This is a genomic window from Pantoea sp. OVA07A, assembly GCF_019969975.1.
Classification (GTDB): Bacteria; Pseudomonadota; Gammaproteobacteria; order Enterobacterales; family Enterobacteriaceae; genus Pantoea; species Pantoea agglomerans.
Genome location: NZ_JAHXYM010000004.1, coordinates 1 through 461,373, shown reverse-complemented (window position 1 = coordinate 461,373; position 461,373 = coordinate 1). Strand labels below are relative to the sequence as shown.

Sequence of the window (461,373 nt, the reverse complement as noted above, 5' to 3'; positions counted from 1 at the left end):
ACCTCAGTAACGAAAGCTGGGGTAGGGCACCACAGAATAGGGTGCCCGATTAGTGAGGTCTGTTAACGTACCGGTGGTGCGTACTGGATACCGCCCTGGTTCCACAACGCATTCTGACCACGTGCAATCTTCAGTGCGCTGTCTTTACCGACGTTACGGTCAAAGCTTTCCTGATAGTTACCCACCTGCTTGACGATGTTGTAGGCCCACTTGTTATCCAGCTTCAGATCCTTACCAAAATCACCTTCGGCGCCCAGGAAGTGTGCCATGTCTGGTGTGGTTGGCTTGGCCGTCATCTGATCAACGTTCTTCGAGGAGATGCCCATCTCCTCCGCATTCAGCATGGCGTAGAGCGACCACTTCACGATGGTGAACCAGTCATCATCACCACGACGTACCAACGGCCCCAGCGGCTCTTTGGAGATCACTTCGGGCAGAACAATAAATTCGTCCGGTTTGCCCAGCTTAATGCGTAATGCGTAAAGCTGAGACTGGTCAGATGCCAGCGTATCGCAACGTCCGCTATCCAGCGCTTTAGCCGATTCATCAGAGCGGTCAAAGGTCACAGGCGTATATTGCATTTTGTTGGCTTTAAAGAAGTCCGCTACGTTCAGCTCGGTGTCGGTTCCCGCCTGAATACAGACAGTGGCACCATCCAGCTCTTTCGCACTTTTCAGGCCGGCCTTCTGGTGAGTCAGGAAGCCGATACCGTCGTAATAGTTCACGCCCGCAAACAGGAAGCCCATGCCGCCATCGCGCGATGAGGTCCAGGTGGTATTACGTGAAAGCACATCCACCTCGCCGGACTGCAGGGCGGTAAAACGCTCTTTCGCGGTCAGCGGGGTATATTTCACTTTGGTCGCATCACCAAACACAGCGGCAGCCGTCGCACGACACACATCCACATCGATACCGGTAAACTTGCCGCCAGCATCTGCATAGGAGAAGCCCGGCAAGCCGTCACTGATACCACATTGAACAAACCCTTTTTTCTTTATCGCATCCAGTGTGGTGCCTGCGTGTGCTTGCTGAGCAACGGCAACCAGCGAGGCAGCAGCGATCAGCGTAGAGAGCATCATCTTTTTCATAAAGCATCCTGTGTGGCGGGATCATGTTGTTATGTTTGCGCACTTTAGTGTGCGTTTTTCCTGTCTGTGGCGGTCAGCCATCCACGACTCTGCAAAGCTGATGCCAGGTTTGCAGGTTCCTGAATTCGTATGAAAGAACGGTTAATAATCGGAAGCACTTAGAAAGTTCCGCTAATATGGCGCACCAAAAGGAAGCAATGCGAGTCGACCCGATCACATTTAGTGCAAATAGTTTCACTATGTGGGAGCAGTGTGAGCATTCACTCAGGCAGAAATGTATGAAGAGATTGCGTTGCTTTTTAATGCGCAGAAAGTCACATACCCAGCAGTGGCGGGGATGTGAAGCGAGGTGAGGGTCAGGCAGGCACTAAGTCAAATCACAGCGGGCGAAAGCGAGAGGGTGAAATATCACGCCAGCGATTGCAACTACAGTTACCATATTACCGGAAACTGTTTCACTATCATTACCGTGGCTTTGTGCGTCGACGCACAAATAAAAACGCCAGCCCGAAGGCTGGCGTGATTTACAGACAGAACTAAAAATCAGTTCATGCCGTATTTTTTCAATTTCTTACGCAGCGTACCGCGGTTGATACCCATCATCAGGGCAGCACGGGTCTGATTGCCACGGGTATACTGCATCACCATGTCCAACAGAGGCTGCTCGACTTCAGCCAAAACCAGCTCATACAGGTCGCTCACATCCTGACCATTCAGTTGAGCAAAATAGTTCTTCAGTGCCTGTTTAACCGAATCACGCAAAGGTTTTTGAGTTACCTGATCCTGTGAGTTAACGGTTGAAACGGTCAGTACGTCAGAATTTACGCGTTGTTCGAACATAGTTCTTTCAGCTCTTTATTTCGTTACGCAAGATTTTCGAAGTATGCCTCCAACGCCTCCAGCTGTTCGCTGGCATCCTCAATGGCGTTGAATGTGCGCCGAAACTGGTCATTCGGGGCGTGCTCCTGCAGGTACCAGGAGACGTGCTTTCGCGCTATACGGTATCCCTTGCCTGAACCGTAAAAGTCGTGCAGCTCACGTATATGCGAAACAAGCAAGCGCTTGACCTCTGCCATCGGCAGCGGGGCAAGCAACTCCCCAGTGTCCAGATAATGCTGGATTTCCCGGAAGATCCACGGTCTTCCCTGAGCAGCACGTCCTATCATCAGAGCATCGGCCCCTGTATAGTCGAGCACCGCTCTGGCTTTATGCGGGTCAGTTATGTCTCCATTCGCGATAATCGGAATGGAGACACTCTGCTTAACTGTCCGAATGCTGTCATATTCAGCTTCTCCGTTGAACAGGCAGGCACGAGTGCGACCATGTATCGTCAGAGCCTGTATACCGCAGCGTTCAGCCAATTGGGCAATCGCGACACAGTTCCTGTTTTCAGGATCCCAGCCAGTACGAATTTTCAGCGTAACCGGCACATTCACTGCATTAACCACTGCGGAGAGAATTGACTCCACCACGGTGGGATATTGCAGCAAGGCTGAACCCGCCATTTTGCGGTTAACCTTCTTGGCAGGGCATCCCATATTAATGTCGATGACCTGTGCACCAGCCTCAACATTAATGCGTGCAGCTTGCGCCATTTCACTGGGATCGCAACCGGCAATTTGCACGGCGCGAATGCCTGGCTCATCGCTGTGAACCATACGTAATCGAGATTTGTCGCTTGCCCAGACTTCCGGGTTTGAAGACAACATCTCAGAAACTGCCATGCCTGCACCCATTTCGTGACACAGCGCCCTGAACGGCCTGTCGGTAATACCGGCCATCGGTGCTGCAATCAGTCGATTTCTCAGCTGGAGGTTTCCAATACGCATGAAGTCAGAATGGCCATACTGTGTCTGCAAGGCGGCGTATATTACGCATTTTTGCAGGAAGATGAAAGGCCAAACTTTGAACAATCAGCAAGAAAGATCAATGAAATCCGGGTCATGATCGATGCGCATATTTATTAAGCTTAAATATCAATGACTTAACAATTTATGCTGAAATTGTGAGCAAAAGTTTTTCCAGAAAAGTACGTCAATTCGCCAGATAAAAAACGTCACATGCCGTGATTAACGATACAAGCATCCATTTCAAATCGGGAAAGCCCGCAACTTACGCTACGGGCTGGCTGAATGTTCTGTTAAGGCACTTTGTTCCGGGCAGAGCGATATCAGAGGCGGCAGACAGGCGCCATATTCAGGATTTAATCCCGGTAATCCGGCACCACTCCTCTTTAACCGCAACCGGGTCGAGCGTGAACTCGCTGACATACGCTTCGCAGACGCTCTCTGCCTGGCTCTCTAACACGCCCGAGAGGCCCAGATGACCGCCAGACTTCGGCAGTACGCTGATCAGCGGGGCCAGTTCACGTAGCGGGCCGGCCAGGATATTGGCCACCACCACATCAGCCTGCAGATTTTCGGGTTGCTGGTGGGGCAGATAGAGCGACAGGCGATCAGAGACGCCGTTGCGCTCAGCATTATCCCGGCTGGCCTGAATAGCCTGCGGATCGATATCAATCCCGATCGCCTGAGCCGCACCCAGCTTCAGTGCGGCGATCGCCAGGATCCCCGAACCACAGCCGAAATCGATCACCGTTTTGCCCACCAGATCCAGCCCGTCAAGCCAGGTAAGGCAGAGTGAGGTGGTCGGATGCGTGCCGGTCCCAAACGCCAGGCCGGGATCGAGCATCACGTTGACGGCATCAGGATCCGGCACATCACGCCAGCTCGGACAGATCCAGAGCCGCTCACCGAAGCGCATCGGATGGAAGTTTTCCATCCATTCGCGCTCCCAGTCTTTATCTTCGATCTGCTCGATCCGGTGACGAAAACCGGCGCCCAGCAACGGATGCTGCGCCAGTTCGGCGGTAATCGCGGCCATATCAGTTTCTGCATCGAACAGGCCGATAACATCGGTATCGCCCCACAGGCGGGTTTCACCTGGCAGCGGCTCATACACCGGCGTGTCGTTGGTATCCTGAAAGGTCACTGAAACCGCACCGATGTCCATCAGCGCATCGCTCAGCGTTTCCGCGTGTTCACCTGAGCTATTAATTTTGATTTGAATCCACGGCATAACGTCTCTCTTTCCGTCAATGTTGCGGCGCGTCGACCGTTTGCGGCGCGCGTCCAAACAGGTTGCCCACTAAAAATGCCAGCAGGCTTAAAAGCAGTGAGGGCACAATGGGATGAAAACCCAGAATCTGCAGGTTCAGGCTCGCCAGAAAAGCGTAGCAGCCTCCACCCACCACCATGCCGGTGATGGCGCCTGCGGCATTAGCGCGTTCCCAGTAGAGACCCAGTACCAGCGGCCAGAGGAAAACCGCCTCAAGGCCGCCAAAGGCCAGCAGGTTGAGCCAGATAATCATATCGGGTGGATTCCAGGCCGCAATCAGCAGCAGGAGACCCAGTGCGAACGTAATGGTGCCAGATAACAGCCGCAGCCGCGTCTCATTTTCCATCTGCTGTGGGGCGACACGCAGATAGAGATCTTTGATCAGCGTAGCCGAAGCCTGTAACAGCTGGGCATTAATGGTCGACATAATGGCGGCCATGGGGGCTGCCAGAAACAGTCCGGCAGCTAACGGTGGCAGCACAGTGATCATCAGGGTGGGTATAACACTATCCGGCACGGTCAGATTCGGCAGTATCGCCCGGCCCAGCGCACCGGCCAGATGCATTCCCAGCATCAGGATCACCACCACAATGGTACCCAGAATAATGGCCCGATGGACTGCCTTGCTGTCTTTATAAGAGATGCAGCGCACCGCAGTATGCGGCAAGCCAATCACCCCAAAGCAGACCAGCACGACAAATGAACTGAGGAAGGTCGGCGTTATAATCTCACCCGGTCCCTGCGGCGACAGCAGAGCGGGATCAATGTCATGTAGTTTCTGCACGGCCGTGCTCAGGCCGCCAGCCTGATGAATCACCGCGAACAGCAGCAGAAATGTGCCAATCAGCATCACGATGCCCTGCATGGCGTCATTGAGAACGCTGGCACGGAACCCGCCAAAAGCGGTGTAGAGCGCAATAGTGCCGCCAAAAATCAGCAGACCCGTGTCATACGGGATGCCTGCGGCGGTTTCGAGCAGCCGCGCGCCGCCAATAAACTGCACCGTCATGGCACCGATAAAGGCAACCAGCAGGCTCAGACTCGCCAGCCAGATCAGCAGCGGGCTCTGATAGCGGGCGTAGAGCATGTCATTCAGCGTCACCGCATTATGCTTACGCGCCAGGATGGCAAACTTTTTCCCCAGCACACCCAGCGAGAGCCAGACGGCGGGCACCTGCACCATCGCCAGCAATACCCATCCCAGCCCATATTTGTAGGCGGCACCGGGACCACCAATAAACGAGCTGGCGCTGATATAGGTGGTGGTGAGCGTCATCGCCAGCACAAATCCGCCCATAGAGCGGCTGCCAAGGAAATATTCAGTGAGGAAGCTACCCTCGCGCCTTTTGCGCACGGCAAACACCGACAGCGCGGCAATCAACACCAGATAAATCAGTAACGGCAGGATAATTTCACTGTTCATTTGTGTCCTCCAGCGGCATGTCGCGGAAAATTAACCGCACCATCATCCAGCACAGGAATATGAACAACAGGGGAGCAAACAGGCAGGAGAGTTCAAACCAGCGCGGCAGGCCGGTGATACCAATTTCACTGCCACCCAGCCAGGCAGAAAGCCCCCAGGCAGCGAGCCAGAGCAGGGTGAGGTAGAGCGACCAGCGCGCCTCTTTATGTGCCTGTATAAAACGAGCATCCATGATTCAACCTTAACGCCAGCGGCAAAAGAAAAAGGCCGGATTAACCGGCCTCTGACTGACTCAGCGTTGCGTTTACTTCTCGTGCAAGCCGAGTTTTTTCTCCAGATAGTGGATATTGGTTCCACCGTGCTGGAAGTTTTCGTCGGACATGATTTTCATCTGCAGTTCAACGTTGGTTTTGATACCGTCGATGATCAGTTCCGCCAGCGCATTCTTCATGCGGGCGATAGCCACGTCGCGCGTTTCGCCATAGGTGATCAGCTTACCGATCATGGAGTCGTAATACGGCGGTACGGTGTAGCCTGAGTAAATATGCGACTCCCAGCGCACGCCAAAACCGCCTGGCGCATGGAAGCGGGTGATTTTACCCGGACTTGGCAGGAAGGTGACCGGATCTTCAGCGTTAATACGGCACTCGACCGCATGTCCGCGAATAACCACTTCGTCCTGTTTGATCGACAGTGGCTGACCCGCAGCAATGCGCAGCTGCTCTTTGATCAGATCCACACCAGTGATCATCTCGGTCACCGGATGTTCCACCTGAATACGGGTGTTCATCTCAATGAAGTAGAACTCACCGTTTTCGTACAGAAACTCGAAGGTACCTGCGCCACGATAGCCAATCTCAATACAGGCTTTGGCACAACGATTGCCGATAAAGCTGCGCTGTTCTTCAGTAATACCTGGGCCTGGCGCTTCTTCAACCACTTTCTGGTGACGACGCTGCATAGAGCAGTCACGTTCGCCCAGATAGATCGCGTTGCCCTGGCCGTCAGCCAGAACCTGAATCTCGATGTGGCGCGGATTCTCCAGATACTTCTCCATGTAAACCATGTCGTTGCTGAAAGCCGCTTTGGCTTCCCCTTTCGTCATGTTGATGGATTGTTCCAGATCTTTGTCGCTGCGCACAACGCGCATACCACGACCGCCGCCGCCGCCAGAGGCTTTGATGATGACCGGATAACCGATGCGCTTCGCAAAGGCACGGTTTTTTTCCATATCATCGGTCAGCGAACCGTCAGAACCGGGTACGGTTGGGACGCCTGCTTTCTTCATCGCATTAATCGCAGAGACTTTGTCGCCCATCAGGCGAATGGTGTCTGCTTTCGGACCGATAAAGATAAAGCCGGAGCGCTCAACCTGCTCAGCAAAATCGGCATTCTCAGAGAGGAAGCCGTAGCCAGGGTGAATCGCCACCGCGCCGGTGATCTCTGCAGCAGAGATCAGCGCCGGGATGTTGAGGTAACTTTTAACTGACTGCGCCGGGCCGATGCAGACGGTTTCGTCTGCCAGCAGCACGTGCTTCAGGTCACGATCCGCGCTTGAGTGTACCGCAACAGTCTTGATGCCCAGTTCTTTACAGGCACGCAGAATGCGCAGCGCAATCTCACCACGGTTAGCAATAACAATTTTATCCAGCATGATCTGCCCCGTTACTCGATGATAACCAGTGGCTCGTCAAATTCGACCGGCTGACCGCTTTCAACCAGGATAGCTTTCACTACACCTGATTTGTCAGCTTCGATCTGGTTCATCATTTTCATGGCTTCGACGATGCACAAGGTATCGCCGGCATTCACTTTCTGGCCGACTTCCACAAAGGCTTTCGCATCCGGGCTCGGCGTACGGTAGAAGGTCCCTACCATTGGTGAACGCACGATGTGACCGCTGATTTCAGCCGGTGCCGCTTCGGCAACCGCTGCAACAGGAGCAACAGCTGTTGCCAGAGCAGGCTGTTGAACCGGCGCAGCGTAAGTCTGCTGCATCATCGGGTAACCCACGTTTGCAGGTGCACGGCTGATGCGAACGGACTCTTCACCTTCAGAAATTTCCAGCTCTGAAATGCCAGACTCTTCAACCAGTTCGATCAGTTTTTTAATTTTACGAATATCCATGAGTGGGGTTCCGTACTCAGTTTGATTAATTAGTTTGAGACAGGCGTTTTACTGCCGTTTGTAAAGCCCATGTGTAGCCGTCAGCGCCAAGCCCACAGATCACGCCAGCAGAGACATCAGAAAGATAGGAGTGATGGCGGAAGGGCTCGCGGGCATGCACGTTGGAGAGATGAACCTCGATAAACGGTATTTCTACCGCCAGCAGGGCATCACGTAGTGCGACACTGGTATGGGTAAACGCGGCAGGATTAATAATGATGTAATCCACATTGCCTTTGGCCTCATGAATGCGATCAATCAGCTGAAATTCAGCATTGGTTTGCAGGTGGCTCAATTCCACATTCAACTGGTCTGCCTGACGTGTCAAATCGTCAACGATCTGACGCAGCGTGGTATGACCATACTTCTCAGGTTCACGCGTTCCCAACAGGTTCAGGTTGGGCCCGTTTAAAAGCAGAATATGTAATTTATGCGCCATCGTGCTGCCATCTCCCGCAATCATTGAGGCATCGCGTAAAATACCTTGCGAATCTTCATTTGTCACCTTTGAGAATGAAAAAGAAGACCCGACGAGCAATAAAGCCGGGCATTATATCCGTTTCGTGTCATTTCGCAGCAAAATACTGGTCTTATCTGCGAAGATGATCGGATGTGGCCTGCGGGCCACATCTTTTATCAGAAAAGTGCAGAGGAAAACAACGGGTGAAGCGCTAGCGAGGCCACCATTTGAGAAATTTTTTGTAACGCCAGGCTAACAGTATTGCAGCAAGTAGTGCGTAGATAAGTGGCTGGGGTGACACGGTTTTCACTGACCAGATATAGTGAATCGGCACCAGAATGGCCACCAGATAGACCGCGTTGTGCAGGGTTTGCCAGCGCTTACCGAGCTTGCGCTGAGCGCGCTGAAACGACGTCAGCGCCAGGGCCAGTAATATCAGCCAGCTGATAATCCCCAGTGTCAGATAGGGACGGGAAATCAGCTCGCTGCCCAGCAGACGCAGATTGTCAGCGCCCAGCTCCAGCAGGTAATAACTCAGCAGATGGAGAGAAGCCCAGACAAACGTCCAGACGCCAAGCAGACGCCGGGTGCGGATTAACAGCGGTTGCCTGCCATAACGTGCCAGCGGTGAGACCAGCAGCGTACCCAGCAGCAGTTTCAGCGCCATGCGGCCGGTAAAATGCTGAATATCTTTTGCCGGATCCGCACTCAGGCCGCCCTGCATCGCGGCAAGAACCAGATAAACCAGCGGCAACAGGGCCGCCAGATGCAGAATCACCTTAAGCCAGGTGATCTGTTTTATCGACAGGCGTACCACCTAGTAATTCTCCCGTAAATCCAGGCCACGATAGAGCGACGCAACCTGTTCGGCATAGCCGTTAAACAGCAGCGTTGGCTGACGTTCGACCTTCAGACTGCCGCCCGGGCCAATAAATCGCTCAGTGGCCTGCGACCAGCGTGGATGATTAACATGCGGATTCACATTTGCATAAAAACCATATTCATCTGCGGCGATCTGGTTCCAGGTCGTTGGTGGCTGATTTGCGGTCAGGGTGATTTTGACAATCGACTTAATGCCCTTAAAACCATATTTCCACGGCACCGTCAGGCGAATCGGCGCGCCATTCTGCGGCGGCAGCGCTTTGCCATAGACGCCGGTGGTCAGAATGGTCAGCGGATGCATGGCTTCATCCAGACGTAAACCTTCGACATAGGGATAATTGAGTCCGCCGCCAATAAAGCGATCTTTCTGACCTGGCATCTGCTCAGGATCGTACAGCGTCTGGAAGGCGACAAAACGCGCTTTGCTGGTGGGTTCCGCCAGAGAGATAAGCTTATTCAGCTCAAAGCCTATCCAGGGCACCACCATCGACCAGGCCTCCACGCAGCGCATGCGATAGATTCGCTGCTCCATGGCAAACCGTTTAAAGATGTCATCCATATCCAGGGTCACGGGCTTAGCCACTTCGCCATCAATGGTCAGTTTCCAGGGCTCTGTTTTCAGCGTACCGGCATTGGCGGCCGGATCGGCCTTATCCAGCCCGAACTCATAGAAGTTGTTATAGCCGGAAACTTTATCCGCAGGCGTTAAGGTCAGATCGGCCTGATATTGCGCTGGTTTGGTAAAGTCCAGCGGCCGGCCTGCTGGCGCGGGTGGGCGATCGTTGCCTTTGAACCAGCTGAGAATATCGGCTTGCGCCACGCCCGGCATACCCATCGCCGCTGCGCTCAGTCCCAGCGTTTTCAGCACCTGGCGGCGCTTCATGTTAAAAATGCTTTCCGGCGTTACGTCGGCTTCGGTCAGACGGGGTGTGCGTTTCATGGTGCCTTCTCCAGACAGGATGTCATTAACCAGCATGATGACTATTACTGATATCAGCCAGTTTCGCCCTGAAAATGTGAAATTTCCTGGCTGGCCGGTACGATGAGAATGCACCGAAAAGTGCCAGGATCAACGTCAGCGATGATATCCCGACGATATACTTCGGCTTCATACGTCCCGGCGCTGTCGGCAACGGCAAATTATGCTATTTTTGCTCGCGTTTTCGTCAGGCTGACGGTACAAGGTTGGGTGATCCGGTTATCACCGCAGTAATACAGGCACAGGGATGCGATTAACCACAAAATTATCTGCGTTTATTACCTTTTTAAGCCTGCTGGCCATGTCGTTGATGCTGGCAGGCTGTGCATTCAGTGTTTTCTGGTTCAGTCATCAGCGGGTTGAACATCGGGCGCAGATACTGGCGACCGAAGTGGATCAGGCGATGTTCACCCAGACGCCGGCAGAGCTGCATGTCTGGCTCACGCGTATGATGCCGATAATGAATGCCGAGCAGATTTCTCTTCACAACGGCAGGCAGACTTTCCTTACCCTCTCCCGACACGAAAACCAGATGCTGGAAGACGAGCCTAATCGTTTTATCCAGGTCGATGTGCCTTTGATGCACCAGACGGGTTTAGAGCTGCGGGTCGTCACCCTTGATCCTGCCAAAACCTGGCTGCGCTCCATTACCGGCACCTCTACGCTGGGCATCCTGTTTACCGTCATGCTGGTGATGAGTCTGGTGCTGCTGCTGATGCATCGCTGGCTCAGTCGGCAGTGGCGCGGTATGGAGCATCTTGAAGTACGGGCAGAGGCGATTATCAGCGGTGAGCGCGGTGTAATGCCGAAACGCGGTGCGGATGAGTGGCCACCGAGAGCGAGCCGCGCACTGGATGTGTTGCTGGCGGATCTGCAGGAAGCGGGCGAGCAGCGTCTGCGTATCGACACGCTGATCCGCACCTTTGCTGCGCAGGATGGACGCACCGGTCTCAACAACCGGCTGTTCTTTGATAACCAGCTCGCCACCCTGCTGGAGGATCAGGAAGCTGTCGGCACCCATGGTGTGGTGATGATGGTGCGCCTGCCCGATCTGGACACGCTGAAGGATTCGCTGGAGCCGGGGCTGGTTGAGGAGTACCTCTTCAATTTCGTCAACATGCTTTCCACCTTTGTGCTGCGCTATCCTGGCGCCCTGCTGGCACGCTATTTCCGCAGTGATTTTGCCGTGCTACTGCCGCATCGCAGTCTTAAAGAGGCAAACAGTATTGCGGATCAGCTGATCAATGCTGTTGATTCTCTGCCGCCGATGCGGCTGGTTAATCGTGATGATCTCATTCATATCGGTATCAGCGCCTGGCACAGCGGGCAGACTGTGCCGCAGGTGATGGAAAATGCCGAAATGGCTACCCGACGTGCGGCACTGCTGGGCGGCAACAACTGGACCAATGGTGCCGGAAATCCGCAGGACGCCGGGCGGGGTAGTGTGCGCTGGCGAACCCTGCTGGAGAACACGCTTAGCCGTGGCGGCCCGCGGCTCTATCATAAACCCACCGTCAATATTGAGGGTAAGGTACAGCACCGGGTGATGCTGACCCGCATCTTCGACGGCGATAAAGAAGTGCTGGCCGCAGAATATATGCCCCTGGTACAGCAGCTCGGCATGGCTGATGGCTGGGATCGCCAGTTAATGACTCGCATTGCGGCACTCTCTGAACTCTGGCCAGAAGAGACGCTGGTGATCCCGGTGACGATTACCTCGCTTCTGCAGCGCTCTTTTGTCCTCTGGCTGCAGAACATGCTGCTGCAGTGCCCGAAAGCGCAAAGAAAACGATTTTTATTTGAACTTGCCGAGGCAGATGTTTGTCAACACATCAACCGTTTAACGCCAGTTTTCCGCGCACTTAAGGCTTTTGGCTGTCGGGTTGCGGTAAATCAGGCGGGTTTAACCGTGGTAAGCAGCGCCTATATACGACAGCTGCCGCTGGAACTGATCAAGCTTGATGCCGGTCTGGTACGCAATATTGAGCGACGGACTGAAAATCAGCTGTTTGTGCAGAGTCTGCTGGAAGTCTGTAAATGTACGGGCATTCAGGTGTTTGCTACCGGTGTCCGCACTAAAGCGGAGTGGCAAACTTTAGTCGCGTTGGGCGTAGCAGGTGGGCAGGGCGACTTTTTTGCTCCCTCGCTTCCGGTTAACAGTAACGTGAAGAAGTATTCACAACGTTACCGTATTTAATGAATTGCGGTCGTACTGACGGAAATTTACGGTTTTTTTTAATGTTTATCCGCGTCTGAACCTCTGAACTTACTGCCGGAAATGTTAGATTTTATGTCGGACAGGGCGAGGGGAAATAGCGTGAAATGCAGTGCTGATGGCGTCTGGTCGCCATTCTGCTGTTGTGGATCGCCAGTTCAGATGACTTAAACGCAATCAGGCGTCTTTTTTCACCGAAGCAGAACGTTTTTGCGCCTTGTGGCAGCTTCGTGTGGTTGGTAAAGTAAGCGGATTTTATTTTCCGCCCCCAGCTTGCAGGATTACCCCTTAGTATGTTTAAAAAATTTCGTGGCATGTTTTCCAACGACTTGTCCATTGACCTGGGTACCGCGAATACCCTGATTTACGTGAAAGGACAGGGCATCGTACTGAACGAGCCCTCCGTCGTCGCTATTCGACAGGATCGTGCCGGTTCACCGAAAAGTGTTGCGGCCGTAGGTCATGAGGCCAAACAGATGCTTGGCCGTACGCCAGGCAATATCGCAGCGATTCGTCCGATGAAAGATGGCGTTATCGCTGACTTCTTCGTGACCGAAAAGATGCTGCAACACTTCATCAAGCAGGTTCACAGCAACAGTTTTATGCGTCCCAGCCCGCGTGTGCTGGTCTGCGTACCCGTCGGGGCAACACAGGTTGAACGCCGCGCGATTCGTGAATCCGCTCAGGGCGCAGGCGCGCGTGAAGTATTTCTGATTGAAGAGCCGATGGCTGCAGCAATTGGTGCGGGTCTGCCCGTTTCAGAAGCGACCGGCTCAATGGTGGTGGATATTGGTGGCGGTACCACAGAAGTGGCGGTGATCTCGCTGAACGGTGTGGTCTACTCCTCGTCAGTGCGTATTGGTGGCGATCGTTTCGATGAAGCTATTATTAATTATGTGCGTCGTAACTACGGTTCACTGATCGGCGAAGCGACCGCAGAACGTATTAAGCATGAGATCGGTTCAGCCTATCCGGGTGATGAAGTCCGTGAGATCGAAGTGCGTGGTCGTAACCTGGCAGAAGGTGTACCGCGCGGCTTTACACTGAACTCTAATGAAATTCTGGAAGCGCTGCAGGAGCCGTTAACCGGCATCGTTAGCGCGGTGATGGTTGCCCTTGAGCAGTGTCCGCCTGAGCTGGCTTCAGATATTTCGGAGCGCGGCATGGTGCTGACCGGCGGTGGTGCGTTACTGCGCAACCTGGATCGTCTGCTGATGGAAGAGACGGGCATTCCGGTTGTGGTTGCTGAGGATCCACTGACCTGTGTGGCTCGCGGTGGCGGCAAAGCGCTGGAAATGATCGACATGCATGGCGGCGATTTGTTCAGCGAAGAATAATTGCCTCAACCGGCTAAGAACGCAATGATCATGCGAGGGAGTGGCATGTGAACCGGCGCAATCTGTGCCGGTGCAGTGCGTTCAGCCCAGGGAAGCACGGTGTTATGCCGTCGCTTCCTCTCCTGTTGTCGAGGATCACGCAGATTATATGAAGCCGATTTTTAGCAGGGGACCTTCCCTGCAGTTGCGTCTATTCCTGGCGGTTATCGTGGCGATTGCCATTATCATTGCCGACAGCCGTGTGGGTTCTTTTACCCAAATACGCAACTATCTGGATACGTCGGTCAGTCCGTTTTACTTCCTGGCCAATGGGCCACGTCAGCTGCTGGATGGCGTGTCAGAGTCGCTGGCGTCGCGTCAGCAACTCGAGCAGGAAAACAAAGCGTTACGTCGTGAGCTCTTCCTGAAAAACAGTAACCTGTTAATGCTGGGGCAATATAAGCAGGAAAACGCACGCCTGCGTGAACTGCTGGGTTCACCGCTGCGTCAGGATGAGCAAAAGATGGTGACACAGGTCATTTCTACCGGCACCGATCCTTACACCGACCAGGTGGTAATCGACAAAGGCAGCGTCAACGGCGTCTATGAAGGCCAGCCGGTCATCAGTGATAAAGGGGTAGTCGGTCAGGTCATTGCTGTCGGACAACTCACCAGCCGTGTTCTGCTAATCTGTGATGCGTCACATGCCCTGCCGATTCAGGTGCTGCGTAATGATATTCGTGTCATTGCCGCAGGTAACGGTTGTACTGAAGATCTTCAGCTTGAGCATCTGCCGGGTAATACGGACATTCGGGTCGGCGATGTACTGGTGACTTCAGGTATCGGTGGCCGATTCCCGGAAGGCTATCCGGTGGGTGTGGTTTCCTCGGTAAAAGTGGATACCCAACGCGCCTATACGGTGATTCAGGCGCATCCGACCGCGGGTCTGCAGCGTCTGCGTTACCTGCTGCTGCTGTGGGGCGCCGATCGCAATGGTGATATGCCGCTGCCGCAGGATGAAGTACATCGCGTTGCGAACGAGCGTCTGATGCAGATGATGCCGCAGGTCTTACCGCCTGCGGGAGAAATGGGCCCGCCTGCGCCTGCCGTACAGATGGGACCGCCTGCACCGTCAGCTACCAGCAGCAGTGGACAAAGCAACTCCTCGCGTTCACGCGGGGGGCAGCCTTGAGTCGATATCGCAGCCAGGGACGTTGGGTCATCTGGCTCTCCTTCCTGGTTGCGCTTGTCCTGCAGATCATGCCCTGGCCGGATGAAATTTATATGTTCCGGCCCTCATGGCTGCTGTTGATCCTTATCTATTGGGTACTCGCACTGCCGCATCGGGTCAATGTCGGTAGCGGATTTGTGCTGGGTGCCATCATGGATCTGATTGCGGGTTCCACGCTCGGCGTGCGTGCACTGGCGCTCAGTATCATCGCCTACCTGATTGCCTTTAAGTTCCAGTTATTCCGCAACTTAGCGTTGTGGCAGCAAGCGTTAATGGTTATGGTGCTGTCGCTGGCGATGGATGTGATTGTCTTCTGGGCTGAATTCCTGGTAATCAACGTTTCATTCCGACCTGAAATTTTCTGGAGCAGTGTCGTCGACGGTATTCTCTGGCCCTGGCTATTCTTATTAATGAGAAAAATTCGTCGTCAGTTCGCTGTTCAATAAGGAAATTTATGGTAACCCTCTATCTTGCTTCCGGTTCACCGCGTCGTCGTGAGCTGTTAACTCAACTTGGGCTAACATTCGAGCGCATCGTGACTGACGTTGAAGAGCAGCGCCAGCCGAACGAAGCGGCGGAGATCTATGTCCGCCGTCTGGCCAATGATAAAGCGCAGGCGGGTGTCAAACTGGCCGCGCAGGATCTGCCGGTGCTGGGCGCGGATACGATTGTGGTGCTGAATGGCGAAGTGCTGGAAAAGCCGCGCGATGCCGCTGATGCCCGCGCGATGCTGTGCAAACTCTCTGGTCATACGCATCAGGTGATGACGGCGGTAGCGCTGGCCGACAGTCAGCAGGCGCTGGATTGCGTCGTAATCACTGATGTGACATTCCGCACCTTAACCGCCACCGACATCGACGACTATATCGCGACCGGCGAGCCAATGGATAAAGCGGGTGCATACGGTATTCAGGGCAGGGGAGGAAACTTTGTCCGCAAAATTAATGGAAGCTACCATGCAGTGGTCGGATTACCCTTGGTTGAGACAGGGGAGTTGATCAGCCATTTCGAGTCACTGCGTGCCGTAAGGGGTCAACATGACGGCTGAATTACTGGTAAACGTCACGCCTTCTGAAACACGTGTTGCCTATATTGACGGCGGCATACTGCAGGAAATTCACATTGAGCGTGAGGCGCGGCGCGGCATCGTTGGCAATATTTATAAAGGCCGTGTAAGCCGTGTTCTGCCCGGCATGCAGGCCGCTTTTGTTGATATCGGTCTGGAGAAAGCGGCCTTTCTGCATGCCTCAGATATCATGCCGCATACTGAATGTGTGGCGGGCGACGAAAAGAAAAACTTTATCGTGCGGGATATCGCCGAGCTGGTGCGGCAGGGACAGGATCTGGTGGTTCAGGTCGTCAAAGATCCGCTTGGCACCAAAGGTGCCCGGCTGACCACTGACATCACTCTGCCTTCGCGTTACCTGGTCTTTATGCCAGGCGCATCGCATGTGGGTGTCTCTCAGCGTATTGAGAGCGAGAAAGAGCGCGATCGGCTTAAAGCGGTCGTGGCTGACTACTGCGACGATCTGGGCGGCTTTATTATCCGTACCGCCGCAGAAGGCATCGGGGAAGAGGAGCTGGCGCAGGACGCGGCTTTTCTCAAACGACTCTGGACCAAAGTCAGCGAGCGTAAAAAGCGCAATCAGACCCGCTGCCTGCTCTACGGTGAGCTGGCTCTGGCCCAGCGTATTCTGCGTGATTTTGCGGGCGCGGCGCTGGATCGCATCCGGGTCGACTCCCGCCTGACCTGCGATATGCTGGTGGAATTTACCGGTGAATATATCCCGGAAATGGCCGGTAAGCTGGAGCTCTACAACGGTAAACAGCCTATTTTCGACCTGTTTGACGTCGAAAATGAGATTCAGCGCTCGCTGGATCGAAAAGTTGAACTAAAGTCAGGCGGATATCTGATTATCGATCAGACCGAAGCGATGACCACCATCGATATCAACACCGGTGCGTTTGTCGGCCATCGTAACCTTGATGAGACGATCTTTAATACCAATGTTGAAGCCACTCAGGCGATCGCACGTCAGCTGCGACTGCGTAATCTTGGTGGCATCATCATTATCGACTTCATCGATATGAGCAACGAAGACCATCGCCGCCGGGTATTGCATTCGCTGGAAAGCGCGCTCAGTAAAGATCGGGTTAAAACCGGTATTAATGGTTTCTCGGCGCTGGGTCTGGTGGAGATGACGCGTAAGCGTACCCGCGAAAGCATTGAGCACGTTTTGTGTCAGGACTGCCCGGTCTGCAAAGGGCGCGGCACGCTGAAAACCGTTGAAACGGTCTGCTATGAAATCATGCGGGAGATTGTCCGGGTTCATCACGCTTATGATTCTGACCGCTTTCTGGTCTATGTTTCACCGACGGTGGGTGAGGCGTTAAAAACCGACGAGTCTCATGCACTGGCTGAAGTCGAAATCTTTGTCGGCAAGCAGGTTAAAGTTCATGTCGAAGCGCTCTACACTCAGGAGCAGTTCGACGTGGTGATGATGTAACGCCAGCCCGGTCACCGGTTTCTTCGGATATCGGGCTGAAAAATCGCCCTTGTTTGAGATAAAATGCGCGTTTTAACGCTTTTATCGGGAGACGGTCGGGTATGAGAACCAACTATCCGTCGTTTACGGAACACAAGGAGAGGCGTGAGTGAGGCAGTTGCCGAGGATTTTGTTACTGCTGGTCGCGGCAATCATCGTGATTGTCGCGCTGCTGGTCAGCGGATTGCGTCTGGTGATGCCGCATCTCGACAGCTATCGCAGCAACCTTCTGCAATACATCTCCGACAGCAGCGGCGTGCCGGTCAACGCCAGCCAGTTACAGGGTAAATGGGAGAATTTTGGCCCAACCCTGCAGGTTCGCGATCTTAGCGTCGATCTGCATGAGAACGGCAAACTCACTATCAAACGCATCAATCTGGCTCTCGACGTCTGGCAGTCCCTGCTGCACTGGCGGTGGCAGTTTCGCGATCTGACCTTCTGGCAGTTGCACCTCGATACTAATCGCCCGCTGCTGGATAACGACAAAGAGAAAAACAGCTTCCGTCCGGCGCAGATAAACGAACTCTTCCTGCGTCAGTTTGACCACTTTGACCTGCGTGACAGCACCATCCGTTTCCGCACCCCTTCTGGTCAGCATGCTGAGCTGGCGATCCCGCGACTCACCTGGGTCAATGAAGATAACCGCCACCGGGCCGAAGGCGAAGTCAGCCTGTCGAGCTTCACCGGCCAGCACGGCGTGGTCCAGGTGCGGCTTGATCTTAACGACAGCAACGGTTTACTCAATGATGGCCGCATCTGGATGCAGGCCGACGACGTCGATATGCGCCCGTGGCTGGGCCGTTGGGTGCGTGACAATACCCGGCTGGATAGCGCCCGATTTAGCCTGGCGGCCTGGGTTAACCTGCGCGATGGCGACATCTACGCCGGTGATCTGCTGCTGCGCAAGGGCGGAGCCAGCTGGCAGGGCGAGACCGGACGACACCGCATTGAGGTCGATGGACTGACCGCGCATCTGTCACGTTTCCAGAATGGCTGGGTGGTCAATGTGCCACAAACCCGGCTCAGCACCGACGGCCACGCCTGGCCCGCCGGTCACTTCTCTCTGTTATGGCGTCCTGAAGATAAGCAGATGCTGGGACCGGATGGTCAGCCGGAAGTGCGCGTTCGCGCCACACAGCTGGTGCTGAGTCATATTGCGCCGATCGTTCCGCTGTTTGCGCCGCTCTCTCCGGCACTGTTTGAAAACTGGCAGACGCTGCAGCCACAGGGCACCATCGATGGCCTGGCGCTGGATATTCCGTTACAGCAGCCTGAAAAAACCCGCGTACAGGTGAAGTGGCGTGATTTCAGCTGGCAGCACTGGAAACTGTTGCCGGGCATCAGCCATTTAAGCGGTGAAGCGCGCGGCAGCCTGAGCAATGGTCAGGTCAGTGTGGATATGGGGGCGGCGACCGTTCCCTATGGCGACATGTTCCAGGCTCCGTTAGAGATTAAGCGGGTGACCGGTGCGCTGCGCTGGCTGAATGATGATCATGGCCTCACGCTGGCGGGCGAAAATCTTGACCTGGAGGCACGCTCGCTCTGGGCGCGCGGCGACTTCAGCTACCAGCAGAATAGCGGCGGTGAGCCTCGTCTGGATATTCTGGCCGGTATCCGGCTTACCGATGCGGGCGATGCCTGGCGCTACTTCCCGGTACCGCTGTTGGGTAACAGCCTGACGCACTATCTGAGTGGGGCAGTGAAGGGTGGCAAGGTGGACAACGCCACACTGCTGTTTGCCGGTAATCCGGCGCTGTTCCCGTTCAAGCATAATGATGGCATGTTCCAGGTCTGGGTGCCGCTTCGCCAGGCAACTTATGCGTTTCAGCCCAAATGGCCAGCGTTAAGCAATCTCGATATCGACCTTAACTTCCTGAATGACGGTCTCTGGATGAAAGCGCCGGTGGCGAAACTGGGCGAGGTGGACGCGCGCAACGTCACTGCGGTCATCCCCGACTACCTGAAAGAAAAACTGATCATTGAGGGTGATATCAGTGGTGAAGGCCAGCAGATCGCGGACTATTTCGGGCAGACTCCGCTGAAACCTTCACTGGGTACCGCGCTGGAACAGCTGGAAATCAAAGGCCGCGTCGGCGGCCACCTGAATCTGGATATCCCGCTGGATGGTGAGCAGGTTCACGCCCGTGGCAATGTGGACCTGAACAATAATTCGCTGTTTATCAAACCGTTAAAAACCACCATTAACAATCTCTCCGGGCGCTTCCGTTACGACAACGGCAATCTGGCCAGTGAGGATCTGCGTGCGAACTGGTTTGGTCAGCCGATGGGCGTGCGTTTCAGCACTAAAGAGAATCCGGACGACTTTGGCGTGAACGTCAAACTTCAGGGCGACTGGCAGCCCGCTAAAATCAGCCAGCTTCCTGCAGCTGTCAGCAAGCAGCTGGGCGGAAATCTGCCATGGCAGGGCGACGTCAATATTACGCTGCCCCATCATGGCGGGGCGCGTTATGACGTGACGCTGAACGGTAATGCAAAAGAAGTAAGTAGTCACTTACCTGCACCGCTCGATAAGAAAGCCGGTGAGGCGATGCCAGTCGCAATCAAGGCCAGTGGCGACCTGCACCATTTCGATCTCAGTGGCAGCGTCGATGCAAACCATCGCTTTAACAGCCGCTGGTTGCTGGAGCCGACGCTGCGCGTCGATCGTGGCATCTGGCTGAATGATGCGCAGAAAACACCTGCTCTGCCCGATCATCCCGGCATGGTACTGAACCTGCCCGCGCTGGATGGCGAGGCCTGGGTGGCGATGATGGCCGCAGGGGGAGCATCCGGGGGCAGCGAGTCAGGCGGCGGCCTCAAAACGGGTGGCGTCACGCTGCCCGGCAATATCACGCTTCGTAGCCCGGCCGTCACCCTGGCCGGGCAGCAATGGCATGAGGTTGAAGCGACACTGGCTCAGACTGCGGGCGGCAAGGGCCAGGTCGGCGTCAGGGCTAAAGAGCTGCGTGGTGCGCTGGCAATGGCACCGAAAGCACCGTGGCAGGTGAACCTGGATTACCTTTACTACAATCCGCAGTGGGATAAAGGTGAAGGCAAAGGCGGCAAAGCGCCACCTCAAAAAGCCACGAACATTAACTTCAGCCAGTGGCCCGCTTTACAGTTGCGCTGTAAAGAGTGCTGGGTGCTGGGTCAGAAATATGGTCAGGTCTCCGCGATGTTGCAACCCCGCGGAGATACGTTAGCGCTTACTAACGGAAAAGTGGATACTGGCAGCTCACAGCTGAAAATCAACGGGGAATGGGTTAACCGCCCGGACGACCAGCGCACTTCGCTGAAGGGCACGCTGAAAGGCCCGAATATTAATAATGCGACCAACTGGTTTGGGGTCAACACGCCGCTGCGCGATGCGCCATTTGATATTGCGTATGACCTGCACTGGCGCTCTGCCCCCTGGCAGCCCTCGGCAGAGACGCTGAGCGGCACCCTGAAGACCCACTTTGGCAAAGGCCAGATCGCCGATGTGAATACCGGTGCCGCCGGGAAAATTCTGCGGCTGGTGAGCTTTGATGCGCTACTGCGCAAGCTGCGCTTCGACTTCAGCGACACCTTCACCAATTCTTTCTACTTCGACTCGATTAACGGCACCGCCTGGATCGAAAACGGCATGATGCGCACCGATAATCTGCTGGTAGATGGCCTGGAAGCGGACATCGCGATGCAGGGTAATCTCGACCTGGTGAAGCGTCAGATCGACATGGAAGCGGTGGTTGCGCCGGAAATATCCGCCTCGGTTGGTGTGGCGACAGCTTTTGCCATCAATCCGGTGATTGGCGCGGCGGTGTTTGCCGCCAGTAAAGTTCTGGGACCCCTGTGGAACAAGATATCGCTGCTGCGTTATCACATCAGTGGCCCGCTGGATAAACCAGAAATCAATGAAGTGCTGCGTAAACCGCGTGAGACTGACAACAAGTGAATTTGACGCCGTACCGGAATTACCGCAGGCTATGATTATCTGAGCACATAATGAGTGAGAAACGATGACTCTGAACCTGGTAAGTGAGCAGTTACTGACTGCTAACGGCATTAATCAGCAGGACCTATTTTCCCTGTTAGGGCAGCTTTCAGAACGTCGTCTGGATTATGCCGATCTCTATTTTCAGTCCAGCTTTCACGAATCCTGGGTGCTGGAAGACAAAATCATTAAAGATGGCTCCTACCATATCGATCAGGGTGTGGGCGTGCGTGCGGTCAGCGGGGAGAAAACCGGCTTCGCCTATGCAGACCAGATCACGCTGAATGCACTGCGTCTCTCCTCTGAAGCCGCACGCAGCATCGTACGCGAACAGGGAAATGGCAAGGCACACACGCTTTCTGCCGTGATGAACCGTTCGCTCTATCAGGCTATCGATCCGCTGAGCAGCCTGACACGTGAAGACAAAATTGCCCTGCTGCATCGCGTTGATAAAGTGGCTCGTGCTGCTGATCCGCGCGTGCAGGAAGTCAATGCCAGCCTGACCGGCGTTTACGAGCAGGTATTGGTAGCCGCGACTGACGGCACGCTGGCGGCAGATGTCCGTCCGCTGGTTCGCCTCTCTATTAGTGTCCAGGTGGAAGATCAGGGCAAACGTGAACGCGGCGCAAGCGGCGGCGGTGCGCGTACCGGTTATGCGTTTTTCCTGGCAGATGAAGATGGCGAAGTCCGCGCTGACGCCTGGGCGCGTGAAGCAGTGCGTATGGCGCTGGTGAATCTCTCCGCCGTGGCCGCACCTGCTGGTGCGTTGCCAGTGGTACTGGGTGCGGGCTGGCCGGGCGTGCTGCTGCATGAAGCGGTCGGTCACGGTCTGGAAGGCGACTTCAATCGCCGTGGCACCTCGGTGTTCAGCGGTAAAATTGGTCAGCAGGTTGCGTCTGACCTCTGTACCGTGGTGGATGACGGCACCCTTGAAGGGCTGCGCGGTTCACTGGCAGTAGATGATGAGGGCGTTCCCGGTCAGTACAACATGCTGATTGAGAATGGTGTGCTGAAAGGCTACATGCAGGACAAGCTGAATGCGCGACTGATGGGGGTTAGCCCTACCGGTAATGGACGTCGTGAATCCTACGCGCATCTGCCGATGCCGCGCATGACCAACACCTATATGCTGGCTGGCAAGTCATCGCCGCAGGATATTATTGAAAGCGTTGAGTATGGCCTCTATGCGCCGAACTTTGGTGGCGGTCAGGTGGATATCACCTCCGGCAAATTTGTCTTCTCAACCTCAGAGGCTTATCTGATTGAGAACGGCAAAATCACCAAACCGGTTAAAGGCGCAACGCTGATTGGTTCCGGCATCGAAGCGATGCAGCAGATCTCGATGGTGGGTAATGACCTGGCGCTGGATAAAGGCGTCGGCGTCTGTGGTAAAGAGGGACAGAGCCTGCCGGTCGGTGTCGGTCAGCCGACCCTGAAGCTGGATAAACTGACCATCGGCGGCACCGCCTGATGTGACCCCAACAACCCGCCGCCTGGCGGGTTGTCAGAATGCTGACAAATCCATAGCCGGATGAACCTGGCAGCAATGCAATAGCTGAAAGCGCAGGGAACACGGGCAGAGGAGGAAAGCGTCCCGCGCCACGGATGGCGCGGGCCGAGCGTGTCAGGGATGACGGATTTTGCGTCTTTCCGATCTGACCGTGTTCCCTTCGCTGGCTGGGTCTTACAGCTGGTCGGGACAGATGTTGTCAACAATCTATTGTTAGCTTTTACGGTGCTGCTGATACTGTTCAGCCACCTGTTCAAAATAGCCGGTCAGATAATCGATACAGACCTGCACCTTAAGCGGTAACTTATCCTTCTCGGTATAGAGCGCGTAGACCGGGCGCGGATCGGACTGATACTGCGGAAACAGAATATCGATCTCGCCTGCGGTGATCTCATTAATCACCCACATCATCGGCACATAGGCGATGCCATTGCCCGACTTCAGCCAGCGAATCAGCGTCAGGGAATCATTGGTCACAAAACGTCCCTGCGGTGCCAGGCGTGTCACTAATCCTTCCGGCGCAATCAGTTCGAAATTGTTATCGGGCCGTACGCTATATTCCAGCCAGGAAAAATTATCGATATCACCCGGCTTCTCCGGCGTACCATGCTGCGCCAGATAGCTTTTTGCGGCGCACACCACCATCGGCATCGCACCCAGGCGACGCGAAAACAAGCTGGAATCTTTTAACGCTCCCACGCGAATCACCAGATCCAGACCATCCGCGATCAGGTCCGGGGCGGGAACGCCGGTGACCAGATTCACACTCAGCCCCGGATATTCCCGCAGCATATCGCTGGTCATGCCGGCTAACACGTTCTGCGCCATGGTAGAGGAGCTGCCAATTCGCAGTACGCCAATGGGCGTATTGTTAAAAGCGTAAAGCTGTTCATGCACCTGCGTCGCTTCGGCCAGCATACGGCGACAGCCCTGATAATAGATTTTGCCCGCTTCGGTCAGCCCGATACTGCGGGTACTGCGATTCAGCAGTTTCACCTGCAATGCATCTTCCAGTTTCGCGACGATCTGGCTGATTGATGAGACGCTCAGATGAAGCTGACGCGCCGCAGCGGTAAACGAACCCAGTTCGACCACTTTAGCGAAGACAGACATGCCTTTAAGTCGTTCCATTATTTACTCTGGCTTAAAAGTGATTTAGATCACATTCTGTAGAAAACTTATAGTCAGGCGCGTTATTATAAGCGCGCCGGGGTATTTCCCGGTGATTCTTCATTGCCTGATACCCTTCGATGATACGCTATTATTAAGCCAGCTGCGGTTCGGATAACGCTTCCAGAGGGTTTTCCTGCGACATCTGAAGAGGCATGAGTATCCCGGCAAGGTCGAACTAAGGATTTGTGATGAGTGTGCTTCCGGTATTTGTCATGTTTGGGCTCTCTTTTCCGCCCATTTTCATCGAACTTATTATTTCACTGATGCTGTTCTGGTTAGTGAAACGCGTGCTTACGCCGAGCGGTATCTACGATCTTGTCTGGCATCCGGCACTTTTTAATACAGCGCTTTACTGCTGTGTGTTTTACCTTGTCTCCCGTTTATTAGTCTGAGGTTTAAGTGAAAGCACTCATAAGAAAAATCGCGCGCTACGCGATTACTATCCTGCTGGTCATCATCGCAGTGGTCATTATTTTCCGTGCCTGGGTCTTCTATACCGAATCGCCCTGGACCCGTGATGCGCGTTTCGCCGCTGACGTGGTGGCGATCTCCCCTGACGTCACCGGCCTGATTACCGAGGTTCCGGTGCACGACAACCAGCTGGTGAAGAAGGGCGATACGCTGTTTGTGGTTGACCGGCCGCGCTATCAAAAAGCGCTCGATCAGGCGCAGGCGGATGTTGAATATTACCAGGCACTGGTCAGTGAGAAACGTCGCGAAGCCGGGCGCCGTAACCAGCTGGGCACCTCCGCCATGTCGCGCGAGGCTATCGAGCAATCCAATAACGATCTGCAAACCAGCGAGCACCAGCTGGCGAAATCGGTGGCGACACGCGATCTGGCGAAGATTGACCTTGAGCGCACCACGGTGAAAGCGCCATCCGATGGCTGGGTCACCAACCTGAATGTCTACCAGGGTGAGTTTATTACCCGTGGTTCGGTTGCCGTGGCGCTGGTTCAGCAGCACTCCTTCTATGTGCTGGCTTACCTGGAAGAGACCAAACTGCACGGCGTGGAGAAGGGCTTCCGCGCGGAAGTCACCCCACTTGGCAGCAACATCGTGTTGCGTGGCACCGTAGACAGTGTGGCGGCTGGCGTCACCAATAGCAGCAGCTCGGTCGACAGCAAAGGCATGGCCACAGTAGATTCCAATCTGGAGTGGGTCCGTCTGGCGCAGCGTGTGCCGGTGCGCATCCGGCTTGATCAGCAGCCCGGCAATCGCTTCCCGGCGGGCACGACAGCGACAGTGGTGATCACCGGTCAGGCCGATCGTCAGCCTGAACAGGTTTCACCGATGGTCCGACTGTTTAATCGCCTGCGTGAGTTTGGTTAAGAGGGCGATATGATCGAGTTCCTGCGGTTCCCGGTAAAGCTCACCTTTGCGCTGGTGTTAGCGCTGATGGTGGGTTTTCACTTTAACCTTGAAACGCCGCGCTGGGCGGTGATGACCGCCGGTATCGTGGCTGGCGGCACCGCGTTTGCGGCCGGGGGTGACCCCTATTCAGGGGCGCTGCGCTATCGCGGCGTTTTGCGTATTATCGGGACATTTATTGGCTGTGTCGCCGCGCTGACCATCATGATCGCCACCGTGCGTGCACCGGTCGTGATGCTGCTGCTGTGCTGCATCTGGGCAGGACTCTGCGTCTGGCTCTCTTCGCTGATCAAGGTAGAAAACTCTTACGCGCTCGGACTGGCGGGCTACACCGCGCTGATTATTGTGGTGACGGCTAATGCCAGCGGCGGTCTGACGCTGGTGCCACAATATGCGGTAGAGCGCTGCAGTGAAATCGTACTCGGCATCCTGTGCGCCATTCTGGCCGACATGATTTTCTCACCCCGTTCGATTAAAAAAGTGATCGACGCTGAGGTCGATTCGCTGCTGGTGGCACACTATAACCTGCTGCAACTCTGCGTCGCTCACGGTGATAAAGAAGAGGTCGATAAAGCCTGGAGCGCGCTGGTAAGGCGCACCACGGCATTGAACAGTATGCGCAGCCAGCTGATGATGGAGTCCTCACGCTGGAAGAACAGCAATCGCCGTTTGCAGATGCTCAATACGCTGTCACTGACGCTGATTACACAGGCAGCCGAAACCTTTCTGATCCAGAATTCCCGTCCTGATTACATTCCGCCCCAGTATCGTCTGATGGTTGAAAAACCAGCCTCGACCGTTGAAGAGGTGCATAAGCGGATGAAAGTGATGCGGCGGGTGATTGGTGCCAGCGGCAAATCAACGCCGGTCACGCTGGCCAGCTGGGTAGGCACTGCTACCGAATATCTGCTGCTGCTGAAAGGGATCAAAAGTAATAGCCGGATCACCTCGCTGGAAGAGGAGATTCTGCAGCGCGAAGTGGTGATCCAGGCGCGTTCCGCTGAAACGCATCATGCGATGATCAATGGTATCCGTACCTTTGTGGCGACCGCGCTGGGTTCGCTGTTCTGGCTCTATACCGGCTGGACCTCTGGCAGTGGCTGCATGGTCATGCTGGCTGTCATCACCGCGCTGGCGATGCGCATGCCCAACCCGCTGATGATGGCAAAGGACTTTCTCTACGGCATGACGGTCGCGGTTCCGCTGGGCGCGCTCTACTTTATGTATGTTCTCCCGGCGACGCAGCAGAGCGCACTGCTGCTCTGCATCGCAATCGGCCTGCTCGGTTTTATCGGTGGTATCTTCATTCAGCGGCGTCAGCTCGGCACGCTGGGGGCATTGATTGGCACCCTTAACGTTCTGGTGCTGGATAATCCGATGGAATTCCACATTAACGTCTTTCTCGATAACGTTCTGGGCCAGGTCATCGGCTGCTTCGTGGCGATGATGGTGATCCTGCTGATTCGTGATAAATCAAAAGCGCGCACCGGCCGCAAGCTGCTGAACCGCTTTATGTATGCGGCTGTCTCTGCCATGACGACCAATCAGGCGCGCCGGCGTGAAAACCATCTGCCAGCGCTCTATCAGCAACTGTTTCTGCTGCTGAACCTGTTTCCGGGCGATATCAACAAATATCGCATCGCCCTGACGCTGATCATCGGTCATCAGCGGTTACGCGACGCAGAAGTGCCGGTGAATGCCGATCTTTCTGCTTATCACCGGCAGTTGCGTTACACCGCTGACCGGGTGATCTCCGCCAGCAGCGATGACAAGCGGCGTTACTACTTTGAACGTCTGCTGAAAGAGCTGGATGTCTATCAGGAAAAACTGGCCCATTACGAGGCTCCCGCCAGCGTAACGGAACCGGTAAAACGACTGGCTATGATGCTGGATAAGTACCAGAACACGCTCATCCAAATCTGAATCTGGCCGCTGTGACCTGCAGCGGCCTGCGCAATCCCCACCCATCACAAAATCTGTCGCTTTTGCCAACTATACTCTCCAGACGGAAGAGCAAAACTGACAGGAGCGAATCAATGAAATCACTGCAAGAGAGCGAACTGTTCCGGACCGGCTATTTAGCGGACGGCCAGTGGCATCAGGCGGCTTCTACCTTTGACGTGACCAATCCGGCGACCGGTGAGGTGATTGCACAGGTGGCAAAAGCGGGTAAAGCTGAAACGGAACAGGCTATCGCCGCAGCGGAGCGCGCATTTCCCGCCTGGCGGGCGCAGACTGCAAAAGCGCGCGCTGAAATTCTCACTCGCTGGTACCAGCTGATCATTGAGAACAAGCGCTGGCTGGGACAGCTGATGACGACCGAACAGGGCAAGCCCCTGAAAGAAGCGGAAGGGGAAGTTGAATACGCCGCCAGTTTTATTCAGTGGTTCGCCGAGCAGGCGAAACGGACCAATGGTGAGATTATTCCGCCAGCTAAACCCGGCTCCCGTATTCTGGCAACCCGCGAACCGATTGGCGTTGTGGCTGCCATTACGCCGTGGAATTTCCCGATGGCGATGCTGACCCGCAAACTGGGGCCAGCTCTGGCTGCCGGCTGCACCGGCATTATTAAACCTGCCAATAACACGCCACTCTCCGCCTTTGCCCTGCTGGCGCTGGCGAAGGAGGCAGGCGTGCCTGATGGTGTACTGAATGCGGTAGCCGGTGATACCCATGCTATCAGCGATGCCATCATGGCCAGCAAAGCGGTACGTAAAATCTCGTTCACCGGCTCCACCCAGGTGGGCAAGCTGCTGATGCGTAATGCTGCCGAAACCATGAAAAAAGTGTCGATGGAGCTGGGGGGTAATGCCCCTTATATCGTGTTTGACGATGCCGATATTGATGCCGCCGTGCAGGGCGCCATTGCCAACAAATTCCGTAATGCGGGCCAGGTGTGCGTCAGCGTAAACCGCTTCTACATTCACAATGCAATCTATGATCGTTTTACTCAGCAGCTGGCTACCGAAGTGAACAAGCTGAAGGTGGGCAACGGCATGGAAGAGGGGGTGATTGTCGGGCCATTAATTGAGGCATCGGCGGTGGAAAAGGTTGAGCAGCACGTCAATGATGCGGTAGCAAAAGGCGGCAAATTACTGGCGGGTGGCGAGCGACATGCGCTGGGTGGCAACTTCTGGCAGCCCACTGTGATTACTGAGGCGCACGAAGGGATGCAGCTCGCGCAGGAGGAGACCTTTGGTCCGGTGGCTGCCTGTTTCCGCTTTGATGATGAAGATGAGGTCATCCGTCGCGCTAACGATACGCCGTTCGGCCTTGCCGCATACTTTTACACGCAGAATCTGCAGCGGGTGTTCCGTGTTTCAGCCGCGCTGGAAAGCGGCATGATCGGCATTAATGAATGTGCCGTATCAACCGAGCTGGCGCCGTTTGGTGGTGTGAAAGAGTCGGGGCTGGGCCGCGAAGGTTCGGTACTCGGCATGGAAGAGTATCTGGAGGTCAAAGCGCTGCACCTGGGCGGTTTGAGCTAGCGGACAGTAACGGGCGACGCAGGTCGCCCGCAGACGGAGCATGGGAGCCGTCAGCATGAAAATCGAGCGTTTTGATTTTAATGAAATTGTCGATCAGGCCCATTTCTTCCGCCAGTTCAGCGAGCGATTTGCGCTGGAGGAGCGCCGCATCTGCGATCTGGATGGATTATGGGATGTGGTGACGGGCGATCTGTTACCGCTGCCGCTGGAGATTGAGTTTGTTAATCTGGGCAGGGGACAGCGACGGCGTTATGGCGCGCTGATTCTGTTATTTGATGAAGCGGAAGAGGAGCTGGAAGGTCAGCTTCACTTTAATGTCAGATAAAACGTCAGATAAAAAAAGGCCCCGGCGAGCGGGGCCAAAGGGTTCGTCATACATCTGACGAGGAATTATTTATAAAGCTGTGCGGTGATGTGATAGTTATCGCCGGTGCGCGCCTCAATAACTTTATAGGCGCTGGCACCCTGTTCATCCGCTTTCTGAGAAAGCTCAGCGCGGTAATCCATTGGCGATCCCGCGGTTCCACTGATGGTCACGGTGCCCGCAGGCTGCAGGTTCTGCGTCTGATCGCCGGTGACCAGCTGTGCGGCTGATGCGCCGAACGCCATAACGGAAAGCAGACTGACTGTAGCGATGGTTGTTTTGATATTCATGATTATCTCCTCAATACATTCAACAACCTGCGGTTACTCGTAAAGGCGGGTCGTCGATATCTTCTGACGCCCTTCAGGCGTCATCACGGTTAATTATTTATAAAGCTCAGCGGTGACATGCCAGGTGTTATCCTGGTTGTTTTCGATGATGCGATAGTGGCTTGCGCCCTGGGCATCCGCTTTCTCTGACAGCACCTGACGGATATGCGTCTGGTCGCCATTTCGTCCACCAATGCTGATGGTCTGATTCATTGGCTGCAGACCCTGTGCCTGTTCATTGGACACCAGGCTGGCGGCGTTAGCACCCACTGAGAACAGGGATGCCAGACTCAGTGCAGCGATAGCTAATTTCATTTTCATGGTCAACTCTCCTGAAATTTCTGCTTCAGCTCTCCGGAGCGCAAAAGGGCGCGTCAGACAGAGAGCAGATGGCATTATCGGTTACGCCTTAGTTATACAGTGCGGCGGTAGCGTGATAGTTGCCGTTGTTGTATGCCTCAATCACGCGATAGGCTTTTGCGCCCTGCTGATCGGCTTTGTCGCTGAGTTTCTGTTTGATATCCATCGGTGAACCCGCCACGCCGCTGACACTGATGGTGCCGACAGCCTGCAGATTCTGCGCCTGTGACGCATCAATAGATTCTGCTGCCACAGCACCAAATGAGAGTGCGGAGAGAATGCTCAGGGTAGCAATGGTAGTTTTTACGTTCATAGATTTTTCCTCGTCGTCTATTTTTATCTTTTTATTTAGTGTGATTTGCATCACGAAAAGAAGTATAGAACTAATAACGTAAGAAATTAATACTCCGCTAATAATGTTTTTTTGTGATTCTTTATCCTTATGGCTACTTTTAATAACTTAACGTTATAAAAAAAGGGTAAAAAGTAACCTTTAAGCCACTTTTAATTGCAAAAACAGTGAGATAGATCACTTTAACTTTTAGTGCGAAAGTTGGAGGTATATCGGGCTGGAGTTTGATCTGGATCCGGGCAATGGTGCCGGTTCAGTGATGTAAAGCAGTGTAAAATAGCGCATAAAGTGAAGCAGAGTTATCGATCTGACAAACAGCCGGGCGTGTAAAAGCAGGCTTATTACTTATCCAGAGCGGGTAACTGTCGTGGAAAGGGGTGAGCAGAGAGAACGAACTGACGATCTGGCGCATGATGGCCGGTCGTCAGTCCGCGATCAGAGTTCCTGTTCAAACAGGGTGAGGATGGCGCCGTGCAGCTGCTTAACGGTGAAGTCGCGCGCGCGGGTAATAAAGATTGTGTCATCGCCAGCGATGGTACCCAGAATCCCGTGCGACTTACCCAGTGAATCCAGCATACGTGCAATCAGCTGCGCTGCGCCGGGACTGGTATGAATCACTACCAGAGCATCGTTGTAGTCGATATCCAGTACCAGGTTTTTTAACGGGCTGGTGGTGGTCGGCACACCCAGCTCAGCGGGCAGGCAATAGACCATCTCCATCCTGGCATTCCGGGTGCGCACTGCGCCAAACTTGGTCAGCATTCGCGAGACTTTGGACTGATTGATATTTTCAAAGCCCTCGTCCTGAAGCGCCTGAACAATTTCGCCCTGGGAACTGAATTTTTCTTCTTTTAATAAGGCTTTGAAAGCCTTAACCAGATCGTCTTGTTTCGATGGGTTTCGCATAGGTTACCAATAAATAGAGAGAATAACCGCGCATCCGCCCGCGGCAGAGTGGTGATTATGCATTTATATGCATTTTTATGCAATCGTTCGATTGATGAGCAGCGTCCGGGCGGCTAGCGGGCGGCGATAATAGCAAATAAATCCGCTCAGACCAAAACACGTGTCACAGCCCCGGAAGGCGAAGGTTGCAAAGTTGTTATATTATTGGTGGTGTAGTAACAGAAAACGCACGTAGCCGTTCTCTGTCTGACGACGGCAAAGTTGTCGGTCATTCAGGTGCAATGATAAGTAACTTTTGAATCCGGAGATTAAGTGTGAAAACACGTAGAATTAACAACGGATATTTATCATCGCCTGAGCAGTTGATTAAGGTCTGACACAGATAGAATTTCGGCCCATCTCTGCCCCACCTTAATAAGGAGTTAAGAATGAAAGTTGCCGTTCTCGGTGCCGCTGGCGGCATAGGCCAGGCGCTCGCACTTCTGCTCAAAACCCAGCTTCCCGCAGGTTCAGAACTCTCGCTGTATGACATCGCGCCGGTTACGCCGGGTGTTGCCGTTGATCTCAGCCATATTCCTACCGCAGTGGCTATTCAGGGATTCAGTGGAGAAGACGCCACGCCTGCCTTACAGGGTGCCGATGTGGTACTGATTTCCGCGGGTGTCGCACGTAAGCCCGGTATGGATCGCGCCGACCTGTTTAACGTTAACGCAGGCATCGTCCGTAACCTGATCGAACAGGTTGCCACAACGGCACCTAAAGCGTTGATTGGTGTCATCACCAACCCGGTCAATACCACCGTGGCCATTGCGGCAGAAGTGCTGAAAAAGCACGGTGTTTACGACAAAAATCGGCTGTTCGGCGTGACCACGCTGGATATCATTCGCGCCAATACTTTTGTGGCTGCATTGAAAGGCAAGCAGCCTGACCAGGTGGAAGTCCCGGTCATTGGTGGCCACTCTGGCGTAACCATTCTGCCGCTGCTGTCGCAGGTTAAAGGCGTCAGCTTCAGCGATCAGGAAGTGGCCGATCTGACCAAACGCATCCAGAACGCCGGCACCGAAGTGGTGGAAGCCAAAGCGGGTGGCGGCTCGGCCACGCTGTCGATGGGTCAGGCAGCTGCACGTTTCGGTTTGTCACTGGTACGCGCGCTGAAGGGTGAAGCTAATGTGGTGGAGTGTGCTTACGTAGAAGGCGAGGGTGAACATGCGCGCTTCTTCTCCCAGCCGCTGCTGCTGGGTAAAAACGGTGTGGCTGAACGCAGGCCGATTGGTACCCTCAGCGCTTACGAACAGCAGGCGCTGTCAGGCATGCTGGATACGCTGAAGAAAGATATCGCCCAGGGCGAAGAGTTCGTTAAGCAGTAACTGACGGCTCAGACTTGCAATAACGCCCGGCTTTGCCGGGCGTTTTGCATTACAGTCCGCCAGACTTATAGGCGCGGGCAGCGGGTGTACCGTTGCTGGCAGGCAGCTTCTTACCCAGGGTTTCCATACGCATCTGGAACGGCGGGAACGGCATCTCAATACCGTGCTGATCAAATCCGCTGAGAATCAACTGATGCAGTTCGTGACGCAGCGGCATACGGTGTCCCATCTCAGCAGCATGCACACGAAGTTCAAATAACTGAATGCCCTGCTGCAGATCGACCAGGAAGGCTTCCGGTTGCGGCGTGTCCAGGACATAGCTGCAGCGCTCAGCCGCCTGGATCAGAATGGTGGTCACCTGTTCACTGCTGACTTTCGCCGGAGCCGGAATGGTGAGCACCACGCGCGTCACGGAATCGGACAGCGACCAGTTAATAAACTGCTCGGTGATAAAGGCCTTGTTCGGCACGATGATCTCTTTGCGGTCCCAGTCGGTAATGGTGGTCGCGCGGGTATTAATTCGCGTGATACTGCCGGTCAGGTCGCGGATCGTCACGGTATCGCCGATACGAATCGGCTTTTCGAACAGGATAATCAGACCTGAGATAAAGTTGGCAAAAATCTCCTGCAAACCAAACCCCAGTCCCACACCCAGCGCGGCAACCAGCCACTGCAGCTTTGACCACTCAATACCAATCATTGAGAAACCAATCAGCCCGCCAATCAACAGCAGCAGATATTTGGTCAGTGTGGTGATGGCGTAACCCGTACCTGGCGTCAGATTAAGATGCTGCAACAGCGCCAGCTCAAGCAGCGCGGGCATATTGCGCACCAGCTGGGTGGTGATAATAAACACCAGAATGGCGATCAGCACCGACCCCAGGGTAATGGGCTGGATCGACTCTACGCCCTGCACTGAGGTACTGACGTCCCACAGCTGAATATTCTCCAGGAAGCCAAAGGCCGAATGGATTTCTGACCACAGCACAATCACGGAGACCAGGGCGATAAGCATCAGGATAGAGCGTACCAGCCGCAGCGACTGCGCACTGATCGCATCCAGGTCAATTACCGGCTCTTCAATTTCAATCGCATCAGTGTTCAGAGAGCCTTGCTCCTTCTCCTCTTCACTGCGCGCACGGTTAGCCAGCATATCGGCACGGCGCTGACGGGCGCGATCAAAGCCAAGACGGCGACGCTGAATCAGCATCCAGCGCCGGATAATGTGATAGATAACCAGCAACAGGAACCAGATGGCGACAGAGGTCTCCAGTCGCGCCAGCAGCGCCTGCGCGGTAGCCAGATAACCCACAGCGGAGGCGAGGGCAGCCATCAGCGGCATAGCGATCATCAGGTTCCACAGCATCCGGTTCACCATGTTCTCGCCATTTCCCTCTTTATCGAGATAGAGCGGAATCCCGGAACGCTTCAGGCTGACGGTCACAATGCTGATTGCCCCGCAGATCAGGATGAAACAGAGACGACCCAGCGACGAGGAGAACTGCCGATCTTCCAGATTACCAAAGGCGATCAGCAACATAATCAGCGGCACAATTAATCCGATGCTCAGCGAGTAGTAGCGCATGGCGCGCGCCACCCGGTTTTGCGGCCAGCGGAAATGCACAATGAACAGGCCGTTAGGACGGGCAAAGGCAGCGCTGATCATAAACGCCCACAGCAGCGGCAGCGTGGCGGTAATGCCATCACCAATCGCTACGGCGATAGGGTAGGGCCAGGCGTTCTGCAGGCCATAACCCAACGCACCCCATAACACCGGCAGCGGCAGCGCCACCAGGATAGACCAGAACAGGGTACGGATAGTCAGGCGGAAACGATCCTGCGTGACCTTGCCGACTTTGCTGGCGGAACGGTCAAGGAAAGCATTGAAGTGGCGGCGCGAACTGATGCTGAAGCCGACCAGCAGCAACGCACCAATAATCGGCAGCACCGAGTTGCGGCTGGTAAACATCATCGCCATCGCTTTGCCGAGCTGACCCAGCGTATCCAGCGACAGCAGACGGGAAAGATCTTTGGCCAGATCCAGCGGATAACTCAAACCAATCGGGTTAACGTCGGCGGTCCAGAACAGATAGCGGTGCGTCGCCTCTTTGACTTCCGTCAGCGCATCCTGCAACTGCGTGTTGCCAACCTTGAGCTTGGTGATCTCCAGAATCAGCGTGTCACAGCCGGAGATCAGCGAATTGAGCAGTTCCCTCTGAGTGCGTAGCTGCGCATCAAGAATACGCTTCTGGTCTGCGGTGAAGGGCTGACCATCGGCCTGCCGTCCCTTGCGCAGCGCCTCCTGGCGCTCCAGCAGATCTTCATAATTGAGACGCTGCACGCGAAGCTGTGCCATCTCATTATCAATCTGCTGCGACTTGGGCATCTCCGGCAGACGTGCGACCTGCGCCCGTAGCGCTTCGCCCAGCAGATTAGAGGCACCCAGCCACTGCGACTGTTCACGCAGGGTAGAGAGCGCCTGACGGACCTGAATAATCTGGTTGGTGGCCAGTCGCTGCTGCGACGCCACCAGATCCATGCGCTGCGCCTGCTGATTCAGGGCAACCGAGAGTTCGCGGTTAACCCGAAACTGATCGCTGATCTCTGGCGGAAGATCGCCACTGTTTTCTGCCAGTTGCTCGGTGCGGGCCAGCGCGACTTCGGCTTCACGTTGCCGCTGATCGTTGAGCTGGTTGCGCAGCGCCTGAAGATAGTTATCGAGCTGAGTCGCTTTGCGCTGGTGGGCTTCAGCCCGCATCCGCGCCAGTTCCTGACGGTTGTTGGCAGAGAGCTGTGCCAGCTCAAGTTCATCGACCAGCGCTTTATTCGCGGCGCTTTCCGCCTGGCGAGCCGCCAGCTGCAGCTGCCCCTGTGGCGAACTGCTGCTGACGCTCTGCAAACGGCGTTCACTCTCCGTCATCGCCCGGCGTGCTTCCGTCTGCTGCTGCGGCAGTTGCGACAGCGAATCACTGATTTCCCGCGCCCGATCCTGCTCCTGCCGTGCCTGACGGCCCTCTTCCAGCAGCTGGCTGCTGACCTGCAGGATCTCCTGATCCAGCTCGGCGCTGCTCATGTTGTTGCGCACGGTTTTCCCGCTGTCACTCAGCGCGGCGATCTGCTGACGCAGTTCGCGCCCCAGACGCGGAAAATCATCAATAACCTGCTGATATTGCGCCGCGCGCTCCAGCGATTCATCGCGTTCAGAGAGAAAGTTTAAGGCGGCTTCAATCGTCTGGATCTGTTCAGCCTGCGAGGGTGAACTTTTGGCCGATTTTATCTCTTCCAGCTGCTGTTTGAGCTGGCTGGCATCAGGAAGGCTGGCCGCGAAGGCCGGGCTGCTGAGCCACAGGCTCAGCAGCAGGAGGAGAATCGAACGCACAGAGGACACTCAATTTAATCGACGATGACGTCGGAAATGTCTGTCGCGACCGGCAGCGCAATCGCCAGCGGTTGACCCAGACGGGTTTTGCTTTCTGCTTCCAGGCTTTCAGCCAGTTTGACGCGGCCAGGTGCGAACAGATTGATAACGGTAGAGCCAAGCTTGAAGCGGCCCATTTCCTGGCCTTTCAACAGCACCACGGCGCTTTCATCATCCGCTGCCGGATAGTGCCAGCGCTTGATCACGCCTTCACGCGGTGGCGTGATGGTGCCAGCCCAGACGGTTTCGATGCTGCCGACAATGGTGGCACCCACCAGGATCTGCACCATCGGCCCGATATCGGTTTCGAAGTAGCAGATGACGCGCTCGTTACGGGCGAACAGGTTGGGAATATTACGCGCGGTCAGCGGGTTGACGGAGTAGAGGTCGCCAGGCACATAAATCATCTCACGCAGGATGCCGTTGCACGGCATATGGACGCGGTGATAATCACGGGGCGCCAGATAGGTGGTGACGAACTCGCCATCAACAAATTGTGCCGCCATCCGCTCATCACCTGCCAGCAGGGCGTCAATGGTGTAGTGATGACCTTTAGCCTGGAAAATCTGATCGCCATCAATGTGGCCGAGCTGGCTGATAGCGCCATCCGCGGGCAGGGCGATGAGATTGGCATCGGCATCCACTGGACGCGCATCGTCTTTCAGCGGACGAACGAAAAAGTCATTAAAGGTGCGATAGCTGGCGGTATCGGGCTTACGCGCTTCCGCCATGTCGACTTTGTAAAACCAGACAAAGATGTCAATGACCAGTTTGGTCAACCAACCACCGCGGCGACTGGCGCCCCAACCGGCAAGTTCAGTCAGCCATTTCTTCGGGAGAATATGATTCAAGCCGAGTTTTAAACGATCAAACACCTTAGCCTCCTGGCTATTTTATGACGTTGTAAAAAAGGGGGCGGATTGTAGCAGCGCCCCGTTCAGATGGCGACTATACCCGAATTCCGGCACGCTGCACGGTCTGGACGCGCGACTGGAATGCACCTCGCAAAATGCCCCGGCTTATCCGTTCAGACGCGGTTATACCGATTAACTTTCACTATCAGGGAAATTTTTACGCGTTTTTACCTGCGCCATGCTCTCCAGGATACGGTGGTAGTTATCAAAACGGGACCTGTTGATTTTGCCCTGTTCGACCGCTTCGCGAATGGCACAGCCGGGATCGCTGCCGTGTTTACAATCGCGGAATTTGCAATCGCCAAGGAATGCGCGGAATTCGACAAATCCGCGGGTAATTTGTTCCGGCTCAAGATGCCATAAACCGAACTCACGCACGCCAGGTGAATCGATCACATCGCCGCCGTCCGGGAAGTGATAAAGGCGCGATGCGGTGGTGGTGTGCTGGCCTAAGCCTGAGCCATCCGAAACCTCGTTAGTCAGAATAGCGACCTGCTCTTCTTTGTCGAAGCCGAGCAGGGCATTCAGCAGACTCGATTTGCCGACGCCAGACTGACCGGCAAAGATACTGATGCGGTCGGTCAGCGCCGCTTTCAGGTCGTCCATGCCGTTTTTCGCCCGGCTGGAGACCATCACCACGCGATAGCCAATATTGCGATAGATATCCATCTGCTTATCGACAAAGGCGCGCGCCTTGTCATCCAGCAGATCGGTTTTGTTCAGTACCAGCAACGGTTCAATATCCAGCGTTTCGCTGGCAACCAGATAGCGGTCGATGATGTTTAACGACAGTTCAGGCAGGATTGCGGAGACGACGATGATCTGGTCGATATTCGCCGCCATCGGCTTCACGCCGTCGTAAAAATCGGGGCGGGTTAATACGCTGGTGCGCTCATGCACCGCTTCAACAATACCTTTGTTGCCGCTGGTTGCCGGACGCCACAGCACCCGGTCGCCGGTAACCAGCGAACGAATGGTTCGGCGGATATTGCAGCGGTGGGCGACGCCTGCGCTATCCTCAACATCAGCGTGCATGCCAAAACGGCTGACAACGACCCCATCTGCAGCTTCACCAAACAGGTTGTCATCCGCTTCCGGACGCTCTCTGCGTTGGTTGAGACGGCGATCGTGGTTAGCGCTTACGCGGCGTTGTTGGCCCTTCGACAGTTTATTTTTACTCACTCACCCTCACAGCGTTAGCCAGATTTCGCCCGGCTGGGCAAAACGTCTATGATACACCTTATTCATCGTAAATGACGACTACAGCAACCGCAGGAAACAGCATGGCTACTGGAAATGAACAGAATCTGATCTGGATTGATCTTGAGATGACCGGACTTGATCCGACGCACGATCGCATTATTGAAATTGCGACCCTGGTGACTGATGCCAACCTGAACATTCTGGCGGAAGGGCCGGTCATGGCCGTTCATCAGTCTGATGCGCAACTGGCGCTGATGGATGAGTGGAATGTCCGCACTCATACCAACAGCGGTCTGGTTGCGCGGGTGAAGGAGAGTCAGATTGACGATCGCGCAGCAGAGCTGGCGACCATTGAGTTCCTGAAACAGTGGGTTCCGGCGAACACCTCGCCTATCTGCGGCAACAGCATCGGGCAGGATCGTCGTTTCCTGTTTAAGTATATGCCTGAGCTGGAAGCGTATTTCCACTATCGTTATCTGGATGTCAGTACCCTGAAAGAGCTGGCTCGTCGCTGGAAACCCGATATCCTTCCTGGCTTCAAAAAAGGGGGGACGCACCAGGCTCTGGATGATATCCGTGAGTCCGTGGCGGAGCTGGCGTACTACCGCGAACACTTTTTGCAGCTTTAATCGGCGACGGGTGCGCATGAAATCACCAGGTTGCTGATTTAATCAGCAAACGCGCGGAAAGCGAAAAATTTTGCTTTCAGACGCTTGCAGCAGCAACGATTTCTCGTATAATGCGCACCCCGTACCGGTGAAGAATTTATTAACGGTACAAGGCGCGGGAATAGCTCAGTTGGTAGAGCACGACCTTGCCAAGGTCGGGGTCGCGAGTTCGAGTCTCGTTTCCCGCTCCAGTTTTAAAATGTAAGCAGTACCCTCTTTGCGGGAATAGCTCAGTTGGTAGAGCACGACCTTGCCAAGGTCGGGGTCGCGAGTTCGAGTCTCGTTTCCCGCTCCAGTTTTATTTAGCAGTGCCCTTCTATGCGGGAATAGCTCAGTTGGTAGAGCACGACCTTGCCAAGGTCGGGGTCGCGAGTTCGAGTCTCGTTTCCCGCTCCAGATTTAACATCACCCTCATTTCAGTCCGTTAGCCGACTGTTTTACGTCGCGTGATTTTGATTGTTTCATGAAGGTTATCCACAGCACTGCACCCCATCATCTGCGCCTGTTACGGCGATCTGTAAATGGCTTTTGAACAGAGTTATCCACAACCTTGCAGGTTAACCGAAGCGATAGCCTCATTATTAAATAAACACAACTTTTATATAAGTTGTTGATATTTATCATTATGAAAATATTTCAATTTGTTATTTAACAGCAAAATCAGCGTTGTTGCAGTTGAATGACAACAGCTTTTTATTTTTATTCACAGCATGTGGAAAACGATAATTCGCGATCAAGCTGTTCAATCACGCATCACGCGGTAAACCCTTCTCTACTGCACGAACCAGGCGCTTCTGCTGGGCAGGTTGCACTTCAACCACGAGTTGCTCGCGTTTCTGCTGCTGCTGCGTGATTGCCCACAGAATATGTTCATCCAGCAGGTCACTTTCACCGAGTCGTTGTTCCAGTACCTGAACGATTTCGGGCGACCAGGGCGCGTTACCCAGCGCCACTGCAATATTACGCAGCCAGCGTAAATGACCAATGCGGCGAATCGCTGAGCCTTCAGTGATGCGTAAAAACTTCGCTTCATCCCATTGAAACAGATCGATCAGCTCAGGGGCGTGTAGCGCCGCTCGCGGTGAAAAATCGCTTTCGTCACTGAGTTGTCCATAGCGATTCCACGGACAGATCAGCTGGCAGTCATCACAGCCATATATCCGGTTGCCCATCAGCGGGCGAAACTCTTCCGGGATCGCGCCTTCCAGCTCAATGGTGAGATAGGAAATACAGCGCCTGGCATCCACGACGTAGGGCTCAACGATCGCGCTGGTAGGGCAGATGGTCATGCAGGCGACACAGCGGCCACACTGCTCCTGCTGCGGTGTATCTATCGGCAGCGGAATATCGATCAGCAGTTCGCCGAGGAAAAACCATGAGCCTGCTTCCCGATTCAGTATCAGCGAATGTTTGCCGGTCCAGCCGAGTCCCGCTTTGGCTGCCAGCGGCCGCTCAAGCAGCGGGGCCGAATCCACAAACGGGCGAAAATTAAGCTCGCCACAATGCTGCTGGATCATTTCTCCGAGCTTTTTCAGTCGATTGCGCAATACTTTGTGGTAATCACGACCTAATGCATAACGGCTGACATAGCCCAGCTGGGGATTTTTCAACGTGCTGGCAAAGGCGGCTTTGGCCGGAAGGTAGTTCATGCGAACGCTGATAACGCGCAGCGTGCCGGGCAGCAGTTCATGAGGACGCGCCCGCATCATGCCGTGTCGCGCCATCCACTCCATCTCGCCATGATACTGCTTATCCAGCCACGCCTGCAGGCGCGGCTCTTCCGCACTGAGATCGGTATCGGTGATGCCGACCTGCTGAAAGCCGAGATCTAATCCCCACTGTTTAATCTGTTGTGCGAATTGATGAAGATCGAGAGGGTATGACATGAGTAACCAGGATTCGAAGAAAAACAGCCGCAGTTTACCATATTCTGTCTGGCCTGCGCAGGCTGTGGCCCAGCTTGAGCAACAGGGGGCCGATGCGCTCGGCATTACGCTGTATGAGCTGATGCTGCGTGCCGGACAGGCCGCTTACGAGCATCTGACTGCGCACTGGCCAGAGGCCAGCCACTGGCTGATTCTGTGTGGTCACGGCAATAACGGTGGCGATGGTTATGTGCTGGCGCGACTGGGACAGGCGGCGGGCAAAACCGTTACGCTGCTGGCGTGCGAAAGTAAAAAAGCGTTGCCTGAAGAGGCGCAGCGTGCACGTGACGCGTGGCTGGATGCGGGCGGTGAAATTCATGCGGCCGATGCGGTCTGGCCAGAGCAGATCGATGTGATTGTGGATGCGCTGCTGGGAACCGGCAGTCATCGTGCGCCCGAAGAACCCTATGCCACGCTGATCCAGCAGGCGAACGCCCATGCGGCGCCGAAACTTGCCATTGATATGCCTTCCGGCTTATCAGCCCGCAATGGCACCGCGCCCGGTGAGGTAATCAATGCCAGCCATACGCTGAGTGTGGTCGCTCTTAAACCGGGCCAGATCACTGGCAAAGCGCGAGATTACATCGGAGAGCTTTACTATGCCGATCTCGGCCTGGCCGCTTTTCTGGCGGGCGAAGTAGCTCCCATTGCGCGTTATGATGCCAGCGCATTAACCCGCTGGCTCAAGCCGCGCAAACCAACCTCGCACAAGGGCAGTCATGGCCGGCTGCTGGTAGTGGGGGGCGATGCCGGTACCGCTGGCGCGGTGCGGATGACGGCAGAAGCAGCGTTGCGCAGCGGTAGTGGGTTAGTGCGAGTACTTACTCACAAAGATAATATTATTCCGATCCTGACCGCCCGGCCCGAAATTATGGTCGATGAACTGACCGATGAGCGCCTGACGGAGGCGCTGGAGTGGGCCGATGTCATTGCGATAGGGCCCGGTCTGGGTCAGCGCGACTGGGGAAAGCGTGCGCTGAAGCGGGTAGCGAGCAGTGAAAAGCCGATGCTTTGGGACGCGGATGCACTTAACCTGCTGGCAATCAGTGCGGAGAAACGTCAGAATCGCATTATTACGCCGCATCCTGGAGAAGCGGCGCGTTTGCTGAATACCGAGACCAGTGAAATTGAGAGTGACCGCTTACATGCAGCGCAGACATTGGCGCAGCGTTATGGTGGCGTAGTGGTACTGAAAGGCGCCGGTACGCTGATTGCCAGCGAGCAGGGTGAAATGGCCTTTGCTGACGTGGGCAATGCCGGTATGGCCTCCGGCGGTATGGGCGATCTCCTGAGTGGAATCATCGCCTCGCTGGTGGGCCAGAAACTGACGCTGTTTGATGCGGCCTGCGCCGGCTGCGTTGCACATGGTGCCGCGGCCGATGCGGTCGCTGCGGAACGTGGTACGCGCGGTATGCTGGCAACTGATTTACTGGATCTGCTGTGGCAGTTTGTTAATCCTGAGATGAATAAAGAAGCATGAAGACCTGTGTTATCTCTTTGCCCGATGAGGCGGCTACGCTCAGTTTGGGCGCTCAGCTGGCGCGCGCCTGTGGCAGCGCGGCAGTGATTTATCTCTATGGCGATCTGGGGGCGGGTAAAACCACCTTCAGCCGCGGCTTTCTGCAGGCGCTGGGCCATCAGGGCAACGTCAAAAGCCCTACTTACACGCTGGTTGAGCCTTACACGCTGGACGACCGTACACTTTATCACTTCGACCTCTATCGTCTTGCCGATCCTGAAGAGCTTGAATTCATGGGCATCCGCGACTATTTCAGCGGCGATGCTATCTGCCTGGTTGAATGGCCGCAGCAGGGCGCCGGTTTTCTGCCGCCGCCCGATCTCACGCTAACGCTGCGTTACGTGGGTGAGGCGCGTGAAGCGGAACTGACGGCACAATCCTCGTCGGGCCAGCAATGGCTTGAACAATTTGGTCAGGGCAGGGATCAGGCATGATGTCACGGATGAAAATAGCGCTGGTGACACTGTTGCTGCTGGTCTGTACACCCCTGTTTGCTGCCACCCTGTCGGATATCAAAGTCGCCAATGGCGACAGCCAGGCAACCATCACCCTGAACTTTGCCGGACAACCTGTCTATGGCTTCTTCCCGCTGCGCAATCCTGACCGTGTGGTGCTTGATGTGCGCCAGAGCGGCGTGGTTCAGGGGCTGCCGTTAAATTTCAGCGGCGAAAACATCGTAAAGCGAATTCGCACCAGCACCCCGAAAGATAAACAGAGCGTGCGGCTGGTGTTTGAGCTGACGCAGGCGGGTAAAACCCGGGCGGTCACCCAGCGCAATGGCAACAGCTACAGCGTGGTCTTCACCATTACCGGTAAGCCGCCTGCTGTTACGCGCAGTGTGCCTGCGCCGGTAACGGCCCCGACGCGCGTGCCCACCCAGAGTGCCGCAGCGGCGAACCCCTTTAATTCGAATCCGGTGACGTCCGTGACCAGCATAGCCAGCACCGTGAGTCCTGGCCGGGCCGTCAGCCAGAACGATACCGTGATTGTGGCGATTGATGCCGGACATGGCGGTCAGGATCCCGGCGCTATCGGGCAGCGCGGACTGAAAGAGAAGAACGTCACAATCGCAATTGCACGTAAACTGCGGGTGTTGCTGAATAACGATCCGATGTTTAAAGGCGTCCTGACACGTGATGGCGACTATTTTATCTCGGTTATGGGCCGCTCCGACGTGGCGCGTAAAGCCAACGCCAACGTGCTGGTTTCAATTCATGCTGACGCTGCGCCGAGCCATGCGGCGACCGGTGCATCGGTCTGGGTATTATCAAACCGCCGGGCCAATAACGAGATGGCTAACTGGCTGGAGCAGAAAGAGAAACAGTCTGAGCTGCTGGGCGGCGCAGGTGACCTGCTGGCTAACAGTCAGGCCGACCCCTACCTCAGCCAGGCAGTACTTGACCTGCAATTCGGTCACTCGCAGCGGGTCGGTTATGACATCGCCCAGAAAGTGTTGCAGCAGATGCGCAGCGTGACATCGCTGCATAAACGTCTGCCTGAGCATGCCAGTCTTGGCGTGCTGCGTTCACCCGATATTCCTTCTTTGCTGGTGGAAACCGGCTTTATCAGTAATTCCTCGGAGGAGCGACTGCTTGGCAGTAGCGCACACCAGGATAAGATTGCGCAGTCGATCTATAAAGGTCTGCGCACTTATTTCCTGGCGCACCCGCTGCAATCCATCCCAAAGGAGGAAAACCGGCCGCTGGGCTCGTCGCCAGCGGTTAACGTCGCCAGCAACCCGGCGACCGGGGTGACGCAATATACCGGCGTAACTCAGCGCCATACGGTTACGCGCGGTGAGACACTCTCCGGGATTGCCGCGAAGTATGGCGTCAGCATGTCGACCCTGCGTGAAATGAACACCCTGAAGCGGGATGTGGTATGGGTCGGACAGCGGTTGAAAGTGCCGGCCAGTGCGGCCGCCAGCCGCACCACGCGCGCCACGCCACGCGGCGTTGTGCGTCATAAAGTGGTTGTGGGGGATTCACTGACCGGCATTGCCGCACATTATGGCGTCAGCCCGAAAGCGATAATGCAGACCAATAATCTGAAATCGACCAACGTCATGTTGGGGCAGAACCTGAAAATCCCTGCATCCTGATTGTTTGCCCGGCCGCTGCGCCGGGCGACCAGCTAAAAGGAAAACCATGCCGATACAAATTTTACCGCCCCAACTGGCAAACCAGATTGCGGCGGGTGAAGTGGTTGAACGTCCTGCATCGGTTGTAAAAGAGCTGGTGGAGAACAGCCTGGATGCTGGTGCAACGCGCATTGACGTTGATATTGAAAAGGGGGGCGCAAAGCTTATCCGCATCCGTGACAACGGCTGCGGCATCGTGAAAAGCGAGCTGTCGATGGCACTGGCCCGACACGCCACCAGTAAAATCGCCTCACTGGATGACCTGGAAGCGATTATGAGCCTGGGTTTTCGCGGTGAAGCGCTCGCCAGTATCAGTTCTGTCTCCCGCCTGACCTTAACCTCACGTACCGCCGATCAAACCGAAGCCTGGCAGGCCTATGCGGAAGGGCGTGATATGACGGTAACGGTTAAACCGGCTGCGCATCCGTGTGGGACCACGCTCGAAGTGCTGGATCTGTTTTATAACACCCCAGCGCGCCGCAAATTTATGCGCACAGAGAAAACCGAGTTCGGTCATATCGACGAAGTGATCCGTCGTATTGCACTGGCGCGTTTTGATGTCGCGCTTTCACTGAGCCACAACGGCAAAATGATGCGTCAGTATCGGGCCGTCAGCGAGGAGAGCCAGCGCGAACGGCGACTGGCAGCTATCTGCGGCACCACGTTTATTCAGCATGCGCTGCGAATTGACTGGCAGCATGATGATCTCTCGCTGCGCGGCTGGGTCGCCGATCCCGCCGGTTCGCGCCAGGTCACCGAGTTACAATATTGCTACGTCAATGGCCGGATGATGCGCGACAAGCTGATTAATCACGCTATTCGCCAGGCTTTCCAGACCCAGCTCCAGGATGACCAGCAGCCCGCTTACGTGCTCTATCTGGAGATCGATCCGCATCAGGTGGATGTCAACGTTCACCCGGCCAAGCATGAAGTGCGTTTTCATCAGTCACGCCTGGTGCATGATTTTATTTATCAGGGCGTGGTCAGCGCGTTACAGGCGATAGCGTCACCCATTTTGCCTGCGCTGCAGGCAGAAGAAGCCGCACCGCGCTGGCAGCCGGAAAACCGTCAGGCGGCGGGGGGGAATCATTTTGCGCAGCCTGCAGCGCCCGCCAGCGAGAATCAATCTTCAGCCTCCACGCGGCAAACACCGCCCGCAGCGGCGCCGGCCTGGCAAAACAAAGAGAACGTGTATCGTCAGCGTGAAGGCGCGGTTTATCAGCAGTTGCTGAAAACGCCTGTCAGCGCCACGCCGCCGCCAAAAAACCGTGAACCGGCACCGCGTCCGGCCGAAAAACCCTCGCCGCTGGCCGCGCATGCCCAGAGCTTTGGCCGGGTACTGACCGTGTTGCAAAACCACTATGCGCTGCTGGAGCAGGATCAGAAGTTAATGCTGATGGCGCTGCCGGTCGCGGCGCGCTGGCTGAAACAGGCGCAGCTTGAACCGGGTGAAGAGGGACTTAAACCGCAACCTCTGCTGATTCCGGTGCGGCTCAAAATCGCCCTCGATGAACGGCAGGCCGCAAAAGAAAAGAGCAGCCTGCTCAATCAGATGGGTATTGATCTTCAGCCCGAAGGTGACCACGTGACCTTACGCGCGGTGCCTTTACCGTTACGAACACAAAATTTACAAATCTTGATTCCTGAGCTGTTAGGCTATCTCGCCCGGCAGCAGGAGATCTCTGCGACGCAACTGGCCCAGTGGCTGGCGCGGCGTCAGGATACAGAGTCCTCCGACTGGAATCACTCACAGGCGATCAACCTGCTGGCAGAGCTTGAACGGCTTTGCCCACAGCTGCTGAAATCGCCGCCTTCAGGCTTATTACAGCCCATAGAGATTGAGAGCGCGATCAACGCGTTGAAGCATGAGTGAATTAAACCAGGCTGGCCGGCCAAAGGCTATTTTTTTGATGGGACCCACGGCTTCTGGCAAGACTGCTTTAGCAATTGAATTGCGTAAGCGGTTACCAGTGGAACTAATCAGCGTAGACTCTGCCTTAATCTATCGTCAGATGGATATTGGTACGGCGAAACCGTCGGCTGAGGAGTTAGCAGTGGCACCCCATCGTCTGCTCGACATTCGCGATCCCGCTGAAGCCTATTCGGCAGCGGAGTTCCGGCGGGATGCTTTAGCAGAAATGGCGGATATCGTTGAAGCCGGACGAATACCGTTGCTTGTTGGTGGAACCATGCTCTACTTCAAGGCGTTACTTGAAGGATTGTCGCCGTTGCCCTCGGCCGATCCCGACGTTCGTCAGCGGATAGAGCAAACGGCGCGTGAAAAAGGCTGGGAAGCTTTACACCGCCAGCTGTGTGAAATCGACCCGGTTGCCGGCAGTCGTATTCATCCGAATGATCCGCAGAGACTTTCGCGAGCACTGGAAGTTTTTTTTATTTCGGGTAAAACTTTAACGGAACTGACAAAAACATCCGGTGAAGCGTTACCCTACGACGTGCAACAGTTTGCCATCGCCCCCGCGAGCCGTGAATTGCTGCACCAGCGCATCGCGTTGCGTTTTGAGCAGATGTTGGCGTCAGGATTTGAAGCGGAGTCTCGGGCCCTTTTTGCACGAGGTGATTTGCATACGGACATGCCTTCCATTCGTTGTGTTGGCTATCGTCAGATGTGGTCTTATTTGTCGGGCGAAATCGATTACAGCGAGATGGTTTATCGGGGAATTTGCGCAACCCGGCAGCTTGCTAAGCGACAGATGACCTGGTTACGCGGTTGGGAAAATGTTCACTGGCTTGACAGTGACGAGCCCCGGCTGGCGCGTGATACAGTGTTACAGGTTCTTAGTGCGAAGCATGGGTGATTGTGTACAATTGATGGGTTATCGTGCGCAAATTTTTACGCAGTTTTTTCAGAACCATAGGTTCTACTTGCAACAAACAACAAGCATATAAGGAAAAGATAGAATGGCTAAGGGGCAATCATTACAAGACCCGTTTTTGAACGCACTGCGTCGTGAACGTGTTCCGGTTTCGATTTATCTGGTTAACGGTATTAAGTTGCAGGGTCAGATTGAGTCATTTGATCAGTTCGTCATTTTGTTGAAAAACACGGTGAGTCAGATGGTGTATAAGCACGCCATTTCTACCGTTGTTCCTTCACGCCCGGTTTCTCACCATAGCAATAATACCGGTGGCGGCAGCAACAATTACCATCATGGCGGCAGCAACACAACTGCGCAGCCACAGCCACAACAAGACGGTGATAACGCAGAATAACGCGTCACCGTACAGCCAGGAACGGAGAACAGCGGTTTTCCGTCCTGGTCTTTTATTTAGCGAGGTTATAGCTTGTTTGACCGTTATGAAGCCGGTGAGCAGGCCGTACTGGTACACATCTGGTTCTCCCAAGACAAAGAAGTAGAAGATTTGCAGGAGTTTGAAACCCTGGTCTCTTCTGCTGGCGTTGAGGCGCTGCAAGTGGTTACTGGCAGCCGCAAAGCGCCACACCCCAAGTATTTTGTCGGTGAAGGAAAGGCCGTTGAAATTGCCGATGCGGTAAAAACAACAGGAGCATCGGTCGTATTATTCGATCATGCCCTTACGCCCGCTCAGGAAAGAAACCTCGAGCGCCTGTGCGAATGCCGGGTCATTGATCGCACCGGTTTAATTCTGGATATCTTTGCCCAACGCGCACGTACCCACGAAGGTAAATTGCAGGTTGAGCTGGCACAGCTGCGCCATCTTGCGACACGTCTGGTGCGCGGCTGGACCCACCTTGAACGCCAGAAAGGCGGGATTGGTTTACGTGGCCCGGGTGAAACGCAGTTAGAAACGGACCGCCGGCTGTTGCGCGGCCGTATCAGTCAGATTTTGTCTCGTCTTGAGCGAGTTGAAAAACAGCGTGAGCAGGGACGTCAGTCACGAGCCAAAGCGGATGTGCCAACGGTTTCGCTGGTGGGTTACACCAACGCCGGCAAGTCGACCCTCTTTAACGCCATGACCTCCGCCAATGTCTTTGCCGCAGACCAGCTGTTTGCGACGCTCGACCCCACACTGCGCCGTCTGAATGTTGCTGATGTCGGGGACGTGGTACTGGCGGACACGGTAGGCTTTATTCGCCATCTTCCTCACGATCTGGTTGCCGCTTTTAAAGCCACGCTGCAGGAGACTCGTCAGGCGACGCTGTTAATGCACGTGATTGATGGGGCTGACCTTCGCGTCACGGAAAATATCGCCGCCGTCGATGCCGTACTGGAAGAGATTGAAGCGGACGAAATCCCGACGTTACTGGTGATGAATAAAATCGATATGCTCGACGGATTCGAACCGCGTATCGATCGTAACGAAGAGAACCTGCCAATCCGCGTCTGGCTTTCCGCCCAGACAGGCGCAGGCATTCCGTTGCTATGGCAGGCGCTGTCTGAGCGTCTGGCGGGTGAAATAGCCCAGCACGCATTACGTCTGCCACCGGAAGCGGGGCGACTTCGCAGCCGTTTCTATCAGCTGCAGGCGATTGAGAAAGAGTGGAATGAAGAAGACGGCAGTGTAGGATTGCAGATACGTATGCCCATTATTGAGTGGATGCGTTTATGTAAGCAGGAACCGTCGCTGACCAGTTACATTGTTTGATGTTGCCCAAACGCATTTACCTTAAAAATTGAAGATTGTCGCACTTTCTTTGCAGACCCGAATACGCTGGCGTTACCCGAGTATTTTGGATTTCAGCAAGGCGGCAACTGAGTGAAACCCCGGGAGCTTACGCAGGTAAGTGACCGGGGTGAGCGAAGGCAGCCAACACCGCTGCAATCCGAAAGCTGAAGGGTAAAAATCGTAATTACAATAAATGGAGTAGAAACATGGCGTGGAATCAGCCCGGAAATAACGGACAGGACCGCGACCCGTGGGGAAGCAGCAATAATCAAGGCGGCAACTCTGGGGGGAATAAGGGAGGACGGGAATCCGGGCCTCCTGATCTGGATGATATCTTCCGTAAGCTGAGCAAGAAGCTTGGTGGACTGGGCGGTGGCAAACAGAACGACAACGGTCAGCGCGGCTCCGGCAGCGGTGGCAAAATTGTTGGTATCGTGGCTGTTGCTGCTGTAGTCATCTGGGCTGCAAGCGGTTTCTACACCATCAAAGAAGCGGAACGTGGCGTGGTGACGCGCTTCGGTAAGTTCAGTCATCTGGTCGAACCCGGCCTGAACTGGAAGCCGACATTCGTTGATCAGGTGCGTGCGGTTAACGTTGAATCGGTGCGCGAACTGGCTGCTTCTGGCGTCATGCTGACTTCGGATGAGAACGTAGTACGCGTGGAGATGAACGTGCAGTACCGCGTGACCGATCCGGAACGTTATCTTTATGCTGTGACCAGCGCGGACGACAGCCTGCGTCAGGCTACCGACAGCGCACTGCGCGGCGTGATTGGTCGCTCTACCATGGACCGCATCCTGACCGAAGGTCGTACCGTGGTGCGTAGCGATACCCAGCGTGAAATCGACGAGACGATTCGCCCTTATAACATGGGGATCGCGGTGCTGGACGTCAACTTCCAGGCTGCACGTCCGCCGGAAGAGGTGAAGTCTGCATTTGATGACGCGATTGCCGCACGCGAAAACCGCGAGCAGTACGTTCGCGAAGCCGAAGCTTACGCCAACGAAGTTCAGCCTCGTGCTAACGGCCAGGCGCAACGTATTCTGGAAGAGGCACGCGCTTACAAAGAGCGTACCGTTCTGGAAGCGCAGGGTGAGGTGGCGCGTTTCGCCAAGATCCTGCCTGAGTATAAAGCTGCACCGGAAATCACCAAAGAGCGTCTCTATATCGAGACCATGGAACGTGTGCTGAGCCATACCCGCAAAGTACTGGTTAACGATCGGAGTAATAACCTGATGGTGCTGCCGCTGGATCAACTGATGCGTGGCGGACAGACTTCATCGGGCCAGAATGGTCAGAAAGGCGCGAATGGTTCTTCGCTGCCTGCGCGCTCCGATAGCAGTGCCAGCCGCAATGACACGTCGTCATACAGTCCGGACAACATCATGGATCAGCGTCGGGCAAATGCTCAGCGCAGCGACAGCCAGCGCGAAGGGAGAGAGTAATCGATGCGTAAGCCAATAGTATTTTTAATCATTGTCGTGCTGGTGGCGCTCTATGCGTCCCTGTTTGTGGTGCAGGAAGGGCAGCGAGGCATTGTTCTGCGCTTCGGTAAAGTCCTGCGCGACGGCGAAAACAAACCGCAGGTGTTTGAGCCGGGTCTGCATTTCAAGATTCCATTCCTGGAAACGGTTAAAACGCTGGATGCGCGTATCCAGACCATGGATAACCAGGCCGATCGCTTCGTCACCAAAGAGAAGAAAGATCTGATCGTGGACTCCTACATCAAGTGGCGTATCAGCGACTTCAGTCGCTACTACCTGGCCACCGGTGGCGGTGATGTCTCTCAGGCGGAAGTGCTGCTGAAACGTAAGTTCAGTGACCGCTTGCGTTCTGAGATGGGTCGTCTGGATGTGAAAGATATCGTAACGGACTCCCGTGGTCGTCTGACTACCGATGTGCGTGACGCGCTGAATACCGGCTCTGCAGGCAACGATGATGAAATCGCAACCCCTGCGGCTGATGACGCGATTGCCAGTGCCGCGGCCCGTGTCGAGCGTGAAACCAACAGCAGCGAGCCAGCACCAAACCCGAACAGTATGGCGGCGTTAGGTATTCAGGTGGTGGATGTTCGTATCAAGCAGATCAACCTGCCGACTGAAGTGTCTGATGCGATCTTTAACCGTATGCGTGCTGAGCGTGAAGCGGTAGCGCGTAGCCAGCGTTCACAGGGTCAGGAAGAGGCGGAAAAACTGCGCGCCCAGGCCGATTACCAGGTCACCCGTACTCTGGCTGAAGCCCAGCGTGAAGCGCTGATTACACGCGGTGACGGTGATGCGGAAACGGCGCGGTTGTTTGCCGATTCGTTCAGCAAAGATCCTGACTTCTACGCCTTTATTCGTAGCCTGCGTGCCTATGAAAACAGCTTCAATAGCGATCAGGATGTGATGGTGTTAAGCCCGGATAGCGACTTCTTCCGATATATGAAGGCGCCCTCTAACGCGACACGCTAAGAACTGATATAACCTGTGGGCCGACAATGTTGTCGGCCCTTTTTTTTGGGTATCAGAATGAAAACAAGCATCTGGATGGCGCTGGCGCTGGTGTTAGTGCTGGAAGGGTTGGGACCAATGTTTATGCCGCGCGCCTGGCGACGCATGATCCTGACGATGACGCGGTTGCCCGATCGTCTGCTGCACCGCTTTGGTGGAGGACTGGTCGTTGCTGGCATGGTGATTTACTGCATGCTCAGCCTGCACGGCAACCTCTGAGGCTGACGTTCAGACCGGCTAAATTGTGCCTTTCAACGCTATTATCCCCAACATGTTGTAGTGATCAAAACTCAGGCAAAAAAGCGCGCAATCGTATGCTAAAAGTGCTGAAAACCACGGGATCAGATGGTAGAATCCTTTTTTAAGCAATCGGTGATTTTGAGAAATGGGTAAGAACGTCGTCGTACTGGGCACCCAATGGGGTGACGAAGGTAAAGGTAAGATTGTAGACCTTCTGACTGAGCGCGCGAATTACGTTGTGCGTTATCAAGGCGGCCACAATGCGGGCCACACGCTTGTCATCAACGGTGAAAAAACCGTCCTCCACCTGATCCCTTCTGGCATTCTGCGCGATAACGTCACCAGCATCATTGGTAACGGCGTAGTGCTCTCTCCTGAAGCCTTAATGAAAGAGATGAAAGGCCTGGAAGCGCGCGGGATTCCGGTACGTGAACGTCTGCTGATTTCTGAAGCCTGTCCGCTGATCCTGCAATATCATGTTGCGATGGATATGGCGCGTGAACGTGCTCGTGGCGCCAAAGCGATTGGTACCACGGGTCGTGGCATCGGACCGGCTTATGAAGATAAAGTCGCTCGCCGTGCCCTGCGCGTCAGCGACCTGTTTAACAAAGAAACCTTTGCTGCCAAGCTGAAAGAAGTGGTCGATTTCTACAACTTCCAGCTGGTGGAGTACTACAAAGAGCCGGCAGTCGACTTCGATAAAGTGCTGAGTGATGTGATGGAAGTCGCTGACATCATCACTGGCATGGTCGTTGACGTCTCTGAACTGCTGGACGTCGCGCGTAAGCGTGGCGATCTGATTATGTTTGAAGGTGCGCAGGGTACGCTGCTGGATATCGATCACGGTACCTATCCGTACGTGACCTCATCCAACACCACCGCAGGTGGCGTAGCGACCGGTTCAGGCATTGGCCCGCGCTATGTCGACTACGTGCTGGGTATTGTGAAAGCTTACTCAACCCGCGTTGGCGCAGGCCCGTTCCCGACCGAGCTGTTCGATGAAACCGGCGAATTCCTCTGTGCGCAGGGTAATGAGTTTGGTGCGACCACCGGTCGTCGTCGTCGTACCGGCTGGCTGGATGCGGTAGCGGTTCGCCGCGCGGTCCAGATCAACTCCCTGTCAGGTTTCTGCATGACCAAGCTGGACGTGCTGGATGGCCTGAAAGAGGTGAAGATCTGTGTAGCTTACCGTATGCCTGATGGCCGCGAAGTGACCACCACGCCACTGGCGGCAGAGAACTGGGAAGGCATTGAGCCGATCTACGAAACCCTGCCAGGCTGGAGCGAGACAACGTTTGGCGTCAAGACGCTGGAAGGTTTGCCTCAGGCCGCGCGTGACTACATCAAGCGTGTAGAAGAGGTAACAGGGGTGCCGATTGATATCATCTCTACCGGCCCTGACCGCAGTGAAACAATGATTCTGCGCGACCCGTTCGACGCGTAATCATTCAGGCCGGACGTTGTCCGGCCCTTGTTTTTCCATTCTTTGATGCCACTTAACCTCCCTTCGCTTGTCAAACCTTCTGCTGGCTTAAAAAAGCGCACGGCCAGACAGACTCTGGTTTATCATCGTAGCTAATCGAATGGCGATCCGATTTAATCCTGGCATCAATCACAGGGCGGATAAGGTCACGCCGCGTCTGAAGGTTCACTGAGGTTACTGTGCAGCTCACGAGTTTTACTGATTATGGCTTACGGGCACTGATTTATCTGGCATCGTTGCCGGAAGGTCAGCAGACCAATATTACGGAAGTGACGAACACTTATGGTTTGTCCCGTAATCATATGGTCAAAATCATCAATCAGCTGAGCCGGGCGGGCTATGTCGCCGCAACGCGTGGTAAAAACGGGGGCATTCGTCTGGGTATGCCAGCTCGTCAGATTGTCATTGGCGATGTGGTACGTAAGATGGAACCACTACAATTAGTGGATTGCGCGTCCTGTTCCATCACGCCAGCCTGTCGTCTGAAGCAGGCGTTACATGATGCGGTGCAGCGATTTTTGCAGGAGCTGGATAGCTATACGTTGGCAGATCTGGTCGAAGGAAATACACCACTTTATGAGATCATCTTGTCCAGATCGCCGGTGGAAATAAATATTAAATGACATCGGAGGAACCGCTATGTCAAAAGATCCTTTTCAGGATAGAGAAGCTGAAAAATACGAAAACCCTATTCCGAGCCGTGAATTTATTCTGGCTCTGTTAGAAAAACGTGAAAAACCGGCCAGCCGCGAAGAGCTGGCTGAAGAGATGAATCTGCAGGAAGAAGAACACCTTGAGGCGCTGCGTCGCCGCCTTCGCGCCATGGAGCGTGATGGTCAGCTGGTGTTCACCCGCCGTCAGTGTTATGCCCTGCCAGAACGTCTTGATCTCCTGCGCGGTAAAGTCATTGGCCACCGCGATGGCTACGGCTTCCTGCGGGCAGAAGGTCAGAAAGATGACCTCTACCTTTCCGCAGAACAGATGAAATTCTGTATGCACGGTGACGTGATCCTGGCGCAGCCGCTGGGTGCCGATCGCAAAGGCCGCCGCGAAGCGCGCGTGGTCCGGGTGCAGGAACCCCGCAACAATCAGATCGTTGGCCGTTACTTTACCGATGCCGGTGCTGGCTTCGTGGTACCGGACGACAGTCGCCTGAGTTTTGACATCCTCATCCCGCCTGAAGAGACGATGAATGCCCGCATGGGTTCCGTGGTGGTGGTTGAGCTGGTCCAGCGTCCGAACCGTCGCAGCAAAGCGATCGGAAAAATCGCCGAGATTCTGGGCGATGATATGGGGACCAGCCTGGCCGTGGATATGGCGCTGCGTACGCATGAAATCCCGCACACCTGGCCGCCGGAAGTGGAAGCTCAGGTCAGCAAACTGAAAGAAGAAGTCCCGGAAGAGGCCAAAAAAGGCCGCGTCGATCTGCGTAAGCTGCCGCTGGTCACCATCGATGGTGAAGATGCCCGTGACTTTGATGATGCTGTTTACTGTGAGAAGAAGCGCGGTGGCGGATGGCGTCTGTGGGTAGCTATCGCGGATGTCAGCTATTACGTCCGTCCGGGCACCCCACTGGATGACGAAGCGCATCAGCGCGGAACCTCGGTCTACTTCCCGTCGCAGGTTGTGCCGATGCTGCCGGAAGTGCTGTCGAATGGCTTATGTTCGCTTAACCCGCAGGTCGATCGCCTCTGTATGGTGTGCGAGATGACCATCTCGACCAAAGGTAAACTGACCGGCTTCAAGCACTACGAAGCGGTGATGAACTCCCATGCGCGTCTGACCTACAACAAAGTCTGGAACATTCTGCAGGGCGACAAAGAGCTGCGCCAGCAGTATGCGCCGCTGGTTAAAGACCTTGAAGAGCTGAACAACCTCTATCATGCGCTGGAAGCCGCTCGTGAAGAGCGCGGCGGTATCTCGTTTGAAACGGAAGAGGCGAAGTTTATCTTCAACGCCGAGCGCCGTATTGAGCGTGTTGAGCGCGTGTCACGTAATGACGCCCATAAGCTGATCGAAGAGTGCATGATCCTGGCGAACATCGCCTCGGCACGCTTCGTTGAGAAAAATCAGGAACCGGCGCTGTTCCGCGATCACGATCGCCCGACCGACGAAAGCATCAAGAGCTTCCGTACCGTGCTCAACGAGCTGGGACTGAGCCTGCCTGGCGGCAATAAACCGCAGCCAATCGACTATGCGGCGCTGCTGAAGCAGGTTGCCGATCGTCCTGATGCGGAAATGCTGCAAACCATGCTGCTGCGTTCGATGAAGCAGGCCGTTTACGATCCGGAAAACCGCGGTCACTTTGGTCTGGCGCTCTCGTCGTATGCGCACTTTACCTCGCCAATCCGTCGTTATCCGGATCTGACGCTGCATCGCGCCATCAAATATCTGCTGGCAAAAGAGCAGGACGAAGGTAAAGGCCTGGTACAGCGCGCCATTAAATACCTGATGCCGAGAGATCGCAGCGTCGCCAAAGATATGACGACAGCAACCGGCGGCTATCACTACGACATGCCGCAGATGCTGCAACTGGGCCTGCACTGTTCCCTGACCGAACGCCGCGCCGATGAAGCGACCCGTGACGTCGCGGACTGGCTCAAGTGTGACTTCATGCAGGATCAGGTTGGCAACGTCTTCAACGGCGTCATTTCCAGCGTGACCGGATTTGGCTTCTTTGTACGCTTAAGCGATCTGTTCATTGATGGTCTGGTCCACGTTTCGACGCTCGACAACGATTACTACCGTTTTGACCCGGTAGGTCAGCGTCTGATCGGTGAATCGGGCGGTCGCACCTATCGTCTGGGTGACACGGTTGAAGTGCGTGTTGAAGCCGTCCATATGGATGAGCGTAAAATCGATTTTGCCCTGATCTCCAGCCAGCGTCAGGTACGTGGTGAAGGCAAAACCGCACGTGACCGGGCGAAGCGTGACGACAAAGCGCCAGCGAAACGCCGTCGTGATGCGAGCAAGAAGTCCAACTTCGAGCCGGACGCCGCTTTCCGGGGCGACAAGGGCAAGCCCGCCGCTGCAAATACCGAGAATAAAAGTAAAAACGTCTCGGAAAAAACCCGTAAAATCGCCGCCGCCACCCGGGCGAAGCGCGCCAGAAAAAAGGCGCAGCCTGACTGATGCGCGCACCCGCCCTTTCTCACTGAGAAAGGGCGGTCATTCATTCATTTCCAAACACTGAGCAGATCGATGAGCGAAATTATTTTTGGTATCCATGCCGTGCAGGCGCTGCTGGAACGTGATCCACAACGTTTCCAGGAAGTCTTTATCCTCAAAGGCCGCGACGATCGTCGCCTGCAACCCGTGGTCGCCGCGCTGGAAGCTCAGGGGGTCGTGATTCAGCTGGCCGAGCGCAAGTGGCTCGACAGCCAGGTTGAAGGCGGTGTACATCAGGGTATTGTGGCGCGGGTAAAACCGGGTCGTCAGTATCAGGAAGGCGACCTGCCGGATCTGCTGCAGAGCCTGGAGAAACCCTTCCTGCTGGTGCTGGACGGGGTCACCGATCCGCACAATCTGGGTGCCTGCCTGCGCAGTGCCGATGCGGCCGGTGTTCACGCGATTATCGTGCCGAAAGATCGCTCTGCTCCCCTGAATGCAACGGCCAAAAAAGTGGCCAGCGGCGCGGCAGAAAATGTGCCGTTGATCCGCGTCACCAACCTGGCACGTACCCTGCGTCTGCTGCAGGAGTACAACATCTGGGTTGTCGGTACCGCAGGTGAAGCTGACCATACCGTCTTCCAGAGCAAAATGACCGGTCCGATGGCGCTGGTGATGGGCGCGGAAGGGGAAGGCATGCGTCGTCTGACCCGTGAGCATTGCGATGAGCTGATCAGCATTCCGATGGCGGGCAGCGTCTCTTCGCTGAATGTCTCGGTGGCTACGGGTGTCTGCCTGTTTGAAGCGGTGCGTCAGCGCAACGCCTGATCCCCGATGTGATCCTCGCCACAAATTAGTTCCTGTACCAGGCATAACTGCGCGTCATTCGTATATACCCAAAGGATTTCGGGTTGCATTGAGGCGGCAAGAGAACGAATCCCGATGAGCTTACATGAGTAAGTGATTCGGGTGAGTGAACGCAGCCAACAAAAATGCAGCTTGAAAGACGACGGGTATACTTACTGAGTGACATCCGCGAGGAGTGGTTATGACCTGGACAACACACACCGTTTTTAATCAGCCCCATCCTCTGAGCAACAGCAACCTGTTCCTGTCTGATACGCCGCTCGGCGAGGCACTGTCACGCGAAGGCGCCGGATGGGATCGGGAGTGGCTGGCTTCGGTAGGCCGACAGCTGGGCAGCGCCGAGTCGCTGGAGCTGGGCCGGCTCGCCAACGCGGAGCCACCTGAACTGCTGCGCTACGACGCCCGTGGCGTACGGATGGATGAAGTCCGTTTTCACCCCGCCTGGCACCTGCTGATGCAGGGTGTCTGCGCCAGCCGCCTGCATAATCTCAGCTGGCATCCCACAGTACGTGAACAGGCCAGCGTGGCGCGCGCTGCGCGCTTTATTCTGCACGCGCAGGTTGAAGCGGGCACGCTTTGCCCGGTGACCATGACGCACGCGGCCATTCCATTGCTGCAGACTTATCTGCCTGCCGCGTTCGAAGGCTGGCTCGATCCGCTGCTCAGCGATCGTTACGATACCCATGCGCAGCCCGGCGACCAGAAACGGGGTCTGCTGATCGGTATGGGCATGACGGAAAAACAGGGCGGCAGCGATCTGCTCACCAGCACCACCCGGGCCGAGCCGCTGGGCGCGCGCGGCCCGGGTGAAGCCTACCGGCTGACCGGCCACAAATGGTTCTTCTCGGTGCCGCAGAGCGATGCGCATCTGGTGCTGGCGCAGACGCCCGCCGGATTAAGCTGCTTCTTCCTGCCGCGCCTGTTGCCTGACGGGTCACGCAACGCCATCCAGCTTGAGCAGCTTAAAGATAAGCTGGGTAATCGCTCAAATGCCAGTTGTGAGGTGGAGTTTCGCGATGCGACCGGCTGGCTGCTGGGAGAAGAGGGCGAAGGCGTGCGGCTGATCCTTAAAATGGGCGGTATGACGCGCTTCGACTGCGCACTCGGCAGTCATGGTCAGATGCGGCGTGCATTCTCGGTGGCACTCTGGCATGCACATCAGCGCCAGGTGATGGGGAAAAACCTGGTGGATCAGCCGCTGATGCGTCAGGTTCTGGCACAGCAGGCGCTGCAGCTGGAGGGGCAAACCGCACTGCTGATGCGGCTGGCGCGCGCCTGGTCACAACCGGCAAAACCGCATGAGGTCACGTTTGCCCGTTTATTCACTCCGGCTGCAAAATATCAGATCTGCAAAGCGGGAGCCCCGTTCGTCGCGGAGTCGATGGAAGTGCTGGGGGGCATCGGCTACTGCGAAGCGAGCGAGCTGCCGCGCCTCTATCGTGACATACCGGTCAACAGCATCTGGGAAGGGTCGGGCAACGTGATGTGTCTTGACGTACTGCGCGTGCTCACCCGTCAGGCAGAGGTTTCGGAGATGCTGGGCCAGGAATTTGAAGCGGTGAAAGGGAGTAATCGTCATTTCGATGCGCGCTGGCGTCAGTTACGGCTGCGAATGAGCAAAGTCCCCGAAGAGCAGGCGCGCGAGGTGACCCGCACACTGCTGCTGCTTGCGACCGGCGCTCAGCTACTGAAATATGGCGAACCGCCGCTGGCGGATGCATGGTGCCAGCAGTGGCTCGATCGGCGTGGCTCCCGCCCGCTTGAGACAGCAATCACAGACCGTTTACTGGCCCGCGCCTGTGGCAGGTGATGCGCCGTAAAGAATCGCGCTGGCGTACCAGAGACCGGGCATCACTGTTTCACTCAGCGCCACGATCTGATAGTAAGCCGCACCGGCCTGGTTAGCCCGGGCGGCGACGGCCCGCCCGGCATCATCCGGTGAGCCGCGCACGTTAACGGTAATATTGCCCAGCTTTGGCAAACCGCCACTCTGCGCCCGTGAAATCTCCTGCGCCTGTTGCGTCGGCGCGGGCGGTGCTTTTGGCGTGGTCTCAAGCGCGGAACAGCCTGCCAGCAGCAGGCTTATCATCAGTAAATAAGCGAAACGCATAGCAAAACCCTCTTTCAGGACGAAGCATTAAGTGTATGCCATCGCCCTGAATGACGTCAGGATTTAAGGCTGAATACGCTGACCAACTGGGTCAGGTGATGCCCTTTATCACTCAGGTTCTGCGCGCTGTTTTCCGCCTGTGTCACCAGTTCGCTGTTCTGGTGAGTCGCCTGGCTGATCTGGTTCATCGCCAGATTAACCTGGCCGATGCCTGCCGCCTGCTGCTGCGCCGCCACGTTGATCTCGCCCATCAGCGCCTGCACCTGCTCGATGTGGGTCACAATGTCGCTCATCGCATCGCGCGTCTGCTCAGATAACTGATGGCCCTCCGCCACGTTGCTGATGGAGGTCGCAATCAGTCCATCAATCTCTTTAGCGGCCTGCGCAGAACGCTGTGCCAGCGCACGCACTTCTGCGGCCACCACGGCAAAGCCACGGCCCTGTTCCCCGGCACGTGCCGCTTCAACGGCGGCGTTCAGCGCCAGGATATTGGTCTGGAAGGCGATCGACTCAATCACGTGGGTGATATCCGCAATGCTTTGTGATGAAACCTTAATTGCCGACATGGTGTTGACCGAGCGCACCACCGTCTGGCTGCCGTGACTGACGATATCGCTGGCTTCGGCCACCAGTGACATCGCCTGACGCAGGCTGTCTGCGGTGTGTTCAACCGTCGCGCCAAACTGCTCCATGCTGGCGGAGGTCTGTTCCACACTGCTGGCCTGACGTCCGATCTGCTCGCTGATGTTATGACTGCTGGCCGCGATGGTGTCTGTGCCGTCGCTGATCTCCTGCGCCGCGCCGCGCACCTGGCTGACGATTTTCTCCAGACCATCACCAATGCCGTTGATCGCAACGATCAACTGGCCCACTTCATCGCGACGCTGGGTATCCATATGGACCTGCAGATTCCCGGCGGCATATTGCTCCGCCAGATGGATCACCTGCTGCAGCGGACGGGTAATCGCCCGACGGCTGTACCAGACAAACCCCAGCGCAAAGACCACCACCAGAATCAGTCCGGTTATCAGGAAAAGGTTACGGCTATGCGTAATCGGGGCGAGCAGGCTTTCACGGTTAACTTCGCCGGCAATCACCCAGTTCCAGCCTGGCAGCTGCTGCCATGCCAGAATCTGGTGCTCGCCGTTGATCTCTGCCTGCAGCATGCCCTGCGGCTGAGTCAGCAGCGGCTGGAGTGTCGCGTCATCCCAGGCGGGTCGTTTTCCTTCGTCGTGCTGATCGAACAGATACTCTCCCTGCGTCTTACCGGGCGTGCCGTTGAGCACAAAGAAATGACCACTATCACCCAGCTTGCGTGCCAGGATTTTTTCACGCATCAGCGCATACTGCTTATCAATGCCAACGCCGACAAACAGGATGGCGACAACCTTGCCACTCTCATCTTTTACCGGCTGATATTGTGTGATGTAGCGATGGCCGAACAGCGTCGCCAGCCCCTGATAGACGTCGCCCTGACTGACGCTTTTCCAGGCGGCGCCGTTGCGGTCAAGCTGCGTACCGATTGCGCGACTGCCATCCTGCTTTTTCAGCGAGGTGGAAATACGGATAAAATCATCGCCGTCACGCACAAAAATGGTCGCCACGGCAGCGGTGCGTTCGGTGAAATCGTCTACCGCGGTCTGGTCGAGGTTCAGCGTTTTTAACCCGGCGCGCAGCACCGGCGTCGAAAAGACACCGACCTGCACCCGGGAGCCTTCATCCAGGCTAAAGCGCTTAGGCAGGAAGCTGGTAAACAGACTGGTGTAGTGAGCCACCTCTTCGGTGAGGGTGGCGTTGAACATGGTGGCCATTTCACTGATGCCCTGCACCTGGTTTTGCATGTCATCGATGGCGAGATTTTCCAGCTGCCGCGAAGCGGTGTGGCTCTGGGTTAGCGTCAGAACCAGCAACAATAACGCAACGCTGAGAGACGTCAGTACAGACAGCTTAACTCCAAGACTCAGGCCGCTGAGAGAGAGACGCTTCATAAATTACCTTTGATCAAGTTAGGGGGACACAACATCAACGGCAAAGCGCGGGAAAAGTTTAGGCCGAAATCTGGCGACTAAACGCAGCAGGGGATTTCGTAAATTAACCCGCAGACGTACACTCAATCGGCACGCCTTGCCCCTTCTCAGGAGAGACCATGATTGAACTCACCACAGAAACGCTGGCCGGTATCGAATGCCTGCACGCCACGCCTGCCGGACAACGGCATCAGCCACTGCCTACCGTGCTGTTTTATCACGGCTTTACCTCTTCAAAAGAGGTCTACGCCTACTTCGCTGTCGCGCTGGCTCAGGCGGGGTTCCGGGCGGTGATGCCGGATGCGGATCTGCACGGCGCGCGCTATCACGGCGATGCCGATGCACGCCTTGGTCGCTTCTGGGAGATTCTGAAACAGAACATTGATGAGCTGACGCAGCTGGAATCGGCGCTGCGCGCTGACGATCTGATCGCCAGCGAGCGTTTTGCGGTGGCGGGCGCGTCGATGGGCGGCATGACGGCGCTGGGCGCGATGGCACGTTATCCGCAGATTCAGAGCGTCGCCTGCCTGATGGGATCGGGCTATTTTATGCAGCTCAGTCAGTCGCTGTTTCCGCCGCTGGTGGCCGACACGCCTGAGCAGCAAGCGCAGTTTGCTGCCCGCATGGCACCGCTGGCGGACTACGATCCCTGCAACCGGCTGGAGGCCCTGGCAAACCGTCCGCTGCTGTTGTGGCATGGTGAGGCGGATGAGGTGGTGCCCTGGGCGGAGAGCGTCCGGCTGGAGAGGGCGCTGCGTGACAACGGGCTGGCGAAGCATCTGACTTCGCTGTCTGAAAAACAGATTGGACATAAGATCACGCCATCAGCATTGACGGCGCTGGTCAGCTTTTTTAAACAGCAGCTATAAAAATGAGCGGGCGGAGAGTGGATCTGCCGCCCGTAAATTTACCAGCACTTACCAGTGCGCAGACGATTTTTCTGCTGCTCTGGCAGGCGCGTGGACCGGGTTCTTTGGTGGCGCATCCAGCCGATTAACATAGATATAACCCGATGCCGCTTCGCTGCTGTGACTTCTTATCTGCTGCGCACAGTCAGCATTGCTGGCAAGAGCGGGTGGAGACAGGAAGAGACCCAGTAAAGTGGCGATGACGAACGTTTTCATGCCCGACTCCTCACTTCAGGGAACACACTCTGTTAGACGCCGATTAGCCAAACCGTAACGTCTGCATTAAGTTTAGCGACTGTGCACATTATCGCCAGATCGTCCGCCTGAAGCTCTTTATCAGCTTTTTTGAACCTTTCCCGCTTAACGCGCTGTATTCACATGATTAGCACGAAAAGCTACCGTATATGGCACGCCGGATGGCATTTGTTGAAATGTGCGCTTGAGTTTAGCCGTCGCCGCCAGTATGATTACGCGTCAATTTTTCAGCCGCATTCTCAGGCTGTGTCCCACAAACGCTCGTCACAACGAACCTTTGTGGGACACAGCCTATAACGTTCCTTGCTTCCATGGGCCGCGGTTGACCCCGACAGGAGGCTGAATAATCCGTAAGGAGCAATTTCGATGCGTCATTACGAAATCGTATTTATGGTTCATCCTGACCAGAGCGAACAGGTTCCTGGCATGATCGAGCGTTACACTGGTGCTATCACTGGTGCAGAAGGCACGATTCACCGTCTGGAAGACTGGGGCCGCCGTCAGCTGGCTTACCCGATCAATAAACTGCACAAAGCGCATTACGTTCTGATGAACGTTGAAGCGCCGCAGGAAGCGATCGATGAGCTGGAAACGAACTTCCGCTTCAACGACGCCGTTATCCGTAGCATGGTTATGCGCGTTAAAAACGCGGTAACTGAAGCATCGCCGATGGTTAAAGCGAAAGATGAGCGTCGTGATCGTCGCGAAGATTTTGCTAACGAATCCGCTGATGAGTCAGATGCTGGGGATTCTGAAGAGTAATCCATCGTGACGGTTAATCGACTTCGCCTGTCTGGCACTGTGTGCAAGACGCCGGTTCGAAGAGTTAGCCCGTCAGGAATTCCTCACTGTCAGTTCGTGCTTGAGCACCGCTCAGTGCAGGAGGAGGCCGGGTTTCACCGGCAAGCCTGGTGTCGTATGCCGGTTATTATCAGCGGCAGCGCCCATCAGGTGATTACTCAACATATAACGGTCGGCACGCAACTCACACTCGACGGTTTCATTAGTTGCCATCAGGCACGAAATGGCCAGAGCAAAGTGGTGTTCCATGCCGAGCAGATTGAATTGATAGATTCTGGAGACTAGCCTAATGGCACGTTATTTCCGTCGTCGCAAGTTCTGCCGTTTCACCGCGGAAGGCGTTGTTGAGATCGATTACAAAGACATCGCAACGTTGAAAAACTACATTACCGAAAGCGGTAAAATTGTCCCGAGCCGTATCACCGGTACTCGTGCAAAATACCAGCGTCAGTTGGCTCGCTGCATCAAGCGTGCGCGTTACCTGTCTCTGCTGCCGTACACTGATCGTCATCAGTAATCGGCAACTGTCCATTAACGACTTTAAGAGGATAAGGTAATGCAAGTTATTCTGCTTGATAAAGTAGCAAACCTTGGCACCCTGGGTGATCAGGTTAACGTTAAAGCGGGCTACGCTCGTAACTTCCTGGTACCACAGGGCAAAGCTGTTCCTGCTACCAAGAAAAACGTTGAGTTCTTCGAAGCACGCCGTGCTGAACTGGAAGCCAAACTGGCTGACGTTCAGTCTGCAGCAACTGCACGCGCTGAGAAAATCAATGAACTGGGCACTGTAACCATCACGTCTAAAGCGGGCGATGAAGGTAAACTGTTCGGTTCAATCGGTGCCCGCGACATCGCTGATGCAGTGACTGCAGCTGGCGTTGAAGTGGCTAAGAGCGAAGTTCGTCTGCCGAACGGCGTTCTGCGCACTACCGGTGAGCATGAAGTAAGCTTCCAGGTTCACAGCGAAGTATTCGCGAAACTGAACGTGAAAGTAGTTGCTGGTTAATCTTTATTAACTGAGCACGACACAAACGCCGGCCCTGTGCCGGCGTTTTTGTTTTTGTGCCTTTCAATCGCCGCTGTTCGCGTTACTGCGCGCGAATAAAGCTGCCGTCTGGCTGACGTGTAAACAGCACCGGACCGTTTGCGCCCTCCACCGTCAGACCTGTTACAGCCCCCTGCGCATCCTGACGGATTTTCACCTGCTGACCACTTTTCAGTGAGCTGAGTGGCTGATCGCTGCCTTCCACCCGCGCCATCGCAAACACATCATTGACCGGCAGACTATTATCACGAAACAGCTGCGCCAGCGTCTGACCGGAAGCGATGGTCAGATTGCGCCACTCACCCTGAGAATCGGCTTTTGGCGTCTGCTGAGACGGTGAGGATGACGGCTGGCGGCTACTGTTGTTCTCATAAATATCCGCCTGCATCGGCACCTCTTTCTCCGTCTGGGGTGCGACCGGCTGCTCGACCGGATAGCGCAGCGTGCTGGCGGGCCAGAGAAACGCCACCAGCATCACCAGCAGTGCGGCCACAATGCCACGGCGGTGCGGCGCAGGCAGCGGGTCCATCCAGCGAATGTGGTCGGTAAAATGCCAGATACGCTGAAGCCATGTCGGCAGGCGGGATGACGTGTCTGAAGCCATTCGGGGTTCCTCCTCTCCGGCAGGCTGCTTTAGCCTGCGTGCGGCCAGCCAGGTCTGCAGCCGGGATACAAGATATTTTGCACGCATCCTGCGGCGTCGTGGGGCTATCTGGCCCATGTTTGCTCTCTTATTCGTGTGCTACAGAGGGGGTGATCCCCCCCGATAGTTATAGTATGGGCAATACCGGCGCGAAGTGCCTGCCAGCATTGATAAAATTGACGGCTCTATTGTTTCTCTTTCCCCGGCAAAAGTCATCTGCGATGCAGGGCATTTTACGCCAGCGGCCTGCGCTGCTATGCTGCCGGTTCGAATTTATCCGAGAGTGAAAGGAACGAAGATGACTACCCCTTCTTTCGACAGCGTCGAAGCACAAGCAAGTTACGGTATTGGTTTACAGGTTGGCCAGCAGTTGCTGGAATCTGGTCTGCAGGGTCTGCAACCAGAAGCACTGCTCGCGGGTCTGCGCGACGCGCTGGAAGGGAACTCGCCGGCCGTACCGGTTGATGTGGTTCATCGCGCACTGCGTGAAGTGCATGAACGCGCTGAAGGCGTGCGTCGTGAGCGCACTGAAGCCATGGCCGCAGAAGGTCAGGCGTTCCTGCAGGAACATGCGCAGCGTGAAGGCGTGAGCAGCACCGAATCAGGCCTGCAGTTCAGCGTGATTACGCAGGGCGAGGGTCCAATCCCATCACGTCAGGATCGCGTACGCGTTCACTACACCGGTAAACTGATCGACGGCAGCGTATTCGACAGCTCTGTTGCCCGTGGCGAACCGGCGGAATTCCCGGTAAGCGGCGTAATTCCAGGCTGGATTGAAGCGCTGACCCTGATGCCGGTTGGCTCAAAATGGGAACTGGTGATCCCACAGAATCTCGCGTATGGCGAGCGCGGTGCGGGTGCCTCTATCCCACCATTCAGCACCCTGATCTTCGAAGTCGAACTGCTGGAAATTCTGTAATATCCGGATGCTGCAACCACCCCGGTTGCAGCGTTTTCTTCCGCCTTATTTCTGCTGTAAATTCACCTGCCACAGAGCAAAGCCGATCGCATCTGTCCCTTTGGGCTGAAGCGGATATTGCGCATGCTGCTTAATAAATCCGGTCGCTTTATCACCCGGTGCCGTTTCAAACTGAATGTCGAGCGGGGTGGATGAGGTAATCGGTGCCAGCCGCCAGTTATTGTCCGCCTTCGGCTGAACTTCACCGTGCGCTTTGGTTTCCGCGCTGATGTAGGCTGCAACCACGGAACGGTTCTCATCCGGCGAGGCAAAGGCGATGTATTTATCTCCGGTGCCGGCAAACTTACCGCCGTAAGCGCGATAGTTATTGGTCGCCACCAGGAAGGTCGCCTGTGGATCGAAGGGTTTACCCTGCCAGCTAAGCTGACGGATACGTGAGGCCTCAGGATGGATCAGCTGGCACTCTGCGTCGTAGCGCGCGGGCTGGGTCACATCAATCTGATAATTAACCCCGTCAATCACATCAAAGTTATAGGTGCGGAAATCCCAGTTGATCAGCGACTGCGTTTTCGTGCTGTGGGGATCGATCTGATTAAACTGGCCCGCTGAGCACTCCAGCCACTCTTTTACCTGCGCACCGGTGACTTTCATGACCACCAGGGTATTGGGATAGAGATAGAGATCGGCCGCGTTACGGAAGGTCAGCGCGCCTTTCTCTACTTCGACATAGCTGGCCGGATCGTTTTTACGTCCGCCCGCTTTAAACGGCGCAGCAGCAGAGAGCACCGGCAGGCGGCCCAGATCCGGATCGCCCTGAATGAAATGCTCCACGTAGGCGCGCTGGGCATTATTGACGATCTGTACCGTCGGATCGTCCTGTACCAGCGACAGGTAGCTGTACATCACATCGGCGGACTTGCCGATGGGCTTCGCCACAAACTCTCGCGTGGCGTGGTGATCGTCAGCCAGTACCTTCACCAGCGCCGGATCCTCTGCCGCCAGCGATTTCTTCGCTGCGGTATCGTAGATGGGCCGCGCCTGTGCTTTGCCGCTGCTCACCTGCCAGCGTCCGCCCTCATTATTCAGCACCAGGTCAACCACGCCAAGATGATCGCCCCACATGCCGGGCATCACCGCCGGAATACCGTTCAGGGTGCCGTTGGCGATATCTGCACCCTTGATGTCAGCAAACTCCTTGCCGGGGAAGACCGCATGCGCATGACCAAACAGGATGGCGTTAATGCCTTCCACCTGGCTGAGATAGTAAACCGAGTTCTCCGCCATCGTGTGATACGGCTCGCTGCTCAGGCCGGAGTGGGGAATAGCGATAATCAGATCGGCGCCCTGCGCGCGCATCTCAGGCACGTAGCGGCGAGCCGTTTCGGTGATGTCATCGACGCGTACCTTGCCCTGCAGGTTGGCTTTATCCCACACCATGATCTGCGGCGGCACAAAGCCGATATAACCTATCTTCAGGGTCTGCGTTTTGCCCTCACGATCAACCACCGTAGTGGATTTGATGAGGTATGGGGTAAACAGCGGTTTGCCGCTCTTCACATCAATCACGTTGGCGTTCACATAGGGAAAGCGTGCGCCCGCCAGCGCTTTTTTCAGGTAGGGCAGGCCATAATTGAATTCATGATTACCGAGGTTACCGACGCTGTAATCCAGCGTGTTGAGCGCCTTGTAGACCGGATGGATCTCGCCCTCATGTAATCCTTTGGCCGCCATGTAGTCACCCAGCGGGCTGCCCTGAATGATGTCTCCGTTATCGACCAGCAGGCTGTTTTTCACCTCCTGGCGTGCGGCGTGGATCAGCGTGGCGGTTCGCACCAAACCAAACTTCTCGGTTGGCGTGTCTTTGTAATAGTCGAAATCCATCATATTGCTGTGCAGATCGGTGGTTTCCAGTATCCGCAAATCCACCGTCGCCGCCTGGGTGGCGACGGAAACGCTCAGTGCCAGTAACATCATTCCGGGCTTAAACATGCTTGCTCCTGCTGCAAAATAAATAAGGATCTCAAAATAATGTAAAAGCATGACAGATAGTCATTTTAAATCGTGATGGGTATAACGTTTTGACGCATCGGTCAGCGACGGATTCTTAAACGATGGAGGCGTAGCGGCACAGGCGTGGCGATAAATGGGTAACTATGATATTGATATATCTATAAATTGAATCGCCGAAGTGCCTGTAAATGGGCACTTCAGGCGGAACTGCTAAAATGTCACTATCTGACGATGAGCTGATCCTGCAGCAGACAGACACAATGAGGTGAAAAATGTTAGAGCAAATCTGCCAACTGGCACGCGAAGCAGGCGACGCGATTATGCAGGTCTATAACGGTGCCGCGCCGCTTGACGTTTCTCACAAATCGGATGATTCGCCGGTGACCGCCGCGGATATCGCTGCACACGAGGTGATCCTCGCTGGCCTCAAAAAGTTGACGCCTGATCTCCCCGTGCTGTCAGAAGAAGATCCGCCAGCCTGGGAGGTGCGTCAGCACTGGCAGCGCTACTGGCTGGTCGATCCGCTGGATGGCACCAAAGAGTTCATCAAGCGTAACGGCGAATTCACCGTTAACATTGCGCTAATCGAAGCGGGCAAGCCGGTAATGGGCGTGGTCTATGCGCCAGTGCTGGGCGTGATGTACTCCGCTGCAGACGGCAAAGCGTGGAAAGAGGAGGGCGGTCAGCGTGAACAGATTCATGTCCGTGATGCGCGTCCTCCGCTGGTGGTGGTGAGCCGTTCACATGGCGACGACGATGAGATGAAAGAGTACCTGAAGCAGTTAGGTGAACATCAGACCGTCGCGACCGGATCCTCACTGAAATTCTGCCTGGTGGCAGAAGGAAAAGCCCAGCTCTATCCCCGTTTCGGACCCACCAACATCTGGGATACCGGCGCGGGCCATGCCGTGGCGATGGCGGCGGGCGCGCATGTGCACGACTGGCAGGGTAAAACTCTGGACTACGCGCCGCGCGAATCCTTCCTTAATCCTGGCTTCCGCGTATCACTGTTTTAACGCTGTCTGAGCGCTCAGCCTGCTGAAGGCTGAAACCCCGGCGGGCGATGCTCTCCCCACCGGGGCTTCAGCGATTAATCCTTCAGCAGGGAGGTGACCAGCGTAATCACTTTTGTCACTTCATCCTGCGTCAGCGATCCATCCTTCACAAATTTCACCTTACCCTGCTTATCCAGCACCACAATGGCGGAACCGCCCGGCTGTAACTGCCAGGCATGCTGCACATTGCCCTTGCTGTCGACAACAAACTGCGACCACGGATATTGCTGCTTGTTAGTCTCGACGCTGCTGCGCACAAACATGCCCGTACCGGGAATGGCATCATCTGTATTCACGATGGTGGTGGTCTGATAGCGATCATGCGGCAGCTTCGCGGCCTTAATCGCCTCGATCAATGCGGCATTCATCTCTTTAGCGGATGAGCGACCCGCGATGTGCTGAATCACGCGAACTTTTCCGCTGAGCTGCGCGCTATTCCAGTTTTTATAGCTAAACTTATCCTGCTGCAATAACAGCTCGCCTTTGTCGTTCACGCCAACGGCCGGTACCCGCATATCCTGCCTGAGGTCATGAGCCATCACGCTTGCCGGAATCAGTAAAGACAACGCTACAGCTGCCAGAATTATTCGCATTGCTATTTCCTTGAGTGATCAGACCAGTTAGTCATTTTACTGCAATAGTAAGCAGGGATGATGCGCCTGTCCTGGAAAGGTGTCAGGTTTGTTATGGCCGCCACAATTCCTTAACCAACGAAGGTTTATACTGTGTTGTGTGAGCCTGATAACAGAGTGTTCTGTAATGATGTGTCAATTCAGTAAAAAAAATCACTTTTAGGAACATTAGTAGGTTTGAGTGTTCTATAGTTATCGCGAATTCGCGCTTCATGGGCTGGAACCAAATTTGGAAACGGCGAAGCGTGCTTAAAAATGTACAGGAGTTAGTCAGTATGAAGATCTTCCAGCGCTATAATCCGCTACAAATAGCGAAATATGTAAAAACGCTGTTCAAAGGAAGGTTGTATATCAAGGACGTCGGCGCGTTCGAGTTCGACAAAGGGAAAGTATTAATCCCGCGCGTCAAAGACAAACAGCACCTGAGCGTGATGTCAGAAATTAACCGCCAGGTCGTTCGTCTCAAACTTGAGTTCAACTAATCATAAGGGCGCCGATGGCGCCCTTAGTGTCTGGCCAGTCAGGCGATTTTATTTGTCACTCTGAACCTGAGCAGTGCCAACAATTCTCACAGACTACGTCACATTCCGGTTGTTCCGCACTGTCCGTGTCCAGACTGCCTGCAGCAATTACGCCTGCTGGGCCAGGCTGCTGGTCATTCTACTCTTCTTCGCTTTTTGTCATGCTCAGCACCGGCGGTCGTTCATCGATGCGGGTAACCAGCAGCTGATCGATGCGATAGCTATCAATATCCACTACCTCGAACTTGTAGCCAGCAAACTTCACAAAATCGGTACGCTTCGGAATCTTACGCAACATATACATCATAAAGCCGCCGATGGTTTCGTAGTTGCCTGACTGCGGGAAATCATCAATGTCCAGCACGCGCATCACGTCATCAATCGGCGTACCGCCTTCAACCAGCCATGAATTCTCATCGCGCGCCACAATCTGCTCTTCCATACCCTGGCCAACCAGATCGCCCATCAGCGTGGTCATTACATCATTCAGGGTAATAATGCCCACAACCAGCGCATATTCGTTCATGATCACCGCGAAATCTTCTCCGGCGGTTTTAAAACTTTCCAGTGCTTCAGAGAGGGTCAGCGTGTCCGGCACGATCAGCGCCGAGCGAATCTGCAGGCCGCTGTTCAGCGCCATGCTCTGATTACCCAGCACGCGCAGCAGCAGCTCTTTGGAGTCGACATAGCCAACGATATGGTCGATATCGCCGCTGCAGACCAGAAACTTCGAGTGAGGATGCTGGGCGATTTTGGTTTTGAGGCTGGTCTCATCTTCGTGCAGATCAAACCAGACAATATTCTCACGTGAGGTCATGGAGGAGGGAACAGTACGTGACTCCAGCTCAAACACGTTTTCAATCAGCTCGTGCTCCTGCTTACGCAGCACGCCAGCCAGCGCACCCGCTTCAACCACCGCGTAGATATCGTCGGAGGTGATGTCATCTTTACGCACCATCGGCAGCTTGAAAATACGGAAGAAGACGTTAGCCAGGCCATTAAACAGAAACACCAACGGACGCATTATCAGCAGGCAGAAACGCATCGGGTTGATGATGCGCAGCGCGATGGTTTCCGGTGCGACCATGCCGACCCGCTTTGGGGTTAAGTCAGCAAACAGGATAAACAGGCTGGTGACGATGGTGAAGGAGCAGATAAAGCTGAGCTGCTCCGCCAGTTCCGGCGAGACAAACCGGTTAAACAGGCCGCTGAAAACCGGCGAAAACGCCGCATCGCCAACAATACCCCCCAGGATGGCGACGGCGTTGAGGCCAATCTGCACCACGGTGAAGAACATGCCCGGCGTTTCCTGCATTTTCAGCACGCGCTGCGCATTTACGTTGCCTTCATCGGCCAGCAGTTTCAGTTTGATCTTACGGGCGGCCGCCAGCGAGATCTCCGACAGAGAGAAAAAGGCACTGATTACGATCAGTAACAGAATGACAAGTAAGCTATCTAACATATGAGATCCAAAGGGTTATCCACTTGTCATTTTTGGCCTGGGCAGCGTGGGTAAGCGCAAACAGAGTTGGTTTATCCGTGAAACAAAGCTATCCGTGCCAAAAATGTCTGCGCCAGTTCGACAACAAACGACATGTCGGGGCAGAAATGAAAACAGGCGGCATGCCTGTGGTGGCCGATTATAGCAGGAGCGCTCATTGCGCCGCCAGAGGGCAAACCGCTGCTTAAGGGCGCATTAGCAGCCAGAGCGGCCGGTTACAGACTCGGATTTATCTGAGTGAGTCATATCGGACTGATCATTCCGACCCGCAGGAGTTGTATCGCTCACCCCATTTACCGACAATAGCCCCGTTATTTGACTTAGATGTCAGTGTTGCTCCGCCGTTTGCCATAAAGTGCGGCTATGATGAGGATGTTGCCGTTGCGGTAGTGCGGGCAAAGAAGATTAATAAGCGCCCCGCGGAAAAGGGGCCGGCATGATTAACAGGAGTACAGGTGCCACGATTTTATGTTTATTGCATGGCTGGCCTGCTGCTTGCCGCGCCCGCCCTTGAGGCGGCGACAGTGCGATTACAGGTAGACGGCTTATCCGGGGATCTGCAAAAGAATGTCAGAGCGCGTCTGTCCACCATCGGCAGCGATGAGGTCTCTAATGATGGCCGCTTTCGCGCGCGCGTTTCTGTTGCGATAAAAGAGGGGCTGCGCGCGCTCGGTTATTACGAGCCCACCATCGATTTCGAATCCCGCCCCGCGCCTGCGCAGGGTGGACGACCGGTATTAGTGGCACACGTAACGCCTGGTGAACCGGTAAAAATCGGCGGCAGCACGATTGTGGTCGAAGGCGATGCGCGCAATGACGCGGATTACAAAGCCTGGGTGAAGCAGGGACGCCCTGAAGTGGGCAGCCAGCTTAACCACGGGCAATATGACAAATTCAAAAGCGGCTTCTCTAATCTCGCACTGCGTAACGGCTATTTCGACGGCACGTTTAAAAAAAGCCAGCTTGGTGTCTCGGTTGAGCGGCGTGAAGCGTTCTGGGATATCGACTACGACAGTGGCGAACGCTATCGCTTCGGCGACGTTACTTTCCAGGGATCGCAAATTCGCGAAGAGTACCTGCAAAACCTGGTGCCGTTTAAAGAGGGGGACTACTACAGCTCCCGCGATTTAGCCGAGCTGAATCGCCGCCTCTCCGCCACCGGCTGGTTTAATTCGGTGGTGGTCGCGCCGGAATTCAGCAAGGGACGACAGACCAAAGTGCTGCCGCTGAGCGCAGTAATGTCACCCCGCACCGAAAACACCATTGAAACCGGCGTCGGCTATTCCACAGACGTCGGTCCGCGCCTGAAAGGGACCTGGAAAAAACCGTGGATCAACGACAGCGGTCACAGCCTGGCGGCCAGCGCCTACGTTTCCGCGCCGGAACAGCAGGTCGATCTCAGCTACAAAGTGCCGCTGCTGAAAAGCCCGCTTGAGCAGTACTACACCTTCTCCGGCGGTCTGAAGCGCACCGACCTCAACGACACCAAAGCGGATACCACGACGCTTGCGATGTCGCGCAACTGGGACAGCAGCAGCGGCTGGCAGAAGGCGGTCAACCTGCGCTGGAGCCTGGATCACTTTACTCAGGGCAGCGTGACCAACACCACTATGCTGCTCTATCCCGGCGTCAGCGTAAACCGTACCCGTTCCCGTGGCGGCCTGATGCCGACATGGGGCGATTCACAGCGCTATTCGGCAGACGTCTCTGATACCACATGGGGTTCAGACGTCGACTTCCTGATCCTGCAGGCGCAAAACGTCTGGATCCGTACCCTTGGCGACAGTCATCGCTTTGTGGCGCGCGGCAATCTGGGCTGGATCGAAACCAACGACTTCGAAAAAGTGCCGCCGGATCTGCGCTTCTTTGCCGGTGGTGACCGCAGTATTCGTGGCTACAAATATAAAAACATTTCACCGCGCGATGATGACGGCAAACTCACCGGTGCGTCAAAACTCGCCACCGGATCGCTGGAATATCAGTACAACGTCACCGGGAAATGGTGGGGCGCGGTGTTTGTCGACTCGGGCGAAGCGGTTAACGACATCAAGCAAAGTAACGTCAAAACCGGTGCGGGCGTCGGCGTGCGCTGGTCTTCACCGGTTGGCCCAATCAAATTTGATATCGCCAGACCCATCGGGGATGACGAAGAGCATGGATTACAATTTTACGTAGGGCTGGGGCCAGAACTATGAAGCTGTGGAAAAAGGTCCTGATCGGCATTCTGATCTTTCTGGTCGTGCTGTTGGGTGGGGTGGCATTTTTAATCGGTACCACGCCTGGGCTGCATTTAGTGCTCAAAGGTGCGTCGCGCTGGGTGCCGGGCCTGTCAATCAAACAGGTCGATGGTGGCTGGCGTAACCTGACCCTTAACGGTCTGCGTTACGAAATGCCTGGCGTCAGCGTCGATGCCGGGCAAATTCATCTGGCGGTGGATCTCAACTGCCTGCTGCACTCCTCCGTGTGCGTTAACGATGTCTCCCTGCGCGATATCAGCGTGGTGGTCGACAGCAAGAAAATGACGCCAGCGGCACCAGCGCCGGAAGAGGAGAGTGGCAACACTAACCTCAGCACGCCATACCCCATCACGCTGCGTCACTTTGGCCTGCACAATATCAATGTCAAAGTTGATGACACCGCAATATCGCTGCTCGACTTCACCACCGGCCTGCAGTGGCAGGATCGTGCGCTGACGCTGAACCCGACCCATATTCAAAGCCTGCTGATTGCGTTGCCGAAAGCGGCGAAAGTGGTCAATGACGAGGTGGTAGAACCGAAAGTCCAGCAGCCACATCCCGCTGAAAAACCGCTGGGTGAAACGCTGCAGGCGATGTTTGCGCAACCCCTGCTGCCTGAAATGCCTGATTTCCGTCTGCCGCTGGATATTGAGGTGCAGCAGATTCTGGGTGAACAGCTGCGCATTACCGGCGACACCGATATTTCCGTCAGCCGGTTGCTGCTGAAAGCCAGAACCGCCGATCGTCAGATGCAGCTCAGCACGCTGGAGGTGGACTCGAACCTCGGCAACCTGAAGGGTAGCGGTCAGGCGACGCTGGCGGATAACTGGCCTGTCGATTTCTCCCTTAACGGCACAGTGAATACCGATCCGATTAAAGGCGAAAAGCTCGCGCTTAAACTTAATGGCGCGATGCGCGACGAGCTGAAGATGGGGCTGAACCTCTCCGGTCCGGTGAATGCGCAGCTGGACGCCACGACCCAGCTGGCGGTGGCGGGACTGCCGCTGTCACTGAAGCTGACCAGTCCGCAGTTACGCTGGCCGCTGACCGGTCCGGTAGCGTATCAGGCGGATAACCTGGACTATCAGTTCAAAGGCAAAGCCACCGACTATGTGATGTCGCTGCAGACTGCCGTGAAGGGTGAATCTGTACCACCGGCGACGATCTCGCTGACGGGTAAAGGCAACGTTGAGCAGTTCAGCCTCGACCGCCTGCGCGTGGCTGCGCTGCAGGGCAACATCGATCTCACTGCGCTGGTGGACTGGAGCAAGGCGATAAGCTGGCGCAGTGAGCTGACGCTGGCGGGAATTAATACCGCTAAACAGTATCCCGACTGGCCAGCAAGGCTGGATGGCAAAATCACCACCCGCGGCAGTCTGTATGGTGGCAGCTGGCAACTGAGCGTGCCGCAGCTACAGCTGAAAGGCAATGTGAAACAGAACGCCGTGACCGCTGATGGCTCCCTGACCGGTAACAGCTACAACCAGTGGACGGTGCCGGGCATTAAGCTGGCGCTGGGACGCAACCATCTGGATGTTAAAGGGGCGCTGGGCGACAGCCTGGATCTCGATGCCAGCATCGACGCGCCCCAGCTCGACAATGCGCTGCCGGGTCTGGGCGGCGTCATCAAGGGCACAATAAAAGCGCGTGGCACCCTGAAGGCACCGCAGCTGCTGGCCGATCTCAATGCCCGTGGTCTGCGCTGGCAGCAGATGCAGATCAATCGCGTCACCCTGAATGGTGACGTCCGTTCCGGCGAGCAGGTGGCGGGTAAACTGCAACTGCGCGTCGAGCAGCTGAAGCAGGATGCGCTGAACATCAGCCTGCTGACGCTGAACGCGGACGGCAATGAGCATCAGCATCAGCTGAAGCTCAATGTGCAGGGCAAACCGGTCTCTGGCCAGCTGGCGCTGAACGGCAGCTTTGATCGCCAGACCGAGCGCTGGAAAGGGTCGCTGAACGACACCCACTTTGATACGCCAGTCGGTGAGTGGCGTCTGACCCGCGCCATGGCCATCGACTATCTGAACAGCCGCCAGACGGCAACCATCGGCCCGCACTGCTGGCAGAACCCCAATGCGCAAATTTGTGTGCCGGAGCCGGTTGAAGCGGGCCCGGCAGGCAAGGCGCATGTGGTGCTGAATCGCTTTGACCTGGCGATGGTGAAGCCGTTTATGCCGGATGCGACTCAGCTTAGCGGCCTGTTCAGCGGCGACGTGCGCGTCAACTGGACTGCCGATGGCAGCCTGCCGACCGGTACCGTGGCGCTGAAGGGCAACGGCGTGAAAGTGGTGCAGGATGTGCAGGGCAACAATCTGCCGATCGCCTTTGACACGCTGAACCTCAATGCCGCGCTGCGAAACGGACGTGCCCAGCTCGACTGGCTGATCCGCATCGCCAATAACGGTCAGCTGGATGGCAACGTGCAGATCGACGATCCGCAAAATCGCCGCACGCTGGGCGGTAATGTCAACATCCGCAATGTCTCGCTGGCGATGCTCAATCCGGCGCTGATGCAGGGCGAGAAGATCAAAGGCAGCCTGAACAGCAGCCTGCGCCTGGGCGGCAGCGTGCAGCAGCCGCAGGTATTTGGTCAGCTTGGCCTGACAGGTGTGGATGTGGATGGCAACTTTATGCCGGTTGATTTGACCAATGCCAACCTGAATCTGGTGTTTAACGGCATGAGCTCCACCCTGAACGGGCTGGTGCAGACCGGGCAGGGCAATATCAACCTCAGTGGTAACGCAGACTGGAGCCAGCTCGACAACTGGCGTGCGCGCATCGCGGCGCAGGGCAGCCGGGTTCGCGTGACCGTGCCGCCGATGGTGCGCATGGATGTCTCGCCGGATCTGGTGTTTGAAGCGACGCCAGCGGCCTTTAACCTTGATGGCCGGGTCGATATACCATGGGCGCGCATCACGGTGCAGGAAGTGCCGGAAAGCGCCACCGGCGTCTCGTCGGATGAGGTGATGCTGGATCAACAGCTGAAGCCGATCGCACCGCAAACCGCCGCGATTCCGATTAACAGCAATCTGGTGATCCACGTCGGCAACGATGTGCGGCTCTCTGCATTTGGCCTGAAAGCGAAGCTGAATGGCGATCTGAAAATGGTGCAGGATAAGTCAGGACTCGGCCTGAACGGTCAGATCAACATTCCGTCCGGTCGCTTCCACGCTTATGGTCAGGATCTGATCGTGCGTAAAGGCGAGCTGCAGTTTGCCGGTCCGCCGGATCAGCCTTACGTCAACCTGGAAGCCATCCGTAACCCGGATGCCACCGAAGATGGCGTCACCGCGGGTCTGCGAGTCACTGGCCTGGCGGATGAGCCAAAAGCGGAAGTCTTCTCCGATCCGGCGATGTCGCAACAGGAAGCGCTTTCCTATCTGCTGCGCGGTCAGGGATTGGGCAGCGACGGCGACAGTAACGCCCTCACTTCAGCACTTGTTGGCTTAGGGGTTGCACAAAGTGGGCAGGTTGTGGGTAAAATCGGGGAGACATTCGGTGTCAGCAATCTCGCTGTTGATACTGCCGGTGTTGGCGACAGCCAGCAGGTGCAGGTCAGCGGCTATGTGCTACCGGGTCTGCAGGTAAAATACGGTGTTGGCATATTTGATTCACTGGCGACGTTAACCTTGCGTTACCGCCTGATGCCTAAACTCTATCTGGAAGCCGTGTCCGGTGTGGATCAGGCTCTCGATTTGCTCTATCAGTTTGAGTTTTAGCAATGCGAATAATTGTCTACGGCAGTTTACGGCGCAAACAGGGAAACAGTCACTGGATGACGAATGCGCAGTGGCTGGGTGATCACCAGATTGAAGGCTTTGAGCTTTACAGTCTGGGCCATTATCCCGGCGTGATTGAGGGCAATGGAGCGGTACATTGTGAGGTGTACCGCATTGATGCCTCAACCCTTGCGGAGCTGGATGCGCTTCGCACCAAAGGGGGAGAGTACAAACGTTATCTGACTCAGACGCCGTTTGGCAGTGCATGGCTTTATGTCTATCAACGCTCAGTGGCAGGACGCCAGCGCATCATGAGTGGTGACTGGCTGAAGCGCGATGAGGAGCCAGAGGCCTGAACAAAAACACCGTCCATCCGGACGGTGTTTTTTTTTCGACTCACAAACCGGCAGCAGAATTACTTCTTCTGTGCGCGCTCGTAAGAGGAGATGATTTCAGCTTTAGCGGCTTCGGCATTATCCCAGCCATCCACTTTCACCCATTTGCCTTTTTCCAGATCTTTGTAGTGCTCAAAGAAGTGGGTGATCTGTGCACGCAGCAGTTCTGGCAGGTCGTTCACATCTTTGATGTGATCGTACTCTTTAGAGAGTTTGGTGTGCGGAACGGCAACCAGTTTGGCATCTTCGCCAGACTCGTCGGTCATTTTCAGCACGCCAACCGGACGGCAGCGGATCACTGAGCCTGGAACCAGTGGATACGGGGTCGGAACCAGTACGTCAACCGGATCACCATCCAGAGAAAGGGTATGGTTGATGTAGCCGTAGTTGCACGGATAGAACATGGCGGTAGACATGAAACGGTCTACAAACAGGGCACCAGACTCTTTATCAACTTCATATTTGATCGGATCAGCATTCGCTGGGATCTCAATGACAACGTAGATATCTTCTGGCAGGTCTTTACCTGCTGGCACCTGGTTCAAACTCATCTGGCATTCCTTCAGTAGTCGTATGTTGAGTGTCGGCTATTATAGCCAACTGACTCTGAAAGTATGCCCCCTTTTTGGCGTTTCGGAATGCGCCCAAACGCTACTTAGCCGCCACAAACAGCGAAACAATGCCTGCGGCAATCAGTGGTCCTACCGGCACCCCTCGGAAGAACGCCACGCCAATCACTGTACCAATCAGCAGACCACCAATCACCGAAGGCTGGACGCTCATAAAGTTCACGCCACGGCCGCCCAGCCAGGCGACAAAGATCCCCACCAGAATCGCCACAATCGACTTCCAGTTAGCAAACGACTTGATCAGCGCAGAGGCGGGCAGTGAGCCGCTTGCCAGCGGGGCCATCACCGCCACGGTAAGAATAATGATGCCTAAGGTAATGCCCTGTTTTTCTACGTAGGGGAAGAACTGAGCCAGCGGGGTAATTTTAATCGCCAGCAGCACCAGAATTGAAATTGTGACCGCGTTGTTGTGAACGAAATAACTCAGCACGGCAAGGCAAATCAGAATGATGGTCGAGGCGTAAGCAGCCATGGTTTCTCCCTGAAGGTTAATGAGCGCGCTGACTTCAGCCAGCGCTAAAGCCGGTTATCGATCAGCAGTCATCGGGGTTAGCACAGCTGCCTTTACCAAGTGACTGCAACATCAGTGCCTGATTGCGCACCAGGCTCAGGCTCTGAGCGCTCAGCGCCACGCTGCCCAGCGTGCCTTGTGAACTGAGCTGGCTGCGGCTCGCCTCAAGCCAGCTGTCGCGGTAGCTCATCCAGGCGCGTTGCGCGGCACGCAGTTTGTTTTTAGGTTCGCCGGAGAGGGTTTTCATCAGTTTGTTGTACTGCTTATTCATCTCCTGATCCCAGGCCCGATTGGCCGCAGCGTAGCACTGGTTCATGGCAAGGGTAGTCGAGGCGTCATTGAGGCAGCGATCGGGCGAGGCGTCTGTCGGCAGATCCTCTGCCAGCACCGCTGTGCTGAGGCACAGCAGCATCAGAAGTAATCCTGGTTTCATTCTTTTCTCCGGATAACGGATAAGCGGCGATTAGCTTGATGGATGTTCCCGTGATGATCAAGTTGTTAACACTAATCAGGGTTAAAGTTTCGCGCCGTTACTGCCGATACTTCATCCGTTTTAGGGCCGCTGGAAAATTTGCCTTTTCACATACACGGAAACTATCTGGATGAAACAGTTATCACTTCGCACGGGGTTGCTGGCATTGCTGGCATTTATGACACTGCTGCTGTTGGCGGTGAGTTTTATGGGTATCGTGGCAATTAACAAAGGGAATCGCTCGCTGGATGTGATCAACCGCATTCAGGGGATCGAGCTGAACAGTCTTTACCAGAGCAATGCCGATCTGATGCGGGCCCGCGCTAACGCCGCGCTGGCGGTGCGTAAAATTGAAATTGGTTTACTGGAAGAGGGGGCGGCAGTAACAAAACTGTCGCAGGCGGATGTGGTCTCATCACAGCAAAGCCTGAAGCGCTTTGTAGACGCCGGAACGGTGACGGCGCACGGCAAAAAGCTGGCCGATGCGGTTTCGGCCAGTTACAAAGCCTATCTCGATCAGGGCATCAAACCAATGATGAACGCCCTGGATAAGCAATATACCGACGAGTATTACCAATTGCTGGAAGGCAACCTGGCGACGCTGGCGGCCAGCTATAACAAGGCCGTCACGGACTTCAGTCAGCTGGCCGATCAGATCACGCAGGCCCAGCTGGCGCAGGCGGCCTACAACGAAACCAAAATGAAAATCCTGATCGCCGTGGCGGTGGTATTAACACTGCTGCTGCTGGTGCTCGCCTGGCAACTGCTGCGTAGGATGCTGCTGCAGCCGCTGAACCTGGCCATTCTCCATCTTGAGCAGGTCGCGGCGGGCGACCTCTCGCAGGCGCTGCCACCGTCGGGCAACAATGAGCTGGGGCGGCTTAATCATGCGCTCGCCGGGATGCAGCAGTCGTTGCGTACCTCGGTGAGTCAGGTGCGCGAAGCGAGTATGCAGATCGACATCGGCAGCCGTGAACTGGCCGCGGGCAACGTCAATCTGTCGCAGCGTACCGAAGAGTCCGCCGCCTCGCTGGAGCAGACTGCCGCCAGCATGGAGCAGCTCACGGCAACCGTGCGGCTTAACGCCAGCAATGCCCAGCAGGCGCACCAGCTGGCTAACGCGGTCTCTGATACTGCCGATCGCGGCGCGGAGGTGGTCTGCTATGTGATGGAAAAAATGCATGAGATTACCGACAGTGCCAATCGTATCGGCGACATTCTTGGCGTGATTGATGGTATCGCCTTCCAGACCAATATCCTGGCACTCAACGCCGCCGTTGAAGCGGCGCGCGCAGGCGAGCAGGGCCGTGGCTTTGCGGTGGTGGCAAACGAAGTGCGCACGCTGGCACAGCGCAGCGCTAACGCGGCCAAAGAGATCCGTACGCTGATTAGTGATTCACAGTCGAGGGTGAAAGAGGGCAGCGAGATGGCGACGCGGGCCGGGGAAACCATGGATGAGATTTCTGGTGAGGTCATGCGCGTAACGGCACTGATGAAAGAGATCTCGATGGCCTCTGACGAACAGAGCCGTGGCATTGAGCAGGTTAATCTGGCGGTCACACAGATGGATGCGGCGGCGCAGCAGAACGCGGCGCTGGTGGAGCAGGCAACCGCCGCGACCCAGTCGCTGGAAGCGCAGTCCGATCAGCTTCAGGCAACCATGGCGCAGTTCAGGTTGCAGACGGCGTAAAAACAGCAAGGGCGCGAAAATCGCGCCCTTGCTTTTTATATGACTTTTTATACCACTGCCGGATTAACCCTGACGGCAATCCGGGAACTCGGCCAGGAAACGCTCAACGTCGTTCACCATCGCCTCGTTACCGCAGTAGAACGGGCAGCGCTGGTGCAGCGTGACCGGTGGAATATCCAGAATACGCTTCTGACCGTCGCTGGCTTTACCGCCCGCCTGCTCTGCCAGGAACGCCATCGGGTTGCACTCATACAGCAGGCGCAGCTTACCCTGAGGATGGCTGGCAGTGCTTGGGTAGAGGTAGATGCCGCCTTTCAGCAGATTACGATGGAAATCCGCGACCAGCGATCCGATGTAACGTGAGGTATAAGGACGGTGCGTTGGCAGATCCTCTTCCTGACAGAACTTCAGATATTTCTTCACACCCTGCGGGAAACGAATGTAGTTACCTTCGTTAATGGAGTAGGTGTAACCCGTTGGTGGATAGGTCATACGTTCGTGACTGAGGCAGAACACACCCAGAGACGGATCGTAAGTAAACGCATGCACGCCTGCACCGGTGGTATAAACCATCATGGTGGAGGAGCCGTAAACCACGTAACCGGCAGCGACCTGCTTGTTGCCTGGCTGCATGAAGTCCGCTTCAACAACCGGCGTACCCGGCTCGCTGACGCGGCGGTAGATAGAGAAAATGGTGCCGACGGAAACGTTAACGTCGATGTTAGAAGAACCATCCAGTGGATCCATTAACACCACGTACTTACCGTTTTCTTCACCTTCAAAGATCACAAACTCGTCTTCTTCCTCAGAAGCGATACCGGCGACGATGCCGCGTGCTTTCAGTGCTGCCTTCAGTTTCTCGTTGGCAAACAGATCAAGTTTCATCTGCTGCTCACCCTGAATATTCTCGACGCCGCTGGCACCCAGAATATCCACTAAACCGGCTTTGTTGATATCGCGGTGGATGATTTTGGCACCCAGCTTAATAGCGGAAATCAGCGCTGTCAGTTCACCTGTAGCGTGCGGAAAGTCATGCTGCTTCTCGACGATAAATTCGCCCAACGTTTTCATAACACATTCCCTGAATCTTCGATGGAGTGGCAGCACGCGTAACAGTCTGCCAACGGATGCGTACGCAGTTTAGCCGATTGAACTTCAAAAACCATAGTCCTAATCCGTTTCTTCCATCTGCGAGCGGCGTTACACTGTGCGCCGAACTTTTGAGTAATGGATCACGTAATGCGCATTCACATCCTCGGGATTTGTGGCACTTTTATGGGCGGTCTGGCGATGCTGGCCCGTTCACTTGGTCATCAGGTGACCGGGTCAGACGCCAACGTTTACCCACCTATGAGTACTCTGCTTGAACAGCAAGGTATTGAATTAACAGAAGGTTACGACGCCAGTCAGCTTGACCCGGTGCCTGACCTGGTGATAATCGGCAACGCGATGACGCGGGGTAATCCTTGCGTGGAAGCGGTGCTGGAACGCAACATTCCTTACCTCTCTGGCCCGCAGTGGCTGCACGATTTCGTGCTGCGCGATCGCTGGGTGCTGGCGGTCGCGGGAACCCACGGCAAAACCACCACAGCCGGCATGGCAGCGTGGATTCTTGAGGCCTGCGGCCTTGAGCCAGGCTTTATTATTGGTGGTGTGCCCGGAAACTTCGATGTCTCGGCAAAATTAGGAAAAAGTCCATTCTTCGTGATTGAGGCGGATGAGTACGACTGCGCGTTTTTCGATAAGCGTTCCAAGTTTGTCCATTACTGCCCACGTACGCTGATCCTCAATAATCTTGAGTTTGATCACGCCGATATCTTTGACGATCTGCGCGCGATCCAGAAGCAGTTCCACCATCTGGTGCGGATCGTACCGGGCCAGGGCAAGATCCTGCTGCCGGAACATGATCCTAACCTCAAACAGGTGATGGCGATGGGCTGCTGGAGCGAACAGGAGAACGTCGGCGAGCACGGGCGCTGGCAGGCGAAGAAGCTCACCAACGATGCGTCTCACTGGGAAATCTGGCTCGACGGCGAAAAAGTCGGGGAAGTGAACTGGGCGCTGGTGGGTGAACACAATATGCACAACGGGCTGATGGCGATCGCTGCCGCGCGCCATGTGGGTGTGAAGCCGGAAGATGCAGGCCAGGCGCTGAACAGCTTTATCAATGCGCGTCGACGGCTGGAGCTGCGCGGCGAAGTGAACAGCATCAAAGTCTATGATGACTTCGCCCACCATCCGACCGCGATTCTGGCGACGCTGGCTGCCCTACGTAGCAAAGTTGGCGGCAGAGCGCGTATCCTGGCTGTGCTGGAGCCACGCTCTAATACCATGAAGATGGGCGTCAGCAAGAACGATCTGGCACCGTCGCTGGCGCGTGCTGATGAGGTCTTTCTGTTCCAGCCGCACCATATTCCGTGGCAGGTATCTGATGTCGCAGAAGCGTGCATTCCGCCTGCACACTGGAGCGCGGATATCGATACCCTGGTGGAAATGGTGGCCAAAGCCGCTCAGCCAGGCGACACGATTCTGGTCATGAGCAACGGCGGGTTTGGTGGCATCCACCAGAAGCTGCTGGACAGGCTGGCATAATGTCACAGGCGCCCGTTTCGGGCGCTTTTTTAAAAGCATTATCCCCGGAAATATTATTCCCTCAATAAATCCCGCATATTTTTGAATTCGATCTGCTCACTCTTCCTGCCGTTGCCATATTTTTCTTATTAGTGTCTGAAACAGAAAGGCCGCTCTCGCCGGTTATTTCTAGCATCATCCCTGTAGTAACTGAGGAATAATAATTAACGCGTTAAAGTTAAAGGAATAAATAACAGGTTCTCTTTATGCGCGATCTTATATTGATGAGGTTTTTAAATATAAGTTAACTCTGGGTTAAACGAATGAGTTCGGATAATTCATTGCTCTGATTACCACTAATAAGGATGTTCATATGGGAAATAATAATTCATTGTCGTTTTTGCTGGGCGCCGCGTTGTTATGCAGTTCTGCTGCGGCGCTGGCCACGGCCACCGTTGATTACCGGCATGAGTACCGCCTTCGCGACCGCACGCACTACGACAAGCTGGGTCTGAGCACCACGCTGCCGGACAATATGTTTCTCGGGGTCGAAACCAAATTCAAAACCGGCGGCGCCGATCCAAAAGACAAATATTATAACGACACCGTGTTAAACGTAGTGGAGGTGACCTTTCTTAAGTCGTATTACTGGGGGAACTGGATAGTGTCGCCTTTTATTCAGCCAGAATTTAACTCCTCGCGCACTGAATGGAAATTTGGTGTGGCACCCTGGTATAAATTTAATGATCGCTGGTCTCTCGGTGGCCTTTATCGTCTTGAGCTGACCGATTATGCGCATGACGATCAATGCCGTACCGGAGGTATTGATTATTGCGATACTGACCGGCATCGCACTGCCAACCGTTTTGATCTCTATCTGCGAAATAAAAGCGATCGGCTGACCACCACCTATAAGCTGGTGTATAAACACGCGGATGCGAAACTCTTTGCCAATAAACATGATGATTACGAACAGGAGTTACAGTTCGATTATGCGCTTGGCAACGATCGCGTCTGGGTGCCTTACGTCACCTTTGGCGATATCGGTCGTTCTGCGACATCGAGCGAACGCCAGCTGCGGCTGCGCACCGGTATTCTCTATATCTATCGATAAATGCGCTGCCGGGAGGCGGGCGAGGCTGCCCGCCATGGCGTTACTTCGCTTCGGCCAGTTCGCGCAGATACTGGAAAATCTGACGGGCAGACTTCGGCGGCTTGCTGCCCGCTTTCTCTTTCTGCGCGTTACGGATCATGCTGCGTAACTGCTGACGATCGGCATCGGGATAAAGCGCAATCACGTCGCCCATCGCTTCATCACCCTGTTCAATCAGACGATCGCGCAGCATTTCCAGTTTATGGAACAGCGCAACCTGCTGGTTATGCCGATTATTGAGCTTATCCAGCGCAACGCGGATCGGCTCCACATCAATACTGCGCAGCAGTTTACCGATCAGCTGCAGCTGACGGCGGCGACCCTCTTTCTTGATGCGCTGTGCCAGTTCAACTTCAGTACGCAGGCGCTCATCCAGCGGGATTTTATCCAGCGAGTTTTTACCCAGATCAACCAGTTCGGCACCCAGGCGCTTTAACTCTTCTGCATCGCGTTTAATTTCACTCTTACTGACCCAGATAATCTCTTCATCTTCTTCTTCGTCATTATCTGGCACATCGTCGAGCCACTCATCGGGCTGTTTGGTCATTTCCGGGCTCCCAAAAAAAAGAGGCTAATCCTACCAGTTTATCGGGTGACTGCGAAATTGTTCTCTGACTCTGATAGACTCAAATCATTCACACATAAGATTAGACGGCAGGTCGATGAACGTATCTACTCAGGTTGCAGAACAGCGAAAAGTACTGGAGCAGGCCATTGCGCAGGCACTTGAACTGGCTAAAGCAAGCACTGACAGCGCGGAAGTGGCAGTCAGTAAAACCACCGGCATCGGGGTCAGCACCCGCTATGGCGAAGTGGAAAACGTCGAATTCAACAGCGACGGTGCGCTGGGCATCACCGTCTATCATCAGAATCGTAAAGGCAGCGCCTCATCGACCGACCTCAGCCCGGACGCGATCAAACGCACCGTGCAGGCGGCGATTGATATTGCGCGCTATACCTCGCCCGATCCCTTCGCCGGTCCGGCCGACGCAGAGCTGCTGGCCTATGATGCGCCAGACCTGGATCTCTACCATCCGTGGGAGATTGATGCTGACCGCGCCATTGAACTGGCTGCGCAGGCGGAACAGGCATCACTGCGCGCCGACAAGCGTATTACTAACACTGAAGGTGGCAGCTTCAACAGCCACGTCGGCATCAAAGTCTTTGGCAACAGCCACGGTATGTTACAGAGCTACTGCTCAAGCCGTCACTCGCTCTCCAGCAGCGTGATTGCCGAGCAGGATGGCGACATGGAGCGCGACTACGCCTACACCATTGGGCGCGCGTTTGAAGATTTGAAGAGCCCGGAGTGGGTTGGTGCAGAGTGCGCGCGCCGCACGCTCTCCCGTCTGGCACCGCGTAAACTTCCGACCATGAAAGCCCCGGTGATTTTCGCCTCTGAAGTGGCAACCGGCTTATTTGGTCATCTGGTTGGCGCGATCAGCGGCGGCAACGTTTACCGTAAATCGACCTTCCTGCTGGATTCTATGGGTCAGCAGATCCTGCCGGAGTGGCTCACCATCAATGAACAGCCGCATCTGCTGAAAGGGCTCGCCTCCACGCCATTCGACAGCGAAGGGGTGCGTACCCAGGCGCGCGACATCATCAAAGATGGCGTGCTGCAGACCTGGCTGTTAACCAGCTACTCAGCCCGCAAACTGGGCCTGACCAGCACCGGTCACGCTGGCGGCATTCATAACTGGCGCATTGCGGGCCAGGGCCACAGCTTTGACGACCTGCTGAAGCAGATGGGCACCGGGTTAGTGGTGACCGAACTGATGGGACAGGGCGTCAGCGCCATTACCGGTGATTACTCACGCGGTGCGGCCGGGTTCTGGGTCGAGAATGGCGTTATTCAGTACCCGGTCAGCGAAGTGACTATCGCCGGAAATCTCAAAGAGATGTGGCGCAATATGGTGACCATCGGTGACGATATTGAAACCCGCAGCAATATCCAGTGCGGTTCAGTGTTACTGCCTGAGATGAAGATAGCGGGACAATAAAGATGGATTCCTGAAGCAGCCGGTTGGCTGCTTTTTTTTCATCACAATAAAAAGGAAGTAATGATGCGTAAGCATGTGATTGCAATGTTGTCGGCTTCTCTGTTGTTCTCCAGCGTCAGTCTCTATGCGGCGGATCTGGAGCAGGATATGGATACACTGAATGCGAACCTGAAAATCGTCAAAAAAAGTGACAATGCTCAGGAGATGCAGCAGGCGTTAACCAAAATGCGTGCCGCAGCGCAGGATGCGCGACAGGGCACGCCGGATAAGCTGGAAGGCCAGCCGGCTGACAGCCCACAGGTGAAAGATTTCCATGCCGGTATCGACTCACTGATCGCGCAGATCGATGTGGTCAGCGCGCTGGCGAAAGCCAACAATGTGGACGGGGCGAAACGCGAAGCAGCGAAGTTCGACGACATCCGCAATACCAACCATAAGAAATTCCGTTAATCAGATCGCCGGCCAGCCAGGCCGGCGGTTTTTTACCATCACTTCTGCTTATCACCGCACCCTGAACCCCCGCGCGTCCGGCTTGTCGCCGCACAACATCACCGTCTTACACGGTTAAATCCATCAAATTACGCATTCTGCGACGCGTGTCGCACTAAGCATGCAGCCTGCGATCTGACGCACAACCTTCACTTCAATTTCCACTTGCTGCTGGAAATGTTGCCTCTCCACAGCCGGGGCGATGACCGCTAATTTGTTTTTAACGCGAATTATCCGGTTTAACAGGAGTAGCAAGGTGAGTAATAACGGCGTCCCGGTGTATGAAGCGGCACCTGAGAAAGTGCAACAGCTGGCTGACAGCGTGATGACGCAGATTGCTGCGATCTATCAGCAGCAGGGTATTCAGCCCAATGCGGTTCAGCAGCAGATGCTGCAATCGCATGTCGGTGCCATGGCGTCACGCTCGCTGAGCGGTGAGCCGCTGCCGGAAGTGGAAGCGGAGCTGTTTGAGGATATTCCGCCGGAAACGTTAGCGCTGGCGCAGCAGGTCGTCGATCTGTTTGGCAATCTGCCCCGCGAAGAGGCCTGGCTGCTGTCAGTGCATATTGAAGTCGCGCGATCAAACAACCAGAGAGGAACATAAGATGGTAACAGTAGTGATTGGTGATCGTTTAGGTAAAGGACAGAAAGTGGCGGCGGGCATCGAAAAAGCGGGTGGCCGTGCCGTCGTGGTGCCAGGTGTCGCCGCTGACATGAAACTGGGTGACGTGATGAAGGCGGAAAACGCCGATTTCGGCATCTCGTTCTGCGGCAGCGGCGGCGCCGGTGCTATCACCGCTCAGAACAAATATGGCTACAAAGCAAAGCATGGCATGCGTTCTGTCGACGAAGGCGTCACCGCCATTAATGAAGGTGCCACGGTGCTGGGCTTCGGCTTTATGGATAAAGAAGAGTTAGGTGAGCGGCTGGTGCAGGCCTGGAACAAGAAGCACGGCAGCTGATTATGAAAGAACAATACGTTACCCAGGTGACGGTCGAGGGCAAAGGCGACACCAAAGCGAAAGCCTTTGCCGATGCCCTGAGTCGTGTGCAGAACCAGGTTCTGCGCGCGACGCAAAAAATTCTGCTGCGCATTGAACCTCAGGATGTCCGGGTGCTGCGCGCGCAGGAGAGCGTCAAAACCGAGAAGTTTCTCTTCTTCTTTCTGGCGCGCCAACGGCGGAGCTTCAGCGTCACGCTGGAGATCACCGTCAGCGTCACCGTTTTCGACACCGAACAGGTGGCGTTCACGGCGGCATCGTAAAACAGAGCCTGTTAACGCCAGCCAGCCGTTTGCCCGATGCTCTGCTGTCGCGACATCGCGATGATCAGGCGTGGGCGATGCGGCGGCGTGCGATAGGGCAGGTAAAAACGACAACAAGGTACAACAACATGTTTTTAATCATTTTGTTTAAGTCGTTGATCATTGGCGGGCTGGTAGGGGTCGGCGTCGGTGCGGGTGCTGCGCGCATGTTCCACGCGCCAACCACTCAGGGCATGGGCGCTTTCCGTACGCTGGGCGAACTGAACTCGTGCGAGGGCGATCCGGCATCCCACTTCTCCTTTGGTCTTGGCTTCTTTTTCAATGCCTGGGCATCGTCGGTTGCAGCCGGTTCATTCACTCAGGATGTGGATCATCGCATCATTCCAAACTGGGGTGCGGCCGCCTTGATGGTGAAGAATCGTAATGTGGCGGAGACGCTGCACGATCCGAAAAAAATGGCCATCGCCTGCGGCATCATCGGCATGATCGTGGTCGCCTTCCTCAACTCCACCGCCTCGGCTGTTCCGGCTGCGCTGCAGGTCACGGCGGTCAAAGTGCTGGTGCCCGCCGCTAACCTGCTGGTGAACACCGTCATGCCGGTGATCTTCTGGCTGGCGGCGATCGACGCGGGCAGAAAGTCAGGCTTCTGGGCCACCATTTTTGGCGGTCTGGCGCAGCTGATCATGGGCAACGCCGTGCCGGGGCTGGTGCTGGGTATCCTGATCGGTAAAGGCGTGGAAGAGAGCGGCTGGAACCGGGTCACCAAAGTCATGATGACCGCCATCGTGCTGCTGTTTGTGCTGAGCGGCTTCTTCCGTGGTTTCGACATGAAGCTGCTGCAGTCCTTCCAGCTCGGCATTCCCGGCTGGCTCGACATGATCCACAACTCAGTCAGCGGCAAATAAGAGGCGATGCGATGAACGAAAATAAAGGCTTCTGGTACGCCGACTGGTCTTTCCCGATCTTTGTTGGCCTGCTCTCTTCTGGCGTCTTTGCCGGGACACACATGTATTACCTCTATGGCATCGGCGCGTTCAACGAAGTGGCGTTTGTGTCGATGCTGCGCGCAGGCATGGAGACCGGCGTCTACGGCGCGGTCGCCGCCTTTGGTGCCAGCTTCCTGTTCGCTCGTATCATCGAAGGCTCACTGGTGGGCATTCTGGATATCGGCGGGGCGATTCAGACCGGCGTCGGGCTGGGCGTTCCGGCACTGCTGCTGGGTGCGGGCATTGTCTTCCCGGTGGCGAACTTCGCTGCCTCGCTGGCGACGGGCCTGGTAATTGGTGTGGCGATTGGCTACCTGATTATTCTGGCGCGTAAATTCACCATCAATCAGAGCGACTCAACCTACGGCGCAGACGTGATGATGGGTGCGGGTAATGCCTCGGGGCGCTTTCTGGGGCCGCTGATCATCCTGTCAGCCATGGCGGCATCCATTCCGATTGGCCTGGGTTCGCTGCTGGGCGCGCTGCTCTTCTATCTCTGGAACAAGCCCATTACCGGCGGCGCCATCCTCGGCGCGATGATCCTTGGGGCACTGTTTCCGATTGCTCTCTGATCTCACCGGCAGCCCGGCAGCGGGCTGCCGTTAAGGAGAAACCATGTACGACTTGATTATTCGCGGTGCGCGTCTCAGCGATGAGCAGGTGGTCGACATTGCGCTGCAGGATGGCCGTATCGCCGCCATAGGCAAGGTGCAGGGTAACGCGCAGCACGAGCGCGATCTGGCTGGCCGTTACTACCTCAGCGCAGGCTGGATCGACTCCCACGTTCACTGCTATCCCAAATCACCAATTTATCATGATGAAGCGGATGCGATTGGCGTAGCGCATGGCGTCACCACGGTTGTCGATGCGGGCAGCACCGGCGCAGAGCACATTGATGACTTTTACCGGCTGACACGCGCGGCACAGACCCAGGTTTATGCGCTGATCAATATCGCCCGCACCGGCATCGTCACCCAGAATGAGCTGGCTGACATGACGCAGATAGATGGCGAGGCGGTGCAGCAGGCGGTGGCGCGGCTGCCCGATTTTATTGTCGGCCTCAAGGCGCGCATCAGCAGCAGCGTGGTGGGCGAGAATGGTGTGCAGCCGCTGATTAAAGCGAAGGCGATCCAGCAGGAAACCGGCGGGCTGCCGCTGATGGTTCACATTGGCAATAATCCGCCCAATCTCGACCAGATTGCGGATCTGCTCACCACGGGCGATATCATCACGCACTGCTTTAACGGCAAACCCAACCGTATCCTGACGCCGCAGGGCGAACTCAAAGCGGCCGTAAAACAGGCTATCGCGCGTGGCGTCAAACTCGATGTCGGCCACGGCAGTGCCAGCTTCAGCTTTGAAGTCGCCCGCGCGGCGATTGCGCAGGGCATTCTGCCCGACACCATCAGCTCTGACATCTACTGCCGCAATCGTCTGGCCGGACCGGTTCACAACCTGGCGCATGTGATGTCGAAATTTTTCAGTGTCGGTATGACGCTGCCGCAGGTGATTGACTGCGTAACGCTCAATGCGGCGGCAGGACTGCGCCTGCAGCGCAAAGGCCAGCTGAAAGTCGGCTACGACGCCGATCTGACTGTGTTTAGCGTCAAAGAGGAAACCCGGCCATTCATCGATTCAGAAGGTGAACAGGTCGCAGGTGAGAAGCATCTGGTCCCGCTGGCGGCCGTCGTTGCTGGTACGTGGATCGCGACTGAAGAAGGAATAGCGCATGACCTCGGTATATGAAAAGTATGGCCTGAAGCCGGTGATTAACGCCTCTGGCCGTATGACGATCCTCGGCGTCTCTACGCCATCGAGTGAGGTGATCGATACGGTGAAATATGGCCTCGATCACTACTTCGAAATGAAAGATTTGGTGGATAAGACCGGTGCTTATATCGCCGGTCTGCTGAAGGTGGAGAACGCGCTGGTGGTCTCCTGCGCCTCGGCCGGTATCGCCCAGAGCGTGGCGGCGGTGATTGTGAAAGACAACGACTGGCTGGTGGATAACCTGCATGCCGCGCCGCTGACCGTCCCGCATCAGATTGTGGTGCCGAAAGGGCACAACGTGAACTATGGCGCACCGGTCGGCAGCATGGTGGCACTGGGTGGCGGGCAACTGGTGGAAGCGGGTTACAGCAACGAGTGCTCACCCGCCCAGCTTGCGGCGGCGATCACCCCACAGACCGCGGCGATCCTTTATGTAAAATCGCACCACTGTGTGCAGAAGAGCCATCTCGATGTGGCGCAGGCCGCAGCCGTTGCGCGCCAGCATGGCGTCCCGCTGATCGTCGATGCGGCGGCGGAAGAGGATCTGCAATGCTACTACCAGGCGGGTGCCGATCTGGTGATCTACAGCGGAGCAAAAGCGATTGAAGGGCCGACCAGCGGACTGGTGATTGGCCGACACCACTACGTTGAGTGGGTCAAACGCCAGACCAACGGCATTGGCCGCGCGATGAAAGTGGGCAAAGAGGGGATCCTGGGGCTGACCCAGGCGATTGAAAACTATCTGACGCAGCCAAAAATCAGCGGCGCGCAGATGGTGGAAAAAATGACGCCGTTCATTGAACAGCTCAACAGTCTGAATGGCGTGACGGCCCGGGTAGTGTGGGATGCCGCCGGACGCGACATCGCCCGTGCTGAGATCAAGTTCGACGAAGCCGCGATCCAGCAGCGCACCGGCGATCTGGTGCAGGCGCTGAAAAACGGCGATGTGGCGATCTACTTCCGTGGCTACAAAGCCAACGAAGGGATCATTGAGGCGGACGTGCGCAGCGTCAGCGCCGATCAACTGCACACTATTTTCACCCGCATTCAGGCACTGTTAAACGGAGAGAAAAACGCATGACGCTGACCCCCAATTTCTATCAGGATCGTCTCTGCCTTAACGTACTGGCGGGATCGAAAGAGAATGCACGCGCTATCTGGCAGGCGGCAGAAGGGCATGTGCTGGTCGGCGTACTGTCGAAAAACTACGCCAGCAATGAAGCCGCTATCGCCGATATGCGCGAGTATGCCGCGCTGATCGATAATGCGCTCTCGATTGGTCTGGGTGCGGGCGATCCCAACCAGTCACAGATGGTGAGTGAGCTCGCGGCAGTGCTGCAACCGCAGCATGTGAATCAGGTCTTTACCGGCATCGCCACCAGCCGTGCGCTGCTGGGGCAGTCGCAGACGATAGTGAACGGGCTGATCTCGCCCACCGGCACGCCAGGTCAGGTGAAAATCTCCACCGGACCGCGCAGCTCAAAACAGCGTGACGGGATCGTTCCCGTCGAAACGGCGATCGCGATGCTGCAGGATATGGGCGGCAGCTCGGTAAAATATTTCCCGATGGGCGGTCTGCAGGCGGTGGATGAGTATCGCGCTGTGGCGGAAGCCTGTGCAAAACTGGATTTCTGGCTGGAGCCAACCGGCGGCATCGATCTGGAAAATTTCGGTGAGATCGTGCGCATAGCGCTGGAGTCGGGCGTCAGCAAAGTGATCCCGCACGTCTACAGTTCGATCATCGACAAAGCCAGCGGAGAGACCCGCATTGAAGATGTGAAGCAGTTGCTGGCCATCTGTAAAACGCTGCTGGCTTAGAGATCAACACGATCTGCCTGCAACAGGCAGATCGCGCAACATGGACGTTGCGAGACGATCTCCGTAGGCTGATGTTCCCTATTTCTGTCTGCAAACAGGTAACGCTTGTGAGATTTCCCAATCAGCGCCTTGCGCAACTGTTCGATGCCATGCAAAACGAAACGCTGCCTCAGGATGAGCTGGCGCGGCGTTTCGCCGTCTCGACACGCACCGTGCGTACCGATATCACGGCGCTGAATGCGCTGCTGGCAGAACATGGCGCGCAGTTTGTCCTCAATCGCGGCGCGGGCTATCAACTGAAGATTGAGGATGCTCAGCGCTTTCAGCATCTGCAACAGCATACCGCGTCGCCGCTGCGGGTACCGCGCACCTCGCCGGATCGGGTTCGCTACCTGCTGACCCGCTTTCTTACCGCCGCTTATTCCCTGAAACTTGAAGAGCTGGCAGAGGAGTGGTTTGTCAGCCGCGCGACCCTGCAGAATGATATGGCGGAGGTGCGCGAATGGCTGGGGCGCTATCACCTCACCATTGAGAGCAAGCCCCACTACGGCATGAAGCTGTTTGGCAGCGAAGTGGCAATTCGTACCTGCCTGACCGACCTGTTATGGCAAATTGATCAGGCGCAGCCCGAGAGCCCGCTGCTCACAATCGAAGCGCTGAACAGCGGCATGCTGGAGACGCTGCGCCCGCTGCTGCAAAGCTGTTTTGCTCAGCACAACATTCGGCTCAGCGATGAGGGTGAACGCTATCTGCGGCTTTACTGCGCCGTGGCGGTGCGGCGCATCAGTGAAGGCTATCCGCTTAACGATCCGGGTGCAGAGGAGATTGGTGATGAGGTGCGTGAAGCGGCCCATCACCTGATTAATCTGATGCGCCCGCTGGTCAGCAAACCGATTTCACCGGCGGAAGAGAACTGGCTGCGGGTCAATATCGCCGCGCGACGCATTCAGGCGATTGCTCCCAGCGCCATCAATGCTGATGACGCCGACGCGCTGGTGGATTATCTGCTTAGCTTTATCAACACCCATTACAACTTCAATCTGCAAAACGATCAGCAGCTGCGTGCTGACCTGCTCACCCACATCAAAACCATGATTACACGGGTGCGCTATCAGATTCATATTCCCAACCCGCTGCTCAGCAACATCAAACAGCACTATCCCATGGCCTATGATGTCACCTTAGCGGCGGTGACCAGCTGGGGGAAATATACCCCTTACGTCATCACCGAGAATGAGATTGGCTTTCTGGTATTGCATATCGGTGTCGGGCTGGAGCGCCACTATGACGTCGGTTATCAGCGTCATCCGCAGGTGCTGCTGGTCTGCGACAGCGGTAACTCTACGCTGCGAATGATTGAGGCGATGCTGCTGCGCAAATATCCGCAGTTGCAGGTCACGGCCCGCCTGTCCCAGCGCGAGTATGAGGCGCGCAGCCGCATTGACGAAGATTTTGTTATCTCTACCATCCGGCTCAGCGAAAAAGAGAAGCCGGTGGTGGTGATGTCGCCGTTTCCCACCGGTTTTCAGCTGGAACAGATTGGCAAGCTGGTGCTGGTGGACCGTACCCGGCCCTATATGCTGGCGAAATTTTTTGATGCCCAGCACTTTCATATCGTCGACAGGCCGATGACCCAGTCTGAACTGTTTCGCCAGCTGTGCGATCAACTGGAGGCGGAGGGATTTGTGGATGCGGCGTTCTATCCGTCGGTTGAAGAGCGCGAAGCGATTGTCAGCACCATGCTCGGCGAAGGCATTGCGCTGCCGCACTCGCTGGGGCTGCTGGCAAAGAAAACCGTGGTTTACACCGTGCTGGCGCCGCACGGCATCGCCTGGGGAGACGATACCGCCTATGTCATTTTCCTGCTGGCGATCAGCAAAAGTGAATATGAAGAGGCGATGGCGATATACGATCTGTTTGTGACGTTCCTGCGTGAAAGGGCGATGACCCGCCTGCGGGACAGCACCGATTTCACCCGCTTCAGGGCAGTGGCGATGGATTGCCTGAGCCGCTCCTGGCCCTCGCCCTGAATCGGCGCTTTAGTTTTTCTTCGCCAGCAGGCGCGGGATCTCACGCAGGCACCAGGATTTGGCTTCGCCCATGCTGTCACGCCGCCACGCCATAATAATATCGACCTCGCGGGTATATTCCGGACTCACCACCCGCAGACGGCCTTCCGCAATATCCTGCTCTACCAGCGAATAGGGCATGGTCGCCACGCCCAGGCCAGCCAGCAGCGCACGGCGCTTATCGTCCATGCTGCTCACGGTCAGGCGCTGCTGCTTATCCAGTAACTGCACGGTCAGCACCGGACGCTCACGCGCGGTATCTGCGACCGCAATGCCACGGTATTTCACCCGCGTCACTTCAGACTGGGGTTCTGGCTCGTTATGAATCGGGTGGTCAGCACTGGCGACATAGACGCTCATCATGGTGTAGAGCTTGCGGGTATTGATCTCGGTGGAGGCGCGGAAGTGCATATCGGGGGCGATCACGATATCGGCCCGGCCCTGTTCCAGCCGTTCCCACGCGCCCGCCAGCACTTCCGTCACCAGCGAAAATTGCGTATTGGCCTTGTCGGCCAGCCGCGTCACCAGCGGAAACAGCGCATCAACAGGTACCAGTGCTTCGGTGACGATGGTCAGATGGGTTTCCCAGCCACGTGCCAGCGCTTCCGCATCGGTGGTGAGCTTATCGGCCGCTTCCAGCAGCACCCGGCCACGCTCCAGCAGCATGCGTCCCACGTTAGTAAATTTGGTACGGTGACCGGAACGGTCAAACAGCACCACATCCAGCTCCTCTTCCAGCTTTTGCATGGTGTAGCTGAGGGCGGAAGGAACGCGCCCCAGTTCATCCGCCGCCGCGGCAAAACTGCCACGCCGATCAATCGCATCCATAACGCGTAAAGATTCAAGGGTTAACGCACGCTCTTTAGCCATCCCGGTTCTCTGTCAGGAAATTTGAACATGCCCGGCAGATTAACTGGCTAACAATCCGGCGTCCAGACTTTTACCATGGGAGCATATAGTCCGTGGCCGATCCTCGTCACCGGATGCTGGAGGTAAACAATGATAACGACACGCAGTGCGTCCGCATGTGGTCAGGCCGATTTCGGCTGGTTACAGGCGCGCTACAGTTTCTCTTTTGGCCACTATTTTGATCCCAAACTGATGGGGTACGCGTCACTGCGCGTACTGAACCAGGAAGTGCTGGCGCCGGGTGCCGCTTTTCAGCCGCGCACCTATCCACAGGTTGATGTCCTGAACATCGTGCTGCAGGGTGAAGCTGAATACCGCGACAGCGAAGGCAACACCATCAGCGTGCGGGAAGGGGAGGCGCTGCTGCTCTCTGCCCAGCCGGGTGTGAGTTACACCGAAATGAACCTGAGCAAAGATCGACCGCTGACACGCATGCAGCTCTGGCTGGCCGCCTGTCCGGAGCGCGAAAATCCGCGGATGCAGAAAATCGCCCTGACGGATGGCCGGTTGTCCCAGCTGATCGCCTCGCCGGATGGCATGGACGACAGTCTGCAACTGCGTCAGCAGGTGTGGATTCATCAGGTCGAGCTGGCACCAGGCGAAAAGCATGCGCTGCGGTTACAGGGGCCGCGTGCCTATCTGCAGTCGATTCACGGTTCGCTGGAAGCGATGTCCGGCACGGATCATCAGGAGAAGCTGGGCTGTGGCGATGGTGCCTTTTTGCAGGAAGAGAAGCTGTTGCAACTGACGGCGAAAACCGCGACCCGCGCACTGGTCATCGACATTCCCGTCTGAACATCGGGCAATAAAAAAGGCGGCCATGGCCGCCTTTTTTGCGTTTTGCGTACTACTTCAGCATGGTGAAGGCCGTGGTGACGTGCTTCACGCCACTGACGCGGCTGGCGACATCAGCCGCTGCCTGCGCTTCCTGCGGTGTCACCAGACCCAGCAGGAACACTTCGCCATTCTCCGTCGTCACCTTCACGTTGGAGGATTTCACCTGATCGCTGCCCAGCAGCTGCGAGCGGATTTTGGTGGTAATCCAGGTGTCTGACGATGTGGTGCCCAGCGTCACTTTCTGGCCGATACGGATCTCGTTATAGACCTCGGTTGCGCCATCAACGCCCATGGTGATCTGTTTGGCTCGACCGGCGATCTCCTGCGAAGGCGCCTGACCGGTCAGCAACACTTTGCCCTGATAGGCCGTGGCGATAATGCGGGCATCGGTTTTAATCTGCTGATCTTTAGCCAGCGCGTTAGTCACGCGTAGCTCCAGCGTGCTGTCATCAACCTGCGTACCCACCGAGCGTGGATCGGTGGCCGTTTTAGTGGCAACTGCTGCGCCACCCGCCACAACCGCAACGCAGCCCTGCAGCAGCATGGCGGTTAACAGAATAGCTATAGCATTCAATGCTTTCATTCGTGCTCCTTCGGTCATTCCTGATGGGGAAAGAGAGTGTTATCGATCAGATCGCATAAGCAATTAACGGTGAGCATATGCATCTCCTGAATACGGGCGCTGCGGTGCGACGGAATGCGGATCTCCACATCCTGCGGACCCAGCAGTCCGGCGAGCTCTCCGCCATCATACCCGGTAAGCGCAACGATAGTCATATCGCGTGTTACCGCCGCTTCCACGGCCTTAACGATGTCACGGGTGTTGCCACGGGTTGAGATAGCCAGTAACACATCGCCTGCGTGTCCCAGGGCGCGCACCTGCTTGGCATAGATCTCATCGTGCAGGCGGTCATTACCAATCGCGGTCAGCATCACATTGTCGGCGCTCAACGCCAGCGCCGGTAAGCTTGGGCGTTCGGTCTCGAAACGGTTGATCATGCTGGCGGCGAAGTGCTGTGCATTGGCGGATGAGGCACCGTTGCCACAGCTCAGGATTTTATTGCCATTCAGTAACGACTGCACCAGCGTCATAGCGGCGCGGGAGATGGCATCGGGCAACGCTTCGGCTGCGGCAATCTGAGTTTGAATACTTTCGGTAAAACACGCTTTAATTCTGTCCTGCACACGACCACCTGGTTCTAAACGTCTGCATTAAAGGCATTCGGCAGCCACTCGAGCGCCGTGCCGGTAATGGCGATGATGTCGAAACGGCAATTCACTGTTTCAAAACTGCCGCCGCGTTGCGCCAGCCAGAGAGCGGCAGCGCGCAGCAGCTTTTGTTGTTTATTCCGGGTTACGCTGGCGAGCGCGCCACCATAACGCGCATCGCGTCGGTAGCGAACTTCAACAAACACCCAACAGTGCCCGTCACGCATTATCAGGTCAAGTTCACCATTGCCAAAGTGAACATTACTGGCGACCCATATCAGGCCAGCCTGCTCCAGATAGCGCCGGGCATCTTCTTCATGCCTGGCGCCAGTCTGACGCCGATTTAGTTGGCCGGTGCGATTTCGCCCCGACGATACTGGTTCCATGTCAACTTCCTGTTGATCACACAATCCGTGTCGGCGCTGAGCTTGCCGGTATTGCCGTCCAGCGTAAAGCCAGGTGACTGACGCATCTGGTTAAAGTGATTCGCCAGCGTCCAGGCATCCATTCCCATGGCATAGAGGCGCACCAGCGAATAGTCATTATTGAATGACTTTGATGTCTGCTGCATCAGGCCAGGATTGCTGCCGGAGAGCAGCGGAATATCGCTGAACTGCAGGCCATCCATTTCCAGACGGAAGTCCGGGCCGGCACCGGCTTGCGCGCTGCGCGAACTGGCGTAGAGCGAGATATTGCTGCGACTGCCGGTGCGCATGGTGATCATCGGTTTGATCAGCTGCAGTTCGTCCTGCGTTGAGACGATGTAGACCGCATCGACACCGCCGCCGCTGCTGGTGCTGACCACATCTGGCGTGTTCTGCTGCGGTGCCGGGATAGTCAGGCCCGCAATCGTAACACCCTGCGGCTCGGCAGGTGCAGCGTTCACTGGCGTACCGGATAAGCTGATGCCCGCGCCGCTGTTAATGCCCTGTTTCAGCTCTGAGGTCGAACCAAAGCGCTGCTGCATCACGGTGCTGCCACCCAGCGTCTGCCACTCCTGAGCAAAGGCATTGGTGACGCGATCGCCCAGTCCACTACGCGGAACCAGCAACAGCGGCTGGCGTTTGCCCTGATCCCAGATATGGTGCGCCGCATCGCGCGCTTCGTCTTCAGGAGAAAGCGCAAAGTAGCAGATATTCGGATGGTTCTGGATCTTTTCCGGCTCGTTGAGCGCCAGCACATTCAGTGGCGTCTGGCTGTTGGCGACCTTCTCAACGTTGCTCTTCAGCAGCGGGCCGACCACGATGGTGGCACCATCCTGCTGTGCCTGCTGCATCACCTGCTCAATCGGCTGGCTGCTGGTGTCATAGACCTTGATCTGTGCGTTGCTGGCCGGTTCTGCGGCAGCAGGCTGTGATTGAGGCTGTGGCGTCGTGTCGGCAGGCTGTTGCTGCTGCGGCGCGCTGATGGGATCGGTGGAAGAACCAGCAGCGGCAGCGGGTTGGGTGCTGGCGGTTGCATCAGCAGCGGCGGGCTGAGCTGCCGCAGGCTGAGTGACCGGCGCGGAGATGCCATTCTTCGCATCATTAAAGCCTTTCTGAATCGCGTTGGCGAACACCTGAGCCTGGCCATTCAGCGGCAGCAGCAGCGCGATGATGCTGGTTGAAGCTTTGGTGTAATTCTGCATCTGGCTCAGCTGCGTCGGCAGCGTTTTGGCCGCCGGGTTCTGCGGATAGCGGGTCTGCCAGTCTTTGATGCCTGACTTGAGCATCTCGGCATCCTGCGTGTTGGCGCGCCAGACCGCGAGCAGATCCAGCCAGCCCTGCAGCACATTTTCATCGGCATTGATGACCAGGTTGCTGACTTCCTGCGGCGACATCTGGGTCAGTGTCTGCCAGGTGGCGTCGATATTGCCCTGATGATCGGTGCCTTTCAGCAGCGGCTCCTGGGCAATATAGTTGCGCAGCAGCGAGAGTGAAGGGCGACCCTGTGCGCTGGCGATCTGCAGGCTGTAGTAACGCGCCAGCTGATCCTGCGACAGTGCGCCGGTTTTCACTGCCGCTAACAGCGGTTCGGCGTCTTTGATCTTCTGCTGTGCAATCAGCAATTGCGCTTTCAGCAGCAGGGATTCCTGTTGCTGCGTCTCAGAGAGCTGCTGCGGCAACTGGCTCAGTTGCTGAGTCGCCTCAGGATACTTTCCTTCCTTCAACAGGGCGCGGATTGCAAGTAATTGCCAGTCGGTCTTGCTATCATCGCTGCTTTGCTGCGCTTGCTGCAGATAGTAAGCGGAGCTGGCTGTGACGGGCCCCTGAATATTGACGGTTGAGGTTTGCGGCCCCTGACCGCTACATGCGGCTAAAATCAGCCCAGCAAGAATGACAGGCAGAAAGCGTCCTGCTTTATGACGAACGACTTTTGAAGGAAGCATACTGTATCCAGTGATGTTTTTTTCAAGATGCTCAATATTAAATCGGCAATTCGGATGAAACAATGAAACAACTCGATCGGGCAGAGATTTCTGCCAGCACGCTCTACATCGTTCCAACCCCGATTGGTAATTTGGGTGATATCACCCAGCGGGCGCTGACGGTGCTTTCGAGCGTCGATCTGGTCGCTGCGGAAGATACACGTCATACCGGACTGTTGCTACAACATTTCGCCATCAATGCGCGACTCTTCTCACTTCATGACCACAACGAGCAGCACAAGGCTGAACTGCTGCTGACGAAGCTGCAGGAGGGTCAAAGCATAGCCTTAGTTTCTGATGCTGGCACGCCGCTGATCAACGATCCGGGCTACCATCTGGTGCGTCGCTGCCGTGAAGCGGGCATCCGTGTGGTGCCGCTGCCGGGCGCCTGTGCTGCCATTGCTGCGTTAAGTGCTGCAGGGCTGCCATCCGATCGTTTCTGTTACGAAGGGTTTCTGCCCGCCAAAACCAAAGGCCGTTGCGACGCCCTGCGGGCGCTGGTGCAGGAGCCGCGCACGCTGATTTTCTATGAGTCGACCCACCGTCTGATCGACAGCCTGCAGGATATGGTGAGTGAGCTGGGTGCCGAACGCTACGTGGTGCTGGCGCGCGAGCTGACCAAAACCTGGGAGTCGATCTACGGTGCACCGGTCGGCGAGCTGCTGGCGTGGGTAAAAGAAGATGAGAATCGTCGCAAAGGCGAGATGGTGCTGATTGTCGAAGGGTACAAGACCGATGATGAAGATGCGTTACCAGCCGATGCGCTGCGTACGCTGGCGCTGCTGCAAAAAGAGCTGCCGTTGAAACGCGCGGCTGCGCTGACCGCTGAGATCCACAGCGTGAAGAAAAATGCGCTTTATAAGTATGCGCTGGAGCAGCAAGAGGCGTGACAAACGCCGGCGAATGTCCTATTATCCCGCGCCGAAGCTGACCAGACAGTCGCCGCTTTGTCGTCGTCCTCACTTGTGGGGAGACGGGCAGAGGGGAGGAAAGTCCGGGCTCCATAGGGCAGGGTGCCAGGTAACGCCTGGGAGGCGCAAGCCTACGACCAGTGCAACAGAGAGCAAACCGCCGATGGCCCAGAAATGGGATCAGGTAAGGGTGAAAGGGTGCGGTAAGAGCGCACCGCGCGACTGGCAACAGTTCGTGGCACGGTAAACTCCACCCGGAGCAAGGCCAAATAGGGGTTCACAAGGTACGGCCCGTACTGAACCCGGGTAGGCTGCTTGAGCCAGTGAGCGATTGCTGGCCTAGATGAATGACTGTCCACGACAGAACCCGGCTTAACGGTCAGCTTCGACTTTTTATCAAAAACCCCGCTTCGGCGGGGTTTTTGCTTTGTGTTGCGCGGTGACAGGATGAATGACTGCCCACGACGCTTATTCCTGAAAGAGTGCGGTTAATGATTGGCTGGGAGATCGCGCCTGCGCAGGAAACAGGGTCAGATCGGAAAGTCGCAAAATCCGTCATCCCTGACATGCTCGGCCCGCGCCATCCCTGGCGCGGGACGCTTTCCTCTTCTGACCCTGTTCCCTTCGCGTTTAGATTGTCATTGCGGTCAGATTGTATATGCTCCTTGCGCGATATGCAGGCAGCTTAACCGCGGCCGTGCGGTTCATCCCAGTCAAACGCCGGGCCCAGCGAAATGACGCCATTCGGGTTGATGGTCTTATGGCTGCAATAGTAGTGATGACGAATATGCGGCAGATTAACCGTCTCTGCGATACCAGGCATCTGATAGATATCACGCAGGAAACCACTCAGGTTTCTGTAGTCACTGATGCGATGGCGATCGCATTTAAAGTGGGTCACATAGACCGGATCAAATCGCACCAGTGTGGTCCACAACCGCAGATCCGCTTCGGTCAGTTGATCGCCAGTAAGATAGCGATGCTGGCCTAAAATCTGCTCCAGACGCGACAGCGAATGGAACAGCGCAGTGACTGCCTCGTCGTAAGCGGACTGAGAAGTGGCAAAGCCTGCTTTGTAAACGCCGTTGTTCACGGTGTCGTAGATCCAGCTATTCAGTTCATCAATCTTTTCGTGCAGTGCAACAGGATAATAATCCCCGGCACGGGCACCGACAGCATCAAACGCACTGTTGAACATGCGGATGATATCGGCAGACTCATTACTGACGATGGTGTTCTGCTGCTTGTCCCACAATACCGGCACGGTTACGCGGCCACTGTATTGCGGATCGGCGTGCAGATAGAGCTGATAGAGGAACTCATTCTGGTAGAGCTTATCGCCGGTCGCATCCTGAAAACTATCATCGAACGTCCAGCCATTCTCCAGCATCAGCGGATGCACCACGGAGACATCAATCATGCTATCCAGGCCCTTCAGCTGACGCATCAGCAGCGTGCGGTGCGCCCAGGGGCAGGCCAGCGAGACATAAAGATGATAGCGGTCGCGTTCGGCGACAAATCCCGCTTTACCCACCGGGCCAGCACTGCCATCCGCGGTAACCCAGTTGCGGAAAGCCGACTCTGAACGCTTGAAGCGTCCGCCGGTAGATTTGGTGTCGTACCAGGTGTCATGCCAGACACCGTCAATTAACTGTCCCATAATGGCTCCAATGCAAACAGGGCGGGGAAATGTCCCCGCCCTGCTAAGTATATGTGGCATTACGCTTTATGTGAGATTAGCGCGCAATCGCTGGCTTTGTTTTTCTTTTGCTGATCAGGCGATCAATGCTGTATGCACCAGGACCCACCAGACCTAACACCAGGAAACCACCGGCGATAGAGAGGTTCTTCATGAACATCAGCTGGTTCACGCCTTCGGCAAAGTTACTGTGGAACAGAAACGCGGTCAGGATGGTGAAGCCTGCAGTAAACAGGGCAGTGAAACGGGTCAGGAAACCAAACAGGATAGCCAGACCGCCGCCAAACTCCAGCAGGATAACCAGCGGCAGCATAAAGCCCGGGACGCCCATTGCTTCCATATATTGCTGAGTACCTGCATAACCGGTGATTTTGCCCCAGCCAGCCGTAATGAACAGGATTGGCATCAGGATGCGAGCCAGTAACAAACCAACGTCTTCGAATTTTTTCATCATTTACTCCAGCGCTATCAGGGATGCAGGGCAAGCTGCCCGCAAGGTTTATGCCCGCTGAAAGCAGTATTGCGTTCATTGGGTTGATAGCTGGAGATGATAGTCGCGGAGTGGAAAGGTTGTAAGCGAGATATACTGTCAGTGTTTTTCAGAAATTCTGATGAAGAAAAGCCGGCCTTTTCAGGACCGGCTTTTAGCAAAATTAACGCCGTGGCAGAGCGGACTTGATCATGCGCCAGGTACTCCAGGCGCCGAATCCCCGTTTTACCCAGCGTAACAGCATGTTGGGACTGCGAACGGAGTAGATAGCCAGCGCACTGCTGCCAATGGCCAGGTAGCGGCGCAAGCTGAGGAAGGTGAACCAGCCGCGATCGTAATGGGCGGTGCCTTCCAGCCAGTCACGCCGCGCAGCGCTTAAATCCAGCCGCTGCTGCTGCACATGCTTAAGCAGTTCATGGATGCGTTCTTCACGCTCGCGGCGGCTCATCAGCGCTGGTCCTCAAGTAAATCCCGGTCTGTTTCCAGCTCCTTGCGCGTGTGGCGCAACAGCGTGGACTGACGTGATTTGTGAAGCGTCCAGAGCCCCAGAATAACCGCCAGCAGTAGCAGCGTGCCGGTCGTGATGCCAATGGCCATCAGACGGTACTGCGCATCCACTGCCCAGATAATCAGAACCATCAGGCTCATCAGACCAAATGCAGTGAACAGCATTGTCAGGCCAACCATCAACAGCAGCTGAATCAGGTTAGCTTTCTCGTGCTCCAGTTCCACCACTGCCAGACGAACGCGTGTCTCGACCATGCCAACCAGCGTGGTAACAATGCGCTGGCCGATGTTAATGACCCCTTTAGCCGGGCCGTGGTTATGCTGTGAGTCAGCCATAATTATCGACGCGAAATGAGCATGCCCAGTGCGACGCCAATCGCTGCACCGATACCCACACCATGCCATGGATTTTCACGCACGTAGCCTTCGGCTTTTTGCGCCGCTTCGCGGGTGGTCGCAGCAATGCGCTCGCTTGATTCGCCCAGACGTTCACGTGAGCTATCCAGCGCCACACGCGCTTTATTGCGAAGTTTATCCAGCTCGCCTTTGGATTTTTCAGTGCTGCTGCTCAGCACCTCTTCCAGGGTATCGGCCAGGTTTTTCAGTTCAGCACGCAAATGTTCCGATGATGTGTCTTTAGACATAAAATACTCCTTTAACATCAGTTGGTTAGTTCCGATTAATAGGGCTCCGCCTGTAACTTTTTCAGCTCCCGGCGCGCTTCATCCAGTTTTTGTTGTCGCTTAGCAATCTTCTCCTTGTCATGGCCCTCTTCACGCTCTTCCCTGAGTGCGTGCTCACGCTCAGCAACTTTCTGCTTCTGAGCGTTAATTCTTTCCAGATGGGCGGCCTCGAGCTTTTTGTCGCTGCAATCGGCCCGGACTTCGGTCAGCGCGCGCTCCAGACCGTTAACCCGGCGCTGGTTGTTATGCTTCTGCGCCATCCCGATTTCACGCTGAATATCCTGCTCTTTCTGCTCACACAGCGATTCTGCCGCCAGCAGCGATCCCGACAGCGAAAACAGCGCGACTCCCAGTAATACTTGATATTTCATTGGTCCTGGACCCTTCCATTGCGACCTGATCCGTCATCACCCGCGTAATCATATGGCTGCGGGTGCTAAGAATCGACTCTCGCTTAAGCATAGACACCCATAGTAAAAAGTTCAAAGAAGACCGGGAGATAGAGCGCCTTTCAGACCGCCGCAGGATGGCGCGACGGTCTGAAAAGGAGAGGGGAGTCGGGGGATTACGCCAGTGAGAGGTGCTGAGAGTGATCGTGCTGCGCCACAATAAAGCCCTGTGGCAGCAGACGGCGTAACACCTTCTGGGCCGCCAGGCTCTGCTCTTCGCTATCAAAATGGATGATCAGTGCATCACCCGCAGGCGTAATGCTTTTGATACGAATACCCTGCGCACTTAATTGCTGGTAGAGATAAAAACCATCGGGCAGGGTGGCGCCAGCATGGGAAACCCGAATCTGCACCACCGTCTCGTGCTTCATCAGACCGGGGACCACACAAAGCGCGACCAGCGCAAAGACGCTAGCGATCAACCACGGTAACCACCGTTTAGGAATAGCCTGCAGCAGTTTCATTACTCGGCTTTCCCGTTCTGATTCGCCTGACGCTTACGCCATATGACCACCAGCGATCCCACCAGACCAAACACCAGCAGCACCAGCGGCAGCATCATCAGGAAGAACATCATCTCATCTTCATAACGACGGAAAATCGGGGTTTTACCCAGCGCGAAGCCGATAACGGTCAGAATCACCACCCACAGGAACGCACTTACCCAGTTGAAGAACTGAAAGCGGGCATTACTGAGGCCTGACAATCCGGCGATGGTAGGCAGCAGAGTACGCACAAACGCGATAAAGCGACCAATCAGCAGGGCAGATAAGCCGTGACGATGGAACATGCTGTGCGCGCGCAGATGATACTGGGCGGGAAGATGGGAGAGCCATTTCTGTACCGTGGGCGTGTTACCCAGCCAGCGGCCCTGTAAGTAGCTCACCCAGCAGCCAAGACTGGCACCGGTCGTTAAAACCAGAATCGTCAGGGGGAAGCTCATGGTGCCTTTGGCAATCAGTACGCCGACCAGAATCAGCAGACTGTCACCTGGCAGAAATGCAGCGGGAAGAAGGCCATTTTCTAAAAACAAAATCATAAACAGCACGCCGTAAATGGCCCATACCAGCGTGGGATCGGAGAGGGTTTCGTAGTCCTGCTGCCAGAGGGCATGCAGCAACGATTGCAAAATATCCATCAATTCATTCCTGAACATCATTGTTAAACATGTCCCACAGGGACTTAAACGCAGACCGGCATTTCGTTATAAATTTTAGGAGCGCAGCCTGGGCGGGATTTTCCGGATCCTTCCAGAATTGATTGTTAAATCAGCGACTTTATAACCCCCAGTCGCAAAGGGTAATAAAAGGGCGATAACTGTAACAAAAATCGCCTGTCTGAGACAGGAAAACTCTCTGGCGAACAGGAGTTTTACCTTGTGAAACGGCGTGTAAAAAGGAGCTTTACATGACCTGACACTATTGCAGATTAACTGACCGTCTCAGGGCATTTTCAGGCACTTTTAGCGGGCGTTATTGGACCCATCAGGCAGGATGACCGGATTCTCACCAAACATGTATCGATCCACGTTAAATTCAAAATCATCCGCCGTCGCGTTAAACAGCATCTGTTTAGTATTTTCCAGATGTTGCCACATCGCCAGTTTGCTGGCGGCGGGATCTTTGCGCATCAGAGCTTTAAGAATCTGATCGTGGTCGTCGCACCAGCTGAGAATGCTGCGCTGGTCGATGTGTTCGTGAAGTTTGAGCCAGTAGGGATTGTGCAGGCGATGCAGCCACATTTTTTCAACGATGGCGGCTAAGGCACTGTTCTGGGTGGATTGCGCGATACGTACATGAAACTGCATATCCCACTCGGAGTCGCGGAAGTGATCCTCCTGGCGGGCTTTTTCCTGAATCGCCATCAGGTCGATAATGTCCTGACGCGTTACCTGCGTCGCAGCGAACTCGGCAACATTACTCTCAATCAGCTGACGTGCCTGGAGCAGTTCGAAGGGGCCAAACGTGGCGAACTCCAGCTGACTGCTGGTGGAAGCGATGCGGTTCTGCTGCTGGCTGGCAATGACGTGGATGCCCGAGCCTTTGCGGACCTCAACATAGCCTTCAACTTCCAGCATGATGATCGCTTCACGTACGACGGTGCGGCTCACTTCCATCTCTTCGGCAATCAGGCGCTCAGCAGGCAGTTTGTCACCCACCGGATAGATCCCGGTTTCAATGCGGCTTTTCAGCTCGCTGGCCAGCTGTTGATAAAGTCGACGGGATTCAGTGAAGTCCATAGCACAATCCTGGTAGCAGACAGATAAGTTGTTATACCACTTCAGGAGGTGCGAGGAAATGGGCTGGCTTGCGCCAGCCCGGCAGATTAACTGCGAACGGCGCTGGCCTGCGGAATAACAGCTTCGGCATTCAGCTCTGAAATGGGTTTATTTTTCAGAACCGTCCAGATAACGACGGCGCCCAGCAGATCAAACACCGCCAGCGCGGCAAACAGCGGGCTGAAGCCCAGCGTATCGGCCAGTGCACCGACCACCAGCGCAAACATGGTGCTGGCGGTCCAGGCTGCCATGCCGGTCAGGCCGTTAGCCGTGGCAACTTCATTGCGGCCGAAAACGTCTGAGGAGAGGGTAATTAGCGCGCCAGAGAGGGCCTGATGCGCAAACCCGCCGATGCACAGCAGACCAATGGCGACGTAGGGGCTGGTGAACAGGCCGATGGTGCCCGGCGCAATCATTAACACCGCACCCATCGTCACGACCATCTTGCGGGAGACGATCAGGTTAACGCCGAACCAGCGCTGAAACAGCGGCGGCAGATAGCCACCGAGGATGCAGCCGAAGTCCGCGAACAGCATCGGCATCCAGGCGAACATCGCAATCTCTTTCAGATTGAAGCCGTAAACCTTAAACATAAACAGCGGAATCCAGGCGTTGAACGTTCCCCATGCCGGTTCTGCCAGAAAGCGCGGCAGGGCAATACCCCAGAACTGGCGGTTACGGATAATCTCCAGTGCTGACATTTTGCGGGTGTTGCCGGTCTGATGCTGTGCTTCCTGGCCGGAGATAATATAGTCGCGCTCTTCATCGCTCAGCTTCTTCTGCTGTTTCGGGTGCTTGTAAAACACCAGCCAGCTGAGTGCCCAGGCCATGCTCAGCACGCCGGTCATGATAAATGCCATCTGCCAGCTGTGCGCCACGATCGCCCAGACTACCAGCGGCGGAGCCAGCATCGCACCGATAGACGAACCCACGTTAAAGTAGCCCACGGCGACCGAACGCTCTTTAGCCGGGAACCATTCGCTGCTCGCTTTCAGTCCGGCCGGGATCATCGCCGCTTCAGCCGCACCGACTGCGCCACGTGCCAGCGCCAGTCCGCCCCAGCTGCCCGCCATCGCCGTAGCGGCACAGAAAATCGCCCACATAATAGCAAACACCGCGTAGCCGACTTTGGTGCCGAGCAGATCCAGTACATAACCTGCCACCGGTTGCATCAGCGTGTAGCAGGCTGAATAGGCCGCAATTATGTAGGAGTACTGCTGCGTGGTGATATGCAGCTCTGACATTAATGTCGGGGCCGCCACGGCAATGGTGTTACGGGTCAGATACCCTAACACCGTACCGAGCGTCACCAGTCCAATCATGTACCAGCGTAACCCTTTGATCTTACGCATCCTCTACCTCTTCCAGTTCTGTATGCGGTCTTGCCGCTGTTGTTATCTGGAGCGGGACAGCACGTGATGCAGCTCTGCTCACGCCCGCAGGTTCTGTATGAGCAACCCTGTTATGACCTTGCCATTTGTGAGTCGCTAACGACCTCACGATGGGGCGAGAGCCTAACTTGTTATACAACTTTAAAAGTTGAGAGCCATCACAAAAACCCTTTCTGCACTGTGGGATACTGGAAACCTGCGTAATGACAGCCATTTAGCGCGATACGGGCGACAAAAACGTCCATAACGGCAGCCAGCTACCGCCGTTTATGTGAGCAGGATCGCAAATAAATCCGTAACGGACTAAAATTGGTATGATAACTTTGGGCCATCCGTGGTTCAGTCGATGAGGAAGCATGTATGTCACGTTTCATGACCGAAGATTTTTTGCTGGATACCGAATTCGCCCGTCGTCTCTATCACGACTATGCAAAGGATCAGCCGATTTTCGACTATCACTGCCACTTGCCGCCGCAGCAGATTGCCGAAAATTATCGCTTCGCCAACCTTTATGACATCTGGCTGAAGGGCGATCACTATAAGTGGCGGGCCATGCGTGCCAACGGTGTGGCTGAGGCGTTCTGTACCGGTAACGCCAGCGATCGTGAAAAATTTGACGCCTGGGCGCGCACCGTGCCGCACACTATCGGCAACCCGCTCTATCACTGGACCCACCTGGAGTTACGCCGGCCTTTCGGTATTACCGATACGCTGCTTTCTGAGAAAACGGCTGACAGCATCTGGCATCGCTGCAATGAACTGCTGGCGCAGGATAGCTTTACCACGCGCGGCATCATGCAGCAGATGAAGGTGAAGATGGTGGGCACCACTGACGATCCGCTGGATGACCTGCGGCATCACCGCGCGCTGGCAGACGATGCCAGTTTCAGCGTTAAAGTGCTGCCGAGCTGGCGTCCGGACAAAGCGTTTAATATCGAAGCGGAAACCTTCCTGCCGTGGATCGAGACGCTGGAGCAGCTGACGGATATCAGCGTGCAGCGTTTTGACGATCTGCGCAGCGCACTGCATCAGCGGCTGGATCACTTCGCGGCGCACGGCTGTAAAGTCTCCGATCACGCGCTGGATGTGGTCTGCTACGCCGAGGCGGATGACGCCACGCTGGATGCGATTCTGGCGCGTCGTCGCAGCGGTGCCGCGCCCAACCCGCAGGAAACGGCACAGTTTAAAACGGCGGTGCTGGTCTGGCTGGGCAGCGAATATGCCCGCCGTGGCTGGGTGCAGCAGTATCATATTGGCGCACTGCGCAACACCAATCCGCGCCAGTACCAGCTGCTGGGGCCTGATGTCGGCTTCGATTCAATCAACGACCAGCCGCTGGCCGAACCGCTGGCACGCCTGCTGGGCGCGCAGAATCTCAATAATGCGCTGCCTAAAACCATTCTCTACTGCCTGAACCCGCGCGACAACGAAGTGCTGGCCACCATGGCGGGCAACTTCCAGGGCGAAGGTCAGGCGGGCAAAATGCAGTTCGGTTCAGCCTGGTGGTTCAACGACCAGCTGGATGGTATGCAGCGTCAGATGACGCAGCTGGCGCAGATTGGTCTGCTGAGCCGTTTCGTCGGCATGCTGACCGATAGCCGCAGCTTCCTCTCCTACACCCGCCACGAATATTTCCGCCGGCTGCTGTGCCAGATGATAGGCCGCTGGGTGGAGCAGGGTGAAGCGCCAGCCGATGAAGCACTGTTAGGCCAGATGGTACAGAACATCTGCTTCAACAATGCCCGCGATTACTTCGGCATCGAGCTGGGAGCCTGATAATGAAAAGGCTAAACCGTCACGACTTTCCGGGCGCAGTCTATCGCGACCGGGTGATCCAGTTCGGCGAAGGCAACTTCCTGCGCGCCTTTATTGACTGGCAGATCGACTGGCTGAATGAACATCAGGGCACCGATGCCGGGATCGTGGTGGTGCGGCCGCGCAACCGTGAAGTCAGCGACAGCCTGAATCAGCAGGATGGACTCTATACCACGCTGATCCGCGGGCTGAACGATCAGGGCGAGCAGGTCAGCGAAACCCGGCTGATCCGCAGCCTCAACCGTGAAATCCAGCCCTGGCAGCAGTTCGGCGAATTTATGGCGCTGGCCCGTAATCCGGATCTGCGCATGGTCTTCTCCAATACCACCGAAGCGGGCATCGCCTTTGTCGGCACGGATCAGCTCACCGATCAGCCCGCCAGCAGTTTCCCCGGCAAACTGACGCAGCTGCTGTGGGCGCGCTATTCCCACTTCAATGGCGCCAGCGACCGGGGCTGGCTGGTGGTGCCGTGCGAGCTGATTGACCATAACGGCGACACGCTGCGCGATCTGGTGCTGCGCTACGCCGATCAGTGGCATCTGCCCTCCGAATTTAAAACCTGGGTTCATCAGCACTGCGCGTTCTATAACACCCTGGTCGACCGCATCGTCACCGGCTTCCCGGCGGAAAGCGAGCAACTGCAACACGAGCTGGGTTATGAAGATCGCTATCTGGTGGCGGGCGAAGTCTACTATCAGTTTGTGATTCAGGGGCCGTCGGCGCTGTTTAATGAACTGAAGCTGGCGGCGCTGTCGCCGCAGGTTCGGCATGTGGATGACATTGCGCCCTATAAAGCGCAAAAAGTGGCCATTCTCAATGGCGCGCACACTGCAATGGTACCGGTCGCGTTTCTGGCCGGTATTGAGAGTGTGGGAGAGGCGATGGCCGATCCGGCTATCGCCGGATTTGTGGATAACCTGCTGCGTCACGAAGTGATCCCGACGCTGGATCTGCCTGCCGATGAACTGCACGCGTTTGCCGATGCGGTACAGCGTCGTTTCCGCAATCCGTTTATTCGCCACGCGCTGCTGTCGATTGCCCTTAATGGCATGACCAAATTCCGCACCCGTCTGCTGACCCCACTCCTTGCCGCGCATCAGCAAACCGGCGAGTGGCCGACACACATCACCTTTGCGCTGGCCGCGCTGATCGCTTTTTATCGCGGCGAGTCAGCCGGCAAAAGCTGGCCATTGCAGGACGAGCCGCAGTGGTTACAGCGCTACGCCGACGCCTGGAAAGCACTTGATGGGGATCAGCTGTCACCGCAACAGCTGGTGAACGGCGTACTCAGCGACGCGCAACACTGGGGTGAAGATTTAACCCGTCAGCCCGGACTGGCTGCGGCTGTCACCCAACACCTGCAAAATATCATCGCCCACGGAATGCGTGAGGCGCTGAGCCAACTGAGATAACGCTATGCAAGACGCAATCAAAATTGATCCCCGCGACAATGTCGCCGTGGCGTTACGTGATTTAGACGCGGGCGCCATGATAGAGCTGCCGCCACTGAGTGTGGCGGTGCAACAGGCGGTCGGACGCGGGCATAAATTTGCCCTGCAGCCTATCGCGCAGGATGAGCTGGTGATCAAATATGGGCTGCCGATTGCCCATGCCACGCAGCCTGTGGCCGCCGGTGAGTTAATCCATTCGCAGAACGCCCGCACCAATCTCAGCGATCTGGATCAGTATGCGTATCAGCCCGAGTTTGTGACGCTGCCGCCGCAGCCGGGTGACCGTGAGGTGCAGATCTACCGTCGAGCTAACGGCGAGGTCGGCATCCGCAATGAGCTGTGGATCCTGCCGACCGTCGGCTGCGTCAACGGCATTGCGCGTCAGATCCTGCAGCGCTTTCTGAAGGAGACGCAGGATGCAGAAGATATCGATGGCGCGTTCCTGTTCAGCCATACCTTCGGTTGTTCGCAACTGGGGCAGGATCACGAAAACACCCGCACCATGCTGCAGAACATGGTGCGCCATCCTAATGCTGGCGCGGTGCTGGTGATTGGTCTCGGCTGCGAAAACAATCAGGTTGATGCCTTCCGTGACACCCTCGGCGCGTTTGAAAGCGACCGGGTTGAGTTTATGGTGTGCCAGCAGCATGACGATGAGGTGGAAGCCGGGCTGGAGCGGCTGCACGCATTGTATGAAAAAATGCGTCACGACCAGCGCGAGCCGGGCAAACTCAGCGAGCTGAAGTTTGGTCTGGAGTGCGGCGGTTCGGATGGTTTGTCTGGCATCACCGCCAATCCGTTGCTGGGACGTTTCTCGGACCAGATGATCGCCAATGGCGGCACCACCGTACTGACCGAAGTGCCGGAAATGTTTGGCGCAGAGCGGATTCTGATGAGTCGCTGTCGCGACGAGGAGACCTTCAGCAAAACGGTGGCGATGATCAACGATTTCAAACAGTATTTTATCGATCACCAGCAGCCGATCTATGAAAACCCGTCGCCAGGTAACAAGGCGGGCGGTATCACCACGCTGGAGGAGAAGTCGCTGGGCTGTACTCAGAAAGCGGGGCAGAGCCAGGTGGTCGATGTGCTGAAGTATGGCGAACGGTTAAAAACGCCGGGGCTGAATCTGCTGAGTGCGCCGGGTAATGATGCGGTCGCCACCAGTGCGCTGGCAGGCGCCGGTTGCCACATGGTGTTGTTCAGTACCGGACGCGGCACACCTTATGGCGGTTTTGTGCCGACGGTGAAGCTGGCCACCAATACGCCGCTGGCGGAGAAGAAACCGCACTGGATCGACTTTAATGCCGGACGGTTGATCGAGGGAATGAGTATGGATGCGATGCTGGAAGACTTTGTCGACAGCATTGTGGCGATTGCCAGCGGTCAGTCGACCAACAACGAGAAGAACGATTTCCGCGAGCTGGCGATTTTCAAAAGCGGTGTGACGCTATAGTTTGTCAGGCAAACAATGGCGATCCTGATGTTGTTATTACCGTCGGTTAATCCTGTGCCCTTCGTGGGTGGCAGAGTCCGATCGCAAAGTCGCTTAAAGCATCCCTGCTCGCTCGGCCCGCGCCTTCCCTGGCGCGGGACGCTTTGCTCTTCGGACTCTGCCACCCACTCTTTGAGCTTTTGAGCTATCTGAAAGGTTAAGCCCGGCTGGTTTCGCGCTCCGCTTCTGCCTGACAGACGGCGGCGGTAAACAGAATATCCGTTGAAGAGTTCAGCGCGGTTTCCGCCGAATCCTGCAGGACGCCGATAATAAAGCCGACCGCCACCACCTGCATTGCCAGATCATTCGGAATGCCGAACATGTTACAGGCCACCGGGATCAGCAGCAGCGAACCGCCCGCCACGCCAGATGCACCACAGGCACAGAGTGACGCCACCAGACTCAGCAGAATTGCCGTCGGCACATCAATGCTGATCCCCAGCGTATGCACCGCCGCCAGCGTCAGCACGGTAATGGTAATCGATGCCCCCGCCATACTGATGGTTGCGCCCAGTGGAATCGACACCGAATAGGTATCCTCATCCAGATCCAGACGTTTCGCCAGCGCCATATTCACCGGAATGTTGGCGGCAGAACTGCGGGTAAAGAAGGCGGTCACGCCGCTTTCGCGCAGGCAGGTGAAGACCAGTGGATAGGGGTTGCGACGGATTTTATAGAACACCAGCAGCGGGTTCACCACCAGCGCCATCAGCAGCATACAGCCCAGCAGCAGCGCCAACAGATGCGCATATTGCCACAGCGCGCCAAAGCCGGTAGACGCGAGGATCGAGGCCACCAGACCGAAAATACCAATCGGCGCGCAGCGAATCACGCAGCGTACCAGCCAGGTCACCGCATGAGAGGCATCATTGAGAAAGGCGCGGGTAGTGTCACTGCTATGACGGAAAGCCAGCCCGAGGCCAATTGCCCACACCAGAATGCCGATGTAGTTGGCGTTCATCAGGGCCGTGATTGGATTCGACACCATGCTCATCAGCAGTCCGCGTAACACTTCGGTGATGCCGGATGGTGGTGTGATTTCCGTGGTGCCCACCGCCAGCGTCAGCGTCTGCGGGATCAGATGGCTGAAGACCACCGCGACGACCGCCGCGAAAAAGGTGCTCAGCAGATAAAGCATAATAATCGGCCGGATATTGCTCTTCTGGCCCTGCTGGTGGTTGGCAATCGAGGCGATCACCAGCATCAGTACCAGCAATGGCGCGACTGCTTTCAGCGCACTGACAAACAGTTCACCCAGCAGACCGACCGCGATAGCGGCATCGTGTGAAATCCAGGCGAGCGCCACACCGGCGATCAGCCCAATCATGATTTGCTTCACCAGGCTTCCGGCGAGCAGCGTGCCCAGACGTGCGGAGAGAGTTTTCTGCATAATATTTTCTATATTTTGTCGCGGATGTAGTTTCAGACGCGATGTTTTGCATCGGCTAAAACGGTTTGCCCGGCGGAGTATAAGGAAAAGATCGGACGAGAAAAGAGAAAGTTCTGTCACTGTGGAGCAGGTCAGATTTTTATTATGCTGGATAGTGGAAGTGTGACAGAGGGATGAAATGGCGTGACAGGCTGCCACAAAATAAAACAGGGGCATCGGCTGCCCCTGCAGGTAATTATGGTGCGAGCTTTTTCTGGTCTCTTTTGCGGTTAACCCAGGCATTAATCAGCAGGGTTGATGCCAGAATGGCACCGACCACACCCAGCGAGATACCGACCGGGATATGGTAGATGTCGACAATCAGCATCTTAAAGCCGATGAACACCAGCACAATCGCCAGGCCATACTTCAGCATCGAGAACCGTTCCGCCACGTTTGCCAGCAGGAAGTACATGGCACGCAAACCCAGGATAGCGAACAGGTTTGAGGTCAGTACGATAAACGGGTCAGTGGTCACGGCGAAGATCGCCGGGATACTGTCGACCGCAAAGATCACGTCGCTGATTTCTACCATGATCAGCACCAGCAGCAGTGGCGTCGCAAACAGCACGCCGTTTTTGCGGGTGAAGAACTTCTCGCCGTCGAGATCGTCAGTCATGCGCAGATGCTTACGCAGCCAGCGCACCACAGGTTTTTCGCCCACCGCGCTGTCATCCTCTTTCGCCAGCGCCATTTTCACACCGGTGAACAGCAGGAAGGCACCGAACACATAGAGGATCCAGCTGAACTGCGTGACCAGCCAGCTACCGGCGAAGATCATGATGGTACGCAGCACGATAGCGCCTAATACCCCATAGATCAGCACCCGGCGCTGCAGATTGGCCGGAATAGAGAAGTAACTGAACAGCATCAGCCAGACGAAGACGTTATCCACCGCCAGCGCTTTTTCCAGCACGTAACCGGTCAGGAAGGCGAGCGTCTGCGTGTTAGCGACTTCACGTCCCGCGCTGTCCTCCAGATACCACCAGAAGGCGGCGCTGAACAGCAGTGAGACTGAAACCCAGATCAGCGACCAGACGGCCGCCTGTTTGAAAGACATGGTCTGCGCGCCACGGCGTCCCTGCAACAGCAGGTCGATAGCCAGCATGATAAGCACCACAACCGCAAAGCTGCCCCACAGTAAAGGCGTACCCACAGTTTGCATATTCGTATCCTGTCCGAAAAATAAAAAAAAACGGCTGAAGTCAGAAGACGTCAGCCGCTTATTTTTGTGTAAGCAAACCTCGCCTTCCGGCAAGGTCTCACTTACAACACAGAAATTGATTCCGGGTTGCCTGATGACCGGATGCTTTCGCATCGTAATGACGATCAATCAGCTTACAAGTTACTCCCCTTTGCAGGAGGGTAAGTTACGGTTTAGCCGCACAGGAAGCAACACCTCTCAGACATATTTAGAAATATTTACATAGCAGCCTGGTCGGCCGGGAAGATTACGCCGGTCTGGCGGCGTATCTCAGTCAGCAGCGACGCAGTAATCCGCGAAACCTCAAGCGAAGGGTGGTCCACCTGACGCTGCTCAACCAGCCGGGCAAAAGCGGCGGCTTCATACAGCATGGTGTTGATATGCTGCGGCTGGCTCAGCGTCTGCTTTTCCGCGCCCCGCGGCACAAAAGTCAGCTGCTGGCACTCCGATAACTTCTCTATCACCAGCGCGCCCGCTTCACCCTGAATCTCGCTGGGTAGGCTGGAATCACTCACCTTCGAATGCAGGATCGTCACATCGAAATCAGCGTAACTCAGCACCACCACGCCGTGCGCGTCCACGCCGCTTGCAAGCAAAGTCGCGCTGGCCTGCACACGATCTGGCTCGCCCCACAGCGTCACCGCCGAGGCCAGACAGTAATAACCGATATCCATAATTGAGCCATTCGACCAGCGCGGATCAAATGTATTGGGGTTCTCACCGTTGAGATAGCGTGGGTAGCGTGAGGAGTACTGGCAGTAATTCAGCAGCGCTTTTCGCAGTTTACCCACGTCAGGCAGTGCCTGCTGCAGCCGCAGGAAATTAGGCAGGCTGGCAGTTTTAAACGCCTCAAACAGCACCACCTGATGCTCACGGGCGCAGGCGATCATCTGTTCCACTTCTGCCAGGTTAGAGGCCAGCGGTTTTTCGCAAATCACATGCTTGCCGTGCGACATAAACAGCAGCGCCTGCTGGCAGTGCAGGGCGTTGGGGCTGGCCAGATAGACCGCATCGATCTCCGGGCTGGCGGCCAGCGCTTCCAGTGAGGTAAAGGTCTGTTTGCAGGGATAATCGGCGATAAAGGCCTCAGCCTGCTGCTGACTGCGTGAATAGACCGCACAGAGCTTCATCGCTCCGGTTTCATGAGCGGCATCAATAAACTGGCGTGTAATCCAGTTTGTTCCCACAATGGCAAAACGAATCACGTCATCTCTCCGGCAGCTGTAAAGCGGCAGAGTAACATCTCACCCACGCTGTGCAATGGTGCCGGGCGGGCAGGGATTGATCCTGCGATCCGCATTCCAATAATATGCGGAAGCGATGATGTTTATGTACCAACCAGGGAGCGCAGGTGAAAGCAAGTAAGCACGCATTAAACTGGACCACACTTCTGATCGCCATTCCGGTCGGGTGTGCGGCGTCGCTGGTGACGCTGGCTTTCCGCGGCGTGATTGAACTGATCAACCATCTGCTGTTTGCCCGCAGTGGCGAAATAACCGAATCCCTGCATCTCTGGCCGTGCATCTTCTGGCCGCTGCTGGTGGGGGCGGGCGGCGTACTGGCGGGCTATTTTCTGCGTTATGCCGTTGCCATTGAGCAGCAGCAGACGGTGAAAACGGATTACCTTGAAGTGATCAACGCCCGGCTGGATGCGGTGCCGACCCGGACCTCACTGTTCCGCGCCTTATCGTCGATTGCCAGTATCGGCAGCGGCGCGTCGATAGGTAAAGAGGGGCCGATGGTGCAGCTCTCGGCACTGTGCGGCAGTGCGATTGGTCGCCTGTTACCGGCCTCACTTAACCTGAAAAACAGTGACGTGGTGGCGATGGCCGCGGCGGCGGGCCTCGCGTCGGTTTACCATGCGCCGCTGGCGTCAGCGATTTTTGTGGCGGAAATCGCCTTCGGCATTTCTGCCTTGCAGCGGCTGATCCCCCTGATCATCGCTGCCGCCACGGCGGTGATGACCATGTGGACGCTGGGTTTTCGCAGCGCGCTCTATCCGCTGGCAGACGCGAACTTCGCCATGGATCTCAGCAGCCTGCTGATGACGGTGGTGATTGGTCTGTGCGCCGGTCTGGCGGGCTGGATCGTGATTAAATGCATCGCCCGCAGCAAAGCGCTGTTCAGCCGGGTCGCCTCCCTGCCGCTGCGCCTCGGGGCGGGCGGCTTTGCGGTCGGCTTACTGGCGCTGATCTCCACTGATATCCTCGGCAACGGCTACGAGGTGATCGTCAAAGTGATGGCAGGGCACTACCTGCTGCCGGGTCTGCTGCTGTTGCTGGTGCTGAAAACCCTCGCCACCAGCCTGTCGGTAGGGTCGAACGCCGTCGGCGGACTCTTTACCCCTTCGCTGCTGATTGGCGCGCTGCTGGGGGTGATCATCGCGACGGTGGGGGCGGCGCTGCATCTGCCGCTCGGCAATGTGCTGCTCTATGCCGCGATTGGTATGGCGGCGGTGCTGGCGGCGGTCAGTCAGGCGCCGTTGATGGCGATGCTGATGGTGCTGGAGATGACACTCAACAGCAGCCTGCTGTTTCCGCTGATGATCGCCACGGTGCTGGCGTCGATGGTGGTCTATCGCCTGCAATCCGCCAGTACTTATCCGGTCGTGAGTCATCACTTCAGCCGTTCAGAAGCGAAATATGATTTCGATAACATGCGCATTGCCGAGCTGATTATTGCGGGTGCGGCGTTGCAGCCGGAGGAGTCGGTGGGGCAGGCGCTGGCGGTCAGCTCCCTGAAGCGTGAACGCTATGTTTATGTGATCAACGCCGCGGGCGCTTTCCTCGGCGTGGTCTCGATTCATGAAATTTCGCGCCGGGTGCTGGCCCAGGAGATCACCCTCGACTCACCGGTGCAGTGCGTGATGGATCAGGATTTCCCGGTGGTGTATCAGAATCAGAGTATGCGTGAGGGATGGGAAGCCTTTGCGGCGGTGACACTGGAGCGGTTGCCGGTGCTCAACAATCCGCAGGAACGGCGCTTTCTGGGGGCGCTGACCAAAACCAGTCTGATTCAGAAAGCGCAGGAGTTTCTTTAAGCCGCGTTGCCGCGCGTCGCCTGGTCCGTCATCCACAGTCGCGCATCAAATTCGAGCTGGTGATAATCCGGCTCCATATGGCAGCAGAGCTGGTAGAACGCCTTATCGTGATCTTTCTCTTTAAGGTGTGCCAGCTCATGCACCACGATCATCCGCAGAAACGGCTCTGGCGCGAGGCGGAAAAAGGTCGAGATACGGATTTCCGCTTTCGCCTTAAGCTTACCGCCCTGAATCCGCGAGATGGCAGTGTGCAGCCCGAGTGCATGCTTCATCACCTTAATCTTGTTATCCCACATCACTTTGCTGATCGGCGGCGCATTGCGCATATAGCGATTTTTCAGCGCCTGCGTGTAGTCATACAGCGCTTTATCACTCATCACGTCGTGGGTGTCAGGATAACGTTCCTGCAGGAACGCACCTAAGCGCTGATGGGCGATCAACGACTGAACCTGCTCAAGAAGGGGGGCAGGATAACCCTGAAGGTAGATCAGTGAGGACATTAGGGATTCCAGGCGAAAGACAGTATACTGCGCCCCCGATTTTGGGGCGAAAATCAACCAAAGTGTACCACGCCGGAGAATTCATGAGCCAACTTGAACTGAACGATCGCACACTGATCCTGCATCGCTTCCCGCAGATGCGTGACGAAAGTCCATTACAAGCCTGGGATGCGGCTGATGAATATCTGTTACAGCAGGCGCTGCCAGAGGGGCCGGTGCTGGTCTTCAACGACAGTTTCGGGGCCTTAACCTGCGCCCTGAATTCGCGTACCGTCTGGCACATCAGCGACTCCTGGCTGAGCCAGCAGGCCGCCCGTCAGAACCTGACCTTTAATGGGCTGGATGACAGCGACGTTCACTTTGTTGATAGCCTGGCTGACCTGCCTGCTTCACCTGCGGCTGTGCTGATCAAGGTGCCTAAAACCCTGGCGCTGCTGGAGCACCAGCTGCGCGCCATTCGCGAAGTCGTCACGCCTGATACGGTGATTCTGGCAGCGGCGCGCGCCAAAGAGATCCATAACTCTACCCTGCAGCTGTTCGAACAGATCATTGGTGAAACCAAAACCTCACTGGCGTGGAAAAAAGCGCGTCTGATCTACAGCCAGTTCAGCAAGCCTGAACTGCGTGAGGCCACGCCGACGCTGGTCTGGCCGCTGGATGGTACCCCTTATCAGATTCACAACTACGCCAACGTCTTTTCACGCGCTTCGCTGGATATCGGCGCACGGCTCTTTGTGCAGCATCTGCCGGAAAACATTGAGGGCGAGATTGTCGATCTCGGCTGTGGTAACGGCGTGGTGGGGCTGGTGGCGCTGGAGCAGAACCCGCAGGCCGAAGTGCATTTCCTTGATGAGTCTTACATGGCGGTCGCTTCCAGCAAGCTTAACGTGGAAGTGAACCGTCCTGAGGATCTGTCACGCTGTCAGTTCCTGGTGAACAACGTGCTGAGCGGCTATCCGTCAGATCGGCTGCACGCGGTGCTGTGCAACCCGCCGTTCCACCAGCAGCACGCGGTGACCGATCACCTGGCATGGCAGATGTTCCGCGATGCCAAACGCTGCCTTCAGTATGGCGGCGAGTTGCGCATTGTCGGCAACCGCCACCTCGATTATCACCACAAGCTGAAGAAGCTGTTTGGTAACTGTACGCTGATCGCCTCTAACCAGAAGTTCGTGGTGCTGCGCGCGGTGAAAATGCGCTAGTCAGACGGTTAATGCCAGCTGCGTCGCCTGCGCAATCGCACGGCGCGCATCCAGCTCCTGCGCCACATCCGCACCGCCGATGACTGTCACCCTCTGTCCTTTTGCACGCAGCGCGGCTTCCAGTTCGCGCTGCGGCTCCTGTCCGGCACAGATAATCACATTATCGACCTCCAGCAACAGCGTTTCGCCGTTGCGCCGCAGATGCAGGCCGCTGTCATCAATCGCCAGATACTCAACGCTGCCCCACATTTCTACGCCCTGCGCCTGCAGACTGGCGCGATGGATCCAGCCGGTGGTTTTTGCCAGCCCGGCACCCGGTTTTCCCGATCGGCGTTGCAGCAGCCAGATTTGCCGTAGCGCGGCAGGGGGCTCGGGTTTCATCACGCCGCCACGCTGCGTCAGGCTGTGGTCGATGCCCCATTCGGCATAAAACGCCGCCAGATCCTCGTCATGGGATGGCTGTGACAGATACTCCGCCACATCAAAGCCAATACCGCCGGCGCCGATAATCGCTACCCGTTTCCCCACCGGGCGCTTATCGCGCAGCACCTCCAGATAGCTCAGCACGCTGGGGTGGTCGATGCCCGGAATATCGGGCGTACGCGGCTGAATGCCGGTCGCCAGCACCACTTCATCGGCGTCACTCAACTGATCCGCCGTCACCCGACTGCCTGTCTGAACCGTCACGCCTGCGGCCGCCAGCTCATGCCGGAAATAGCGCAGCGTTTCGCTGAACTCTGATTTGCCAGGGATCAGCCGTGCAAGATTGAACTGGCCGCCTATCTCCGGCGCGGCCTCATAGAGGGTTACCTGATGGCCGCGCTGCGCCGCCTGTAGCGCAAACGCCATGCCGGCCGGACCGGCACCCACTACGGCCAGCCTGCGCGGGGCGGTGCTGGCGATGACCGGCATCAGCGACTCATGGCAGGCGCGCGGATTGACCAGGCAGGAGGTGATTTTACCGGCGAACACCTGATCGAGGCAGGCCTGATTACAGGCAATGCAGGTGTTGATGCTGTCCGGTTCACCGCGCTGGGCTTTAGTGACAAAGGCGGGATCGGCGAGAAAAGGGCGCGCCATCGACACCATATCGGCGCAGCCGGACTGCAACAGCTGCTCGGCGACGGCGGGATGGTTGATGCGATTGGTAGCGATGACCGGCACCTTCACCTGTTCACGCAGGCGTTGCGTCACCCACGCAAAGGCCGCACGCGGCACGCAGGTGGCGATGGTCGGGATGCGCGCCTCATGCCAGCCAATACCGGTATTGAACAGCGTGACGCCGCACTGCTCCAGCTCGCCCGCCAGCAACAGCGTCTCCTCCAGCGTGCTGCCCTCTTCGATCAGGTCGAGCATCGACAACCGGAAGATGATGATAAAGGCGTCGCCGGTCGCGGCGCGAACGGCTCGGGTAATCGCCAGAGCGAACTGCATCCGCTGCCGGAAGTCGCCACCCCAGCGGTCGGTGCGCTGATTGGTGTGCTTTACCAGAAACTGATTAATCAGGTAGCCTTCGGAACCCATGATCTCCACGCCATCGTAGCCCGCCTGCTGTGCCAGTCGGGCGCAGCGGGCAAAGTCATCAATGGTCTGTTCAATCGCCGCCTCGCTCATCGCCTGTGGCGTAAACGGATTAATCGGCGCCTGGCGTGCTGAGGGCGCAACCAGATCGGGCTGATAGCTGTAACGACCGGTATGCAGGATCTGCAGGGCGATTTTGCCCTGATGCTGATGTACTGCCTCCGTGATCTGCCGGTGCCAGTCACATTGCGTCTCGTCGGTGAGCATCGCGCCATGCGCGGTGGTGACACCCTGGGCATTGGGGGCGATGCCGCCGGTGACGATCAGCGCGACACCTTCACGCGCCCGCTCGCCGTAGAAAGCCGCCAGCCGGGCTGCGCCATCCGGGTGTTCTTCCAGTCCGGTGTGCATTGACCCCATCAGAAAGCGGTTTTTCAGTCGGGTAAAGCCAAGGTCCAGCGGCGTAAACAGCGCAGGATAGTCAGGATTGACGGACATGATAGTCACTCACGGTAAAGTGGTCGGATGAGTTCACTCTAGCCACTTCTGCGTTAAAAAAAAGTGAAAGAATGTCAGGGTGTGAGTGAAATCATAAACAACGGCAGGGGAGTGAGGTGAGTAACAAAGAGTGGGCGGAGGTAGCCCGTGCCTTGCGCAAAGAGGTTAAGACCGCCATCCGTGGCCCGCGTAGCTTTGCGACAGGCGTCAGCGCCCGTCGCAGTTCAGATTCCACTACATGCTGTCAGCGCGGTGCCAGAAAACCCATTAACGTCGACGGATCCACGAATAGCGGGAGTGATAGCCGCTGCCGTGGTGGGTATTAAAGCGGTAGCTTGAACCGCTTTCGGCCATACAGTAGGTGCAGACATTGACGTTATCGATCTGCGAAGCCGGCACACCCGCGTTTATCAGCAACTGCGTCGCCAGCGCAGGCAGATCGAACCAGACACCCTGCTGGCGGGCAGCGGCCTGTGGACGTTGCGCCAGAGGATTAACCGGCTGGTTCTGGTGCCAGCGCAGCCCGCTGGCCAATGCCGGGTTCTGCGCAATCTCCGCCAGCTGCGGTTCGGCCAGTTCATAACAGCAGGGGCCCATCGCCGGACCGATCGCCACCATCAGGTTCTGCGGCTCACAGCCCTGCTCGCACAGTTTTTCAACCGCGCGGGTCAGCACACCCGCCAGCGTACCTTTGAGTCCGGCATGAACCGCGGCCACGATCCGCTGCTGGCGATCGGCGAACAGCACTGGCAGGCAGTCGGCGGTGTAGACCGCCACCGGGCGCGTCCCGCTGCCAATCACGCCATCAGACTCGCAGCTTTTGGGTGGGATGTTCTCGATATCGGTGACCACGGTCGCGCTGTGGCGCTGATGTCCATAGGCGGCATCAGCGGGTGGTGGCTCTCCGGCTGGCTGAAACGCATATTCGAGCCACTCCAGCGAATCGAGCAATGGCGAGCGCGGGATCACGGCCATAGGAATCTCCTGTTATAACAGCGTGCGTTGGGCTGCCCACAGCTTACGTTAACTGCTACATTTTTGAAGCTTCTCCTCAGACCTTTCTCACCTTAAGGATGAAATGATGAAAACCTCCGCAAAACTGGCTGCATCCGGACTGGTCGCGCTGCTGCTTACCGGCTGCGCCTCGTCGACACATCAGACCGCGCAGCAGCAACTCGGCCAGCAATCGGTGCTGGCGGTAAACTGGTTCCAGCAGTCTGGTGAATATCAGGCGCTGACCTGGCAGGCATTTAATACCGCGCGTATGGCGTTTGATCAGGCCCCCTCGCTGACTGGCAAACCCAAAGCGGTGATTGTCGATCTGGATGAGACGATGCTGGATAACAGCGCCTATAGCGCGTGGCAGGCGAAGAACGGCCAGCCGTTCAGCAGCAAAACCTGGTCAGCCTGGACGCAGGCGCGGCAGGCGAAAGCGGTGCCGGGCGCGATAGAGTTTGCGCGTCATGTCACACAGAATGGCGGCACGCTGTTCTATGTGTCGAACCGCGATCAGAAAGATTACGCGGCCACGGTCGCTAACATGCAGCAGCTTGGCTTCCCCAACGTCAGCGATAAAACGGTACGTCTGAATACTGACAGCTCCAATAAGCAGGCGCGTTTCGATGCCATTAAAAATGCCGGCTATAACGTGGTGCTCTACGTTGGCGATAACCTCAACGATTTTGGTGGCGCGACCTGGCATCAGGGTAATCAGACGCGTCGTGATTTTGTGAATCTTAACCATCAGCAGTTTGGAACGCAGTTCATCGTGCTGCCGAATCCGCTCTACGGCGACTGGGAGAGCGGAATGGCGGAAAACTACAATAAACTGACACCGGAACAGCAGCTGTCAGTGCGGGAATCGCGCCTGCAAAGCTGGAACGGTAAATAATTCGTCAAGAAAAAGAGCCTGACCGGGTCAGGCTCTGTTAAAACGTGGTCCTGATTTACTTTCTCCCGTCACTATTTTGCTGCAAATTAAATTAATTATCTCTTGCTTCATTCTTATATAAAATCAGGCATATCTGACTGGCTATCAGCAATTAAGCCGGTTGATCGTGCTAATGGTTAATTTTTTAATTAAGAGTATTCCTGGTAAAAAGCAGGCCGGTTGGTATGGCAGTGAATATCCCCTTGGTCAATGATTGTATTTTTTTGTCAGCAGTAACTTTAGTTTATTATCTTTTATATTTTAATTTATTGATATTGTTGGTTTTAAAATGATTTCCGCTAATTATTCCACTTCTCTTCTGCTTAATTAAATTTACTTAACCCTGACTCTTACTGACGCCGGATTGACAAATAGCATGATGTTAAAGTGCTGTGAAATATTGCTCGTGCATTGGTAATGGTTAGCGGCTATAACCTTTTTCTGTGACTCAGTTCTTATTTACCTGGCGGCTCACGCTTTATTTGTGAGCCGATACACTTTGTGGTTAGCCAGGATGCGACATCCCGGTAGTAGAGAGAAGATGATTGTGACGACACTTAAACCCTTATTAGCGAAAAATCGCAGTTGGGCATTACAGCGCCGCCAGCGTAATCCAGACTACTTTAAAAAATTCCTTCATCAGCAAAAGCCGCACTCACTCTGGATAGGTTGTTCTGATAGTCGCGTTCCGGCAGAAGTCTTAACCGGCTCCCATCCTGGCGAACTCTTTGTGCATCGTAATATCGCCAACATGGTGATTGAGGACGATGACAATTTACTGAGCGTGCTGCAATACGCGCTCTTCTTTCTCGGTGTAAAACGCATTGTATTAAGCGGCCACTATGGCTGCGGTGGGGTGGAAGCTGCGCAGAATCTGCCGGGCAGCGTGCTGGACGGGCAGGAGAGCGCGCTGGCGAGACGCATTCAGACGTTGCGTCATGACATTCAGCATGGCCTGGCGGAAAGCCCCCCTTCAGACGCGGAGCCGGGTGAACAGCTCGATCGGCTGGTTGAGGCCAACGTTAAGGCGCAATTCGCCAGACTGGTGAAATCTGAACCGGTCCGGCAAATCTGGCAATCGGGCCAGGAACTGGAGGTGTTTGGTTGTGTGTATGACCTGCGCTCCGGCCATCTTAAAGAGCTGATTCATCAATCTGCAGAGGAACCTTCATTATGAACCTCGATACCCTGCGTCGTGATATTCCTGCGGGTCTGGTGGTGTTTCTGGTCGCCTTACCGCTCTGTCTTGGCATCGCACAGGCCAGCGGATTACCGCCGTTTGCCGGTCTGCTGACCGGTGTGATTGGCGGCCTGGTGGTCACATCACTGAGTCCGTCCCGGTTTGCCGTCAGCGGCCCGGCGGCAGGCCTTGTCACCATCGTCGTCGCCTCAATGGCGTCTCTGGGCAGTTTTTCCGCCTTTCTCACCGCGCTGATTATCGCCGGAGCACTGCAATGTCTGTTTGGCCTGCTGCGTGCCGGACGGTTTATTTCGCTGGTGCCGGGCAGCGTCATCAAAGGGATGCTGGCGGCGATCGGTTTGCTGCTGATCATGCAGCAGATCCCGGTGGCGCTGGGAGCCGCGGGCGATGCGGAGCTGGTTTCACTGGTGACCGGTGAGATGACCTTCTCGCTGCCCGCGGTAGCGGTAGCGGGTGTCGGCCTGGCCATTTTATGTCTCTGGACTACCGCACCGGTGAAGCGGTTCAAAGCGCTGGCCTGGATCCCTGGGCCGCTGATTGCCGTGCTGATAGGCTGCCTTGCTACCGTCGTGGGTGGACGGCTGTTCCCGGAAATGACCAGCGGTCTGGCGCGTATTTCGTTGCCCGCTTTTGACAGCATTTCCGCGCTGGTAGCAGAGCTGGAAACGCCCGACTGGATGGCCTGGCAGAATCCGCAGGTCTGGGTTGTTGCGGTAACCTTAGCCCTGGTCGCCAGTCTGGAAACGCTGCTGAGTCAGGAGGCGCTGAAAAAACTGCGTCCTCAGACGCCCGCGCCATCGCCTAACAAAGAGATGTTCGCGCAGGGCATCGGTAACCTGGCGGCCGGTTTTCTTGGCGCGATGCCGATCACGGCGGTGATCGTGCGCAGTTCGGTTAACGTCAGTGCGGGCGCGCAGACCAAACTGTCGATCTTCATTCACGGTGTGCTGCTACTGATTTGCGGTATGTGGTTCAGTGAGATGCTGAACGCCATTCCGCTGGCCAGCCTCGCTGCCGTGCTGCTCTATACCGGCTACAAGCTGGCGACACCCAAACTGTTTATTGAGCAGTTCCGGATGGGCGCCCAGCAGTACGTGCCGTTTCTGGCCACCATCGTCGGTATTATTACGCTGGGCATGCTGGTCGGGATTGGTATCGGCATCGCCACGCAGATCCTCTATAGCATCTATAAAAGCCATCGCAACGCGCTGCAGCTCACCCGCTATGACGACCACTACGTGCTGCGCTTTCAGCAGAACCTGACCTTTATGCACAATCCAAAGCTGCAGGGATTGCTGGATGAGATCCCGGAGAACAGCGTAGTCATCGTCGATAACGACAATGCGGAATATATCGATCCCGACGTCAAAGCGGTGCTGAAAGATTTTGGCGATAACGCCGACAAACGCGGCATTCGCCTGAGTCAGTGGCCGGTTGCCGTAAAATAGCGTTTAGCGCAACGGTAAAGTCGTCAGAACAGCAAAAATCGGATATCTCGGATATCCGATTTTTTTATTTGCGATGCATAATAGAGCCCCAGTTTTTGCTGTCATCTGATGGGTTTAGCCTCAAAACGGTAACTTTTCTGAGTTAGCCCATGAAACGAGGTTTTATCGCCGGATGACATTGAGGATATTCAGGATTTAATCATTCTGACACCACGCGCCTGTCCAGGCTGGCGTGGACAGCCAGCCTCTCTGTGACAAGGTCCGGATGTATGCGCATACAGCTGTTTGAAGAGCACAACGTTAAGAAGAACGCATTTTCACTGTTTTTAATCACGTTGCTGTTTTGCTTTATCGGCGGACACCTGCGCTTTCCACAGGAGCTGTCGCTGTTCTGGCCGGTCAACGCGATCGTCACTGGCGTGATCGTCCGGAATCCTTTTCTGCATCAGACCCGCTATTACCTGGCCACCTTTGCTGCGATGGTGTTAAACGACATCGTTTTTTCAGGCTGGGCGCTCTCTGCTTTTACCCTCAACATGGCGAATCTTCTGTTTGTGCTGGTGGCGGTGACGCTGCTGGTAAAACATCTTCAGCACGACTCCGGCAGCGAGCGTATAACCAGCGTGCTGCGCATTTTTCCGGCCTGTCTGCTGGCCGGACTGGCCTGCGCCAGCTGGGGGGCGCTGGCGCAGCAGGCCGATTTTAACAGCGGGCTGGTGACGGCCTGGGGCGAATGGTTCAGCGAACAGTTCTCAACCGGGCTGATGCTGCTGCCCTTTTTGCTGACGCGCGACTGGGCGTCGCTGTCGCCCCGGCAGTTTATGCAGATGCGCAAGCTGGCACCGGTTGTCGCCGTGATTTTTTCGCTGATGATTGGCGCGATGATGGGCGGCGCAGGCAGCCTGACGTTCCCGGTTCCGGCGCTGGTCTGGTGCGCCATCGTGCTGCCGATGCCGCTCACCAGCCTGGTGATTTTGCTCACCGGCATTAGCGAAATCATTCTGGTTTCGCACGGTGTGATGAATATCCAGGGCGATGACAATATGCTGCCGATTACCCATCTGACCTCGGCACGGCTGGGCGTGGCGACCATTGCGATCAGCCCGCTGATTGTGGCGGTGAGCATGGATGCGATTCGCCAGCTCAACCAGCGTCTGGCGCTGCGCGCCAACTATGACTTCCTGACCCGGCTACTGTCGCGGTCCGGCCTCTATGAAAGTCTGCGTGCTGAGCCGATCTTCCCGGACCGCCGGGCGGGCGTGATCCTGCTGGATGTCGACTACTTCAAAGCGATTAATGACAATTTTGGTCATGATGCGGGTGACAGCGTGCTGGAAGAGATCGCCCGCCGTATGCAGCGCGTCGTGGGTAAAGAAGGGCGCATCTGCCGTTTTGGCGGCGAAGAGTTTGCGGTGGTGCTGTTCGACCAGAATCCGGAAAAGCTCTACTTTCTTGCTGAGAGCATCCGGCAGAAGATGGCAAAAGAAAAGTTCTGGCTGCAGGGCAGTACGGCCACGGTCACTGTCAGTCTGGGGCTGGCGCATGGCAGTGCCGGTGAGGCGACGGAGTGGCACCGCGTGATCAACCGGCTGATCTCCGCAGCCGATAAAAACCTCTATCTGTCGAAACGCAATGGCCGCAATCAGACCTCGCCGGTTAACTACCGTGCCATCACCAGCGACGTGGCATAACGCCACGCCGCCGGGTTCTGTCAGCTGACGCTGCTTTTCAGGGTACTGGCCTGCTGGTGGCGTTCAATCGCCAGGTCGATCAGGCGACTGATCAGATCCTGATAGCTGAGGCCGGCTGCCTGCCACAGTTTCGGATACATGCTGATATTGGTGAAGCCGGGCAGGGTATTCACTTCGTTGACGATAATTTCGCCATCGGCAGTTAAAAATACATCGACGCGCGCCATGCCAAAGCACTCCAGCGCGGTAAAGGCTTTGATGGCGACCTCACGTATTGCATCGCTGGTTTCCGGTGAAATGGCTGCCGGGACCACCGTCTGCGCACCGCTCTCGGAGATATATTTGGTGTCATACGAATAGAAGGCGTCATGCACCACCACTTCACCGCAGGGGCTGGCTTCAGGGGCATCGTTGCCCAGCACCGCACACTCGATCTCGCGGCCTTTGATACCCTGCTCAATCAGCACCTTGCGGTCAAAGGAGAAGGCCAGCGCCAGCGCGGCATCAAATTCTTCAATGCTATCCACTTTGCTGACGCCCACCGATGAACCCTGGTTGGCGGGTTTGATAAACAGCGGCAGGCCAAAGCGGGCAATCACTGCGCTGGCGTCCAGTTGTGCACGCTGGGCCTGGGTGACGCTCACCCACGGCGCGACGTTGAGGCCGGCGTCGCGCAGCAGGCGTTTGGTAAAATCTTTATCCATGCTGACCGCAGAGCCCAGCACGTCGGAACCGACAAAAGGTAACGAGGCCATACGCAACAGGCCCTGCAGGGAGCCATCTTCACCCAGCGTACCGTGCACGATAGGGAAAATAACGTCGATCTGCGACAGCGGATGGGCGTTATGACGGGTGATGATCTGCTGCTGAGTCATGCCGGGCACCAGCGCCACATCTTCAGCGGCGTGATTCAGCGCGATCAACGCCGGATTTTCAGCGTTCAGTAAGAAGTTTGAAGCATCGTTAAGACGCCAGTGTCCCTGCTTATCAATGCCCAGCAGCACCACGTCAAACCTGGTTTTGTCGATCGCCTCAAGGATATTTTTGGCCGACTGTAACGACACCTCATGCTCAGCCGATTTCCCACCAAACACGATCCCTACCCGCAACTTTGTCATCAATTTTGCCCACTGAAAAAATCAAAACCACAAGATAGCATGGGCTTCGCGAGGGAAAACAGGTCAGGGCAACAGATAATTGTGAGCAGGCGATTAACCCTCGCCATTCAACAGAACGCTGCCGTTGAGCTGCCCGTGGTGGCGCGGGTGGCAGCTCAACGGCCCGCTCGCAAAGGTCACTGAATCTCCTCTTTCACCTGATGCAGGAGGGTGTCTGGTTTAACTTAATCTGACGCAGAGCCCAGCCAGACTTCAACCTGATGTTCCTGGCGATGGCTTTCCAGCGCTATTTCGTCGCCGTCACACCGTTTGCCATCCAGCCACAGCTGATAGGTGCTGTCACCGCGAGTAATCCGGATGTTGTAGATCCCTTCTCCCTCACGGTAGACGATTTTTATCTCTGGCCAGTCAGCGGGAAGCTGTGGCCGGACAGACAGCGCGTTGCCGCGCCGGCTTATCCCAAGCAGACTCTCACTGATAAGCTGATAGGCCCAGCCTGATGAGCCGGTATACCAGGTCCAGCCGCCCCGCCCGCTGTGGCCTTCGGCCGCATACACATCCGCAGCCATCACATAAGGTTCCGCTTTGTAAATCGCCATATCCTGTTGATTGCCACTATGATTAACCGGATTAATCATAGAGAGCAGGGACCAGGCGCGCTCTGTTTCACCCATCGCCGCAAAGGCCATAATCGCCCACAGAGCCCCATGGGTGTACTGACCGCCATTTTCCCTGACGCCCGGTAAATAACCGCGAATGTAGCCCGGATTTGGCCCTGCACCATCGAAAGGCGGAGTGAGCAATTTAATCAGCCGGTTATCCTTATCAACCAGATGCTGATAAAGCGCCTCCATCGCTGACCGGCATCTGGCGTCCTCGCCTGCGCCAGAGAGTACCGACCAGCTCTGGGCAATGGCGTCTATCCGGCACTCACTGTCAGCATGTGAACCGAGCGTCTGGCCACTGTCAAAAAAGCCGCGCAGATACCATTCGCCATCCCAGGCCGCATGGTTAAGCGCGGTTTTGAGCGCCTGCGCATTGTCCAGACAGTGCCGGGCGGTATCGGTATCGCCGAACCGCACAGCCAGCGCGGCAAAGCGGTCCAGAACCGTATAGAGGAAGAAGCCGAGCCAGACGCTTTCACCTTTGCCGGCAATCCCGACGGTACTCATACCATCGTTCCAGTCCCCGGAGCCCATCAGCGGGAGGCCGTGCTGGCCGAAATTAAGGGCGTGGTTAACCGCGCGAACGCAGTGCTGCCATAGCGGTTCGTTAATCTTACTGACGCCCGGAAGCTCATAGACAGACTCTTCATCCTCTGCCAGCAGGCGACCTTCAAGGTAGCTGACGGGCTGTGACAGCAGCGCAATATCATCGGTTGCCTGCACATAGCGGCAAAGCGCATAAGGCAGCCACAGGTAATCGTCGGAGCAGCGGGTTCTGACGCCACGGCCAGCAGGCGGATGCCACCAGTGCTGTACATCTCCCTCGATAAACTGGCGGGATGCACACAGCAACAGCTGATCGCGCAGCCGCTGCGGGGCAGCGTGGGTCAGCGCCAGCGTATCCTGCAACTGATCGCGGAAACCAAAGGCACCACCGGATTGGTAATATCCGCTGCGCGCCAGCAAACGGCTGGCCAGCGTCTGGTAAAGCAGCCAGCCGTTTGCCAGTAAATCGACCTCCGTTGCCGGTGTCTGGATTTGCACTTTAGTCAGTAGCTGGTGCCAGTGCTGTTTAACTTTGGTCAGCTCGTTCTGAGCCTCCCCGGTGGAGAGGAACTGCTGCATCAGCGCGGTCACTGCACCCTCATCTTCCCCGACGCCGAGGGCAAAAACAAAGCTGCGGCTGTCGCCGTCAATCAGTGTCGTCAGCGTCTGCAGCGCGGCGCAGGGATCCATTCCTGCCCCGGTGTTACCCGACAGACCACGAACATTCATCATCGCGGGCTGCCGTGTGGTGCCGTTACGGCCCAGACACTCAAGCCGGTTGCCGCTATACGCAATCCGGGTACCTGTGACGGCAAAAAAAGCGGTCCGCGCAGAGCCCGTGCTGTTATAAAAGTTTCTGGCCAGAACCGCGCTGCCTGTGGCGATAGCGGCAGGGGACGTCACCACATGCCTTGCGGAGCGGCTCGCCAGCTCACCCAGAACCCATTCGACGTATCCGGTAATCGACAGATTACGCGTTTTGCCAGAGAGGTTACTCAGCGTCAGCAGGGAAAGTCTGACCGGCGCCTCCTCTGCCACGAACACCGTTAACGTGCTGCTGATGCCATACTCCGTGTGTTCAAACGTGCTGTAACCGAAGCCATGACGGGTCAGATAATCCCCCTTGCCGCGAACCGGAAGCGGCGTGGGCGACCAGACATCACCCGTCTCTTCATCACGCAGATAAAGCGCTTCGCCAGAGCTGTCACTGACGGGGTCATTGTGCCAGGGCGTCAGACGATATTCATGCGCGTTTTCATACCAGCTATAGCCCTGACCACTCTCGGAAATGACGGTACCAAGCTGGCTGTTGGCCAGCACATTGCACCACGGCGCAGGCGTCTGCTGCTGGCCGGAAAGAATGATGTGATATTCGCTGCCGTCCTCGTTGAAGCCACCGGTGCCATTAAAAAACTGCAACCGCTCCGGCGAAAAGGTGACGGCTGCAGGCGGCGGCGTCTTACTGACCGATGGAAACGCAAAAGCCGGCGGGGTGCGCACCGGTTTTAACAGCGTGCTGAGCTGATCGGCGAGGCTGCCGTTCCGGCCTTCCAGCACGACCGCCGCGACGCTCAGCAACAGTTGCAGATCGTCAGCGGAAAAACTTTCGCTTTTGCGGATAAATATGCCGCCAGGTTTGTCCGCCTGCTGCCGTTCATCTCCGGCAGGGATCAGGGTCGTGAGCTGATTGAACAGGTTCTGCTGGTAGCCGCCCTGGTCGCTGTTCAGGATGAGCAGATCGACCGTCAGTCCTTTTTGTCGCCAGTACTGGTGCGCCTGAATGAGCGTGGTGACCAGGTCGAGTTGATTAATGTTTTCTATCCGAACCAAAAGAATCGGCAGATCACCCGAAATCGCATGGCGCCACAATGACTCCTGGCCCAGCCGGTTCTGCATCAGCGCGTCTGATTCGCCACGCATTTCGGCGCTGGAAAACAGTACGGCACTGGCCAGCTGATTAAACAGGCTGGTATCTTCGGTGCGGATATTCAACTGACGCAAGGCGACCTGACTGTGGGACCACGCCAGTTCAAACACCCGATCGGCGCTGATGTGGTTACGGTACTTTTCAATCAGCGCAATAGTGGTGTCACGCTGAAGTGTCACACCGTAAAGCATATCGATGGTGACGGCCTCTCCCGCTTTTAACGTCACTGACTGGCGAATTGATAACACGGGATCTAACACCGCTCCCTGCTGACCCGTTAATTCACTGCCCGGCATCAGCGCCTGAGCATCGGCTGGCGTCCTGCCGCGCCCGAGAAAACGAGCCCGGTCGGTTTCAAAAGAGGTCTGGCGGCCGGTATTGCCATGTATCGCCATCGCGTGAAACATCCATGCCGTCACTTCTTTCTCTTCACGTGGCCGACGGTGAGCCAGAATCGCTTCCAGCCTGTCAACGATCTCAGTCTGGACGAACAGATTACTGAACGCAGGGTGGGCCATATCGCTGGCTGCTGGTGCCAGTACCACTTCGGTGTAGCTGGTGATATCAAACGGGCGGGTCTGACGGGAACGGTTAGTGACCGTGATGCGTCTGATCTCCACATCATCTTCCGGGGAGACCACGATATGCGTGTGAATGCTGAAGGTGGTGCCTGAAGCGTCAAACTCAATCCCGGCATCATTGAAACGGGTTTTATAATGCGGACGCTCGCAGCAGGTCGGCTGATAGCTGTGAGCAATCACTTCGGCGGATTGCTGATCGGTAACGTAGCAGAACGTTCCGTAGTTGTTGCTGGTGCTATCTGCACGCCAGCGGGTGAGTGCCAGCCCCTTCCACTGGCTGTAGCCTGTCCCCGCGTGCGTCACCATCAGATGATAATCTGCATTGGAAAGCAGCTGAAGTTGTGGCTGACGCGGATCTGAACCACTGAATTCACGCTGGTCGGGAATGCTGCGCTGCTGTTTAGGGTCACTGTTTTCGACAAAACTGCGGCGTGGGGTATAGAGCTCAATATCATCAGGCACTTTTTCCTGAAGCAGCAAACGCGAAGACTGAAACAGTGCGCTGGACATAAAGCGCGCGACCATGGGCGCATCCAGCAGCTGGTGAGAGAGTGCTAGCAATCCCATCGCCTGGTGATGGGCCATATACGATTTGACGATCGAAAATGGCTGACCGGGAGCCAGTCGGTCCGCGGTGAAATCCAGCGCTTCGTAATAACCGTAGTCACCGCTGGCACCCATTTTTTTAAGTCTTATCAGATTAGCTGTCGCCTCCTGCGGCAGCACCATCAGCGCCAGCAGCGTCGCATAGGGCGCAACAACATGATTGTCATTCAGGCCGCGTTTCAGACCCAGTTCCGGCGTACCAAATGCCCGATACTGGTAGTTATGATTAACGTCAAACGCAGCGTAACCCGATTCCGAAACGCCCCAGGGCGTATCGGTGCTGTTACCCGAGGCAATCTGTTGCCTGACCGCCGATAACGCCATCTTCTCCAGCAGCGTGTCGGGGTAAACCGGCATGACCAGGTGCGGCATCAGGTATTCAAACATTGAGCCGCTCCATGACATCACGGCGGGCTGGTTATTCAGCTGAGTAAATAAGCGACCCAGTACAAACCAGCTCTTGGCCGGAAGCTGGCTGGTGGAGATAGCAAAGTAGTGCGTCAGGCGGACTTCTGAAGGGAAAAGGTCATATTTGCTGGCGTCCAGCAGACCGCTGTCCATGTTGTAGCCCACGCTGAGTAAAGACGTGGCCGGATAATAGAGAAAGCGGAAGTCCATACTGGCGTGATCGCTAAGGCGGCTGTCCAGCTCCAGCAGGGCAGCCATCCGTTCGCGGGCGGCCCATATCGCAGTCTCTGCCTGTTTTTCCGGGAGTCCGGGGCGGTTCAGGTTCAACTCAGCGAGCCACAGCAATGACGGAATGTCGGCAGGCAGTGGCGCATCCGGGGTAACCCAGCTGAAAAGGAGGGCCCACTCCTGAGTGAAATCGACCAGCTGCTGGTGGAAAAGCGCCGGCCAGTTTACCCGCGTTGTCGGAAGATAAGCCTGTTCTGCCAATACGCTTAATGCCAGCAGAGCCTGCATCCCGGCGTGAAAATCGGCGGGTGAAGCGCGCTGCATCAGGCTTAGCTTAGCTGCGATTTGTTCCACTATGTCGCTGCGGGTGTCGCTCAGTTGGTCTTTAAGCAGTGAGAAGGTATCGGAGAGACCTTCCTGGATACAGGGGAGAGACATCACCGGCTGGTATTTCCACTGCGCCAGGCCAGCCTGAAGGGTTACAAGGTGAGCCGCCATATTACCGCTGTCTACGGTTGAGACGTAGCGTGGGTTCAGCGGTTTTAACGTCTGGGTGTCATACCAGTTATAAAGATGTCCTCTGAAATGCTCCATTCGATCAAGGGTATCGAGGGTGTCGAGCGTCCGGCTGATGACCCGATTCTGGCTGATATAACCAAAATCCCATGCCGTCAGGTTTGCCAGCAGCGACAGGCCAATGTTGGTCGGTGAGGTCCGGTGGGCCACCCTCGACTCCGGAATCTCCTGCAGATTGTCAGGCGGCAAATGGTTGTTGTCACTGCTGGCAAATTCGTTAAACCAGGCCCAGGTTTTACGCGCGGTGCGACGCAAAAAGAGGCGCTGTTCCGCTGAAAGGCTGCCCGGCTGAGCGCGTTTAGGCTGGCTCATGCGGCTCAGTAACGCGGGGGCGACCGCCCACAATAAAGCGAGCGCCAGTGCGACATGCGTCATCGACGGCATGCTCAGGCTGGTCAGGAATACCAGAACCGCGCCTGCTACCGGATTAATCCACATGCGGCGGTAGAAATGGCGCACATCAGACTCGACAGGTTTCTGTGATGAAGCGCTTTTCCACTCGTTCAGAAAGCGATGGCTGATAGTCAGGCGCCATAAGGTCACGATAATCGCCTTCAGCGACCAGTAACTCTCGTGAGGCAGAATGGCCAGCGCCAGGCCAGCGCGGGAGAGGCGGTTAAAGGCATCGGTGACCAGCATGGATAAATGCTGCCGCCAGGCACGCGTTTTACTTTTCGTCACCCCGTCGATTACCAACGCTGGCAGTCCCGGAAGCAGCAGAAAGAGCATGATGCACCCGACCCAGAATATTGGATTCGGTACTATCGTACACAGCATAAACACCAGCATCAGCAGGGCAGGCGCCACCAGGCTGCGGCGCAGGTTGTCTGTTAATTTCCAGCGGGAAAGCGCACTGAGCGGGTTCTTTTGACGACTGCAATCTTCCTGCCGCACCTGCAACCGTAGCCAGTTAAGGAGCTGCCAGTCGCCCCGCACCCAGCGAAATCGTCGGGCAACATCGCTCAGATAACTATCCGGATATTGTTCATACAGGACGACGTTACTGACCACACCGGAGCGGGCATAGCACCCCTCAAGCAGGTCATGGCTCAGCACCAGATTTTCCGGACAGGTATTGCGTATCGCCCGGCTAAAGGCAGCGACATCGTAAATACCCTTGCCGACAAATGAGCCTTCACCAAACAGATCCTGATAAATATCGGATGAGAGTGAGGAGTAAGCATCATTCCCCGGAATGCTGCTGCACAGCCGGGCATAGCGGCTCTGACCGTTAACCGGTATCTCTTCAGCCAGACGAGGCTGCAGGATGGCATAGCCTTCAACCACCCGATTTTTGACATCGTCGAATACCGGCGCATTGAGTGGGTGGGCCATGACGCCAATCAGCTTATGCGCAGTCTCACGCGGCAGTATTGTGTCGCTGTCGAGAGTAATCACATATTTAACGCTGTGCAGCTGCGTCTGCGTGGCACCTACCGTGACGCTGAAGGCGTTTTCTTCACCCTGAAGCCAGCGATTCAGGGCATGGATCTTACCGCGCTTGCGTTCATACCCCATCCAGACGCCCTGAGAAATATTATGGGTTCGGTCACGGTGTAACAGGGAGAAAAGCGCAATAGCCGATTTCCCCCCGCTGTAGCGCCGATTCAAAGCTTCCGTTTTCAGCACGGCGTAACGGATAAGCGCAGCGTCATGATGATGATCCTGTTCGGCGCTATCGGTAAAGTCGGTCAGTAACGCAAAACTGATATTCGCTAAGGCGTTACCGAGATAGCAAATTTCCAGAGAGCGCAACAGGGCGTCTGTTCCCTCATTGCTGCTGAGTAAACAGGGGATAACTACCAGTGTGCGGTCATGCTCCGGTACCGCCAGAGCATAATCGAGTCGGGGCAGGGGAAGCGGATGGCGGCTGCGGGTGGTTAACTCGCTCAGCAACTGCAAGGCTAGCTGGCTGCTGACAATGATGGCGGGCAGCACCAGCAACCAGAGTAAAGATGCCATGCCCGCCTGATGGGTGCTGTAGAGCATCTCGGCGGTAAACGCGGTTGTCAGCAGTAAAAGGCTACCTAACCAGGAGAGCAAAGGAGTCTGACTCAGATGCTGCCGGCTCCTGTTCAGCCACGTCACCTTAACGTCAAGCTGCTGTTCCAGTTGCTGAAATCCTTTATCCAGCAGGTAATAGCCGACATGCTGCTGACGCAGGGGAAGATCAGGCTGGCTTGCCAGCGTCAGCACAGCCTGGGCGACTTCACGTTCATCAAAGCGACTGTGCCGTGCCAGACGTTCAATCACGTGGCGGTAGTCATCGCGACTGTCAAAATGCATCAGCGGGTATGTCCCGGTGGGATCCTGCTGCAGGACTTTCTCAACCAGGCTGACGGATTCGACAAAGGCCTGCCAGTCAATTTCGCCGAGTTGTCGCAGGCCGGTAATACTGTTGCTGACAGAGAGCTGACTCAGGGCCAGCTGTCGGTTGAACTGCTCAATGACTTCCGAGGTTTTCCGGCCGGTATTTTCCAGCTGTTGTTCGACCCAGGTTAACGCCAGAGTATTGTTCTGGCCACTTAATCGCCGTTCAAGTTCAGCGACGAAAGCGCCGGAAACCTGTGGGTTCTGGCGGGCCATATCAGCGATGACCAGAATAACTTTTGACGCATCTTCGGCGGCAGTGGAGAGGATATCGCTGATCCACTGCTCCGCTTTATTACGTTCCTGATGTACCCTGGCCACGTCAGCCGCAATCCGGGACAGATTGTTGATAAGCGCAAACCGTAACATGGCAGGCAGGGCCCACAGTTCGCCGAGCAGCAGGGGCGTAACGCGCTGGTAAGCAGCGATAAAAGGATGCAGAACGCTGGTTTCCAGTCGGCCATCACTGTGCTTAATCATCTCCTCGGCGATAGCCTGGATGCGCAGGTAATGAGCCGACTCCTCCAGCATGGGCAGTCCTTTACCAAATTTTGCCGGTAACAGGTGCCGGACCAGGCGGATCTGCTCTTCAATGATGTAAAAATTATCCAGTATCCAGACGGCCGCCGGTGTCTGGCTGCGTTTATCGCCTTCACTCAGGATCTCTGCGCTGCGCGTCAATGACAATTCATTATCTGCCAGCTGCTGCAACAGTCGGTAGGACCATTTTCCACCCGACAGATTATGCGTTTTCGCTAATTTTTCGCCGTAGTTATCCATTTGTTCAGCCGAAAAAATATCTGGCCGATGGGCCTGATAAATACCTTCTGTCGGGAACAAAGGAAAATGCTCATCGGGTAATTCACTTTCCCGGCTGAACCACGTCGTCAGTTTTATTTTCACACTCATTTCCTTGCGCTTACGCAGCAGCTGGATCCGGAAAAAAAGAAAGGATGACAAAAAAGGAGCCAAAAGAAGGGCTGGAGGTGATAAACAGGTGTAGATGATATTGATTATAGTCCTGTTTCCGTTATTCGTAGCTATCCTGATTAACCGGCTGGCGTTCCTTTATGGCGATAAAATAAAGTTAAAAAAAATAAACAGCTGCCTTCTCCTCACCTTAGCCCTTTTTAACATCAGAGCCGACAGATAAAAAAATTAATTTACCTGCACTGTGTTACGCTGATGGCAACATTTCAGAGGATAACGACATGACCTGGTTGAGCTTTCTCTTCGACGCGCTACACAGCAGCGAAACCAATACACAGTGTCCGGTGTGTAAAAAGTTTTCCAGACAGTCTGTAGCTAAAAAGAATAAAGGACAGGCAGTCTTATGCCCTCACTGTAAGTCATTGTATGTTATATAAAGTCCGTCGTCTTTTTATGTTGCGAACAGCAGGCAGCAGCAAGTCATACTGTTTAACCTTATCCCTCATTGAGGCAATATCTTCGTAACATTAATTTCAATGTGCTGATAACTCTGCATTATCTTTCGTACTCGGTGAAATAACGCTTTGATTCACCCTGGTCGAGAAATTCGAATGGTGACAGTTGAATAATATCTGGTCCTGCAGACCACACTTCATTAACTCTTGAGATAATATCGCCTTCCTGAAGCGTCAGAAGGTTATTAATGCGTAACACAGCAAATCTGCCATTTTCAAATTCGACCTGATACAACGCAACTTTCTTCAGCGGCATGATGGTTCTTCCACGAATTACCCGGCAGCAGAGTTCAGCACTTGATGAACTTTTCATGATAAACCTCTAATCTATTCATACTCTTCTGTTCAATAAATTAATCTGCATAATTGTGAATCTGACCTCAGCGCACACGTTGTGCAGATTTCAATTGGCCCGTCTGGACTGCATTTGTTCATATCCGTAAATATAGCGGGTTTATGAAAATAATCTGATACACCCTCTGCCGGGTTAAAAAGTGACTCCGGAGTATTGTCGGGTTATCAGAATGAGGATTAGCGGTGTCTTTTACAGGGAAAATAGTGGGTATGAGAGTGTGAGGTTAAGCAGGGAAAGGAGAGGTGAACCTGTAACCCAGGTACCGGAAGGTGAAAATGCAGTGCTTCATGCTCTCAAAAGAATGGCCGTCGTAACCGATGAAGCAAACCGGACCACCACACCGCTGCTGGATGCGGTTGATATCAGCATTGCAGCTGATGACGAGCTCGCACGTCTGGCTGAGTGGAACTAACATTGCAGCGGATTTTTTATTACCCATCAATGAAAGTCACTGCAGACAGACATGAACCCATCCGGCAACTGATTACTGTTGTGATTAACGGTTTTTACCCAAAGTTCGATACTGAAGGTAAACAAGCTCTCGATTGTAAACCGGGATAGGGTGCTGGCAGACTGGGGGAAGGATTGGGTTCACAATTTATACTGACCCAATTTATCGCTAAAAAAATATTCACTCGTGACGTTACAGTTGAGGATGTTAAGCGGTTAGTCAGAGTTGCTTCTTCGCTATTGTTGAAGGTTCTCATAGTGCAAGGTTAGACTGAAGGGTTTAAGTCTCATCAAGGCGGATGCAAAGTAGATTTCTGATGGACTCTTCAAATGTTTTTCTAATGAATCTGGCTATGGTCTATTTCCTCTTAAAGTGGCCACTCAAATCCTATTTGATTCATATCAAGAGACATTGATTAATATGTGAAAGGATGCAAAATGAGCTCTGCAAAATCATTTCTTCTAAAATTCGGTAAGTTCATTGGTATACAAACTGCAAATATTTTTGAAGCCATCTCAACAGGGATTTTCTCATTTGCTGCATTTTTCTCTTTGTTCTTACTTGATGGCTGGCTGTGGAAAATTGTTGGTTTCTTCGGGTTCTTCATGCTTGCCTACTTTGTTGCTTACCTGATGGATAAGCTAAAAGGAAAAGCATGATCGGTATGGGGTGTGATCCGTAATTTAAGCTATCAAACAAAAATGCCGTGATACTGATTGTGACTTTCTTTGTAGTCGCCAAAGATAGCAATAAAACTATAAAGCTGACCATCAAAGCCAGGCTGATGCATATCATGAGCGGGATATTTATTAGCGAATTATGCACGGGTGACGGAGGTCGCAGCCGCTGCCGGGATTAATTACTGCTTCGGTTAAGATCGTGGCTTAAGTAATAGAAAAAGTATGTATAGGCCGTACGGACGTTAAACACAAAACTATCCTCTACAGAAGCCTGATGTAGAATGCTGAGACTATAGTTCCACAATGGCTTACAGCATTTTTGTATGTTTCAGTTAATTTTCTCAGTTAAATGATTCAGTATGGACCGGGCTAAACAGAGGCATTAAGATATTTATCTTCATTTGTGTCAGGTAAAACGGTATGGATACGACAGAGCAAATAAATGGAAGATACTTCTTTGATGGAATGAGTGTTGATGGTGATGAGCTTCTGTTTTGGCTTATACTTGATGAGTTCAAAAAAAACTTTAATGGAATAGCTGATATGGTTGCAGTCGCGTCAATGTTGGCAAGCTTCCCTGTGATTCCAGTCAGAGGTAAGCTGGATGCCCAAAAAACCACACGTGGAACCAGCCCGCTTTCTCTCGCAAGCCGAATGCTTATTCGCCAGCGTTTTCAGAAAAAACGTCGTACTATTACATGGAAAAAAATGCTGCGCGGTGAATGGGCATATACAACAAGTGTCGGGGCATATGTTGGACGTTGGGTGCCATGGATTGGCGCTGTGTTAACTGCATATGATCTTTCGATTATTAGCCGCAATGTTGTTCATCGATATATGCTGATTACAGGTGGAAAAGGATAAGGCTGGTTATGTGTAAAGTTGAAGATGTTCATCGTCTGATAAAGAAATACTTTTGGGAAATGCCAGATGATGCATCCCTGAGTACAGGTAAAAATTGCGTTTTGCCTGAAGAGGCTTTTGATTTTTTTGAAGAATATGCTGAACTATTTAGTGTTGATATGAAGCGATTTGATTTTCGTCTCTATTTCCCGGCTACAGGAATCCCTTTTTTGCCGAACGCTATTTTGCCAAAATATCTGCGCACCGATCATCATCAGCCTGAGCCTTTAACTGTTCAGATGCTGATTAATTCCGCTGAGGCGGGGGAGTGGCTTTACTAAAATGTAAGCTTGATGAAACCCAGAAACAGTTGGGCGTGCAGGATATTGTAGCCGTTGCAAATATCATTCTCGGTAACAATAATATTGACGTGCCGGGGAAACCGCTCACGTCAACGCCAGGCACGTCGGTTGTGTCACTCTTTTTCCGCAGGCATATGTCCTATAAATTCCGGCGGCGCATTCTTCCGACTCTGACCTTAAAATCCTTCAGTCAGCGCGGGCTGAAAATTTTCTGGGTGAATAATCTGGGAGCCTTTGTGGGCAGGGCCGTGCCGGTTGTAGGGTGGGTTATTTTGGCAAATGATGTTGCGCAAATCAGTTTTCGTACCGTACATCGCTATAACATGATTGTGAGGCCGGAGGATAAAATCTGGTGAATGATATGACGACTAATCCTGACCTGGTGCGCAAATATATCCTGCGCGAACTGCCGCTGGTAACCACGCTTCTTTTAAAAAAGATTGAAATCGGTGACGATGATGTTTTGCAGGAGCTTTTTGAAGCAGAAGATATTGCAGAGGTATCGGAGAAATTTTTTCGTGATTTTAACGTACAGCCAGCAGGTTTTACGCTCGCCACTTATTTCCCCTGGAAAACCCGTTCTTTTTTCACGCGCGCGCCAGTAAAGCAGGGTAAAGCCCCCCTGACTATACGCATGTTTATTGAGTCAGCTGTTGCCGGTCGCTGGCTCTTTTAGTCACTGTCTGCGGGCAGCAGGTTTGTCCGTTGTGTCAGCTGCCACACAGTGACAACAGCATGATTTCCCTTCCCTAAAATCTGACCATCGCGGAACCCCTTCACAGGAGAACCGCCACATGTCACAGGATTATCACCACGGCATGCGCGTTGAGGAAATCAACGAAGGCACGCGAACCATCCCCACCGTTAGCACCGCGATTGTCGGGCTGATCTGTACCGGCGGCGACGGCGACGACGCGGCCACCTTTCCGCTAAATCGCCCAGTACTGTTAACCGACATACTCACCTTCAGCGGCAGGGGCGGATACAGGGAGCTCCAGACCGATCAGGCTATCCGTGAAATATCCATGAGCAGGGAAGTTAAAGCCGATACGGAAACGCGTGATCTGGTCAGCAGGGAAACGACAGTCAAAGCTACGGACAGGACCACTGTGATCGGAACGGCGTCACTGATGGCCGGAGCAATTCAGCACGTGACGACAGGCAATTACAGCGTGGCCACGCAGCAGAGCCAGCTGATTACAGTGGGCGGTAATGCGGAAACGGACATCACCGGCAGCGCGGCAATAGAAGTCGGGCAGGCACTGACTGAAAAAATTGGCCAGCTGCGCCAGAGCATTGCCGGAACGCGTCAGGAAGTTATCGCGCCGGTTGTGTGGATTGGTTCAGAGAAGATTAACGTGGCCCAGCTGATGCTCGATACCGTGGCGCTTGTTCAGCAGCTGGCTGACCAGCTGGCCAGCCATACGCACCCGTCAACCGGTCAGCCCACGAACAGCAGCGATATTGCAAAGAGCAGCCAGCAGGCCGCCGCGCTCAGTACGAAATATTCACCCGTCATAGGCAAGTAAGCCAGCACACTAACCCGCTATCGCAGCGGGTTTTTTAATGCCCGTCACCAGAACGCCTCAGACGCACGATGCGCCACGCAAAGGCACGCCCATCACGCACGACACGCACGACAACCATAAACAGGTCATCTGCACAGCGCGGCCCTGGCTGCGCGTCAGCACGGCAAAATAATCGTCCGGCAGACAAAATCGGCGCTACACCGCACCCGCCTGCAGGTTTTGCATCATAAAAATTTTTCAGTTCTATTTTTTTATAAAGGGCATGGCCAGACCGCGCCGGTGCTGGGGTTCTGCCGGAGTTCGCCAACTGAAAAGAGTGAAGGAGATTTCAGTGCTTTTCAGTTATGCGGATCAAGAATGGATCTCATAAAAATTATAAATGATTGGATTTAAAGTAAATTATTTTTTTTGGTCACTTTATGGTTCTCAAGCGAATCTCTATAACGTGTTTGTGACTAATGTGCAAAGCCAGAGAGGCTGGGTGCTGCAGAGTTTTTAGGACATTTCATAAAACTGAAAAGCTTAGCAATCCAAAAGCTGTTTACATAAACAGTGTTCTTATTGTAAAAAAGTACGCGATTGCAAGGGTTGCTATGCAATAAAGGAAAGGTCCTAGATTATTCAACACTCATGTTTGTATCAAAGGTATGCATTGGAAAATAAAGTGGTCTATGAATATAATTTGGGATAATGATGCAGTTAAATAGAATTTTAACTGCATCATTATCTTTAGTGATGGTTATATCAATCTAAAGACATTTCGTTGACTATACCCTTTAAAAATTTTACGTCCGTTAGCAACATCTCGACTTCAATATCTAATTTTTCAATTTCTTCATATAACTCACCTACTAAAGTGGGTGAGTGAGCTGCATCTTTTTTCATTAAAATTTCAATTTTGTCCATTTGATCATAGACTTTGAGTATTTTAGTGGAAAGCTCTCTGTGAAATAGATTGCAATGGGACTCAGGATAAAGAGCCAGCATCTTATCTCTATTTTTTATTAAATGCATCGAAATAAGATTTGCTTCAGAAGAGATTTCTTTAGCTAAAGCAAAAACTCCGTTTGTTCTATTTGTAAGGCGCTTCGCTGCTTTCTCATGAAAATATTTAGATGGTGAAGTGCCAATAGTATTTTCATTTTGCCTTAATGTAACTCGAACCAAGTTATTTAGTGATTCATCTTTACCATCAAAACTTTCAAACCCCTCACTGATGAAATCAGCATTTGGTTTATTATTATCGATATAAGTTAGTTCCTCTACTTCCTTTAGGGACGAATCTTGGATGTTTATATTCTTCAGATAGCTTTTGGCTTCATGTAAAAACGTTAACTGACTTATTGCCTTAAAGTTTTTTATTCCTGTCTCTTTACATATCTCTGTTTTTAATGACTCTAAAACTCCATGCGTTTTACCTGAATGAACAAACCACCAATCTTTTTTACTATCATCACAAACAAAAATCACATTATTAATATCATCTGACTTTGCTCTTTCGATAATTTCTTTCCATAGATAAAGATCTCCGTATTTATCTTGGAATTCGACATTCGAAAAGTGTGAAACGTCTTTTTTATTACTCTCGTCCATAAAGCCCGGAGGTTGCTTAATTGCATAACGTTTTGCACCCTCCTCATTAATGGCATTTATTTTTTCTTGACTCGGCATCACACCGATCTTATCTAATATGATACTATCAATTTGGTCGCGAATTGAATCATGAGTTGAGATGGTTTTTTTACTTTGTATGCGCGGTTCAATCTTTTCTTCAATATATTTTTTGATGGGGTTTTTGATTTCTTCTTGAAGTTTGTTAATTTCGTCGCTTAAAGATGTATAAAGATGCTTTTGTATTCCGCTCGATGAAAGGATGTTTTGCATGTAAAGCTTTTCCAGTTCTGATTGAATTTTATCCAAGCTTTTTATGCTGTCTTCTATAACTTTCCTTCTGTTTCTTTGATACTCAAAGCCAACATGAAAAGGAATCCATGTTCGATTTGAAATCTCACGCATAACACTAATAATATCATCTCGGGTTTGTTCTTCACATCGATAAAGATTTAACAAACAGTTTGTATCAAAAACAAACATTGTGGATTCATCTAACCAGATGCTTTTAAGCATATCTTCATTGATACTGTAAAAACCACCAAAAGTTGATCTCATATTTTATTTCCTTGCACGAGCGCTTTGAATTTAAGACTGATATGTAATCATCTCAATAAGGATAGCGGCCAGACTGTGGGCCTGATTTGATTTTTTAGATTCTATCATAAACAGACGCTGCTCCGGATTCTACCGGCCGCAGCCTGATTTTTCATGCGACACTTTTGCGACACTCATTTAGCAGATAACAAAAAAACCACTCAGTTGAGTGGCTTAATTCTATGATTTTAAAGCTAAAATTTGGTGGCCCCTGCTGGGTTTGAACCAGCGACCAAGCGATTATGAGAACGGTGCTCATTCTTTGATAATCAATAACTTCCTGTTAACTATTGATTTTTAGAATTGAATATTATTGAGAATTAATGAGGTTTTGCGTTCTGCGGGGGCAAAAAGGGGGCATTTAGTGAAGCTCCTTGTGGAATCTGTTGCTTAACTCAGAAGGAATTAGCATCGGGATGCCACTTTTGAGCATTCTTTCCAGCTGTGGAGTAAGTTTGCCTTCCATATGCTCGCAATGGAAAAAGAAGTAATAATCTTCATTAAGTCGAGCGTCAAGAATTGCCATCAATGCCTCTTGCGTCGAAAAGTCAGAGCTTATTATTTTTTCTAATAAAATTGAAAAAATTGCAGCTTCTTTTTTAAAGAGGTCTTTCTTTGTTCCAACCATATACTTATCATGAAATAGAGATACGAAAGCAATGTTATCATAATAACTTGGGTTCTTCATTCTAGGGTTTTCTGATAAGTATTCGTTAAGCAGGTTTGCGATATTTTCATATGCTATTTGTGTAAAAGTATAGAAGTTTCCGTTGTTAAAATTCGTGTCTGGATATTTTTTCTCGTTTAAAAGGCTTGTAAGTACTTTAAGTAATTCATTAAATTGACTGAATGTTTGTTCAGTACGAAGCATTTTTATTTGCCCTTCGCTAGATTTATGCGTCACAATTAAAGTCCAGACTACAGCTAAGGTTCCGAAGAAAGAAAAGATCGCACCTGATGTTCCGCTTATAAAGGAACCAAAGTTTGCCCAGTCTTCGTTTTTATATGAAAGATTCTTTTCTAAAAATGTTGGTAAAGTAAATTCTGGCGAAAATTGAATTAAATACATCATTAAAGGAGCTAAGCCTAAAAAAAGAACAGCGACTATAAAAAAACCTATAAATAGTTTGCTCACCATTTATCTCCTTTTTTACTCATTGGGTTATATTTTATTGCATCTTCTAAATGTTCTGGTGAAAAATGTGAATAACGCATAGTCATCTTTATGTCTGTGTGACCTAAAATTCTTTGTAGCACAAGTATGTTGCCGCCGTTCATCATAAAGTGTGAAGCGAAAGTATGTCTGAGCACGTGGGATAGTTGCCCATTGGGCAGGTCCAATTGTGCTCTCTTTATGGCACTGCGAAATGCTGAATAGCAGGTATAAAAAAATCGTCCCGGTTTTTCTGGTTTGGGGATGCTATCATAAACAGCCTGGCTAATCGGCACAGAACGGTTGCGATTGCCTTTAGTTTTAATAAATGTAACTTTCAGGTTTCTAATTTGCTTTGTTGTAAGCGATTCTGCTTCATCCCATCTGGCCCCGGTAACAAGGCAAATGTAAGCTACATGATAGACATGGGGATTACGGCTATTTTTACATTCTTCAAGGAGCTGCTCTATACCCTTTTTTTCCAGATAAGCTAGTTCTGCTTCTTCTGCTTTAAAAGGGCGTAGGTTTTGGAGAGGGTTATCTTTCTTCCAGTGACCAAGCCGTTTTAGTTCATTAAAGACTGCTCGATAGTAAGCCAGCTCTAGATTCATAGTTCTTGGTGAAACTTTTTGAACCCGTGCAGTTCTGGCTATCTCACCTGAAAGTCTTTTTTTACGATAGACCGAAAACATAGTTGAGCTGAACTCGTGGGCAAGCGGGTCCCCCATACTTTCACAAGCGAACAGCATGGCCTTCTGGCGTTTTTCACCGTCGTCTAATGTAATCCCATGCTCTTCGTACCATTGTACAACTAGAGCAGATAGCTTCCGGCGATCTTCTTTTCCATCAAGCCATGGTTTAATTGCCAGAGTTTCCATAACAAAATTTTCATATGCAATGGCTTCTCCCTTAGTAGCGAAACTCTTCCGTATGCGCTTACAAGGTTTTCCTTTAGGTTTACCCTCTGGGTAAAGTCAAGTAGCCAGCCACCGTCTGGTTTTTTTTTAATAGACAAACTTAAGCCCTAAATATTCTACTTTTATAATGTTTGGTATTTGGAAAAGTCGTGCTTTCATGGCCATTTGTAAAGGTTATATATCTGTTGTCGTTCGAGTATTCAGTGAATGTGCCAATGCATTCGTTTTTGAAATAAAAATCCCCATCTTCTAAGTTAACGTTTTCATCTGATTCTAAAAAAATGAAAGATGAGTTAGGGTTCATTGGAAGGGTTATTCCATTTTTTCTTGATTCCATTGCCGAAACCCATTGCCCAGTGCTACCTTGTGAAGGTTGTGCTAGGTTTGCAATTTGTGCACTCAGAGAATTAAACATCTGCAACATAAAAGCTTGATTTTCATTAGGTTGCACTATTTCAATATTAGCTGAGTCAATCTCTAATAGTTTTACGATAGAGTTTACTTCGTTGGCCAGCATATTCTCTGTTGATGTTAAGGCTACGCTTATTCTTTTTATTTCAGCCCTTACTGTATCTACTCTTAATGATGACGAATAAAGTTGATATCTAAAACCCAATAAATCAAAAGGGGTTTTTTCCCGTCCATCAGTTATTAGCACGGTTTTTTTATTAAAAGCTTGCCTCAAGCCTAGTTCGTAAAATACATTTGCATTGTTTGTGCTTAAGTCGCATATGACCATTTCACTTTTAACAATATTAAGCAATATATCATGCATGATCATATTTGAGGAGGAGTTTTCATCTGCCCTGATAGGTTCATAACCAGCTTGTCTACAGGCTGGCGCAACCAAATTATCGTAAACTCTTTTAAAGTGGCCGGGTTCATAGTTGGGGTGATCTGCGATTGGCATTATTACAAAACAAAACTTAGGTGGTTTTTCGCCATTTTCTGACGGTTTGGTGTTATTTTCTGATTTACCTTTAGCTGTCATCTTATTTCCTTAATTAATTGTAAGTATTGTTTTTCCAATGATGTTTATATCATCAATATTACAATCAAAAGCCATGCCTACTCCACTAACGCGTACTTTACGAATTGGAATCCTTACTAAAGTGCGGACGCTCACTTTACCTTCAATGTTTACAAGCCACTCACCGTCGAAAATTTCTGCGTATTTACGGTCGATAATATATTGAGCATTTTCATCTAATAAACAAAATGGCTCTAAAGGTAATGGCGTGCCTGCACGGAAAAAAACCTTGTCGAACATGGCATAGCCAGAATCATAAAGCTGGCCATCAACTAGCTTTTTTCGAGGTAAGTTCAAAATATCCAATTCATCATTATCGAATTTTTTACCCTTTCCAGTCACTAGCCACTGAAGTTGTACGCCGGTTTCAGCCATGCAACGCACAACTATGTCTGCAGGAAATCCGCCTCGCTTATAGCGGCCAGATAAAGTGCTGGGTGCCATACCCAGATGATCCGCCAGTAGCATTTTTGTGCTGAAGCCATATGCCTCGATAACCCTATCAAGAATGGGGGCACTCGCACCTTCAAAGTCGATATCGAATTTCATAGTTATCTGCGCGTACTTCTCAGTTTGAGAAATGATCTTGAAGATTCTCAAAAGCGGAAGTAATATGGCTCCGTTGTTTCCCAAAATGCGAATATAACTGAACTTTGCCGAGTTCAGATGAACTGAGGATTTTGCCTTATGCGTCCTAACATTACAATTACCATCCCCACACCTTACCTGCCGCTTGATGAATATTGCCGCCTGACCGGAACCGCTATGGGTACGGCTCGCGACATGATTCGTGATGGTCGCCTGCCTATTCGAGGAAAGGGTGACAAGCCTCGCTCACGGGTTGAAGTAAACATGGCGGCATTAACTGTTGAAGCGTTAAGCGAATGCCGCATTTCGCTTCACGCGTAATTCAGGCTATCAATTCGTAAGGTGCGAATCATGTACGATTATAAAGTTTCAGTACGAAACTACCTCGATGATGCCTGCCGCCAGTTTTCTTTGGCTCATAACGTCACGGATCTGGCTAAAAAAGTAGGAATGCAACCGGCCACACTGCGCAACAAGCTGAATCCGGACCAGTCGCACCAACTGACATTACCTGAACTGCTGGCGATCATCGATCTCACTGAAGACCCAACGATTCTTGATGGTTTTTTGCGTCAGATTAATTGTCAGCCTTCAGTACCGGTTAACAACGTCAGACCTGAAAACATGCAGTTTTGCGCATTAACTGCTGTAGCCAGTGTCGGGGTAATCGCTGGGGAAGCGGTTTCAACGGAAAAGATGACCGTTGCACGCCGCAATCAGATTCTTAACAGAGCCAGTGATGCTATCCGCAGCCTGTCTTTACTCGTCTATTCCGTTGAAAGTCGTTTTCAAACCGTGCCGGTGTTGGCTGCTGCCGTTGATGTGGTTAACGGTGCATACCTGAGTCCGGTGAATGCCACTGCCTATCTGGCGCAAAAGCTGGCAGGCATTGGCGGAAAAGCTGACGTGGTTATTCTGATGGTGGCCAGCCAGACGCATGACAATTTTATTTCATCACTGAACCAGCTGGCAGAGGTTTTCCCGGCACCGGCTTTTGTACAGGTTAAGCGTCTGGCGCAGTCTGCCGCCACGCTGACCATGGAAAAGATGCAGCTGCCTGCACGTATGAACACGATGCTGCCGCCATCCGTGCCGTTGTCCGTGCCATCCAGCCGCGCCGCGTTTGCAGCCGCCGCCGTGAAGCAGGCCCAGAGTGAAGCAGGCGCAGCAGCCGGGCTTGACGGGCTGAAAGCGCAGCTGGCTGCGTTTGGCAAGAAACGTGATGCCATGCTGACAGAGATTGCCGCCGGGCTGAGCGATCTGCAGGGCAAAAGCGCACGGGCATGGGTGTTTACCGGCGGCGGCGACGTGGTGACCACGCTCACGCAGCTGGAAAAAGATATTCCGCAGCCGTCTGCTGTGTATTCGGCGGCCGTGATGCTGGTCGGTGACAATCTTGAAGGAATAAGAGGCATGATCCATGAGTACAAACCCGACGCTGGCGCTTAACGGTGAAGGCATCCCGCTTAAAAATATGCGGGTTACCGTATCAATGGCTTTTCAGGACAAAGACCAGTCCGGGCAGACCAGTTCAACGGCTAAGGCAGAGCAGGGCATCAAGGGAAAAGAGCTGAGGATCAGCGGCGAAATAGGGTTCAGTGATGCTGCCCTGCTGAAGCGCATTTTTGAGCTGGCTTCAGCAACCGACGCCAGCGGCCAGCGGCAAAAATACCGCGTGGCGCATGAGGTGGCGCGCGCGGTAAGTTTTCGTGAGGCGACGTTCACCGGCAATGTGGACGCCCCGCAGTAGGAAGGAAAAATGGCCTGGCTGATAACGTTCACCCTGACAGAGCATGTAAGCGTTCAGGAAAAGCGTGAAGCGCGCGCAAGCGGCAAAACCACGGCCACCAAACAGACCGGCGGCGGCAAAGGCGGACCGCAGGCCGCAGGCGAGAGCGACGAACAAATGACGTGGTTTGAGCGCAAAGTGCTTAAGCCGGTAAACGACGCACTGGAATAGCGATGAAACCTGTAACCCGACTTTACCTGTCAACTGATGAAGTGCATCTGACTGATGCCGCTCTGGTGCTGGAGCTTAGCAGCTGTGGCCGTGGCTTCATCACGGCAAAGACCAGCACTGATTACACTGGCAAAATGGTCCGCATTGATACCGGCTATCCTGACCGGCTGCTGCGCTGGTTTACCGGATACGTGGAGCGCTCGCAGCCTTCGTAAACCGGCCAGCGCGTGACAAAGGTGCAGCTGAGCGGCGACACCATGACAATCACCTGGACGCCGCGAAACCGTATCACCGGCCAGCCGCTACAAAAAACACCGGTACAGCGGCAGGTTGAAAGCCATTACCCGGAGCTGGCCAGCGACCTGCACCTGCCCAAAATGGCGCGCGTTGTTGCGCCGACTGAGGCGGTAAAAAGCGGAAACTTTGCTGACCCCTTCAGGCCGCGCTATGCCGTCGATCTGCAGCTGCTGGACGCTGACGGCAATCCGGACGGCAGCACGCCGGTTTATCCTGCCGTGCCGCTGCCCGTTCCGATGGCCGGTAATGATTCCGGTATGTTTCAGTTTCCGCCAGAGGGAACGCTGGTTGAGGTCGGTTTTACCGGCGGACGCCCGGACAAACCGTTTGTGCGCCAGACCATGCCGGGCGGGACGAGCCTGCCGGACGTGAAGCCGGGCGAACAGCTGCAGCAGCAGCGCGCGGAAGTATCACAGCGGGTAACACAGGCGGGAGACTGGGAACGCCAGACCGATCAGGCCATTCGTGAAACGTCCATGAGCCGGGAAGTTAAAGCCGATACGGAAACGCGTGATCTGGTCAGCAGGGAAACGACAGTCAAAGCCACGGACAGGACCACTGTGATCGGAACGGCGTCACTGATGGCCGGAGCAATTCAGCACGTGACGACCGGCAGTTACAGCGTGGCCACGCAGCAGAGCCAGCTGATTACAGTGGGCGGCAATGCGGAAACGGACGTCACCGGCAGCGCTGCGATTAAAGTCGGTCAGGCACTGACTGAAAAAATTGGCCAGCTGCGCCAGAGCATTGCCGGAACGCGTCAGGAAATTATCGCGCCGGTGGTGTGGATTGGTTCAGAGAAGATTAACGTGGCCCAGCTGATGCTCGATACCGTGACGCTTGTTCAGCAGCTGGCTGACCAGCTGGCCAGCCATATGCACCCGTCAACCGGCCAGCCCACGAACAGCAGCGATATCGCACAGAGCAGCCAGCAGGCCGCCGCGCTCAGTACGAAATATTCACCCGTCATAGGCAAGTAAGCCAGCACACTAACCCGCTATCGCAGCGGGTTTTTTAATGCCCGTCACCAGAACGCCTCAGACGCACGATGCGCCACGCAAAGGCGCGCCCATCACGCACGACAACCATAAACAGATTATCCGCACAGCGCGGCACTGGCTGCGCGTCAGCACGGCAAAATAATCGTCCGACAGACAAAATCGGCGCTACACCGCACCCGCCTGCAGGTTTTGGATCATGAAAATTTTTCAGTTTTATTTTTTTACAAAGGGTATGGCCAGACCGCACCGGTATTGGGTTTGTGCCGGATTTCGCCAACTGAAAAGAGCGAAAAGAATTTCATCGTTTTTCAGTTCAAAAGGATCTAAATTGGATTTAGATAAAAAATAAGCATATGAAATTTAAGGAAATAGCGTGTTTTACGTCAGTTTACGGATCGCATGTGGATCCCTGATGGCAAACGCTGCAAAACGATTAAACCCCGTTAGGGCAAGGCTTGAGCGGGATTTGCTGCCTTATGAGAAACTGAAAAGCATAGTAATAAAAGAAGTGTTATTTTGTACGCCATTGATGTTGTGAAGAGGGCAATAAAATGCGTGAGGTCTTTATTGAAGATGCGTATTTCATATTCTTGGCGCCTTGAGAAATTTTAATTTTGGAGTTGTTTGGAGAGATGCTGATCAAATTTATGTTGCTTGGCCGCGCGGTCCATAATGCGGTATACGATTTGACAAATTGAGATACGTCAAACTTGGATGGATCGGAATTGTGGATAAACTATTTGGCAACGAGGATAAGGCGTGGCTAACCTCTCTTACCGGCACCGCCGCAGCGCACTAAGCGAGGTCCAGGCGCGAACTGGGCTTTCTGGCACCTTTCACCGGCCTAAATCCTGAAAAACGCCCTGATAATTTACGTATTCTAAAGCTAGGAACTTGAAGTATTGACCTGACTATAGATAAAATAAAATGATAAAATTGGTCACTATTTTTATAGAGCCCAATTTTTTGGCGAGAAAACCACGTTTTCTTAAAAGAAAGTTAATGTAGAGTTAATGTCTAAAAGGGAAGGAAATGATCACTCTTGATGAGATAAAAGAAGCAGTCTCTAAAATTGCAGATACAGAAATAATTAAAACCGATGGTGATGAGAAAAAAGGCCAACTTAGGTTTAAAAAAAACAATGATACTTTCACTATATACCCTATAAATGAAGACTCTGTATCAAAGACAAACCTGAGGCTGTATCGCGTAATTAAACTACCAAATCAGAAATCTTTGAGCAGAGATGAAGGTGAGCTTATTGAGGCAAGCATGAATTTAATAAGCAACAATCCATGTAAAGTAGTATATATTTACAACATAGAAGAAGTGTATAAAGACGGTAGGTTCTTTATTACAAATGTATATACTGATAAACTCGACCAGTTCGAGAAGTTTGCAAATCAAGAAGTCAAATCTTCAAACTTAGTAGTTCTTATTCTTGGCATGATGATAGAAGTAATAACGTGCACCCAGGAAATACTCAAACAGGCAAATGAGGCCATAGAACGTCGTTTGGAAGGAATTGTTACCGATGGAAAATAAAAACGATGCTCCGCGTATAATAATACAACTCATTCTTGGTGCCACCATATATTACTTATTCACCTTTAAATACAAAGACCCACTCATCGAAACTCTTTCATTGCAAGTTTATTACCAAGTTTTAGTTATATTTGTAATTGTTAACAGCTACATTTCAAAATGGATAGATTCGCTTAGATCACTTATCTGCCACAAGTGGATGATGCTTTTTTCAAAAAAATATCAAGCAAAGCATTATCAAAACACGGCAAGAGACTTACTTAAAAAAAGCAAAGTGTCTCAGCTTTCTGAAAAAGCCAAACAAATGGTTGAAGAAATATCAGAGACAGATTTAGAACTTGAAAGTGAAATAACCGAAATGCATAAAGAGATAAATAAATTTAAAAGAGCAACGTAGCCTCTTCAGTAGAATTAAATTTAATAATTTCATTATAAATCATTTGGATACCATAACGTCGACTAACCGATTATTACGAGTATAAAGAAGTCGCCTTTAGGCGGCTTCTGCGCATCTGGACTCGCTACGTGGACGAATTGAACATAGCTGCATATGCCAATTGGGGAAAAAAATCCTGGTTCCAGATAGACCACATAAGCGCAGGGCTGCGCGAGATTGGTTCCTGCCGCCACATTGCTGCCAGTGACAGATTGAATTAAAATAAATGATTGATTTTATTATTTTTTAATTTCCTGTTAAGGACTTTTGCATAACTACACATCAAAGCATCTGGAAGGAAATGCAGGTTTAACCGGGTAAAGAGGACATTGACAGTCTTTAACAAAGGTATGCGCCTTTCGGATGTGAGGGTTTGGCATTTTAAGTTTCATCTGTTCAGCTGGTAGGTAGCTGAACCTGAGGGGACAAAAAGGGGACAGTTGACTAGAGGAAACAAAAAAGCCAACTCTGAAAGTTGGCTTAACTGCATGATTTTCATCACTAAATTTTGGTGGCCCCTGCTGGGCTTGAACCAGCGACCAAGCGATTATGAGTCGCCTGCTCTAACCACTGAGCTAAGGGGCCAGCGGAGCGGGGATTATAAAGTATCTCTTCAGGGCAATCCAGCACTCAGCCACCGGTTGCTGAAATAAGCAGCAGTGATTTACCTGCTGATTTCTATAGCAAATCTGGCGAACCGCGATCCCGAAGTCGCAAACAGGCACGGATAATGCTTCTCCGCGCCTTTAGTGAAACCGGACTTCAGTCGTTATGGCTGATGGCTGACTCAGCGCTGACGATAACGGGATGCTGATTGATTCCGTGAAAGGTGGGGAACCATCGTGCCACGTGCCTGATCGTAGTCGTGCCACATCTGCAGATCCTCAAGCGCCGGAATGGTTACCGTCTCCTTGCTGTCGAGTCCGGAAAGCGCGGCGTCCACCATCTTATCAACGTCCATCAGCATTTCAGCCGGGATGTCATTAATAGACTGGCCTGCGCGGTCGAAAATCTCCGTACGGGTCGCACCGGGTAACACCGCCTGTACCTGCACGCCGCTCTCTGCGAGTTCACGCTGCATCGCACGCGTCAGAGTTAGTACATAAGACTTAGTGGCGTTATAAGCGCCGTTGAACATCTCGTGCACCAGCGACAACACCGAGGCGATATTGATAATGATGCCATTACCGCGCGCTTTGAAAGCCCGGCCAGCCGCCTGTGCCAGACGGGTGGGTGCCAGAATATTTAACGCCAGCATGGTGTTAATGCGTGTGATGTCCGCCTCCAGAAACTCACCCTCAACGCCCATGCCCGCGTTGTTCAGCAACAGCGTAATCTGTGCGTTGTTCGCGAGTTCCGACTCCACGCGTTGCAGATCCTGATCGTGCGTTAAGTCAGCCGCCATAACCGTCACCCGAATATCGTGCTGCTTTGCCAGTGCATCAGCCAGGGTGGTGAGCCGGCCCTGATCGCGTGCGACCAGAATCAAATCATAACCGCGTGCTGCCAGTCGTTTTGCATAGGTCGCACCGATACCGCTGGATGCGCCGGTGATTAAAGCTGTGCCTGATTGTGACATCTCTTTTTCCTCGTATGATGGTCGTCATAATAGCCATCAATATGACGATCATCATATCTGTCGTCAAGCTGGAATATGATGACCGTAATAATTACTATAATAGCCAGACGCTACGTAGCAGATACCGCAGGAGATGAGATGGAGAAGCAGAGCAGCAAAGCGCATACGCGGCGGCGTATCCTTGATGAGGCGGCGCGCGTGATGCGTGAAACCGGCACCGAAGGAATTGGTGTAGCGGCGCTGATGAAGCGGGTCGGTCTGACACATGGCGGTTTTTATGCGCATTTTACCTCACGCGAGGAGCTGGTTGAGGAGGTACTGAAGCATATGTTTGCTGAAGCCGATACCTTAAAGCCCGCGGAGTCCGTGACCCAGCCAGCGCAGCAGCTGGCAGATTTTATTGATAGCTATCTTTCCGAGGCGCATCGCAATGCGCCGGCACAGGGCTGTCCATTAGCCGCTCTGGTGAGTGAAGTGGCTCATCTTCCACAGCCGACACGGCAGATCTTCGCACAGGGCTTTAATGCGATGCATGCCGGTCTGGCGCAGATATTACGTGAGTTGGAGTTGCCGGATGCGGAAGCGCTGGCCTCCAGCATGCTGGCAGAGATGGTTGGCGCGCTGGCGCTGGCGCGCGCCTGTCCGGATACAGAGCAGGCCAGCCAGATGCTGCAACGCAGCCGCGATGCGCTGAAGCTGCGCACGCTGGAGGTGGCGGCATGAGTGAACACGCTATCCGCGACATCATCACCTCCGATCTTGATGTGTTGTTCTGTGGCATTAACCCGGGTCAGTCAACCGCCCATCAGGGGTTTCACTTTGCGCATCCCGGCAACCGGTTCTGGAAAGTCATCCATCTGGCGGGATTCACCCAGCAGCAGCTGAGGCCGGAAGAGGAGCAGCGCTTAACGGAGACCGGCTGCGGCATCACCATGCTGGTTGAGCGGCCCACGGTGCAGGCGAGTGAGTTAGCGCCTGATGAGCTGCGGGATGGCGGCAAGCGCCTGATGGAAAAGGTGCTGGATTACCAGCCGGCTGCGCTGGCGATTCTGGGTAAGGATGCGTTTCGTCGTGCTTTTAAGCAGAGTAAAGTCGAATGGGGCAAACAGCCGATATGTATGGGGAAAACGCAGGTGTGGGTGTTGCCGAATCCCAGTGGCCTTAATCGCGCATCGCTGGACGAGATGGTAGAGGCGTATCGTCAGCTCTATGTGGAACTGCATGCGGGGAACGAATGAATCTGCGCAGGGCAGGGGAGAGGCAGTAACAGGCAGGCATAAAAAACCCCGGCGAACCGGGGTTTTTGTCTGACTTAATCGTCGAGGAAGCTGCGCAGCACTTCCGAACGGCTCGGATGGCGCAGTTTACGCAGAGCTTTGGCTTCAATCTGACGAATACGCTCACGCGTAACGTCGAACTGTTTGCCCACTTCTTCCAGCGTATGGTCAGTGTTCATATCGATACCGAAACGCATGCGCAGCACTTTCGCTTCGCGCGCGGTCAGGCCAGCCAGCACGTCATGGGTCGCAGAACGCAGGCTCTCTGAGGTAGCAGAATCCAGCGGCAGCTCCAGCGTGGTGTCTTCGATAAAATCGCCCAGATGTGAATCTTCATCATCACCAATCGGCGTCTCCATAGAGATCGGCTCTTTAGCGATTTTCAGCACCTTGCGGATTTTATCTTCTGGCATCAGCATACGTTCAGCCAGCTCTTCCGGCGTAGGTTCGCGGCCCATCTCCTGCAGCATCTGGCGTGAAATACGGTTGAGCTTGTTGATGGTCTCAATCATATGCACCGGAATACGGATGGTACGCGCCTGGTCGGCGATAGAGCGGGTGATAGCCTGACGGATCCACCAGGTCGCATAGGTTGAGAACTTGTAACCACGGCGATATTCAAACTTATCTACCGCTTTCATCAGGCCGATATTACCTTCCTGAATCAGGTCAAGGAACTGCAGACCGCGGTTGGTATATTTCTTGGCAATCGAAATAACCAGACGCAGGTTAGCTTCCACCATCTCTTTCTTGGCGCGACGTGCTTTGGCTTCACCGATCGACATGCGACGGTTAATGTCTTTGACCTGTTCAATGGTCAGACCGGTCTCTTCTTCAACCTGCGCCAGTTTCTGCAGGGAACGTGTCACGTCATCCTGCACTTCCAGCAGCTTTTCAGACCACGGCTTGTTCATGGCCAGAGCGGCTTTGAACCAGGTTTCATTGGTTTCGTTGCCGGTAAACAGCGTGATGAAGTTTTTCTTCGGCATTTTGCACAGCTCAATACAGAGCTTCATGATCAGACGTTCCTGCGTACGGACGCGTTCCATCATGGTGCGCATGCTGCCTACCAGGTAATCGAACTGCTTCGGTACCAGGCGGAACTGCTTGAAGACATCAGAGAGGTTCTGGATTTCAGCAACGGCGGCAGCATGACTGCGACCTTTGCTTTTAATCACTGCGCGGGTAGTTTCATATTGCTTACGCAGGTCAGAAAACTTCTCGCGCGCCAGTTCCGGATCGATTGAGTTATCGTCGTCGGAGCTGTCATCATCCTCCTCATCTTCTTCTTCATCGTCCTTACGATCGGCTTCAGAAAGTTCAGAGCCCACGTGCGTTGCCGTTGGGGCGATATCTTCTTCTGCGTTAGGATCGACGAAACCGGTGATCAGATCGGAGAGGCGTGATTCGCCTGCTTCAACTTTGTCGTACTGATCCAGAAGATACGTAATCGCTTCAGGGTATTCGGCTACAGAACACTGAACCTGGTTGATACCGTCTTCAATACGCTTAGCGATGTCAATTTCGCCTTCGCGCGTCAGCAGTTCAACGGTACCCATTTCACGCATATACATGCGGACCGGGTCAGTGGTACGCCCGATTTCAGATTCAACGCTGGATAACACCTGAGCGGCAGCTTCCGCGGCATCTTCGTCAGTATCGGAGCTGTTTTCGTTCAGCATCAGATCGTCGGCATCCGGGGCTTCTTCAACCACCTGAATACCCATGTCGTTAATCATCTGGATGATGTCTTCGATCTGATCTGAGTCGACGATATCTTCCGGCAGATGGTCATTGACCTCAGCATAGGTCAGATAGCCTTGCTCCTTACCACGGGTGACAAGAAGCTTGAGCTGTGACTGCGGGTTTTGCTCCATAAGACGGTATCCACACTTCTGTTAAATTAGATTGGTGTCGGTCGGCAGCGAGCCAACAATAGCAGTAAAGGCATTTAATTCTTGCCGCTGCCTTCGTCGCGGCGTGGGCTTTGCCCATCAGTAATCGGCACTTAAGCCGCTTGTATAAACTCTGTGCTAATGGCCTGGCTTACTTGCCATTCTTGTCCCCGGCAGTGCTCGCTTTCCTCACGTACTTCAGTACGCTCCGGAAGCTGTGCGCTGGCGGTGACCAGACTGGCTTCGACGCCTGCGGCCTTTAAAATGTGTGCTAAGGACCCGGCTCTACGCCAGAGGCCTTTAAACCTGGTACTGCGGACTATTTCGGTCCCGGACTGTTCACGGTAGCGAAACGGGTGTCAGCGGCACTAAAACAGGCAATCTGCCCTTTCATCTGTCAGAACGGGCAGCGTGCTGAAAACAGTTACTTTCTGGCAAACGCCTGACTGAGAGTCCAGAGTTCCCGGCGCTCATCGGCGCTCAGTCCCTGGGTGCGTTCACGCGCAATCAAAAACTCCAGGCGCTCTTCAAGAGCAGAGTCGTAGATGCTGGCCAGCGAGTCCTGAAACACCGCTTCGGCTTCCTCATCTACTATCATGTGGTTCCAGATCGCCAGTGTTTCAAGCGTCTGACTAAAATTTGTTCCGCGATATAACTCTAGTAGCTGACCGGTGGTCAATCCAGGATTCTCATTACAACGGCCCACTAATTCAATAAATAGCGGTAAACCCGGCATTTTTGACTCAGACAACCCATCAAGCGAAGGCACCAGGGTGGCCAGCTGCGGACTCTGAATCAGCAACGCGATCAGCACGCGCATAGTGGTACGCTTCAGCGGTGGCGCTACCGGCGTCGTTCCGCTTGCGGCCAGCTTCGGCATCAGCTTTTCAAGCTGATTGTCGTCAAGAATACCCAGCTTATTCCCCAGTTCCTGACGCATATAAATACGTAAGGTCTCACCAGGGATCTGCGTAATCAGCGGTAAAGCCAGCGTGCTCAGGCGCGCTTTTCCGTCGCGTGAGCTCAGATCCACCTGCGGCAGCAGGCTATCAAATAAAAACGAAGAGAGCGGCATCGCCTGCTCCATCCTCGCTTCGAAGGCGTCTTTACCCTCTTTGCGTACCAGCGTATCCGGGTCTTCACCATCGGGTAAAAACATAAAGCGTAGCTGACGACCATCATTCATGTAAGGCAATGCGGTTTCAAGCGCACGCCATGCCGCTTCACGACCAGCCCTGTCGCCGTCGTAACAGCAGATCACGGTGTCGGTACTGCGGAACAGCAACTGAATGTGTTCAGCAGTGGTGGAGGTGCCTAATGACGCGACGGCATAATCTATCCCGTACTGCGCCAGCGCAACCACGTCCATGTATCCCTCAACCACTAACAGGCGGGCGGGTTCAGGATGGTTCTTAACGGCTTCATAAAGGCCATAGAGCTGGCGGCCTTTATGGAAAATAGGTGTTTCCGGCGAGTTCAGATACTTCGGCGTATCGTTACCCAGCACGCGTCCGCCAAAACCTATGACGCGCCCACGCTTATCGCGGATCGGAAACATGACGCGGTCGCGAAACCGGTCATAAGTACGGCCTTTGTCATTGCTGACCAGCATGCCCGCTTCCATCAATGACTCGCGATCTTCCGATTGCTTACCAAAACGCTTGAGAACGTTATCCCAGCCGGCTGGCGCGTAACCTATGGCGAAGTGATTGATGATTTCGGCGCTCAGACCACGACGATCAAGATAGTCGCGTGCTGGCTGCGCACTGGATTGCTGCAGACCCTGCTGATAAAAACCGTTCAGGTTCTCCATCAGCTGATACAGGCTCTGGCGCTGATGGCGTTCCATCTGGCTGGGCCCGCTGCCTGCTTCATAAGGCACGTCTAAACCGTGGGAAGTGGCTAACTCTTCAATACTTTCAACAAACTCCAGACGATCAAAGTTCATTAAAAAGTCGATAGCGTTGCCGTGTGCACCACAGCCGAAACAGTGATAGAACTGCTTTTCGCCGTTTACGGTGAAAGAGGGCGTTTTTTCATTATGGAAAGGACAGCACGCATGGAAATTCTTACCCTGCTTTTTCAGCTTAACGCGGGCATCGATAAGATCCACGATATCCGTGCGGGCAAGTAAATCGTTGATAAATACGCGTGGAATTCGTCCAGCCATACGCCCCAGATTTTCAGCTCATAAACGGCAACAAGCCGCGCTTCCTTTCGGAAAGCACGGCCTTTTACTTGACTCTGTCTGCGTGAATCACGCGGTGGAGGCGGACCTCCGGAACGACTTAGTACAGACGAGTGCGGCGTGCGTTTTCGCGAGCCAGTTTCTTGGCGTGACGCTTAACTGCTGACGCTTTAGCGCGCTTACGTTCGGTAGTCGGTTTTTCATAGAACTCACGACGACGAACTTCAGCCAGAACGCCTGCTTTCTCGCATGAACGCTTGAAGCGACGCAGTGCTACGTCAAATGGCTCGTTTTCACGTACTTTAATTACCGGCATGTAACTCTCACCTCGATAAAATTCGGTTTTTGCTGCTGACTGCGGCGCCAGCACATTTCAAAATGGTGCAGCATTTTACTCCAACTCAAGTTGGTTTGTAAAGCACCATGGATAATTTGAAACCAACAGGAGCGTTTGCCTGTGCGGCTGCCGGTTTTTCCAGGGGCGGGAGTATAGCGCACTCTTTAGCCGACAGAAAATGACTTTTTACGGTGGATGCCCGCGCTGCACATCCAATTGCTGTGATAAACTGCGCGCCGCAAGAATGAGGTGATGCAATGCGAATTCTGGGTATTGAAACGTCGTGCGATGAAACCGGCATCGCAATCTATGATGACGAGGCCGGATTACTGGCTAACCAACTCTACAGCCAGGTAAAACTGCACGCCGATTATGGCGGTGTGGTGCCGGAACTGGCCTCACGTGATCACGTGCGTAAAACTGTGCCGTTGATTCAGGCTGCGCTGAAAGAGGCCGGTCTGGAGCCGCAGCAGATCGACGCGGTGGCTTACACAGCAGGCCCTGGACTGGTCGGTGCGCTGCTGGTTGGTGCCACCATTGGCCGCGCCCTGGCGTTTGCCTGGAAAGTCCCCGCCGTGCCGGTCCACCATATGGAAGGCCACCTGCTGGCGCCGATGCTGGAAGAGAATCCGCCGGAATTTCCGTTTGTCGCACTCCTGGTGTCGGGCGGACATACGCAGCTGATTAGCGTCACCGGCATTGGTGAATACGCGCTGCTGGGTGAATCGATCGATGATGCCGCGGGTGAAGCGTTCGACAAAACGGCCAAGCTGCTTGGGCTGGATTATCCGGGCGGGCCAATGCTGTCGAAGATGGCGCAGCAGGGCACGGCGGGACGTTTTACCTTCCCGCGTCCGATGACCGATCGTCCGGGCCTGGATTTCAGCTTCTCCGGCCTGAAAACCTTCGCCGCTAATACCATCCGCGCCAATGATGATGATGCTCAGACCCGTGCTGACATCGCCCGCGCCTTTGAAGATGCGGTGGTGGATACGCTGTCGATCAAATGTAAGCGTGCGCTGGATCAGACCGGCTTTAAGCGTCTGGTGATTGCCGGTGGCGTCAGCGCTAACCGCACACTGCGCGAGCAGATGGCGATCATGATGCAAAAGCGCGGCGGTGAAGTGTTCTACGCCCGCCCGGAGTTCTGTACCGATAACGGTGCGATGATCGCGTATGCGGGCATGGTGCGGTTAAAAGGCGGAACGCGGGGAGAGTTAAGCGTCAGCGTGCGACCGCGCTGGCCGCTGGCGGAACTGCCCGCCATCTGATGTGAAAAAAGCCGGCTTGCCGGCTTTTTTTATGGCTGAGATTTCTTTTTGCGCTTCCAGATCTTGCCTTCCTGACCCCGCCACAGCCGCTGAATATTGTCGTGATGACGCAGCAGGATCAGACAGGAGAGCATGGAAACCGGGAAGGTGAACTGCGGTTTGAACCACCACACATAAAAAGGCGCGATCAGCGCGCTGACGATGGCACCCAGCGAGGAATAGCCGCTGAGTAAGACCGTTAACAGCCAGGTGCCGGTCACCAGCCCGGTTAAGTCCCAGCCAATCGGCGCAATCGCGCCAAATGCCGTCGCCACACCCTTGCCACCGCGAAAGTGAAAGAACACCGGATAGATATGACCCAGACAGGCGGCAATGGCGGTCAGGCCGAGATAGAGCGGAGTCACGTGCATCAGATAGGCCAGCCAGACCGGCACCATCCCTTTCAGCACATCAAACACTAATACGCTGGCTGCTGCGGTTTTACCGCCCAGACGCAGGACGTTGGTGGCACCCGGATTGCCGGAACCGTGTGTGCGCGGATCGGGCAGGCCAGCGAGTTTGCAAACCAGAATCGCACTGGAAATCGAACCGCAAAGATACGCGAAAATAATCATACCAAGCGCGAAAGCACTCATAACACCGTACCGTTCCCTTTAGGGTCGTTTTGATCTCTTTAACCGTGGATAATACGCATAATCAGCCGGAAGTGGTATCCGGCTTAGCCAAAAACAGAGACTCTCATCATGGATATCGTATTTATAGAACAACTCACGGTCTTCACCACTATTGGCGTTTACGACTGGGAACAGGGCATACAGCAGAAGCTGGTGCTCGATGTCGAAATGGCCTGGGATAACCGTCTGGCGGCCAGCAGCGACGATGTGAAAGATTGTCTCAGCTATGCGGATGTCTCCTCGGCGATTCTGACGCATCTTACCGGCAGTCGTTTTGCGCTGGTTGAACGGGTTGCTGAAGAAATCGCGGATCTGTTGATGAACCGTTTCAATTCGCCTGGCGTCCGCATAAAGGTAAGCAAACCGGGGGCTGTAGCCCAGGCAGCACAGGTTGGCGTGCGAATTGAGCGCGGGACTATTCCTAAATAAATACGATGTGATTGCCATCACAATGAAACCAAACCAAATTACTGTCTGTCATAGCGTGTACCGTTTCGTTACAGCAGGCGAAATGGTGTAGACCTTAAGGTTTAATTCAGGCTGATAGCGGCATGATTTCAGGCGATAGCCACGCGCTACCGCCTTTTTAATGGTTTTGAAACGGATAGAGGAAACATTTGATGGCAGATATTCATCAGCTTTGGGTAGCTGCAATCCTGGGCGTTGTGGAAGGGCTGACCGAATTTTTACCGGTCTCTTCCACCGGGCACATGATTATAGTGGGTCACCTGCTGGGCTTTGAGGGTGAAAAAGCCGAGACCTTTGAAGTTGTGATCCAGTTAGGATCGATTCTGGCTGTAGTAGTGATGTTCTGGCGCCGTCTGTTTGGCCTGATCGGCATCCACTTTGGCGAAGTTAAACATGAAGGCGTCGGCACTGGCCGTCTGTCGCTGATCCATATCCTGCTGGGTATGGTACCGGCGGTGGTCGTGGGTCTGGTGCTGCACGATCAGATCAAAACGCTGTTTAATCCAATCAACGTGATGTACGCCCTGGTGGTAGGTGGTGTGCTGCTGCTGGCAGCTGAGTACCTTAAGCCAAAACAGCCGAAAGCGGTGGGCGTCGATGATATTACCTATCGTCAGGCGTTGATGATTGGCTGTTTCCAGTGCTTAGCGCTGTGGCCGGGCTTCTCACGTTCCGGTGCAACCATCTCCGGTGGCATGCTGATGGGCGTGAGCCGCTATGCCGCGTCGGAGTTCTCCTTCATCCTGGCAGTGCCAATGATGATGGGTGCGACTGTACTGGATTTGTACAAGAGCATCGGCTTCCTGACGATGGCGGATTTCCCGATGTTCGCGGTGGGCTTTGTCACGGCGTTTATCGTGGCGCTGATTGCGATTAAAGCCTTCCTTCAGCTGATCAAACGCATCTCATTTGTCTCGTTCGCGATCTACCGCTTTATTGTGGCAGCCGCGGTTTACATGGTCTTCATGTAAAGCCCACGCAGCCTGCTAGTCAGGCTGCGTAATCGCCAGACCCTGCGCGACGGCGTCAATCCGTCGTCGCGTCAACTCTTCCCGCACTTCTGCACCTTTAAATCCCGCCTCGACCACCGCTTTGGTCGGCACCGCCTGCGCCAGCGCAAAAGCACGACGCAGATAGTCGCCCTGCGGATAAGGCATGCTCTCCAGTCCGGCTCGCCCGCGCGCATCCGCTTCACTGGTCAGCGCCATCTGCTCAACGCGCTGCGGCTTACGCCAGGCATCGATCCGGTCAAACAGTGCTACCAGCGACGCGGCGGATTGCCGTTCAATGGTGTGCACCACGTCGTGAAATTCGGTCACTATCAGCGCCAGATCGCGAATCGCGTTTGGCACCCGCAGTCGCTGGCATAGCGCCTCGACCAGCGGAACGCCCGCCAGACCATGACCGTGGTGGCTGGGCCACAACTCAGGCGGCGTCAGCGCCTTGCCGACGTCATGGAACAGCGTGGCGAAGCGCACCTCGATCTCACTGGAGAGGGCGGCGGCCATCGCCAGTGTCATCAGCGTATGGACGCCAGTGTCGATCTCCGGGTGCCACTTAATCGGCGCAGGAATACCAAACAGATTATCCAGCTCAGGAAACAGCACCTGCAATGCACCGCAGTCGCGCAGGACCTGAAAATAGACCTGCGGATTACGGGAACTCAGCGCCTTTTCCGTCTCTTTCCACACCCGCTCAGCAGTGAGATTCGACAGCTCGCCGCTTTCGGCCATCTGCTGCATCAGCAGCTGGGTTTCGGGGGCAATACGAAAGTTGAGATGGGCAAAACGCGCCGCAAAGCGCGCAACGCGCAGTACCCGCAGCGGATCTTCACTGAAGGCGTCGGAGACGTGACGCAGCAGGCGCAGGGCAATATCACGCTGGCCATTATAAGGATCAACCAGCACGCCGTTTTCATCCTGCGCAATCGCATTGATGGTCAGATCGCGGCGCTGTAAGTCCTGCTCCAGCGTCACGTCGGGCGCGGACCAGGTGACAAAGCCGGTGTAGCCTTTCCCGTTTTTCCGCTCGGTACGTGCCAGCGCATACTCTTCGCGACTGACGGGATGCAGGAAAACGGGAAAATCGCGACCGACCTGGTGATAGCCCTGCTCAAGCATGGCTTCGGGCGTGGAACCTGTCACCACCCAATCTTTGTCTGTAACCGGCAGATTCAGCAGCGCATCACGCACCGCACCGCCAACAAGAAACGTCTTCACGCAAAACTCCAGAGAAAAAGAAATGACCTGCACGCCGGGCGCGTCCCGCGCCTGAAATCAGCGGTGCATATCATTTTATTGTTGCACAGATTCCCCGGATTGCAGACATGCCAAAAGGGGGATCCTGCGATCCCCTGCTCAAATCCGGCTAAATGGTGTCAGTTCATCCAGCGATCGCTTTTCTTACGGCGTGGCAGCATGTGCGGCAGTAACAGGCCCAGCAGCAGGCCGACGCCCAGCACGCCGCCGCCATACATAAACCACTGCATGATGATGGTGCGCTGCTTATCATCCAGCTGAACGTTAGCGGCGCTGACTTTCTTCTGCGCGACGATCAGCTCATTTTTCAGCTTCTGATTCTCGCCTTTCAGCCCGTTGATAACGCCGTCGCTGCTGGCGACTTTGTTCTGCATCTCAGCCGTGCGCTGGTTCCAGCTGTTGTCGATGTTATCCAGTTTGGCGGTCAGATCTTTCACCTGCTGCTCAAGCTGAGGCACCCGGGTGCGCAGGCTCGGATTAGCACTGAGCTGCGACAGGGGAATCCAGGTGGTACGGCCTTCCGAATCACGGATCTGGCCATAATGCGTGTCATTGTTGGTCTGTAGCAGCTGCACCTCTTCCCCGGCGTTCAGCTTACCGAGCAGGCGAAACTGATCGCCCGGTCCGCTGCGAACCCAGGTTGAAAGTTCATCAGAAACATAGCGTTTTTCTTCGGCATGGGCAGGTGCAAGGGTGCTAAGGGCAAGCAAAGTGAGTCCAGCGAGAGTAATTTTTTTCATTCGATTTCGTTTGGCTTAGTCTGACTAAAAATTTACCGGCACAGTCTGGAGAGGCCTCGCATAAATCTGAATGAGAACTATCCTGGTCTCATGAGAGTGCGAAAAGGTCTGCGAAAGAGCAAAGAAAGCAGAGACAGCGCGGCTTCTGTGCATTAATCTTCGCCTGATAACCCCTTGCCCTCCAGGCGACAGCTTGAGTAACCTGCTGATAATCGCCTGAAATATGCAGGAAACACCCTCTTAAGTGCCAGCGGCGTAGTGAATAAAAAATTATGACCATCGAAATCGAACTAAAGTTCATTGCAACTCCACAGGCGGCCGGGAAACTGGCTGAACTGCTCTCCACTCTGCCGCATCAGCATCAGGCTGCTCGCGAGCTGACCAACATCTACTTTGAAACCGACGACAACCAGCTACGACGCTGGAATATGGGATTGCGTATCCGCGGCGTTGACCAGCGTTATGAAATGACGCTGAAAGCGGCGGGGCAGACGCTCGGCGGACTGCATCAGCGCCCGGAATACAACGTTGAGCTCAGCGAACCGGTTCTGGACATTGCACGCCTGCCGGCAGAGATCTGGCCGCAGGGCACCGATGTCGCGGCGCTGCAGCCGCGCTTGCAGCCCCTGTTCACCACCCATTTCCAGCGCGAGATCTGGCTGATCACCACAGGCAACAGTGAAATTGAAGTGGCGTTTGATCAGGGCGAGGTCACGGCAGGTGATCTCAGCGAACCGCTGTGCGAGATCGAGCTGGAGCTGAAACGTGGCGAACGCCAGGATCTGCTGGCCTTCGCACAGCAGCTGGTGGCGCTGGGCGGTCTGCGTATGGGCAGCCTGAGCAAAGCCGCCCGCGGCTATCAGCTGGCGCAGGGTAATCCGCCGCGCCAGATACAGCCTTTCCCGCTGCTGAAAGCGGGCGCCAAAGCCACCGTAGAGCAGGGCATGGTGGCCGCGATGTCGGCAGGACTTCATCACTGGCAATATCATGAAGAAGTCTGGCTGCGCGGCAATGCGGCGGCCCAGGATGCGGTGCGCGAAGCGCTGGATCTGCTGCGTCAGGCGTTCAGCCTGTTTGGTGCGCTGGTGCCGCGTAAAGCCAGCAGTGCGCTGCGTCAGCAGCTGACCACGCTGGAAGAGACGCTGGTGAATGAAGAGCAGGATGCTGCCACTTTCTGCTTATCTTCCCTCTCGGTTGAGACGCAGCTGGCGCTGACACACTGGCTGGCTGAATCTCAGTGGCGTCAGTGGATCGATGCCAAAGGGGAAGCCAAGCTGCAGGGGTCCTATAAACGCTTCAGCGACATTATGCTGAGCCGCGTCAATGCCGATCTGAGAGAAACGTTCATCACGGTAAAACAACCCAACGAGTATCAGGACAAAGCCACCCGTCTGGCGCGCCAATTGCTTACCGTCCACCTGCTGGCGGGATTCTATCCGTCTGAGGCGGTCGTCAGCTGGCTCGACCCGTGGCAACAGCTGCTGTCGGCAATTCATGAAAAACAGACGTCCGGGTTAGCCTGGCTGGCGATGCAGGCGCTGAAACAGCCTCCGTTCTGGCTCACCAGCGGCGCTGGCCGCTAACGGGCATTCCGTCACGCCATCAAGGAGGGAGTTATGTTGTCAGCACTTCCCGCGTTGCTACGCGACCAGGCCGAAGAGGCCGCCCGACAGCTTGGGGTTCCGCTGGCTTCGTTAAGCCCGGAGCAGGCTGCCGGTCTGGCTTTCAGCGATTTTGTGCTGGAAAACCTGCAACAACATCCCGACTGGTGGCAGGCGATGCTCGACCAGCCGCCGCAGCCTGATGAGTGGCAACACTACTCTGCGTGGCTCAATCAGGCGCTTAGCGGCATCGACAGTGAAGCGAGCCTGATGCGTGAACTGCGGCTGTTTCGTCGCCGTATGCTGGTACGCATCGCCTGGATGCAGTCTCTGCAGCACGCCACAACCGAACAGAGCCTGCAACAGCTCAGCGCATTAGCCGAAGTACTGATCAGCCGGGCGCGTAACTGGGTTTATCAGGATTGCTGTCGTGATTTTGGTACGCCCTGTAATGCGGACGGCGACGCGCAGCCGATGCTGATTCTGGGCATGGGCAAGCTGGGCGGCGGCGAACTCAATTTTTCTTCTGATATTGACCTGATCTTTGCCTGGCCGGAAAACGGCACAACGCGTGGCGGACGGCGTGAACTCGACAACGCTCAGTTCTTTACCCGCATGGGACAGCGGCTGATCAAAGTGCTGGATCAACCCACCATGGATGGCTTTGTCTATCGGGTGGATATGCGGCTGCGCCCGTTTGGCGACAGCGGCCCGCTGGTGATGAGCTTTGCTGCGCTGGAAGATTATTACCAGGAGCAGGGACGCGACTGGGAGCGTTACGCCATGGTCAAGGCGCGGCTGATGGGTGATGACCACGATCGCTGGAGCCTGGAGCTGCAGCAGATGCTGCGGCCATTCGTTTACCGCCGCTACATCGACTTCAGCGTGATCCAGTCACTGCGTAACATGAAAGGGATGATCAGCCGCGAAGTGCGGCGACGTGGGCTGAAGAACAATATCAAACTGGGCGCGGGCGGCATCCGTGAAACCGAATTTATCGTGCAGGTATTCCAGCTGATTCGCGGCGGACGTGAGCGCTCGTTGCAGCTGCGCTCACTGCTGCCGACGCTGGAGGCGATCAAAACCCTGGCCCTGCTGCCCGCGGAACAGGTCGATGCGTTGCGTGTTGCCTACCTGTTCCTGCGGCGGCTGGAGAATCTGCTGCAAAGCCTGGGCGACGAGCAGACCCAGACCCTGCCAGAGGATGAACTGCATCGCGCCCGGCTGGCGTGGGCGATGGATTGTGCCGACTGGCCTGCTCTGATGACCCGGCTCGACGGCCAGATGGCGGCGGTGCGCGCTATCTTCGATGAGCTGATTGGCGAAGATACCCCTGAGATTGGCGATCAGCGTGAGCTGGCAGAGTTTCAGGTGCTGTGGCAGGACCAGCTGGAGGATAGCGAACTGGCGCCGCTGGTGCCGCAACTCAGTGACGAGCAGCGGATTACGCTGCACCAGACGCTGGAGGCGTTTCGTCAGGATATCAACCGGCGCACCATCGGCCCGCGTGGCCGTCAGGCGCTGGACCAGCTGATGCCGCGTCTGCTGAGCGAAGTCTGCCCGCGTGAAGATGCGGCGGTGACGCTCGGTCGCCTGACGCCGCTGCTGATCGGCGTGCTGACCCGCAGCACCTATCTGGAGCTGCTGACCGAATATCATGGTGCGCTGCGCCACTTAATTCGCCTGTGCGCCGCCTCACCGATGGTAGCCAGCCAGCTGGCGCGTCATCCCTTATTGCTGGATGAACTGCTCGATCCCGCCACGCTCTATCAACCAACCGCCACCGATGCCTATCGCGATGAGCTGCGTCAGTATCTGCTGCGCATCCCTACCGAGGACGAAGAGCAGCAGCTGGAAGCGGTGCGGCAGTTTAAGCAGGCACAGCATCTGCGTATTGCTGCCGCCGACATCGCCGGAACGCTGCCGGTGATGAAAGTCAGCGATCATCTCACCTGGCTGGCAGAAGCGATTATCGAATCTGTGGTGCGCCAGGCGTGGAATATGATGGTGCAGCGTTACGGCCGTCCTTCGCATCTGAGTAATGAACATGAACGCGGTTTTGCCGTGCTGGGCTACGGCAAACTGGGTGGCTGGGAGCTGGGTTACAGTTCTGACCTCGATTTGGTGTTCCTGCATGACTGCCCGGCAGACGCGGTGACAGAAGGGGAGCGCAGCATCGATGGCCGTCAGTTCTATCTGCGCCTCGCCCAGCGCATCATGCATCTTTTCAGTACCCGCACCTCCTCCGGCATTCTCTACGAAGTGGATGCGCGCCTGCGTCCTTCGGGCGCGGCGGGCATGCTGGTCAGTACCTTTGAGGCCTTTGAAGAGTATCAGCGCAGTGAAGCCTGGACCTGGGAGCATCAGGCGCTGGTCCGGGCACGCGTCGTCTTTGGCGAGGCGGCACTGGGTGAACGTTTCAGCGTGATTCGTCAGGCGATTCTGTCGCTGCCACGTGCCGCGGAAGCGCTGCAAACTGAAGTGCGTGAGATGCGTGAAAAGATGCGCGCTCACCTCAGCAACAAACATAAAGGTCGCTGGGATATTAAAGCCGACGCGGGCGGCATCACCGATATTGAATTCATCGCCCAATATCTTGTCTTACGCTACGCCGCTGAGCAGCCTGAACTGACGCGCTGGTCTGACAATGTGCGCATTTTCGAGCTGATGGCGAAGTACCATAAAATGCCCGCCGATGAAGCACAGGCGCTGATGCAGGCTTATGTGACGCTGCGCGACGCATTGCACCATCGCGCCCTGCAGGAACAGCCCGGCCACGTTGAGCCAGAGGCCTATGCAGCGGAGCGGCAGACGGTTCTGAGCAGCTGGCAGCGCTGGCTGATAACGCCTGCGTCTATCCTGGCGTGATGCTGATAGCACAAATCGCAACTGTGCTATCATCCGCGCACTATTTTTAATGCAGTCTGGAGTGTCTGGAATGAAAGTGACTCTGCCCGCGTTCGGCCAAGCCTCAGTGCTGGTTGTTGGCGATGTAATGTTGGATCGTTACTGGTATGGCCCAACCAGCCGTATCTCCCCTGAAGCGCCGGTTCCGGTGGTGAAAGTGGACACGGTTGAAGAGCGCCCTGGCGGCGCGGCAAACGTGGCGATGAACATTGCAGCACTCGGTGCCGCGTCGCGCCTGATTGGCCTGACTGGCGAAGATGATGCGGCGCGAGTGTTGAGTAACACGCTGAAAGACGTCAACGTGCATTGTGACTTCGTGGCGGTCAAAAGCCATCCCACCATTACCAAACTGCGCGTGCTTTCCCGTAATCAGCAGCTGATCCGCCTCGATTTTGAAGAGGGCTTTGATCAGGTCGATCCGGAGCCGATTCACCAGAAAATGCGTGAGTCACTGGCCGCCGCGGGTGCGCTGGTGCTGTCCGATTATGCCAAAGGCGCGCTCTCCAGCGTGCAGACCATGATTACTCTGGCGCGCGAAGCGGGCGTACCGGTATTAATTGATCCGAAAGGTACCGATTTTGCGCGCTACCGTGGCGCGACGCTGCTGACGCCGAACCTCTCTGAGTTTGAAGCCGTGGTCGGTAAATGCAAAAACGAAGAGGAAATTGTGGCGCGCGGCACCCAGCTGATCGCCGATTTTGACCTCTCCGCGCTGCTGGTGACCCGTTCAGAAAATGGCATGACGCTGCTGCAGCCGGGCAAAGCGCCTCTGCATCTGCCCACCCAGGCACAGGAAGTCTATGACGTGACCGGTGCGGGCGATACGGTGATTGGCGTGCTGGCGGCGGCATTAGCGGCCGGTGATTCGCTGGAAGAAGCCTGTTTCCTGGCCAACGCGGCTGCGGGTGTGGTGGTGGGTAAACTGGGTACGTCCACCGTCAGCACCGTTGAGCTGGAAAATGCGATTCATGCCCGCCCGGAACAGGGTTTCGGCATCATGACCGAAGCGCAGTTAAAAGCCGCCGTTGAGATGGCCCGCCGCCGAGGCGAAAAAGTGGTGATGACCAACGGCGTGTTCGACATTCTGCATGCCGGTCATGTCTCCTACCTGGCAAATGCCCGCAAGCTCGGCGATCGACTGATTGTCGCGGTGAACAGCGATGCATCGACTAAACGTCTGAAAGGCGAAAGCCGTCCGGTGAACCCACAGGAAAACCGGATGATCGTGCTGGGCGCGCTGGAAGCGGTCGACTGGGTGGTGGTATTTGAAGAGGATACGCCGCAGCGGCTGATTGCGGGCATTCTCCCTGACCTGCTGGTCAAAGGGGGAGATTACAAGCCGGAAGATATCGCGGGCAGCAAAGAAGTGTGGGCAAATGGCGGCGACGTTCAGGTGCTGAACTTCGAAGATGGTATCTCCACTACCAACATTATCAAAACCATCCGCGGCAGCTAAAGCGCGGCGTAAGCGGGAGCCGCGCTCCCGCTTAAAGGCTTATTCTGGCTTGTTGTCCGCAACAGGCTTCACCACGTCCGCAACCGGTGACGGCGAGGCTGCAGGTGAGGTCGCTACGGCGGCTGATGGTGTGGTCGCCGCAGCAGGTGTTACTGGTGCGGTTGCCGTCGGCGGCGTACCGGCTGATGAACCCTGACTTTCCAGCTGCGCCAGACGCTGCTCCAGCGCCGCCAGCTTCTCACGTGTACGCAGTAATACCTGCGTCTGCACATCAAACTCCTCACGGTTGACCAGATCCATCCGGGTCAGCTGCGCCTGAAGAACCTGACGAATTTTCTTTTCGACATCATCACCAAACTCACGAACACCTTTAGGCATCGCTTCGTGAACCTGACGGGCAAGTTGTTCAATTTTTTTCGTGTCGATCATGATGATTTCCTGGTTACGGGGAGCTGTGTCAGCGTGTTTACCAACGTAATAAGTGTTAAGTGTAATGCCAGAAATGAAAAGGATAAACCTCAAATCGGTAACGCAGGAAATGCAAAAGCAATTGCGCTATTGATGATTGCCGCCTCAAACGATCGGCGTTATAGTTAAAGTGCTTATTCTCAGGGCGGGGCGCAATTCCCCACCGGCGGTAAATCAGCTTCGGCTGAAAGCCCGCGAGCGCTTTATCTTGATGAAAAGAGAGGTAAAGGTCAGCAGATCCGGTGTAATTCCGGGGCCGACGGTTACAGTCCGGATGGGAGAGGGTAACGACATCTGTCGGACAATTGTGTCTGCTTCACGTTATTGCCACGTCTTTTTGACGTCACTCCTAAGCACGCCCTGATTCTGGTAACCCATACATTTTAAGGTTTTTATTACCATGAATCAGACGCTACTTTCTGAATTTGGCACGCCTGAACAGCGTGTAGAACGTGCTATCGCCGCCCTGCGTGAGGGACGCGGTGTGATGGTACTCGACGATGAAAATCGCGAAAACGAAGGCGACATGATCTTCGCCGCAGAAACCATGACCGTTGAACAGATGGCACTGACTATCCGTCACGGCAGCGGCATCGTCTGCCTTTGCCTGACCGAAGCGCGTCGCCAGCAGCTCGATCTGCCAATGATGGTGGAAAACAACACCAGCTCTTTCGGCACTGGCTTCACCGTGACCATTGAGGCCGCAGAAGGCGTCACCACGGGCGTCTCCGCGCAGGATCGTATCACCACCATCCGCGCCGCCATTGCCGACAATGCCAAACCCACCGATCTGCATCGCCCTGGTCATGTCTTCCCGCTGCGTGCCAGCGAAGGCGGCGTATTAACCCGTGGCGGGCATACCGAAGCGACTATTGATTTAGTCACCCTGGCCGGCTTTAAGCCCGCAGGTGTGCTGTGCGAACTGACCAACGACGATGGCACCATGGCTCATGCGCCAGAAGCGATTGCGTTCGCCGGTCAGCACAACATGCCGGTGGTGACCATTGAAGATCTGATCGCCTGGCGTCGCGCGCACGAAACACGCCACGCCAGCTAATCTGGCTGCTGCGATAAACAGGCCCCTCCCGGGCCTGTTTATCGTCCTGACACCCGGAATGGTGCGGCCTGACCGCTGACTTCTCCTCTCTCCTTCATGCCGATAACCCTGTTAAACCTGCCACGTTAAATTTCATTCAAATTTCCTGATGATCACCATCATGGTTATCCGCGTGATAAAGCAGCGGATGCGCGTATCGTAATGGCTATCAAATACTCGATCCCGGGGATCACGAATGAGCCAGTTACGAATGCCAGCGCTGTTTTTGGGTCACGGCAGCCCGATGAATGCCCTTGAAGAGAATCGCTATACCGCCGCGTGGCGTCACCTGGGCGATACTCTGCCACGTCCACGCGCGATTATTGCGGTTTCGGCGCACTGGTATACGCGCGGCACCGCCGTGACGGCAATGGCACAGCCTGAGACCATTCATGATTTTGGGGGCTTTCCGCAGGCGCTGTTTGATACGCGCTATCCGGCACCGGGATCGCCTGAACTGGCGCAGCAGCTGGTGGAGCAGTTAGCGCCCGTTGCGGTGACGCTGGATCACGAGTGGGGACTGGATCATGGTTCCTGGGGTGTGCTGATCAAGATGTATCCGGAGGCCGATATTCCGGTGGTCCAGCTAAGCATTGATGGCACCAAACCTGCGGCATGGCACTTTGAGATGGGTCAGAAACTGGCTGCACTGCGCGATCAGGGTGTGATGATTGTCGCCAGCGGCAACGTGGTACATAACCTGCGTAAAGTGCGCTGGGATGGCAACAGCGAAGTTTATCCATGGGCCAGCAGTTTTGAACAGTTTGTCCGCGATAACCTGGCGGTGCAGAGCGATGCTGCTTCTCATCCGCTGGTTAACTTTATGGATCATCCTGGTGCGGCGCTTTCTAATCCGACACCTGAGCACTATCTGCCGCTGCTCTATGTACTTGGCGCACGTCAGCCGGATGACGCCATCAGCATTCCGGTTGATGGCATGGAGATGGGTGCGATCAGCATGTTGTCGGTTCAGGTAGGTTAGGGAAGTCAGAAGAAAACAGGCCAGAAGCTGGCCTGTTATTATCGCGGTGCATTAACCGATAAAAGCGTGCGGATAGAAACGGGAAAGATCCTGCGTGATCAGGTCGCGATCTTCCCGCAGGCCGATACCGGCCGGTTGATCGTCAATCAGCCAGCTGCCGATCAGCGTATAGCTGTCGCCAAACTTAGGCAGCGGATGGAACTGCTGGACGATCATTCCCTCTTCGCCATAGGGTCCATCGACGCGGGCGATCTCCTGACCATTTTCCACGATGCGGATGTTGGCACCTTCACGTGAAAATAGCGGCTTCACCACATATTTGTCCATGTGCGGCACGTCATCTTCCGCGAACCAGGCGGGCAGCAGGTTAGGGTGATTCGGGAACATCTCCCACAGCAACGGCAGCAAGGCTTTATTCGAGATAATGCTTTTCCAGGCCGGTTCCAGCCAGCGCACGCCAGCATCGCCCAGCTTGGTGGAGAACATCTCACGCAGCATGAATTCCCACGGATAGAGCTTGAACAGGTTGCTAATCACCTGATCCTGGGCGTCGGTAAATTCCCCTTTCTCGCCCAGTCCAATTTCATCCATGTAGAGAAACTCACTTGGCAGTCCCGCTTCGGTGGCGCAATCCTGAAGATATTGCACGGTGCCGCGATCTTCGTCGGTGTCACGGCAGCAGGCGAAGTGCAGCCAGTTGAAGCCGTGCTGCTGATGTAACGCGGCGAAGCGTTCAATCAGCTTTTCCTGCAGGCTATTAAACTGATCGCTGCCTGCGGGGAGCTGACCGGCGTTAAGCTGGTCCTCCAGCCACAGCCACTGGAAAAATGCCGCTTCATACAGCGAGGTCGGCGTATCGGCATTGTTCTCCAGCAGCTTTACATCGCCTTTGCCATCCCAGGCGAGATCCAGACGAGAGTAAAGCGAAGGCTGACGCTGATGCCATGAATCGCGCACAAAGTCCCAGGTGTGTTTGGGGATGCGGAATTTAGCCAGCAACGCTTCGCTGTTAACCACTTTTTCCACCACCTGCAGGCACATTTGATGTAATTCAGCGGTCACCTCTTCCAGATGCTCGATTTGCGCCAGCGTGAACTGGTAATAAGCATCTTCACACCAGTAGGGTTCACCATGCATGGTGTGAAAACGAAAACCGAACTCGGTGGCTTTTTCGCGCCAGCCTGGGCGCTCTGAAATGGCAATGCGTTCCATCGGGGCGTTAGCCTCCCATTGAGCGGCTGGAAGTGCCGCTGGCGCTGCTACGCTGCATGCTGTTCTGCTTCGCGACGGTTTCACCAAAGCCACCACGGGTAATGGTGGAGGTGGTAGCCGGTTTTGGTGCCAGCGCCGTTTTCGGCACGGTCATGCTTTTGCCGGATGTTGCTGCACCATAATTACGGCCTGATGCATCAACAAACTGACCATTGGCCGGGCTGCGGGCATTTTTCGGTGAGAAGAGCGGTTGCTGTGCAAAGCCCGAACCACCGCCCATCATGCGACCCATCATGTAACCTGCCATCAGTGGCATCCAGAAGCTGCCGCCACTCTGCTGCGATTCCGCATTAGTGGTGCCCACGCCCGCCTGAGCCGGCGTCTGCTGACACTGGTTTTCACCAAATTCAGCGACACAATCTTCACGCGTGGCATATTTTGGCGCGGTGCGTTCCGCCTCTTTTTTGGCTTCATTGAATGCGGTAGTACATTGCGCACTCTGGCCCGGATTGGCTTTTGAACAGTCATCGGCATTCTGGTACATCGAAACCGTTTCGTCGTTCTGTTCACAACCAGCAAGCATAAATACCGCCGAAACGGCGATAGCAACGGGCGTTAAATGGCGTGCCTGCCAGCTTTTGCGAAAAGCGGCATAGCGAATAGATTTTGTGCGTTTCATTATGATTATCCTGTGCCCAAAGGTAGCGCATAGAATAGGGGATGGGGGGGTAAAATTGAAGCTGGAGGCCTGATACAACAGGGATCTTTACTTAGTTATACGTTCAACAGAGAGACGGGCCGCAAAGCAGCCCGTCCGCTCATTAATTACCGAAAGGATTACCGCTGCTGTGGCGAGCCGCAGGACGCGCTGCCTCAGAAGAGCCGGTTGCTGCCGGACCGCTATCCACGCGCGCGGTCTGCTGTGCATTTTCCGGTGCTACCGTTTCCGGTGAGGTCGGGATCTCTTTACCCAGCTGGCTGTTCAGTTTCTGCAGGCTCTGCTCATTGAGCGTACCCAGCGCATAGCTGATATTCAGCTGGTTAATCAGATAGCTATAGCGCGCATCAGAGAGCTGCTGCTTAGCGTTGTAGAGCACGGTGGTTGCATCCAGCACATCAACGATAGTACGCGTACCAACCTGATAGCCCGCTTCTGACGCATCCAGAGAGCTTTGCGCAGAGACCACGGCCTGTTTATAAGCGTTGATGCTGCTGATAGAAGCATTCACGTTGTTAAACGATGAGCGGACTGTCTGAACCGCAGAGCGGTGCGCGCTTTCCAGTGATTCACTGGCGCTGACGAAGCTGTACTGTGCCTGTTTCACCTGAGAGGTGACGCTGCCGCCGCTATAGAGTGGCAGTGAGAAGCTCAGACCCACCTGGTTAGAACCGGTAATGGAGTCAGTAGACCCCTGGCTCTGGTTCGCACGGCTGCCGCCATATTTGCTGTTCGACATGCCGGTAGAGGCCGTCAGACCCAGCGTCGGCATGTGACCAGCTTCAGCTGAGCGGATCTGCTCACGGGCTAAATCCTGGTTCAGACGCGCAGAGAGCAGCGACAGGTTACGGCTTTCCGCCTGCTTAAGCAGCGCGCTGACCGGTTCGGGCTTATCGGTTCTGAAGCGATCAATGCTCAGCGACGCCAGCGACATGTAGTCCATGCCGGTGATCTGACGCAGCGTTTCCACGTTGTTATCGAGGTTATTACGCGCGGTCACTTCGTTAGCCAGCACGCTGTCATATTGCGCACGGGCGTTCTGTACGTCAGTAATGGCAACCAGACCAACGTTAAAGCGCTGGGTAGTTTGATCCAGTTCGCGATAGATCGACTGTTTCTGCGCTTCGGTGTAAGAAAGGGTATCAATCGCTTTCAGCACGTTGAAGTAGGCGGTCGCGGTGTTCAGAATCAGATCCTGCTGCGCCACCTGATAGGTCACATCCTGGATACCGGCAGCTTTTTCCTGCAGGGTCAGTGCGCGCCATTTCGACATGTCGAAAATAGTCTGGGTTAATTGCAGCGAGCCGCTGGTCGTGTTGGAATGGAGACCGCTACTGTCGCGATAGCCGTTGTTATAGGTGTAGTCTGCACCCAGGCCGAGCTGGGGTAATAATGGGCTACGCGCTTCGTTGATTTTCTCAAAGGCAGAATCGCGATCGGCAGCGGCGCTGCGCAGATCCGGGTTGCTCAGACGTGCTTGTTGATAAACCTGAAGCAGGTCTTCGGCCTGGCTGGCGAAGCTGAAACCGCCCAGGCTCAGCCCAATAAAAAATGGGAGCAGTTTTTTCATTTGCATTCCTTTTGTTGCAGCAAATTGCAGTGGGTGCGCTGCCGGGTAAGCCAAAAAATTATCGCCGATTCTAGCAGAGGGCAACTGTGAGATAAGTTGGCTGAACGTGCCTTCTCCCCCTAATTTACGTAAATAATTCAGAAAGAACCACTTACATGGAGCACGGTTACAGGCTTTTTTCGCTCCACCTCAATCTGCATAAGGAACCCGATGATGCCGGAAGAAAAAAAATCCCCTGTGACTTTCACAAAAAACGATGTAGAAATTATTGCACGCGAAACCGTCTATGATGGTTTTTTTTCCGTCGTACGTTATCGCTTCCGCCACCGCCAGTTTAACGGCGAAATGAGTGGGGAAGTACAGCGAGAAGTTTTTGAGCGCGGACATGCCGCCGTGCTGCTACCTTATGATCCCTTACGCGATGAAGTGGTGCTGATTGAACAGATCCGCATCCCGGCTTATGACAGCAGTGTTTCGCCCTGGCTGCTGGAGATGGTCGCCGGCATTATTGAGCCCGGTGAATCTGTTGAGCAGGTCGTGCGCCGTGAAGCCGTTGAAGAAGCAGGATTAGAGGTCGGCCGGATTAAGCCCATGCTTAACTATCTGGCCAGCCCTGGCGGCACCAGCGAACGTCTGTCGGTGCTGATTGGGGAAGTGGATGCCAGCCAGGCAGAAGGATGCCATGGTCTGGAGGAAGAGAATGAGGATATTCTTGTCCATGTGGTGAGCCGCGAACAGGCTTACCGCTGGGTGGAAGAGGGGATAATTGACAATGCGGCGTCTGTCATCGCCCTGCAATGGCTGGCGTTGCACCATGAGAAACTACGCGAAGAGTGGATACAAAAATGAAACAGCGCTATACCCCTGACTTTCCCGAAATGATGCGGCTCTGCGAAACCAATTTCGCCCAGTTACGCCGCCTGCTGCCGCGTAACGATGAGGCGGGAGAATCGGTGATCTATCAGGTGAGTGGCGCCCGTTATCAGCTGACGATCCAGGAGTCCACACGCTACACCACGCTGGTGGAGATCCGCCAGGTCGCGCCTGCCGTGAGTTACTGGAGTCTGCCCTCGATGTCGGTAAGGCTCTATCACGATGCGATGGTCGCCGAAGTGTGTTCAACTCAACAGATCTATCGTTTCAAAGCGCGCTATGATTATCCTAATAAAAAATTGCATCAGCGCGATGAAAAACATCAGATAAACCAGTTTCTCGCAGACTGGCTGCGCTACTGCCTGGCACATGGTGCGATGGCAGTTCCGGTCTGCTGATGCGTATAATGCAGTAAATGGCGTGGAGACGAAGGAAACGCTTTGGATAGCCTGCTAACTCTTCCTGCAGCGAACGGTTCCGAAATCAGGATTTTGCAAATCACGGATACCCACCTGTTCGCGGGAAAACATGAATCGCTGCTTGGGGTGAACACCTGGTCGAGCTATAAAGCGGTGCTGGATGCGATTATTGCGCAACATCGCGACTACGACCTGATTATCGCCACCGGCGATCTCGCCCAGGATCACTCTATCGAAGCCTATCAGCATTTTGCTGAGGGCATCTCACGTTTGCCGCGGCCCTGCGTCTGGCTGCCCGGTAATCATGATTTTCAGCCCGCGATGTTCGACACGCTGGCAGCCGCTCATATCAATGCCCACAAACAGGTGCTGGTGGGTGAGCAGTGGCAAATTGTGTTGCTGGACAGCCAGGTCTCGGGTGTGCCGCACGGGATGCTGAGCGATTATCAGCTGGAGTGGCTCGATAACGCGCTGGCCCGCTATCCGCAACGTCATACACTGGTCCTGCTGCACCACCATCCGCTGGCCTCTGGCTGTACCTGGCTCGATCAGCACAGCCTGCGCAACTCACATCAGCTTGATGCGGTGTTACAGCATTACCCGTTAGCCCGGACGCTGGTCTGTGGTCATATTCACCAGGAGCTGGATCTTGAGTGGCACGGTCGTCGTGTGCTGGCCACCCCTTCAACCTGTGTTCAGTTCAAACCGCACTGCACCAGCTTTACGATCGACACCGTGGCACCAGGCTGGCGCTGGTTCACGCTGTATCCGGATGGCGGCCTTGAGACCGAGGTTAACCGGCTCGACACCGACGCTTTTCGTCCCGATTTAGACTCAGAAGGATACTGACGCGTGGCGGCATTACTCTATCTGCACGGTTTTAACAGCTCGCCGCAGTCGGCTAAGGCGACGCAGTTCCGGCAATGGTTAGAGGCGCAGCATCCGGAGATCGAAATGATCGTGCCCCAGCTGCCGACGTTTCCGGCCGATGCCGCCGCAATGCTGGAAGATCTGGTACTGAGCCGCAGTGGCGAAACGCTGGGGCTGGTAGGCTCGTCGCTGGGCGGTTATTACGCCACCTGGCTGTCGCAATGCTTTATGCTGCCTGCTGTGGTCGTCAATCCCGCGGTGCGGCCTTTTGAGCTGCTGGCGGATTTCCTGGGCGAAAATCAGAATCCCTACACCGGCCAGCAATATGTGTTAGAGTCACGCCACATTTACGATCTGAAAGTAATGCAGATTGAACCGCTGGAAGCGCCCGATTTACTCTGGCTGCTGCAACAGACCGGCGATGAAGTTCTCGATTACCGTCAGGCGCTCGACTATTACAGCGCGTGCCGTCACACGGTAGAAGAGGGCGGAAATCATGCATTTACTGGATTCGAGCGCCATTTCCCGCAGATTCTGGACTTTCTCGGTCTGAATCATCCCTGAGTAATGCGGAAATCGCACCCCATTTCACCCTTCTAATCAGACATTTACGATGAGTCAATCTAACTATAACGCGGATGCCATTGAGGTCCTGACTGGCCTTGAGCCTGTTCGCCGTCGCCCGGGGATGTACACCGATACGACGCGACCCAACCATTTGGGTCAGGAAGTGATTGATAACAGCGTCGATGAGGCGCTGGGCGGCCACGCGAAGCGGGTTGAAGTGATTCTGCACGCTGACCAGTCGCTGGAAGTTATTGATGATGGTCGCGGCATGCCGGTGGATATTCACCCGGAAGAGGGCGTGCCTGCCGTCGAGCTGATCCTGTGTCGTCTGCACGCGGGCGGCAAGTTCTCCAATAAAAACTATCAGTTCTCGGGCGGCCTGCACGGCGTCGGCATCTCGGTGGTTAACGCCCTGTCAAAACGCGTCGAAGTCACGGTGCGCCGTAATGGCGAAATCTATGACATGGCGTTTGAGAATGGCGACAAAGTCCAGGATCTCACGGTTACCGGCACGGTGGCTAAACGCAACACCGGCACGCGCGTCCATTTCTGGCCCGATGAAAGCTTCTTCGACAGCCCACGTTTTTCGGTGTCACGGTTATCACATCTGCTGAAAGCCAAAGCGGTGCTCTGTCCTGGCGTTGAGATTGTCTTTAAAGACAAGCTGAACAATACCGAACAGACCTGGTGCTACGAAGATGGCCTGACTGACTACCTGTGCGAAGCGGTGAATGGCTTACCGACGCTGCCGGAAAAACCGTTTGTCGGCAGCTTTGCTGGCGATGTGGAAGCGGTTGACTGGGCGCTGTTGTGGCTGCCGGAAGGCGGCGAGCTGTTAACTGAAAGCTACGTTAACCTGATCCCGACCATGCAGGGCGGGACTCACGTCAACGGCCTGCGTCAGGGGCTGCTGGATGCGATGCGCGAGTTCTGCGAATACCGCAATATTCTGCCGCGTGGCGTGAAGCTCTCCGCTGAAGATATCTGGGATCGCTGCGCCTATGTACTGTCGGTGAAGATGCAGGATCCGCAGTTCGCCGGGCAGACCAAAGAGCGCCTCTCTTCACGCCAGTGCGCAGCCTTTGTCTCTGGCGTGGTAAAAGATGCCTTCAGCCTGTGGCTGAACCAGAATATCCAGATCGCAGAGCAGCTGGCTGAGCTGGCGATCTCCAGCGCCCAGCGACGTATGCGGGCAGCCAAAAAAGTGGTGCGTAAAAAGCTCACCAGCGGTCCGGCTCTGCCGGGCAAACTGGCGGACTGCACCGCGCAGGATCTGAATAAAACAGAACTGTTCCTGGTCGAAGGGGATTCGGCAGGCGGCTCGGCCAAGCAGGCGCGCGATCGTGAATATCAGGCGATCATGCCGCTTAAGGGCAAGATCCTTAACACCTGGGAAGTCTCTTCCGATGAGGTGCTGGCGTCGCAGGAAGTGCATGATATTTCCGTGGCGATCGGCATCGATCCCGACAGCGAAGATCTTTCACAGCTGCGCTACGGCAAGATCTGCATTCTGGCGGATGCGGACTCGGATGGTCTGCACATCGCCACGCTGCTGTGTGCCCTGTTCGTGAAACATTTCCGTTCACTGGTCAGAAACGGACACGTCTACGTTGCCATGCCGCCGCTCTACCGTATCGATCTCGGTAAAGAGGTCTACTACGCGCTGGATGAAGATGAGAAAGAGGGCGTGCTGGAGCAGCTGAAACGCAAAAAGGGCAAACCTAACGTTCAGCGCTTTAAAGGGCTGGGTGAGATGAACCCCTTGCAGCTGCGTGAAACGACGCTGGATCCGAATACCCGCCGTCTGGTACAGCTGACCATCAGTGAAGAGGATATCGACCAGACGCTGCGCATGATGGATATGCTGCTGGCGAAGAAACGTTCCGAAGACCGGCGTAACTGGTTGCAGGAAAAAGGCGACAAGGCCGATATCGAAGTGTAAAAAAACAGGACGCGAAAGCGTCCTGTTCTCTTTGTGCTTCAGCCAGCACATCCCCAGAGAACCCGGCAGATTCAGAGCAGAGACAGTAATCCTTGTGAAAATTACCCTGGAAGAGTTACGTGCCTGGGTGGCGGTGGTGGACAGCGGTTCTATTACCTCGGCGGCATCCCAGCTGGCGCAGACCAGTTCGGGCATCAGCCGGGCGTTGTCCCGGCTGGAGAGTAAGCTGCAGACCACCCTGCTGCATCGCACCACCCGACGGCTGGCGCTGACCGAAGAGGGACAGGTTTTTCTGGAGCATGCGCGACAGATCCTGGCCTCGGTTGAGCAGGCCGAAGAGCAGATAGCCCTGCGGCGCGAGATGCCGTCAGGACGGCTGCGGGTAAACGCCGCCACCCCTTTTATGCTGCATGTGATTGTGCCGCTGGTGGACGATTTCCGCGCCCGCTATCCCCTGATCCAGCTTGAACTGAATACCGACGATATCCTGATCGATCTGCTGGAGCAGCAAACGGACATTGCCATTCGCATCGGCGAACTGCGCGACTCTACGCTGCGCGCCCGGATGCTTGGCAGCAGTGCGATCCGGCTGATGGCCAGTCCGGCCTATCTGGCGAAAGCGGGCACCCCGCAGAGCGTGGCCGATCTCGCGCAGCATCAAATCATCGGCTTCAGCCATCTTGAGGCGCACAACGTCTGGCCGATATGGCAGCCTGATGGCGATTTCATGCGCATTAAGCCCACAATCTCTGCCTCCAGCGGCGAAACCATCCGGCAGCTGGCGCTGGCAGGACAGGGGATCGCACGCCTCTCCGACTTTGTCAGCCGGGAAGATTGCGCGGCAGGCCGGCTGGTGCCGGTTCTCCCCGCTGAAACCCGCGAGCTGCGGTTGCCGGTGCATGCGGTCTATTACCGTAACACCACGCTCTCTTCGCGCATCGGCTGCTTTCTGGATTTTCTCCGCACCGAGATTGATCGGCGTCAGCTGCTATGATCTCTCCTGGCATAATAAAAAACCCCTGTCATAGGGCAGGGGTTTGGAGATGCTGGCAAGTCTGGCCGGATTCGCTGTGAGATTGTGCTTGCACAGGGAACACGGTCAGATCGGAAAGACGCTCAAGCCAGTCCCTGGTCGCTCTACCCGCGCCATCCCTGGCGCGGGACGCTTTCCTCTTCTGACCGTGTTCCCTTCGCGTTGAGCTAATTCATTGCTGCCAGAGGCACTCAGGTTTGAGGTTGTCAGCAGCCTGACCCCTTTTACCGAAAAGGGGTTAAGCCTTCAGCACGAATCAGGCACTGGGTTCCAGCACCAGAATCTTCACATCCACCACATCATCTTTAATGATGGCGCGATGCGCATCCATGTGCGGCATCTGCTGATGCTGCTCCAGATGACGCAGCGTTTCCCACTGTTCCAGCATAAAAATGGAGTCCGGCGAGTTCTGTTTCCACGGCACCTGCGCCTGATGGTCCAGCAGCGCGTCATACTGATGGCAGCCTTCTTCTTCTAAAACCAGCGGGATCAGTTTTTTCACCGCATCCAGCACGGCCTGACGGCGACCGGGTTTGACACAAATTTCAGCAACGACTGTTAACATTCGCGAATTCCTCTTTCGTGGGAAAATAGGGGGTGTCCCCCAGCCATCTTACGCAAAAACGCGACTAAGATGGGTCCGATAAGCGGCAATATCGCGTGGCACGTCCGGCGCTTTAATCACATCGTTGCAGATAAAGGTCGGCAGCGCTTCCATGCCCAGGAACTGGTTGGCTTTGTGGAAGTGCAGATAAAGACCGTCGACGCCGACGCCTTCAAAGAACTGCTCCGGGTCGGTAAAGGCCTGCAGCGGCGCGTTCCAGGTCAGTGACAGCATATATTTTTTGCCCTGCAGCAGACCGCCGGAACCATATTTCTTCGCCGCATCAGAACGGGTACGGCCATCACTGGCGTAGAGCGAGCCGTGGCCTTCGGTAAAGACTTCATCAATATAACGCTTCACAGTCCACGGCTCGCCCATCCACCAGCCAGGCATCTGATAAATCACCACATCGCTATCGACATATTTCTGCACTTCATCGGCGACCACATAGTCGCTGTCAGCCAGGGTCACAGACACCTCATGCCCCATGTCACGCAACTGGCTGGCCGCAACGTCGGTCAGCGTGTGGTTCAGTTCGCCTTTAGAGTGGGCAAAGGTTTTGCCGCCATCGATAATTAAAATCTTGCTCATGAATTGTTTGCCTCATTTCCTGAATATGGCGCTTAGCTTACGCGCGCTGCTGTCGCAGAAAAATGGGAGGTTGATCACAACACTTTTGCTGTAGAAGCAACAATGCGCCGGTTTATGGCACCATCGGCAGGCAAACTCACCGTGAAAACAATTAAAGAAAAACGCAAAATGAAAAAAATTGTCCTCTCTTTGCTGCTGGCCACCGGTGCTGTCCAGGCACAATCTCATCTCGATACCATTCTCAGTTCTAAAACGCTTAAGGTCTGCACCACCGGGGATTACAAGCCTTACAGCTACCTGCGACCCGATGGTCAGTATGAAGGGCTGGATATCAGCATGGCGAACGCGCTGGCTACCTCGCTCGGCGCGAAAGTGGAGTGGGTGCCAACCAGCTGGAAAAACCTGATGCCCGATTTTCTGGCAAAGCAGTGTGATATCGCCGTCGGCGGCGTCTCCGTCACGCTGAAACGCCAGCAGACCGCCTGGTTCGCCCGGCCTCTGGATGTGGATGGCAAAATCCCACTGGTGCGCTGCAGCGATAAAGATCGCTTCCAGACCATCGAACAGCTCAACCGGCCTGACGTGCGGCTGATTGAACCGGCAGGCGGCACCAACGAAGCCTTTGTGCACAGCCACCTGCCAAAGGCCTCACTGACGCTGTTCCACGATAACGTCACCATCTTCCGGCAACTGGTGGACAACAAGGCGGATGTGATGATCACCGATGCCTCTGAAGCGCGTTTTCAGCAGCAGCATTACCCGACGCTCTGTGCGATCAATCCCGACAAACCGCTGCAGTATGGCGAGAAGGCTTACATGATTCCGCGCGACGATATCAGCTGGAAGCTCTATGTCGATCAGTGGCTGCATCTCAGCACAGCCACCGGCGAATATCGTGACATTGCCCGCCAGTGGATGGGCGCAAAGCCCTGAGCCACTTCCACAGAGAGGTCAGACACTTGCCGGTCTGAATCCGGCGTGCCTCCGGCACATGAAATCGCGCGGCGGGACGCCTGCTCTCCCGCGCTTCCCCTGTGACTAACACCAGCGAATAAGGTACTATCCTCGCCAAACCACCGCCGGGTGTCCCGCCGTTGTGGGCCACGATGTGAGGATGAGAAATTAATGAGTGAACTGACTCAGGATGGTGCAGAGCGTCTTGCCCTGCACACATTCACCGAGAATGCGTACTTAAACTATTCGATGTACGTCATCATGGACCGCGCCCTGCCTTACATTGGCGACGGATTAAAGCCGGTTCAGCGACGTATCGTCTACGCCATGTCCGAACTGGGACTGAGCGCCAGCGCAAAATTCAAAAAATCGGCGCGTACCGTAGGTGACGTGCTGGGTAAATACCATCCGCACGGCGACAGCGCCTGTTATGAAGCGATGGTGCTGATGGCGCAGCCGTTCTCCTACCGTTATCCGCTGGTCGATGGCCAGGGTAACTGGGGTGCACCGGATGATCCCAAGTCGTTTGCGGCGATGCGTTACACCGAATCCCGCCTGTCAAAATATGCCGAGCTGCTGCTGGGTGAGCTGGGTCAGGGGACGGTCGATTATCAGCCGAACTTTGATGGCACGCTGCAGGAGCCGAAGATGTTACCGGCGCGCCTGCCCAATATTCTGCTGAACGGCACCACCGGGATTGCCGTGGGTATGGCGACCGATATTCCGCCGCACAACCTGCGCGAAGTAGCTCAGGCCGCCATCGCACTGATCGACTCGCCGAAAACCACGCTGGAACAGCTGCTGGATATTGTCCAGGGGCCTGATTATCCTACAGAGGCGGAGATCATCACGCCGCGTGACGAGATCCGCAAAATCTATCAGACCGGTCGCGGCTCGATTCGCCAGCGTGCAGTCTGGAAGAAGGAAGAGGGCGAGGCGGTGATTACCGCGCTGCCGCATCAGGTGTCGGGCGCGCGCGTGCTGGAGCAGATTGCGAACCAGATGCGCAATAAAAAACTGCCGATGGTGGAGGATCTGCGTGATGAATCGGATCACGAGAACCCGACCCGCCTGGTAATCGTTCCGCGCTCCAACCGCGTCGATCTCGATCAGGTGATGAACCATCTGTTCGCCACCACCGATCTGGAAAAGAGCTACCGCGTTAACCTCAACATGATCGGGCTGGATAACCGCCCGGCGGTGAAAAACCTGCATGAGATCCTGACCGAATGGCTGGTGTTCCGCCGCGATACGGTCAAACGTCGTCTGAATCACCGCCTGGATCGCGTGCTGCGCCGCCTGCATATCCTGGAAGGTTTGCTGGTTGCGTTCCTGAACATCGATGAAGTGATCGAGATCATCCGTACTGAGGATGAGCCTAAGCCGGTCCTGATGTCACGCTTTGGCATCAGCGAAACCCAGGCCGAATCGATCCTCGAACTGAAGTTGCGCCACCTGGCAAAACTGGAAGAGATGAAGATCCGTGGCGAGCAGGCGGAGCTGGAAAAAGAGCGCGATCAGCTGCAGGCCACGCTGGCCTCTGAACGCAAGATGAACACCCTGCTGAAAAAAGAGTTACAGGCTGACAGCGCCAGCTACGGTGACGATCGTCGCTCGCCGCTGCGTGAGCGTGAAGAAGCCAAAGCCCTGAGCGAAACCGAGCTGGTGCCGTCTGAGCCGGTGACCATTGTGCTGTCGCAGATGGGCTGGGTGCGTAGCGCCAAAGGCCACGATATCGATCCAGCCGGACTCAGCTACAAAGCCGGCGACAGCTATCTGGCTGCGGCACGCGGCAAGAGCAATCAGCCGGTGGCCTTTATCGACTCCACCGGCCGCAGCTACACTCTGGATCCGACGTCGCTGCCTTCAGCGCGCGGGCAGGGCGAGCCGCTGACCGGCAAGCTGACGCCACCGCCGGGTGCGGTAGTTGAACAGGTGCTGATGGAGCCAGATGATCAGCGCCTGCTGATGGCCTCTGATGCGGGTTACGGCTTTATCTGTACCTTCAGCGATCTGGTGTCGCGCAACCGGGCCGGTAAAGCGCTGCTGACGCTGCCGGAAAACGCCCGCGTGATGACGCCGATGGCCGTCCATCATGAAGATGACATGCTGCTGGCGATCACCCAGGCGGGACGGATGCTGATGTTCCCGGTCGGGGAGCTGCCGCAGATGTCGAAAGGCAAGGGCAACAAAATCATCTCGATTCCATCCGCGGAAGCGGCCGCTGGTCAGGACAAACTGGCCTGGCTGATGATTTTACCGCCGGGCAGCGCTATCACGCTGCACGTAGGCAAGCGTAAAATGCTGCTGCGCAGTGAAGAGCTACAAAAATTCCGCGCCGATCGCGGACGTCGCGGCACGCTGTTACCGCGCGGCCTGCAAAAAATTGATCGTGTTGAACTGGATGCGCCTGCGCGTCCGGCGAGCCCGGATAGCGAAGCGTAAACTACCCGGCTGACACCGCGTCAGCCGTGGCTCAATGAGGGAACTATGTTACTGATTCTGCGTGCCATTATTGTCGTCATCTATTCGATCTTAGTCTGTATATTTGGCTGTATCTGGTGTCTGTTTTCACCGCGTAATCCGCGTCATGTCGCCACATTTGGCCATCTGTTCGGCAAACTGTCGACGGTATTTGGCCTTAAAGTAGAACTGCGCAGACCGGAAGGTGCTGAGAATTATGGTAATGCGATCTACATCGCGAACCATCAGAACAACTACGACATGGTCACCGCGGCTAAAATGGTGCAGCCCTGTACGGTGACGGTGGGCAAGAAGAGCCTGTTGTGGGTGCCGTTTTTTGGCCTGCTCTACTGGCTGACCGGTAACCTGCTGATTGATCGCGATGACCGTGCAAAAGCACGCGGCACGATAGGTCAGCTGGTAGATGAGTTTAACAGTAAGCGCATCTCCATCTGGATGTTCCCGGAAGGAACGCGCAGTCGTGGCCGTGGCCTGCTGCCGTTTAAAACCGGTGCCTTTCACGCCGCTGTGGCGGCGGGTGTGCCGATCATTCCGATTGTGGTCTCTAACACGCATGGCAAGATCAACCTCAATCGCTGGAAAAACGGGCTGGTAATCGTTGAGATGCTGCCACCGATTGATGTAAAGGCTTTCGAGTCGTCGTCGGTGCGTAAGCTGGCGACCCACTGTCGCGAACTGATGGCGGCAAAGCTGGAAGAGCTGAACGCCGAAGTCGCAGAACGCGAAAAAAACGGAAATATCTGACCGGCGAACCATTCGCCGAACTATCCTGCAGGGATGCCGCACGGCGGGGCACGTCCGCCCGCTGTGAACGCAGCACAGCAAAAACAGATCAATAAAAACAGGGTCGGCGCTTAGCGCCACGCGTAAAGGGTCAGAAGTTTTATGTCTTTCAGCAGACGTCAGTTCATCCAGCTTTCTGCCGGAGCGGCGCTTAGCGCCAGTGTACTACCTCATGCGGCGCGTGCCGCTTCTTCAGCTAATGGCGACACGCCACTTCCGGTTCCGCCGTTGCTGGAATCTCGTCGCGGCCAGCCGCTGTTCCTGACAATGCAGCGCAGCCACTGGTCTTTTAATGGCGACAACAACAAAGTGCCGGTGTGGGGCATTAATGGCCTCTATCTTGGCCCGACCGTCCGGGTTTACAGCGGCGATGACGTTAAGCTGATCTACAGCAATCGTCTGAACGAGCCGGTCTCCATGACTATCAGCGGCCTGCAGTTGCCGGGTGCGCTGATGGGTGGCGCGCCGCGTATGATGTCAGCCGGTGTCGACTGGTCGCCGGTGCTGCCGATTCGTCAGGCGGCCTCAACCTGCTGGTATCACGCCAACACGCCGAACCGCATGGCTCCGCACATCTATAACGGACTGGCGGGGATGTGGCTGGTGGAAGATGATATTGGCAGGCAGCTGCCGTTGCCGAAGCATTACGGCGTCGATGACTTCCCGATTATCATTCAGGACAAGCGGCTCGATAACTTTGCCACGCCGGTCTATGACCCGCCGCAGGATGGTGGTTTCCTGGGCGACACGCTGCTGGTGAATGGCGTACGCAATCCGTTTGTGGAAGTATCACGCGGCTGGGTGCGTCTGCGTCTGCTGAACGCCTCGAATGCGCGCCGCTATGAGATGGTGCTCAGCGACAATCGCCCGTTTATGGTCATCGCCAGCGATCAGGGCTATCTGCCTGCGCCGGTGGCGGTGCAGCGCCTGTCACTGGCGCCGGGCGAACGCCGCGAAGTGCTGGTGGATATGTCGCAGGGCGATGAAGTGTCGATTACCGCAGGTACGGCGGCGGGCATTATGGATCGGCTGCGCGGCTTCTTTGAGCCATCCTCCATTCTGACGTCAACCCTGATCCTGACGCTGCGGCCAACCGGCTTGCTGCCGCTGGTGACGGATAATCTGCCGATGCGGCTGCTGGCCGATCAGATTCTGGATGGCGTGGCGGTTCGCACCCGTGAATTCCGCATCGGTGACAGCATGCCGGGCATTAACGGCGCGATCTGGGATATGAGCCGCATTGACACCACGGCACAGCAGGGCACCTTTGAGCGCTGGATCCTGCATGCTGACCGGCCACAGTCGCTGCATATCCAGGGCGTGATGTTCCTGATTAAAAGTGTCAATGGTGCACAGCCGATGGGCGAAGATCGTGGCTGGAAAGATACGGTGTGGGTGGATGGCAGCGTGGAACTGATGGTCACTTTCCCGCAAAGTTCGTCAGATCACTTCCCGTTCGTCTACTACAGTCAGACACTGGAACTGGCCGACCGCGGCACTGCCGGTCAGCTGGTGGTGCAGCCCAGCGCATAACAGCGCGGTCAGGCAGGGAGAGCCCGCCTGACCGCGTTAATCGTTATCTGCCCCAGCCGCAGGGCAGATAAGGTGAGCTCACCCGGTGACGCCCAGCCTTAGTTAAAGGTTTCCGGATCCGGCCCCAGACGATTGCCGCTGTCCAGCTTCGCAATATCGCTCACTTCATGCTTGTCCAGACGGAAGTCGAACACCTTAAAGTTCTCTTCAATGCGGGCTGGTGTCACCGACTTCGGAATCACCACCAGGCCGCTATCCAGATGCCAGCGGATCACGATCTGTGCCGGCGTCTTGCCATATTTCTTCGCCAGCGACTTGATGATCTCCTGATCGAAGACCCCTTTGCCGCCCTGCGCCAGCGGACTCCAGGATTCGGTCTGGATCTGATGCAGTGCGTTCCACGCATGCAGCGTGCGCTGCTGTAGCATCGGGTGCAGCTCAATCTGGTTCACCACCGGCGTGACACCGGTTTCATCCAGCAGTCGCTTCAGATGCGCCTCATGGAAGTTACAGACGCCGATACTTTTAGTCAGCCCCTGCTGCTGCAGTTCAATCATCTTCTTCCAGGCATCGACATAATTGTCTTTTTCCGGGCACGGCCAGTGCATCAGATAGAGATCAACCTGCTCCAGTTTCAGTTTCTCCAGGCTGGTTTCCATCGCCTGCTGAACGTTCTGCTGATCGTCGTTCCAGAGTTTGGTGGTCACGAAAATCTCTTCACGCGGCACGTCAGTTTCCTGCAGTGCCTGGCCAATCGCCTCTTCATTCTTATAGGCGGCGGCGGTATCGATTGAGCGATAGCCGACCTCCAGCGCTTTCAGCACCGCATGACGTGCATCTTCAATGCTGGCCTGCCACACACCGAGTCCGAGTTGCGGCATCATATTGCCATCGCGCAGTTTGATAATGGGTTGGTCTGCCATAGTTGCTCCTTTCCGTTGCGGTTAATCCGTGAGATTTCACTGTGCTTAAGTCTAGCCAACAATTCTCAGCCTGCTTAGCTGAGGCAACAACAGTGGTTCTGCCGCCATGCCCGATCCGGTAAATTTCTTGCCTGATTCTCCAGGCTGCTGGTGATTCAGGCATTCGCACGGCACACTGGCTTTTTGCCCGTAAAAGGAGTCGCTATGGCGCACGATGCCCTGTGTCACCGGCTGGCGCAGCAGGTCGTCACATTAATGACCCATGGTCACGACCGTCTTTGTCCGGTCGAAAATGTGTCGCTGATTTACGCTAATCAATATCGTCCCCGTACGCCGATGATGTATCAGCCCGGCATTGTGATCCTGTTTCAGGGCAGCAAAACCGGCTATCTCGGCAGCACGGTGTTTCAGTATGACGCCAGCAAGTACCTGATGCTCACGGTGCCGCTGCCGGTGGAGTGCGAAACCTGGGCCTCGCCAGAGGTGCCGATTGCCGGGTTGTGTCTTAATGTCGATACCGCCAGCCTGCAGGATCTGCTGATTGAAATCGGCGATGACGATCAGTTCCAGCCGCAGCCGCAGACCTCGGGGATCCACTCGGCGTGGCTGACGGAACCGATGCTGTGTGCCGCTGAGCGGCTGCTTGATGTGATGACCCAGCCACGCGATGCGCGGGTGCTGGGGCCGCACATCGTGCGGGAGATTATCTACTACGTGCTGACTGGCCCGATTGGTGGTGCGCTGCTCTCACTGGTGAGCCGACAGACGCAATTCAGCCTGATCGCGCGTGCCCTGCGACGGATTGAGAATCACTATGCGGAAAACCTCAGCGTCGATGCGCTGGCGGCGGAAGTGAACATGAGCGTTTCAGCCTTTCATCACAACTTTAAAGCGGTCACGCAGACGTCGCCCCTGCAGTATCTCAAGCGATATCGCCTGCATCAGGCGCGATTGCTGATGCTGCACGATGGACTGAAAGCGAGTGCGGCGGCGGTACGGGTTGGCTATGAAAGTCCTTCACAGTTTTCGCGGGAATTTAAGCGCTATTTTGGCGTGACGCCAGGGGAAGAGGTGAATCGTGTGCGGCAGACGGTAGCGGATCCGTCCGCCTGAGTGACGGCGGATCCTGATGCTACGCGCTGACGTCAGGCCTGTTTCTGCCGACGCTTTTTCCAGATAACCAGAATGCTGCCGAACAGCCCGAGAAACAGCAACACCATCGGCAGTATCATCAGGATCGCCATCACCTGATCTTCATGACGCTTGATGAACGGCACCTGGCTGATGCCATAGCCAAACGTCACGACGATGCCAACCCACAGCACGCCGCTGAGCCAGTTGAACAGTTGAAAGCGACCGTTCTGTAAGCCCGCAATGCCCGCCATGGTCGGCAGGATCGTCCGGATGAAAGCCAGAAAACGGCCGACCAGCAGCGCCATCAGGCCGTGACGATTAAACATATTCCAGGCACGCTGGTGATACTGCGCGGGCAGATGCATCAGCCAGCTCTTCACCAGCCGGGTATTCCCCAGCCAGCGACCCTGCAGATAGCTCAGCCAGCAGCCCAGGCTGGCGGCGGTGGTGAGGATCACCATCGTCGGCACAAAATCCATTACCCCTTTTGCCACCATCGCACCCGCCAGCAGCAGCAGGCTATCGCCCGGCAGGAAAGAGGCGGGTAACAGCCCATTTTCCAGAAACAGCGTCAGGAACATCACGCCGTACACCACCCACACCACATCCGGATTTGCCAGCGCGGCAAAATCCTGATGCCAGAGCGCGTGGACAATCTCGTGTAAAACACCCATTTGCTATTCCATCACGTCACAAGGAACTATCCGTCTGCATTCAGGCAATCGGTCGCGGCGCTGCGCAATAAATGCAGCGACCTCACTGATGACCTGAACGGTCTGGGATAAATTTTAACAATAAATGAGCAGCAGCCCGGCAAACTCTGCGGGTGGCCGCTACCCGGTTCATCTTCTGTTTAGCGTCTGTTTATCTTTTGCCTGAGTTTATTAACGCGTCAGGCGCGCAAAACCGGCGTCCAGGTCAGCCAGCAGATCGTCAACGTGCTCCAGACCAATATGCAGTCGCACCAGCGTACCGGTGAAGTCGACTCCACCCGCCGGACGAATCGCGGCCAGCTCTTCCGGCTGATTCGCCAGGATCAGCGATTCATAGCCGCCCCAGGAGTACGCCATGCTGAAATGATGGAAGTGATCGAGATATTCCGCCAGCTGGGGCGCGCTGAGTTTTTCCTGCAGGATAAAAGAGAACAGGCCGCTGCTGCCGTTAAAATCACGCTGCCAGAACTGATGTCCTTTGCTCTGTGCCAGCGCCGGGTGATTAACCCGCGCCACTTCGGGACGCGCTGCCAGCCACTCTGCCACCTGAATCGCGCTCTCTTCATGCTGACGCAGACGTGTGCCCAGCGTGCGCAGACCCCGACTCGCCATATAAGCGGTATCGGCATCGACCATCTGACCCATCAGATAGGAGTTCTCGCGCAGCTGATCGATACAGCGCGCATTGGCGACCGCCGTGCCGATCATCGCATCGCTGTGACCAATCAGATATTTGGTGCCCGCCTGAATCGAAATATCGATGCCGTGCGCCAGCGCATCAAATAAAATACCGGCCGCCCAGGTGTTGTCGATCATAATGATCGCCTCGGGCGCTTTGGCGCGAACCGCCGCCACAATCGCCGGAATATCCTGAACTTCCATCGTGATAGAGGCAGGCGATTCCAGGAAAACGACCCGGGTATTGGGCTGCACCAGCTCACCGATTTCACTGCCGATGCAGTGATCGAACCAGCCCGTTGAAACCTGCAGCTTAGTCAGGATTTTAGTACAGAAATCCTGGGTCGGTTCATAGACTGCGCCACTCATCAGCACGTGGTCGCCCGCCTCGACAAACGCCAGAATCGCGTTCGCCACGGCAGCCGCGCCACAGGGGTAGAGCACACAGCCTGCGCCGCCTTCCAGCTCCGTCATCGCATCCTGCAGCGCAAAGTGCGTCAGAGTGCCACGACGGCCATAAAAGAGTTCGCCTTTTGCCCGACCGGCGGTGGCGCGTTTCTTCTCCGCGACCGTATCAAAAACCAGCGAGGAGGCCCGTTGAATTACACTGTTCACCGAGCCCTGGGTATAACGCTTGCTGCGTCCTGCACTGACGAGCGTGGTATCAATTTTTCTGGTGGTCATGAGTCGCCTTTGCCGCTTCTGACTAAGCCCTCACGTTACCACGAAACGACCAGCAGGGTTGAGACTCAATGGTGATTATCAGAGTGCTTCGCAGGATGAAAATCGGGTCCGGTAGCGGACCCGATTTTGCCGACGCTACATCACGCCCATCAGGCGCGGTAACCAGAGGGAGATGGCGGGAATATAGGTAATCAGCATCAGCACGATAAACAGCATGCCGTAAAACGGCAGCATGGCTCTGACCACCTGCTCGATTTTCTGCTTACTGACCGCACTGGCGACAAACAGTACCGTACCGACCGGCGGGGTGATCAGGCCGATCCCGAGGTTGGTCAGCATGATCATGCCGAAGTGAACCGGATCGACGCCAAGCGCGGTGGCGACCGGCAACAGCACTGGCGTCAGGATCAGGATCAGCGGTGCCATATCCATCAGCGTCCCCACCACCAGCAGCAGGATGTTGATACACATCAGGATCACATATTTGTTATCGGAGAGGCTCGTAAAGGCCTCGGTGATAATCGTCGGCAGTTGCATAAAGGTCATTACCGCGCCGAATCCGGCCGCGAAGGCGATCAGCACCATCACGATGGTGACGGTTTTAATGGTGCGGAACAGCAGGATATGCAGCTGGCTCCATTTAAAGTCGCGGTAGATAAACATGGTGACGAAAAAGGCCCAGATACAGGCGATCGCGGCGGACTCCGAGGCGGTAAAGATGCCGGAGAGGATGCCACCCATAATAATCACCACGGTAAACAGGCCCCAGAACGCGTCGAAGAAGATTTTCAGCGCCTGACGAAACGGAATACGTTCTCCTTTGGGATAGCCGCGTTTATGGGCAAAACCCAGGCACATTATCATCAGGCAGCCCCCCAGCAGCAGGCCGGGAAAGATACCGGCAACAAACAGCGAGGAGATGGTCACCATGCCGCCGGTCGCCAGCGAGTAAATCACCGAGTTGTGGCTGGGTGGCGTCAGCACCGCCTGCACTGAGCCGCTGGCGGTTACTGCGGCGGCGAAATCACGCGGATAGCCTTTCTCCTCCATCTGCGGAATCATCACCGAGCCAATCGAGGCGGTATCCGCCACCGATGAGCCGGAAATCGCGCCAAAGAAGGTGGAGGCGACAATGTTCACCAGCGACAGGCCACCGCGAATAAAGCCGACAAAGATATAGGCGAAGTTGACCAGCCGCCGGGCAATCCCACCCTCCGCCATAATCGCACCCGCGAGAATAAAGAACGGGATAGTCAGCAGCGAAAATTTGTTAATGCCGTTGGTCACCTGAATCACCACCGCTTCCAGCGGCAGATCGATCCACCAGGCGCCAATAAAGGCGCTCAGCCCCACCGCAAAGGCGACCGGAAAACCCACCATTAGCAACACCAGCAAACTGCCTATCAAGATCAATGCATCCATTTTTCTGCTCCGCGTTAGTGGGTGCCGCCCAGGGTGACAATCGGCCGCTGGCTCTGATCGCCGGTCAGCAATCGCTCAACAACAAACAGCAGGGTGAAGATCGCGCCAATCGGAATCGGCAGATACATCTCGCCGTAAGTTACTGCCGGTAATGAAGCGAGCGTCTGCACCCACATCGCTTCGCACAGGCTGTAACTGGCCTGAAAGATCACCAGACAGGTGATGATCATCAGCAGATCGCTGACGCGCAGCATCAGGCGCTGTCGGGCGGGTGACAGACGATCGGTGACCATGGAAACGCAGATATGCGTCCCGGCCCGCAGTCCGACCGGTGCGCCAATAAACGTAAAAATGATCATGCAGATAATGGCCACCGGTTCCGGCCAGGAGAGCGCGCCGTTCATCACGTAGCGGGCGAAGATCCCGATCGGGATCACCGTCACCATAATCATCAGTGCCACGGCGGCCACCAGCATGCAGAGCAGATAGAGCCCATCCATCAGACGTGTATAAGCAGCCATAATTGATACCTGATTAAGCTCGCCACACGGCAGTGTGGCGCGGAAGGGTTATTTCACCTCAGCGATCCGGGTCATCAGATCCTGATATTTGCCGCCAAACTGATCGCGCACCGGCTGGGTCGCTTTGACGAAGTAGTCACGGTCGGTCTGCTGGAAGGTGACGCCACCTGCCTTCATTTTGGCGATCGACTTTTCGGTATAGGTCGCCCAGAGCTGGCGCTCCTCATCCTGCGCCTCTTTGCCGAGCTTCTTCAGCAGCGCCTGATCCTCAGGTTTCAGGCGATCCCAGGTGCGTTTTGAAAACAGGATCATCTCTGGCTGGATAAAGTGGCCGCTGAGGGTGTAGTACTTCGCCACCGGCATATAGTTATGGGCGACAAAGGTCGGTGGGTTGTTCTCGGTGCCATCGACCACGCCGGTCTGCATCGCACTGAACACTTCACTGACGCCCATCGCCACCGGATTCGCGCCCATCGCTTTCAGCGTCGCCAGCGAGATGGCGCTGTTCTGCACCCGGATCTTCATGCCTTTCAGATCTTCCGGTTTTGCCAGCGGCTTCTTGGTGATCATGTTGCGCTCACCGGCATCGGTCCAGCCCAGGAACACCATGCGGGCGTTGGGATCTTTATCGAATTTGTCGGCAATTTCGCGACCTATCTCGCCATCCAGCACTTTGTGCATGTGGTCAATGTCGCGGAAAATGTAGGGCAGGGTCAGCACGCTGGTTTCCGGGGCGATCGAGGTGACTGGCGCCAGCGACACACGGATCATGTCGATTGCGCCCAGCTGCACCTGTTGCAGCGTCTGATCTTCGTCCCCCAGCACGCCACCGGCGAAGAGCTTCATCTCCAGCCGTCCATCGGTGGCCTGTTTGAGTTTGTCGCCCATGTGCTGCAGGGCGACGACGGTCGGATAACCGGCAGGCTGGACTTCAGCCACTTTGATCACCTGTGCCGTGGCGGTGGCGCTCATCATCATCGCCGCCAGGGCACTGGCCAGGCATGTTTTCGTCATTCTCATTATTTTGTCTCCCGCTGAGGTAGGACGGCGTCCGGCGTCGGGGGCTAACCGGAGAGAACCGTGTGGAGCCAGCATAGTGAAAACGCGCGCCAGTAAAATGCGGCAATGCTGATTGAATGAATGCCATCACATTTTGAAACGTTGTTTTAATAAATTTTCATGCAACTTCACATTTTCGAAACATCCTTGTCAAAAGTGTTTAAACCTGGTCAATTGCGGGTAAATGGCGTCGATCAGCTTTGTAAATACTAATGAGAACTACTATCAATTCGCCGTCGTTTTGCTATTATTCGCGCTTGTCTCGCATCCCTGAATCAGAAGTTGGAGAAGCAGCGTGGTAGCCAGTGATTTGATGCAAACGGACCTCTCCGTTTGGGGCATGTATCAACATGCCGATATCGTGGTAAAGGTGGTCATGATTGGCCTGTTATTGGCCTCAGTGGTGACCTGGGCGATCTTCTTCGGCAAATATGCCGAACTCAGCGCCGCTAAGCGCCGCCTGAAGCGCGAGCATCTGGCGCTAGGCGAAGCCCGCAATCTGAATGACGCCGCCCGCATTGCCCAGTCGTTTACCGGTCACAGCCACAGTGTGGTGCTGCTGAATGATGCGCAGAATGAGCTTGAACTGTCGGCTGGCGTGGAAGATACCAACGGGATTAAAGATCGCACCAGTTTCCGCCTTGAGCGCCGCGTCGCTGCGTTCAGCCGTCATGCAGGCCGGGGCAATGGCTTCCTGGCGACCATCGGTTCGGTTGCGCCGTTTATCGGCCTGTTCGGCACCGTATGGGGCATCATGAACAGCTTTATCGGCATCGCTAAAACCCAGACAACGAACCTGGCGGTTGTTGCACCGGGTATCGCCGAAGCGCTGCTGGCAACCGCGATTGGCCTGATCGCTGCGATTCCGGCGGTGGTGATCTACAACGTCTTTGCCCGCATGATCGCCAACTACAAAGCCTCGCTGGGTGATGTCGCCGCTCAGGTGATGCTGCTGCAGAGCCGTGATATCGATCTGGGCACCGTCGCCACTGATGTTCCGCGTCCTGCGACGGCTCAGAAACTGCGCTTAGGGTAAGTTCTTATGGCAATGCGATTAAACGACGATCTGGAAACGGATGGTGAAATGCATGAGATCAACGTGACGCCGTTTATCGACGTCATGCTGGTTCTGCTGATCATCTTTATGGTGGCCGCGCCGCTGGCCACGGTCGACGTACGCGTCAATCTGCCCGCCTCAACCAGCGCGCCGCAGCCGCGTCCGGAAAAGCCGGTTTACCTGTCGATTAAAGCGGATAAGCAGCTTTACGTCGGTAACGATCAGGTCACGCCGGAGTCGCTGGTTAACGTGCTGACTAACCAGACCCAGGGCAATAAAGAGACCACCATTTTCTTCCAGGCGGATAAGTCGGTCGATTATGAAACGCTGATGAGCGTGATGGATAAGCTGCGCACGGCGGGTTATCTGAAAATTGGTCTGATGGGCATGGAAACCGTGAAGAAATAGCGGGTTATCCGGTTCAAAAAAAAGGCGACTGTTCAGGTCGCCTTTTTTTATGGCTGCTCTCCAGCCCTATAAAATCAGGCAAATCAGGGCCAGGGTAATCACTTATGCTCCTCGAACTGACTTGTTAATTAGTTGTTACTTATGTACATGGGTTTGTAAAGTGCAATGGTGAGCCAGGTCACATTAATCCCGCATCAGGCAGGCTAAAACGGCTAAAAAACAACAGGAAGCCGTTATGAGTCACACCCCGTCTTTACAAAAGCCGCCGAAAAGTGCCGCCCGAACCATCTTCACCGTCACCAGTGGTAACTTCCTGGAGATGTACGATTTTATGGTGTTTGGCTACTACGCTACTGCCATTTCAAAAACCTTCTTTCCCGGCGATGACCCGTTTGCCTCCCTGATGCTGACCCTGATGACTTTCGGTGCCGGCTTCCTGATGCGCCCGTTGGGGGCGATCATTCTTGGTGCTTACATTGACCATCATGGTCGTCGCAAAGGGCTGTTGCTGACGCTGGGCTTAATGGCGATGGGCACCCTGACCATCGCGCTGGTGCCGGGCTACGCCACCCTGGGCGTGGCAGCGCCGATTCTGATCCTGCTGGGACGGCTGTTGCAGGGCTTCTCGGCAGGCGTGGAGCTGGGTGGTGTGTCGGTCTATCTGGCCGAAGTCGCGCCCAAAGGACGCAAAGGCTTTTTCGTCAGCTGGCAGTCGGGCAGCCAGCAGATTGCGGTGATCTTTGCTGCTCTGCTGGGTCTGATGCTGAATCATCTGCTGGCGAAAGAGGCGGTGACGGAGTGGGGCTGGCGTATCCCGTTTGTGGTCGGCTGTCTGATTGTGCCGTTCCTGTTCTATATCCGCCGGATGCTGGAAGAGACCGAAGCGTTCAGCAAACGTAAACATCATCCCAGCATGACGGAAATCATGCGGTCTGTCGCCAGCAACTGGGCGCTGGTGCTGGCGGGGATGCTGATGGTGGTCACCACCACGGTAATGTTCTACATGATCACCGCCTTTACCCCGACCTTTGGTAAAACGGTGTTGATGATGAGTGACAAGCAGGCGTTCCTGGTGACGCTCTGTGTCGGTGTCTCAAACCTCATCTGGCTGCCGCTGATGGGGGCGTTTTCGGACCGCGTCGGACGCCGTCCGCTGCTGATCATTTTTACCCTGCTGATGATTGTCACCACCTGGCCGGTGCTGCACTGGCTGGTGGGATCGGCCAGCTTCGCCCATCTGCTGGAAGCGGAACTGTGGCTGTCGTTTCTCTATGCCAGTTATAACGGTGCGATGGTGGTCTATCTGGCGGAGATCATGCCTGCTGAGGTGCGCGCCGCCGGTTTCTCCATGGCTTACAGCCTGGCGACGGCGCTGTTTGGCGGCTTTACGCCTGCTATTTCCAGCTACCTGATTCATGCCACCGGTGACAAAGCGATGCCGGGCGTCTGGCTGACCTTTGCCGCAGTCTGTGGGTTGATCGGCACGTTGCTGATTGGCAGGATGGTGAAGCAGTATCAGACCCGTCACAGCGGCACGCCGGTCAGTGCTTCACTCTAAAACGACAAATCGACCACCACGCTGTCGCTGTAGTTTCCGGCTGGCGGCGTGTTCTGCGTGGTCAGGATGCGCGCGGTGTAGTTAAAACCGCGCGTCAGTCCATCCGTGGATACCGCCGTCGAGGTGGTACTGCTCCAGCGTTCAGTGCCTGCCGATCCCCAGCGATTGCTGGTGGTGCTTTTATAAATTTCATAGCTCAGCCGATTCGCGCCGCTCGCCATATTCCTGACGCTGCCCACCGGATAACTGCCGTTGCTCAGCCCGACGGTATAGGTGCTGCCTTTGCTGCACAACACGTTGATGGTCTGTGACACGGCGGAGAAGCTGCCGACCAGCGGCGCGCTGCCAAAGCTGATATTCGGCGCGGTAATGGTGGTGCAGTCATTAGTTAGAATGGCGGTGATATTAATCGGGATGACACCGCTGCCGTTCTGCTCGCTTAAACAGACATTGCCAATCGCAACGCTGGTGCAGATGCGATAAGTCACAGCCATATTCAGAGTCAGCTGGTACGTCCCGGCGGCGACCACCTGACCGGGAACGGTGCGCAGATAGACCGGAATGGCGAAGTTAAGGCTGCCGAGCAAACCCGCCAGGTTGATCAGGGTCTGCGAACCATAGACAAACGGCGTGCCGCCAATCGTCAGTTCAGTAGCGCAGGCCGTGTCGGTGCAGAGCCGCACCGGCACGTTATCGCTGCCGGTATCACCGCTGCGTTTCAGCGTACCGCGCGTGCCGTTGCTATTAGTCGCGCCCGTCAGCTGAAAGGTGATCTGGTTATTGCCCAGCAGCGACAGCCCGGCACCCGCGCCACAGTTGACGTTGGCATTCGTGGTGGTGGAACTGACGGTGGTGTTCGCCACAAAGGTTGTGACTGAACCGAAACTGGCGGTCGATGCGGGCAGGGCGCAGGCTGCGTAGCCCAGCGACGGCAGTAACAGCAGCAGGCCAGCCAGTATTACAGATTTCATCATGGTCGGTTTCCGGACGTAAAAGATTCAGCGGGAGAGGGGGCGCTGCCTGCGGCAGGTGCGGGCAGCGCACAGGTCAGGGGGCCGTAAGTTTTCAGCGCCTGCGGCTGACCGCTGGCGATGCGCAGTTCGGTTTCGCACTGGCGGCCATCGGGCGTCACCACCTGCATCGGGTTACTGGCGGTGAGATCTTCCATCCAGACGATGCCATCCCAGCCGACATACCCGGTGGGATGATCGGGACGCTGCACCAGGCTTGATACCGGCAGCGGCTGGCCCTGCGCATCGACCAGGATTACGCTGGCTGAGCGCAGTTTCTCCACCGGGAAGTTGAGCAGATAGCCGCTCTGGCGTTTCACCGCAAAGCGCTGCTCAACCCGTGGCGTGGTCATATCTGCCGGCAGGTCGAGGGTGTCGATATCATATTTGGCCGGGTAGTAGCTGCTGATGGCGGGCACCAGCAGATAGCCCTGTTGATTGGTGCGTCCCATCGACTGATTCTCGTAGCGCACGTTTACGTCGGGATAGTTGGTCTTCACCAGTACAAAGGCGTCGTTGATCTCGTTAGCGGCAAAGACTCTGTTGTCCATTAACACCAGCGCACCCGAGAGATCGGCCCACTGGGTGAGGTTATCATCATCGCCATAGAAGCCCGCCGAGGTATCAATCTGGTTGTTGCGATAGCGCAGACTGCCCTGACGATAATCGCCGCTGTCTCCGCTCTGATTCGCCCAGGAGGCATCCCAGGCGAACCCGCCGTCGCTGGGCATGGCGCGTGAGGCATAAACGCGCTGACTGTCGCGGCCACGCTGGTCGCGTTCGTTGCTGAGGGCAACGCTGCCCTGTTCGCCAAATGGGATCACCAGCGAAATCGCCCCGGTCCAGCTTTTCTCCTGCTGATCGCGGCTGGCCGAGACATACAGACTGCTGTTACCCCACAGATTTTTACTCCATGAGAGGTTCCACAGCCGGGTGCGGTCGCCCTGACCGTCGGTGATGTCGATGAAAGCGGCACCGACGCTGCCAAAGCGGTTCAGCGAGACGCTGGCGCTGTACTGAGCACTGCGGCGTGAGAGTGCGTAGCGGCTATCCGCCTGGCTACCGGCACGGCTGCCGACCAGCGCCAGATTGCCGAAGTTGCTGCTGCGCTGGGTCTGTTGAGTGCCGATGTTGAACCAGCGGTTATTGTACTGATATCCCCAGCTATATTGCCTGCCGCTCTCGCCATCGAGCTGACTTTGCGCCACCGCGCCGTTGACCACGCCCCAGCTGCCGACGCGCAGCTGACCACCCAGCCCGCCCATCGCCAGCGTTTCGCTGCCTTCGGCGTGGCTCTCCAGCGTCAGCCAGTCGGTCATACCGTAACGATAAGAGCCGCTGGCCGCTGCCTCACCATAATCGAAGTTCTTTATGCCATAGTTTTCGCGGATTGCCCCGGCAGAGAAGGCGTAGTCCGACAGCCCCGATTTCAGCAGGTTACTGGAGACGTAAAACGGCATGGTGGTGGTGACACGGCGGCCAACCGCATCGGTGGTAGTGATCACGGCATCACCTGCGCCGTTAACGAATGGCACATTGGTCATCGACCAGGGGCCAGGCTGCACATTCGCCTGGCTGGAGCGATAGCCGTTGATAAAGAGATCGACGGTGGAAGGCACGGCGGCCTGACCGGAAAAAGCGGGCAGCGGATAGGTCACCAGATCGGGACGGACGCTGAAGTCGCGACCGACGCGGATGCCACCGAGCCGCACGCTGCTGCTCCAGGCCAGCGAGTCGGTGACCAGATCGCCGACTCGCCAGCTTACCGCCGCATTCTCATCTTCATTGCTCCACCAGGTGTCGTAGCGGATATAGCCATCATCCTGATAAGTCGTACTGCCTTCCAGCTGCTGTTGCCAGACGCCGTTAGTGGAGAAATGACCGGCATCACCAAACAGCCTTAGTTCGTTCCAGGCGGACAGGCGGGAGCCACTGTTATCCGTGCGGCTGGCGTAAAGATCATAATTAATCAGCGCGCCGCTGCTGGTACGGCCCGGATAGCGCGGTCCGTTCTTCGCCTCGCCAATCACCTGACCGGGCAGCCACTCAGGCGGTACGGTCAGCAGCAGACGCTGTCGCGCAGCGTCATACTCTACTTTGATGGGTTGCAGGCTGCTGACATCGACCTGCGGCTGCTGGCCCAGCTTATCCGCTGGCAGGCCGGCACGCTGCAGATCGCCACTGCGAATCCAGAAATGACCGTCGCGCTGCTCTGCCGGCACAATATTGCCGTTCTCCTGCTGGTTAATCACCAGCTCCAGCATATATTGCTGACCGTTGCTGCTGGTCTGAAGGCTGGGCGGCGGGGGCAGGGATGAGTAAGTCTCCGCCAGCACAGGATCCGGCGTAAAAGCGTAAATAACGCTGGCCACGGCCAGCGCGCAGGGATGCAGGGAAAACGGTCTCATTCAGCGCTTACTTCTGGGCAGCGCTACGCCACTGGCTCTTGTTAACCTCTGCAGTGAGTTCGCCGCTCACCGGCGAGGTGAGCGGCCAGCGGTGATAGCTGTCAGCCAGCACATAGCCGTATAAGCCTTCGCCCAGTTTGCGACCGCCAATCGCCACATTGCTTAACCGGGCGTGACCGCTGCCGCTGTTGGTTAACTGGAGCCAGCGCCTGCCGCCCTCGCTGACCTGTTGCCAGCGCAGAGCCGGGCGAGCGCTGTCTGTGTTCAGCCCGGTACCGTAAACAAACAGCGGCACCGAATAGCGCATCTGGAAGGTCAGCCCGGCCTGATTCTCGCCGGGATTTCGCGGGGTCGGGATCTCATCCAGCACCACCCGATAGGCCAGCTCTTTACCGGCCGCAGGCGGCGTCTGTTTAATCAGCCTGACCAGCTGTTTCTGGCCTGGCTCCATCCGCACCATTGGCGGGCTGGCAACCACCTGCTGCTGAGTCTGATACTGCTCCTGGCCATTGTTCTGCTGCCAGCTGAAGACGCGGATCTGCATCATGGTGGTGGTGTTACCGCGATTCTCCAGCCAGAGTTCGCTGGCTTTCTCTTCAGGATTAATGGCGGGATCGATGGGCCAGATCATGACCGAATTCGCGGCGAAGGCCGGGGAGAGCAGGGTGGAGCTTAGCAGCAGCAACAGGGCGCGCAGTGGCTTCATGATCATATCCTTGTTTTCTATCACCTCACCAGCTCAGGGTGACGGTCAGCGTGTCGGTATAAACGCCGGCGCGCGCAGTGCCGGGCAGTTGTAGCTGACCGTAGATCGGCAGCGTAATGTTATTGGCATTGCTATAACTCAGCGGCACCGCCTGGTTCACGGGGATCACCGTGGTGCGGCTGGCGTTGCTAAAGAGCGTGTAGGGAACGGTGTTGCTGAAATTGGGCAGCTTCAGGTTACGGGTCGTGGTGAAATTGTTGCCCTGATTAATGCTCATGCTCAGCGTGGTGCCCGGCGTACAGGCGAGATTAATCGAGGTGCTCTGCAGATAGCTGGCGTTGACGGTATTCGCCGCCACGCCAGACTGCGTACCGAAATTAAGCGTGCCAAAGACGCCGGTATTGGTACCGGATATCACGCAGCCTGCCACAATCGACGCGGTAACCTGGAAGGTGCTGGTTGGCAGACTCCAGGCGCTGATACTCCCTGTCAGCAGGGGCAGACCGCATGCGATCGTCAGGCAGGATCGCCAGAGAACCACCCGTATTTACCTGCGACAGCAGTTAATAGTTCACGGCAACGTTAATCGTGTCGGTATAGGTTCCGGCAGGGATCAGGGGATTGAAGCCGCCGCCGACCACCCGGCCATAGATGGCGTAGTTGGTCCCCAGCGTCGGATCGGTGGTACCGCTGGCGGCGATAGGCGTATTGTTGGCGATCGCCGTGGTAAAGGAGGCGTCACTGTAGAGGGTATAGGCAATGCCCTGTGCATTATCCGATCCCAGTACCAGATAACGCGGCGATGCAGAGGCGGTGCCGTAGATGGTCGCCGGTGCAGTATTGCTGCTGGTGACCACCACGTTGTAATCCTGACCAGTGGTGCAGCGCACAAAAATACCGTTACCAGCCGCACCGACCAGTGTGGCGTTCAGGGTATCGAAAGTGGCTGCGCTGCTACCAAAGTTCAGGGTACCGAAGTTAACGCCCGCCGTAGCCGACTGGCCGTTCACCAGACAACCGGTGGTCAGGGTTAACGTGGCATTGATGGTTCCCGAGGTCGTCGCCGCCTGGGTTAATGACGGAATAGCGACAGTTAATCCTGCAGCGGCAAACAGAAAAAGCTTGAGTTTCATAATATTTCCTTACGGATTATCCAGAGTCAGTGCTTTTTCACCCGGTGTTTATTAACGATTCAACCCAAAATAAAGGAAATAAAATAACAAGGGAGGCAGTGCCGCTATCTTAAGAAAAATCTTAGACTTAAGAATGCTGATTTATATCAGTTTTACTTACTATAGATCAGTTAAAGCGTTACGCGAAGCCTTGCTATTTATTTTTGATTAATCAAAACGTCACCCCGGCCGATAACCCAGTAACAGCAAGGCGCGAAGACGAGGCGATAAAACAAAATTCTTTGTTTTTTCGGTATCTGGCATGCTTTCTGCTTCGGTGATATGTTCCTGTACCAATCAGACATAATAACGGTTTACCGGCTTGCTCTGGGGGCGGTTAATAAGATGCAGGTTATAAATGGCCTGCGTCGGCGGGCGCGTTTTGCCTGACCTTCAGGACCAGAAAATACCGAAATTTAATCACTTTCACCCATCGGGTGTTTTCAGATCACTTATCAGACTGTACACAGCACCCGTTTCTCCGCGGGTGGTGAGGAGTTGCACATGTTGCCTGTCACCTGGGATAGCGTCCTGATCTGCGTTTCGCTGATCGTGGTGTTCATTGCCTCTTTTACAGCCCTGGATACCGCCGGACGGGTAGCGGTATCCCGTGGCTGGAGCGCCCGGTTCTGGCTGTTGGTGGGCGGCATCGCAATGGGGATTGGCGTCTGGGCAATGCACTTTATCGGGATGCTGGCGATGATGATGCCGATGATGATGCGCTATGACACGCGACTGACGATCCTCTCGCTGCTGGTGGCGATCCTGGCGTCTGTGCTGGCTTTTGGCCAGACGGTGGGTGGCCTGCATCTCACCCGCCAGCGGCTGCTGCGCGGCACGCTGATCCTGGGCGCGGGTGTGGTGGTCATGCACTATCTTGGTATGTATGCCCTGCTGATTGAACCGCAACCGGAGTGGAATGCGCTGCTGGTGGCGCTCTCTGTGCTGATTGCGTTTGCGGCCTCTGGCCTGGCGCTGTGGCTGGCCTTTCATCTGCGCCAGGGCGATCATCATCTGATGCTGATGCGCGGGCTGGCCTCTCTGGTCATGGGCATCGCCATCGCCGGTATGCACTATGTGGGTATGGCGGCAGCAGAGTTCAGCCACAGCAGTATGATGCAGCCGCACGGCGTCAGTAATGCGGGCCTGGCGGTGTGGGTAACGCTGATTACCCTGACTATTCTGGGTATCACTCTGCTGAGTTCGATGCTGGATGCGCAGCTGCGTGCCGCGCGTCTGGCGACCCGCCTCAATCGCGCTAACCAGGAATTGCGTCAGCTGGCGATGCATGACAACCTGACCACACTGCCCAATCGTGTAATGCTGGAGCATCAGCTCGATCTCGCCATTAAACAGGCGATGCTTAATGAGCATCGCTTTGCCGTGATCTATATGGATCTCGATGGCTTCAAAGCGGTCAATGACACATGGGGACATCACGTCGGTGACCGGTTGCTGGTGGCGGTGGCGGAACGGCTGTGCAGCCAGCTCAGCAACACGATGCTGCTGGTGCGTCTGGGGGGCGATGAATTTGTGCTGATGGCTGAGTGCGATATCAGCGCAGCCCGCCAGCTGGCGCAAAAACTGGTTAAAGTTATCAGTTCGCCGTTTGAACTTGACCGCTATGTGCTGCACGTTTCACTCAGCGCGGGCATTGCGATCTTTCCGCTGCACGGTCGCAACCGGCAGGAGCTATTGTTTAATGCTGATGCGGCGATGTACCACACCAAACACAGCGGACGAAACGGCTGGTGCCTGTTTGAACCGGCCATGAGCGCCGCGACGCAGCATCAGCTGGAGCTGGCGAACGATCTGTGGGAGGCGATAGAGCGCGAGCAGATGCGGCTGTTCTATCAGCCGAAATTCTGTTCAGGCGGCACCAGGTTAATGGGATTCGAAGCGTTGTTGCGCTGGCAGCATCCGCAGCGCGGTTTACTGACGCCAGAGCTGTTTCTGCCGCGCGCCGAAAAAACCGGTCAGATTATTGCGCTGGGTAACTGGGTGATCGGGGAGGCCTGTCGTCAGCTCAGGATATGGCATAGCCAGGGCCACAGTGACTGGACGGTATCGGTGAATCTCTCCGCGTTGCAGTTTCACCAGCGTGATTTGCTGACTATCCTGACGCAGACCCTGGCGCGTTACCAGCTGCCAGGCAGCGCGCTGATGCTGGAGATCACTGAAGCGATTGCCATGCGCGATCCCGCTTTCAGCCAGCAGCGCATTCGTGAATTGCAGCAGGCGGGTGTCAGCGTCGCGATTGATAACTTCGGCATCGGCTATGCCAACCTGCTGCATCTCAAAGATCTGGATGCCAGTGAACTCAAAATTGATCGCAGCTTTATCAACTGCCTGCGGCCCGGCAGTGAAGATGCGACCGTAGTCAGCGCCATGCTGACCCTGGCGCAGAGCCTCAATCTGCGCATGGTGGCGGAAGGGGTGGAGACTGAAGAGCAGCAGCATTTGCTCACCAGCTTAGGCTTTGATGCGTTGCAGGGCTATCTGCTGGGCAAGCCGACGCCAGCGGACCGGGTTGAGGCGCTGAGTTTTCCCTCACTGCGACAGCCGGTGGCGTCACTGTCCGGCTGATAGCGCTGACAGCAACGATAGATTTCATCACTCAGAATGAGTGGAAGGATGCAGGGTTCGCGGCTCATTAACCGCCGGGCTGTGCCGATAACTAAGAGAATAATTTTAAAACCCTCTGCCCAACCACAAGCTCTGCTTTCGCGGGAATGCACTATGTTAGCGACCTCATACGACTCTTTTATCGTCATCGTCTCCGTTCTTGTCGCGATGCTGGCTTCGTTCACCGCCTTAGATATGGCGGGACGGGTAGTGCATTCAACCGGCAAAGTTGCGCTGGTCTGGCTGTTCGGCGGCGGTTTTTCCATGGGCATCGGCATCTGGGCGATGCACTTTATCGGCATGCTGTCGATGAACATGGAGATGGTCATGAGCTACAACGCCGGGCTCACCGCCTTCTCTGCGGCCATCGCTGTCTGTGCGTCGATATTTGCGCTGTGGCTGGTCTGCAATGGCGATCTGCCTTTGCCGCGCCTGGCGGGCGGCGCGCTGATCCTCGGCAGCGGCGTAGTCGCGATGCACTACACCGGCATGGCGGCGCTGATGTTCTCCCCCGGTATCGTCTGGAAATGGGGATGGGTGGCGCTGTCGGTAGCGATCGCCCTGGCCGCCTCTGGCACCGCGCTGTGGCTGGCGTTTAACCTGCGGGAAGGACAGACCAGTCGGGTCACCCTGCTGCGCATTGGCGCATCGGTGGTGATGGGCTGTGCTATTGCCGGCATGCACTACACCGGCATGATGGCGGCAGAGTTTCCCGTCCACAGTCATCCGGTCGGGCAGGGCGTCAACAGCAACTGGCTGGCGATTCTGGTCACGGTGGTCACTATTTCGATTCTGGGCATTACCTTGCTGGTGTCGATGCTGGATGCGCGGATGCAGGCGCGTACCTCGATTCTCGCCAGTTCGCTGGCTGAAGCCAATCGCGAGCTGGCACAGCTGGCGCTGCACGACAACCTGACGCGGCTGCCTAACCGCATCCTGCTGGAGGATCGGCTGGAGCAGGCGATCAACAAAGCGAACCGTGAGCAGAGGCAGTTTGCCCTGATGTTTATGGACCTCGATGGGTTTAAGGCGGTCAACGACGCGTTCGGGCACCACATTGGCGACAGTCTGCTGGTCGGCGTGACCGAGCGCATGAGCGAGCAGATGACCGGCTACTTCACGCTGGCGCGGCTTGGCGGTGATGAGTTTGTGCTGCTGGTGGAGATCGACGATCCCAATGATGCGGCGGCCATCGCCGATAAGCTGGTCAAGGCGGTGGATCGTCCGTTTGATATCTCACGCTATGAGCTGGTGGTATCGCTGAGTCTTGGCATCGCGGTCTATCCCGGCGATGGCGTGGATGAGCGCGAACTGATGTTCAACGCCGATGCGGCGATGTACCACACCAAAAATAATGGCCGCAACGGCTACACCTTCTTTCAGCCTTCTATGAACATTCAGGCCCAGAGCCAGCTTCAGCTGAATAACGATCTCTGGCAGGCGCTGGATCATGATGAACTGCGCCTGTTCTATCAGCCAAAATATTGCGCGCCGAGCGGTCCGATTCTCGGTTTTGAGGCGCTGCTGCGCTGGCAGCATCCGCAGCGCGGCCTGCTGTCGCCCGATAAATTTCTGCCAATGGCAGAAAAGACCGGAATGATTGTCAATATCGGCAACTGGGTAATTCATGAAGCCTGTCGCCAGCTGCGCCAGTGGCATCTGCAGGGCCATCCGCACTGGTCGGTGGCGGTGAACCTGTCGGCGTTGCAGTTTGAGCAATCGAATCTGGTGAAGACGGTGGTGGATGCGCTGGAAAAACATCAGATTCCGGCCGAACTGCTGACGCTGGAGGTGACGGAAACCACCGCGATGCGCGATCCCGATGAGAGCGTGCGTATTCTGACTGAGCTGACCCAGCTCGGGGTGAAAGCTTCAATTGATGACTTTGGCACTGGCTACTCCAGCCTGCTCTATCTGAAACGGCTACCGGCCAGTGAACTCAAGATTGACCGGGCCTTTGTGAACGAGCTGCAGCATCACACAGAAGATGCCACCATCGTGTCGGCGATAGTGGCGCTGGCGCAGTCGCTGCAATTGAAAGTGGTGGCCGAAGGCGTTGAAACCGCTGAGCAGCAGGCCTTCCTGACCAGTCTGGGTTGTAATACGCTGCAGGGCTATCTGCTGGGCAAGCCGGTTCCCCCGGAGCGGGTGCCGGAGCTGGCTGATTATGTGGTGGCAGAAATTGAAGAGGTGATTGCGGAAGTGAGTCTTAATGCCGAAGCCGAATCCGAAGCCGAAGCCGAAGCCGGGCAGCCGCTGACGCCGCAGGTCGCTGTGATCTGACCTGCCTGAAGCCGTGAAGAATCAGCGCAATCGGATAAAGCGATTCGCGCCGCCTGTCATTGGTCGCCGTGCGTGGTAAAGTCTCGCGGTCAGACTATTCACGGTAAAACAAGGAGAGGTCACCCGTGGCGAAATACCAGCGATTGATGGATGAGATTCAGCAGCAGATAGAGGCCGGCATCTGGCTGCCGGGCACCCGTCTGCCGTCATTGCGTCAGCAGGTCGCGCAGCAGGGTGTCAGCCTGATGACGGTGCTGCATGCCTATGAGTTGCTGGAGAGTCAGGGCTGGATCGTCTCCCGTCCACAGTCGGGTTACTACGTTGCACCGCGTGCCTTAGCACCCGCACCGCTGAGCGTGGCGATCAGTGAACAGGTCGATATCAACGACTTTGTGTTTGATGTGCTGCAGGCCACGCGCGATCCGGCCATCGTGCCGTTTGGCTCCGCCTTTCCCGATCCCGCACTCTTTCCGCAGCGCCAGCTGATGCGCTCGCTGGCTAACGTCTCTCATCATCTGACCCCAACCGATGCGCTGCACAATCTGCCGCCCGGCAACGCCACGCTGCGACAGCTGCTGGCGCAGCGCTATGCGCGTCAGGGTATCACCCTGTCGCCGGATGAAATTGTCATCACCAGCGGGGCGCTGGAGGCGCTGAACCTCAGTCTGCAATCCCTGACCGAGCCGGGCGATTATGTGGTGATTGAACAGCCGAGTTTTTATGGCGCGCTGCAGGCGATAGAGCGGCTTAAGCTCAAGGCGCTGGCGATCCCGGTCGATGCCAGAAATGGCATCGACCTCGTCCAGCTGGAGGAGGCACTGCAGCGCTGGCCGGTGAAAGCCTGCTGGCTGATGACCACCCTGCAGAATCCGCTGAGCGTAACCTTAACGCCGGAACGCAAACAGCAGCTGGTCGCACTGCTGGCGCGTTATCAGGTACCGATGATTGAAGATGATGTCTATGCCGAACTCTGGGCAGGTGATGCGCCGCCGCTGCCGGCGAAAGCCTGGGATCGCCAGGGGAACGTGCTGCACTGCGGCTCATTTTCAAAGTCGCTGGTGGCAGGATTTCGGGTCGGCTGGGTCGCGGCGGGGCAGCATGCGCAGCGTATTCAGCGGCTGCAACTGATGAGCACGCTCTCTACCAGTGCGCCGATGCAGCTGGCGCTGGCCGATTTTCTTGCCACGCGGCGTTACGACACCCATCTGAAGCGGCTGCGACAGATTCTGGCGAAGCGACAGCAGATGGTGCGCCAGGCGTTAATGAAGGTGCTGCCGCCGCAGGCCACGGTCAGCGAAGCGCGCGGCGGCTATTTTCTCTGGGTGACGCTGCCAGAAAGCATCAATACGACCCGGCTCTATCAGCGGGCGCTGGCTCAGGGGATCAGTATTGCACCGGGGCAGCTATTTTCGGCAGGTGAGCAGTTCAGGCACTGCTTCAGGTTAAATACCGCCTGGCCGTGGGATAGTCGGGCCGAGGCGGCAATCGTGAAGCTGGGTCAGCTGATGGCGGAAGGGCAGGCGGATTAAACCCGCGCCGCTTCCTGATGGCCCCAGGTCAGGTAGTAGACATCATAGAAGTCCACTTCCCCTTTTTGCGTCAGCAGACGCTGGATACCGCTCTTCACGCGTTCTGGTGTCTCAGGCAGCGACAGAATACGTGAGATTGCCTGTTCGCGCACCGGCTGAATGTAATACCACTCGCCGTTGTAGCAAACGCGCAGATCGAGGGCATCGATATCTTCAAAGCGATATTTCGGGTTGATATCCAGCAGCATCAGCACACTCATCACCAGCACAAACACGGTGGCAAACCAGAAGGCGGGCCAGCCGAGCATCTCTGTGGTGAAAATCAGCGCCACGCACAGGCCGTAGCAGAGATACATTACTGCCCAGAGACCAGGGTGGTTCTTCAGAAACGAGAGGCTGAAACGCGGCAAATTGTCGCGACGTTCTTCGCGGTTAAGCAGGGCGATCTCGTCAATCAGGATTTGTTTAATAGCGTCCATTTGTTACCTCACTGTCATCTGTTAGCTATTACAACAGATAACAGTCAAGCATATCAGAAACAGATCTGTGCTTTTTTTATATAACAGTTTATACGACAGTGACCGGGGAGTCGGGCTGCTGCGCCTGTGTGACTTTCCGCCTGACATTTTGCAACACTTTGCCGCAGTAAGAACCGCTATCCGCCGTCGCGCAGGCACACTCCGACCCTATAGTTAACGACACATTTGGCTTTAGTCAGCAATATCAGTCAATTATCTCAATTGTGTCGTCTGGCGCACATTGCATTGTGCCGCGGGTTTGCCACACTTAGAAAAACATCGGAGAACCTGTATGCGTGCCTCATCCTCCAGTCTGCTATTAATGATGTCCTTTGCCGCTGGCACCTTCTCGGCCGGGGCCTCTGACAATCCTCAGCATCTGATGCTCGCCAGCCCGTCGGGCGGTGTACCCAATAACCCGTTACCTCTGATTATCTGGCCGCGCGTGGTGCCGGAAGAGGAGGAGATCGCCACGTGGTTTGAGAAAACCTTTGAGGAGAACGGCTGGCCACCCGCCTGGCGCTATCCGATCTTCCCGTATACCCATTATCATCCTAATACCCATGAACTGCTGGGCGTCGCTGAAGGCTGGGCGGAAGTGCTGTTTGGCGGCGACAGTGGCCGCATGGTGACCCTGCGCGCAGGCGATGCAGTCCTGATTCCGGCGGGTGTCGGCCATCGGCAGGTCAGCGCCAGCGAAGATTTTATGGTGATAGGCGCCTATCCGCACGGGATGTCGCCGGAGACGCTGCGCGATGAGCCCGCGAAGCTAAAAATGGCCCAGGAGCAGGTAAAAAAAGTGCCGTTGCCGACGCAGGATCCCTTTACCGGCAAAGAGGGCGCATTAACCGAGATCTGGCAGCCGATTGCGGCGCTCACCGCCCAGCAGTAAGTCACGGGGCGAGCACGCCCCGATGCCGCCCGGCTATCGCGTCCCGTAAGCCTGGCTGTCACCGGGCTGTCATCAAACTGTCGTAGCGTTTTGCCCAGCATGTTAACGGCAAAGGCAGAGTAAGATGGCGGCAATATCGTTAACCGGACTGAGCAAAGCGTTCGGCGCGCAGCCGGTACTGGACGCGGTTTCGTTACAGATTAACCAGGGCGAGTTTGTCGCCGTTCTTGGGCCTTCTGGCTGCGGCAAAACCACCCTGCTGCGCCTGCTGGCCGGCTTTGAAACGCTCGACAGCGGTGAAATCCACATCGGTGAACGTCAGGTTGCCGCAGACGGGCTGCACCTGCCGCCGGAAGCCCGCGAGCTCGGCGTGGTGTTCCAGAACTACGCTTTGTGGCCGCATATGACGGTCGCGGAGAACGTCGGCTACAGCCTGAAGGTGAACGGTGTGGCGCGCGCAGAACGCGAACTGCGCACCACCCAGGCCCTGACGCTGGTCGGGCTGGATCGCTTCGCCGACCGCCGACCCGCCGATCTCTCCGGCGGTCAGCGCCAGCGCGTGGCGCTGGCACGCTGCCTGGTGGCACGGCCGACGCTGGTGCTGCTGGATGAGCCGCTGGCTAACCTTGATGTCCATCTGCGCGCCACCATGGAAGAGGAGTTCCGCCGCTTCCATCGCCACAGCGGCGCCACCTTACTCTATATCACCCACGATCAACGCGAAGCGATGGCACTGGCCGACCGCATCGTAGTGCTCGAACACGGCAGAGTGATGCAGTTCGCCAGCCCGCAGACCCTGTGGCGCGAACCGGCTAATGAGATGGTGGCGACCTTTATTGATGAGGGGCGGGTGCTGCCGGTCAGCGACATTGAGCCGCTCGATCCGGGTCAGGCAACCGCCACGCTCTGCGGGCTGCGGGTTTTGCTGCGCTGCTCGCCTCACCAGCGCCCGCTGCCACACGGCAAAGCCAGCTTCCATAGCGTCAGTTTTCACCTCGCCGCTGAGGGAGAGCGGCAGTTTACCGCCCGCGTTGAGCGCATCATCTTTCGCGGTGGCTACCATCAGATCAACCTTCGACCGCTTAATCAACCGGATGTCAGCCTGTCGCTGACGCTTAATGATGTTGCATTACTGGCGGTGGATGACACCGTCGGCGTCGCCGTCGATGACGGCTGGATTCTTCCTGCATAAAGGGTTTCAGAAACCATGAAAACGGCTTTTCGTACTCCGCTTCACACGCTGTTGTTGCTGTCGGGCCTCGCGGCCTCAACCCTGTTGCAGGCGGCCGACGCGCCCGGCGGCAAGCTGGTGGTTTACACGTCGCAGGCACCTGAAATTGCGCAACAGACCATCGATGCGTTTAAGGCCGCGTATCCGGCGGTGGAGGTGGAGTGGACCCGCAACGGCACCACTCAACTGATGAACGTGCTGCGCACGGAGATGATGAGCGGCCAGGTCAAACCCGACGTGCTGCTGGTGGCCGACGCGATCAATCTGGGCGCACTCAAGAAAGAGGGGCAGCTCTATTCATATCCGGCCGCCCCGGTCAGCCACCTGAAGCCTGCCTATTACGATGCGGATAAAACCTTTTTCGGCACCAAAATTATCGCCACGGTGATCGCCTATAACACCCAGCGTGCGAAGCCGGTCAGTAGCTGGAAAGCGCTGGCAGTAGAAGAAAACAGAGGCCAGATTGCGGTCCCCAGTCCCCTCTATTCCGGTGCGGCGCTCTACAAGCTCCATACCGATATCCATACCCCGTCGATTGGCTGGGCGTTCTATCAGCAACTGGCCGCCATCGGTATCGCCCCGCAGGGCGGCAATGGACCGGCGCTGAAAGCGGTTGCCAGCGGCATGGATAAGTATGGCGTGATCACAGATGCCGATATTATCCGCGCCAAAAAGCAGGGATCGCCCATCGATCTGGTCTATCCGCAGGAGGGCGTCTCCTATGTGACCGAGCCGGTGGCGATCATGAAGTCGGCGCATAATCTGCCGGCCGCCAAAGCCTTTGTTGATTTCATGCTGTCGGAAGCAGGACAGCAGCTGGTGGCGAAGCAGGGCAACCGGCCGGTCGATGCCCGCGTGGCGGCACCCGGTGGCTTTGCGCCGATTGAGCAAATCACGCTGCTGACGCCGGACGTGGCACAAGCGGTGGCCGAGGATGCTCAGGTCCGCGAAACCTTTACTGAACTGTTTGGCGGCTGATCGTGAGCGTGCTGGGCAACGAATGGCGAAGAGGCCAGGCCGCCAGGCATCGCAGATGGCGGGCGGAACCGCTGGTGCTGGGCATACTGGTGCTGGTGATCGGCCTGCTGTCGGTGGCACCCTTTGCCCGGCTGATGGGAACCGCGCTGGCACCGGATGGCATACTGGATAGCGATCGCCTGCTGAGATTGCTGACCAGCCGGCGGGTGCTCAGTGCCACACTGAATACCCTGGCGATCGGCATCAGCGCGACGTTGCTGTCGCTGCTGCTGGGAACGGTGGCCGCCTGGCTGGTGGCGCTCACCGATTTGCGTGCCAAAGCGGCCTGGGTATTCGCCTTTATCCTGCCGCTGATGATCCCGCCGCAGGTGACTGCGCTGGCCTGGATACAGGCGCTGGCACCGGGCAGTCTGCTGGCCACAGCGGTGAATGCGCTGGGCGGGACATGGCTGGCACCCGGTCAGCAACCGCTCTATTCCGCGACCGGCATGGTACTGCTGCTGGGTCTGCACAATGCGCCGCTGGTGTTCCTCACGGTGCGGGCTGGCCTGCGTCGACTCCCCGCCGAACTGGTGGAGGCGGCCCGTATCAGCGGCGCATCACCCCGGCAGATTCTGTTCACGGTGATCCTGCCGCTGGCGCGCCCCGCGATCTTCGCCGGGGCGGCGCTGGCGTTTGTCGCTGCGGTCGGGAATTTCGGTATCCAGGCGATGCTGGGTATTCCGGCGCGGGTGCCGACGCTGATTACGCTGGTTTATCAGCAGCTCAATACCCTCGGCCCCGGTGCGCTGCCCAATACCGCCGTCTACTCGATGCTGATTGCGCTGATCACCCTCGCCGGGATGCTGATTAGCGGCTGGCTGGGCGGACGACGCGATGTCCGGGTCAGCGGATCGCCACGACCCTGGCACCAGCCGCTGCGGCGCGCGCGACTGCCGGGCGAAATCATCGCCTGGCTGTGGATGGTGATCACCTTGCTACTGCCGCTCAGCGCCCTGCTGACCACCGCCTTAACCCGCGGTTTCGGTCAGGCTCTGAACTGGCAAACCCTGACGCTGGAGAATTTTCAGCAGGCGCTGTGGGGCTATCCGGCGATACGGCAGGCGTTCTTTACCAGCCTGTGGCTCACCGGCCTGACGGCGCTGCTGCTCAGCGTCATGGCACTGTTCCTGGCTTTCTTTCTCAGCTGGCATCGTACCCGGCTGGTGCGGGGGCTGGGATTCGCCAGCGAGCTGACCTATGCGCTGCCCGGCATTGTCACCGGCGTGGCGGCGATGCTGTTTTTCCTGCGGCCACTGCCGCTGCTGGAATTTTCTCTTTACGGAACGGTGTGGATTATTCTCGCGGCCTATCTGGCCAACTTCCTGGCGCTGGTGTTAAGGCCGACGCTGGCCGGGTTCGCGCAAATCGAACCGTCACTGGATGAGGCGGCGCGCTTATGCGGCGCGGGTCTGATGCGGCGGATGACTGACATCCTGCTGCCGCTGGCGGCACCTTCTGTGCTGGCCGGTGCGTTGCTGGTGTTCCTCACCGCGCTGAATGAAATACAGGTTTCAGTGCTGCTGGTTACCGCGCAAACCCAGACGCTTGGCCCGACCATTATTTTCCTGGATGAAGGCGGATCGGCGCCGCTGGCGGCGGCGGTCGGATGCCTGATGATCGGGATCGTGCTGGGCTTAATGCTACTGGCCTCACGACTGACGCGCCGTCTGCCGCAGGGAGTCCTGCCATGGCAAGCCTGAGGGTGATCAGCGGCGTCGGCGGAAAACTGCCGGCCGCTTTCCTGCTGGAGATAGAGGGATACCGTCTGTTATGGGATTTAGGTGCCGGGCCGGAGCCGGGCGTCCGGCCCGCAGTGGACGCCATCGGCCAGGTCGATGCGCTCTGCCTGACCCATTCCCATGTGGATCACGCGGCGGCGCTGGATAGCTGGGCCGACATCGGTTCACCGCCGGTCTATGCCAGTGAGATCACCTGGCAGCAGCTGGGCGAGGCTGGCGTGCCGGCTCAGGCGCGACGCATCCTGCCATTGCGCGGCCAGTGCGCGCTGGGGCCGCTGAATCTCTTTACCGGTCGCAGCGGGCATTCGCCAGGATCGATCTGGTTTCATCTGCCGATTGCGGGTGGCATCACCTATATGGGCGACTGGAGTCGCGAATCGCTGCTGTTGCCGTTTGATTGCCCGCCACGCGCACGGCTGTTGATTACCGATGGTTCCTATGGCGACCGCAATCAGCGACTGGCGCAGCAGATCGACGCGCTGGCCCTGGCGGCACAAGGGGGCGCCGTGGTCACCGCGCCGCTGCACGGGCGCGGCCCTGAGATGGCGCTGCAGCTCAGCGCTCGCGGGCTGCCGGTGGTGATGTGTCCCCAGGTGCGCGAAGAGGTGGCGCAGTTGCTGGCGCTCAACAGCCTGCCCGCCGCGGCGATGCTGGCGCTGGCCCGGCTATTGCGCGTCGCAACACCCGACCACTGGCGACCGGATACGGTAATTGTCGCGGCGGATGCGGTGGCTGACAGCGGGCTGGCGGCGCAGCTCAGCCATCAGCCCGACTTTCGTCTGATCTTTAGCAGTCACGTTTCCAGCGGCACCCGTGCCTTTGAGATGCTGCAATCCGGCATGGCACGCTGGCTGCCGTGGAATGTGCATCCGCCCCTCGACGATCAGCTGGCGCTGATCAGACAGACGGCGGCCCAGAAAGTGATCCCGGCGTTTGTCGCGCCGCAAGAGTGCCAGCAGCTGATGAGCCAAAGTCCGGCAATGCTCTGCTGGCAGCACCGTTATTCGCTCTCCTCGCGCTGGGAGCGGGTCGCCTGACGCGCCGCCGCCACGGAGTCATTGAACATTTACTCGCTGCTGCCGATAAACCCCTTATAAACACTGATTAATCTTCTTAATGCGCTTGTCATCTCAGCTCTTTTCGGCTGTAGTCTGCGCACGCTATTAAGAACATTCCTAAGCCGTCATCCGGCTACAGAGCAGCAGGCTAATCACAATGGATAATAACTCTGAGGTCATCTATCGCATGCTGGTACAAAGCGTGAATGATTACGCCATCACTATGCTAAAACCTGACGGTATCATCGGCAGCTGGAATCAGGGTGCTCAGCGCACGATAGGCTATACGCCAGACGAGATGATTGGCTGTAGCTTCGCTCTGTTGTATAGCGAAGAAGATCGCCGCCGGGGCCTGCCGCAGCGTGGGCTGGATATGGCTGCGACTGCCGGACACCATGAAAGCGAAGGCTGGCGCTATCGCAAAGATGGCAGTGCTTTCTGGGCACACGAGACGATCGACCCGATACGCAATGACGCCGGTCTGCTGGTGGGATACGCCTGTATTACCCGCGACTGCACTCAGCAGCAGGAGCAGCAGCGCAAAGAGCGGGAGCAGGAGATGCGCTTCCGCCTGCTGGTGGAGGGCGTTACCGATTACGCTATCTATATGCTCGATCATGACGGCAACGTGGTGAACTGGAATGCCGGGGCACAGCGCGCCAAAGGCTATGTGGCGGAAGAGATTGTCGGCCAGCATTTTTCCCGCTTCTACAGCGCCCAGGATCGCCTGAACCGTGTCCCGGAGCAGAACCTGCAAACTGCTTATCGCACCGGCCGCTTTGAAGATGAGGGCTGGCGCTACCGCAAAGATGGCAGCGCCTTCTGGGCGCATGTGGTGATCGACACGATCCGCGACGATCAGGGTAAGCTGCTGGGCTACGCTAAAATCACCCGCGACTGCACCGAACAGCAGCGCGTCCGCAGCCAGCAACGGGAGCAGGAGCAGCGTTTCCGTCTGCTGGTAGAAGGGGTCACCGATTACGCCATCTATATGCTCGATGTCGACGGCGTGGTGGTGAACTGGAATGCCGGTGCGCAGCGTGCCAAAGGGTACAAAGCGGATGAAGTGGTGGGTCAGCACTTCTCGCTGTTTTACAGTTCCCAGGAGCGGCTGAACCGCATCCCGGAAGCGAACCTCGGTATCGCGCTTAAGACCGGCCGTTTTGAAGATGAGGGCTGGCGCTACCGCAAAGATGGCAGCGCCTTCTGGGCGCATGTGGTCATCGACGCGATCCACGATGATGACGGCAAGCTGGTCGGCTTCGCTAAGATCACCCGCGACCGCACGGAACGCCGTGAGCAGGAGCAGCAGGTGCTGCGCGCCCGGGATCTGGCTGAAGCCCAGAGCACCCAGAAAACCGCGCTCTCTAAATTCCTGGATAATATCATCGCCAACATTCCCTCCTGCGTGATTGTTGAAGATGCGATCACCCGCGAGATCCTGCTGGTTAACGACCGCACTCAGCAGCTGTTTGGCCTGTCGAAATCGCTGATCGTCAACAAGCGCCCGCATGAATGTATGTCGCCCGAACTCAGCGATTACTTTAATAATCTGGCGGATGTTGCGCTGCGCAGTGAGGGCATGCATGAACGTGAGCAGTTGCTGATGACCGCCAGCGGCGAACGCATTCTGCATACCCGCGCCACCGCGATTAACGGTCAGGATGCGCGACGTAACTACCTGATGCTGCTGGTGGAAGATGTCACTGACCAGCGCGCTGCTGATGCCCGTATTCACCATATGGCGCACCACGACAACCTCACCAGCCTGCCGAACCGCATTCTGTTCCGCCAGCGTCTGAGTGAAGCCTTGCGCACTGCCGGTCAGATACAGCGCCAGACCGCCGCGCTCTGCCTTGATCTCGATAACTTTAAAAATGTGAACGATGCGCTGGGCCACCAGATTGGCGACGAGTTGCTGCGCAGTGTGGCTAAGCGTCTGCGTAACGCGCTGCGTGACCAGGATACTCTGGCGCGTATCGGAGGCGATGAGTTCGCCATCGTGCTGCCTTCGGTGGCCAGTAATGAAGAGGCGAGCATTGTGGCGCAGCGCCTGATTGAGGCGATTCGCCCGCCGGTCAACGTTGAAGGCCATAATCTGTCGGTCGGGCTCAGCGTGGGGATTGCGCTCAGCACCACCATCACCAATACGCCGGAGCAGCTGCTGCGCTGTGCGGACATGGCGCTGTATGAAGCCAAACGCAACGGTCGCAACCGTTATGAGCATTTCACGCTGGAGATGGATGATGTGGCGCGCAGTCGACGCCTGATTGAAAACGATCTGCGCGATGCGATTAGCGGCGGGCATCTGCGGCTCTACTATCAGCCCATCACCAACGGCGATAACCGCACCATCATTGGCTATGAGGCGCTGATGCGCTGGCATCATCCGATTCGCGGGCTGATCATGCCCAACGACTTCATCCCGATCGCTGAAGAGACCGGCCTGATCCATATGCTGGGGGCGTTTGCACTCTATGAAGCGTGTCGCGAAGCGGCGAGCTGGGAAGGGGAGCAGTCGGTCTCGGTCAACCTCTCACCGCTGCAGTTTAAAAACAGCTCGCTGGTACCGGTGGTGGAAGGCGCGCTGAAAGAGTCGGGTCTCGATCCGGCGCGGCTGGAGGTTGAGATCACCGAATCGGTGCTGCTGGATGATTCGCTGGGTAATATCCGTACCCTGCAAAATCTCAAGGCACTGGGCGTGCAGATTGCGCTGGATGATTTCGGCACCGGCTATTCGTCGCTGAGCTATCTGCGATCTTTCCCGTTCGACAAAATCAAAATCGACAAATCCTTTATCAATGATATGGGTGACAGCCGCGAGGCGCTGGCGATTATCCGCGCCATCACCGGCATGAGTCGCAGTCTGGATATCCAGATTACTGCCGAAGGGGTGGAGAGCGATGAGCAGTTCGCTAAGCTGCGCGATGAGGGCTGTACCCTGTTCCAGGGCTTCCTGTTCGGACGGCCTCAGCCGTCGGAACTGCGGCTGAAAACGCTGGGTTAACCCGCGCCGGGTTAATCCATACCGTGTTAATCCATAGCGTGTTAATCATAGAGGCCATGCTGCTGGACCGGTGCATGGCTGAGATTATCGCGAATGCGCCGCACCGACTCGCGCACCACCAGCCTGCCATTCAGCAGCAGGCTGCCAGTGGGTGTGCCGGGATTCAGTCGCATCTCCTGCAACATTCTCACTGCCGCTGCGCCCAGCTCATCACGCGGCACCTGCACCGAGGTCAGCGGAATATCGTGGATAGCGGCCAGGTTAAAGCCATCCATACTCATCACCGAAATATCCTGCGGCACCCGCAGACCGGCCTGCTCCAGGGCAGTGACGGCGCCCGCCGCAATGTAATCACCGCTGGCGAGAATCGCGGTCGGGCGAAGCGCATCAGGGCAGTGGCGCAGATATTCACTCAGCCGCTCCGCCGCTTCATTGCTGCTGAAGCTGTTCAGGGTCAGCAGATGCTGGCGGCTGTCAAACCGCAGGTTCATGGCATGCCAGGCGTCGCGCACCCCCTGCAATCGCTGCTCCATGGTGTAGCGGCGTAAGCAATGCAGCGACAGGATCTGCCGGTGTCCCTGCTCAAACAGATAGCGCGCTGAGAATTCACCAATCAGCTGATGATGGGGCGAGACCGAAGGCAGGCGCATTCGGCGATCGCGGGCGTTAATCAGCACGCAGGGTTTGTTCATCTCCGCCGCCAGCTGATGAATATGCTCATCATCAATGCCGATCAGCAGTGCCGCTTCGGTCTGCTGCATCTTGTCGATAAACAGCGCCGCATCACTTTCCACCTCCTCCAGCGGGCAGTAGCGCAGCCGCACCTCATGCGGCTCCACCGCCTGGCTGATCCCCTGAATCACTTTGTAGTAGAAGATGTCACTGCGTACATCAAAGGCGCGCGGCGGGGCAAAGACCATCAGGTTATTCAGCAGCAGGCGACCACTGTGCAGGTTGTTTAGCACGCCCTGTTGCTGCGCCACGGCCAGCACTTTGTCACGGGTGGCGGGCCGGGTATTGGCTTTACCCGCCAGCACCCGCGACACCGTACTGATGGAGACGCCGCTGAGTGCCGCAATTTCGCTTACTTTCAGCCTTTGTTTCATTCTGTGATCGCCTTCAAATCTGCTGATGAAAAATTTTTCATAACCTGCTGAATCGCGTCAGATAAGCGTTTCAGTGCCATTTTCTGCCGGGATTCAGCCTGCCATGAAAAGCGTTGCAAAAAAGTGTCTGTACCCACGTTTCGCACTTTTCTAAGTTCGTTACAGGACACGCGGTACGCCAGCAGGCGGTGTGCGTCATCAATGGCAATCAGGAGTGGCACAATGAGCCTCGAATCAACAACCAAACCCATCAGTGCATCCCGCACGGTGCGCGTGATTAAAAATTTACGCTGGTGGATGCTGGGAATGTTCCTGCTGGGTGTAACCGTCAACTACATCACCCGCAACTCGCTCGGCATTCTGGCACCGGAACTTAAAAACAGTCTGCACATGACGACCGAACAGTACTCCTGGGTGGTGGCGGCGTTTCAGCTGGCCTATACCCTGTTTCAGCCAATCTGCGGCTGGCTGATCGATGTGATCGGACTGAAGATGGGCTTCCTGATCTGTGCGCTGATCTGGTCGGTGACCTGTCTGTTGCACGCCGGCGCGGGAAGCTGGCTGCATCTGGCATTGCTGCGCTTTGTCATGGGCGCCTCTGAGGCGGCGGCAACGCCCGCGAACGCCAAAGCGATCGGTGACTGGTTTCCGAAAAAGGAGCGTCCGGTCGCGGCGGGCTGGGCGGGCGTCGGCTTTTCGATTGGTGCCATGCTGGCACCACCGATTATTTATGTCGCACACATAACGTTTGGCTGGCAGGGCGCCTTTCTGCTGACCGGCGGGCTGGGCCTGCTGTGGGTTGCACTCTGGTGGTGGGGCTATCACTCGCCCGAGAGCCATCCTCGTCTCTCTGATGAGGAGCGGGCCTTTATTAATCAGGACAACGAAGCGATCGGGGAAAAACTGCCGTTCTTCACCGCGCTGAAAGTGATTGGTAAAGAGAAGAAATTCTACGGCATCGCCATTCCGGCTTTTCTGGCCGAACCGGCCTGGGCGGTACTGAGCTTCTGGGTGCCGCTCTATCTGGCCAATGAGCGCGGCATGGATCTCAAACAGATCGTGATGTTCGCCTGGCTGCCGTTTCTGGCGGCCGACCTCGGCAGCGTCGCCAGCGGCTATCTGACCAAAATCTATGTGCGCTGGTTTGGTCTCACCCGTGTGAATTCGATTGTCGCCAGTTCGGTGACCGGCGCACTGCTGATGGTCTCCCTGGCGCTGATGACGCTGGTAAAAGATCCCTGGCTGGCGATCGCCCTGATCTCCGTCGGTGGCTTCGGCCATCAGGTGATCTCCTGCATGCTGAGCGCGCTGGTGGTGGAGCGTTTTGATCGCCGCCAGATGGCCACGGTCAACGGCATGCGCGGCTCCTGCGCCTGGATCGCCAGCTTTATCTTCTCGCTGATTATCGGTGTCACCGCCGATACCATCGGCTTCAATCCGCTGTTTGTGGCGATGGGCTTCTTTGACCTGATTGGTGCCGTTTTCCTGGTGATGCTGGTCGCCGAACGCCGCCAGCGCCCTGCTAACCCATAAGGATATCGCGATGAAAACCCTGAAGAACTGGACGATGCATCAGCAGGCCGATCACTTTGTTGAACTCAAGGTCGAAGATCGTCACTTCCTGCGGCTTTACGTGCTGGAGGATAAGCTGATGCGCGTGCTGCTGAAGCGCGACGGTGAGCTGGCGCTGAACCGCACCTGGAGCATTGCCCCTGTCAGCGACGTGCCCTGGCAGGGGCGGGATCGTGAGGCGCTGGATGGCTTTACGCTGCCAGCATTTAAGGTTGAACACGATGCGCAGCAGTTGCGCATCAGCACGCAACGGCTGCGTGTCACGGTGCATCAGCCGCTCTGCCTGAGCTGGGAGCAGTTTGATGGTGAGAGCTGGCAGCCGCTGGCCGCCGACCGTCACACCGGTGCCTATCTGCTCAATGCGCACGGCGACGGGGTCGAGCACTATCAGCGTCGCCAGCCGCAGGATCGGGTTTATGGCCTGGGCGAGAAGAGCGGCGACCTGAACCGCGTTAACCGCCGTTTTGAGATGCGTAATCTGGACGCCATGGGCTACAACGCCGCCAGCACCGATCCGCTCTATAAACATATTCCGTTTACCCTGACGCAGCGCGATGGCGTCAGTTTTGGCCTGTTTTATGACAACCTGAGCAGCAGCTGGCTCGATCTGGGGAATGAGCTGGATAACTACCATCTCCCTTATCGTCGCTACCGCGCCGAGGCGGGCGATCTCGATTACTACATGATGCTGGGCCCGACGCTGCTCGACGTCACCAAAGCCTTTGTGCGTCTGACCGGTCGCACCCTGTTTCAGCCGAAGTGGAGCCTGGGCTACAGCGGGTCCACCATGCACTATACCGACGCGCCCGACGCGCAACAGCAGCTGCAATCCTTTATCCGTCTGTGTCGCGAGCATGAAATTCCCTGCGACTCGTTCCAGCTCTCATCGGGTTACACCTCGATTAACAACAAGCGCTACGTTTTCAACTGGAACTACGACAAAGTCCCGAATCCCAATGCGCTGAGCGACGCGTTTCATACTGCCGGAATGAAGCTGGCGGCCAACATCAAACCCTGCCTGCTGCAGGATCATCCGCGCTATCAGGAAGTGGCTGCGCAGGGGCTGTTTATTCGTGACTCTGAGCAGGATCGTCCTGAGCGTTCGGTGTTCTGGGACGATGAAGGCTCGCACCTCGACTTCACTCATCCGCAGGCGGTGCGCTGGTGGCAGGAGAATGTCACCCGGCAGCTGCTGGAAAAGGGCATCGATTCCACCTGGAATGACAACAACGAATATGAGGTGTGGGATGGCGAAGCGCGCTGTCACGGTTTTGGTCAGCCGATCGCCATCAAGCATATCCGGCCGGTAATGCCGTTGCTGATGATGCGCGCCTCAATGGAAGCCCAGCAGCAGTTTGCACCGGACAAACGCCCTTATCTGATCTCCCGTTCCGGCTGCGCCGGGATGCAGCGCTATGTACAGACCTGGAGCGGCGATAACCGCACCAGCTGGCAAACCCTGCGCTACAACATCCGCATGGGACTGGGGATGAGCCTCTCAGGGCTGTTTAACGTCGGGCACGATGTCGGCGGCTTCTCGGGCGATAAGCCGGATGCCGAGCTGTTTGTGCGCTGGGTTCAGAACGGCGTTATGCATCCGCGCTTTACTATCCACTCCTGGAATGACGATCACACGGTAAACGAGCCCTGGATGTACCCGGAGGTCACGCCGATGATCCGCGAGGCGATCCGGCTGCGCTATCGCCTGATGCCCTACCTCTATAACCTGGCGTGGCAGGCCAGTGTGGAAGATGAGCCGATGCTGCGCCCGACCTTCCTCGATCACGAGCAGGATCCGCTGACCTATCAGGAGTGTGATGACTTTATGCTGGGGCGCGATCTGCTGGTCGCCAGCGTAGTGGAGCAGGGCGCGCGCAGTCGTGAAGTCTATCTGCCCCGTAACCGCGGCGGCTGGTATGACTGGCACAGCGGCAAGGCGTTTGCGGGCGGTGAGACCATCACGCTGGATGCGCCGCTGGATCGGCTGCCGCTGCTGGTAAGGGCCGGTGCGGTGATCCCGCTGGGCGAGTGCGAAAGCACCACCGATGCGCGGCGTGATACGGTGCGGCAATGGCAGCTATGGCCTGCCCCCGAAGGCGTGCAGACTCAAGGCGAAATGTTTGATGACGATGGCGAGAGCCACGGCTGGCAACAGGGGAATGCGCTATGGCTTCGCTGGACGCTCTGCAGCAGCGCCACGCGTATCGACCTGACGGTGGAAAAACGTGGAGATTACCAGCCAGCCTGGCGGGAGATCGCGCTGTTACTGCCTGCGGGGGAAAGCCGTGAACTGTGGGTGAATGGCGGGAAAGCCGCGAGTTACCGGCTGGAATAGCGGTGCAGTGGTGTCAGCAAGACGGCAATAAGATCGGCCCCGAAAAGGGGCCGATAAACATTATTCTGCGTGGTTCTCGGTGCTCATGCGGCCCAGATCTTTATCGACCAGGAACAGACCGTTGCCGCTGTTGCTGACCAGCGCCAGTTTATCCAGCACGGTTTTGAACAGCTTCTCTTCTTCATGCTGCTCGGCAACATACCACTGCAGGAAGTTGAAAGTAGAGTAATCCTGTGAGGTCATGGCAGCATGGGCCAGTTCATTGATTTTGCTGGTGATCAGCTGCTCATGCTCCAGCGCCTGCTGCAGAATTTCATTCAGTGAAGTGAAAGAGACTGGCGGCGCAGCGATGGTACCCAGCACCGGCATGCCGCCGGTATCGCTCAGGTAATCAAACAGACGCTGCATATGCTGCATCTCTTCGCGTGAATGCATCTTCAGGAAGGAAGCGGCACCCTCAAAGCCTTTGTCGCTGCACCAGGCGCTCATTTGCAGATAAAGATTGGCAGAGAAAAATTCCAGGTTCAGCTGGTCGTTTAAACGCCCAGTCATTTCAGCAGTCAGCATGGCCGAGTCCTTTTAAGAAGATGTTAAATAAACAGGTATAGTCGGTGAATTATGCATCAAATATGTTAGTAAAGCGAAGGCTTTTCCGCAAAAACAGCCAATTTATCTGATTGATTTAAATAGAATTATTTCACAAATTGAATGCGAGCGATTCTCATTCTGCATCACTCCTTAACGGGCAACAAAATCAGGATTTCAGCACCATGATAGTGCGCCCGGTCGCTATCCTGCTGGTGCAATCGCCGCTGAAGCTGGAGAAATAGCGGTCATCTGATAACGCGCCGGAAATATCACGTTGCCGTCAGAAAAAGATATTTCGCAGAGCCATAACGGGCATGGCGTGGATTAAACGCCCAGAGGTGACAGCAGGGCCATTAATCATCGCGCGCCAATCGGCTCTGGCATAAATCATGCTTAGAACTCAGTTCCATATATTGAAACTTGCCACGGCAGGGAACAGGCGGCAAGCCAGGTTATCAGGAGAAAATAATGTCAGATGAGAGTGTGGTTAGTCCGGTAAAAATGACGGCGACCAAAGGCAGTTATGTCGCGTTAATTTTTGCCATCCTGTTTTTCTCAGGGCTGTTTTATAACGTCGAGGGTCTTTCATGGCTGGGCGCCTTTGACTTCACCACGCTGGGCGGCAGCTTTGGCACCATGAAAGATCCCGCCAGCAACACCTTTCTTGGCGCAGGCGGACTCAGTGCCAAAGCGGGTTTCCTGTTTGCGCTGTCGCTGACGCCCACGGTGATGCTGGCGCTGGGCGTGCTGGAAATCTTCACCCACTACGGCGCGATTCGCGCGGCGCATCGGTTGCTGACGCCGCTGCTTAAGCCGCTGATGGGGCTGCCGGGCCATTGCGGTCTGGCGTTAATCACCGACCTGCAAAGTACCGACGCGGGCGCGGCATTAACCAAAGAGATGGCCGACCAGAATCAGATCGGTAAAAAAGAGGTGGTGGTGATGAGTGCCTGGCAATATTCCGGTGCCGGCTTAATCAATAATTATTTCGCCATCGGCTCCGCGCTATTCGCCTCAATGACGCTGCCGATTATTATTCCGCTGTTATTAATGTTCGTGCTGAAATTTGTCGGTGCGGCGATAACGCGCGCTGTGTTAAACAGTGTTTATAAGAAGGATTTCGCCGATGGAAAATAAAATCACGATCAGCAGTAATCCCTTTGATGTGTTTGTGACCGGCGCGCGTAAAGGCTTTCACATCGCCATTCACAACCTGATGCCAAATGTGGTGATGGCCTATGTGCTGGCAGAAGTGCTCAATCTGCTCGGCATCATGCAGTTTCTCGGGCACGTTTTTGCGCCAGTGATGGGGCTGTTCGGCCTGCCGGGTGAGGCAATTACGGTGCTGCTCACCGCCTGGCTCTCATCGTCTGCGGGTACCGGCGTAGCGGTGAGTCTGCTGACCAAAGGGCTGCTGACCGGCGCGGATATCACGATTCTGGCCCCGGCGATTTTCCTGATGGGATCGCAGCTGCAATATATGGGACGGCTGCTGGGCGTGGCCGATGTGCCAAAAAAATACTGGCCGCTGCTGATGCTGGTGAGCATCATCAACGCGCTGATCGCAATGTCTGTTATGCGTCTGTTTATTCAGGAGTAACGCTGTGTCTGAGGTATTAGAGCATTACCACTATTTGCACGAAATTCCGGAGCTGGGCTTTCAGGAGGTGAAAACCTCGGCCTACATCGCCGATCAGCTGGAGAAAGCGGGCCTGAAGGTGACGCGCAATATCAATAACACCACCGGCATTGTGGCCGAGATCGACAGCGGTGTACCGGGCCCGGTGCTGGCGCTGCGCGCGGATATGGATGCGCTGGGGCACATCATTGATGGCGTGCCGTGTGCGCGCCACACCTGTGGTCACGACGGTCACTCTTCGGTCGTGCTGACGGCGGCGACGGCTCTGCTGCAGGAGGGCGCGGTGAAACGTGGCCGGCTGAAGATCCTGTTCCAGCCCGCCGAGGAGCTGGGCGCCGGTGCGCTCTCAATGATCGAAGGTGGCGCACTGGATGATGTGGAGATGATTCTGGGGTTCCATCTGCGTCCGCTGGAGGAGTGCGTGGTCGGACAGGCGGTGCCTGCGGTGCTCTACTCAGCCTGCAGCACGCTGGAAGCGACCATCAAAGGCCAGCCCGCCCATGCGGCGCGTCCGCACCTGGGGGTGAATGCGCTGGATGCTGCCGTACAGGCGGTTCAGGCGGTCAACGCCATACACCTCTCGCCCGGCCTGACCTGGAGCGTCAAAGCGACCCGCTTCCTGTGCGACGCCGGTGTCACCAACTCGGTGCCGGATGAAGCCCGCGTAGTCTGGGATCTGCGTTCGCAGGAGAACGGGCCGATGACGCTGCTGAAAGAGCAGGTCACGCGCGCCATTACTCACAGCGTGGCGGCACTGGGTGCCAGCGCCGAGGTCCGCGTATTAAAAGAGATGCCCGCCGCCGAGATTGATGATGAGGCGACGGCGGTGATCCGCGCCGCGATCGTCGAGGTGCTGGGCGAAGAGGGCGCGCTGTCAACCCGGACCACGCCAGGCAGCGAGGACTTTTTCTACTATCCGGTGAAGCGTCCGGGTGTAAAAGCGGGCTTCTGGGGGCTGGGCACCAACCTGACGCCCGGATTGCATCATCCCGACATGCATTTTGATCTCGACTCGCTGGAGATTGGTGTGCAGATCTTCAAAGCCTGCGTCAGAAAGGTGCTGGGATAACGGAGGCGGGGCGGGTGCAGACCCGTCCCGCTTTGTTGTGGCATCCACCGTTCCCCGATTCCCCGCCCCTGAAATCCTGCCCCTCTCCCTGTAGGCCGCGCGCGCAAAATATTGTATGCTATGCCGCCTTAAAGCTGACCAGGTAACCGGAATTCACGCCAATGTAACTTCGCGCTGACCCGCCAACGATGAAAGATCGTTTTTGGCACCGTTTACCCGCCGGTAAGGTTCTGCCGGCCACCGTGATTTATCAGCAGCGCCAGTAAATTGCGCTGCCTATTGAGAAGAATTCCATGTCTAATCCCTTTTTAGAAGAGGTGGCACGCCGCCGCACCTTCGCGATCATTTCGCACCCGGATGCCGGTAAAACCACCATTACCGAAAAAGTGTTGCTGTTCGGACAGGCTATCCAGACCGCCGGTACGGTAAAAGGCCGTGGCTCTAACCAGCACGCTAAGTCGGACTGGATGGAGATGGAGAAGCAGCGTGGTATCTCCATTACGACTTCGGTGATGCAGTTCCCCTATCGCGATAGCCTGGTGAACCTGCTGGATACCCCGGGCCACGAAGATTTCTCGGAAGATACCTACCGTACGCTGACCGCGGTTGACTGCTGTCTGATGGTGATTGATGCCGCTAAAGGCGTCGAGGATCGTACCCGCAAGCTGATGGAAGTTACCCGTCTGCGCGATACGCCGATCCTGACCTTTATGAACAAACTTGACCGTGACATCCGCGACCCGATGGAAGTGCTGGATGAGGTGGAAAGCGAGCTGAAAATTGCCTGTGCGCCCATCACCTGGCCTATCGGCTGCGGCAAACTGTTCAAAGGGGTTTATCACCTCTACAAAGATGAGACCTATCTCTACCAGACCGGTAAAGGCCACACCATTCAGGATGTCCGCATCGTGAAGGGGCTGAACAACCCGGACCTCGACACCGCAGTCGGTGACGATCTGGCGGCACAGCTGCGTGAAGAGCTGGAGCTGGTACAGGGTGCATCGCACGAGTTTGAGCAGGAAGCCTTCCTGAGCGGCAAACTTTCGCCGGTCTTCTTCGGCACCGCACTGGGTAACTTTGGCGTTGACCATATGCTGGATGGCCTGGTGGCATGGGCACCGCGTCCGATGCCGCGTGACACCGACACCCGTACGGTTGAAGCGAAAGAAGAGAAGTTCACCGGCTTCGTGTTTAAGATCCAGGCCAACATGGACCCGAAACACCGCGACCGCGTGGCCTTTATGCGTGTAGTGTCCGGTAAATATGAAAAAGGGATGAAGCTGCGTCAGGTGCGCACCGGCAAAGATGTGGTGATCTCCGACGCCCTGACCTTTATGGCGGGCGACCGTTCGCACGTTGAAGAAGCGTATCCTGGCGATATCATCGGCCTGCATAACCACGGCACCATTCAGATTGGCGACACCTTTACTCAGGGTGAAAACATGAAGTTCACCGGTATTCCGAACTTCGCGCCAGAGCTGTTCCGCCGTATTCGTCTGCGCGATCCGCTGAAGCAGAAACAGCTGCTTAAAGGGCTGGTTCAGCTGTCTGAAGAAGGTGCGGTACAGGTGTTCCGTCCGGTGCATAACAACGATCTGATCGTGGGCGCGGTCGGGGTGCTGCAGTTCGATGTGGTGGTTGCCCGTCTGAAAAGCGAATATAACGTCGAAGCGATCTACGAAGCGATCAACGTCTCTACGGCGCGCTGGGTTGAATGCAGCGACGCGAAAAAGTTTGAGGACTTCCAGCGTAAAAACGAAGTTAACCTGGCACTCGATGGCGGCAATAATTTGACTTATATCGCGCCAACCATGGTTAATCTTAATATTACGCAGGAACGTTACCCCGACGTCCGTTTCCGCAAAACGCGCGAGCACTAATCGCCTGTTTCCGGGCCATTCCAGCTGGGAGTGGCCCTGTTTTCCTCCTTCCAGACTCCTCCTAAAAACCCCGTTTTTCTTCTGTTTTGACGTGTGATCAACCAGTTAGCCAGGCAAATTGCAAAATGCCGTCTATGATTACTCTATCGGACGGCGGAAGAGACTTCTCTTGTCCTTACGTCCTGTAACGCAGCGGCACCTGTGCCTCTGTTGCGCCCACAGTTTTTGGGTGAGTTAACTGATAGAAGGAAGATATCGATGAACAAGACTAAGATTGCTAAAACCCTGATGGCCGCCATGATTGGCTCAGCACTGATCAGCGGCAGCGCACTGGCTGACGAATCAATGTCGCAGAAAGCGTCACAGACAGCCGACAGCGCGGGTTCAAAAATCGATAGTTCTATGAAAAAAGTCGATGGTTATATGGATGACAGCGGCATCACCGCCAAAGCCAAAGCGGCACTGGTAGATGATGACGCAATTAAAAGCACGGATATCTCGGTAAAAACGCATAGCGGCGTCGTGACCTTAAGCGGTTTCGTCACCTCACAGGATCAGGCTGAGAAAGCTGTAGCTGTGGTGCAGAAAATCGAAGGTGTTAAATCCGTCAGCGACAAACTACACGTCAGAGACAGCAAAGCATCATCAATGAAAGGTTATGCGGGCGATACCGCCACGACCAGCGAAATTAAAGCTAAGCTATTAGCGGATGACATTGTTCCGTCGCGCAACGTAAAAGTTGAGACCACAGACGGCGTTGTTCAGCTTTCAGGGCAGGTTGCTAATCAGGCACAGTCAGATCGTGCAGAAAGCATTGCTAAAGCCATTGAAGGCGTGAAAAGCGTTAAGAATGACCTGACGGTTAAATCTTAAGCTTGCGTACGGCCACTTCTGTGGCCGTACGAATAAAAGATACCCATCCGGGGATGAAATAAGCAGATCGATTTTAAAATATTCGATTTTTAAATAGGGTAAGGAGAGGCTTATGTTTCGTTGGGGCATTATTTTTCTGGTGATCGCACTGATCGCTGCAGCGTTAGGTTTTGGCGGTTTAGCGGGCACAGCAGCATGGGCAGCTAAAGTTGTCTTCGTCGTTGGTATTATCCTGTTCCTCATCAGCCTGTTTACCGGCCGTAAAAAGCTTTAGCCGATGAGTCCTGCAGTGTAATGCAACGCAAAGCATAGAGCGGAGACCAGTCATCTGTAGCGACTGACGTGAAGAGAGGGACACCTTCACATCGCTGCAAGGTAAGCCAGCCCAGCTGGCCTGCCGGTTAAAGGAACATATGACTGGTTCTCCGGAATGCTGCCGTCTTTAACGGATCGATCCTCCAGCAGACCCGGAACCGCTTTTTGAGGTTCGCACAGTGGGTATACGCATTCCTGTCACGCTCGGCGCCATTGAACCTCTGGCCCTGACACCGTTTAAATCTCAGAAAATTGCCCTGGTTTGTGAAGGCGGCGGTCAACGCGGCATTTTCACCGCAGGCGTCTTAGATGAATTTCAGCGTGCCCGATTCAACCCCTTTCAGCTGATGCTCGGCACCTCTGCCGGTGCACAAAATCTTTCTGCCTTTGTCTGTGGTCAGCCCGGCTATGCCCGGCGTGTGATTACCCGCTATACCACCAGTAAACTCTTTTTTGATCCGCTGCGCTTTGTGCGTGGTGGCAATCTGATCGATCTCGACTGGCTGATAGATATCACCCGCAGTGAATTTCCGCTGGCGATGAGCAGCGCGGAACAGCTGTTCTCCAGCGGCCGCGAGTTTTATATGTGCGCCTGCCGCAGTGACGACTACACGCCCGGCTACTTCAATCCGACCGCCGATAACTGGCTGGATCTGATCAAAGCCTCCAGTGCCATTCCCGGTTTTTACCGGCTGGGGGTCAGTCTGGAAGGGATCAGCTATCTCGATGGCGGCATCAGCGATGCGATTCCGGTGCGTGAAGCCGCCCGCCGTGGCGCTGATACCATTGTGGTGATCCGCACCGTGCCGTCGCAGATGTTCTATACCCCGAAATGGTTTAAGCGAATGGAACGCTGGCTCAGCACCGGCGCACTGCAGCCGATGATCAACGTGCTGAATAAGCATGAACAGAGCTATCGGGAAATTCAGCAGTTCATTGAGAATCCGCCCGATGATTTGCGCATTATCGAAATCTTTCCGCCGCATGCGCTGGCCAGCAGTGCGCTGGGGAGCCGCATCGCTTCACTGAATCAGGATTATCATCTGGGACGGCGTTGTGGTCGCTATTTTCTTGCCACGCTGGGCCAGTGGCTGAGCGATGCGGAACCGATGACCACGGCGCGTATCGTAACGCCGCCTGCTCCGGTAGCCAATGCACCCGATACCCGCCTCATCATCACACCGCCGCTGGCGGATAATGATGCTGATTACGACAAAGGATCGCTGGCATGAAGTTTATCGATACGCACTGCCACTTCGATTTCCCGCCGTTTGAAGGGGATATCTCTGGCAGCCTGGCACGTGCTGCAGAAGCTGGCGTGGAAAAGATTATCGTTCCGGCGATCGATGCCAGCCGCTTTGAGCGGGTCTGCGCGTTAGCCGCGGCGCAACCGGCGCTCTATGCCGCGCTGGGCCTGCATCCAATCGTCATCGAAAATCATCAGGAGGCCCATCTCGACCAGCTGGAAACCTTACTGCAACAGCGGCCGCGTAAGCTGGTGGCGATCGGCGAGATCGGGCTGGATCTCTATCGCGACGATCCGCAGTTTGATAAGCAGCAACGCTTTCTTGAGGCGCAGCTTAAGCTGGCGAAAGCGTATCAGCTGCCGGTGATCCTGCATTCGCGCCGCACTCATGACAAACTGGCGCAGATTCTGCGTCGTTACGATCTGCCGCGCCGTGGCGTGGTGCATGGTTTTGCGGGCAGTCTGCAGCAGGCGCAGGCCTTTATTAAGCTGGGTTATGCGATTGGCATCGGCGGGACCATTACCTATGAACGCGCCAGCAAAACCCGTCAGACCGTGGCGCAGCTGCCGCTCTCTTCGCTGCTGCTGGAAACCGATGCACCCGATATGCCGCTGCAGGGCTTTCAGGGCCAGCCTAATCGTCCGGAGCGGGCGCGTCAGGTGTGGGAGGTGCTCTGCAGCCTGCGTGAAGAGTCACCTGAGGAGATTGCCGATGCGCTGTGGCACAACAGTCAGCAGCTATTTCAGCTCGACCCCGCTTTCCCGGCACTGCGCAACTGACCCCCCGCGTCTCACCCGACCTGCAGCCTTCGCGCTTAAATGTGATAATAGTAACATTGCACCCGCTGGCGTATAATGACCATCAGGTACCGTTATCTGTAATGTCAGTCACAGTAAACGTGGCAATGTTGCATTAATTTCTTATTCCTATGTGACTCCTGGCACATATCAGGCCGCATCAGAGTGTTATTATTATAACATTCCGCCGGCGAGCCGGTGGGTTGCACCCCGATCCTTTGGAGAGCCTCATGACCGATATCAAAGACCTTGCCCTGCGCGCCCTGAAACTGATGGATTTAACCACCCTGAATGACGACGACACCGACGCAAAAGTGATCGCCCTGTGTCATCAGGCCAAATCCCCGGCAGGCAACACCGCCGCAATCTGTATCTATCCACGTTTTATTCCGATTGCCCGTAAAACGCTGCGCGAGCAGGGTACCCCGGAGATCCGCATCGCCACGGTGACTAACTTCCCGCACGGCAATGACGACATTGATATTGCGCTGGCAGAAACCCGCGCCGCTATCGCCTACGGTGCCGATGAAGTGGATGTGGTGTTCCCGTATCGTGCGCTGATCGCCGGTAACAGTCAGGTCGGTTTCGATCTGGTAAAAGCCTGTAAAACCGCCTGTGCCGAAGCAGATGTGCTGCTGAAAGTGATCATCGAAACCGGTGAACTGAAGCAGGAAGCGCTGATCCGTCAGGCCTCTGAGATTGCCATTGATGCCGGTGCCGATTTCATTAAAACCTCTACCGGTAAAGTGCCGGTTAACGCCACGCCTGAAGTGGCGCAGATCATGATGAACGTGATCCGCGATAAAGGCGTCAGCCAGCAGGTTGGCTTTAAGCCCGCTGGTGGCGTGCGCACCGCTGAAGATGCCGCGATCTATCTGAAAATGGCGGAAGAGACGCTGGGTGCCGACTGGGCCGATGCGCGTCATTTCCGCTTTGGTGCATCAAGCCTGCTGGCGAGCCTGCTCAACACCCTGGGTCATGATAGCGACACCAGCAAAGCGGGTTACTGATCCTTCAGGCGGTCGCTGACCGCCTGTTCCCCATCCTGATTTCCCTGAACCAGGGGGTTACCTTGTTCCTGCCACAAGAAATAATTCGCAAAAAACGTGACGGCCATGCGCTGACTGAAGAGGAGATTCGCTTCTTCATCAATGGCGTGCGTGATAACACCGTCTCGGAAGGTCAGATCGCCGCGCTGGCGATGACCATCTATTTCCACGACATGACGCTGCCTGAGCGGGTCGCGCTGACCATGGCGATGCGTGATTCCGGTACGGTACTGAACTGGAAATCACTTAACCTCAATGGGCCGGTGGTGGATAAGCACTCGACCGGCGGCGTCGGCGATGTGACGTCGCTGATGTTAGGGCCGATGGTCGCGGCCTGCGGCGGATATGTCCCGATGATCTCGGGTCGTGGCCTTGGCCATACCGGTGGCACGCTGGATAAACTGGAAGCGATCCCGGGCTTCGATATCTTCCCGAGTGATGACCGCTTCCGCGAGATTATCAAGCAGGTGGGTGTGGCGATTATCGGCCAGACCAGCTCGCTGGCACCGGCGGATAAGCGTTTCTACGCCACGCGTGACATCACCGCCACCGTCGATTCGATCCCGCTGATTACCGCCTCGATTCTGGCGAAGAAGCTGGCAGAAGGGCTGGATGCACTGGTGATGGATGTCAAAGTGGGTTCCGGCGCGTTTATGCCAACCTATGAGGCGTCAGAAAGTCTGGCGCAGTCAATTGTTGGCGTCGCCAATGGCGCAGGTTGCCAGACCACCGCACTGCTGACGGATATGAACCAGGTTCTCGCCTCCTCAGCCGGTAACGCGCTGGAAGTGCGTGAAGCGGTTCGCTTCCTGACCGGCGAAGAGCGGAATCCGCGCCTGCTGGAAGTGACGCTGGCGCTCTGCAGCGAAATGCTGGTCTCTGGCAAACTGGCCGCCAGCGACACCGAAGCGCGTCAGAAACTGATGACGGTGCTGGATAACGGCAAAGCAGCCGAGATATTTGGTCGTATGGTCGCTGCCCAGCAGGGACCTGCCGATTTCGTGGAACGCTACGACGCTTATCTGCCGCAGGCGATGCTGAGCAAGCCGGTGTATGCCGACCAGCCAGGCATCGTCAGCAGCATGGATACCCGTGCGCTGGGTCTGGCGGTGGTGGCAATGGGCGGCGGACGTCAGCGTGCCAGCGACAGCATTGATTACAGCGTCGGCTTAAACGACATGATCACCCTGGGCGAACGTGCCGATGCGCAGCGTCCACTGGCGATCATTCACGCCAGCAGCGAAGACAAATGGCAGCAGGCCGCCGCGGCGGTCAAAGCCGCGCTGGTGCTCGGTGATTCCGCCCCGGCTGAGACGCCGGTTGTCTATCGCCGTGTGAGCGATATCAGCTAACTGACCGGTAACCGGTGCCAGCCGCGATGCATTCGGGTATACTGATCTGATCGCTTTTTTTTGACTTGTCACGCGCCAATGCGCAGGAGACTTGCATGAAACGTGCTTTTATTATGGTTCTCGATTCCTTTGGAATTGGCTCCAGTAAAGATGCCGATAAATTCGGCGACGCAGGTTCGGATACGTTAGGTCACATCGCCGAAGCCTGTTTCAGGGGTGAAGCAGACAAGGGACGTAAAGGCCCATTGCATCTGCCTAATCTTACCGCGCTGGGTCTGGGCAAAGCCGCAGAGCTGTCGACCGGCCGCTTCCCGGCAGGTCTTGATCCTGAGGCGAAAATCACCGGCGCGTATGCTTACGCCAGCGAGCTTTCGTCAGGTAAAGATACGCCGTCAGGCCACTGGGAGATCGCCGGTGTGCCGGTGCTGTTTGACTGGGGCTACTTCAGCGACAAAGAGAACAGCTTCCCACAGGAGTTGCTGGACAAACTGGTCGAGCGCGCAGATCTGCCGGGCTATCTCGGGAACTGCCACTCTTCAGGTACGGTGATCCTCGACCAACTGGGCGAAGAGCACATGAAAACCGGCAAGCCGATTTTCTATACCTCTGCGGACTCGGTGTTCCAGATCGCCTGTCACGAAGAGACCTTTGGTCTGGATCGACTCTATGCGCTGTGCGAAATCGCCCGTGAAGAGCTGACCGAGGGTGGCTACAACATCGGCCGGGTTATCGCCCGTCCGTTTGTGGGCGACAAAGCGGGTCAGTTTGAGCGCACCGGCAATCGTCACGACCTGGCAGTCGAGCCACCATCCGCCACCATGCTGAAAAAGCTGGTGGATGAGAAGGGCGGTCACGTGATCTCCGTGGGTAAAATCGCCGATATCTATGCTGAGCAGGGCATTACCAAAAAGGTCAAAGCGACCGGTCTGGATGCGCTGTTTGACGCGACGATTCAGGAGATGAAAACCGCGCCGGATCAGGCGATTGTTTTCACTAACTTCGTTGATTTCGACTCAACCTGGGGACATCGTCGTGATGTTGCCGGTTATGCGGGCGGGCTGGAGCTGTTTGACCGTCGTCTGCCTGAGCTGATGGAGTTAGTCGGAGAAGATGACATTCTGATCCTGACCGCTGACCACGGCTGTGACCCGACGTGGGAAGGTACTGAACACACGCGTGAGCACATTCCGATTCTTATCTACGGACCGAAAGTCGAGCCGGGTTCACTCGGTTACCGCGAAACTTTCGCCGATATTGGTCAGACAATTGCACACTATTTTGGCCTGTCCGAGATGGACTATGGCAAGAACATGCTGTAAATCAGCAATTTAACAAGGATTAAACAATGGCAACCCCTCATATTAATGCTGAAATGGGCGATTTCGCAGACGTCGTGCTGATGCCTGGCGATCCGCTGCGTGCAAAGCACATTGCTGAAACCTTCCTGGAAAATCCGGTAGAAGTGAACAACGTGCGCGGGATGCTGGGCTACACCGGCACCTATAAAGGCCGCAAAGTCTCTGTAATGGGCCACGGAATGGGTATTCCTTCCTGCTCCATCTACACCAAAGAGCTGATCACCGACTTCGGCGTGAAAAAGATCATCCGTGTGGGCTCCTGTGGTGCCGTGCGTGCCGATGTAAAACTGCGTGACATCGTGATTGGTATGGGTGCCTGCACCGATTCCAAAGTGAACCGTATGCGTTTCAAAGATCACGATTTTGCTGCGATTGCTGACTTCGACATGGTGCGTAACGCGGTTGATGCGGCGAAAAACCTGGGTGTTGAAGCGCGCGTAGGTAACATCTTCTCTGCCGATCTCTTCTACACCCCGGATCCGCAGATGTTCGACGTGATGGAAAAATATGGCATCCTCGGCGTTGAGATGGAAGCTGCAGGTATCTACGGTGTGGCCGCAGAGTTCGGTGCTAAAGCGCTGACCATCTGCACCGTATCAGACCACATCCGTACGCACGAGCAGACCACCGCTGCTGAGCGTCAGACCACCTTCAACGACATGATCAAGATTGCGCTGGAGTCTGTTCTGCTGGGTGATTAATCAGCGTGGCAGGCATTGACGCCTGCTGCCCGATCCCCTTGCGCAGATCCCCCTTAACCGGGGGATCTGCATTTTCCCGCCTCGCCGTCCCGGTAACATTCACATCAAATGACACACTTTTGGTCAGGCTTGTGCATCTTCGCGCTGGCACGCCCGCGATCGCGCTTTATCATGGTGCGCAATAACAGATAATAATTAATCGCCTGATAATGCCCCCTGATGAACTTTCGTAACTTCCAAGCTGAAGAGAAGCTGTTTGCCCGCCGCGCTGCAATAGCCTTTGCTCTGGTCTGTCTCTGTTTCACCATTCTTGGCGTAAACCTTTTTCGCTTACAGGTGCGTGATCATGGCTATTACCAGACGCGCTCTAACCAGAACGACATCAAAATGATCCCCATTGCGCCGACGCGTGGGCTGATTTATGACCGCAATGGCATTCCGCTGGTGCGAAACGTCAGCTGGTACGCCATTACGCTGACGCCTTACAAAATCAGCGACATGGACGCCACGCTGCGGGCACTCACGCCGATCGTTAATCTGACGCCGGACGAAATCGACACCTTCCGCCATGCGCTGAAGCAGACCAGCCGTTACAAGCCGGTGGTGCTGAAAGAGGAGCTGACGGAAGAGCAGGTCGCCCGCTTTGCGGTCAATCAGTTTCACTTCACCGGCGCCAGCATTGAGACCTACCAGGATCGTGAATATCCTTATGGCGCGGATCTGGCGCATGTGATCGGCTATGTGTCGAAAATCAACGATAACGACTATAAACGGCTGAATGCGGAAGGCATCGCCGAAAACTATGCGGCTGACCATAACATTGGTAAGCAGGGGATTGAGGGCTATTACGAAGCGCTGCTGCACGGTAAGCCGGGTTATCAGGAAGTGGAAGTGGATAATCATGGCCGCATTGTGCGGGTGCTGAAAGAGGTACCGCCGGTCGCGGGTAAAAACCTGACGCTGACGCTGGATCTGCACCTGCAACAGTATGTGGAAAGCCTGCTGGCGGGGCAGCGTGCGGCGCTACTGATTGAAGATCCGCACGACGGCTCCGTGCTGGCGATGGTCTCCAGCCCCAGCTACGATCCCAATCCGTTTGTGAAAGGCATCAGCTATCAGGCCTATAAAAAGCTGCTACAGGATAAAGACCTGCCGCTGATTAACCGCGTCACGCAGGGACTCTATCCGCCCGCCTCCACGGTGAAGCCTTACATGGCGATGTCGGCGCTGCTGACTCATGTGATTACGCCGCAGTCGCAATTCTTTGGCGCACCCACCTGGACGCTGCCAGGCACGGACCGGCGCTATCGCGACTGGAAAAAAACCGGACACGGCATGCTGGATGTGACGCGGGCAATCGAAGAGTCCGCCGATACCTTCTTCTACCAGGTGGCGTTTATGATGGGCATCGATCGCATTCACACCATGCTCAGCCAGTTTGGCTATGGTAAATCGACCGGTATCGACCTGAATGAGGAGTACAGCGGCTTACTGCCGAGCCGGGAGTGGAAGCAGAAGGTGCATAAAAAGGCCTGGTATCAGGGTGATACGGTTTCAGTCGGTATCGGACAGGGTTACTGGATTGCGACACCCATTCAGATGGTGAAAGCGATGGTGGCGCTGATTAATAACGGTCGGGTCATTGCCCCCCATCTGCTGGAGAAAACCCAGCGCGGCACGCTGGTGGAGAGCTATCATCCGCAGCAGCATGAAGCACAGATTGGCGATCCTCATTCACCTTACTGGTCGCTGGTACGCCACGCGATGTTTGGCATGGCTAACGCACCCAACGGCACCGGTTATAAATATTTCCACACGGCACCCTATGGCATCGCCGCGAAGAGCGGGACGTCGCAGGTGTTCAGCCTGCGCCAGAACCAGACCTATAACGCGAAGATGATACCGGTACGGTTACGTGACCATATCTTCTACACCGCCTTTGCGCCCTTTAATGACCCGAAAGTGGCGGTAGCGTTAATTCTGGAGAATGGTGGCAACGAAGGAATTACTGCGGCACCTGTAATGCGGGCGATTCTGGATCATATCTTTATCCCGCCGGTGCCAGAAGCGCCGGTTCAGGCAACACCTTAAAAGGGGGCGGTTGCCCCCGCAGAGCGTCAGACTTTAAGCGTTTTGGTCACCTGGCCGATGGCGCGTACTACATCCGTTGCGCCTTCACGGATTTCCGCAATCACGCCGCCCGCCTCCTGGGCCAGCTGTACGCCCTGATCGGCGCGCTTCAGGTTGGATTCAATCCCTTTCAGTGCCCGGCTCGCCAGCTGATGGTTTTGCTGTATCCGATTTTCGATGTCGGTGGTGGCGCGATTGATGTTTGCTGCCAGCGTGCGGACTTCATTAGCCACTACCGCAAAGCTGCGGCCATGGGTTCCTGCCCGTGCCGCTTCAATAGCGGCATTCAACGCCAGCAGGTTAGTCTGATCGGCTATCCGGCGGATACCTTCTACAATCGCGCCGATACGCTCTGAGGATTCACTCAGGCCGGTAATATCACCGGAGATCCCCTGCAGTTCACCCGCCAGGGCGTTCATGGTCTGCACGCTGCTGGCGATAACATCGGCACCCAGCTTTGTGCTTTCATCCGTTTGCAGCGCGGTGTGATAAGCCCGCTGTGCCGCATCATGTTCCTGCTGATTCTTTTCCACCTGCGCGGTCACATCGGTGGCGAATTTCACGATTTTGTAGAGCCTGCCCTGTTCGTCAAAAACCGGGTTGTAGGTGGCGCGCAGCCAGATAGTCTCACCCCGTTTATTGACCCGGGGAAACTGACCTGAGACAAATTCGCCGCGGTTCAGCTGCTGCCAGAACTCGCTATATTCGCGGCTGTCGCGCAGCGCCTGCGAGCAGAAGCGACGGTGGTGAACACCTTCTACCTCCTCACGACGATAACCCATGGTTTTCAGGAAGTTGTCATTGGCTTTCAGCACTTCACCTTTGAGGTTAAAAGCGATCACCGCCATCGACCGTTCTATGGCGGTGGTGATGGCGCGCTGCTCCTGCGCATCGTTGATATGATCGGTGATGTCGGTTGCCAGTTTGACGATTTTAATCACCCGGCCATGGCGGTTCTGCACCGGCACATAGTTGGCTTCGAGCCATACCGGTCGGCCGTTTTTCGCCACGCGCAGGAACTTATCGCTGAAGCTTTCGCCCCGGTTCAGTCGCAGCCAGAAATCCTGATAGTCCCGCGACTTAAGCTGCTCGGCGGTACAAAACAGGCTGTGGTGCTGGTCTTCGATCTCCGCCAGCGTGTAGCCCATGCGCGCCAGAAACAGCGCATTCGCGCTGAGAATGGAGCCATCGGGAGAGAATTCAATCATGGCGATGGAACCGTTGAGAGAGCTCAGCGTTGCCGCTGAGTGTGAACGCTTTTGCCAGCTGTGACGGGAAGCGATACCTGATGTAATGGTGGAAAACATGGCGATCCTTATTATTAGTGTTGGTCTCGCATGCTATATCGGCAATTTCGCCTCACAATGCAGACTCTGCCTGCTTTCTGACTAAAATATATCCGGCCAACAGAGAGGTTTATGGCGGCAGGTCAGACCCACTCTTTGGGTTGATGGAAAAGCGGTCAGTCGATTTGATTTTGGTGAAAAGCGTTTGACGCTGCCGGGCCGCTTTGGTTTAATGCGCCCCGTTGCCCGAATAGCTCAGTCGGTAGAGCAGGGGATTGAAAATCCCCGTGTCCCTGGTTCGATTCCGGGTTCGGGCACCATCTTTAAAGAACCCGCCTCTGGCGGGTTTTTGTTTATGTGGCGAACCCGTTATCGAAGGTTCGATTCACTCGCCACATCCCTGTGGCTCGCCCTTCGGGCCGCGCTGGCACGCGATGCAAAAATGCTCCCGGCATTTTCGGGTTCGGGCACCATCTTTAAAGAACCCGCCTCTGGCGGGTTTTTGCGTTTATGGGGCGAACCCGTCATCGAAGGTTCGACAGACTCCCGCCATTCCCGAACATTCCGAATTTCGCCTCTCCCGCGCCCATTCCACTTCTCAACCCTGTAGCAACACAAACAGATTTCATGGCGAAACCAATTTGCCGCTTCGCCTCTGTGCTGCGTTGCCAGACTGGTACCGCCTGATATCCTGTCCAGCCTGCAATTGACCGCGGCTAATCGTGTTTTATAAGCCACCCTTTACAGAATCAGCCTGACAGGCACAATACCCCTTTTTCCTCCTCTTACACGGTTATGTCAGAAGAAGCGCTGCGTCTGCAGATACAGAACCTCAAAAAGCACAATGCGCGTCTGAAGCGTATAGCGCATGACGCCCGCACAAAACTCAATGCGGCGCTGGATGGTACCGGGCTGTTCCTGTGGCAGCTGGATATTCCCAGCGGCAAACTGGTGATCTTCAACCGGCGCTGGGGGGCGATGCTGGGCTTCCAGCCGAAAGAGACCGACGCCAACTTTGAATCCTGGAAAGAGAGCCTGCATCCCGATGATGCCGCCGACGTTCTACAGGCATTCAACGACCACATCGCCGGGAAAGCGCCTTATTACGAGGCTCTGCACCGCATGATCGCCAAAAATGGCAGCATTACGTGGGTGCTGGACCGGGGCCGGGTCAGCGAATGGAATGCGCACGGAGAGCCGGTTAAAGTGATCGGCACTCACATCGATATGACCAAAGAGAAGCAATATGAGGAGCAGCTCGCCCTGCTGGCGCTGCACGATCCCCTTACGCTGCTCAACAATCGTCATGCTCTGCAGAATTATTTCTGTGAAATGAAAGCTCAGGGACCGCTCTGCGTGGTCTTTATTGACCTGGATAACTTCAAACACGTCAACGACACCCTGGGGCACCGCAGCGGAGATGAAGTCCTCATCCAGTTAAGTCAGCGGTTTACGGAACTCTCTCCGGCAGAGGTGATCATTGGCCGACTGGGCGGCGACGAGTTTGTATTGTTAATACCCTTGGCGCTGAACCATCCGCGGGTAAAGACACTGGCGCACGCCTGTCTTGACGCGGTAATGACACCTTTTGATATGGCAAACGGGCATGCCCTCATTGGGGCGTCTGTCGGTGTGTCTCAGGCGCAGGACAAAGATGACTTTGATACTGCACTGCAGCGTGCTGATGAAGCGATGTACCGCATCAAGAAAAATGGCAAGCGCGGTGTCGCTTTTGATTCCACTTTTCCCGACTCCCTCTGACTCTGATGAACAGGGCATATGTTTTGCCTGCCATTAACGCACAATCTCCCCCTCATGGCTTTGCGCCATCTCATTCATAACGTTGAGTTCCCCTTTTCGCAGGCATGCAAAATTTATGCGTATCCCCGCAGAAAATGCTTTTTAGTACTATTCCGAAAACCCGTTTTTTGCCCTCAGGAAGCAGAAATTCATCCGCTTCGCTTAGATTCAAATTTCATCGCTAAATCTGACCTCTCTTTTTAATAAAAATTTTCATTAAATCAGCAGAATTGATCGTTTATTGATCGATTCCGGCTATTTTTAACTGGTGCCATCAATGCGTCACGCTTCGCTTATTTTTGACGTAAAAGCAGGGTTTTAAATTTCTATTTAGCGCTTCGCTTGGGGAAATTGATCGTTTGTTGATCATCTTCACTACCTGATGTTGATTAATCTATCTATTTACCGCTTCGCTTATATTTTTTTCAATTGGACTTTTTTTGAAAAAGATCGATTAATAGGGCGCGGCGATTTTCGTTATAAAGATTTTTCATGCCGCGGCTCTTTTATGAATTGAAAAGAGCGATGGTTGGAATCCGTTATCATTTCGGTTGAGGGTAGTACGATCATTAAGCCAGAACTGTGACGGGTTTTTTATTTATCTCACTTGATCGGTCCGATTTTCTGTCTACATTTATGTTGCTGAATCGGCCTGATGAAGCGTTAACTGTGCAAATTCCAATTTTTAAAATTCAAAGAGGACGCATATGACTCAATATCGCGGTGGGGCCGGGAATTTTGCGGCCGACAAAGAGCGTGCTGCTGAAGCAGGACGCAAAGGAGGCCAGAAAAGCGGCGGTAACTTCAAGAACGATCCTGAACGTGCCATTGAAGCGGGGCGCAAGGGAGGTAAGGTTAGCCGCCGGAGCTGAACGTCTTTAACACTGCTGTGACGGCAGGGTTACTCTGTTAGCCGGGCATTTTGAATCTGTTTAGTTCCTCGTGAAGATAATTACACCTTGAATTATGTCATTGCTCCATCATTGGCAATGGCGGGAGCTGTTAATTGAACCGGAAGGGTTTACCCTTCCGGTTTTTTATTTCCGATCGATTAAAGCTATACGGTTAAATACAACTTTGTACAGGTAAGTTTTTGACTGGTACTTTTTTATGCAGTTAATCTTAAAAAATGTATACAACGATTTATTACTTTGTACAAAATCCAGCGCAGCTAACGAAGCGGCAACGATAAAAACATTATTCAGCTAAATCTTTGCTGTAAAAAGGAAAATGCATTTTATATGCCACTTTTGTCTTAAATTCATACTGATGCTGCGTGCGATATTAAGAATCTCCACTAGACTTTTCAGGTGTCAACGATATGACTGGCGCTGCGTTATTACAGACGCAGCTTTTTAATCAATGAGGCTATCTTATGACAGTGAAAACGTTAAACGATCTGTTCATCCATGACTTATCCGATGTATACAGCGCTGAGAAGCAGATAACCCGTGCATTGCCTAAAATGGCGCGTGCAGCCAGTGACGAAAATCTTATCGCTGCGTTTAATCAGCATCTGGAAGAGACCCGTGCTCAGATTGAACGACTCGACGAACTGGTGGAAGTAACACCTGAAGTCAAAATCAAACGAATGAAATGCCATGCGCTGGAAGGTCTGGTTGAAGAAGCGCAGGAAATTATCGACTCGGTCGAGAAGGGCGAGATTCGCGATCATGGACTGATCGGTGCGGCGCAGAAAGTTGAGCACTATGAGATTGCCACCTACGGTACCCTGCATGCGCTGGCGCTGAAGCTGGGTTACACCAAAGCCGCACAGCTGCTGGAAGAAACCCTGAATGAAGAGAAGCAAACGGATGAGAAGCTCACCTCGGTAGCTGAGTCTATTACCGTCTCTTGAGGAGCAACACATGACTGCGATTGAACATTATCACGACTGGCTGCGCGATGCGCATGCGATGGAAAAACAAGCAGAAAGCATGCTGAGCAAGATGTCAGGTCGTCTTGAACACTATCCGGCGCTGGAACAGCGTCTGGCGCAACATCTTGATGAAACTAAACATCAGCTGACTCTGCTGGAACAGCTGCTCGACAGCCACGGTATCGATCACTCTGTAATGAAAGATGCGATGGGCAAAATGGCAGCCACCGGCCAGGCCGTGGGCGGCATGTTTAACTCAGATGAAGTGGTGAAGGGCGCTATCAGTGGCTATGTATTCGAGAATGCCGAGATCGCCAGCTACACCAGCCTGATCGCCGCGGCTGAGCAGGTCGGTGATGCGCAGGGCGTACGCATACTGAATGAGATCCGCGATCAGGAAGTGGCGATGGCGGAGTGGCTGCTGCAGCACCTGCCTGAAGTGACACAGCAGTTCCTGCAACGTGCGTCACAACCAGGTACTGAAGCGAAGAAGTAGCGCTGAATAGCCTGCATGAAACATGAAAAAGCCGGGATAACCCGGCTTTTTGCGTTTTAAAGGTTTACCGGCTGCGATACTCAGTCAGCCATTAAATGCCCATACATCGTCATCAGCTTACGTGTAACGCCGTTAGTCCAGCCGAATCCATCCTGTAATGGATACTCACCACCACCGCCTGGGCGGGCGCGCTCGCCGCTGATGTCATACTTCTCTACCAGCTTATGGTGCAACTGATAGAAGTTGTTGACCGTGTTGAGCCAGTTCACTGCCACTTCAGTCGCCAGCGTCTCTTCACCGTAATTATTCAGGCCAACAACCGCCATCCACTGCATCGGTGCCCAGCCGTTGGGTCGATCCCACTGCTCACCGCTTTCCACCATTGAGGTCAGCAGGCCGCCGTTGCTCAGTAGCAAATGCCGTAGCGAGATCGATTGCAGGTGCGCCTGATGCGGCGTTGCAAGACCGACAAACAGCGGAACCACGGAGGCGACGGTAAAGGCACCGAAACGCTCCCGACGCCAGTCGTAGTCACGGAATACACCGGCGGTGCTGTCCCAGAGATAACGGGTAATCGCACGCTTGCGCGCTTCGGCTTTTTTCTGCCAGGCCAGTGCGGTCAGCTCTTCCCCTTTCGCGTGCGACAGGGTGGCGATCATCAGCTCCAGCTTGTACAGGAACGAGTTCAGATCGATAGGAATAAACTGCGTGGTACGGATGCTCGACAGCCGTTTCGGGTTACGCAGCCAGCGCGAGGAGTAATCCCAGCCCGATTCCGCTCCGGCACGCAGGTCACGATACACTTCGCTGGCCGGACGTTTCGATTCGCGGGCGGTTTCCACATCTTCGATCCACGACTCATCGCGCGGCGTATCGCGGTCATCCCAGTAGCGGTTCAGCAGTGAGCCGTTTGGCATCCGCACTACGTGACGATAAGCCTGGTTCGGCATCAGTGAACCGGCACCGTCCATCCAGAACTGATACTCCTTCATCAGCTGTTCCTGATAGCGCTTAGCACCGCGCACGCCATCTTCTTCGAACAGCTCAACCATCAGGGCAAACACCGGCGGCTGCGAGCGGCTGAGATAATAGGTACGGTTGCCGTTTGGCACATGACCGTAGTTATCGATCAGCCAGGCAAAGTTATCCGCCATGTGACGCAGCAGATCGTCGCGGCCGGATTCTGCCAGGCCTAGCATGGTGAAGTAAGAGTCCCAATAGTAGGTTTCGCCAAAACGTCCGCCCGGCACCACATAGGGTTTGGGTAATGGCAGCAGCGATGAGTGCGGCATATGCTGCTGCGGCATTTTGGTCAGAACCGGCCACAGGTCGTCGATATGCTCTTTGAGCGTTTTATCCGGGTTGGAGACATAAAAGCTTTCGTTTACGCCAGGCAGATAAAAGTGATCGGCGACAAAACGCGACAGGTCGAAATCACTGCTGCGTTTCTGTCGACGATAGCGCATCAGCACATCCAGCGGATCGTACTTGGGCGAACAGTCGGGGAAGGTTTTGCTGTCCTCGAAAATCCGCGACATCTGAACATGTTCAAACAGTTCCAGATAACGATCGGCAGGGGTCAGCGCATCCGGCGCTGGCAAGCCTTCAATCAGCTCCGGCTCCGGTTCAGAATCCTGCATGCGATCCAGCTTCAGTTCATGGGGATCGTATTGATACTCAACTTCCGCCCCGGCACGAACCTCTTCAAGTGCATTTTGTTGCTGGCGATGGGTATTAATAACGGCCTCCTGAGCGGTCGTGGTTGCACAAAGGACAAATTATAGACCTCTCCTCCCCCGGAACAACAATGCAGAATATCTATGAACGTAATAAATATTGTCGATTAATCGAGGTTTTTGGATAAATTCCAGACAATTCAACCAAATATAGCGCTGTTCACAAAAAACGCATTTCAGATGAATCTCTTAGCGACCTGAATAAAAAAATTTAACCTGAAGAAAACTGGCGTTTATTCACATTTTGTAAAAGAAACCGCAGCCGCAAAGAGTGCAGAAAGTGGCATACCCAACGGGAATTCGGGCAGGAGAGTGAGGTGAGCGGACCAGCTTGCCCGCTCATGAACGTCAGAATTAACGGTTCGCCAGCGCCGCGCGAATGACTGCCTGCCAGGTGGTGGTGGGGCGACCGATGAGCTGACTTAGCTGACGGGAGTCATCGAACAAACCGCCTTTCTCTGCACCGGCATCGGAATCCGCCAGCATTTCCGCCAGACCTTCTGGCAGGCCTGCGTTTTTCAGCGCCGCCGCAAACTCACTCTGAGAGAGATTGACGTAATCGACCTTCTCACCGCTCTGCGCGGCAATCTCCGCAGCAAACTGCGCCAGCGTGTAGCTGTCATCACCTGCCAGTTCATACACTTTGCCCGCCTGATCCTCACGGGTCATCACTTCTGCCGCCGCTTCAGCGTAATCCTGACGCGCTGCCGAGGCGATACGACCTTCGCCTGCTGCGCCAATAAACGCATGATGCGCCAGCGCCGGTGGGATGCTCGCTGCGTAGTTCTCGCTGTACCAGCCGTTACGCAGCAGGGCGAACGGGATGCCAGAGGCTTTCAGCAGCGCTTCTGTTGCACGGTGTTCAACGCCAAGGCCCAGCGGCGAGGTATCCGCATGCAGCAGGCTGGTGTAAGCGATAAAGCCCACGCCCGCCGCCCGAGCAGCCTCAATGACGGCTTTATGCTGCGCTTCACGCTGGCCCACTTCACTACCGGAGATCAGTAGCAGCTTATCCACGCCTGCAAAAGCGGCCTCCAGCGTCTCTGGCTGACCATAATCGGCCTGGCGGACAATGACGCCCAGCGCTGCGAGATCGGCCGCTTTGGCAGGCGTACGGACGGCGGCAACAATTTCTCCCGCCGGGACTTTTTTCAGTAATGCATCAATCACGAAACGGCCCAGCTGGCCGGTGGCACCTGTAACTGCAATCATGTTAATACTCCTGTGGCTGTTGGTGAAATTCAGACTAGTGTATAAACTAATTTTTAGTAAGTACTTACAGAATTGTTAGTTTGAGGTGGATAAGTTAAATGTCTGAAAAAATGAGTGAAAAATTTATCCGCGGCGAATTGCTCAACGTCAACTGCCCGTCACGTGACGTGCTGAAACGCGTAACCAGCCGCTGGAGCGTATTAATTCTGCTGGCCCTGCAGGACCAGACGCTGCGCTTCAGCGCGTTGCGCCGGACGGTCGGTGGCGTCAGCGAGCGGATGCTGGCGCAGAATCTGCGCTACCTGGAAGAAGATGGCTTCGTGCAGCGTATCGCCTACGATGTGGTGCCACCGCACGTGGAATATCGCTTAACCCCGCTTGGACGCGAAGTCGGTGAACAGGTTGTGGGGCTGGCTGACTGGCTGGAGCTGAACCTGAGCCGGATTCTGGCACAGCGCGAAAAATCTGCGGCAGAGTAAAATCACCCTGTATCAGCCGTCATAACGTGACGGCATGGGTATACTCGCTGCAAAATTTCTGACCCCATTTGTCTGTCATCTCACTTCCTGAAAGCGCGATAACGTAACGGCAGCGAAAATAATCCAGTCGATCTTTTCGCACGGTTGCTGGTTATTAAATCGTTTTATGAATCTCTGGCCCGGAATAATCGACTACCCGCAGCGCGCTGTTAATTCATACCTTCTTTTTGACTCATTTTATTAACATCTCTGATGGCGCTTAAAAGCGCCGTTCTGCGTTTTTTCTGTCAGAAGTTATAGCTGCATTAGCCAGGCAAAAGCAAAAAAGCAAACAAAGCGGCAGAGGTAACTATTTACTCTTTTAACCTGTTAAAAAATAAGGGTATTTAATTTGGAAGCTCTAAAATTTGACCTTTACTCAATCAGGGTTTATAACAAAATAGTGCCTGAAAACAGCCTGTTGAAGGCATTTTTCAGGCAAGGTTCGCTTTAGCGCTATCGATTTTTAAAGTACAAATTACCGTAACATTAACGACACATAAACACGCTCTGATTAACCTTTAGGCCTTATTTTTAAATAAATAATTCCCGTCAAAAACAATGATCAGAATCAATAAAGACTGTTATAGTTTTCATTAACCCCACTGTTTCTATTTCCTCGCCGCGAATAGTTTTAAATTTGCGGCGGGAATTTCAATAAGCGCAGAGAACCAGGCGCATCAGGCTTAAGTTGTTAATTATAAGTAAATACATGGTGTTCTATGTGGCAAAGAGGTAAGCAATGTTCGGATTAGATGCCTTTCATCTGGCCAGGATTCAGTTCGCATTTACTGTTTCCTTCCATATTATCTTTCCCGCCATCACCATCGGTCTCGCCAGTTTTCTGGCCGTGCTCGAAGGTATGTGGCTCAAAACCCGCGATCATACCTATCGCGATCTCTACCATTTCTGGTCGAAAATCTTTGCCGTTAACTTCGGCATGGGTGTGGTATCAGGACTGGTCATGGCTTATCAGTTCGGGACGAACTGGAGCGGCTTCTCGGAGTTTGCTGGCAGTATCACCGGTCCGCTGCTGACCTATGAAGTACTGACGGCGTTCTTCCTGGAAGCGGGCTTCCTGGGCGTGATGCTGTTTGGCTGGAATCGCGTGGGTCCCGGGCTGCACTTCTTTGCCACCTGCATGGTCGCCCTCGGTACGCTGATTTCCACCTTCTGGATCCTGGCCTCTAACAGCTGGATGCATACGCCTCAGGGCTACATCATTCAGAATGGCATCGTGGTTCCGCAGGACTGGTTCAAAATCGTCTTTAACCCCTCATTCCCTTATCGCCTGTTCCATATGTCTGTAGCGGCGTTCCTGGCGAGTGCTTTCTTTGTGGGATCGTCGGCGGCCTGGCATCTGCTGAAGGGGAATAACAATCCCGCTATCCGCAAGATGTTCTCAATGGCGTTGTGGATGGCGCTGATTGTCGCGCCGATTCAGGCGATGATTGGTGATGCTCATGGTCTGAATACGCTGGAACACCAGCCTGCCAAAATCGCGGCGATTGAAGGGCACTGGGAAAACCCACCGGGGGAAGCCACACCGCTGATCCTGTTCGGCATCCCCGACATGGAGCAGGAACGTACCAAATATGCGCTGGAGGTGCCTTATCTTGGCAGCCTGATTCTGACGCATAGCCTGGACAAGCAGGTCCCGGCGCTGAAGTCCTTCCCGAAAGAGGACCGGCCTAATTCAACGGTCATCTTCTGGTCCTTCCGCGTGATGGTGGCGCTGGGCCTGCTGATGATTACGCTGGGCGTAGTCAGCCTGTGGCTGCGTTTTAAAGGGCGTCTCTATGAGTCGCGTCCTTTCCTGTGGTTTGCGCTATTGATGGGACCGTCGGGTCTGATTGCGATTCTGGCAGGCTGGTTTACCACTGAAATCGGTCGTCAGCCGTGGGTGGTCTATGGCGTGCAGCGCACGATTGATGCGGTCTCGGCACATGGGGATATGCACATGAGCATCAGCCTGCTGGCCTTTATTCTGGTCTACAGCTCGGTGTTCGGCGTGGGGTATCACTACATGATGCGTCTGATTAAGCAGGGACCGGTTACCGGCGAAGGCCATATCACCGAAGAGGGTGGTCCTGGTCAGAAGAAAACCCCGGCGCGTCCGCTTTCCGCTGCCACCTTTAAGGATGGAGACCACTAAGATGATCGATTATTCCGTTATCTGGTTTGCGATTATCGTTTTCGCAACCCTGATGTATATCGTGATGGATGGCTTCGACCTGGGTATTGGTCTGCTGTTCCCGTTCAATAAAGATGCTGGCGAGCGCGACATGATGGTTAACACCGTCGCGCCGGTCTGGGACGGAAATGAAACCTGGCTGGTTCTGGGTGGCGCTGGCCTGTTCGGCGCGTTCCCGCTGGCCTATGCGGTAATTGCCGATGCGCTGTCGATTCCGCTGACCGCTATGCTGATTGGCCTGATTTTCCGTGGAGTCGCCTTTGAGTTCCGCTTCAAGGCGGTAGAAGGCCATCGGGCGTTCTGGGACAAGTCGTTTATTGCCGGTTCAGTCATCGCCACCTTCAGTCAGGGTGTGGCCGTGGGTGCGTTGCTGGATGGTATTCCTGTTGAGGGACGTCGTTTTGCCGGTTCCGCAATGGACTGGCTGGCACCGTTCCCGCTGTTCTGCGGCGTGGGTCTGGTTGTTGCCTACGCGTTGCTGGGCTGCACCTGGCTTATCATGAAGACCGAGAACGAGCTGCACCGTAAAATGTCTGCGCTGGCTACGCCGCTGGTGATTGCGCTGTTAGTGATTATCGGCATCATCAGCCTGTGGACACCGTTTGCGCATGCGGATATCGCGCATCGCTGGTTCAGCAAACCCAACCTGTTCCTGTTCCTGCCGGTTCCGGTATTGGTGCTGCTCTGTTCGTGGGGCATTGTGCGCGCCATTAAACGCGAGGCGCACTATTCACCGTTCCTGCTGACGCTGGCGCTGATCTTCCTGGGCTTCTCCGGGCTGGGCATCAGTATCTGGCCAAACATTATTCCGCCATCAGTGACCATCTGGGCTGCCGCCTCACCGCCGCAGAGCCAGGCCTTTATGCTGGTGGGTAGCCTGCTGATTATCCCGATGATCCTGGGCTACACCTTCTGGAGCTACTACGTGTTCCGTGGAAAAATCAAAGCAGACGCAGGATATCATTGATATGAAAAGCCTCAGCAGCATGAAAGACCACAATCACAATGAAGAAACGAAAGCGCCATGGTGGAAGCGTGTGATGTGGCTGGTGTTTATCTATGCCGCCAGCGTACTTGCGCTAGGCGTTGTCGCCTCGCTGTTCCGCATGATGATGACAGCGGCCGGAATGCGCAGTCATTAGTTGTCGCAGGCTCCGTCTTACAGCTATCCGGCGCAGTTTTTATCAATAATCAGAAGGCTGACGACAGTCAGCCTTTTTTAGTTAGTAACCTAAGCAATTAATGCGGAAACGCCCTGAACGGGCGCGCAATGCTTACCCTTTCCTTACACCGATTTGCGATTTTTGTTATCCTTTTGTAACTGAAATCCCAGTCCTAACCCGCGTCGTAAATCGCCATCATGCTCAGTCAGGCCATTAAAAAACAGCACATCAACGATCTGGTCGAGTGGATTGAAGCCAATCTCACCGACGATCTTAATATCGATCAGATTACCCTCAAGTCAGGTTATTCCAAATGGCACATGCAGCGCATGTTTAAGGAGATGACCGGACAGACCCTGGCGGCTTACACCCGTAAACGGCGTCTGACGATGGCCGCTATGGCGCTGCGTCTGACCCGCATGACGCTGATCGATATCGCCGTACGTTTTGGTTTTGATAACCAGCAAAATTTTACCCGGGTATTCAAAGGTCACTTTTCGCTGACGCCTGGCGCGTTTCGCCGTATTCCCCATTTGCCGGTTAAAAACTTCCATGGCCGCATTCTGGTGCGATCGCTGGCAGAGCGTGCAACGCTGGTGGAGCGTGAGGAAGAGCTGCATCTGTGCGGAGAAACGCTGGAGTGGGAGTGTAAGTTTGGCGATTACATTGCCGATCGCGATCACCGGGTGGCTGAACAGGCGCGGCAACTGGTGGCGCTGGCGGGCGGCCGCGTGTCGCAGGGCTGGTTAGGCTTTCAGTATGGCCCCGGCCATAGCTCTGCTGATCAGCAAAATATCAGCCTGTTTCAGGCGCTGGAGCCGCAACATGCCGGGCTGCTGGGTGACAACACCGCCAGCTGGAGCGAGGTTCGTGGACTCTATGCGTCGATCCGCTGGAGCGGCAGCCCGGAGCAGCTGACACGCTTTATCGAGGATATCTACTATCAGCATCTGCCAGCACTGGGTGTGTCACGTCGTCCCGGTAAAGATCTGTTGCGTCTCGATTTTGCGCACTGTAAGCCCGACTGGCTGAGCGGCGTTTTTTCTATTCCGGTGATGCAGGCGTAGCCAGCAGGGCAGGGTGTGTGGCTACCGACCCTGTTAATGCATAATTCGTGCGGTAAACCGTGACAAACCGCACGATTTTATAAAATAACTCGCCGTTCTGGCGTAAAATCCTCTCCCGAAACCCTGCCATGCCTGAATCATCGTGCATCTGTGCCAGGGCTGGAATATTTACCTGCATTTCAGGCCTTTTCTGGTCAAAAAAACAAACGAAGACAACTATGCGACGCTTAATGATTTCACTGATCCTGGCATTGCCTGTCATGGCGATGGCACAACAGGCTGAACCTTTTTCACCTCCTGCCGGACTGCATCCGCACTCTCAGGCCACCCAGCATGAAATTCTGGGTGATGGTGAGCTGCCGGAACACACCAGCAGCAATCCTTCCCTGTCCGGATTCAACGACACACTGTAAGTGGTCACGCGCTGCCAGAATGTGCGGCGCAACATCATGCCCGGCTCGTCAGGAGCCGGACAGTTTCCGCCTTCTCTGCCTGCCCCCGTAAACACGCCGCACCTGCTGCTTACCTCTCTCTGAACGCTATTATCAGGGCCGCTCTTTGCCTGCACCGTGCACACCCGTACAGGCATAAAATATATCTTAAGTCGCTGGATCGCATTTTTCGTTCTTGTAGTGAAGATATATCATAGCTAATCTTGGTGCTTCAGATGAGAATGATTGTTATTCCATGATTATCAGCATGCCTTGAGTCACGGGCATCCATCCCGTTTCAGGAGAGAAATTTTGCCTGTATCAGCCGATCAGCGTGTACCACAGCGCGTCCGTAATGAATTGCGTTTTCGCCATATCCAGGTCGCGAGTAAAACTAACATTGCCGGTAAATTCTGGCGCATCCGGTTCAGCGGCAGCGATCTGGCGGGCTTCACGTCGCCAGGCTTTGATGACCACATTAAGGTTTTCTTCCCTTCCGCTGAAGGGGCCACACTGGCTCTGCCACAAATCACCGATGCGGGGATTGTCTGGCCCGAAGGGCTGCGTCCGCAGGCGCGCGATTACACACCGCTGGAATTCGATGGTGAATCTTCACTGACCCTCGATTTTTATATTCATCAACAGGGCGTAGCCAGTGACTGGGCAACTCAGGCACAGCCTGGCGATCGGTTGATTGTCGGTGGGCCACGCGGTTCGCTGGTGGTGCCGACCGATTACGCATTCCAGCTCTACGTCTGTGATGAAACCGGGCTGCCGGCTTTTGCGCGCCGTCAGCGTGACGCCCGGGCGCAGGCGCTGCATCTCTATGCCTTTACCGATGAAGCGACGGGCCGCGACTATTTATCTGATACGGCTGATGTGACGACAAACTGGCTTGGCAGCGGCCAGATGCAGAAAGCGCAGCTCAGCCAGCTGATTGCCCGGCTGGATCAGATCTCTATCCCGACGGAAGATTACTTTATCTGGCTGACCGGCGAAGGTGAGTTTGTTAAAGCGCTGTGTGACTACTTCACGGTGCAGCGCGGCCTCAACAGTGACTTCGTGCGGGCGGTGGCCTACTGGCACCAGAAGTAAGCCGCTAAGGCAATTGAGTTTTGCCAGGCGGCGCACTACCATCAATCCCACTTTTTCGCAGCAGGGCAGGCCATGAAACAGCATCCGACTTCCACTTCATCTGACGATCAGACTGCGCGCGCAGGCAGTTGCAGCGGACGGCGCAAGCGACGTGAAAAGATGCTGGAAGCGAGCGAGATTCGCCTGCTGATGCTCCATTTCCTGGCGCAGAATGCCGCGCACGGCTATGAGCTGATCAAGTCTGTCGAGGAGCTGTCAAAGGGAGAGTATTCGCCCAGTCCGGGGATCATTTACCCCAACCTGACGCTGCTGGAAGAGATGGAGGCGATTCAGGTGGTGGATGCGCAGGCAACGCGTAAAGCCTACCGCCTGACGGCAGCGGGAGAGGCGCATCTGGCAGAGAACCGTGAAACGGTCGCCAGCCTGATTACACGGCTCTCTACGCTGGCGATTCTGGTCAATAACCGCAGCATTCCTGCTGTTGAGCAGGCGATTCATGGGCTGAAGGTCGCGCTGAACCAGCGGCTTGCGCAGGAAGATATCTCAGAAGCCGCGCTGCAGACGCTGATTAAGGCGCTGCACGACGCGGCAGAAAAAATCACCCACAGCTAATCGCGGAATTAGCTGACTTCAGTTTTGTGTTTGTCGATGTGACCCAGCGTACGATCCGGGAAGCAGATGTCCCGCACACGCTGTTTCAGCGTGGTCGCATCCGGGAAGCCACCATCCCGCTTACGTTCCCACAGCAGATGCTCATCCAGCGTAATCTCAAAGATACCGCCGGTGCCCGGTTTCAGCGTTACCTCCGCCAGATCCTCAGCGAACGTATGCAGAAGTTCCTGTGCCATCCACGCTGACCGCATCAGCCAGTTGCATTGCATACAGTAGTGAATAACAACCACAGGTTTTTGCGCCATAACTCTATTCCTTTACGTGTTGATAAATGCCAATGCATTCGGGTTAACAATTTGTGCGCTGTGGTTTATATCTAAATGTAAATAAGATTGATAATGATTATCAGTTGCATTAAATTCCGGGCGATAATTACTACACCAGCATGATGTTCTGACTTTTCACGGCTTTTATGCGGAGCCGTTTTACTGTTGCCAGCAAGCAAGTGAGCGAATACTAACAATTAATCAGGTAATTCGCGCCTATGTCACCACGTTTTCGGAGATTGACGCAACCGCGTCTGACTCAACTGGCGTTGCTCGCCACCTTCATCAATACCACCTGCACTTATGCTGCGGGCAGTGAATCTGCCACGCTAGCCCTTTCTGACCGCTATGGCAGCAGTGCCGAACCGGTAATGACGGTGACGGCACCGGAAATCAAAAAAACGGCAGGCAGTAAAACCTCGCTCTCTGCCGGCGATCTGCAACAGCGTGGTGCCACTGACTTTGGATCGATCATGCGCTATGAACCGCTGATCAGTGCTACCGGTACCCGTGGCGGTTCATCAGCCGGTAAGAGCGGTTTTGATCGGGCCGGTTATACCGGCTACAACATTCGTGGCCTCGAAAGCAACCGCGTCGGTCTGGATGTGGACGGCATTCCGTTGCCGCAGGCCACTGGCCGCAGCTATGCAGGACGCGCAGGTCTCGACAGCTTTGGCATTGGCCGCGATTACATCGATCCTTATATGTTTGGCCGTATTGAGATTGAGAAGGGCGCCACAGCAGTGGAACAGCCGAACACCTCGATTGGCGGCAACGTCTCGTTCCGTAATAAGTCTCCCGACGATTACCTGCATCCCGGAAAAGCGACCGCGTTCAGTTATCAGAGCGACTATGACTCATCCAGTCGCAGCTGGCATAACGGCATCACCGCCGCTGCCGGTGACGATGAACTGCGTGGCATCTTTGTTTACAGCCGCCGCGACGGTCAGCAGACCCGTAATAACAGCGGCACGCTGGATGCGTATCCCGCTAACTGGCACTCCGACGCCTTTATGACCTCCGGCATCTGGCAGCCCAATGATGCTCACAAGCTCAGCGCTACGGTCGATTACTATCACAAAACCCACCACAGCCATTACGACAGCTGGAGCACTTCAGGCAATACAGTCTGGGGGACGGCACAGCAGCAGAGTGATACCCGCCGCTGGGGCATCAGCCTGGCGGATGAGTACACCCCTTACAATGACCTGATCGACAGCCTGACGACCCGCGTTTACTGGCAGCAGACCCAGGCGCATGACAACACCCGCATGCCGTCGAGTGCCACCGCCAGGCAAACCGTCTATTCCGACTACAACAGCGACAGCTACGGTTTTGACACCCGCGCGCTTAAAAGCGTCGGGCGACATGAACTGAGTGCCGGGCTGAATGCGCGCCTGGTGGATACTGAGCGACCTTTCCGTCAGTCACCGCCAGCCAGTACTTTTACTGCGATCATGCAGCCGCAGGCTAACAGTCGCAGCTACACCGTGGGTGGTTATCTGCAGGATACCATCAGCTTCGATGCTGACGGACATCGGGCGGCCATCGTGCCGGGCGCGCGCGTGGCCTATCAGAACACCCGACCGCGTGATGTGGCGACGCTGACCACGAACAGTAGCGTGCTCGACGCCAGCGAAGTTTCAGCGCTCTATGGATCGCCAAACAGCGACACGCAGGTATTGCCGTCGATCGCCTTCCAGTACGATCTGACACCGAAGCTGATGACTTATCTGCAATATACCCGTGGCGCGCAGTTCCCCAACGATACGCAGCTTTATGGTTCATGGAACCTTGGCTCCAGCTATGCCGGCACCGCGCAGTATGCGCTGATTGGTAATGCAGATCTGAAAAACGAAACCAGCAACAACTACGAGTGGGGTGTAAAAGGAGAGGTGGCAAAAGGCGTCACGCTTAACGCTGCCGCTTTTTATAACGACTATAAAAACTTTATTGCCTTTACCCGCTACAGCCGGGCGGCTAATCCGGGTCAGTTCGTCAATGTGCCTGCCAACATTTACACCACCTATCAGGCGGAGAACCGCGATAAAGCCTACATCTACGGAGCTGAAATCAGCAGTAAAGTGAACTTCGGCAGCTGGTTCAGCGAGGTCGAAGGTCTGAGCGCCAATCTGGCATTTGGTTACACGCAGGGCGCGGCAAAGTCGAGCTACCTTGGTGACCGCTACATCGACCTTGAGAGTGTTGCCCCGATGAAAGCGATCGTCGGACTCGCCTGGGATGATGAGGCGCGCGGCTACGGTGCCGCCGTTACCGCTACCTTTGTCAAAGGTAAGCAAGCCAGCGCGACTAACCGCGAAAGCTTCGCTAACAACGGCAGCAGCCTGGCCGACTCCAGCACCGATTACATGCGGGTGCCGGGTTATGGCATGGTGGATATGACCGCTTACTGGCGTGTAGCGCACAACGTCAGGCTGAGTGGCGGGCTTTACAACATAACCGATCGCAAATACCGGGATTACCTCAGCAGCCGTGAACTGACCAGCGCCACTCAGCAGGAGCGCAACGATCAGGCACTGGCCGTGATGCCGGGCCGTACTTTCCAGTTAGGTGTTAACGTCGATTTTTGATAGCCGTCGCCCTGCGCTGATGCAGGGCACTACTAAGAGAGCCTGAGTCATGAACCCGATTTATCAGCACTATCTTGTCCTTAAAGGTGAACAACCGAAGAAATATGCCCGCGACCTGGCCGCGCTGATCGGCATCAGCGAAGCGGAATTGTGTGAAGCGCGCATCGGCGTTGATGCCGTGGCGCTGAAACGCGATTTTCCGGCGTTGCTGAAGGCACTGGGCGCAGTCGGCGAAACCAAAAACATTACCCGTAACGCTTATGCGGTACATGAACATCTGGGTGAATACCACAATGTACAGATTGGCGCGCATGGTGGCCTGGTGCTTAATCCCCGTGCGCTCGATCTGCGCCTGTTCGTCGGTCAGTGGTGCAGCGCCTTTGCTCTGCAGGAGCCGACCGGGCAGGGCGTTCGTCACAGCATTCAGATTTTTGATCGTCATGGCGATGCGGTACTGAAAGTTTACGCCACGGAGCAGACCAGCATGGCAGCGTGGCAGACGCTGATCGCCGACTTTACCGACGCCGCGGCGACGCCGCTCGTGGTTGAGCCGGTTGCCGCTGCTCCCCTGACGGAGGCGATTGATGCCACCGCCATCGACCGTGAATGGCGCGCCATGACCGATGTTCATCAGTTTTTCGCGTTGCTGAAGCGCCACCAGGTGTCACGGCCGCAGGCGTTTCGCGCGGTGGGTGAGGATCTCGCCTGGCAGACCGGCAACGACGCGCTTGAGCGCCTGCTACAGATGGCACAGCAGGCGGGCAATGAAATTATGATTTTTGTCGGCAACCGTGGCTGTACTCAGATTTTCACCGGCAGGGTAGAGAAGCTGCAGCCAGTGGAAAACTGGCTCAACATCTTCAATCCGCAGTTCACGCTGCATCTGATGGCTGATCAGATCAGCGAAAGCTGGGTAACACGAAAGCCAACGGGCGATGGCTTTGTTACCAGCCTGGAACTGTTCGCCGCCGACGGCACGCAGATAGCCCAGCTCTACGGTCAGCGCACGGAAGGTACGCCAGAGCAGTCACGCTGGCGCGAGCAGATTGGCGCACTCCGCACGCCGGGAGCGGCGGCATGAAAAGAGCGATGCTGTTATGGCTGCTGATCACGCTGCCATCACTGGCGGCGGAGCGGGTGGTGTCGATTGGTGGTGACGTCACTCAGATTATCTATGCGCTGGATGCCCAGTCACAGCTGGTGGCGCGCGATAGCACCAGTCTGCGTCCGGCGCAGGCCGCCCGACTGCCGGACGTGGGTTATATGCGCCAGCTCAACGCCGAAGGCATTCTGGCACTGAAACCGACGCTGGTGATCGCCAGCGCGCAGGCGCAACCGTCGCTGGTGCTGCAACAGATTGCCCGCGCGGGCGTCAGGGTGGTCACGGTCAGCGGCGACAGCAGCCTGCAGGCGATTCCGCAGAAAATTATCACTGTGGGCCAGGCGCTGCAGCGTGAAAGCGAAGCTCAGGCACTGGCGCAGCAAATGACGCAGCAGATTCGCCAGTTGCCGCAGCAACTGCTGCCGGTAAAAGTGCTCTACATCATGGCGAACAGCGGCATGAAGTCGATGGCGGCGGGAAATCAGACTGCGGCCGATGGCGCCATTCGCAGCGCCGGGCTGGAGAATGCTATGGGCTCGGTGCCGCACTATCAGGCACTGTCGCAGGAAGGGGTGATCGCCGCCGCGCCGGATCTGGTGGTAATAGGCGAGGATGGCCTGAAAACCCTGGGCGGCGAAGCGCAGCTGTGGCAGTTACCGGGTCTGGCGCTGACGCCTGCCGGACAGCAGCATCGTCTGCTGGTGATCGACACCATGGCACTGCTGGGGTTTGGTCTTGATACGCCGCGGGCAATCGTGAAATTGCGTCAGGCGGCGGAATCGCTGAACCATGATTAAGGATAATGCGCTGCGTGGCCTGGTGCTGATGCTGATCTTCCTGCTGGTGGCGATGGTGCTGGCGGCAAATCTGGGGGCGATGTCGCTTTCAGTGCGGGCGCTGTGGCAGGCACCGCTCAGCGATCTTATCTGGCAGATCTGGCTGGATATCCGTCTGCCGCGCGTGCTGCTGGCGGTGGTGATGGGCATGGCGCTGGCAGTCTCTGGCGCAGTGATGCAGGGTGTTTTTCGTAACCCACTGGCCGATCCCGGTCTGCTGGGGATCAGCAGCGGGGCGGGACTGGCGGTGGCGCTGGCAATCATTATTCCGCTGGCGTTGCCGGCACCGCTGGCATTGTGGCTACCGATGATCGCCGCGTTTATCGGCAGTCTGCTGGTTACACTGCTGATCTTCAGTTTCAGTCGGCTGGCGCGCGGCAATCTTTCGCGGCTGTTGCTGGTCGGCATTGCGATTAATGCGTTGTGCGGGGCGGCGGTAGGCGTGCTGTCATGGCTGAGCAACGACCAGCAGCTGCGCCAGCTGTCGCTGTGGGGCATGGGAAGCCTCAGCCAGGCACAGTGGCCCGCACTGCTGATCTGCCTGCTGCTGATTCTGCCAGCCTTGCTGCTGTTACAGACCCGTGCCCGCCACCTTAACCTGCTGCAGGCGGGTGAAGAGGATGCGCACTACATGGGAGTTGATGTGAAGCGTACTCAGCATCAGTTGCTGATCCTCAGTGCGTTGCTGGTCGGTACGGCGGTCTCGGTCAGCGGCGTGATCGGCTTCGTCGGACTGGTGGTGCCACACGTGATGCGTTTTTGCCTTGGCGGCGATCACCGCTGGCTGCTGCCCGGCTCAGCGCTGGCGGGGGCGATTCTGCTGCTGCTGGCCGATACGCTGGCGCGCACTCTGGTGGTTCCGGCCGAGATGCCGGTGGGGCTGCTGACCAGCCTGATTGGTGGTCCGTGGTTTCTCTGGCTGATTCTGCGTCAACAGCGAGGGCTGGAGTGATGGACATTTTACAGGCCAGGGGATTGTGTCTCGCGCACGGCGGCAAAACCGTTATCGATAATCTCGATGTTACGCTGTCAGGTGGCGAGCTGGTGGCGCTGATTGGCCCCAACGGCGCGGGTAAATCGACGCTACTGCGGATGCTGACGGGATTTCTGTCGCCCGATCGGGGTGAGTGCTGGCTGGGCGATCGACGGCTGACGGCATGGCCGCGTGAGCAGCTGGCACGACGCCGGGCAGTGATGCGCCAGCAGAACAACCTGACCTTTGCACAGTCTGCGCAGTCGGTCGTGGCGATGGGCCGTGCGCCCTGGCCGGAGGCGCAGACGTCGCAGATTGTGGCTGAGGTCATGCGGCTGACCGGTTGTGAAGGGCTGGCGCAGCGCGATTACCGCCAGCTCTCTGGCGGTGAACAACAACGGGTGCAGCTGGCGCGGGTGCTGGCACAGCTCTGGCATGAGGGAAGACCACGCGGCTGGCTGTTTCTGGATGAGCCGACTTCGGCGCTGGATCTCTTCTGGCAACAGCAAACCCTGCGTTTATTACGCCAGCTGACGCGCGCCGGAGATCTCACCGTCTGTACCGTGTTACATGACCTTAATCAGGCTTCATTATGGGCCGATCGCATACTGCTGCTGCACGCAGGCCGACTGGTGGCACAAGGCTCGCCGCAGACGGTGATGACGGAAGCGACGCTGACGCGCTGGTACCAGGCCGATCTGCAGGTAGTGGCGCATACCGGGAGTGGACAGCCGCATATCCAGCTGCGTATTTAGACCGTTTCGCTTTAAAAACATCGCCTTGCGCGGTTTTATTCGCTGATTTTGCGCTATACCTGGAGTTCCGGACAGATTCAAGGAGACCATAATGGCAAAATCATTAGATCAGACCGCTGAGCAACTGGGTAATATTTTACTCTCTTCCGGACTTCATCTGGCGACCGCCGAATCCTGTACCGCCGGGCTGATCAGCATGACGCTGGCCGCGGTGGAAAACAGCGGAGATTTTTATACCAGCGGCTTTGTGACCTACAGCGAAAATGCCAAAATCCGTCTGCTGGGGGTGCGCCCTGACACGCTGAAACAGCACACGGCGGTGAGCGAACAGACGGCGCGGGAGATGGTGCAGGGCGCCTGCGCCCGCTCCGGCGAACCGGTGGGATTATCCATTACCGGCTATGCCGGACCGGATGGCGGCGAAGATGGTACACCGGCGGGCACCATCTGGTTTGGCTGGGTATTGCCCGACGGCAGAGACGAAGCGGAGTGCCATCAGTTCAGCGGCGATCCGAAATCGGTGATGGAGCAGGGGACACAGTTCGCGCTGGAAGGACTCATAAAACGGCTGCAGCGAGCCGATCGTTAAAGGCGCGAAACGCGCCTTTAAACAGGATTAGCGACAGTCGACAATCAGACGACCCTGCACTTTGCCATCCAGCAATGCCTGCGCACCCTCTCTGGCTTCACTTAGCGGGATCACCCGGCTCAGCTTACTGAGCCGTTCGCTATCCATCAGCTCACCGAGTCGTTGCCACGCCTGCTGACGAAGCGGCTTCGGACACATCACGCTATCGACACCGGCCAGCGTAACGCCACGCAAAATAAAGGGTGCGACGCTGGCTGGCAGGTCGAGTCCCTGCGCCATACCACAGGCGGCAACCGCGCCGTCCCGCTGGGTGGCGGCCAGCACATTCGCCAGGGTGTGACTGCCGACGCTGTCTATCGCGGCGGCCCAGCGCTCTTTTGCCAGTGGCTTGCCGGGTTGGGAGAGTTCTTCACGGTCAATGACCGATGCCGCGCCCAGCGTATCAATCAGATAGGCATGGTCGCTGGTGCGCCCGCTGGAAGCGATCACCTGATAACCCAGACGCGCCAGCAGGCTGACGCTATAGCTGCCGACGCCGCCACTGGCACCGGTTACCAGTACCGGCCCCTGTTCAGGTGTGATGCCCTGTTTTTCCAGCGCCATCACGCAGAGCATTGCGGTCAGTCCCGCTGTACCGATTGCCATGGTTTGCAGCGGACTCAGCGTGGCGGGCGGGCGCACCAGCCAGTCGCCACTGACGCTGGCTTTCTGTGCCAGGCCGCCCCACTGTTTTTCGCCCACGCCCCAGCCCGTCAGCAGCGCCACATCATCCTCTTTCCAGTCAGGATGGCGGCTGGCCGTCACCCGGCCAACAAAATCGATACCTGGCACCATCGGGAAGTGGCGCACAATCGGGCCTTTGTTACAGATAGCCAGGGCATCTTTGTAGTTCAGGGATGAGTAGCTGACGTCGAGCGTGACATCGTGGTCAGGCAGTTGAGATTCGGGGAGATCTTTCAGCAGGGAACGGTAACCTTGTTCGTCATTTTCAATGACCAGTGCCTTGAACATGCAGCCTCCGGCAGAGTGGGAAAGAGAAGATCAGTTTACGCCTGGCAGATGCAATGCGGTAGGGCAATGGCCCCGTCTCCCGGCAATGAAGACGACACGAGCGAAAAAACAGGCTGAAAGCGGCAGTGAGTTAAGTGCATAAATCTGCATATAATTCAGATAATTAGTCGTATTGTGAATTTTTTATGATAAATAGACTATAAAAATCATGTTGTTACATGCGAAGAGGGTGACTGAATAATTACCTGGTTCGGGTTGTCCATGCCTGAAAAAGATGACATTATGACCGCCACTTTTTGACCCTGCTTCTTTGCCACAGAGGACGTCGCCATGTCCGGTTCACCGCGCATCCGCCCGGATTACCGTTCGCTTTTTCCGGCGCTCACCGGGTTATCCTCTTTTCCGATATCTCCGTTATTCACCATGCGGTGAGGCCAGCCAGGCAGCGGCTATGGATCTGCTCTCCACGGGCTGCGTAACGCCTTCTGACTGTTAAGTATTCGCCGGGGCACTGTCCCCATAATTGTGCCTCTGGCACTTCCTCCCTGACGTTAGGGATTCTGTTATGACTCCACTGAAAATTGCTGCCAGCGCCGCTGTGGCGCCCAGTCTGACCCTGAACACTGCGCGAGACGTGGTGACGCTGGATAACACCGACTTCACCGATGTGGCGGCGGTTGTCGTCTCGCTGGCGGATACCCGTAGCGGCGTGCTGGCGCTGCTGCGTCATACCGGCTTTAATTTGCCGGTATTTGTCGCTAACGCGTTTGAAGAAGAGGTGATGCACCTGCCCGGCGTCAGCGGTGAGCTGAATGGCGATCCGCAGGAGTGGATCGCGCTGGAAGCGGCTGCGCAGGCGTATGAAGCGGCGCTGCTGCCCCCTTTCTTCGAAACGCTGACCCGCTATGTCGATATGCAGAACAGCACCTTTGCCTGTCCCGGACATCAGGGCGGTGCGTTCTTTAAAAAGCATCCGGCGGGCAAACAGTTTTATGACTTCTACGGCGAGAATGTTTTCCGCTCTGATATGTGCAATGCCGATGTCAAACTGGGCGATCTGCTGATCCACGAAGGCTCGGCTAAAGATGCGCAGAAGTATGCGGCAAAGGTGTTTAACGCCGATAAAACCTACTTTGTGCTCAACGGCACCTCAAGTGCCAACAAAGTGGTGACCAATGCGCTGCTGACGCGTGGCGATCTGGTGCTGTTCGACCGCAACAATCACAAGTCGAACCATCATGGCGCGCTGATTCAGGCGGGCGCGACCCCGGTTTATCTTGAAGCGACGCGCAATCCTTTCGGCTTTATTGGCGGCATTGACGCGCACTGTTTTGATGAGGCTTATCTGCGCGAGCAGATCGCGGCCGTGGCTCCGCAGCGCGCGGCTGAAGAGCGGCCTTTCCGTCTGGCGATCATCCAGCTGGGCACCTACGACGGCACGGTCTACAACGCGCGCCAGGTAGTGGATCGCATCGGCCATCTGTGTGATTACATCCTGTTTGATTCCGCGTGGCTCGGCTATGAGCAGTTCATTCCACTGATGGAAGGCTGTTCGCCGCTGACCCTGCAACTGAATGAGAACGATCCCGGCATTTTTGTCACGCAGTCAGTGCATAAGCAGCTGGCAGGTTTTTCGCAGACTTCGCAGATCCATAAAAAAGATAATCATATTCGCGGACAGCGCCGCTTCTGCCCGCATAAGCGACTGAATAACGCTTTTATGCTGCACGCATCCACCAGTCCGTTTTATCCGCTGTTTGCCGCGCTGGATATCAACGCCAGAATGCATCAGGGGGAAGCGGGGCGTCGTATGTGGGATGAGTGCGTCACGCTGGGTATTGAGGCGCGTAAAGCGATCCTGGATCGCTGTGAGATGATCCTGCCGTTTGTGCCGGAGACGGTAGATGGTCAGCGCTGGCAGGATGCGCCCACTGAGACGATCGCCCGCGATCTGCGCTACTTCAGCTTTGAACCGCAGGCGAAGTGGCACGGTTTCGCGGGTTATGCGCGCGATCAGTATCGGGTGGATCCCTGCAAGCTGCTGCTGACCACGCCGGGGATTGATGCGGCCAGCGGTGAGTATAGTGATTTCGGGATTCCGGCGACCATTCTGGCGAACTATCTGCGCGAAAACGGCATTGTGCCGGAGAAGTGCGATCTCAACTCAATCCTGTTCCTGCTGACCCCGGCAGAGAGTCCGGAGAAGATGGTGAATCTGGTGGCGATGCTGGCGCAGTTCGAGCAGCACGTCAAAGAGGATGCGCCGCTGGCCGAAGTGCTGCCGACCATTTATCGCAAAAATGCCGAACGCTATGCCGGATATACCCTGCGTCGCCTCTGTCAGGAGATGCACGACCTTTACGTCAGTCACAACGTCAAGGATCTGCAGCGCCTGATGTTCCGCGCCGCGGAGTTCCCGCCGGTCAGGGTGAATCCGCAGGATGCGCATCAGGCTTATATTCGCGGCGAAGTGGAGCTGGTGCCGATAGCCGAAGCGCAAGGCCGGGTTGCCGCAGAAGGTGCACTGCCTTATCCACCGGGTGTGCTGTGCGTAGTACCAGGGGAAGTCTGGGGCGGCGCGGTGCAGCGTTACTTCCTGGCGCTGGAAGAGGGGCTTAATCTGCTGCCTGGCTTCTCACCAGAGCTGCAGGGCGTTTACACCGAAGAGGATGACCAGGGACGGAAGTATCTGGTGGCCAATATGATAGTGGGGCGCTGATCTGAGCGTGGGCAGAGGCGGGTAGCGGCCCGCCTGCCTTTTTGTTCGCTGCGCGAACGGGGCTGAGAAGGTTTCGCCTGGCAGGCCCTGGGTTCGCTGCGCGAACGGGCTATGAGAGATTTTCGTTCGCCTGGTAAGCCGGGCAGTTTCAGATTCGCCTCTGCAGGCGACCGACAAGGGGGCGCCAGTCGCCGCGCCCCCTTGACCCCGGGCTCCGGCCTGCTTCACCGCCGCTTCGCGGTCCCTTCGCTACTTCAGGATTTCTCACGGACCGGCGGGACGCGCCATCCATGGCGCGAACCCGCCTCTTCGCGACATCCCTGTCGCTCGTCCTGAAATCCCTCATCCGCTCAGCGGTTCTGACGGCCTCCTTACCCCCCTCGCTGTTATCTCTGCTTTTTTATGGCAGGTTCGCTGTCGCTGTAAGTTTCCGGGATGGTCTTCGCTATCAGACCATCAGACAGCACGGCAACAGCGAAATGAAAAGATAATTACAGGCGGGGGTTTGGGAGAGGCGTCCGAAGCGCTGAGGAACAACCGGAGGCCAGGATGAGCCGACAGGACGTCGGCGAAAGGACGGCACGAGCCAGGGATGGCGAGTCCGGACGGGCCGTCGGCTGCAGGGCGTGACGAAGGTACCCCGCACAGCGGGGCGCGCAGGCAGCCGGACGCCGGGATTATTAAGGGGCGGGCGTCCGCCCCTTAATACGTCCGCCTGCTCGGGCGATCTGAAACTCCTGACCGCCTGGCGGGCGGAACCCGCTCAGTGCATACCCGCGGCTAAGCGAACGAAACCTTCTCATAGCCTGTTCGCGCAGCGAACAATCCCAGCTTCAGGCGCTGCACCCAAGCCCGTTCGCGCAGCGAACACTCCCCCCGGCTTTAGCGCTGAGCCAATCAGAATCCCCGATAACTCTTCTGCGCGGTACTCACCTTATAAAGATAACGACGCGATTCCGCCGACGGATGCTGGTTCGCCAGGGTCGAATAAACTTTGCTCGGTGACATGCCGTTAATCATCGAAAACGCCCGATCTTTATCGCTGGAGAAGACGCGCAGCACGCTGCCTGCGCCGCCGTTATAGGCGGTGATCACCGCATAACGACGTGACACCGGATCCTGAATGCCGCCCAGATAGCTACGCTGCAACAGCGACAGATAAGCGGTACCCGCATCAATATTGTTCTCCGGATCCAGCAGATAGCTGCGGCTCGGCTTGCCCCATTTACCCTTCATGCGGAACACGTCAACACCGGCAGTATGCTGCACCACCTGCATCAGACCCAGCGCATCAGAATGGCTCACGGCGTAGGGGTTAAAGCTCGACTCGGTCTGCATAATCGCCAGAATCAACGAGGCATCGACACCATACTGATCGGCGGCTTTACGCACCATCGGCAGGTATTTGTGCGCACGCTTATCCAGGTGGTTCGGCACCATCGGAATCGAAATGGTGTAAATCACATGCAGACCCGAGGTGCGGCGCTGCAATTTATTCTGAATCAGATAGTCAGCAAAGGCTTCCGCGCGACCCTGCCAGCGAATCGGCTGACCGGTATTATCCAGCACCTGCCCATACAGCAGCGGCTCTTTACTGATTTCAATATCGTTGGCGTCAGAGTAGAGATCGACATTACCCGGATCTTCGCCAATCAACAGGGTGGTCACGATTGCCTGACGCAGGCTGGCCATAGGATCGGTGCCAGAAATCGTCTCGATGGTCAGCTTACCGCTTTCAAAGTTAATGTGGCTGCGGGTGTAATAGTTGTCGCTATATTTGACGTAATCTTTGGGTCCGGCGATCAGGACCTCATTGATACCCCAGATATTCTCAATATTATGAGCAAACTGCCCCATAAGAATATCAAAGGCGTTGGTATCTTTTACCCACTCCTCGTGGGACTGCTGTTTCTTTGACCCGGAACAGGAAACCAAAAGTGGTGCTATCACCAGCAGGGCGATTAATTTTTTATTCATTGGGAGTGCAAGCCTGACCTGGATAACCGGCCTCAGCGATGAGGCCCGGAATGTTTACGCTTCTGGCGGTGTATAGCCTTCGATATGAACGTCTTTACCTTCGAACAGGAAATTGATCATCTCCTTCTCCAGCACTTTACGATCTTCGGGATTCATCATGTTGAGCTTCTTCTCGTTGATCAACATGGTCTGTTTCGCCATCCACTTCTGCCAGGCTTCTTTAGAAATGTCGTTGTAAATGCGCTTACCCAGATCGCCCGGGTAGAGCTGAAAATCCTGTCCTTCCGCGTCGCGCTGTAAAAAAGTACAAAAAATAGTGCGGCTCATTATTCTTCCTCATTAATCTCACAACTGTTCAAAGCCAGTTGTCGGGGATGGCGCAGCTCGTGTAACAGGCGCTCAACGGGTGCGGCTAATCCCACAGATGGTGGCAGCGCTAAGTTATACCAGAGACCGCCTGCTTCATCCATCGCCGCCCCGACAGAAGGCCACGTCAGCCACATTGGCACGATATCGAGATGGAAATGGCTGAAGGTGTGACGGAACGCAGTAAGCTGCTGCGGTTTTGCATGGATGCCGCGGGCCGCCAGCCAGTCGGTCATCGCCGCTTCCGTTGTGAACTGCGGGAAGCAGAACAGGCCGCCCCACAAGCCCACAGGCGGGCGCTGCTCCAGCCAGACATCATCACCATCCTGCATCATCAGGAACCAGCCGCTGCGCTCTGGCAGCACCTGCTTAGGCTTCTTACCGGGATAGCTTGCCCAGCTGCTGCTGGCATACGCCTCACAACCGCTGTTCAGCGGGCAGATTTCGCACTTTGGCTTTGATCGGGTACAGACGATAGCACCCAGATCCATCATCGCCTGATTAAACTGGCTGACGCCCTCGGCGGGTGTGACCTCTTCGCTGATCTGCCAGAGCCGCTTTTCGACCTCTTTCTTACCCGGCCAGCCGCTGACGGCATAGCAACGGGCCAGCACGCGCTTGACGTTGCCATCCAGAATCGGGAAATGCTGCCCCAGTGACAGCGACAGGATCGCGCCCGCCGTGGAGCGGCCTACGCCGGGCAGGGCAGAGACATCATCGAAATTACGCGGGAACTCGCCCTGATGAACCTCGACAATCTGCTTTGCGGCTTTATGCAGATTACGCGCACGGGCGTAGTAGCCGAGGCCGGTCCAGAGATGTAAGACCTCATCCAGCGGAGCCGCAGCCAGATCGATGACCGTGGGGAAGCGCGCCATAAAGCGTTCAAAATAGGGAATAACCGTGGCAACCTGGGTTTGCTGTAGCATCACTTCGGAGAGCCACACCTTGTAAGGCGTTTTCTCCAGCTGCCACGGCAGGGTTTTGCGACCAAAGCGCTGATACCAGTCCAGCACCTGTTGCGCGAACTGCGGCGCTTGCATCATAAGAAGGAAATTTTCCGTGTTTACTCTACACTCAGGCAGGAATTCCAGCACATGCGCACCTGGGTGTAAACCGGAAGATTGCAAAGGCTTGCTTCTGCTTATGAACTTTGCATAATGCCCGTTTCCCGGAACAGGCTAACCAGCAGGCTTTTACATGATTAATGACGTCATCACCCCAGAATTTGATGAGAACGGGCGGCCATTACGCCGGATCCGCAGCTTTGTGCGCCGCCAGGGCCGCTTAACCAAAGGCCAGCAGCAGGCGCTGGACACCCTGTGGCCGGTCATGGGGGTGGAATATCAGCCGGAGCCTGTCGATCTGCCCGCGCTGTTTGGCCGCGAAGCCCCGGTGACGCTGGAAATTGGCTTTGGCATGGGCGCTTCGCTGGTAACGATGGCGCAGAACACGCCGCATCAGAACTTCCTGGGTATTGAAGTGCATGCGCCGGGCGTGGGTGCCTGTCTGGCCGCCGCCAAAGAAGCCGATGTGCAGAACCTTCGGGTGATGTGCCATGACGCGGTGGAAGTGCTGGAGAAGATGATTCCGGATAACTCGCTGCGCATGGTTCAGCTCTTCTTCCCCGATCCGTGGCATAAAGCGCGTCACAATAAACGCCGTATCGTCCAGGTGCCTTTTGCCGAGCTGGTGATGCGTAAACTGAAGCTGGGCGGCGTTTTCCACATGGCGACCGACTGGGAAGCCTACGCGGAGCATATGCTGGAAGTGATGAACAGCATCGATGGTTACCGCAACCAGTCAGAACAACAGAATTATGTGCCGCGTCCTGAGACGCGTCCACTGACCAAGTTTGAGCAGCGCGGGCAGCGTTTAGGCCACGGCGTATGGGATTTAATGTTTGAGAGGGTGAAATAATGGCCACACAACGCAGCCGCCGTTTACGTAAAAAACTGCACATCGATGAGTTCCAGGAACTGGGCTTCTCGGTTGCCTGGCGCTTCCCGGAAGGCACCAGCGAAAGCGAAATTGATGAGACGCTGAACCAGTTCATCAATGAAGCGATCGACCCTAACGGCCTGGCCTTCGATGGCAGCGGTTACCTGGTGTGGGAAGGTCTGGTTTGCCTGCAGAAAACCGGCAAATGCACCGATGAGCATCGTGCTTTGGTCCGCAAATGGCTGGAAGATCGCAAGCTGCAGGACGTTCAGATGACTGAACTCTTTGACGTCTGGTGGGACTAAGTCGTCACACAGTGTCGGGCTGAGGCCCGATCAAAGGGTTTCAGACCCGATCTTAGGGAGTAGATATGATGCGTAAAGCGCTTCTTGCTGTGCTACTGGTGGCAGCAACCCAGGCTCAGGCAGCCTATGAATGCAGCGTTAAGCCGCAGGACGATGTGGTGATTAAGCCGCAGAGCGTGCAGGTGGTCGGTGCCAACGGCAATATGGAAATCTCGCCGCAGGGCGACGTGCAGTTCAATGGACAGAAGGTCACGCTCGATACGGCCGGACGCCAGAAAGCGATCGACTATCAGAACGCGCTGCGTCGCGATCTGCCGTGGATCGACAGCGGGGCGACATCACGTCTGGAGAAAGGGCGTGCGGCACTGGATCAGGTCATCGTTGAAAAACTGGGCACCGACAGCAACGTGCGTAATCGCCTGACCACGCTGAATGGTCAGCTGAAACAGCAGATGAACCGCATCATTGAACACCGTGAAGATGGGCTGACGTTCCACCATCAGGCGATTGATCAGGTTCGCGCCGAAGGTGAAAGGCTGGTGCAGTCGACGCTGGGCGGCGTGATGCAGGATAGCCTGAACGAGATGGGCAGTAAGCAGGGCAGCGGCGGCAGTAATCCGCTGCAGGCGATTATGGGTAATCTGGGCGGTTTGCAGCAGTCGATTCAGGCTGAGTGGAGCAAGCAGGAGCAGGATTTCCAGAACTTCGGTCACGAGGTGTGTAATCGCGTTATTTCGCTGGAAGATCAGCGTAAACAGCTTACCGGCGCACTGAAAAAATAGGTCAACGCCTCAGCCTGTCGGGCTGAGGCGCTTTTGTTACTCTTCCGCTAAGAACAGCTCCAGCAGCGAATTCAGGAACAGCTTCCCTTTCTCCGTAATCTGCCACTGCTCCGCGGTTTCAGTCACGTAACCAGCGGCAATCGCGGCATCCATCTGCGGACGGATCACCTGCTCTGATAAACCGGTATAGCGGCTGAACTCGTCACGCGGCGCGGCTTCCAGCAGGCGAAAGCGGTTCATGAAATATTCAAACGGCTTGTCGCTATCGGCAACGTCATACTGCTTTTCGCGGTAGTTCCCCTGCATAAATCCACGCGGATGACGGGTTTTCACCGTGCGGACTATGCGGCCATCCGGTTGCGTCAGCTTACCGTGTGCGCCACACCCAATCCCCAGATAGTCGCCAAAGCGCCAGTAGTTGAGGTTGTGCTCACAGCGATAACCCGGCTTCGCGTAGGCAGAGGTCTCATACTGCTGATAACCGGCAGCCTGCAACAGCTGATCGCCCTGTTCGAAAATATCCCATAGCGCATCATCATCCGGCAGCACCGGCGGGCGTGAGCCAAACAGGGTGTTGGGTTCAATCGTGAGCTGATACCAGGAGAGATGCGGTGGATTAAGCGCAATCGCCTGACGTAAATCATCGAGCGCCTCTTCCAGCGACTGATCGGGCAGGCCATGCATCAGGTCAAGGTTAAAACTGCGCAGCGAGAGCGACTCGGCCAGTTCAGCGGCGCGGACCGCCTCTTCCGGGCCGTGAATGCGGCCAAGGCGCTGCAGCTTTTGCGGACTGAAACTCTGTACGCCAATCGAAATACGGTTGATACCGGCGCGCTGATAGGCGCTGAACCGGTCCGCTTCCACGGTGCCCGGATTGGCTTCCATGGTCACTTCCGCATCGGGCGAGAGCGTCAGACGCTCCCGCACACCATCCATCAGCATCTGCATCGCGCTGCTGCTCAGCAGGCTGGGCGTGCCGCCACCGATGAAGATCGTGCGCACTTCCCGGCCATTGATCAGCGGTAAATCGATCTCCAGATCGCGCAGCAGGTGCTGCACGTATTCAACGTGCGGCACCTCATCTTTCAGCGCGTGGGAATTAAAATCACAGTAGGGACATTTCTGTACGCACCACGGAATGTGGATATAGAGACTTAACGGCGGCAGATTAGGCATTACGCATCGCTTCCAGCAACAGCGTCAATGCTTTACCCCGGTGAGAAACTGCACCTTTTTCCGCTTTACTCAGTTCGGCCGCGGTTTTACCCAGTGCCGGGACAAAGAAAATCGGGTCGTAACCAAAACCACCGGCACCAGCGGCGGCGCGGGTGATCTCACCCTGCCAGCTGCCATGGAACACCAGCGGGGTCGGATCTTCCGCATGACGCAGATAGACCAGCACGCAGTGAAATTGTGCCTGGCGCTGACCGTCCGATACGTTTTCCAGCGCCTGCAGCAGCTTCTCCAGGTTCTGTTGATCGCTGGCCTCTTCACCGGCGTAGCGCGCCGAGTAGATGCCGGGCGCGCCGCCCAGCGCATCTACGGCCAGGCCGGAATCATCGGCAATGGCCGGTAATCCGGTGATCTGTGCCGCGTGACGCGCCTTGAGAATCGCGTTCTCAATAAAGGTCAGGCCGGTCTCTTCCGCCGATTCAACCCCAAGGTCGGTCTGTGCGACGATATCCAGACCAAAGGCGGAGAGTAACTCCGCCAGCTCACGCACTTTGCCGGGATTGCCGGTTGCGAGGACAACTTTTTGCATAACAGTTCCAGTTTGATTCATTTACAGCAGATACCAGAGACCCGGTAACAGGTCCATGCCGAGAAAGTTCAGGGCATACAGCACCAGGATGACGATCATCGCTGAGAAGTCGATACCGCCCATCGCAGGCAGAATACGGCGAACAGGTGCCATCATCGGCTCGGTTAACTGCACCAGCAGATAGTCGACAGGACCCCGGCCCTGGCTGATCCAGCTCATCAGGGAGCGAATAATAATCACCCAGAAGACCAGATAGCCGGCGGATTTAACCAGCGACAGCAGGCCGACCAGCAGATTGGTTGGGTCGACCGAGAAGACGCCCACCTGAATCAGCAATAAAATCGGGTATTTCAGCGTAGTCAGCACAAATGCCAGCAGCAGCGAGGCGGTATCAATCGGTCCCAGTGCCGGCAGTATACGGCGCAGCGGCTTAACAATCGGCTGTGTCACTTTTACGACAAACTGCGCCACTGGATTGTAAAAATCGCAGCGGGACCACTGCATCCAGATGCGTAACAGCAGCACCATGACGTAGAGATCGATCAGCGTTTTTACTAAAAACGTCAGTGTTAACATGAAGTTCCTCTGTTATTGTTGTGAGTTGTGCGCATAATCTCGTGCGCCAAAAATGGCGGTGCCGATACGCACCATCGTACTGCCTGCGGCGATTGCCGCCTCCATGTCATCGCTCATTCCCAGCGAAAGCGTGTCTGCATGCGGATAGTGCTGTTGCAGCTGCCGGAAGGCTTCCGCCATCTGCTGACACACCGCCAGCTGCCGCGCGTAATCACTCTCTGCTGCCGGAATCGCCATTAATCCGCGCAGCCGCAGTTGCGGCAGGGCAGCGATCTGCTCCGCCAGCCCGGAAACGGCCTCCAGCATGATGCCAGATTTGCTGTTCTCGTCACTGATATTTACCTGAATTAACACATTCAGCGGTGGCAGCGAAGCAGGCCGCTGATCGTTGAGCCGCTGCGCGATGCGCTGGCGGTCAATGGTGTGACACCAGGCGAAATGTTCCGCCACCAGACGGCTTTTATTGGACTGCAGCGGGCCGATGAAGTGCCACTCCAGCTCAGGATGTGCGGCCAGTGCCTGGACCTTTTCAACCCCTTCCTGAACGTAATTTTCACCAAAGGCAATCTGGCCAGCGGCAAAGGCTTCTTCGACCGCGCTCGCAGGTTTGGTTTTACTGACTGCAAGCAGGGTAATTTCTTCTGGTGCGCGGCCGCAACTCGCGGCAGCAGCAGCGATTCGCTGCCGCACTTGCTGTAGGTTCTGCTGGATTGAGGTCATAGTCAGGAGAAATTATGAATCTGGATGAAATGGTGGGGCTTAGTGTAAAGCATAATGCCGCCGATCTGCACCTTTGCAGCGGACATTTGCCCTACTGGCGGCGGCAGGGAAGGCTGGAGGCGATTCCGCAGCAGTACCCGCTTTCTGGTGCATGGATGGCGCAGTTTATGGCCCGCTGGCTAAGTGACCCGCAGCGTCAGGAGCTGGAGCGCGCAGGGCAGCTCGATTTCGCCCTGAGCCTGGCCGATGGTCAGCGTCTGCGCGCGAATCTCTTTATGCAGCGCAACGGCCTGTCACTGGCACTGCGCATCATCGCCACGGCATGCCCGACGCTTGCGAGCCTGCAACTGCCCGCCATTGTCCCGACGCTGCTGGAGCAGCAGGATGGGCTGATTCTGGTGACGGGTGCGACCGGCAGCGGTAAATCAACCACGCTGGCGGCGCTGGTCGATGCGCTGAACCGCCAGCAGGCGCGGCATATCATCACGCTGGAAGATCCGATTGAATTTATCCATCACAGCCAGCAGTCGCTGATACAGCAGCGTGAAATCGGCCTGCACTGCGGTTCGTTCTCGCTGGGAGTAAAGGCAGCACTGCGTGAAGATCCCGACGTCATCCTGCTGGGCGAACTGCGCGACAGCGACACTATTCGTCAGGCGCTGACTGCTGCGGAGACCGGCCATCTGGTGCTGGCGACGCTGCACACCCGTGGCGCAGCGCAGGCGGTGGATCGGCTGGTTGATGTCTTTCCGGCAGAGGAGAAACAGCTGGTGCGTACTCAGCTGGCGGGCAGCCTGAAAGCGGTAATTGCACAGCGGCTGGTGCCATCAGTTGCCGGTTCGCGCATCGGACTGTTTGAGGTACTGATCGCCACACCGGGCATCACCAATCTGATCAGAGAAGGCAAGATGCACCAGATCCCTGCGCTGTTACAAACCGGCGCACAGGCCGGTATGCAGACGTTTGAGCAGAGCAGGCTGGCGCGTCAGGCTGCCGGACTGATTGAGTGAGGATGTCAGTAATGGTTTTCGAACCAGTCCTGCAAAATGATGGCAGCAGACTGTGAGTCGACCGATCCTTTATTGAGCGCACGATAGCCGCCGCGTTCAAACAGGCCAGCACGCGCTTCTACCGTGCTGAGTCGTTCATCCTGCAGCTCCACGCGGATGCCAAAGCGCCCGTGCAGGCGGTTGGCAAATTTACGTGCGCGATCGGTCAGCGGCTGCTCGGTGCCATCCATATTCAGCGGTAATCCCACCACCACGAAATCGGGCTGCCACTCTTTCAGCAGTTTTTCAATTACCAGCCAGTCCGGGATGCCATCCTGCGCTTTCAGGGCGGTCAGCGGACGGGCGCTGCCAGTGAGTTGCTGACCTACGGCGACACCAATACTTTTGGTGCCGAAGTCGAATCCTAACAGAGTTTGAGTTGACATCAGGCGTGTCCGGCGTCGCTGGCCATGTTGTGAATATCGACGCCAATACTGCGCGCCGCTTCGCGCCAGCGCTCTGAAATCGGCGTCTGGAACAGGATGTTGCTGTTAGCGGGCGTGGTCAGCCAGGCGTTTTCCATCAGCTCATTCTCCAGCTGATCTTTTTCCCAGGCGCAGTAACCCAGCGCTACCAGCACGTTAGTGGGCTGAGACGCCGTACCGATCGACTCCAGCACGTCACGGGACGTGGTGATGATCGTGTTATCGGAAACACGAATACTGGAGGTAAAGGTGCGTTGTGCGGAGTGCAGGATAAAGCCACGATCTTCCGCCAGCGGGCCGCCGGTAAACACCGGTTTATCCAGCTTGATCGCCGGATCGCGATCGTCAGCAGAGATTTTGAGCTTCTTCAGAATGCCTTCAACCGTCAGGTTTTCCATGGGTTTATTGATGATCAGTCCCATTGCACCCTCTTCGTTATGCTCGCAGAGATAAACCACGGAACGTTTGAAGAAAGGATCCTGCAATGAAGGCATGGCAATCAAAAAGTGATGTTGTAAATTCATTCTCACACGATGTACCAAAAAAATAACCGGCACGCGACGGCCGCACCGGTATTGGGTTGATCACGGAGCTTCGCCCCGGCGTCATGCTCAGCCCAGGCGCTTCTCAATGGCATCCATCAACATGCCGGTGATGGAGATCGGGAACGCAGCCTCAATTTCACGAATGCAGGTTGGGCTGGTCACGTTAACTTCAGTCAGTTTATCACCGATGATGTCCAGACCGACAAAAATCAGCCCTTTTGCTTTCAGCGTCGGACCAACACGGCGCGCGATTTCCCAGTCGCTTTCGCTCAGCGGACGCGCTTCACCGCGACCACCGGCGGCGAGGTTGCCACGCGTTTCACCGCCCTGCGGAATACGCGCCAGGCAGTAAGGCACCGGCTCGCCATCGACGACCAGCACGCGTTTGTCGCCTTCGGTGATCGCCGCTATGTAGTTCTGCGCCATGCAGAAACGGCTCTCATGCTCGGTCAGCGTTTCGGTAATCACGCCAAAGTTAGGATCATCTTTCTTCACGCGGAAAATCGACGCACCACCCATGCCATCCAGCGGCTTCATGATGATGTCGCCATGCTCCTGCCAGAAAGCGCGCAGTTGCGCTTTGCTGCGGGTCACCAGAGTGTCAGGCGTAAACTCGGCAAACCAGGCGGTGTAGAGCTTTTCGTTACAGTCACGCAGGCTCTGCGGTTTGTTCACGATCAGCGTACCCAGCTCTTCAGCGCGCTCCAGAATGTAGGTCGCATAGATGAACTCGGTATCGAATGGCGGATCTTTGCGCATCAGCACCACATTCAGGTCAGCCAGCGGGATCACCTGCTCGCTGCCGAACTGATACCAGTTCTCAGGGTTCTGCTCGACGGTCAGCAGGCGGGTGCGGGCCGAGGCCACGCCACCGCGCAGTGAGAGATCGTGCATCTCCATGTAGTGAATTTCATAACCACGGCGCTGTGCTTCCAGCAGCATAGCGAAGCTGGAGTCTTTTTTAATATTGATGGACGAAATAGGGTCCATCACGATGCCAAGTTTAATCATTATTATCTCCTCGGTGAGGCGGCATTTACCGCCTCGTCTGGTTCGGTCTGCAGTGGGCCGATCGGTCAGGACATCATGCCTGCTCTCTTTCCGCTGAAAGTATCGCTTAACCCAGGTCGCCAAACCTCACCTGAAGTGCCGTAATGGCCGTCAGCGCGGTAGTTTCGGTACGCAATACCCGTGGGCCAAGCAGAATGTCAGTAAAATCGTGCTGCGCCGTCATCGCAATCTCGTCCGCAGACAAACCGCCTTCAGGGCCAATCAGCAACCTTACCCGCTCAACAGGCTGTGGCAGCGTGTTGATGCTGTGGCTGGCGCGCGGATGCAGATTAAGCTTCAGACCGCTATCCGCTTCTGCACACCAGGCTTCCAGCGTCATCGCTTCACGAATCTCCGGCACGCGATTACGGCCGCACTGCTCGCAGGCGGCAATAGCAATTTTCTGCCACTGCTGGATCTTCTTCGCCAGACGCTCAGCATCAAGCTTTACGCCACAGCGCTCGGAAAACAAGGGTGTAATGACATTCACGCCCAGTTCGATCGATTTCTGGATAGTGAATTCCATTTTTTCACCGCGCGACATCACCTGACCTAAATGCAGATGTAATGGTGACTCGCGATCGTCCGGCTGGCTCTCTGTGACCGATACTTTTACACGCTTTTTATCTACATGCGTGATCTCTGCTGCAAAAGTCAGATTAGTGCCATCAAAGAGTTCCAGACGCTGACCTGCCGTCATCCGGAGCACCCGGCCCACATGATTGGATGCATCTTCATCCAGGGTAATTTCACTGCCGATGCTTAATGGCCCGGCGTGATAGATGCGAGGTATACGCATAAGGTTCCTGAGACCGGACGCCGCGCTGCAGCGGCGTCATTGGAAAAAGAGCTAGTGTAGGGCAGGGATTTTAGCGCTGGCAAGCCTGCTGCACATAAGGATTGTGATTGCCCTGAACCTTTGCAATGCGCTGGTCGCGTTCGCACTCCCAAATAGTCACGGGATAGAGCTTGTTCCAGGCGGTAAACAGCTGCGTCTGCTGGCGCGAAATACGCAGATGATACTGGTCGCGCATATAAAAATAGGTGCGGGCAATGGCACCACGCGCCCGCGCAGGTGGCTCCGCCTGTTTGAGTTTAAAGTCGATCTTCATCTCACACTGGCCGTACTGCTGCTCGCTGCCGTTCCATTGACTGTAGGCGAAGTTGCCACGGTCGCCATTCACTTCACCCACCGCAGGCTGCAGGTTGTGCAGATCGGTTTCGATGCGGCGGTAGTCGGGATCTTTGCTGCAGTTTTTACGACCGCCATCCTGCCAGCACTGACGCTGATGGCCAAACTCCCAGGCGGGCATCACATGTTCCCACTCAATGCGTGCGGCGCGATTGGCGTTTTTGCGCACCTGATAGCCACAGCTGTTGAGATCGGGAATCCCCTTTTTTCCCTGCCACTGAATCTTACAGCCACAGTAAAAAGAACCCGGTGCATCGGCGTTGATCGCCGCCGCAAAGGTTTTGGCCTGCTGAAAGTTATTTTGATGATAGTTATTCAGGTTAAGGGCGTCAGCGGCGGGCGCAAACAGCAGCGCAACCGCCAGACTTAGTATGCGAGACATATTCCAGATTTCTACTCAGTACGAAAAAGGGCGGCAGGGTAACAGAATGTGGAATAGGGCGGAATGGGGATTCTTCTCAGGACGCGACAAATTCACCCGCGGTCAGCAGGCTGCCACAGTGCACGCAGCGATATTCACTCTCTTTGCGCAGTATACGATTGTGGCGGCGCACGGTCAGCTGATGCTGCTGGCACTGACAGCGGTAAGCAAAGGTGTTGCTGCGCACGGATGCGATCTCAAACTGGTGAGTACGCCGTGCCGGAACGCCCAGCACCTGCTCCATCATCCACTTCCACTCTTTGCCGTGCGGCGCAACGCGACCAAATTGCTTCCAGACCAGCAGATGCGCCAGCTCATGCGGCACTACTTCATCGATAAATGCCTGCTGGTTTTCCAGCAGCAGCACAGGATTGATGCGAATTTCCCAGGACGCCAGCCAGGCGGTGCCCGCCGCCGTACCACGCTGCTGGTAGAGCAGCTTCGGTTCCGGATAACGGGTTTTCAGCGCCTGATTCGCACGTTCAAGCGACTGGCGCAGCGAGCGCATTACGGCCTGCTGCAGGGCAATGGGGAGACGAGGCGTTTTCATGGCGCTCAGAATAATCGCCGCCGCGCAGGAACTCAACGTCGCCAGCGACAAGTGTGGTTCTGGCTGGGGGAAAATTTCTGGTTTAAATATTGTTATGGGCTTTTTTAGAATATTCTATTAATGAGATTCACCGCAGAGTGGATGGATGAAAAGCGAACGGCACAGGGCATGGATAAACCAATGAAAAATAATGATAACGTCAGGAAACAACGGATTGTGCTGGTGACGGATCTGATGGCCGGTCGTGGTGGGATGGAAAATGTGACTGGTCAGTTGATTAAGGCCTTGAATGCGGAACCCGGTACCGAAGCAGGGCTGTTTATTATCAACAGCGGAGAGGAGAGCCACTCCCGCGCCTGGACCGCCAATGCTGTTCTGGCTGAGAGCGTCTGCACGCTGCGGAATAAGAAAATAAAAAATCTTATTCATACGCTGAGAATGGCTGCCTTCTTTCGTCGTTATCAGCCCGATCATGTCCTGACCCTCAACACCATTCCCTGCCTGATGACGCGCCGGGCAATCACGCTTTCAGGACGTAAAATCGTATTGTCGAGCTGGATGCACCTGCCTCCGCGTGAACGTTATCGTCCCCATTATCTGTTGCGGGCCGATCACCATTTTGCGATCAGTAATCAGATTAAAGAGCAGCTGGTGGAACTGGGCGCACGCGCCACTGACGTTGACGTGATCTATAACCCGATCAAACGCAATGACACGGTAATCGGCAGACCCCAGGCGCTGAAGTTTCTCTATATTGGTCGCGTCCATTATCAGCGGCAGAAACAGCTTAAAGATCTGTTTGATGCCCTGCAGCAGCTGGATGCGCCCTGGACGCTGGAGATAGTGGGTGACGGGGAAGATCTGACGCAATGTCAGCACTACGTGACGCAACTCGGCATTCAGGATCGCATCACCTGGCATGGCTGGCAGGAGAATGCCTGGGAGTATGTCATCCGCCATATCAGACAGGTCACCTGCCTGGTCATGACCTCTAACTTCGAAGGCTTCCCGCTGATCCTGCTGGAGGCGATGTCGCGCGGCGTCTACTGTGTTTCATCCGACTGTATCAGCGGCCCGGCGGAAATTATTCAGAACGGTATTAATGGTCAGCTCTATCCCACCCATGACAGCATGGCGCTGGCCGCGATTCTCAACGCCATGAGCGGGGATTTCTACTTCCCCGATCATCAGGCTATTAAAGCGAGCATCACCGGTTTTTATGAGGAAAATTATATGAAGCACCTGATGAGTGTGTTTAACCGCCTTACTGAGGTTAAGCATGACGAATAAAATCAGTCGCAATGGATTAACGTTAATGGTTAATTTTTCAGTTATTGCGCTCTGCCTGGCGCTGTCACTGAATATGTTTGTTACCGGCCTGCCGCAAAAAATATTCTATCTGGTCTCTTATCTCTCTATCGCGTCCGTGCTGTATGGCCTGGTGCGCAGGCGGGTGGAGTTTAAAGAGAACGGTTTTTATATCGCCCTGTTTGCTGTGGTGATTATCTTTGCCCTGATTCGTCTGTTCTGGGCGATTCACGTGAAGGGGATTGAGACAGCGCCTTCAGGCGATGCCATCACTAATATGGGCAACTATCTGCTGGGCGCGAAGCGGCTGTTGATGGGTGCCTTTGTGCTGCTCAGTCTGGCTGTTTATGGGGATCGGGTCTCCCTGACCACGCTACGCGTTGGAAAAGGGCTTATCCTTATCGGCCTGCTGATTACGCTGGGCTTTGGTATCCACGAGCATCTCTACACTGAGAATATCCGCATCAAGCTCACCACCGAAGCCGCCTCCATGTCCTCCTACATGATTCTGTTTATCTACTGTGCCTGGCTCTGGCTAAGCCGCTATGAGACGCACGCTTACTGGAAGGTGGCCGATATCGCTTTGCTGGCAGTGACCTTTGCCTTGCTCTACCTGTGCGGCACCCGTGTGACCCTGATTGCGCTGATTGCCGTGGGGCTGCTGTTCCTGGTGCAGACCTACCGGCTGTCGCTGCTGACTAACTGGCGGATTAGCGCTTTGCTGGTGGGCGTAATGGCGGTGCTGATTCTGATGACCAGCAACCGCTGGGTGGAGGGGGTGCAGGATATTGAGAACTTTGGTTCAAACAGTTCGACCTCGCTGGGCGCACGTGTCGCCATCTGGGGCGGGGCGGTCAACTTTATTGAGCACCATGGCGGTTTTGCGACGCCGGATGCGCGCACCACTGAGGCGCGTCAGTTCATCACTGCGCACTATCCTCTCAATGTCGAAGGCTTCACCAACGTTAAATACAACATGCACAACGAGTTCCTCGAAGTGACGTCATTGCAGGGATGGCTGGGTACAGCGTCGCTGGCGCTGCTCTATCTGACGGTGCTGGCGGGCTGGCTGAAGAAGTGTGATCTGCGCGGCGTGGCGCTGCCGATGGTGGCGCTGTTTATCACCGGACTGACCGATTCGGTGCTGCCCTATAATCAGACCGCGACCATTTTCATTATGGCGCTGGCGCTCTGCTGCATACGGCGGCCCCTGCCGGTAACGCGGGTAACCACAGCGTAGTGGGGCGTTGAACAAATAAAAACGGCGGGGTTTCCAGAGAAACCCCGCCGTTTTTTTTACCGCGTTTTTTACCGGGTAAAGTTAGTCGCGTGAACCGATGTCGCGCAGTTTTTTACCTGCCATCAGGTTACGTTCGATGTGTTCCAGCGAGACGTTTTTGGTCTCAGGGATCAGCATCACCGTCAGCAGAATGAAGAACAGGTTAAGCAGTGCGTAGACCCAGAAGGTGTTCGCATTGCCCAGCGTATTCAGCATCGTCAGGAAGGTCGCACCTACGATCATGTTCGCGATCCAGTTGGTGGTGGTGGAGACAGTGATACCGAAATCGCGGCCTTTCAGCGGCTGAATTTCGGAACAGAGTACCCAGATCAACGGACCGGCTGACATCGCAAAACCGATGATGAACATCAGCAGCATACCTACCGCAAAGTACTGCGCGCCCGGCGAGTGAATGCCGAAGTGCAGCATCGTACCCAGAACGCCCATACCGGCTGCCATCACCATAAAGCCCAGAATCAGAGTAGGTTTACGACCCCAGCGATCCACCAGGCCAATGGCAATAAAGGTCGCCAGTACGTTAACCAGACCCACAATCACCGTGCCCCACATCTGCTGGGTGGTGTTGGTGAAGCCCGCGATTTCAAAGATTTTTGGCGCGTAGTACATGATGACGTTCATGCCGGTAAACTGCTGCATCACCTGCAGCAGGATGCCGAGATAGACCGCACGACGGAAGTGGCTGCTGCTGGTGAACAGACCCCAGCCAGACTGTTTGATCTTCAGGCTTTCACGGATCTCTTCCAGCTCACGTTTTGCCTGCTCGCTGGTGTCACGCAGACGATCCAGTACGCGTTGAGCATCGCGGAAGTTGCCTCGCGCCGCCAGCCAGCGTGGGCTGTTTGGCAGGAAGAAAACGCCGACCAGCAGCAACAGTGCCGGAATAGTGATGATGCCCAGCATCCAGCGCCAGTTGCCGGTAAAGCTGAACGCCGTATCGGACAGGTAAGCACCAAGAATACCGATGGTGATCATCAGCTGATAAAGCGAAATCATACTGCCGCGAATTTTTTCCGGAGCGATCTCAGAAAGATAAAGCGGGGCGGTATAAGAGGCGATACCGACTGCCAGACCCAGGAGAACGCGGGCGCTGATCAGCATTTCCGGGTTTGGCGACATCGCCGACCAGAGTGAACCGATAACGAACAGAATCGCACCGGCCATCAGGCTTTTTTTACGGCCCAGGCGGGATGACATCCAGCCGCTGCCGATAGCACCGACCGCCGCACCAAACATCATGGAACTGACGATCCACTCCTGCTGATGAGGGGTGACGTTAAAGTCCTTTGCGATAAACGGCAGAGCACCGGCGATAACGCCGATATCCAGACCGAACAGCAGACCCGCAAGGGCCGCCAGAAAGCAGACAAATAAGGTCATCGCCTTATTTGAAGTTCTGCTTTTGTGTGTATTGCCAGGCATTTTAGCCTCCAGGTTTATCCATCATTGTTTTTATCAATGTTAAAAAACCTTTTGCGGGAAAAAAGTGAGCCTGATCACATCAGTGTAATCGCTTACACACGCTGAAACCCTGAAATTCAGCATATTTTTCCCGGAAAGATTAATTAACCAGTGAGGTATAGCACTCATTAAGTTTCTGACAATGCTCTATTTACTGGCTATCAGACGACGCTGAAAATAACGCATTTTCAGCAGAATAACTACGTGCGTTAATTCCTAAATATCGGATAAACAAAGCATTTCAATTTGTAATCGTTAACATTTAGTCGTCAGAAAAAGCGAAAAGAAGTGTAGCTGAGAACTGAAAATTTGCTGCAGAGAGAAGAAGATGTCGGGCAGATGCGTTTTTTTGTCGTCACGCGCTCACCAGAAATTGCGCTGGCCTGTCGTTCAGAAGGGTAGCGGGAGCAAAATTGCTCCGGTTAGCAATGGGGCTGAAAAGGCAATAAAAAACCCTGCCGCAGTGGCAGGGTTTTTATCAGCAGCCGGTAACCTTACAGGCCAGCCGCTTCACGCAGCAGGGCAGCTTTGTCGGTTTTTTCCCATGGGAAATGTTCACGACCAAAGTGACCGTAAGCTGCGGTCTCTTTATAGATTGGGTGCAGCAGATCCAGCATCTGGATCAGACCATATGGACGCAGGTCGAAGAACTCGCGCACCAGCAGCGTCAGCTGTTCGGTAGAGATTTTCTCGGTACCGAAGGTTTCCACCATGATAGAAGTGGGTTCAGCCACGCCGATAGCGTAGGAGACCTGGATTTCACAACGGTCAGCCAGGCCGGCTGCTACGATGTTTTTCGCCACGTAACGCGCCGCATAGGCTGCAGAGCGGTCAACTTTAGATGGATCTTTACCCGAGAACGCACCGCCACCATGACGTGCCATACCGCCGTAGGTGTCTACGATGATTTTACGACCGGTCAGACCGCAATCGCCCATCGGGCCGCCGATCACAAAGCGACCGGTTGGGTTGATGTGATATTTGGTCGAGGCGCTCAGCCACTCTGCAGGCAGAACCGGCTTGATGATCTCTTCCATCACCGCTTCCTGCAGATCTTTCTGGCTGATAGATTCAGCGTGCTGAGTAGAGAGCACAACTGCATCGATGCCCACGATTTTGCCATCGTCATACTGGAAAGTGACCTGGCTCTTGGCATCCGGGCGCAGCCACGGCAGGGTGCCGTTTTTACGCACTTCAGCCTGACGCTGTACCAGACGGTGCGCATAGGTCACCGGCGCAGGCATCAGCACGTCTGTTTCGTTAGTGGCATAGCCGAACATCAGGCCCTGGTCGCCCGCGCCCTGTTCCAGCGGATCGGTACGGTCAACGCCCTGATTGATATCCTGAGACTGTTTACCAATCGCGCTTAATACCGCGCAGGAGTTGGCGTCAAAGCCCATATCGGAATGGACATAGCCGATTTCACGTACGGTTTTACGGGTGATCTCTTCGATATCAACCCAGGCGCTGGTGGTGATTTCACCGCCAACCAGCACCATACCGGTTTTAACGTAGGTTTCGCAGGCCACGCGCGCTTTAGGATCCTGTTCAAGGATCGCATCCAGCACAGCATCGGAGATCTGGTCGGCGATTTTATCGGGATGTCCTTCTGATACAGACTCGGACGTAAAAAGGTGTTTAGCCATTCTGTTCTTTACCTTAAATATGGTTTGAGTACGACTGCATAGCGCCAGTGAGGTGGTCTGACCTGACGCCCCTTCAGGCAAAGCCGCGAGCAGTGAGGTTGTGTCAGCACAGCAGGCCAACACCGCCTGGATAGTAACCTGTTTAGATGGAAAACCATCTGGACGGCTATTTTAGGATAGAGGGTAAACCAATTACCAGCCCTTTTTCTGTTTCAGCATTTAACCTGTCTCTGTTATCGGCATAATTTGCTGACGCTACACGCAATTCCCCGATAATATTTTTGCATTTTACGGCGGTAAACTGTATAAAACGCCGCTGCTTTGATAGCAGCAGCAAGGATGACGCCACTGTTTGCGTCGCGCCTGTCAGACTCTGGTCTGGCTTTCACCCAGGTTGTTTTCCATGTGCCCCTGGCATATGCGGAGGTGATACAAGTAATGAACCACGCTTTTTCTTCTTCCGGTTCTCTGCGCTGCGGCGCTGCGCTGGCTCTCTCCTGCCTCCCATCTGTTTCTCTTTCCTGCCGACGCGATGTCCGATGCGGTAATTTTACCGACACAGGCGCAGGCTAATCTTTATCTCTGCTCGATCGGTTTTGTCTCTTCTCTGCGTTCGCGCAGCGGAACGACGCAGGTTATCCATGGTCAATACAGATCAGTTAAATGTTCTCTGTTTAAACGGAGATGGCCCGGGTGTTTTACACTTAACTCTCATGCGTGAATCGCGCTGACGGCAACGTCAGGTGAACAGGACATTGCGTTTAATGTGGCAACAGGTTTTCAGATTAGCGGCCATAAAGCCGGTTAACAGTTTCATCTTTCAACGGAAAATTGAGGTTCGCGATGTCTGACGACATGAAGAATATCAAAGGTTCGTCAGCTGGCGAACAGGGTACACTCCGCTCCATGCAGGAGGTTGCAATGAACGATCAGGATGCGAGCAAAATGTTGCGTACGTACAACATCGCCTGGTGGGGCAACAACTATTACGACGTTAACGAACTGGGCCACATCAGTGTCTGTCCCGATCCGGATCGTCCTGACGTGCGCGTCGATTTAGCTCGTCTGGTCAAAGAGCGCGAAGCGCAGGGCCAGCGTCTGCCTGCTTTATTCTGCTTCCCGCAGATCCTGCAACACCGTCTGCGTTCCATTAACGCCGCCTTTAAACGTGCGCGTGAATCCTACGGTTACAAAGGCGACTACTTCCTGGTTTACCCGATTAAAGTTAACCAGCACAAACGCGTGATTGAGTCACTGATCCACTCCGGCGAACCGCTGGGACTGGAAGCGGGCTCAAAAGCCGAGCTGATGGCGGTGCTGGCGCACGCCGGTCAGACCCGTTCGGTGATCGTCTGTAACGGCTATAAAGATCGCGAATATATTCGTCTGGCGCTGATCGGTGAGAAGATGGGCCATAAGGTCTATCTGGTGCTGGAGAAGATGACCGAAGTGCGGCTGGTGCTGGAAGAAGCAGAGCGTCTGAATGTGGTGCCGCGTCTTGGTATCCGTGCGCGTCTGGCTTCGCAGGGCTCCGGTAAATGGCAGTCGAGCGGCGGCGAAAAGTCGAAGTTTGGCCTGTCAGCCACCCAGGTGCTGAAACTGGTTGAGATCATGCGTGAAGCGGGTCGCATCGACAGCCTGCAGCTGCTGCATTTCCATCTGGGCTCGCAGATGTCCAACATCCGCGATATCGCCACCGGCGTGCGTGAGTCGGCGCGCTTCTATGTCGAACTGGCCAAGCTGGGCGTCAACATCAAGTGTTTCGACGTCGGCGGCGGTCTGGGCGTCGATTACGAAGGAACGCGCTCGCAGTCTGACTGCTCGGTCAACTACGGCCTGAATGAGTATGCCAACAACGTAATCTGGGCGATTGGTGCTGCCTGTGATGAGCACGGTCTGGAGCATCCGACGGTGATCACCGAGTCGGGCCGTGCGGTAACCGCGCACCACACGGTGCTGGTCTCCAACATCATTGGGGTGGAGCGCAACGAGTTCAGCGAACCTGAAACGCCGGATGCGGATGCGCCGCGCCCGATCCTCAGCATGTGGGAAACCTGGCAGGAGATGCACGAGCCAAGTACCCGCCGTTCGCTGCGTGAATGGCTGCATGACAGCCAGATGGATCTGTTTGATATCCATACCGGCTACTCGTCAGGCACCTACGATCTCAAGCAGCGTTCATGGGCTGAGCAGCTCTATCTGAGCATCTGCCACTATATTCAGCAGCATCTCGATCCGAGCAACCGTGCACACCGTCCAATCATCGACGAACTGCAGGAGCGGATGGCGGATAAGATTTACGTTAACTTCTCGCTGTTCCAGTCAATGCCGGATGCGTGGGGTATCGATCAGCTGTTCCCGGTACTGCCGCTGGAAGGGCTGAACAAGAAGCCGGAGCGCCGTGCCGTGCTGCTCGACATCACCTGTGACTCCGATGGCACCATCGATCACTACGTGGATGGCGACGGTATCGCGACGACCATGCCGATGCCGGAATATGACCTTGATAACCCGCCAATGCTAGGCTTCTTTATGGTGGGCGCTTATCAGGAAATTCTGGGCAACATGCATAACCTGTTTGGTGACACCGAAGCGGTGGATGTCTACGCACGCGAAAATGGCGATGTGGAAGTGCAGCTCTCCGATGAAGGCGACACCGTGGCGGACATGCTGCGTTACGTGCAGCTTGATCCCAACGAGCTGATGGCGCTGTTCCGCAATCAGGTTCAGGCATCCGATCTCGACGAAGAGCTGCGCGCGCAGTTCCTGGAAGAGTTCGAGAGCGGCCTTTACGGCTATACCTATTTAGAAGATGAATAATCGATTATGGCGACCGGTAATCGCATATTGCAGTTGCCGTTAACTATGTCGATAATCTGACTCACTCAATCCCTTCCTCGTCGGGCCTAACGACGCGGAGGGGATTTTTTTCATCTCAACCTTAATGGTTTGCGGGCTGGCCCGACTTACGCACATAGAGAGAGCAATTATGTATAACACGCTTGGCAATCAGTACGACAACTCCCTGGTTTCTAACGCCTTTGGTTTCATGCGTTTTCCGCTGAATTTTCAGCCTTACGACAGCGACGCCGAGTGGGTTATCACCGGCGTGCCGTTTGATGCCGCGACCTCGGGTCGTCCGGGCAGCCGCCTGGGTCCGGGCGCGATTCGCCAGATCTCCACCAATCTGGCCTGGGAAGGCTGCCGCTGGCCGTGGGATTTCGACCTGCGTCAGCGTCTGAACGTCGTCGATTGCGGCGATCTGGTTTACGCCTTCGGTGATTCGCAGGATCTCTCCGACAAATTGCAGGCCCATGCTGAAAAACTGCTGGCCAATGGCAAGCGCATGATGACCTTTGGCGGCGACCACTATGTCACACTGCCACTGCTGCGCGCCCATGCAAAACACTTTGGCAAGATGGCGCTGGTGCACTTTGATGCGCATACCGACACCTACTCCAACGGCCCGACCTTTGACCACGGCACCATGTTCTTTACCGCGCCGAAAGAGGGTCTGATCGATCCGCAGCACTCAGTGCAGATTGGTATCCGCACCGAATTCGACAAGAGCCTGGGCTTCAACGTGCTGGATGCGGCGCAGGTCAACGATCGCAGCGTTGACGATATTCTCGCCGAAGTGAAACGCACCGTCGGCGATCTGCCGGTCTATCTGACCTTCGATATCGACTGTCTGGATCCGGCGCATGCGCCTGGCACCGGCACGCCGGTGATTGGCGGGCTGACCACCGATAAAGCGACCAAGCTGATCCGTGGCCTGCAGGGCATGAACATTGTCGGCATGGATCTGGTGGAAGTCGCACCGGGTTACGATCATGCTGATCTGACGGCACTGGCAGCGGCTACGCTGGCGCTGGATATGCTGCATGTTCAGGCTGTAAACAAAGGCTGATGCCTGCTGCCTGTCGGCTTCAGTCCGGCAGGCGCTGAACGCGGCGTCCTGTCCATCGGGCAGACGCCGCTGCTGTGATCTTCCTCTCTTTGCCATGATCCGATCGATTCCCTTCTGACCCCGACGGGTAACCGTCAGGCGCGAACCCCTATCTGCAACTAAACTTACAGCGTAAAAATGGCGTAGTGGAGATAATCATGGGCTTTCTTGATGAACTGGCTGGCGCACTGGATGGCAACCAGAGTGAAGGGCATCCGCCGGGACAGTTACAGGCTGTCTGGCATTGGGTGCAGGAGCAGGGCGGTATTGAAGTGCTGCTGCAAAAATTCCAGCAGGGCGGGCTGGGTGAGGTGTTTGGTTCCTGGATCGGCACCGGCGATAACCATCCGGTTGGCCACAGTGAGATTCAGTCTGCTTTTGGTCAGGATGAACTGCAGTCACTGGCCGACAAACTCGGCACCGATGTGAAAGGTGCATCGGGTACGCTGGCCGCGCTATTGCCGCAGCTGATTGATAAAATGTCGCCGCAGGGACACATGGATGAACAGGCGCTGCATGACAATAAGCTGGATCTGGGCTCGATGGTGGATCAGATATTTAAGCGCTAGCGGACTTCGCACGGCTAAGCGCGCACGCCGGATGCATGCGCGCTCAGAGGCGGAATTACTTGCTGTCGGCAGCAATTCGCTCACGAATATGCGCGGCGCGCGCTTCAGAGGCGGGATGCGAGTCAAACATCGAACTCTGACGTCCCTGTTCCATCTTCGCCAGCTTTTCAAAGCTGGTGGCCAGGCCCATTGGATCGATATTGCGCTTCTTCATCAGGTCGTAGGAGTAGTCATCCGCCTGTGATTCCTGCGTCTGGGAGAATTGCGCATTCACCAGTTTTTCACCCATTTCACCCAGCTGCGACTGCGACAGTGAACCAATCACACCGCCAACCGAGGCGGCTGCGGTGCGGGCCGCGGTTGTGGCATATGCCAGTTGCATCGCCTTGCGCGTATGACCTAACGCGACGTGGCCCATCTCATGACCCAGCACGCCTTCCACTTCATTGTCAGTCATCATATCCATCAGACCGCTGTAAACACGAATACAGCCATTTGCCATCGCCCAGGCGTTGACATCTTTGGTCTGATAAACTTTGTAGTTAGCCGGTACGCCGTTGATGTTATCACCCAGCGCCGCCGCGATCTTGTTCAGACGCTGCTGATAATCACTGTTAGCAGGCGCAATCTGATTATCTTTGTCCATCTGCTCACAGGATTTATCGCTCAGCTGCTTTACCTGATCGTCGCTGAGGGTATAAGCCTGATACGCCTGCGCGCCCGACTGCATCAGCGCATTGTTGTCTAAACCCTGACAGCCACTGAGCAGCGTCGTCAGTCCAAGCGCTAACACCATTTTTTTGATTTTCATGCTGTATCCCATTCATAACAAGGTAAGAAAAACAAACACCTGAAACTCAGACAGGTGAATAAACGATTTGGTTATAGCGTGCCAGTCTGCACTTTGCTAGCAGATATGGCTGGAAAAGCCATACGAAGCGGCTGCATTTAGCGTTTTACAGCATGTACTTTTGCCCCGTTTCTCATGTACATTGATGGGCAACTTTTTCCTTGTTTTGCCCGGTAACTCATTAATAACAATAAGTTAAGGTGCGAAGCATTAATCCGACCTGGAGTAGAAAATGCCCTCTCGTAAAGAGCTTGCCAACGCCATTCGTGCGTTAAGTATGGATGCAGTACAGAAAGCGAAATCGGGACATCCGGGTGCCCCAATGGGCATGGCGGACATCGCTGAAGTACTCTGGCGCGGCTACCTGAACCACAACCCAACCAACCCGCTGTGGGCTGACCGCGACCGTTTCGTGCTCTCTAACGGTCACGGCTCAATGCTGATCTATAGCCTGTTGCACCTGACCGGCTACGATCTGCCCCTGAGCGAACTGGAAAACTTCCGTCAGCTGCACTCAAAAACTCCAGGTCACCCGGAATATGGCTACACCGTGGGCGTTGAAACCACTACCGGTCCGCTGGGGCAGGGCATCGCTAACGCAGTAGGTTTTGCCATTGCTGAGCGCACGCTGGCAGCACAGTTCAACCGTCCGGGTCATGACATCGTAGACCACAACACCTATGTCTTCATGGGTGATGGCTGCATGATGGAAGGTATCTCGCACGAAGTCTGCTCACTGGCCGGTACGCTGAAGCTGGGCAAACTGGTGGCGTTTTATGATGACAACGGTATCTCTATCGACGGTCACATTGATGGCTGGTTCACCGACGACACCGCTAAGCGCTTTGAAGCTTATGGCTGGCACGTGGTGCGCGGCGTCGATGGTCACGATGCGGATGCGATTGCGAAAGCGATCGAAGAAGCGAAAAGCGTCAGCGACAAGCCTTCACTGCTGATGTGCAAAACCGTTATCGGTTTTGGTTCACCGAACAAAGCCGGTACCCATGATTCACACGGCGCACCGCTGGGTGATGATGAAGTTGCACTGACCCGCAAACAGCTGGGCTGGACCCACGCGCCGTTCGTAATTCCTTCTGATATCTACGCTGAGTGGGACGCGAAAGAAGCGGGCCAGGCGAAAGAGTCTGCATGGAATGAGAAATTCGCCGCTTACGCACAGGCTCATCCTGAACTGGCTGCCGAGTTTAAACGCCGCGTCAGCAACGAACTGCCAGCTAACTGGCAGGAAGAGTCGCAGAAGTTCGTTGAGCAGCTGCAGGCGAACCCGGCGAAGATCGCCAGCCGTAAAGCCTCACAGAATGCTATTGAAGCTTTCGGTAAAATTCTGCCGGAATACCTGGGCGGCTCAGCCGATCTGGCACCCAGCAACCTGACAATCTGGTCTGGCTCTAAGCCGATCAACGAAGATGCTGCGGGTAACTACATCCACTACGGCGTGCGTGAGTTCGGTATGACCGCAATCGCCAATGGCCTGGCGCTGCACGGCGGCTTCCTGCCTTACACCGCGACCTTCCTGATGTTTGTTGAATATGCGCGTAACGCAGCGCGTATGGCGGCACTGATGAAGATCCGTCAGATCATGGTCTACACCCACGACTCTATCGGTCTGGGCGAAGATGGCCCGACGCACCAGCCGGTTGAACAGATGGCGAGCTTGCGCACCACGCCAAACATGAGCCTGTGGCGTCCATGTGACCAGGTTGAATCCGCGGTGGCGTGGAAATATGCCATTGAGCGTAAAGATGGCCCGACTGCGCTGATCTTCTCCCGTCAGAACCTGGCGCAGCAGGATCGTGACACGGCACAGCTGGCTAACGTAGCGCGCGGCGGTTACGTGCTGAAAGATTGCGATGGCACGCCTGAGCTGATCCTGATCGCCACCGGTTCCGAAGTTGAGCTGGCTGTCGGTGCCTGGGACAAACTCACCAGCGAAGGCCGCAAAGTGCGCGTGGTCTCTATGCCATCAACGGATGCCTTCGACAAGCAGAGTGATGAGTACCGTGAATCCGTGTTGCCAAAAGCGGTCAGCGCACGCGTCGCAATCGAAGCGGGCATCGCTGATTACTGGTTCAAATACACCGGCCTGAACGGCGCTATCGTGGGCATGACCAGCTTCGGCGAATCTGCACCTGCCGATCAGCTGTTCGAACTGTTTGGCTTTACCGTCGACAACGTCGTCGCGAAAGCGAAAGCGCTGCTGGCGTAAAACCGGTCAGGCGGGCCTGTTCCCGCCCGGCTGTAAAAACAGAGGGACGAAATTTTCGTCCCTTTTATTTTTTATTCCTGCAGTAATAACCGCCTTTTGCCTTAATTTGTGACGCAGATCCAAATTTAAGCAGCCAGATTGATCACAATCATTCCTGTTATTCCTTCCTTCTATTATTGTAGCTGAACCGTTTCAGTCGCCAGGCAAATCGCCCTGGTTTCGGACAATGCCGGGTAAGAATCTCCTGTACAAAATGCAGTGAAACGCTCAGGCTAACGGCACGTTTTTTTCAGTCTGACGTGGCAGGAGAGAAATGACGGTACGGGTAGCGATAAATGGTTTTGGCCGGATTGGACGCAACGTCCTGCGCGCGCTGTATGAAACGGGTCGACGTGCAGAGATCACCGTGGTCGCGATTAACGAGCTGGCAGAAGCCACCGGTATGGCGCATCTGCTGAAATACGATACCAGCCATGGCCGTTTTGCTTTCGATGTCCGCCAGGAGCGCGATGTAATGTGGGTGGGTGGCGATACCCTGCGCATTTTGCACCGTGCAGCCATTGCCGATCTGCCGTGGCGTGAACTCGACGTGGATGTGGTGCTGGACTGCACCGGCGTCTATGGCTCACGCGCTGATGGCGAAGCGCATCTTCAGGCTGGCGCCAAAAAAGTGCTGTTCTCTCATCCCGGCGGAAACGATCTCGACGCCACAGTGGTGTATGGCGTTAACCAGCAGTTACTCACCGCCAGTGACCGCATCGTCTCCAACGCTTCCTGTACCACTAACTGCATTATCCCGGTGATTAAACTGCTGGATGATGCGTTTGGTATCGAATCCGGCACCGTCACCACGATCCACTCGGCGATGCACGATCAGCAGGTGATCGACGCCTATCACAGCGATCTGCGCCGTACGCGTGCAGCCAGTCAGTCGATCATCCCGGTGGACACTCGCCTGGCGGCTGGCATTACCCGTATTTTTCCGAAATTCAACGATCGCTTCGAGGCGATAGCCGTTCGCGTTCCGACGATTAACGTGACGGCCATTGATCTCAGCGTTTCTGTGCATCAGGCGGTGACGGCGTGTGAAGTTAACACCCTGTTGCGAAGCGCGGCAGAAGGGACATTTCGTGGTATAGTTGACTATACGAAATTACCGTTAGTCTCAGTAGATTTTAACCATGATCCGCACAGTGCCATTGTGGACGGAACACAAACGCGGGTCAGCGGTCAACACCTTATCAAGACCCTGGTCTGGTGTGACAACGAATGGGGCTTTGCTAACCGAATGCTCGACACGACGTTAGCGATGGCCGCAAGCGGTTTCAGGTAAGACGCGGTATGCGTCTGGCAAAACTTATGAGAATCAACGAGAGGATTCACCATGTCTGTAATTAAGATGACCGATCTGGATCTGGCTGGTAAACGCGTTCTGATCCGTGCCGATTTGAACGTACCGGTTAAAGAAGGTAAAGTGACGTCTGATGCACGTATCCGTGCTTCTCTGCCAACCATTGAAGCGGCGTTGAAACAGGGCGCGAAAGTAATGGTTACCTCTCACCTGGGTCGTCCGACCGAAGGTGAATACAATGAAGAGTTCTCGCTGCTGCCGGTAGTTAACTACCTGAAAGACAAGCTTAGCGGCACCACCGTGACCCTGGCAAAAGATTACCTCGATGGCGTTGAAGTCGGCGCTGGCGAACTGGTTGTGCTGGAAAACGTTCGCTTTAACAAAGGCGAAAAGAAAGATGACGAAGCACTGTCTAAAAAATATGCTGCTCTGTGCGACGTATTTGTGATGGACGCCTTTGGTACCGCGCACCGCGCGCAGGCTTCTACCCACGGCGTCGGCAAATTTGCCCCTATCGCCTGTGCTGGCCCGCTGCTCTCTGCAGAACTGGAAGCGCTGGGTAAAGTCATGAGCAACCCGGAGCGTCCGCTGGTGGCTGTGGTAGGGGGCTCTAAAGTCTCTACCAAATTTGATGTGCTGCAATCTCTGGTCAAAATCGCGGACACCGTGATTGTGGGCGGCGGCATTGCCAACACCTTCGTCGCTATCGACAACAACGTCGGCAAATCTCTGTATGAGCCAGACTTCGTTGAAGCGGCTAAAGGCCTGCGCGATCAGCACGGTATTCCGGTTCCAACTGACTCACGCGTCGGCACAGAATTCTCTGAAACTGCGACCGCTACCGTGAAAAAGGTTTCGGAAGTTGCGGATAACGAAGAGATTATGGACTTTGGTGATGAAACCGCACAGGCGATGGCTGCCATCCTGAAGGATGCTAAAACCATCCTGTGGAACGGCCCGGTGGGCGTGTTTGAGTTCCCTAATTTCCGTAAAGGCACCGAGATCGTGGCTAACGCCATTGCAGACAGCGATGCCTTCTCTGTTGCAGGCGGCGGCGATACCTTAGCGGCTATCGACCTGTTCGGCATTGAAGACAAAATTTCCTACATCTCTACCGGCGGCGGCGCGTTCCTTGAGTTCGTGGAAGGCAAAAAACTGCCTGCAGTTGCCATGCTGGAAGAGCGTGCGAAGCAGTAATCCTTTGGGGGCGATGCCTGGCGGCATCGCCTGAAGTCTTGCCCGTCTGGGCGTTTAAATCGACGTTCCTCAAGGGGAACAACGGTCACGAAACAGGACACAATCATGTCTAAAATTTTTGATTTCGTAAAACCCGGCGTTGTCACTGGTGATGACGTACAGAAGATCTTCAAAGTTGCGAAAGAGAACAAATTCGCACTGCCAGCCGTAAACTGCGTCGGCACCGACTCCATCAATGCGGCACTGGAAGCAGCGGCGAAAGTTAAAGCGCCAATCATCATCCAGTTCTCTAACGGCGGTGCTGCATTTATCGCGGGTAAAGGCTTCAAGACTGACAAACCACAGGGCGCGGCAATTTTCGGCGCTATCGCGGGTGCGCACCATGTTCACCTGATGGCTGAGCAGTATGGCGTGCCGGTTATCCTGCACACTGACCACTGTGCCAAGAAACTGCTGCCATGGATCGACGGTCTGCTGGACGCAGGTGAAGAGTACTTCCAGAAAAACGGTAAGCCACTCTTCTCTTCTCACATGATCGACCTGTCAGAAGAGTCACTGGAAGAGAACATCGAGATCAGCAGCAAATATCTGGCGCGCATGGCGAAACTCGACATGACGCTGGAAATCGAACTGGGCTGCACCGGTGGTGAAGAAGATGGCGTTGATAACAGCCACATGGACGCATCTGCACTCTACACTCAGCCAGAAGATGTGAACTACGCGTACGAAAAACTGAATGCTATCAGCCCGCGCTTCACCATTGCGGCATCATTCGGTAACGTTCACGGCGTTTACAAGCCAGGCAACGTGAAACTGACTCCGACCATTCTGCGCGATTCGCAGAAATATGTGTGTGAAAAACATGGCCTGCCGCACAACGCGCTGGACTTCGTTTTCCACGGCGGTTCAGGTTCTTCTGCTGCAGAAATCGAAGAGTCTATCAGCTACGGCGTGATCAAGATGAACATCGATACCGATACACAATGGGCAACCTGGGACGGCATCCTGCAGTACTACAAAAAGAACGAAGGCTATCTGCAGTCGCAGCTGGGTAACCCGGAAGGCGCTGACAAGCCAAACAAAAAATACTACGACCCACGCGTCTGGCTGCGTTCAGCCCAGGCCTCTATGGTGGTGCGTCTGGAGCAGGCTTTCAAAGAGCTTAACGCTGTCGACGTGCTGTAACTGAAGAGTCGTTACCGTACAAAAAAGGCCCGAAAGGGCCTTTTTTTATGCACAATTTCTGGAAAAACAGGGTTAAACGCCGGTCGGTTTGGCGCTTAAGGAGATAATTGATTACCCTTGATGGCAGGGTGTCGGATGTCATCTGGCAGTTTTTTCATTCCCGGTGGGAATCTAACAACAGGGCTTATTAATGGAAGAGTTACACGTCGTCGACGGCTTAAACAACGCAGGTAACTGGCTGGTTCGCAATCAGGCGCTGATCATCAGCTATGCCGTAAATATCGTTGCAGCTATTGCCATCATTATTATCGGGATGATTATCGCCCGTATCATTTCTAATGCCGTAAATCGCCTGCTGCGCGCCCGTCACATAGACGCTACCGTGGCGGACTTCCTCTCCGCACTGGTGCGCTATGGGGTTATCGCCTTCACCGTTATCGCAGCGCTGGGACGCATCGGTGTGCAGACCGCCTCGGTGATTGCCGTGCTGGGTGCTGCGGGTCTGGCCGTGGGTCTGGCGCTGCAGGGGTCACTCTCTAACCTTGCTGCAGGCGTTCTGCTGGTCACCTTCCGTCCGTTTCGCACCGGCGAGTTCGTCGATCTGGGCGGCGTTATGGGAACCGTGCTGCATGTGCAGATTTTCTCCACCACGCTGAGAACGGCAGACGGCAAAATCGTGGTGGTGCCAAACGGCAAGATCATCAGCGGGAACATCGTCAACTTCTCGCGTGAACCGGTTCGACGTAATGAATTTATCATTGGCGTGGCTTACGAGGCGGATGTGGATGAAGTGATCGCCTTACTGCAACAGGTTGTTGAAGCGGATAGCCGCGTGCTGAAAGATAAAGGTATTCAGATCGGTCTTAACGAACTGGCAGCCTCCTCTATGAACTTTGTGGTGCGTTGCTGGAGCAACAGCGGCGACCTGCAGGACGTTTACTGGGATCTGCTGAAGAACTTTAAGCGTGCGCTGGATGGAAAAGGGATTGGTATTCCTTATCCGCAGATGGATGTGCATCTGCATCAGAAGCCGACGCCTGAAGCAGAAGCAACCCAGGTTCAGCCACAGTAATTTTTCAGTGGGCGGCGTCTGTCGCCCATTCATTTTGCTAATCGCAGATTAATTCTTTCAATTTCCGCTAATCATCCTCTCTCTTTATACTTCTCCTCCTCTAACGATGTGAGGAAATAATCCTGTGTTATCTCTCTATTTTCAGGGGCTTGCCCTGGGCGCCGCGCTGATTCTGCCGCTGGGACCGCAGAACGCTTTTGTGATGAATCAGGGCGTGAAGCGTCAGTATCATCTGATGACGGCGGCCCTCTGCTCGCTGAGCGATATTCTGCTGATTTGCGGTGGGATCTTTGGCGGCAGCGCCTTGCTGAGCCAGTCTCCACTGCTGCTGATGGTCATCACCTGGGCGGGCGTAGCCTTTCTGTTGTGGTATGGCTGGGGCGCACTGCGTAGCGCTTTTCGCGGCGACGCCGATCTGGCGGATGGTGAGTCATTAAAGCAGAGCAGGGGACGCATTATCGCGACGCTGCTGGCAGTGACCTGGCTCAATCCGCACGTCTATCTCGATACCTTTGTGGTACTGGGCAGTCTTGGCGGTCAGTTGCCGACCACCACCGCGCGTCAGTGGTTTGCGCTGGGCACCATTAGTGCCTCTATCCTGTGGTTCTTTGGTCTGGCGCTGCTGGCCGCCTGGCTGTCACCACGCCTGCGCACCGCCAAAGCCCAGCGCATCATTAACCTGCTGGTAGGCGCGGTAATGTGGTTTATCGCCCTGCAACTGGCGCGCCAGGGCATTGCCGGATTTTGATCCCAACGTCGATCCGGTGCGGTTATTGCCGCGCGGAGGCCGAACTTTTGCCATAATGACCACTCAAAGCATGGCGCATACCGATGCGCTGTTGGGCTTCGCCGGTTGGAAGCCGTCATAGTACCTTTTCAAGGAGGACTTTCATGAAACTGAAAGCATTGGCTCTGGCCGTAATCATGAGCGCCGGGGCATTGCCTGGCGTACACGCTGATGAGTTACCGAACGGGCCACACGTGGTGACCTCAGGCAAGGCAACGGTCGATGCCCGTCCCGATATCGCCACACTCTCTATCGTGGTGAACGTGTCGTCAAAAGATGCCGCAGATGCGAAAAAGCAGGCGGATAGCCGGGTTGCACAATATTTCGATTTTCTGCAGAAAAACGGCATTGAGAAGAAAGATATTGATGCGGCAAACCTGAGCACCCAGCCTGAGTACGATTACACCAAAGAGGGTAAATCCGTCCTGAAAGGCTACCGTGCGGTGCGTCAGGTGCAGGTAACCCTGCGTCAGCTGGACAAGCTGAATGATCTGCTGGACGGGGCGCTGAAGTCCGGTCTGAATGAGGTGCGTAGCGTCGAGTTAGGCGTGGCAAATCCGGAGAGTTACAAAGAGCAGGCGCGTAAAGCAGCGATTAAAAATGCGACGCAGCAGGCATCACAGCTGGCTGAAGGCTTTAACGCCAAGCTGGGTTCGATCTACAGCATTCGTTATCAGGTCGCTAACTATCAGCCGATGCCGATGAACCGTATGTATAAAGCGGCTGCAGCGGCAGATACCTCGGCGCAGGAGACCTACGATCAGCAGAGCATCAACTTTGACGATCAGGTTGATGTGGTGTTTGAGATCAAGCCCAATACGCCATAGTGCAAAACGGGGCTGATGCCCCGTTAAGACTGCCGATGAATCTCAGGATCTGACCGCAATGAATAAATTCAAAGCGAAGGGAACATGGTCAGAGGAGGAAAGCGTCCCGCGCCATGGACGGCGCGGGCCGAGCGGCCAGGGATTGGCTTAAGCGCCTTTCCGATCTGACCTTGTTCCCTGAGCCAATCCATCCTTACAGCCGTTCGGGGCATAATTTGTCAGCAGTCAAAACGGGGCTTTCGCCCCGTTTTTGTTTTCAGGCTGCGACGTCATCCTGACGCAGCACCCGATGTCCATGCGCAATCAGCGCATCGGTCACCCGACGCATTAACCGGCTTTCCGGCGCAAAACGATGCCAGTAGAGCATCCGGCGCTGACACAAGCCTGGCGTCAGATCTATTAACTCACCGCTCGCCAGCTCACGCTCAATCTGCAGATGCGGGATCATACAGCAGGTTGAACCCTGTCGCGCCATCTGCACAAAGGCTTCAGAGGAGTTCACGATGTGGCAGGGCACACTGCCCGGTGAGAGATCAAAGTTCTGTTGCAGGAAGGCCTGATGCATATCATCAAGATGGTCAAACGCCACCGCAGGCGCTTTCAGCAGGGCAGAGCGGGTGACGCCGTTGGGGAAGAAGCGATCGGCAAAGTCACGCGACGCCACAAACAGGTAGTCGAGTGCACCGAGCTGATCCACTAGGCAACTGGGCAGCGGCTGCGGCTGAATACTCACCGCACCCACCACTTCACCACGACGCAGACGCTCCTGGGTGCGGGTTTCATCTTCGACCTGCAGATTCAGGCGTACAGGGGAATCTGCCAGCACATCTTTCAGCGCAGGCAGCAGCCAGGTCGCCAGACTGTCGGCATTGACCGCCAGCGACAGCAGCAGTGGTGTGGTGCCACTGTTCTCATCGCCCAGCCACTCCTCTTCCAGCAGTTCCACCTGGTGCAGCAACGCCAGCAGTTTCTGACCCTGTTCGGTCGGACGTGGTGGCACGGTTCGCACCAGCAGCGGCTGACCAAACAGATTCTCCAGCTGCTTGATACGCTGTGAAACCGCTGACTGGGTGATACATAATTTTTGAGCGGCACGCTCAAATCCGCGTTCGCGGATCACTGAATCCAGCGCCTGAAGCGTTCGATAATCCGGGCGTTTCATTATTCTTCTCTCTCCTTCAGGATGGATGTCACTATGCCACAAAAGTATCACCTGTGATGGCTCTCTTGTTTTTTGTGGGCTGGCTTCCAAAGCGATAAATCCACGTCGGTCAGCCGAGCATTTTCAGCAAGCCTTGTTTTATACTACGCGCACTTCGTTGTCGCACAGGTTTTAAACATACCATGACCCAGGATGAACTGAAAAAAGCCGTTGGCTGGGCTGCACTTGAGTACGTGCAGCCGGGCACCGTTGTTGGTGTGGGCACCGGATCCACCGCTGCCCACTTTATCGATGCGCTTGCCACGGTCAGGCATCAGATTGAAGGTGCCGTCTCCAGCTCGGATGCCTCAACCCAGAAGCTGAAGAGCCTGGGTATTCAGGTGTTCGACCTGAACGAGATTGACCTGCTGTCGGTGTACGTAGATGGCGCGGATGAGATCAACCCACAGATGCAGATGATCAAAGGCGGCGGCGCGGCGCTGACGCGCGAAAAGATCGTGGCCGCCGTGGCTGAAACCTTTATCTGTATCGCTGACGCTTCAAAAGAGGTCGATGTGCTGGGCCGTTTCCCGCTGCCGGTCGAGGTGATCCCGATGGCGCGCAGTTATGTGGCGCGTCAGCTGGTGAAAATGGGCGGTTTGCCTGAGTATCGTCAGAACGTGGTCACCGATAACGGCAACATTATTCTCGATGTGCATAATCTGCGCATTCTCGATCCCATTGAGCTGGAAAAAACCATCAACGCCTTGCCTGGCGTCGTTACCGTGGGCCTTTTTGCCGCGCGTGGTGCCGATATTGCACTGATTGGCGGGCCTGATGGCGTGAAAACCATCAAAAAATGATCTGTCCGGCGTCGATGCGGCGTCGGTTATTTCTGCCTGCAAATCATCTTTTCTCGCTGCGGTGAAATTTGGTGACTTATGTCACATAACCGTCATCGGCAGCGGGTTCGTTCTCTCTTCCAGTCCGACCTCCTTATTTTGTCCGGCAATGTGCTGCCGTCAGCCGCTGCCGTGCTGGCGGCCGGGCAATCGTTTGTATTGCCCGACGCGATTTTTTTGATATTTTGACAGAAGGCTGGCTTATGGTAGTCCTCATTGAATGCTGAATAGGATCGGGAAATGGCAAAGGTATCACTGGAAAAAGATAAGATTAAGTTCCTGCTGGTGGAAGGTGTCCATCAGAGCGCGCTGGAGAACCTGCGGGCTGCAGGTTATACCAACATCGAATTCCATAAGGGCGCACTGGATTCCGACGCGTTAAAAGCATCGATCCGTGATGCACACTTTATTGGTATCCGTTCCCGCTCCCAGCTCACTGAAGAGATTTTTGCGGCGGCTGAAAAGCTGGTCGCCGTTGGCTGTTTCTGTATCGGTACCAACCAGGTTGATCTGCAGGCGGCTGCCAGCCGGGGTATTCCCGTGTTCAATGCGCCGTTCTCAAATACCCGCTCGGTTGCGGAGCTGGTGATTGGTGAGATGCTGCTGATGCTGCGTGGCATCCCGGAAGCGAATGCGAAAGCACACCGTGGCATCTGGAATAAGATTGCCAAAGGCTCATTTGAAGCGCGTGGCAAAAAACTGGGTATTATCGGTTACGGCCACATCGGAATGCAGCTGGGCGTGCTGGCAGAAAGCCTGGGTATGCATGTTTTCTTCTACGACATTGAAAACAAGCTGCCGCTGGGTAATGCCACGCAGGTACGCCATCTGGCCGATCTCCTCAACATGAGCGATGTGGTCAGCCTGCACGTGCCGGAAACCGTCTCTACACAGGATATGATTGGTGCAGAGCAGCTGGCGCAGATGAAGCCTGGCGCGCTGCTGATTAACGCCTCACGCGGCACGGTGGTGGATATCCCGGCGCTGTGCGATGCGCTGGCCAGCAAGCATGTGGGTGGCGCAGCCATCGACGTCTTCCCGAGCGAGCCAGCTACCAACAGCGAGCCGTTTATCTCTCCACTGAGTGAGTTCGACAACGTGATCCTGACGCCGCACATTGGCGGCTCGACGGAAGAAGCGCAGGAGAACATCGGCATTGAAGTGGCGGGCAAGCTGGCGAAATACTCCGATAACGGCTCGACTCTCTCGGCTGTTAACTTCCCTGAAGTGTCACTGCCGATTCACGGTATCAGCGCCAGTCGTCTGCTGCATATCCATGAGAACCGCCCTGGCGTGCTGACGGCCATCAACCAGATTTTTGCCGAGCAGGGCATCAACATCGCCGCCCAGTATCTGCAAACCTCGCCGTTTATGGGCTATGTGGTGATCGACATTGATGCAGAGCCGGAAGTGGCTGAGAACGCGCTGCAACTGATGAAGGCGATTCCGGGTACTATCCGCGCCCGTCTGCTTTACTAAGCGCTACCAACCTGAACAGGCGCTTAGTTGCGTCTCTTCAGGTAGTTAATACAGGCTGTCCCGATTTGCTGTAAGACCGAGACTGCGAAGAGAACACGGTCAGATCGGAAAGACGCAAAAGCCGCCATCCATGGCATGTCCGGCCCGCGCGATTACGCACCTCATCCCTGAGGTGCGCCCGTAACCGGGCCAACGCGTGGCGTTGTTCAAAAACGCTCCCGGCGTTTTTATCCGGGCGGCGGGACGCTTTCCTCTTATGACCATGTTCCCTGCGCGTTGAGCTATTTCATTGCAGCCAGATGCGCCCGGATGTGGGTTTTCACTTGTCTGCAAAAGCGACTCTTCTACTCCCACTGCCAGAGTTTTGACGGCGTCATTACCGCCGGCAACGGCACATCCCATTCTGCCACCGGCAGGCTATCGACCTGCTGACAATCGTGTGCCAGGCCCACCGGCAAAAAACCGTGCTGCCGCCAGTTCTGCAGGGTGCGATCATAAAAGCCGCCGCCCATCCCCAGACGCTGTCCATGCTGATCAAACGCCACCAGCGGCACCATCATCAGATCCAGTTGATCAAGGGTAATCACCTGCCGGATATCCAGCGGCGGTTCAGGAATGCGCAGCTTATTTTTGAGCAATGGAGTATCGGGCGAGTAGCGCAGAAACAACAAATTACCGGGAGAGAAGGGGTGTAAAACCGGCAGACAGACCGTTTTCTTCAGATGCCAGAGGCGGGCAATCAGCGGGCGGGTATTCAGTTCGCCATCCACCGACAGAAACAGGGCGATATTGCGCGCTTCAGTCACCGGGGCGTAGTTGAGCGCATGTTCAGCGAGCTGCTCAGCGGCCTGCGTTTGCTGCTCATCGGTAAGTGCCCGTCGCAGATGTCGCACATGCTGGCGAATCGCCTGACGCTGGGTCATTGAAGGTTCAGACATGGAAGGTTCAGACATGATTTCCCCGCCGGATAAGTCGCTGTTGAGCGACTATAACATGTCAGTCAGGGGAAAAAAGCAGGACTACAGGAAGAGAGATCTCCGAGATGCCGCCGTAGGCTGTAACCCTTGAACCCTTGGTTCAAGGTGAACATGCCGTCATAACCATCAGGCTTCTCGGACGAACCGAGCATGCACACAGGTTACGAGCGTCACATTCTGTTTTTTCGAAATATCGGCTCAGGGGACTGGCCCACATGCAAACATCTCAGAGAAAATTTACCTCACCGTTACTTAAGTATAGCAACCATGAAGTTTTATTCGAACTTCGCACCCTCACGCTCAGAGATGCGACCCTGCTCAACTAATGCCTGTTCAATCGTCTGCTGCAACATACGGATACGCTGTTCCATATTAGCAGCATAATCGCGCGTTTTCACTTTCTCTTGCGCCAGCTCGTGGCAGACGTTTAACGCGGCGATGAACACCAGTTGTTCTGTATTGGTGACTCTAGTGCGAACTTTTAGATCTTGCAACCGTTGATTGAGATCTTCAGCCGCGCTATTGAGCGCATCTTGCTGCTCTGGCGGACAATTTACTCTCAACGAACGACCAAAAATTTGTAAATCTACCGGTTGTGCAGACATGCCACCTTCCTGACTGATTACTTCGCTCGCAACTCCCTTAGCAGTCAATGGCTTGGGAGGCGGGCAACTATATAGACCCACGAAATAAGATACAACCCCTTTTCTGGAAACCTTGAGGCAGCTAGTGGTAGCATAACACGAACTTATTCTGCCAACGACGATGAAAACTTATGTCCTTACAGAACGCAACCCCCGATTACAACGCGCTCGCGGCGGTGCTCTCACAGCAGGGTGTTGGAATGACGCCCGCAGAAATGCACGGCCTGCTGAGCGGGATCCTCTGCGGTGGTAACCAGGACACCAGCTGGAAGACGCTGGTGCACGATCTGGCTAACGAAGGCATGGCGTTTTCACACACTCTTGCCGTGCCACTGGCGGAACTACACGAGCATACGGCGACTACGCTGGAAGATGAAGGCTTCCTGTTTCAGCTGCTGCTGCCTGCTGACGACGACATCACCGTCTTTGACCGTGCCGACGCGCTGGCGGGCTGGGTTAACCATTTTCTGCTTGGCCTGGGCGTAACACAGCCTAAACTGGATAAAGTCACCGGCGAAACCGGCGAAGCAATCGATGATCTGCGCACCATCGCACAGCTCGGTTACGAAGAAGATGAAGACCAGGAGGAGCTGGAGCAGTCGCTGGAGGAGGTGATTGAGTACGTTCGTGTCGCCGCGCTGCTGTGCCACGATACGTTCACCCGCCCGCAGCCAACCGCGCCAGAAGTGCAAAAACCGACGCTACACTAATTTCAGGTCAACGAGTTTAACCGGTCAGTTTACAGGGAGTGCAGAGATGATTTCACTGGAACGATTCCTGCAGCGTCGTCAGGCGCTGCTGGCGAAGATGGTGCCTGGCAGCGCAGCGTTAATCTTTGCTGCGCCAGAAGTGATGCGCAGTAATGACACCGAATATCCGTTCCGCCAGAGCAGCGACTTCTGGTATTTCACCGGTTTTAACGAGCCGCAGGCGTTGCTGGTGCTGATCAAAAGCGATGAGAATCATAACCACAGCGTGTTGTTTAACCGCGTGCGCGATCCTGCGGCGGAAACCTGGTCTGGCCGTCGCCTGGGTCAGGAGGCCGCACCCGACAAACTGGGCGTCGATCGCGCTTTACCCTGGAATGATATTGGTGACCAGCTGCACCTGCTGCTGAATGGCCTGGATGTGGTTTACCATGCGCAGGGCGAATATGCCCACGCGGACACACTGGTGTTCAGCGCGCTGGATAAGCTACGTCGCGGCTTCCGCCAGCATCTTAGTGCGCCCGACACCCTCACTGACTGGCGTCCCTGGGTGCATGAGATGCGCCTGTTTAAAGATGCGGATGAGATTGAACTGTTACGTCGCGCCGGGAAAATCAGTGCACTGGCGCATACCCGCGCCATGCAAACCTGCCGGCCAGGCCTGTTCGAGTATCAGCTCGAAGGGGAAATTCATCACGAATTTAACCGTCACGGCGCGCGTTTTCCCTCCTATAACACCATTGTGGGTGCCGGAGTTAACGGCTGCATTCTGCACTACACCGAAAACGAAAGCGAAATGCGCGACGGCGATCTGGTGCTGATCGATGCAGGCTGTGAGTTCCACGGCTATGCAGGCGATATCACCCGCACCTTCCCGGTTAACGGTAAATTCAGCCCGGCGCAGCGCGCGATTTATGACATCGTGCTGGCTTGCCTCAACCGCTCGCTTGAACTGTTCCGGCCGGGCATCAGCATTCGTGAAGTGAATGATGAAGTGGTGCGTATCATGGTCACCGGGCTGGTGGAGCTGGGCATTCTGGAGGGCGACGTCGATACATTGATCGCCGAGGAAGTCCATCGTCAGTTCTATATGCATGGCCTGGGCCACTGGCTGGGGCTGGATGTTCACGATGTCGGCCACTACGGCACCCCGAGCCGCGACCGCGTACTGGAACCGGGCATGGTGTTAACCGTCGAGCCGGGTCTTTATATCGCACCGGATGCCGACGTGCCCGTGCAGTATCGCGGCATTGGTATCCGAATCGAAGATGACATTGTGATCACTGAAGATGGCATTGAAAATCTCACCGACAGCGTCGTGAAAGAGGCGGATGAGATTGAAGCATTGATGGCGGCGGCAAAACAGGCATGACGATTCTGATTGCCGGTGGCGGCATGACCGGGGCGACGCTGGCGCTGGCGATCTCCCATCTGACCCAGGGCACACTGCCGGTAACGCTGATTGAAAGCAGCGAGCCCGGCAGCCGGGCGCATCCCGGTTTCGATGGCCGCGCTATTGCGCTCTCTGCCGGTACCTGCCAGCAGCTTGCGGACATCAATCTGTGGCAGCACATCGCCCGTTGTGCCACGCCGATTACCGACATTCATGTCTCCGATCGCGGTCACGCCGGTTTTGTGTCGCTGGCGGCGGCTGACTACGCTATTCCGGCGCTGGGACAGGTTGTCGAGCTGTTTGACGTCGGTCAGCGTCTGTTTGCTGAGCTGAAAAAAGCACCCGGCGTAACGCTGCGCTGTCCGGCTCGTGTTACCCAGGCTAACCGCCGTGAGCAGCAGGTTGAGGTGACGCTGGACAGTGGCGAACAACTCAGCGGCAAACTGCTGGTGGCGGCGGATGGCACGCGCTCTGCGCTGGCGGCTTCGTGCGGCATTCAGTGGCAAAGAGACGACTATCAACAGCTTGCCGTGATTGCCAATGTTTCCACCGCGCTGCCCCATCAGGGCCGGGCATTTGAACGTTTTACCGAACATGGCCCGCTGGCGCTGTTGCCGATGTCCGGCAATCGCCTGTCGCTGGTCTGGTGTCATCCGGTTTCGCAGCGTGAACGCATTGAGCAGTGGAGCGAGGACGAATTCCTCAGCCAGCTGCAGCGTGCATTTGGCTGGCGGCTGGGTAAATTCACCCACACCGGCCAGCGTGAGTATTACCCGCTGGCGCTGCACCGGGCGATGTCGCCAGTGACGCATCGCGTGGCGGTGGTGGGCAATGCGGCGCAGACGCTGCATCCGATTGCCGGGCAGGGCTTCAACCTGGGCCTGCGCGATGTGATGTCACTGGCTGAAACGCTGGCAGCCGCCCATCGGCAGCAGCAGGACCCCGGCAGCTATGCGGTGCTGCATCATTACCAGCAGCGTCGTCAGCCCGACCGCGCCGCCACCATCGGTATCACCGACGGACTGGTTCGCGTCTTTGCGAATCGCTATGGCCCGCTGGTGGCAGGACGTAACCTGGGCCTGCTGGCGATGGATCATCTGCCGTGGTTAAGAAATCAACTGGCTGAGCGCACGCTTGGCTGGGTTAAGCGTTAATAAAGAGGCTCAGATGCAAACTTTTGATGTGGTGATTGCCGGTGGCGGTATGGTGGGACTGGCGGTGGCCTGCGGCTTGCAGGGTAGCGGACTGCGCATCGCCGTACTGGAAAAATCACCGGAGCCACCGCTGGCGCTGAGTGCGTCACCGTCAGTTCGCGTGTCGGCAATCAATGCCGCCAGCGAACGGCTGCTGCAGAAGCTGGATGTCTGGTCGACCATTCTCTCGCTGCGCGCCAGCGCTTATCACGGCATGGAAGTGTGGGATAAGGACAGTTTCGGCTCCATCGCCTTTGATGATGAGCATCAGGGCCTGTCGCATCTGGGCCATATTATTGAAAACCCGGTGATCCACAATGCGCTCTGGCAACGTGCCAGCGCCTGCAGCGACGTGACGATAATGGCACCCTCGCAGTTACAGCAGGTCGCGTTTGGTGACAACGAAGCCTTTGTTACCCTGCAGGATGGCAGCATGTTAAGTGCGCGATTAATGATTGCCGCTGACGGCGCTAACTCCTGGCTACGCAACAAAGCCGATATTCCGCTGACCTTCTGGGATTACGATCACCATGCGTTAGTGGCTAATGTCCGCACTGAGAAGCCGCACGACGCAGTAGCGCGCCAGGTGTTCCATGGCGACGGCATTCTGGCTTTCCTGCCGATGCAGGATCCGCATCTCAGTTCCATCGTCTGGTCGCTCTCGCCGCAGGAAGCGAGCCGTCTGGAAACCATGCCGGAAGCGCTGTTCAATCAGCAGCTCTCGGTGGCGTTTGATATGCGGCTCGGCCTGTGCCAGCTGGAAAGCGAGCGCAAATCGTTTCCGCTGGTGGCGCGCTATGCCCGCAACTTCGCGGCACACCGTCTGGCGCTGGTGGGCGATGCGGCTCACACCATTCATCCGCTGGCGGGTCAGGGCGTTAACCTTGGGTTTATGGATGCCGCCGAGCTGATCGGTGAGATTCGCCGTCTGCATCAGCAGGGCAAAGATATTGGTCAGCACCTCTATCTGCGACGCTATGAGCGCAGCCGTAAGCACAGCGCCGCAATGATGCTGGCGGGAATGCAGGGCTTCCGTGAAATGTTCGCAGGCAATAATCCGGCGAAAAAATTGCTGCGCGACGTGGGTCTGAAACTGGCTGACCGCCTGCCGGGTGTCAAACCCATGATGCTTAAGCAGGCGATGGGGCTGAATGATCTGCCCGCCTGGCTACGCTAAATTCGCCCTTCTGATAAGCCAGCTTCTGCTGGCTTTTTTTATGCCTGTCACCGCTCTGCACCACAAAAAGGCAACGCTGCACCAGCAGAGGTCTTCGTTTGATTTATTCTAATTTTGCGGGCGAATTCGCATTACTTTTTCTCATTCTTCTGTCCGCTGGGCGCGGGATTTTTTTAACATCCTGAATGCCATCCCGCATAAATTTGCTGCGTATATTTAAATTCCCTGCATTTATTGCGCGATTAATCACAAAATTGCAGTTTTATATCCTGTTGGCAGCCGTTCCTGGTTAGGCTGTGCCTCTGCTTTCGACCCCGGTTTGCTTATGGTTAATCGTCAGATTCGGTGGTAACGTCAGCCCTAAGAGAACGTTTGCGTCGGCACTGAATGCCGGCGCACTTTTGCACTCACTCGCTTCTGCACAGGATGGTTATGACTCAGCAAACACCTCTGTTTGAACAGCATCAGGCCTGCGGTGCCCGCATGGTGGATTTTCATGGCTGGATGATGCCGCTGCACTATGGCTCCCAGATGGATGAACATCATGTGGTGCGCACCGACGCCGGTATGTTTGATGTCTCTCACATGACCATCGTCGACCTGACAGGCCCGCGTACCCGTGAATTCCTGCGCTACCTGCTGGCAAATGATGTGGCAAAACTGACCCAGCCAGGCAAAGCGCTCTACACCGGGATGCTGAATGCCTCGGGTGGCGTCATTGACGATTTGATTGTTTACTTTATGAACGAAGAGTTCTTCCGGCTGGTAGTGAACTCTGCCACCCGTGAAAACGATCTCGCCTGGATCACGCAACACGCGCAGGGCTATGGCATTACGCTGACGGAACGCGACGACCTGGCGCTGATTGCCGTGCAGGGTCCGCAGGCGCAGCAGAAGGCACAGACGCTGTTCAGCGAGGAGCAGCGTCAGGCTGTTGCTGGCATGAAGCCATTTTTCGGCGTGCAGTCAGGTGACCTGTTTATCGCCACCACCGGCTATACCGGCGAAGCGGGATATGAGATTGCTATGCCTGCAGAGGAGGCAGCCGATTTCTGGCAGCGTCTGCTGGCTGCTGGCGTTAAACCTGCCGGACTGGGCGCACGTGACACTCTGCGTCTGGAAGCGGGTATGAATCTGTATGGTCAGGAGATGGATGAAGGCGTTTCACCGCTGGCTGCCAACATGGGCTGGACGGTCTGCTGGGAACCTGCTGACCGCGATTTCATCGGCCGGGAAGCGCTGGAACTGCAGCGTGAACGCGGTACCGAAAAGCTGGTAGGACTCATCCTCACAGAAAAAGGGGTGCTGCGTAACGGCTTGCCGGTGCGTTTCACCGATGACCAGGGGCAGCCGCAGGAGGGGATCATCACCAGTGGCTCTTTCTCTCCGACGCTGGGTTGCAGCATCGCCCTGGCGCGCGTACCGGCCTCAGTCGGCAGCACCGCCATCGTTGAGATCCGTAACCGCCAGATGCCGGTCCAGGTTACCCGTCCCGTTTTTGTCCGCGCCGGTAAACCGGTCGCTCAGTAAATTTTATTCAGGAGAAATGGCCAATGAGCAATGTGCCGAATACGTTGAAGTACCGCGACAGCCACGAGTGGGTGCGCAAAGAAGAAGATGGCAGCTACACCGTGGGTATCACTGAACACGCGCAGGAGTTACTGGGCGACATGGTGTTTGTCGATCTGCCGGAAGTGGGCGCGACGTTTGCCGCCGGTGAAGAGTGCGCGGTCGCGGAATCCGTTAAAGCGGCTTCAGATATCTATGCGCCGATCAGCGGTGAGATTGTGGCGGTCAACGAAGCACTGACTGACTCACCGGAGCAGGTCAACAGCGAGCCTTATGAAGGCGGCTGGTTATTCAAAATCAAAGCCAGCGACGCGTCTGAAATCGACACGCTGCTGGATGCGGATGCTTACAAAGCCTCCATCGACGAGTAGTCGTCAGGCGGCCTCACACAGAGGCCGCAGATTTATGTTTGCTCTCCGGTTCCCCCAGCCCGATTCAGGATTTACTGCTAATGACTCAGACTCTCAGCCAGCTTGAACACAACGGTGCATTCATTGAGCGCCATATCGGTCCTTCACCTGAGCAGCAGGCGCAGATGCTTGACGCTATTGGTGCCCGTTCGCTGGAAGCGTTAATCAGCACGATTGTGCCGGCAGACATTCAGCTGCCAGGCCCGCCAGCGGTTGGCGAAGCCGCCACTGAACAGCAGGCTCTGGCCGAACTGAAAGCGATTGCCAGCCAGAATCTGCGTTACAAATCCTGGATCGGTATGGGATACAGCGCGGTGATCACCCCGCCGGTCATCCTGCGTAATATGCTGGAGAATCCGGGCTGGTACACCGCCTATACTCCGTATCAGCCCGAGGTCTCCCAGGGCCGTCTGGAAGCGCTGCTGAACTTCCAGCAGCTGACGCTGGATCTTACCGGCATGGATATCGCGTCCGCCTCACTGCTGGACGAAGCAACCGCTGCCGCTGAAGCGATGGCGATGGCAAAACGCGTCAGTAAGCTCAAAAATGCCAATAAATTCTTCATTGCCGATGATATCCATCCACAGACGCTGGATGTGGTCCGCACCCGTGCGGAGACGTTCGGTTTCGAACTGATTATTGATAGCGCGGACAAAGCACCCGATCATGACGACCTGTTTGGTGTGCTGCTGCAACAGGTGGGCACTACCGGCGAAGCGCACGATTACAGCGCGCTGATTGCCGGACTGAAAGCCCGCAAAGTGGTGGTCAGCGTGGCGGCGGACTTTATGTCGCTGGTGTTACTGGAAGCGCCAGGCAAACAGGGTGCAGATATTGTCTTTGGTTCAGCTCAGCGCTTCGGCGTGCCAATGGGCTACGGCGGCCCTCACGCGGCATTCTTCGCCAGCCGCGACGAGCATAAACGCTCTATGCCAGGCCGTATCATTGGTGTTTCACGTGATGCAGCGGGCAACACGGCGCTGCGTATGGCGATGCAGACCCGTGAACAACATATCCGCCGTGAAAAGGCTAACTCCAACATCTGTACGTCGCAGGTGCTGCTGGCAAACATCGCCGGTCTCTATGCGGTGTTCCACGGCCCGGCGGGCCTGAAACGCATTGCCTCACGCATTCATCGCTTCACCAACATTCTGGCGGCTGGGCTGCAACAGGGCGGCCTGAAGCTGCGCCATCAGCACTGGTTCGATACGCTGACGGTGGAGGTGGCGGATAAAGCCGCTGTGCTGAACCGCGCCCTGAGCTTTGGTGTTAACCTGCGTAGCGACATCCATAACGCCGTGGGTATCACGCTGGATGAAACCACCTGCCGCGAAGATATTCTGGCGCTGTTTGCCATTCTGCTGGGTGATGAACACGGTCAGGACCTGGAAAAGCTCGACAGCGAAGTGGCCAGCGAAAGCCACGCGATTCCTGCTGGCCTGCAACGCCACAGCGAGATCCTGACCCATCCGGTGTTCAACCGTCATCACAGCGAAACCGAGATGATGCGCTACATGCACAGCCTGGAGAAAAAGGATCTGGCGCTGAATCAGGCGATGATCCCGCTGGGCTCCTGCACCATGAAGCTCAATGCAGCGGCAGAAATGATCCCGATCACCTGGCCGGAATTTGCGGAGCTGCATCCATTCTGCCCGGCTGAACAGGCTACCGGCTATCTGCAGATGATCGGCCAGCTTTCACAGTGGCTGGTGCAGCTCACCGGCTATGATGCACTCTGTATGCAGCCAAACTCCGGCGCGCAGGGTGAATATGCCGGACTGCTGGCGATCCGTCGTTATCACGAAAGCCGTGGCGAGGGCGATCGTCATCTCTGCCTGATCCCGAGCTCGGCGCATGGGACTAACCCGGCCTCAGCCCAGATGGCGGGCATGGACGTGGTGGTCGTGGCCTGCGATAAACAGGGCAACATCGACCTTGGCGATCTGCGTGAGAAAGCGGCTCAGGCGGGCGACAAACTCTCCTGCATCATGGTGACTTACCCGTCAACTCATGGCGTTTATGAAGAGACCATCCGCGAAGTGTGCCAGATCGTGCATCAGTATGGCGGTCAGGTCTATCTGGATGGCGCGAACATGAATGCGCAGGTCGGCATCACCACGCCTGGCTATATCGGCGCGGATGTCTCGCACCTGAATCTGCATAAAACCTTCTGCATTCCGCACGGCGGCGGCGGTCCGGGTATGGGACCGATTGGCGTCAAAGCGCACCTGGCCCCGTTTGTGCCGGGACACAGCGTGGTGCAGATCGACGGTGTACTGACGCAGCAGGGCGCAGTATCCGCAGCGCCGTTTGGCAGTGCATCCATTCTGCCAATCAGCTGGATGTACATTCGCATGATGGGCGCGGAAGGGCTGAAACAGGCCAGCTCGGTCGCGATTCTGAATGCCAACTATATTGCCCGCCGGCTGCAGTCTGCCTATCCGGTGCTCTACACCGGCCGTGACGGTCGCGTGGCGCACGAATGTATTCTCGACATCCGTCCGCTGAAAGAGCAGACCGGCATCAGTGAGCTGGATATTGCTAAGCGCCTGATCGATTATGGATTCCACGCACCAACGATGTCCTTCCCGGTGGCGGGCACCCTGATGGTGGAGCCGACCGAATCGGAAAGCAAAATCGAACTGGATCGCTTTATCGACGCGATGCTGGCGATCCGCATGGAGATTGATCGGGTGACGTCAGGTGAATGGCCGCTGGATGACAATCCACTGGTTAATGCGCCGCATACTCAGCTGGAAATCGTCAGTGAGTGGTCACATCCTTACAGCCGCGAACTTGCAGTCTTCCCGGCGGGCAGCCACAACAAATACTGGCCGACGGTAAAACGTCTGGATGATGTGTTTGGCGACCGTAATCTCTTCTGCTCCTGCGTGCCGATGAGCGACTATCAGTAATTTCCCCGCAGGCAAACGTTAACCACAAAGGGTCGATTCGTCGGCCCTTTGTACTGGAGAATCAGCATGAAACTGGCACTGGTTACGGGGGGCAGCCGCGGTATCGGGCGGGCCACGGCGCTGTTACTGGCCGTCCGGGGTTATCGGGTTGCGGTGAACTACCGTCAGCGCGAAGCGGAAGCTCAACAGGTGGTGGCGCAGATCCGGCAGCAGGGCGGTGAAGCCTTTGCTGTTCAGGCAGATATCAGTGATGAAGCCCAGGTGATGGCGATGTTTGCGCAGCTCGACCAGCAGTCCGAACCGCTGGCGTTGCTGGTGAACAACGCCGGGATTTTGTTTCAGCAGTGTCGCACCGAGCAGCTGGATGCGGCACGCCTGCATAAGGTCTTTGCCACCAACGTGATTGGGTCTTTTCTCTGCTGTCGTGAGGCGGTTAAGCGGATGGGCACGCATCACGGCGGCCAGGGCGGCTCCATCGTCAACGTCTCATCAGCAGCGTCGCGTACCGGTGCGCCTGGCGAATATGTCGATTACGCCGCTTCAAAAGGGGCGATGGACACGCTGACCAGAGGATTGTCGCTGGAAGTGGCGCAGCAGGGGATTCGGGTCAACGGCGTACGTCCGGGATTTATCTATACAGAGATGCATGCCGATGGCGGAGAGCCAGGCAGAGTAGACAGGCTTGCCAGCGTGATCCCGATGGGACGCGGCGGTGAAGCAGAAGAGGTGGCGGAAGCGATCGTCTGGCTGGCCAGCGACGCGGCCTCTTACGTCACCGGCAGCATCATTGACGCTGCCGGTGGGCGTTAACTCACTTCGCCGCTGATGCGGCGTGATGACTTACAGGTTTTCGCCGTTACTGGCGATAACCTGCTGATACCAGCTGAAACTCTTTTTCTTCCCACGAGAAAAATCGCCGCTGCCATCATCGTTTTTATTCACATGAATAAAGCCGTAACGTTTGTCGTACTGGCCGGTGGTAAACGAGACGCAATCGAGGCAGCCCCACGGCGTATAGCCCATTAATTCAACACCATCGTACGCCACAGCTTTCTTCATCTCTTCGATATGCGCACGCAGATAGTCGATGCGGTAATCATCTTCAATTACGCCATTGGCGTTTGGCTTATCGATAGCACCAAAGCCGTTTTCAACAATAAACAGCGGCTTCTGGTAACGCTCATACAGCTCGTTCATGGCGTAGCGCAGACCAACCGGATCGATCTGCCAGCCCCAGTCTGACGCTTTCACATGCGGGTTTTTCACCACACCTTCAAAGCCGGTGATCGGATCGTCAACGCCGCTGGCATCGGTCTTCACTGCGTTGCTCATGTAGTAACTGAAACCGACATAGTCTGCACAGCCCTGGCGCAGCGTCTCGGCATCATCCGCTTCCATCTGAATGTCGTAACCCTTGCGCGCCCACTCTTTCAGGGTGTAGGCCGGATAGTAGCCGCGCATCTGCACGTCACTGAACACATAGCGCTGATGCATCGATTCCTGCGCCAGCACCACATCGTCCGGGTGGCAGGAGAAGGGATAGACCGGCACCATGGCGATCATGCAGCCAATCTGAAAATCAGGATTGATGTCGTGGCCGAGTTTCACCACTTTTGCACTGGCAACAAACTGGTGGTGCATCACCTGATACATCGCCTGTTCAGGTTTCTCATGTTCGGTAAAGATCACGCCTGAACAGCAGTAACCAAACAGCGGATACTGCCAGTTACGCTGGTTGTTGATCTCATTGAAGGTCATCCAGTATTTCACTTTGCTTTTATAACGGTTCAGCACCACTTCGCTGAAGCGTACAAAGAAGTCGACCACTTTGCGGTTGTGCCAGCCGCCATACTCTTTGACCAGGTGATAAGGCATTTCGAAGTGCGAAAGGGTGATGACCGGTTCAATGCCATACTTCAGCAGTTCATCAAACAGGTCGTCATAGAATTGCAGGCCCGCTTCGTTGGGCTGTTGCTCGTCACCGTTAGGGAAGATACGGGTCCAGGCAATCGAGGTGCGGAAACATTTGAAGCCCATCTCGGCAAACAGCGCGACATCCTGTTTGTAGTGGGAGTAAAACTCCACACCCTTGTGGTTCGGGTAGAAATGACCCGGCTGCACGCCGTCGGTGATCACCCGGTCAACGCCATGTGAACCGCCGGTCATCACGTCAGCAATGCTGACGCCTTTGCCGCCCTGATCCCAGCCGCCTTCAACCTGATGCGCTGCCACCGCTCCGCCCCAAAGAAAGCCTTTTGGTAACTGCAATTCTGCACTCATGCTTCACCCCATTACGGATATTGAAATTGAGCTGAGTGTAGCAAGGCAATAATGAAAGTCACGATATAACAGCGCGGCAATAATTGCGTTTGTTACATCCAAAAAACAGGCTGTTTTATTTCCCCAGCTGGCGGCCGATTGCTTCAATAATATAGGTCACTGGCACCTGAGTCGTAATGTCGGAATTGTCCGCCATACGGATGATGGGCACATGGTAGCAGAGGTTGAAATCACCGATCTTCGCCAGCGAGCAGCTCTCCGTGTTAGTTATCGCAATGATTTTGCACTTATTCAGGCTGAACTGGCTGGCAATGCGCAGGATCTCTTCCGTTTCGCCGGAGACCGATAAAATAATGGCAATGGCGTTTTCATAGAGATCGGGACTGACCGGATAATAGGGATCGTCAATCGCGTGGCTGAATTTACCGAGGTTAGAGAAAAAGCGTGCGCCATATTTTGCCAGGCTGCCGGAGGTGCCGACGCCAATAAAGAAGACCCGCTCAGCCTGATTAATCTTCTGCGCGGCCTCAGCGATGAGCTGTTCAAACTCTGGATTATTGATGCTCTTAAAAAAGCTCAGCATTTCACTGACGCCCGCCGTGTTGAGCATTGGCGCACTCTGCTGTTCGTTTAAACGCAGGCGGATGCGGAATTCCGACCAGCCTTCACAGCCCATCTTGCGACAGAAACGCAGCACGGTGGTGGTGGAGACGCCAGCCTGCTCAGCCAGCTCGCGGATCGTCATGTAGCTGACGCCTTCGCGGTGCTTAATGATGAACTGATAGACCTGCATTTCCAGATCGTTAAGGCGGGCGAGATCGCTATGCGAAAACATGAATGACTCATTGAACAGTTGACTGGCGGCCAGTTTACCAGATTCATCACCCGGTTTAAGGGATAGTGAATTTCACCAGGATAATTTTAGCGTACAAGTGTACACTGAAAAAATTGTTGGCTACGCTGGATAACGATATCACTGCTATGGAGCTGATCAGGAACCTGTTATGACCCCCACACTCTCTCACAAACATCAACACGCTGCGGGCTATTCGTTCGCCGAGGAAATTGCCAACAGTATCAGTCACGGTCTTGGCTGCCTGTTCGGTATCGTCGGACTGGTGCTGATGCTCAATCAGGCAACGGAGAGGCAGGCCGACACCCTCACTTTTATCAGTTACAGCCTCTATGGTGGCAGCATGATCCTGCTGTTTCTGGCCTCGACGCTCTATCACGCTATTCCGGCTGGCCCGGCCAGACCCTGGCTGAAAAAGTTTGATCACTGCGCCATCTATCTGCTGATTGCCGGCACCTATACGCCGTTTCTGCTGGTCGCGCTGAGGACGCCGCTGGCGTATGGATTAATGGCGGTGATCTGGGGGCTGGCGCTGGCCGGTATCCTGTTCAAGCTCACGATTGCGCATCGCTTTAAAGCGCTGTCGCTGGTGACTTATCTCTGTATGGGGTGGCTGTCGCTGATTGTGGTTTATCAGCTGGCGATGATCCTGCCGCCGGGCTGCATCTGGCTGCTTGCCGCAGGCGGGATTATCTATTCGCTGGGGGTGATTTTCTATGTGGCGCGCCGTATTCCGTTTAACCACGCCATCTGGCATCTGTTCGTGCTGGGTGGGAGTCTCTGCCACTTCTGCGCTATCTACTTTTATGTGCGCTAAATTGAGCCTGCTCTGAATTGTGGCACTGGCCCTTCCCTTAGCGGAAGGGCCATACGCTCAATCAGCTTTCATCCAGCGAGTAGGGCAGTGGCTGAATGGTCAGATGTCCGCCTTCATCACCTTCCACCCGCAGCACGCTGTCCGGCTCCAGATCGTTATTCATCACGACCTGAATCCAGCTAATCCCGTCATCTAACTGCACCGCAGCCAGCACGCTGCCGGTTCGACGCCAGCGTTCACCCATCTGCAACTCCAGCGGGGCATTGGCTTCTGGCAGATGACTTGCCTGACCCGCCAGCCAGTAGAGCGCGCGTTTATTGGCGCCGCGATATTTCGCCCGGGCCACCATCTCCTGACCGGCATAGCACCCTTTTTTAAAGCTGATGGCATCCAGCGCCTGTAGATTGGTGGCCTGTGGAATAAACTGCACGCTGGTGGCGGGATCGATCACCGGAATGCCCGCTTCAATATCCAGCGCCAGCCACTGCTGACTGTCATTGAACTGTGCATCGTCATTGAGCTTCTGCTTCAGCGCTTCTGCCTGGGCCAGCGAAGTGACAATCAGAAAACGTTCGGCCGGATGGGCAAACCACAGCAGCGTGGTTTCTCCCTGCTGCACCACCGGTTTTTCGCTGTCGGGCAGGCTATCAAACAGATTTTCCAGCGCGGCGCGCGCCTGGAAACCGGCCACGCCCAGCAATACTGACTCATCATCAGCCACCATCGTTACTTTCGAAAACACGGCGTATTTCTTTAACTCGGGCAGCTGGGTGTCGCGCAGCTCACGACGGATCAGATAAGCATAGCCTTCACCGCGATGGAACAGGCGCATATTGCTCCACATTTTGCCTTTAGCATCGCAGTGTGCGGCGAGCGAATGGTGGTCGGCATCCAGCGCGGCGACATCCAGCGTTAACTGACCCTGCAGGTAAGAGGTGCTGTCGGCACCAGTAATGGAAACCAGCGCCCAGCTATCCAGTGACATCAGGGTTAACGGCAGACGAGACGACGCGGCAGGCTGGCGCGGCGGTAAAGTAAATGTGGGCATGGAGATATCCTGTATAAGAAGGTTCATCCGGAATAATATCTTTAATGTTAAAAGAGCCGACTGGCAATGCAACCTGTTTACGGAAAACGGCGCACAAAAGGCGTGATAACCCTGAAAAGATCCAGCCTGAAATGTGGCAGGTTGCACAGCATGCGACGCTGCGCCTGCGAGCGGCATTAAACCAGGTTACACTAGGCGCCACGTTGTGAATTGTGGAAATTGATGCATGGATATTAATGATAAATCACGCATTCAGTGGGCCTGCCGTCGCGGCATGCTGGAACTGGATGTGGCTATTATGCCGTTCTTCAAATTTGAGTATGAGACGCTGAGCGACACCGATAAGCAGGTCTTTGTGGATTTGCTAAAGAGTGACGATCCCGATCTGTTTAACTGGCTGATGAATCACGGTGAGCCAAAGGATCCGGAGCTTAAGCGGATGGTGAACCTGATCCAGCAGCGTAACCATGCTCGCGGCCCGGTGGCAATGTAAGCTGCGGCCCTCTCGTCTGGCGTGCGGGTTAGTCTGCGCCTGGCTGATAGCAGCCGTGACTGGCGTGGTGCTGATGACGCTGCCTGCAGGCGGCTGGCTGGTTAAAGCGCCGATTATTCTGCTGTTGCTGGCTGAGGGCTGGCGCAGCGTTTGGCGATTGATTCAACGGCACGGTACGTTACAGCGGGAAAGCGTCCATTGCTGGATCTGGCAGGGAAAACGCTGGCGGCCAACTCAGCCATTACGCTGGTTACCCGTTGGCGTGCTGCTGGTGGCGAAGAGCGAACAGGGTGCCACGCTGCGCTGGTGGCTGATGCAGGACAATATGCAGCCTGGCGAATGGCGGGCGTTACGCGCCTGCTGCTTCAGCCCGGCGCGGCATTAATGGCAGCAGTGCAGGCAAGAGCGTCTGAAGCCGTTCATCTGCCTGCATTGCGGTTCAATAATGACAGGCAAGAGCGATTAAAGCCGCTCACCTGTTCAGGCTAGGGTTCGACACCGGCAGAAGGGCCGTCAGAGCAGTCCGGCGGTTTCGGTTAACACCTGCTCGCACCACTGCTCAACGCGCTCATCGGTGACCTCGAACTGATTCACATCATCAAGCGCCAGACCCACAAACTGCGAGCCATCGGCACTCAGCGGTTTCGGGCTGGTGAACTCATAGCCTTCAAGCGGCCAGTAGCCAACAAAACGTACCCCCATCGGCTGCAGCAAATCGTGCAGCATGCCGAGCGCATCTAAAAACCACTCGCCATAGCCAATCTGATCGCCCATGCCATACAGTGCGACAATCTTGTTTTGCAGATTCAGCGCGGGCAACTGCGGCCAGATCGCCTCCCAGTCCTCCTGCAACTCACCGAAATCCCAGGTCGGGATGCCCATGATCAGCAAGTCGTACTGCTCCATCAGGCGTGGGTCGTCATCTTTCACGTTATGCAGCGTCACTAACTCTTCGCCAATAAAATCGCGAATTTTCTCCGCTACGATTTCGGTGTAACAGGTACTGGAACCGTAAAAAAGACCGATTTTCATGCAGATAACACTCTGTAAATACTGACTTTGGCGCAATTGTACCAGAAGCGCTGCTGAATCAGGCATAATGAGCATGATTTTACACCAGACGGCGGAGATAACGTGCAGGACAGCGATCTGACAGAACAGTTTCTTGATGCGCTCTGGATTGAACGCAATCTGGCGCAGAACACTCTCTCCTCTTATCGCCAGGACCTCCAGACGCTGACCGGATGGCTGGCGCATCATCAGCTGACGCTGCTTAGCGTGGCGCCGCTGGATCTGCAGCAGTTTCTGGCTGAACGGCTGGAGGGAGGCTACAAGGCGACCAGCTCAGCGCGGCTGCTCAGCGCCATGCGTCGCCTGTTCCAGTATCTTTACCGCGAAAAGCTGCGCCCGGACGATCCCAGCGCGCTGTTGTCAGCACCAAAACTGCCGCAGCGTTTACCGAAAGATCTCAGTGAGGCGCAGGTCGAGCGACTGTTGCAGGCGCCGAATATCGATATCCCGCTGGAGCTGCGCGACAAAGCGATGCTGGAGCTGCTCTACGCCACGGGCCTGCGCGTCTCCGAACTGATTGGCCTGACGCTCAGCGACATCAGCCTGCGCCAGGGCGTTGTCCGGGTTATCGGTAAAGGGGATAAAGAGCGGCTGGTGCCTTTAGGTGAAGAAGCGGTTTACTGGCTGGAGCAATATATGGAACATGGTCGTCCGTGGCTGCTCAACGGTCAGACGCTGGATGTGATGTTTCCCAGTAATCGGGCGCAGCAGATGACGCGCCAGACCTTCTGGCATCGCATCAAGCATTACGCCACGCTGGCGGGGATCGACAGCGAAAAGTTATCACCGCATGTGATGCGCCATGCCTTTGCGACCCATCTGCTGAACCACGGTGCCGATCTGCGTGTCGTACAGATGCTGCTGGGACACAGCGATCTCTCCACCACCCAAATTTATACGCACGTCGCCACTGAGCGCCTGCGTCAGTTGCATCAACAACACCATCCGCGGGCCTGAACCGCGGCGATAAGGACAAAAATGAACAAGCATTTTGCCATGCTGGCTCTTTTAGCCAGCGCCTTTTCCGGTCTCGCACAGGCCGATGACAGCGCCATTCAGCAATCACTTAAAAAGCTTGGTCTGAACCAGACGGAGATCAGCCTGTCACCGCTGCCGGGTTTTAAAACCGTGCTGTCAGAAAGCGGCGTGCTTTACGTGACCGACGACGGCAAACATATGATCCAGGGCCCGCTCTATGACGTCAGCGGCAAACAGCCGGTCAACGTCACCAACCAGCTGCTGGACAAAAAAGTCGAGGCGCTGGTGCCGGAGATGATCGTCTACAAAGCGCCTAAAGAGCAGCACGTGATCACGGTCTTCACCGACATCACCTGTGGCTACTGTCACAAGCTGCACGAGCAGATGGCGGACTACAATGCGCTGGGCATCACCGTGCGCTACCTGGCGTTTCCGCGTGAAGGGCTGAATGGTCAGATTGAACCGGCGATGAAAGCGATCTGGTGCAGCGCTGACCGCAATAAAGCGTTTGATGAGGCGATGAAAGGCAATGCGCCGAAGATGGCCGCACCAGACAGCTGCAAAATCGATATCGCCCAGCACTATAAACTTGGCGTGCTGTTCGGCATTCAGGGCACGCCCGCGATGCTAACTGACAGCGGCATGATGATCCCAGGTTATCAGTCGCCGCAGGAGCTGAAGCAGGTGCTGGACAATCAGAAGCGTGGTGGTTAATCGGTGGTAAAACAGGATGTGGAACTCCGTCGCCGTGAGGTGACGGTTGATGATGCGCTTCCGGCGACGCTGCCGCCGCTGCTGAAACGACTCTATCTGCAACGCGGCGTGCGCGACGCGGCAGAGCTGGAGCGCGGGGCGAAAAACCTGCTGCCGTACCAGTCCTTAAGCGGGATTGAGAGCGCAGTGGAACTGCTGCATCAGGCGCTGCTGGATGAGCGTCGCATTATGGTGGTGGGCGACTTTGATGCCGATGGCGCGACCAGTACCGCGCTGACGGTCATGGCGCTGCGCAGCATGGGCGGCGGCAACGTGCAGTATCTGGTGCCTAACCGCTTTGAAGATGGTTATGGCCTCAGCCCTGAAGTGGTTGAGCAGGCGCGCGCGCGCGGCGCGGCGATGATCCTGACCGTCGACAACGGCATCTCCTCCCACGCCGGCGTTGAATGTGCCCATCAGCACGGGATTCCGGTGCTGATTACCGACCACCACCTGCCGGGCGAGACCTTACCGGCCGCTGAGGCGATCGTTAATCCCAATCTGCCGGACTGCAACTTTCCCTCACGTGCACTGGCGGGCGTGGGCGTTGCGTTCTATCTGATGCTGGCGCTGCGCGCACATCTGCGCACCCAGGGCTGGTTTGGTGCCACCCGCACTGAACCCAATCTGGCGGAGATGCTGGATCTGGTGGCGCTCGGCACGGTTGCCGACGTGGTGCCGCTCGACGTCAACAACCGCATTCTGGTGTGGCAGGGACTCAGCCGCATCCGGGCTGGAAAATGCCGGCCAGGCATCCGGGCGCTGCTGGAGATTGCTAATCGCGATGCGCGTCAGATGGCGGCCAGCGATCTCGGCTTTGCGCTGGGGCCACGGCTCAATGCCGCAGGCCGGCTTGACGATATGTCGGTGGGCGTGGCGCTGTTAATGACTGAGGATCTCAGTCAGGCACGGATGTTAGCCAGTGAGCTGGACGCGCTGAACCAGACGCGCAAAGAGATAGAGCAGGGCATGCAGAGCGAAGCGCTGGCGCTGTGTCAGGCGCTGGAGCGTGAGCAGAGCGATCTACCGCTGGGGCTGGCCTTTTATCATCCCGAATGGCATCAGGGGGTGGTGGGGATCCTCGCCTCCCGTCTGAAAGAGCGTTTCCATCGTCCGGTGATTGCCTTTGCTCCGGCGGGCGACGGCACGCTGAAAGGCTCAGGCCGCTCAATTGCCGGTCTGCATCTGCGCGACGCGCTGGAGCGTCTGGATACGCTGAATCCCGGCCTGATGCTGAAGTTTGGCGGTCATGCCATGGCGGCAGGCTTATCACTGGAAACCGCACGCTACGAGGAGTTTCGTCAGCGCTTTGCCGATCTGGTCGGTGAGTGGCTGGATGGCGAATCTCTGCAGGGCATCATCTGGTCAGATGGCGCGTTGCAGCCGCAGGAGTTTTCGCTGCAGACCGCTGAGATGCTGCGCGAAGCGGGGCCCTGGGGCCAGGCGTTCCCGGAACCCGCTTTTGACGGCAAATTTAAGCTGCTGCAACAGCGGCTGGTGGGCGAGCGACATCTGAAAGTGATGGTCGAACCGCTGGACGGCGGTCCGCTGATCGACGGGATCGCCTTTAATGTCGATACCACCCTGTGGCCCGACAGCAGCATTCGCCAGGTCGAGCTGGCCTATAAGCTGGATATCAATGAGTATCGTGGTAACCGCTCGGTACAGCTGATCATTGACCATATCTGGCCGCTTTGATTTTTATAAGGCGCGCGCGTCTCCGGTCACGGCAGAGGCGCGTCAGCCTGTTTTTTCCCTGCGTTAACCTGCTGTGCGAGCGGTTGTCGTCGCAGCCCGATAAGCAAATGCAACGCGTCACGCCGCCCCGGCATCAGCCCGCTGTCTCAGCGCTACAATCTGCCGCCAGTTTCGGGTAAACTTGTGCGTTAAATTTCCTGTCCCATCGAACATAAGAAAGACGCTAAAGCCATGTTTGAAATCAACCCGGTCAAAAACCGTATTCAGGACCTCAGTGAGCGCAGCGACGTTCTTCGGGGGTATCTTTGACTACGATGCCAAGAAAGAACGCCTCGAAGAAGTAAACGCCGAGCTGGAACAGCCCGATGTCTGGAACGAACCTGAGCGTGCTCAGGCGCTGGGCAAAGAGCGCTCCTCGCTGGAAGCGATCGTGCAGACGCTGGATCAGATGTCGCAGGGCCTGGAAGATGTGCAGGGTCTGCTTGAACTGGCGGTAGAAGCGGAAGACGAAGAGACTTTCGACGAAGCGGTTGCCGAGCTGGATGTCCTTGAGGGCAAGCTGGGCGAGCTGGAATTCCGCCGCATGTTCTCTGGCGAGTATGACAGCGCCGACTGCTACATCGATCTGCAGGCGGGTTCCGGCGGCACCGAAGCGCAGGACTGGGCCAGCATGCTGATGCGTATGTATCTGCGTTGGGCTGAAGCCAAAGGCTTCAAAACCGAAATTATCGAAGAGTCTGAAGGTGAAGTTGCAGGCATTAAATCTGTGACCATTCGCGTGTCAGGCGACTATGCCTTTGGCTGGTTGCGCACCGAAACGGGCGTGCATCGCCTGGTGCGTAAGAGCCCGTTTGACTCCGGCGGCCGTCGTCACACCTCATTCAGCTCCGCCTTTATCTATCCGGAAGTGGATGACGATATTGATATCGATATCAACCCAGCCGATCTGCGCATTGACGTCTATCGTGCGTCAGGGGCGGGCGGCCAGCACGTTAACCGGACGGAATCTGCGGTACGTATTACCCATATTCCAACCGGTACCGTCACCCAGTGTCAGAATGACCGTTCTCAGCACAAGAACAAAGATCAGGCGATGAAGCAGATGAAAGCGAAGCTGTACGAGCTTGAGATGCAGAAGAAAAACGCTGAGAAACAGGCGCTGGAGGACAATAAGTCCGACATCGGCTGGGGAAGTCAGATCCGTTCTTACGTTCTCGATGATGCACGCATCAAAGATCTGCGCACCGGCGTAGAGACGCGTAACACCCAGGCGGTGCTGGACGGCGACCTGGATCGATTCATTGAAGCTAGTTTAAAAGCAGGGTTATAAGGAACCGACATGTCTGAACAACAACCGCAGAGCGCTGATGCCGCCGTTGAGTTAAATAACGAACTGAAAGCGCGTCGCGAAAAGCTGAGCGTGCTGCGTGCAAATGGCGTGGCGTTTCCTAACGATTTTCGTCGTGACAGTCTCTCAAACCAGCTGCATGAGAGCTATGGCGAGAAGAGCAACGAAGAGCTTGAAGATCTCGGCATCGAAGTCAGCGTTGCCGGACGTATGATGACCCGTCGCATTATGGGTAAAGCCTCTTTCGTGACCCTGCAGGATGTGGGTGGCCGGATTCAGCTTTACGTCTCGCGTGACGATCTGGCTGAAGGCATCTATAACGAGCAGTTCAAAAAGTGGGATCTCGGCGATATCCTGGGCGCGCGCGGCAAACTGTTCAAAACCAAAACCGGCGAACTGTCGATTCACTGTTCTGAACTGCGCCTGCTGACCAAAGCACTGCGTCCGCTGCCGGACAAGTTCCACGGCCTGGCCGATCAGGAAACGCGCTACCGTCAGCGTTACCTTGATCTCATCGCCAACGAGGAGTCGCGTAACACCTTCAGAATTCGTTCGCAGATCATGGCCGGCATTCGCCAGTTCATGGTGGGCCGCGACTTTATGGAAGTGGAAACCCCGATGATGCAGGTGATCCCTGGCGGCGCGTCTGCGCGTCCGTTCATCACCCATCACAATGCGCTGGATATCGACATGTATCTGCGTATCGCTCCAGAGCTTTATCTGAAGCGTCTGGTGGTGGGCGGATTCGATCGCGTGTTCGAGATCAACCGTAACTTCCGCAACGAAGGTATTTCGCCACGTCATAACCCAGAGTTCACCATGATGGAACTCTATATGGCTTATGCGGATTACAAAGATCTGATCGAGCTGACCGAAAGCCTGTTCCGTACGCTGGCGCAGGATGTGCTGGGCAGCACCGTGGTGCCTTACGGCGAGCAGGAGTTTGATTTCGGTAAGCCGTTTGAAAAACTGACCATGCGTGAAGCGATCAAGAAATACCGTCCGGAAACGGATCTGGCCGATCTGGAAGACTTTGATAAAGCGGTGGCGATTGCTCAATCACTGCACATCAAGGTTGAGAAAAGCTGGGGTCTGGGCCGTGTCGTAACCGAAATCTTCGAAGAGACCGCAGAAGCGCATCTGATTCAGCCGACCTTCATCACTGAATATCCGGCTGAAGTCTCTCCGCTGGCCCGTCGTAACGACGAGAACCCGGAAATCACCGATCGCTTTGAGTTCTTCATTGGCGGTCGTGAAATCGGTAACGGCTTCTCCGAGCTGAACGATGCGGAAGATCAGGCTGAGCGTTTCCTGCAGCAGGTGAATGCCAAAGATGCTGGCGACGACGAAGCGATGTTCTACGACGAAGACTATGTCACCGCACTGGAGCACGGTCTGCCGCCAACCGCCGGTCTGGGTATCGGTATTGACCGTATGGTGATGCTGTTTACCAACAGCCACACTATCCGCGATGTGATTCTGTTCCCGGCACTGCGTCCAGGCAGCAAGTAATCGTTATGAGTCGCTGTCAGGCCTGATCTTCAGGCCTGACAGCGTGATGACAAAGCCGAATCAGAGTGAATTTGGCAGCAACTGATAAACTCACGGCACAGGGAACACGGTCAGAAGAGGAAAGCGTCCCGCGCCATGGATGGCGTGGGCCGAGCGGTCATGGATGACAGTTTTTGCGTCTTTCCGATCTGACCGTGTTACCTGTGCAGGCTCGGTCTTACAGCGAACCAGGCCCGACTTTGTCACCAAGCTTAAGGCCGGAAATTCCGGCCTTTTTTACATCTGTTCGTTCAGCAGATATCAGGATTTAATCGCCTGATCCAGCCATGTCTGAAATCGCGAGTAAGGCACATAGAGCGCAACGTTCTTATAGAGTGTCTTACCGCTGACATTGTCGTTGATGTTATTGCTGTAGCCAATAATCACGCCCGCCAGCGTATCGTCAGAGGCGTTATAGACTGCGCCGCCCGACATCCCTTTGACCACACCCGCATTCGCCGCCACCACGACGCAGTCTGATTTGTTCCAGCTGTTCGCCAGCGTGGTATTGATCAGGTTCTGCCCGCTGGAACTGACCGGCATGGCCGAAATAAAACTGTAGCCGTAGAGATTGACCTGATCGCCGATGTGGCTGTTACGAAAGTTGGGTGGCAGGTTCATTTCGCTGTTTTTATGGTAGACCACGGCCAGATCGCATTGCGGATGCCAGGCTTTGACCCGGTAAAGCGAAAACTTTGCCACATGTGCGGCGGTCAGGCTGTACTCCGGCGTCAGTGGGATGGTGGTACCGAGCGTGCCTAAACCCAGCACGGTGGGAATGCCGGTCACGGTCATATCCACCCGTTTTTCAGCTTCTTTACTGTACTCATAATGACCTACCGAGCAACCGGTTAAGCCAAACACCATTAAGGCTATGAGTCGTTGCATTCTCTCTCCCTGCGTCAGAAGTTGATCACATCACCTGGCAATTGATTAGGGATATATCGGCAACGTTAAGGATTTATTAATTAAATACGCACTAAAAAGCGTAACGGGTTCGCGGGAAATGACAACCTGACCCTGGGTCATGTGCGCTTTAACGGGCTTAGCCAGCAGGCTGACAAAGCCATTTGTTCCGGCAAAGCGGCAGATTATTGCGCCCCCGGCAATAATCCTTTGCTGCGCGCAGGCTATGTCGCGCATCAGCACTGTGCTGTAATGCTCACCGTGACGCAGATCAAATTTTAATAAGCGTCGAGGGGCTGCACGTCTGTGCAGTTCACCTGCAAATGATATTGGGAGAGTGTTATGCCTGTAGCATTAATGGCGCTGGCGTTGAGTGCGTTCGCCATCGGGACCACCGAGTTTGTCATTATGGGATTGCTGCCGGAGGTGGCGCGTGACCTTCAGGTGTCGATTCCGTCGGCGGGCTGGCTGATCAGCGGTTACGCGCTGGGCGTGGCGATAGGTGCGCCGATTATGGCGCTGCTCACCGCCAGGCTGCCGCGTAAAAAAACGCTGATTCTGCTGATGGTGATATTTATTGTCGGCAACCTGCTGTGTGCGCTGGCTTACAACTATAACCTGCTGATGCTGGCACGCATCGTCACCGCGCTTTGTCACGGTGCCTTCTTCGGTATTGGCGCGGTGGTCGCCGCCAGTCTGGTACCAGCCGGTCGTCAGGCTTCCGCTGTCGCACTGATGTTCACCGGACTGACCTTAGCCAACGTGCTGGGCGTTCCGCTGGGGACCAGTTTCGGACAGATGTTTGGCTGGCGAGCCACCTTCTGGGGCGTGGCTGTGATTGGCGTGCTGGCGTTTATCGCCCTGATCGTGAGTCTGCCCAACAATAAACAGGAAAAGCCGGTTCACCTGGCGAGTGAAATTGGGGCACTGGCCAACGGGAAACTGTGGCTGTCGCTGCTGATGACGGTGTTCTTTGCCGCGGCGATGTTTGCGCTGTTCAGCTACATTGCGCCGCTGCTGCTAGAGGTGACGGGCATCAGCGATCGCGGCGTCAGCTGGACGCTGTTCCTGATTGGCGCAGGCCTGACGGTCGGTAACATTCTTGGCGGCAAACTGGCCGACTGGAAAGTCTCCTTTAGCCTGATCCTCAGCTTCTCCCTGATCGCCATCTTCTCGCTGCTGTTCAGCTGGACCAGCCATGCGCTGTGGCTGGCAGAGATCACCCTGTTCCTGTGGGCGATGGCGACCTTTGCGACGGTGCCGGGCCTGCAGATCAACGTGGTACGTCATGGCAAAGAGGCGCCTAACCTGGTCTCAACCCTGAACATTTCGGCGTTTAACGTGGGCAATGCGCTGGGTGCCTGGGTCGGCGGTGCGGTGATTGGCCGTGGATATGGCCTGACGGCGGTGCCGGTTGCTGCCGCTGCGCTGGCGGCAATCGGCCTGCTGATCTGTCTGATCACCTTCCGCAAATCGGGCCGCGCAACCGCCAGGGTTCGCGCTTAAGCCAGGCGGGCGGCGATGCGTGCCGGAAAGTCAGCCACCTGCCGTTGCAGATGGCTGACAAAGGCATCGACCAGCGCCGATGCAGGGCGGTGCTGCGGCCTCACCAGGCTGACGGTAAACGGAACCGCCACGCTGAACTTACGCATCACCACACCGCTGTCGGCGTAATCCAGCGCCGTCAGCGGATTCACAATTGAAATGCCCACGCCCGCTCTGACCATGGCGCACACCGAAGCGGCACTGTGCGTCTCCATCACCAGCCGCCGCTCGACGCCCTGCTCATGAAACAGCGCATCCAGCAACTGACGATAGCTGTCACTGCGCGACAGGCTCACATACTGTTCGCCCGCAAAATCGTGCGGCGTCAGCTCTGAACGCTGACTCAGAGGGTGATGCTGAGGCAATACACACACTTCATCGCAGGTCAGCAGGGCGAGACGGTCAGTGCCGGCCGGAGCGTGCTGGGTTTCGGTTAAGCCGATATCGTAGCGCTGTGCTGACAGCCACTCCTCCAGCAGCGGCGACTCCTGCGGAATCACATTCAGGCTCACATCCGGGTAGCGCTGTAAAAAGGGCTGACACAGTGGTGGCAGCAGTGACTGCGAAAAAACGGGCAGACAGGCGATCGACAGCTCACCCTGACGGAACTGGCGCAGCCCTTCAGCCGCTTCCATGATGCGATCCAGTCCGTACCAGGATCGCTGCACCTCTTCGAAAAGACGCAATCCCTGCACCGTCGGTTGCAGGCGACCACGAACCCGTCCGAACAACTCTAATCCCAGCTGCTGCTCCAGGCGTGCCAGCTCCCGGCTCACCGTCGGCTGTGAGGTGTGCAGCAGTGTCGCGGCCTGGGTCAGATTGCCGCTGGTCATCACCGCGTGAAAGATCTCGATATGCCGCCAGTTAATGTTCGCCACGCACCCTTCCTATATCCATTCTGCATAGATGCTATTAAAACAGATATTTTTCGCTATGACACGATTCTGGCTTAATGCAGCTATTGCCACAGGAGAATTGCCATGCCACGTTCCTTACAGAGTACCGAAACCGCACTCAGCGCCGCTAACCTGCTGCCGCTGGCACGCCGCTACGCCGGGCCATTCTGGGCTTATGATGCGCAGATTATTCAGGCGCGTATTGCCCAGCTGCAGGCATTTGATGTGGTGCGCTTTGCGCAGAAGGCCTGCTCGAATACGCATATCCTGCGCCTGATGCGCGCAGCAGGCGTGAAAGTGGACTCGGTATCGCTGGGTGAGATCGAACGTGCGCTGGCCGCGGGTTACCAGCCCGGCGGTGATGAGATCGTCTTTACCGCGGATCTGTTCGATCAGCCGACGCTGGAGCGGGTGACCGCGTTAAAGGTGCCGGTTAATGCCGGATCGATCGATATGCTGCATCAGCTCGGCGCGGTCTCACCGGGACATGCGGTGTGGCTGCGGGTCAATCCTGGTTTTGGTCACGGCCACAGTCAGAAAACCAATACCGGTGGCGAAAACAGCAAGCACGGTATCTGGCACGCCGATTTAGCCGAGGCGCTGGCGGCGATTAAGCAGCACGGCTTGCAACTGGTGGGCATTCATATGCATATCGGCTCAGGCGTCGATTATGCGCATCTGAAGCAGGTCTGTGATGCGATGGTCGAACTGGTGATGGCGTCGGGTCAGGATCTGACCGCGATCTCTGCGGGCGGCGGCCTCTCTGTGCCTTATCGCTATGGCGAAGAGGCGATCGATACCGATCACTATTTCGGCCTGTGGGATGCAGCGCGGCAGCGTATCGCTCAGCATCTGGGTCACGCGATAAAGCTGGAGATCGAACCGGGCCGTTTCCTGGTGGCCGAGGCCGGTGTGCTGGTCTCTCTGGTACGGGCGGTTAAGTCGATGGGCAGCCGTCACTTCGTGCTGGTCGATGCCGGTTTCAGTGACCTGATGCGTCCCTCCATGTATGGCAGCTATCACCATATCTCGCTGATGGCGGGCGATGAGCGGGCCATTGATGAGCAGCAGACTATCGACACCGTGGTCGCTGGCCCGCTGTGCGAATCGGGTGATGTCTTTACCCAGCTGGAGGGCGGCATGGTCGAACCACGCGCGATTCCGGCGGCAAAGGTTGGCGATTACCTGGTGTTTCACGACACCGGAGCTTACGGTGCATCCATGTCTTCTAACTACAACAGCCGTCCGCTGATCCCGGAAGTGCTGTTTGAGCAGGGCCAGCCGCGCGAGATCCGCCGCGCGCAGACTATTGAGTCGCTACTGGCACTGGAAAACAGCTAATCACCTCACTCGGGCGGCCAGCGCGCCGCCTGTCAGCCATAGATCTCTTTGCGCAGCATGACCAGCTCCTCTGCCAGCTCGCGGCACAGCATTGCATTCATCAGATGATCCTGCGCATGCACCAGAATCAGCGTGACCGGCAATTTTCCGCTTCCCTCGTCTGCACCAATCAACGCGGTCTGAATTTTATGTGCCGCTTTTGCCGCGGTATCTGAAGCTGCCAGCGCCGCGTCAGCCCCGGTCCAGTCGCGTTTGCGCGCACACTGAATCGCCATCATCGCCGACGAACGGGCTTCCCCTGCATTGATCAGCAATTCCATCATGGTCTGTTCGTAATCCATAACGCCTCCGCTATTGGTATGCCAAATTGGCCGTTTTAATCATACTGGAATGCCAATAAGCGTTTCCGGGAGGCTCGTCACAGAAAAAACCGAGGGGATTCGTCATTTTGGTATGCCACTAACAGGGAAGACCACGACGATTACAGGAATACCGATCTTACATCTCTGAGGGTTGATCATGTCTCTACAGGACCGCCTTATCGATTCCCTGGGCAGCTTTGCTACCCGCTTTAACAGTTATCGCTACATCATGGCGATTAAAGCCTCATTCATTACCCTGATGCCGGTGATCATTGTTGGCGCCTTCTCGGTATTGATCTCTAACATGGTGCTGGACAGCAAAAATGGCCTTGCCAGCTTTGCCGCCCTGGCTTTTTTAGCTGACCTCAAGCCCATCACCAGCAGTATCAATTACGCCACGCTCAGCTTTCTCAACATTGGTGCGGTGTTCCTGATTGGTATTGAGCTTGGGCGCATCAACGGTATAAAAACGCTGTTTCCCGGCCTGCTGGCGATCATCTGCTTTGTATCCGTAACGCCGACCACCTTACAGATGATGGTCGATGGGCAGATGCACCTGGTCACCGACGTGCTGGCCAAACAATTCTCCGATACCAAAAGCCTGTTTCTCGGCATGTTTATCGCCATTCTGTCGGTAGAGATTTACTGCCGCCTCGAACAGGTTGAACGGCTGAAAATCAAAATGCCCGACACGGTGCCGCCCAACGTGGCCGCCTCTTTCTCCGCGCTGATCCCCTCAATCATCACCGTGACGCTGATAGCGACTTTTGGCTTTATCTTCCATCGCGTCACCGGCATGTACCTTTACGACGCGGTATACCAGGTGGTGCAGCAGCCGCTGGAGTCGGTGGTGCAGAGCCTGTGGGGCATTCTGATTCTGATGTTCGTTGCCCAGCTGTTCTGGGTGATTGGTATTCACGGCAATCAGATGGTGAAGCCGATCCGTGAGCCGCTGTTGCTGGGCGCGATTATGGTCAACATGACCGCTTTTGAGCAGGGAAAAGAGGCACCGAACATTATCACCATGCCGTTCTGGGATGTTTATATGAGCATCGGCGGCTCCGGCCTGACCATCGGGCTGCTCACCGCCGTGATGCTGGCAACGCGACGCAAAGAGATGCGTGAAATCGCCAAACTGTCGTTCGGGCCAGGCATTTTCAATATCAACGAGCCGGTTATATTTGGTATGCCGATTATGCTTAACCCGATACTGGCTATCCCTTTCATCATCACACCGCTAGTGACAGGTTCTATCGGCTACTTCGCTACGGTGATGGGATTTGCCGGGAAAGCCGTGGTGATGGTGCCATGGACCACGCCTCCGATTATCAATGCCTGGCTGTCAACGGCCGGATCGATGGGTGCGGTGGTGACGCAGATCGTCTGCATTCTGGTGTCAGTACTTATCTATCTGCCATTTGTGAAAGTCGCAGCCCGCCGCGCGGATGCAGCAGAAGCAGCGGAAGCAAAGAGCCTGCAACCTGAGCTGAACCCCAACCGAACGGAGGTGTTATGAGTCGTCAGACTGTCCATATACCTGAGAATTTCATTCTGGGAGCTGCTGCCTCCGCCTGGCAGACGGAAGGCTGGAGCGGAAAAAAAGCGGGGCAGGACTCCTGGCCTGATGCCTGGTATCAGCAGGATCGTCACGTCTGGCACAACGGCTACGGCCCGGCGGTTGCCACCGACTTTATCAACCGCTTTAGTGAGGATGTGGCGCTAATGAAGGCCAGCGGGCTGACCCACTACCGCACTTCAATCAACTGGTCGCGTTTCCTGATCGATTACGAAACCGCTACGGTCGATGAGGAATACGCGGCTTACTATGACCGGCTGATTGATGAAATGCAGCGCCAGGGCATTGAACTGATGCTCTGTCTGGAGCATTACGAGCTGCCCGCCACGCTGCTGGCGCAGTATGGCGGCTGGCAGTCAAAGCATGTGGTTGAACTCTTTATCCGCTATGTCGAACAGGTGTTTAAACGCTATGCCGGTCGGGTCACGCGCTGGTTTGTGTTTAACGAGCCGATTGTGGTGCAGACCCGCGTCTATCTCGACGCGCTGCGCTGGCCTTATGAGCAGAACACCCATAAATGGATGCAGTGGAACCACCACAAGAATCTCGCGACCGCCCGGGTAGTGCAGCTGTTCCGCGCGGCAGGCTATGCTGGTCGCATTGGTACCATACTCAATCCGGAAGTCACCTATCCGCGATCGTCAGCCCCGCACGACCAGAAGGCGGCGCATATTTATGACCTGTTCTACAACCGGGTGTTTCTCGATCCCGCCATTAAAGGCGAGTATCCGGCGGAGCTGCTGGCGCTGCTTGATAAGCATCAGATTGAGTGGGAAACCACCCCGGAAGAGCTGGCGATTATTGCCGCCAATACCGTCGATGAAGTCGGGCTTAATCTCTACTATCCGCATCGCGTCAAGGCACCGTCCCGCGCCTGGCATCCCGAGACTCCCTTTCATCCCGCCTGGTATTACGAACACTTTGAACTGCCGGGGCGGCGGATGAACCCTTCGCGCGGCTGGGAAATTCAGCCTGAAATTATCTGGGATATGGCGCAGCGGATGCGCGATGAGTACGGCAATATCCCGTGGATTGTGGCGGAAAGCGGTATGGGAATTGAGAACGAAGCGCAGTTCAAAAATGCCGACGGGGAGATTCAGGACGATTACCGCATCGCGTTTATCAGCGAGCACCTGCATCAGGCGATACGCGCCAGTCAGGCGGGTATTAACTGTCAGGGCTACATGCTGTGGGCGTTTACCGACAATGTCTCGCCAATGAATGCCTTTAAAAATCGCTATGGTCTTATCGAAATCGACTTAGATAAGCAGCGTCAACGCCGTATGAAGAAATCTGCCCACTGGTTCCGTACGCTGCGCGACACGCAGCAATTTACCCTGTGGCTTGATGATGAGCCAAAATAACGCGAGGAAACGAGCATGAAACGAATTGTTCTGGCCTGTGCTGCGGGCATGTCGACCTCAATGGTGGTGACGCGGATGGAAAAGGAGGCTGCCGCTCGCGGACTGGCATTTCAGATCTACGCCATTCCGGAGCAAAATCTGCGTGAAGAGCTGCAAAACTACGGCAACGAGGTGGTGGTTGTGCTGCTGGGGCCACAGGTGCGCTTCAAACTGGAGGAGAACAGAAAACTCACCGACAGCTATCAGTTGCCCATCGCGGTGATCGATACGGTTGCTTACGGCACGCTGAATGGTGCAAAGGTACTCGATCAGGCGCTGGCTTTGATACACTGAGCCCCAGTTTGCGAGCCAGCCTCTCCGGTTCGCGGGCATTGTCGCGCAGGGAACCGCGGCAATGCCGTTAGCGCATTGATTGCAAAGGGTGACAGTGTGGACAAAGCCGAAGCGCCGCAAGAAAAAAAGCAGTATCAGGAAATTGGTCAGCACCTGCGTCAGCAGATCTGTGACGGGCACTATCCGGTGGGATCGCGCCTGCCGCCTGAACGTCAGCTGGCTGAAACCTGGGGCGTCAGCCGGACCATCGTGCGCGAGGCATTATTGATGCTGGAGCTGGAAGGTACGGTGGATATCCGCCAGAGCTCCGGCGTCTATGTGATGCGTATTCCTTCCGCCAGTGATGATGAAGAAGAGGCCTTCTTCCGCAGCGACGTTGGCCCGTTTGAAATGCTACAGGCACGTCAGTTGCTGGAGAGCAATATTGCAGCCTTTGCCGCAAAAATGGCGACCAAAGCGGACATTGAAAATCTGCGCCGAACGCTGGAACAGGAGCAGCGTGCTATTGCCGCCAACGACAGCAGTCAGGACAACGACAAGTTGTTTCATCTGCTGCTGGCGGGTGCCAGTCAGAATCAGATGCTGCTCGATACCGTCACCAGTATCTGGCGACATCATGAAAGCAGCCCGCTCTGGCAGCAGCTGCGCCCGCAGTTTGAAACCCGCGCCTATCGCCTGAAGTGGCTCGGCGATCACCAGACTATTTTGGCCGCACTGCGTCGGCGTGATGTGATGGGGGCCTGGCAATCTACCTGGCAGCACCTTGAGAACGTCAAGAATACGCTGCTGGAGCTTTCCGACGCCGATGCGCCTGACTTTGATGGCTACCTGTTTGATTCAGTCCCGATCTTTCAGGGGAAACTGATGTGATTGAGATTGTATCGCTCAGCGATGCCCCCCAATTTGCCGATCAGATCATCGACTGGCAGTGGCGCGCATTTGGTGAAGCCACCAGCCGGGCGTTCTTTGCCAGTGTGGTGAACAGCAGCCTTATCGGTGCTGATTTTCCGGTGACTTTCGTTGCCGTGGAGGCGGGCAGGGCAGTCGGCACGGTGGGATTCTGGCGCTGCGACCTGATCAGCCGTCAGGATCTTTTCCCCTGGCTGGCGGCGCTCTATATTGATGAGTCGGTGCGCGGCAAAGGTGTCAGTGAAGCACTGCAGCAGCATGTCATCGCCTATGCGCAGGCACAGGGCTATCCACGGCTGTGGTTATGGTCAACGTTTGGGGGCTACTACGAACGTTATGGCTGGCTGCCACAGGGCGAAGCGCTGGAGTATCCCGCTAAGCCGGTAAAACTCTATTATCGCGACCTGTAAGTGATGCCAGCCGCCACGCGGCAGCTGGCAACAGAACGCTCAGGGAGCCGGATAAGTATAACGACGGTGGATCGCCTCAATGCCTTCCAGGATCTCTGCATTTAAGGTCAGATTGAAGCTGTCGATATTGATCTGCAACTGTTCAGGCGTAGTGGCGCCCAGCAGCGTGCTGGCCACAAACGGCTGCTGACGCACATAGGCCAGGGCCATCTGCGACGGGTCGATCTGATGCTGCTGAGCCAGTGCTACATATTCGGCAATCGCCTTTTGTGACTGCTCGCCGCTGTAGCGGGTAAAGCGGCTGAACAACGTGTTGCGTGCACCCGCAGGCTGTGCGCCATTCAGGTATTTACCGCTCAGCGTACCAAACGCCAGGCTGGAATATGCCAGCAGCTCTACGCCTTCATGCTGGCTGATTTCGGCCAGACCCACTTCAAAGCTGCGGTTCAGCAGGCTGTAGGGATTCTGAATGCTGATAATGCGCGGCAGCTCATGCTTCTCCGCCAGTTGCAGATAGCGCATCACGCCCCACGCGGTTTCGTTCGACACCCCGATATAGCGAATCTTACCAGCGCGCACCTGTTCGGTCAGCGCTTCCAGCGTCTCCAGCAGCGTCACCTGAGCAGTGGTTTCGCTGTACTGATAGCCGAGCTTGCCAAAATAGTTGGTCTGACGCTGTGGCCAGTGCAGCTGGTAGAGATCAAGGTAGTCAGTATTCAGGCGTTTCAGGCTGGCATCGAGTGCTGCGCGGATGTTTTTACGGTCCAGCGCCATATCCGGGCGAATCGACGCATCATTGCCACGTGAAGGGCCGGCCACTTTACTGGCCAGAATGATTTTGTCGCGGCTGCCGCGCTGTTTAAGCCAGCTGCCAATATATTGTTCGGTCAGACCCTGGGTTTCCGGACGCGGGGGCACCGGATACATCTCGGCAGTATCAATAAAGTTGATGCCGGAACGGATAGCTAAATCCAGTTGAGCATGGGCGTCGGCTTCGCTGTTCTGTTCGCCAAACGTCATGGTGCCCAACCCCAGCTGACTCACTTCCAGCGTGCTGTGGGGAATACGATGATAGTGCATTGCCAGCTTCCTTTTCTTTATGGAATGGAATGTTGTGTCCTCAGGGACTATAGCGCGAGCAATGGCGGGGAAGGAAGGGGGAAAAGTCGGGGAAATCACCTGCCAGCCGGGAATCGGTGGCAGGTGATTAAATCGGGCACTTAACGTTCAATGATCGTAGAAACCTCATCGCTGTTAATCTGCACCATATGACCCGTCTGGTCAGTGTACTCCACCAGGCCGGTCTCTTTATCAATGCTCGGCTTGCCTTCGGTCATGATCATCCGGCCATCTTTGGTCGCCATGACATAATCAGAACTGCATCCACTTAAGAATGCGGCGGTTACCATCACCAGTGCTACTCCTGCCAACCCTTTCATCACGCCTAATCCTCACAAATGGTCAAGTGCAAACAGTGTAGTAATAAATGGTTTTGCCGGCAGGGTTAATCGTATGAATCTGAAAATAACCGGGCGAGCAGGCTCGCCCTTGACTTTATCAGGCGTGCTTTTTCTTACTGCGCATCAGGTTAAGACACTCAACCGCCATTGAGAAGAACATAGCGAAATAAATGTAACCTTTTGGTACGTGGACCGCAAAACTCTCCAGGATCAGGGTGAAACCGACCAGAATCAGGAAAGAGAGAGCCAGCATTTTCACTGACGGATGGCGGTCAACAAACTCACCGATCGCGCGCGCAGCGAACATCATCATCAGCACGGCAATAACCACCGCCGCCATCATAATGAACAGATGATCGGAGAGGCCGATGGCCGTGATCACCGAGTCGAGGCTGAAAATAATGTCGAGCATCATGATCTGTACAATCGCACCCAGGAAGGAATGGACGCGGGTGTTGTGTTCGCCTTCGCTGCCTTCGATCGTTTCATGGATCTCCATGCTCGATTTCCACAGCAGGAACAGTCCGCCAAACAGCAGAATCAGATCGCGCGCCGAGAACGCATGATCCATCAGCGTAAAGAGCGGGTTAGTCAGACGGGCAACCCACGCGATAGAAGCCAGCAGGCCAAGACGCATCAGCATCGCGCCCATCAGACCAATGCGACGTGCGCTGGCTTGCTGGTGTTTTGGCAGTTTAGCGACCACCAGCGACAGGAAAATGATGTTATCAATACCCAGCACCACCTCAAGGATGGTCAGGGTGCCCAGCGCCAGCCAGGCGTTGGGATCGGAAATCCACTCAAACATACCGACATTTAATCCTAAACGAAAAGTAAACGGCGATTATACGCATTCATTTCGCCGATCTCCCACAAAATTGCGACACATCAACGCGGGTGGCGACGTTCAGAGGAGAAAATGACGCGCCAGCAGGGGCCCGGTGAAGCTTTTCTTCAGGTAGAAACCGCGCGGCAGCGTCATGATTGGCTGGCCCTGATCGCCGATTCCTTCTGTCAGCGCTTTGCTATTGGCGGCTTTGGGCCGTATTTGCAGCCAGGCACCATGTCGCGCGGTAATCTGCTCTACGCGACCCAGCACAATCATATCCATCAGCTCTTCCCAGTCCTGCCGCAGCATCTCATCTTCTTCCGCATCGGGGCTCCATAACAGCGGCGCGCCGACACGGCGTTCCCGCAGCGGAATCTCACGTCCGCCTTCAACCGGGATCCACAATACCCGCGCCAGCTTGTGGCGCACATGGCTGGTGAGCCAGGTCACGCCGCTGTTGCCGGTCAGAGGTGCCACGCAGACAAAGGTGGTTTCCAGCGGCTTACCCTGCGCATCAATCGGGATAGTTTTCAGTTCGATACCCAGATGGGCAAAGTCCTGCTCCGCTTTGCTGCCTGCGCTGGCACCAAGATGCCACTCCAGCAGCATGCCGACCCAGCCCTTGTCGCGTTTGAGATCCGCAGGCATGGGCAGACCGGCGCGCGCGGCCAGGGTTTCCAGGGTTAAACCGGCTAAATCCTGCGCGCGTGCCAGCAGGCTGGCTTCATCTTCAGGTGGTCCTGGCTGGTAACTCATGGTGAATACTCGCAATGATTAAAATTTGTACAGCAGCGGGTGAGTCACGTTTCTCACATAAATAATCCGCGTCAGGGATCGATAATAACATGATAGATCGTGCTTTTTTTAGCAGATTGCACGCTCGCCGCCCCAGGTGCTTCAGGGTTATCCCAGCTTACCCGCAACAATGAACAGGATCTCCAGCCCGGTTATCCACAGAAAAATGGGATAACCACCGTCTGAGTGCGGTACTGGTTCCATTTACAGCCTTGACTTTTCACGATCTGGCCATAATTTCGCCGCTCTGGCCTAACCCTGAGCGATTATCTGTGGATAAAAAGCAGTGTGCTTACATTTTAAGCAATTGTCAGTTGCCATGAAAATATTCACTGTTTATAAAAGATTTACCGGTAAGGTTTTCGATTTAATTTCATTAAAAATCAGATGGATGTGTTGCTTGCTCATTTTGGCTCTTCAGCGCGCACGGAAAAGGTTATTCAGATAACTCCCGCGTTCTGCACAAAGCTATCCACAGAAAAGGTGAATAAGATCTATCTTTTTCTCGGTCATTGTTTATAACTTTGCCATTTTCTGTGAGTTATCCCGGCGATGATGGCTTAACCCCCCATGAATCCAGTGGTTTACCGCCTGTAAGGAGTGTGAAACAATCAGCTCATTCAAGTTTTGCTTTGAGGTAGTCCGGTGATCGATGATGATGGCTACCGCCCGAATGTTGGTATCGTAATCTGTAACCGGCAGGGACAAGTGTTATGGGCCAGGCGCTTTGGACAGCACTCCTGGCAATTTCCTCAGGGAGGCATCAATCCCGGTGAAACCGCAGAACAGGCGATGTATCGCGAACTGTTCGAAGAAGTCGGATTACACCGGAAAGATGTTCGAATACTTGCTTCTACCCGTAACTGGTTACGTTACAAGTTGCCAAAACGTTTGGTGCGTTGGGACACAAAGCCGGTATGTATCGGCCAGAAACAAAAGTGGTTTCTTCTGCAGTTAATGTGTAATGACGCGGATATCAATGTGCAGCACAGCAGCACGCCCGAGTTCGATGGCTGGCGCTGGGTCAGTTTCTGGTATCCGGTGCGTCAGGTTGTCTCCTTTAAGCGCGACGTTTATCGTCGGGTGATGAAGGAATTCGCTGGCGTGGTGATGTCTATGCAGGAGAGTGCGGGGCAGCGAAATAATCCTGCCCATCGACGTAAGAGAGGATAGGCCACGCCCTTTATGCTCACTCAGTTGCGCGAAATTGTAGAAAAAGTGGCGAGTGCGCCGCGTCTCAATGAAGCACTCGACATCCTGGTTAATGAGATCTGTCTGGCGATGGATACGGAAGTCTGTTCCGTTTACCTCGCCGACCACGATCGTCACTGCTACTACCTGATGGCGACGCGCGGACTTAAAAAACCGCGTGGCCGCACCGTGACCCTGGCGTTTGACGAGGGGATCGTCGGTTTAGTAGGCCGTCTGGCCGAACCGATTAACCTTGCTGACGCCCAGAGTCATCCCAGCTTTAAATATATCCCCGCAGTGAAAGAGGAGCGCTACCGCTCCTTCCTCGGCGTGCCGATTATCAGCCGTCGCCAGTTACTGGGCGTGCTGGTGGTACAGCAGCGCGAGCACCGTCAGTTTGATGAAAGCGAAGAGTCGTTTCTGGTCACCCTTGCCACCCAGATGGCGGCATTGCTGTCGCAGTCGCAGATGGCTCAACTATTTGGTCAGTTCCGGCAGACGCGGGTGCGCGCAATTGCAGCTGCGCCTGGCGTGGCGGTGGCACCGGGCTGGGTGGATGAGACGCAGCCACTGCTCGATCAGGTTTCGGCTGCCTCAACGCTGGATGTTCATCGCGAACGTGAGCGTCTGTCGCTCGCCATGAGCGAAGCCACCAGTGAATTTCGTCGCTTCAGTAAACGCTTCAGCGCCAGCGCTCAGAAAGAGAGTGCGGCCATTTTCGACCTTTACTCTCACCTGTTAACCGATGCCCGACTGAAAAAAGATCTGTTCGACGAGATCGAACGCGGATCGGTCGCCGAATGGGCAGTGAAACAGGTGATCGAGAAGTTTGCTGAACAGTTTGCCAGCCTGACGGACACCTACCTGCGTGAACGCGCAGGCGATCTGCGGGTGCTGGGTCAGCGCCTGCTGTTTCACCTTGACGATACGCTGGTCGGGACCAATGCCTGGCCGGAACGCTTTGTGCTGGTGGCCGATGAGCTGACCGCCACCACTTTAGCTGAGCTGCCGCATGAGCGGCTGGCGGGCGTGGTGGTGCGTGACGGCGCAGCCAACTCCCATGCGGCGATTCTGACGCGCGCGATGGGGATCCCGACGGTCATGGGCGCTGACATCCAGCCTCATCAGCTCAACAAACGTTTGCTGATCGTCGATGGGTATCGCGGTGAGCTGTTGATCGATCCCGAGCCGGTGCTGGTGCAGGAGTACCAGCGTTTGATCAGCGAAGAGAATGCGCTGAGCAAAATGGCGGAAGGCGTGGTCGATCAGCCCGGTGAGTTGAAAAGCGGCGAGCGCGTGCAGGTGATGCTGAATGCCGGCTTAAGCCCGGAGCATGAGCAGACGCTGGGCAACTGGGTGGATGGCATCGGTCTCTACCGCACCGAAATTCCGTTTATGCTGCAGAACGGCTTCCCGTCGGAAGAGGAGCAGGTGGCACAGTATCAGGGCATGTTACAGCTGTTTCACAACAAGCCTGTGACGCTGCGTACCCTGGATGTGGGGGCAGATAAACAGCTACCCTACATGCCTATCAGTGAAGAGAATCCCTGTCTGGGCTGGCGCGGCATCCGCCTGACGCTTGACCAGCCGGAAATTTTCCTGGTGCAGGTGCGCGCGATGCTGCGTGCCAACGCCGCATCCGGCAACCTCAGTATTCTGCTGCCGATGATCAGCCATATCGATGAGATCGACGAAGCGAAAAAGCTGATCGATCGCGCAGGACGCGAAGTCGAAGAGATGCTGGGCTATACGATCCCCGCGCCGCGCATCGGCATCATGATTGAAGTGCCGTCGATGCTGTTTATGATCCCGCATCTGGCGTCAAGGGTCGATTTTGTCTCGGTTGGCACCAACGATCTGACCCAGTATCTGCTGGCGGTGGATCGCAACAACACCCGCGTGGCCAATCTCTACGACTCGCTGCATCCGGCGATGCTGCGTGCACTGAATACGATTGCGCAGGAAGCCCGTCTGGCCAATCTGGAATTGTGCCTGTGTGGTGAAATGGCCGGCGATCCAATGTGCGTGGCGCTGCTGGTCGGGCTGGGGTATCACCATCTCAGCATGAACGGCAAAAACGTACCACGGGTGAAATACCTGCTGCGCCATCTGGATCACGAAGAAGCGCAGCAACTCAGCGAGCAGGGGATGAATGCTCATACCGCCACTGAGGTTCGTCATCTGGTCTCGACCTTTATGGAGCGTCGCGGGCTGGGTGGATTAATCCGCGGCGGTCGCTAAGCGCTACTTCAGGCTATTTTATTTGCCATTCTGGCCCTGGGCAGTGCTCACACAGGCTGCTTTAGCAACCTGAACGCCCGTCAGGGCGGCCCTGAAGGGGCGAGCACAGCGAGTAATCCTCACGTACTACGTGTACGCTCCGGTTGTTGCGCGCTGTCCGTGACCAGTCTGGCTGCAACAATGTACGCCTGACGGGTCAGGCTATTTTATTTGCCATTCTGGTCCCGGGCAGTGCTCACACAGGCTGCTTTAGCAACCTGAACGCCCGTCAGGGCGGCCCTGAAGGGGCGAGCACAGCGAGTAATCCTCACGTACTACGTGTACGCTCCGGTTGTTGCGCGCTGTCCGTGACCAGTCTGGCTACAACAATGTACGCCTGACGAGTCAGACTCTGGGCGTTATCCGCGTTTACATTTGCGGGACAATTCACAAAACCGGCTGTGCTATGATGCGCAGCCTTAATTTATGTGCCTGACAACGCCCCTTTTCAGGGTTGAAAAATAGACGGTGAATGATGAATAACGGCTATATTGCATTTCCGCAGTTCGATCCGGTGATCTTCTCGATTGGACCGGTTTCGCTTCACTGGTACGGTCTGATGTATCTGGTGGGCTTTGTTTTCGCCATGTGGCTGGCTGTCCGCCGCGCCAATCAGCCGGGCAGCGGCTGGAAAAAAGAGGAAGTGGAGAACCTGCTTTATGCCGGTTTCCTGGGGGTCTTCCTGGGTGGACGCATCGGCTATGTGCTGTTCTACAACTTACCGCTGTTCCTGGAAAATCCACTCTATCTGTTCAAAGTCTGGGATGGCGGCATGTCGTTCCACGGTGGCCTCATCGGGGTGATTGTCGTCATGCTGGTCTTTGCCCGCCGCACCCGACGTAATTTCTTCCAGGTGGCTGATTTCATCGCGCCGCTGATCCCGTTCGGTCTGGGTGCCGGTCGTCTCGGCAACTTCATTAACGGTGAGCTCTGGGGCCGTGTCGATCCGGGCTTCCGCTATGCCATGCTGTTCCCTGGCTCCCGCAGCGAAGATGTCGCGCTGGCCGCCACCAATCCGCAATACCAGGCGCTGCTCAACACCTACGGCGTGCTGCCGCGTCATGCTTCGCAGCTCTATGAACTGGTGCTGGAAGGGATAGTGCTGTTTATCATCCTGAATCTGTTTATTCGTAAGCCACGCCCGATGGGCAGCGTCTCTGGCCTGTTCCTGATTGGCTATGGCGCCTTCCGTATTATCGTTGAGTTCTTCCGCCAGCCGGATGCCCAGCTTGGCCTGTTTGAAGGCGGAATCAGTATGGGACAGATCCTCTCTGTGCCGATGATTATTGCCGGTATTATTATGATGATCTGGGCGTATCGTCGTCGCCCGCAGCCACAATTTCGCGAGGAAAAATGAAACAGTATCTGGATTTAATGCAACATGTGCTGCACGAAGGCACGCCAAAAGCTGACCGTACCGGCACCGGTACGCTTTCAATTTTTGGTCACCAGATGCGTTTCAACCTGCAGGATGGTTTTCCGCTGGTCACCACCAAGAAATGTCATATCCGCTCGATTATTCATGAGCTGCTGTGGTTTCTGAAAGGCGATACCAACATCGGTTATCTCAAAGAAAACAACGTCTCCATCTGGGATGAGTGGGCGGATGATAATGGCGATCTCGGCCCGGTGTATGGCAAACAGTGGCGCAGCTGGGGAACGGCCAGCGGCCAGGAGATTGACCAGTTAAGCCAGGTGATGGAGCAGCTGAAGCGCGATCCCGACTCACGCCGGATTATCGTTTCTGCCTGGAACGTCGGCGAGCTGAGCGAGATGGCGCTGGCCCCTTGCCACGCGTTCTTCCAGTTCTACGTGGCGGACGGCAAACTCTCCTGCCAGCTCTATCAGCGCTCGTGCGACATCTTCCTGGGCCTGCCGTTTAACATCGCCAGCTATGCGTTGCTGGTACATATGGTGGCGCAGCAGTGCGATCTGCAGGTGGGCGACTTCGTCTGGACCGGCGGTGATACCCACCTCTACAGTAACCATCTGGAGCAGGCGCGCCTGCAGCTGACCCGCGAACCGCGTCCGCTGCCATCACTTGTTATCAAACGCAAACCGGCGTCGCTGTTTGACTATCAGTTCGAAGATTTTGAGATTGATGGCTACGATCCGCATCCCGCGATCAAAGCCCCTGTCGCCATCTGATTCGCGATAAAAGATAACGCCCTGGCACTTCGCCGGGGCTTTTTTTTGCCCGCAAACCGGTAAATCTGCGGCAACGCTCGCACGCTTCTGCCAATTCATGCTATTGGGGAAGATTCTCTGCGACGTGCTTTCCAGCCTGCCAAACCGCACCTTGTTTCATCTGTTCATCACCCGCACTCTGACACCATGAAAACAGCACACTTACGCGGTTTTACCCTGCCGGAACTGCTGCTGGTGATGGTGATTGCCGGCATGCTGAGCGTTGCCGCGCTGCATGGCTGGCAGCGCTGGCAACAGCGGCAGCAACTGCGCGACAGCGCTCAGCAACTGCAGGGATTCCTGCTTCGGCTGCGTGCCCAGGCCAACCGGCAAAATAGCGATCTGGTTTTATGGTCACGGCCTGGCGATCCCTGGTGCATCGGTGCCGGAAGCCGCCCCGTTGCAGGCTGTGATAGCCGAAAACGGCTGCAATTCGTAGCGCCGCACGCTGGCGTTGCGCTCTATGACATCCGGGGTGAACCGGGCTTCTATGGCCGACGTAATGTGGCCCGGGCGGGCAGCATTGAGCTGGGTAACAGCGCCGGACGAATGCGGCTGATTATCTCGGCCAGAGCCCGTATTCGCCTCTGCATGACGGATGAGGAGACGTGTCGTTGAAAATGGCCGGATTCAGCCTGTTGGAGATGCTGATCGCCTTAGCAATCAGCGCCGTCGTGATGTTAAGTGCTGGCCGTTTTCTGCCGCTGCTGCTGGCAGAGAACGCCGGCGTGATGCAACGGGCGCAGCTGCGTCAGGAGTTACAGCAGATGATGGCGACGCTGGAAAAAGCGGTGCGGCGTGCCGGTTATTGTCACGGTGAGTGTGGCAGTGGGGCGCTGCAAATCAGAGAGAACTGCCTGCTGCTGCGCTGGGATGAGAACAGCAACGGTAAATGGGAAGGGGTGAGCCATGCAGAGAGTGACTATTACGGTTATCGCCTGCGACAACAGCAGCTTGAGATGCAGCGAGGTGTTGACCAGTGTCAGTCAGCGGGCTGGGAGCGGCTCTCCGATCCCGCGTTTATGACGCTGGAGCAGTTCAGCGTCAGCCAGCAGGGCACGCAGGTCAGGATAGTGCTGCAGGCACGGGCCGGACGCTGGCTTGAAACGGTGGAGAGCTGGATTGAGGCAGAGAACCTGTGAAGCAGCGAGGCAGCAGCGCCCTGGGCATGGTGTTGATGATTATGGTCATCGGCAGCTTTACGCTGCATGCCAGCCGTAAGATGTCTGAGCAGGGAATGCGACTGCTGGCGGATGAGCAGCAGTTTATTCAGGATTTCTGGCGGGCGCAGTCTGCGCTGCAATGGGGCTTCTCCCTGAGCTGGTCAGCCAGTGAGGCGGCCAGCTGTCAGCAGGATGATCGCCAGGGCTGGCGCAGCTGTTTACAACGAGGTGAAAAGGATGAAGGTCTGCTTAAAGGGGAGGCCAGCGGCAGTGGCATGGCGGTCTGGCAGTGGGTGCGGTTACGGGGCAATCAGATTACCGCGTTGCCGCACGGCTGGATTGACTACTGCCCGCTCACGCCCCCGGCCACCTGCCAGTAAGCGCGGTGGATTCAGCCTGCCGGAAGTGTTGTTTGCTCTGCTGTTAATGGCATTAAGCAGCAGCACGCTGTTGCACTATCATCGCGCACTGGCACTGGGATTCAGCCAGCAGTGGTATCAGCGTGAGGCATGGCGGGTGGCTGAGCAGCAACTGATGGGACATGAGAGCCCCGGCTGGACCTCAATACTGCAACAGCAGAGCGGCCCTTCAGGTTGCACACTGGATCGGGCTGACGTGACGGGGCCTTATCAGCGCAGTGCCACCCTGACGCGGCTGCGATGTTAACTCTCCCCGGTTGCCCTTTTGATGGGTTTCAACCGCGATACGCGGTAAAGTGACAGAGCCGCAATACCGCAGTCACGTTCTGAGTTATCACAGGAGTTTTCATGTTTCACGTTTATCACTCAAATCAGCTTGATGTGCTGAAGATTCTGGCGGCTGCGGTGATTAAACATGACCCTCTTGATGATCCTTTCGCCTCAGAAATGGTGCTGGTGCAGAGTCCGGGTATGGCGCAGTGGCTGCAGATGGAGCTGGCGCAAACCTTTGGTATTGCAGCTAATATCGAATTTCCGCTGCCCGCCAGTTTTATCTGGGAGATGTTCGTCCGCGTACTGCCCGATATCCCGGTAGAGAGTGCTTTCAGTAAGGCCAGCATGGGCTGGAAGCTGATGCACCGGCTGCCGGAGATGCTGAAGCATGAAGAGTTTACCTCTCTGCGCCACTATCTCCATGACGACGGCGACAAGCGTAAACTGTTTCAGCTCAGCTCCCGCGTGGCCGATCTGTTCGACCAGTATCTGGTCTATCGTGCCGACTGGCTCAACAGCTGGGAGCGCGGCGAAACCATTGAGGGGCTGGGCGAGGCGCAGCGCTGGCAGGCCGCACTGTGGCGCGATCTGGTGAGTTATACCCAGGCCCTGCGCCAGCCTGAATGGCACCGCGCCAACCTCTATGCGCGATTTATCCAGACGCTGGATCAGGCGAAAAGCACGCCGGAAAATCTGCCCAAACGGGTCTTTATCTGTGGCATCTCTGCGCTGCCGCCGGTCTATCTGCAGGCGTTGCAGGCGCTGGGACGTCACATCGACATCCATCTGCTGTTCACCAATCCCTGCCGCGATTACTGGGGCGATATTCAGGATTATGCGTTTCTGGCGAAACTGCAAAGTCGTCAGCGCCGACGTCATGGTGCTGATGAATCACGCGGACTCTTCCGGGATGCAGAGCAGGCACCGGCGCTGTTTAACGACGCCGGTGAACAGCAACTGACCAACCCTTTGCTCGCCTCATGGGGCAAGCTGGGACGTGACAACCTGTTTCTGCTGAGCCAGATGGAGTCAAACGACGACATCGATGCTTTTGTCGATGTGGAGCCGGACAACCTGCTGCACTGTATGCAGCACGATCTTCTTAATCTGCAGGATAACGCCATCATCGGACTGAATGCGGCGGAACTGGCACACAGCGATCAGAAGCGCTGCCTGGATCCGGAGGATCGATCAATCGCGGTGCAGGTCTGCCACAGTGCCCAGCGCGAAGTTGAAGTGTTGCAGGATCATCTGCTGGCGATGATGGAGGCCGATCCGACGCTGAAAGCACGTGACATCATCGTCATGGTGGCGGATATCGACGCCTACGCCCCTTTTATTCAGGCGGTGTTCGCCAATGCACCTGCCGATCGCTATCTGCCGTTTGCGATTTCAGATCGCCGTGCCAGTCAGGCTCATCCGGCCATTGTGGCGTTTTTGCATCTGCTGGCACTGCCGGACAGCCGTTTTGTCTCGGAGGATGTGCTGGCGCTGCTCGATGTCCCGGCGCTCGCTTCCCACTTCGCCATTGATGAAAGCGGCCTGCGTTTACTGCGGCGCTGGGTCAGCGAATCGGGGGTACGCTGGGGGCTGGATGATGCCAGCGTAGAAGCCCTGTCACTTCCGGTTACCGGCCAGCACACCTGGCGCTTTGGCCTGCAGCGTATGCTGTTGGGTTATGCGATGGAGAGCCACAACGGTGACTGGGAAGGAATTCTGCCTTATGACGAGTCGGGTGGTCTGGTGGGGGAGCTGGCGGGACATCTGGCTGAGCTGCTCTCCCGGCTTAATCACTGGCGGCAGCTGCTTGCCGAACCCCGGCCACTGGCGGCCTGGCTGCCCATGTGCCGGGAACTGCTCAATGCCTTTTTCAGCCCCGATGCAGAAACCGAGGCCGCCTTGCTGCTGGTGGAAGAGCAGTGGCAGCAATTGATTGAATATGGCATGGATGCGCGGTTTGAAGAGGCGATTCCGGTGGCGCTGTTGCGCGATGATCTGCGTAGCCGGCTTGATCAACAGCGCATCAGTCAGCGTTTCCTGGCGGGGCAGATTAACTTCTGTACCCTGATGCCAATGCGCTCCATTCCTTTTCAGCTGGTCTGTTTGCTGGGCATGAACGACGGCGTCTATCCCCGTACTTTAGCACCGTTAGGTTTTGATCTGATGCAGCAGCAGTCCCGCAAAGGCGACCGCAGTCGCCGCGATGATGACCGCTATCTCTTCCTGGAGGCGATGATTTCGGCGCAGCAGCAGCTCTATATCAGTTATATCGGCCGGGCGATTCAGGATAATACGGAACGCTACCCCTCGGTGCTGGTCACAGAACTGCTGGATTACATTGGACAGAGTTTTTATCTGGACGGTAATGGCCATCTTGAGCTGGATGAGAGTGCCGAACGGGTGCGGATGCACCTGCAGCACCTGCACAGCCGGATGCCGTTTGCCGCCGAGAATTTCCAGCCTGCTGCCAGACTGCAAAGTTTCGCCCGTGAGTGGCTGCCTGCTGCGCGAGGCGCGGGGCAGCCGCAGCCCGATTTTGTGCAGCCGCTGGAGGCGCCGTTAATTGACGCGCTGACGCTGGAGGCGTTCCTGCGCTTCTGGCGACATCCGGTCCGGGCCTGGTTCCACCAGCGGCTTGGCGTGAGTTTCTGGCTGGAGGAGAACGAACTGCCTGACAGCGAGCCGTTTGCGCTCGACAACCTTGAGCGTTATCAGATTAACGCGCAGTTGCTGAATGCCCTGGTCGAAGGCGAGGATACTCAGCGGCTTTATGCGCACCATCGTGCGGCCGGTAATCTGCCTTATGGCGCGTTCGGTGAGCTGTTCTGGCAGGCGCAGCGCGATGAGATGCAGGAAGTAGCGGCAGAAGTGGTCACCCAGCGCAGCGACGGCGAGAGCTGGGAAGTGAATCTGCAACTGGAGCAGGTCAGCTTAACCGGGTGGCTGACGCAGGTTCAGAGTGATGGATTGCTGCGCTGGCGGCCTGGCGTACTCAACATGAACGACGGACTGCTACTCTGGCTGGAACATCTGGTCTACTGCGCGCTGGGCGGCACCGGCAGCAGCCGGATGTTTGGCCGGCAGCAGAGCCGCTGGTGCTTCCTTGCTGTGCCGCAGGCAGAGGCGATTGCTGCGCTGAATGAGTATGTCACGGGATATCTCGCGGGTATGCGTCAGCCGCTGATGCTGCTTAACAAAAGTGGCGGCGCGTGGCTGACCGCCAGCTACGACAAAAAAAGTCAGCAGTTACTGACTGATGAGGCAACCCAGCTTAAGGCGCGTAATCGCCTGCTGACGGCCTGGTCAGGCAACTATCAGGTTGAGGGTGAAGGCAGCGATCCCTATCTGCAACGTCTTTGCCGGGTGCTGGATGAGCCACAACTACAGCAGATAACTGAGGCGGCACAGCGCTGGTATTTACCGGTGCTGGCTGCACATCAGGATGATGAATAGCCGATCAGAAGGCGTTTTTGCTGACTGACTCATTACACAAAAATTTTGCTCTGCTTTGAGCCGCCGCGTCCGACATTGGCGGTTTATCGGGAAACGAGAGGGGTTTACATGCGGGTACACGCACGCTGGATAGCGGCGCTAATGTTAAGCCTGATGGCTTGCACAGCGCAGGCGCAGGAGCAGGCATCATCAGGCTGGCAGCCGGTTAACGACACTATTCGCAAAAGTGAACAGGATCCCCGCCACTATCAGGCTATCCGGCTTGATAATGGGATGACGGTGTTACTGGTTTCCGATCCTGTGGCACCGAAATCGCTGGCGGCGCTGACGCTGCCGATAGGATCGCTGGACGATCCCGATCAGCAGGCGGGACTGGCGCACTACCTTGAGCATATGGTGCTGATGGGTTCAAAGCACTACCCGCAGCCCGATAACCTGGCCGAATTCCTGAAAAAGCATGGCGGCAGCCACAACGCCAGCACAGCCTCTTACCGCACCGCCTTTTATCTGGAAGTGGAAAATGACGCGCTGGAACCGGCGGTTGATCGCCTGGCGGATGCGGTGGCTGAGCCGCTGCTGGATCCGGTTAACGCTGACCGCGAGCGCCACGCCGTGAATGCCGAGCTGACCATGGCGCGCTCGCGCGATGGCCTGCGTATGGCCCAGGTCGGCGCAGAAACCCTGAACCCGGCGCATCCGGCGTCACGTTTCTCGGGCGGCAATCTTGAGACCCTGAAAGATAAGCCAGGCAGCAAACTGCATCAGGCGCTGCAGGACTTTTATCATACGCATTACTCCGCCAATCTGATGAAAGCGGTGATCTACAGCAACAAACCGCTGCCGGAGATGGCGTCGATTGCGGCTAAAACCTTTGGCCGGGTGCAAAATCATGACGCCAGCGTGCCGGAGATTACGGTGCCGGTGGTGACCGATGCGCAGCAGGGCATCATCATCCATTACGTTCCGGCCCAGCCGCGCAAGCAGCTCAAAATTGAATTCCGCATTGCCAACAACAGCGATCGGTTCCGCAGTAAAACCGACACGCTGATCAGCTATTTAATCAGTAACCGCAGCAAAAACACGCTGACTGACTGGTTGCAAAAACAGGGGCTGGCCGACGGGGTGAATGCGGGCGCTGACCCGATGACCGAGCGTAACAGCGGCGTGTTTGCGATTACCGCGTCACTGACTGATAAAGGTCTGGCGCAGCGCGACCAGGTCGTGGCGGCGATATTCAGCTACATCAATCTTCTGCGTCAGCAGGGGGATGATAAGCGCTATTTCGATGAAGTTTCGCATGTGCTGGCGCTCGACTTCCGCTATCCCTCAATTACCCGCGATATGGATTACATTGAATGGCTGGCCGACACCATGCTGCGCGTACCGGTTGAACATACGCTGGATGCCCCCTATCTGGCGGATCAGTACGATGCCGCCGCGATTAATGCCCGGCTGAAAGAGATGACCCCGCAGCATGCGCGTATCTGGTACATCAGCCCGCAGGAGCCGCACAACAAAAAAGCCTATTTTGTGGATGCGCCTTATCAGGTTGAGAAGATCACCCCACAAACCTTTGCAGACTGGCAGCAGCGCGCCAGCCAGATTACGCTGGCGATGCCCGTGCTGAACCCCTATATCCCGGACGACTTCACCCTGTTACCGTCAGACGGCAAAACGTATCAGCATCCGGTGAGACTGGATAACCAGGATGATATGCGTATTTACTGGATGCCCAGTCGTTATTACGCCAGCGAGCCAAAAGCGGCGATCACCCTGGCGTTACGCAATAAGCACACCATCAGTGATGCCCGTCAGCAGGTGCTGTTTGGCCTGAATGACTACCTTTCCAGCCTGGCGCTGGACGAGCTTAATTCACAGGCTTCAGTGGGCGGCATCAGCTTCTCAACGGGTGAAGATGAAGGGCTGGTGTTCAGCGCCAACGGCTTCACCCAGCGTCTGCCGACACTGCTGAAGAAACTGGTGGAAGGTTATGCCACTTTCCAGCCGACAGAACAGCAGCTGGAGCAGGCTAAATCCTGGTATCTGGAGCGGCTGGACGCGGCGGAAAAGGGCAAAGCGTTTGAACAGGCGATTCAGCCGATGCAACTGCTGTCGCAGCTGCCATATACCCAGCGCGAGGCTCGCCGCAAGCTGGTAAGCACACTCTCACTTAAGGATGTTACTGACTATCGCGATACGCTGTTCCGCGACGCGACGCCGGAGATGCTGGTAGTGGGCAACCTCAGTGTTGACAGCGTGACGCAGCTGGGGCATGAGCTCAAACAGCAGATGCAGAGTCATGCGACCCGCGACTGGCATAGTCAGTATGTCTCGATTAAAAAACCGCTGAAAGCCAACCTGCAACAAAAAGGCAGCAGCACCGACTCCGCCCTTGCCGCGCTCTATGTTCCACTGGGATACAGTGAATATCAGAGCATGGCGCACAGCTCCATGCTGAGCCAGATTGTGCAGCCGTGGTTCTACAATCAGCTGCGGACCAAAGAGCAGCTCGGCTACGCGGTGTTTGCCTTCCAGATGCCAGTGGGTCGCCAGTGGGGGATCGGCTTCCTGCTGCAAAGTAACAGCAAACAACCGGGCTGGCTGTTGCAGCGCTATCAGGCCTTCTACCCGCAGGCGGAAAAACGTCTGCGCAGTATGAGCCAGGCAGACTTTGCCCAGTATCAGCAGGCGATGATCAATGATTTGCAGCAGCGTCCTCAGACGCTCTTTGAGGAAGCGGATCGCTTTAGCCGCGACTTTGATCGGCAGAATGATCAATTTGATACCCGGCAAAAAATGACAGAGCAGGTTCAGCGGTTAACCCCGGCGAGCCTGGCAGACTTTTTCCGGCAGGCCGTGATCGAACATAAGGGCATGGTGATGACCTCGCAGATTGCAGGCACCGGCAATGGCAAAGTTGAGTTTGCCCGTCAGCCTGGCTGGAAAACCTGGAGTGAAGTGGCACAACTGCAGCAGTCGCTGCCGGTAAAGAGTGAGACCCAATGACGCAGTTACCTCCCGTATCGCTGAATCCTTTAACGCTGCCGCTCAGAGGCGAGCGGCTGATTGAGGCGTCAGCGGGGACCGGAAAAACCTTTACCATTGGTCTGCTCTATCTGCGCCTGCTGCTGGGGCTGGGCGGTGGAAACGCCTACAGCCGGCCGCTCTCTGTCGAAGAAATTTTAGTCGTGACCTTTACCGAGGCCGCGACCGCCGAATTGCGCGGGCGCATCCGCGAGAATATTCATCAGCTACGTCTGGCCTGTATCCGCGGCAAAAGCAGCAATCCGATGCACCAGTTACTGCTGGAGCAGATGCCGGATCTGAGTCAGGCCGCCGCGCAGCTGCTGGCTGCCGAGCGGCAGATGGATGAAGCCGCCATTTTTACCATTCACGGCTTCTGTCAGCGGATGCTGAATCTCAATGCCTTTGAGTCGGGCATGCTGTTCGAGCAGGAGTTGATTGAAGATGAGCAGGCGCTGCTGAAGCAGTCGGCCGCCGATTTCTGGCGTCGTCAGTGCTATCCACTGAGTCTGGATGTGGCACGGATCATCGCCGCAGAGTGGAGCGGGCCGGACAGCCTGCTGACCACGCTGCGCCCCTGGCTGCAGGGGGAGTCGCCGGGGCTGAAACGTCCGCCTGCCGCCGATGAGACGCTGGCATCACGCCACGCACGCAATCTGGCGCGCATCGAGGCCATCAAGCAGCAGTGGCAGGCGCTCAGCGCCGATGTTGAGGGCATTATCACTGCATCTGGCGTTGATAAGCGCAGCTACAGCAGTAAACATCTGCCCAACTGGGTCGCCCGCGTCACGCAGTGGGCCAGCAGCGACACGCTGGATTATCAGCTGCCCAAAGAGCTGGAGCGCTTTGGGCAGCAGGTGCTGGAGGAGAAAACTAAAAAGGGTGAAGCGCCGCGTCATTCGCTTTTTGAGGCGATCGATCAGTTTCTGGCAGAACCGCTGTCGCTGCGGGATGTCATCATTGCGCAGGCGCTGACCGATGTGCGCGCCACGGTGCAGCGCGAGAAACGGTTACGTGCACTGTTAGGCTTCGACGATCTGCTCAGTAAACTGGATGAAGCGCTGCAGCAGCCAGGTGGCGTTTTGCTGGCAGAAACCATCCGGGCGCGTTACCCGGTGGCCCTGATTGATGAATTCCAGGATACCGATCCGCAACAGTACCGCATCTTCCGCACGCTCTATATTAATCAGCCTGAACAGGCACTGTTTCTGATCGGCGATCCCAAGCAGGCGATCTATGCGTTTCGCGGTGCGGATATTTTTACCTATCTGCGGGCCAGAAACGAAGTCAGCGCTCACTACACGCTCGATACCAACTGGCGTTCATCACCTGAGATGGTCGGGAGCGTCAACCGCCTCTTTTCTCAGCTCGATTCGCCTTTTCTGTTCTCGGCGATCCCCTTTCAGCCAGTTAAGCCTGCTGCGCCCAATCAGTCGCTGAAACTGATTTTTGACGAGCAGCAGCAACCGGCTTTACGGTTCTGGCTGCAGCCTGGCGAGGGCGTGGGTAACAGCGATTACCAGCAGTTTATGGCACAGCAGTGTGCGGCCGATATCAGCCGCTGGCTGGTGGCCGGACAGCAGGGGCGCGCCCGCCTGGGCAAAGGCGAGGCGCTGCAGCCGGTGCGGGCTTCCGATATCACCGTGCTGGTGCGCAGTCGCAATGAGGCCGGTTTAATCCGCGACGCGCTGAATGCGCTGTCGATCCCTTCGGTCTATCTCTCCAGCCGGGACAGCGTCTACACCACGCCGGAAGCGCGCGAACTGCTCTGGTTACTGCAGGCGATACAGGCACCCGAGCAGGAACGTCTGCTGCGCAGCGCGCTGGCGACCTCTATTTTTGCCATCGATGCAGCAACGCTCGACGCGCTGACACAGAATGAACGTGAGTGGGATGCGCTGGTGGAGCAGTTTGCCGTCTGGCAGCAGCTCTGGCATCAGCGCGGCGTGTTACCGATGCTGCGTGACGTGATGATCAAGCGGCAGCTGGCAGAGAATATGCTGGCCTCGGAGAACGGTGAACGTCGCCTGACTGACCTGATGCATCTGGGTGAACTGCTGCAGGAGGCTTCGGTGCAGCTGGAGAGTCCGCACGCCCTGGTGCGCTTCCTGGCGCAGCAGATTGCACGGCCAAACAGCCAGGCCTCCAGCCAGCAGTTGCGTCTGGAAAGCGACCGCCATCTGGTGCAGATCATCACCATCCATAAATCGAAAGGACTGCAATATCCGCTGGTCTGGCTGCCATTTGCTGCCGGGTTCCGCGAGGCGGCCAGCGCGCTTTATCACGATCGCGACACGTTCACGGCACTGCTGGATGTGCAGGGTGATGCACAAAGTCTGGCGCTGGCCGAAGAGGAGCGCCTGGCGGAGGATCTGCGTCTGCTCTACGTGGCGCTGACCCGTTCGGTCTATCACTGCAGCGTCGGCATTGCGCCACTGATCAAAGGCACCCGCAAAAAAGAGGGCGAAAGCGATCTGCACAAGAGCGCGCTGGGCTACCTGGTGCAGCAGGGTGAGGCGGCGGATGCGCAGCAGCTCAGTCAGCGATTGAATGCGTTAACCGGTGAAGGGATTGCGCTGGTTGAAGAGGCTCTGCTGCCGGGAGAAATGTGGCAGGATGCGCAGCAGGGCGATGAGGTTTTAAGCAGCCGCGACATTACGCGCGCGCTGGCTGACGTCTGGCGGGTAACCAGTTATTCAGGCCTGCAACAGCATCACAGCTCGCCGCTGCTGGATGCGATGCCCAATTTTGATATTGATGCAGCGGGCGAAGAAGAGAAGGGTGAAGAGGCTGCATTGACACCCCACCACTTTCCGCGCGGAGCGGCACCCGGTACGTTTTTGCACGGTCTGTTTGAGTCGATCGACTTTACCGAACCGCCGGACAGCGTCTGGCTGGAAGATCAGCTGCAGCATAATGGCTATCCGCTGACCTGGTTGCCGGTTCTGGAACAGTGGATTGACCGGGTCTTACATACGCCGCTCAATGCTGAGGGGCTGACGCTGTCGGCGATAAAAAGCAGCGAACGCCTGATTGAGATGGAGTTCTATCTGCCGATCAACAATCTGCTGACTGCGGCGGATCTTGACGCTCTGCTGCGCCGGCACGACAGCCTCTCTCAGCAGGCCGCCCCCCTGGATTTTCGTCAGGTGCGGGGCATGCTGAAGGGCTTTATCGATCTGGTCTTCCGCTGGCAGGGAAAATATTATCTGCTCGACTACAAATCGAACTGGCTGGGGGATAGCCACGCCGCTTACACGCCAGAGGCGATGGCGCAGGCGATGATTGGCCACCGCTACGATCTGCAGTATCAGCTCTATACGCTGGCGCTGCATCGCTATCTGCAGCATCGCCTGCCGGACTACGACTATCAGCGTCACTTTGGTGGGGTGTTTTATCTGTTTTTGCGCGGGATGGATGGCAGCTCGCCGGACAACGGCATTTTCGCCACCCGACCTGCTGAAGCCTTTGTGGAAGAAATTGATGCACTGTTTGGTGAAACCGGGGAGATGTTATGAGTGACATGCTGAGTCTGCTGCTGCAGGCGGTAGAGAAGCGTCTCCTGCGGCCGCTGGATATACAGTTTGCCCAACTGGTGGCCCCGGAATCACAGCCTGGGCTGCTGCTCGCTGCGGCCTGCGTCAGCGCTGACGCGGGTGAGGGGCACGTCTGTTTACCGCTGAGCAACCTCTGCGAAGCGAATCTGTTCGCTGGTCGCCAGCCTGCGCTGGCTCAGGCGATCTGGCACGCTGCTGGTGCGCCGGAAGACTGGACAGCACGCTTTGCTGACTGGTCGGCAGTCAGTGATGGCAGCCTGGTTACGCCGCTGGTACTGAGCAATCAGCGTTTATATCTGCATCGGCTGTGGCAAAGCGAAGGCCGGGTTGCCGACTTCTTCGCTGCGCAGGAAGTGAAAACTGCGTTTGATATGCATGCTGCAGGCGACGTGCTGAACAGCCTGTTTGACGACCAGCCGGAGAACTGGCAGAAAATTGCGGCGGCCGTGGCGCTGACCCGCAAGACTGCGGTTATTTCCGGCGGGCCGGGTACCGGTAAAACCACCACAGTGGCGAAACTCCTCGCTGCCCTGATTCGCCTGAATCCCGGTGCACTGCGGATTCAGCTGGCGGCACCGACCGGCAAAGCCGCCGCGCGGCTGACCGAGTCACTGGGCAGCGCACTGCAGGATCTGGCGGTCAGCGACGAAGAACGCCGGCGTTTTCCTGCCGAAGCCACCACGCTGCATCGCCTGCTGGGCGCTCAGCCCGACACTCAGCGGCTGCGCTACCATGCCGGTAACCCACTGCATCTTGATGTGCTGGTGGTTGATGAAGCGTCGATGGTCGATCTCTCAATGATGGCAAAACTGATCGCCGCGCTGCCTGCCCATGCCCGCGTCGTGTTTCTGGGCGATCGCGATCAGCTGGCCTCGGTCGAAGCCGGTGCGGTGCTGGGCGACATCTGCCGCTGCACCGAAAGCGGCTACAGCCTGGCACGGGCTGAACAGCTCGCGCTGCTGACCGGCTGCACACTGCAGGGCAGTGACGATGTGCAGGCACCCGCAGTCCGCGACAGTATCTGTCTGCTGCAGAAGAGTTATCGTTTTGATGACTCATCAGGCATCGGCCAGCTGGCAAAAGCGATCAATCGTGGCGATGCAGAGCAGGTCAGGGCGGTGTTTGCTGCGGCTTATGAGGATATCAGTTACCAGCCGCTGAACAGCGCTGACGCTTATCAGGCGATGCTGGATGAGGTAGCCCAGGGTTATCAGCCCTTCCTGCAGTTGATCAGACAGCAGTCGTCGCCCGCAGAAGTGATTGCCGCTTTTGGCCGTTATCAGCTGCTGTGTGCATTACGTGACGGGCCATTTGGCGTGCAGGGTCTGAACCAGCGTATTGAGCAGCGACTGATGCAGCTGCAGCGCATCCGTCGTCCTGGCATGGGCAGCCGCTGGTATGAAGGGCGTCCGGTGATGATCACCCGAAATGACAGCGCGCTCGGCCTGTTTAATGGCGATATCGGCATGACGATGCGGGATGAAGAGGGCAACCTGAAGGTCTTTTTCCCGCTGCCGGATGGATCGATCAAGGCGATTCAGCCGAGCCGGTTACCCTCACATGAAACGGCCTGGGCGATGACGGTGCACAAATCACAGGGCTCGGAGTTTGATCATACCGCGCTGGTGATGCCCACGCAGTTTCTGCCGGTGCTGACCCGTGAACTGGTCTATACCGCGATTACACGTGCACGGCGGCAACTGACCATCTACAGCGAACCCGGCGTATTTCAGCGTGCCGTGCAGCTGCAAACGCAGCGACGCAGCGGTCTGGTGGAGCGACTGGGGGAATCTGGCTGAGAAGAGAGGGGACAGCCCACGCGGGGGGTGCCTGTCCCTTACGGATTGAATCAGGTGAGATCGGCCATCAACACTTTTGAACGGCGCTGATAGTTATACATCTCTTTCTTACTCTCGGGCAGGGACTCAATATCTACCGGCGTAAAGCCGCGTTCCTGGAACCAGTGGATGCTGCGGGTGGTTAACACAAACAGTTTTTCCAGCCCCATCTGGCGTGCCTGAAGTGCCACGCGTTGCAGCAACATCTCACCGCGTGAAGAGCTGCGATAGTCAGGATGAACCGCCACACAGGCCATTTCGCCAATCTTCTCATCCATAAACGGATAGAGTGCTGCACAGGCGATGGTCAGATTATCGCGCTGAATGATGGTGAACTTATCAATTTCCATTTCCAGCTGCTCGCGCGAGCGACGCACCAGAATACCCTGCTGCTCCAGCGGACGGATCAGTTCGAGGATGCCGCCGATATCATTGATATTGGCGCGACGGATCTGCTCTGCCGACTCCATAACGATCTGGGTACCGATACCGTCGCGTGAGAAGAGCTCCTGCAACAGCGCGCCATCTTCCTGATAACTGATTAAATGGCTGCGGCGTACACCACTGCGGCAGGCTTTCACCGCCCCACGCAGGAAGCGGACAGTCCCGGAAAGATAATCGCCTTCCTTTTCAATCTCATCGATACGGGCCTGCGCATCATTCGGGAAGAGCTCGGAGATGATTTCACCTTCGCTGTTCAGCACGCCCTGCTCAGAGCAGAAGCCGATCATTTTCTCCGCTTTGAGTTTAATCGCCAGCTGGGTAGCCACTTCTTCCGAAGTCAGGTTAAAGCTTTCGCCGGTAACAGAAACCGCAACCGGGCCCATCAGCACAATCGCATCGTTATCCAGCTGACGATGAATGGCCTCTTCATCAATACGACGGATACGGCCGCTGTGACAGTAATCCACGCCATCATCCACGCCCAGCGGCTGTGAAATAATGAAGTTGCCGCTGACCACGTTGATATGCGCGCCCTGCAGCGGCGTGTTGTTGAGACTCATTGAGAGGCGGGCCGTGATATCTAACTGCAGTCGGCCAGCGGCCTGCTTCACTAACTCCAGCGATTGCGCGTCGGTGACCCGGGTAAACTTATGATAAACCGGCTCCAGCTGCTGCTGAGCCAGGCTGGCATCAATCTGCGGTCGTGCGCCATACACCACGACGAGGCGAATGCCCAGGCTGTGCAGCAGGCCGATATCATTAACGATGCCAGAGAAGTTCTCATGCTCAATCGCTTCGCCACCCAGCATGATGACAAAGGTTTTACCCCGGTGGGCATTGATATAGGGAACGGTATGGCGAAAACCCTGAACCAGTTCGGTACTACGTTCCTTCACGGCCAACCCTCAGTGAATGTTTATTCGTATTTTTTGTATTTTTATGCTTTTACGCCCGGTTTTGCAAGTCTTAATCCTGACGAAAATTTACGTTTTTCTGGGTGTCAAAGCCGCTAACAGCCTGCATTATTTAGGGTTTCCGGGGTGACATCATGCTGCGGATTGGATAAAGTTTTCGCCGCCATTTTAGTAACTGGCGCTTTTTTAGACATTACACAGCAGCTGGAGCGGCATGTCAGACGTTAATTCCCATTTTTCACGCAGACGATTTTTACAGGGGACGGGCGCCTTACTGCTGTTAAGCGTCAGCCGGACAGGGTTGGCTGCGAAGAACCACATTGTGGCGGTGCGTATCTGGCCCTCATCGACCTACTCGCGGATGACGCTGGAGTCCAATGTTGCGCTGAAGTACAAGCAGTTTGCGCTGAGCAATCCCGAACGCCTGGTGATTGATATTCAGGGCCTGCATCTCAATCCGGTTCTGAAAGGGGTAGATAAGCAGGTTCGGGTCGACGATCCCTTTATTAAAAATGCCCGTGTCGGTCAGTTCGACAGCAACACGGTGCGCGTGGTACTGGAATTAAAGCGCAACGTCGCGCCGAAGATCTTTAATCTCTCGCCGGTCGCCGGGATCAATCACCGGCTGGTGGTCGATCTCTATCCGAGCCAGAACCAGGTTGAGGACGATCCTCTGCTGGCCCTGCTGAAAGATTACAACCAGGGCGATCTGGAGAAAGATGAAGGGGTGCAGGCGCCCTTACCCGGCAAAGCGGGGCGCGATCGTCCGATCATTATCATGATCGATCCCGGTCACGGTGGGGAAGATCCGGGCGCGCACGGCAAATATAAGACCCGCGAGAAAGATATTGTGCTGAAGATTGGACGGCGACTCAAAGCGCTGATCGATAAAGAGTCCAATATGAAAGCCTATATGACGCGCAATGAAGATGTCTTTATTCCGCTGCGCGTCAGGGTTGCCAAAGCCCGTAAACAGCGTGCCGACCTCTTTGTGTCGATCCATGCGGATGCCTTTACCAGTCGCGCGGCACGCGGCTCTTCAGTGTTTGCCTTATCAACCAGCGGTGCCACTTCGGCGGCGGCTCGTTTCCTGGCTCAGACTCAGAATGAATCAGACCTGATTGGCGGCGTCAGCAAAAGCGGTGACCGCTATCTCGATCACACCATGTTCGATATGGTGCAGCGTCAGACGATTCATGACAGTCTTAAATTCGGCAAAGAGGTGCTGCATCGCATGGGGCGCATCAACCATCTGCACAAACGCACCGTGGATCAGGCCGGATTTGCGGTGCTGAAAGCCCCTGATATCCCGTCAATTCTGGTCGAGACGGCGTTTATCAGTAATGTGGAGGAGGAGCGCAAGTTGCGAACCACCCGTTACCAGCATCAGGTGGCAGAGGCCATTCTGAACGGCATCAAAGCGTATGTAGAGAGTGGGGCGGCGCTGGCCCATCGGTAAAGGAGTGCGGGTAGCCGGGCTATCCGCGCGCTTTTCAGGGCAGAAAGAGGCTGAAGCGGCTTTTGGGAACGTCAGAAACAAAAAAACACCCTTTCAGGTGTTTAAATGATTGGTTGCGGGGGCCGGATTTGAACCGACGACCTTCGGGTTATGAGCCCGACGAGCTACCAGGCTGCTCCACCCCGCGTCCGTATCATACTTTTTTCACATTGTGACTTCTGTAAAACAACTGCAGAAGTATTGGTTGCGGGGGCCGGATTTGAACCGACGACCTTCGGGTTATGAGCCCGACGAGCTACCAGGCTGCTCCACCCCGCGTCCGTATTGCTTCTATTACTTTTACTTCTCACATTGTGACTTCTGTAAAACTGCTGCAGAAGTATTGGTTGCGGGGGCCGGATTTGAACCGACGACCTTCGGGTTATGAGCCCGACGAGCTACCAGGCTGCTCCACCCCGCGTCCGTGGAAGCGCACTATACTCTCCGCGCTAATTCATGCAACCCCTTTTTGCAGATAAAAGCCAAATTAACAGCCAGTTGCTGAAGGATTCAACCATCTGGTTAATTATTAAACTGATATGCGTGACGTCTGAGCGGATGCATTTCATTCTGTCGGGGGCTTTGCTATCGTCGCGGGGCAAACAGTTATAAAAAGAGAAGATAATGAAATCACATTGGGTGAAGTATGCACTCACTGGCGCGTTAATAACGCTGCTGGCGGCCTGTAGCTCCAAACCGACCGATCGCGGTCAGCAATATAAAGATGGCAAACTGGAACAACCGCTGGCGCTGGTGAATCAGCCCAATGCCAAAGGCGCACCGGTTAATGGCAGAGACTTTGGCGAGCAGGTCCGTCAGATTCAGTCCGCCTCATCCGCCCTGTATAGCCGTCAGAACGGCACTTATAGTGCAATTGAGAGCTGGCTGATGGCGGGTGCCGATACCCGACAGCTTCGTCAGTATGGGCTTAACGCCTGGCAGATGGAGGGTACGGATAACTACGGTAACGTGCAGTTCACCGGTTACTACACGCCGGTAGTAGAAGCGCGTTACACCCGTCAGGGTGAATTCCAGTATCCCATCTACCGCATGCCACCGCGCAAACGCGGAGAAAAATTACCGAGCCGCGCCTCTATCTATAGTGGCGGACTCGATGACCGCTACATCATCGCCTACAGCAATTCCCTGATTGATAACTTCATGATGGATGTGCAGGGCAGTGGTTATGTCGACTTTGGCGATGGCCGCCCGATGACCTTCTTTGGTTACGCCGGTAAAAATGGCTGGGGTTATCACAGCATTGGCAAAGAGCTGATCGATCGCGGTGAAGTGAAGCGCGAAGATATGTCGATGCAGGCGATTCGTCAGTGGGCGCAGGAGCACTCACCGCAGGAGGTCCGTGCGCTGCTGGAAACCAACCCATCATTTGTCTTCTTTAAGGCTGAGCCATTTACGCCGGTGCGCGGTGCCAGCGCAGTTCCGCTGGTGGCGAAAGCCTCCGTTGCGTCTGACCGCTCAATTATTCCGGCGGGCACCGTGCTGCTGGCTGAAGTGCCGCAGTTAAATGAGAAGGGCAAATTCAACGGCAAATATGAGATGCGCCTGATGGTGGCACTCGATGTGGGTGGCGCGATTAAAGGCCAGCACTTTGATATCTATCAGGGTATTGGCCCGGACGCTGCGCATCTGGCGGGCTTCTATAATCACTACGGACGCGTCTGGGTAATTAAAGCCGCGCCGGGTGCCGGACAGCCGCTGTTCTCCAGCCCGCAAAACGGTAATAATGGTTCACTGCTTCTCGGCGCTAACTAATTTCTTCTCTGCGGGCCTTCGGGCCCGCACGACGTAACAGGTTCAACTATGAAAGTGTTAAATGACGCCTGGCATCAGCGCTTTGGCGGCACGGCGCGTCTCTATGGCCAGGATGCGCTGCAACGTTTTGCTGACGCACACTTCTGCGTCATCGGTATTGGCGGTGTCGGATCCTGGGCGGCGGAAGCGCTGGTGCGCACCGGGATTGGTAAAATCACCCTGATTGATATGGATGATGTCTGTATCACCAACACCAACCGACAGCTTCATGCGCTGCAGGGCAACGTCGGCAAAGCCAAAACAGAAGTGATGGCAGAACGGCTGCGTGCGATTAATCCTGACTGCGAAGTGATCTGCATTGATGACTTTATTACGCCAGAGAACACCGCCGAACTGATGGCAGCCGGTTTCGACTATGTGATCGACGCTATCGACAGCGTGCGACCGAAAGCGGCCCTGATCGCCTGGTGCCGCCGGAATAAGATCCCGCTGATCACCACCGGTGGCGCGGGTGGGCAGATCGATCCGACTCAGATCCAGGTCGCCGATCTGGCGAAAACCATCCAGGATCCGCTGGCGGCTAAGCTGCGCGAACGACTGAAAAGCCTGGGCGTGGTGAAAAACAGCAAGGGCAAACTTGGCATCGACTGCGTCTTTTCTACCGAAGCGCTGGTCTATCCACAGGCTGATGGCAGCGTCTGTGCTTCACGCAGCACAGCGGAGGGGCCGAAGAGAATGGATTGCACATCCGGCTTTGGCGCGGCCACCATGGTAACCGCCACCTTCGGCTTTGTTGCCGTCTCGCATGCGCTGAAGAAGTTTCTGGCGCGTGCTGCCCGTCAGGACGCCGTCAGCGCCTGACGCGCGGCGTGCTCCACTGCGGCGGCCAGCGCCTGCAGGCCGCTGCTGCGGGAGGCACTGAGCTGGGCGCGCAGGCCCAGTTCATCAAACAGTTTTAAGGGATCCATCGCCAGCAGCTGTTGCGGCGTCTGGCCCTCAGCGGCGGTCAGCAGCACGGCCAGCAGGCCGCGCACAATACGTCCTTCACTGTCACCATAGAAATGCAGCGTGCCATCTTCGCGTAACTGGCTGCCCAGCCAGACCCGATTTTCACAACCGCTCAGTTCAATTTCCGCTGTTTTCAGTTCCCCGGGTAAGTCAGGCAACTGGCGGCTCAGCTGGATCAGCTGACGATAACGATCTTCCCACTGATGAAAGCGGCCAAAGCTCTCTTTCAGGCTGGCAACGGTAATCTCTTCGCCAAACGGGTGCGGCGCTAACAGCGATGAATGCATAATCAAAACTCCGATAACAGCGAGATGGCGCTCTTCATGGCGCGCACCAGCGCATCAACATCCTGCAGATTATTATAGGGTGCAAAAGAGGCCCGCAGCGTGCCGCTGACGCCCAGCGCCGCCAGCAACGGCTGCGCGCAGTGCTGGCCAGCGCGCAGGGCGATTCCCTGCTCAGCCAGCAGCGTCACCAGATCGCTGTGATGCAGGCCAGCGAATTCAAATGCCAGCAGGCTGGCATTTGAACAGCGGAAGCTGCGGAAACCGGGTAATTTCGCCAGCTGCTCTTCCGCCAGCGTCGCAAGCTGCTGACTCCAGCGCTCCGCTTCGGGCAGATCGTACTGCCCCAGCCAGCTCAGTGCTGCACTCAGGCCCACCACGCCCGCCACATTCGGGGTGCCAGCCTCAAAACGCCACGGCACCGGCTGCGGCGTAAATCCGTTGAAATCGACATCCGTTATCATCTTACCGCCGCCCTGCCAGGGATCCATCGCCTCCAGCAGTTCCGCTTTGCCATATAACGCGCCAATGCCCATCGGGCCGTAAATCTTATGTCCGGAAAAGGCGTAAAAGTCGATATCCAGCGCCTGTACGTCAGGCGGGCAATGCACCACGCCCTGTGCGCCATCGACCATCACTTTCGCGCCCACGGCGTGAGCGAGCGGTATCGCCTGAGCGAGTGCGGGACATCCGCCGGTGACGTTCGACATCTGTCCGATCGCCAGCAGGCGGGTACGGCTGTTGAGCAGGGCGGGCAGCAGGCTGATATCCGGCAGGCGATCCGCGCCTAACGGCCATTTTACGACGCGGGCACCGCACGCCTGCGCAGCCATCAGCCAGGGCACCAGGTTGGCGTGGTGTTCTGCCTCGCTGACCACAATCTCATCACCAGGCTGTAAGCGCGGGCGCAGCCAGCTGTTCGCCACCAGGTTTATCGCTTCGGTGGTACCGCGCGTCCAGACAATCTCACGATCGTCAGCGGCATTAAGCCAGCGGGCAACCTGGTTGCGCGCCTGCTCATAGCGATGGGTTAAGGCCTGGGCGGCGGCAAACTGGCTGCGATGGACTGTACCCGCGCTGAGGCTGTAAAACTGCTGCGTGCTGTCAATGACGGCCTGCGGCTTCAGCGTGGTCGCTGCGCTGTCGAGATAAACGCCTGCATCGGCGAGTGCGGGAAACTGCTGGCGAAATGCGGTGGGATTAAATGCGGTCATGCCTGGTCCATGATAAGAAAAATTAGGACCACACTGAAAGAATGGTCTGCGTCTGGCAAAGCTGGAAAAGCGCGTTATGCTGAATATTGCAAGGTTTGAACCAAACCCGCATAACGATCGGACGTTTACTAGTCGATCTCACTTATCGGCTGCCTCTGGTTAGCGTAACGCGGGTGGTTTGATGCAATCAATCTACAAGGAGATAGCAGATGAAAAAATTAACCGCAGTACTGGCCGTGTGTACCCTGGCTTTTACCCTGAGTGCCTGTTCAAGCAATTACGTGATGCATACCAATGATGGTCGCACCATTGTGGCTGCCGGCAAGCCTAAAGTCGATAACGATACCGGCATGATCAGCTATAAAGATGCGAATGGCAACGAGCAGCAAATCAACCGCTCTGATGTCAAAGAGATGGTAGAGTCTGGCAACTAAGCAGCAAAAAAAAAGCACCGCAATTTGCGGTGCTATTTAAAAATCACTATGGACAGACAGGGTAAATCTACAGGAATTAAGAGTTCGATCCGCAATCGTCGGATCAAAAATTGCAAACACAACATCACGACCACAAGCCAAAAGCTTTCAGAAAATCTGCGAACTCACTCACAAATCTAAAAACTTTTCGTTCCGGCTCAGGAAGTGCGGCAACTATAGGTATTTGCTGGAGGTTCCTCAACGGACAAATTATAATGCCTCGGATTAAAAATTCTAATACGTAAACGCTTTGTATAAGCCAGCGTATTTTTTGCCGATCCGGATACGGAAAACCATGTCGAAACGCCTTCCTCCTCTCAACGCACTGCGTGTTTTTGATGCAGCTGCACGCCATTTAAGCTTTACCAAAGCCGCAGAAGAGCTGTTTGTCACCCAGGCTGCTGTAAGCCATCAGATTAAATCTCTGGAAGATTTTCTGGGGTTAAAGCTATTTCGCCGGAGGAATCGTTCGCTATTGCTGACCGAAGAAGGACAAAGCTACTATCTCGATATCAAAGAGATTTTCTCGGCAATCAACGAAGCGACCCGCAAACTGCAGGCACGCAGTGCCAAGGGTGCGCTGACCGTCAGTTTACTGCCGAGCTTTGCCATTCAGTGGCTGGTTCCTCGCCTCTCCAGCTTTAATATGGCTTATCCGGGAATCGACGTGCGTATCCAGGCGGTTGACCGCGACGAAGAGAAACTGGCCGACGATGTCGACGTGGCGATTTTTTACGGCCGGGGTAACTGGCCCGGCCTGCGGGTTGAAAAACTCTACGCCGAATATCTGCTGCCGGTCTGTTCACCGTCGCTGATGACCGGGGATAATCCGCTAAAAACACCGATGGATCTGTCGCGTTTTACTCTGCTGCATGATGCTTCCCGCCGGGACTGGCAATCTTATATCCGGCAACTGGGCCTGCAGCATATCAATGTACAGCAGGGGCCAATCTTCAGCCACAGCGCCATGGTATTGCAGGCGGCGATTCATGGTCAGGGCGTGGCGCTGGCGAATAACGTCATGGCGCAGAGCGAAATAGAAGCCGGGCGATTAATCTGCCCGTTCAATGATGTATTAGTCAGTAAAAACGCTTTTTATCTGGTTTGTCATGACAGTCAGGCAGAACTGGGTAAAATAGCCGCCTTCCGGCAGTGGATCCTGGAAAAAGCTGCAACCGAACAAGAAAAATTCCGCTTTCGCTATCAACAATAACGTATTGATTTATTTGCATTCAGATGCAAAAGGACTCTGAGGATCGGTTAATGTCCAGTCGTGCCATGTTTGTTTTTTCGGCTATCAGCGGATTTCTGCTGGTGGCTTTTGGCGCATTTGGTGCCCACGTTTTGAGTCAGTCGCTTGGTGCGGCTGAAATGGCCTGGATTCATACCGGGCTGGAATATCAGGCTTATCACACCTTAGCGGTGATGGGGCTGGGTGCTGCGATGTTACGCCGCGCCAATATCTGGTTTTACTGGAGCAGTGCGCTGATGGCGCTCGGCACCGTGCTGTTTAGTGGCAGCCTCTATTGTCTGGCGCTGTCACATCTGAAGTTTTGGGTTTTTATCACCCCCGTGGGCGGGGTCTGTTTCCTCGCCGGTTGGGTATTGATGTTGATTGGCGCGCTGCGTCTTAAACGAAAGGCAGAACGCCATGAATAAAGTTTTACTCTATTGTCGTCCCGGTTTTGAAAAAGAGTGTGCGGCGGAAATCAGCGCCAAAGCGGCTGAACGTGAAATCTACGGCTTTCCACGGGTTAAAGATGACTCTGGCTACGTGCTGTTTGAGTGCTATCAGTTTGAAGATGCCGAGCGGCTGGCACGTGAGTTGCCATTTGACGAGCTGATTTTTGCCCGTCAGATGCTGGTCGTCGGCGAAATGCTGCGTGACCTGCCGCAGGAAGATCGCATTACCCCGATTGTCGGCATGCTGACCGGCGTAGTGGAAAAGGGCGGCGAACTGCGTGTTGAAGTGCCAGACACCAACGAAGCCAAGGAGCTGACTAAGTTCTGCCGCAAGTTCACCGTGCCGCTGCGCTCGGCACTGCGTGAAAGCAAAATCCTGTTGAATTATGAGAGCCCGAAACGCCCGGTCGTGCATGTGTTTTTCATCGCGCCGGGCACCTGCTACGTCGGCTACTCCATCCGGGAAAACAGCTCGCCGTTTTACATGGGTATTCCACGCCTTAAGTTCCCCTCCGATGCGCCAAGCCGTTCCACCCTTAAGCTGGAGGAGGCGTTTCACGTCTTTATCCCTGCGGATGAGTGGGATGAGCGTTTAGCCAGCGGCATGTACGCCGTGGATCTCGGTGCCTGTCCGGGCGGCTGGACTTATCAGCTGGTGCAGCGCAGCATGATGGTATATGCGGTGGACAACGGACCGATGGCACCGAGCCTGATGGATACGGGCCAGGTGATGCACGAGAAAGCGGATGGCTTTAAATTCCGTCCGCCACGCACCAACATCAGCTGGCTGGTGTGTGACATGGTGGAGAAGCCGGTGCGCGTGGCTAACCTGATGACCGACTGGCTGGTCAACGGCTGGTGCCGTGAAGCGATCTTCAACCTTAAGTTGCCCATGAAAAAGCGCTATGAAGAGGTGACGCAGAATCTGGCCATGATGCAGGAACGATTTGATGATAATGGTATTAACGTGCAGATTCGCGCTCGTCAGCTTTACCATGACCGCGAAGAGGTGACCGTACATGTGCGCCGAATCTGGGCGGCTGCCGGTGGTCGTCGCGACGAACGTTAATCGCCGGGCTGAGTGCAAGGGCACTCAGCCGGTATAACGCAGCGTATTCAGATTCCCCTGCAACACCAGATCCCGCTTCAGAGTTGCGACCTGACGGCTGATCTCTGCCATCTGCTGACCCTCAGCGAGCTTCTCCCGCCATCTGGCCGGCACCTGATCCAGTTGCTGATAGATCCCCTCAAGCGTGTGAAACTCTGTCAGCAGCTGTTTCGCGCTTTTCGGACCGATGCCGGTGATGCCCGGAATTTTACTGCTGCTGATGCCGCACAACCCCCAGTAGTCGGGTAACCGCTGTGGCGCCACACCAAATTCAGCCTCGATAAAAGGCAGATCAAGCCAGCGTTTCTGGAAGTAGTCGCGGATGCGGATCTCGGGTGCCAGCAGCTGACAGTAGCCTTTGTCGGTTGAAACAATGGTGGCCTGATGTCCGGCCTGAGCCATTTTCACCGCCAGCGTCGCCGCTAAATCGTCGGCCTCATCCTCGCCCGCTATCCAGCAGTTTACGCCTGCGGCGCGAAAGGCCTCCTGTAACGCCGGCATCTCTGCCTGTAAATCGTCTGGCATCGGCGGGCGACCGCTTTTGTAATCGGGTAGCAGCTGATGACGCCAGCCCTGATGACGCGCTTCGCCATCAAATACCGCCACCGCATGAGTCGGATGGGCGTGACCCAATATCTGGCGCAGCGCAGCCACGCAGCCTTCGACACAGGGTGAGCCCTGTACCGCATGCAGACGGCGAATCAGATTCAACGCGTCAACAATAACAAGATGAAGAGCCATGAGAGTATGGGCAGCCCGGGGGCTGCCTCCTGGTTTATTTGATAATTTCGTAGCAGGGAATGTAGGCGGTGCCTGGCAGTTTCATGCGTTGCTGTGCAACGAATCCCTGAAGCAGCTCATCCATGCGGTGCATGATGTCGGGGTCGCCATGGAGTTTGTAGCGTCCCTTCTCGCGGATTTCGCGGATGCCCATCTCTTTGACGTTACCGGCTACGATACCTGAGAAGGCGCGGCGCAGGTCAGCAGCCAGCTTTTCGGGTGGCTGATTGGTGTAGAGATTGAGATTCGCCATATTTTCATGGGTTGGCAGGAACGGCACCTGCAGATCGGGTTCAATGCGAATCGACCAGTTAAAGCTGTAAGCATCGCCGGTTTCGCGACGATTCTCTTTTACCTGCGGCATCGCTTTCTTCATCAGACGCGCCACTTCGGCTGCATCGTTGATGATGATCTGATAATGCTTACGCGCCTGTTCGCCCAGGGTGTTAACGATGAAATCATCCAGCACGCGGAAGTAGTCGGCGCTCTCTTCCGGCCCGGTCAGGATCAGCGGTAATACCTGATCGCTGTTCTGCGGATTCATCAGGATGCCCAGCAGATAGAGCAACTCTTCTGCGGTCCCTACGCCGCCCGGGAAAATGATAATGCCATGGGCGATGCGCACAAAAGCTTCCAGACGTTTTTCGATGTCCGGCATGATGATCAACTCATTCACCAGCGGATTCGGCGGTTCTGCCGCAATGATGGAGGGTTCGGTCAGGCCGATAAAGCGGCTGTCACGATAGCGCTGCTGAGCATGGCCTACGGCGGCCCCTTTCATTGGCGCTTCCATCACGCCCGGCCCGCAGCCGGTACAGATGTTCAGTTCACGCAGTCCAAGCTGAGTTCCGACATTGCGGCAATACTGGTACTCAACGGCGTTGATCGAGTGACCGCCCCAGCAGACCACGGTGTTGGGATACTCGCCGATGTGCAGCGCCCGCGCGTTACGCAGAATGGAAAACACGGTGTTGGTAATAGTGGCGGAGTCATTTTCTTCAGCCGCAGTTAACCGACCCGGCATGTTGAGCTGGCCGCTGACAAACAGGATGTCACGCAGCACCGCAAACAGGTTAGCCTGCAGTGAACGGATGATGCGTCCATCCACAAACGCCTCTTCCGGTGGATTGATCAGCTCCAGTTTGACGCCGCGCTCACGGCGCAACACATTGATGTCGAAATTTTCAAAGCGGGAGAGCAGCTCCTGGCTGCTGTCAGTCTGGCTGCCGGAGTTAAGCACGGCAAGAGAGCAGTTGCGAAACAGCTGGTAGAGGTCGCTGCTGGCTGTGCGCTTGAGCATATCGACTTCCAGCTGTGAAAGCAGATCCATCGAGCCAAGAGGGCTGATATGGGTAATCAAATGAACTCCTTTACACCCGCCTGGGTGCGTGTTGGCACTGCAACGGCAGTGACGAAAATCCCTGGTCGGCCACCCGCAGGTAGCCGCCATCACCAGAGTAGCCTTGTCGGCCCGCACAGCTCAAGCGGAACTGCGCTTAGTGCATGCAGCCTGCGAGAAGTCTCGCAAACTACTGACGGACCAGCCGCGAAAAACCGGGCGAGAAGGGCACATTAGTGCGCCATGGATTGATATCCAGTCCGCCACGACGGGTGTAGCGTGCATACACCGTCAGCGCTTCCGGATGGCAGAAACGCATCACATCATTAAAAATACGTTCGACACACTGCTCGTGAAATTCGTTGTGCTGGCGGAATGAGACCAGATAGCGCAGCAGCGCTTCACGGTCGATACGCGGGCCTTTATAACGAATCATCACGGAGCCCCAGTCGGGCTGATTGGTAATCAGACAGTTTGACTTGAGCAGGTGGCTGACCAGCGTCTCTTCAACGATTTCGCTGCCCGCAGCATCGGCCAGATAGTCAGCATTGAAGCGGTAATCCTCTATGGCGATATCCTGCTCATCAATACAAACCCCCTCAAAATGGCCGATGGGCTGACCTTCCACTTCATTGAGACGGAACAGCGCGACCCGCGCTTCACCTTCAGCACAGGCACTCAGGTCCCGCTCCAGCGTCTGACGAACCTCGCCCCAGTCGGCAAAGCGGGTCTGGTTGAAACTGTTAAGGTAGAGTTTGAAGCTTTTTGACTCGATAAGGTTGCGGCTCTGCGCATCGAGCACCACTTCGCCAACGGCGACCTGTGGCAGACCTTTGCTGTTGAGCCACGAGAGTTCATACAGGGTCCAGATATCACTGCCGGTAAAGGGCAGACTGTCGGGAAACAGGCCAAGGGGTTCACGATTCAGGCTGCGCGGCACCGCCTGCAGTAAGCTGTTGTCATAATGATCGTGATAGGCTGTGGGTTTGCCCAGCGTCAGGTTGCTGAGTGCCTGATCCTGTTCGTGAGTAGTCATTGCGGTTACCACCAAAATTAATCAAAGTGGCTAAGTGTAACCCATCAGAAGTGAGAATATGAATGATGCAGCAAACTGCCGCCGCGTTGCGCGACTTTACCACCCGATACTGCCAGCACTGGCTTCAGCAGGCCGGGCATGCGCCGGCCAGCAGCGATCTCTTTGGTGTACCTTCGCCCTGTGCCCTGGAGGATCGCGATCAGCGGGTCGTCTGGCAGCCGCAGCCTTTTACTCTGCCACAGACGCTGGATGCGGTTGAGCGGGCGATCGACATCCAGCTCCAGCCGCAGATCACGGCTTTCTATACCACGCAGTTTGCCGGCGATATGCAGGCCAGTTTTGGTGAGAATCAGCTGACACTCTTACAGGTCTGGAGTGAGGATGATTTCCTGCGTTTACAGGAGAATCTGATCGGGCATCTGGTGATGCAGCGCCGCCTTAAACAGTCGCCTACGCTGTTTATCGCCACCACCGAGTCAGAACAGGAGATCATCTCGCTTTCTAATCTCAGCGGCGAAGTGATTCTGGAGCAGCCCGGCGGTAAACAGCGTGTAAAATTAGCGGAAACGCTTGAGATATTTCTTAAGTCATTACAACCGGTTATCATCTGAGTTGCAGTGATTTGCCCCTGATCTTGTGAGACATCTCTTACATGTGCTGTGAGAGATCGCTATATAACAGGTGAGACTTCCGGAAGGCTGAGATGTAAAAATATTGTGAATCATCAACTTAATGGCGTTTATCTGAATTTACGCCGCACATTTCGTAAAGTTCTGCTGTGAGTACCTTGTGCGCGTAACGAGTTCTGTCAAAATGTTTCGCACTGCAGGAGGCTCAGGAAAAAGATATCGTCAGGATGATGATAAGCCATGAGGCAGGAACGTAACGGAGCTTACGGCACACGGAAGGTTTCAGGACGAAACAGGATCGCTCAGGATTGAGCAAGGGACACCTCCAGGATGGAGAATGAGAACCCCCTCAGAAGAGGTGGTGGGCCAGGATGCTAAGGATACATCAGGACGATGCGCGACAGGAGTTCGCACTGGACAAGTTGTCATGGAAGAGCAGGGAGCATTAACGTGGCGGGATGGCTGCAAACGAACCGGGAGCACTGTTTATACAGTGCTCCCTTTTTTTGTGCCTGTGCCAACAAGTGATATGCTTGCCGCCCATTTTTGACTGCTCGCGGAGGTGGCGCATGGCGCATGAACAATTGATTACGCAACGGCTGGAACAACTGGAAGCGGTGATGCGTGAGCATCATCTCTGGCAGAGTACCCCGCCGGCCGAGGGGGCGCTCGAGAGCCGCGAACCCTTTTGCCTGGATACGCTGGAGCCGCTGCAGTGGCTCCAGTGGGTGTTAGTCCCCCGGATGCATGCCCTGATTGCGGCCCGACATCCGTTACCACAAAATTTTGCCGTGGCCCCCTATTATGAGGTGGCTCTGGTGCCTGACCAGCCGGGTATTGCGCCTCTGTTGCTGACCCTGCGTCAACTTGATGCGTTAATCACGGATGCTGCCCACTGATGCTGGAGATACTCTATCAGGATGAGTGGCTGGTTGCCGTCAACAAGCCCAGCGGCTGGCTGGTTCATCGCAGCTGGCTGGATCGCCATGAAACGGTGTTTGTGATGCAGACCGTTCGTGATCAGATTGGGCAGCATGTGTTTACGGCGCATCGTCTCGACAAGCCCACGTCAGGGGTACTGCTGATGGGGCTCTCCAGTGAAGTCGGACGTCTGCTTTCCCAGCAGTTTGAACAGCACCAGATGCAGAAAACCTACCACGCTGTGGTTCGCGGCTGGCTGGAGAGCAGCGGGACGCTCGATTATCCGCTGGTGGAAGAGCTGGATAAGATTGCCGATAAACACGCCACGGAAGCGCGCACCGCACAGCCCGCGGTCACCGATTATCAGTCACTGGCAACGGTCGAGATGCCGGTCGGCATTGGCCGTTATCCCACTTCGCGTTATAGCCTGGTTGAACTGGCTCCTAAAACCGGTCGCAAGCATCAGCTGCGTCGTCATATGTCACACCTGCGTCATCCGATTATTGGCGATTCGGCGCACGGCGATCTGCGTCAGAACCGGGGTGCTGCCGAACATTTTGGCGCTAACCGCCTGATGCTGCACGCCAGCAGCCTGGCATTAACTCATCCGGTAACCGGTGAACCGTTGCTGCTTCGCGCCGGACTGGATGGCGTCTGGCAGAATCTGATGAACCAGTTTGGCTGGCAGGATCGCATTCCTGAGGTGCCGCGGGTTGAGTTTGACGCAGCGCCAGGACAGGATAACGTTTCAGAATAAGGGAGAAAGCAGATGGCAAAGATTGGCATTTTTGTAGGTACGGTATATGGCAATGCGCTACTGGTCGCGGAAGAAGCAGAGCCCATTCTGCAGCAGCAGGGGCACAGCGTAACGGTGTTTGACGATCCGACGCTGGCTGACTGGCAAAACTATGCCAGCGACGTGGCGTTAATTGTCACTTCTACTACCGGGCATGGCGATTTTCCCGACACGATTTCAGGTCTGTTTCATGCGATAAAAGATCAGCTCGGTCATCAGCCCGCGCTGCGCTATGGCGTGATTGCGCTAGGTGACAGCAGCTATGACCATTTCTGTGGCGCGGGTAAAACCTTTGACGCGCTGCTGCAGGAGCAGGGCGCTCAGCGGGTTGGTGAGGTGTTACTGGTTGATGCCACTGAAAATCCGGAACCGGAGGCGGTAACCTCGCCGTGGGTTGAAGCCTGGGGCGCGCAGCTCTGATTGCAAGGCCAGGCTTATCTCTGCCTTAACAGAGATAAGCCTGTAGTGTGCGCACGGCGATATCCGTTGAGTGCACTGTCAGGTGACAGGCGCCGGGTTAAACACCGCCAACTGATTACGAATGCCCCAGCGATCGGACCAGGTCTGCTTCCTGCCACTGGCGATATCCAGAATCAACTCAAACAGTCGCCAGCCCACCTGCTCAATACTCTCTTCACCGGTAGCAATCGTCCCGGCATTGATGTCCATCAGATCGTGCCAGCGCTCTGCCAGCGCATTACGCGTCGCCATCTTGATCACCGGAATCGCGGCCAGACCGTAAGGCGTACCGCGACCAGTAGTAAACACCTGCAGGGTGATACCGGATGCCAGCTGCTGCGTACCGCAGACAAAATCGCTGGCGGGCGTCGCTGCGTAGATCAATCCGCGTCGCGTGGGCCGCTGGCCGGGAGAGAGCACTTCAACAATGGCGCTGCGTCCCGATTTTGCGATCGAGCCAAGTGCTTTTTCCACTACGTTCGCCAGCCCGCCTTTTTTATTGCCCGGCGACGGGTTAGCGCTACGATCGGTCTGGCCCTGGTCGAGGTAATTGTCATACCAGGCCATCTCCTCCAGTAAGCGCTTACCGACTTCCTGATTAATCACCCGGGGCGTCAGCAGGTGAATCGCATCACGCACTTCAGTGACTTCCGAGAACATCACGGTGGCACCGCAACGCACCAGCAGATCAGAGGCGAAGCCCACTGCCGGATTTGCCGTCACGCCCGAAAACGCATCGCTGCCACCACACTGCATGCCGACAATCAGTTCTGCTGCAGAGCAGGTTTCGCGCTGGCGCTGATTCAGCCGCTGGAGATGACGCTCCGCCACCTGCAGAATCTCATTGACCATCGCGCCAAAGCCCACCAGCTTTTCATCCTGCAGACGCACGATGTCATGGTCGTCCAGCGAAATCGCCTGCACGTCGGGGGTGCCAGTCAGCAGACGCTCTGGCTGTAACTTTTCACAGCCGAGGCTGACGATCATCACTTCGCCGCCGAAATTCGCATTCAGCGCCAGGTTATGAATGGTGCGAATCGGCACGACCGCCGCCGGTGCGTTGATCGCCACACCACAGCCATAAAGGTGGTTCAGGGCAACCACACCATCCACGTTCGGATAGCGCGGCAGTAAATCCCGTTCAATGATCTGTACGACATGATCCACCACACCGGCCACGCAGTGGACGCTGGTGGTGATGCCGAGCAGGTTACGCGTGCCTACGCTGCCATCCGCATTGCGGTAACCTTCAAAGGTATAGCCCTCCAGCGGCGGCAAATCAGGCGGAACCTGAGTGGCTAACGGCAGACTCTCCAGCGGAGGGGCTTCCGGCAGCGCAACCAGTGACTCGTCAATCCAGCTGCCCTGGGCAATATCCCGCAATGCATAGCCAATGACTTCGCCATAACGCATGATCTCTGCACCCTGATTAATCGCGCTAAGCGCCACTTTGTGGCCCTGCGGCACATGCTCTGTGAGGGTCAGACCATCCGCAAACTGCGTACCGGCTGGCAGACCGAGGCTGTTAACCACAATCGCCACATTGTCGTGCTCATGGACTTTGATATAGAGCGGTTGTTCATCTGTTTTTGGGTTCATCGCTCACCTTCCTGTCTGTCGTACCGTACTTGTACGGCACGCTGTAATGATCTGACCTGTCACGCCCTTGTTTGCCAGCTTCATTATAGGGAGGCGGGGCGGGTCGCGCATTGTGCAAATGACCACCATTAAGGCAATTCACCTCGCTGTTTTGGGTCGATTATCCAAAAGCAAGTGAAGACCCTCACAAACAGCGTGGGAAAGCGTTATCCGGGGCGGATTTTGCACGGATATTTGCCACTTTCGTGAGCTATACCGCAGGCTTTTGTGCATCCGCAAGACAATCACTTCAATAAGGCGATTATTCCAGGGCGATGCGCCAATGTGATCGCCACAGGCTGTTCTTATACTGAGTTCCGTTAGCCAAAGTCAGGTTATCTGTCACGACGTATTATTCATCCGAAAGAGGTTGCCTGGGATTATTAACCGCCGCGGCTGCCAGACACCGGATGGATAAATAAAGTTTGCCAAAACAAAAAGATCGCCGTGTTTAACCCAACTTCTCTCTGATACCCAACGCGATGTGTATGCAGTCAGAGCGAATGTAGCTCACGCTATATTTCAGGAGTGCATCATGAATAGTTTCAGCCAGACCGCGGAAACGGTGCAGAAACGCACCAATGCCCGTTACTGGATTGTGGTGATGTTATTTATCGTCACCTCATTCAACTACGGTGACCGCGCAACGATTTCGATTGCCGGTTCGGCGATGTCAAAAGATATTGGCCTCGATTCGGTCGGACTCGGCTATATCTTCTCTGCCTTCTCATGGGCGTATGTTATTGGTCAGATTCCGGGCGGCTGGCTGCTTGACCGCTTCGGCTCAAAACGCGTCTATTTCTGGAGCATCTTTACCTGGTCGCTCTTTACCTTTTTGCAAGGGTTCGTCGATCTGTTCAGCGGCTTCGGCATCATCATGTCGCTGTTTATTCTGCGCTTCCTGGTGGGACTGGCCGAAGCGCCCTCTTTCCCTGGCAACAGCCGCATTGTCGCGGCCTGGTTTCCGGCGCAGGAGCGCGGCACGGCCGTGGCGATCTTCAACTCGGCCCAATACTTCGCCACCGTTATCTTCGCGCCCATCATGGGCTGGCTGGTCTCTTCCGTGGGCTGGGCGCACGTGTTCTGGTTCATGGGCGGCCTGGGCATCATCCTCAGCTTCATCTGGCTGAAAGTGATCCACGATCCCACCGATCACCCTGGCGTGAATAAAGCCGAACTGGAGTACATGGAGCAGGGCGGTGCGCTGATCAACATGGATGTCAAAAAGGATAGCCGCAAAGTGAGCTGGAGCGAGAAGTGGTTCCAGATCAAACAGCTGCTGACGTCACGCATGATGCTGGGTATCTACCTCGGTCAGTACTGCGTTAACGCCTTAACCTACTTTTTTATCACCTGGTTCCCGGTCTATCTGGTACAGGCGCGCGGCATGTCGATTCTCAAAGCGGGCTTTATTGCCTCGATTCCGGCGGTGTGCGGCTTCCTCGGCGGCGTACTGGGCGGGGTGATCTCCGACTGGCTGATGCGTAAAACCGGCTCGCTGAATATCGCGCGTAAAACGCCGATCGTGCTCGGCATGCTGCTCTCTATTTCGATGGTGATGTGTAACTACACCGATACCGAATGGGTGGTGGTGTTCTTCATGGCACTGGCGTTCTTTGGTAAAGGCATCGGTGCGCTGGGCTGGGCGGTGATGGCAGATACTGCGCCGAAAGAGATCAGTGGCCTGAGCGGCGGTCTGTTCAACATGTTCGGTAACTTCTCTGGCATCGTGACGCCTATCGCCATCGGTTACATCATCGCCACCAGCGGCTCCTTTGAAGGCGCGCTGATCTATGTCGGTATTCACGCCTTTGTCGCCGCATTCAGCTTCCTGGTGATCGCGGGCGATATCAAACGTGTCGAACTGAAAACCTGGCCCGGTAAGGATGCATTATGAATACGCAAAGTTCGCCGGTGATTACTGAGATGCAGGTTATCCCGGTCGCCGGTTATGACAGCATGCTGCTCAATATTGGCGGTGCGCACAACGCCTGTTTTACCCGCAATATTGTGGTTCTCACTGACAGCGCCGGTCACACCGGCGTCGGTGAAGCCCCCGGCGGCGACACCATCTATCAGACGCTGGTAGAGGCGATTCCGCAGGTGAAAGGCCAGCAGATTGCGCGAATGAACCGTCTGGTACAACAGGTGCACAAAGGCAATCAGTCGGCTGACTTCACCACCTTCGGCAACGGTGCCTGGACTTTTGAGTTGCGGGTCAACGCGGTAGCTGCGCTGGAAGCGGCGCTGCTTGATCTGCTGGGACAGTGTCTGGGCGTACCGGTGGCTGAACTGCTGGGGCCAGGTAAACAGCGTGATGAAGTGACGGTGCTGGGCTATCTGTTCTATCTCGGTGACCGCCGCAAGACCGATCTGCCCTATCTGAGTGGTGAGCAGGCCAGCCACGACTGGTATCACCTGCGTCATCAGGAAGCGCTGACCAGCGATGCCGTGGTACGGCTGGCTGAGGCGGCTGCGGATAAATATGGCTTCAAAGATTTTAAGCTCAAAGGCGGCGTGTTGCCGGGCGAGCAGGAGATTGCCACCGCGGCGGCGCTGAAGCAGCGCTTTCCCGACGCCCGCATTACGGTCGACCCGAACGGCGCCTGGCTGCTGGACGAGGCGATAGCGCTGTGTAAAGGGATGCAGGATGTGCTGAGCTACGCTGAAGATCCGTGCGGCGCGGAGCAGGGCTATTCGGGACGTGAAGTGATGGCCGAGTTCCGGCGCGCAACCGGCTTACCGGTGGCCACCAATATGATCGCCACCAACTGGCGCGAGATGAATCACGCGGTGATGCTCAATGCGGTCGATATTCCGCTGGCGGATCCTCACTTCTGGACGCTGAACGGTGCCGTGCGGGTCGCGCAGCTCTGCGATGAGTGGGGCCTCACCTGGGGCTGCCACTCCAATAACCACTTCGATATTTCGCTGGCGATGTTCACCCATGTGGGTGCGGCGGCGCCAGGTAATCCTACCGCGATTGATACCCACTGGATCTGGCAGGAGGGCGATCAGCGCCTGACGAAAAATCCGCTGCAAATCCGCAACGGGAAAATTGCGGTACCGGATGCGCCGGGTCTGGGCATTGAGCTCGACTGGGAGCAGGTAAACAAAGCCAATCAGCTTTATCAGTCACTGCCCGCCGGTGCGCGTAACGACGCTACGGCGATGCAATATCTGGTCCCCGGCTGGACATTTGATCGCAAACGCCCGGCATTTGGCCGAGCAACAGCATAAGGAGCAGGAGATGAGTTCAACACCGAAAGTCACCGCCATGCAGGTTATTCCGGTCGCAGGCTACGACAGCATGCTGCTGAACCTCAGCGGCGCTCACTCGCCATTCTTTACCCGCAACATTGTGATTATCAAAGATAACGCCGGACACACCGGCGTCGGCGAAATCCCGGGCGGCGAAAAAATCCGCCAGACGCTGGAAGATGCAGCGTCGCTGGTGATTGGCAAAACCGTGGGCGAATACAAAAACATTCTCAGCCTGGTGCGCAGCACCTTCGCCGACCGCGATGCCAGCGGGCGCGGCACCCAGACCTTCGATCTGCGCACCACTATTCATGTGGTGACCGGCATTGAAGCGGCGCTGCTCGATCTGCTGGGTCAGCATCTGGAGGTTAATGTGGCCTCGCTGCTGGGCGACGGACAGCAGCGCGACCGCGTTGAGATGCTCGGCTATCTCTTCTACATCGGCGACCGCCGCAAAACGTCCCTCTCTTACCAGAGCCAGGAGAGCGATCCCTGCGACTGGTATCGCCTGCGCCACGAAGAAGCGCTAACCCCGGAGACGGTGGTGCGGCTGGCGGAAGCGGCGTATGAGAAATATGGCTTCAACGATTTCAAACTCAAAGGCGGCGTACTGCGCGGCGGCGAAGAGGCCGAAGCGGTTACTGCGCTGGCTAAGCGTTTTCCTGAAGCCCGTATCACCCTTGATCCCAACGGGGCCTGGTCGCTCAACGAGGCGATCATGCTCGGCAAACAGCTCAAAGATGTGCTCGCCTACGCAGAAGATCCCTGTGGCGCAGAGCAGGGCTACTCCGGCCGTGAAGTGATGGCGGAGTTCCGTCGCGCCACCGGCATGCCAACCGCCACCAATATGATCGCCACCGACTGGCGTCAGATGGGCCATACCCTGTCGCTGCAGTCGGTGGACATTCCGCTGGCGGATCCGCACTTCTGGACCATGCAGGGTTCGGTGCGGGTAGCACAGATGTGTCACGACTTCGGCCTGACATGGGGCTCGCACTCCAATAACCACTTCGACATTTCGCTGGCGATGTTCACCCACGTCGCCGCTGCCGCGCCGGGCGCGATCACCGCCATTGATACCCACTGGATCTGGCAGGAGGGCAATCAGCGCCTGACCAAAGAGCCATTCCAGATCAAAGGCGGCATGGTGCAGGTACCGCAGAAGCCCGGTCTCGGCGTCGAGCTGGATATGGATCAGGTGATGCAGGCCAACGCGCTCTATCAGAAGCAGGGGCTGGGCGCGCGTGACGATGCCGAAGCGATGCAATTTTTAGTGCCGGGATGGACCTACGACAACAAACGTCCCTGCCTGGTACGTTAACCTTTTCGGCTCCCCACGGGGAGCCATCGTCACAGGAGTTTAACCATGAGTAATGCAGCCTGGCCAAATGGATTTCGTCGTCGTTTGTTAGCGGGTGAAACCCTGATCGGCAGCTGGTGTGCGCTTGCCAGCCCGATCTCAACCGAGATTTTAGGGCTGGCCGGTTTTGACTGGCTGGTCCTGGATGGTGAACACGCGCCCAACGATATCACCACGTTTGTGCCACAGCTGATGGCGCTTAAAGGCAGCCACAGTGCGCCCGTGGTGCGTCCGCCCTGCAACGAGCCGGTGATCATTAAGCGTCTGCTGGATATCGGGTTTAACAACTTCCTGGTGCCATTTGTCGAGACCGAAGAGGAAGCAGTGCGTGCCGTCGCTTCAACGCGCTATCCGCCAGCCGGCATTCGCGGTGTCTCGGTTTCGCACCGCAGCAACATGTACGGCACCCTGCCGGATTACAACAGCACCATCAATGACAACATCACGGTGCTGGTGCAGATCGAAACCCAGCAGGCGGTCGACAACATTGACGCCATCGCGGCGGTGGACGGTGTCGACGGTATTTTTGTCGGGCCGGGCGATCTCTCTGCTGCGCTGGGCTATCTCGGTCAGCCTGCGCATCCTGAAGTGCTGAAAGTGATTAAACACATTTTTGAACGCGCCAAAGCCGCCGGTAAGCCGAGCGGCATTCTGGCACCGGTGGAAGCGGACGCGCGTCGTTATCTGGAGTGGGGTGCCACTTTTGTCGCCGTCGGCAGCGATGTCGGTATGTTCCGCAACGCCTCTCAGGCGTTATGCGACAAATTTAAGCGCTAATCAATCAAGGGGAAACGCAATGAAAATTGGATTTATCGGCCTGGGTATTATGGGCAAACCAATGAGTAAAAATCTGGTGAAAGCCGGTTATTCGCTGGTGGTGCGCGATCATAACGCTGACAACGAAGCGGAACTGACTGAACTGGGCGCGACCGTGGCGAAATCGCCAAAAGAGGTGGCTGAGCAGTGCGATGTGGTGATTACCATGGTGCCCAACTCGCCGCAGGTCATCGAAGTCTGCCTGGGTAAAAATGGCATTATCGAAGGGGCGAAGCCAGGCCTGGTGGTCATCGACATGAGCTCAATTGCGCCGCTGGCGAGCCGTGAAGTCCACGATGCGCTGGCAGAAAAAGGGATCAAAATGCTGGATGCGCCGGTCAGTGGCGGTGAACCCAAAGCGATTGAAGGCACGCTCTCTGTGATGGTCGGCGGTGATAAAGCGGTGTTCGATACCTGCTACGACATCATGAAATCGATGGCGGGATCGGTGGTGCATACCGGCGACATCGGTGCGGGTAACGTGACTAAGCTGGCCAACCAGGTGATTGTGGCGCTGAATATTGCGGCGATGTCCGAGGCGTTATCACTGGCGACCAAAGCGGGTGTGAATCCGGATCTGGTCTATCAGGCGATTCGTGGCGGCCTGGCCGGCAGTACGGTACTGGATGCCAAAGCGCCCATGGTGATGGATCGCAACTTCAAACCCGGCTTCCGCATTGACCTGCATATCAAAGATCTGGCGAACGCGCTGGATACCTCGCACAGCATCGGCGCGCATCTGCCGCTGACGGCGGCTGTGATGGAGATGATGCAGGCGCTGCGTAACGACGGGCAGGGTAGCGCCGACCACAGCGCGCTGGCCTGCTATTATGAGAAGTTAGCGAAGGTTGAAATCGCCCGCTAAAACCCGGTGTCGGTCTCTGCGGAAACCGGACTGGTTCAGAGCCGTTTCAATTACTCAACTGCGCTCGGATTGCCTATGAAAATCGTAATCGCACCGGATTCATATAAAGAGAGTTTATCCGCCCTGGATGTGGCATCGGCGATTGAAGCGGGTTTCCGTGACATCTTTCCCGATGCGCATTACGTGAAAATACCGGTCGCCGACGGCGGTGAAGGAACGGTAGAAGCGATGGTGGCGGCGACGAAGGGAAAAATCGTCAGTCTGAAGGTGACGGGGCCGCTGGGAACACAGGTCGACGCCTTCTATGGCCTGTCCGGCGATGAGTCCACCGCCTATATCGAAATGGCAGCGGCCAGTGGACTGGAGCGGGTGCCTGCATCGCAGCGTGACCCGCTGATAACGACCTCATTTGGCACCGGCGAGTTGATCAGACATGCGCTGGATAAGGGGGTCGGCCACATCATCATTGGTATCGGCGGCAGCGCCACCAATGATGGCGGAGCCGGCATGATGCAGGCGCTGGGCGCCCGGCTGCTGGACGACCAGGGCTGCGAGATCGGTCACGGTGGCGGTGCACTCGCCGATCTTGCCAGCATCGATATTGACGCGCTGGACACCCGCATTCATCAGTGCCGCATTGAAGTGGCCTGTGACGTCACGAATCCGCTGACGGGCAAAGAGGGTGCATCGGCCATTTTCGGCCCGCAGAAAGGGGCGACACCGGCGCTGGTGCAGCAGCTCGATCAGGCGCTGGCCCATTACGCCGCGATTATTCACCGCGATCTCGATATTGATGTGCTGCATATTCCGGGCGGCGGCGCAGCGGGCGGTATGGGGGCGGCGCTGCACGCCTTTTGTCAGGCGGAGCTGCGACGCGGCATTGAGATTGTTACTGAAGCGCTGGGGCTGGCGGAAGAGGTAAAAGATGCTGACCTGGTAATTACCGGTGAAGGGCGTATCGACAGCCAGAGTATTAATGGCAAGGTGCCGATCGGCGTCGCCAGCGTGGCAAAGCGCTTTAATAAGCCGGTGATTGGCATCGCCGGAAGCCTGACGGCCGATGTCGGCGTGGTGCATCAGCACGGGATCGATGCGGTATTCAGCGTGCTCTACAGCATCTGTTCCCTGGATGAGGCACTCGCCAGCGCCGGAAAGAATGTTGAGATGACGGCGCGTAATGTGGCAGCCACGTTAAAGCTGGCCGGGTTTAACTAACCACCAGCATTACCCGGCCACTGCACATCGGCCGGGTTTAACTCACCGCCAGCCTTATCCAATCCCTAACAGCTGGCGGGCTTCTCGGGCGACGTTCTCCATCTCATCCTGCAGCTCCAGCAGTTCCGGCTCCAGCGCAGCGATATCGCTGGCCTCCAGCAGCTCTCTTTCCAGCTGATGGCAGAGTTGCTTCATGCGCGGCACGCCGCTGTAGCTGGCACTGCCGTGCAGCTTGTGAATAATCTCACGCAGGGCGTTGACCTCATTGGTCGACATAAACTGCGCCATCTTCGCATGCACTTCCGGTAAAAATTCCAGCAGCATCCGCAGCAGATCGCGCGCCAGATCGGCTTTGTTCGCCGCCTGTCGCAGCGCCAGTTGCCAGTCCAGCGTGGGTAATATTGGCAGCAGTTCCGGCACGGTGACCACTGGTGGTGGCGTATAGCGCGCCAGCAACTGTCTTAACTTGCTCTCATCAATCGGTTTGGCAAGATAGTCATTCATGCCCGCCTTGATCAATTGCTCACGCTCGCCATCAATCGCATGGGCGGTGACCGCCACAATCGGTGTACTGGCATGATGCGGCATGCTGCGGATAATTTCGCTGGCGCGAATGCCATCGATGTCCGGCATCTGAATATCCATCAGAATCACATCCAGCGACTGCTGACGTGCCTCACGGATGGCGTGTTCGGCGCTGCTGCACAGCAGGATGTTCTGCACCTGCTCCTCCAGCAGCGCGCCAATCAGCTTGAGGTTGGCGGGGTTATCATCCACCGCCATCACCGTCAGCGGCAGCCGGGGTGAAAGCGGCAGTTCACTGATCTGACGGGTATGCAGATCCAGTAACATCGGCAGGAGTCGCGTCAGGGAGATCGGTTTAGCGATGCAACCGTCGATGCCGCGTACCTTCAGCTCATCTGCCAGCAACATCATCGGGCTGGGGAGCGCCATCAGCACGTTGTCGGCCCGATCCAGCAGCGCATTAATCATGCGTTCATTGAGCAGCTCAGGCTGGCTGATGTCGACCGGCATCGCCATCAGCAGCAGCGGATAGTGAGACGCTTTTAATCCCTCCAGCGTTTCGCTGTAATCGATCTGCAATGGTGTGGCGCTTAACATCTCCAGTGCTGCGCTGGCAACGTTAGCATCCGCTTCAACATAGGCAATGCGCGCATGTGACAGCGCATCCAGCACGCGTGGCATGCCGGGCGCATTGGGATTGAGATCCAGCTGCACGCGAATCACAAAGGTGGAGCCCTTGTCCGGCTGACTGCTGAAGGTGATTTCGCCGCCCATCTCCCGCACCAGTTTCTGGGTGATCACCAGCCCCAGCCCGGTGCCGCCATGACGGCGCGAAATGCTGGCGTCAGCCTGACGGAACGCCTGGAACAGCTGTGTCTGTTGCTGCTCAGAGATGCCGATGCCGCTATCTTCAACCTGAATCTCCAGCTCGACGCGCGACTGCGTAATCACCCGCTGTCCGACACGCAGGCCGATATATCCTTTCTCGGTAAACTTGATGGCGTTACCGATCAGGTTAATCAGAATCTGTTGCAGGCGCAGCGCATCGCCAATCACGTTGTCCGGCACGCTGCTGTCACACACCACCGTCAGCTCCAGCCCTTTGTCATGCGCCGACGGGGCCAGCAGCACCAGCGTTTCATCCAGTGTGGCACGCAGCGGGAAGGGGATCGCCTCCAGCATCAGTTTGCCCGCTTCCAGCTTCGAGAAATCGAGCACGTCATTGATAATACTGAGCAGGTTATTGGCTGAACGTTCAATGGTCTGCATATAGTCGCGCTGGGTGGTGCGCAGCTGGGTTTTCAGCATCTGCCGGGTAAAGCCCAGCACGCCATTAAGCGGCGTCCGCAGCTCATGCGACATATTGGCCAGAAACTCAGATTTGATACGCGCCGCTTCCTGGGCGCGTTTCTTCGCCAAATCCAGCTCAACGTTCTGAATCTCCAGCTGTTCCAGCGTCTCTCGCAGATCGTAGGTCGCCTGATCGATATTGTGCTGCATCTCTTCGTGATAGGCGGTCAGCGACATCGCCATCGCATTAATCCCGTTTTTCAGAATGCTGAGTTCACCCAGCATGTATCCCTCAACGCGGCTGTCGAGCTGGCCGCGACGGATGCGGTCAACGGTGGTGACCATATTGCGGATCGGGCCGGTGACATCGCGCATCAGACGATAGGCAAACAGCATGGCCAGGCAGAGGCAGAAGAGCAGCATCAGCGTGGCGACAAACACCTCTTTGTACTGCTGCAGGCGCACCGACTGCAGATCCAGTTCTATCGCCACGTAGCCCAGCGGATTGCCCGACGGCTTGGCATCTTCGTCCGGCAATTCATCCACATCGTAACGCTCGGTGGTGATCGGTGTGCGCAGAATCAATACGTTGCCGTGACGCTCCATGGAGACATCGTCGGGCAGGGCGCGGATATCATCCTGTTGCAGCAGGCTGAGGTTCTGCTTGTGATTAGAGGTGACGTAGAGCTGGTTGTGATTATCAAACACCGAGATCGCCCGGACGATGCCGGAATGGCGGCGGTGCAGCAGGCTGACCAGTTCACGCATGGCGTCACGGTTGTGCCAGGTCATGCTGTATTCACTGGAGATCGCCAGCGGTTCAATGATATTGGCTCCGGCATCGATAACCTGGCGCTGCAGTTCATTGTAGCGGTGCACCACAAAAAATGAGCTGAGCAGCAGGCCAACCATCAGCGTGGGTGCCAGAATTAAAATCATCATTCGCGCCCGCAGGCTGTATTTGGTCATAATAGTCGCCTGGCTACTCCGGCATTAACGTCCCTGTGCATGCTGTCGACAAAAACAATGCAGGTCGTTTTCGATAAAGAGAATTAATAACACTATGGCGCAATTTTACGTTGCAAAACAGCGCGTGACGACGCAACAACGGATCACCGTCACCATTGAGGCGCTCGATCCGTTCGGACAAGGTGTGGCGCGTCACAAGGGCAAAACCCTTTTTGTTGCCGGTGCCCTGCCTGGGGAACAGGCGGAGGTCATGCTGACAGAGGATAAACGTCAATTTGCCCGGGCGAAAGTGACACGACTGATTAGCCGCAGTCCGGCGCGCGTCACGCCCCGCTGCCCGCATTATGAACGCTGCGGCGGCTGCCAGCAGCAGCATGCCGATGTAGCGCTGCAACAGCAGAGCAAAGCCCAGGCGCTGAGCCGGATGCTGCGCCAGGCCGCCGCACAAGACGTGGCGGTGGATGAGGTGATCGCCGGTCAGCCCTGGGGCTATCGTCGTCGCGCCCGTCTGGGGCTGCAATGGCAAAATAAGGCGCAGCGTTTGCAGATGGGCTTCCGTCAGGAAGCCAGCAACGATCTGGTCGATATTCAGCAATGCCCCATTTTAGTGCCCGAACTTGAGGCTTTACTGGTTCCATTGCACCAGTGTCTCAGTGACTTACGCGCCGTCAGGCGTCTCGGGCATGTGGAGCTGGTGCTGGCAGACAACGGGCCGCTGATGATTCTGCGCCATCTTGATGCGCTGCATGCGGATGACCGTGAAAAACTGGAACAGTTTTCGCATAAGCATCAGCTGATGCTGTTCCTGGATGCGGGCGAGGAAGAATTGAGTGCGTTAAGTAAGTCGACGCCGTTTTATCAATCTCACCAGATTAAGCTAACCTTCAGCCCACAGGATTTTATTCAGGTTAACGACAGTGTTAATCAGCAGATGGTCGCAAAGGCAATTGCCTGGCTCGATCTGCAGCCGGAAGACCGGGTGCTGGATCTGTTTTGCGGCATGGGAAACTTCACACTTCCTATAGGAATCTTCGTACATAATGTGGTTGGTGTGGAGGGGATTGCAGCATTAGTGCGGCAGGCAGCGTATAATGCTGATTTGAATAATCTTAAAAATGTCAGTTTCTTTCAGCATAATCTGGAAGAAGATGTGTCGCGCCAGCCGTGGGCGGCACAGGGATTTAACAAGGTATTACTCGATCCGGCACGCGCCGGGGCTGCGGGCGTAATGGCGCATGTGGTTAAACTTGCACCAGATCGCGTGGTCTATGTTTCGTGTAATCCCACCACACTCGCCCGCGACAGCCAGACATTGCTGTCGGCAGGCTACCAATTGGAAAGGGTCGCGATGCTGGATATGTTCCCACATACCCGTCATCTCGAATCCATGGTGCTGTTCAGAAAAACATAAGCGATGTATGTCGTTGTGCAGGAGAGGTTATGGTTGCGGTCAGAAGTGCGCATTTAAATACTGAGGGGGATTTCGCCCTCGACCAGTGGATCGCCAGTCTCGGTATTGCCAACCCGCAATCATGTCAACGTGTGGCCGAGACCTGGCGCTACTGCGAAGCGCAGACGCAGGGCCATCCTGATCAGTCGCTGCTGCTGTGGCGCGGTATTGAGATGGTTGAAATCCTCTCAATGCTCAGCATGGATATCGAAAGCCTGTGTGCGGCGCTGATTTTCCCGCTGGCTAACGATGAAGTGGTGAGTGAAGAGGAGCTGGAAACCGCAGTCGGCAAAGGCATTGTCTCGCTGGTACACGGCGTGCGCGATATGGACGCTATCCGCCAGCTGAAAGCGATCCACAACGACTCCATGGCCTCTGAACAGGTGGATAACGTCCGCCGCATGCTGCTGGCGATGGTGGAAGATTTCCGCTGCGTAGTGCTGAAGCTGGCTGAACGCATCATGAACCTGCGCGAAATGAAAGATGCGCCGGAAGATGAGCGCGTACTGGCCGCCAAAGAGAGCACCAATATCTATGCGCCACTGGCCAACCGTCTCGGTATTGGTCAGCTCAAATGGGAGCTGGAAGATTACTGCTTCCGCTACCTGCATCCCGACGAATATAAGCGCATCGCCAAATTACTGCATGAGCGGCGTATTGACCGTGAGCAGTACATCGAAAACTTCGTCAGTAATCTGCGCAAAGAGATGGTCAAAGAGGGCGTGCGCGCCGAAGTCTATGGCCGTCCCAAACATATCTACAGCATCTGGCGCAAGATGCAGAAAAAATCGCTGGCCTTTGATGAGCTGTTTGACGTGCGGGCGGTGCGCATCGTCGCCGATCGCCTGCAGGATTGCTACGGTGCGCTGGGTACGGTGCATACGCTCTATCGCCATCTGCCCAGTGAATTCGATGACTACGTCGCTAACCCCAAACCCAACGGCTACCAGTCGATTCATACGGTGGTGTTAGGGCCGCAGGGCAAAACGGTGGAAATCCAGATCCGTACCCGCCAGATGCATGAAGATGCCGAGCTGGGCGTGGCGGCGCACTGGAAATATAAAGAGGGGCCAACTTCCAGCAGCGCGCGTGGCGCGGCCGGTCATGAAGAGCGGATCGCCTGGCTGCGTAAGCTCATCAGCTGGCAGGAAGAGATGGCGGACTCCGGCGAACTGCTGGAAGAGGTCCGCAGCCAGGTGTTCGATGACCGGGTCTACGTCTTTACCCCGAAAGGCGACGTGGTGGATCTGCCCGCTGGATCGACGCCGCTCGACTTTGCCTATCATATTCACAGCGACATCGGTCACCGCTGCATCGGCGCGAAAATCGGTGGCCGCATCGTGCCGTTCACCTACCAGCTGCAGATGGGCGATCAGGTTGAGGTGATCACCCAGAAGCAGCCGAACCCGAGCCGCGACTGGCTCAATCCGAATCTGGGCTACATCACCACCAACCGTGGACGCTCGAAGATCCACAACTGGTTCCGCAAGCAGGATCGCGACAAGAATATTATCGCCGGACGGCAGATTCTGGATAACGAACTGAATCAGCTGGATATCAGCCTGCGTGAAGCCGAAAAACTGCTGCTGCCGCGCTATAACGTCACCTCGCTTGAAGAGCTGCTGGCGGCGATTGGCGGCGGCGATATTCGTCTTAACCAGATGGTTAACTTCCTGCAGGCGAAGCTCAATAAGCCGAGCGCCGAAGAGGAAGATCGCGAAGCGCTGCGTCAGCTGACCCAGAAATCGTACACTCCCTCTTCACGCAAAGAGAGCGGACGTGTCGTCGTGGAGGGCGTGGGCAACCTGATGCACCACATTGCCCGCTGCTGCCAGCCGATTCCGGGGGATGATATTGTCGGCTTCATCACCCAGGGGCGCGGCATCTCTATTCATCGCGCTGACTGCGACCAGCTGGCTGAACTCATTTCGCATGCGCCGGAACGTATCGTCGATGCGGTGTGGGGCGAAAGCTACTCCAGCGGCTATTCGCTGGTGGTGCGCGTGACCGCCAACGATCGCAGCGGCTTACTGCGTGACATCACCACCATTCTCGCCAACGAGAAAGTGAATGTCCTGGGCGTCTCAAGCCGCAGCGACACCAAAAAACAGCTGGCGACCATCGACATGGATATCGAGATCTACAACCATCAGGTACTGGGACGTGTCCTGGCGCGTCTGAACCAGGTCTCTGATATCATTGACGCCCGTCGCCTGCACTGATATTCAGGCAGGCACTGAGGCAACCGGCAGCTGGAGGTTGCGCAGGCGTTTTCTGCACCACCAGACACGGCCGGACGCGGTGAATAGCGTCCTGCCGTGTTGTACGCTTTGCCTCTTCGCCCGTTGCCTGTCATCTCACTAATCAAGGATCCTCCTGAATGAACGCTATTGAGCGCCTGCTTGGCATAATGAAAACCCTGCGCGATCCACAACATGGCTGTCCGTGGGATCGTGAACAGACCTTCGCCACCATCGCGCCCTATACGCTGGAAGAGACCTACGAAGTGCTGGACGCTATCCAGCGCGAAGATTTTGACGATCTGCGCGGTGAGCTGGGCGATCTGCTGTTTCAGGTGGTGTTCTATGCGCAGATGGCCAGCGAACAGGATCGCTTTAATTTTGAGGATGTCTGCCACGCAATCAGCGACAAGCTGGAGCGCCGTCATCCACACATTTTTGGCGATGCCACAGCAGAAACCAGCAGCGAAGTGCTGAAAAACTGGGAAGCGATAAAAACCGCTGAGCGGGCTGACAAAGCCCAGCATTCGGCGCTGGATGATATCCCTAAGGCACTGCCCGCACTGATGCGCGCCCACAAGATTCAGAAGCGTTGTCACAATGTCGGATTCGACTGGACCACGCTGGGGCCGGTGGTGGCTAAGGTGCATGAAGAGATTGATGAAGTGATGCACGAGGCGCAGCAGAGTGTGGTGGATGGTGAGAAGCTGGAAGAGGAGATTGGCGACCTGCTGTTCGCCACGGTTAACCTGTCGCGCCATCTGGGAAGCAAAGCGGAAACTGCGCTGCAAAAGGCCAACGACAAGTTTGAGCGCCGCTTCCGCGAAGTCGAAGCGATCATCGCTGCACAGGGGTTAAGTATGCCGGGTGCCACGCTGGAGCAGATGGAAGCCGCCTGGCAGCAGGTGAAACGGGGCGAGAAGCGCTGATTATTCCAGCGCTGTGCATAAAGTCACCGCTTTCGCTTACTCGATTCAGCCTGACGGCAACTTTGTGACGCACGTCAACATTTCATTGGCGGCTATCGGCTATGTTAGCCGAAGCAATGCGTTGGAGGATGGCGGTGATTCATCAATTGTGGCTGATAGCGGTTTCCAGTATACTGTTTTCCCGTCTTGGTTATTCCACCGTCTTTAAACCTAAACTCTCAGGTTCAGCATGACAACGAATTATATTTTTGTGACCGGCGGGGTCGTTTCCTCTCTGGGTAAAGGCATTGCCGCAGCCTCCCTCGCAGCCATTCTCGAAGCCCGTGGTCTGAACGTGACCATCATGAAGCTGGACCCGTATATCAACGTGGATCCAGGCACCATGAGCCCGACGCAGCACGGTGAAGTTTTCGTCACTGATGACGGCGCTGAAACCGATCTGGATTTGGGTCACTACGAGCGCTTCATCCGTACCAAAATGTCGCGTCGTAACAACTTCACCACTGGCCGTATCTACTCAGAAGTCCTGCGCAAAGAGCGCCGTGGCGACTATCTGGGCGCAACCATTCAGGTTATTCCGCACATCACCAACGCCATCAAAGAACGCATTATTGAAGGTGGTGAAGGTCATGATGTGGTACTGGTCGAAATCGGCGGCACGGTCGGTGATATCGAATCACTGCCGTTCCTGGAAGCGATTCGCCAGATGGCCGTTGATGTGGGCCGCGAACACACCATGTATATGCACCTGACGCTGGTGCCGTATATGGCGGCTGCCGGTGAAGTGAAAACCAAACCGACCCAGCACTCGGTGAAAGAGCTGCTGTCGATTGGTATTCAGCCAGACGTGCTGATTTGCCGTTCTGACCGTGCCGTACCGGCCAACGAACGCGCTAAAATCGCCCTGTTCTGTAACGTCCCTGAAAAAGCGGTTATCTCGCTGAAAGACGTTGATTCCATCTACAAGATTCCTGGCATGCTGAAATCGCAGGGCCTGGATGACTATATCTGCAAGCGCTTCAACCTGAATGCACCGGAAGCCAACCTGGCCGAATGGGAGCAGGTGATCTACGAAGAAGCCAATCCGGGTGGTGAAGTCACCATCGGTATGGTGGGCAAGTATGTGGAATTGCCGGATGCCTACAAGTCGGTCATCGAAGCGCTGAAACATGGCGGCCTGAAAAATCGCGTCACCGTGAACATCAAACTGATCGATTCGCAGGATGTTGAATCACGCGGTGTCGAATTACTGAAAGATCTGGATGCGATTCTGATCCCGGGTGGCTTCGGTTACCGTGGCGTGGAAGGCAAGCTGATGACCGCGCAGTATGCACGTGAAAACAACGTGCCGTACCTGGGCATCTGCCTGGGCATGCAGGTTGCGCTGATGGAGTTCGCCCGCAATGTCGCCGGGATGCCGGGCGCCAACTCCACGGAATTTGTGCCAGACTGTAAATATCCGGTGGTGGCATTAATCACCGAATGGCGTGACGAAGATGGCAACGTCGAAGTCCGCAGCGAGCAGAGCGATCTGGGCGGCACCATGCGTCTGGGCAGCCAGCAGTGTCAGTTAACGCCGGGCAGCCAGGTTCGCCAGCTCTACGGCTCTGACACTATCGTTGAGCGCCATCGCCACCGCTATGAAGTGAACAATATGCTGTTAAAGCAGATTGAAGCAGCCGGTCTGCGCGTAGCAGGTCGCTCTGGTGATGATCAACTGGTTGAGATTATCGAGATCCCGAACCATCCGTGGTTTGTGGCCTGCCAGTTCCATCCTGAGTTTACCTCGACCCCACGCGACGGCCATCCGTTGTTTGCCGGCTTTGTTAAATCCGCACATGAGCATCAGAAGCGTTTAGCGAAGTAAGTTTCACAGGCAGCGCGCGAACTTTTCGCGCGTTGCTTGTCTTAGGATTGACTAACTTGTACTGAGGAAAATCGTAATGTCCAAAATCGTAAAAGTCATCGGTCGCGAAATTATCGACTCACGTGGTAACCCGACTGTTGAAGCTGAAGTGCATCTGGAAGGCGGTTTCGTAGGCCTGGCAGCTGCGCCATCAGGTGCCTCTACCGGTTCACGCGAAGCGCTGGAACTGCGTGACGGTGACAAATCACGTTATCTGGGCAAAGGCGTAACCAAAGCCGTTGCTGCAGTAAACGGTCCGATTGCTGAAGCGGTAAAAGGCAAAGACGCGAAAGATCAGGCGAACATCGATAAGATCATGATTGACCTGGACGGTACTGAGAACAAATCTAACTTCGGTGCTAACGCCATTCTGGCTGTTTCACTGGCAGCTGCTAAAGCCGCTGCAGCCTCTAAAGGTCAGCCGCTGTATGAGCACATCGCTGAACTGAACGGCACCCCAGGCAAATACTCTATGCCACTGCCAATGATGAACATCATCAACGGCGGCGAACATGCCGACAACAACGTCGACATCCAGGAATTCATGATCCAGCCGGTTGGCGCTCCGAACCTGAAAGAAGCCATCCGTATGGGTTCTGAAGTGTTCCACAGCCTGGCAAAAGTGCTGAAAAGCAAAGGCATGAGCACTGCAGTGGGTGACGAAGGCGGCTACGCGCCAAACCTGGGTTCCAACGCCGAAGCGCTGGCTGTTATCGCTGAAGCGGTAAAAGCAGCAGGCTACGAGCTGGGCAAAGACATCACCCTGGCGATGGACTGTGCGGCATCTGAGTTCTACAAAGATGGCAAATACGTTCTGGCCGGTGAAGGCGGTAAATCGTTTACCTCTGAAGAGTTCACCCACTTCCTGGAAGATCTGACTAAACAGTATCCGATCGTTTCTATCGAAGATGGCCTGGACGAATCTGACTGGGACGGCTTCGCTTACCAGACCAAAGTACTGGGCGACAAAATCCAGCTGGTGGGTGATGACCTGTTCGTTACCAACACCAAAATCCTGAAAGAAGGTATCGATAAAGGTATCGCTAACTCCATTCTGATCAAATTCAACCAGATCGGTTCTCTGACCGAAACTCTGGCTGCGATCAAAATGGCGAAAGACGCGGGCTACACTGCCGTGATCTCTCACCGTTCAGGCGAAACCGAAGATGCGACCATCGCTGACCTGGCGGTAGGTACTGCAGCGGGCCAGATCAAAACCGGTTCAATGAGCCGTTCTGACCGTGTTGCTAAGTACAACCAGCTGATCCGTATCGAAGAAGCGCTGGGTTCTAAAGCGCCATTCAACGGTCTGAAAGAAGTTAAAGGTCAGTAATGACTGTGCGTTGATGTCGCGCTAAGTGACATCATCGGCCTCTGAAGCCCCGCCTTGTGCGGGGCTTTTTGTTGGTGGCGGTGTGCAGACGCAGATGGAAAGGCCCGATCGCCAAAGCGGCATCTCTGCCGGCCGGGTCCGCGCGATTACGCACCTCATCCCTGAGGTACGCCCGTTACCGGGACAACGTTTTGCGTTGTTCAAAAACGCTTCCGGCGTTTTTGTCCTGAGCGCGGGAGGCTTTGCTCTTCGGTCCTGGCCATCCACGTTCTGAGCCTGTCAGCCGTCTGAAGCCCCTCATTTGTGTTTTGTCCGGCGCGGAGAAAAGGCACAACGCGTGGTTGAGCTGCGCGGCAAATCTGCCATAATCAGCGCCCTGTTTTTTTCAAGCGAGTCCGTAATGCAATACCCGATTAACGAAATGTTCCAGACACTGCAGGGCGAAGGTTATTACACCGGCGTGCCTGCCATTTTCATTCGTTTGCAGGGATGCCCGGTGGGCTGTAGCTGGTGCGATACCAAACACACCTGGGAAAAGCGGACAGATCGGGAAACGTCGCTGGGCGATATTTTGATCAAGACGGTGGAAAGCGACGCCTGGGGTGATGCCGACGCGGCGACCCTGGTGAGTGCCATTGCGCAGCAGGGCTGGACGGCGCGTCATGTGGTCATCACCGGTGGTGAACCGGCGATTTACGATCTGCGTCCGTTAACCACTGCGCTGGAGCAGCACGGTTTCCAGTGCCAGATTGAGACCAGCGGAACCCACGAGATTCACTGTTCTGAACGGACCTGGGTGACCGTCTCGCCGAAGGTCAACATGCGCGGCGGCTACGATGTGCTGCCCCAGGCGCTGAGCCGGGCCGATGAAATCAAGCATCCGGTGGCGCGCGAGCGTGATGTGGAAGCGCTGGATCGGCTGCTGGCAGGCATTGATGACACCAAAGCGCGTATCATCGCCCTGCAGCCAATCAGCCGCAAAGATGATGCAACCCGGCTCTGTATTGAGACCTGCATTGCCCGTAACTGGCGTCTGTCGATGCAGACCCATAAATATCTCAATATCGCCTGATCCTGATAACGCGGCACGCAATGAGCCGTTAACCACAGGGAAGCGTTGAGCGTCAGAGGCGGGATGGAGAGAAGAGCCGTGTCGGATCGAAGGGTTCGATCCGACAGGGTTAGCCGCGGTAAACGCAGCCTGCGGTGCAGGTTTCTTTGATCATCACCGCGCTAAGCAGCGGCAGTTGCGGCTTCATCTGATCCCAGATCCATTTCGCCAGCACTTCGCTGGTGGGATTTTCCAGGCCGGGAATATCATTCAGATAGTAGTGGTCCAGCCGATTGTAGACAGGCTTAAACGCCGCCTTCAGCTCAGCAAAATCCATAACCCAGCCGGTATGCGCATCCACTTCGCCGGTAATCTCCAGACGAACCAGGAACGAATGACCGTGCAGACGGCCACATTTGTGTCCGGCCGGCACATTCGGTAGATGATGCGCGGCTTCGAACTGGAACTCTTTAAACAAGGTGGTAGACATAATGGTTCTCAGACATTAAAAAACCGCTGAATTCTACCTGATTACCGCTTTTTTCGCACCCGAACCGCACAAACCGATACTTTTCCTGCGCGTTTATACAGTGTCGTCCAGCTAATTAACTGATATATCACCGCTTTGCTTACCACTTTTAACGATTATTCCTACCTGGAAAACCATTTAGTCATTTTGGTTATTTGATATGTCGAAGGTGTATTTAATCGTTAATATACGGACCGGTAACCTACGCACTCTTCCGCCATTTTACGGTCCGGACTTCTGATACTGGAATTTTTAACGCGATGACGACTCAGGCACCTGGTTCAATGCTTCCGCTCTCCCCGGAACAACTCGCTCGCTTACAGGCGGCGACGACAGATTATTCCCCGACTCAACTGGCGTGGCTGTCAGGCTATTTCTGGGGCAGGGTGGAACAGACCCCGGGTAGCGCCGTCGCCAGCACTGCATCTGCATCTGCATCTGCTCCGGCTCCGGCCGAAGCGCCCGCCATTACGCTGCTTTCCGCTTCCCAGACCGGCAACGCACGTCGTCTGGCTGAGCAGTTGCGTGATGACCTGCTGGCCGCAAAGCTGAACGTAAACCTGGTGAATGCCGGTGATTACAAGTTCAAACAGATTGGCCAGGAAAAAATGCTGGTGGTTGTAACCTCCACCCAGGGCGAAGGCGAACCGCCAGAAGAGGCGGTAGCGCTGCATAAATTCCTGATGTCGAAAAAGGCACCGAAAATGGAGGGTGCCGCCTTCGCAGTGTTTGGCCTGGGCGACACCTCTTATGAATTCTTCAGTCAGGCGGGTAAAGATTTTGACAGCCGACTGGCGGAGCTGGGCGGCGAGCGTCTGCTGGATCGCGTTGATGCGGATGTTGAGTATGCGGAGCAGGCCGCCGCCTGGCGCAATGCACTGACGGAAATTCTCAAGAAACGCGTTCCCACTGAATCCCCGGCGCAGGCTGCGGCGACAGCAGCCGGCAGCGTCAACGAAGTCACCACCAGCCCCTATACTAAAGAGTCGCCGCTCAGCGCGAGTCTGGCGGTGAATCAGAAAATTACCGGACGGGACTCAGATAAAGATGTGCGCCATATCGAAATCGATCTGGGCGATTCCGGTCTGCGCTACCAGCCTGGCGATGCGCTGGGCGTCTGGTATGAGAACGACGCGGCGCTGGTCAGCGAACTGCTGGAGCTGGTCTGGCTGAAAGGCGATGAGCCGGTAGAGGTTCAGGGGAAAACCCTGCCGCTGGCGGAGGCGCTGCAGAAGCATTTCGAGCTGACGGTTAACACCGCGCAGATTGTAGCGCAGTATGCCCAGCTGTCACGCAACGCGGAGTTGCTCTCACTGGTGGATGATAAAGCCAGGCTGCAGCACTATGCGCAGCACTATCCGATTGTGGATATGGTGCGCCTGGCACCGTCCGAACTCAGCGCTGAACAGCTGACCGGACTGCTGCGACCGCTGACGCCGCGACTCTACTCTATCGCCTCTTCGCAGGCTGAAACCGATACCGAAGTGCATATCACCGTCGGTGCCGTTCGCTTTGATATTGAAGGTCGCCAGCGTGGCGGCGGTGCATCGACCTGGCTGGCCGATCGCATCGAAGAAGAGGGCGAAGTCCGGGTCTTCATCGAACACAACGACAACTTCCGCCTGCCGGCTAATCCGGATGCGCCAGTGATCATGATTGGCCCGGGCACCGGCATCGCGCCGTTCCGCGCCTTTATGCAGCAGCGCGACAACGACGGTGCCGGCGGCAAAAACTGGTTATTCTTTGGTAATCCGCACTTCACCGACGATTTCCTCTATCAGGTGGAGTGGCAGAAATATGTTAAGGATGGTCTGCTGACCCATATCGACCTCGCCTGGTCACGCGATCAGGCAGAGAAGATTTACGTACAGGATAAGATCCGCGCGAAAGGGGCCGAAGTGTGGCGCTGGATCGAAGAGGGCGCGCATCTTTATGTCTGTGGCGACGCGAATCGTATGGCAAAAGACGTCGAGCAGGCATTGCTGGATGTGGTGGTCGAACACGGCGGAATGGATCGTGAAACGGCCGACGAATTTTTAAGTGAGCTGCGCATTGAGCGCCGTTATCAGCGAGACGTTTACTAATGAGCGATAAACACCCTGGACCGCTGGTTGTAGAAGGCAAATTAGCAGACGCTGAGCGTCTGAAGAAGCAGAGCAACTATCTGCGCGGCACCATTAAAGAAGATCTGGAAGAGGGTCTGACCGGCGGTTTTACCGGCGACAACTTCCTGCTGATCCGTTTTCACGGCATGTACCAGCAGGACGATCGCGATATTCGTGCCGAACGTGCGGAGCAGAAGCTGGAGCCGCGCCACGCCATGATGCTGCGTTGCCGGTTGCCGGGCGGCATCATTACGCCGACTCAGTGGCTGGCCATCGACAAATTTGCCACCGATAAAACTATCTATGGCAGCATCCGTCTGACTAACCGTCAGACCTTCCAGTTTCACGGCATTCTGAAGAAGAACGTTAAGCCGACGCATCAGATGCTGCATGAGGTGGGGCTGGATGCGCTGGCGACCGCCAACGACGTTAACCGTAACGTGCTCTGTACGTCGAACCCGGTTGAGTCGGAGCTGCATCAGGAAGCGTATGAGTGGGCGAAGAAACTCTCTGAGCATCTGCTGCCACGCACCCGTGCCTATGCGGAGATCTGGTGGGATAAAGAAAAAGTCGCCACCACCGACGAAGAGCCGATCCTCGGTGAAACGTATCTGCCGCGTAAATTTAAAACCACCGTGGTGATCCCGCCGCATAACGACGTGGATCTGCACGCCAACGATCTGAACTTTGTCGCTGTCGCCGAGCACGGCAAGCTGGTGGGCTTTAACCTGCTGGTGGGTGGCGGGCTGTCGATTGAGCACGGTAACAAAGCGACCTACGCGCGCACCGCCAGCGAGTTTGGTTACTTCCCGGTGGAGAAGATCCTCGACGTTGCCGAGGCGGTGGTCACGACTCAGCGCGACTGGGGCAACCGTACCGACCGTAAAAACGCCAAAACCAAGTACACCCTGGAACGCGTTGGCGTCGAGACCTTTAAAGCCGAAGTTGAAAAACGGGCAGGCGTGACGTTTGAGCCGATCCGTCCTTATGAGTTCACCACCCGTGGCGATCGCATTGGCTGGATTAAAGGCATCGACAACAAATGGCACCTGACGCTGTTTATCGAAAATGGTCGCCTGCTCGACTATCCGGGCCGACCGCTGAAAAGCGGCATCGCTGAAATTGCGAAAATCCATCAGGGCGATTTCCGCCTGACCGCTAACCAGAACCTGATTGTGGCCGGCGTGCCGGAAAGCGAAAAAGCGCAGATCGAAGCAATCGCGCGCGAACATGGTCTGATGGATCACGTTACGGCACAGCGCGAAAACTCGATGGCCTGCGTGGCGTTCCCGACCTGTCCGCTGGCGATGGCAGAAGCCGAGCGCTTCCTGCCTGCCTTCGTGACCAAAGTGGAAGGGATCATGCATGCGCATGGCGTTGGCGATGAGCACATAGTGTTACGCGTTACCGGTTGTCCCAACGGCTGTGGCCGTGCCATGCTGGCTGAGCTGGGGCTGGTGGGTAAAGCGCCAGGTCGCTACAACCTGCATCTGGGTGGAAACCGCAGCGGAACGCGTATTCCCCGCATGTACCGTGAAAACATTAACGAAAGCGAAATTCTCGCCACCATTGATGAGCTGGTGGGACGCTGGGCCACTGAGCGCCAGGCCGCTGAAGGCTTTGGTGACTTCACCATCCGCGCGGGCATTGTTGCGCCGGTGCTGGACCCGGCACGCGATTTTTGGGAGGAAGCAAAATGAGTCACCCCGACCTCGCAGCACTGAATGAGATGTCCAAAGTCCAGCGTGCTATGGCGCTGGCCGCGACCAATGCGCAGCTGGAGAAGTCATCTGCGGAAGAGCGGGTCAGCTGGGCGCTGGAGAATCTGCCGGGTGCTTATGTGCTCTCCTCCAGTTTCGGTATTCAGGCCGCGGTGTCGCTGCATCTGGTGACGCGTCAGCAGCCCGATATTCCGGTGATCCTGACCGACACCGGCTATCTGTTCCCGGAGACCTATCGTTTTATTGATGAGCTGGCGGACCAGCTCAATCTCAACCTTAAGGTGTTCCGCGCCGAAACCTCACCGGCCTGGCAGGAAGCGCGCTACGGCAAACTGTGGGAGCAGGGCGTCGAGGGGATTGAGAAATATAACGAGATCAACAAAGTTGAGCCGATGAATCGCGCCATTGAAACCCTGGGCGCACAGACCTGGTTTGCCGGATTGCGCCGCGACCAGTCGGGCAGCAGGGCGAATCTGCCGGTGCTGGGCGTCCAGCGTGGCGTCTTTAAGCTGCTGCCGATTATCGACTGGGATAACCGCCAGATTCATCAGTATCTGGAACAGCATAAGCTGAAGTACCATCCGCTGTGGGATGAAGGCTATCTCTCGGTGGGCGATACCCATACCACCCGCAAGTGGGAGCCGGGTATGGCAGAAGAAGAGACGCGCTTCTTCGGTCTCAAGCGCGAGTGTGGTCTGCACGAAGGCTGACGCAGGACTTCTCTCCCCGAACACCGGGAGAGAAGTTTTTGGCTGCAGTCAGGCGGGAAGCTAAACGCCTTTTAATCCGGCAAACGCCTCTGCTGCACGGGTCACATTCACTTTCGTCACCTCATACTCTGCCACTGTGACAAACGGATCTTCCGCTAAAATTGCATCCAGCTCTTCTCGTTCCATCTCCCTGACCAGTAACATGCCGCCCGTGCGCGGATCTTTACGTCCCGCTGCAATAAAAACGCCCGCGTCAAAATAGCGATCCAGCCATTCGATATGGGCTGCCAGCAGCGCTTCAACTTCTTCTACCGGACGAACGTAATTCAGAAAGACCACGTACATGTCAGATCCTTACACTTTGGGATTGGTCAGTTCACTGAGCAGCGGCAGCAGCACGCGAACGCTGTCGCGGGTTCGCAAGGTTATCTGCCCCGGCAGCCAGCGGTCGAGATAGCTCAGATTATCCAGGTCAGTCTGATGGCGGGTAACGCCATCAGGAAAGTGGGGACTACGATGACGCTGCAGCGCACCATCTTTATTACCCAGCGTCCAGTTGCTGGCGGTCACATCCAGCAGCGGAAAGCCCGCCTTGTCGAAGGCATTAAGAGCGTCAAAATCTTTACGGTTCAGCTGATGACTGGCGGCGGGAATGCCCTGCTGGCGTGCCAGTAACAGGGCTCGTTCGCTGGTCTGCTTGCGCACCGCCCGGGGCGTATTCATGCCGCTGTTAAAATAGAGATGATCGCCGGTGATCAGGCTATTCAGATCGATGACCAGCAGGGTATTCTTCTTCTCACGCGTGCTCATCCGCTCAACATAATCATCCATGCCGTGCAGATCTGCCTCTCCGGCGCTCAGCGCCACAAAGCGTATGCCGTAGTGCAGCGGTTTGCGGCTCAGCTGCTGTGCCAGCTCCAGCATCACGCCAAGACCCGATGCATTATCATCGACGCCCTGCAGGCGTAAGCCGCCCAGGTTGTGCTGGGCCTGGCTGCTATTTTGCGGCGTCCAGGTATCCAGATGTGCCACGATCAGAATCTCCTGCGGCACGCTGCCTGCACGCGCGGCAATCACCGAGGTTGCCGTGAGCTTATGCCAGCGCTGCGTGCCGTCCTCTTCCTGCCACTTATAGCCGGTCCTGAACTGGCGGGTATTGGTCTTATACCCCAGCGCGGTAAATTGCTGTTGCAGGTAGTCGGCTGCCATCAGCTCAGCCGGGCTGCCGCTCATCCGGCCAGGAAACAAGGTGGCGATGTGCCGGACCTGCTGTTCGGCAAACTGGCCAGGCGGAGTGGCCAGAGCCAGCGGGGAAATGAGTGCGCCAAATAAAATTGTCGCTACCCTCAAGCGGAGGGAATAAAACATAGTGCATCCTTTTTCATTATTCGGGAGCCGTTCCGCATGGGGGCCAGGGCCAGCCATGCCGCGCGCATTATATCCTTTTTGTCCCGTGACTTTGTTAGTGGAATCGGGCGCTGTCACTACCGAAAGGCGTAACGGACCATTATCGCTGGCACTTATCTGCTTTTGCTGCCGCAGGTGTGGCTTTCAATATGTGAGCCTGTTCACGAAAAAGCCATTAAATTTCATCTGTTAAGACCAAATTGTTCTGTGCTTTGCGGCGTCGTTATTCCATTCGGTAACTACTCATTCCAATTCGTAATTTCATCTGGATAAACCCAGCGACGTATAGTCGCGTTAATACAAAGTTAAAACATCAGGGTTAACGTGGACTATTTGCCTCTTTTTGCCGATCTTTCTGGCCGCCCGGTTCTGGTTGTCGGCGGGGGAGATATTGCGGCGCGAAAAATTGAACTGCTGCGCCGTGCACGCGCGCGCGTTCTGATCGCATCTCGTGAACTCTGCCCTGAACTGCAGGCGCTGCTGGATAAGCAGGAGCTGGAGTGGCTGGCGACCGAATTTGACCCGGCCCAGCTGGATGGCGTTTTCCTGGTGATTGCCGCCACCGACGACAACCATCTCAACACCCAGGTGTTTGAAGCCGCCAATGCGCGGCATAAGCTGGTTAACGTGGTGGATGACCAGCCAAAATGCACCTTTATCTTCCCCTCGATTGTTGACCGCTCACCGCTGGTGGTGGCGATCTCCTCCAGCGGCACCGCACCGGTGCTGGCACGCATGCTGCGCGAAAAAATCGAAACGCTGCTGCCTGCCAGTCTGGGTCAGATGGCTGAAGTGGCCGGACTCTGGCGCGATAAAGTCAAACAGCGCTTCAGCCGCATGTCTGACCGTCGGCGCTTCTGGGAACGCGCTTTCGATGGCCGGTTCGCCAGTGAGATGTCTGCCGGTAACGTCGAAGAGGCGAAACGCACGCTGGACCGTGAGCTGCTGGAAGAGCCGACCCGTCAGGGCGAGATCTTTCTGGTGGGCGCCGGGCCGGGCGATAGCGGTCTGCTGACGCTGCGTGGCCTGCAGGTGATGCAGTTAGCCGATGTGGTGCTCTACGACCATCTGGTCAGCGAAGAGGTGCTGGATCTGGTGCGCCGCGATGCCGATCGCATCTGCGTCGGCAAACGGGCCAGCGCGCACACGTTGCCGCAGGAAGAGATCAATCAGATGCTGGTTTCACTGGCGCTGAAAGGCAAGCGCGTCGTGCGCCTCAAGGGCGGCGATCCCTTTATCTTTGGCCGCGGCGGCGAAGAGCTGCAGGCGGCTCAGCAGGCGGGTGTGCCGTTCCAGGTGGTGCCGGGCGTCACCGCGGCTGCCGGTGCGACGGCCTATGCCGGTATTCCGCTGACCCACCGCGACTACGCGCAGAGCGTGATGTTTATTACCGGTCACTGCCGTCCCGATGGGGATGACATTGACTGGCCATCGCTGGCGCGTGCGCGTCAGACGCTGGCGATCTACATGGGAACCGTTAAAGCCGCTGCCATCAGCGAGGCGCTGATTCAGCACGGTCGCGCGCCATCAACGCCGGTGGCGGTGATCAGTCGCGGCACCCGTCAGGATCAACAGGTGCTGACCGGCACCTTAGAACAACTTGAGGCGCTGGCCGCCTCGGCACCCACTCCGGCGCTGCTGGTGATCGGAGAGGTGGTTAATCTGCACGGGCAACTCGCCTGGTTTAAACATTCAGCACAGCAGGGGGCTCGCGAGTCCGCCGTTGTCAATCTGGCTTGAGGGAAAATCATGGACCAAAAACGACTCACTCATCTGCGTCAGCTGGAGGCGGAGAGTATCCACATCATTCGCGAAGTGGCGGCGGAGTTCAGCAATCCGGTGATGATGTATTCCATCGGCAAAGACTCCTCGGTCATGCTCCATCTGGCGCGTAAAGCCTTCTACCCAGGCACGTTGCCGTTCCCGTTGCTGCATGTGGATACCGGCTGGAAATTCCGTGAAATGTACGAATTTCGCGACCGCACCGTGAAAGCGATGGGCGCAGAGTTGCTGGTTCACCGCAACCCGGAAGGCGTGGCGATGGGCATCAATCCCTTTGTTCACGGCAGTGCCAAACACACTGACATCATGAAAACCGAAGGGCTGAAGCAGGCGCTGAACAAATATGGTTTTGATGCAGCCTTTGGCGGCGCACGTCGTGATGAAGAGAAGTCACGCGCCAAAGAGCGTATCTACTCATTCCGTGACCGCTTCCATCGCTGGGATCCGAAAAACCAGCGCCCTGAGCTGTGGCACAACTACAACGGTCAGATCAACAAGGGTGAAAGCATCCGCGTCTTCCCGCTGTCGAACTGGACCGAACTGGATATCTGGCAGTACATCTTCCTGGAAAACATCGAGATCGTGCCGCTCTATCTCGCCGCACCGCGTCCGGTGCTGGAGCGTGATGGCATGCTGATGATGATCGATGACGATCGCATCAACCTGCAGCCGGGTGAAGAGATCACCGAACGGATGGTCCGTTTCCGTACGCTCGGCTGCTGGCCTCTGACCGGCGCGGTAGAGTCTGAGGCGCAGACGCTGCCGGAGATCATCGAAGAGATGCTGGTTTCCACCACCAGCGAGCGTCAGGGCCGCATGATCGATCGCGATCAGTCCGGTTCGATGGAACTGAAAAAACGTCAGGGTTATTTCTAAGGAGACGCCAGATGAATACCGTAATTGCACAACAGATTGCCGACCAGGGCGGCGTTGAAGCCTGGCTGACCACGCAACAACACAAGAGCCTGCTGCGTTTTCTGACCTGCGGCAGCGTTGACGACGGAAAAAGTACCCTGATTGGACGTCTGCTACACGACACCCGTCAGATCTATGAAGATCAGCTCTCATCGCTGCACAACGACAGCAAACGTCACGGCACCCAGGGCGAGAAGCTCGATCTGGCGCTGCTGGTGGATGGTCTGCAGGCTGAGCGTGAGCAGGGTATTACCATTGATGTGGCCTACCGCTACTTCTCGACCGAAAAGCGTAAATTTATTATCGCCGACACGCCGGGACATGAGCAGTACACCCGTAACATGGCGACCGGCGCGTCAACCTGCGATCTGGCGATCCTGCTGATCGATGCGCGTAAAGGCGTACTGGATCAGACCCGCCGCCACAGCTTTATCTCGACGCTGCTGGGGATCAAACACCTGGTGGTGGCGATCAATAAGATGGATCTGGTGGAGTACAACCAGGAGCGCTTCGAGCAGATCAAACAGGATTACCTCGACTTTGCTGCGCAGCTGCCGGAAGACCTCGATATCCGCTTTGTGCCGATGTCGGCGCTGGAAGGGGATAACGTCGCTTCTGCCAGTCAGACCATGCCGTGGTATAGCGGCCCGACGCTGCTGGATGTGCTGGAGACCGTGGAGCTGAAGCGCGTCGTCGATCATCAGCCGATGCGTTTCCCGGTGCAGTATGTCAACCGTCCGAACCTCGATTTTCGTGGTTATGCCGGCACCCTGGCGTCGGGCAGCGTGCAGGTAGGCCAGCGCGTTAAAGTGCTGCCTTCTGGCGTGGAGTCGACCATTGCCCGCATTGTGACCTTCGATGGCGATCTGCAGGAAGCGGGTGCAGGCGAAGCGATTACCCTGGTTCTGCAGGATGAGATTGATATCAGCCGTGGCGATCTGCTGGTGGATGCCAGTGAAGAGCTGGCAGCGGTTCAGTCTGCCAGCGTTGACGTGGTCTGGATGTCAGAACAGCCGCTGCAGGCCGGTCAGAGTTATGACCTGAAAATCGCCGGTAAGAAAACCCGTGGCCGGGTAGAGAAGGTGCTGCATCAGGTCGAGATCAACTCGCTGGAGACGCGTCAGGTCGATACGCTGCCGCTGAACGGTATCGGTCGCATTGAGATCACTTTTGATGAACCGATGGTACTCGACAGCTATCAGCAGAACCCGGTGACCGGCGGCATGATCTTTATCGATCGCCTGAGCAACGTCACCGTGGGTGCCGGCATGATCCATCAGCCAAACCATGATGCCCCGGTCAATACCGGCGAGTTCAGCGCGTTTGAGCTGGAACTGAATGCGCTGGTGCGCCGCCACTTCCCACACTGGAATGCGCGCGACCTGCTGGGCGGTCAGTAATGGCTCAGCACGACGATAACGTGGTGTGGCATGATCATCCGGTGACACGCGCCTCACGCGAACAGCAGCATGGCCATCAGGGCGTGGTGCTGTGGTTCACCGGCCTTTCGGGCTCGGGGAAATCCACCGTTGCCGGTGCGCTGGAGCAGGCGCTGCACCGCATCGGCGTCAGCACCTATCTGCTGGATGGTGACAATGTGCGTCACGGCCTCTGTCGTGACCTCGGTTTCAGCGATGATGACCGTAAAGAGAATATCCGTCGCGTCGGTGAAGTGGCGAAACTGATGGTGGATGCCGGACTCGTGGTGCTCACTGCCTTTATTTCGCCGCATCGCGCCGAGCGTCAGATGGTGCGCGATCTGCTGGAGCCGGGACAGTTTATCGAGGTATTTGTCGATACGCCGTTAGCCGTGTGTGAAGCGCGTGATCCGAAAGGGTTGTATCGCAAAGCGCGCGCCGGTGAACTGCGTAATTTCACCGGCATCGACAGCGTCTATGAGGCGCCCGATAGCCCGGAAATCCAGCTGGATGGCGAACAATTGGTTACAAAACTCGCCGCCCAATTGTTAGACCTGCTGCGTGACCGCGATATCATCAAATCCTGAAGAGACAGCGGCAAATCGTTTCTGATTTGCCGCCCTCGCGCCAACAGGATGCCTATGCAGAACATTACCCCAATGCTCGCTCGAAAAGATGACTCCTCCCCGGATGAGCCGCGCTCATTGCTGCCGGGCGGCGTTATCGGCTTTCTCGCTTACTGGTGCGCGCTGGCGATTCCTTTCCTGCTGTTCGGCTCTAACACGCTGTTCTTCTTTCTTTATACCTGGCCATTCTTTCTGGCGCTGCTGCCGGTTGCGGTGGTCACGGGTATCGCGCTGAATACGCTGCTGAGTGGACAGTGGCTGTGGGCCGCGCTCGCCACGGTGATCATGGTGGTCACGCTCTTCTGGTTAATGTTCTCTTTTCTCTCTGGCTGGTAAGCCCTCAGTGCGCCCGCGCTGATGTGCAAACGCATCGGCAGGTTACAAATCTTTTCCCGTCTGAATCGGTACTGATTCATATTTTGCGCAGACGCGCAGCAAAGCGCGCCATTTTCTCCGCTGGTGTGGAGTCCTGTGCAAAGTTATGGGATGATTGGGCCGTTTTTAGGGGGCGGGATGGGAAAACTGACGTTACTGTTATTGGTGCTGCTTGGCTGGCTGCAATATTCGTTGTGGCTGGGGAAAAATGGCATCCATGACTATACGCGCGTCAATGATGATGTCGCGGTGCAACAGGCAAACAATGCCAAACTGAAATCGCGAAACGATCAGCTGTTTGCCGAAATTGACGATCTCAATGGCGGCTCGGAAGCGATCGAGGAGCGTGCACGCAATGAACTGGGCATGATTAAGCCCGGTGAGACTTTCTATCGTCTGGTGCCTGACCAGAACAAACGCAACGCGCAACAAGCAGCGCTTAACCAACAACGATAAAACATGAACACTCTGGCCTCCCTTGCGGATGTGATTGCCGTGGTGCCCGCTGCCGGGATCGGCAGCCGCATGCAGGCAACCTGTCCGAAGCAGTATCTGACGATTGGTCAGCACACCCTTCTGGAACACAGCATTGCGCGTCTGTTTTCCCATCTCGCTATCAAACAGGTGATTGTCGCCCTCAGTCCTGATGACCAGCACTTCGCTTCACTGCCGCTGGCACGCGATCCGCGCGTGCTCAGGGTGACAGGCGGAGAGACCCGCGCCGAATCGGTGCTGGCCGGATTGCAGGCCGCACAGGGTTCCGCCTGGGTGCTGGTCCATGACGCCGCGCGTCCCTGTCTGCATCCCGATGATCTCCAGCAACTGCTCAACGTGCGTGAACAGAGCCACGTTGGCGGGATTCTGGCCGCGCCAGTGCGTGACACCATGAAACGGGGCGAGCCGGGCAAAGCCGCGGTGGCCCATACCGTAGAGCGCGACGATCTCTGGCACGCCTTAACGCCGCAATTTTTCCCTCATGCGCTGCTCACCGCCTGCCTGACGCGGGCGCTGGCAGAAGGCGCGACCATCACCGATGAAGCCTCGGCGCTGGAGTATTGCGGCTACCACCCGCTGTTAGTCAGCGGACGCAGTGATAACATCAAAGTCACCCGGCCAGAAGATCTGGCGCTGGCGGCTTTTTATCTGAGTCAGATTCAATTAAAGGAGAGCGCATGATGCGTATCGGTCACGGTTTTGACGTTCACGCCTTTGGCGGAGAGGGTCCGTTAGTGATTGGCGGTGTGCGGATCCCGTTTGAGCAGGGTTTTATCGCCCATTCGGATGGCGATGTGGCGCTGCATGCGCTGACTGACGCGCTGCTGGGCGCAGTGGCGATGGGCGATATCGGCAAGCTGTTTCCTGACACCGATCCGGCCTTTAAAGGGGCGGACAGCCGTGGCCTGCTGCGTGAGGCCTGGCGCCGTATCGAAGCCAAAGGCTATCGCATCGGTAATGTCGACGTCACGATTATTGCTCAGGCACCGAAAATGCTGCCGCACGTGCCACAGATGCGGATCAATATTGCAGAAGATCTGGGCTGCCATATGGATGCGGTCAACGTCAAAGCGACCACCACCGAGAAGCTGGGCTTTACCGGGCGCGGCGAAGGCATCGCCTGTGAAGCGGTGGCGTTAGTCCTGAAAGCTGACAGCCAATGATGCTGAATTACCTGCACGGCACACCCGTGGCCTCCGGCGTGATCAAAGCCAATCCGGAAGATTTCGTGGTAGTTGAAGATCTCGGTTATGGCGCGGATGGTGAAGGTGAGCACCTGCTGGTGCGCATCCGTAAAGTGGGGGCCAATACCCGCTTTGTGGCTGAGGCACTGGCGAAGTATCTCGGTATTCATCAGCGCGACATGAGTTATGCCGGAATGAAAGATCGCCATGCGGTGACGGAACAGACTCTCTGTTTTCGCCTGCCGGGTAATGCGATGCCCGATCTGCGCGGTTTTGAGCTGGAAGGGGTCGAGATTCTGCAGGCGGTGCGCCACAAACGTAAGCTGCGCATCGGCGCACTGGCGGGGAACGCGTTCCGGCTGATCATCCGCCAGATCAGTGACCGTGATGCAGTTGAAACGCGTCTGGCGCAGATTCGTGATGCGGGCGTGCCGAACTATTTTGGTGAACAGCGCTTTGGCCGCGGCGGCAATAACCTGGTGATGGCAGAAAAGTGGGCGCGCAATGAGATCATTATTCGCGACCGCAACAAGCGCAGCCTGATGCTCTCTGCCGCGCGCAGTGCGCTGTTTAATCAGGTGACCAGTGCGCGTCTGCAACAGCAGGGTGGGCTGACTCAGGTGCTCAACGGCGATGCGTTGCAGCTGACCGGACGAGGCAGCTGGTTTGTCGCGCAGCCTGATGAACTGGCAGAGTCACAGCGCCGGGTTGATCAGCATGAGCTGCGCATCACCGCGCCGTTGCCGGGACGGGGCGAGCCTGGCCCGCAGGCTGACGCGCTGGCCTTTGAACAGCAGGCGCTGGCTGATGAGACGCTGCTGCTGGGACTGATTGAACGTGAAAAGGTCGATGCTGCACGCCGTGCCATGTTGATGGTGCCGCGCGATATGCAGTGGAGCTGGTGGGATGATGTTACGCTGGAACTGGCATTCTGGCTGCCAGCGGGCAGCTTTGCCACCAGCGTGGTCCGGGAGCTGCTGACCCACGCGGACTCGCCCGATCAGATTGATGAGTAATCTTCGCCGCAACCTGACCCGCAGTGTGGGTAATGTTGCGGCAAACCCCCACCGTCGTGTGATTTACGCCTACCACTTCCTTGCGCGCCTCGCTAGAATGCAAAAATCGCCGTCTATTCCTCACCTGTTGCCATGCCGTTAAAACAGGTTCCGTCACGGCGACCAGTCGAATAAAAAAAGGTCAGAACGAAATGCGGATATTGCTCAGTAACGATGACGGCATTCATGCGCCAGGCATTCAGACTCTGGCGAAAGCCCTGCGGCAGATTGCTGACGTGCAGGTTGTTGCCCCCGATCGTAACCGAAGCGGTGCCTCGAACTCATTAACGCTGGAAACGCCTCTGCGCACCTTCACCCATGAAAACGGCGATATCGCCGTCCAGATGGGGACGCCGACCGACTGCGTCTATCTGGGGGTGAATGCGCTGATGCAGCCGCGTCCCGACATTGTGGTGTCGGGCATCAATGCCGGCCCCAATCTGGGCGATGATGTGATCTACTCCGGCACGGTGGCGGCAGCGATGGAAGGGCGACATCTTGGCTTGCCGGCTATCGCGGTTTCGCTCAACGGCCATCAGCACTACGCCACCGCGGCGGCCGTGACCTGCGCTCTGCTCAGGGCGCTGACGCATGAACCGCTGCGCACCGGCCGCATTCTCAACATCAACGTTCCCGATCTGCCGTTGTCAGAACTCAAAGGCATCCGCGTGACGCGCTGTGGCAGTCGCCATCCGGCGGATCAGGTGATTGCGCAGCAGGATCCGCGTGGCAATACACTCTACTGGATTGGTCCGCCAGGCGAAAAACTGGATGCGGGCCCGGATACGGACTTCGCCGCCGTGGATCAGGGCTACGTCTCTGTCACGGCACTCCATGTCGATTTAACGGCGCACAGCGCGCAGAACGTGCTCAGTGACTGGCTGGCTAAAGCTGAGGTGAACCTGGCATGGTGAATCGGCGTATTGAGACGTTGCTGTCACAACTGCGTCAGCAGGGCATCGATGATGAAAACCTGCTGAAAGCCATCAGCGAGGTGCCGCGCGAACGTTTTATCGACGAAGCGTTCGAGCATAAAGCCTGGGACAATGTTGCCTTGCCCATCGGCTCCGGTCAGACGATATCACAGCCCTACATGGTCGCGCGGATGACCGCGCTGCTCGGGCTTAATCCGCATTCGCGTGTGCTGGAGATTGGTACGGGTTCAGGTTATCAGACGGCGATTCTTGCCCACCTGGTGGACCATGTTTATTCAGTGGAACGCATCAAAGGGCTGCAGTGGCAGGCCAAGCGCCGTCTGAAACAGCTGGATCTGCATAATGTCTCAACCCGTCATGGTGATGGCTGGCAGGGCTGGCCTTCACGTGGCCCCTTCGATGCCATCATCGTCACGGCTGCACCGCCTGAAATTCCGATTGCGCTGATAGCACAACTGGCAGAAGGCGGCATCATGGTGCTGCCGGTTGGTGAAGATCAGCAGGTACTGAAGCGCCTGCGTCGTCAGGGCGAAGAGGTGATGGAAGAGACCATCGAACCAGTGCGTTTTGTCCCGCTGGTGCAGGGCGATCTGGCCTGACCCTCTTCGTATTTCTTCACAACTGTTTCATAGCACCACGTACCTGATGTTGTTACTATCCAGTTTATTCATCGAAAACGCAGATTTTATCGCGCCGCGCAGAGTATCCTGCTGGCAGATACAGTGAAACAGATAGATCAGAGTTGCCATCACGGGGGATTAATGAGCACGGGAAGCACACTTTTTCAGTTACGCCGTCTGGCGGCGCTTTCACTGGTAGGTTTTTGGCTGGCAGGCTGTAGCTCCAGCGACAACTCACAGGCACCCATCAGTCGCGTTGGCGACAATGGTGGCATGAACACTAACCAGTCTGGAGCAGACATGAGTTCAGGCGGCGTTCCTGCCACGCCAGCCCAGGGACAAATGTTAAGCAAAAATTCAGCATCTGCCCCCGCTAGTGGTGGAATGATTAGTACCAACAGCAATGTTGAGACGCAGAATGGCCGGATTGTTTACAATCGCAGTTATCAGAACATTCCTAAAGGTAGCTACTCCGGCGAAACTTATACCGTTAAGCGTGGCGACACATTGTTTTACATCGCCTGGATTACCGGCAACGATTTCCGTGATTTAGCCCAGCGCAACAATGTTCCGGCGCCATATGGCCTGAATGTCGGACAAACTTTGCAGATTGGCAATGGGTCGGGTCAGCCGATTACTGGCGGCAATCCCATTACCGTTGCTGATGCAACGCAGGGCGGCGTTCCGGCGGCGCCACAAATTAAATCGCCTTCTGTTGCACAGCAACCTGTTATTACGTATTCTGATGATTCAGGTAATTCGGGTGGCAGCAAAATGTTGCCTTCGAATGGAGCAAATGTTGCAACGACAACAGCTCCAGTCGTTACCGCACCCCCAACGGTTAGCAGTACAACCAACAGTTCAACGCCGGTCGGAAGCTGGCGCTGGCCGACTGACGGGAAGATCATCGATAACTTCTCTGCCGCCGAAGGTGGCAATAAAGGTATCGATATCGCCGGGACGCGCGGACAATCTGTGGTCGCCACTGCTTCAGGACGAGTGGTTTACGCAGGTAACGCACTCCGGGGTTACGGTAATTTAATCATCATTAAACACAACGATGATTACCTGAGTGCCTACGCCCACAACGATACAATGCTGGTCCGGGAACAACAGGAAGTTAAGGCGGGGCAAAAGATCGCTACCATGGGTAGCACCGGAACCAGTTCAGTCAGATTACACTTTGAAATTCGTTACAAGGGGAAATCCGTAAACCCGTTGCGTTATTTACCGCAGCGATAATCCGGCAGAACAAAACAGGTTTATGTTCTGCCCTGGAATCACGGGTAGGAGCCGCTTATGAGCCAGAATACGCTGAAAGTAAACGAGTTACATGAGAACGCGGAATTCGATGAGAACGGAGCTGAAATTTTTGACGAGAAGGCACTCGTTGAAAATGAAGCCAGTGATAGCGACGTAGCGGAAGAAGAGTTGCTATCACAGGGTGCGACGCAACGTGTGTTAGATGCGACGCAGCTCTATCTCGGGGAGATTGGCTATTCTCCGTTGTTAACGGCAGAGGAAGAAGTCTTCTTCGCTCGCCGTGCATTGCGGGGTGATATCCCTTCCCGTCGCCGTATGATCGAAAGTAACTTACGCCTGGTGGTGAAAATCGCTCGTCGTTACAGCAATCGTGGTTTAGCTCTGCTGGACCTGATTGAAGAAGGTAACCTCGGCCTGATTCGCGCCGTAGAGAAATTTGACCCGGAGCGCGGGTTCCGTTTCTCAACGTACGCCACCTGGTGGATTCGTCAGACTATTGAACGGGCGATCATGAATCAAACCCGTACCATCCGTCTGCCGATTCACATTGTGAAAGAACTGAATGTTTATCTGCGTACTGCGCGTGAACTTTCCCACAAGCTCGACCATGAGCCGAGTGCGGAAGAGATCGCAGAGCAGCTTGATAAACCGGTTGATGACGTAAGCCGCATGTTACGTCTCAACGAACGCATTACCTCGGTTGATACTCCATTAGGCGGTGATTCTGAAAAAGCGCTGCTGGATATTCTGGCCGATGAGAAAGACAACGGCCCTGAAGACACCACGCAGGACGATGATATGAAACAAAGCATCGTTAAATGGCTGTTCGAACTGAACGCCAAGCAGCGTGAAGTGCTGGCACGTCGTTTCGGCCTGTTGGGTTATGAAGCGGCAACACTTGAGGATGTGGGTCGTGAAATCGGCTTAACCCGCGAGCGTGTACGCCAGATTCAGGTTGAAGGTTTACGCCGTCTGCGTGAAATCCTGCAGGCGCAGGGCCTCAGCATTGAAGCACTGTTTCGTGAATAATCGTTAACAGTAAATCTGAGTTTGAATGCGAAAAGCGATGGTGAAAACCATCGCTTTTTTTATGTCTGCAGAAAAGTGATTTGCGGGCAAGCAAGCATCGCACCGCGCATTAACGCGGTGCGATGTACGGGATGTAATATCAGACCAGCGATTTAAGACGATAAATCCAGTCGAGTGCCTGACGCGGTGTCAGCGTATCCGGATCCAGCGCCTCAAGCGCCTCCATGGCAGGCGAGGTCTCTTCAACCAGCAGCGGCAGCTGAGAGCCATCGACCGTCGATGACGCGGAGTGGTTTGAAACGGTCTCAAGTTCCTTCAGCTTATTGCGTGCCCGCTTAATTACCTCTTTGGGTACGCCGGCCAGCGCCGCCACCGCCAGACCATAGCTCTTACTTGCCGCACCCTCCTGGACGCTGTGCATAAAGGCGATTGTGTCGCCATGCTCAACGGCATCCAGATGGACGTTAACCACGCCTTCCATTTTTTCCGGCAGGGTTGTCAGCTCGAAGTAATGGGTGGCAAACAGCGTCATCGCCTTGATACGGTTCGCCAGGTTTTCGGCGCAGGCCCAGGCGAGCGATAAACCGTCGTAGGTGGATGTTCCGCGTCCAATCTCATCCATCAGCACCAGGCTATTTTCGGTGGCATTGTGCAGGATGTTAGCGGTTTCGGTCATCTCAACCATAAAGGTCGAGCGCCCGGAGGCGAGATCGTCAGCGGCACCGACACGGGTAAAGATGCGATCCAGCGGGCCAATCAGCGTCTCATCGGCAGGAACAAAACTGCCAATCCATGCCATCAGCGCAATCAGCGCCGCCTGGCGCATATAGGTACTTTTACCGCCCATGTTGGGGCCGGTAATAATCAGCATTCTGCGCTGGGGTGCCAGTGACAGTGGGTTGGCAATAAACGGCTCTTTCAGAACCTGTTCCACCACCGGATGGCGTCCGCCGCTGATTTTAATCCCGGCTTTATCCTGCAATACCGGGCGGCAATAGTTCAGGGACCAGGCACGTTCTGCCAGGTTGCTTAACACATCCAGCTCTGCCAGCGCGGCGGCACTCAGCTGCAGCGCTTCAAGATGCGGCAGCAACTGATCGAACAGCGCTTCATACAGGCTTTTTTCCAGCGACAGCGCTTTACCCTTGGAGGTGAGTACTTTGTCTTCGTACTCTTTCAGCTCCGGAATGATATAGCGTTCAGCATTTTTCAGGGTCTGACGACGCACATAGTGCATCGGTACCTGATGGCTCTGTCCGCGGCTCACCTGAATGTAATAACCATGCACGCCGTTAAAGCCGACCTTCAGGGTATCCAGTCCCAGCTTCTCGCGTTCGCGGATCTCCAGCCGGTCAAGATAGTCGGTTGCGCCATCTGCCAGTGCGCGCCACTCATCCAGCTCCGCGTTGTAGCCGGGCGCAATCACTCCGCCATCGCGGATCAGCACAGGCGGTGACTCAATCACCGCCTGTTCCAGCAGCTCACGTAACGCAGTGAACTCGCCCATCTGCGTGCGCAGCTTCTGCAACTGGGGCGCCTCAACATCGGCCAGCAGCTGGTTAAGTTCCGGCAGTTGCTGAAACGCATGACGCATGCGAGCCAGATCGCGCGGACGTGCGGTGCGCAGGGCCAGGCGAGCCAGGATTCGCTCCAGATCGCCGACCTGACGCAGCACCGGTTGCAGCACGTCGCTGAGATTTTGCAGCTCAGCAATCGACTCCTGACGCTGGTTAATGATGCGCGCATCGCGCAGCGGCATATGCAGCCAGCGTTTCAGCATCCGGCTACCCATCGGGGTGACCGTTTTATCCAGCACCGCCGCTAAGGTGTTGTCTGTGCCGCCTGCCAGGTTCTGGGTGATCTCCAGATTACGGCGGGTGGCCGCATCCATGATGATGCTGTCCTGCTGCCGCTCCATGCTCAGCGAGCGGATGTGGGGCAGCGTGGTGCGCTGGGTATCTTTGACATACTGCAGCAGGCAGCCCGCCGCGCTCAGTCCAAGGTGCGCATTCTCCACGCCGAAGCCATTAAGATCGCGGGTGCCGAACTGCAGGTTCAGCTGCTGGCGCGCGGTATCGATCTCAAACTCCCACAGCGGACGGCGTCGCAGGCCGCGTCGCTGATCGATCAGCGACATCGCCTGGAAATCTTCGGGGTAGAGCAGCTCCGCCGGATTGGTGCGCTGCAGTTCTGCCGCCATGGTTTCAGCATCGGCAGGTTCGCTGAGGCGAAAACGGCCTGAGCTGATATCCAGCGTGGCGTAGCCAAAACCGCGCGGGCTTTGCACAATCGCCGCCAGCAGATTGTCGTGCCGCTCCTGCAACAGCGCCTCATCACTGATGGTACCTGGGGTAACGATGCGCACCACTTTGCGTTCGACCGGGCCTTTGCTCAGCGCCGGATCGCCTATCTGCTCGCAGATGGCAACGGATTCGCCCAGCTGCACCAGTTTAGCCAGGTAACCTTCAACCGCATGATAGGGCACACCCGCCATCGGGATCGGTTCGCCCGCTGACGCACCGCGTTTGGTGAGTGAAATCTCCAGCAGCTGCGAGGCACGTTTTGCGTCGTCATAAAACAGCTCGTAGAAGTCACCCATACGGTAAAACAGTAGAATGTCAGGATGCTCCGCCTTGAGACGCAGGTACTGCTGCATCATCGGCGTGTGGGAAGGAAAGTCCTTTTCGGTTGGCTCTTGCATAAGGTTTTAGCTCATTTTTAATGCGGTAAATTTCTGGCGGTCAACGCCCATGAAACCGAAAGGGATTCCAGGCGCGCAGGATAATCAGATGATAACGAATAGGGCAGGGCATATGCCAGCGTGATGCACAGCCGCGATCCTGACCGGGTGTAACCTGACAGGCATCCTGGCAAATGTGGCGGCGGCTGGCGACAAAAAAGTGCCTGTTCTCATGACGCTGATGCGGGGCTGCGAGGCGGCTCGCGATTTCTGCGGCAGTTTATGGCCGGCAGGACGGCACTGCGCCGCATCGGGAAGGGGGAAAAGTCAGTGCAGCCCGTTCTGCAGCGCCCAGACGGCGGCTTCAAGTCGGGATTTAAGGTTCATCTTCTTCAGCAGATATTTAACGTGAACCTTAACCGTGCTTTCACTGATGGCCAGCTTGCGGGCAATCGCTTTATTGGTCATCCCGTCGCTGATCAGTTGCAGAATATCGCGTTCGCGCCGGGTCAGCTGATTGATATCGCGCGTCTGAGCAGGCTGCGCTTCACGCAACCGGGCGACCAGAATCGGGGTTAACGCCTCGCTCAGCACGATCTGACCGGCAGCAGCCTGATGCAGCGCTTTCAGTAAGGCTTCTGGTTCCATATCTTTCAGCAGATAACCATCAGCGCCGCGCTTCAGCGCGCTGACCACATCCTCTTCATTATCTGAAACGCTGAACACCACCACCCGGCCAGAAAGGGCTATCTCACGCAGCTGGGTCAGGGTATCCAGTCCGTTCAGACCTGGCATATTAAGATCAAGCAGGATCAGGTCGGGATCATGCTGCTGTGCCAGCGCCAGGCCATCAATGCCATTACCCGCTTCGGCAACCACCTGCAGTCTTTCATCCAGCGCAATCAGCTGCTTCAGGCCATTGCGCAGCATGGGATGGTCGTCGATCAATAAAAGCGTAAATTTCTCTGCCGTCACAATGACTCCTGTTCCTGTCACATACGCCAGCCCTGAGCGGGCGGAGAGCCTATCTTACCGGTGAAGCGGGGTCGCTATATACCCCCAATGGACTACTCCTTTATTTCCAGTCGGACACCCTTTTACAGAAGGCATGGGCGGTCGTGTTTAAACCCTATGATTTATAAGGTTTATCTGAATTCAGTCAACTACTTAACCGGGGTGAAGAGAGGGCGGCGTGCCTCTGTAACCTGCATTGCCGTTGATTTGTATCAAGCCCGACACCACGCCGGATGCGCAGGATACGCACAATTATTATTCTGCTGATGAGAGATTTATGACCCAATCCACCTCTTTGCAAACCCCGACGCGCGGCGCGTTAATTCAGGACTGGCAACCGGAAAACGACGCGTTCTGGCAGGCGCGTGGTAAACGTATCGCCAGCCGTAACCTGTGGATTTCTGTCTTCTGTCTGCTGCTGGGCTTCTGCGTCTGGATGCTGTTCAGCACCGTTGCGGTTAACCTGAATAAAGTTGGCTTTACCTTCAGCACTGAGCAGCTCTTTTTACTGACCGCACTGCCGTCGGTTTCTGGCGCGTTGCTGCGTGTGCCTTACTCTTTTGTTATTCCCATCTTTGGAGGACGTCGCTGGACCGCCTTCAGCACCGGCATCCTGATCATTCCCTGCCTTTGGCTCGGCTTTGCCGTACAGGACAGCCAGACCTCATTCACCACTTTTATGGTGATTTCCCTGCTGTGCGGTTTTGGTGGCGCTAACTTCGCGTCGAGCATGGGCAATATCAGCTTCTTCTTTCCCAAAGCCCGTCAGGGCGGCGCGCTGGGTATCAACGGCGGCCTCGGTAACCTTGGCGTCAGCGTAATGCAGTTTGTCGCCCCGCTGGCGATCTCCTGTGCCATTTTTGGTTTTGCCGATGTGGGTCAGACCACCATCACCGGCGACAGCATCTGGCTGGAAAATGCCGCCTGGATCTGGGTGCCGTTCCTGGCGATCGGCACGCTGGCGGCCTGGTTCGGCATGAACGACCTGGCGGCGGCGAAATCCTCGCTGCGTGAGCAGTTACCGGTGCTGAAACGTCCCCACCTGTGGGTTATGGCGCTGCTCTATCTGGCCACCTTTGGCTCATTTATCGGTTTCTCTGCCGGTTTTGCCATGCTGACGAAGACGCAATTTCCTGATGTCGTGATAATGCATTACGCCTTTTTCGGCCCCTTTATTGGCGCGCTGGCCCGTTCAGCAGGCGGCATCATTTCTGACCGCTTCGGCGGTACCCGCGTCACGCTGATCAACTACGTGCTGATGGCGCTGTTTGCTGCGCTGCTGTTCCTTACCCTGCCGGGTGCCGGACATGATGGCTCGTTCGTGGCCTTCTTCGCCGTGTTTATGGGCCTGTTCCTGACGTCCGGGCTGGGCAGCGGCTCCACCTACCAGATGATTGCGGTGATCTTCCGTAAGCTGACGCTGGAACGTATCAAAGCTGAGGGCGGCGACGATGCGCTGGCACAGCGCGAAGCGGCAACAGAAACCTCTGCTGCGCTCGGCTTTATCTCCGCCATTGGCGCGCTGGGCGGTTTCTTTATTCCGCAGACTTTTGGCCTGTCGCTCGCCATGACCGGTTCACCCGCCGGCGCGATGAAAATCTTCCTGGTCTTTTATCTCTGCTGCATCGCGGTGACCTGGCTGGTTTACGGCCGAAAATCACGCGCCTGATAACGACAAAGCCGGTGTGGCGCACCGGCACAATTTCACTTTCTGTGTCGGGACAGATGCAGAGTCAGCAATGTCACATTAAGCCTTCAGGAGTATTCCGGATGAGCAAGTTTCTTGATCGGTTTCGCTATTTCAAACAGCTGGCCGAACCCTTTTCTGGCCAGCATGGCCAGACGTTAAACAGCAACCGCGACTGGGAAGATGGCTATCGCAGTCGCTGGCAGCACGATAAAATCGTGCGCTCCACGCACGGCGTTAACTGTACCGGCTCATGCAGCTGGAAAATCTACGTCAAAAATGGACTGGTCACCTGGGAGACCCAGCAGACTGACTATCCGCGTACCCGTCCCGATCTGCCAAACCATGAGCCGCGTGGCTGCCCACGCGGTGCCAGCTACTCGTGGTATCTCTACAGCGCTAACCGCCTGAAATATCCGTTAATGCGCAAGAAGCTGATTCAGCTCTGGCGCGACGCGAAAGCGCAGCACAGCGACCCGGTGGACGCCTGGGCATCCATCATCAGTAATCCTGAAAAGGCCAGAAGCTACAAACAGGCGCGTGGACGCGGCGGCTTTGTCCGCTCCAGCTGGCAGGAAGTCAACGAGATGATCGCCGCCGCGAACATCTGCACCGCGAAGACCTACGGCCCTGACCGCATTATGGGATTCTCACCGATTCCGGCGATGTCGATGGTCTCTTACGCTGCGGGCGCACGTTACCTGTCACTGATTGGCGGAACCTGTCTGAGCTTCTACGACTGGTACTGCGATCTGCCGCCGGCCTCACCGATGACCTGGGGCGAGCAGACCGACGTGCCGGAATCGGCTGACTGGTACAACTCCTCCTACATTATTGCCTGGGGCTCTAACGTGCCGCAGACCCGTACCCCGGATGCGCACTTCTTTACGGAAGTCCGCTATAAAGGGACGAAAACCGTGGCGATCACGCCGGACTATGCTGAGGTCGCGAAGCTGTGTGACCAGTGGCTGAGTCCGAAGCAGGGCACCGACAGCGCGATGGCGCTGGCGATGGGCCACGTGATGCTGAAAGAGTTTCATCTTGATCGCGAAGTTGGCTATTTCCGCGACTATGTGCGCCGTTACACCGATATGCCGATGCTGGTACTGCTGGAACCCCGTGAGGGCGGTTTTTACGCCGCCGGCCGTCAGCTGCGCGCCAGCGATCTGGTGGATGGGCTCGGTCAGGAGAATAACCCGGAGTGGAAAACCGTCGCGATCAACGAGGCGACCGGGGAACTGACCGCGCCGCAGGGATCTATCGGCTTCCGCTGGGGCGAAAAAGGCAAATGGAACCTCGAGCAGCGTGATGGGGCGTCACATCAGGAAGTTGAACTGCAGCTCAGCCTGCTCGGCAGCCACGATGAGGTGGTCGAGGTCGGTTTCCCTTACTTCGGTGGTATTACCAGCGAGCATTTCAACAGCGTTGCGCTGGACGAAATCCTGCTGCATAAGCTGCCGGTGAAACGCCTGCAACTGGCGGATGGCAGTGAAGCGCTGGTCACCAGCGTCTACGATCTGACGCTGGCGAATTATGGTCTGGATCGCGGTCTGGATGATGCCAACTGCGCGCAAACCTACGACGACATCAAAGCGTACAGCCCGGCCTGGGCGGAGCAGATTACGGGTGTCTCCCGTCAGAACATCATTCGCATTGCCCGTGAATTTGCCGAAAACGCCGAGAAAACCCGCGGTCGTTCGATGATCATCGTCGGTGCCGGTATGAACCATTGGTATCACATGGACATGAACTATCGTGGCCTGATGAATATGCTGATTTTCTGCGGCTGCGTCGGTCAGAGCGGCGGTGGCTGGGCGCACTATGTCGGCCAGGAGAAACTCCGTCCGCAGACCGGCTGGACCCCGCTGGCCTTTGGCCTGGACTGGCAGCGTCCGCCACGCCAGATGAACAGCACCTCCTTCTTCTACAACCACTCCAGTCAGTGGCGCTATGAAACCCTGGCCACCAGCGAATTGCTCTCCCCGCTGGCGGATAAAAGTCGCTACAGCGGCAGCCTGATCGACCTTAACGTCCGTTCCGAACGTATGGGCTGGCTGCCTTCAGCGCCGCAGCTTAACGTCAACCCGCTGCACATCGCGGCGCAGGCGAAAGCCGCCGGTCAGTCGCCGCTGGATTACACCGTGGAAAGCCTGAAGCAGGGCACCATGCGGTTTGCCGCTGAACAGCCGGACGATCCGCAGAACTTCCCGCGTAACCTGTTTGTCTGGCGCTCCAATCTGCTCGGCTCATCCGGTAAAGGGCATGAGTACATGCTGAAGTATCTGCTGGGCACGGAAAACGGCATTCAGGGCAAAGATTTAGGCCAGCAGGGCCGCGTGAAGCCGGAAGAGGTGGAGTGGCTGGATCAGGGCGCCGAAGGCAAACTGGATCTGGTGGTCACACTCGACTTCCGCATGTCGAGCACCTGTCTCTACTCCGATGTCGTGCTGCCAACGGCGACCTGGTATGAAAAAGACGATATGAATACCTCGGATATGCATCCGTTTATTCATCCGCTTTCGGCGGCCGTCGATCCTGCCTGGGACTCAAAAAGTGACTGGGAGATCTACAAAGGCATCGCCAAAGCCTTCTCCGATCTCTGCCCGGGTCATTTAGGCGTTGAAACGGACGTCGTTACTCTGCCGGTGTTGCATGACTCACCCGCGGAACTGGCGCAGCCTTTTGAGGCGAAAGACTGGAAAAAAGGCGAATGCGATCTGATTCCGGGTAAAACCGCGCCACACATTATGGTGGTGGAGCGCGACTATCCGGCGACCTGGGAGCGCTTTACCTCGCTGGGACCGTTGCTGGAGACCCTGGGTAACGGCGGCAAAGGTATCAGCTGGAACACCAGCAAAGAGGTCGATTTCCTCAAGCAACTGAACTACGTCAAAGCGGATGGCCCGGCAGCGGGGCGGCCGAATATCGACACGGCGATCGATGCGGCAGAAGTGATCCTGGCGCTGGCACCGGAAACCAATGGTCAGGTGGCGGTGAAAGCCTGGCAGGCACTGGGCGTGATTACCGGTCGTGACCACACCCACCTGGCGCTCAATAAAGAAGATGAAAAGATTCGCTTCCGCGATATCCAGGCGCAGCCGCGCAAAATTATCTCTAGTCCGACCTGGTCAGGGCTGGAAGATGAACATGTCTCTTACAACGCCTGCTACACCAACGTTCATGAGCTGATCCCGTGGCGAACCCTGAGCGGCCGTCAGCAGCTCTATCAGGATCATGAGTGGATGCGCGCCTTTGGCGAGAGCCTGATGGTCTATCGTCCGCCAATCGATACCCGCGCGGCGAAGCCGTTGCTGAACAGCAAACCCAACGGTAACCCGGAGAAGGCGTTGAACTTCCTGACGCCACATCAGAAGTGGGGCATTCACTCCACCTACAGCGACAACCTGCTGATGCTGACACTGTCGCGCGGCGGACCGATTGTCTGGATGAGTGAAGATGACGCTCGTGAGCTGGGTATCGTGGATAACGACTGGATCGAGGCGTTCAATGCCAACGGTGCGCTGACCGCACGTGCAGTAGTGAGTCAGCGCATCCCGGCGGGTATGACCATGATGTACCACGCGCAGGAACGTATCGTGAATATCCCTGGCTCGGAGATCACCAGCCAGCGCGGCGGGATCCATAACTCGGTGACGCGGACCTGCCCGAAACCGACCCATATGATCGGCGGTTATGCGCAGCTCTCCTGGGGCTTTAACTACTACGGCACCGTCGGCTCGAACCGCGATGAGTTCGTGGTAGTGAGAAAAATGAACAACGTTAACTGGTTAGATGGGGAAGGCAACGATGCCTGCCAGGGCAGCCAGCAGGAGGTAAAACCATGAAAATTCGTTCACAGGTCGGCATGGTGCTGAACCTCGACAAATGTATCGGCTGCCACACCTGCTCGGTGACCTGTAAAAACGTCTGGACCAGCCGCGAGGGCATGGAGTACGCCTGGTTTAACAACGTCGAAAGCAAGCCCGGTGTCGGCTATCCGCACGCCTGGGAAGATCAGCAGAAGTGGAAGGGCGGCTGGATCCGTAAGATCAACGGTAAGCTGGAGCCGCGCATGGGGAGTCGCATCGGTCTGCTGTCGAAGATCTTCGCCAACCCGGATGTGCCCGCGCTGGATGATTACTACGAACCGTTCGATTTTGATTATCAGCATCTGCACAATGCGCCCGCCGGTAAGCATCAGCCGATTGCGCGTCCGCGCTCGCTGATCACCGGTCAGCGGATGAAAAAGATCGAAAACGGCCCGAACTGGGAAGAGATCCTCGGCGGCGAGTTTGCCAAACGTTCGCAGGATAAGAACTTCGATAACATCCAGAAGGAGATTTACGGTCAGTTTGAGCACACCTTCATGATGTACCTGCCGCGCCTGTGTGAGCACTGCCTCAACCCGGCGTGTGTGGCGACCTGCCCAAGCGGCGCGATCTACAAACGCGGCGAAGATGGCATCGTGCTGATCGACCAGGATAAATGTCGCGGCTGGCGGATGTGCCTCACCGGCTGTCCGTACAAGAAGATCTACTTCAACTGGAAAAGCGGCAAATCAGAAAAATGCATTTTCTGTTATCCGCGCATTGAAGCGGGCCAGCCCACCGTCTGTTCAGAAACCTGTGTCGGCCGTATCCGCTATCTCGGCGTGTTGCTCTATGACGCTGACCGCATTGAACAGGCGGCCGCAGCGGAAAACGAGAAAGATCTCTATCAGAGCCAGCTGGATATCTTCCTTGATCCCAACGATCCGGCGGTGATTGCGCAGGCGCTGAAAGATGGCGTTGCGCAGAGTGTAATCGACGCAGCACAGCGTTCACCGGTCTATAAAATGGCGATGGAGTGGAAGCTGGCGCTGCCACTTCACCCTGAATACCGCACGCTGCCGATGGTCTGGTATGTGCCACCACTGTCACCGATTCAGTCGGCGGTGGATGGCGGGGCGCTGGCGCACACCGGCGTGCTGCCGGATGTGGAAAGCCTGCGCATTCCGGTTGAGTATCTGGCGAACCTGCTGACCGCAGGCGACACCGCACCGGTGCTGCTGGCACTGAAGCGGATGCTGGCAATGCGTCATTACAAACGCGCAGAAAGCGTGGACGGTGAGCATGATATCCGGGCGCTGGAGCAGGTCGGCCTGACCGAAGCGCAGGCGCAGGAGATGTACCGCTATCTGGCGATCGCGAACTATGAAGATCGCTTTGTGGTGCCCTCCAGCCATCGCGAACTGGCGCGTGAAGCCTTCCCGGAAAGCAAAGGCTGCGGCTTTAGCTTTGGCGATGGCTGTCACGGCAGCGACAGCAAATTCAACCTGTTCAACAGCCGCCGTATTGATGCCATCGACATCAGTAAGAAAACCATCCGTCCGGAGGATGCCTCATGATGACGTTACGGATTCTTTCGCGGCTGCTGGACTACCCGGACGAGGCGCTGTTTACCCACTCTTCCGACCTGATCGCGGCGCTGGATGACGCTTCTGAACTCAACCTGCAGCAGAGCGCACGGCTGGTGCGGTTTATCAATCAGCTCTGTGCCCGGCCACTGCTCGACGTACAGGCTGACTACTGCGAACTGTTTGATCGTGGCCGCGCCACCTCGCTGCTGCTGTTTGAACACGTGCACGGTGAGTCACGCGATCGCGGTCAGGCGATGGTTGATCTGCTGGAACAGTATCGTGCCGATGGTCTGGAGCTGGACAGCAAAGAGCTGCCCGATTTCCTGCCGCTCTACCTGGAGTATCTCGCCTGTAAAAGCGATGAGGCCGCGCGTCAGGGACTGGACGACATCGTGCCTATCCTGGCCTTGCTGGCGGCGCGGCTTGAAGAGCGTCAGAGCCCCTACGCCGATCTCTTCACAGTGTTACTGACGCTGTCCGGTAGCGCGGTTGATCCTGCGGCCCTCAAGCCACAGGTGGCGCAGGAAGCGCGCGACGATACGCCGGCAGCACTGGATGCTGTCTGGGAAGAGGAGCAGATTAAATTTCTCGGCGAACAGGGCTGCGCCTCGGCGCAGCAGGCGATGCATCAGCGTCGCTTCGCCGATGCGGTCGCGCCGCAGTATCTGGACATCGCCGCGGCGACGGCGCGTACCACAGGAGAATCAGCATGAATTTTATTAACACTTTCTTCTTCGATATTTACCCCTATCTCGCCGGAACGGTCTTCCTGGTGGGAAGCTGGCTGCGCTATGACTACGGGCAGTACAGCTGGCGTGCCGGTTCCAGTCAGATGCTGGACAAAAAAGGGATGCGTCTCGCCTCCAACCTGTTCCACATCGGCATCATCGGTATTTTCTTTGGTCACATCGTCGGGATGCTGACGCCACACTGGATGTATGAATCCTTCCTGCCGATCGACGTGAAGCAGAAACTGGCGATGATCGCTGGTGGCCTGTTCGGGGCGATGACCCTGCTGGGCGGTGGACTGCTGCTGAAGCGCCGCCTGACCAATCCACGGGTGCGGGCGACCAGTAGCGTCGGTGATATTCTGATCATGACCCTGCTGGTGGCTCAGGCGACGCTGGGCCTGCTGACCATTCCCTTCTCCGCCCAGCATATGGACGGCAGTGAAATGATGAAGCTGGTGGGCTGGGCGCAGGCGGTGGTGACCTTCCACGGTGGCGCTTCGCAGCATCTCGACGGCGTGGCGTTTATCTACCGCGTGCACATGGTGCTGGGAATGACGCTGTTCCTGCTGTTCCCGTTCTGCCGGCTGGTGCACATCTGGAGCGCGCCGGTTGAGTATCTGACCCGTCGCTATCAGCTGGTGAGAAATCGCCGCTAAGCGCATGATGGCTGCGGGGCAGAGAGAGCCCCGCAGCCATTTTAGCCCATGGCTGCCTTGACGTTTTTTTAAGATTTTGCCCTGTATGTCATTGCGCTGAACGTCTACTATTACCGCATCTGAAATTACCCCTCGTTTATGGATAACCGATGCGCCTCAAGTTAGCCTTCCTTGCGTTCATTCCGCTTCTGGCCTCCTGCAGCAGCAAACCTGAAGTCCCGTCCCAGCAGAAGATGCTGGCTGCGCCACAGGGCGGTTTTTTACTGCAGCCGTCGCACAGCGGACAGGCGATGTTTGGCGACTTTGCCGGTAACCCGGCAGCAGAGCAATTTATCGATAAGATGGTGGAGAAGCATGACTTTGACCGTCAGCAACTGCACAACATCATCGGTCAGGCCAAACGACTGGATTATGTGCTGCGACTGATGGATCGTCAGGCACCAAGCTATACGCCAGCGCCAGGACCTAATGGCGCCTGGATCCGCTATCGCAACAAGTTCATTACGCCCGATAACGTGCAAAATGGGGTGGCGTTCTGGAATCAGTATCAGGATGCCCTGCAACGCGCACAGCAGGTTTATGGCGTGCCACCGGAAATTATCGTGGGCATCATTGGTGTGGAAACCCGCTGGGGGCGCGTGATGGGGAAAACGCGGATTCTGGATGCGCTTGCGACCTTATCCTTTAACTATCCGCGCCGCGCAGAGTACTTCAGCAGCGAGCTGGAAACCTTTCTGTTGATGTCGCGCAAAGAGCAGGATGACCCGCTGGCGCTGAAAGGCTCCTTTGCCGGGGCGATGGGCTATGGTCAGTTTATGCCCTCCTCTTACAATGATTATGCGGTTGATTTCAACGGCGACGGTCATGCAAACCTGTGGGATCCGGTGGATGCTATCGGCAGCGTGGCGCACTATTTCCAGAAGCATGGCTGGCGCAGCGGCGAAAATGTGGCGGTACCGGCCAGCGGTCAGGCGCCGATGCTGGAAGATGGCTTCAAAACCCGTTACAGCGTGAGCATGCTGGCGGCGTCAGGATTGTCACCACAGGGCTCGCTGAACGGTAACGATCAGGTCAGTCTGCTACGCCTGGATTTGGGCACCAGCTACCAGTACTGGTACGGCTTACCCAATTTCTATGTCATTACCCGCTACAACCACAGTACCCATTATGCGATGGCGGTGTGGCAGCTGGGTGAGGCGGTGAGCAAGGCGCGCCAGGGCGGCCTGTTATAAAGGCTGTCCTTGTTAACTGTAAGGTTATATGATGACGCCCTTTTTCAGGCCACACAGCCACTGATATTTCTGGAGTCATTATGTCTTTACCTGCCTGCCCGGCTTGTCACGCCGATTACACCTGGCAAGATGGCGATAACCTTAACTGCCCCTCCTGCGGTCACATCTGGACCGAGGGAGAAGGTGACAGCAGCAACGCAACACTGGAAGTGCGTGATGCCAACGGCAATCTGCTGGCAGATGGCGACAGCGTCACGGTGATCAAAGATCTCAAGGTGAAGGGCAGTTCTTCATCGCTGAAGATCGGCACCAAAGTGAAAAGCATTCGTCTGGTTGAAGGGGACCACAACATCGATTGTAAAATCGACGGTTTTGGCCCGATGAAATTAAAATCTGAGTTTGTGAAAAAGAACTGAGATCAGGGGCGCAGGGATGCGCCCGCTTTCCTGCTTAGCTGAACAGCTTATCAATTGCGGCACACTGCTCCGCATTCAGCGTGCCACCGTAGTTTCGCGAGCCGCTGCTCATCGAGTCATAGCGCCGTGCCACGGCCGTTTTAATCGTCGTCACGAAATCATCTCCGATACTGTAAATCGCCATCAGACGGCCGATCTGCTGCTGCAGGCGCGTCAGCTCCGGCAGATTGCCACTTCGCCATGCCGTCATCATCTGCGCAAAGTACTCCGGCACAATATTATTCAGTCCTGAAATGACACCGGCACCGCCTGCCAGCAGGTTCGGGAGCAGGTACTCGTCATACCCCGACAGTACGGCGAAATCGCTACGCACCTTGCGGGTCTCTTCAATCATCATCCGGTTATGCGACAGGCAATCCACCGTATCTTTAATGCCGGCGAAGTTGGGCAGCTTTGCCGCCAGGGCGGCAATCAGCGCGGGCGTCAGATCGCAGCCGGTGCGGGCCGGAAAGTTGTAGGCAAACCATTTACCACCCAGTTGGGCGTCCAGTGTTTCGAAGTAGTGCATCAGCTGGTTTTGCGTCTGGCCGTAATAGTAGGGTGGCAGCACCATCACCGCGTCAAAATCATTTTTCCAGGCGGCTTCAGCCAGCTCCAGCATGTCAGGAATGCAGGTTGCCGAGACGTTCGCGACCATCTTCAGCGATGACAAGGGTCTGGCTTCCTGAATCAGTTGTAAGCGTTCCTGCTGCGTCAGTGAGGCGAACTCGCCAATGCTGCCCATCACCAGTAAGGTATCAATACCGGAGTCATTGAGGCGGGAGAAATGTCGCCCGAGCGCATCAATATCGACCGCACCCTGCGCATTGAACGGGGTGACTGAAGGGCACCAGACACCGGCAAAGGGCGATTTTTCACTCATAAATGACTCCTGAATCGGATGTTAAAAAATGAAACAGTGTTTTAACTTAATGACTCCGGCCGGTCTCTGCCAGCGCATGATTCAAAAGTGAGCAACGGGTCGCACTTTTTCCTCTTTCATCCGTCTCAGTAAGCGGATGCATCTGATAACTGAGCGAGAGGTCATGATGAAAGAGTGGGATCCTGTGCTGTACCGTAAGTTTGAAGCAGAACGAACCCGTCCAGCCCGCGAACTTCTGGCGCGCCTCAGCCTGGAACAGGTTGAGCAGGTGACCGATCTGGGATGCGGGCCCGGTAACAGCACCGAGCTGCTCGCCGATGCCTGGCCACTGGCGCAGATTACCGGGCTGGACAGTTCCGCCACGATGTTAACTCAGGCCGCTGAACGCCTGCCGCACTGTCGTTTTATCCAGGCGGACATCCGCAACTGGCAGGCCGATGTGCCGCAGCAGGTGGTCTACGCCAATGCGTCTCTGCAATGGCTGGATAATCACGCAACGCTGTTTCCCCATCTGGTCAGCCAGCTGGCGCCCGGTGGCGTGTTAGCGATCCAGATGCCTGATAACCTCAATGAGCCGTCGCACCGGCTGATGCGCGAGGTGGCGGCAACGGATCGCTGGCGTTCACGCATCAATGCCGATGCCGCTGAACGTACACAGCTGCTTTCCACGGGCGAGTATTACGATCTGCTGACGCAGGCCGGCTGTGAGGTGGATATCTGGCGTACCACCTATTATCACGTGATGGCCGATGCGCAGGCAATTATCAGCTGGCTGCAGGCGACCGGTTTACGGCCTTTCCTGGCAACGCTGGATGAGACCGAACAGACGGCGTTTCTGACAGATTATCATCAGCGTCTGCTCGCGGCTTATCCGGCTCAGGCCGATGGTCAGGTGTTGCTCGCCTTCCCGCGTCTTTTTATGGTTGCGGTGAAAAACCGGTAGGTGCAGTGGAAAGCTGACCGCAAAAACAGCGTAATAATGGTGAGTGACCTTGAAAAAGCAGTTTTTCTGCACCACCTTCAACCACAGCCAAAGGGAGAATCGCAATGGATGATCAGCAATTGCAGGCGCTTAGTGCGCAGATAGGTGAGAAGCTGAAGCAGCGCAATGCCACCGTAACCTGTGCGGAATCCTGCACGGGGGGATGGATTGCCAAAGTCTTTACCGATATCAGCGGCAGCTCCGCCTGGTTCGAGCGGGGTTTTGTGACCTACAGTAACCAGGCCAAACAGCAGATGGTCTGTGTTCAGGCTGCTTCGCTGTTGCAGTATGGTGCGGTAAGTGATGTGGTGGTGCGGGAGATGGCGCTGGGTGCCCGCAGGGCGGCCCATGCTGACTACGCGATCTCCGTCAGCGGTATTGCCGGTCCGGATGGCGGCAGTGAAGAAAAACCGGTGGGTACGGTATGGTTTGGCTTTGCCGGGCCGCAGGGTAACATATTGACTTTTCAGCAGAATTTTAGCGGCGATCGTGATGCCGTACGCCGCCAGTCGGTGGCATGGGCCCTGCAGAAACTGTATGGCGAATTTCTGACAAATTAAACTTGATACTGTATGACTATACAGTATAATTGTCGGCAACAGAAAGAGTACAGGCACCCTGAGTGCGTGTTTACCCGGCTTGATTAGGAGTTGAAATGGCGATTGATGAAAACAAACAGAAGGCTTTAGCTGCCGCGCTTGGCCAGATTGAGAAGCAATTTGGTAAAGGCTCCATCATGCGCTTGGGTGAAGACCGCTCAATGGATGTGGAAACTATCTCTACCGGCTCGCTGTCGCTGGATATCGCATTAGGCGCAGGCGGTCTGCCAATGGGCCGTATCGTTGAGATCTACGGACCTGAGTCTTCAGGTAAAACCACGCTGACTCTGCAGGTTATCGCATCTGCACAGCGTAAAGGTAAAACCTGTGCCTTTATCGATGCAGAACATGCGCTTGATCCGGTTTACGCCAAGAAACTCGGCGTAGACATTGATAACCTGCTCTGCTCTCAGCCAGACACTGGTGAGCAGGCGCTGGAAATCTGTGATGCGCTGGCGCGCTCTGGTGCCGTTGACGTGATCATCGTCGACTCCGTCGCGGCGCTGACGCCTAAAGCGGAAATCGAAGGTGAAATCGGTGACTCACACATGGGCCTCGCGGCACGTATGATGAGCCAGGCGATGCGTAAACTGGCCGGTAACCTGAAGCAGTCCAATACCCTGCTGATTTTCATCAACCAGATCCGTATGAAAATTGGTGTGATGTTTGGTAACCCGGAAACCACCACTGGTGGTAACGCGCTGAAGTTCTACGCCTCTGTCCGTCTTGATATCCGCCGTATCGGTGCAATCAAAGAGGGCGATAACGTGGTCGGCAGTGAGACCCGCGTTAAAGTGGTGAAAAACAAAATCGCCGCGCCATTCAAACAGGCTGAGTTCCAGATCATGTACGGCGAAGGTATCAATACCTTTGGTGAGCTGGTCGACCTGGGCGTGAAGCACAAGCTGATTGAAAAAGCGGGTGCATGGTATAGCTACAATGGCGACAAGATTGGTCAGGGTAAATCGAATGCCGGCAACTTCCTGAAAGAGAATGCTGCTGTGGCAAACGAGATTGATCTGAAGTTACGTGAGATGTTGCTCAACGGCGCGGATGAAAAACTCGCAGCAGCCGACAAGGCTGCTGAGAAAGAAGACGCGGCTGAAGCGAACGAAGACTTCTAATCTCTGATGCGGGAGGGGCGAAAGCCTCTCCCGTAGTTTTATCCCCCTCTATTGCCTTTCTTGCCTTCCCTCTGTCCTGTTCTGTCGCCATAATCTCCCTCTGTTTGTACAAGGTGCGCAGTATGACTGAACCCTCTCAGCCCCAACCTAATGTCGTCTCTTACTCTCGTCTGCTTGACCGTGCGATGCGTATTCTGGGTCAGCGCGACCACAGCCGTGCAGAGTTAGCGCGTAAACTGCAACAATCAGCGCAGCGTGCTGCGTGGGCGCAGAAAAAAGAGCCCGAAATTGTTACCGAAGCGTTGCTGGAACAGGTTCTTAACTGGTGTCAGGAAAGCGGCTGGTTAAACGACGAGCGTTTCACCGAACGATTTATTCAGAGCCGGAGCCGTAAGGGCTTTGGATCGCAGCGCGTGCGCCTTGAACTGGGCCAGAAAGGCATCGACCGTGAAGCCATTGATCTTGCAATGGAAGAGACTAAGGTAGACTGGGCGGCGTGCGCGGCTCAGCTGGCTGAACGAAAATTCGGACACCCGCTGCCCACAGAGTGGAAAGAGAAAGCGAAAGTACTACGCTATCTGCAGTCAAAGGGTTTTATGAGCGAAGATATCCAGTCCATTTTCAGAAATTTTGATGACTAAAAGCCGATGTAATTTTACTTCCCACTGAAGAAAATTTATCTTATTCCCACTTTTTGTTCCGCTAATCAGGCACCACCAGAATGTGGTCGCGCCGATCAGAGGGAACGTTCGTTAGCGTGATTCCAGGATATATATGAGCAAGAGCACTGCTGAGATCCGTCAAGCGTTTCTCGACTTTTTTCATAGCAAGGGACATGAGGTTGTAACCAGCAGCTCCCTCGTACCGAATAACGATCCAACGTTGTTGTTTACTAACGCCGGGATGAACCAGTTTAAAGATGTGTTCCTCGGTCAGGACAAACGTGACTACACACGTGCGACCACGTCACAGCGCTGCGTACGCGCAGGCGGCAAACACAACGATCTTGAAAACGTCGGTTACACCGCACGTCACCACACCTTCTTTGAAATGCTGGGTAACTTCAGCTTTGGTGACTATTTTAAGAGAGAGGCGATTGGTTTTGCCTGGGAACTGCTGACGAGCGAGCAGTGGTTCAGCCTGCCAAAAGAGCGTCTGTGGGTGACGATCTATGAAACCGACGATGAAGCCTTTGATATCTGGGCGAACGAAATCGGTGTGCCACGTGAACGCATTATTCGCATTGGCGACAACAAGGGCAGCGCGTATGCGTCAGATAACTTCTGGCAGATGGGCGATACCGGTCCTTGTGGTCCGTGCAGCGAGATTTTCTACGATCATGGCGATCACATCTGGGGTGGCCCGCCGGGCAGCCCGGAAGAAGATGGTGACCGTTACATTGAGATCTGGAACATCGTCTTTATGCAGTTCAACCGTCAGGCTGATGGCACCATGCTGCCGCTGCCAAAACCGTCGGTTGATACCGGAATGGGCCTTGAGCGTATTTCTGCCGTTCTGCAACACGTCAACTCCAACTATGAAATCGACCTGTTCCAGAAACTGATTCAGGCCGTGGCGCAGGTTACCGGTGCCACTGACCTCAGTAACAAATCGCTGCGTGTCATTGCCGACCACATTCGCTCCTGTGCATTCCTGATTGCCGATGGCGTCATCCCGTCTAATGAGAACCGTGGCTACGTGCTGCGTCGTATCATTCGTCGTGCCGTGCGTCATGGCAACATGCTGGGCGCTAAAGAGGCCTTCTTCTATAAGCTGGTTGCGCCACTTGTTGAGGTCATGGGTGCCGCAGGCGAAGAGTTACAGCGCCAGCAGGCTCAGGTTGAGCAGGTGCTGAAAAGCGAAGAAGATCAGTTTGCCAGAACCCTGGAGCGCGGACTGGCGCTGCTGGACGAAGAGCTGGAAAAACTGCAGGGCGACACGCTGGATGGCGAAATCGTCTTCCGTCTCTACGATACCTTTGGTTTCCCGGCTGATTTAACGGCTGACGTCTGCCGTGAACGCAATCTGAAGATCGACGAAGCCGGCTTTGAGCGGGCGATGGAGCAGCAGCGTCAGCGCGCACGTGAAGCGAGTGGCTTCGGCGCTGACTACAGCAACGTTATTCGTATTGATGCCGCCTCATCCTTCAAAGGCTACGACCAGCTCGATTTAGCTGCCACGGTGAAAGCGCTCTATGTTGCAGGCGAGGCGGTTGATGAAGTGACCGCGGGTCAGGATGCTGTGGTCGTGCTGGATGAAACGCCATTCTATGGCGAATCGGGTGGCCAGGTAGGCGATACCGGTCTGCTGAAAGGGAAGAATGCTGAATTTAGCGTCCAGGATACACAAAAATATGGTCAGGCAATCGGTCATGTCGGTAAGCTGACCGCAGGGCAGTTGCGTATCGGTGATCGCCTTGAGGCACAGGTTGATGCGGCACGCCGTGCGCGCATCCGTCTTAACCACTCTGCTACTCACTTACTGCATGCCGCCTTGCGTCAGGTTTTAGGTGAGCATGTGGCGCAGAAAGGCTCGCTGGTTAACGACAAGTACCTGCGTTTCGATTTCTCGCATTTCGAAGCGATGAAACCTCAGGAGATTCGTCAGGTCGAAGATATCGTCAATGCGCAAATTCGTCGCAACCTGCCGGTTGAAACCGAAGTGATGGATCTGGATGCGGCGAAGTCTAAAGGGGCAATGGCACTGTTTGGCGAGAAATATGATCAGCGCGTGCGCGTTCTGACCATGGGTGATTTCTCTGTTGAGCTGTGTGGTGGTACCCATGCTGCGCGCACGGGTGACATCGGGCTGTTCCGTATTCAGGCGGAGTCAGGTACCGCAGCCGGTATTCGTCGTATCGAAGCGATTACGGGTGAAGGCGCGCTGGCGCAGGTCAATGCGCAGAGCAGCCAGCTGCAGGATCTTGCGCAGCTGGTAAAAGCGAACAGCAGCAACCTGAATGAGAAAGTGCGTGGTCTGGTCGATCATGTACGGGCTCTGGAGAAAGAGTTGCAGCAACTGCGCGATCAGCAAGCCGCGCAGGAGAGCGCTTCACTGAGCAGCAATGCTATCGACATTAAGGGAGTGAAACTGCTGGTCAGTGAGCTCAACAATGTTGAACCGAAAATGTTGCGTACCATGGTTGATGATCTTAAGAATCAGCTGGGGTCGGCGATTATTGTGCTGGCAACGGTTACTGAAGGTAAGGTGTCGCTGATTGCGGGTGTGACCAAAGATCTGACTGACCGTGTTAAAGCGGGTGAGTTGATTGCCGGTCTGGCTCAGCAGGTTGGCGGGAAGGGCGGTGGCCGTCCTGATATGGCACAAGCTGGTGGTAACGATGCGGGTGCTCTGAAAGGCGCATTAGCAGGGGTTGAGGACTGGGTCAGCAGCCGTCTGTAAGTGAATTAAAACAAGGCATCGTAAAAAGCGTCAGAACGGTTGTTCCGGCGCTTTTTAATACGATGCTAAAGCAGCAAATGACAAAGTCAGGTTGATGTAGTGTATTTCGGCTAAACTAACTATCAGCAGAATGTATTGGCGCATCGATGTGCATTGGTGTATTTCTCATACACATTGTGCAGCGTTAAATGATGGATAATGCCGGGAGCCTGTACAAGCCCGACTCTTTTAATCTTTCAAGGAGCAAAGAATGCTTATTCTAACTCGTCGAGTTGGTGAAACCCTCATGATCGGTGATGAGGTAACTGTAACGGTGCTGGGTGTTAAGGGTAACCAGGTTCGTATCGGTGTTAACGCGCCGAAAGAAGTGTCTGTGCATCGCGAAGAGATCTATCAACGCATCCAGGCTGAAAAAACGCAACAAACCAGCGTTTAACGGATTCAGCGTCTCGCACCTGTGCGAGGCGCTACCGCTTTCTGTAAAAATCCTGCCTTTTCTTTCTACCTGTTCCTCCTCTGTTTTGTTAACGCCATCATCTTTCATTGTTGATAATTCACTCTTTTTGTCGCCATTTTGTCCCAATTGTGTGTGATTTGCTCAATCAAACAAAGTTTCGGAAAAATTGTTTGACTTAAAAGTCCGGGAAAGTAATATGTGCGCCACGCAGTGCCGATGAGCAGAAACAACGTTCAGACGCACAGTTCGAAAGAAAGCGTAAGGTGAGGTGGCCGAGAGGCTGAAGGCGCTCCCCTGCTAAGGGAGTATACGGTCAAAAGCTGTATCGAGGGTTCGAATCCCTCCCTCACCGCCATTTTCGATGCATCCATAGCTCAGCTGGATAGAGTACTCGGCTACGAACCGAGCGGTCGGAGGTTCGAATCCTCCTGGATGCACCATCGAAACAAAGCGAATTAGCAATTCCTTTCATGGTGAGTAGTTAGCACCCTGCGTTGTACAAGAATTTGTTTTATGCATCCATAGCTCAGCTGGATAGAGTACTCGGCTACGAACCGAGCGGTCGGAGGTTCGAATCCTCCTGGATGCACCATTCTTTGTAACATCCTCAGGTTGGTTTCTGTAAGTCCATAAAAAGTTGTACCTCAAAAGATAGACCCCAAAAGATAGGCCCCAATGCATCCATAGCTCAGCTGGATAGAGTACTCGGCTACGAACCGAGCGGTCGGAGGTTCGAATCCTCCTGGATGCACCATCTTCTTCTTTAGCCTCAAAATCCCTCAAAGTATCATGGCGCGATGATCGCTAAGACCTCACTAAACACGATAGCGTTACTTCCGTAACCGTCCGTACAGCAAACGCTGAGTGAGTATCCTGAAAAACCTCTGCAGTTTCCCTCTGGCTTCACACGCACTCTTTTCCTGTTTAATCTGCTCCATTGATTCATCATCCTGACTTAAGCGATCCGAAACGCCTGTTTCCCGCATCAACGCCTTCTGTTTTGCTGCCCATGCCCGTCCGCCGCCGCTTGTCTGCCAGAAGAATGTTAAAAAAACGCTGGAATTTCGTACGTTTATCGCTGGCCGTGCACGATCACCTTTATCTGAAAACAAAAATTGTTAATGCTTTCAAAGCATTTGCTGTTCATCCCCCCTGGCGACAACCTGTCCACATTAGGCTAAAGTAATGTCTCATTTGATGAATGTCCGGAGTGACAATGTACGATCAATATGACGCCCTGATTTTCGATATGGACGGCACGATTCTTGATACTGAGCCGACACATCGAAAAGCGTGGCGTCAGGTACTGACGCGTTATGGATTAACGCTGGATGAAGCACGTATTATCGACTTCAATGGCGCACCAACCTGGCGGCTGTCGCAGTTCATCATTGAATCCAATCAGTCGTCACTCGACCCTCATCTTCTTGCCGCAGAAAAAACCGCTGCTGTGAAAGCGATGCTGCTGGAAAACGTGAAGCCACTGCCTTTAATGGAGGTGGTGAAAGCGTATCACGGGCGTCGTCCGATGGCGGTCGGTACCGGAAGCGAACACAGCATGGCAGAGGCGTTACTGACGCAGCTGGGCGTACGTGAGCTCTTTTCGGCCGTCGTCGGTGCTGACGACGTACAGCGTCATAAACCTGAGCCTGAAACCTTCTTACGCTGCGCTGAGCTGATGGGTGTGACGCCGACACGTTGTGTGGTGTTTGAGGATGCGGACTTTGGTATTCAGGCAGCGAAGGCGGCAGGTATGGCTGTGGTGGATGTCCGCTTACTGTGAGTGACGTTCTTACCTATGCCTCGATGTTCGGCAGCAGCTTTTTAAGTGCAACGCTCCTGCCGGGAAGTTCTGAAGCACTGCTGATAGCACTATTGATAGCAAAAAAGACATCAGTTTACGGGTTGCTTTTGGCCGCATCACTGGGAAACACCTTGGGCGGCTTAACCAACATTCTTATTGGTCGCTTGCTGCCGTTAAAACGTCAGGGGCGATGGCATGACACAGCAATGACGTGGTTGCACCGACTGGGACCTGCAGCACTGTTATTCAGCTGGCTGCCAGTGATAGGTGATCTGCTCTGCGTTCTGGCAGGCTGGTTACGTTTCGCCTGGCTACCCGCGATGCTGTTTCTCGCTGTCGGCAAAACACTGCGTTATATCGTTATCGCGACTGCCACATTACAGGGTATGCAATGGTGGCATTGATTCGCACAGATTCGAGGCTACGGTTAACATTATGCTGAACAAAAATAAATTATTATCACAGCGGGGGGGTAATGTGATCCCGGACGTATCTAAAGCGCTCTCCTGGCTGGAAGCGCATCCCAATGCCCTTAAAGGTATTGGCCGTGGCATCGAGCGTGAAACGCTGCGTGTAGAGGCAAATGGCGAGCTGGCAAAAAGCGGTCACCCGGAATCTCTGGGGTCGGCGCTGAAACATGACTGGATCACCACTGACTTTGCCGAAACGTTGCTGGAATTTATTACGCCAGTGGATCACAGCATTGATCATATGCTGGCATTCCTGCGCGATATTCATCGTCACGTTGCCCGTGAACTGGGTGATGAACGCATGTGGCCATTTAGTATGCCGTGCGTGATTGACGATGCGGACAATATTGAGCTGGCGCAATATGGCACATCCAATATTGGTCAGATGAAGACGCTCTACCGCGAAGGGCTGAAAAACCGCTACGGCGCGTTGATGCAGACCATCTCCGGCATTCACTATAACTTCTCACTGCCACTCTCATTCTGGCAGGAGTGGGCTGACGTGAAAGATAAGGAAAGCGGAAAAGAGACCATCTCGGCGGGCTATCTGCGGCTGATCCGCAACTATTATCGCTTCGGCTGGGTCATCCCCTATCTGTTTGGCGCATCGCCTGCTATCAGCTCCAGCTTCCTGCAGGGCCGTGAGAGCGCGCTGCCGTTTGAAACCAACGACAAAGATACGATGTGGCTGCCGTACGCCACCTCACTGCGTCTGAGCGATTTAGGCTACACCAATAAATCGCAGAGCTCTCTGGGCATCACGTTTAACTCACTGGAAGGCTATGTCACTGCGCTGAAGAAAGCGATCAAGACACCGTCAGAAGAGTATGCAGCGATGGGCACTAAAGATGCCGACGGTAACTGGCTGCAGCTCAACACCAACGTGCTGCAGATTGAAAACGAGCTCTATGCGCCAATCCGGCCTAAGCGTGTGACACGCTCGGGTGAAGCGCCTTCTGATGCGCTGCTGCGTGGTGGTATTGAGTACATTGAAGTGCGTTCGCTGGATATCAATCCGTTCTCTGCAATCGGCGTAGATGAGAATCAGGTTCGCTTCCTCGACCTGTTCCTGATCTGGTGTACCCTGGCCGATGCGCCGGAAATGAGTGCAGATGAGTTGCAATGCACCCGTATAAACTGGAACCGGGTTGTGCTGGAAGGGCGTAAACCGGACCAGAAAATTGCCGTAGGCTGCGGAGAAGAGGAACATTCGCTGGTTGAAGTGGGCAAAACCCTGTTTGCCGATCTGCGTCGGGTTGCTGAAGTGTTAGACAGTCATAATCAGGACAGCACGGAATATCAGCAGGTTTGCGATCAACTGGTAGCATCGTTCGACGATCCTGAGCTAACCTACTCGGCGCGCATCCTTCAGGCAATGAAGGACAACGGTGTAACCGGAACCGGCGTGGCGCTGGCTGAACAGTATCGCCATCTGCTCTGCGAAGAGCCGCTGGAAGTGCTAACAGAAGAAGATTTCACGCGTCAGGCGCAGGCGTCTGTAGCTGCACAGCAGCAGCTGGAAGCGAATGATAAGCTGGATTTTGAAGCGTATCTGGCGAGCCGGGAAGGGTAGAAAAGAAAAAGGCCACATCAATGTGGCCAAATTAACATCTCTGTTGTCAGGGATGATGATAACAAATGCGCGTCTTTCATATATTCAGACGTTGGGCGAACAGAAAAGTTTCATCGTTTTAAAAAAAATTCTCAGAACAGGAGGTGACGTATGCCACTACTGGACAGTTTTACCGTTGATCACACCATCATGGGCGCACCGGCAGTTCGCGTGGCGAAAACCATGAAGACTCCGCATGGCGATACGATTACCGTTTTTGACCTGCGTTTTTGCCGCCCGAACATTGATATCCTCACTGAGCGTGGCATTCATACGCTGGAGCATCTCTTTGCCGGATTCATGCGTGATCACCTGAATGGTGATGGTGTGGAAATCGTCGATATCTCGCCAATGGGTTGCCGCACCGGCTTCTACATGAGCCTGATTGGTACACCAGACGAGCAGCGCGTTGCCAAAGCGTGGAAAGGGGCGATGGAAGATGTTCTGAAAGTGAAAGATCAGAACCAGATCCCTGAGCTGAATGAATACCAGTGCGGCAGCTACAAGCTGCACTCACTGGATGAAGCGCAGCAGATCGCCCGCAATGTGCTGGCGCATGAGATCGGCGTTAACCGCAACGAAGATCTGAAACTGCCTGCTGAAAAGCTGAAAGAACTGCACATCTAGTCAGGGCTTTGCTGCTAAAAAAAACGCCGCATCATGTCGATTGCGGCGTTTTTTTATCGCTTCAGGACCCTACCGATTTTTTCAGTGGCGTCTTCGGCGTGATGCGCACTTGTTTAATCATGTTGTCCTGCACGTCCAGAATATCGACGTTGTAGTGGCCGATCTGAACACGGGTGGCGATGGCAGGGATCTCTTCCAGCGCTTCCAGCAGCATGCCGTTGATGGTGCGCGCTTCCTGCTCTGGCAGCTGCCAGTTAAACGCCTTGTTAATTTCACGCACACTGGCGCTGCCTTCAATCAGCACGGACCCATCATTCTGCGGCATCACTTCTTCTGCCAGTGACGGTGACATGGAGGTGGTGAAGTCACCCACGATCTCCTCCAGAATGTCCTCTATCGTCACCAGCCCTTTGATGTCGCCATACTCATCCACCACCACGCCCGCTTTCTCTTTGTTGCGCTGGAACTTCACCAGTTGGGTGTTCAGCGGTGTCCCTTCCGGGATGTAGTAGATCTCATCGGCGGCGCGCAGCAGCGTCTCTTTGGTGAACTCTTTTTTCTCCGTCATCATGCGCCAGGCTTCGCGCACCCGCAGCATGCCGACGCAGTCATCCAGTGAGTCCCGGAATAGCACAATGCGACCGTGTGGCGAGTGGCTCAACTGGCGCACCACCGACTTCCAGTCATCGTTGATATTAATGCCGACGATCTCGTTACGCGGAACCATGATGTCATCAACGCTGACTTTCTCCAGGTCGAGCACGGAGAGCAGCATGTCCTGATTACGGCGTGACATCAGGCTACGTGACTCATAGACGATGGTACGCAACTCCTCTTTGCTCAGCGCGGAGTTAATGGCACTGTCAGCGCGGATACCCGCCATCCTCATCAGCAGACGGGTAATGGTGTTCAGTAGCCAGACCAGCGGCAGCATGATGTATTGCAGCGGCACCAGCAGCAGGCTGCTGGGAAAGGCGACGCGTTCGGGATAGAGCGCCGCCACCGTTTTCGGCAGCACTTCAGCAAATACCAGCACCACAAAGGTCAGGATACCGGTTGCGATGGCAACCCCTTCATCACCGTGAATACGCATGCCAACAATGGTGGCAAGTGCGGATGCCAGAATATTTACCAGGTTATTGCCGATTAATACCAGGCTCAGCAACCGGTCGGGGCGACGCAGTAACTTCTCCACCCGGCGAGCGGGGCGGCTGCCGTTTTTGGCCTGATGGCGCAGCTTATAGCGGTTAAGCGTCATCATTCCGGTTTCCGACCCGGCAAACCAGGCGGAAACAAGTACCATGACGCAGAGAATAATAATCAGCGTGGTGGTTGAAACATTCTCCAACGCAGAACTTCCTTTTTAACGAGAGGTGGGGACAAGCAGATGCTGCAGGATGCGACTGCCGAAGTAAGCCATGGTTAACAGCACCGCACCGCTGCAGTTAAACCAGACGACGCGGCGACCACGCCAGCCTTCATGATAGTGCCCCCAGAGCAAAACGATATAAACAAACCACGCGATGATGGAGAGCACGGCTTTATCGACGTTTTCTGCGCTGAAGAGATCCTGCATATAAAACAGACCGGTGCAGAGCACCAGCGTCAACAGCACGACGCCCACCTGGGTGATGTGAAACATCTTACGTTCAATGGTCAGCAGCGGCGGCATATCCTGTGTGAACGCCAGACGCTTGTTTTTTAACTGGTAATCGATCCACGCCAGCTGCAGTGCATAGAGTGCGGCAATAATCAGCGTCGCGTAGGCGAACAGCGACAGGCCGATATGGATCATCATGCCTGGCGTGGTTTCCAGATGGGTGATAAACGCATTGGGCACAAAGGTGGCGAAGGCCAGATTGATTAGCGCGAAGCTGTAGACAATCGGCAGTAGTAGCCAGCCACGGTTACGTGACGCCACAATGGTCATGATGGCGCAAATCAACAGGCTGACCAGCGAGCCTATGTTGAGCAGGCTTAAATTCTGTCCGCTATCAACAGCAAATATGCGTTGCTGCAAGGCCACCGCGTGTGTCACCAGCGCCACACAGGCAGAGAGCATCGCCATTCGCCGCCAGCCGCCGTTACGTTTCAACAGGCTGGGAATGATCAGGGCAAGACTTAAGGAGTAGGCGAATAGCGCCACTATCGCGAAAACGAACATAGATCCTTTCAGGTTCAGTCAGATAAGGAAAAAGGCAGTATAGCGCCAGCCGAAGCAGGCTCCAAACGATCTGAGGGGCAATTGCAGAGATCGCTGAGGCTTCGTGTTATAATCCGCCGCATTCTGCCGATCAGGCGCCTCGCGATCTTTTTTTTAGTGAGAGACCATGTTTGATAATTTAACCGATCGTTTGTCGCAAACCCTGCGAAACATCAGCGGCCGCGGAAGGCTGACTGAAGAGAACATCAAAGAGACCCTGCGTGAAGTGCGCATGGCACTGCTTGAGGCTGACGTTGCGCTGCCGGTAGTGCGTGACTTCATCAACCGTGTGAAAGAGAGCGCGGTCGGCCATGATGTGAATAAAAGTCTGACTCCAGGTCAGGAGTTTATCAAAATCGTTCGTAACGAGCTGGTTACGGCGATGGGTGCAGAGAACAATGCACTCGACCTGGCTGCTCAGCCGCCAGCCGTGGTGCTAATGGCGGGTCTGCAGGGTGCCGGTAAAACGACCAGCGTCGCTAAGCTGGGTAAGTTCCTGCGTGAGAAGCACAAAAAGAAAGTCTTAGTGGTTTCTGCCGACGTCTATCGTCCGGCGGCAATCAAACAGCTGGAAACGCTGGCACAGCAGGTGGGCGTGGATTTCTGCCCATCCGATCTCAGCCAGAAGCCGGTCGATATCGTTAACAATGCGCTGCGTGAAGCTCGCCTGAAGTTCTACGATGTACTGCTGGTGGATACCGCCGGTCGTCTGCACGTTGACGAAGCGATGATGGACGAAATCAAACAGGTTCATGCCGCGATCAATCCGGTAGAAACGCTGTTTGTGGTCGATGCCATGACCGGTCAGGATGCGGCAAACACGGCTAAAGCTTTTAATGAAGCGCTACCGCTGACCGGTGTTATCCTGACCAAAGTCGATGGTGATGCACGAGGCGGTGCGGCGCTGTCGATTCGTCATATCACCGGTAAGCCGATTAAATTTATGGGTGTCGGTGAAAAAACCGATGCACTTGAGCCGTTCTATCCGGAGCGTATTGCTTCGCGTATCCTCGGCATGGGTGACGTGCTGTCACTGATCGAAGATATCGAAAGCAAGGTTGACCGCGATCAGGCTGAGAAACTGGCTAAGAAGCTGAAAACCGGCGACGGTTTTGATCTCAACGACTTCCTTGAGCAGCTGAAGCAGATGCGCAACATGGGCGGCATGGCCAGCCTGATGGGCAAACTGCCCGGTATGGGACAGTTGCCTGACAATGTGAAGTCACAGATGGATGACAAAGTGCTGGTGCGCATGGAAGCGATCATCAACTCGATGACACGCAAAGAGCGTGAGAAACCAGAGATCATCAAAGGCTCACGCAAGCGCCGCATTGCGACCGGCTCCGGTATGCAGGTGCAGGACGTTAACCGCTTATTGAAGCAGTTTGACGATATGCAGCGTATGATGAAGAAAATGAAGAAGGGCGGTATGGCGAAAATGATGCGCGGCATGAAGGGTATGATGCCGCCAGGTTTTCCTGGCCGCTAAAGCGTTCCACAAAAAAGCCCGAAATGGCACGGTTTAGGTTGCTTTTTTCGCCAAAATGAGTAAAATTTTCGGGCTTTTTATACAGCACCCGGACCCCGTTCCTCGATGGGGGCCGGGTGTTTTATTAACTGAAGAGGATGTTATGGTAACAATTCGTTTGGCACGTCACGGCGCTAAAAAGCGTCCGTTCTATCAGGTCGTCGTCACTGACAGCCGCAATGCACGCAACGGTCGTTTTATCGAGCGCGTTGGTTTCTTCAACCCGATCGCATCTGGTCAGGCTGAAGGTCTGCGTCTTGATCTGGATCGTATCGAGCACTGGGTTGGCCAGGGCGCAACGCTTTCTGATCGCGTTAACGCGCTGGTCAAAGAAGCTAAGAAAGCAGCTTAATCTGTCACGGTGGTGAGCATGAGCAGACAAATTGCCGCACAGCCTCCTGTTAACCCGATTGTATTGGGTAAGATGGGAGCCGCCTACGGTATTCGCGGCTGGCTCAAAGTGTTTTCCTCCACTGAAGACGCTGAAAGCATCTTCAACTACCAACCCTGGTTCATCCAGCGCGCCGGTAAATGGCAGCAGGTCGAACTGGACGGTTGGAAGCACCACAATCAGGACCTGATCATCAAAGTCAAAGGCATTGAAGATCGGGATGCGGCGGCTCAGTTAACCAATTGCGAAATTCAGGTTGACTCGACGCAGTTGCCATCGCTGGAAGAGGGCGACTACTACTGGAAAGACCTTATGGGCTGCCAGGTAGTTAACCTTGAAGGCTACGAGATGGGTAAAGTCATCGATATGATGGAAACCGGCTCGAACGACGTTCTCGTCGTTAAGGCAAACCTGAAGGATGCATTCGGTGCTCAGGAGCGGTTAATTCCGTTTCTTGATGAACAGGTTATCAGGAAAGTCGATCTCTCTACTGGCATCATTGAGGTAGATTGGGATCCTGGTTTTTGATCTCCGAATCGAACGGTAACGTAACGGCGAATACAATGTGGATTGGTGTTATTAGCCTGTTTCCAGAAATGTTTCGCGCTATTACCGATTACGGGGTAACTGGCCGGGCTGTAAAAAACGGTCTGCTCAGCATTCAGAGCTGGAGTCCTCGTGACTTCACGCACGACCGGCACCGTACCGTGGATGATCGTCCTTACGGCGGCGGACCGGGAATGCTGATGATGGTACAACCCTTACGGGATGCCATCTCCGCAGCGAAAGCAGCGGCAGGTGATGGGGCCAGGGTGATATATCTTTCACCTCAGGGTCGCAAACTGGACCAACAGGGCGTTTGCGAACTGGCGGCACGGGACAAGTTAATTCTGGTCTGTGGCCGTTATGAAGGGATTGATGAGCGCGTAATCCAGACCGAAATTGATGAAGAATGGTCAATCGGTGATTACGTTCTCAGCGGCGGGGAACTGCCAGCGATGACGATGATTGACGCAGTCGCCCGGTTTATTCCTGGCGTGCTCGGCAAGCAGGCGTCAGCCGATGAGGATTCGTTCTCGGAAGGTTTGCTGGATTGTCCGCACTATACCCGACCTGAAGTGTTAGACGGCGTGGAGGTCCCGGCAGTATTACTGTCAGGAAACCATGCTGATATTCGCCGCTGGCGTCTGAAGCAGTCGCTAGGCCGTACCTGGCTGAGAAGACCTGAACTTCTGGAAAACCTGGCTCTGACTGAAGAGCAAGCAAGGTTGCTGAATGAGTTCCAGCGGGAATCTCAGCAGCAACAAAACGATGATGTGGAAGAGTAAGCTCTTCCCCGACTATCAGTTTACCCAGGATATGAGATTTAATTATGAGCAACATTATCAAGCAAATTGAACAAGAGCAGATGAAACAGGACGTACCTTCCTTCCGCCCGGGTGATTCCGTGGAAGTGAAAGTATGGGTCGTTGAAGGTTCTAAAAAACGTCTGCAGGCATTCGAGGGCGTGGTTATCGCTATCCGTAACCGCGGTCTGCACTCTGCATTCACTGTTCGCAAAATTTCTAACGGCGAAGGCGTTGAGCGTGTATTCCAGACTCATTCACCTGTAATTGACAGCATCGCTGTTAAACGTCGTGGCGCTGTGCGTAAAGCCAAACTGTACTACCTGCGTGAGCGTACTGGTAAGTCTGCTCGTATTAAAGAGCGTCTTAACTAAGGTATCGCTAACGCGACATCTAAAAGTTAATAGCAAACAAGGGGTTGGCGTGATGCCAGCCCCTTTTTTTTATGTCACTGTCAACCTTGCTGCCTACAGTTAACCGTCGTCCGGCCGCTGAAAATGATAAATCGCGGTATTAACCGGCCCTTCCTCTAATACAATCAGGCCATAGCGACAGCCAATGAACTGACCACCGCACTTCTCAGCCACGCCCCGACTGGCCAGGTTATCCTCTGCTGCCAGAATCTCAATCACCCGGGTCTCTGGGCGTGAAAACCCCAGCGGCAGCAACGCGGCCACCGCGCGGCTGGCGATGCCCTGACGCTGGGCATCACTGCGAACCCAATAGCCAATTGCGCTGGTGTCACCCGGATGACGGGCAAAGCGTATTCCTGCGCCCCCCAGCAGCTGGTCATGCTGATCAACGATGGCAAACTCTTCCGCTTCCTCTTTCATCCGTTGCCAGTGGGTAAAGCGGATCCAGCTTTCTGCTTCATGAGGCTGATAATCGTGATGCGCCCAGACCATCCATGGGATAAGGCTATCCAGCGAGGCATTAACCGCAGTGGTAAACGCAGATACGTCGCTGAGCTCAAAAGGTCGCAGATAAATATTTTGTGGTGATGGGTACATAACTCTCTCAGCGCGAACAGAATGATTCTTTTATTCTGCCTGTGGGTAGAAGAAAGGCAATAACCTTAACTGTAAACTTATTTGTACAATTGTCTTTGGTTTTTTGTGGTTGAGGTTTTTATTATATGCATGATTTTATTGTTTATTTTAAGTATATTTCGCACCCTTCTTGATCCGTGGTAATAAAACTGTACATATAATATTGCGCTATGTATTGCCTGTGATACAGTATTTGCATTCCTCAGTGAGGAGTCCATGACTGCCAATACGAGCCAAAGGATCGCCATCATGCAAAAAGACGCGCTGAACAATGTGCATATCGCCGGTGAACAGGTATTAATCACGCCTGAAGAGCTGAAAGCGAAGTTTCCACTGACCACTGAACAGCAGGATCAGGTCGCGGCGTCGCGCCAGACTATCTCTGACATTATTGCCGGCCGCGATCCGCGTCTGCTGGTAGTGTGCGGACCCTGCTCAATTCACGATACCGAAGTGGCACTGGACTATGCTCGTCGTCTGCAAACCCTTTCTGAACAGCTGAAAGATCAGCTCTTTATCGTGATGCGCGTCTATTTTGAAAAACCTCGTACCACCGTCGGCTGGAAAGGGCTGATCAACGATCCTTTCATGGATAACTCGTTTGATATGGAAGCGGGTCTGCACATTGCGCGCCAGCTGCTGGTGAACCTGGTTGAAATGGGTTTGCCTCTGGCCACTGAAGCGCTGGATCCCAATAGTCCGCAATATCTGGGCGACCTGTTCAGTTGGTCTGCCATTGGCGCACGTACCACTGAATCTCAGACGCACCGTGAAATGGCATCGGGCCTGTCGATGCCGGTAGGCTTTAAAAATGGCACCGATGGCAGCCTGGGAACGGCAATCAACGCCATGCGTGCTGCCGCAATGCCACACCGTTTTGTCGGGATTAATCAGGCCGGTCAGGTCTGCCTGCTGCAGACTCAGGGCAATCCGGATGGTCACGTGATCCTGCGTGGCGGCAAAGCGCCGAACTACGGTCCTGAAGATGTCGCGCAGTGTGAAAAAGAGATGCTCAAGGCGGGACTGCGTCCGGCCTTAATGATAGATTGCAGCCATGGTAATTCGAACAAAGACTACAGCCGTCAGCCTGGCGTAGCGGAATCCGCTATTGCGCAGATCAAAGACGGGAACCGTTCAATCATTGGCTTGATGCTGGAAAGCCATATCAATGAAGGTAACCAGTCTTCTGAGCAGCCACGCAGCGAAATGAAGTATGGCGTTTCCGTAACCGATGCATGCATCAACTGGGAAGTGACCGAAACGTTGCTGCGTGAAATGCATCAGGATCTGCAGGGAGTGCTGTCGGCGCGTCTGTCACAAGAGGTGTAAGAGCAATGGTGGCTGAACTGACCGCGTTACGCGATCAAATTGACAGTGTTGATAAAGCGCTGCTGGATCTGCTGGCTAAGCGACTGGAACTGGTGGCCGAAGTAGGTGAAGTGAAGAGCCGTTACGGCCTGCCTATCTATGTGCCTGAGCGTGAAGCGTCGATGCTGGCTTCGCGTCGCAAAGAGGCCGAAGCGCTCGGTGTACCACCGGATCTGATTGAGGATGTGCTGCGTCGCGTGATGCGGGAATCCTATACCAGCGAGAATGACAAAGGCTTTAAAACCCTCTGTCCTGAACTGCGCCCGGTGGTGATTGTCGGTGGTAAGGGCCAGATGGGCCGGCTGTTTGAAAAAATGCTCGGGCTATCAGGCTATACGGTTAAAACGCTGGATAAAGAGGACTGGCCTCAGGCTGAGACTCTGCTCAGCGATGCCGGAATGGTGATCATTAGCGTGCCGATTCACCTGACCGAGCAGGTGATTGCCCAACTGCCACCACTGCCGGAAGATTGTATTCTGGTCGATCTGGCGTCGGTCAAAAACCGGCCTCTGCAGGCAATGCTGGCTGCCCATAACGGGCCTGTGCTGGGTCTGCATCCGATGTTTGGCCCGGACAGCGGCAGCCTGGCAAAACAGGTGGTGGTCTGGTGTGATGGAAGACAACCGGAAGCGTATCAGTGGTTCCTGGAGCAGATTCAGGTCTGGGGTGCGCGTCTGCATCGTATCAGCGCTGTTGAGCATGACCAGAACATGGCATTCATTCAGGCGCTGCGTCACTTTGCTACCTTCGCTTATGGTCTGCATTTAGCCGAAGAGAACGTCAATCTGGATCAGCTGCTGGCGCTCTCGTCGCCAATCTACCGGCTTGAACTGGCGATGGTGGGGCGGTTGTTCGCTCAGGATCCGCAACTCTATGCGGATATCATCATGTCTTCAGAGAGTAATCTGGCGCTGATAAAACGCTATTACCAGCGGTTTGGTGAAGCGATTGCGCTGCTGGAGCAGGGCGACAAGCAGGCGTTTATCGCCAGCTTTAACCGGGTTGAACAGTGGTTTGGCGATCACGCAAAACGCTTTCTGGTCGAAAGCCGAAGCCTGTTGCGATCGGCCAATGACAGCCGCCCATAAATGACAGCCATCCATCAATGAAAAAGGCATCCAGTTGGATGCCTTTTTTCTTCTTTTTATTCGCCTGGTTCAGCGGGCACCACATTTTCGCTGGGGTAGCAGCCCAGTACCTTCAGAGAGCGGGTCATGGTCTGTAATTCCTGCAGCGCCTGCTGCATCCGCTCTGATTGCAGGTTGCCCTGCACATCTATGTAAAACATCTCTTCCCACGGATTACCATTAATCGGGCGGGACTCCAGCTTGCTCATAATCAGGTTGTGCTGACGCAGCACCAGCAGCGCGTCGACCAGCGCACCCGCCTGCTGGCCGGTTGCCATAATCAGCGTGGTTTTCGCTGGCACCTGGTCAGAAACCTCGATTGCTTTGCGGGCCAGCACGATAAAGCGGGTGTGATTCTGCTGCTGATTCGCCAGATTACGTTCCAGCACCTGCAGCTGATACAGTTCGCCGCCGGCCTCACTGCCCAGCGCCGCCACCTTAGGTGAGTTGAGCGCAGCCACTTTCTCCATCGCTGCCGCGGTACTCTCGGTGTATTCGATTTTCCAGTGCGGGAAACGATTAATAAACTGGCTGCACTGCTGGAACGGTTGAGGATGGCTGTAAACCGTCTCAATCTGCTGAAGATCGGTGGGGCCATTCACCAGCACGCAGTGGTCGATAGGCAATGTCAGCTCGCCCACGATTGAGAGGCTTGTCTGTTGCAGCAGATCGTAGACATCGTTGATCGAGCCTGAACTGGTATTCTCAATCGGCATCACGGCGTAATCAGCTACGCCATTTTCGACCTGTTTGATGATGTCGTGAAACTTCAGGCAGCCACACTCCACCATGCTATCAAAATGGCGCGACGCGTAGTTGCGTGCTGCAAGATGCGAATAAGAGCCTTTCGGGCCCAGGAAGGCGATACGGGCGGCATGCGCATGGGGATGGTTGAGGTTTTTTTGCAGCAGCGCTTGCTGAGTCAGCACGGAATCTTCAATTACCAGCTGGAACAGACGGGTGATGTAGTGCGCATCCAGGTTGTGTGCCTTACCCAGTACGATGAGATTCTCCAGTAGCGCGCGTTCGCGCTCCACATCCCGAATCGGGCGATGCGTCGCCAGTTTCGCTTGTGCAACTTCCACTGCCAGCAAACGACGCTCGGCCAGCAGCGTCAGAAGTTTTTTATCCACGGCGCTGATTTTGTCGCGTAGCGCCAGCAATGGATTATCGGGATTCATAGGGCTCACCTGTATGCTATCCAAAAAAAAAGCCTCCCGGTTGGGAGGCTTCTGTGTTCGTCTTCGCTTTCATTTTCACACGACGAATGGCCTCCCGTTCAGGGGAAGGTAAAAAAGAAAGCGAAGAAAAACAGATCAAGTTTCATGGTAATGTCCGAAAAGAGAGTGACCTGAGAGTAACCGTACTACTTAAAAGCTGTCAATAAAAAACGCGCCCGCAGGCGCGTTAAGAAACAGCGTTAAGAAAATCAGGACTCTTCGTCGGCGGGAATGATGTCTTTCACGCTGGCACTGGCGCGGCGTGCTTCAGACTTGTGCTGAACTTTATTCAGCTGACGCTCGAGCTTGGCAATCAAATCGTTGATAGCGGTATACATATCATCGTGCTTGGCGCTGGCCACCAGAGTCCCGTTAGGTGTGTTAATAGTGGCGTCAGCCACGAATTCTTTGGGCTCTTTGGAAAGGACAATATGTGGATTAATCAGGTCGGTTTGCCATTTTTCGAGCTTGGCGAGACGGTCTTCAACATGGCTTCGGATTGCCGGAGTGATGTCCATTTGTTTACTGGTAATGTTCAGAATCATCGTTCTTACCTCTCTGTCATTTCCGTCTTGGTCTTCTCAGCATAGCGCGAAAAAGCGTTCAATGTGGGATTTCGATCACGAAAAAATGTCACTTTTTGTCAGTCACAACATTCTGTGAGAAAGGCAGAGAAACTGGCCGAAATGGCTTGAAGCGAAACGATTAACACGGCATGCTTGATGAGTTAGCTCGCTGAGAACAGATCCAAATCTGACTGTTCTGTAAGCAAAAAAAAGCAGCCCTGAGAGGCTGCTTTTTTTATGGCTTAGAATCTGTCTGACTATCAGCTTTTGTTAGCAGCAATGATTTTCGCCACTTTATCGGCTTCAGCGTTCAGCTGCAGATTGCGGTAAGCATTCTCCATCAGCGGCAGGGCATCGTGTGTTGCCTGCGTATCCGGATAATCGCGCATCATACCTTCGACACGGTTAACAACCGCGACATAAGCCTCACGCTTAGTATAGAATTGCGCCACTGACAGCTCATATTTAGCCAGACGGTCTTTCAGATAGACCAGGCGTTTCTGAGCATCAGCCGCATACTGGCTGTTCGGGTAACTCCGCAGCAGCTGAGAGAAGTCGCGGAAAGCATCACGAGCGTGCGTCGGATCGCGGTCAGAACGATCAATACCAAAGAAGCCCTGCAGCGCGGAGTCATCCAGCGCCATGTCCGTCAGACCTTTCATATAGATGACATAGTCAATGTTCGGATGCGTGGGGTTCAGACGCATAAAGCGAGCAATGGCAGCCTGCGCCAGGGGCAGATCGGCATTTTTATAGTACGCGTAGATTAAATCCAGCTGCACCTGCTGCGAATAAGGACCGAACGGATAACGATTATCCAGCGCTTCCAGTTGCTTAATCGCAGCTTTAAAGTTACCGTCCTGCAGCTTTTGCTGCGCTGTAGCATAGATTTCAGAAGGCGGGCTGTCCGGTACCGCGTCATTTGAGCCGGAACAACCAACAAGTGCCAGGCTCAGTGTGGCAGCAGCCACCAGATGTTTCATACGCGTCATGACGAAGTGATTATCCTCAAATGTTATGGCGGAAGCTGTCCGTATAGCTCCCGGTAATGACCAGGTACGATAGCACATTATATTAAACGGCATCGCCGTGAAAACCCAACGTTAACGAAGAAGCTGTATATGGCACAACAAGTTCAACTCACCGCAACGGTATCCGAATCACAACTCGGACAACGCTTAGATCAGACTTTGGCGGAATTGTTCCCTGATTATTCACGTTCTCGCATAAAAGAGTGGATCCTCGATCGTCGCGTTACTGTAAACGGCGTCATGGTCGATACACCCAAAGAAAAAGTGCTGGGCGGCGAGCTGGTCGCGATTGACGCTGAGATCGAGGAGGCGCAGCGCTGGGAACCGCAGAATCTGCCACTCGACATCGTTTATGAAGATGAAGACATTATTGTCATCAACAAACCACGCGACTTCGTGGTTCACCCTGGCGCCGGTAATCCGGATGGCACGGTGTTAAACGCCTTACTTCATCACTATCCGGCGATTATGGATGTGCCGCGCGCGGGCATCGTACACCGCCTGGATAAAGACACCACCGGTTTAATGGTGGTCGCGAAAACCGTTCCGGCTCAGACGCATCTGGTGGACTCGCTGCAGCGTCGCGAAATCACCCGCGAATATGAAGCGGTTGCGATTGGCAATATGACTGCGGGCGGCACCGTTGAGCAGCCTATCAGCCGTCACTCAACCAAACGCACCCACATGGCGGTACACCCAATGGGTAAACCGGCGGTCACGCATTACCGCATCATGGAGCACTTCCGGGCCCATACCCGTCTGCGCCTGCGTCTGGAAACCGGTCGTACTCACCAGATCCGTGTGCATATGTCTCACATCAGCCATCCGCTGGTGGGCGATCCGCTTTACGGTGGCCGTCCGCGTCCGCCAAAAGGCGCGTCTGAAGCATTTATTACTACGCTGCGCGGTTTCGATCGTCAGGCACTGCACGCCACGATGTTGCGCCTCTATCACCCCATTAGCGGTATTGAAATGGAATTCCATGCTGCGCTTCCGCAGGACATGGTTGATCTCATCGCGGCGTTAAAAGCAGACACTGAAGAATTTAAAGACCAGTTGAATTGGTGATGAATCTGATTACTCCTCAATGGCCCGCTCCGTCACGCGTTCGGGCCTGCTCGACGCAGCGACAGGGCGGCATCAGCACATCGCCCTGGGATGCACTGAATATCGGCGGGCACGTGGGGGATAATCCGGATGCGGTGGCGCGTAACCGGCAGTTGCTGTTGGAAGAGGCGGGTTTACCTGCCATGCCGCAGTGGCTGGATCAGGTTCATGGCACTGAGGCTGTGCGTCTGACTGCAGGGGGAAGTACGCCATTACGTGCTGATGCCTGTATTACCGATCAGCCCGGTGTTGTCTGCGCCATCATGACCGCTGACTGTCTTCCGGTCCTGTTCTGTTCGCAGGATGGCACGGAAGTGGCGGCGGCACATGCAGGCTGGCGCGGACTTTGTGCGGGTATACTGGAAAATACGCTGGCGCAGTTTCGTTCGCCGCCTGATCAGATTCATGCCTGGCTTGGACCGGCAATCGGACCTGATGCGTTTCAAGTCGGCGAAGAAGTCCGTCAGGCCTTTATGGCTCAGGATCACAGGGCTGTGCAGGCTTTCCGTCCATCAGGTGACCGCTTTTACGCCGACATCGGCCTGCTGGCGCAGATGCGACTACAGGCAGCGGGCGTGAATTCAGTCAGCGCCAGCAGCCTTTGTACCTTTACGCAGCGCGACGATTTCTTCTCTTTCCGCCGCGATGGGATCACCGGGCGTATGGCAACTTTGATCTGGCTGTTATAACCTTACGCCATAAGACGGTCCAGTTAGCGTATTTTTTACTCAAATCTCAGGTCATTAACCTTGAAATTTTGAGGGATGACCTCATTTAATCTCCAGTAGCATTTTGACCTGTAATGGGAGGAATTATGCGTCTGGATCGTCTTACTAATAAATTTCAGCTGGCTCTCGCCGACGCGCAGTCCCTCGCTCTGGGACACGACAATCAATTCATCGAACCTCTGCATCTGATGAGCGCATTGCTCAAACAGGAAGGCGGATCGGTTTCACCTTTACTGACTTCGGCCGGTGTCGACGTTACGCCATTTCGCGCTCAGGTTGAGCAGGCTATTGATCGCCTGCCACAAGTTGAAGGCAGCGAAGGCGATGTACAACCCTCATCTGACCTCGTCCGGGTATTAAACCTGTGCGACAAGCTGGCACAGAAGCGCAACGATAACTTTATTTCATCCGAATTATTTGTTCTGGCCGCCCTGGAATCGCGGGGCTCACTGGCCGATCTGCTCAAAGCAGCGGGCGCAACGCGTGAAAAAATCACCAGTGCGATTGAACAGATGCGGGGAGGAGACAACGTGAACGATCAGGGGGCTGAAGATCAGCGCCAGGCTTTAAAAAAATACACTATCGACCTGACCGAGCGGGCAGAGAAGGGCAAACTCGATCCGGTCATCGGTCGTGACGAAGAGATTCGCCGCACCATCCAGGTTCTGCAGCGCCGTACCAAAAACAACCCGGTACTGATTGGTGAACCTGGCGTGGGTAAAACCGCGATTGTCGAAGGGCTGGCGCAGCGCATCATCAATGGTGAAGTGCCTGAGGGTCTGAAAGGACGTCGGGTACTGGCACTGGATATGGGTGCGCTGGTGGCCGGGGCGAAATATCGCGGTGAATTCGAAGAGCGCCTGAAAGGCGTACTGAGTGACCTGTCGAAACAGGAAGGCAACGTCATTCTGTTTATCGACGAGCTGCACACCATGGTGGGAGCCGGTAAAGCGGACGGTGCGATGGACGCCGGCAATATGCTTAAACCTGCGCTGGCGCGTGGTGAACTGCACTGTGTGGGTGCCACTACGCTTGATGAGTATCGCCAGTACATTGAAAAAGATGCCGCGCTGGAGCGTCGTTTCCAGAAAGTCTTTGTGGCTGAGCCGAGTGTGGAAGATACCATCGCCATTCTGCGTGGTCTGAAAGAGCGTTATGAACTGCATCACCATGTGCAGATCACTGACCCGGCGATTGTTGCGGCGGCGACCCTGTCTCATCGTTATATTGCTGACCGGCAGCTGCCGGATAAAGCGATTGACCTGATCGATGAGGCAGCTTCCAGCATTCGTATGCAGATGGACTCGAAGCCGGAATCACTGGATCGCCTGGAGCGCCGTATCATTCAGCTGAAGCTGGAGCAGCAGGCGCTGAAGAAAGAGGCGGACGATGCCAGCATCAAGCGTCTTGAAATGCTGGAAACCGAGCTCAACCAGAAAGAGCGCGAATACGCCGAGCTGGAAGATGAGTGGAAGACAGAGAAAGCCTCGCTTTCCGGCACGCAGAACATCAAAGCGGAACTTGAGCAGGCGCGTCTGAATTTAGAGCAGGCACGTCGCCAGGGTGACCTCGCTCAGATGTCAGAGCTGCAGTACGGTAAAATTCCGGCACTGGAAAAACAGCTAGCCGCAGCGACTCAGGCGGAAGGCAAGACCATGAAGTTACTGCGTAACCGGGTAACCGATGTGGAGATTGCCGATGTGCTGGCACGCTGGACCGGTATTCCGGTCGCACGAATGATGGAAGGTGAGCGCGATAAGTTACTGCGCATGGAGCAGGACTTACATGGCCGGGTCATCGGACAGGATGAAGCGGTTGAGGCGGTATCAAATGCTATTCGCCGTAGTCGCGCAGGCCTTTCTGATCCAAACCGGCCTATCGGTTCCTTCCTGTTCCTGGGGCCAACCGGGGTCGGTAAGACGGAGTTGTGTAAAGCGCTGGCTAACTTCCTGTTCGACAGTGACGATGCGATGGTTCGTATCGACATGTCTGAATTTATGGAAAAACACTCAGTATCACGGCTGGTGGGTGCACCTCCGGGTTATGTCGGCTATGAAGAGGGCGGTTATCTGACCGAAGCTGTGCGCCGTCGGCCTTATTCGGTCATCCTGCTGGATGAAGTAGAGAAAGCGCATCCTGATGTCTTTAACATTCTGCTGCAGGTGCTGGATGATGGGCGTCTGACGGATGGGCAGGGCCGCACGGTCGATTTCCGTAACAGCGTGGTGATTATGACCTCTAACCTGGGATCAGATTTAATCCAGGAGCGGTTCGGCAATCTCAGTTACCCGGAAATGAAAGATATCGTGATGGGTGTGGTCGGACAGCATTTCCGTCCTGAGTTCGTCAACCGTATTGATGAGGTGGTGGTGTTCCATCCGCTGGCTGAGAAACATATTGCGTCCATTGCGCAGATTCAGCTGCAGCGGCTGTACAAACGTCTGGATGAACGGGGTTATCAGCTGCACATCTCTGATGATGCGATCAAACTGCTGGCGGAGAACGGGTATGATCCGGTCTACGGTGCACGTCCGCTGAAACGTGCGATACAGCAGCAGATCGAGAACCCGCTGGCTCAGCAGATCCTTGCCGGTTCGCTGGTGCCAGGCAAAACCATCGAAATGGATGTGGAGAACAACATCATTACTGCACATCAGTAAGGGTGTGGAATGAAAAACGGGCCTCTGGCCCGTTTTTTTTGCCCTTTTGAGGGGGTTTTGCTTATTTAATACTCCTTTTGAGTGCAAAATGAACGGTCAGTAAAAAAGTCTCAATTTGCACTTGCGCTATCTGAGCCGTTCCCTATAATGCGCCTCCACTGACACGGCAAACCGGAAACGGAAAACGGGTCAGGAGGCACAGGAGACTGCGCCGCCGGAGAAAAACTTCTGAAATAGAGGTTGACTCTGCAGGAGGAAAGCGTAATATACGCCACCTCGCGACAGGACGCTAACGCACTGTTCGCACTGCTCTTTAACAATTTATCAGACAATCTGTGTGGGCACTCGCAGGATTGATATCAGCGTCTCCGGACGTAAAAAATATCAAGCCTCACGAGTGAACACATAATGAAATTCATTATGACGTTTTACAG

General features: G+C 55.7%; 409 protein-coding genes, 12 tRNA genes, 2 other RNA genes, 6 pseudogenes, 1 riboswitch and 1 other annotated feature. Of the genes and pseudogenes, 278 read left to right on the top strand and 151 right to left on the bottom strand.

What is annotated here, in order from left to right:
* Window positions 1-62: 62 nt before the first annotated feature.
* The 11 genes from LC417_RS15890 to msrP form a co-directional block, all read right to left on the bottom strand.
* A complete protein-coding gene (locus tag LC417_RS15890) occupies window positions 63-1,088 on the bottom strand; it encodes an amino acid ABC transporter substrate-binding protein (RefSeq protein WP_010255984.1) in 1,026 nt (341 codons plus the stop codon).
* Window positions 1,089-1,631: 543 nt separating this feature from the next.
* A complete protein-coding gene (fis, locus tag LC417_RS15885; protein WP_003855228.1) occupies window positions 1,632-1,928 on the bottom strand; it encodes a DNA-binding transcriptional regulator Fis in 297 nt (98 codons plus the stop codon).
* Between the two features lie 23 nt (window positions 1,929-1,951).
* A complete protein-coding gene (dusB, locus tag LC417_RS15880) occupies window positions 1,952-2,917 on the bottom strand; it encodes a tRNA dihydrouridine synthase DusB (protein WP_008925814.1) in 966 nt (321 codons plus the stop codon).
* Between the two features lie 367 nt (window positions 2,918-3,284).
* Window positions 3,285-4,166, bottom strand: a complete 882-nt coding sequence (gene prmA / locus LC417_RS15875; RefSeq protein ID WP_010699821.1) for a 50S ribosomal protein L11 methyltransferase — start codon at window positions 4,164-4,166, stop codon at window positions 3,285-3,287.
* A 16-nt stretch (window positions 4,167-4,182) separates the two neighbouring features.
* Window positions 4,183-5,628, bottom strand: coding sequence for a sodium/pantothenate symporter (gene panF, locus LC417_RS15870; RefSeq protein WP_010256003.1), 1,446 nt, complete (start codon window positions 5,626-5,628; stop codon window positions 4,183-4,185).
* Entirely contained in the window at window positions 5,618-5,860 is a 243-nt protein-coding gene (locus tag LC417_RS15865; RefSeq protein WP_010256005.1) for a YhdT family protein, read from the bottom strand. Before LC417_RS15865 ends, panF begins: the two co-directional genes overlap by 11 nt.
* Window positions 5,861-5,932: 72 nt before the next feature.
* The gene (gene accC / locus LC417_RS15860) at window positions 5,933-7,282 is read right to left on the bottom strand and encodes an acetyl-CoA carboxylase biotin carboxylase subunit (RefSeq protein ID WP_223566129.1); all 1,350 of its coding nucleotides are present in this window, start codon (window positions 7,280-7,282) and stop codon (window positions 5,933-5,935) included.
* An 11-nt stretch (window positions 7,283-7,293) separates the two neighbouring features.
* The gene (gene accB, locus LC417_RS15855) at window positions 7,294-7,755 is read right to left on the bottom strand and encodes an acetyl-CoA carboxylase biotin carboxyl carrier protein (protein WP_010256009.1); all 462 of its coding nucleotides are present in this window, start codon (window positions 7,753-7,755) and stop codon (window positions 7,294-7,296) included.
* A 25-nt stretch (window positions 7,756-7,780) separates the two neighbouring features.
* Complete coding sequence (gene aroQ / locus LC417_RS15850) at window positions 7,781-8,233, bottom strand: type II 3-dehydroquinate dehydratase (RefSeq protein WP_010256011.1); 453 nt, start codon at window positions 8,231-8,233, stop codon at window positions 7,781-7,783.
* Between the two features lie 232 nt (window positions 8,234-8,465).
* A complete protein-coding gene (gene msrQ / locus LC417_RS15845) occupies window positions 8,466-9,071 on the bottom strand; it encodes a protein-methionine-sulfoxide reductase heme-binding subunit MsrQ (RefSeq protein ID WP_010699820.1) in 606 nt (201 codons plus the stop codon).
* Window positions 9,072-10,076 carry a protein-methionine-sulfoxide reductase catalytic subunit MsrP gene (msrP, locus tag LC417_RS15840; protein WP_010256016.1) on the bottom strand — a complete coding sequence of 335 codons (1,005 nt, stop codon included), beginning with the start codon at window positions 10,074-10,076 and terminating at the stop codon, window positions 9,072-9,074.
* Between the two features lie 286 nt (window positions 10,077-10,362).
* On the opposite strand from msrP, the gene csrD reads away from it, so the two are divergent.
* The 8 genes from csrD to tldD all read left to right on the top strand — a co-directional run bounded on the left by csrD (window position 10,363) and on the right by tldD (window position 22,867).
* Window positions 10,363-12,312, top strand: a complete 1,950-nt coding sequence (gene csrD / locus LC417_RS15835; RefSeq protein WP_010699819.1) for an RNase E specificity factor CsrD — start codon at window positions 10,363-10,365, stop codon at window positions 12,310-12,312.
* Between the two features lie 311 nt (window positions 12,313-12,623).
* Window positions 12,624-13,667 (top strand): rod shape-determining protein MreB, encoded by a 1,044-nt coding sequence (gene mreB / locus LC417_RS15830; protein WP_004385136.1) that lies wholly within the window; start codon window positions 12,624-12,626, stop codon window positions 13,665-13,667.
* Between the two features lie 148 nt (window positions 13,668-13,815).
* On the top strand, window positions 13,816-14,838 hold the full coding sequence (gene mreC / locus LC417_RS15825) for a rod shape-determining protein MreC (RefSeq protein ID WP_010256043.1): 1,023 nt from the start codon (window positions 13,816-13,818) through the stop codon (window positions 14,836-14,838).
* On the top strand, window positions 14,835-15,323 hold the full coding sequence (gene mreD / locus LC417_RS15820; protein WP_010256045.1) for a rod shape-determining protein MreD: 489 nt from the start codon (window positions 14,835-14,837) through the stop codon (window positions 15,321-15,323). Before mreC ends, mreD begins: the two co-directional genes overlap by 4 nt.
* Window positions 15,324-15,331: 8 nt before the next feature.
* The gene (locus LC417_RS15815; protein WP_010699818.1) at window positions 15,332-15,925 is read left to right on the top strand and encodes a nucleoside triphosphate pyrophosphatase; all 594 of its coding nucleotides are present in this window, start codon (window positions 15,332-15,334) and stop codon (window positions 15,923-15,925) included.
* Window positions 15,915-17,384, top strand: a complete 1,470-nt coding sequence (gene rng / locus LC417_RS15810) for a ribonuclease G (RefSeq protein ID WP_003855268.1) — start codon at window positions 15,915-15,917, stop codon at window positions 17,382-17,384. The genes LC417_RS15815 and rng overlap by 11 nt, the downstream gene beginning before the upstream one ends.
* Before the next feature lie 148 nt (window positions 17,385-17,532).
* Window positions 17,533-21,357 (top strand): AsmA2 domain-containing protein YhdP, encoded by a 3,825-nt coding sequence (gene yhdP / locus LC417_RS15805; protein ID WP_223566128.1) that lies wholly within the window; start codon window positions 17,533-17,535, stop codon window positions 21,355-21,357.
* A gap of 64 nt (window positions 21,358-21,421) precedes the next feature.
* Window positions 21,422-22,867 (top strand): metalloprotease TldD, encoded by a 1,446-nt coding sequence (tldD, locus tag LC417_RS15800; RefSeq protein ID WP_010699816.1) that lies wholly within the window; start codon window positions 21,422-21,424, stop codon window positions 22,865-22,867.
* 252 nt (window positions 22,868-23,119) lie between these two features.
* On the opposite strand, the gene aaeR is transcribed toward tldD, so the two are convergent.
* Window positions 23,120-24,037 carry an HTH-type transcriptional activator AaeR gene (gene aaeR / locus LC417_RS15795; protein ID WP_163799506.1) on the bottom strand — a complete coding sequence of 306 codons (918 nt, stop codon included), beginning with the start codon at window positions 24,035-24,037 and terminating at the stop codon, window positions 23,120-23,122.
* 230 nt (window positions 24,038-24,267) lie between these two features.
* Between aaeR and aaeX the strand changes: the two genes are divergently transcribed.
* From aaeX to LC417_RS15770, 5 genes are all read left to right on the top strand, one after another.
* Complete coding sequence (aaeX, locus tag LC417_RS15790; protein ID WP_010256058.1) at window positions 24,268-24,471, top strand: p-hydroxybenzoic acid efflux pump operon protein AaeX; 204 nt, start codon at window positions 24,268-24,270, stop codon at window positions 24,469-24,471.
* Between the two features lie 7 nt (window positions 24,472-24,478).
* Window positions 24,479-25,411, top strand: a complete 933-nt coding sequence (gene aaeA, locus LC417_RS15785; protein ID WP_010256061.1) for a p-hydroxybenzoic acid efflux pump subunit AaeA — start codon at window positions 24,479-24,481, stop codon at window positions 25,409-25,411.
* Between the two features lie 9 nt (window positions 25,412-25,420).
* Window positions 25,421-27,373, top strand: a complete 1,953-nt coding sequence (gene aaeB, locus LC417_RS15780) for a p-hydroxybenzoic acid efflux pump subunit AaeB (protein WP_223566127.1) — start codon at window positions 25,421-25,423, stop codon at window positions 27,371-27,373.
* A gap of 113 nt (window positions 27,374-27,486) precedes the next feature.
* On the top strand, window positions 27,487-28,938 hold the full coding sequence (locus LC417_RS15775) for an NAD-dependent succinate-semialdehyde dehydrogenase (RefSeq protein WP_010256067.1): 1,452 nt from the start codon (window positions 27,487-27,489) through the stop codon (window positions 28,936-28,938).
* Window positions 28,939-28,993: 55 nt separating this feature from the next.
* The gene (locus LC417_RS15770) at window positions 28,994-29,263 is read left to right on the top strand and encodes a hypothetical protein (RefSeq protein ID WP_010256069.1); all 270 of its coding nucleotides are present in this window, start codon (window positions 28,994-28,996) and stop codon (window positions 29,261-29,263) included.
* A gap of 65 nt (window positions 29,264-29,328) precedes the next feature.
* On the opposite strand, the gene yhcN (LC417_RS15765) is transcribed toward LC417_RS15770, so the two are convergent.
* The 4 genes from yhcN (LC417_RS15765) to argR form a co-directional block, all read right to left on the bottom strand.
* Complete coding sequence (yhcN, locus tag LC417_RS15765; protein ID WP_010256072.1) at window positions 29,329-29,592, bottom strand: peroxide/acid stress response protein YhcN; 264 nt, start codon at window positions 29,590-29,592, stop codon at window positions 29,329-29,331.
* A 93-nt stretch (window positions 29,593-29,685) separates the two neighbouring features.
* On the bottom strand, window positions 29,686-29,952 hold the full coding sequence (locus LC417_RS15760) for a YdgH/BhsA/McbA-like domain containing protein (protein WP_010256074.1): 267 nt from the start codon (window positions 29,950-29,952) through the stop codon (window positions 29,686-29,688).
* Between the two features lie 88 nt (window positions 29,953-30,040).
* Complete coding sequence (gene yhcN / locus LC417_RS15755) at window positions 30,041-30,304, bottom strand: peroxide/acid stress response protein YhcN (RefSeq protein ID WP_022623941.1); 264 nt, start codon at window positions 30,302-30,304, stop codon at window positions 30,041-30,043.
* A gap of 474 nt (window positions 30,305-30,778) precedes the next feature.
* The gene (gene argR, locus LC417_RS15750) at window positions 30,779-31,249 is read right to left on the bottom strand and encodes a transcriptional regulator ArgR (RefSeq protein WP_010256080.1); all 471 of its coding nucleotides are present in this window, start codon (window positions 31,247-31,249) and stop codon (window positions 30,779-30,781) included.
* A 428-nt stretch (window positions 31,250-31,677) separates the two neighbouring features.
* Here argR and mdh point away from each other — a divergent pair, with 428 nt between their 5' ends.
* The gene (gene mdh / locus LC417_RS15745) at window positions 31,678-32,616 is read left to right on the top strand and encodes a malate dehydrogenase (RefSeq protein ID WP_010699812.1); all 939 of its coding nucleotides are present in this window, start codon (window positions 31,678-31,680) and stop codon (window positions 32,614-32,616) included.
* 49 nt (window positions 32,617-32,665) lie between these two features.
* On the opposite strand, the gene mscM is transcribed toward mdh, so the two are convergent.
* From mscM to rsgA, 3 genes are all read right to left on the bottom strand, one after another.
* Entirely contained in the window at window positions 32,666-35,995 is a 3,330-nt protein-coding gene (gene mscM / locus LC417_RS15740) for a miniconductance mechanosensitive channel MscM (RefSeq protein ID WP_223566126.1), read from the bottom strand.
* A gap of 14 nt (window positions 35,996-36,009) precedes the next feature.
* Entirely contained in the window at window positions 36,010-36,909 is a 900-nt protein-coding gene (gene asd / locus LC417_RS15735) for an archaetidylserine decarboxylase (protein WP_010256089.1), read from the bottom strand.
* 171 nt (window positions 36,910-37,080) lie between these two features.
* The gene (gene rsgA, locus LC417_RS15730; RefSeq protein WP_050680383.1) at window positions 37,081-38,130 is read right to left on the bottom strand and encodes a small ribosomal subunit biogenesis GTPase RsgA; all 1,050 of its coding nucleotides are present in this window, start codon (window positions 38,128-38,130) and stop codon (window positions 37,081-37,083) included.
* A 101-nt stretch (window positions 38,131-38,231) separates the two neighbouring features.
* Between rsgA and orn the strand changes: the two genes are divergently transcribed.
* The 4 genes from orn to LC417_RS15710 all read left to right on the top strand — a co-directional run bounded on the left by orn (window position 38,232) and on the right by LC417_RS15710 (window position 39,215).
* Window positions 38,232-38,780 (top strand): oligoribonuclease, encoded by a 549-nt coding sequence (gene orn, locus LC417_RS15725; RefSeq protein ID WP_010256094.1) that lies wholly within the window; start codon window positions 38,232-38,234, stop codon window positions 38,778-38,780.
* A 154-nt stretch (window positions 38,781-38,934) separates the two neighbouring features.
* Window positions 38,935-39,010, top strand: a tRNA-Gly gene (locus tag LC417_RS15720).
* A 28-nt stretch (window positions 39,011-39,038) separates the two neighbouring features.
* Window positions 39,039-39,114: transfer RNA gene (locus LC417_RS15715), tRNA-Gly, on the top strand.
* A gap of 25 nt (window positions 39,115-39,139) precedes the next feature.
* A tRNA-Gly gene (locus tag LC417_RS15710) sits at window positions 39,140-39,215 on the top strand.
* Between the two features lie 350 nt (window positions 39,216-39,565).
* On the opposite strand, the gene queG is transcribed toward LC417_RS15710, so the two are convergent.
* Entirely contained in the window at window positions 39,566-40,705 is a 1,140-nt protein-coding gene (queG, locus tag LC417_RS15705) for a tRNA epoxyqueuosine(34) reductase QueG (RefSeq protein ID WP_010256097.1), read from the bottom strand.
* Between queG and nnr the strand changes: the two genes are divergently transcribed.
* The 15 genes from nnr to LC417_RS15630 all read left to right on the top strand — a co-directional run bounded on the left by nnr (window position 40,704) and on the right by LC417_RS15630 (window position 59,008).
* The gene (gene nnr / locus LC417_RS15700; protein ID WP_223566125.1) at window positions 40,704-42,224 is read left to right on the top strand and encodes a bifunctional ADP-dependent NAD(P)H-hydrate dehydratase/NAD(P)H-hydrate epimerase; all 1,521 of its coding nucleotides are present in this window, start codon (window positions 40,704-40,706) and stop codon (window positions 42,222-42,224) included. The two genes, queG and nnr, sit on opposite strands and share 2 nt — an antisense overlap.
* Entirely contained in the window at window positions 42,221-42,697 is a 477-nt protein-coding gene (gene tsaE / locus LC417_RS15695) for a tRNA (adenosine(37)-N6)-threonylcarbamoyltransferase complex ATPase subunit type 1 TsaE (RefSeq protein WP_010256103.1), read from the top strand. Before nnr ends, tsaE begins: the two co-directional genes overlap by 4 nt.
* On the top strand, window positions 42,694-44,364 hold the full coding sequence (gene amiB, locus LC417_RS15690; RefSeq protein ID WP_223566124.1) for an N-acetylmuramoyl-L-alanine amidase AmiB: 1,671 nt from the start codon (window positions 42,694-42,696) through the stop codon (window positions 44,362-44,364). The genes tsaE and amiB overlap by 4 nt, the downstream gene beginning before the upstream one ends.
* A gap of 46 nt (window positions 44,365-44,410) precedes the next feature.
* Complete coding sequence (gene mutL, locus LC417_RS15685; protein ID WP_010699808.1) at window positions 44,411-46,276, top strand: DNA mismatch repair endonuclease MutL; 1,866 nt, start codon at window positions 44,411-44,413, stop codon at window positions 46,274-46,276.
* On the top strand, window positions 46,269-47,219 hold the full coding sequence (gene miaA / locus LC417_RS15680; protein ID WP_010256112.1) for a tRNA (adenosine(37)-N6)-dimethylallyltransferase MiaA: 951 nt from the start codon (window positions 46,269-46,271) through the stop codon (window positions 47,217-47,219). Before mutL ends, miaA begins: the two co-directional genes overlap by 8 nt.
* A gap of 103 nt (window positions 47,220-47,322) precedes the next feature.
* A complete protein-coding gene (gene hfq / locus LC417_RS15675; RefSeq protein WP_010256116.1) occupies window positions 47,323-47,634 on the top strand; it encodes an RNA chaperone Hfq in 312 nt (103 codons plus the stop codon).
* Between the two features lie 72 nt (window positions 47,635-47,706).
* Entirely contained in the window at window positions 47,707-48,987 is a 1,281-nt protein-coding gene (hflX, locus tag LC417_RS15670) for a ribosome rescue GTPase HflX (protein ID WP_010256119.1), read from the top strand.
* A gap of 227 nt (window positions 48,988-49,214) precedes the next feature.
* Window positions 49,215-50,453 (top strand): FtsH protease activity modulator HflK, encoded by a 1,239-nt coding sequence (gene hflK / locus LC417_RS15665; RefSeq protein ID WP_033758916.1) that lies wholly within the window; start codon window positions 49,215-49,217, stop codon window positions 50,451-50,453.
* A gap of 3 nt (window positions 50,454-50,456) precedes the next feature.
* Window positions 50,457-51,461 (top strand): protease modulator HflC, encoded by a 1,005-nt coding sequence (gene hflC / locus LC417_RS15660; RefSeq protein WP_010256123.1) that lies wholly within the window; start codon window positions 50,457-50,459, stop codon window positions 51,459-51,461.
* Window positions 51,462-51,518: 57 nt separating this feature from the next.
* Window positions 51,519-51,719 (top strand): DUF2065 domain-containing protein, encoded by a 201-nt coding sequence (locus LC417_RS15655; RefSeq protein ID WP_010256126.1) that lies wholly within the window; start codon window positions 51,519-51,521, stop codon window positions 51,717-51,719.
* Between the two features lie 166 nt (window positions 51,720-51,885).
* Window positions 51,886-53,184: an adenylosuccinate synthase gene (locus tag LC417_RS15650; RefSeq protein ID WP_010256129.1), complete on the top strand. Its 1,299-nt coding sequence runs from the start codon at window positions 51,886-51,888 to the stop codon at window positions 53,182-53,184.
* 218 nt (window positions 53,185-53,402) lie between these two features.
* Window positions 53,403-53,846 carry a nitric oxide-sensing transcriptional repressor NsrR gene (gene nsrR / locus LC417_RS15645; RefSeq protein WP_010256130.1) on the top strand — a complete coding sequence of 148 codons (444 nt, stop codon included), beginning with the start codon at window positions 53,403-53,405 and terminating at the stop codon, window positions 53,844-53,846.
* Between the two features lie 16 nt (window positions 53,847-53,862).
* Window positions 53,863-56,355: a ribonuclease R gene (gene rnr, locus LC417_RS15640; RefSeq protein ID WP_010256132.1), complete on the top strand. Its 2,493-nt coding sequence runs from the start codon at window positions 53,863-53,865 to the stop codon at window positions 56,353-56,355.
* 69 nt (window positions 56,356-56,424) lie between these two features.
* Window positions 56,425-57,159, top strand: a complete 735-nt coding sequence (gene rlmB / locus LC417_RS15635; RefSeq protein WP_010256134.1) for a 23S rRNA (guanosine(2251)-2'-O)-methyltransferase RlmB — start codon at window positions 56,425-56,427, stop codon at window positions 57,157-57,159.
* Between the two features lie 220 nt (window positions 57,160-57,379).
* Window positions 57,380-59,008, top strand: a complete 1,629-nt coding sequence (locus LC417_RS15630) for an isovaleryl-CoA dehydrogenase (protein ID WP_050680381.1) — start codon at window positions 57,380-57,382, stop codon at window positions 59,006-59,008.
* Here the strand turns inward: LC417_RS15630 and bsmA are convergent.
* Window positions 58,982-59,308, bottom strand: coding sequence for a biofilm peroxide resistance protein BsmA (gene bsmA / locus LC417_RS15625; RefSeq protein ID WP_033769803.1), 327 nt, complete (start codon window positions 59,306-59,308; stop codon window positions 58,982-58,984). The genes LC417_RS15630 and bsmA overlap by 27 nt on opposite strands.
* 56 nt (window positions 59,309-59,364) lie before the next feature.
* The gene (locus LC417_RS15620; protein WP_223566123.1) at window positions 59,365-61,296 is read right to left on the bottom strand and encodes a methyl-accepting chemotaxis protein; all 1,932 of its coding nucleotides are present in this window, start codon (window positions 61,294-61,296) and stop codon (window positions 59,365-59,367) included.
* Between the two features lie 158 nt (window positions 61,297-61,454).
* Between LC417_RS15620 and yjfP the strand changes: the two genes are divergently transcribed.
* Window positions 61,455-62,204: an esterase gene (yjfP, locus tag LC417_RS15615; RefSeq protein WP_223566122.1), complete on the top strand. Its 750-nt coding sequence runs from the start codon at window positions 61,455-61,457 to the stop codon at window positions 62,202-62,204.
* A gap of 48 nt (window positions 62,205-62,252) precedes the next feature.
* Here yjfP and LC417_RS15610 read toward each other — a convergent pair whose 3' ends face one another.
* Window positions 62,253-62,459 (bottom strand): hypothetical protein, encoded by a 207-nt coding sequence (locus LC417_RS15610; RefSeq protein ID WP_223566121.1) that lies wholly within the window; start codon window positions 62,457-62,459, stop codon window positions 62,253-62,255.
* 405 nt (window positions 62,460-62,864) lie between these two features.
* Between LC417_RS15610 and rpsF the strand changes: the two genes are divergently transcribed.
* From rpsF to rplI, 4 genes are read left to right on the top strand one after another with little or no spacing between them, the layout of a single operon-like run.
* Window positions 62,865-63,260, top strand: coding sequence for a 30S ribosomal protein S6 (rpsF, locus tag LC417_RS15605; RefSeq protein WP_003855334.1), 396 nt, complete (start codon window positions 62,865-62,867; stop codon window positions 63,258-63,260).
* 6 nt (window positions 63,261-63,266) lie between these two features.
* The gene (gene priB / locus LC417_RS15600) at window positions 63,267-63,584 is read left to right on the top strand and encodes a primosomal replication protein N (RefSeq protein WP_010256154.1); all 318 of its coding nucleotides are present in this window, start codon (window positions 63,267-63,269) and stop codon (window positions 63,582-63,584) included.
* A gap of 4 nt (window positions 63,585-63,588) precedes the next feature.
* Window positions 63,589-63,816 carry a 30S ribosomal protein S18 gene (gene rpsR / locus LC417_RS15595; protein WP_002210155.1) on the top strand — a complete coding sequence of 76 codons (228 nt, stop codon included), beginning with the start codon at window positions 63,589-63,591 and terminating at the stop codon, window positions 63,814-63,816.
* A 39-nt stretch (window positions 63,817-63,855) separates the two neighbouring features.
* Complete coding sequence (gene rplI, locus LC417_RS15590; protein WP_010256429.1) at window positions 63,856-64,305, top strand: 50S ribosomal protein L9; 450 nt, start codon at window positions 63,856-63,858, stop codon at window positions 64,303-64,305.
* Window positions 64,306-64,387: 82 nt separating this feature from the next.
* Here rplI and LC417_RS15585 read toward each other — a convergent pair whose 3' ends face one another.
* The gene (locus tag LC417_RS15585) at window positions 64,388-65,065 is read right to left on the bottom strand and encodes a LysM-like peptidoglycan-binding domain-containing protein (protein WP_153042505.1); all 678 of its coding nucleotides are present in this window, start codon (window positions 65,063-65,065) and stop codon (window positions 64,388-64,390) included.
* A 220-nt stretch (window positions 65,066-65,285) separates the two neighbouring features.
* Here LC417_RS15585 and fklB point away from each other — a divergent pair, with 220 nt between their 5' ends.
* The gene (gene fklB, locus LC417_RS15580) at window positions 65,286-65,906 is read left to right on the top strand and encodes an FKBP-type peptidyl-prolyl cis-trans isomerase (protein ID WP_010256433.1); all 621 of its coding nucleotides are present in this window, start codon (window positions 65,286-65,288) and stop codon (window positions 65,904-65,906) included.
* A 45-nt stretch (window positions 65,907-65,951) separates the two neighbouring features.
* Here fklB and LC417_RS15575 read toward each other — a convergent pair whose 3' ends face one another.
* A complete protein-coding gene (locus LC417_RS15575; RefSeq protein WP_223566120.1) occupies window positions 65,952-67,895 on the bottom strand; it encodes a bifunctional 2',3'-cyclic-nucleotide 2'-phosphodiesterase/3'-nucleotidase in 1,944 nt (647 codons plus the stop codon).
* A 293-nt stretch (window positions 67,896-68,188) separates the two neighbouring features.
* Between LC417_RS15575 and cysQ the strand changes: the two genes are divergently transcribed.
* Window positions 68,189-68,932 carry a 3'(2'),5'-bisphosphate nucleotidase CysQ gene (gene cysQ, locus LC417_RS15570; RefSeq protein ID WP_010256437.1) on the top strand — a complete coding sequence of 248 codons (744 nt, stop codon included), beginning with the start codon at window positions 68,189-68,191 and terminating at the stop codon, window positions 68,930-68,932.
* A gap of 74 nt (window positions 68,933-69,006) precedes the next feature.
* Here cysQ and LC417_RS15565 read toward each other — a convergent pair whose 3' ends face one another.
* The gene (locus tag LC417_RS15565; protein ID WP_223566119.1) at window positions 69,007-69,564 is read right to left on the bottom strand and encodes a YtfJ family protein; all 558 of its coding nucleotides are present in this window, start codon (window positions 69,562-69,564) and stop codon (window positions 69,007-69,009) included.
* Between the two features lie 314 nt (window positions 69,565-69,878).
* Between LC417_RS15565 and LC417_RS15560 the strand changes: the two genes are divergently transcribed.
* Window positions 69,879-70,085, top strand: coding sequence for a DUF1107 domain-containing protein (locus LC417_RS15560; protein WP_003855513.1), 207 nt, complete (start codon window positions 69,879-69,881; stop codon window positions 70,083-70,085).
* A 178-nt stretch (window positions 70,086-70,263) separates the two neighbouring features.
* Here the strand turns inward: LC417_RS15560 and LC417_RS15555 are convergent, their stop codons facing one another.
* Window positions 70,264-71,586, bottom strand: coding sequence for a hemolysin family protein (locus LC417_RS15555; protein ID WP_010256442.1), 1,323 nt, complete (start codon window positions 71,584-71,586; stop codon window positions 70,264-70,266).
* Window positions 71,587-72,104: 518 nt separating this feature from the next.
* On the opposite strand from LC417_RS15555, the gene LC417_RS15550 reads away from it, so the two are divergent.
* Genes LC417_RS15550 through LC417_RS15540 form a run of 3 tightly spaced genes read left to right on the top strand, consistent with a single transcriptional unit; the run spans window position 72,105 to window position 77,940 of the window.
* Window positions 72,105-73,820: an autotransporter assembly complex family protein gene (locus tag LC417_RS15550; protein ID WP_154210861.1), complete on the top strand. Its 1,716-nt coding sequence runs from the start codon at window positions 72,105-72,107 to the stop codon at window positions 73,818-73,820.
* Window positions 73,817-77,584 (top strand): translocation/assembly module TamB domain-containing protein, encoded by a 3,768-nt coding sequence (locus tag LC417_RS15545; protein ID WP_223566118.1) that lies wholly within the window; start codon window positions 73,817-73,819, stop codon window positions 77,582-77,584. Before LC417_RS15550 ends, LC417_RS15545 begins: the two co-directional genes overlap by 4 nt.
* Before the next feature lie 2 nt (window positions 77,585-77,586).
* A complete protein-coding gene (locus LC417_RS15540) occupies window positions 77,587-77,940 on the top strand; it encodes a gamma-glutamylcyclotransferase (RefSeq protein ID WP_010256451.1) in 354 nt (117 codons plus the stop codon).
* Window positions 77,941-77,999: 59 nt separating this feature from the next.
* Here the strand turns inward: LC417_RS15540 and ppa are convergent, their stop codons facing one another.
* The 3 genes from ppa to LC417_RS15525 all read right to left on the bottom strand — a co-directional run bounded on the left by ppa (window position 78,000) and on the right by LC417_RS15525 (window position 79,552).
* The gene (gene ppa, locus LC417_RS15535) at window positions 78,000-78,530 is read right to left on the bottom strand and encodes an inorganic diphosphatase (RefSeq protein WP_003855519.1); all 531 of its coding nucleotides are present in this window, start codon (window positions 78,528-78,530) and stop codon (window positions 78,000-78,002) included.
* Window positions 78,531-78,630: 100 nt separating this feature from the next.
* On the bottom strand, window positions 78,631-79,080 hold the full coding sequence (locus tag LC417_RS15530; RefSeq protein ID WP_003855520.1) for a DUF441 domain-containing protein: 450 nt from the start codon (window positions 79,078-79,080) through the stop codon (window positions 78,631-78,633).
* 61 nt (window positions 79,081-79,141) lie between these two features.
* A complete protein-coding gene (locus tag LC417_RS15525; protein ID WP_182505014.1) occupies window positions 79,142-79,552 on the bottom strand; it encodes a lysozyme inhibitor LprI family protein in 411 nt (136 codons plus the stop codon).
* Window positions 79,553-79,721: 169 nt separating this feature from the next.
* Between LC417_RS15525 and LC417_RS15520 the strand changes: the two genes are divergently transcribed.
* The gene (locus LC417_RS15520) at window positions 79,722-81,281 is read left to right on the top strand and encodes a methyl-accepting chemotaxis protein (RefSeq protein WP_010256457.1); all 1,560 of its coding nucleotides are present in this window, start codon (window positions 79,722-79,724) and stop codon (window positions 81,279-81,281) included.
* A 63-nt stretch (window positions 81,282-81,344) separates the two neighbouring features.
* Here LC417_RS15520 and fbp read toward each other — a convergent pair whose 3' ends face one another.
* Window positions 81,345-82,352 (bottom strand): class 1 fructose-bisphosphatase, encoded by a 1,008-nt coding sequence (gene fbp / locus LC417_RS15515; RefSeq protein ID WP_010256459.1) that lies wholly within the window; start codon window positions 82,350-82,352, stop codon window positions 81,345-81,347.
* Window positions 82,353-82,520: 168 nt separating this feature from the next.
* On the opposite strand from fbp, the gene mpl reads away from it, so the two are divergent.
* The gene (gene mpl / locus LC417_RS15510; protein ID WP_010256463.1) at window positions 82,521-83,873 is read left to right on the top strand and encodes a UDP-N-acetylmuramate:L-alanyl-gamma-D-glutamyl-meso-diaminopimelate ligase; all 1,353 of its coding nucleotides are present in this window, start codon (window positions 82,521-82,523) and stop codon (window positions 83,871-83,873) included.
* A 352-nt stretch (window positions 83,874-84,225) separates the two neighbouring features.
* Window positions 84,226-84,966 (top strand): oligogalacturonate-specific porin KdgM family protein, encoded by a 741-nt coding sequence (locus LC417_RS15505; RefSeq protein WP_223566117.1) that lies wholly within the window; start codon window positions 84,226-84,228, stop codon window positions 84,964-84,966.
* A 40-nt stretch (window positions 84,967-85,006) separates the two neighbouring features.
* On the opposite strand, the gene yjgA is transcribed toward LC417_RS15505, so the two are convergent.
* Window positions 85,007-85,552, bottom strand: coding sequence for a ribosome biogenesis factor YjgA (gene yjgA / locus LC417_RS15500; protein ID WP_010256467.1), 546 nt, complete (start codon window positions 85,550-85,552; stop codon window positions 85,007-85,009).
* A gap of 115 nt (window positions 85,553-85,667) precedes the next feature.
* Here yjgA and pmbA point away from each other — a divergent pair, with 115 nt between their 5' ends.
* The 11 genes from pmbA (at window position 85,668) to LC417_RS15445 (ending at window position 95,365) form a co-directional block, all read left to right on the top strand.
* The gene (pmbA, locus tag LC417_RS15495; RefSeq protein ID WP_223566116.1) at window positions 85,668-87,008 is read left to right on the top strand and encodes a metalloprotease PmbA; all 1,341 of its coding nucleotides are present in this window, start codon (window positions 85,668-85,670) and stop codon (window positions 87,006-87,008) included.
* A gap of 63 nt (window positions 87,009-87,071) precedes the next feature.
* A complete protein-coding gene (gene cybC, locus LC417_RS15490) occupies window positions 87,072-87,458 on the top strand; it encodes a cytochrome b562 (protein ID WP_010256473.1) in 387 nt (128 codons plus the stop codon).
* Between the two features lie 295 nt (window positions 87,459-87,753).
* Window positions 87,754-88,101, top strand: a complete 348-nt coding sequence (locus tag LC417_RS15485) for a glycine dehydrogenase (RefSeq protein WP_022623928.1) — start codon at window positions 87,754-87,756, stop codon at window positions 88,099-88,101.
* Between the two features lies 1 nt (window position 88,102).
* A complete protein-coding gene (locus LC417_RS15480) occupies window positions 88,103-88,459 on the top strand; it encodes an SFCGS family glycine-rich protein (protein ID WP_010256477.1) in 357 nt (118 codons plus the stop codon).
* 2 nt (window positions 88,460-88,461) lie between these two features.
* On the top strand, window positions 88,462-88,761 hold the full coding sequence (locus LC417_RS15475; protein WP_010256479.1) for a DUF4312 family protein: 300 nt from the start codon (window positions 88,462-88,464) through the stop codon (window positions 88,759-88,761).
* Window positions 88,762-88,889: 128 nt separating this feature from the next.
* Complete coding sequence (locus LC417_RS15470; RefSeq protein ID WP_010256480.1) at window positions 88,890-89,666, top strand: DUF4311 domain-containing protein; 777 nt, start codon at window positions 88,890-88,892, stop codon at window positions 89,664-89,666.
* Between the two features lie 11 nt (window positions 89,667-89,677).
* Window positions 89,678-90,319 carry a DUF4310 family protein gene (locus LC417_RS15465; RefSeq protein WP_010256482.1) on the top strand — a complete coding sequence of 214 codons (642 nt, stop codon included), beginning with the start codon at window positions 89,678-89,680 and terminating at the stop codon, window positions 90,317-90,319.
* Between the two features lie 43 nt (window positions 90,320-90,362).
* On the top strand, window positions 90,363-91,493 hold the full coding sequence (locus tag LC417_RS15460) for an amidohydrolase/deacetylase family metallohydrolase (protein ID WP_050679845.1): 1,131 nt from the start codon (window positions 90,363-90,365) through the stop codon (window positions 91,491-91,493).
* Window positions 91,477-92,598 carry a DgaE family pyridoxal phosphate-dependent ammonia lyase gene (locus LC417_RS15455; RefSeq protein WP_033769812.1) on the top strand — a complete coding sequence of 374 codons (1,122 nt, stop codon included), beginning with the start codon at window positions 91,477-91,479 and terminating at the stop codon, window positions 92,596-92,598. The genes LC417_RS15460 and LC417_RS15455 overlap by 17 nt, the downstream gene beginning before the upstream one ends.
* Window positions 92,595-93,335, top strand: coding sequence for a KDGP aldolase family protein (locus LC417_RS15450; protein ID WP_223566115.1), 741 nt, complete (start codon window positions 92,595-92,597; stop codon window positions 93,333-93,335). Before LC417_RS15455 ends, LC417_RS15450 begins: the two co-directional genes overlap by 4 nt.
* 107 nt (window positions 93,336-93,442) lie before the next feature.
* Window positions 93,443-95,365: a transcription antiterminator gene (locus tag LC417_RS15445; protein WP_031594357.1), complete on the top strand. Its 1,923-nt coding sequence runs from the start codon at window positions 93,443-93,445 to the stop codon at window positions 95,363-95,365.
* Window positions 95,366-95,374: 9 nt separating this feature from the next.
* Here LC417_RS15445 and LC417_RS15440 read toward each other — a convergent pair whose 3' ends face one another.
* Window positions 95,375-96,274 (bottom strand): LysR family transcriptional regulator, encoded by a 900-nt coding sequence (locus LC417_RS15440; RefSeq protein WP_010256496.1) that lies wholly within the window; start codon window positions 96,272-96,274, stop codon window positions 95,375-95,377.
* Between the two features lie 129 nt (window positions 96,275-96,403).
* Between LC417_RS15440 and LC417_RS15435 the strand changes: the two genes are divergently transcribed.
* Entirely contained in the window at window positions 96,404-97,108 is a 705-nt protein-coding gene (locus tag LC417_RS15435) for a pirin family protein (RefSeq protein WP_033758884.1), read from the top strand.
* Between the two features lie 52 nt (window positions 97,109-97,160).
* On the opposite strand, the gene dolP is transcribed toward LC417_RS15435, so the two are convergent.
* The 4 genes from dolP to LC417_RS15415 are packed head-to-tail and all read right to left on the bottom strand — an operon-like array spanning window position 97,161 to window position 100,727.
* Window positions 97,161-97,733 (bottom strand): division/outer membrane stress-associated lipid-binding lipoprotein, encoded by a 573-nt coding sequence (gene dolP / locus LC417_RS15430; protein WP_010256504.1) that lies wholly within the window; start codon window positions 97,731-97,733, stop codon window positions 97,161-97,163.
* A 14-nt stretch (window positions 97,734-97,747) separates the two neighbouring features.
* Window positions 97,748-98,335, bottom strand: coding sequence for a DnaA initiator-associating protein DiaA (gene diaA / locus LC417_RS15425; protein ID WP_010256507.1), 588 nt, complete (start codon window positions 98,333-98,335; stop codon window positions 97,748-97,750).
* A gap of 14 nt (window positions 98,336-98,349) precedes the next feature.
* Window positions 98,350-98,745 carry a YraN family protein gene (locus LC417_RS15420; protein WP_223566114.1) on the bottom strand — a complete coding sequence of 132 codons (396 nt, stop codon included), beginning with the start codon at window positions 98,743-98,745 and terminating at the stop codon, window positions 98,350-98,352.
* Window positions 98,703-100,727 carry a penicillin-binding protein activator gene (locus LC417_RS15415; RefSeq protein WP_033758882.1) on the bottom strand — a complete coding sequence of 675 codons (2,025 nt, stop codon included), beginning with the start codon at window positions 100,725-100,727 and terminating at the stop codon, window positions 98,703-98,705. Before LC417_RS15415 ends, LC417_RS15420 begins: the two co-directional genes overlap by 43 nt.
* A gap of 62 nt (window positions 100,728-100,789) precedes the next feature.
* Between LC417_RS15415 and rsmI the strand changes: the two genes are divergently transcribed.
* The gene (rsmI, locus tag LC417_RS15410; protein WP_010256516.1) at window positions 100,790-101,656 is read left to right on the top strand and encodes a 16S rRNA (cytidine(1402)-2'-O)-methyltransferase; all 867 of its coding nucleotides are present in this window, start codon (window positions 100,790-100,792) and stop codon (window positions 101,654-101,656) included.
* Window positions 101,657-101,689: 33 nt separating this feature from the next.
* An RNA gene (rnpB, locus tag LC417_RS15405) (RNase P RNA component class A) lies at window positions 101,690-102,068 on the top strand.
* A gap of 294 nt (window positions 102,069-102,362) precedes the next feature.
* Here the strand turns inward: rnpB and LC417_RS15400 are convergent.
* From LC417_RS15400 to LC417_RS15355, 10 genes are all read right to left on the bottom strand, one after another.
* Window positions 102,363-103,337, bottom strand: coding sequence for a glutathione S-transferase family protein (locus tag LC417_RS15400; protein WP_010256519.1), 975 nt, complete (start codon window positions 103,335-103,337; stop codon window positions 102,363-102,365).
* A 76-nt stretch (window positions 103,338-103,413) separates the two neighbouring features.
* Entirely contained in the window at window positions 103,414-103,827 is a 414-nt protein-coding gene (locus tag LC417_RS15395) for a DoxX family protein (protein ID WP_223566131.1), read from the bottom strand.
* Window positions 103,828-104,029: 202 nt separating this feature from the next.
* Window positions 104,030-104,314, bottom strand: coding sequence for a YqjK-like family protein (locus LC417_RS15390; protein WP_172608920.1), 285 nt, complete (start codon window positions 104,312-104,314; stop codon window positions 104,030-104,032).
* Entirely contained in the window at window positions 104,314-104,709 is a 396-nt protein-coding gene (locus tag LC417_RS15385) for a phage holin family protein (protein WP_010256529.1), read from the bottom strand. The genes LC417_RS15390 and LC417_RS15385 overlap by 1 nt, the downstream gene beginning before the upstream one ends.
* Window positions 104,710-104,711: 2 nt before the next feature.
* A complete protein-coding gene (locus LC417_RS15380) occupies window positions 104,712-105,017 on the bottom strand; it encodes a YqjD family protein (RefSeq protein ID WP_010256532.1) in 306 nt (101 codons plus the stop codon).
* A gap of 35 nt (window positions 105,018-105,052) precedes the next feature.
* Window positions 105,053-105,427, bottom strand: a complete 375-nt coding sequence (locus tag LC417_RS15375; RefSeq protein ID WP_010256536.1) for a DUF1090 domain-containing protein — start codon at window positions 105,425-105,427, stop codon at window positions 105,053-105,055.
* 194 nt (window positions 105,428-105,621) lie between these two features.
* Window positions 105,622-105,969 carry an EnvZ/OmpR regulon moderator MzrA gene (mzrA, locus tag LC417_RS15370; RefSeq protein WP_167433193.1) on the bottom strand — a complete coding sequence of 116 codons (348 nt, stop codon included), beginning with the start codon at window positions 105,967-105,969 and terminating at the stop codon, window positions 105,622-105,624.
* Window positions 105,969-106,643: a DedA family protein gene (locus tag LC417_RS15365; protein WP_010256544.1), complete on the bottom strand. Its 675-nt coding sequence runs from the start codon at window positions 106,641-106,643 to the stop codon at window positions 105,969-105,971. Before LC417_RS15365 ends, mzrA begins: the two co-directional genes overlap by 1 nt.
* Before the next feature lie 324 nt (window positions 106,644-106,967).
* Window positions 106,968-107,744: a transcriptional regulator ExuR gene (exuR, locus tag LC417_RS15360; RefSeq protein WP_022623920.1), complete on the bottom strand. Its 777-nt coding sequence runs from the start codon at window positions 107,742-107,744 to the stop codon at window positions 106,968-106,970.
* An 86-nt stretch (window positions 107,745-107,830) separates the two neighbouring features.
* Window positions 107,831-109,135, bottom strand: a complete 1,305-nt coding sequence (locus tag LC417_RS15355; protein ID WP_010699779.1) for an MFS transporter — start codon at window positions 109,133-109,135, stop codon at window positions 107,831-107,833.
* Window positions 109,136-109,534: 399 nt separating this feature from the next.
* Here LC417_RS15355 and uxaC point away from each other — a divergent pair, with 399 nt between their 5' ends.
* From uxaC to LC417_RS15340, 3 genes are read left to right on the top strand one after another with little or no spacing between them, the layout of a single operon-like run.
* The gene (uxaC, locus tag LC417_RS15350; RefSeq protein ID WP_010256553.1) at window positions 109,535-110,950 is read left to right on the top strand and encodes a glucuronate isomerase; all 1,416 of its coding nucleotides are present in this window, start codon (window positions 109,535-109,537) and stop codon (window positions 110,948-110,950) included.
* A gap of 2 nt (window positions 110,951-110,952) precedes the next feature.
* Complete coding sequence (locus LC417_RS15345) at window positions 110,953-112,401, top strand: tagaturonate reductase (RefSeq protein ID WP_223566113.1); 1,449 nt, start codon at window positions 110,953-110,955, stop codon at window positions 112,399-112,401.
* Window positions 112,402-112,405: 4 nt separating this feature from the next.
* On the top strand, window positions 112,406-113,896 hold the full coding sequence (locus LC417_RS15340; RefSeq protein ID WP_223566112.1) for a UxaA family hydrolase: 1,491 nt from the start codon (window positions 112,406-112,408) through the stop codon (window positions 113,894-113,896).
* Between the two features lie 196 nt (window positions 113,897-114,092).
* Here LC417_RS15340 and sstT read toward each other — a convergent pair whose 3' ends face one another.
* From sstT to LC417_RS15325, 3 genes are all read right to left on the bottom strand, one after another.
* A complete protein-coding gene (gene sstT / locus LC417_RS15335; RefSeq protein ID WP_033785571.1) occupies window positions 114,093-115,325 on the bottom strand; it encodes a serine/threonine transporter SstT in 1,233 nt (410 codons plus the stop codon).
* A 235-nt stretch (window positions 115,326-115,560) separates the two neighbouring features.
* Window positions 115,561-116,529, bottom strand: a complete 969-nt coding sequence (locus tag LC417_RS15330; protein WP_223566111.1) for a TerC family protein — start codon at window positions 116,527-116,529, stop codon at window positions 115,561-115,563.
* Window positions 116,530-116,786: 257 nt separating this feature from the next.
* Window positions 116,787-117,773 carry a Gfo/Idh/MocA family protein gene (locus LC417_RS15325; RefSeq protein WP_033785573.1) on the bottom strand — a complete coding sequence of 329 codons (987 nt, stop codon included), beginning with the start codon at window positions 117,771-117,773 and terminating at the stop codon, window positions 116,787-116,789.
* Window positions 117,774-117,919: 146 nt separating this feature from the next.
* Here LC417_RS15325 and LC417_RS15320 point away from each other — a divergent pair, with 146 nt between their 5' ends.
* Window positions 117,920-119,608, top strand: coding sequence for a chloride channel protein (locus LC417_RS15320; protein ID WP_223566110.1), 1,689 nt, complete (start codon window positions 117,920-117,922; stop codon window positions 119,606-119,608).
* Here the strand turns inward: LC417_RS15320 and LC417_RS15315 are convergent.
* A complete protein-coding gene (locus tag LC417_RS15315) occupies window positions 119,605-120,108 on the bottom strand; it encodes a M48 family metallopeptidase (protein WP_223566109.1) in 504 nt (167 codons plus the stop codon). The two genes, LC417_RS15320 and LC417_RS15315, sit on opposite strands and share 4 nt — an antisense overlap.
* Before the next feature lie 83 nt (window positions 120,109-120,191).
* On the opposite strand from LC417_RS15315, the gene rlmG reads away from it, so the two are divergent.
* Window positions 120,192-121,310 (top strand): 23S rRNA (guanine(1835)-N(2))-methyltransferase RlmG, encoded by a 1,119-nt coding sequence (rlmG, locus tag LC417_RS15310; RefSeq protein WP_223566108.1) that lies wholly within the window; start codon window positions 120,192-120,194, stop codon window positions 121,308-121,310.
* Here the strand turns inward: rlmG and LC417_RS15305 are convergent, their stop codons facing one another.
* The gene (locus tag LC417_RS15305) at window positions 121,311-123,329 is read right to left on the bottom strand and encodes an NADPH-dependent 2,4-dienoyl-CoA reductase (protein WP_033772681.1); all 2,019 of its coding nucleotides are present in this window, start codon (window positions 123,327-123,329) and stop codon (window positions 121,311-121,313) included.
* 267 nt (window positions 123,330-123,596) lie between these two features.
* Window positions 123,597-124,304: a polyphenol oxidase family protein gene (locus LC417_RS15300; RefSeq protein WP_033780657.1), complete on the bottom strand. Its 708-nt coding sequence runs from the start codon at window positions 124,302-124,304 to the stop codon at window positions 123,597-123,599.
* Between the two features lie 106 nt (window positions 124,305-124,410).
* Between LC417_RS15300 and LC417_RS15295 the strand changes: the two genes are divergently transcribed.
* The 4 genes from LC417_RS15295 (at window position 124,411) to LC417_RS15280 (ending at window position 129,599) form a co-directional block, all read left to right on the top strand.
* Window positions 124,411-125,220: a 5'-nucleotidase, lipoprotein e(P4) family gene (locus LC417_RS15295; RefSeq protein WP_010699771.1), complete on the top strand. Its 810-nt coding sequence runs from the start codon at window positions 124,411-124,413 to the stop codon at window positions 125,218-125,220.
* 580 nt (window positions 125,221-125,800) lie between these two features.
* On the top strand, window positions 125,801-126,436 hold the full coding sequence (locus tag LC417_RS15290; RefSeq protein WP_029519418.1) for a carbonic anhydrase: 636 nt from the start codon (window positions 125,801-125,803) through the stop codon (window positions 126,434-126,436).
* The gene (locus LC417_RS15285; RefSeq protein WP_223566107.1) at window positions 126,433-127,908 is read left to right on the top strand and encodes a SulP family inorganic anion transporter; all 1,476 of its coding nucleotides are present in this window, start codon (window positions 126,433-126,435) and stop codon (window positions 127,906-127,908) included. The genes LC417_RS15290 and LC417_RS15285 overlap by 4 nt, the downstream gene beginning before the upstream one ends.
* A gap of 269 nt (window positions 127,909-128,177) precedes the next feature.
* On the top strand, window positions 128,178-129,599 hold the full coding sequence (locus LC417_RS15280; protein WP_010256586.1) for a GGDEF domain-containing protein: 1,422 nt from the start codon (window positions 128,178-128,180) through the stop codon (window positions 129,597-129,599).
* Between the two features lie 20 nt (window positions 129,600-129,619).
* Here LC417_RS15280 and ddlA read toward each other — a convergent pair whose 3' ends face one another.
* Entirely contained in the window at window positions 129,620-130,717 is a 1,098-nt protein-coding gene (ddlA, locus tag LC417_RS15275; protein WP_223566106.1) for a D-alanine--D-alanine ligase, read from the bottom strand.
* 224 nt (window positions 130,718-130,941) lie between these two features.
* Window positions 130,942-139,527: a GH36-type glycosyl hydrolase domain-containing protein gene (locus LC417_RS15270; protein ID WP_374197800.1), complete on the bottom strand. Its 8,586-nt coding sequence runs from the start codon at window positions 139,525-139,527 to the stop codon at window positions 130,942-130,944.
* 308 nt (window positions 139,528-139,835) lie between these two features.
* Between LC417_RS15270 and LC417_RS15265 the strand changes: the two genes are divergently transcribed.
* Entirely contained in the window at window positions 139,836-139,991 is a 156-nt protein-coding gene (locus LC417_RS15265) for a YnfU family zinc-binding protein (RefSeq protein ID WP_216844881.1), read from the top strand.
* Between the two features lie 118 nt (window positions 139,992-140,109).
* Here the strand turns inward: LC417_RS15265 and LC417_RS15260 are convergent, their stop codons facing one another.
* On the bottom strand, window positions 140,110-140,382 hold the full coding sequence (locus LC417_RS15260; protein WP_223566104.1) for a hypothetical protein: 273 nt from the start codon (window positions 140,380-140,382) through the stop codon (window positions 140,110-140,112).
* A gap of 211 nt (window positions 140,383-140,593) precedes the next feature.
* Here LC417_RS15260 and LC417_RS15255 point away from each other — a divergent pair, with 211 nt between their 5' ends.
* The 8 genes and pseudogenes from LC417_RS15255 (at window position 140,594) to LC417_RS15220 (ending at window position 144,289) form a co-directional block, all read left to right on the top strand.
* Window positions 140,594-140,836, top strand: coding sequence for a tail fiber assembly protein (locus tag LC417_RS15255; protein WP_223566103.1), 243 nt, complete (start codon window positions 140,594-140,596; stop codon window positions 140,834-140,836).
* Window positions 140,837-141,312: 476 nt separating this feature from the next.
* Window positions 141,313-141,534 (top strand): hypothetical protein, encoded by a 222-nt coding sequence (locus LC417_RS15250; RefSeq protein WP_223566102.1) that lies wholly within the window; start codon window positions 141,313-141,315, stop codon window positions 141,532-141,534.
* A 441-nt stretch (window positions 141,535-141,975) separates the two neighbouring features.
* The gene (locus LC417_RS15245) at window positions 141,976-142,419 is read left to right on the top strand and encodes an STM2901 family protein (RefSeq protein WP_187491949.1); all 444 of its coding nucleotides are present in this window, start codon (window positions 141,976-141,978) and stop codon (window positions 142,417-142,419) included.
* Window positions 142,420-142,427: 8 nt separating this feature from the next.
* Complete coding sequence (locus tag LC417_RS15240) at window positions 142,428-142,739, top strand: DUF1493 family protein (protein WP_182505029.1); 312 nt, start codon at window positions 142,428-142,430, stop codon at window positions 142,737-142,739.
* A gap of 8 nt (window positions 142,740-142,747) precedes the next feature.
* Window positions 142,748-143,116 (top strand): annotated as a pseudogene (locus LC417_RS15235) (STM2901 family protein); the annotation flags it as partial.
* Window positions 143,113-143,436, top strand: coding sequence for a DUF1493 family protein (locus LC417_RS15230; protein ID WP_223566100.1), 324 nt, complete (start codon window positions 143,113-143,115; stop codon window positions 143,434-143,436). The pseudogene LC417_RS15235 and the gene LC417_RS15230, both read left to right, overlap by 4 nt.
* 3 nt (window positions 143,437-143,439) lie before the next feature.
* Window positions 143,440-143,499, top strand: coding sequence for a hypothetical protein (locus LC417_RS22600; protein ID WP_163850140.1), 60 nt, complete (start codon window positions 143,440-143,442; stop codon window positions 143,497-143,499).
* A 55-nt stretch (window positions 143,500-143,554) separates the two neighbouring features.
* Window positions 143,555-144,289 (top strand): phage tail sheath family protein, encoded by a 735-nt coding sequence (locus tag LC417_RS15220; RefSeq protein ID WP_223566099.1) that lies wholly within the window; start codon window positions 143,555-143,557, stop codon window positions 144,287-144,289.
* Window positions 144,290-145,033: 744 nt separating this feature from the next.
* Here LC417_RS15220 and LC417_RS15215 read toward each other — a convergent pair.
* From LC417_RS15215 to LC417_RS15195, 5 genes and pseudogenes are all read right to left on the bottom strand, one after another.
* Window positions 145,034-146,458: a PIN domain-containing protein gene (locus LC417_RS15215; protein WP_223566098.1), complete on the bottom strand. Its 1,425-nt coding sequence runs from the start codon at window positions 146,456-146,458 to the stop codon at window positions 145,034-145,036.
* A 400-nt stretch (window positions 146,459-146,858) separates the two neighbouring features.
* Window positions 146,859-147,635: a hypothetical protein gene (locus LC417_RS15210; protein ID WP_223566097.1), complete on the bottom strand. Its 777-nt coding sequence runs from the start codon at window positions 147,633-147,635 to the stop codon at window positions 146,859-146,861.
* Window positions 147,629-148,665: pseudogene (locus tag LC417_RS15205) on the bottom strand (tyrosine-type recombinase/integrase). Before LC417_RS15205 ends, LC417_RS15210 begins: the two are co-directional and overlap by 7 nt.
* A 2-nt stretch (window positions 148,666-148,667) precedes the next feature.
* Window positions 148,668-149,558, bottom strand: coding sequence for a hypothetical protein (locus tag LC417_RS15200; protein ID WP_223566096.1), 891 nt, complete (start codon window positions 149,556-149,558; stop codon window positions 148,668-148,670).
* 9 nt (window positions 149,559-149,567) lie between these two features.
* Window positions 149,568-150,146, bottom strand: a complete 579-nt coding sequence (locus LC417_RS15195; RefSeq protein WP_223566095.1) for a phage repressor protein CI — start codon at window positions 150,144-150,146, stop codon at window positions 149,568-149,570.
* A gap of 138 nt (window positions 150,147-150,284) precedes the next feature.
* Here LC417_RS15195 and LC417_RS15190 point away from each other — a divergent pair, with 138 nt between their 5' ends.
* The 8 genes and pseudogenes from LC417_RS15190 to LC417_RS15160 all read left to right on the top strand — a co-directional run bounded on the left by LC417_RS15190 (window position 150,285) and on the right by LC417_RS15160 (window position 155,385).
* A complete protein-coding gene (locus LC417_RS15190) occupies window positions 150,285-150,506 on the top strand; it encodes a regulator (protein ID WP_223566094.1) in 222 nt (73 codons plus the stop codon).
* 30 nt (window positions 150,507-150,536) lie between these two features.
* Window positions 150,537-151,013: pseudogene (locus LC417_RS15185) on the top strand (phage regulatory CII family protein); the annotation flags it as partial.
* Window positions 151,014-151,634, top strand: a pseudogene (locus tag LC417_RS15180) (hypothetical protein); the annotation flags it as partial.
* A pseudogene (locus LC417_RS15175) lies at window positions 151,606-152,145 on the top strand (hypothetical protein). The pseudogenes LC417_RS15180 and LC417_RS15175, both read left to right, overlap by 29 nt.
* 2 nt (window positions 152,146-152,147) lie before the next feature.
* Window positions 152,148-153,422, top strand: a pseudogene (locus tag LC417_RS15170) (hypothetical protein).
* A gap of 37 nt (window positions 153,423-153,459) precedes the next feature.
* Entirely contained in the window at window positions 153,460-153,585 is a 126-nt protein-coding gene (locus LC417_RS22435; protein ID WP_255601921.1) for a hypothetical protein, read from the top strand.
* 890 nt (window positions 153,586-154,475) lie between these two features.
* Window positions 154,476-154,988 (top strand): hypothetical protein, encoded by a 513-nt coding sequence (locus LC417_RS15165; protein ID WP_223566093.1) that lies wholly within the window; start codon window positions 154,476-154,478, stop codon window positions 154,986-154,988.
* The gene (locus tag LC417_RS15160; protein ID WP_223566092.1) at window positions 154,978-155,385 is read left to right on the top strand and encodes a hypothetical protein; all 408 of its coding nucleotides are present in this window, start codon (window positions 154,978-154,980) and stop codon (window positions 155,383-155,385) included. Before LC417_RS15165 ends, LC417_RS15160 begins: the two co-directional genes overlap by 11 nt.
* Window positions 155,386-155,933: 548 nt before the next feature.
* Here LC417_RS15160 and LC417_RS15155 read toward each other — a convergent pair.
* Window positions 155,934-156,009 (bottom strand) — tRNA-Ile (locus LC417_RS15155).
* Window positions 156,010-156,211: 202 nt separating this feature from the next.
* Window positions 156,212-157,003 (bottom strand): SDR family oxidoreductase, encoded by a 792-nt coding sequence (locus tag LC417_RS15150; RefSeq protein WP_223566091.1) that lies wholly within the window; start codon window positions 157,001-157,003, stop codon window positions 156,212-156,214.
* 138 nt (window positions 157,004-157,141) lie between these two features.
* On the opposite strand from LC417_RS15150, the gene LC417_RS15145 reads away from it, so the two are divergent.
* Entirely contained in the window at window positions 157,142-157,726 is a 585-nt protein-coding gene (locus LC417_RS15145) for a TetR/AcrR family transcriptional regulator (RefSeq protein WP_223566090.1), read from the top strand.
* Entirely contained in the window at window positions 157,723-158,241 is a 519-nt protein-coding gene (gene mug / locus LC417_RS15140; RefSeq protein ID WP_022623894.1) for a G/U mismatch-specific DNA glycosylase, read from the top strand. Before LC417_RS15145 ends, mug begins: the two co-directional genes overlap by 4 nt.
* 74 nt (window positions 158,242-158,315) lie before the next feature.
* Here mug and rpoD read toward each other — a convergent pair whose 3' ends face one another.
* From rpoD to rpsU, 3 genes are all read right to left on the bottom strand, one after another.
* Window positions 158,316-160,157 (bottom strand): RNA polymerase sigma factor RpoD, encoded by a 1,842-nt coding sequence (rpoD, locus tag LC417_RS15135; RefSeq protein WP_010699749.1) that lies wholly within the window; start codon window positions 160,155-160,157, stop codon window positions 158,316-158,318.
* A 442-nt stretch (window positions 160,158-160,599) separates the two neighbouring features.
* Window positions 160,600-162,345 (bottom strand): DNA primase, encoded by a 1,746-nt coding sequence (dnaG, locus tag LC417_RS15130; RefSeq protein WP_010699748.1) that lies wholly within the window; start codon window positions 162,343-162,345, stop codon window positions 160,600-160,602.
* A gap of 118 nt (window positions 162,346-162,463) precedes the next feature.
* Complete coding sequence (gene rpsU / locus LC417_RS15125) at window positions 162,464-162,679, bottom strand: 30S ribosomal protein S21 (protein WP_001144069.1); 216 nt, start codon at window positions 162,677-162,679, stop codon at window positions 162,464-162,466.
* A gap of 278 nt (window positions 162,680-162,957) precedes the next feature.
* Here rpsU and tsaD point away from each other — a divergent pair, with 278 nt between their 5' ends.
* A complete protein-coding gene (gene tsaD / locus LC417_RS15120) occupies window positions 162,958-163,971 on the top strand; it encodes a tRNA (adenosine(37)-N6)-threonylcarbamoyltransferase complex transferase subunit TsaD (protein WP_010249066.1) in 1,014 nt (337 codons plus the stop codon).
* 29 nt (window positions 163,972-164,000) lie between these two features.
* On the opposite strand, the gene plsY is transcribed toward tsaD, so the two are convergent.
* On the bottom strand, window positions 164,001-164,606 hold the full coding sequence (gene plsY / locus LC417_RS15115) for a glycerol-3-phosphate 1-O-acyltransferase PlsY (protein ID WP_010249063.1): 606 nt from the start codon (window positions 164,604-164,606) through the stop codon (window positions 164,001-164,003).
* A gap of 108 nt (window positions 164,607-164,714) precedes the next feature.
* On the opposite strand from plsY, the gene folB reads away from it, so the two are divergent.
* Window positions 164,715-165,074 carry a bifunctional dihydroneopterin aldolase/7,8-dihydroneopterin epimerase gene (gene folB, locus LC417_RS15110; protein WP_010249061.1) on the top strand — a complete coding sequence of 120 codons (360 nt, stop codon included), beginning with the start codon at window positions 164,715-164,717 and terminating at the stop codon, window positions 165,072-165,074.
* A gap of 191 nt (window positions 165,075-165,265) precedes the next feature.
* Entirely contained in the window at window positions 165,266-166,084 is an 819-nt protein-coding gene (bacA, locus tag LC417_RS15105) for an undecaprenyl-diphosphate phosphatase (RefSeq protein WP_010671134.1), read from the top strand.
* A 15-nt stretch (window positions 166,085-166,099) separates the two neighbouring features.
* On the opposite strand, the gene LC417_RS15100 is transcribed toward bacA, so the two are convergent.
* Together LC417_RS15100 and LC417_RS15095 are read right to left on the bottom strand one after the other, a co-directional pair.
* The gene (locus LC417_RS15100) at window positions 166,100-167,332 is read right to left on the bottom strand and encodes a multifunctional CCA addition/repair protein (RefSeq protein WP_045139609.1); all 1,233 of its coding nucleotides are present in this window, start codon (window positions 167,330-167,332) and stop codon (window positions 166,100-166,102) included.
* Between the two features lie 158 nt (window positions 167,333-167,490).
* On the bottom strand, window positions 167,491-168,111 hold the full coding sequence (locus tag LC417_RS15095) for a TIGR04211 family SH3 domain-containing protein (protein WP_010671133.1): 621 nt from the start codon (window positions 168,109-168,111) through the stop codon (window positions 167,491-167,493).
* Window positions 168,112-168,383: 272 nt separating this feature from the next.
* Here LC417_RS15095 and LC417_RS15090 point away from each other — a divergent pair, with 272 nt between their 5' ends.
* The 3 genes from LC417_RS15090 (at window position 168,384) to hldE (ending at window position 174,075) form a co-directional block, all read left to right on the top strand.
* The gene (locus LC417_RS15090; protein WP_033769845.1) at window positions 168,384-169,694 is read left to right on the top strand and encodes an inorganic triphosphatase; all 1,311 of its coding nucleotides are present in this window, start codon (window positions 168,384-168,386) and stop codon (window positions 169,692-169,694) included.
* Between the two features lie 33 nt (window positions 169,695-169,727).
* Window positions 169,728-172,580: a bifunctional [glutamate--ammonia ligase]-adenylyl-L-tyrosine phosphorylase/[glutamate--ammonia-ligase] adenylyltransferase gene (gene glnE / locus LC417_RS15085; RefSeq protein ID WP_223566089.1), complete on the top strand. Its 2,853-nt coding sequence runs from the start codon at window positions 169,728-169,730 to the stop codon at window positions 172,578-172,580.
* A 70-nt stretch (window positions 172,581-172,650) separates the two neighbouring features.
* Window positions 172,651-174,075, top strand: a complete 1,425-nt coding sequence (gene hldE, locus LC417_RS15080; protein WP_031590883.1) for a bifunctional D-glycero-beta-D-manno-heptose-7-phosphate kinase/D-glycero-beta-D-manno-heptose 1-phosphate adenylyltransferase HldE — start codon at window positions 172,651-172,653, stop codon at window positions 174,073-174,075.
* A 39-nt stretch (window positions 174,076-174,114) separates the two neighbouring features.
* On the opposite strand, the gene LC417_RS15075 is transcribed toward hldE, so the two are convergent.
* The gene (locus LC417_RS15075) at window positions 174,115-174,504 is read right to left on the bottom strand and encodes an accessory factor UbiK family protein (protein ID WP_010249045.1); all 390 of its coding nucleotides are present in this window, start codon (window positions 174,502-174,504) and stop codon (window positions 174,115-174,117) included.
* A 171-nt stretch (window positions 174,505-174,675) separates the two neighbouring features.
* A riboswitch (FMN riboswitch) is annotated at window positions 174,676-174,833 on the top strand.
* Between the two features lie 110 nt (window positions 174,834-174,943).
* Between LC417_RS15075 and ribB the strand changes: the two genes are divergently transcribed.
* Window positions 174,944-175,600 (top strand): 3,4-dihydroxy-2-butanone-4-phosphate synthase, encoded by a 657-nt coding sequence (ribB, locus tag LC417_RS15070; protein WP_033785600.1) that lies wholly within the window; start codon window positions 174,944-174,946, stop codon window positions 175,598-175,600.
* Between the two features lie 235 nt (window positions 175,601-175,835).
* Window positions 175,836-176,621: a 4,5-DOPA dioxygenase extradiol gene (gene ygiD, locus LC417_RS15065; protein WP_010249041.1), complete on the top strand. Its 786-nt coding sequence runs from the start codon at window positions 175,836-175,838 to the stop codon at window positions 176,619-176,621.
* Between the two features lie 51 nt (window positions 176,622-176,672).
* On the opposite strand, the gene LC417_RS15060 is transcribed toward ygiD, so the two are convergent.
* From LC417_RS15060 to tolC, 3 genes are all read right to left on the bottom strand, one after another.
* Complete coding sequence (locus LC417_RS15060; protein WP_022623884.1) at window positions 176,673-177,833, bottom strand: glutathionylspermidine synthase family protein; 1,161 nt, start codon at window positions 177,831-177,833, stop codon at window positions 176,673-176,675.
* A 7-nt stretch (window positions 177,834-177,840) separates the two neighbouring features.
* Window positions 177,841-178,512, bottom strand: coding sequence for a DUF1190 family protein (locus LC417_RS15055; RefSeq protein ID WP_010249037.1), 672 nt, complete (start codon window positions 178,510-178,512; stop codon window positions 177,841-177,843).
* A 142-nt stretch (window positions 178,513-178,654) separates the two neighbouring features.
* Entirely contained in the window at window positions 178,655-180,121 is a 1,467-nt protein-coding gene (gene tolC, locus LC417_RS15050; protein WP_010249035.1) for an outer membrane channel protein TolC, read from the bottom strand.
* 213 nt (window positions 180,122-180,334) lie between these two features.
* On the opposite strand from tolC, the gene nudF reads away from it, so the two are divergent.
* The 6 genes from nudF to LC417_RS15020 all read left to right on the top strand — a co-directional run bounded on the left by nudF (window position 180,335) and on the right by LC417_RS15020 (window position 185,786).
* Window positions 180,335-180,970 (top strand): ADP-ribose diphosphatase, encoded by a 636-nt coding sequence (nudF, locus tag LC417_RS15045; protein WP_033758832.1) that lies wholly within the window; start codon window positions 180,335-180,337, stop codon window positions 180,968-180,970.
* Window positions 180,967-181,392, top strand: a complete 426-nt coding sequence (locus LC417_RS15040; RefSeq protein WP_008925735.1) for a DUF1249 family protein — start codon at window positions 180,967-180,969, stop codon at window positions 181,390-181,392. Before nudF ends, LC417_RS15040 begins: the two co-directional genes overlap by 4 nt.
* 42 nt (window positions 181,393-181,434) lie before the next feature.
* Window positions 181,435-182,262, top strand: coding sequence for a 3',5'-cyclic-AMP phosphodiesterase (cpdA, locus tag LC417_RS15035; protein ID WP_022623882.1), 828 nt, complete (start codon window positions 181,435-181,437; stop codon window positions 182,260-182,262).
* A gap of 3 nt (window positions 182,263-182,265) precedes the next feature.
* Entirely contained in the window at window positions 182,266-182,847 is a 582-nt protein-coding gene (yqiA, locus tag LC417_RS15030; protein ID WP_010249032.1) for an esterase YqiA, read from the top strand.
* A 49-nt stretch (window positions 182,848-182,896) separates the two neighbouring features.
* Entirely contained in the window at window positions 182,897-184,792 is a 1,896-nt protein-coding gene (gene parE, locus LC417_RS15025) for a DNA topoisomerase IV subunit B (protein WP_010249031.1), read from the top strand.
* A gap of 94 nt (window positions 184,793-184,886) precedes the next feature.
* The gene (locus LC417_RS15020; protein WP_033758830.1) at window positions 184,887-185,786 is read left to right on the top strand and encodes a LysR substrate-binding domain-containing protein; all 900 of its coding nucleotides are present in this window, start codon (window positions 184,887-184,889) and stop codon (window positions 185,784-185,786) included.
* 295 nt (window positions 185,787-186,081) lie between these two features.
* Here LC417_RS15020 and LC417_RS15015 read toward each other — a convergent pair whose 3' ends face one another.
* Both LC417_RS15015 and LC417_RS15010 read right to left on the bottom strand, forming a co-directional pair.
* The gene (locus LC417_RS15015; RefSeq protein WP_010249029.1) at window positions 186,082-186,390 is read right to left on the bottom strand and encodes a putative quinol monooxygenase; all 309 of its coding nucleotides are present in this window, start codon (window positions 186,388-186,390) and stop codon (window positions 186,082-186,084) included.
* Window positions 186,391-186,438: 48 nt separating this feature from the next.
* Window positions 186,439-187,020, bottom strand: coding sequence for an NAD(P)H-dependent oxidoreductase (locus LC417_RS15010; protein WP_010249028.1), 582 nt, complete (start codon window positions 187,018-187,020; stop codon window positions 186,439-186,441).
* A 114-nt stretch (window positions 187,021-187,134) separates the two neighbouring features.
* Between LC417_RS15010 and LC417_RS15005 the strand changes: the two genes are divergently transcribed.
* From LC417_RS15005 to ftsP, 4 genes are all read left to right on the top strand, one after another.
* A complete protein-coding gene (locus LC417_RS15005) occupies window positions 187,135-187,953 on the top strand; it encodes a transporter substrate-binding domain-containing protein (RefSeq protein ID WP_374197799.1) in 819 nt (272 codons plus the stop codon).
* Between the two features lie 192 nt (window positions 187,954-188,145).
* Entirely contained in the window at window positions 188,146-190,419 is a 2,274-nt protein-coding gene (parC, locus tag LC417_RS15000; RefSeq protein WP_010671122.1) for a DNA topoisomerase IV subunit A, read from the top strand.
* A 45-nt stretch (window positions 190,420-190,464) separates the two neighbouring features.
* Window positions 190,465-191,202, top strand: coding sequence for a 1-acylglycerol-3-phosphate O-acyltransferase (locus LC417_RS14995; protein ID WP_086906445.1), 738 nt, complete (start codon window positions 190,465-190,467; stop codon window positions 191,200-191,202).
* Between the two features lie 141 nt (window positions 191,203-191,343).
* The gene (gene ftsP, locus LC417_RS14990; protein ID WP_010249023.1) at window positions 191,344-192,774 is read left to right on the top strand and encodes a cell division protein FtsP; all 1,431 of its coding nucleotides are present in this window, start codon (window positions 191,344-191,346) and stop codon (window positions 192,772-192,774) included.
* A gap of 98 nt (window positions 192,775-192,872) precedes the next feature.
* Here ftsP and dkgA read toward each other — a convergent pair whose 3' ends face one another.
* On the bottom strand, window positions 192,873-193,697 hold the full coding sequence (dkgA, locus tag LC417_RS14985) for a 2,5-didehydrogluconate reductase DkgA (RefSeq protein WP_010249022.1): 825 nt from the start codon (window positions 193,695-193,697) through the stop codon (window positions 192,873-192,875).
* A 204-nt stretch (window positions 193,698-193,901) separates the two neighbouring features.
* Here dkgA and LC417_RS14980 point away from each other — a divergent pair, with 204 nt between their 5' ends.
* Window positions 193,902-194,810, top strand: a complete 909-nt coding sequence (locus LC417_RS14980; RefSeq protein ID WP_010249021.1) for an AraC family transcriptional regulator — start codon at window positions 193,902-193,904, stop codon at window positions 194,808-194,810.
* Between the two features lie 32 nt (window positions 194,811-194,842).
* Here the strand turns inward: LC417_RS14980 and LC417_RS14975 are convergent, their stop codons facing one another.
* The 5 genes from LC417_RS14975 to LC417_RS14955 form a co-directional block, all read right to left on the bottom strand.
* Window positions 194,843-195,505 carry a DedA family protein gene (locus LC417_RS14975; RefSeq protein ID WP_010249020.1) on the bottom strand — a complete coding sequence of 221 codons (663 nt, stop codon included), beginning with the start codon at window positions 195,503-195,505 and terminating at the stop codon, window positions 194,843-194,845.
* A 210-nt stretch (window positions 195,506-195,715) separates the two neighbouring features.
* Window positions 195,716-196,906 carry a cystathionine beta-lyase gene (gene metC / locus LC417_RS14970; protein WP_010671119.1) on the bottom strand — a complete coding sequence of 397 codons (1,191 nt, stop codon included), beginning with the start codon at window positions 196,904-196,906 and terminating at the stop codon, window positions 195,716-195,718.
* 135 nt (window positions 196,907-197,041) lie between these two features.
* Window positions 197,042-198,328, bottom strand: coding sequence for a TRAP transporter large permease (locus LC417_RS14965; protein WP_022623879.1), 1,287 nt, complete (start codon window positions 198,326-198,328; stop codon window positions 197,042-197,044).
* A 14-nt stretch (window positions 198,329-198,342) separates the two neighbouring features.
* Window positions 198,343-198,849 (bottom strand): TRAP transporter small permease, encoded by a 507-nt coding sequence (locus LC417_RS14960; protein WP_010249016.1) that lies wholly within the window; start codon window positions 198,847-198,849, stop codon window positions 198,343-198,345.
* Between the two features lie 48 nt (window positions 198,850-198,897).
* Window positions 198,898-199,869: a TRAP transporter substrate-binding protein gene (locus LC417_RS14955; protein WP_223566088.1), complete on the bottom strand. Its 972-nt coding sequence runs from the start codon at window positions 199,867-199,869 to the stop codon at window positions 198,898-198,900.
* A gap of 352 nt (window positions 199,870-200,221) precedes the next feature.
* Here LC417_RS14955 and exbB point away from each other — a divergent pair, with 352 nt between their 5' ends.
* The 3 genes from exbB (at window position 200,222) to LC417_RS14940 (ending at window position 202,931) form a co-directional block, all read left to right on the top strand.
* On the top strand, window positions 200,222-200,944 hold the full coding sequence (exbB, locus tag LC417_RS14950; RefSeq protein WP_022623877.1) for a tol-pal system-associated acyl-CoA thioesterase: 723 nt from the start codon (window positions 200,222-200,224) through the stop codon (window positions 200,942-200,944).
* Window positions 200,945-200,950: 6 nt separating this feature from the next.
* A complete protein-coding gene (gene exbD, locus LC417_RS14945) occupies window positions 200,951-201,373 on the top strand; it encodes a TonB system transport protein ExbD (protein WP_010249013.1) in 423 nt (140 codons plus the stop codon).
* A 235-nt stretch (window positions 201,374-201,608) separates the two neighbouring features.
* Window positions 201,609-202,931, top strand: a complete 1,323-nt coding sequence (locus tag LC417_RS14940) for an MFS transporter (RefSeq protein ID WP_223566087.1) — start codon at window positions 201,609-201,611, stop codon at window positions 202,929-202,931.
* On the opposite strand, the gene LC417_RS14935 is transcribed toward LC417_RS14940, so the two are convergent.
* The 5 genes from LC417_RS14935 to LC417_RS14915 are packed head-to-tail and all read right to left on the bottom strand — an operon-like array spanning window position 202,928 to window position 208,188.
* A complete protein-coding gene (locus LC417_RS14935) occupies window positions 202,928-203,905 on the bottom strand; it encodes a spore coat U domain-containing protein (RefSeq protein ID WP_010671114.1) in 978 nt (325 codons plus the stop codon). The genes LC417_RS14940 and LC417_RS14935 overlap by 4 nt on opposite strands.
* A complete protein-coding gene (locus LC417_RS14930) occupies window positions 203,902-206,349 on the bottom strand; it encodes a fimbria/pilus outer membrane usher protein (RefSeq protein ID WP_223566086.1) in 2,448 nt (815 codons plus the stop codon). Before LC417_RS14930 ends, LC417_RS14935 begins: the two co-directional genes overlap by 4 nt.
* Window positions 206,350-206,356: 7 nt before the next feature.
* Window positions 206,357-207,055: a molecular chaperone gene (locus LC417_RS14925; RefSeq protein ID WP_223566085.1), complete on the bottom strand. Its 699-nt coding sequence runs from the start codon at window positions 207,053-207,055 to the stop codon at window positions 206,357-206,359.
* 25 nt (window positions 207,056-207,080) lie between these two features.
* Entirely contained in the window at window positions 207,081-207,596 is a 516-nt protein-coding gene (locus LC417_RS14920; protein ID WP_010249007.1) for a spore coat U domain-containing protein, read from the bottom strand.
* 22 nt (window positions 207,597-207,618) lie between these two features.
* A complete protein-coding gene (locus LC417_RS14915; protein ID WP_010249006.1) occupies window positions 207,619-208,188 on the bottom strand; it encodes a spore coat protein U domain-containing protein in 570 nt (189 codons plus the stop codon).
* Between the two features lie 543 nt (window positions 208,189-208,731).
* Between LC417_RS14915 and LC417_RS14910 the strand changes: the two genes are divergently transcribed.
* The 3 genes from LC417_RS14910 to LC417_RS14900 all read left to right on the top strand — a co-directional run bounded on the left by LC417_RS14910 (window position 208,732) and on the right by LC417_RS14900 (window position 214,664).
* Window positions 208,732-210,813, top strand: a complete 2,082-nt coding sequence (locus LC417_RS14910) for a bifunctional diguanylate cyclase/phosphodiesterase (RefSeq protein ID WP_223566084.1) — start codon at window positions 208,732-208,734, stop codon at window positions 210,811-210,813.
* Between the two features lie 153 nt (window positions 210,814-210,966).
* Window positions 210,967-213,135: a bifunctional diguanylate cyclase/phosphodiesterase gene (locus tag LC417_RS14905; RefSeq protein ID WP_223566083.1), complete on the top strand. Its 2,169-nt coding sequence runs from the start codon at window positions 210,967-210,969 to the stop codon at window positions 213,133-213,135.
* 125 nt (window positions 213,136-213,260) lie between these two features.
* Window positions 213,261-214,664 carry a PLP-dependent aminotransferase family protein gene (locus tag LC417_RS14900; protein ID WP_010249003.1) on the top strand — a complete coding sequence of 468 codons (1,404 nt, stop codon included), beginning with the start codon at window positions 213,261-213,263 and terminating at the stop codon, window positions 214,662-214,664.
* Here LC417_RS14900 and LC417_RS14895 read toward each other — a convergent pair.
* Window positions 214,661-215,143 (bottom strand): YlaC family protein, encoded by a 483-nt coding sequence (locus tag LC417_RS14895; RefSeq protein ID WP_010249002.1) that lies wholly within the window; start codon window positions 215,141-215,143, stop codon window positions 214,661-214,663. The genes LC417_RS14900 and LC417_RS14895 overlap by 4 nt on opposite strands.
* 331 nt (window positions 215,144-215,474) lie before the next feature.
* On the opposite strand from LC417_RS14895, the gene LC417_RS14890 reads away from it, so the two are divergent.
* From LC417_RS14890 to LC417_RS14865, 6 genes are all read left to right on the top strand, one after another.
* Window positions 215,475-216,074 (top strand): cupin domain-containing protein, encoded by a 600-nt coding sequence (locus LC417_RS14890; RefSeq protein WP_010671108.1) that lies wholly within the window; start codon window positions 215,475-215,477, stop codon window positions 216,072-216,074.
* Between the two features lie 124 nt (window positions 216,075-216,198).
* The gene (locus LC417_RS14885; protein WP_223566082.1) at window positions 216,199-217,266 is read left to right on the top strand and encodes an ABC transporter ATP-binding protein; all 1,068 of its coding nucleotides are present in this window, start codon (window positions 216,199-216,201) and stop codon (window positions 217,264-217,266) included.
* A gap of 15 nt (window positions 217,267-217,281) precedes the next feature.
* Window positions 217,282-218,283 carry an ABC transporter substrate-binding protein gene (locus tag LC417_RS14880; protein WP_223566081.1) on the top strand — a complete coding sequence of 334 codons (1,002 nt, stop codon included), beginning with the start codon at window positions 217,282-217,284 and terminating at the stop codon, window positions 218,281-218,283.
* A gap of 2 nt (window positions 218,284-218,285) precedes the next feature.
* Window positions 218,286-220,025: an iron ABC transporter permease gene (locus LC417_RS14875; protein WP_340279251.1), complete on the top strand. Its 1,740-nt coding sequence runs from the start codon at window positions 218,286-218,288 to the stop codon at window positions 220,023-220,025.
* Window positions 220,013-221,101 carry an MBL fold metallo-hydrolase gene (locus tag LC417_RS14870; protein ID WP_064689987.1) on the top strand — a complete coding sequence of 363 codons (1,089 nt, stop codon included), beginning with the start codon at window positions 220,013-220,015 and terminating at the stop codon, window positions 221,099-221,101. The genes LC417_RS14875 and LC417_RS14870 overlap by 13 nt, the downstream gene beginning before the upstream one ends.
* 178 nt (window positions 221,102-221,279) lie before the next feature.
* Window positions 221,280-224,129: a bifunctional diguanylate cyclase/phosphodiesterase gene (locus tag LC417_RS14865; protein ID WP_010671103.1), complete on the top strand. Its 2,850-nt coding sequence runs from the start codon at window positions 221,280-221,282 to the stop codon at window positions 224,127-224,129.
* Window positions 224,130-224,170: 41 nt separating this feature from the next.
* Here LC417_RS14865 and LC417_RS14860 read toward each other — a convergent pair whose 3' ends face one another.
* Window positions 224,171-225,235 carry a LacI family DNA-binding transcriptional regulator gene (locus tag LC417_RS14860; RefSeq protein ID WP_010248992.1) on the bottom strand — a complete coding sequence of 355 codons (1,065 nt, stop codon included), beginning with the start codon at window positions 225,233-225,235 and terminating at the stop codon, window positions 224,171-224,173.
* Entirely contained in the window at window positions 225,232-225,486 is a 255-nt protein-coding gene (locus LC417_RS14855) for a hypothetical protein (RefSeq protein ID WP_010671102.1), read from the bottom strand. Before LC417_RS14855 ends, LC417_RS14860 begins: the two co-directional genes overlap by 4 nt.
* Here LC417_RS14855 and LC417_RS14850 point away from each other — a divergent pair.
* Window positions 225,458-226,768: an MFS transporter gene (locus LC417_RS14850; RefSeq protein ID WP_010248988.1), complete on the top strand. Its 1,311-nt coding sequence runs from the start codon at window positions 225,458-225,460 to the stop codon at window positions 226,766-226,768. The genes LC417_RS14855 and LC417_RS14850 overlap by 29 nt on opposite strands.
* 10 nt (window positions 226,769-226,778) lie before the next feature.
* Window positions 226,779-229,142 carry a TIM-barrel domain-containing protein gene (locus tag LC417_RS14845; RefSeq protein ID WP_223566079.1) on the top strand — a complete coding sequence of 788 codons (2,364 nt, stop codon included), beginning with the start codon at window positions 226,779-226,781 and terminating at the stop codon, window positions 229,140-229,142.
* Between the two features lie 60 nt (window positions 229,143-229,202).
* On the opposite strand, the gene ftnA is transcribed toward LC417_RS14845, so the two are convergent.
* On the bottom strand, window positions 229,203-229,709 hold the full coding sequence (gene ftnA, locus LC417_RS14840) for a non-heme ferritin (protein ID WP_010248984.1): 507 nt from the start codon (window positions 229,707-229,709) through the stop codon (window positions 229,203-229,205).
* 489 nt (window positions 229,710-230,198) lie between these two features.
* Between ftnA and LC417_RS14835 the strand changes: the two genes are divergently transcribed.
* From LC417_RS14835 to mrdA, 13 genes are all read left to right on the top strand, one after another.
* A complete protein-coding gene (locus LC417_RS14835; RefSeq protein WP_010671100.1) occupies window positions 230,199-230,867 on the top strand; it encodes a nucleoside recognition domain-containing protein in 669 nt (222 codons plus the stop codon).
* Window positions 230,857-231,330 carry a YjiG family protein gene (locus LC417_RS14830; protein WP_109652120.1) on the top strand — a complete coding sequence of 158 codons (474 nt, stop codon included), beginning with the start codon at window positions 230,857-230,859 and terminating at the stop codon, window positions 231,328-231,330. Before LC417_RS14835 ends, LC417_RS14830 begins: the two co-directional genes overlap by 11 nt.
* Before the next feature lie 4 nt (window positions 231,331-231,334).
* Entirely contained in the window at window positions 231,335-232,438 is a 1,104-nt protein-coding gene (locus LC417_RS14825) for a M20 peptidase aminoacylase family protein (protein WP_010248978.1), read from the top strand.
* Between the two features lie 293 nt (window positions 232,439-232,731).
* Window positions 232,732-234,318 (top strand): peptide chain release factor 3, encoded by a 1,587-nt coding sequence (gene prfC / locus LC417_RS14820; RefSeq protein WP_010671098.1) that lies wholly within the window; start codon window positions 232,732-232,734, stop codon window positions 234,316-234,318.
* Window positions 234,319-234,576: 258 nt separating this feature from the next.
* Complete coding sequence (osmY, locus tag LC417_RS14815) at window positions 234,577-235,191, top strand: molecular chaperone OsmY (RefSeq protein ID WP_010671097.1); 615 nt, start codon at window positions 234,577-234,579, stop codon at window positions 235,189-235,191.
* 112 nt (window positions 235,192-235,303) lie between these two features.
* The gene (locus tag LC417_RS14810) at window positions 235,304-235,465 is read left to right on the top strand and encodes a DUF1328 domain-containing protein (protein ID WP_003848537.1); all 162 of its coding nucleotides are present in this window, start codon (window positions 235,304-235,306) and stop codon (window positions 235,463-235,465) included.
* Window positions 235,466-235,685: 220 nt separating this feature from the next.
* Entirely contained in the window at window positions 235,686-236,738 is a 1,053-nt protein-coding gene (locus tag LC417_RS14805) for a patatin family protein (protein WP_010248962.1), read from the top strand.
* Window positions 236,735-237,532 carry a TatD family hydrolase gene (locus tag LC417_RS14800; RefSeq protein WP_010671095.1) on the top strand — a complete coding sequence of 266 codons (798 nt, stop codon included), beginning with the start codon at window positions 236,735-236,737 and terminating at the stop codon, window positions 237,530-237,532. Before LC417_RS14805 ends, LC417_RS14800 begins: the two co-directional genes overlap by 4 nt.
* A 248-nt stretch (window positions 237,533-237,780) precedes the next feature.
* Complete coding sequence (gene deoC, locus LC417_RS14795) at window positions 237,781-238,560, top strand: deoxyribose-phosphate aldolase (RefSeq protein WP_010248957.1); 780 nt, start codon at window positions 237,781-237,783, stop codon at window positions 238,558-238,560.
* A 62-nt stretch (window positions 238,561-238,622) separates the two neighbouring features.
* Window positions 238,623-239,951 carry a thymidine phosphorylase gene (gene deoA, locus LC417_RS14790; protein WP_223566078.1) on the top strand — a complete coding sequence of 443 codons (1,329 nt, stop codon included), beginning with the start codon at window positions 238,623-238,625 and terminating at the stop codon, window positions 239,949-239,951.
* Window positions 239,952-240,046: 95 nt separating this feature from the next.
* The gene (gene deoB, locus LC417_RS14785; RefSeq protein WP_010671093.1) at window positions 240,047-241,270 is read left to right on the top strand and encodes a phosphopentomutase; all 1,224 of its coding nucleotides are present in this window, start codon (window positions 240,047-240,049) and stop codon (window positions 241,268-241,270) included.
* Window positions 241,271-241,296: 26 nt separating this feature from the next.
* Entirely contained in the window at window positions 241,297-242,010 is a 714-nt protein-coding gene (gene deoD / locus LC417_RS14780) for a purine-nucleoside phosphorylase (protein WP_010248951.1), read from the top strand.
* 219 nt (window positions 242,011-242,229) lie between these two features.
* Window positions 242,230-244,101, top strand: a complete 1,872-nt coding sequence (gene mrdA / locus LC417_RS14775) for a penicillin-binding protein 2 (protein WP_223566077.1) — start codon at window positions 242,230-242,232, stop codon at window positions 244,099-244,101.
* Between the two features lie 26 nt (window positions 244,102-244,127).
* Here the strand turns inward: mrdA and LC417_RS14770 are convergent, their stop codons facing one another.
* Window positions 244,128-245,447, bottom strand: coding sequence for a PAS domain-containing methyl-accepting chemotaxis protein (locus LC417_RS14770; protein ID WP_022623862.1), 1,320 nt, complete (start codon window positions 245,445-245,447; stop codon window positions 244,128-244,130).
* A 223-nt stretch (window positions 245,448-245,670) separates the two neighbouring features.
* On the opposite strand from LC417_RS14770, the gene LC417_RS14765 reads away from it, so the two are divergent.
* The 5 genes from LC417_RS14765 (at window position 245,671) to LC417_RS14745 (ending at window position 249,601) form a co-directional block, all read left to right on the top strand.
* Window positions 245,671-245,746: transfer RNA gene (locus tag LC417_RS14765), tRNA-Phe, on the top strand.
* Between the two features lie 475 nt (window positions 245,747-246,221).
* Window positions 246,222-247,187 carry a sensor domain-containing diguanylate cyclase gene (locus LC417_RS14760; RefSeq protein WP_089414922.1) on the top strand — a complete coding sequence of 322 codons (966 nt, stop codon included), beginning with the start codon at window positions 246,222-246,224 and terminating at the stop codon, window positions 247,185-247,187.
* A gap of 746 nt (window positions 247,188-247,933) precedes the next feature.
* Window positions 247,934-248,098, top strand: coding sequence for a general stress protein (locus LC417_RS14755; RefSeq protein WP_004571242.1), 165 nt, complete (start codon window positions 247,934-247,936; stop codon window positions 248,096-248,098).
* A gap of 503 nt (window positions 248,099-248,601) precedes the next feature.
* Window positions 248,602-249,084, top strand: a complete 483-nt coding sequence (locus LC417_RS14750; RefSeq protein WP_111534623.1) for a ferritin-like domain-containing protein — start codon at window positions 248,602-248,604, stop codon at window positions 249,082-249,084.
* A 10-nt stretch (window positions 249,085-249,094) separates the two neighbouring features.
* Entirely contained in the window at window positions 249,095-249,601 is a 507-nt protein-coding gene (locus LC417_RS14745; RefSeq protein WP_033758779.1) for a ferritin-like domain-containing protein, read from the top strand.
* Window positions 249,602-249,681: 80 nt separating this feature from the next.
* Here the strand turns inward: LC417_RS14745 and treF are convergent, their stop codons facing one another.
* Window positions 249,682-251,340: an alpha,alpha-trehalase TreF gene (gene treF, locus LC417_RS14740; RefSeq protein WP_050442323.1), complete on the bottom strand. Its 1,659-nt coding sequence runs from the start codon at window positions 251,338-251,340 to the stop codon at window positions 249,682-249,684.
* Between the two features lie 351 nt (window positions 251,341-251,691).
* Complete coding sequence (locus LC417_RS14735; protein ID WP_010671088.1) at window positions 251,692-252,549, bottom strand: SDR family oxidoreductase; 858 nt, start codon at window positions 252,547-252,549, stop codon at window positions 251,692-251,694.
* Window positions 252,550-252,647: 98 nt separating this feature from the next.
* On the opposite strand from LC417_RS14735, the gene LC417_RS14730 reads away from it, so the two are divergent.
* The 8 genes from LC417_RS14730 (at window position 252,648) to LC417_RS14695 (ending at window position 259,629) form a co-directional block, all read left to right on the top strand.
* On the top strand, window positions 252,648-253,028 hold the full coding sequence (locus LC417_RS14730) for a helix-turn-helix domain-containing protein (protein ID WP_010248931.1): 381 nt from the start codon (window positions 252,648-252,650) through the stop codon (window positions 253,026-253,028).
* Window positions 253,029-253,809: 781 nt separating this feature from the next.
* The gene (locus tag LC417_RS14725) at window positions 253,810-255,222 is read left to right on the top strand and encodes a cytochrome ubiquinol oxidase subunit I (protein ID WP_010671087.1); all 1,413 of its coding nucleotides are present in this window, start codon (window positions 253,810-253,812) and stop codon (window positions 255,220-255,222) included.
* Window position 255,223: 1 nt separating this feature from the next.
* Window positions 255,224-256,228: a cytochrome d ubiquinol oxidase subunit II gene (gene cydB, locus LC417_RS14720; RefSeq protein WP_010248926.1), complete on the top strand. Its 1,005-nt coding sequence runs from the start codon at window positions 255,224-255,226 to the stop codon at window positions 256,226-256,228.
* A gap of 1 nt (window position 256,229) precedes the next feature.
* Window positions 256,230-256,403, top strand: coding sequence for a DUF2474 domain-containing protein (locus LC417_RS14715; RefSeq protein ID WP_010671086.1), 174 nt, complete (start codon window positions 256,230-256,232; stop codon window positions 256,401-256,403).
* A gap of 218 nt (window positions 256,404-256,621) precedes the next feature.
* Entirely contained in the window at window positions 256,622-257,491 is an 870-nt protein-coding gene (locus LC417_RS14710; protein WP_010248922.1) for a helix-turn-helix domain-containing protein, read from the top strand.
* 218 nt (window positions 257,492-257,709) lie between these two features.
* Entirely contained in the window at window positions 257,710-257,904 is a 195-nt protein-coding gene (locus LC417_RS14705; RefSeq protein ID WP_010671084.1) for a hypothetical protein, read from the top strand.
* Window positions 257,905-258,234: 330 nt separating this feature from the next.
* Window positions 258,235-259,017, top strand: coding sequence for a siderophore-interacting protein (locus LC417_RS14700; protein ID WP_031594222.1), 783 nt, complete (start codon window positions 258,235-258,237; stop codon window positions 259,015-259,017).
* Between the two features lie 72 nt (window positions 259,018-259,089).
* Window positions 259,090-259,629, top strand: a complete 540-nt coding sequence (locus tag LC417_RS14695) for a PadR family transcriptional regulator (RefSeq protein WP_033772563.1) — start codon at window positions 259,090-259,092, stop codon at window positions 259,627-259,629.
* 8 nt (window positions 259,630-259,637) lie between these two features.
* Here the strand turns inward: LC417_RS14695 and LC417_RS14690 are convergent, their stop codons facing one another.
* Window positions 259,638-259,934, bottom strand: a complete 297-nt coding sequence (locus LC417_RS14690; RefSeq protein ID WP_010248912.1) for a SelT/SelW/SelH family protein — start codon at window positions 259,932-259,934, stop codon at window positions 259,638-259,640.
* Between the two features lie 239 nt (window positions 259,935-260,173).
* Between LC417_RS14690 and LC417_RS14685 the strand changes: the two genes are divergently transcribed.
* From LC417_RS14685 to LC417_RS14660, 6 genes are all read left to right on the top strand, one after another.
* Window positions 260,174-262,546, top strand: a complete 2,373-nt coding sequence (locus tag LC417_RS14685) for a TonB-dependent receptor domain-containing protein (protein ID WP_223566076.1) — start codon at window positions 260,174-260,176, stop codon at window positions 262,544-262,546.
* A 49-nt stretch (window positions 262,547-262,595) separates the two neighbouring features.
* Entirely contained in the window at window positions 262,596-263,627 is a 1,032-nt protein-coding gene (locus LC417_RS14680; protein WP_010248907.1) for a hemin-degrading factor, read from the top strand.
* Entirely contained in the window at window positions 263,624-264,445 is an 822-nt protein-coding gene (locus LC417_RS14675) for a hemin ABC transporter substrate-binding protein (RefSeq protein ID WP_223566075.1), read from the top strand. Before LC417_RS14680 ends, LC417_RS14675 begins: the two co-directional genes overlap by 4 nt.
* The gene (locus LC417_RS14670) at window positions 264,438-265,436 is read left to right on the top strand and encodes an iron ABC transporter permease (RefSeq protein WP_010671078.1); all 999 of its coding nucleotides are present in this window, start codon (window positions 264,438-264,440) and stop codon (window positions 265,434-265,436) included. Before LC417_RS14675 ends, LC417_RS14670 begins: the two co-directional genes overlap by 8 nt.
* A complete protein-coding gene (locus LC417_RS14665) occupies window positions 265,436-266,212 on the top strand; it encodes a heme ABC transporter ATP-binding protein (RefSeq protein ID WP_223566074.1) in 777 nt (258 codons plus the stop codon). Before LC417_RS14670 ends, LC417_RS14665 begins: the two co-directional genes overlap by 1 nt.
* Before the next feature lie 91 nt (window positions 266,213-266,303).
* Window positions 266,304-266,801, top strand: a complete 498-nt coding sequence (locus LC417_RS14660; RefSeq protein ID WP_010671076.1) for a CinA family protein — start codon at window positions 266,304-266,306, stop codon at window positions 266,799-266,801.
* Between the two features lie 27 nt (window positions 266,802-266,828).
* Here the strand turns inward: LC417_RS14660 and LC417_RS14655 are convergent, their stop codons facing one another.
* Entirely contained in the window at window positions 266,829-267,812 is a 984-nt protein-coding gene (locus LC417_RS14655; RefSeq protein ID WP_050679660.1) for an MDR family oxidoreductase, read from the bottom strand.
* Window positions 267,813-268,377: 565 nt separating this feature from the next.
* Between LC417_RS14655 and LC417_RS14650 the strand changes: the two genes are divergently transcribed.
* The gene (locus LC417_RS14650) at window positions 268,378-270,531 is read left to right on the top strand and encodes an ornithine decarboxylase (RefSeq protein ID WP_187485077.1); all 2,154 of its coding nucleotides are present in this window, start codon (window positions 268,378-268,380) and stop codon (window positions 270,529-270,531) included.
* Between the two features lie 897 nt (window positions 270,532-271,428).
* On the opposite strand, the gene mltC is transcribed toward LC417_RS14650, so the two are convergent.
* The 3 genes from mltC to mutY are packed head-to-tail and all read right to left on the bottom strand — an operon-like array spanning window position 271,429 to window position 273,920.
* Window positions 271,429-272,508: a membrane-bound lytic murein transglycosylase MltC gene (gene mltC, locus LC417_RS14645; RefSeq protein WP_010248892.1), complete on the bottom strand. Its 1,080-nt coding sequence runs from the start codon at window positions 272,506-272,508 to the stop codon at window positions 271,429-271,431.
* A 54-nt stretch (window positions 272,509-272,562) separates the two neighbouring features.
* Window positions 272,563-272,835 carry an oxidative damage protection protein gene (locus LC417_RS14640; protein ID WP_003853409.1) on the bottom strand — a complete coding sequence of 91 codons (273 nt, stop codon included), beginning with the start codon at window positions 272,833-272,835 and terminating at the stop codon, window positions 272,563-272,565.
* On the bottom strand, window positions 272,835-273,920 hold the full coding sequence (gene mutY / locus LC417_RS14635) for an A/G-specific adenine glycosylase (RefSeq protein ID WP_045139639.1): 1,086 nt from the start codon (window positions 273,918-273,920) through the stop codon (window positions 272,835-272,837). Before mutY ends, LC417_RS14640 begins: the two co-directional genes overlap by 1 nt.
* Window positions 273,921-274,074: 154 nt before the next feature.
* On the opposite strand from mutY, the gene trmB reads away from it, so the two are divergent.
* From trmB to LC417_RS14620, 3 genes are all read left to right on the top strand, one after another.
* Window positions 274,075-274,794, top strand: a complete 720-nt coding sequence (gene trmB, locus LC417_RS14630; RefSeq protein WP_010248887.1) for a tRNA (guanosine(46)-N7)-methyltransferase TrmB — start codon at window positions 274,075-274,077, stop codon at window positions 274,792-274,794.
* Window positions 274,794-275,120, top strand: a complete 327-nt coding sequence (locus tag LC417_RS14625; RefSeq protein ID WP_003853403.1) for a YggL family protein — start codon at window positions 274,794-274,796, stop codon at window positions 275,118-275,120. Before trmB ends, LC417_RS14625 begins: the two co-directional genes overlap by 1 nt.
* Before the next feature lie 65 nt (window positions 275,121-275,185).
* Entirely contained in the window at window positions 275,186-275,902 is a 717-nt protein-coding gene (locus LC417_RS14620; RefSeq protein WP_010248885.1) for a DUF2884 domain-containing protein, read from the top strand.
* Between the two features lie 36 nt (window positions 275,903-275,938).
* Here LC417_RS14620 and hemW read toward each other — a convergent pair whose 3' ends face one another.
* Genes hemW through LC417_RS14600 form a run of 4 tightly spaced genes read right to left on the bottom strand, consistent with a single transcriptional unit; the run spans window position 275,939 to window position 278,960 of the window.
* Window positions 275,939-277,078 carry a radical SAM family heme chaperone HemW gene (gene hemW, locus LC417_RS14615; RefSeq protein ID WP_010248883.1) on the bottom strand — a complete coding sequence of 380 codons (1,140 nt, stop codon included), beginning with the start codon at window positions 277,076-277,078 and terminating at the stop codon, window positions 275,939-275,941.
* Window positions 277,071-277,664, bottom strand: coding sequence for an XTP/dITP diphosphatase (locus tag LC417_RS14610; RefSeq protein WP_223566073.1), 594 nt, complete (start codon window positions 277,662-277,664; stop codon window positions 277,071-277,073). Before LC417_RS14610 ends, hemW begins: the two co-directional genes overlap by 8 nt.
* 21 nt (window positions 277,665-277,685) lie before the next feature.
* Window positions 277,686-278,240 carry a YggT family protein gene (locus LC417_RS14605; RefSeq protein WP_223566072.1) on the bottom strand — a complete coding sequence of 185 codons (555 nt, stop codon included), beginning with the start codon at window positions 278,238-278,240 and terminating at the stop codon, window positions 277,686-277,688.
* Window positions 278,241-278,252: 12 nt separating this feature from the next.
* Window positions 278,253-278,960 carry a YggS family pyridoxal phosphate-dependent enzyme gene (locus tag LC417_RS14600; protein WP_010671071.1) on the bottom strand — a complete coding sequence of 236 codons (708 nt, stop codon included), beginning with the start codon at window positions 278,958-278,960 and terminating at the stop codon, window positions 278,253-278,255.
* Window positions 278,961-278,974: 14 nt separating this feature from the next.
* Between LC417_RS14600 and LC417_RS14595 the strand changes: the two genes are divergently transcribed.
* Complete coding sequence (locus LC417_RS14595) at window positions 278,975-279,970, top strand: type IV pilus twitching motility protein PilT (protein ID WP_223566071.1); 996 nt, start codon at window positions 278,975-278,977, stop codon at window positions 279,968-279,970.
* Between the two features lie 5 nt (window positions 279,971-279,975).
* Here the strand turns inward: LC417_RS14595 and ruvX are convergent, their stop codons facing one another.
* From ruvX to LC417_RS14565, 6 genes are all read right to left on the bottom strand, one after another.
* Entirely contained in the window at window positions 279,976-280,395 is a 420-nt protein-coding gene (gene ruvX / locus LC417_RS14590) for a Holliday junction resolvase RuvX (protein ID WP_003853387.1), read from the bottom strand.
* Window positions 280,395-280,958, bottom strand: a complete 564-nt coding sequence (locus LC417_RS14585) for a YqgE/AlgH family protein (protein WP_010248870.1) — start codon at window positions 280,956-280,958, stop codon at window positions 280,395-280,397. The genes ruvX and LC417_RS14585 overlap by 1 nt, the downstream gene beginning before the upstream one ends.
* An 87-nt stretch (window positions 280,959-281,045) precedes the next feature.
* Entirely contained in the window at window positions 281,046-281,990 is a 945-nt protein-coding gene (gshB, locus tag LC417_RS14580; protein ID WP_010248868.1) for a glutathione synthase, read from the bottom strand.
* A gap of 106 nt (window positions 281,991-282,096) precedes the next feature.
* Complete coding sequence (gene rsmE, locus LC417_RS14575; RefSeq protein ID WP_010248866.1) at window positions 282,097-282,828, bottom strand: 16S rRNA (uracil(1498)-N(3))-methyltransferase; 732 nt, start codon at window positions 282,826-282,828, stop codon at window positions 282,097-282,099.
* Between the two features lie 70 nt (window positions 282,829-282,898).
* Window positions 282,899-283,603, bottom strand: a complete 705-nt coding sequence (gene endA, locus LC417_RS14570) for a deoxyribonuclease I (protein WP_031594098.1) — start codon at window positions 283,601-283,603, stop codon at window positions 282,899-282,901.
* 76 nt (window positions 283,604-283,679) lie between these two features.
* Window positions 283,680-284,192: a SprT family zinc-dependent metalloprotease gene (locus LC417_RS14565; protein WP_069026548.1), complete on the bottom strand. Its 513-nt coding sequence runs from the start codon at window positions 284,190-284,192 to the stop codon at window positions 283,680-283,682.
* 141 nt (window positions 284,193-284,333) lie between these two features.
* Between LC417_RS14565 and LC417_RS14560 the strand changes: the two genes are divergently transcribed.
* Both LC417_RS14560 and LC417_RS14555 read left to right on the top strand, forming a co-directional pair.
* Window positions 284,334-285,482 (top strand): glycosyltransferase, encoded by a 1,149-nt coding sequence (locus LC417_RS14560; protein WP_050499114.1) that lies wholly within the window; start codon window positions 284,334-284,336, stop codon window positions 285,480-285,482.
* A gap of 25 nt (window positions 285,483-285,507) precedes the next feature.
* Window positions 285,508-286,740: an O-antigen ligase gene (locus tag LC417_RS14555; protein ID WP_223566070.1), complete on the top strand. Its 1,233-nt coding sequence runs from the start codon at window positions 285,508-285,510 to the stop codon at window positions 286,738-286,740.
* A gap of 81 nt (window positions 286,741-286,821) precedes the next feature.
* Here the strand turns inward: LC417_RS14555 and LC417_RS14550 are convergent, their stop codons facing one another.
* Complete coding sequence (locus LC417_RS14550) at window positions 286,822-288,219, bottom strand: sugar porter family MFS transporter (protein WP_010248855.1); 1,398 nt, start codon at window positions 288,217-288,219, stop codon at window positions 286,822-286,824.
* A gap of 533 nt (window positions 288,220-288,752) precedes the next feature.
* On the bottom strand, window positions 288,753-289,904 hold the full coding sequence (metK, locus tag LC417_RS14545; protein WP_010248851.1) for a methionine adenosyltransferase: 1,152 nt from the start codon (window positions 289,902-289,904) through the stop codon (window positions 288,753-288,755).
* 843 nt (window positions 289,905-290,747) lie between these two features.
* On the opposite strand from metK, the gene speA reads away from it, so the two are divergent.
* The 3 genes from speA to LC417_RS14530 all read left to right on the top strand — a co-directional run bounded on the left by speA (window position 290,748) and on the right by LC417_RS14530 (window position 294,422).
* Window positions 290,748-292,724 (top strand): biosynthetic arginine decarboxylase, encoded by a 1,977-nt coding sequence (speA, locus tag LC417_RS14540; protein WP_010248849.1) that lies wholly within the window; start codon window positions 290,748-290,750, stop codon window positions 292,722-292,724.
* A 169-nt stretch (window positions 292,725-292,893) separates the two neighbouring features.
* Window positions 292,894-293,814, top strand: a complete 921-nt coding sequence (speB, locus tag LC417_RS14535) for an agmatinase (protein ID WP_010248847.1) — start codon at window positions 292,894-292,896, stop codon at window positions 293,812-293,814.
* A gap of 197 nt (window positions 293,815-294,011) precedes the next feature.
* Window positions 294,012-294,422, top strand: coding sequence for a YidB family protein (locus tag LC417_RS14530; protein WP_010248845.1), 411 nt, complete (start codon window positions 294,012-294,014; stop codon window positions 294,420-294,422).
* A 55-nt stretch (window positions 294,423-294,477) separates the two neighbouring features.
* Here LC417_RS14530 and LC417_RS14525 read toward each other — a convergent pair whose 3' ends face one another.
* Window positions 294,478-295,233, bottom strand: coding sequence for a M48 family metallopeptidase (locus tag LC417_RS14525; RefSeq protein ID WP_031592558.1), 756 nt, complete (start codon window positions 295,231-295,233; stop codon window positions 294,478-294,480).
* A 271-nt stretch (window positions 295,234-295,504) separates the two neighbouring features.
* Here LC417_RS14525 and tkt point away from each other — a divergent pair, with 271 nt between their 5' ends.
* The 7 genes from tkt (at window position 295,505) to LC417_RS14490 (ending at window position 303,918) form a co-directional block, all read left to right on the top strand.
* Window positions 295,505-297,499, top strand: a complete 1,995-nt coding sequence (gene tkt, locus LC417_RS14520; RefSeq protein WP_010248841.1) for a transketolase — start codon at window positions 295,505-295,507, stop codon at window positions 297,497-297,499.
* Between the two features lie 313 nt (window positions 297,500-297,812).
* A complete protein-coding gene (gene epd, locus LC417_RS14515) occupies window positions 297,813-298,832 on the top strand; it encodes an erythrose-4-phosphate dehydrogenase (RefSeq protein ID WP_223566069.1) in 1,020 nt (339 codons plus the stop codon).
* Window positions 298,833-298,883: 51 nt separating this feature from the next.
* Window positions 298,884-300,047, top strand: a complete 1,164-nt coding sequence (gene pgk, locus LC417_RS14510) for a phosphoglycerate kinase (RefSeq protein WP_010248837.1) — start codon at window positions 298,884-298,886, stop codon at window positions 300,045-300,047.
* 105 nt (window positions 300,048-300,152) lie between these two features.
* Entirely contained in the window at window positions 300,153-301,232 is a 1,080-nt protein-coding gene (fbaA, locus tag LC417_RS14505; protein ID WP_010248835.1) for a class II fructose-bisphosphate aldolase, read from the top strand.
* A gap of 190 nt (window positions 301,233-301,422) precedes the next feature.
* Window positions 301,423-302,304, top strand: a complete 882-nt coding sequence (gene mscS, locus LC417_RS14500) for a small-conductance mechanosensitive channel MscS (RefSeq protein WP_022623840.1) — start codon at window positions 301,423-301,425, stop codon at window positions 302,302-302,304.
* A 124-nt stretch (window positions 302,305-302,428) separates the two neighbouring features.
* Window positions 302,429-303,052, top strand: a complete 624-nt coding sequence (gene argO, locus LC417_RS14495; protein WP_187506037.1) for an arginine exporter ArgO — start codon at window positions 302,429-302,431, stop codon at window positions 303,050-303,052.
* Window positions 303,053-303,195: 143 nt separating this feature from the next.
* A complete protein-coding gene (locus LC417_RS14490; RefSeq protein WP_192073216.1) occupies window positions 303,196-303,918 on the top strand; it encodes an oxidative stress defense protein in 723 nt (240 codons plus the stop codon).
* A 256-nt stretch (window positions 303,919-304,174) separates the two neighbouring features.
* On the opposite strand, the gene LC417_RS14485 is transcribed toward LC417_RS14490, so the two are convergent.
* On the bottom strand, window positions 304,175-305,080 hold the full coding sequence (locus LC417_RS14485) for a LysR family transcriptional regulator ArgP (RefSeq protein WP_010248822.1): 906 nt from the start codon (window positions 305,078-305,080) through the stop codon (window positions 304,175-304,177).
* 182 nt (window positions 305,081-305,262) lie between these two features.
* Between LC417_RS14485 and rpiA the strand changes: the two genes are divergently transcribed.
* Both rpiA and serA read left to right on the top strand, forming a co-directional pair.
* The gene (rpiA, locus tag LC417_RS14480) at window positions 305,263-305,922 is read left to right on the top strand and encodes a ribose-5-phosphate isomerase RpiA (RefSeq protein ID WP_010248819.1); all 660 of its coding nucleotides are present in this window, start codon (window positions 305,263-305,265) and stop codon (window positions 305,920-305,922) included.
* A 279-nt stretch (window positions 305,923-306,201) separates the two neighbouring features.
* Entirely contained in the window at window positions 306,202-307,440 is a 1,239-nt protein-coding gene (serA, locus tag LC417_RS14475; RefSeq protein ID WP_010248817.1) for a phosphoglycerate dehydrogenase, read from the top strand.
* A 344-nt stretch (window positions 307,441-307,784) separates the two neighbouring features.
* On the opposite strand, the gene LC417_RS14470 is transcribed toward serA, so the two are convergent.
* The 3 genes from LC417_RS14470 to zapA all read right to left on the bottom strand — a co-directional run bounded on the left by LC417_RS14470 (window position 307,785) and on the right by zapA (window position 309,022).
* Window positions 307,785-308,378, bottom strand: coding sequence for a 5-formyltetrahydrofolate cyclo-ligase (locus LC417_RS14470; protein ID WP_010671060.1), 594 nt, complete (start codon window positions 308,376-308,378; stop codon window positions 307,785-307,787).
* Window positions 308,379-308,470: 92 nt separating this feature from the next.
* Window positions 308,471-308,653: non-coding RNA, 6S RNA (ssrS, locus tag LC417_RS14465), on the bottom strand.
* A 39-nt stretch (window positions 308,654-308,692) separates the two neighbouring features.
* Window positions 308,693-309,022, bottom strand: a complete 330-nt coding sequence (gene zapA, locus LC417_RS14460; RefSeq protein ID WP_008925677.1) for a cell division protein ZapA — start codon at window positions 309,020-309,022, stop codon at window positions 308,693-308,695.
* 170 nt (window positions 309,023-309,192) lie between these two features.
* On the opposite strand from zapA, the gene LC417_RS14455 reads away from it, so the two are divergent.
* The 8 genes from LC417_RS14455 to LC417_RS14420 all read left to right on the top strand — a co-directional run bounded on the left by LC417_RS14455 (window position 309,193) and on the right by LC417_RS14420 (window position 319,235).
* Window positions 309,193-309,771: a YecA family protein gene (locus LC417_RS14455; protein ID WP_022623836.1), complete on the top strand. Its 579-nt coding sequence runs from the start codon at window positions 309,193-309,195 to the stop codon at window positions 309,769-309,771.
* A 46-nt stretch (window positions 309,772-309,817) separates the two neighbouring features.
* Window positions 309,818-311,140: a Xaa-Pro aminopeptidase gene (pepP, locus tag LC417_RS14450; protein ID WP_223566068.1), complete on the top strand. Its 1,323-nt coding sequence runs from the start codon at window positions 309,818-309,820 to the stop codon at window positions 311,138-311,140.
* Window positions 311,137-312,315, top strand: a complete 1,179-nt coding sequence (ubiH, locus tag LC417_RS14445) for a 2-octaprenyl-6-methoxyphenyl hydroxylase (protein WP_223566067.1) — start codon at window positions 311,137-311,139, stop codon at window positions 312,313-312,315. Before pepP ends, ubiH begins: the two co-directional genes overlap by 4 nt.
* Window positions 312,316-312,328: 13 nt before the next feature.
* Window positions 312,329-313,531, top strand: coding sequence for an FAD-dependent 2-octaprenylphenol hydroxylase (gene ubiI, locus LC417_RS14440; protein ID WP_010248806.1), 1,203 nt, complete (start codon window positions 312,329-312,331; stop codon window positions 313,529-313,531).
* Between the two features lie 432 nt (window positions 313,532-313,963).
* Window positions 313,964-315,061: a glycine cleavage system aminomethyltransferase GcvT gene (gene gcvT / locus LC417_RS14435; protein ID WP_052271514.1), complete on the top strand. Its 1,098-nt coding sequence runs from the start codon at window positions 313,964-313,966 to the stop codon at window positions 315,059-315,061.
* A 23-nt stretch (window positions 315,062-315,084) separates the two neighbouring features.
* Entirely contained in the window at window positions 315,085-315,471 is a 387-nt protein-coding gene (gene gcvH, locus LC417_RS14430) for a glycine cleavage system protein GcvH (protein ID WP_010248802.1), read from the top strand.
* Window positions 315,472-315,551: 80 nt separating this feature from the next.
* A complete protein-coding gene (gcvP, locus tag LC417_RS14425; RefSeq protein ID WP_022623832.1) occupies window positions 315,552-318,425 on the top strand; it encodes an aminomethyl-transferring glycine dehydrogenase in 2,874 nt (957 codons plus the stop codon).
* Window positions 318,426-318,491: 66 nt separating this feature from the next.
* Entirely contained in the window at window positions 318,492-319,235 is a 744-nt protein-coding gene (locus LC417_RS14420; protein ID WP_010248798.1) for an SDR family oxidoreductase, read from the top strand.
* Between the two features lie 30 nt (window positions 319,236-319,265).
* On the opposite strand, the gene LC417_RS14415 is transcribed toward LC417_RS14420, so the two are convergent.
* A complete protein-coding gene (locus LC417_RS14415; RefSeq protein ID WP_029519408.1) occupies window positions 319,266-320,705 on the bottom strand; it encodes a 6-phospho-beta-glucosidase in 1,440 nt (479 codons plus the stop codon).
* Between the two features lie 115 nt (window positions 320,706-320,820).
* A complete protein-coding gene (locus LC417_RS14410; RefSeq protein WP_010248792.1) occupies window positions 320,821-321,540 on the bottom strand; it encodes a MurR/RpiR family transcriptional regulator in 720 nt (239 codons plus the stop codon).
* Between the two features lie 169 nt (window positions 321,541-321,709).
* On the opposite strand from LC417_RS14410, the gene LC417_RS14405 reads away from it, so the two are divergent.
* Window positions 321,710-322,375 (top strand): hemolysin III family protein, encoded by a 666-nt coding sequence (locus tag LC417_RS14405; RefSeq protein ID WP_033785639.1) that lies wholly within the window; start codon window positions 321,710-321,712, stop codon window positions 322,373-322,375.
* A 61-nt stretch (window positions 322,376-322,436) separates the two neighbouring features.
* On the opposite strand, the gene ygfZ is transcribed toward LC417_RS14405, so the two are convergent.
* On the bottom strand, window positions 322,437-323,423 hold the full coding sequence (ygfZ, locus tag LC417_RS14400) for a tRNA-modifying protein YgfZ (RefSeq protein ID WP_010671051.1): 987 nt from the start codon (window positions 323,421-323,423) through the stop codon (window positions 322,437-322,439).
* A gap of 226 nt (window positions 323,424-323,649) precedes the next feature.
* Between ygfZ and sdhE the strand changes: the two genes are divergently transcribed.
* Window positions 323,650-323,916, top strand: a complete 267-nt coding sequence (gene sdhE / locus LC417_RS14395) for an FAD assembly factor SdhE (protein ID WP_010248781.1) — start codon at window positions 323,650-323,652, stop codon at window positions 323,914-323,916.
* Window positions 323,891-324,301: a protein YgfX gene (locus tag LC417_RS14390; protein WP_010671050.1), complete on the top strand. Its 411-nt coding sequence runs from the start codon at window positions 323,891-323,893 to the stop codon at window positions 324,299-324,301. The genes sdhE and LC417_RS14390 overlap by 26 nt, the downstream gene beginning before the upstream one ends.
* A gap of 128 nt (window positions 324,302-324,429) precedes the next feature.
* Here the strand turns inward: LC417_RS14390 and fldB are convergent, their stop codons facing one another.
* A complete protein-coding gene (gene fldB, locus LC417_RS14385) occupies window positions 324,430-324,948 on the bottom strand; it encodes a flavodoxin FldB (RefSeq protein ID WP_010248777.1) in 519 nt (172 codons plus the stop codon).
* Window positions 324,949-325,050: 102 nt separating this feature from the next.
* Here fldB and xerD point away from each other — a divergent pair, with 102 nt between their 5' ends.
* The 5 genes from xerD to lysS all read left to right on the top strand — a co-directional run bounded on the left by xerD (window position 325,051) and on the right by lysS (window position 331,276).
* Window positions 325,051-325,944 (top strand): site-specific tyrosine recombinase XerD, encoded by an 894-nt coding sequence (gene xerD / locus LC417_RS14380; RefSeq protein ID WP_010248689.1) that lies wholly within the window; start codon window positions 325,051-325,053, stop codon window positions 325,942-325,944.
* 21 nt (window positions 325,945-325,965) lie between these two features.
* The gene (dsbC, locus tag LC417_RS14375; RefSeq protein WP_223566066.1) at window positions 325,966-326,679 is read left to right on the top strand and encodes a bifunctional protein-disulfide isomerase/oxidoreductase DsbC; all 714 of its coding nucleotides are present in this window, start codon (window positions 325,966-325,968) and stop codon (window positions 326,677-326,679) included.
* A gap of 3 nt (window positions 326,680-326,682) precedes the next feature.
* Window positions 326,683-328,416 carry a single-stranded-DNA-specific exonuclease RecJ gene (recJ, locus tag LC417_RS14370; protein WP_223566065.1) on the top strand — a complete coding sequence of 578 codons (1,734 nt, stop codon included), beginning with the start codon at window positions 326,683-326,685 and terminating at the stop codon, window positions 328,414-328,416.
* 231 nt (window positions 328,417-328,647) lie between these two features.
* Window positions 328,648-329,746, top strand: a protein-coding gene (gene prfB / locus LC417_RS14365; RefSeq protein WP_099257461.1) for a peptide chain release factor 2 whose coding sequence is annotated in 2 segments (ribosomal slippage) — window positions 328,648-328,722 and window positions 328,724-329,746 — 1,098 coding nt in all. Because the reading frame shifts where the segments join, the coding sequence is not laid out codon by codon here.
* A 9-nt stretch (window positions 329,747-329,755) separates the two neighbouring features.
* Window positions 329,756-331,276: a lysine--tRNA ligase gene (gene lysS, locus LC417_RS14360; RefSeq protein WP_010248682.1), complete on the top strand. Its 1,521-nt coding sequence runs from the start codon at window positions 329,756-329,758 to the stop codon at window positions 331,274-331,276.
* Between the two features lie 300 nt (window positions 331,277-331,576).
* On the opposite strand, the gene LC417_RS14355 is transcribed toward lysS, so the two are convergent.
* Complete coding sequence (locus LC417_RS14355) at window positions 331,577-332,203, bottom strand: serine protease (protein ID WP_029519406.1); 627 nt, start codon at window positions 332,201-332,203, stop codon at window positions 331,577-331,579.
* Window positions 332,204-332,248: 45 nt separating this feature from the next.
* Window positions 332,249-332,458, bottom strand: coding sequence for a hypothetical protein (locus LC417_RS14350; protein WP_223566064.1), 210 nt, complete (start codon window positions 332,456-332,458; stop codon window positions 332,249-332,251).
* Window positions 332,459-332,563: 105 nt separating this feature from the next.
* On the opposite strand from LC417_RS14350, the gene LC417_RS14345 reads away from it, so the two are divergent.
* A complete protein-coding gene (locus LC417_RS14345; RefSeq protein WP_033785642.1) occupies window positions 332,564-333,727 on the top strand; it encodes an MFS transporter in 1,164 nt (387 codons plus the stop codon).
* Here LC417_RS14345 and LC417_RS14340 read toward each other — a convergent pair.
* Window positions 333,724-334,644, bottom strand: a complete 921-nt coding sequence (locus LC417_RS14340) for a LysR family transcriptional regulator (protein WP_010248675.1) — start codon at window positions 334,642-334,644, stop codon at window positions 333,724-333,726. The two genes, LC417_RS14345 and LC417_RS14340, sit on opposite strands and share 4 nt — an antisense overlap.
* A gap of 102 nt (window positions 334,645-334,746) precedes the next feature.
* Here LC417_RS14340 and lysA point away from each other — a divergent pair, with 102 nt between their 5' ends.
* Window positions 334,747-336,003, top strand: coding sequence for a diaminopimelate decarboxylase (lysA, locus tag LC417_RS14335; protein ID WP_223566063.1), 1,257 nt, complete (start codon window positions 334,747-334,749; stop codon window positions 336,001-336,003).
* A gap of 32 nt (window positions 336,004-336,035) precedes the next feature.
* On the opposite strand, the gene LC417_RS14330 is transcribed toward lysA, so the two are convergent.
* Window positions 336,036-336,344 carry a PTS lactose/cellobiose transporter subunit IIA gene (locus LC417_RS14330; protein ID WP_010671044.1) on the bottom strand — a complete coding sequence of 103 codons (309 nt, stop codon included), beginning with the start codon at window positions 336,342-336,344 and terminating at the stop codon, window positions 336,036-336,038.
* Between the two features lie 178 nt (window positions 336,345-336,522).
* Between LC417_RS14330 and LC417_RS14325 the strand changes: the two genes are divergently transcribed.
* From LC417_RS14325 to LC417_RS14305, 5 genes are all read left to right on the top strand, one after another.
* The gene (locus LC417_RS14325) at window positions 336,523-337,881 is read left to right on the top strand and encodes a PTS sugar transporter subunit IIC (protein WP_010248669.1); all 1,359 of its coding nucleotides are present in this window, start codon (window positions 336,523-336,525) and stop codon (window positions 337,879-337,881) included.
* Window positions 337,878-339,305, top strand: coding sequence for a glycoside hydrolase family 1 protein (locus LC417_RS14320; RefSeq protein WP_223566062.1), 1,428 nt, complete (start codon window positions 337,878-337,880; stop codon window positions 339,303-339,305). Before LC417_RS14325 ends, LC417_RS14320 begins: the two co-directional genes overlap by 4 nt.
* Before the next feature lie 15 nt (window positions 339,306-339,320).
* Window positions 339,321-339,638, top strand: a complete 318-nt coding sequence (locus LC417_RS14315; RefSeq protein ID WP_010248665.1) for a PTS sugar transporter subunit IIB — start codon at window positions 339,321-339,323, stop codon at window positions 339,636-339,638.
* A gap of 96 nt (window positions 339,639-339,734) precedes the next feature.
* Window positions 339,735-340,508 (top strand): FCD domain-containing protein, encoded by a 774-nt coding sequence (locus LC417_RS14310; RefSeq protein ID WP_136196863.1) that lies wholly within the window; start codon window positions 339,735-339,737, stop codon window positions 340,506-340,508.
* Window positions 340,505-340,957 (top strand): GNAT family N-acetyltransferase, encoded by a 453-nt coding sequence (locus tag LC417_RS14305; protein WP_022623821.1) that lies wholly within the window; start codon window positions 340,505-340,507, stop codon window positions 340,955-340,957. The genes LC417_RS14310 and LC417_RS14305 overlap by 4 nt, the downstream gene beginning before the upstream one ends.
* A gap of 39 nt (window positions 340,958-340,996) precedes the next feature.
* On the opposite strand, the gene LC417_RS14300 is transcribed toward LC417_RS14305, so the two are convergent.
* From LC417_RS14300 to mutH, 4 genes are all read right to left on the bottom strand, one after another.
* Complete coding sequence (locus LC417_RS14300; protein WP_010248659.1) at window positions 340,997-342,037, bottom strand: NADP(H)-dependent aldo-keto reductase; 1,041 nt, start codon at window positions 342,035-342,037, stop codon at window positions 340,997-340,999.
* Window positions 342,038-342,177: 140 nt separating this feature from the next.
* Complete coding sequence (locus tag LC417_RS14295) at window positions 342,178-342,396, bottom strand: YgdI/YgdR family lipoprotein (protein ID WP_003853956.1); 219 nt, start codon at window positions 342,394-342,396, stop codon at window positions 342,178-342,180.
* A gap of 118 nt (window positions 342,397-342,514) precedes the next feature.
* Window positions 342,515-343,225 (bottom strand): TerC family protein, encoded by a 711-nt coding sequence (locus tag LC417_RS14290; RefSeq protein WP_010248654.1) that lies wholly within the window; start codon window positions 343,223-343,225, stop codon window positions 342,515-342,517.
* A 99-nt stretch (window positions 343,226-343,324) separates the two neighbouring features.
* The gene (mutH, locus tag LC417_RS14285; RefSeq protein WP_010248652.1) at window positions 343,325-344,002 is read right to left on the bottom strand and encodes a DNA mismatch repair endonuclease MutH; all 678 of its coding nucleotides are present in this window, start codon (window positions 344,000-344,002) and stop codon (window positions 343,325-343,327) included.
* A 684-nt stretch (window positions 344,003-344,686) separates the two neighbouring features.
* On the opposite strand from mutH, the gene rppH reads away from it, so the two are divergent.
* The 12 genes from rppH (at window position 344,687) to recD (ending at window position 363,387) form a co-directional block, all read left to right on the top strand.
* Entirely contained in the window at window positions 344,687-345,214 is a 528-nt protein-coding gene (gene rppH / locus LC417_RS14280; RefSeq protein ID WP_009087042.1) for an RNA pyrophosphohydrolase, read from the top strand.
* Between the two features lie 12 nt (window positions 345,215-345,226).
* Window positions 345,227-347,473, top strand: coding sequence for a phosphoenolpyruvate--protein phosphotransferase (gene ptsP, locus LC417_RS14275; protein ID WP_010248647.1), 2,247 nt, complete (start codon window positions 345,227-345,229; stop codon window positions 347,471-347,473).
* Between the two features lie 514 nt (window positions 347,474-347,987).
* Complete coding sequence (lgt, locus tag LC417_RS14270; protein ID WP_010248645.1) at window positions 347,988-348,869, top strand: prolipoprotein diacylglyceryl transferase; 882 nt, start codon at window positions 347,988-347,990, stop codon at window positions 348,867-348,869.
* On the top strand, window positions 348,866-349,660 hold the full coding sequence (gene thyA, locus LC417_RS14265; RefSeq protein WP_223566061.1) for a thymidylate synthase: 795 nt from the start codon (window positions 348,866-348,868) through the stop codon (window positions 349,658-349,660). The genes lgt and thyA overlap by 4 nt, the downstream gene beginning before the upstream one ends.
* Window positions 349,661-349,846: 186 nt before the next feature.
* Window positions 349,847-350,317 carry a prepilin-type N-terminal cleavage/methylation domain-containing protein gene (locus LC417_RS14260; RefSeq protein WP_172608872.1) on the top strand — a complete coding sequence of 157 codons (471 nt, stop codon included), beginning with the start codon at window positions 349,847-349,849 and terminating at the stop codon, window positions 350,315-350,317.
* Complete coding sequence (locus LC417_RS14255; RefSeq protein WP_181451950.1) at window positions 350,314-350,841, top strand: prepilin peptidase-dependent protein; 528 nt, start codon at window positions 350,314-350,316, stop codon at window positions 350,839-350,841. The genes LC417_RS14260 and LC417_RS14255 overlap by 4 nt, the downstream gene beginning before the upstream one ends.
* On the top strand, window positions 350,838-351,242 hold the full coding sequence (locus tag LC417_RS14250) for a DUF2509 family protein (RefSeq protein ID WP_033758709.1): 405 nt from the start codon (window positions 350,838-350,840) through the stop codon (window positions 351,240-351,242). Before LC417_RS14255 ends, LC417_RS14250 begins: the two co-directional genes overlap by 4 nt.
* Window positions 351,202-351,528 carry a prepilin-type N-terminal cleavage/methylation domain-containing protein gene (locus LC417_RS14245; RefSeq protein ID WP_223564506.1) on the top strand — a complete coding sequence of 109 codons (327 nt, stop codon included), beginning with the start codon at window positions 351,202-351,204 and terminating at the stop codon, window positions 351,526-351,528. The genes LC417_RS14250 and LC417_RS14245 overlap by 41 nt, the downstream gene beginning before the upstream one ends.
* Before the next feature lie 101 nt (window positions 351,529-351,629).
* On the top strand, window positions 351,630-355,007 hold the full coding sequence (gene recC, locus LC417_RS14240) for an exodeoxyribonuclease V subunit gamma (RefSeq protein WP_223566060.1): 3,378 nt from the start codon (window positions 351,630-351,632) through the stop codon (window positions 355,005-355,007).
* A 108-nt stretch (window positions 355,008-355,115) separates the two neighbouring features.
* Window positions 355,116-358,013: a pitrilysin gene (gene ptrA / locus LC417_RS14235; protein ID WP_223566059.1), complete on the top strand. Its 2,898-nt coding sequence runs from the start codon at window positions 355,116-355,118 to the stop codon at window positions 358,011-358,013.
* Window positions 358,010-361,549: an exodeoxyribonuclease V subunit beta gene (gene recB, locus LC417_RS14230; protein WP_223566058.1), complete on the top strand. Its 3,540-nt coding sequence runs from the start codon at window positions 358,010-358,012 to the stop codon at window positions 361,547-361,549. Before ptrA ends, recB begins: the two co-directional genes overlap by 4 nt.
* Window positions 361,546-363,387, top strand: coding sequence for an exodeoxyribonuclease V subunit alpha (recD, locus tag LC417_RS14225; protein ID WP_122457771.1), 1,842 nt, complete (start codon window positions 361,546-361,548; stop codon window positions 363,385-363,387). The genes recB and recD overlap by 4 nt, the downstream gene beginning before the upstream one ends.
* A 50-nt stretch (window positions 363,388-363,437) precedes the next feature.
* Here the strand turns inward: recD and argA are convergent, their stop codons facing one another.
* Window positions 363,438-364,766 (bottom strand): amino-acid N-acetyltransferase, encoded by a 1,329-nt coding sequence (gene argA, locus LC417_RS14220; protein WP_010248624.1) that lies wholly within the window; start codon window positions 364,764-364,766, stop codon window positions 363,438-363,440.
* Window positions 364,767-364,998: 232 nt separating this feature from the next.
* On the opposite strand from argA, the gene amiC reads away from it, so the two are divergent.
* Window positions 364,999-366,243 (top strand): N-acetylmuramoyl-L-alanine amidase AmiC, encoded by a 1,245-nt coding sequence (gene amiC / locus LC417_RS14215; protein ID WP_010248623.1) that lies wholly within the window; start codon window positions 364,999-365,001, stop codon window positions 366,241-366,243.
* Between the two features lie 110 nt (window positions 366,244-366,353).
* Here the strand turns inward: amiC and LC417_RS14210 are convergent.
* The 3 genes from LC417_RS14210 to LC417_RS14200 all read right to left on the bottom strand — a co-directional run bounded on the left by LC417_RS14210 (window position 366,354) and on the right by LC417_RS14200 (window position 366,703).
* Window positions 366,354-366,430: transfer RNA gene (locus LC417_RS14210), tRNA-Met, on the bottom strand.
* A 54-nt stretch (window positions 366,431-366,484) separates the two neighbouring features.
* A tRNA-Met gene (locus tag LC417_RS14205) sits at window positions 366,485-366,561 on the bottom strand.
* Window positions 366,562-366,626: 65 nt separating this feature from the next.
* Window positions 366,627-366,703: transfer RNA gene (locus tag LC417_RS14200), tRNA-Met, on the bottom strand.
* A gap of 203 nt (window positions 366,704-366,906) precedes the next feature.
* On the opposite strand from LC417_RS14200, the gene mltA reads away from it, so the two are divergent.
* Entirely contained in the window at window positions 366,907-368,055 is a 1,149-nt protein-coding gene (gene mltA, locus LC417_RS14195; RefSeq protein WP_010248620.1) for a murein transglycosylase A, read from the top strand.
* 48 nt (window positions 368,056-368,103) lie between these two features.
* Complete coding sequence (gene tcdA / locus LC417_RS14190) at window positions 368,104-368,916, top strand: tRNA cyclic N6-threonylcarbamoyladenosine(37) synthase TcdA (protein WP_010248618.1); 813 nt, start codon at window positions 368,104-368,106, stop codon at window positions 368,914-368,916.
* Here the strand turns inward: tcdA and csdE are convergent.
* Window positions 368,895-369,350, bottom strand: a complete 456-nt coding sequence (gene csdE, locus LC417_RS14185; protein WP_223566057.1) for a cysteine desulfurase sulfur acceptor subunit CsdE — start codon at window positions 369,348-369,350, stop codon at window positions 368,895-368,897. The genes tcdA and csdE overlap by 22 nt on opposite strands.
* Window positions 369,351-369,352: 2 nt before the next feature.
* Window positions 369,353-370,561, bottom strand: a complete 1,209-nt coding sequence (csdA, locus tag LC417_RS14180; RefSeq protein ID WP_223566056.1) for a cysteine desulfurase CsdA — start codon at window positions 370,559-370,561, stop codon at window positions 369,353-369,355.
* A 209-nt stretch (window positions 370,562-370,770) separates the two neighbouring features.
* Between csdA and LC417_RS14175 the strand changes: the two genes are divergently transcribed.
* The 4 genes from LC417_RS14175 (at window position 370,771) to rlmM (ending at window position 373,786) form a co-directional block, all read left to right on the top strand.
* On the top strand, window positions 370,771-370,995 hold the full coding sequence (locus LC417_RS14175) for a YgdI/YgdR family lipoprotein (RefSeq protein ID WP_010248613.1): 225 nt from the start codon (window positions 370,771-370,773) through the stop codon (window positions 370,993-370,995).
* A gap of 334 nt (window positions 370,996-371,329) precedes the next feature.
* Window positions 371,330-372,247 (top strand): transcriptional regulator GcvA, encoded by a 918-nt coding sequence (locus LC417_RS14170; protein WP_003854641.1) that lies wholly within the window; start codon window positions 371,330-371,332, stop codon window positions 372,245-372,247.
* Window positions 372,248-372,297: 50 nt separating this feature from the next.
* On the top strand, window positions 372,298-372,693 hold the full coding sequence (locus tag LC417_RS14165) for a DUF423 domain-containing protein (protein ID WP_010248611.1): 396 nt from the start codon (window positions 372,298-372,300) through the stop codon (window positions 372,691-372,693).
* A complete protein-coding gene (rlmM, locus tag LC417_RS14160; RefSeq protein ID WP_010248609.1) occupies window positions 372,686-373,786 on the top strand; it encodes a 23S rRNA (cytidine(2498)-2'-O)-methyltransferase RlmM in 1,101 nt (366 codons plus the stop codon). Before LC417_RS14165 ends, rlmM begins: the two co-directional genes overlap by 8 nt.
* Before the next feature lie 24 nt (window positions 373,787-373,810).
* Here rlmM and xni read toward each other — a convergent pair whose 3' ends face one another.
* The 3 genes from xni to queF form a co-directional block, all read right to left on the bottom strand.
* Complete coding sequence (gene xni / locus LC417_RS14155) at window positions 373,811-374,566, bottom strand: flap endonuclease Xni (RefSeq protein WP_187496092.1); 756 nt, start codon at window positions 374,564-374,566, stop codon at window positions 373,811-373,813.
* A 34-nt stretch (window positions 374,567-374,600) separates the two neighbouring features.
* Complete coding sequence (gene ppnN, locus LC417_RS14150; protein ID WP_010248605.1) at window positions 374,601-375,965, bottom strand: nucleotide 5'-monophosphate nucleosidase PpnN; 1,365 nt, start codon at window positions 375,963-375,965, stop codon at window positions 374,601-374,603.
* A gap of 169 nt (window positions 375,966-376,134) precedes the next feature.
* A complete protein-coding gene (queF, locus tag LC417_RS14145; protein WP_022623809.1) occupies window positions 376,135-376,980 on the bottom strand; it encodes an NADPH-dependent 7-cyano-7-deazaguanine reductase QueF in 846 nt (281 codons plus the stop codon).
* A gap of 62 nt (window positions 376,981-377,042) precedes the next feature.
* Between queF and syd the strand changes: the two genes are divergently transcribed.
* The 4 genes from syd (at window position 377,043) to LC417_RS14125 (ending at window position 379,746) form a co-directional block, all read left to right on the top strand.
* The gene (gene syd, locus LC417_RS14140; protein WP_010672142.1) at window positions 377,043-377,591 is read left to right on the top strand and encodes a SecY-interacting protein; all 549 of its coding nucleotides are present in this window, start codon (window positions 377,043-377,045) and stop codon (window positions 377,589-377,591) included.
* A gap of 587 nt (window positions 377,592-378,178) precedes the next feature.
* The gene (locus LC417_RS14135) at window positions 378,179-378,508 is read left to right on the top strand and encodes a YqcC family protein (protein ID WP_010248600.1); all 330 of its coding nucleotides are present in this window, start codon (window positions 378,179-378,181) and stop codon (window positions 378,506-378,508) included.
* Entirely contained in the window at window positions 378,508-379,287 is a 780-nt protein-coding gene (gene truC / locus LC417_RS14130) for a tRNA pseudouridine(65) synthase TruC (protein ID WP_033769942.1), read from the top strand. Before LC417_RS14135 ends, truC begins: the two co-directional genes overlap by 1 nt.
* A gap of 12 nt (window positions 379,288-379,299) precedes the next feature.
* Window positions 379,300-379,746: a flavodoxin gene (locus LC417_RS14125; protein WP_010248594.1), complete on the top strand. Its 447-nt coding sequence runs from the start codon at window positions 379,300-379,302 to the stop codon at window positions 379,744-379,746.
* Between the two features lie 78 nt (window positions 379,747-379,824).
* Here the strand turns inward: LC417_RS14125 and garD are convergent, their stop codons facing one another.
* A complete protein-coding gene (gene garD, locus LC417_RS14120; protein WP_223566055.1) occupies window positions 379,825-381,384 on the bottom strand; it encodes a galactarate dehydratase in 1,560 nt (519 codons plus the stop codon).
* A 574-nt stretch (window positions 381,385-381,958) separates the two neighbouring features.
* On the opposite strand from garD, the gene LC417_RS14115 reads away from it, so the two are divergent.
* From LC417_RS14115 to LC417_RS14090, 6 genes are all read left to right on the top strand, one after another.
* The gene (locus LC417_RS14115) at window positions 381,959-383,320 is read left to right on the top strand and encodes an MFS transporter (RefSeq protein ID WP_010248591.1); all 1,362 of its coding nucleotides are present in this window, start codon (window positions 381,959-381,961) and stop codon (window positions 383,318-383,320) included.
* Window positions 383,317-384,663: a glucarate dehydratase family protein gene (locus tag LC417_RS14110; protein ID WP_223566054.1), complete on the top strand. Its 1,347-nt coding sequence runs from the start codon at window positions 383,317-383,319 to the stop codon at window positions 384,661-384,663. The genes LC417_RS14115 and LC417_RS14110 overlap by 4 nt, the downstream gene beginning before the upstream one ends.
* A 10-nt stretch (window positions 384,664-384,673) precedes the next feature.
* Window positions 384,674-386,005 (top strand): glucarate dehydratase, encoded by a 1,332-nt coding sequence (gene gudD / locus LC417_RS14105; protein ID WP_010248587.1) that lies wholly within the window; start codon window positions 384,674-384,676, stop codon window positions 386,003-386,005.
* A 45-nt stretch (window positions 386,006-386,050) separates the two neighbouring features.
* On the top strand, window positions 386,051-386,821 hold the full coding sequence (gene garL, locus LC417_RS14100; RefSeq protein WP_010248585.1) for a 2-dehydro-3-deoxyglucarate aldolase: 771 nt from the start codon (window positions 386,051-386,053) through the stop codon (window positions 386,819-386,821).
* A 19-nt stretch (window positions 386,822-386,840) separates the two neighbouring features.
* Complete coding sequence (gene garR / locus LC417_RS14095) at window positions 386,841-387,725, top strand: 2-hydroxy-3-oxopropionate reductase (RefSeq protein WP_010248583.1); 885 nt, start codon at window positions 386,841-386,843, stop codon at window positions 387,723-387,725.
* A gap of 75 nt (window positions 387,726-387,800) precedes the next feature.
* A complete protein-coding gene (locus LC417_RS14090) occupies window positions 387,801-388,940 on the top strand; it encodes a glycerate kinase (RefSeq protein ID WP_223566053.1) in 1,140 nt (379 codons plus the stop codon).
* A gap of 54 nt (window positions 388,941-388,994) precedes the next feature.
* On the opposite strand, the gene barA is transcribed toward LC417_RS14090, so the two are convergent.
* On the bottom strand, window positions 388,995-391,724 hold the full coding sequence (barA, locus tag LC417_RS14085) for a two-component sensor histidine kinase BarA (RefSeq protein ID WP_010248580.1): 2,730 nt from the start codon (window positions 391,722-391,724) through the stop codon (window positions 388,995-388,997).
* Between the two features lie 94 nt (window positions 391,725-391,818).
* Between barA and rlmD the strand changes: the two genes are divergently transcribed.
* The 6 genes from rlmD to queE all read left to right on the top strand — a co-directional run bounded on the left by rlmD (window position 391,819) and on the right by queE (window position 400,654).
* Window positions 391,819-393,135: a 23S rRNA (uracil(1939)-C(5))-methyltransferase RlmD gene (gene rlmD, locus LC417_RS14080; RefSeq protein ID WP_223566052.1), complete on the top strand. Its 1,317-nt coding sequence runs from the start codon at window positions 391,819-391,821 to the stop codon at window positions 393,133-393,135.
* Window positions 393,136-393,164: 29 nt separating this feature from the next.
* Window positions 393,165-395,396 carry a GTP diphosphokinase gene (gene relA, locus LC417_RS14075; RefSeq protein WP_010248576.1) on the top strand — a complete coding sequence of 744 codons (2,232 nt, stop codon included), beginning with the start codon at window positions 393,165-393,167 and terminating at the stop codon, window positions 395,394-395,396.
* A gap of 158 nt (window positions 395,397-395,554) precedes the next feature.
* Window positions 395,555-396,343, top strand: a complete 789-nt coding sequence (gene mazG, locus LC417_RS14070) for a nucleoside triphosphate pyrophosphohydrolase (RefSeq protein WP_010248574.1) — start codon at window positions 395,555-395,557, stop codon at window positions 396,341-396,343.
* 229 nt (window positions 396,344-396,572) lie between these two features.
* On the top strand, window positions 396,573-398,210 hold the full coding sequence (gene pyrG, locus LC417_RS14065; protein WP_223566051.1) for a glutamine hydrolyzing CTP synthase: 1,638 nt from the start codon (window positions 396,573-396,575) through the stop codon (window positions 398,208-398,210).
* Window positions 398,211-398,286: 76 nt separating this feature from the next.
* Complete coding sequence (gene eno, locus LC417_RS14060) at window positions 398,287-399,582, top strand: phosphopyruvate hydratase (RefSeq protein ID WP_010248571.1); 1,296 nt, start codon at window positions 398,287-398,289, stop codon at window positions 399,580-399,582.
* A 400-nt stretch (window positions 399,583-399,982) separates the two neighbouring features.
* A complete protein-coding gene (gene queE, locus LC417_RS14055) occupies window positions 399,983-400,654 on the top strand; it encodes a 7-carboxy-7-deazaguanine synthase QueE (protein ID WP_010248569.1) in 672 nt (223 codons plus the stop codon).
* Window positions 400,655-400,763: 109 nt separating this feature from the next.
* On the opposite strand, the gene queD is transcribed toward queE, so the two are convergent.
* A complete protein-coding gene (gene queD / locus LC417_RS14050; protein ID WP_010248568.1) occupies window positions 400,764-401,123 on the bottom strand; it encodes a 6-carboxytetrahydropterin synthase QueD in 360 nt (119 codons plus the stop codon).
* Between the two features lie 299 nt (window positions 401,124-401,422).
* On the opposite strand from queD, the gene cysJ reads away from it, so the two are divergent.
* From cysJ to LC417_RS14035, 3 genes are read left to right on the top strand one after another with little or no spacing between them, the layout of a single operon-like run.
* A complete protein-coding gene (gene cysJ, locus LC417_RS14045; RefSeq protein WP_223566050.1) occupies window positions 401,423-403,246 on the top strand; it encodes an NADPH-dependent assimilatory sulfite reductase flavoprotein subunit in 1,824 nt (607 codons plus the stop codon).
* Window positions 403,246-404,967, top strand: coding sequence for an assimilatory sulfite reductase (NADPH) hemoprotein subunit (cysI, locus tag LC417_RS14040; RefSeq protein WP_022623798.1), 1,722 nt, complete (start codon window positions 403,246-403,248; stop codon window positions 404,965-404,967). Before cysJ ends, cysI begins: the two co-directional genes overlap by 1 nt.
* A complete protein-coding gene (locus LC417_RS14035) occupies window positions 404,964-405,698 on the top strand; it encodes a phosphoadenylyl-sulfate reductase (protein WP_010248562.1) in 735 nt (244 codons plus the stop codon). The genes cysI and LC417_RS14035 overlap by 4 nt, the downstream gene beginning before the upstream one ends.
* 60 nt (window positions 405,699-405,758) lie before the next feature.
* On the opposite strand, the gene LC417_RS14030 is transcribed toward LC417_RS14035, so the two are convergent.
* Window positions 405,759-406,043 (bottom strand): YciI family protein, encoded by a 285-nt coding sequence (locus tag LC417_RS14030; RefSeq protein ID WP_033758696.1) that lies wholly within the window; start codon window positions 406,041-406,043, stop codon window positions 405,759-405,761.
* A 9-nt stretch (window positions 406,044-406,052) separates the two neighbouring features.
* On the bottom strand, window positions 406,053-407,066 hold the full coding sequence (locus LC417_RS14025; RefSeq protein WP_010672132.1) for an aminopeptidase: 1,014 nt from the start codon (window positions 407,064-407,066) through the stop codon (window positions 406,053-406,055).
* Between the two features lie 363 nt (window positions 407,067-407,429).
* Here LC417_RS14025 and cysG point away from each other — a divergent pair, with 363 nt between their 5' ends.
* The 13 genes from cysG (at window position 407,430) to rpoS (ending at window position 418,802) form a co-directional block, all read left to right on the top strand.
* Complete coding sequence (gene cysG, locus LC417_RS14020) at window positions 407,430-408,845, top strand: siroheme synthase CysG (protein ID WP_022623797.1); 1,416 nt, start codon at window positions 407,430-407,432, stop codon at window positions 408,843-408,845.
* A gap of 9 nt (window positions 408,846-408,854) precedes the next feature.
* Window positions 408,855-409,763, top strand: coding sequence for a sulfate adenylyltransferase subunit CysD (gene cysD / locus LC417_RS14015; RefSeq protein WP_010248554.1), 909 nt, complete (start codon window positions 408,855-408,857; stop codon window positions 409,761-409,763).
* Between the two features lie 11 nt (window positions 409,764-409,774).
* Window positions 409,775-411,202, top strand: coding sequence for a sulfate adenylyltransferase subunit CysN (cysN, locus tag LC417_RS14010; protein ID WP_124890295.1), 1,428 nt, complete (start codon window positions 409,775-409,777; stop codon window positions 411,200-411,202).
* A complete protein-coding gene (cysC, locus tag LC417_RS14005; protein ID WP_010672130.1) occupies window positions 411,202-411,807 on the top strand; it encodes an adenylyl-sulfate kinase in 606 nt (201 codons plus the stop codon). The genes cysN and cysC overlap by 1 nt, the downstream gene beginning before the upstream one ends.
* 54 nt (window positions 411,808-411,861) lie before the next feature.
* On the top strand, window positions 411,862-412,182 hold the full coding sequence (locus LC417_RS14000; protein ID WP_010248547.1) for a DUF3561 family protein: 321 nt from the start codon (window positions 411,862-411,864) through the stop codon (window positions 412,180-412,182).
* A 177-nt stretch (window positions 412,183-412,359) separates the two neighbouring features.
* Window positions 412,360-412,677, top strand: a complete 318-nt coding sequence (ftsB, locus tag LC417_RS13995; protein ID WP_010248545.1) for a cell division protein FtsB — start codon at window positions 412,360-412,362, stop codon at window positions 412,675-412,677.
* Window positions 412,678-412,680: 3 nt separating this feature from the next.
* The gene (ispD, locus tag LC417_RS13990; RefSeq protein WP_223566049.1) at window positions 412,681-413,397 is read left to right on the top strand and encodes a 2-C-methyl-D-erythritol 4-phosphate cytidylyltransferase; all 717 of its coding nucleotides are present in this window, start codon (window positions 412,681-412,683) and stop codon (window positions 413,395-413,397) included.
* Entirely contained in the window at window positions 413,397-413,879 is a 483-nt protein-coding gene (gene ispF, locus LC417_RS13985) for a 2-C-methyl-D-erythritol 2,4-cyclodiphosphate synthase (RefSeq protein ID WP_010248541.1), read from the top strand. Before ispD ends, ispF begins: the two co-directional genes overlap by 1 nt.
* Entirely contained in the window at window positions 413,876-414,916 is a 1,041-nt protein-coding gene (gene truD / locus LC417_RS13980) for a tRNA pseudouridine(13) synthase TruD (RefSeq protein WP_187508605.1), read from the top strand. The genes ispF and truD overlap by 4 nt, the downstream gene beginning before the upstream one ends.
* 191 nt (window positions 414,917-415,107) lie before the next feature.
* Window positions 415,108-415,869: a 5'/3'-nucleotidase SurE gene (gene surE, locus LC417_RS13975; protein ID WP_003849099.1), complete on the top strand. Its 762-nt coding sequence runs from the start codon at window positions 415,108-415,110 to the stop codon at window positions 415,867-415,869.
* Entirely contained in the window at window positions 415,863-416,489 is a 627-nt protein-coding gene (locus LC417_RS13970; protein WP_010248537.1) for a protein-L-isoaspartate(D-aspartate) O-methyltransferase, read from the top strand. The genes surE and LC417_RS13970 overlap by 7 nt, the downstream gene beginning before the upstream one ends.
* A gap of 162 nt (window positions 416,490-416,651) precedes the next feature.
* Window positions 416,652-417,752, top strand: coding sequence for a murein hydrolase activator NlpD (gene nlpD, locus LC417_RS13965; RefSeq protein ID WP_223566048.1), 1,101 nt, complete (start codon window positions 416,652-416,654; stop codon window positions 417,750-417,752).
* A gap of 57 nt (window positions 417,753-417,809) precedes the next feature.
* Window positions 417,810-418,802 carry an RNA polymerase sigma factor RpoS gene (rpoS, locus tag LC417_RS13960; RefSeq protein ID WP_003849090.1) on the top strand — a complete coding sequence of 331 codons (993 nt, stop codon included), beginning with the start codon at window positions 417,810-417,812 and terminating at the stop codon, window positions 418,800-418,802.
* A gap of 139 nt (window positions 418,803-418,941) precedes the next feature.
* Here the strand turns inward: rpoS and mutS are convergent, their stop codons facing one another.
* Entirely contained in the window at window positions 418,942-421,503 is a 2,562-nt protein-coding gene (gene mutS, locus LC417_RS13955; RefSeq protein ID WP_010248533.1) for a DNA mismatch repair protein MutS, read from the bottom strand.
* 306 nt (window positions 421,504-421,809) lie between these two features.
* Window positions 421,810-422,457: a two-component system response regulator NarL gene (narL, locus tag LC417_RS13950; protein WP_010248531.1), complete on the bottom strand. Its 648-nt coding sequence runs from the start codon at window positions 422,455-422,457 to the stop codon at window positions 421,810-421,812.
* Between the two features lie 316 nt (window positions 422,458-422,773).
* Between narL and LC417_RS13945 the strand changes: the two genes are divergently transcribed.
* The 7 genes from LC417_RS13945 (at window position 422,774) to LC417_RS13915 (ending at window position 432,616) form a co-directional block, all read left to right on the top strand.
* A complete protein-coding gene (locus tag LC417_RS13945; RefSeq protein WP_111535039.1) occupies window positions 422,774-424,165 on the top strand; it encodes a NarK family nitrate/nitrite MFS transporter in 1,392 nt (463 codons plus the stop codon).
* Window positions 424,166-424,266: 101 nt separating this feature from the next.
* On the top strand, window positions 424,267-428,028 hold the full coding sequence (locus LC417_RS13940; protein ID WP_010248527.1) for a nitrate reductase subunit alpha: 3,762 nt from the start codon (window positions 424,267-424,269) through the stop codon (window positions 428,026-428,028).
* A complete protein-coding gene (gene narH / locus LC417_RS13935; RefSeq protein ID WP_060680820.1) occupies window positions 428,025-429,569 on the top strand; it encodes a nitrate reductase subunit beta in 1,545 nt (514 codons plus the stop codon). The genes LC417_RS13940 and narH overlap by 4 nt, the downstream gene beginning before the upstream one ends.
* Window positions 429,566-430,294: a nitrate reductase molybdenum cofactor assembly chaperone gene (gene narJ / locus LC417_RS13930; protein ID WP_010672124.1), complete on the top strand. Its 729-nt coding sequence runs from the start codon at window positions 429,566-429,568 to the stop codon at window positions 430,292-430,294. Before narH ends, narJ begins: the two co-directional genes overlap by 4 nt.
* Window positions 430,291-430,968, top strand: coding sequence for a respiratory nitrate reductase subunit gamma (gene narI / locus LC417_RS13925; protein WP_010248521.1), 678 nt, complete (start codon window positions 430,291-430,293; stop codon window positions 430,966-430,968). Before narJ ends, narI begins: the two co-directional genes overlap by 4 nt.
* A 149-nt stretch (window positions 430,969-431,117) precedes the next feature.
* Window positions 431,118-432,200 (top strand): lytic murein transglycosylase B, encoded by a 1,083-nt coding sequence (gene mltB, locus LC417_RS13920; protein ID WP_010248519.1) that lies wholly within the window; start codon window positions 431,118-431,120, stop codon window positions 432,198-432,200.
* 80 nt (window positions 432,201-432,280) lie between these two features.
* Window positions 432,281-432,616, top strand: a complete 336-nt coding sequence (locus tag LC417_RS13915; protein WP_010248517.1) for a zinc ribbon domain-containing protein YjdM — start codon at window positions 432,281-432,283, stop codon at window positions 432,614-432,616.
* A gap of 34 nt (window positions 432,617-432,650) precedes the next feature.
* Here LC417_RS13915 and LC417_RS13910 read toward each other — a convergent pair whose 3' ends face one another.
* Window positions 432,651-433,538, bottom strand: a complete 888-nt coding sequence (locus LC417_RS13910; RefSeq protein WP_167430642.1) for a dihydrodipicolinate synthase family protein — start codon at window positions 433,536-433,538, stop codon at window positions 432,651-432,653.
* Window positions 433,539-433,704: 166 nt separating this feature from the next.
* On the opposite strand from LC417_RS13910, the gene tam reads away from it, so the two are divergent.
* The 14 genes from tam (at window position 433,705) to luxS (ending at window position 444,615) form a co-directional block, all read left to right on the top strand.
* Window positions 433,705-434,481 carry a trans-aconitate 2-methyltransferase gene (tam, locus tag LC417_RS13905; RefSeq protein ID WP_033770048.1) on the top strand — a complete coding sequence of 259 codons (777 nt, stop codon included), beginning with the start codon at window positions 433,705-433,707 and terminating at the stop codon, window positions 434,479-434,481.
* A 104-nt stretch (window positions 434,482-434,585) separates the two neighbouring features.
* A complete protein-coding gene (pncC, locus tag LC417_RS13900; protein WP_223566047.1) occupies window positions 434,586-435,080 on the top strand; it encodes a nicotinamide-nucleotide amidase in 495 nt (164 codons plus the stop codon).
* Between the two features lie 95 nt (window positions 435,081-435,175).
* Window positions 435,176-436,243: a recombinase RecA gene (gene recA / locus LC417_RS13895; protein ID WP_010248510.1), complete on the top strand. Its 1,068-nt coding sequence runs from the start codon at window positions 435,176-435,178 to the stop codon at window positions 436,241-436,243.
* Between the two features lie 122 nt (window positions 436,244-436,365).
* Window positions 436,366-436,884 carry a regulatory protein RecX gene (locus tag LC417_RS13890; protein WP_223566046.1) on the top strand — a complete coding sequence of 173 codons (519 nt, stop codon included), beginning with the start codon at window positions 436,366-436,368 and terminating at the stop codon, window positions 436,882-436,884.
* Window positions 436,885-437,017: 133 nt separating this feature from the next.
* Window positions 437,018-439,645, top strand: a complete 2,628-nt coding sequence (alaS, locus tag LC417_RS13885; protein ID WP_010672120.1) for an alanine--tRNA ligase — start codon at window positions 437,018-437,020, stop codon at window positions 439,643-439,645.
* A 250-nt stretch (window positions 439,646-439,895) separates the two neighbouring features.
* Entirely contained in the window at window positions 439,896-440,081 is a 186-nt protein-coding gene (gene csrA / locus LC417_RS13880; RefSeq protein ID WP_008927091.1) for a carbon storage regulator CsrA, read from the top strand.
* A gap of 283 nt (window positions 440,082-440,364) precedes the next feature.
* A tRNA-Ser gene (locus tag LC417_RS13875) sits at window positions 440,365-440,457 on the top strand.
* 8 nt (window positions 440,458-440,465) lie between these two features.
* A tRNA-Arg gene (locus LC417_RS13870) sits at window positions 440,466-440,542 on the top strand.
* Between the two features lie 75 nt (window positions 440,543-440,617).
* Window positions 440,618-440,694 (top strand) — tRNA-Arg (locus LC417_RS13865).
* A gap of 85 nt (window positions 440,695-440,779) precedes the next feature.
* Window positions 440,780-440,856, top strand: a tRNA-Arg gene (locus tag LC417_RS13860).
* A gap of 462 nt (window positions 440,857-441,318) precedes the next feature.
* Complete coding sequence (gene yqaB, locus LC417_RS13855; protein ID WP_010672119.1) at window positions 441,319-441,885, top strand: fructose-1-phosphate/6-phosphogluconate phosphatase; 567 nt, start codon at window positions 441,319-441,321, stop codon at window positions 441,883-441,885.
* A complete protein-coding gene (locus LC417_RS13850) occupies window positions 441,882-442,310 on the top strand; it encodes a YqaA family protein (RefSeq protein WP_010248498.1) in 429 nt (142 codons plus the stop codon). Before yqaB ends, LC417_RS13850 begins: the two co-directional genes overlap by 4 nt.
* 31 nt (window positions 442,311-442,341) lie before the next feature.
* Window positions 442,342-443,949, top strand: coding sequence for a glutamate--cysteine ligase (gene gshA, locus LC417_RS13845; protein WP_050680043.1), 1,608 nt, complete (start codon window positions 442,342-442,344; stop codon window positions 443,947-443,949).
* A gap of 150 nt (window positions 443,950-444,099) precedes the next feature.
* The gene (gene luxS / locus LC417_RS13840; RefSeq protein ID WP_009086888.1) at window positions 444,100-444,615 is read left to right on the top strand and encodes an S-ribosylhomocysteine lyase; all 516 of its coding nucleotides are present in this window, start codon (window positions 444,100-444,102) and stop codon (window positions 444,613-444,615) included.
* A 61-nt stretch (window positions 444,616-444,676) separates the two neighbouring features.
* Here luxS and LC417_RS13835 read toward each other — a convergent pair whose 3' ends face one another.
* The gene (locus LC417_RS13835; protein ID WP_223566045.1) at window positions 444,677-445,963 is read right to left on the bottom strand and encodes an HlyC/CorC family transporter; all 1,287 of its coding nucleotides are present in this window, start codon (window positions 445,961-445,963) and stop codon (window positions 444,677-444,679) included.
* Between the two features lie 15 nt (window positions 445,964-445,978).
* Complete coding sequence (locus tag LC417_RS13830; protein WP_010248489.1) at window positions 445,979-446,779, bottom strand: inner membrane protein YpjD; 801 nt, start codon at window positions 446,777-446,779, stop codon at window positions 445,979-445,981.
* A gap of 166 nt (window positions 446,780-446,945) precedes the next feature.
* Between LC417_RS13830 and ffh the strand changes: the two genes are divergently transcribed.
* From ffh to rplS, 5 genes are all read left to right on the top strand, one after another.
* The gene (gene ffh, locus LC417_RS13825; RefSeq protein WP_010248486.1) at window positions 446,946-448,307 is read left to right on the top strand and encodes a signal recognition particle protein; all 1,362 of its coding nucleotides are present in this window, start codon (window positions 446,946-446,948) and stop codon (window positions 448,305-448,307) included.
* 142 nt (window positions 448,308-448,449) lie between these two features.
* Window positions 448,450-448,698: a 30S ribosomal protein S16 gene (rpsP, locus tag LC417_RS13820; RefSeq protein ID WP_003849041.1), complete on the top strand. Its 249-nt coding sequence runs from the start codon at window positions 448,450-448,452 to the stop codon at window positions 448,696-448,698.
* Between the two features lie 18 nt (window positions 448,699-448,716).
* Window positions 448,717-449,265, top strand: a complete 549-nt coding sequence (rimM, locus tag LC417_RS13815) for a ribosome maturation factor RimM (RefSeq protein WP_010248480.1) — start codon at window positions 448,717-448,719, stop codon at window positions 449,263-449,265.
* A gap of 35 nt (window positions 449,266-449,300) precedes the next feature.
* Window positions 449,301-450,065: a tRNA (guanosine(37)-N1)-methyltransferase TrmD gene (trmD, locus tag LC417_RS13810; protein WP_010248477.1), complete on the top strand. Its 765-nt coding sequence runs from the start codon at window positions 449,301-449,303 to the stop codon at window positions 450,063-450,065.
* Window positions 450,066-450,109: 44 nt separating this feature from the next.
* Window positions 450,110-450,457, top strand: a complete 348-nt coding sequence (gene rplS / locus LC417_RS13805; protein ID WP_003849035.1) for a 50S ribosomal protein L19 — start codon at window positions 450,110-450,112, stop codon at window positions 450,455-450,457.
* A gap of 99 nt (window positions 450,458-450,556) precedes the next feature.
* Here the strand turns inward: rplS and LC417_RS13800 are convergent, their stop codons facing one another.
* Entirely contained in the window at window positions 450,557-451,093 is a 537-nt protein-coding gene (locus LC417_RS13800; RefSeq protein WP_010248470.1) for a GNAT family N-acetyltransferase, read from the bottom strand.
* Between the two features lie 288 nt (window positions 451,094-451,381).
* Here LC417_RS13800 and LC417_RS13795 point away from each other — a divergent pair, with 288 nt between their 5' ends.
* Complete coding sequence (locus tag LC417_RS13795; RefSeq protein ID WP_010672116.1) at window positions 451,382-452,461, top strand: 3-deoxy-7-phosphoheptulonate synthase; 1,080 nt, start codon at window positions 451,382-451,384, stop codon at window positions 452,459-452,461.
* Between the two features lie 5 nt (window positions 452,462-452,466).
* Window positions 452,467-453,588: a bifunctional chorismate mutase/prephenate dehydrogenase gene (gene tyrA / locus LC417_RS13790; RefSeq protein WP_010248465.1), complete on the top strand. Its 1,122-nt coding sequence runs from the start codon at window positions 452,467-452,469 to the stop codon at window positions 453,586-453,588.
* A 56-nt stretch (window positions 453,589-453,644) separates the two neighbouring features.
* On the opposite strand, the gene pheA is transcribed toward tyrA, so the two are convergent.
* The 4 genes from pheA to bamD form a co-directional block, all read right to left on the bottom strand.
* Complete coding sequence (pheA, locus tag LC417_RS13785; protein WP_010248448.1) at window positions 453,645-454,808, bottom strand: bifunctional chorismate mutase/prephenate dehydratase; 1,164 nt, start codon at window positions 454,806-454,808, stop codon at window positions 453,645-453,647.
* A gap of 22 nt (window positions 454,809-454,830) precedes the next feature.
* Window positions 454,831-454,955, bottom strand: a sequence feature (Phe leader region).
* Window positions 454,907-454,954 carry a pheA operon leader peptide PheL gene (pheL, locus tag LC417_RS13780; RefSeq protein ID WP_187507180.1) on the bottom strand — a complete coding sequence of 16 codons (48 nt, stop codon included), beginning with the start codon at window positions 454,952-454,954 and terminating at the stop codon, window positions 454,907-454,909. Its footprint overlaps the feature before it by 48 nt.
* Window positions 454,956-455,056: 101 nt before the next feature.
* On the bottom strand, window positions 455,057-455,392 hold the full coding sequence (raiA, locus tag LC417_RS13775; RefSeq protein WP_003849030.1) for a ribosome-associated translation inhibitor RaiA: 336 nt from the start codon (window positions 455,390-455,392) through the stop codon (window positions 455,057-455,059).
* A 281-nt stretch (window positions 455,393-455,673) separates the two neighbouring features.
* Entirely contained in the window at window positions 455,674-456,405 is a 732-nt protein-coding gene (gene bamD / locus LC417_RS13770) for an outer membrane protein assembly factor BamD (protein WP_010248444.1), read from the bottom strand.
* Window positions 456,406-456,534: 129 nt separating this feature from the next.
* On the opposite strand from bamD, the gene rluD reads away from it, so the two are divergent.
* The 3 genes from rluD (at window position 456,535) to clpB (ending at window position 460,939) form a co-directional block, all read left to right on the top strand.
* On the top strand, window positions 456,535-457,512 hold the full coding sequence (rluD, locus tag LC417_RS13765; protein WP_010248442.1) for a 23S rRNA pseudouridine(1911/1915/1917) synthase RluD: 978 nt from the start codon (window positions 456,535-456,537) through the stop codon (window positions 457,510-457,512).
* On the top strand, window positions 457,512-458,240 hold the full coding sequence (yfiH, locus tag LC417_RS13760; protein WP_187511458.1) for a purine nucleoside phosphorylase YfiH: 729 nt from the start codon (window positions 457,512-457,514) through the stop codon (window positions 458,238-458,240). Before rluD ends, yfiH begins: the two co-directional genes overlap by 1 nt.
* Window positions 458,241-458,353: 113 nt before the next feature.
* Window positions 458,354-460,939 carry an ATP-dependent chaperone ClpB gene (gene clpB / locus LC417_RS13755; RefSeq protein WP_029519628.1) on the top strand — a complete coding sequence of 862 codons (2,586 nt, stop codon included), beginning with the start codon at window positions 458,354-458,356 and terminating at the stop codon, window positions 460,937-460,939.
* The last annotated feature ends 434 nt before the right edge of the window (window positions 460,940-461,373 follow it).

What these genes read in the sequence shown, in the direction of transcription:
- LC417_RS15890 (WP_010255984.1), bottom strand. Translation starts at nt 1,088, where the DNA reads ATGAAAAAGATGATGCTCTCTACGCTGATCGCTGCTGCCTCGCTGGTT.
- fis (WP_003855228.1), bottom strand. Translation starts at nt 1,928, where the DNA reads ATGTTCGAACAACGCGTAAATTCTGACGTACTGACCGTTTCAACCGTT.
- dusB (WP_008925814.1), bottom strand. Translation starts at nt 2,917, where the DNA reads ATGCGTATTGGAAACCTCCAGCTGAGAAATCGACTGATTGCAGCACCG.
- prmA (WP_010699821.1), bottom strand. Translation starts at nt 4,166, where the DNA reads ATGCCGTGGATTCAAATCAAAATTAATAGCTCAGGTGAACACGCGGAA.
- panF (WP_010256003.1), bottom strand. Translation starts at nt 5,628, where the DNA reads ATGAACAGTGAAATTATCCTGCCGTTACTGATTTATCTGGTGTTGATT.
- LC417_RS15865 (WP_010256005.1), bottom strand. Translation starts at nt 5,860, where the DNA reads ATGGATGCTCGTTTTATACAGGCACATAAAGAGGCGCGCTGGTCGCTC.
- accC (WP_223566129.1), bottom strand. Translation starts at nt 7,282, where the DNA reads ATGCTGGATAAAATTGTTATTGCTAACCGTGGTGAGATTGCGCTGCGC.
- accB (WP_010256009.1), bottom strand. Translation starts at nt 7,755, where the DNA reads ATGGATATTCGTAAAATTAAAAAACTGATCGAACTGGTTGAAGAGTCT.
- aroQ (WP_010256011.1), bottom strand. Translation starts at nt 8,233, where the DNA reads ATGGCGCATAAATTACATATTCTGCTTTTAAACGGGCCCAACCTGAAC.
- msrP (WP_010256016.1), bottom strand. Translation starts at nt 10,076, where the DNA reads ATGAAACGCACACCCCGTCTGACCGAAGCCGACGTAACGCCGGAAAGC.
- csrD (WP_010699819.1), top strand. Translation starts at nt 10,363, where the DNA reads ATGCGATTAACCACAAAATTATCTGCGTTTATTACCTTTTTAAGCCTG.
- mreB (WP_004385136.1), top strand. Translation starts at nt 12,624, where the DNA reads ATGTTTAAAAAATTTCGTGGCATGTTTTCCAACGACTTGTCCATTGAC.
- mreC (WP_010256043.1), top strand. Translation starts at nt 13,816, where the DNA reads ATGAAGCCGATTTTTAGCAGGGGACCTTCCCTGCAGTTGCGTCTATTC.
- LC417_RS15815 (WP_010699818.1), top strand. Translation starts at nt 15,332, where the DNA reads ATGGTAACCCTCTATCTTGCTTCCGGTTCACCGCGTCGTCGTGAGCTG.
- rng (WP_003855268.1), top strand. Translation starts at nt 15,915, where the DNA reads ATGACGGCTGAATTACTGGTAAACGTCACGCCTTCTGAAACACGTGTT.
- tldD (WP_010699816.1), top strand. Translation starts at nt 21,422, where the DNA reads ATGACTCTGAACCTGGTAAGTGAGCAGTTACTGACTGCTAACGGCATT.
- aaeR (WP_163799506.1), bottom strand. Translation starts at nt 24,037, where the DNA reads ATGGAACGACTTAAAGGCATGTCTGTCTTCGCTAAAGTGGTCGAACTG.
- aaeX (WP_010256058.1), top strand. Translation starts at nt 24,268, where the DNA reads ATGAGTGTGCTTCCGGTATTTGTCATGTTTGGGCTCTCTTTTCCGCCC.
- aaeB (WP_223566127.1), top strand. Translation starts at nt 25,421, where the DNA reads ATGATCGAGTTCCTGCGGTTCCCGGTAAAGCTCACCTTTGCGCTGGTG.
- LC417_RS15775 (WP_010256067.1), top strand. Translation starts at nt 27,487, where the DNA reads ATGAAATCACTGCAAGAGAGCGAACTGTTCCGGACCGGCTATTTAGCG.
- LC417_RS15770 (WP_010256069.1), top strand. Translation starts at nt 28,994, where the DNA reads ATGAAAATCGAGCGTTTTGATTTTAATGAAATTGTCGATCAGGCCCAT.
- yhcN (WP_010256072.1), bottom strand. Translation starts at nt 29,592, where the DNA reads ATGAATATCAAAACAACCATCGCTACAGTCAGTCTGCTTTCCGTTATG.
- LC417_RS15760 (WP_010256074.1), bottom strand. Translation starts at nt 29,952, where the DNA reads ATGAAAATGAAATTAGCTATCGCTGCACTGAGTCTGGCATCCCTGTTC.
- yhcN (WP_022623941.1), bottom strand. Translation starts at nt 30,304, where the DNA reads ATGAACGTAAAAACTACCATTGCTACCCTGAGCATTCTCTCCGCACTC.
- argR (WP_010256080.1), bottom strand. Translation starts at nt 31,249, where the DNA reads ATGCGAAACCCATCGAAACAAGACGATCTGGTTAAGGCTTTCAAAGCC.
- mdh (WP_010699812.1), top strand. Translation starts at nt 31,678, where the DNA reads ATGAAAGTTGCCGTTCTCGGTGCCGCTGGCGGCATAGGCCAGGCGCTC.
- orn (WP_010256094.1), top strand. Translation starts at nt 38,232, where the DNA reads ATGGCTACTGGAAATGAACAGAATCTGATCTGGATTGATCTTGAGATG.
- nnr (WP_223566125.1), top strand. Translation starts at nt 40,704, where the DNA reads ATGAGTAACCAGGATTCGAAGAAAAACAGCCGCAGTTTACCATATTCT.
- queG (WP_010256097.1), bottom strand. Translation starts at nt 40,705, where the DNA reads ATGTCATACCCTCTCGATCTTCATCAATTCGCACAACAGATTAAACAG.
- tsaE (WP_010256103.1), top strand. Translation starts at nt 42,221, where the DNA reads ATGAAGACCTGTGTTATCTCTTTGCCCGATGAGGCGGCTACGCTCAGT.
- amiB (WP_223566124.1), top strand. Translation starts at nt 42,694, where the DNA reads ATGATGTCACGGATGAAAATAGCGCTGGTGACACTGTTGCTGCTGGTC.
- mutL (WP_010699808.1), top strand. Translation starts at nt 44,411, where the DNA reads ATGCCGATACAAATTTTACCGCCCCAACTGGCAAACCAGATTGCGGCG.
- miaA (WP_010256112.1), top strand. Translation starts at nt 46,269, where the DNA reads ATGAGTGAATTAAACCAGGCTGGCCGGCCAAAGGCTATTTTTTTGATG.
- hfq (WP_010256116.1), top strand. Translation starts at nt 47,323, where the DNA reads ATGGCTAAGGGGCAATCATTACAAGACCCGTTTTTGAACGCACTGCGT.
- hflK (WP_033758916.1), top strand. Translation starts at nt 49,215, where the DNA reads ATGGCGTGGAATCAGCCCGGAAATAACGGACAGGACCGCGACCCGTGG.
- hflC (WP_010256123.1), top strand. Translation starts at nt 50,457, where the DNA reads ATGCGTAAGCCAATAGTATTTTTAATCATTGTCGTGCTGGTGGCGCTC.
- LC417_RS15655 (WP_010256126.1), top strand. Translation starts at nt 51,519, where the DNA reads ATGAAAACAAGCATCTGGATGGCGCTGGCGCTGGTGTTAGTGCTGGAA.
- LC417_RS15650 (WP_010256129.1), top strand. Translation starts at nt 51,886, where the DNA reads ATGGGTAAGAACGTCGTCGTACTGGGCACCCAATGGGGTGACGAAGGT.
- rnr (WP_010256132.1), top strand. Translation starts at nt 53,863, where the DNA reads ATGTCAAAAGATCCTTTTCAGGATAGAGAAGCTGAAAAATACGAAAAC.
- rlmB (WP_010256134.1), top strand. Translation starts at nt 56,425, where the DNA reads ATGAGCGAAATTATTTTTGGTATCCATGCCGTGCAGGCGCTGCTGGAA.
- LC417_RS15630 (WP_050680381.1), top strand. Translation starts at nt 57,380, where the DNA reads ATGACCTGGACAACACACACCGTTTTTAATCAGCCCCATCCTCTGAGC.
- bsmA (WP_033769803.1), bottom strand. Translation starts at nt 59,308, where the DNA reads ATGCGTTTCGCTTATTTACTGATGATAAGCCTGCTGCTGGCAGGCTGT.
- LC417_RS15620 (WP_223566123.1), bottom strand. Translation starts at nt 61,296, where the DNA reads ATGAAGCGTCTCTCTCTCAGCGGCCTGAGTCTTGGAGTTAAGCTGTCT.
- yjfP (WP_223566122.1), top strand. Translation starts at nt 61,455, where the DNA reads ATGATTGAACTCACCACAGAAACGCTGGCCGGTATCGAATGCCTGCAC.
- LC417_RS15610 (WP_223566121.1), bottom strand. Translation starts at nt 62,459, where the DNA reads ATGAAAACGTTCGTCATCGCCACTTTACTGGGTCTCTTCCTGTCTCCA.
- rpsF (WP_003855334.1), top strand. Translation starts at nt 62,865, where the DNA reads ATGCGTCATTACGAAATCGTATTTATGGTTCATCCTGACCAGAGCGAA.
- rpsR (WP_002210155.1), top strand. Translation starts at nt 63,589, where the DNA reads ATGGCACGTTATTTCCGTCGTCGCAAGTTCTGCCGTTTCACCGCGGAA.
- rplI (WP_010256429.1), top strand. Translation starts at nt 63,856, where the DNA reads ATGCAAGTTATTCTGCTTGATAAAGTAGCAAACCTTGGCACCCTGGGT.
- LC417_RS15585 (WP_153042505.1), bottom strand. Translation starts at nt 65,065, where the DNA reads ATGGGCCAGATAGCCCCACGACGCCGCAGGATGCGTGCAAAATATCTT.
- fklB (WP_010256433.1), top strand. Translation starts at nt 65,286, where the DNA reads ATGACTACCCCTTCTTTCGACAGCGTCGAAGCACAAGCAAGTTACGGT.
- LC417_RS15575 (WP_223566120.1), bottom strand. Translation starts at nt 67,895, where the DNA reads ATGTTTAAGCCCGGAATGATGTTACTGGCACTGAGCGTTTCCGTCGCC.
- cysQ (WP_010256437.1), top strand. Translation starts at nt 68,189, where the DNA reads ATGTTAGAGCAAATCTGCCAACTGGCACGCGAAGCAGGCGACGCGATT.
- LC417_RS15565 (WP_223566119.1), bottom strand. Translation starts at nt 69,564, where the DNA reads ATGCGAATAATTCTGGCAGCTGTAGCGTTGTCTTTACTGATTCCGGCA.
- LC417_RS15560 (WP_003855513.1), top strand. Translation starts at nt 69,879, where the DNA reads ATGAAGATCTTCCAGCGCTATAATCCGCTACAAATAGCGAAATATGTA.
- LC417_RS15555 (WP_010256442.1), bottom strand. Translation starts at nt 71,586, where the DNA reads ATGTTAGATAGCTTACTTGTCATTCTGTTACTGATCGTAATCAGTGCC.
- LC417_RS15550 (WP_154210861.1), top strand. Translation starts at nt 72,105, where the DNA reads ATGGCTGGCCTGCTGCTTGCCGCGCCCGCCCTTGAGGCGGCGACAGTG.
- LC417_RS15545 (WP_223566118.1), top strand. Translation starts at nt 73,817, where the DNA reads ATGAAGCTGTGGAAAAAGGTCCTGATCGGCATTCTGATCTTTCTGGTC.
- LC417_RS15540 (WP_010256451.1), top strand. Translation starts at nt 77,587, where the DNA reads ATGCGAATAATTGTCTACGGCAGTTTACGGCGCAAACAGGGAAACAGT.
- ppa (WP_003855519.1), bottom strand. Translation starts at nt 78,530, where the DNA reads ATGAGTTTGAACCAGGTGCCAGCAGGTAAAGACCTGCCAGAAGATATC.
- LC417_RS15530 (WP_003855520.1), bottom strand. Translation starts at nt 79,080, where the DNA reads ATGGCTGCTTACGCCTCGACCATCATTCTGATTTGCCTTGCCGTGCTG.
- LC417_RS15525 (WP_182505014.1), bottom strand. Translation starts at nt 79,552, where the DNA reads ATGAAACCAGGATTACTTCTGATGCTGCTGTGCCTCAGCACAGCGGTG.
- LC417_RS15520 (WP_010256457.1), top strand. Translation starts at nt 79,722, where the DNA reads ATGAAACAGTTATCACTTCGCACGGGGTTGCTGGCATTGCTGGCATTT.
- fbp (WP_010256459.1), bottom strand. Translation starts at nt 82,352, where the DNA reads ATGAAAACGTTGGGCGAATTTATCGTCGAGAAGCAGCATGACTTTCCG.
- mpl (WP_010256463.1), top strand. Translation starts at nt 82,521, where the DNA reads ATGCGCATTCACATCCTCGGGATTTGTGGCACTTTTATGGGCGGTCTG.
- LC417_RS15505 (WP_223566117.1), top strand. Translation starts at nt 84,226, where the DNA reads ATGGGAAATAATAATTCATTGTCGTTTTTGCTGGGCGCCGCGTTGTTA.
- yjgA (WP_010256467.1), bottom strand. Translation starts at nt 85,552, where the DNA reads ATGACCAAACAGCCCGATGAGTGGCTCGACGATGTGCCAGATAATGAC.
- pmbA (WP_223566116.1), top strand. Translation starts at nt 85,668, where the DNA reads ATGAACGTATCTACTCAGGTTGCAGAACAGCGAAAAGTACTGGAGCAG.
- cybC (WP_010256473.1), top strand. Translation starts at nt 87,072, where the DNA reads ATGCGTAAGCATGTGATTGCAATGTTGTCGGCTTCTCTGTTGTTCTCC.
- LC417_RS15480 (WP_010256477.1), top strand. Translation starts at nt 88,103, where the DNA reads ATGGTAACAGTAGTGATTGGTGATCGTTTAGGTAAAGGACAGAAAGTG.
- LC417_RS15475 (WP_010256479.1), top strand. Translation starts at nt 88,462, where the DNA reads ATGAAAGAACAATACGTTACCCAGGTGACGGTCGAGGGCAAAGGCGAC.
- LC417_RS15470 (WP_010256480.1), top strand. Translation starts at nt 88,890, where the DNA reads ATGTTTTTAATCATTTTGTTTAAGTCGTTGATCATTGGCGGGCTGGTA.
- LC417_RS15465 (WP_010256482.1), top strand. Translation starts at nt 89,678, where the DNA reads ATGAACGAAAATAAAGGCTTCTGGTACGCCGACTGGTCTTTCCCGATC.
- LC417_RS15460 (WP_050679845.1), top strand. Translation starts at nt 90,363, where the DNA reads ATGTACGACTTGATTATTCGCGGTGCGCGTCTCAGCGATGAGCAGGTG.
- LC417_RS15455 (WP_033769812.1), top strand. Translation starts at nt 91,477, where the DNA reads ATGACCTCGGTATATGAAAAGTATGGCCTGAAGCCGGTGATTAACGCC.
- LC417_RS15450 (WP_223566115.1), top strand. Translation starts at nt 92,595, where the DNA reads ATGACGCTGACCCCCAATTTCTATCAGGATCGTCTCTGCCTTAACGTA.
- LC417_RS15440 (WP_010256496.1), bottom strand. Translation starts at nt 96,274, where the DNA reads ATGGCTAAAGAGCGTGCGTTAACCCTTGAATCTTTACGCGTTATGGAT.
- LC417_RS15435 (WP_033758884.1), top strand. Translation starts at nt 96,404, where the DNA reads ATGATAACGACACGCAGTGCGTCCGCATGTGGTCAGGCCGATTTCGGC.
- dolP (WP_010256504.1), bottom strand. Translation starts at nt 97,733, where the DNA reads ATGAAAGCATTGAATGCTATAGCTATTCTGTTAACCGCCATGCTGCTG.
- LC417_RS15420 (WP_223566114.1), bottom strand. Translation starts at nt 98,745, where the DNA reads ATGGAACCAGTATCGTCGGGGCGAAATCGCACCGGCCAACTAAATCGG.
- LC417_RS15415 (WP_033758882.1), bottom strand. Translation starts at nt 100,727, where the DNA reads ATGCTTCCTTCAAAAGTCGTTCGTCATAAAGCAGGACGCTTTCTGCCT.
- rsmI (WP_010256516.1), top strand. Translation starts at nt 100,790, where the DNA reads ATGAAACAACTCGATCGGGCAGAGATTTCTGCCAGCACGCTCTACATC.
- LC417_RS15400 (WP_010256519.1), bottom strand. Translation starts at nt 103,337, where the DNA reads ATGGGACAGTTAATTGACGGTGTCTGGCATGACACCTGGTACGACACC.
- LC417_RS15395 (WP_223566131.1), bottom strand. Translation starts at nt 103,827, where the DNA reads ATGAAAAAATTCGAAGACGTTGGTTTGTTACTGGCTCGCATCCTGATG.
- LC417_RS15390 (WP_172608920.1), bottom strand. Translation starts at nt 104,314, where the DNA reads ATGAGCCGCCGCGAGCGTGAAGAACGCATCCATGAACTGCTTAAGCAT.
- LC417_RS15385 (WP_010256529.1), bottom strand. Translation starts at nt 104,709, where the DNA reads ATGGCTGACTCACAGCATAACCACGGCCCGGCTAAAGGGGTCATTAAC.
- LC417_RS15380 (WP_010256532.1), bottom strand. Translation starts at nt 105,017, where the DNA reads ATGTCTAAAGACACATCATCGGAACATTTGCGTGCTGAACTGAAAAAC.
- LC417_RS15375 (WP_010256536.1), bottom strand. Translation starts at nt 105,427, where the DNA reads ATGAAATATCAAGTATTACTGGGAGTCGCGCTGTTTTCGCTGTCGGGA.
- mzrA (WP_167433193.1), bottom strand. Translation starts at nt 105,969, where the DNA reads ATGAAACTGCTGCAGGCTATTCCTAAACGGTGGTTACCGTGGTTGATC.
- LC417_RS15365 (WP_010256544.1), bottom strand. Translation starts at nt 106,643, where the DNA reads ATGGATATTTTGCAATCGTTGCTGCATGCCCTCTGGCAGCAGGACTAC.
- exuR (WP_022623920.1), bottom strand. Translation starts at nt 107,744, where the DNA reads ATGGACTTCACTGAATCCCGTCGACTTTATCAACAGCTGGCCAGCGAG.
- LC417_RS15355 (WP_010699779.1), bottom strand. Translation starts at nt 109,135, where the DNA reads ATGCGTAAGATCAAAGGGTTACGCTGGTACATGATTGGACTGGTGACG.
- uxaC (WP_010256553.1), top strand. Translation starts at nt 109,535, where the DNA reads ATGTCACGTTTCATGACCGAAGATTTTTTGCTGGATACCGAATTCGCC.
- LC417_RS15345 (WP_223566113.1), top strand. Translation starts at nt 110,953, where the DNA reads ATGAAAAGGCTAAACCGTCACGACTTTCCGGGCGCAGTCTATCGCGAC.
- LC417_RS15340 (WP_223566112.1), top strand. Translation starts at nt 112,406, where the DNA reads ATGCAAGACGCAATCAAAATTGATCCCCGCGACAATGTCGCCGTGGCG.
- sstT (WP_033785571.1), bottom strand. Translation starts at nt 115,325, where the DNA reads ATGCAGAAAACTCTCTCCGCACGTCTGGGCACGCTGCTCGCCGGAAGC.
- LC417_RS15330 (WP_223566111.1), bottom strand. Translation starts at nt 116,529, where the DNA reads ATGCAAACTGTGGGTACGCCTTTACTGTGGGGCAGCTTTGCGGTTGTG.
- LC417_RS15315 (WP_223566109.1), bottom strand. Translation starts at nt 120,108, where the DNA reads ATGTCCTCACTGATCTACCTTCAGGGTTATCCTGCCCCCCTTCTTGAG.
- rlmG (WP_223566108.1), top strand. Translation starts at nt 120,192, where the DNA reads ATGAGCCAACTTGAACTGAACGATCGCACACTGATCCTGCATCGCTTC.
- LC417_RS15305 (WP_033772681.1), bottom strand. Translation starts at nt 123,329, where the DNA reads ATGTCCGTCAATCCTGACTATCCTGCGCTGTTTACGCCGCTGGACCTT.
- LC417_RS15300 (WP_033780657.1), bottom strand. Translation starts at nt 124,304, where the DNA reads ATGGCCGTGATCCCGCGCTCGCCATTGCTCGATTCGCTGGAGTGGCTC.
- LC417_RS15295 (WP_010699771.1), top strand. Translation starts at nt 124,411, where the DNA reads ATGAAAACCTCCGCAAAACTGGCTGCATCCGGACTGGTCGCGCTGCTG.
- LC417_RS15290 (WP_029519418.1), top strand. Translation starts at nt 125,801, where the DNA reads ATGATTGTGACGACACTTAAACCCTTATTAGCGAAAAATCGCAGTTGG.
- LC417_RS15285 (WP_223566107.1), top strand. Translation starts at nt 126,433, where the DNA reads ATGAACCTCGATACCCTGCGTCGTGATATTCCTGCGGGTCTGGTGGTG.
- LC417_RS15280 (WP_010256586.1), top strand. Translation starts at nt 128,178, where the DNA reads ATGCGCATACAGCTGTTTGAAGAGCACAACGTTAAGAAGAACGCATTT.
- ddlA (WP_223566106.1), bottom strand. Translation starts at nt 130,717, where the DNA reads ATGACAAAGTTGCGGGTAGGGATCGTGTTTGGTGGGAAATCGGCTGAG.
- LC417_RS15265 (WP_216844881.1), top strand. Translation starts at nt 139,836, where the DNA reads ATGACCTGGTTGAGCTTTCTCTTCGACGCGCTACACAGCAGCGAAACC.
- LC417_RS15260 (WP_223566104.1), bottom strand. Translation starts at nt 140,382, where the DNA reads ATGAAAAGTTCATCAAGTGCTGAACTCTGCTGCCGGGTAATTCGTGGA.
- LC417_RS15255 (WP_223566103.1), top strand. Translation starts at nt 140,594, where the DNA reads ATGAGGATTAGCGGTGTCTTTTACAGGGAAAATAGTGGGTATGAGAGT.
- LC417_RS15250 (WP_223566102.1), top strand. Translation starts at nt 141,313, where the DNA reads ATGAGCTCTGCAAAATCATTTCTTCTAAAATTCGGTAAGTTCATTGGT.
- LC417_RS15245 (WP_187491949.1), top strand. Translation starts at nt 141,976, where the DNA reads ATGGATACGACAGAGCAAATAAATGGAAGATACTTCTTTGATGGAATG.
- LC417_RS15240 (WP_182505029.1), top strand. Translation starts at nt 142,428, where the DNA reads ATGTGTAAAGTTGAAGATGTTCATCGTCTGATAAAGAAATACTTTTGG.
- LC417_RS15220 (WP_223566099.1), top strand. Translation starts at nt 143,555, where the DNA reads ATGTCACAGGATTATCACCACGGCATGCGCGTTGAGGAAATCAACGAA.
- LC417_RS15215 (WP_223566098.1), bottom strand. Translation starts at nt 146,458, where the DNA reads ATGAGATCAACTTTTGGTGGTTTTTACAGTATCAATGAAGATATGCTT.
- LC417_RS15210 (WP_223566097.1), bottom strand. Translation starts at nt 147,635, where the DNA reads ATGGTGAGCAAACTATTTATAGGTTTTTTTATAGTCGCTGTTCTTTTT.
- LC417_RS15200 (WP_223566096.1), bottom strand. Translation starts at nt 149,558, where the DNA reads ATGACAGCTAAAGGTAAATCAGAAAATAACACCAAACCGTCAGAAAAT.
- LC417_RS15195 (WP_223566095.1), bottom strand. Translation starts at nt 150,146, where the DNA reads ATGAAATTCGATATCGACTTTGAAGGTGCGAGTGCCCCCATTCTTGAT.
- LC417_RS15190 (WP_223566094.1), top strand. Translation starts at nt 150,285, where the DNA reads ATGCGTCCTAACATTACAATTACCATCCCCACACCTTACCTGCCGCTT.
- LC417_RS22435 (WP_255601921.1), top strand. Translation starts at nt 153,460, where the DNA reads ATGCCCGTCACCAGAACGCCTCAGACGCACGATGCGCCACGCAAAGGC.
- LC417_RS15165 (WP_223566093.1), top strand. Translation starts at nt 154,476, where the DNA reads ATGATCACTCTTGATGAGATAAAAGAAGCAGTCTCTAAAATTGCAGAT.
- LC417_RS15160 (WP_223566092.1), top strand. Translation starts at nt 154,978, where the DNA reads ATGGAAAATAAAAACGATGCTCCGCGTATAATAATACAACTCATTCTT.
- LC417_RS15150 (WP_223566091.1), bottom strand. Translation starts at nt 157,003, where the DNA reads ATGTCACAATCAGGCACAGCTTTAATCACCGGCGCATCCAGCGGTATC.
- LC417_RS15145 (WP_223566090.1), top strand. Translation starts at nt 157,142, where the DNA reads ATGGAGAAGCAGAGCAGCAAAGCGCATACGCGGCGGCGTATCCTTGAT.
- mug (WP_022623894.1), top strand. Translation starts at nt 157,723, where the DNA reads ATGAGTGAACACGCTATCCGCGACATCATCACCTCCGATCTTGATGTG.
- rpoD (WP_010699749.1), bottom strand. Translation starts at nt 160,157, where the DNA reads ATGGAGCAAAACCCGCAGTCACAGCTCAAGCTTCTTGTCACCCGTGGT.
- dnaG (WP_010699748.1), bottom strand. Translation starts at nt 162,345, where the DNA reads ATGGCTGGACGAATTCCACGCGTATTTATCAACGATTTACTTGCCCGC.
- rpsU (WP_001144069.1), bottom strand. Translation starts at nt 162,679, where the DNA reads ATGCCGGTAATTAAAGTACGTGAAAACGAGCCATTTGACGTAGCACTG.
- tsaD (WP_010249066.1), top strand. Translation starts at nt 162,958, where the DNA reads ATGCGAATTCTGGGTATTGAAACGTCGTGCGATGAAACCGGCATCGCA.
- plsY (WP_010249063.1), bottom strand. Translation starts at nt 164,606, where the DNA reads ATGAGTGCTTTCGCGCTTGGTATGATTATTTTCGCGTATCTTTGCGGT.
- folB (WP_010249061.1), top strand. Translation starts at nt 164,715, where the DNA reads ATGGATATCGTATTTATAGAACAACTCACGGTCTTCACCACTATTGGC.
- bacA (WP_010671134.1), top strand. Translation starts at nt 165,266, where the DNA reads ATGGCAGATATTCATCAGCTTTGGGTAGCTGCAATCCTGGGCGTTGTG.
- LC417_RS15095 (WP_010671133.1), bottom strand. Translation starts at nt 168,111, where the DNA reads ATGAAAAAAATTACTCTCGCTGGACTCACTTTGCTTGCCCTTAGCACC.
- LC417_RS15090 (WP_033769845.1), top strand. Translation starts at nt 168,384, where the DNA reads ATGACCATCGAAATCGAACTAAAGTTCATTGCAACTCCACAGGCGGCC.
- glnE (WP_223566089.1), top strand. Translation starts at nt 169,728, where the DNA reads ATGTTGTCAGCACTTCCCGCGTTGCTACGCGACCAGGCCGAAGAGGCC.
- hldE (WP_031590883.1), top strand. Translation starts at nt 172,651, where the DNA reads ATGAAAGTGACTCTGCCCGCGTTCGGCCAAGCCTCAGTGCTGGTTGTT.
- LC417_RS15075 (WP_010249045.1), bottom strand. Translation starts at nt 174,504, where the DNA reads ATGATCGACACGAAAAAAATTGAACAACTTGCCCGTCAGGTTCACGAA.
- ribB (WP_033785600.1), top strand. Translation starts at nt 174,944, where the DNA reads ATGAATCAGACGCTACTTTCTGAATTTGGCACGCCTGAACAGCGTGTA.
- ygiD (WP_010249041.1), top strand. Translation starts at nt 175,836, where the DNA reads ATGAGCCAGTTACGAATGCCAGCGCTGTTTTTGGGTCACGGCAGCCCG.
- LC417_RS15060 (WP_022623884.1), bottom strand. Translation starts at nt 177,833, where the DNA reads ATGGAACGCATTGCCATTTCAGAGCGCCCAGGCTGGCGCGAAAAAGCC.
- LC417_RS15055 (WP_010249037.1), bottom strand. Translation starts at nt 178,512, where the DNA reads ATGAAACGCACAAAATCTATTCGCTATGCCGCTTTTCGCAAAAGCTGG.
- tolC (WP_010249035.1), bottom strand. Translation starts at nt 180,121, where the DNA reads ATGAAAAAACTGCTCCCATTTTTTATTGGGCTGAGCCTGGGCGGTTTC.
- nudF (WP_033758832.1), top strand. Translation starts at nt 180,335, where the DNA reads ATGCCGGAAGAAAAAAAATCCCCTGTGACTTTCACAAAAAACGATGTA.
- LC417_RS15040 (WP_008925735.1), top strand. Translation starts at nt 180,967, where the DNA reads ATGAAACAGCGCTATACCCCTGACTTTCCCGAAATGATGCGGCTCTGC.
- parE (WP_010249031.1), top strand. Translation starts at nt 182,897, where the DNA reads ATGAGTCAATCTAACTATAACGCGGATGCCATTGAGGTCCTGACTGGC.
- LC417_RS15015 (WP_010249029.1), bottom strand. Translation starts at nt 186,390, where the DNA reads ATGTTAACAGTCGTTGCTGAAATTTGTGTCAAACCCGGTCGCCGTCAG.
- LC417_RS15010 (WP_010249028.1), bottom strand. Translation starts at nt 187,020, where the DNA reads ATGAGCAAGATTTTAATTATCGATGGCGGCAAAACCTTTGCCCACTCT.
- LC417_RS15005 (WP_374197799.1), top strand. Translation starts at nt 187,135, where the DNA reads ATGGCACCATCGGCAGGCAAACTCACCGTGAAAACAATTAAAGAAAAA.
- parC (WP_010671122.1), top strand. Translation starts at nt 188,146, where the DNA reads ATGAGTGAACTGACTCAGGATGGTGCAGAGCGTCTTGCCCTGCACACA.
- LC417_RS14995 (WP_086906445.1), top strand. Translation starts at nt 190,465, where the DNA reads ATGTTACTGATTCTGCGTGCCATTATTGTCGTCATCTATTCGATCTTA.
- ftsP (WP_010249023.1), top strand. Translation starts at nt 191,344, where the DNA reads ATGTCTTTCAGCAGACGTCAGTTCATCCAGCTTTCTGCCGGAGCGGCG.
- dkgA (WP_010249022.1), bottom strand. Translation starts at nt 193,697, where the DNA reads ATGGCAGACCAACCCATTATCAAACTGCGCGATGGCAATATGATGCCG.
- LC417_RS14980 (WP_010249021.1), top strand. Translation starts at nt 193,902, where the DNA reads ATGGCGCACGATGCCCTGTGTCACCGGCTGGCGCAGCAGGTCGTCACA.
- LC417_RS14975 (WP_010249020.1), bottom strand. Translation starts at nt 195,505, where the DNA reads ATGGGTGTTTTACACGAGATTGTCCACGCGCTCTGGCATCAGGATTTT.
- metC (WP_010671119.1), bottom strand. Translation starts at nt 196,906, where the DNA reads ATGACCACCAGAAAAATTGATACCACGCTCGTCAGTGCAGGACGCAGC.
- LC417_RS14965 (WP_022623879.1), bottom strand. Translation starts at nt 198,328, where the DNA reads ATGGATGCATTGATCTTGATAGGCAGTTTGCTGGTGTTGCTAATGGTG.
- LC417_RS14960 (WP_010249016.1), bottom strand. Translation starts at nt 198,849, where the DNA reads ATGGCTGCTTATACACGTCTGATGGATGGGCTCTATCTGCTCTGCATG.
- LC417_RS14955 (WP_223566088.1), bottom strand. Translation starts at nt 199,869, where the DNA reads ATGAGAATGACGAAAACATGCCTGGCCAGTGCCCTGGCGGCGATGATG.
- exbB (WP_022623877.1), top strand. Translation starts at nt 200,222, where the DNA reads ATGCAAACGGACCTCTCCGTTTGGGGCATGTATCAACATGCCGATATC.
- exbD (WP_010249013.1), top strand. Translation starts at nt 200,951, where the DNA reads ATGGCAATGCGATTAAACGACGATCTGGAAACGGATGGTGAAATGCAT.
- LC417_RS14940 (WP_223566087.1), top strand. Translation starts at nt 201,609, where the DNA reads ATGAGTCACACCCCGTCTTTACAAAAGCCGCCGAAAAGTGCCGCCCGA.
- LC417_RS14935 (WP_010671114.1), bottom strand. Translation starts at nt 203,905, where the DNA reads ATGATGAAATCTGTAATACTGGCTGGCCTGCTGCTGTTACTGCCGTCG.
- LC417_RS14930 (WP_223566086.1), bottom strand. Translation starts at nt 206,349, where the DNA reads ATGAGACCGTTTTCCCTGCATCCCTGCGCGCTGGCCGTGGCCAGCGTT.
- LC417_RS14925 (WP_223566085.1), bottom strand. Translation starts at nt 207,055, where the DNA reads ATGAAGCCACTGCGCGCCCTGTTGCTGCTGCTAAGCTCCACCCTGCTC.
- LC417_RS14915 (WP_010249006.1), bottom strand. Translation starts at nt 208,188, where the DNA reads ATGAAACTCAAGCTTTTTCTGTTTGCCGCTGCAGGATTAACTGTCGCT.
- LC417_RS14910 (WP_223566084.1), top strand. Translation starts at nt 208,732, where the DNA reads ATGTTGCCTGTCACCTGGGATAGCGTCCTGATCTGCGTTTCGCTGATC.
- LC417_RS14905 (WP_223566083.1), top strand. Translation starts at nt 210,967, where the DNA reads ATGTTAGCGACCTCATACGACTCTTTTATCGTCATCGTCTCCGTTCTT.
- LC417_RS14895 (WP_010249002.1), bottom strand. Translation starts at nt 215,143, where the DNA reads ATGGACGCTATTAAACAAATCCTGATTGACGAGATCGCCCTGCTTAAC.
- LC417_RS14890 (WP_010671108.1), top strand. Translation starts at nt 215,475, where the DNA reads ATGCGTGCCTCATCCTCCAGTCTGCTATTAATGATGTCCTTTGCCGCT.
- LC417_RS14885 (WP_223566082.1), top strand. Translation starts at nt 216,199, where the DNA reads ATGGCGGCAATATCGTTAACCGGACTGAGCAAAGCGTTCGGCGCGCAG.
- LC417_RS14880 (WP_223566081.1), top strand. Translation starts at nt 217,282, where the DNA reads ATGAAAACGGCTTTTCGTACTCCGCTTCACACGCTGTTGTTGCTGTCG.
- LC417_RS14870 (WP_064689987.1), top strand. Translation starts at nt 220,013, where the DNA reads ATGGCAAGCCTGAGGGTGATCAGCGGCGTCGGCGGAAAACTGCCGGCC.
- LC417_RS14865 (WP_010671103.1), top strand. Translation starts at nt 221,280, where the DNA reads ATGGATAATAACTCTGAGGTCATCTATCGCATGCTGGTACAAAGCGTG.
- LC417_RS14860 (WP_010248992.1), bottom strand. Translation starts at nt 225,235, where the DNA reads ATGAAACAAAGGCTGAAAGTAAGCGAAATTGCGGCACTCAGCGGCGTC.
- LC417_RS14850 (WP_010248988.1), top strand. Translation starts at nt 225,458, where the DNA reads ATGAGCCTCGAATCAACAACCAAACCCATCAGTGCATCCCGCACGGTG.
- LC417_RS14855 (WP_010671102.1), bottom strand. Translation starts at nt 225,486, where the DNA reads ATGGGTTTGGTTGTTGATTCGAGGCTCATTGTGCCACTCCTGATTGCC.
- LC417_RS14845 (WP_223566079.1), top strand. Translation starts at nt 226,779, where the DNA reads ATGAAAACCCTGAAGAACTGGACGATGCATCAGCAGGCCGATCACTTT.
- ftnA (WP_010248984.1), bottom strand. Translation starts at nt 229,709, where the DNA reads ATGCTGACTGCTGAAATGACTGGGCGTTTAAACGACCAGCTGAACCTG.
- LC417_RS14835 (WP_010671100.1), top strand. Translation starts at nt 230,199, where the DNA reads ATGTCAGATGAGAGTGTGGTTAGTCCGGTAAAAATGACGGCGACCAAA.
- LC417_RS14830 (WP_109652120.1), top strand. Translation starts at nt 230,857, where the DNA reads ATGGAAAATAAAATCACGATCAGCAGTAATCCCTTTGATGTGTTTGTG.
- prfC (WP_010671098.1), top strand. Translation starts at nt 232,732, where the DNA reads ATGTCTAATCCCTTTTTAGAAGAGGTGGCACGCCGCCGCACCTTCGCG.
- osmY (WP_010671097.1), top strand. Translation starts at nt 234,577, where the DNA reads ATGAACAAGACTAAGATTGCTAAAACCCTGATGGCCGCCATGATTGGC.
- LC417_RS14810 (WP_003848537.1), top strand. Translation starts at nt 235,304, where the DNA reads ATGTTTCGTTGGGGCATTATTTTTCTGGTGATCGCACTGATCGCTGCA.
- LC417_RS14800 (WP_010671095.1), top strand. Translation starts at nt 236,735, where the DNA reads ATGAAGTTTATCGATACGCACTGCCACTTCGATTTCCCGCCGTTTGAA.
- deoC (WP_010248957.1), top strand. Translation starts at nt 237,781, where the DNA reads ATGACCGATATCAAAGACCTTGCCCTGCGCGCCCTGAAACTGATGGAT.
- deoB (WP_010671093.1), top strand. Translation starts at nt 240,047, where the DNA reads ATGAAACGTGCTTTTATTATGGTTCTCGATTCCTTTGGAATTGGCTCC.
- deoD (WP_010248951.1), top strand. Translation starts at nt 241,297, where the DNA reads ATGGCAACCCCTCATATTAATGCTGAAATGGGCGATTTCGCAGACGTC.
- mrdA (WP_223566077.1), top strand. Translation starts at nt 242,230, where the DNA reads ATGAACTTTCGTAACTTCCAAGCTGAAGAGAAGCTGTTTGCCCGCCGC.
- LC417_RS14770 (WP_022623862.1), bottom strand. Translation starts at nt 245,447, where the DNA reads ATGTTTTCCACCATTACATCAGGTATCGCTTCCCGTCACAGCTGGCAA.
- LC417_RS14760 (WP_089414922.1), top strand. Translation starts at nt 246,222, where the DNA reads ATGTCAGAAGAAGCGCTGCGTCTGCAGATACAGAACCTCAAAAAGCAC.
- LC417_RS14755 (WP_004571242.1), top strand. Translation starts at nt 247,934, where the DNA reads ATGACTCAATATCGCGGTGGGGCCGGGAATTTTGCGGCCGACAAAGAG.
- LC417_RS14750 (WP_111534623.1), top strand. Translation starts at nt 248,602, where the DNA reads ATGACAGTGAAAACGTTAAACGATCTGTTCATCCATGACTTATCCGAT.
- LC417_RS14745 (WP_033758779.1), top strand. Translation starts at nt 249,095, where the DNA reads ATGACTGCGATTGAACATTATCACGACTGGCTGCGCGATGCGCATGCG.
- LC417_RS14735 (WP_010671088.1), bottom strand. Translation starts at nt 252,549, where the DNA reads ATGATTGCAGTTACAGGTGCCACCGGCCAGCTGGGCCGTTTCGTGATT.
- LC417_RS14730 (WP_010248931.1), top strand. Translation starts at nt 252,648, where the DNA reads ATGTCTGAAAAAATGAGTGAAAAATTTATCCGCGGCGAATTGCTCAAC.
- LC417_RS14725 (WP_010671087.1), top strand. Translation starts at nt 253,810, where the DNA reads ATGTTCGGATTAGATGCCTTTCATCTGGCCAGGATTCAGTTCGCATTT.
- cydB (WP_010248926.1), top strand. Translation starts at nt 255,224, where the DNA reads ATGATCGATTATTCCGTTATCTGGTTTGCGATTATCGTTTTCGCAACC.
- LC417_RS14715 (WP_010671086.1), top strand. Translation starts at nt 256,230, where the DNA reads ATGAAAAGCCTCAGCAGCATGAAAGACCACAATCACAATGAAGAAACG.
- LC417_RS14710 (WP_010248922.1), top strand. Translation starts at nt 256,622, where the DNA reads ATGCTCAGTCAGGCCATTAAAAAACAGCACATCAACGATCTGGTCGAG.
- LC417_RS14705 (WP_010671084.1), top strand. Translation starts at nt 257,710, where the DNA reads ATGCGACGCTTAATGATTTCACTGATCCTGGCATTGCCTGTCATGGCG.
- LC417_RS14695 (WP_033772563.1), top strand. Translation starts at nt 259,090, where the DNA reads ATGAAACAGCATCCGACTTCCACTTCATCTGACGATCAGACTGCGCGC.
- LC417_RS14690 (WP_010248912.1), bottom strand. Translation starts at nt 259,934, where the DNA reads ATGGCGCAAAAACCTGTGGTTGTTATTCACTACTGTATGCAATGCAAC.
- LC417_RS14685 (WP_223566076.1), top strand. Translation starts at nt 260,174, where the DNA reads ATGTCACCACGTTTTCGGAGATTGACGCAACCGCGTCTGACTCAACTG.
- LC417_RS14680 (WP_010248907.1), top strand. Translation starts at nt 262,596, where the DNA reads ATGAACCCGATTTATCAGCACTATCTTGTCCTTAAAGGTGAACAACCG.
- LC417_RS14675 (WP_223566075.1), top strand. Translation starts at nt 263,624, where the DNA reads ATGAAAAGAGCGATGCTGTTATGGCTGCTGATCACGCTGCCATCACTG.
- LC417_RS14670 (WP_010671078.1), top strand. Translation starts at nt 264,438, where the DNA reads ATGATTAAGGATAATGCGCTGCGTGGCCTGGTGCTGATGCTGATCTTC.
- LC417_RS14665 (WP_223566074.1), top strand. Translation starts at nt 265,436, where the DNA reads ATGGACATTTTACAGGCCAGGGGATTGTGTCTCGCGCACGGCGGCAAA.
- LC417_RS14660 (WP_010671076.1), top strand. Translation starts at nt 266,304, where the DNA reads ATGGCAAAATCATTAGATCAGACCGCTGAGCAACTGGGTAATATTTTA.
- LC417_RS14655 (WP_050679660.1), bottom strand. Translation starts at nt 267,812, where the DNA reads ATGTTCAAGGCACTGGTCATTGAAAATGACGAACAAGGTTACCGTTCC.
- LC417_RS14650 (WP_187485077.1), top strand. Translation starts at nt 268,378, where the DNA reads ATGACTCCACTGAAAATTGCTGCCAGCGCCGCTGTGGCGCCCAGTCTG.
- mltC (WP_010248892.1), bottom strand. Translation starts at nt 272,508, where the DNA reads ATGAATAAAAAATTAATCGCCCTGCTGGTGATAGCACCACTTTTGGTT.
- LC417_RS14640 (WP_003853409.1), bottom strand. Translation starts at nt 272,835, where the DNA reads ATGAGCCGCACTATTTTTTGTACTTTTTTACAGCGCGACGCGGAAGGA.
- mutY (WP_045139639.1), bottom strand. Translation starts at nt 273,920, where the DNA reads ATGATGCAAGCGCCGCAGTTCGCGCAACAGGTGCTGGACTGGTATCAG.
- trmB (WP_010248887.1), top strand. Translation starts at nt 274,075, where the DNA reads ATGATTAATGACGTCATCACCCCAGAATTTGATGAGAACGGGCGGCCA.
- LC417_RS14625 (WP_003853403.1), top strand. Translation starts at nt 274,794, where the DNA reads ATGGCCACACAACGCAGCCGCCGTTTACGTAAAAAACTGCACATCGAT.
- LC417_RS14620 (WP_010248885.1), top strand. Translation starts at nt 275,186, where the DNA reads ATGATGCGTAAAGCGCTTCTTGCTGTGCTACTGGTGGCAGCAACCCAG.
- hemW (WP_010248883.1), bottom strand. Translation starts at nt 277,078, where the DNA reads ATGCCTAATCTGCCGCCGTTAAGTCTCTATATCCACATTCCGTGGTGC.
- LC417_RS14610 (WP_223566073.1), bottom strand. Translation starts at nt 277,664, where the DNA reads ATGCAAAAAGTTGTCCTCGCAACCGGCAATCCCGGCAAAGTGCGTGAG.
- LC417_RS14605 (WP_223566072.1), bottom strand. Translation starts at nt 278,240, where the DNA reads ATGTTAACACTGACGTTTTTAGTAAAAACGCTGATCGATCTCTACGTC.
- LC417_RS14600 (WP_010671071.1), bottom strand. Translation starts at nt 278,960, where the DNA reads ATGACCTCAATCCAGCAGAACCTACAGCAAGTGCGGCAGCGAATCGCT.
- LC417_RS14595 (WP_223566071.1), top strand. Translation starts at nt 278,975, where the DNA reads ATGAATCTGGATGAAATGGTGGGGCTTAGTGTAAAGCATAATGCCGCC.
- ruvX (WP_003853387.1), bottom strand. Translation starts at nt 280,395, where the DNA reads ATGTCAACTCAAACTCTGTTAGGATTCGACTTCGGCACCAAAAGTATT.
- LC417_RS14585 (WP_010248870.1), bottom strand. Translation starts at nt 280,958, where the DNA reads ATGAATTTACAACATCACTTTTTGATTGCCATGCCTTCATTGCAGGAT.
- gshB (WP_010248868.1), bottom strand. Translation starts at nt 281,990, where the DNA reads ATGATTAAACTTGGCATCGTGATGGACCCTATTTCGTCCATCAATATT.
- rsmE (WP_010248866.1), bottom strand. Translation starts at nt 282,828, where the DNA reads ATGCGTATACCTCGCATCTATCACGCCGGGCCATTAAGCATCGGCAGT.
- endA (WP_031594098.1), bottom strand. Translation starts at nt 283,603, where the DNA reads ATGTCTCGCATACTAAGTCTGGCGGTTGCGCTGCTGTTTGCGCCCGCC.
- LC417_RS14565 (WP_069026548.1), bottom strand. Translation starts at nt 284,192, where the DNA reads ATGAAAACGCCTCGTCTCCCCATTGCCCTGCAGCAGGCCGTAATGCGC.
- LC417_RS14560 (WP_050499114.1), top strand. Translation starts at nt 284,334, where the DNA reads ATGGATGAAAAGCGAACGGCACAGGGCATGGATAAACCAATGAAAAAT.
- LC417_RS14555 (WP_223566070.1), top strand. Translation starts at nt 285,508, where the DNA reads ATGGTTAATTTTTCAGTTATTGCGCTCTGCCTGGCGCTGTCACTGAAT.
- LC417_RS14550 (WP_010248855.1), bottom strand. Translation starts at nt 288,219, where the DNA reads ATGCCTGGCAATACACACAAAAGCAGAACTTCAAATAAGGCGATGACC.
- metK (WP_010248851.1), bottom strand. Translation starts at nt 289,904, where the DNA reads ATGGCTAAACACCTTTTTACGTCCGAGTCTGTATCAGAAGGACATCCC.
- speA (WP_010248849.1), top strand. Translation starts at nt 290,748, where the DNA reads ATGTCTGACGACATGAAGAATATCAAAGGTTCGTCAGCTGGCGAACAG.
- speB (WP_010248847.1), top strand. Translation starts at nt 292,894, where the DNA reads ATGTATAACACGCTTGGCAATCAGTACGACAACTCCCTGGTTTCTAAC.
- LC417_RS14530 (WP_010248845.1), top strand. Translation starts at nt 294,012, where the DNA reads ATGGGCTTTCTTGATGAACTGGCTGGCGCACTGGATGGCAACCAGAGT.
- LC417_RS14525 (WP_031592558.1), bottom strand. Translation starts at nt 295,233, where the DNA reads ATGAAAATCAAAAAAATGGTGTTAGCGCTTGGACTGACGACGCTGCTC.
- tkt (WP_010248841.1), top strand. Translation starts at nt 295,505, where the DNA reads ATGCCCTCTCGTAAAGAGCTTGCCAACGCCATTCGTGCGTTAAGTATG.
- epd (WP_223566069.1), top strand. Translation starts at nt 297,813, where the DNA reads ATGACGGTACGGGTAGCGATAAATGGTTTTGGCCGGATTGGACGCAAC.
- pgk (WP_010248837.1), top strand. Translation starts at nt 298,884, where the DNA reads ATGTCTGTAATTAAGATGACCGATCTGGATCTGGCTGGTAAACGCGTT.
- fbaA (WP_010248835.1), top strand. Translation starts at nt 300,153, where the DNA reads ATGTCTAAAATTTTTGATTTCGTAAAACCCGGCGTTGTCACTGGTGAT.
- mscS (WP_022623840.1), top strand. Translation starts at nt 301,423, where the DNA reads ATGGAAGAGTTACACGTCGTCGACGGCTTAAACAACGCAGGTAACTGG.
- LC417_RS14490 (WP_192073216.1), top strand. Translation starts at nt 303,196, where the DNA reads ATGAAACTGAAAGCATTGGCTCTGGCCGTAATCATGAGCGCCGGGGCA.
- LC417_RS14485 (WP_010248822.1), bottom strand. Translation starts at nt 305,080, where the DNA reads ATGAAACGCCCGGATTATCGAACGCTTCAGGCGCTGGATTCAGTGATC.
- rpiA (WP_010248819.1), top strand. Translation starts at nt 305,263, where the DNA reads ATGACCCAGGATGAACTGAAAAAAGCCGTTGGCTGGGCTGCACTTGAG.
- serA (WP_010248817.1), top strand. Translation starts at nt 306,202, where the DNA reads ATGGCAAAGGTATCACTGGAAAAAGATAAGATTAAGTTCCTGCTGGTG.
- LC417_RS14470 (WP_010671060.1), bottom strand. Translation starts at nt 308,378, where the DNA reads ATGTCTGAACCTTCAATGACCCAGCGTCAGGCGATTCGCCAGCATGTG.
- zapA (WP_008925677.1), bottom strand. Translation starts at nt 309,022, where the DNA reads ATGTCTGCACAACCGGTAGATTTACAAATTTTTGGTCGTTCGTTGAGA.
- LC417_RS14455 (WP_022623836.1), top strand. Translation starts at nt 309,193, where the DNA reads ATGTCCTTACAGAACGCAACCCCCGATTACAACGCGCTCGCGGCGGTG.
- pepP (WP_223566068.1), top strand. Translation starts at nt 309,818, where the DNA reads ATGATTTCACTGGAACGATTCCTGCAGCGTCGTCAGGCGCTGCTGGCG.
- ubiH (WP_223566067.1), top strand. Translation starts at nt 311,137, where the DNA reads ATGACGATTCTGATTGCCGGTGGCGGCATGACCGGGGCGACGCTGGCG.
- ubiI (WP_010248806.1), top strand. Translation starts at nt 312,329, where the DNA reads ATGCAAACTTTTGATGTGGTGATTGCCGGTGGCGGTATGGTGGGACTG.
- gcvT (WP_052271514.1), top strand. Translation starts at nt 313,964, where the DNA reads ATGACTCAGCAAACACCTCTGTTTGAACAGCATCAGGCCTGCGGTGCC.
- gcvH (WP_010248802.1), top strand. Translation starts at nt 315,085, where the DNA reads ATGAGCAATGTGCCGAATACGTTGAAGTACCGCGACAGCCACGAGTGG.
- gcvP (WP_022623832.1), top strand. Translation starts at nt 315,552, where the DNA reads ATGACTCAGACTCTCAGCCAGCTTGAACACAACGGTGCATTCATTGAG.
- LC417_RS14420 (WP_010248798.1), top strand. Translation starts at nt 318,492, where the DNA reads ATGAAACTGGCACTGGTTACGGGGGGCAGCCGCGGTATCGGGCGGGCC.
- LC417_RS14415 (WP_029519408.1), bottom strand. Translation starts at nt 320,705, where the DNA reads ATGAGTGCAGAATTGCAGTTACCAAAAGGCTTTCTTTGGGGCGGAGCG.
- LC417_RS14410 (WP_010248792.1), bottom strand. Translation starts at nt 321,540, where the DNA reads ATGTTTTCGCATAGCGATCTCGCCCGCCTTAACGATCTGGAAATGCAG.
- LC417_RS14405 (WP_033785639.1), top strand. Translation starts at nt 321,710, where the DNA reads ATGACCCCCACACTCTCTCACAAACATCAACACGCTGCGGGCTATTCG.
- ygfZ (WP_010671051.1), bottom strand. Translation starts at nt 323,423, where the DNA reads ATGCCCACATTTACTTTACCGCCGCGCCAGCCTGCCGCGTCGTCTCGT.
- sdhE (WP_010248781.1), top strand. Translation starts at nt 323,650, where the DNA reads ATGGATATTAATGATAAATCACGCATTCAGTGGGCCTGCCGTCGCGGC.
- LC417_RS14390 (WP_010671050.1), top strand. Translation starts at nt 323,891, where the DNA reads ATGCTCGCGGCCCGGTGGCAATGTAAGCTGCGGCCCTCTCGTCTGGCG.
- fldB (WP_010248777.1), bottom strand. Translation starts at nt 324,948, where the DNA reads ATGAAAATCGGTCTTTTTTACGGTTCCAGTACCTGTTACACCGAAATC.
- dsbC (WP_223566066.1), top strand. Translation starts at nt 325,966, where the DNA reads ATGAACAAGCATTTTGCCATGCTGGCTCTTTTAGCCAGCGCCTTTTCC.
- lysS (WP_010248682.1), top strand. Translation starts at nt 329,756, where the DNA reads ATGTCTGAACAACAACCGCAGAGCGCTGATGCCGCCGTTGAGTTAAAT.
- LC417_RS14355 (WP_029519406.1), bottom strand. Translation starts at nt 332,203, where the DNA reads ATGCAACGACTCATAGCCTTAATGGTGTTTGGCTTAACCGGTTGCTCG.
- LC417_RS14350 (WP_223566064.1), bottom strand. Translation starts at nt 332,458, where the DNA reads ATGCGCGACATAGCCTGCGCGCAGCAAAGGATTATTGCCGGGGGCGCA.
- LC417_RS14345 (WP_033785642.1), top strand. Translation starts at nt 332,564, where the DNA reads ATGCCTGTAGCATTAATGGCGCTGGCGTTGAGTGCGTTCGCCATCGGG.
- lysA (WP_223566063.1), top strand. Translation starts at nt 334,747, where the DNA reads ATGCCACGTTCCTTACAGAGTACCGAAACCGCACTCAGCGCCGCTAAC.
- LC417_RS14330 (WP_010671044.1), bottom strand. Translation starts at nt 336,344, where the DNA reads ATGGATTACGAACAGACCATGATGGAATTGCTGATCAATGCAGGGGAA.
- LC417_RS14325 (WP_010248669.1), top strand. Translation starts at nt 336,523, where the DNA reads ATGTCTCTACAGGACCGCCTTATCGATTCCCTGGGCAGCTTTGCTACC.
- LC417_RS14320 (WP_223566062.1), top strand. Translation starts at nt 337,878, where the DNA reads ATGAGTCGTCAGACTGTCCATATACCTGAGAATTTCATTCTGGGAGCT.
- LC417_RS14315 (WP_010248665.1), top strand. Translation starts at nt 339,321, where the DNA reads ATGAAACGAATTGTTCTGGCCTGTGCTGCGGGCATGTCGACCTCAATG.
- LC417_RS14300 (WP_010248659.1), bottom strand. Translation starts at nt 342,037, where the DNA reads ATGCACTATCATCGTATTCCCCACAGCACGCTGGAAGTGAGTCAGCTG.
- LC417_RS14295 (WP_003853956.1), bottom strand. Translation starts at nt 342,396, where the DNA reads ATGAAAGGGTTGGCAGGAGTAGCACTGGTGATGGTAACCGCCGCATTC.
- LC417_RS14290 (WP_010248654.1), bottom strand. Translation starts at nt 343,225, where the DNA reads ATGTTTGAGTGGATTTCCGATCCCAACGCCTGGCTGGCGCTGGGCACC.
- mutH (WP_010248652.1), bottom strand. Translation starts at nt 344,002, where the DNA reads ATGAGTTACCAGCCAGGACCACCTGAAGATGAAGCCAGCCTGCTGGCA.
- ptsP (WP_010248647.1), top strand. Translation starts at nt 345,227, where the DNA reads ATGCTCACTCAGTTGCGCGAAATTGTAGAAAAAGTGGCGAGTGCGCCG.
- lgt (WP_010248645.1), top strand. Translation starts at nt 347,988, where the DNA reads ATGAATAACGGCTATATTGCATTTCCGCAGTTCGATCCGGTGATCTTC.
- thyA (WP_223566061.1), top strand. Translation starts at nt 348,866, where the DNA reads ATGAAACAGTATCTGGATTTAATGCAACATGTGCTGCACGAAGGCACG.
- LC417_RS14260 (WP_172608872.1), top strand. Translation starts at nt 349,847, where the DNA reads ATGAAAACAGCACACTTACGCGGTTTTACCCTGCCGGAACTGCTGCTG.
- recC (WP_223566060.1), top strand. Translation starts at nt 351,630, where the DNA reads ATGTTTCACGTTTATCACTCAAATCAGCTTGATGTGCTGAAGATTCTG.
- ptrA (WP_223566059.1), top strand. Translation starts at nt 355,116, where the DNA reads ATGCGGGTACACGCACGCTGGATAGCGGCGCTAATGTTAAGCCTGATG.
- recB (WP_223566058.1), top strand. Translation starts at nt 358,010, where the DNA reads ATGACGCAGTTACCTCCCGTATCGCTGAATCCTTTAACGCTGCCGCTC.
- recD (WP_122457771.1), top strand. Translation starts at nt 361,546, where the DNA reads ATGAGTGACATGCTGAGTCTGCTGCTGCAGGCGGTAGAGAAGCGTCTC.
- amiC (WP_010248623.1), top strand. Translation starts at nt 364,999, where the DNA reads ATGTCAGACGTTAATTCCCATTTTTCACGCAGACGATTTTTACAGGGG.
- mltA (WP_010248620.1), top strand. Translation starts at nt 366,907, where the DNA reads ATGAAATCACATTGGGTGAAGTATGCACTCACTGGCGCGTTAATAACG.
- tcdA (WP_010248618.1), top strand. Translation starts at nt 368,104, where the DNA reads ATGAAAGTGTTAAATGACGCCTGGCATCAGCGCTTTGGCGGCACGGCG.
- csdE (WP_223566057.1), bottom strand. Translation starts at nt 369,350, where the DNA reads ATGCATTCATCGCTGTTAGCGCCGCACCCGTTTGGCGAAGAGATTACC.
- csdA (WP_223566056.1), bottom strand. Translation starts at nt 370,561, where the DNA reads ATGACCGCATTTAATCCCACCGCATTTCGCCAGCAGTTTCCCGCACTC.
- LC417_RS14175 (WP_010248613.1), top strand. Translation starts at nt 370,771, where the DNA reads ATGAAAAAATTAACCGCAGTACTGGCCGTGTGTACCCTGGCTTTTACC.
- LC417_RS14170 (WP_003854641.1), top strand. Translation starts at nt 371,330, where the DNA reads ATGTCGAAACGCCTTCCTCCTCTCAACGCACTGCGTGTTTTTGATGCA.
- LC417_RS14165 (WP_010248611.1), top strand. Translation starts at nt 372,298, where the DNA reads ATGTCCAGTCGTGCCATGTTTGTTTTTTCGGCTATCAGCGGATTTCTG.
- rlmM (WP_010248609.1), top strand. Translation starts at nt 372,686, where the DNA reads ATGAATAAAGTTTTACTCTATTGTCGTCCCGGTTTTGAAAAAGAGTGT.
- xni (WP_187496092.1), bottom strand. Translation starts at nt 374,566, where the DNA reads ATGGCTCTTCATCTTGTTATTGTTGACGCGTTGAATCTGATTCGCCGT.
- queF (WP_022623809.1), bottom strand. Translation starts at nt 376,980, where the DNA reads ATGACTACTCACGAACAGGATCAGGCACTCAGCAACCTGACGCTGGGC.
- syd (WP_010672142.1), top strand. Translation starts at nt 377,043, where the DNA reads ATGATGCAGCAAACTGCCGCCGCGTTGCGCGACTTTACCACCCGATAC.
- LC417_RS14135 (WP_010248600.1), top strand. Translation starts at nt 378,179, where the DNA reads ATGGCGCATGAACAATTGATTACGCAACGGCTGGAACAACTGGAAGCG.
- truC (WP_033769942.1), top strand. Translation starts at nt 378,508, where the DNA reads ATGCTGGAGATACTCTATCAGGATGAGTGGCTGGTTGCCGTCAACAAG.
- LC417_RS14125 (WP_010248594.1), top strand. Translation starts at nt 379,300, where the DNA reads ATGGCAAAGATTGGCATTTTTGTAGGTACGGTATATGGCAATGCGCTA.
- garD (WP_223566055.1), bottom strand. Translation starts at nt 381,384, where the DNA reads ATGAACCCAAAAACAGATGAACAACCGCTCTATATCAAAGTCCATGAG.
- LC417_RS14115 (WP_010248591.1), top strand. Translation starts at nt 381,959, where the DNA reads ATGAATAGTTTCAGCCAGACCGCGGAAACGGTGCAGAAACGCACCAAT.
- LC417_RS14110 (WP_223566054.1), top strand. Translation starts at nt 383,317, where the DNA reads ATGAATACGCAAAGTTCGCCGGTGATTACTGAGATGCAGGTTATCCCG.
- gudD (WP_010248587.1), top strand. Translation starts at nt 384,674, where the DNA reads ATGAGTTCAACACCGAAAGTCACCGCCATGCAGGTTATTCCGGTCGCA.
- garL (WP_010248585.1), top strand. Translation starts at nt 386,051, where the DNA reads ATGAGTAATGCAGCCTGGCCAAATGGATTTCGTCGTCGTTTGTTAGCG.
- garR (WP_010248583.1), top strand. Translation starts at nt 386,841, where the DNA reads ATGAAAATTGGATTTATCGGCCTGGGTATTATGGGCAAACCAATGAGT.
- LC417_RS14090 (WP_223566053.1), top strand. Translation starts at nt 387,801, where the DNA reads ATGAAAATCGTAATCGCACCGGATTCATATAAAGAGAGTTTATCCGCC.
- barA (WP_010248580.1), bottom strand. Translation starts at nt 391,724, where the DNA reads ATGACCAAATACAGCCTGCGGGCGCGAATGATGATTTTAATTCTGGCA.
- rlmD (WP_223566052.1), top strand. Translation starts at nt 391,819, where the DNA reads ATGGCGCAATTTTACGTTGCAAAACAGCGCGTGACGACGCAACAACGG.
- relA (WP_010248576.1), top strand. Translation starts at nt 393,165, where the DNA reads ATGGTTGCGGTCAGAAGTGCGCATTTAAATACTGAGGGGGATTTCGCC.
- mazG (WP_010248574.1), top strand. Translation starts at nt 395,555, where the DNA reads ATGAACGCTATTGAGCGCCTGCTTGGCATAATGAAAACCCTGCGCGAT.
- pyrG (WP_223566051.1), top strand. Translation starts at nt 396,573, where the DNA reads ATGACAACGAATTATATTTTTGTGACCGGCGGGGTCGTTTCCTCTCTG.
- eno (WP_010248571.1), top strand. Translation starts at nt 398,287, where the DNA reads ATGTCCAAAATCGTAAAAGTCATCGGTCGCGAAATTATCGACTCACGT.
- queE (WP_010248569.1), top strand. Translation starts at nt 399,983, where the DNA reads ATGCAATACCCGATTAACGAAATGTTCCAGACACTGCAGGGCGAAGGT.
- queD (WP_010248568.1), bottom strand. Translation starts at nt 401,123, where the DNA reads ATGTCTACCACCTTGTTTAAAGAGTTCCAGTTCGAAGCCGCGCATCAT.
- cysJ (WP_223566050.1), top strand. Translation starts at nt 401,423, where the DNA reads ATGACGACTCAGGCACCTGGTTCAATGCTTCCGCTCTCCCCGGAACAA.
- cysI (WP_022623798.1), top strand. Translation starts at nt 403,246, where the DNA reads ATGAGCGATAAACACCCTGGACCGCTGGTTGTAGAAGGCAAATTAGCA.
- LC417_RS14035 (WP_010248562.1), top strand. Translation starts at nt 404,964, where the DNA reads ATGAGTCACCCCGACCTCGCAGCACTGAATGAGATGTCCAAAGTCCAG.
- LC417_RS14030 (WP_033758696.1), bottom strand. Translation starts at nt 406,043, where the DNA reads ATGTACGTGGTCTTTCTGAATTACGTTCGTCCGGTAGAAGAAGTTGAA.
- LC417_RS14025 (WP_010672132.1), bottom strand. Translation starts at nt 407,066, where the DNA reads ATGTTTTATTCCCTCCGCTTGAGGGTAGCGACAATTTTATTTGGCGCA.
- cysD (WP_010248554.1), top strand. Translation starts at nt 408,855, where the DNA reads ATGGACCAAAAACGACTCACTCATCTGCGTCAGCTGGAGGCGGAGAGT.
- cysN (WP_124890295.1), top strand. Translation starts at nt 409,775, where the DNA reads ATGAATACCGTAATTGCACAACAGATTGCCGACCAGGGCGGCGTTGAA.
- cysC (WP_010672130.1), top strand. Translation starts at nt 411,202, where the DNA reads ATGGCTCAGCACGACGATAACGTGGTGTGGCATGATCATCCGGTGACA.
- LC417_RS14000 (WP_010248547.1), top strand. Translation starts at nt 411,862, where the DNA reads ATGCAGAACATTACCCCAATGCTCGCTCGAAAAGATGACTCCTCCCCG.
- ftsB (WP_010248545.1), top strand. Translation starts at nt 412,360, where the DNA reads ATGGGAAAACTGACGTTACTGTTATTGGTGCTGCTTGGCTGGCTGCAA.
- ispD (WP_223566049.1), top strand. Translation starts at nt 412,681, where the DNA reads ATGAACACTCTGGCCTCCCTTGCGGATGTGATTGCCGTGGTGCCCGCT.
- ispF (WP_010248541.1), top strand. Translation starts at nt 413,397, where the DNA reads ATGCGTATCGGTCACGGTTTTGACGTTCACGCCTTTGGCGGAGAGGGT.
- truD (WP_187508605.1), top strand. Translation starts at nt 413,876, where the DNA reads ATGATGCTGAATTACCTGCACGGCACACCCGTGGCCTCCGGCGTGATC.
- surE (WP_003849099.1), top strand. Translation starts at nt 415,108, where the DNA reads ATGCGGATATTGCTCAGTAACGATGACGGCATTCATGCGCCAGGCATT.
- LC417_RS13970 (WP_010248537.1), top strand. Translation starts at nt 415,863, where the DNA reads ATGGTGAATCGGCGTATTGAGACGTTGCTGTCACAACTGCGTCAGCAG.
- nlpD (WP_223566048.1), top strand. Translation starts at nt 416,652, where the DNA reads ATGAGCACGGGAAGCACACTTTTTCAGTTACGCCGTCTGGCGGCGCTT.
- rpoS (WP_003849090.1), top strand. Translation starts at nt 417,810, where the DNA reads ATGAGCCAGAATACGCTGAAAGTAAACGAGTTACATGAGAACGCGGAA.
- mutS (WP_010248533.1), bottom strand. Translation starts at nt 421,503, where the DNA reads ATGCAAGAGCCAACCGAAAAGGACTTTCCTTCCCACACGCCGATGATG.
- LC417_RS13945 (WP_111535039.1), top strand. Translation starts at nt 422,774, where the DNA reads ATGACCCAATCCACCTCTTTGCAAACCCCGACGCGCGGCGCGTTAATT.
- LC417_RS13940 (WP_010248527.1), top strand. Translation starts at nt 424,267, where the DNA reads ATGAGCAAGTTTCTTGATCGGTTTCGCTATTTCAAACAGCTGGCCGAA.
- narH (WP_060680820.1), top strand. Translation starts at nt 428,025, where the DNA reads ATGAAAATTCGTTCACAGGTCGGCATGGTGCTGAACCTCGACAAATGT.
- narJ (WP_010672124.1), top strand. Translation starts at nt 429,566, where the DNA reads ATGATGACGTTACGGATTCTTTCGCGGCTGCTGGACTACCCGGACGAG.
- narI (WP_010248521.1), top strand. Translation starts at nt 430,291, where the DNA reads ATGAATTTTATTAACACTTTCTTCTTCGATATTTACCCCTATCTCGCC.
- mltB (WP_010248519.1), top strand. Translation starts at nt 431,118, where the DNA reads ATGCGCCTCAAGTTAGCCTTCCTTGCGTTCATTCCGCTTCTGGCCTCC.
- LC417_RS13915 (WP_010248517.1), top strand. Translation starts at nt 432,281, where the DNA reads ATGTCTTTACCTGCCTGCCCGGCTTGTCACGCCGATTACACCTGGCAA.
- LC417_RS13910 (WP_167430642.1), bottom strand. Translation starts at nt 433,538, where the DNA reads ATGAGTGAAAAATCGCCCTTTGCCGGTGTCTGGTGCCCTTCAGTCACC.
- tam (WP_033770048.1), top strand. Translation starts at nt 433,705, where the DNA reads ATGAAAGAGTGGGATCCTGTGCTGTACCGTAAGTTTGAAGCAGAACGA.
- pncC (WP_223566047.1), top strand. Translation starts at nt 434,586, where the DNA reads ATGGATGATCAGCAATTGCAGGCGCTTAGTGCGCAGATAGGTGAGAAG.
- recA (WP_010248510.1), top strand. Translation starts at nt 435,176, where the DNA reads ATGGCGATTGATGAAAACAAACAGAAGGCTTTAGCTGCCGCGCTTGGC.
- LC417_RS13890 (WP_223566046.1), top strand. Translation starts at nt 436,366, where the DNA reads ATGACTGAACCCTCTCAGCCCCAACCTAATGTCGTCTCTTACTCTCGT.
- alaS (WP_010672120.1), top strand. Translation starts at nt 437,018, where the DNA reads ATGAGCAAGAGCACTGCTGAGATCCGTCAAGCGTTTCTCGACTTTTTT.
- csrA (WP_008927091.1), top strand. Translation starts at nt 439,896, where the DNA reads ATGCTTATTCTAACTCGTCGAGTTGGTGAAACCCTCATGATCGGTGAT.
- yqaB (WP_010672119.1), top strand. Translation starts at nt 441,319, where the DNA reads ATGTACGATCAATATGACGCCCTGATTTTCGATATGGACGGCACGATT.
- gshA (WP_050680043.1), top strand. Translation starts at nt 442,342, where the DNA reads ATGCTGAACAAAAATAAATTATTATCACAGCGGGGGGGTAATGTGATC.
- luxS (WP_009086888.1), top strand. Translation starts at nt 444,100, where the DNA reads ATGCCACTACTGGACAGTTTTACCGTTGATCACACCATCATGGGCGCA.
- LC417_RS13830 (WP_010248489.1), bottom strand. Translation starts at nt 446,779, where the DNA reads ATGTTCGTTTTCGCGATAGTGGCGCTATTCGCCTACTCCTTAAGTCTT.
- ffh (WP_010248486.1), top strand. Translation starts at nt 446,946, where the DNA reads ATGTTTGATAATTTAACCGATCGTTTGTCGCAAACCCTGCGAAACATC.
- rpsP (WP_003849041.1), top strand. Translation starts at nt 448,450, where the DNA reads ATGGTAACAATTCGTTTGGCACGTCACGGCGCTAAAAAGCGTCCGTTC.
- rimM (WP_010248480.1), top strand. Translation starts at nt 448,717, where the DNA reads ATGAGCAGACAAATTGCCGCACAGCCTCCTGTTAACCCGATTGTATTG.
- trmD (WP_010248477.1), top strand. Translation starts at nt 449,301, where the DNA reads ATGTGGATTGGTGTTATTAGCCTGTTTCCAGAAATGTTTCGCGCTATT.
- rplS (WP_003849035.1), top strand. Translation starts at nt 450,110, where the DNA reads ATGAGCAACATTATCAAGCAAATTGAACAAGAGCAGATGAAACAGGAC.
- LC417_RS13800 (WP_010248470.1), bottom strand. Translation starts at nt 451,093, where the DNA reads ATGTACCCATCACCACAAAATATTTATCTGCGACCTTTTGAGCTCAGC.
- LC417_RS13795 (WP_010672116.1), top strand. Translation starts at nt 451,382, where the DNA reads ATGCAAAAAGACGCGCTGAACAATGTGCATATCGCCGGTGAACAGGTA.
- tyrA (WP_010248465.1), top strand. Translation starts at nt 452,467, where the DNA reads ATGGTGGCTGAACTGACCGCGTTACGCGATCAAATTGACAGTGTTGAT.
- pheA (WP_010248448.1), bottom strand. Translation starts at nt 454,808, where the DNA reads ATGAATCCCGATAATCCATTGCTGGCGCTACGCGACAAAATCAGCGCC.
- raiA (WP_003849030.1), bottom strand. Translation starts at nt 455,392, where the DNA reads ATGATTCTGAACATTACCAGTAAACAAATGGACATCACTCCGGCAATC.
- bamD (WP_010248444.1), bottom strand. Translation starts at nt 456,405, where the DNA reads ATGACGCGTATGAAACATCTGGTGGCTGCTGCCACACTGAGCCTGGCA.
- rluD (WP_010248442.1), top strand. Translation starts at nt 456,535, where the DNA reads ATGGCACAACAAGTTCAACTCACCGCAACGGTATCCGAATCACAACTC.
- yfiH (WP_187511458.1), top strand. Translation starts at nt 457,512, where the DNA reads ATGAATCTGATTACTCCTCAATGGCCCGCTCCGTCACGCGTTCGGGCC.
- clpB (WP_029519628.1), top strand. Translation starts at nt 458,354, where the DNA reads ATGGGAGGAATTATGCGTCTGGATCGTCTTACTAATAAATTTCAGCTG.